Annotated in this window: 406 protein-coding genes, 5 tRNA genes, 4 rRNA genes, 1 other RNA gene, 14 pseudogenes and 1 other annotated feature (2 of these 431 cut by a window edge); of the genes and pseudogenes, 244 read left to right on the plus strand and 186 right to left on the minus strand. The window is 65.4% G+C overall.

What is annotated here, in order from left to right; genetic code table 11:
* From K2W61_RS14375 to K2W61_RS14405, 7 genes are all read left to right on the plus strand, one after another.
* A protein-coding gene (locus K2W61_RS14375; RefSeq protein ID WP_236755875.1) for an enoyl-CoA hydratase/isomerase family protein crosses the window boundary here: on the plus strand, window positions 1-135 show its end. The gene continues 630 nt to the left of window position 1, outside the view; 135 of the gene's 765 nt are visible here — the last part of the coding sequence; its start codon lies off the left edge, out of view; it ends in the stop codon at window positions 133-135.
* Entirely contained in the window at window positions 132-1,754 is a 1,623-nt protein-coding gene (locus tag K2W61_RS14380; RefSeq protein ID WP_236755876.1) for an AMP-binding protein, read from the plus strand. The genes K2W61_RS14375 and K2W61_RS14380 overlap by 4 nt, the downstream gene beginning before the upstream one ends.
* A complete protein-coding gene (locus K2W61_RS14385; RefSeq protein ID WP_175133776.1) occupies window positions 1,751-2,701 on the plus strand; it encodes a hydroxymethylglutaryl-CoA lyase in 951 nt (316 codons plus the stop codon). Before K2W61_RS14380 ends, K2W61_RS14385 begins: the two co-directional genes overlap by 4 nt.
* Window positions 2,702-2,788: 87 nt before the next feature.
* Window positions 2,789-3,325, plus strand: a complete 537-nt coding sequence (locus K2W61_RS14390; protein WP_175133775.1) for a MarR family winged helix-turn-helix transcriptional regulator — start codon at window positions 2,789-2,791, stop codon at window positions 3,323-3,325.
* Window positions 3,326-3,415: 90 nt separating this feature from the next.
* Complete coding sequence (locus tag K2W61_RS14395) at window positions 3,416-4,150, plus strand: enoyl-CoA hydratase/isomerase family protein (protein ID WP_175133774.1); 735 nt, start codon at window positions 3,416-3,418, stop codon at window positions 4,148-4,150.
* Window positions 4,147-5,343, plus strand: coding sequence for a CaiB/BaiF CoA transferase family protein (locus K2W61_RS14400; protein WP_175133773.1), 1,197 nt, complete (start codon window positions 4,147-4,149; stop codon window positions 5,341-5,343). Before K2W61_RS14395 ends, K2W61_RS14400 begins: the two co-directional genes overlap by 4 nt.
* A 76-nt stretch (window positions 5,344-5,419) precedes the next feature.
* The gene (locus K2W61_RS14405; RefSeq protein WP_236755877.1) at window positions 5,420-6,391 is read left to right on the plus strand and encodes a Bug family tripartite tricarboxylate transporter substrate binding protein; all 972 of its coding nucleotides are present in this window, start codon (window positions 5,420-5,422) and stop codon (window positions 6,389-6,391) included.
* Window positions 6,392-6,416: 25 nt separating this feature from the next.
* Here K2W61_RS14405 and K2W61_RS14410 read toward each other — a convergent pair whose 3' ends face one another.
* Window positions 6,417-7,370 carry an NAD(P)H-dependent flavin oxidoreductase gene (locus tag K2W61_RS14410; RefSeq protein ID WP_236755879.1) on the minus strand — a complete coding sequence of 318 codons (954 nt, stop codon included), beginning with the start codon at window positions 7,368-7,370 and terminating at the stop codon, window positions 6,417-6,419.
* Window positions 7,371-7,568: 198 nt separating this feature from the next.
* Here K2W61_RS14410 and K2W61_RS14415 point away from each other — a divergent pair, with 198 nt between their 5' ends.
* The 12 genes from K2W61_RS14415 (at window position 7,569) to K2W61_RS14470 (ending at window position 23,220) form a co-directional block, all read left to right on the plus strand.
* Window positions 7,569-8,768, plus strand: a complete 1,200-nt coding sequence (locus K2W61_RS14415) for an MFS transporter (protein WP_236755881.1) — start codon at window positions 7,569-7,571, stop codon at window positions 8,766-8,768.
* Between the two features lie 16 nt (window positions 8,769-8,784).
* A complete protein-coding gene (locus tag K2W61_RS14420; RefSeq protein WP_175133769.1) occupies window positions 8,785-8,946 on the plus strand; it encodes a hypothetical protein in 162 nt (53 codons plus the stop codon).
* 59 nt (window positions 8,947-9,005) lie between these two features.
* Entirely contained in the window at window positions 9,006-11,669 is a 2,664-nt protein-coding gene (locus K2W61_RS14425) for a PD-(D/E)XK nuclease family protein (RefSeq protein ID WP_236755882.1), read from the plus strand.
* A 3-nt stretch (window positions 11,670-11,672) separates the two neighbouring features.
* Window positions 11,673-15,227 (plus strand): UvrD-helicase domain-containing protein, encoded by a 3,555-nt coding sequence (locus K2W61_RS14430; protein WP_236755884.1) that lies wholly within the window; start codon window positions 11,673-11,675, stop codon window positions 15,225-15,227.
* 472 nt (window positions 15,228-15,699) lie between these two features.
* Window positions 15,700-15,797: signal recognition particle sRNA small type (gene ffs / locus K2W61_RS14435), an RNA gene on the plus strand.
* Between the two features lie 120 nt (window positions 15,798-15,917).
* Window positions 15,918-18,113 (plus strand): DNA polymerase III subunit gamma/tau, encoded by a 2,196-nt coding sequence (locus K2W61_RS14440; RefSeq protein ID WP_236755885.1) that lies wholly within the window; start codon window positions 15,918-15,920, stop codon window positions 18,111-18,113.
* A gap of 44 nt (window positions 18,114-18,157) precedes the next feature.
* On the plus strand, window positions 18,158-18,484 hold the full coding sequence (locus tag K2W61_RS14445) for a YbaB/EbfC family nucleoid-associated protein (RefSeq protein ID WP_175134888.1): 327 nt from the start codon (window positions 18,158-18,160) through the stop codon (window positions 18,482-18,484).
* Between the two features lie 67 nt (window positions 18,485-18,551).
* Entirely contained in the window at window positions 18,552-19,160 is a 609-nt protein-coding gene (gene recR / locus K2W61_RS14450) for a recombination mediator RecR (protein WP_006385499.1), read from the plus strand.
* Window positions 19,161-19,257: 97 nt separating this feature from the next.
* Window positions 19,258-20,547, plus strand: coding sequence for a CaiB/BaiF CoA transferase family protein (locus K2W61_RS14455; RefSeq protein WP_236755886.1), 1,290 nt, complete (start codon window positions 19,258-19,260; stop codon window positions 20,545-20,547).
* Window positions 20,528-21,568 (plus strand): ABC transporter substrate-binding protein, encoded by a 1,041-nt coding sequence (locus tag K2W61_RS14460; protein ID WP_175141555.1) that lies wholly within the window; start codon window positions 20,528-20,530, stop codon window positions 21,566-21,568. The genes K2W61_RS14455 and K2W61_RS14460 overlap by 20 nt, the downstream gene beginning before the upstream one ends.
* Window positions 21,561-22,373, plus strand: a complete 813-nt coding sequence (locus K2W61_RS14465) for an ABC transporter ATP-binding protein (RefSeq protein ID WP_175134885.1) — start codon at window positions 21,561-21,563, stop codon at window positions 22,371-22,373. The genes K2W61_RS14460 and K2W61_RS14465 overlap by 8 nt, the downstream gene beginning before the upstream one ends.
* 52 nt (window positions 22,374-22,425) lie before the next feature.
* Window positions 22,426-23,220: an ABC transporter permease gene (locus K2W61_RS14470; RefSeq protein ID WP_175134884.1), complete on the plus strand. Its 795-nt coding sequence runs from the start codon at window positions 22,426-22,428 to the stop codon at window positions 23,218-23,220.
* A gap of 14 nt (window positions 23,221-23,234) precedes the next feature.
* On the opposite strand, the gene K2W61_RS14475 is transcribed toward K2W61_RS14470, so the two are convergent.
* The 4 genes from K2W61_RS14475 to K2W61_RS14490 are packed head-to-tail and all read right to left on the minus strand — an operon-like array spanning window position 23,235 to window position 27,037.
* A complete protein-coding gene (locus K2W61_RS14475) occupies window positions 23,235-23,804 on the minus strand; it encodes a biliverdin-producing heme oxygenase (RefSeq protein WP_236755887.1) in 570 nt (189 codons plus the stop codon).
* A complete protein-coding gene (locus K2W61_RS14480) occupies window positions 23,801-24,454 on the minus strand; it encodes a hypothetical protein (protein ID WP_175134882.1) in 654 nt (217 codons plus the stop codon). The genes K2W61_RS14475 and K2W61_RS14480 overlap by 4 nt, the downstream gene beginning before the upstream one ends.
* A gap of 8 nt (window positions 24,455-24,462) precedes the next feature.
* Window positions 24,463-24,828 carry a response regulator gene (locus K2W61_RS14485; RefSeq protein ID WP_175134881.1) on the minus strand — a complete coding sequence of 122 codons (366 nt, stop codon included), beginning with the start codon at window positions 24,826-24,828 and terminating at the stop codon, window positions 24,463-24,465.
* A 16-nt stretch (window positions 24,829-24,844) separates the two neighbouring features.
* On the minus strand, window positions 24,845-27,037 hold the full coding sequence (locus tag K2W61_RS14490) for an ATP-binding protein (RefSeq protein ID WP_236755888.1): 2,193 nt from the start codon (window positions 27,035-27,037) through the stop codon (window positions 24,845-24,847).
* Between the two features lie 134 nt (window positions 27,038-27,171).
* Here K2W61_RS14490 and K2W61_RS14495 point away from each other — a divergent pair, with 134 nt between their 5' ends.
* The gene (locus K2W61_RS14495) at window positions 27,172-27,699 is read left to right on the plus strand and encodes a carboxymuconolactone decarboxylase family protein (protein ID WP_175134879.1); all 528 of its coding nucleotides are present in this window, start codon (window positions 27,172-27,174) and stop codon (window positions 27,697-27,699) included.
* A 32-nt stretch (window positions 27,700-27,731) separates the two neighbouring features.
* Here the strand turns inward: K2W61_RS14495 and tal are convergent, their stop codons facing one another.
* Window positions 27,732-28,685: a transaldolase gene (gene tal, locus K2W61_RS14500; RefSeq protein WP_175141552.1), complete on the minus strand. Its 954-nt coding sequence runs from the start codon at window positions 28,683-28,685 to the stop codon at window positions 27,732-27,734.
* A gap of 222 nt (window positions 28,686-28,907) precedes the next feature.
* Here tal and carA point away from each other — a divergent pair, with 222 nt between their 5' ends.
* The 4 genes from carA to K2W61_RS14520 all read left to right on the plus strand — a co-directional run bounded on the left by carA (window position 28,908) and on the right by K2W61_RS14520 (window position 35,131).
* Complete coding sequence (gene carA / locus K2W61_RS14505) at window positions 28,908-30,062, plus strand: glutamine-hydrolyzing carbamoyl-phosphate synthase small subunit (RefSeq protein WP_175134877.1); 1,155 nt, start codon at window positions 28,908-28,910, stop codon at window positions 30,060-30,062.
* 10 nt (window positions 30,063-30,072) lie between these two features.
* Window positions 30,073-33,315 carry a carbamoyl-phosphate synthase large subunit gene (carB, locus tag K2W61_RS14510; protein ID WP_175141551.1) on the plus strand — a complete coding sequence of 1,081 codons (3,243 nt, stop codon included), beginning with the start codon at window positions 30,073-30,075 and terminating at the stop codon, window positions 33,313-33,315.
* Window positions 33,316-33,363: 48 nt separating this feature from the next.
* Window positions 33,364-34,260, plus strand: a complete 897-nt coding sequence (gene lpxO / locus K2W61_RS14515) for a lipid A hydroxylase LpxO (RefSeq protein WP_175134875.1) — start codon at window positions 33,364-33,366, stop codon at window positions 34,258-34,260.
* Between the two features lie 88 nt (window positions 34,261-34,348).
* Entirely contained in the window at window positions 34,349-35,131 is a 783-nt protein-coding gene (locus K2W61_RS14520; protein ID WP_236755889.1) for an SDR family oxidoreductase, read from the plus strand.
* A 16-nt stretch (window positions 35,132-35,147) separates the two neighbouring features.
* Here the strand turns inward: K2W61_RS14520 and K2W61_RS14525 are convergent, their stop codons facing one another.
* From K2W61_RS14525 to K2W61_RS14550, 6 genes are all read right to left on the minus strand, one after another.
* Complete coding sequence (locus K2W61_RS14525; protein WP_175134873.1) at window positions 35,148-35,792, minus strand: histidine phosphatase family protein; 645 nt, start codon at window positions 35,790-35,792, stop codon at window positions 35,148-35,150.
* Window positions 35,789-36,733, minus strand: coding sequence for a LysR family transcriptional regulator (locus tag K2W61_RS14530; RefSeq protein WP_175134872.1), 945 nt, complete (start codon window positions 36,731-36,733; stop codon window positions 35,789-35,791). The genes K2W61_RS14525 and K2W61_RS14530 overlap by 4 nt, the downstream gene beginning before the upstream one ends.
* 24 nt (window positions 36,734-36,757) lie before the next feature.
* Complete coding sequence (locus K2W61_RS14535) at window positions 36,758-37,843, minus strand: ABC transporter ATP-binding protein (RefSeq protein ID WP_175141550.1); 1,086 nt, start codon at window positions 37,841-37,843, stop codon at window positions 36,758-36,760.
* A 16-nt stretch (window positions 37,844-37,859) separates the two neighbouring features.
* Complete coding sequence (locus K2W61_RS14540; protein ID WP_175134870.1) at window positions 37,860-39,569, minus strand: ABC transporter permease; 1,710 nt, start codon at window positions 39,567-39,569, stop codon at window positions 37,860-37,862.
* Between the two features lie 87 nt (window positions 39,570-39,656).
* The gene (locus K2W61_RS14545) at window positions 39,657-40,982 is read right to left on the minus strand and encodes an ABC transporter substrate-binding protein (RefSeq protein WP_175134869.1); all 1,326 of its coding nucleotides are present in this window, start codon (window positions 40,980-40,982) and stop codon (window positions 39,657-39,659) included.
* A gap of 128 nt (window positions 40,983-41,110) precedes the next feature.
* The gene (locus K2W61_RS14550; protein WP_175134868.1) at window positions 41,111-41,533 is read right to left on the minus strand and encodes a FlxA-like family protein; all 423 of its coding nucleotides are present in this window, start codon (window positions 41,531-41,533) and stop codon (window positions 41,111-41,113) included.
* Between the two features lie 131 nt (window positions 41,534-41,664).
* Between K2W61_RS14550 and K2W61_RS14555 the strand changes: the two genes are divergently transcribed.
* Window positions 41,665-42,975, plus strand: coding sequence for a solute carrier family 23 protein (locus tag K2W61_RS14555; RefSeq protein WP_175134867.1), 1,311 nt, complete (start codon window positions 41,665-41,667; stop codon window positions 42,973-42,975).
* A gap of 44 nt (window positions 42,976-43,019) precedes the next feature.
* On the opposite strand, the gene K2W61_RS14560 is transcribed toward K2W61_RS14555, so the two are convergent.
* The gene (locus tag K2W61_RS14560; protein ID WP_236755890.1) at window positions 43,020-44,630 is read right to left on the minus strand and encodes a methyl-accepting chemotaxis protein; all 1,611 of its coding nucleotides are present in this window, start codon (window positions 44,628-44,630) and stop codon (window positions 43,020-43,022) included.
* Window positions 44,631-45,340: 710 nt separating this feature from the next.
* Between K2W61_RS14560 and greA the strand changes: the two genes are divergently transcribed.
* Window positions 45,341-45,817, plus strand: a complete 477-nt coding sequence (gene greA, locus K2W61_RS14565) for a transcription elongation factor GreA (RefSeq protein WP_175134865.1) — start codon at window positions 45,341-45,343, stop codon at window positions 45,815-45,817.
* 141 nt (window positions 45,818-45,958) lie between these two features.
* Here the strand turns inward: greA and K2W61_RS14570 are convergent, their stop codons facing one another.
* Window positions 45,959-46,561 (minus strand): YhbY family RNA-binding protein, encoded by a 603-nt coding sequence (locus K2W61_RS14570; RefSeq protein WP_175134864.1) that lies wholly within the window; start codon window positions 46,559-46,561, stop codon window positions 45,959-45,961.
* Between the two features lie 18 nt (window positions 46,562-46,579).
* Here K2W61_RS14570 and K2W61_RS14575 point away from each other — a divergent pair, with 18 nt between their 5' ends.
* The 5 genes from K2W61_RS14575 to K2W61_RS14595 all read left to right on the plus strand — a co-directional run bounded on the left by K2W61_RS14575 (window position 46,580) and on the right by K2W61_RS14595 (window position 52,562).
* A complete protein-coding gene (locus K2W61_RS14575) occupies window positions 46,580-47,212 on the plus strand; it encodes an RlmE family RNA methyltransferase (RefSeq protein ID WP_175134863.1) in 633 nt (210 codons plus the stop codon).
* 228 nt (window positions 47,213-47,440) lie between these two features.
* On the plus strand, window positions 47,441-49,339 hold the full coding sequence (gene ftsH / locus K2W61_RS14580) for an ATP-dependent zinc metalloprotease FtsH (protein WP_175134862.1): 1,899 nt from the start codon (window positions 47,441-47,443) through the stop codon (window positions 49,337-49,339).
* A gap of 18 nt (window positions 49,340-49,357) precedes the next feature.
* Window positions 49,358-50,203, plus strand: coding sequence for a dihydropteroate synthase (gene folP, locus K2W61_RS14585; protein ID WP_175141549.1), 846 nt, complete (start codon window positions 49,358-49,360; stop codon window positions 50,201-50,203).
* Window positions 50,200-51,543, plus strand: a complete 1,344-nt coding sequence (gene glmM, locus K2W61_RS14590; RefSeq protein ID WP_175134860.1) for a phosphoglucosamine mutase — start codon at window positions 50,200-50,202, stop codon at window positions 51,541-51,543. Before folP ends, glmM begins: the two co-directional genes overlap by 4 nt.
* Window positions 51,544-51,758: 215 nt before the next feature.
* Window positions 51,759-52,562 carry a GNAT family N-acetyltransferase gene (locus K2W61_RS14595; RefSeq protein WP_175134859.1) on the plus strand — a complete coding sequence of 268 codons (804 nt, stop codon included), beginning with the start codon at window positions 51,759-51,761 and terminating at the stop codon, window positions 52,560-52,562.
* A 167-nt stretch (window positions 52,563-52,729) separates the two neighbouring features.
* Here the strand turns inward: K2W61_RS14595 and ppx are convergent, their stop codons facing one another.
* On the minus strand, window positions 52,730-54,217 hold the full coding sequence (gene ppx, locus K2W61_RS14600) for an exopolyphosphatase (RefSeq protein WP_175134858.1): 1,488 nt from the start codon (window positions 54,215-54,217) through the stop codon (window positions 52,730-52,732).
* Window positions 54,218-54,435: 218 nt separating this feature from the next.
* On the opposite strand from ppx, the gene ppk1 reads away from it, so the two are divergent.
* The 5 genes from ppk1 (at window position 54,436) to pstB (ending at window position 60,856) form a co-directional block, all read left to right on the plus strand.
* A complete protein-coding gene (gene ppk1, locus K2W61_RS14605) occupies window positions 54,436-56,511 on the plus strand; it encodes a polyphosphate kinase 1 (protein WP_175134857.1) in 2,076 nt (691 codons plus the stop codon).
* A 444-nt stretch (window positions 56,512-56,955) separates the two neighbouring features.
* Window positions 56,956-57,996, plus strand: a complete 1,041-nt coding sequence (pstS, locus tag K2W61_RS14610) for a phosphate ABC transporter substrate-binding protein PstS (protein WP_175141548.1) — start codon at window positions 56,956-56,958, stop codon at window positions 57,994-57,996.
* A 137-nt stretch (window positions 57,997-58,133) separates the two neighbouring features.
* Window positions 58,134-59,150: a phosphate ABC transporter permease subunit PstC gene (gene pstC, locus K2W61_RS14615; RefSeq protein WP_175134855.1), complete on the plus strand. Its 1,017-nt coding sequence runs from the start codon at window positions 58,134-58,136 to the stop codon at window positions 59,148-59,150.
* 24 nt (window positions 59,151-59,174) lie between these two features.
* Complete coding sequence (gene pstA, locus K2W61_RS14620; protein ID WP_175134854.1) at window positions 59,175-60,032, plus strand: phosphate ABC transporter permease PstA; 858 nt, start codon at window positions 59,175-59,177, stop codon at window positions 60,030-60,032.
* 47 nt (window positions 60,033-60,079) lie between these two features.
* Window positions 60,080-60,856, plus strand: coding sequence for a phosphate ABC transporter ATP-binding protein PstB (pstB, locus tag K2W61_RS14625; protein WP_006385463.1), 777 nt, complete (start codon window positions 60,080-60,082; stop codon window positions 60,854-60,856).
* A 37-nt stretch (window positions 60,857-60,893) separates the two neighbouring features.
* Here pstB and K2W61_RS14630 read toward each other — a convergent pair whose 3' ends face one another.
* Window positions 60,894-62,249 carry an MFS transporter gene (locus K2W61_RS14630; RefSeq protein ID WP_175134853.1) on the minus strand — a complete coding sequence of 452 codons (1,356 nt, stop codon included), beginning with the start codon at window positions 62,247-62,249 and terminating at the stop codon, window positions 60,894-60,896.
* A gap of 210 nt (window positions 62,250-62,459) precedes the next feature.
* On the opposite strand from K2W61_RS14630, the gene K2W61_RS14635 reads away from it, so the two are divergent.
* From K2W61_RS14635 to K2W61_RS14680, 10 genes are all read left to right on the plus strand, one after another.
* Window positions 62,460-62,536, plus strand: a tRNA-Pro gene (locus tag K2W61_RS14635).
* A gap of 2,135 nt (window positions 62,537-64,671) precedes the next feature.
* Window positions 64,672-67,602: a DEAD/DEAH box helicase gene (locus K2W61_RS14640; protein WP_050449050.1), complete on the plus strand. Its 2,931-nt coding sequence runs from the start codon at window positions 64,672-64,674 to the stop codon at window positions 67,600-67,602.
* Between the two features lie 1,015 nt (window positions 67,603-68,617).
* On the plus strand, window positions 68,618-69,817 hold the full coding sequence (locus K2W61_RS14645; protein ID WP_236755892.1) for a tyrosine-type recombinase/integrase: 1,200 nt from the start codon (window positions 68,618-68,620) through the stop codon (window positions 69,815-69,817).
* Window positions 69,814-70,884 carry a PDDEXK nuclease domain-containing protein gene (locus K2W61_RS14650; protein WP_236755893.1) on the plus strand — a complete coding sequence of 357 codons (1,071 nt, stop codon included), beginning with the start codon at window positions 69,814-69,816 and terminating at the stop codon, window positions 70,882-70,884. Before K2W61_RS14645 ends, K2W61_RS14650 begins: the two co-directional genes overlap by 4 nt.
* 109 nt (window positions 70,885-70,993) lie before the next feature.
* Window positions 70,994-71,269: a very short patch repair endonuclease gene (locus K2W61_RS14655; RefSeq protein WP_236755894.1), complete on the plus strand. Its 276-nt coding sequence runs from the start codon at window positions 70,994-70,996 to the stop codon at window positions 71,267-71,269.
* A 282-nt stretch (window positions 71,270-71,551) separates the two neighbouring features.
* Window positions 71,552-71,944 carry an ATPase gene (locus tag K2W61_RS14660; protein WP_236755895.1) on the plus strand — a complete coding sequence of 131 codons (393 nt, stop codon included), beginning with the start codon at window positions 71,552-71,554 and terminating at the stop codon, window positions 71,942-71,944.
* Window positions 71,945-72,720: 776 nt separating this feature from the next.
* Entirely contained in the window at window positions 72,721-73,545 is an 825-nt protein-coding gene (locus K2W61_RS14665) for a DUF932 domain-containing protein (RefSeq protein ID WP_017677013.1), read from the plus strand.
* Window positions 73,546-73,623: 78 nt separating this feature from the next.
* Entirely contained in the window at window positions 73,624-75,690 is a 2,067-nt protein-coding gene (locus K2W61_RS14670; RefSeq protein WP_236755896.1) for a ParB/RepB/Spo0J family partition protein, read from the plus strand.
* Window positions 75,687-75,896 carry a hypothetical protein gene (locus K2W61_RS14675; protein ID WP_236755897.1) on the plus strand — a complete coding sequence of 70 codons (210 nt, stop codon included), beginning with the start codon at window positions 75,687-75,689 and terminating at the stop codon, window positions 75,894-75,896. Before K2W61_RS14670 ends, K2W61_RS14675 begins: the two co-directional genes overlap by 4 nt.
* Window positions 75,897-76,650: 754 nt before the next feature.
* Complete coding sequence (locus K2W61_RS14680; protein ID WP_236755898.1) at window positions 76,651-76,965, plus strand: DUF736 domain-containing protein; 315 nt, start codon at window positions 76,651-76,653, stop codon at window positions 76,963-76,965.
* 63 nt (window positions 76,966-77,028) lie between these two features.
* Here K2W61_RS14680 and K2W61_RS14685 read toward each other — a convergent pair whose 3' ends face one another.
* On the minus strand, window positions 77,029-77,334 hold the full coding sequence (locus K2W61_RS14685) for a helix-turn-helix domain-containing protein (protein ID WP_128313424.1): 306 nt from the start codon (window positions 77,332-77,334) through the stop codon (window positions 77,029-77,031).
* 240 nt (window positions 77,335-77,574) lie between these two features.
* Here K2W61_RS14685 and K2W61_RS14690 point away from each other — a divergent pair, with 240 nt between their 5' ends.
* The 14 genes and pseudogenes from K2W61_RS14690 to K2W61_RS14750 all read left to right on the plus strand — a co-directional run.
* The gene (locus K2W61_RS14690) at window positions 77,575-77,925 is read left to right on the plus strand and encodes a DUF2958 domain-containing protein (RefSeq protein ID WP_236755900.1); all 351 of its coding nucleotides are present in this window, start codon (window positions 77,575-77,577) and stop codon (window positions 77,923-77,925) included.
* Window positions 77,926-78,234: 309 nt separating this feature from the next.
* Window positions 78,235-78,996, plus strand: a complete 762-nt coding sequence (locus K2W61_RS14695; RefSeq protein WP_236755901.1) for a DUF2285 domain-containing protein — start codon at window positions 78,235-78,237, stop codon at window positions 78,994-78,996.
* 83 nt (window positions 78,997-79,079) lie between these two features.
* Window positions 79,080-79,361 carry a helix-turn-helix transcriptional regulator gene (locus K2W61_RS14700; RefSeq protein ID WP_003107109.1) on the plus strand — a complete coding sequence of 94 codons (282 nt, stop codon included), beginning with the start codon at window positions 79,080-79,082 and terminating at the stop codon, window positions 79,359-79,361.
* 26 nt (window positions 79,362-79,387) lie between these two features.
* Window positions 79,388-80,245, plus strand: coding sequence for a replication initiator protein A (locus K2W61_RS14705; RefSeq protein WP_236755903.1), 858 nt, complete (start codon window positions 79,388-79,390; stop codon window positions 80,243-80,245).
* A gap of 289 nt (window positions 80,246-80,534) precedes the next feature.
* On the plus strand, window positions 80,535-81,173 hold the full coding sequence (gene parA, locus K2W61_RS14710) for a ParA family partition ATPase (RefSeq protein WP_057505168.1): 639 nt from the start codon (window positions 80,535-80,537) through the stop codon (window positions 81,171-81,173).
* The gene (locus K2W61_RS14715; protein WP_057505167.1) at window positions 81,170-81,442 is read left to right on the plus strand and encodes a hypothetical protein; all 273 of its coding nucleotides are present in this window, start codon (window positions 81,170-81,172) and stop codon (window positions 81,440-81,442) included. Before parA ends, K2W61_RS14715 begins: the two co-directional genes overlap by 4 nt.
* Complete coding sequence (locus K2W61_RS14720) at window positions 81,439-81,972, plus strand: DUF2840 domain-containing protein (protein WP_057505148.1); 534 nt, start codon at window positions 81,439-81,441, stop codon at window positions 81,970-81,972. Before K2W61_RS14715 ends, K2W61_RS14720 begins: the two co-directional genes overlap by 4 nt.
* Window positions 81,969-82,556 (plus strand): S26 family signal peptidase, encoded by a 588-nt coding sequence (locus K2W61_RS14725; protein WP_057505147.1) that lies wholly within the window; start codon window positions 81,969-81,971, stop codon window positions 82,554-82,556. The genes K2W61_RS14720 and K2W61_RS14725 overlap by 4 nt, the downstream gene beginning before the upstream one ends.
* 448 nt (window positions 82,557-83,004) lie before the next feature.
* The gene (locus tag K2W61_RS14730) at window positions 83,005-84,990 is read left to right on the plus strand and encodes a relaxase/mobilization nuclease domain-containing protein (RefSeq protein WP_057505146.1); all 1,986 of its coding nucleotides are present in this window, start codon (window positions 83,005-83,007) and stop codon (window positions 84,988-84,990) included.
* Between the two features lie 74 nt (window positions 84,991-85,064).
* Window positions 85,065-85,859 carry an APH(3')-II family aminoglycoside O-phosphotransferase gene (locus tag K2W61_RS14735; RefSeq protein WP_236755905.1) on the plus strand — a complete coding sequence of 265 codons (795 nt, stop codon included), beginning with the start codon at window positions 85,065-85,067 and terminating at the stop codon, window positions 85,857-85,859.
* A gap of 20 nt (window positions 85,860-85,879) precedes the next feature.
* Window positions 85,880-86,242, plus strand: a complete 363-nt coding sequence (ble, locus tag K2W61_RS14740) for a BLMT family bleomycin binding protein (protein ID WP_057505144.1) — start codon at window positions 85,880-85,882, stop codon at window positions 86,240-86,242.
* Window positions 86,243-86,298: 56 nt separating this feature from the next.
* A pseudogene (locus K2W61_RS27940) lies at window positions 86,299-86,439 on the plus strand (aminoglycoside phosphotransferase family protein); the annotation flags it as partial.
* Between the two features lie 68 nt (window positions 86,440-86,507).
* Window positions 86,508-87,095 carry an aminoglycoside phosphotransferase family protein gene (locus K2W61_RS14745; RefSeq protein ID WP_474001610.1) on the plus strand — a complete coding sequence of 196 codons (588 nt, stop codon included), beginning with the start codon at window positions 86,508-86,510 and terminating at the stop codon, window positions 87,093-87,095.
* A 7-nt stretch (window positions 87,096-87,102) separates the two neighbouring features.
* Window positions 87,103-87,660 (plus strand): annotated as a pseudogene (locus tag K2W61_RS14750) (DUF3363 domain-containing protein); the annotation flags it as partial.
* A 7-nt stretch (window positions 87,661-87,667) separates the two neighbouring features.
* On the opposite strand, the gene K2W61_RS14755 reads toward K2W61_RS14750, so the two are convergent.
* From K2W61_RS14755 to K2W61_RS14780, 7 genes and pseudogenes are all read right to left on the minus strand, one after another.
* Entirely contained in the window at window positions 87,668-88,402 is a 735-nt protein-coding gene (locus K2W61_RS14755) for a response regulator (protein ID WP_082592156.1), read from the minus strand.
* Window positions 88,386-91,127: a sensor histidine kinase gene (locus K2W61_RS14760; protein WP_236755906.1), complete on the minus strand. Its 2,742-nt coding sequence runs from the start codon at window positions 91,125-91,127 to the stop codon at window positions 88,386-88,388. The genes K2W61_RS14755 and K2W61_RS14760 overlap by 17 nt, the downstream gene beginning before the upstream one ends.
* A gap of 84 nt (window positions 91,128-91,211) precedes the next feature.
* Entirely contained in the window at window positions 91,212-93,311 is a 2,100-nt protein-coding gene (gene kdpB, locus K2W61_RS14765; RefSeq protein WP_082592155.1) for a potassium-transporting ATPase subunit KdpB, read from the minus strand.
* 14 nt (window positions 93,312-93,325) lie between these two features.
* Window positions 93,326-94,000 (minus strand): K(+)-transporting ATPase subunit C, encoded by a 675-nt coding sequence (gene kdpC / locus K2W61_RS14770; protein WP_057505141.1) that lies wholly within the window; start codon window positions 93,998-94,000, stop codon window positions 93,326-93,328.
* A gap of 9 nt (window positions 94,001-94,009) precedes the next feature.
* Window positions 94,010-95,713 (minus strand): potassium-transporting ATPase subunit KdpA, encoded by a 1,704-nt coding sequence (gene kdpA, locus K2W61_RS14775; protein ID WP_057505140.1) that lies wholly within the window; start codon window positions 95,711-95,713, stop codon window positions 94,010-94,012.
* A 130-nt stretch (window positions 95,714-95,843) separates the two neighbouring features.
* Window positions 95,844-95,924 (minus strand): K(+)-transporting ATPase subunit F, encoded by an 81-nt coding sequence (gene kdpF / locus K2W61_RS27880; RefSeq protein WP_113931806.1) that lies wholly within the window; start codon window positions 95,922-95,924, stop codon window positions 95,844-95,846.
* A 48-nt stretch (window positions 95,925-95,972) separates the two neighbouring features.
* Window positions 95,973-96,752, minus strand: a pseudogene (locus K2W61_RS14780) (TorF family putative porin).
* A gap of 404 nt (window positions 96,753-97,156) precedes the next feature.
* Here K2W61_RS14780 and K2W61_RS14785 point away from each other — a divergent pair.
* The 15 genes from K2W61_RS14785 to K2W61_RS14855 all read left to right on the plus strand — a co-directional run bounded on the left by K2W61_RS14785 (window position 97,157) and on the right by K2W61_RS14855 (window position 110,917).
* Window positions 97,157-98,101 carry a LysR family transcriptional regulator gene (locus K2W61_RS14785; RefSeq protein ID WP_082592153.1) on the plus strand — a complete coding sequence of 315 codons (945 nt, stop codon included), beginning with the start codon at window positions 97,157-97,159 and terminating at the stop codon, window positions 98,099-98,101.
* A complete protein-coding gene (locus K2W61_RS14790; protein ID WP_057505138.1) occupies window positions 98,098-98,376 on the plus strand; it encodes an EexN family lipoprotein in 279 nt (92 codons plus the stop codon). Before K2W61_RS14785 ends, K2W61_RS14790 begins: the two co-directional genes overlap by 4 nt.
* A gap of 235 nt (window positions 98,377-98,611) precedes the next feature.
* On the plus strand, window positions 98,612-100,615 hold the full coding sequence (locus K2W61_RS14795) for a conjugal transfer protein TraG (protein ID WP_236755907.1): 2,004 nt from the start codon (window positions 98,612-98,614) through the stop codon (window positions 100,613-100,615).
* Window positions 100,612-101,076 (plus strand): ribbon-helix-helix protein, CopG family, encoded by a 465-nt coding sequence (locus K2W61_RS14800; RefSeq protein WP_016448820.1) that lies wholly within the window; start codon window positions 100,612-100,614, stop codon window positions 101,074-101,076. The genes K2W61_RS14795 and K2W61_RS14800 overlap by 4 nt, the downstream gene beginning before the upstream one ends.
* Window positions 101,073-102,125: a P-type conjugative transfer ATPase TrbB gene (gene trbB / locus K2W61_RS14805; RefSeq protein ID WP_236755908.1), complete on the plus strand. Its 1,053-nt coding sequence runs from the start codon at window positions 101,073-101,075 to the stop codon at window positions 102,123-102,125. Before K2W61_RS14800 ends, trbB begins: the two co-directional genes overlap by 4 nt.
* On the plus strand, window positions 102,122-102,505 hold the full coding sequence (locus K2W61_RS14810) for a TrbC/VirB2 family type IV secretion system protein (RefSeq protein ID WP_003103996.1): 384 nt from the start codon (window positions 102,122-102,124) through the stop codon (window positions 102,503-102,505). The genes trbB and K2W61_RS14810 overlap by 4 nt, the downstream gene beginning before the upstream one ends.
* Complete coding sequence (locus K2W61_RS14815; RefSeq protein ID WP_003103993.1) at window positions 102,502-102,774, plus strand: VirB3 family type IV secretion system protein; 273 nt, start codon at window positions 102,502-102,504, stop codon at window positions 102,772-102,774. The genes K2W61_RS14810 and K2W61_RS14815 overlap by 4 nt, the downstream gene beginning before the upstream one ends.
* 15 nt (window positions 102,775-102,789) lie before the next feature.
* Window positions 102,790-105,249, plus strand: a complete 2,460-nt coding sequence (gene trbE, locus K2W61_RS14820) for a conjugal transfer protein TrbE (protein ID WP_236755909.1) — start codon at window positions 102,790-102,792, stop codon at window positions 105,247-105,249.
* On the plus strand, window positions 105,246-105,971 hold the full coding sequence (gene trbJ / locus K2W61_RS14825; RefSeq protein ID WP_236755910.1) for a P-type conjugative transfer protein TrbJ: 726 nt from the start codon (window positions 105,246-105,248) through the stop codon (window positions 105,969-105,971). The genes trbE and trbJ overlap by 4 nt, the downstream gene beginning before the upstream one ends.
* Before the next feature lie 12 nt (window positions 105,972-105,983).
* Window positions 105,984-106,301, plus strand: coding sequence for a hypothetical protein (locus K2W61_RS14830; protein WP_236755911.1), 318 nt, complete (start codon window positions 105,984-105,986; stop codon window positions 106,299-106,301).
* A complete protein-coding gene (gene trbL / locus K2W61_RS14835) occupies window positions 106,298-107,680 on the plus strand; it encodes a P-type conjugative transfer protein TrbL (protein WP_236755913.1) in 1,383 nt (460 codons plus the stop codon). The genes K2W61_RS14830 and trbL overlap by 4 nt, the downstream gene beginning before the upstream one ends.
* Window positions 107,681-107,692: 12 nt before the next feature.
* Entirely contained in the window at window positions 107,693-108,397 is a 705-nt protein-coding gene (trbF, locus tag K2W61_RS14840) for a conjugal transfer protein TrbF (protein ID WP_100451058.1), read from the plus strand.
* Window positions 108,394-109,386, plus strand: coding sequence for a P-type conjugative transfer protein TrbG (gene trbG / locus K2W61_RS14845; protein ID WP_236755915.1), 993 nt, complete (start codon window positions 108,394-108,396; stop codon window positions 109,384-109,386). Before trbF ends, trbG begins: the two co-directional genes overlap by 4 nt.
* Before the next feature lie 2 nt (window positions 109,387-109,388).
* Window positions 109,389-110,675, plus strand: coding sequence for a TraB/TrbI/VirB10 family type IV secretion system protein (locus tag K2W61_RS14850; protein WP_236755916.1), 1,287 nt, complete (start codon window positions 109,389-109,391; stop codon window positions 110,673-110,675).
* A complete protein-coding gene (locus tag K2W61_RS14855; protein WP_236755917.1) occupies window positions 110,672-110,917 on the plus strand; it encodes a DUF2274 domain-containing protein in 246 nt (81 codons plus the stop codon). The genes K2W61_RS14850 and K2W61_RS14855 overlap by 4 nt, the downstream gene beginning before the upstream one ends.
* Before the next feature lie 532 nt (window positions 110,918-111,449).
* Here the strand turns inward: K2W61_RS14855 and K2W61_RS14860 are convergent.
* The 7 genes and pseudogenes from K2W61_RS14860 to K2W61_RS14890 all read right to left on the minus strand — a co-directional run bounded on the left by K2W61_RS14860 (window position 111,450) and on the right by K2W61_RS14890 (window position 119,103).
* A pseudogene (locus K2W61_RS14860) lies at window positions 111,450-112,733 on the minus strand (IS256 family transposase).
* 400 nt (window positions 112,734-113,133) lie between these two features.
* Window positions 113,134-114,063, minus strand: coding sequence for an electron transfer flavoprotein subunit alpha/FixB family protein (locus tag K2W61_RS14865; protein ID WP_236755919.1), 930 nt, complete (start codon window positions 114,061-114,063; stop codon window positions 113,134-113,136).
* Between the two features lie 2 nt (window positions 114,064-114,065).
* A complete protein-coding gene (locus K2W61_RS14870) occupies window positions 114,066-114,815 on the minus strand; it encodes an electron transfer flavoprotein subunit beta/FixA family protein (RefSeq protein WP_236755920.1) in 750 nt (249 codons plus the stop codon).
* 25 nt (window positions 114,816-114,840) lie between these two features.
* Entirely contained in the window at window positions 114,841-115,290 is a 450-nt protein-coding gene (locus tag K2W61_RS14875) for a MarR family winged helix-turn-helix transcriptional regulator (protein WP_236755921.1), read from the minus strand.
* Window positions 115,291-115,357: 67 nt separating this feature from the next.
* Window positions 115,358-116,167 carry an enoyl-CoA hydratase/isomerase family protein gene (locus tag K2W61_RS14880; RefSeq protein WP_236755922.1) on the minus strand — a complete coding sequence of 270 codons (810 nt, stop codon included), beginning with the start codon at window positions 116,165-116,167 and terminating at the stop codon, window positions 115,358-115,360.
* Window positions 116,168-116,263: 96 nt separating this feature from the next.
* Window positions 116,264-118,282 (minus strand): NADPH-dependent 2,4-dienoyl-CoA reductase, encoded by a 2,019-nt coding sequence (locus tag K2W61_RS14885; protein ID WP_236755923.1) that lies wholly within the window; start codon window positions 118,280-118,282, stop codon window positions 116,264-116,266.
* Between the two features lie 49 nt (window positions 118,283-118,331).
* Window positions 118,332-119,103 (minus strand): annotated as a pseudogene (locus K2W61_RS14890) (enoyl-CoA hydratase/isomerase family protein).
* Window positions 119,104-119,302: 199 nt separating this feature from the next.
* Between K2W61_RS14890 and K2W61_RS14895 the strand changes: the two are divergent.
* The 6 genes from K2W61_RS14895 (at window position 119,303) to K2W61_RS14920 (ending at window position 125,251) form a co-directional block, all read left to right on the plus strand.
* A complete protein-coding gene (locus tag K2W61_RS14895; protein WP_236755924.1) occupies window positions 119,303-120,277 on the plus strand; it encodes a Bug family tripartite tricarboxylate transporter substrate binding protein in 975 nt (324 codons plus the stop codon).
* 200 nt (window positions 120,278-120,477) lie between these two features.
* Window positions 120,478-121,740 carry a CaiB/BaiF CoA transferase family protein gene (locus K2W61_RS14900; RefSeq protein ID WP_236756990.1) on the plus strand — a complete coding sequence of 421 codons (1,263 nt, stop codon included), beginning with the start codon at window positions 120,478-120,480 and terminating at the stop codon, window positions 121,738-121,740.
* Window positions 121,716-122,870: an acyl-CoA dehydrogenase family protein gene (locus K2W61_RS14905; protein WP_236755926.1), complete on the plus strand. Its 1,155-nt coding sequence runs from the start codon at window positions 121,716-121,718 to the stop codon at window positions 122,868-122,870. The genes K2W61_RS14900 and K2W61_RS14905 overlap by 25 nt, the downstream gene beginning before the upstream one ends.
* Window positions 122,871-122,892: 22 nt before the next feature.
* Complete coding sequence (locus tag K2W61_RS14910) at window positions 122,893-123,372, plus strand: MaoC family dehydratase (protein WP_236755928.1); 480 nt, start codon at window positions 122,893-122,895, stop codon at window positions 123,370-123,372.
* Between the two features lie 14 nt (window positions 123,373-123,386).
* Complete coding sequence (locus K2W61_RS14915) at window positions 123,387-124,154, plus strand: glucose 1-dehydrogenase (RefSeq protein ID WP_236755930.1); 768 nt, start codon at window positions 123,387-123,389, stop codon at window positions 124,152-124,154.
* A 62-nt stretch (window positions 124,155-124,216) separates the two neighbouring features.
* On the plus strand, window positions 124,217-125,251 hold the full coding sequence (locus K2W61_RS14920; protein WP_236755932.1) for a Bug family tripartite tricarboxylate transporter substrate binding protein: 1,035 nt from the start codon (window positions 124,217-124,219) through the stop codon (window positions 125,249-125,251).
* A gap of 64 nt (window positions 125,252-125,315) precedes the next feature.
* Here the strand turns inward: K2W61_RS14920 and K2W61_RS14925 are convergent, their stop codons facing one another.
* The gene (locus tag K2W61_RS14925; RefSeq protein WP_236755933.1) at window positions 125,316-126,332 is read right to left on the minus strand and encodes a YhdH/YhfP family quinone oxidoreductase; all 1,017 of its coding nucleotides are present in this window, start codon (window positions 126,330-126,332) and stop codon (window positions 125,316-125,318) included.
* A 127-nt stretch (window positions 126,333-126,459) separates the two neighbouring features.
* Here K2W61_RS14925 and K2W61_RS14930 point away from each other — a divergent pair, with 127 nt between their 5' ends.
* The gene (locus K2W61_RS14930; RefSeq protein WP_236755934.1) at window positions 126,460-127,251 is read left to right on the plus strand and encodes an IclR family transcriptional regulator; all 792 of its coding nucleotides are present in this window, start codon (window positions 126,460-126,462) and stop codon (window positions 127,249-127,251) included.
* Here K2W61_RS14930 and K2W61_RS14935 read toward each other — a convergent pair.
* Entirely contained in the window at window positions 127,228-128,391 is a 1,164-nt protein-coding gene (locus tag K2W61_RS14935) for a CaiB/BaiF CoA transferase family protein (protein WP_236755935.1), read from the minus strand. The two genes, K2W61_RS14930 and K2W61_RS14935, sit on opposite strands and share 24 nt — an antisense overlap.
* Window positions 128,392-128,405: 14 nt before the next feature.
* Complete coding sequence (locus K2W61_RS14940) at window positions 128,406-128,849, minus strand: PaaI family thioesterase (RefSeq protein ID WP_236755936.1); 444 nt, start codon at window positions 128,847-128,849, stop codon at window positions 128,406-128,408.
* A gap of 206 nt (window positions 128,850-129,055) precedes the next feature.
* Between K2W61_RS14940 and K2W61_RS27885 the strand changes: the two are divergent.
* Both K2W61_RS27885 and K2W61_RS27890 read left to right on the plus strand, forming a co-directional pair.
* A pseudogene (locus tag K2W61_RS27885) lies at window positions 129,056-129,253 on the plus strand (GMC family oxidoreductase N-terminal domain-containing protein); the annotation flags it as partial.
* 26 nt (window positions 129,254-129,279) lie between these two features.
* The gene (locus tag K2W61_RS27890; protein ID WP_419761602.1) at window positions 129,280-129,585 is read left to right on the plus strand and encodes a GMC family oxidoreductase N-terminal domain-containing protein; all 306 of its coding nucleotides are present in this window, start codon (window positions 129,280-129,282) and stop codon (window positions 129,583-129,585) included.
* Window positions 129,586-130,047: 462 nt separating this feature from the next.
* On the opposite strand, the gene K2W61_RS14950 is transcribed toward K2W61_RS27890, so the two are convergent.
* Window positions 130,048-131,136 carry an ISL3 family transposase gene (locus K2W61_RS14950; protein ID WP_236755938.1) on the minus strand — a complete coding sequence of 363 codons (1,089 nt, stop codon included), beginning with the start codon at window positions 131,134-131,136 and terminating at the stop codon, window positions 130,048-130,050.
* A 177-nt stretch (window positions 131,137-131,313) separates the two neighbouring features.
* Between K2W61_RS14950 and K2W61_RS14955 the strand changes: the two genes are divergently transcribed.
* Together K2W61_RS14955 and K2W61_RS14960 are read left to right on the plus strand one after the other, a co-directional pair.
* Window positions 131,314-132,888, plus strand: coding sequence for a sigma-54 interaction domain-containing protein (locus K2W61_RS14955; protein WP_236755940.1), 1,575 nt, complete (start codon window positions 131,314-131,316; stop codon window positions 132,886-132,888).
* The gene (locus K2W61_RS14960) at window positions 132,839-132,973 is read left to right on the plus strand and encodes a helix-turn-helix domain-containing protein (RefSeq protein WP_236755941.1); all 135 of its coding nucleotides are present in this window, start codon (window positions 132,839-132,841) and stop codon (window positions 132,971-132,973) included. The genes K2W61_RS14955 and K2W61_RS14960 overlap by 50 nt, the downstream gene beginning before the upstream one ends.
* Window positions 132,974-133,486: 513 nt before the next feature.
* Here the strand turns inward: K2W61_RS14960 and K2W61_RS14965 are convergent.
* Entirely contained in the window at window positions 133,487-134,566 is a 1,080-nt protein-coding gene (locus K2W61_RS14965) for an IS110 family RNA-guided transposase (RefSeq protein WP_236755942.1), read from the minus strand.
* Complete coding sequence (locus tag K2W61_RS14970) at window positions 134,563-134,757, minus strand: hypothetical protein (protein ID WP_236755943.1); 195 nt, start codon at window positions 134,755-134,757, stop codon at window positions 134,563-134,565. Before K2W61_RS14970 ends, K2W61_RS14965 begins: the two co-directional genes overlap by 4 nt.
* Before the next feature lie 332 nt (window positions 134,758-135,089).
* On the opposite strand from K2W61_RS14970, the gene K2W61_RS14975 reads away from it, so the two are divergent.
* From K2W61_RS14975 to K2W61_RS15015, 9 genes are all read left to right on the plus strand, one after another.
* A complete protein-coding gene (locus K2W61_RS14975) occupies window positions 135,090-136,466 on the plus strand; it encodes an acyclic terpene utilization AtuA family protein (RefSeq protein WP_236755944.1) in 1,377 nt (458 codons plus the stop codon).
* A gap of 11 nt (window positions 136,467-136,477) precedes the next feature.
* Window positions 136,478-136,795: an AtuA-related protein gene (locus K2W61_RS14980; protein ID WP_012248146.1), complete on the plus strand. Its 318-nt coding sequence runs from the start codon at window positions 136,478-136,480 to the stop codon at window positions 136,793-136,795.
* A gap of 32 nt (window positions 136,796-136,827) precedes the next feature.
* Entirely contained in the window at window positions 136,828-138,432 is a 1,605-nt protein-coding gene (locus K2W61_RS14985; protein ID WP_236755945.1) for a carboxyl transferase domain-containing protein, read from the plus strand.
* 3 nt (window positions 138,433-138,435) lie between these two features.
* The gene (locus tag K2W61_RS14990) at window positions 138,436-140,451 is read left to right on the plus strand and encodes an acetyl/propionyl/methylcrotonyl-CoA carboxylase subunit alpha (protein ID WP_236755947.1); all 2,016 of its coding nucleotides are present in this window, start codon (window positions 138,436-138,438) and stop codon (window positions 140,449-140,451) included.
* Window positions 140,452-140,464: 13 nt separating this feature from the next.
* Window positions 140,465-141,685 (plus strand): CaiB/BaiF CoA transferase family protein, encoded by a 1,221-nt coding sequence (locus K2W61_RS14995; RefSeq protein WP_272909299.1) that lies wholly within the window; start codon window positions 140,465-140,467, stop codon window positions 141,683-141,685.
* A gap of 39 nt (window positions 141,686-141,724) precedes the next feature.
* Window positions 141,725-142,213 carry an FAS1-like dehydratase domain-containing protein gene (locus K2W61_RS15000; RefSeq protein ID WP_236755949.1) on the plus strand — a complete coding sequence of 163 codons (489 nt, stop codon included), beginning with the start codon at window positions 141,725-141,727 and terminating at the stop codon, window positions 142,211-142,213.
* A 68-nt stretch (window positions 142,214-142,281) separates the two neighbouring features.
* Window positions 142,282-143,247, plus strand: a complete 966-nt coding sequence (locus K2W61_RS15005) for a Bug family tripartite tricarboxylate transporter substrate binding protein (protein ID WP_236755951.1) — start codon at window positions 142,282-142,284, stop codon at window positions 143,245-143,247.
* Window positions 143,248-143,320: 73 nt separating this feature from the next.
* Window positions 143,321-144,109: an enoyl-CoA hydratase/isomerase family protein gene (locus K2W61_RS15010; protein ID WP_236755952.1), complete on the plus strand. Its 789-nt coding sequence runs from the start codon at window positions 143,321-143,323 to the stop codon at window positions 144,107-144,109.
* Window positions 144,109-144,912, plus strand: a complete 804-nt coding sequence (locus K2W61_RS15015; RefSeq protein WP_236755953.1) for an enoyl-CoA hydratase-related protein — start codon at window positions 144,109-144,111, stop codon at window positions 144,910-144,912. The genes K2W61_RS15010 and K2W61_RS15015 overlap by 1 nt, the downstream gene beginning before the upstream one ends.
* Here the strand turns inward: K2W61_RS15015 and K2W61_RS15020 are convergent.
* The 12 genes from K2W61_RS15020 to K2W61_RS15075 all read right to left on the minus strand — a co-directional run bounded on the left by K2W61_RS15020 (window position 144,909) and on the right by K2W61_RS15075 (window position 155,170).
* Complete coding sequence (locus K2W61_RS15020; protein WP_236755954.1) at window positions 144,909-145,694, minus strand: IclR family transcriptional regulator; 786 nt, start codon at window positions 145,692-145,694, stop codon at window positions 144,909-144,911. The two genes, K2W61_RS15015 and K2W61_RS15020, sit on opposite strands and share 4 nt — an antisense overlap.
* Before the next feature lie 2 nt (window positions 145,695-145,696).
* A complete protein-coding gene (locus K2W61_RS15025; protein WP_236755955.1) occupies window positions 145,697-146,503 on the minus strand; it encodes an IclR family transcriptional regulator in 807 nt (268 codons plus the stop codon).
* An 80-nt stretch (window positions 146,504-146,583) separates the two neighbouring features.
* On the minus strand, window positions 146,584-147,708 hold the full coding sequence (locus K2W61_RS15030; RefSeq protein WP_236755956.1) for an NADH:flavin oxidoreductase/NADH oxidase: 1,125 nt from the start codon (window positions 147,706-147,708) through the stop codon (window positions 146,584-146,586).
* A 39-nt stretch (window positions 147,709-147,747) separates the two neighbouring features.
* Window positions 147,748-148,038: a Dabb family protein gene (locus tag K2W61_RS15035; RefSeq protein WP_236755957.1), complete on the minus strand. Its 291-nt coding sequence runs from the start codon at window positions 148,036-148,038 to the stop codon at window positions 147,748-147,750.
* Window positions 148,039-148,053: 15 nt separating this feature from the next.
* Window positions 148,054-148,815: an SDR family NAD(P)-dependent oxidoreductase gene (locus K2W61_RS15040; protein ID WP_236755958.1), complete on the minus strand. Its 762-nt coding sequence runs from the start codon at window positions 148,813-148,815 to the stop codon at window positions 148,054-148,056.
* A 48-nt stretch (window positions 148,816-148,863) separates the two neighbouring features.
* Window positions 148,864-149,586: an ABC transporter ATP-binding protein gene (locus K2W61_RS15045; protein WP_236755959.1), complete on the minus strand. Its 723-nt coding sequence runs from the start codon at window positions 149,584-149,586 to the stop codon at window positions 148,864-148,866.
* Window positions 149,576-150,310, minus strand: a complete 735-nt coding sequence (locus K2W61_RS15050) for an ABC transporter ATP-binding protein (protein ID WP_236755960.1) — start codon at window positions 150,308-150,310, stop codon at window positions 149,576-149,578. The genes K2W61_RS15045 and K2W61_RS15050 overlap by 11 nt, the downstream gene beginning before the upstream one ends.
* Window positions 150,311-150,317: 7 nt before the next feature.
* Window positions 150,318-151,262, minus strand: a complete 945-nt coding sequence (locus tag K2W61_RS15055) for a branched-chain amino acid ABC transporter permease (protein ID WP_236755961.1) — start codon at window positions 151,260-151,262, stop codon at window positions 150,318-150,320.
* Window positions 151,255-152,118: a branched-chain amino acid ABC transporter permease gene (locus K2W61_RS15060; RefSeq protein WP_236755962.1), complete on the minus strand. Its 864-nt coding sequence runs from the start codon at window positions 152,116-152,118 to the stop codon at window positions 151,255-151,257. Before K2W61_RS15060 ends, K2W61_RS15055 begins: the two co-directional genes overlap by 8 nt.
* Before the next feature lie 49 nt (window positions 152,119-152,167).
* Window positions 152,168-153,376, minus strand: a complete 1,209-nt coding sequence (locus K2W61_RS15065) for an ABC transporter substrate-binding protein (protein ID WP_236755964.1) — start codon at window positions 153,374-153,376, stop codon at window positions 152,168-152,170.
* 73 nt (window positions 153,377-153,449) lie between these two features.
* Window positions 153,450-154,340 carry an NAD(P)-dependent oxidoreductase gene (locus K2W61_RS27800; protein WP_236755965.1) on the minus strand — a complete coding sequence of 297 codons (891 nt, stop codon included), beginning with the start codon at window positions 154,338-154,340 and terminating at the stop codon, window positions 153,450-153,452.
* A gap of 14 nt (window positions 154,341-154,354) precedes the next feature.
* Window positions 154,355-155,170, minus strand: a complete 816-nt coding sequence (locus tag K2W61_RS15075) for an enoyl-CoA hydratase/isomerase family protein (protein WP_236755966.1) — start codon at window positions 155,168-155,170, stop codon at window positions 154,355-154,357.
* Between the two features lie 175 nt (window positions 155,171-155,345).
* Here K2W61_RS15075 and K2W61_RS15080 point away from each other — a divergent pair, with 175 nt between their 5' ends.
* The 3 genes from K2W61_RS15080 to K2W61_RS15090 all read left to right on the plus strand — a co-directional run bounded on the left by K2W61_RS15080 (window position 155,346) and on the right by K2W61_RS15090 (window position 157,724).
* Complete coding sequence (locus tag K2W61_RS15080) at window positions 155,346-156,254, plus strand: LysR family transcriptional regulator (protein WP_236755967.1); 909 nt, start codon at window positions 155,346-155,348, stop codon at window positions 156,252-156,254.
* A gap of 114 nt (window positions 156,255-156,368) precedes the next feature.
* Entirely contained in the window at window positions 156,369-157,073 is a 705-nt protein-coding gene (locus tag K2W61_RS15085; RefSeq protein ID WP_236755968.1) for a CoA transferase subunit A, read from the plus strand.
* A gap of 12 nt (window positions 157,074-157,085) precedes the next feature.
* Window positions 157,086-157,724, plus strand: a complete 639-nt coding sequence (locus K2W61_RS15090; RefSeq protein WP_236755969.1) for a CoA transferase subunit B — start codon at window positions 157,086-157,088, stop codon at window positions 157,722-157,724.
* 5 nt (window positions 157,725-157,729) lie between these two features.
* Here K2W61_RS15090 and K2W61_RS15095 read toward each other — a convergent pair whose 3' ends face one another.
* A complete protein-coding gene (locus K2W61_RS15095) occupies window positions 157,730-158,329 on the minus strand; it encodes a tyrosine phosphatase family protein (protein ID WP_236755970.1) in 600 nt (199 codons plus the stop codon).
* 251 nt (window positions 158,330-158,580) lie between these two features.
* Here K2W61_RS15095 and K2W61_RS27805 point away from each other — a divergent pair, with 251 nt between their 5' ends.
* The 3 genes and pseudogenes from K2W61_RS27805 to K2W61_RS15105 all read left to right on the plus strand — a co-directional run.
* Window positions 158,581-159,105, plus strand: a complete 525-nt coding sequence (locus K2W61_RS27805) for a transposase (RefSeq protein ID WP_336885394.1) — start codon at window positions 158,581-158,583, stop codon at window positions 159,103-159,105.
* A gap of 317 nt (window positions 159,106-159,422) precedes the next feature.
* Window positions 159,423-159,902 (plus strand): transposase, encoded by a 480-nt coding sequence (locus tag K2W61_RS27810; RefSeq protein ID WP_336885395.1) that lies wholly within the window; start codon window positions 159,423-159,425, stop codon window positions 159,900-159,902.
* 252 nt (window positions 159,903-160,154) lie between these two features.
* Window positions 160,155-161,185 (plus strand): annotated as a pseudogene (locus tag K2W61_RS15105) (IS3 family transposase); the annotation flags it as partial.
* Window positions 160,445-160,561, plus strand: a sequence feature (AL1L pseudoknot). Its footprint overlaps the pseudogene before it by 117 nt.
* A gap of 34 nt (window positions 161,186-161,219) precedes the next feature.
* Here K2W61_RS15105 and K2W61_RS15110 read toward each other — a convergent pair.
* Both K2W61_RS15110 and K2W61_RS15115 read right to left on the minus strand, forming a co-directional pair.
* Entirely contained in the window at window positions 161,220-162,011 is a 792-nt protein-coding gene (locus K2W61_RS15110) for an OBAP family protein (RefSeq protein ID WP_236755971.1), read from the minus strand.
* A gap of 66 nt (window positions 162,012-162,077) precedes the next feature.
* Window positions 162,078-162,362, minus strand: coding sequence for a hypothetical protein (locus K2W61_RS15115; RefSeq protein ID WP_236755972.1), 285 nt, complete (start codon window positions 162,360-162,362; stop codon window positions 162,078-162,080).
* A 418-nt stretch (window positions 162,363-162,780) separates the two neighbouring features.
* Here K2W61_RS15115 and tnpA point away from each other — a divergent pair, with 418 nt between their 5' ends.
* From tnpA to tnpC (K2W61_RS15130), 3 genes and pseudogenes are all read left to right on the plus strand, one after another.
* The gene (gene tnpA, locus K2W61_RS15120) at window positions 162,781-163,119 is read left to right on the plus strand and encodes an IS66-like element accessory protein TnpA (RefSeq protein ID WP_236755973.1); all 339 of its coding nucleotides are present in this window, start codon (window positions 162,781-162,783) and stop codon (window positions 163,117-163,119) included.
* Entirely contained in the window at window positions 163,107-163,412 is a 306-nt protein-coding gene (gene tnpB / locus K2W61_RS15125; RefSeq protein ID WP_236755974.1) for an IS66 family insertion sequence element accessory protein TnpB, read from the plus strand. The genes tnpA and tnpB overlap by 13 nt, the downstream gene beginning before the upstream one ends.
* A gap of 160 nt (window positions 163,413-163,572) precedes the next feature.
* A pseudogene (tnpC, locus tag K2W61_RS15130) lies at window positions 163,573-164,586 on the plus strand (IS66 family transposase); the annotation flags it as partial.
* A 94-nt stretch (window positions 164,587-164,680) separates the two neighbouring features.
* Here tnpC (K2W61_RS15130) and K2W61_RS15135 read toward each other — a convergent pair.
* Genes K2W61_RS15135 through K2W61_RS15145 form a run of 3 tightly spaced genes read right to left on the minus strand, consistent with a single transcriptional unit; the run spans window position 164,681 to window position 167,882 of the window.
* On the minus strand, window positions 164,681-165,697 hold the full coding sequence (locus tag K2W61_RS15135) for a site-specific integrase (protein ID WP_236755975.1): 1,017 nt from the start codon (window positions 165,695-165,697) through the stop codon (window positions 164,681-164,683).
* Entirely contained in the window at window positions 165,694-166,665 is a 972-nt protein-coding gene (locus tag K2W61_RS15140; RefSeq protein ID WP_236755976.1) for a tyrosine-type recombinase/integrase, read from the minus strand. Before K2W61_RS15140 ends, K2W61_RS15135 begins: the two co-directional genes overlap by 4 nt.
* The gene (locus K2W61_RS15145; RefSeq protein ID WP_236755977.1) at window positions 166,662-167,882 is read right to left on the minus strand and encodes a site-specific integrase; all 1,221 of its coding nucleotides are present in this window, start codon (window positions 167,880-167,882) and stop codon (window positions 166,662-166,664) included. The genes K2W61_RS15140 and K2W61_RS15145 overlap by 4 nt, the downstream gene beginning before the upstream one ends.
* 778 nt (window positions 167,883-168,660) lie before the next feature.
* On the opposite strand from K2W61_RS15145, the pseudogene tnpC (K2W61_RS15150) reads away from it, so the two are divergent.
* Window positions 168,661-169,203, plus strand: a pseudogene (gene tnpC / locus K2W61_RS15150) (IS66 family transposase); the annotation flags it as partial.
* Window positions 169,204-169,714: 511 nt separating this feature from the next.
* On the opposite strand, the gene K2W61_RS15155 reads toward tnpC (K2W61_RS15150), so the two are convergent.
* The 3 genes from K2W61_RS15155 to K2W61_RS15165 all read right to left on the minus strand — a co-directional run bounded on the left by K2W61_RS15155 (window position 169,715) and on the right by K2W61_RS15165 (window position 172,555).
* Entirely contained in the window at window positions 169,715-171,382 is a 1,668-nt protein-coding gene (locus K2W61_RS15155) for a bifunctional protein tyrosine phosphatase family protein/NAD(P)/FAD-dependent oxidoreductase (RefSeq protein ID WP_236755978.1), read from the minus strand.
* A 73-nt stretch (window positions 171,383-171,455) separates the two neighbouring features.
* Window positions 171,456-172,340 carry an MBL fold metallo-hydrolase gene (locus tag K2W61_RS15160; RefSeq protein ID WP_050449380.1) on the minus strand — a complete coding sequence of 295 codons (885 nt, stop codon included), beginning with the start codon at window positions 172,338-172,340 and terminating at the stop codon, window positions 171,456-171,458.
* A gap of 23 nt (window positions 172,341-172,363) precedes the next feature.
* Window positions 172,364-172,555 (minus strand): YgaP family membrane protein, encoded by a 192-nt coding sequence (locus K2W61_RS15165; protein ID WP_050449381.1) that lies wholly within the window; start codon window positions 172,553-172,555, stop codon window positions 172,364-172,366.
* A gap of 326 nt (window positions 172,556-172,881) precedes the next feature.
* On the opposite strand from K2W61_RS15165, the gene K2W61_RS15170 reads away from it, so the two are divergent.
* Window positions 172,882-174,204: a sigma-54 interaction domain-containing protein gene (locus tag K2W61_RS15170; RefSeq protein WP_236756996.1), complete on the plus strand. Its 1,323-nt coding sequence runs from the start codon at window positions 172,882-172,884 to the stop codon at window positions 174,202-174,204.
* On the opposite strand, the gene K2W61_RS15175 is transcribed toward K2W61_RS15170, so the two are convergent.
* The 6 genes from K2W61_RS15175 to K2W61_RS15200 form a co-directional block, all read right to left on the minus strand.
* Complete coding sequence (locus K2W61_RS15175) at window positions 174,201-175,577, minus strand: dihydrolipoyl dehydrogenase (protein ID WP_236755979.1); 1,377 nt, start codon at window positions 175,575-175,577, stop codon at window positions 174,201-174,203. The two genes, K2W61_RS15170 and K2W61_RS15175, sit on opposite strands and share 4 nt — an antisense overlap.
* A 54-nt stretch (window positions 175,578-175,631) precedes the next feature.
* Entirely contained in the window at window positions 175,632-176,504 is an 873-nt protein-coding gene (dsbG, locus tag K2W61_RS15180; RefSeq protein WP_232312184.1) for a thiol:disulfide interchange protein DsbG, read from the minus strand.
* Entirely contained in the window at window positions 176,501-177,352 is an 852-nt protein-coding gene (locus K2W61_RS15185) for a TlpA family protein disulfide reductase (protein ID WP_050449384.1), read from the minus strand. Before K2W61_RS15185 ends, dsbG begins: the two co-directional genes overlap by 4 nt.
* On the minus strand, window positions 177,349-179,076 hold the full coding sequence (dsbD, locus tag K2W61_RS15190; protein WP_236755980.1) for a protein-disulfide reductase DsbD: 1,728 nt from the start codon (window positions 179,074-179,076) through the stop codon (window positions 177,349-177,351). The genes K2W61_RS15185 and dsbD overlap by 4 nt, the downstream gene beginning before the upstream one ends.
* Window positions 179,077-179,211: 135 nt before the next feature.
* Entirely contained in the window at window positions 179,212-179,508 is a 297-nt protein-coding gene (locus K2W61_RS15195; protein WP_050449386.1) for a DsrE family protein, read from the minus strand.
* Between the two features lie 47 nt (window positions 179,509-179,555).
* Complete coding sequence (locus K2W61_RS15200) at window positions 179,556-180,350, minus strand: sulfite exporter TauE/SafE family protein (RefSeq protein ID WP_236755981.1); 795 nt, start codon at window positions 180,348-180,350, stop codon at window positions 179,556-179,558.
* Window positions 180,351-180,420: 70 nt separating this feature from the next.
* On the opposite strand from K2W61_RS15200, the gene K2W61_RS15205 reads away from it, so the two are divergent.
* The 5 genes and pseudogenes from K2W61_RS15205 (at window position 180,421) to K2W61_RS15225 (ending at window position 186,761) form a co-directional block, all read left to right on the plus strand.
* Window positions 180,421-181,086: a response regulator gene (locus K2W61_RS15205; RefSeq protein WP_050449388.1), complete on the plus strand. Its 666-nt coding sequence runs from the start codon at window positions 180,421-180,423 to the stop codon at window positions 181,084-181,086.
* A 32-nt stretch (window positions 181,087-181,118) separates the two neighbouring features.
* Window positions 181,119-182,510: a sensor histidine kinase gene (locus K2W61_RS15210; protein ID WP_157055501.1), complete on the plus strand. Its 1,392-nt coding sequence runs from the start codon at window positions 181,119-181,121 to the stop codon at window positions 182,508-182,510.
* Window positions 182,511-182,626: 116 nt separating this feature from the next.
* Window positions 182,627-183,860 (plus strand): annotated as a pseudogene (locus tag K2W61_RS15215) (IS256 family transposase).
* Window positions 183,861-184,291: 431 nt separating this feature from the next.
* Window positions 184,292-185,662, plus strand: a pseudogene (locus K2W61_RS15220) (transposase); the annotation flags it as partial.
* Window positions 185,663-186,221: 559 nt separating this feature from the next.
* Window positions 186,222-186,761 (plus strand): JAB domain-containing protein, encoded by a 540-nt coding sequence (locus K2W61_RS15225; RefSeq protein ID WP_236755982.1) that lies wholly within the window; start codon window positions 186,222-186,224, stop codon window positions 186,759-186,761.
* 52 nt (window positions 186,762-186,813) lie between these two features.
* Here K2W61_RS15225 and K2W61_RS15230 read toward each other — a convergent pair whose 3' ends face one another.
* Window positions 186,814-188,304: a tyrosine-type recombinase/integrase gene (locus K2W61_RS15230; RefSeq protein WP_236755984.1), complete on the minus strand. Its 1,491-nt coding sequence runs from the start codon at window positions 188,302-188,304 to the stop codon at window positions 186,814-186,816.
* Between the two features lie 388 nt (window positions 188,305-188,692).
* Here K2W61_RS15230 and K2W61_RS15235 point away from each other — a divergent pair, with 388 nt between their 5' ends.
* Window positions 188,693-189,160, plus strand: a complete 468-nt coding sequence (locus K2W61_RS15235; RefSeq protein ID WP_175134852.1) for a carboxymuconolactone decarboxylase family protein — start codon at window positions 188,693-188,695, stop codon at window positions 189,158-189,160.
* 17 nt (window positions 189,161-189,177) lie between these two features.
* Here K2W61_RS15235 and K2W61_RS15240 read toward each other — a convergent pair whose 3' ends face one another.
* The 3 genes from K2W61_RS15240 to K2W61_RS15250 form a co-directional block, all read right to left on the minus strand.
* Window positions 189,178-189,780: a LysE/ArgO family amino acid transporter gene (locus tag K2W61_RS15240; RefSeq protein ID WP_175134851.1), complete on the minus strand. Its 603-nt coding sequence runs from the start codon at window positions 189,778-189,780 to the stop codon at window positions 189,178-189,180.
* A 112-nt stretch (window positions 189,781-189,892) separates the two neighbouring features.
* Window positions 189,893-190,144, minus strand: a complete 252-nt coding sequence (locus K2W61_RS15245) for a hypothetical protein (RefSeq protein ID WP_175134850.1) — start codon at window positions 190,142-190,144, stop codon at window positions 189,893-189,895.
* A 257-nt stretch (window positions 190,145-190,401) separates the two neighbouring features.
* Complete coding sequence (locus K2W61_RS15250) at window positions 190,402-190,626, minus strand: HP1242/YdcH family protein (protein ID WP_175134849.1); 225 nt, start codon at window positions 190,624-190,626, stop codon at window positions 190,402-190,404.
* Window positions 190,627-190,886: 260 nt separating this feature from the next.
* Between K2W61_RS15250 and K2W61_RS15255 the strand changes: the two genes are divergently transcribed.
* A complete protein-coding gene (locus tag K2W61_RS15255; RefSeq protein ID WP_175134848.1) occupies window positions 190,887-192,032 on the plus strand; it encodes a sterol desaturase family protein in 1,146 nt (381 codons plus the stop codon).
* Window positions 192,033-192,042: 10 nt separating this feature from the next.
* On the opposite strand, the gene K2W61_RS15260 is transcribed toward K2W61_RS15255, so the two are convergent.
* From K2W61_RS15260 to K2W61_RS15275, 4 genes are all read right to left on the minus strand, one after another.
* Entirely contained in the window at window positions 192,043-192,774 is a 732-nt protein-coding gene (locus K2W61_RS15260) for an anti-sigma factor (protein WP_175141945.1), read from the minus strand.
* The gene (locus K2W61_RS15265; protein WP_150101821.1) at window positions 192,771-193,340 is read right to left on the minus strand and encodes a sigma-70 family RNA polymerase sigma factor; all 570 of its coding nucleotides are present in this window, start codon (window positions 193,338-193,340) and stop codon (window positions 192,771-192,773) included. The genes K2W61_RS15260 and K2W61_RS15265 overlap by 4 nt, the downstream gene beginning before the upstream one ends.
* Window positions 193,341-193,432: 92 nt before the next feature.
* Window positions 193,433-193,996, minus strand: coding sequence for a DUF3455 domain-containing protein (locus tag K2W61_RS15270; protein WP_150101822.1), 564 nt, complete (start codon window positions 193,994-193,996; stop codon window positions 193,433-193,435).
* A gap of 169 nt (window positions 193,997-194,165) precedes the next feature.
* The gene (locus tag K2W61_RS15275) at window positions 194,166-195,110 is read right to left on the minus strand and encodes an AraC family transcriptional regulator (RefSeq protein WP_175134846.1); all 945 of its coding nucleotides are present in this window, start codon (window positions 195,108-195,110) and stop codon (window positions 194,166-194,168) included.
* Between the two features lie 317 nt (window positions 195,111-195,427).
* Between K2W61_RS15275 and K2W61_RS15280 the strand changes: the two genes are divergently transcribed.
* From K2W61_RS15280 to K2W61_RS15290, 3 genes and pseudogenes are all read left to right on the plus strand, one after another.
* Window positions 195,428-196,474, plus strand: a complete 1,047-nt coding sequence (locus K2W61_RS15280) for an aldo/keto reductase (protein WP_236755987.1) — start codon at window positions 195,428-195,430, stop codon at window positions 196,472-196,474.
* A 123-nt stretch (window positions 196,475-196,597) separates the two neighbouring features.
* Complete coding sequence (locus K2W61_RS15285; RefSeq protein WP_236755988.1) at window positions 196,598-196,813, plus strand: hypothetical protein; 216 nt, start codon at window positions 196,598-196,600, stop codon at window positions 196,811-196,813.
* 7 nt (window positions 196,814-196,820) lie between these two features.
* Window positions 196,821-197,558, plus strand: a pseudogene (locus K2W61_RS15290) (YoaK family protein); the annotation flags it as partial.
* 56 nt (window positions 197,559-197,614) lie between these two features.
* On the opposite strand, the gene K2W61_RS15295 reads toward K2W61_RS15290, so the two are convergent.
* The 3 genes from K2W61_RS15295 to K2W61_RS15305 all read right to left on the minus strand — a co-directional run bounded on the left by K2W61_RS15295 (window position 197,615) and on the right by K2W61_RS15305 (window position 199,995).
* The gene (locus tag K2W61_RS15295; RefSeq protein WP_236755989.1) at window positions 197,615-198,433 is read right to left on the minus strand and encodes a hypothetical protein; all 819 of its coding nucleotides are present in this window, start codon (window positions 198,431-198,433) and stop codon (window positions 197,615-197,617) included.
* Between the two features lie 68 nt (window positions 198,434-198,501).
* On the minus strand, window positions 198,502-199,302 hold the full coding sequence (locus tag K2W61_RS15300) for a tetratricopeptide repeat protein (RefSeq protein ID WP_236755990.1): 801 nt from the start codon (window positions 199,300-199,302) through the stop codon (window positions 198,502-198,504).
* Window positions 199,303-199,449: 147 nt separating this feature from the next.
* A complete protein-coding gene (locus tag K2W61_RS15305; RefSeq protein ID WP_175134842.1) occupies window positions 199,450-199,995 on the minus strand; it encodes a fasciclin domain-containing protein in 546 nt (181 codons plus the stop codon).
* A gap of 358 nt (window positions 199,996-200,353) precedes the next feature.
* Here K2W61_RS15305 and K2W61_RS15310 point away from each other — a divergent pair, with 358 nt between their 5' ends.
* Window positions 200,354-201,013 carry a thiopurine S-methyltransferase gene (locus K2W61_RS15310; protein WP_175134841.1) on the plus strand — a complete coding sequence of 220 codons (660 nt, stop codon included), beginning with the start codon at window positions 200,354-200,356 and terminating at the stop codon, window positions 201,011-201,013.
* Between the two features lie 60 nt (window positions 201,014-201,073).
* Here the strand turns inward: K2W61_RS15310 and K2W61_RS15315 are convergent, their stop codons facing one another.
* The 4 genes from K2W61_RS15315 to K2W61_RS15330 form a co-directional block, all read right to left on the minus strand.
* A complete protein-coding gene (locus tag K2W61_RS15315; protein WP_175134840.1) occupies window positions 201,074-201,673 on the minus strand; it encodes a transglycosylase SLT domain-containing protein in 600 nt (199 codons plus the stop codon).
* A 228-nt stretch (window positions 201,674-201,901) separates the two neighbouring features.
* Window positions 201,902-204,493 carry a bifunctional aconitate hydratase 2/2-methylisocitrate dehydratase gene (acnB, locus tag K2W61_RS15320; RefSeq protein WP_175134839.1) on the minus strand — a complete coding sequence of 864 codons (2,592 nt, stop codon included), beginning with the start codon at window positions 204,491-204,493 and terminating at the stop codon, window positions 201,902-201,904.
* A 281-nt stretch (window positions 204,494-204,774) separates the two neighbouring features.
* Window positions 204,775-205,680 carry an FxLYD domain-containing protein gene (locus tag K2W61_RS15325; protein WP_175141950.1) on the minus strand — a complete coding sequence of 302 codons (906 nt, stop codon included), beginning with the start codon at window positions 205,678-205,680 and terminating at the stop codon, window positions 204,775-204,777.
* Window positions 205,670-206,593 carry an FxLYD domain-containing protein gene (locus K2W61_RS15330; RefSeq protein WP_236755991.1) on the minus strand — a complete coding sequence of 308 codons (924 nt, stop codon included), beginning with the start codon at window positions 206,591-206,593 and terminating at the stop codon, window positions 205,670-205,672. The genes K2W61_RS15325 and K2W61_RS15330 overlap by 11 nt, the downstream gene beginning before the upstream one ends.
* A 219-nt stretch (window positions 206,594-206,812) precedes the next feature.
* Between K2W61_RS15330 and K2W61_RS15335 the strand changes: the two genes are divergently transcribed.
* On the plus strand, window positions 206,813-207,577 hold the full coding sequence (locus K2W61_RS15335; RefSeq protein WP_175134837.1) for a TSUP family transporter: 765 nt from the start codon (window positions 206,813-206,815) through the stop codon (window positions 207,575-207,577).
* 32 nt (window positions 207,578-207,609) lie between these two features.
* Here the strand turns inward: K2W61_RS15335 and K2W61_RS15340 are convergent, their stop codons facing one another.
* The gene (locus K2W61_RS15340; RefSeq protein ID WP_175134836.1) at window positions 207,610-208,050 is read right to left on the minus strand and encodes a CBS domain-containing protein; all 441 of its coding nucleotides are present in this window, start codon (window positions 208,048-208,050) and stop codon (window positions 207,610-207,612) included.
* Window positions 208,051-208,277: 227 nt separating this feature from the next.
* On the opposite strand from K2W61_RS15340, the gene K2W61_RS15345 reads away from it, so the two are divergent.
* The 5 genes from K2W61_RS15345 (at window position 208,278) to K2W61_RS15365 (ending at window position 212,125) form a co-directional block, all read left to right on the plus strand.
* Window positions 208,278-208,469, plus strand: coding sequence for a helix-turn-helix domain-containing protein (locus K2W61_RS15345; RefSeq protein WP_236755992.1), 192 nt, complete (start codon window positions 208,278-208,280; stop codon window positions 208,467-208,469).
* A gap of 55 nt (window positions 208,470-208,524) precedes the next feature.
* The gene (locus tag K2W61_RS15350) at window positions 208,525-209,235 is read left to right on the plus strand and encodes a glutathione S-transferase (protein WP_175134835.1); all 711 of its coding nucleotides are present in this window, start codon (window positions 208,525-208,527) and stop codon (window positions 209,233-209,235) included.
* Between the two features lie 465 nt (window positions 209,236-209,700).
* The gene (locus K2W61_RS15355) at window positions 209,701-211,170 is read left to right on the plus strand and encodes a methyl-accepting chemotaxis protein (protein ID WP_175134834.1); all 1,470 of its coding nucleotides are present in this window, start codon (window positions 209,701-209,703) and stop codon (window positions 211,168-211,170) included.
* Window positions 211,171-211,279: 109 nt separating this feature from the next.
* Window positions 211,280-211,501, plus strand: a complete 222-nt coding sequence (locus tag K2W61_RS15360; RefSeq protein WP_175134833.1) for a DUF1653 domain-containing protein — start codon at window positions 211,280-211,282, stop codon at window positions 211,499-211,501.
* Between the two features lie 6 nt (window positions 211,502-211,507).
* The gene (locus K2W61_RS15365) at window positions 211,508-212,125 is read left to right on the plus strand and encodes a 3'-5' exonuclease (RefSeq protein WP_175134832.1); all 618 of its coding nucleotides are present in this window, start codon (window positions 211,508-211,510) and stop codon (window positions 212,123-212,125) included.
* Window positions 212,126-212,128: 3 nt separating this feature from the next.
* On the opposite strand, the gene K2W61_RS15370 is transcribed toward K2W61_RS15365, so the two are convergent.
* A complete protein-coding gene (locus tag K2W61_RS15370) occupies window positions 212,129-212,419 on the minus strand; it encodes an antibiotic biosynthesis monooxygenase family protein (RefSeq protein WP_175134831.1) in 291 nt (96 codons plus the stop codon).
* A 52-nt stretch (window positions 212,420-212,471) separates the two neighbouring features.
* On the opposite strand from K2W61_RS15370, the gene K2W61_RS15375 reads away from it, so the two are divergent.
* The 3 genes from K2W61_RS15375 (at window position 212,472) to K2W61_RS15385 (ending at window position 214,532) form a co-directional block, all read left to right on the plus strand.
* Entirely contained in the window at window positions 212,472-212,930 is a 459-nt protein-coding gene (locus K2W61_RS15375; protein WP_175134830.1) for a hypothetical protein, read from the plus strand.
* Window positions 212,931-213,321: 391 nt separating this feature from the next.
* A complete protein-coding gene (locus K2W61_RS15380) occupies window positions 213,322-213,789 on the plus strand; it encodes a hypothetical protein (protein ID WP_175134829.1) in 468 nt (155 codons plus the stop codon).
* A gap of 47 nt (window positions 213,790-213,836) precedes the next feature.
* Entirely contained in the window at window positions 213,837-214,532 is a 696-nt protein-coding gene (locus tag K2W61_RS15385) for a hypothetical protein (protein WP_175134828.1), read from the plus strand.
* An 18-nt stretch (window positions 214,533-214,550) separates the two neighbouring features.
* Here the strand turns inward: K2W61_RS15385 and K2W61_RS15390 are convergent, their stop codons facing one another.
* Together K2W61_RS15390 and K2W61_RS15395 are read right to left on the minus strand one after the other, a co-directional pair.
* Window positions 214,551-216,977 carry a DUF3772 domain-containing protein gene (locus K2W61_RS15390; protein WP_175134827.1) on the minus strand — a complete coding sequence of 809 codons (2,427 nt, stop codon included), beginning with the start codon at window positions 216,975-216,977 and terminating at the stop codon, window positions 214,551-214,553.
* Window positions 216,978-217,065: 88 nt separating this feature from the next.
* Entirely contained in the window at window positions 217,066-217,971 is a 906-nt protein-coding gene (locus tag K2W61_RS15395) for a LysR family transcriptional regulator (RefSeq protein ID WP_175134826.1), read from the minus strand.
* Between the two features lie 239 nt (window positions 217,972-218,210).
* On the opposite strand from K2W61_RS15395, the gene K2W61_RS15400 reads away from it, so the two are divergent.
* Window positions 218,211-219,728: an acetyl-CoA hydrolase/transferase family protein gene (locus K2W61_RS15400; protein ID WP_175134825.1), complete on the plus strand. Its 1,518-nt coding sequence runs from the start codon at window positions 218,211-218,213 to the stop codon at window positions 219,726-219,728.
* Between the two features lie 41 nt (window positions 219,729-219,769).
* On the opposite strand, the gene K2W61_RS15405 is transcribed toward K2W61_RS15400, so the two are convergent.
* A complete protein-coding gene (locus K2W61_RS15405) occupies window positions 219,770-220,708 on the minus strand; it encodes a LysR substrate-binding domain-containing protein (RefSeq protein ID WP_175134824.1) in 939 nt (312 codons plus the stop codon).
* A 181-nt stretch (window positions 220,709-220,889) separates the two neighbouring features.
* Between K2W61_RS15405 and K2W61_RS15410 the strand changes: the two genes are divergently transcribed.
* The 7 genes from K2W61_RS15410 (at window position 220,890) to rrf (K2W61_RS15440) (ending at window position 228,040) form a co-directional block, all read left to right on the plus strand.
* The gene (locus tag K2W61_RS15410) at window positions 220,890-221,240 is read left to right on the plus strand and encodes a hypothetical protein (protein ID WP_236755993.1); all 351 of its coding nucleotides are present in this window, start codon (window positions 220,890-220,892) and stop codon (window positions 221,238-221,240) included.
* Window positions 221,241-222,430: 1,190 nt separating this feature from the next.
* Window positions 222,431-223,961, plus strand: a 16S ribosomal RNA gene (locus tag K2W61_RS15415).
* Window positions 223,962-224,091: 130 nt separating this feature from the next.
* A tRNA-Ile gene (locus K2W61_RS15420) sits at window positions 224,092-224,168 on the plus strand.
* A 31-nt stretch (window positions 224,169-224,199) separates the two neighbouring features.
* A tRNA-Ala gene (locus K2W61_RS15425) sits at window positions 224,200-224,275 on the plus strand.
* Between the two features lie 288 nt (window positions 224,276-224,563).
* A 23S ribosomal RNA gene (locus tag K2W61_RS15430) occupies window positions 224,564-227,444 on the plus strand.
* Window positions 227,445-227,644: 200 nt separating this feature from the next.
* A 5S ribosomal RNA gene (gene rrf, locus K2W61_RS15435) occupies window positions 227,645-227,757 on the plus strand.
* A 170-nt stretch (window positions 227,758-227,927) separates the two neighbouring features.
* Window positions 227,928-228,040: ribosomal RNA gene (gene rrf, locus K2W61_RS15440) — 5S ribosomal RNA — on the plus strand.
* Together the 16S, 23S and 5S rRNA genes with 2 tRNA genes alongside form the textbook arrangement of a ribosomal RNA operon.
* 71 nt (window positions 228,041-228,111) lie before the next feature.
* Here rrf (K2W61_RS15440) and K2W61_RS15445 read toward each other — a convergent pair.
* The gene (locus K2W61_RS15445; protein WP_236755995.1) at window positions 228,112-228,876 is read right to left on the minus strand and encodes an aldolase; all 765 of its coding nucleotides are present in this window, start codon (window positions 228,874-228,876) and stop codon (window positions 228,112-228,114) included.
* A 112-nt stretch (window positions 228,877-228,988) separates the two neighbouring features.
* Window positions 228,989-229,699, minus strand: a complete 711-nt coding sequence (locus K2W61_RS15450; protein WP_236755996.1) for a haloacid dehalogenase type II — start codon at window positions 229,697-229,699, stop codon at window positions 228,989-228,991.
* Between the two features lie 156 nt (window positions 229,700-229,855).
* On the opposite strand from K2W61_RS15450, the gene K2W61_RS15455 reads away from it, so the two are divergent.
* Entirely contained in the window at window positions 229,856-230,740 is an 885-nt protein-coding gene (locus K2W61_RS15455; RefSeq protein ID WP_175135190.1) for a LysR substrate-binding domain-containing protein, read from the plus strand.
* Here K2W61_RS15455 and K2W61_RS15460 read toward each other — a convergent pair.
* From K2W61_RS15460 to K2W61_RS15475, 4 genes are all read right to left on the minus strand, one after another.
* Window positions 230,732-231,127 carry a YchJ family protein gene (locus K2W61_RS15460; protein WP_175135189.1) on the minus strand — a complete coding sequence of 132 codons (396 nt, stop codon included), beginning with the start codon at window positions 231,125-231,127 and terminating at the stop codon, window positions 230,732-230,734. The two genes, K2W61_RS15455 and K2W61_RS15460, sit on opposite strands and share 9 nt — an antisense overlap.
* 8 nt (window positions 231,128-231,135) lie before the next feature.
* Window positions 231,136-231,408 carry a GNAT family N-acetyltransferase gene (locus K2W61_RS15465; protein ID WP_236755997.1) on the minus strand — a complete coding sequence of 91 codons (273 nt, stop codon included), beginning with the start codon at window positions 231,406-231,408 and terminating at the stop codon, window positions 231,136-231,138.
* A gap of 153 nt (window positions 231,409-231,561) precedes the next feature.
* The gene (locus K2W61_RS15470) at window positions 231,562-232,506 is read right to left on the minus strand and encodes a 3-hydroxyacyl-CoA dehydrogenase NAD-binding domain-containing protein (protein ID WP_236755998.1); all 945 of its coding nucleotides are present in this window, start codon (window positions 232,504-232,506) and stop codon (window positions 231,562-231,564) included.
* 87 nt (window positions 232,507-232,593) lie between these two features.
* On the minus strand, window positions 232,594-233,997 hold the full coding sequence (locus K2W61_RS15475) for an MFS transporter (RefSeq protein WP_175135186.1): 1,404 nt from the start codon (window positions 233,995-233,997) through the stop codon (window positions 232,594-232,596).
* Between the two features lie 127 nt (window positions 233,998-234,124).
* Between K2W61_RS15475 and K2W61_RS15480 the strand changes: the two genes are divergently transcribed.
* Both K2W61_RS15480 and K2W61_RS15485 read left to right on the plus strand, forming a co-directional pair.
* Window positions 234,125-235,012, plus strand: a complete 888-nt coding sequence (locus K2W61_RS15480; RefSeq protein ID WP_175135185.1) for a LysR family transcriptional regulator — start codon at window positions 234,125-234,127, stop codon at window positions 235,010-235,012.
* 91 nt (window positions 235,013-235,103) lie between these two features.
* Window positions 235,104-236,507: an amidase family protein gene (locus K2W61_RS15485; RefSeq protein ID WP_236755999.1), complete on the plus strand. Its 1,404-nt coding sequence runs from the start codon at window positions 235,104-235,106 to the stop codon at window positions 236,505-236,507.
* A 65-nt stretch (window positions 236,508-236,572) separates the two neighbouring features.
* On the opposite strand, the gene K2W61_RS15490 is transcribed toward K2W61_RS15485, so the two are convergent.
* The 10 genes from K2W61_RS15490 to K2W61_RS15535 all read right to left on the minus strand — a co-directional run bounded on the left by K2W61_RS15490 (window position 236,573) and on the right by K2W61_RS15535 (window position 246,650).
* The gene (locus K2W61_RS15490; protein ID WP_175135183.1) at window positions 236,573-237,094 is read right to left on the minus strand and encodes a GNAT family N-acetyltransferase; all 522 of its coding nucleotides are present in this window, start codon (window positions 237,092-237,094) and stop codon (window positions 236,573-236,575) included.
* Between the two features lie 32 nt (window positions 237,095-237,126).
* A complete protein-coding gene (locus K2W61_RS15495; protein ID WP_236756000.1) occupies window positions 237,127-237,909 on the minus strand; it encodes a 2-keto-4-pentenoate hydratase in 783 nt (260 codons plus the stop codon).
* Between the two features lie 5 nt (window positions 237,910-237,914).
* The gene (locus K2W61_RS15500; protein WP_175135181.1) at window positions 237,915-238,295 is read right to left on the minus strand and encodes a hypothetical protein; all 381 of its coding nucleotides are present in this window, start codon (window positions 238,293-238,295) and stop codon (window positions 237,915-237,917) included.
* Window positions 238,296-238,348: 53 nt separating this feature from the next.
* Entirely contained in the window at window positions 238,349-239,629 is a 1,281-nt protein-coding gene (locus K2W61_RS15505; protein ID WP_175141851.1) for a glutamate-5-semialdehyde dehydrogenase, read from the minus strand.
* A gap of 88 nt (window positions 239,630-239,717) precedes the next feature.
* Window positions 239,718-240,776 (minus strand): DNA polymerase III subunit delta, encoded by a 1,059-nt coding sequence (gene holA, locus K2W61_RS15510; protein WP_175135179.1) that lies wholly within the window; start codon window positions 240,774-240,776, stop codon window positions 239,718-239,720.
* A gap of 3 nt (window positions 240,777-240,779) precedes the next feature.
* Entirely contained in the window at window positions 240,780-241,442 is a 663-nt protein-coding gene (locus tag K2W61_RS15515) for an LPS-assembly lipoprotein LptE (protein ID WP_175135178.1), read from the minus strand.
* 11 nt (window positions 241,443-241,453) lie between these two features.
* On the minus strand, window positions 241,454-244,111 hold the full coding sequence (gene leuS / locus K2W61_RS15520) for a leucine--tRNA ligase (protein ID WP_175141852.1): 2,658 nt from the start codon (window positions 244,109-244,111) through the stop codon (window positions 241,454-241,456).
* Window positions 244,112-244,197: 86 nt separating this feature from the next.
* Window positions 244,198-245,412: an MFS transporter gene (locus tag K2W61_RS15525; protein WP_236756002.1), complete on the minus strand. Its 1,215-nt coding sequence runs from the start codon at window positions 245,410-245,412 to the stop codon at window positions 244,198-244,200.
* 50 nt (window positions 245,413-245,462) lie between these two features.
* Window positions 245,463-245,975 carry a MarR family winged helix-turn-helix transcriptional regulator gene (locus tag K2W61_RS15530; RefSeq protein ID WP_236756003.1) on the minus strand — a complete coding sequence of 171 codons (513 nt, stop codon included), beginning with the start codon at window positions 245,973-245,975 and terminating at the stop codon, window positions 245,463-245,465.
* Window positions 245,976-246,176: 201 nt separating this feature from the next.
* On the minus strand, window positions 246,177-246,650 hold the full coding sequence (locus K2W61_RS15535) for an HU family DNA-binding protein (protein ID WP_175141854.1): 474 nt from the start codon (window positions 246,648-246,650) through the stop codon (window positions 246,177-246,179).
* Window positions 246,651-247,026: 376 nt separating this feature from the next.
* Here K2W61_RS15535 and K2W61_RS15540 point away from each other — a divergent pair, with 376 nt between their 5' ends.
* The 4 genes from K2W61_RS15540 to K2W61_RS15555 all read left to right on the plus strand — a co-directional run bounded on the left by K2W61_RS15540 (window position 247,027) and on the right by K2W61_RS15555 (window position 251,554).
* A complete protein-coding gene (locus K2W61_RS15540) occupies window positions 247,027-248,187 on the plus strand; it encodes a D-alanyl-D-alanine carboxypeptidase family protein (RefSeq protein WP_175135173.1) in 1,161 nt (386 codons plus the stop codon).
* Between the two features lie 14 nt (window positions 248,188-248,201).
* Window positions 248,202-248,750: a hemerythrin domain-containing protein gene (locus K2W61_RS15545; RefSeq protein WP_175135172.1), complete on the plus strand. Its 549-nt coding sequence runs from the start codon at window positions 248,202-248,204 to the stop codon at window positions 248,748-248,750.
* Window positions 248,751-248,847: 97 nt separating this feature from the next.
* Window positions 248,848-249,720: a phosphonopyruvate hydrolase gene (locus K2W61_RS15550; protein WP_175135171.1), complete on the plus strand. Its 873-nt coding sequence runs from the start codon at window positions 248,848-248,850 to the stop codon at window positions 249,718-249,720.
* Window positions 249,721-249,769: 49 nt separating this feature from the next.
* Window positions 249,770-251,554 carry a SulP family inorganic anion transporter gene (locus K2W61_RS15555; RefSeq protein WP_175135195.1) on the plus strand — a complete coding sequence of 595 codons (1,785 nt, stop codon included), beginning with the start codon at window positions 249,770-249,772 and terminating at the stop codon, window positions 251,552-251,554.
* Between the two features lie 7 nt (window positions 251,555-251,561).
* On the opposite strand, the gene K2W61_RS15560 is transcribed toward K2W61_RS15555, so the two are convergent.
* The 6 genes from K2W61_RS15560 to K2W61_RS15585 form a co-directional block, all read right to left on the minus strand.
* Window positions 251,562-252,329: an ABC transporter ATP-binding protein gene (locus tag K2W61_RS15560; protein WP_175135170.1), complete on the minus strand. Its 768-nt coding sequence runs from the start codon at window positions 252,327-252,329 to the stop codon at window positions 251,562-251,564.
* Complete coding sequence (locus tag K2W61_RS15565; RefSeq protein ID WP_236756005.1) at window positions 252,326-254,203, minus strand: ABC transporter permease; 1,878 nt, start codon at window positions 254,201-254,203, stop codon at window positions 252,326-252,328. The genes K2W61_RS15560 and K2W61_RS15565 overlap by 4 nt, the downstream gene beginning before the upstream one ends.
* Window positions 254,203-255,432: an ABC transporter substrate-binding protein gene (locus K2W61_RS15570; protein ID WP_175135168.1), complete on the minus strand. Its 1,230-nt coding sequence runs from the start codon at window positions 255,430-255,432 to the stop codon at window positions 254,203-254,205. The genes K2W61_RS15565 and K2W61_RS15570 overlap by 1 nt, the downstream gene beginning before the upstream one ends.
* A 209-nt stretch (window positions 255,433-255,641) precedes the next feature.
* Entirely contained in the window at window positions 255,642-255,809 is a 168-nt protein-coding gene (gene rpmG / locus K2W61_RS15575; protein ID WP_003810296.1) for a 50S ribosomal protein L33, read from the minus strand.
* Between the two features lie 37 nt (window positions 255,810-255,846).
* On the minus strand, window positions 255,847-256,083 hold the full coding sequence (rpmB, locus tag K2W61_RS15580) for a 50S ribosomal protein L28 (protein WP_006390601.1): 237 nt from the start codon (window positions 256,081-256,083) through the stop codon (window positions 255,847-255,849).
* Window positions 256,084-256,452: 369 nt separating this feature from the next.
* The gene (locus K2W61_RS15585; protein ID WP_175135194.1) at window positions 256,453-257,601 is read right to left on the minus strand and encodes a Bcr/CflA family multidrug efflux MFS transporter; all 1,149 of its coding nucleotides are present in this window, start codon (window positions 257,599-257,601) and stop codon (window positions 256,453-256,455) included.
* A gap of 209 nt (window positions 257,602-257,810) precedes the next feature.
* Here K2W61_RS15585 and K2W61_RS15590 point away from each other — a divergent pair, with 209 nt between their 5' ends.
* From K2W61_RS15590 to K2W61_RS15610, 5 genes are all read left to right on the plus strand, one after another.
* On the plus strand, window positions 257,811-259,085 hold the full coding sequence (locus tag K2W61_RS15590; protein WP_175135167.1) for a class I SAM-dependent methyltransferase: 1,275 nt from the start codon (window positions 257,811-257,813) through the stop codon (window positions 259,083-259,085).
* Window positions 259,086-259,500: 415 nt separating this feature from the next.
* Complete coding sequence (locus tag K2W61_RS15595; RefSeq protein WP_175141857.1) at window positions 259,501-260,502, plus strand: ABC transporter substrate-binding protein; 1,002 nt, start codon at window positions 259,501-259,503, stop codon at window positions 260,500-260,502.
* A gap of 285 nt (window positions 260,503-260,787) precedes the next feature.
* Complete coding sequence (locus K2W61_RS15600; RefSeq protein ID WP_175135165.1) at window positions 260,788-261,645, plus strand: ABC transporter permease; 858 nt, start codon at window positions 260,788-260,790, stop codon at window positions 261,643-261,645.
* Window positions 261,642-262,898, plus strand: a complete 1,257-nt coding sequence (locus K2W61_RS15605; protein WP_175135164.1) for a quaternary amine ABC transporter ATP-binding protein — start codon at window positions 261,642-261,644, stop codon at window positions 262,896-262,898. Before K2W61_RS15600 ends, K2W61_RS15605 begins: the two co-directional genes overlap by 4 nt.
* A gap of 150 nt (window positions 262,899-263,048) precedes the next feature.
* The gene (locus K2W61_RS15610) at window positions 263,049-263,423 is read left to right on the plus strand and encodes a tautomerase family protein (protein ID WP_006390595.1); all 375 of its coding nucleotides are present in this window, start codon (window positions 263,049-263,051) and stop codon (window positions 263,421-263,423) included.
* Window positions 263,424-263,456: 33 nt separating this feature from the next.
* On the opposite strand, the gene K2W61_RS15615 is transcribed toward K2W61_RS15610, so the two are convergent.
* From K2W61_RS15615 to K2W61_RS15625, 3 genes are all read right to left on the minus strand, one after another.
* Window positions 263,457-264,422 carry a Bug family tripartite tricarboxylate transporter substrate binding protein gene (locus K2W61_RS15615; protein WP_175135163.1) on the minus strand — a complete coding sequence of 322 codons (966 nt, stop codon included), beginning with the start codon at window positions 264,420-264,422 and terminating at the stop codon, window positions 263,457-263,459.
* An 83-nt stretch (window positions 264,423-264,505) separates the two neighbouring features.
* The gene (locus K2W61_RS15620; RefSeq protein ID WP_175135162.1) at window positions 264,506-264,979 is read right to left on the minus strand and encodes a MaoC family dehydratase; all 474 of its coding nucleotides are present in this window, start codon (window positions 264,977-264,979) and stop codon (window positions 264,506-264,508) included.
* A complete protein-coding gene (locus tag K2W61_RS15625; RefSeq protein ID WP_175135161.1) occupies window positions 264,976-266,220 on the minus strand; it encodes a CaiB/BaiF CoA transferase family protein in 1,245 nt (414 codons plus the stop codon). The genes K2W61_RS15620 and K2W61_RS15625 overlap by 4 nt, the downstream gene beginning before the upstream one ends.
* Window positions 266,221-266,291: 71 nt before the next feature.
* On the opposite strand from K2W61_RS15625, the gene K2W61_RS15630 reads away from it, so the two are divergent.
* Window positions 266,292-267,188, plus strand: a complete 897-nt coding sequence (locus tag K2W61_RS15630) for a LysR family transcriptional regulator (RefSeq protein ID WP_236756006.1) — start codon at window positions 266,292-266,294, stop codon at window positions 267,186-267,188.
* A gap of 23 nt (window positions 267,189-267,211) precedes the next feature.
* Here the strand turns inward: K2W61_RS15630 and K2W61_RS15635 are convergent, their stop codons facing one another.
* Together K2W61_RS15635 and K2W61_RS15640 are read right to left on the minus strand one after the other, a co-directional pair.
* On the minus strand, window positions 267,212-268,225 hold the full coding sequence (locus K2W61_RS15635) for an acyl-CoA dehydrogenase family protein (protein WP_175135159.1): 1,014 nt from the start codon (window positions 268,223-268,225) through the stop codon (window positions 267,212-267,214).
* Between the two features lie 10 nt (window positions 268,226-268,235).
* Complete coding sequence (locus K2W61_RS15640) at window positions 268,236-269,387, minus strand: acyl-CoA dehydrogenase family protein (protein WP_175135158.1); 1,152 nt, start codon at window positions 269,385-269,387, stop codon at window positions 268,236-268,238.
* A gap of 182 nt (window positions 269,388-269,569) precedes the next feature.
* Between K2W61_RS15640 and bktB the strand changes: the two genes are divergently transcribed.
* The 7 genes from bktB (at window position 269,570) to K2W61_RS15675 (ending at window position 277,297) form a co-directional block, all read left to right on the plus strand.
* Window positions 269,570-270,751, plus strand: a complete 1,182-nt coding sequence (bktB, locus tag K2W61_RS15645; RefSeq protein ID WP_175135157.1) for a beta-ketothiolase BktB — start codon at window positions 269,570-269,572, stop codon at window positions 270,749-270,751.
* An 89-nt stretch (window positions 270,752-270,840) separates the two neighbouring features.
* Window positions 270,841-271,611, plus strand: a complete 771-nt coding sequence (locus tag K2W61_RS15650; RefSeq protein ID WP_175135156.1) for a class I SAM-dependent methyltransferase — start codon at window positions 270,841-270,843, stop codon at window positions 271,609-271,611.
* A 142-nt stretch (window positions 271,612-271,753) separates the two neighbouring features.
* Window positions 271,754-272,506 carry a GntR family transcriptional regulator gene (locus K2W61_RS15655; RefSeq protein WP_175135155.1) on the plus strand — a complete coding sequence of 251 codons (753 nt, stop codon included), beginning with the start codon at window positions 271,754-271,756 and terminating at the stop codon, window positions 272,504-272,506.
* Window positions 272,457-273,770, plus strand: coding sequence for a malonyl-CoA decarboxylase domain-containing protein (locus K2W61_RS15660; protein WP_175135154.1), 1,314 nt, complete (start codon window positions 272,457-272,459; stop codon window positions 273,768-273,770). The genes K2W61_RS15655 and K2W61_RS15660 overlap by 50 nt, the downstream gene beginning before the upstream one ends.
* 49 nt (window positions 273,771-273,819) lie before the next feature.
* On the plus strand, window positions 273,820-274,611 hold the full coding sequence (locus tag K2W61_RS15665) for an enoyl-CoA hydratase/isomerase family protein (protein WP_175135153.1): 792 nt from the start codon (window positions 273,820-273,822) through the stop codon (window positions 274,609-274,611).
* Window positions 274,612-274,616: 5 nt separating this feature from the next.
* Entirely contained in the window at window positions 274,617-276,158 is a 1,542-nt protein-coding gene (locus tag K2W61_RS15670; RefSeq protein ID WP_175141870.1) for a malonate--CoA ligase, read from the plus strand.
* 164 nt (window positions 276,159-276,322) lie between these two features.
* On the plus strand, window positions 276,323-277,297 hold the full coding sequence (locus K2W61_RS15675) for a Bug family tripartite tricarboxylate transporter substrate binding protein (protein WP_175135151.1): 975 nt from the start codon (window positions 276,323-276,325) through the stop codon (window positions 277,295-277,297).
* Window positions 277,298-277,324: 27 nt separating this feature from the next.
* Here the strand turns inward: K2W61_RS15675 and K2W61_RS15680 are convergent, their stop codons facing one another.
* Window positions 277,325-278,281, minus strand: a complete 957-nt coding sequence (locus K2W61_RS15680; RefSeq protein WP_236756007.1) for an aldo/keto reductase — start codon at window positions 278,279-278,281, stop codon at window positions 277,325-277,327.
* A gap of 244 nt (window positions 278,282-278,525) precedes the next feature.
* On the opposite strand from K2W61_RS15680, the gene K2W61_RS15685 reads away from it, so the two are divergent.
* The 3 genes from K2W61_RS15685 to K2W61_RS15695 all read left to right on the plus strand — a co-directional run bounded on the left by K2W61_RS15685 (window position 278,526) and on the right by K2W61_RS15695 (window position 281,572).
* The gene (locus K2W61_RS15685; RefSeq protein WP_175135149.1) at window positions 278,526-279,497 is read left to right on the plus strand and encodes an ABC transporter substrate-binding protein; all 972 of its coding nucleotides are present in this window, start codon (window positions 278,526-278,528) and stop codon (window positions 279,495-279,497) included.
* Window positions 279,498-279,885: 388 nt separating this feature from the next.
* The gene (locus tag K2W61_RS15690; protein ID WP_175141871.1) at window positions 279,886-280,776 is read left to right on the plus strand and encodes an ABC transporter permease; all 891 of its coding nucleotides are present in this window, start codon (window positions 279,886-279,888) and stop codon (window positions 280,774-280,776) included.
* A 1-nt stretch (window position 280,777) separates the two neighbouring features.
* A complete protein-coding gene (locus K2W61_RS15695) occupies window positions 280,778-281,572 on the plus strand; it encodes an ABC transporter ATP-binding protein (RefSeq protein ID WP_236756008.1) in 795 nt (264 codons plus the stop codon).
* Between the two features lie 142 nt (window positions 281,573-281,714).
* Here the strand turns inward: K2W61_RS15695 and K2W61_RS15700 are convergent, their stop codons facing one another.
* The 3 genes from K2W61_RS15700 to K2W61_RS15710 form a co-directional block, all read right to left on the minus strand.
* Window positions 281,715-282,965 carry an NAD(P)/FAD-dependent oxidoreductase gene (locus K2W61_RS15700; protein ID WP_175141873.1) on the minus strand — a complete coding sequence of 417 codons (1,251 nt, stop codon included), beginning with the start codon at window positions 282,963-282,965 and terminating at the stop codon, window positions 281,715-281,717.
* A gap of 126 nt (window positions 282,966-283,091) precedes the next feature.
* Window positions 283,092-284,729 (minus strand): NAD(P)-binding protein, encoded by a 1,638-nt coding sequence (locus K2W61_RS15705; protein ID WP_236756009.1) that lies wholly within the window; start codon window positions 284,727-284,729, stop codon window positions 283,092-283,094.
* The gene (locus K2W61_RS15710; protein WP_175135144.1) at window positions 284,729-286,240 is read right to left on the minus strand and encodes a polyamine aminopropyltransferase; all 1,512 of its coding nucleotides are present in this window, start codon (window positions 286,238-286,240) and stop codon (window positions 284,729-284,731) included. Before K2W61_RS15710 ends, K2W61_RS15705 begins: the two co-directional genes overlap by 1 nt.
* A gap of 98 nt (window positions 286,241-286,338) precedes the next feature.
* On the opposite strand from K2W61_RS15710, the gene K2W61_RS15715 reads away from it, so the two are divergent.
* From K2W61_RS15715 to K2W61_RS15750, 8 genes are all read left to right on the plus strand, one after another.
* A complete protein-coding gene (locus tag K2W61_RS15715; protein ID WP_175135193.1) occupies window positions 286,339-286,725 on the plus strand; it encodes a DUF350 domain-containing protein in 387 nt (128 codons plus the stop codon).
* Between the two features lie 43 nt (window positions 286,726-286,768).
* A complete protein-coding gene (locus K2W61_RS15720; protein ID WP_236756010.1) occupies window positions 286,769-287,806 on the plus strand; it encodes an SPFH domain-containing protein in 1,038 nt (345 codons plus the stop codon).
* Window positions 287,807-287,819: 13 nt separating this feature from the next.
* Window positions 287,820-289,286 carry a DUF4178 domain-containing protein gene (locus K2W61_RS15725; RefSeq protein ID WP_175135537.1) on the plus strand — a complete coding sequence of 489 codons (1,467 nt, stop codon included), beginning with the start codon at window positions 287,820-287,822 and terminating at the stop codon, window positions 289,284-289,286.
* Window positions 289,287-289,289: 3 nt separating this feature from the next.
* Window positions 289,290-289,448 (plus strand): hypothetical protein, encoded by a 159-nt coding sequence (locus K2W61_RS15730; protein ID WP_175141957.1) that lies wholly within the window; start codon window positions 289,290-289,292, stop codon window positions 289,446-289,448.
* Window positions 289,445-289,795, plus strand: a complete 351-nt coding sequence (gene speD / locus K2W61_RS15735) for an adenosylmethionine decarboxylase (RefSeq protein ID WP_175135538.1) — start codon at window positions 289,445-289,447, stop codon at window positions 289,793-289,795. The genes K2W61_RS15730 and speD overlap by 4 nt, the downstream gene beginning before the upstream one ends.
* 130 nt (window positions 289,796-289,925) lie before the next feature.
* Window positions 289,926-290,687 (plus strand): molybdate ABC transporter substrate-binding protein, encoded by a 762-nt coding sequence (modA, locus tag K2W61_RS15740; protein WP_236756011.1) that lies wholly within the window; start codon window positions 289,926-289,928, stop codon window positions 290,685-290,687.
* A 30-nt stretch (window positions 290,688-290,717) separates the two neighbouring features.
* The gene (gene modB, locus K2W61_RS15745; RefSeq protein WP_175135540.1) at window positions 290,718-291,401 is read left to right on the plus strand and encodes a molybdate ABC transporter permease subunit; all 684 of its coding nucleotides are present in this window, start codon (window positions 290,718-290,720) and stop codon (window positions 291,399-291,401) included.
* Complete coding sequence (locus tag K2W61_RS15750; protein WP_175135541.1) at window positions 291,398-292,084, plus strand: sulfate/molybdate ABC transporter ATP-binding protein; 687 nt, start codon at window positions 291,398-291,400, stop codon at window positions 292,082-292,084. The genes modB and K2W61_RS15750 overlap by 4 nt, the downstream gene beginning before the upstream one ends.
* A gap of 59 nt (window positions 292,085-292,143) precedes the next feature.
* On the opposite strand, the gene K2W61_RS15755 is transcribed toward K2W61_RS15750, so the two are convergent.
* Entirely contained in the window at window positions 292,144-292,938 is a 795-nt protein-coding gene (locus tag K2W61_RS15755; RefSeq protein WP_236756012.1) for a TOBE domain-containing protein, read from the minus strand.
* A gap of 195 nt (window positions 292,939-293,133) precedes the next feature.
* On the opposite strand from K2W61_RS15755, the gene K2W61_RS15760 reads away from it, so the two are divergent.
* The 12 genes from K2W61_RS15760 (at window position 293,134) to K2W61_RS15815 (ending at window position 308,056) form a co-directional block, all read left to right on the plus strand.
* Window positions 293,134-293,730: a DUF4136 domain-containing protein gene (locus K2W61_RS15760; RefSeq protein ID WP_175141960.1), complete on the plus strand. Its 597-nt coding sequence runs from the start codon at window positions 293,134-293,136 to the stop codon at window positions 293,728-293,730.
* A 19-nt stretch (window positions 293,731-293,749) separates the two neighbouring features.
* Window positions 293,750-294,946, plus strand: a complete 1,197-nt coding sequence (locus K2W61_RS15765) for a DUF3734 domain-containing protein (RefSeq protein WP_175135544.1) — start codon at window positions 293,750-293,752, stop codon at window positions 294,944-294,946.
* Window positions 294,947-295,094: 148 nt separating this feature from the next.
* On the plus strand, window positions 295,095-295,535 hold the full coding sequence (locus K2W61_RS15770; RefSeq protein WP_175135545.1) for a winged helix-turn-helix domain-containing protein: 441 nt from the start codon (window positions 295,095-295,097) through the stop codon (window positions 295,533-295,535).
* Window positions 295,536-295,805: 270 nt separating this feature from the next.
* Entirely contained in the window at window positions 295,806-297,050 is a 1,245-nt protein-coding gene (locus K2W61_RS15775; RefSeq protein ID WP_175135546.1) for an efflux RND transporter periplasmic adaptor subunit, read from the plus strand.
* 63 nt (window positions 297,051-297,113) lie between these two features.
* Window positions 297,114-300,335 (plus strand): efflux RND transporter permease subunit, encoded by a 3,222-nt coding sequence (locus K2W61_RS15780; protein ID WP_236756013.1) that lies wholly within the window; start codon window positions 297,114-297,116, stop codon window positions 300,333-300,335.
* Window positions 300,332-301,819: an efflux transporter outer membrane subunit gene (locus K2W61_RS15785; RefSeq protein ID WP_175135548.1), complete on the plus strand. Its 1,488-nt coding sequence runs from the start codon at window positions 300,332-300,334 to the stop codon at window positions 301,817-301,819. Before K2W61_RS15780 ends, K2W61_RS15785 begins: the two co-directional genes overlap by 4 nt.
* Window positions 301,816-302,556 (plus strand): pyridoxine 5'-phosphate synthase, encoded by a 741-nt coding sequence (pdxJ, locus tag K2W61_RS15790; RefSeq protein WP_175135549.1) that lies wholly within the window; start codon window positions 301,816-301,818, stop codon window positions 302,554-302,556. The genes K2W61_RS15785 and pdxJ overlap by 4 nt, the downstream gene beginning before the upstream one ends.
* A gap of 35 nt (window positions 302,557-302,591) precedes the next feature.
* Window positions 302,592-303,029, plus strand: a complete 438-nt coding sequence (gene acpS / locus K2W61_RS15795) for a holo-ACP synthase (protein ID WP_236756015.1) — start codon at window positions 302,592-302,594, stop codon at window positions 303,027-303,029.
* Between the two features lie 43 nt (window positions 303,030-303,072).
* Window positions 303,073-304,128, plus strand: coding sequence for a beta-N-acetylhexosaminidase (gene nagZ / locus K2W61_RS15800; RefSeq protein WP_236756017.1), 1,056 nt, complete (start codon window positions 303,073-303,075; stop codon window positions 304,126-304,128).
* Complete coding sequence (gene uvrC / locus K2W61_RS15805) at window positions 304,091-305,920, plus strand: excinuclease ABC subunit UvrC (RefSeq protein WP_175135552.1); 1,830 nt, start codon at window positions 304,091-304,093, stop codon at window positions 305,918-305,920. Before nagZ ends, uvrC begins: the two co-directional genes overlap by 38 nt.
* A gap of 74 nt (window positions 305,921-305,994) precedes the next feature.
* Window positions 305,995-306,567: a CDP-diacylglycerol--glycerol-3-phosphate 3-phosphatidyltransferase gene (gene pgsA, locus K2W61_RS15810; RefSeq protein ID WP_175135553.1), complete on the plus strand. Its 573-nt coding sequence runs from the start codon at window positions 305,995-305,997 to the stop codon at window positions 306,565-306,567.
* Window positions 306,568-306,769: 202 nt separating this feature from the next.
* Window positions 306,770-308,056, plus strand: coding sequence for an MFS transporter (locus tag K2W61_RS15815; RefSeq protein WP_175141964.1), 1,287 nt, complete (start codon window positions 306,770-306,772; stop codon window positions 308,054-308,056).
* Window positions 308,057-308,171: 115 nt separating this feature from the next.
* Here the strand turns inward: K2W61_RS15815 and K2W61_RS15820 are convergent, their stop codons facing one another.
* A complete protein-coding gene (locus K2W61_RS15820) occupies window positions 308,172-309,248 on the minus strand; it encodes a tartrate dehydrogenase (RefSeq protein ID WP_175135555.1) in 1,077 nt (358 codons plus the stop codon).
* A 137-nt stretch (window positions 309,249-309,385) separates the two neighbouring features.
* Between K2W61_RS15820 and K2W61_RS15825 the strand changes: the two genes are divergently transcribed.
* Window positions 309,386-310,294 carry a LysR substrate-binding domain-containing protein gene (locus K2W61_RS15825; RefSeq protein WP_175135556.1) on the plus strand — a complete coding sequence of 303 codons (909 nt, stop codon included), beginning with the start codon at window positions 309,386-309,388 and terminating at the stop codon, window positions 310,292-310,294.
* A 64-nt stretch (window positions 310,295-310,358) separates the two neighbouring features.
* Here K2W61_RS15825 and queF read toward each other — a convergent pair whose 3' ends face one another.
* Window positions 310,359-311,183, minus strand: coding sequence for an NADPH-dependent 7-cyano-7-deazaguanine reductase QueF (gene queF, locus K2W61_RS15830; RefSeq protein ID WP_175135557.1), 825 nt, complete (start codon window positions 311,181-311,183; stop codon window positions 310,359-310,361).
* 320 nt (window positions 311,184-311,503) lie between these two features.
* Here queF and aceA point away from each other — a divergent pair, with 320 nt between their 5' ends.
* Window positions 311,504-312,823 carry an isocitrate lyase gene (gene aceA / locus K2W61_RS15835; protein WP_175135558.1) on the plus strand — a complete coding sequence of 440 codons (1,320 nt, stop codon included), beginning with the start codon at window positions 311,504-311,506 and terminating at the stop codon, window positions 312,821-312,823.
* Between the two features lie 97 nt (window positions 312,824-312,920).
* On the opposite strand, the gene bioD is transcribed toward aceA, so the two are convergent.
* From bioD to bioF, 3 genes are read right to left on the minus strand one after another with little or no spacing between them, the layout of a single operon-like run.
* Window positions 312,921-314,348 carry a dethiobiotin synthase gene (gene bioD / locus K2W61_RS15840; RefSeq protein WP_236756019.1) on the minus strand — a complete coding sequence of 476 codons (1,428 nt, stop codon included), beginning with the start codon at window positions 314,346-314,348 and terminating at the stop codon, window positions 312,921-312,923.
* Window positions 314,345-315,013: an alpha/beta fold hydrolase gene (locus K2W61_RS15845; RefSeq protein ID WP_236756021.1), complete on the minus strand. Its 669-nt coding sequence runs from the start codon at window positions 315,011-315,013 to the stop codon at window positions 314,345-314,347. The genes bioD and K2W61_RS15845 overlap by 4 nt, the downstream gene beginning before the upstream one ends.
* On the minus strand, window positions 315,013-316,197 hold the full coding sequence (gene bioF, locus K2W61_RS15850; protein WP_236756022.1) for an 8-amino-7-oxononanoate synthase: 1,185 nt from the start codon (window positions 316,195-316,197) through the stop codon (window positions 315,013-315,015). Before bioF ends, K2W61_RS15845 begins: the two co-directional genes overlap by 1 nt.
* Before the next feature lie 113 nt (window positions 316,198-316,310).
* Between bioF and K2W61_RS15855 the strand changes: the two genes are divergently transcribed.
* The 10 genes from K2W61_RS15855 (at window position 316,311) to K2W61_RS15900 (ending at window position 324,423) form a co-directional block, all read left to right on the plus strand.
* On the plus strand, window positions 316,311-317,579 hold the full coding sequence (locus K2W61_RS15855) for an adenosylmethionine--8-amino-7-oxononanoate transaminase (protein WP_236756023.1): 1,269 nt from the start codon (window positions 316,311-316,313) through the stop codon (window positions 317,577-317,579).
* A gap of 83 nt (window positions 317,580-317,662) precedes the next feature.
* A complete protein-coding gene (locus K2W61_RS15860; protein WP_175141967.1) occupies window positions 317,663-318,637 on the plus strand; it encodes a P-type ATPase actuator domain-containing protein in 975 nt (324 codons plus the stop codon).
* Window positions 318,634-318,795, plus strand: coding sequence for a cbb3-type cytochrome oxidase assembly protein CcoS (gene ccoS, locus K2W61_RS15865; protein ID WP_175135562.1), 162 nt, complete (start codon window positions 318,634-318,636; stop codon window positions 318,793-318,795). Before K2W61_RS15860 ends, ccoS begins: the two co-directional genes overlap by 4 nt.
* A gap of 209 nt (window positions 318,796-319,004) precedes the next feature.
* Entirely contained in the window at window positions 319,005-320,489 is a 1,485-nt protein-coding gene (ccoN, locus tag K2W61_RS15870; RefSeq protein WP_236756024.1) for a cytochrome-c oxidase, cbb3-type subunit I, read from the plus strand.
* A gap of 10 nt (window positions 320,490-320,499) precedes the next feature.
* Entirely contained in the window at window positions 320,500-321,225 is a 726-nt protein-coding gene (gene ccoO, locus K2W61_RS15875; RefSeq protein ID WP_236756025.1) for a cytochrome-c oxidase, cbb3-type subunit II, read from the plus strand.
* Complete coding sequence (locus tag K2W61_RS15880) at window positions 321,225-321,401, plus strand: cbb3-type cytochrome oxidase subunit 3 (RefSeq protein ID WP_175135966.1); 177 nt, start codon at window positions 321,225-321,227, stop codon at window positions 321,399-321,401. Before ccoO ends, K2W61_RS15880 begins: the two co-directional genes overlap by 1 nt.
* Entirely contained in the window at window positions 321,398-322,345 is a 948-nt protein-coding gene (gene ccoP / locus K2W61_RS15885) for a cytochrome-c oxidase, cbb3-type subunit III (RefSeq protein WP_175135965.1), read from the plus strand. The genes K2W61_RS15880 and ccoP overlap by 4 nt, the downstream gene beginning before the upstream one ends.
* A gap of 72 nt (window positions 322,346-322,417) precedes the next feature.
* Window positions 322,418-323,908 (plus strand): cytochrome c oxidase accessory protein CcoG, encoded by a 1,491-nt coding sequence (gene ccoG, locus K2W61_RS15890; RefSeq protein WP_236756026.1) that lies wholly within the window; start codon window positions 322,418-322,420, stop codon window positions 323,906-323,908.
* Window positions 323,909-323,930: 22 nt separating this feature from the next.
* On the plus strand, window positions 323,931-324,167 hold the full coding sequence (locus K2W61_RS15895; protein ID WP_236756027.1) for a FixH family protein: 237 nt from the start codon (window positions 323,931-323,933) through the stop codon (window positions 324,165-324,167).
* Between the two features lie 19 nt (window positions 324,168-324,186).
* The gene (locus K2W61_RS15900) at window positions 324,187-324,423 is read left to right on the plus strand and encodes a hypothetical protein (RefSeq protein WP_175134437.1); all 237 of its coding nucleotides are present in this window, start codon (window positions 324,187-324,189) and stop codon (window positions 324,421-324,423) included.
* Window positions 324,424-324,463: 40 nt separating this feature from the next.
* On the opposite strand, the gene K2W61_RS15905 is transcribed toward K2W61_RS15900, so the two are convergent.
* The gene (locus K2W61_RS15905) at window positions 324,464-325,747 is read right to left on the minus strand and encodes a phospholipase A (protein WP_236756028.1); all 1,284 of its coding nucleotides are present in this window, start codon (window positions 325,745-325,747) and stop codon (window positions 324,464-324,466) included.
* A gap of 219 nt (window positions 325,748-325,966) precedes the next feature.
* Complete coding sequence (gene amaB / locus K2W61_RS15910; RefSeq protein ID WP_175141331.1) at window positions 325,967-327,469, minus strand: L-piperidine-6-carboxylate dehydrogenase; 1,503 nt, start codon at window positions 327,467-327,469, stop codon at window positions 325,967-325,969.
* Between the two features lie 126 nt (window positions 327,470-327,595).
* On the opposite strand from amaB, the gene K2W61_RS15915 reads away from it, so the two are divergent.
* From K2W61_RS15915 to K2W61_RS27945, 9 genes are all read left to right on the plus strand, one after another.
* Window positions 327,596-328,351 (plus strand): amino acid ABC transporter ATP-binding protein, encoded by a 756-nt coding sequence (locus K2W61_RS15915; protein WP_236756999.1) that lies wholly within the window; start codon window positions 327,596-327,598, stop codon window positions 328,349-328,351.
* Window positions 328,352-328,468: 117 nt separating this feature from the next.
* A complete protein-coding gene (locus tag K2W61_RS15920; RefSeq protein WP_236756029.1) occupies window positions 328,469-329,260 on the plus strand; it encodes an ABC transporter substrate-binding protein in 792 nt (263 codons plus the stop codon).
* Between the two features lie 36 nt (window positions 329,261-329,296).
* Window positions 329,297-329,989: an amino acid ABC transporter permease gene (locus K2W61_RS15925; protein WP_175134434.1), complete on the plus strand. Its 693-nt coding sequence runs from the start codon at window positions 329,297-329,299 to the stop codon at window positions 329,987-329,989.
* A 2-nt stretch (window positions 329,990-329,991) separates the two neighbouring features.
* The gene (locus K2W61_RS15930; protein WP_175141333.1) at window positions 329,992-330,681 is read left to right on the plus strand and encodes an amino acid ABC transporter permease; all 690 of its coding nucleotides are present in this window, start codon (window positions 329,992-329,994) and stop codon (window positions 330,679-330,681) included.
* Between the two features lie 25 nt (window positions 330,682-330,706).
* The gene (locus K2W61_RS15935) at window positions 330,707-331,999 is read left to right on the plus strand and encodes an NAD(P)/FAD-dependent oxidoreductase (RefSeq protein ID WP_236756030.1); all 1,293 of its coding nucleotides are present in this window, start codon (window positions 330,707-330,709) and stop codon (window positions 331,997-331,999) included.
* A gap of 12 nt (window positions 332,000-332,011) precedes the next feature.
* Window positions 332,012-332,596: a helix-turn-helix domain-containing protein gene (locus tag K2W61_RS15940; protein WP_175134431.1), complete on the plus strand. Its 585-nt coding sequence runs from the start codon at window positions 332,012-332,014 to the stop codon at window positions 332,594-332,596.
* 105 nt (window positions 332,597-332,701) lie between these two features.
* A tRNA-Arg gene (locus K2W61_RS15945) sits at window positions 332,702-332,778 on the plus strand.
* Between the two features lie 115 nt (window positions 332,779-332,893).
* Window positions 332,894-333,352: a hypothetical protein gene (locus tag K2W61_RS15950; RefSeq protein ID WP_236756031.1), complete on the plus strand. Its 459-nt coding sequence runs from the start codon at window positions 332,894-332,896 to the stop codon at window positions 333,350-333,352.
* A 90-nt stretch (window positions 333,353-333,442) separates the two neighbouring features.
* Entirely contained in the window at window positions 333,443-333,685 is a 243-nt protein-coding gene (locus K2W61_RS27945; protein WP_474001611.1) for a four-helix bundle copper-binding protein, read from the plus strand.
* A 166-nt stretch (window positions 333,686-333,851) separates the two neighbouring features.
* Here K2W61_RS27945 and K2W61_RS15960 read toward each other — a convergent pair whose 3' ends face one another.
* Together K2W61_RS15960 and K2W61_RS15965 are read right to left on the minus strand one after the other, a co-directional pair.
* Complete coding sequence (locus K2W61_RS15960; RefSeq protein WP_236756032.1) at window positions 333,852-334,964, minus strand: glycosyltransferase family 4 protein; 1,113 nt, start codon at window positions 334,962-334,964, stop codon at window positions 333,852-333,854.
* 21 nt (window positions 334,965-334,985) lie between these two features.
* Complete coding sequence (locus tag K2W61_RS15965) at window positions 334,986-335,936, minus strand: glycosyltransferase family 9 protein (RefSeq protein ID WP_236756033.1); 951 nt, start codon at window positions 335,934-335,936, stop codon at window positions 334,986-334,988.
* A 321-nt stretch (window positions 335,937-336,257) separates the two neighbouring features.
* Here K2W61_RS15965 and K2W61_RS15970 point away from each other — a divergent pair, with 321 nt between their 5' ends.
* Window positions 336,258-337,643 carry an aminotransferase-like domain-containing protein gene (locus K2W61_RS15970; RefSeq protein ID WP_175134426.1) on the plus strand — a complete coding sequence of 462 codons (1,386 nt, stop codon included), beginning with the start codon at window positions 336,258-336,260 and terminating at the stop codon, window positions 337,641-337,643.
* Between the two features lie 48 nt (window positions 337,644-337,691).
* A complete protein-coding gene (locus K2W61_RS15975) occupies window positions 337,692-338,219 on the plus strand; it encodes a DedA family protein (protein ID WP_175141340.1) in 528 nt (175 codons plus the stop codon).
* 19 nt (window positions 338,220-338,238) lie between these two features.
* Here K2W61_RS15975 and K2W61_RS15980 read toward each other — a convergent pair whose 3' ends face one another.
* The 4 genes from K2W61_RS15980 to K2W61_RS15995 form a co-directional block, all read right to left on the minus strand.
* On the minus strand, window positions 338,239-339,501 hold the full coding sequence (locus tag K2W61_RS15980; RefSeq protein ID WP_236756034.1) for an arsenic transporter: 1,263 nt from the start codon (window positions 339,499-339,501) through the stop codon (window positions 338,239-338,241).
* Window positions 339,502-339,589: 88 nt separating this feature from the next.
* Entirely contained in the window at window positions 339,590-340,921 is a 1,332-nt protein-coding gene (locus K2W61_RS15985; RefSeq protein WP_175134423.1) for a trypsin-like peptidase domain-containing protein, read from the minus strand.
* 108 nt (window positions 340,922-341,029) lie between these two features.
* Entirely contained in the window at window positions 341,030-342,625 is a 1,596-nt protein-coding gene (gene ggt / locus K2W61_RS15990) for a gamma-glutamyltransferase (protein ID WP_217467978.1), read from the minus strand.
* A gap of 26 nt (window positions 342,626-342,651) precedes the next feature.
* On the minus strand, window positions 342,652-343,626 hold the full coding sequence (locus tag K2W61_RS15995; RefSeq protein ID WP_175134422.1) for a Bug family tripartite tricarboxylate transporter substrate binding protein: 975 nt from the start codon (window positions 343,624-343,626) through the stop codon (window positions 342,652-342,654).
* 247 nt (window positions 343,627-343,873) lie between these two features.
* Here K2W61_RS15995 and K2W61_RS16000 point away from each other — a divergent pair, with 247 nt between their 5' ends.
* Both K2W61_RS16000 and K2W61_RS16005 read left to right on the plus strand, forming a co-directional pair.
* Window positions 343,874-344,530, plus strand: a complete 657-nt coding sequence (locus K2W61_RS16000) for a GntR family transcriptional regulator (RefSeq protein WP_175134421.1) — start codon at window positions 343,874-343,876, stop codon at window positions 344,528-344,530.
* A gap of 174 nt (window positions 344,531-344,704) precedes the next feature.
* Entirely contained in the window at window positions 344,705-345,976 is a 1,272-nt protein-coding gene (locus K2W61_RS16005) for an MFS transporter (protein ID WP_175134420.1), read from the plus strand.
* A gap of 19 nt (window positions 345,977-345,995) precedes the next feature.
* Here the strand turns inward: K2W61_RS16005 and K2W61_RS16010 are convergent, their stop codons facing one another.
* The 3 genes from K2W61_RS16010 to K2W61_RS16020 form a co-directional block, all read right to left on the minus strand.
* Window positions 345,996-346,868, minus strand: coding sequence for an NAD(P)-dependent oxidoreductase (locus K2W61_RS16010; protein WP_236756036.1), 873 nt, complete (start codon window positions 346,866-346,868; stop codon window positions 345,996-345,998).
* Window positions 346,869-346,994: 126 nt separating this feature from the next.
* Window positions 346,995-347,702, minus strand: coding sequence for a fumarylacetoacetate hydrolase family protein (locus K2W61_RS16015; RefSeq protein ID WP_175141341.1), 708 nt, complete (start codon window positions 347,700-347,702; stop codon window positions 346,995-346,997).
* A 71-nt stretch (window positions 347,703-347,773) separates the two neighbouring features.
* Window positions 347,774-348,706 carry a helix-turn-helix transcriptional regulator gene (locus K2W61_RS16020; RefSeq protein WP_236756037.1) on the minus strand — a complete coding sequence of 311 codons (933 nt, stop codon included), beginning with the start codon at window positions 348,704-348,706 and terminating at the stop codon, window positions 347,774-347,776.
* 171 nt (window positions 348,707-348,877) lie between these two features.
* On the opposite strand from K2W61_RS16020, the gene K2W61_RS16025 reads away from it, so the two are divergent.
* On the plus strand, window positions 348,878-349,306 hold the full coding sequence (locus K2W61_RS16025) for a PaaI family thioesterase (protein ID WP_175134416.1): 429 nt from the start codon (window positions 348,878-348,880) through the stop codon (window positions 349,304-349,306).
* Between the two features lie 90 nt (window positions 349,307-349,396).
* On the opposite strand, the gene K2W61_RS16030 is transcribed toward K2W61_RS16025, so the two are convergent.
* Window positions 349,397-350,854: a phospholipase D-like domain-containing protein gene (locus K2W61_RS16030; protein WP_175134415.1), complete on the minus strand. Its 1,458-nt coding sequence runs from the start codon at window positions 350,852-350,854 to the stop codon at window positions 349,397-349,399.
* A gap of 200 nt (window positions 350,855-351,054) precedes the next feature.
* Between K2W61_RS16030 and K2W61_RS16035 the strand changes: the two genes are divergently transcribed.
* Window positions 351,055-351,130, plus strand: a tRNA-His gene (locus K2W61_RS16035).
* Window positions 351,131-351,225: 95 nt separating this feature from the next.
* Here K2W61_RS16035 and K2W61_RS16040 read toward each other — a convergent pair.
* Window positions 351,226-351,450: a hypothetical protein gene (locus tag K2W61_RS16040; RefSeq protein WP_175134350.1), complete on the minus strand. Its 225-nt coding sequence runs from the start codon at window positions 351,448-351,450 to the stop codon at window positions 351,226-351,228.
* Window positions 351,447-352,076, minus strand: coding sequence for a DUF1173 family protein (locus K2W61_RS16045; protein ID WP_236756038.1), 630 nt, complete (start codon window positions 352,074-352,076; stop codon window positions 351,447-351,449). The genes K2W61_RS16040 and K2W61_RS16045 overlap by 4 nt, the downstream gene beginning before the upstream one ends.
* Here K2W61_RS16045 and K2W61_RS16050 point away from each other — a divergent pair.
* The 3 genes from K2W61_RS16050 (at window position 352,075) to K2W61_RS16060 (ending at window position 353,411) form a co-directional block, all read left to right on the plus strand.
* Entirely contained in the window at window positions 352,075-352,500 is a 426-nt protein-coding gene (locus K2W61_RS16050) for a hypothetical protein (protein ID WP_175141328.1), read from the plus strand. The genes K2W61_RS16045 and K2W61_RS16050 overlap by 2 nt on opposite strands.
* A gap of 249 nt (window positions 352,501-352,749) precedes the next feature.
* The gene (locus K2W61_RS16055) at window positions 352,750-353,031 is read left to right on the plus strand and encodes a toxin-antitoxin system TumE family protein (RefSeq protein WP_236756039.1); all 282 of its coding nucleotides are present in this window, start codon (window positions 352,750-352,752) and stop codon (window positions 353,029-353,031) included.
* A gap of 2 nt (window positions 353,032-353,033) precedes the next feature.
* Entirely contained in the window at window positions 353,034-353,411 is a 378-nt protein-coding gene (locus tag K2W61_RS16060) for an HVO_A0114 family putative DNA-binding protein (RefSeq protein ID WP_236756040.1), read from the plus strand.
* Window positions 353,412-353,739: 328 nt separating this feature from the next.
* On the opposite strand, the gene K2W61_RS16065 is transcribed toward K2W61_RS16060, so the two are convergent.
* From K2W61_RS16065 to K2W61_RS16095, 7 genes are read right to left on the minus strand one after another with little or no spacing between them, the layout of a single operon-like run.
* Complete coding sequence (locus K2W61_RS16065) at window positions 353,740-354,261, minus strand: 4'-phosphopantetheinyl transferase family protein (protein ID WP_236756041.1); 522 nt, start codon at window positions 354,259-354,261, stop codon at window positions 353,740-353,742.
* Window positions 354,236-354,619, minus strand: a complete 384-nt coding sequence (locus K2W61_RS16070) for a thioesterase family protein (protein ID WP_175134346.1) — start codon at window positions 354,617-354,619, stop codon at window positions 354,236-354,238. The genes K2W61_RS16065 and K2W61_RS16070 overlap by 26 nt, the downstream gene beginning before the upstream one ends.
* On the minus strand, window positions 354,620-355,405 hold the full coding sequence (locus K2W61_RS16075; RefSeq protein ID WP_175134345.1) for a class-II aminoacyl-tRNA synthetase family protein: 786 nt from the start codon (window positions 355,403-355,405) through the stop codon (window positions 354,620-354,622).
* 56 nt (window positions 355,406-355,461) lie between these two features.
* Window positions 355,462-356,418 (minus strand): NAD(P)H-dependent flavin oxidoreductase, encoded by a 957-nt coding sequence (locus K2W61_RS16080; protein WP_236756042.1) that lies wholly within the window; start codon window positions 356,416-356,418, stop codon window positions 355,462-355,464.
* Between the two features lie 14 nt (window positions 356,419-356,432).
* Window positions 356,433-357,326, minus strand: coding sequence for a diiron oxygenase (locus K2W61_RS16085; RefSeq protein ID WP_236756043.1), 894 nt, complete (start codon window positions 357,324-357,326; stop codon window positions 356,433-356,435).
* Between the two features lie 22 nt (window positions 357,327-357,348).
* Entirely contained in the window at window positions 357,349-357,597 is a 249-nt protein-coding gene (locus tag K2W61_RS16090; RefSeq protein WP_175141407.1) for an acyl carrier protein, read from the minus strand.
* 31 nt (window positions 357,598-357,628) lie between these two features.
* Window positions 357,629-358,618 carry a methyltransferase gene (locus K2W61_RS16095; protein ID WP_236756045.1) on the minus strand — a complete coding sequence of 330 codons (990 nt, stop codon included), beginning with the start codon at window positions 358,616-358,618 and terminating at the stop codon, window positions 357,629-357,631.
* 351 nt (window positions 358,619-358,969) lie between these two features.
* Here K2W61_RS16095 and K2W61_RS16100 point away from each other — a divergent pair, with 351 nt between their 5' ends.
* Window positions 358,970-359,722 (plus strand): sulfite exporter TauE/SafE family protein, encoded by a 753-nt coding sequence (locus tag K2W61_RS16100; protein WP_236756046.1) that lies wholly within the window; start codon window positions 358,970-358,972, stop codon window positions 359,720-359,722.
* Window positions 359,723-359,738: 16 nt separating this feature from the next.
* Here K2W61_RS16100 and K2W61_RS16105 read toward each other — a convergent pair whose 3' ends face one another.
* The 6 genes from K2W61_RS16105 to K2W61_RS16130 form a co-directional block, all read right to left on the minus strand.
* On the minus strand, window positions 359,739-360,137 hold the full coding sequence (locus K2W61_RS16105; RefSeq protein ID WP_175134340.1) for a PPC domain-containing DNA-binding protein: 399 nt from the start codon (window positions 360,135-360,137) through the stop codon (window positions 359,739-359,741).
* Window positions 360,124-360,705 (minus strand): PPC domain-containing DNA-binding protein, encoded by a 582-nt coding sequence (locus tag K2W61_RS16110; RefSeq protein ID WP_175134339.1) that lies wholly within the window; start codon window positions 360,703-360,705, stop codon window positions 360,124-360,126. The genes K2W61_RS16105 and K2W61_RS16110 overlap by 14 nt, the downstream gene beginning before the upstream one ends.
* 55 nt (window positions 360,706-360,760) lie before the next feature.
* A complete protein-coding gene (locus K2W61_RS16115; protein ID WP_175134338.1) occupies window positions 360,761-361,525 on the minus strand; it encodes an SDR family NAD(P)-dependent oxidoreductase in 765 nt (254 codons plus the stop codon).
* A gap of 87 nt (window positions 361,526-361,612) precedes the next feature.
* Window positions 361,613-363,256, minus strand: coding sequence for an acyl-CoA synthetase (locus K2W61_RS16120; RefSeq protein WP_236756047.1), 1,644 nt, complete (start codon window positions 363,254-363,256; stop codon window positions 361,613-361,615).
* The gene (locus K2W61_RS16125; protein WP_175141409.1) at window positions 363,253-364,425 is read right to left on the minus strand and encodes an acetyl-CoA acetyltransferase; all 1,173 of its coding nucleotides are present in this window, start codon (window positions 364,423-364,425) and stop codon (window positions 363,253-363,255) included. Before K2W61_RS16125 ends, K2W61_RS16120 begins: the two co-directional genes overlap by 4 nt.
* Before the next feature lie 45 nt (window positions 364,426-364,470).
* On the minus strand, window positions 364,471-365,298 hold the full coding sequence (locus K2W61_RS16130; protein WP_236756048.1) for an IclR family transcriptional regulator: 828 nt from the start codon (window positions 365,296-365,298) through the stop codon (window positions 364,471-364,473).
* A 235-nt stretch (window positions 365,299-365,533) separates the two neighbouring features.
* Here K2W61_RS16130 and K2W61_RS16135 point away from each other — a divergent pair, with 235 nt between their 5' ends.
* Entirely contained in the window at window positions 365,534-366,547 is a 1,014-nt protein-coding gene (locus tag K2W61_RS16135) for a TRAP transporter substrate-binding protein (RefSeq protein ID WP_175134334.1), read from the plus strand.
* An 8-nt stretch (window positions 366,548-366,555) separates the two neighbouring features.
* A complete protein-coding gene (locus K2W61_RS16140; protein ID WP_236756049.1) occupies window positions 366,556-368,436 on the plus strand; it encodes a TRAP transporter large permease in 1,881 nt (626 codons plus the stop codon).
* A 121-nt stretch (window positions 368,437-368,557) separates the two neighbouring features.
* Here K2W61_RS16140 and K2W61_RS27815 read toward each other — a convergent pair whose 3' ends face one another.
* The gene (locus tag K2W61_RS27815; RefSeq protein ID WP_236757102.1) at window positions 368,558-369,097 is read right to left on the minus strand and encodes a hypothetical protein; all 540 of its coding nucleotides are present in this window, start codon (window positions 369,095-369,097) and stop codon (window positions 368,558-368,560) included.
* On the opposite strand from K2W61_RS27815, the gene K2W61_RS16150 reads away from it, so the two are divergent.
* Window positions 369,032-369,184: a cold shock domain-containing protein gene (locus tag K2W61_RS16150; RefSeq protein WP_236757002.1), complete on the plus strand. Its 153-nt coding sequence runs from the start codon at window positions 369,032-369,034 to the stop codon at window positions 369,182-369,184. The two genes, K2W61_RS27815 and K2W61_RS16150, sit on opposite strands and share 66 nt — an antisense overlap.
* A gap of 213 nt (window positions 369,185-369,397) precedes the next feature.
* Here K2W61_RS16150 and K2W61_RS27820 read toward each other — a convergent pair whose 3' ends face one another.
* Window positions 369,398-372,658 (minus strand): autotransporter family protein, encoded by a 3,261-nt coding sequence (locus K2W61_RS27820; RefSeq protein ID WP_236756050.1) that lies wholly within the window; start codon window positions 372,656-372,658, stop codon window positions 369,398-369,400.
* 674 nt (window positions 372,659-373,332) lie between these two features.
* Here K2W61_RS27820 and K2W61_RS16160 point away from each other — a divergent pair.
* The 7 genes and pseudogenes from K2W61_RS16160 (at window position 373,333) to K2W61_RS16185 (ending at window position 386,637) form a co-directional block, all read left to right on the plus strand.
* Window positions 373,333-374,580, plus strand: coding sequence for an EAL domain-containing response regulator (locus tag K2W61_RS16160; protein WP_175134331.1), 1,248 nt, complete (start codon window positions 373,333-373,335; stop codon window positions 374,578-374,580).
* A 96-nt stretch (window positions 374,581-374,676) separates the two neighbouring features.
* Window positions 374,677-377,946, plus strand: coding sequence for an ATP-binding protein (locus tag K2W61_RS16165; RefSeq protein WP_236756052.1), 3,270 nt, complete (start codon window positions 374,677-374,679; stop codon window positions 377,944-377,946).
* A gap of 30 nt (window positions 377,947-377,976) precedes the next feature.
* Complete coding sequence (locus tag K2W61_RS16170; RefSeq protein WP_175134329.1) at window positions 377,977-378,618, plus strand: response regulator; 642 nt, start codon at window positions 377,977-377,979, stop codon at window positions 378,616-378,618.
* Between the two features lie 144 nt (window positions 378,619-378,762).
* Window positions 378,763-383,295: pseudogene (locus tag K2W61_RS16175) on the plus strand (retention module-containing protein); the annotation flags it as partial.
* A gap of 342 nt (window positions 383,296-383,637) precedes the next feature.
* Window positions 383,638-385,095 (plus strand): annotated as a pseudogene (locus K2W61_RS27950) (type I secretion C-terminal target domain-containing protein); the annotation flags it as partial.
* A gap of 403 nt (window positions 385,096-385,498) precedes the next feature.
* Window positions 385,499-386,158 carry a TetR/AcrR family transcriptional regulator gene (locus K2W61_RS16180; RefSeq protein ID WP_175133397.1) on the plus strand — a complete coding sequence of 220 codons (660 nt, stop codon included), beginning with the start codon at window positions 385,499-385,501 and terminating at the stop codon, window positions 386,156-386,158.
* A complete protein-coding gene (locus K2W61_RS16185; protein WP_236756056.1) occupies window positions 386,155-386,637 on the plus strand; it encodes a DUF8051 family protein in 483 nt (160 codons plus the stop codon). The genes K2W61_RS16180 and K2W61_RS16185 overlap by 4 nt, the downstream gene beginning before the upstream one ends.
* Before the next feature lie 111 nt (window positions 386,638-386,748).
* On the opposite strand, the gene K2W61_RS16190 is transcribed toward K2W61_RS16185, so the two are convergent.
* The 3 genes from K2W61_RS16190 to K2W61_RS16200 all read right to left on the minus strand — a co-directional run bounded on the left by K2W61_RS16190 (window position 386,749) and on the right by K2W61_RS16200 (window position 390,947).
* Window positions 386,749-389,871 carry a CheR family methyltransferase gene (locus tag K2W61_RS16190; RefSeq protein WP_236756057.1) on the minus strand — a complete coding sequence of 1,041 codons (3,123 nt, stop codon included), beginning with the start codon at window positions 389,869-389,871 and terminating at the stop codon, window positions 386,749-386,751.
* Between the two features lie 416 nt (window positions 389,872-390,287).
* Window positions 390,288-390,464 carry a hypothetical protein gene (locus K2W61_RS16195; protein WP_175133400.1) on the minus strand — a complete coding sequence of 59 codons (177 nt, stop codon included), beginning with the start codon at window positions 390,462-390,464 and terminating at the stop codon, window positions 390,288-390,290.
* A 108-nt stretch (window positions 390,465-390,572) separates the two neighbouring features.
* Complete coding sequence (locus K2W61_RS16200; RefSeq protein ID WP_175133401.1) at window positions 390,573-390,947, minus strand: ArsR/SmtB family transcription factor; 375 nt, start codon at window positions 390,945-390,947, stop codon at window positions 390,573-390,575.
* Between the two features lie 57 nt (window positions 390,948-391,004).
* Here K2W61_RS16200 and K2W61_RS16205 point away from each other — a divergent pair, with 57 nt between their 5' ends.
* Window positions 391,005-391,814: an alpha/beta fold hydrolase gene (locus K2W61_RS16205; RefSeq protein ID WP_272909473.1), complete on the plus strand. Its 810-nt coding sequence runs from the start codon at window positions 391,005-391,007 to the stop codon at window positions 391,812-391,814.
* A gap of 106 nt (window positions 391,815-391,920) precedes the next feature.
* Window positions 391,921-393,132, plus strand: coding sequence for a diguanylate phosphodiesterase (locus K2W61_RS16210; protein WP_236756058.1), 1,212 nt, complete (start codon window positions 391,921-391,923; stop codon window positions 393,130-393,132).
* Between the two features lie 116 nt (window positions 393,133-393,248).
* On the opposite strand, the gene K2W61_RS16215 is transcribed toward K2W61_RS16210, so the two are convergent.
* Together K2W61_RS16215 and K2W61_RS16220 are read right to left on the minus strand one after the other, a co-directional pair.
* On the minus strand, window positions 393,249-394,922 hold the full coding sequence (locus K2W61_RS16215; RefSeq protein ID WP_236756059.1) for a flagellin N-terminal helical domain-containing protein: 1,674 nt from the start codon (window positions 394,920-394,922) through the stop codon (window positions 393,249-393,251).
* A gap of 329 nt (window positions 394,923-395,251) precedes the next feature.
* Window positions 395,252-395,983: a response regulator transcription factor gene (locus K2W61_RS16220; RefSeq protein ID WP_175133405.1), complete on the minus strand. Its 732-nt coding sequence runs from the start codon at window positions 395,981-395,983 to the stop codon at window positions 395,252-395,254.
* A 284-nt stretch (window positions 395,984-396,267) separates the two neighbouring features.
* Between K2W61_RS16220 and K2W61_RS16225 the strand changes: the two genes are divergently transcribed.
* The 4 genes from K2W61_RS16225 (at window position 396,268) to K2W61_RS16240 (ending at window position 400,744) form a co-directional block, all read left to right on the plus strand.
* Entirely contained in the window at window positions 396,268-398,439 is a 2,172-nt protein-coding gene (locus tag K2W61_RS16225) for a TonB-dependent receptor (RefSeq protein WP_236756060.1), read from the plus strand.
* Window positions 398,440-398,517: 78 nt separating this feature from the next.
* The gene (locus tag K2W61_RS16230) at window positions 398,518-398,805 is read left to right on the plus strand and encodes a hypothetical protein (protein ID WP_175133407.1); all 288 of its coding nucleotides are present in this window, start codon (window positions 398,518-398,520) and stop codon (window positions 398,803-398,805) included.
* Entirely contained in the window at window positions 398,792-399,100 is a 309-nt protein-coding gene (locus tag K2W61_RS16235) for a hypothetical protein (protein ID WP_175133408.1), read from the plus strand. The genes K2W61_RS16230 and K2W61_RS16235 overlap by 14 nt, the downstream gene beginning before the upstream one ends.
* Window positions 399,101-399,115: 15 nt before the next feature.
* Entirely contained in the window at window positions 399,116-400,744 is a 1,629-nt protein-coding gene (locus tag K2W61_RS16240) for a PepSY-associated TM helix domain-containing protein (RefSeq protein WP_236756061.1), read from the plus strand.
* 37 nt (window positions 400,745-400,781) lie between these two features.
* Here K2W61_RS16240 and K2W61_RS16245 read toward each other — a convergent pair whose 3' ends face one another.
* A complete protein-coding gene (locus K2W61_RS16245) occupies window positions 400,782-401,714 on the minus strand; it encodes a LysR family transcriptional regulator (RefSeq protein WP_236756062.1) in 933 nt (310 codons plus the stop codon).
* Window positions 401,715-401,813: 99 nt separating this feature from the next.
* Between K2W61_RS16245 and K2W61_RS16250 the strand changes: the two genes are divergently transcribed.
* Both K2W61_RS16250 and K2W61_RS16255 read left to right on the plus strand, forming a co-directional pair.
* On the plus strand, window positions 401,814-403,145 hold the full coding sequence (locus tag K2W61_RS16250; protein WP_175133411.1) for an arylsulfatase: 1,332 nt from the start codon (window positions 401,814-401,816) through the stop codon (window positions 403,143-403,145).
* A gap of 41 nt (window positions 403,146-403,186) precedes the next feature.
* The gene (locus K2W61_RS16255) at window positions 403,187-404,161 is read left to right on the plus strand and encodes a Bug family tripartite tricarboxylate transporter substrate binding protein (RefSeq protein WP_175133412.1); all 975 of its coding nucleotides are present in this window, start codon (window positions 403,187-403,189) and stop codon (window positions 404,159-404,161) included.
* Between the two features lie 14 nt (window positions 404,162-404,175).
* Here the strand turns inward: K2W61_RS16255 and K2W61_RS16260 are convergent, their stop codons facing one another.
* Both K2W61_RS16260 and K2W61_RS16265 read right to left on the minus strand, forming a co-directional pair.
* A complete protein-coding gene (locus K2W61_RS16260; protein ID WP_276512726.1) occupies window positions 404,176-405,138 on the minus strand; it encodes an N-carbamoyl-D-amino-acid hydrolase in 963 nt (320 codons plus the stop codon).
* A gap of 264 nt (window positions 405,139-405,402) precedes the next feature.
* Window positions 405,403-408,780 carry an autotransporter domain-containing protein gene (locus K2W61_RS16265; protein WP_236756064.1) on the minus strand — a complete coding sequence of 1,126 codons (3,378 nt, stop codon included), beginning with the start codon at window positions 408,778-408,780 and terminating at the stop codon, window positions 405,403-405,405.
* A 695-nt stretch (window positions 408,781-409,475) separates the two neighbouring features.
* On the opposite strand from K2W61_RS16265, the gene K2W61_RS16270 reads away from it, so the two are divergent.
* Complete coding sequence (locus K2W61_RS16270) at window positions 409,476-411,083, plus strand: methyl-accepting chemotaxis protein (RefSeq protein ID WP_236756065.1); 1,608 nt, start codon at window positions 409,476-409,478, stop codon at window positions 411,081-411,083.
* A 760-nt stretch (window positions 411,084-411,843) separates the two neighbouring features.
* Complete coding sequence (locus tag K2W61_RS16275) at window positions 411,844-413,658, plus strand: autotransporter domain-containing protein (RefSeq protein WP_236756066.1); 1,815 nt, start codon at window positions 411,844-411,846, stop codon at window positions 413,656-413,658.
* Here the strand turns inward: K2W61_RS16275 and K2W61_RS16280 are convergent.
* The 10 genes from K2W61_RS16280 to K2W61_RS16325 form a co-directional block, all read right to left on the minus strand.
* Window positions 413,655-416,084: a fimbria/pilus outer membrane usher protein gene (locus tag K2W61_RS16280; RefSeq protein ID WP_236756067.1), complete on the minus strand. Its 2,430-nt coding sequence runs from the start codon at window positions 416,082-416,084 to the stop codon at window positions 413,655-413,657. The two genes, K2W61_RS16275 and K2W61_RS16280, sit on opposite strands and share 4 nt — an antisense overlap.
* A complete protein-coding gene (locus K2W61_RS16285; protein ID WP_236756068.1) occupies window positions 416,081-416,794 on the minus strand; it encodes a fimbria/pilus chaperone family protein in 714 nt (237 codons plus the stop codon). The genes K2W61_RS16280 and K2W61_RS16285 overlap by 4 nt, the downstream gene beginning before the upstream one ends.
* A gap of 65 nt (window positions 416,795-416,859) precedes the next feature.
* Window positions 416,860-417,486: a DUF1120 domain-containing protein gene (locus K2W61_RS16290; protein WP_236756069.1), complete on the minus strand. Its 627-nt coding sequence runs from the start codon at window positions 417,484-417,486 to the stop codon at window positions 416,860-416,862.
* 38 nt (window positions 417,487-417,524) lie between these two features.
* Window positions 417,525-418,196 carry a DUF1120 domain-containing protein gene (locus K2W61_RS16295; protein WP_175141428.1) on the minus strand — a complete coding sequence of 224 codons (672 nt, stop codon included), beginning with the start codon at window positions 418,194-418,196 and terminating at the stop codon, window positions 417,525-417,527.
* A 54-nt stretch (window positions 418,197-418,250) separates the two neighbouring features.
* Entirely contained in the window at window positions 418,251-419,012 is a 762-nt protein-coding gene (locus K2W61_RS16300) for a hypothetical protein (RefSeq protein WP_236756070.1), read from the minus strand.
* Between the two features lie 47 nt (window positions 419,013-419,059).
* Complete coding sequence (locus K2W61_RS16305; RefSeq protein WP_236756072.1) at window positions 419,060-419,794, minus strand: DUF1120 domain-containing protein; 735 nt, start codon at window positions 419,792-419,794, stop codon at window positions 419,060-419,062.
* Window positions 419,795-419,961: 167 nt separating this feature from the next.
* Window positions 419,962-421,122, minus strand: a complete 1,161-nt coding sequence (locus tag K2W61_RS16310) for an extracellular solute-binding protein (RefSeq protein WP_236756074.1) — start codon at window positions 421,120-421,122, stop codon at window positions 419,962-419,964.
* Window positions 421,119-421,763 (minus strand): response regulator, encoded by a 645-nt coding sequence (locus tag K2W61_RS16315; RefSeq protein ID WP_175133423.1) that lies wholly within the window; start codon window positions 421,761-421,763, stop codon window positions 421,119-421,121. Before K2W61_RS16315 ends, K2W61_RS16310 begins: the two co-directional genes overlap by 4 nt.
* Before the next feature lie 70 nt (window positions 421,764-421,833).
* Window positions 421,834-425,115 carry an ATP-binding protein gene (locus tag K2W61_RS16320; protein ID WP_236756075.1) on the minus strand — a complete coding sequence of 1,094 codons (3,282 nt, stop codon included), beginning with the start codon at window positions 425,113-425,115 and terminating at the stop codon, window positions 421,834-421,836.
* 2 nt (window positions 425,116-425,117) lie between these two features.
* Window positions 425,118-426,302: an EAL domain-containing response regulator gene (locus K2W61_RS16325; RefSeq protein ID WP_175133425.1), complete on the minus strand. Its 1,185-nt coding sequence runs from the start codon at window positions 426,300-426,302 to the stop codon at window positions 425,118-425,120.
* Between the two features lie 289 nt (window positions 426,303-426,591).
* Here K2W61_RS16325 and K2W61_RS16330 point away from each other — a divergent pair, with 289 nt between their 5' ends.
* Window positions 426,592-426,975: a hypothetical protein gene (locus tag K2W61_RS16330; RefSeq protein ID WP_175133426.1), complete on the plus strand. Its 384-nt coding sequence runs from the start codon at window positions 426,592-426,594 to the stop codon at window positions 426,973-426,975.
* A gap of 86 nt (window positions 426,976-427,061) precedes the next feature.
* Entirely contained in the window at window positions 427,062-427,274 is a 213-nt protein-coding gene (locus K2W61_RS16335; protein ID WP_175133427.1) for a hypothetical protein, read from the plus strand.
* 22 nt (window positions 427,275-427,296) lie between these two features.
* Here the strand turns inward: K2W61_RS16335 and K2W61_RS16340 are convergent, their stop codons facing one another.
* Both K2W61_RS16340 and K2W61_RS16345 read right to left on the minus strand, forming a co-directional pair.
* A complete protein-coding gene (locus K2W61_RS16340) occupies window positions 427,297-427,680 on the minus strand; it encodes a fimbrial biogenesis chaperone (protein ID WP_236756076.1) in 384 nt (127 codons plus the stop codon).
* Window positions 427,681-427,716: 36 nt separating this feature from the next.
* Complete coding sequence (locus K2W61_RS16345) at window positions 427,717-428,511, minus strand: sulfite exporter TauE/SafE family protein (RefSeq protein ID WP_175133431.1); 795 nt, start codon at window positions 428,509-428,511, stop codon at window positions 427,717-427,719.
* Window positions 428,512-428,579: 68 nt separating this feature from the next.
* Here K2W61_RS16345 and K2W61_RS16350 point away from each other — a divergent pair, with 68 nt between their 5' ends.
* The gene (locus K2W61_RS16350; protein ID WP_175133432.1) at window positions 428,580-429,245 is read left to right on the plus strand and encodes a response regulator; all 666 of its coding nucleotides are present in this window, start codon (window positions 428,580-428,582) and stop codon (window positions 429,243-429,245) included.
* Window positions 429,242-430,111: a sensor histidine kinase gene (locus K2W61_RS16355; RefSeq protein WP_175133433.1), complete on the plus strand. Its 870-nt coding sequence runs from the start codon at window positions 429,242-429,244 to the stop codon at window positions 430,109-430,111. Before K2W61_RS16350 ends, K2W61_RS16355 begins: the two co-directional genes overlap by 4 nt.
* On the opposite strand, the gene K2W61_RS16360 is transcribed toward K2W61_RS16355, so the two are convergent.
* The 5 genes from K2W61_RS16360 to K2W61_RS16380 form a co-directional block, all read right to left on the minus strand.
* Entirely contained in the window at window positions 430,047-430,682 is a 636-nt protein-coding gene (locus tag K2W61_RS16360) for an IbrB-like domain-containing protein (protein WP_175141436.1), read from the minus strand. The genes K2W61_RS16355 and K2W61_RS16360 overlap by 65 nt on opposite strands.
* The gene (locus tag K2W61_RS16365) at window positions 430,567-431,112 is read right to left on the minus strand and encodes a GNAT family N-acetyltransferase (protein WP_236756077.1); all 546 of its coding nucleotides are present in this window, start codon (window positions 431,110-431,112) and stop codon (window positions 430,567-430,569) included. Before K2W61_RS16365 ends, K2W61_RS16360 begins: the two co-directional genes overlap by 116 nt.
* A complete protein-coding gene (locus K2W61_RS16370; RefSeq protein WP_236756078.1) occupies window positions 431,109-432,332 on the minus strand; it encodes a phosphoadenosine phosphosulfate reductase in 1,224 nt (407 codons plus the stop codon). Before K2W61_RS16370 ends, K2W61_RS16365 begins: the two co-directional genes overlap by 4 nt.
* Before the next feature lie 177 nt (window positions 432,333-432,509).
* Window positions 432,510-432,881: a tRNA-binding protein gene (locus tag K2W61_RS16375; protein ID WP_175133529.1), complete on the minus strand. Its 372-nt coding sequence runs from the start codon at window positions 432,879-432,881 to the stop codon at window positions 432,510-432,512.
* Between the two features lie 121 nt (window positions 432,882-433,002).
* Window positions 433,003-433,455, minus strand: a complete 453-nt coding sequence (locus K2W61_RS16380; RefSeq protein ID WP_236756079.1) for a hypothetical protein — start codon at window positions 433,453-433,455, stop codon at window positions 433,003-433,005.
* Between the two features lie 204 nt (window positions 433,456-433,659).
* On the opposite strand from K2W61_RS16380, the gene K2W61_RS16385 reads away from it, so the two are divergent.
* The 3 genes from K2W61_RS16385 (at window position 433,660) to K2W61_RS16395 (ending at window position 435,126) form a co-directional block, all read left to right on the plus strand.
* Window positions 433,660-433,854: a hypothetical protein gene (locus K2W61_RS16385; protein WP_175133438.1), complete on the plus strand. Its 195-nt coding sequence runs from the start codon at window positions 433,660-433,662 to the stop codon at window positions 433,852-433,854.
* Window positions 433,855-433,892: 38 nt separating this feature from the next.
* Window positions 433,893-434,378: a GNAT family N-acetyltransferase gene (locus tag K2W61_RS16390; RefSeq protein WP_175133439.1), complete on the plus strand. Its 486-nt coding sequence runs from the start codon at window positions 433,893-433,895 to the stop codon at window positions 434,376-434,378.
* A gap of 115 nt (window positions 434,379-434,493) precedes the next feature.
* Complete coding sequence (locus tag K2W61_RS16395) at window positions 434,494-435,126, plus strand: FMN-binding negative transcriptional regulator (RefSeq protein WP_175133440.1); 633 nt, start codon at window positions 434,494-434,496, stop codon at window positions 435,124-435,126.
* Here K2W61_RS16395 and K2W61_RS16400 read toward each other — a convergent pair.
* Complete coding sequence (locus K2W61_RS16400) at window positions 435,086-436,354, minus strand: MFS transporter (protein ID WP_175133441.1); 1,269 nt, start codon at window positions 436,352-436,354, stop codon at window positions 435,086-435,088. The two genes, K2W61_RS16395 and K2W61_RS16400, sit on opposite strands and share 41 nt — an antisense overlap.
* A 77-nt stretch (window positions 436,355-436,431) precedes the next feature.
* Here K2W61_RS16400 and K2W61_RS16405 point away from each other — a divergent pair, with 77 nt between their 5' ends.
* The 3 genes from K2W61_RS16405 (at window position 436,432) to K2W61_RS16415 (ending at window position 438,456) form a co-directional block, all read left to right on the plus strand.
* Window positions 436,432-437,172, plus strand: a complete 741-nt coding sequence (locus K2W61_RS16405; RefSeq protein WP_175133442.1) for an ArsR/SmtB family transcription factor — start codon at window positions 436,432-436,434, stop codon at window positions 437,170-437,172.
* Between the two features lie 133 nt (window positions 437,173-437,305).
* Entirely contained in the window at window positions 437,306-437,956 is a 651-nt protein-coding gene (locus K2W61_RS16410) for an N-acetyltransferase (RefSeq protein ID WP_175133443.1), read from the plus strand.
* A gap of 227 nt (window positions 437,957-438,183) precedes the next feature.
* Complete coding sequence (locus K2W61_RS16415; protein WP_175133444.1) at window positions 438,184-438,456, plus strand: hypothetical protein; 273 nt, start codon at window positions 438,184-438,186, stop codon at window positions 438,454-438,456.
* Window positions 438,457-438,532: 76 nt separating this feature from the next.
* Here the strand turns inward: K2W61_RS16415 and K2W61_RS16420 are convergent, their stop codons facing one another.
* The 3 genes from K2W61_RS16420 to ypfJ form a co-directional block, all read right to left on the minus strand.
* Window positions 438,533-439,300 carry a DUF1828 domain-containing protein gene (locus K2W61_RS16420; RefSeq protein WP_175133445.1) on the minus strand — a complete coding sequence of 256 codons (768 nt, stop codon included), beginning with the start codon at window positions 439,298-439,300 and terminating at the stop codon, window positions 438,533-438,535.
* Window positions 439,297-439,833, minus strand: a complete 537-nt coding sequence (locus tag K2W61_RS16425) for a hypothetical protein (RefSeq protein WP_175133446.1) — start codon at window positions 439,831-439,833, stop codon at window positions 439,297-439,299. Before K2W61_RS16425 ends, K2W61_RS16420 begins: the two co-directional genes overlap by 4 nt.
* 181 nt (window positions 439,834-440,014) lie before the next feature.
* On the minus strand, window positions 440,015-440,869 hold the full coding sequence (ypfJ, locus tag K2W61_RS16430) for a KPN_02809 family neutral zinc metallopeptidase (RefSeq protein ID WP_175133447.1): 855 nt from the start codon (window positions 440,867-440,869) through the stop codon (window positions 440,015-440,017).
* 88 nt (window positions 440,870-440,957) lie between these two features.
* Here ypfJ and K2W61_RS16435 point away from each other — a divergent pair, with 88 nt between their 5' ends.
* From K2W61_RS16435 to bamC, 4 genes are all read left to right on the plus strand, one after another.
* Window positions 440,958-441,584 (plus strand): L-threonylcarbamoyladenylate synthase, encoded by a 627-nt coding sequence (locus K2W61_RS16435; RefSeq protein WP_236756081.1) that lies wholly within the window; start codon window positions 440,958-440,960, stop codon window positions 441,582-441,584.
* A gap of 169 nt (window positions 441,585-441,753) precedes the next feature.
* On the plus strand, window positions 441,754-442,401 hold the full coding sequence (locus tag K2W61_RS16440; RefSeq protein ID WP_175133449.1) for a site-2 protease family protein: 648 nt from the start codon (window positions 441,754-441,756) through the stop codon (window positions 442,399-442,401).
* Window positions 442,402-442,488: 87 nt separating this feature from the next.
* Entirely contained in the window at window positions 442,489-443,394 is a 906-nt protein-coding gene (gene dapA, locus K2W61_RS16445) for a 4-hydroxy-tetrahydrodipicolinate synthase (protein WP_175133450.1), read from the plus strand.
* A 17-nt stretch (window positions 443,395-443,411) separates the two neighbouring features.
* Window positions 443,412-444,536 carry an outer membrane protein assembly factor BamC gene (bamC, locus tag K2W61_RS16450; protein ID WP_175133451.1) on the plus strand — a complete coding sequence of 375 codons (1,125 nt, stop codon included), beginning with the start codon at window positions 443,412-443,414 and terminating at the stop codon, window positions 444,534-444,536.
* Between the two features lie 179 nt (window positions 444,537-444,715).
* Here bamC and K2W61_RS16455 read toward each other — a convergent pair whose 3' ends face one another.
* The 7 genes from K2W61_RS16455 to K2W61_RS16485 all read right to left on the minus strand — a co-directional run bounded on the left by K2W61_RS16455 (window position 444,716) and on the right by K2W61_RS16485 (window position 451,493).
* On the minus strand, window positions 444,716-444,943 hold the full coding sequence (locus K2W61_RS16455) for an endopeptidase (protein ID WP_175133452.1): 228 nt from the start codon (window positions 444,941-444,943) through the stop codon (window positions 444,716-444,718).
* A 217-nt stretch (window positions 444,944-445,160) separates the two neighbouring features.
* The gene (locus tag K2W61_RS16460; protein WP_175133453.1) at window positions 445,161-446,354 is read right to left on the minus strand and encodes a ribosomal protein uL16 3-hydroxylase; all 1,194 of its coding nucleotides are present in this window, start codon (window positions 446,352-446,354) and stop codon (window positions 445,161-445,163) included.
* Window positions 446,351-449,005: a DNA mismatch repair protein MutS gene (gene mutS / locus K2W61_RS16465; protein WP_175141438.1), complete on the minus strand. Its 2,655-nt coding sequence runs from the start codon at window positions 449,003-449,005 to the stop codon at window positions 446,351-446,353. Before mutS ends, K2W61_RS16460 begins: the two co-directional genes overlap by 4 nt.
* Before the next feature lie 46 nt (window positions 449,006-449,051).
* The gene (locus K2W61_RS16470; RefSeq protein WP_175133499.1) at window positions 449,052-449,678 is read right to left on the minus strand and encodes a pyridoxamine 5'-phosphate oxidase family protein; all 627 of its coding nucleotides are present in this window, start codon (window positions 449,676-449,678) and stop codon (window positions 449,052-449,054) included.
* Window positions 449,679-449,711: 33 nt separating this feature from the next.
* Window positions 449,712-450,044 carry a DUF4189 domain-containing protein gene (locus tag K2W61_RS16475; protein WP_236756083.1) on the minus strand — a complete coding sequence of 111 codons (333 nt, stop codon included), beginning with the start codon at window positions 450,042-450,044 and terminating at the stop codon, window positions 449,712-449,714.
* A gap of 176 nt (window positions 450,045-450,220) precedes the next feature.
* On the minus strand, window positions 450,221-450,484 hold the full coding sequence (locus K2W61_RS16480; RefSeq protein ID WP_175133501.1) for a hypothetical protein: 264 nt from the start codon (window positions 450,482-450,484) through the stop codon (window positions 450,221-450,223).
* A 109-nt stretch (window positions 450,485-450,593) separates the two neighbouring features.
* Entirely contained in the window at window positions 450,594-451,493 is a 900-nt protein-coding gene (locus K2W61_RS16485; RefSeq protein WP_175133502.1) for a LysR family transcriptional regulator, read from the minus strand.
* Window positions 451,494-451,579: 86 nt separating this feature from the next.
* Here K2W61_RS16485 and K2W61_RS16490 point away from each other — a divergent pair, with 86 nt between their 5' ends.
* Window positions 451,580-452,596: an NAD(P)H-binding protein gene (locus K2W61_RS16490; RefSeq protein WP_175133503.1), complete on the plus strand. Its 1,017-nt coding sequence runs from the start codon at window positions 451,580-451,582 to the stop codon at window positions 452,594-452,596.
* Between the two features lie 91 nt (window positions 452,597-452,687).
* On the plus strand, window positions 452,688-453,210 hold the 5' portion of the coding sequence (locus K2W61_RS16495; protein WP_236756085.1) for an aldose epimerase family protein. Its footprint extends 383 nt past the window's final position; only the first 523 of its 906 coding nucleotides appear in the window; its start codon is at window positions 452,688-452,690; its stop codon lies off the right edge, out of view.

Here is a 453,210-nt window from a genome sequence, read left to right on the forward strand (position 1 = left end):
AGTATCGACCAGGGGCTGGCGACGACGCGCGAGGGCGCGATGGCGATCGAATTGCTGGCCATCGAGGAAAACCTGCGCGGCACCGATTGGAAGCAGGCCATCGCCGGATTCGGCGCGGCGGGAGACAAGGCATGATCGGCCCGACGATTCTGTCGCAGGCACTGGCGCGCCAGGTGGCCGATCGCGCCGACGCCGAAGCCTTCGTCGCGCCCGGCGAGCGCCACACCTGGGCGGCGTTGCAGGAAGGCGCGCGCCGCATCGCCCGCGGCCTGCATGCGGCGGGGGTGCGCCGTGGCGACCACGTCGGCGTGCTGTTGGGCAACGGCGGCGCCTGGGTGCAGGTGTTCTATGCCTGCGCCCTGCTGGGCGCCGTGACGGTGCCGGTCAACACGCGCTTCAAGACCGATGAATTGGCGTTCTGCCTCAAGCAGGCGGACGTTCAACTGCTGCTGACGGCCGACACCTTCCTGGGCATCGATTTCCTCGATCTGCTGGCGCAGGTCGAGCCGGCGCTGACGACCGCCTTGCCCGGGCAGGCCCTGCCGCTGCTGCGGCGCGTGGTGGTGCTGGGAGAGCGCTGCCCCACGGGCGCGCAATCATGGCAGGACTTCCTGCGGGCCGGCGCCACGGTCGACGATGCGGCGCTCGACGCCGTCATGCGCGCCGTGGCGCCGGACGACGTGCTGCTGATCCAGTACACCTCGGGCACCACCTCGTTCCCGAAGGGCGTAATGCTGACGCACGCCAACATGCTGACCAACGCCTGGGCCGCGGCGCAGCGCATCGGCGTGCGGCCCGACGACCGCTACTTCAGCATCCGCCCGTACTTTCACGTGGCCGGCACCACCTTGTCGATCCTGGTGAGCCTGATGACCGGGTGCTGCCTGCTGACGCTGCCGAAGTTCGACGTGGCCGAGGCATTGCGCATGCTGGACGAAGAACGCTGCACGCTGACGTCCGGCAATGACACCATCTTCCTCATGCTGATGGGGCATCCTGATTTCGACCGCAGCCGTATCCACCTGCGTGGCGGCTGGGCCGCCGCCGGCCCGCAGGTAATGGGCAAGATCCGCGATGTGATGGGCGTGCCGGGCATTTGCAATGCCTACGGCCAATCCGAGGCTTCGCCCAACATCACGCTGTCGGCGCACGACGATCCGTTCGAGCTGCGCGCCATGGGCTGGGCGCTGCCGCATCCGGGCATGCAGGTGCGGGTGGTGAACCCGGGAACGGGCGCGCCATTGCCGCCCGGCATGCAGGGCGAGATCCAGGCGCGCGGTTGGAGCGTGATGAAGGGCTACTACAAAATGCCCGAGGCCACTGCCCGTGCGCTCGGCGCGGACGGCTGGCTCAGCACCGGCGACCTGGGCGAAATGGACGCGCACGGTCGGCTGCGCATGGTGGGCCGGCTGAAGGATATGTTCCGCGTGGGCGGCGAGAACGTCGCGCCGGCCGAAGTGGAGGAGACCCTGCACAGCCATCCCGCCGTGCGCATGGCGCAGGTGGTGGGCGTGCCGGACGCGCGGCTGGGCGAAGTGCCGGCGGCGTTCGTGCTGCTCAAGGACGGGCAGGACTGCACGCCGGACGAGCTGACCGCCTGGTGCAAGGCGCGGTGCGCCAATTTCAAGGTGCCGCGCTATGTCGAGATCGTCGACAGCTTCGAGCACATCGGCATGACCGGCAGCTCCAAAGTGCAGAAGAACAAGCTGCGCGCCCATGCGCTGGCGCTGTTCGGGCTGGAGCAACAGGCATGAGCGCGCGCGACGTGGTGCTGTGCGAATGCTTCGCGCGCGATGGCCTGCAGCACGAGCCCGACTTCATCGACACGGCGGTCAAGGCCGACCTGATCGACCGTTTCGCGGCGCTGGGCTTCGAGCGGATCGAGGCGACCTCCTATTCCAACCCCAAAGTGGTGCCGCAGTTTGGCGATGCCAGCGAACTGCTGGCGGCGCTGCCGCGCCGCGCGGGGGTCTGGTACAAGGCTACCTGCGCCAACGCGCGCGCCGTCGAGCGGGCGCTGGCCGACCTGGACGCTGGCATCGGCGCCAACGAGATCAGCCTGCTGGTCTCGGCCAGCGAATCGCATTCAACGCGCAACCTCAAGCGCGAGCGTGCCGCGCAATGGGACAACATCGCCGCGATGGCGCGGTTGGCGAATGGCCGCTTTCGCCTCATCGGCACGATCTCGGTGGCGTTCGGCTGCCCCTTCGAGGGGGCGGTCGATCCCGATGCGGTCATGGCCGATGCGCGGCGCTTCGCCGCGCTGGGCGTGGGCATCGTGACGCTGGGCGACACCACCGGCATGGCCACGCCCGCTTCGGTGCGCGATCTGTATGGCCGCATGGCGCGCGAGCTGCCCGAGGTGACGCCGGTGGCGCATTTCCACGACACGCGCGGTACCGGGCTGGTGAACTACCTGGCAGCGCTGGAAGCGGGCGTCACGCATTTCGACTGCGCCTTCGGCGGCGTCGGCGGCCATCCGGCCAAGGTGCGCTATGGCGGCGGCCACACCGGCAATGTCGCGACCGAGGACCTGGTCAACCTGTTCGAGTCGATGGGCGTGCGCACCGGCCTGGACCTGCGGGCGCTGGCGGCCATCTCGGCGCGCTGCCAGGAGGTGCTGGGGCGCGTCCTGCACAGCCGGGTGGCGCAAAGCGGGCTGAACCCGCTGATCGGCGTGGCCGCGGGAGCGGCGGCATGAGGGCCGCGCGCCGCCTTTGTATATCATGCGGGCAGTGGCGCGCGCCGCGCGCGCGCACCACGCTTTTCCGCATCTGACGAGTTCGCCATGGCCACCCGCACCGCATCCAAGTCCGCCACCGCCGCGCGTCCCGCACCCCGGGCGTTAAAGGAGCTGTTCTCGTACCGCCTGAACCGGCTGGCCTATGTGTCCAGCCGTATCGCCGCCGGCCTGAACGAAAGCCGCTACGGCGTCGGTCCGCGCGAATGGCGCATCATCGCGCTACTGGGCGCGGCGCCGGACATGTCGTTGAACGCGGTGGCGCGCGAGGCCAATATCGACAAGAGCCAGGCCAGCCGCACCGTGTCGGAGCTGATCGAGCGCGGCCTGATCCAGCGCAGCGCCGACAGCCAGGACGGGCGCGGCGTCAGCCTGGACCTGACGCGCGCCGGCCGCGCGTTGTACGAAGAGATGTTCCCGGCCGCGATCGAGCGCAACGAGAGCATGCTGTCGGTGCTTTCGGAGACCGAACGCGAAACCCTGGAGCGCACGCTGGACAAGCTCACCGCGCATGCGCTGGAGATGTTGAACGAGTGCAAGGCGGAGGTGCCGGCGCGTCGTGGCCGCGGGGTGCAGCCGCGCTGAACGCGAGGGGCGCGCCTTGCGCCTTTTTTTACCCTTATTGTTGATTTAATCAATCAATTTGCACATCGCCATTGGAAGAGGATATCCGTGATGTCGGAACTGATCATCGAAGACCTGGACGCCGTGCGGCTGCTGCGCCTGAACCGTCCGGAAAAACACAACGCCCTGAACACCGCGCTGACCACGTCGCTACTGGACGCCCTGCGCCAGGCCGACCGCGACGAAGCGATCCGCGCCGTGGTGCTGGCGGGCAACGGCAAGTCGTTCTGCGCGGGTGCCGACACCACCGAGTTCTCGGCGCTGACGCCGGAACAACCGGACGCGGTGCTGCGCCGCGCGGATCTCACCACCGATCTGCACCTGGTGTTCTCGCGCATGGCCAAGCCGGTCATTGGCGCGGTGCATGGCAACGCGCTCGGCGGCGGCGCCGGCCTGGCGCTGGCGTGCGACCTGACGGTCATGGCCTCGGACGTACGCTTTGGCTATCCGGAACTGCGCCACGGCATCGTGGCCGCCGTGGTCATGGCCAACCTGGTGCGGCAGGTGGGCCGCAAGCATGCCTTCGAGCTGGTGGCGATGGCCGAGCCGATCGACGGCGCGCGCGCGTTGCAGTTGGGCATCGCCAACCGGGTCGCGCCCGCCGCGCAGGTGCTGGAAGAGGCGCTGGCGATGGCGCGGCGCCTGGCGGGCTGGGAACCGGCGGCCATGGGCCTGACCAAGCGCGCCTTCCACCGCGCGGCCGATCTGGGGTTGGGCGAGGCGCTGGGCGTGGGCCGCGACGCCAACGTCATCATGCGCGGCTTCCGCCAGGGGGCGGCGCGATGAGGCCGCTCGAAGGCGTCACTATCCTGGACCTGTCGCGCGTGCTGGCGTGCCCGTTCGCCTCGATGATCCTGGCCGAGCTGGGCGCCGAGGTCATCAAGGTCGAGCAGCCCGGCGGTGGCGACGAGACGCGCGGCTTCGAACCCAAGGTGCATGGCGAGGGCGGCACCGAGTCGGCCTACTACCTGGCATTCAACCGCAGCAAGCAGTCGATCACGGTGAACTTCCGCCACCCCGAAGGGCAGGCCGTGATCCGGGGCCTGGCCCAGACTTGCGACGTGGTGGTGGAGAATTTCCCGGTCGGCACGCTGGCCAAGTACGGCCTCGACCGCGAGCACATCGCCCCGGACAACCCCGGCCTGATCTATTTCTCGTGCACCGGTTTCGGCATGACCGGGCCATACGCGCCGCGCAAGGGCTATGACACGGTGTTCCAGGCCATGGGCGGCATCATGAGCCTGACCGGCGAGCGGGGCGGCGGTCCGGTCAAGCCGGGCCTGCCCGTCAGCGACCTGACCTCGGGCCTGTGGGCCGCCATCGGCATCCTGTCGGCGCTGGTGGGACGGGCGCGTTCGGGGCAGGGCTGCCATATCGATTTCTCGATGCTGGACGGGCAGGTAGGCCTGCTGTCGCTGGCCGCCGCGCGCTATTTTGCGCTGGGCGAAGTGCCGCCGCGCCTGGGCACCGAGCACCCCGGCCGGGTGCCGTCCGCCGCCTTCCAGTGCGGGGACGGGCGCTGGGTGCAGATCACCGGCAGCGACCAGCATTGGAAGCCGCTGTGCGAGGCGCTCGACCTGCCGCAATGGGCCGACGACCCGGAACTGGCGCGCAACGCCGTGCGCGTGGCGCGGCGCGACGAGGTCATGGCCGGTCTGTCGGCCGCCGCCGCGCGGCTGACGCGCGACGAACTGTGCCGCCGCTGCGATGCGCGTGGCGTGCCGGCCGGCCCGATCCTGGACGTAGAGGAAATCCTGCACAACGAGCACGTGCTGGCGCGCGGCATGGTTGGCAGCTACGAGCATCCGTCCATCGGCCGCTTCGGCGCGGTGCCGGTGCCATTCAAGTTCGACGGTTTCGACGATCCGCGCCTGCAGCGCCCGCCCTTGCTGGGCGAGCATACCGACAGCGTGCTGGCCGGCCGGCTGGGCCTGGCGCCGGCGCAGATCGAGGCTTTACGCGAGCAGGGCGCGATCTAGGGGGCGGGGCGCGGCGCCCCGTTGCCATCCCTCGCACACCATCAGACACAAAACACAATATTCCAGGAGACAAACCATGAAGATTATGAAGCGCCTGCTGTGCGGCGCGGCGTTGGCGGGCGCGCTGAGCGGCCCGGCCATGGCCGCCGAGGCCTACCCGTCGCAACCCATCACGCTGGTCAACCCCTACGCCGCCGGCGGTCCGGCCGACGTACTCGGACGGGCCCTGGCGCGCGAACTGGAGAAACAGCTGGGCAAGGCCGTCATCGTCGAGAACAAGGCCGGCGGCGGCGCCGCCATCGGCGCCAATTACGTGGCGCGCGCCAAGCCCGACGGCTACACGCTGCTGCTCGGCACCTCGGCCGCGCATGTGGTCACGCCGCTGATGCAGCAGACGCCGTACGACGGCATCAAGGACTTCGCATTTATCTCGATTGTTGCCAACCAGCCCAATATGCTGGTGGTGCGGCCCACGCTCGAGGTCGACAGCGTCGGGCAACTGATCGCGATGGCGCGCAAGGAGCCGGGGCGCATCAACTACGCGTCGGCCGGGCCGGGCAGTTCGCCACACCTGGGCGCGGAGCTGTTCCGCGAACGCGCCGGCGTGGATATCGTCCATATTCCCTACAGCGGCGCCGCGCCGGCCATCAACGACCTGGTTGGCGGGCAGGTGGACATGGCGGTGCTGAACCTGGCCGCCAGCCTGCCGTTCATCCGCAGCGGGCGCCTGAAGGCGCTGGCCTATGCCAACGACCATCGCTCGCCGCTGCTGCCCGAGGTGCCGACGCTGGCCGAATCCGGCGTGAAGGGGGCCGAATCGGCCTCCTGGTACAGCCTGGCCGCGCCCAAGGGCACGCCGCCGGAAGTCGTGCAGCGCCTGAACGACGCGGTGGCCAAGGTCAACGCCAGTCCCGAATACCGCAAACTGATGCAGGCGCAGGGGGTAGACCTGTGGACCATGACGCCGCGGGAAGCCACTGCCTTCGTGGAGCGGGACCAGGCCGCCATGCGCAAGCTGGTGCAGGCGGCGGGGTTGATGAAGAAATAGGCGGATTCTGGCCGGACGCTGCGGTTCATCCGGCCAGTAACGCCACGCGCCTGAGCGCATCGCGGGTTTGCGCCACCAGTTGCTCGACCACCGCGCCGGCCGGTTGCAGGCTGTCGATCAGGCCCGCGCTCTGGCCGGCCTCGACCTTGCCGCCCCGCACGTCGCCGTCGAAGGCGGCCTGCTTCAGGGAACTGCCGGCGAACATCGTCTCCAGCACGGTCTGGTCGCCGTCGCGTTCGGCCGCGAGATAGTCGTGGGCAAAGGCGTTGCGCAGCATCCGTACCGGCGAGCGGCCGCGCCCCACCAGCGTGGTGTCGGCTACGCCGGCGGCCAGCACCGCCGCTTTGTAGGCATCGCACACGCCGGCCTCCGGCGTCAGCAGGAACCGTGTTCCCAACTGGACGCCGGCGGCGCCCAGGCACAGCGCCGCCGCGATGCCGGCGCCATCGGCGATGCCGCCGGCCGCCACCACCGGCACCGACACGCGCCGCACCACGGAACGCAGCAATACCTGCAAGCCGATTTCATCGGGGCCGGGATGGCCGCCGGCTTCCAGGCCGACCGCGATCACCGCGTCCACGCCAGCCGCTTCGGCCTTGGCGGCATGTTCGGGGCTGGCGATCACTTGCAGCCATTTGGCGCCGGCCTCGCGCGCGCGGCCGATGTGCTTCTGCGGCCCGCCCTGCGACGCGATGATGATGGGCACGCCCTCGCTCAGGGCGATGTCCATGTGTTCCTGCGCGCGTTTGTTGTAGAGCGGGATGTTGACCGCGAAAGGCGCGTCGGTGCCGGCGCGGACCGCGCGGATGGCGGCCAGCAGCGCCTCGGGGTACATGGGGCCGGCGGCGATCACGCCCAGGCCGCCGGCGCACGACACCGCCAGCGCCAGCGCCGCATTCGACGAGGCCCAGCTCATGCCGCCCTGGATGATCGGATAGCGCGTGCCCAGCAGGCGGGTCAGCGGGGTTTGCAGAGTCATGGTTCAGGGGAGGTGGGAAAAGTCCCATTCTGGAATATGTAGTTGATAAAATCAACTAAATTGTGGAGGGCATATGCGATGTGCCGACGCGGGTATTCCCGGGCGGTCCGGGTTATTTGTTTATGATGTGCGCGTCTGGCCCAAGGCCCGACCGTCCCGAGGAGAGGGGGGCGCCCGCCGTCGTCAATAAGAACAATCATGTCGAGCACTACCGATACGCGTTACCTGCGCACCATCATCCTGGGTACCCTGGTGGTGCTGCTGGCCATGGGGGTGCGCGCCACCTTCGGCCTGTTCATGCAGCCGATGGGCCTGGCCCACGGCTGGAGCCGCGAAGTGTTTTCCATGGCCTTCGCCCTGCAGAACCTGGTCTGGGGCGTGGCCTGCATCTTCATGGGCATCCTGGCCGACCGGTATGGTTCCGGCCGTACCATCGCGTTGGGCGCGCTGCTGTACATGCTGGGCATGATCGGCACGCGTTTCGCCACCGACGAAACCACGCTCTACCTGAGCGCCGGCCTGCTGGTCGGCCTGGGTCAGGCCGGCACCACCTTCCCGGTGATCCTGCCGGTGGTGGCGCGCGCGGTGCCGCCCGCCTATCGCAGCACCGCCATGGGCATCGCCAGCGCCGGCGGTTCGCTGGGCCAGTTCGCCGTGGTGCCGACCGGCCAGGTGCTGATCTCCGGCCTGGATTGGCCGGGCGCGCTGTGGGTGCTGTCGCTGTTCGTGGCCTGCGCCGCGCCGCTGGCCTATTACCTGCGCGGCCGCCCGCAAGCCCATGGCGGGCCGCAGCAATCGCTGGCGGCGGCGGTGCGCCAGGCGGTGCGGCATCCGTCGTTCCACTTCCTGTTCTGGAGCTATTTCGTCTGCGGCTTCCACACCGCCTTCATCACGCTGCACCTGCCGGCCTACGTCACCGATGGCGGCCTGACGCCGGGGCAGGGCGCCACCGCGATCGCGCTGATCGGGCTGTTCAACGTGCTGGGTTCTTTCTATGCCGGCAAGCTTGGCGGGAAGTACAGCAAGAAGCGTCTGCTGACGGTGGTCTACGGCATGCGCGCCTTCGGCATCCTGTTGCTGTTGTGGCTGCCGCTGTCACCTTGGGTGCTGTACGCATTCGCAGCCTGGATGGGGTTGTTCTGGCTGGGCACGGTGCCGCTGACGCAGGGCCTGATCGGCCAGATCTACGGCCTGCGCTATGCCGCGACCTTGTCCGGCATTGTGTTCCTGGGCCATCAGGTCGGCAGTTTCATCGGGGTCTGGCTGGGCGGCTATGCCTACGCCACTACCGGCAGCTACGACTTGGTCTGGTGGCTGGGCGTGGCGCTGGCGGTGGCCGCGGCGTTGCTGTGCCTGCCCGTGCGCGAACAGCCGCTGGCGCAGCCGGCCGCCGCCTGACTTGCCGCAAGCCATCATGAACGCCACGCCAGCATCCAAGCCCGTCCGCCGTCAGCGCGGCTGGCGGCTGCTGGGCTGGGTGGCGCTGGCGCTGGTGCTGGGCCTGGCCTTCTGGGGCTACACCACGCCCGGCATGCAGATCCACTGGGAAAATCTGGCCTCGCTGTGCGGTTTTTGAGCACGCTGGCGGGGCGGGCTCGCGGTATCCTACGGCGGTGAACGATTCTTCGCCTTTCCATGCAGGACGCCCCGCTTTCCTTCCCTGATCTCAGCCTGCCCGGCATCGGCGCCTTGCCCGCCGCCGACCTGCTGGTGCTGACGGTCAACAACCGCCTGTCGCGCCGGCTCACGCTCGAACTGGCCGGGCTGTTGCGCCAGGAACGCCAGGTCAGCGAACTGCCTCGCATCCTGCCCCTGTCCGCCTGGCTGGCCGAGTCCGCCAATGAGCTGGCGTTCGAGGACGACGAGGATGTGCCGGCCTATCGCCTGGACAGCTTCGCCACCCAGTTGGTCTGGACCGAGGCCATCCGCGCCGAAGAGGCCGAACGCGTGCTGCTCGACGCCAGCCAGGCCGCCCGCCTGTCGATGGATGCCGACCTGCTGATGGACGAATGGACATTGCAGGTGCCATCCGGCGCCGATACCGATGAATACCGCGGCTTTGCCCGCTGGCGCCGGCGCTACCGCGAGGCGCTGGCAGCCATCGACGCCGAGGATGCGAACCAGGGCTACGCGCGCGTATTGCGCGCGCTCGAAGACGGCCGCCTGGCCGTTCCCGGCCAACTGGTCCTGGCGGGTTTCACCGATTTGTCGCCGCGCTTTCGGCGCCTGCTGCAAGCCTTCGAGGCGCAGGGCTGCCGGATCGCGCAATGGCGCGACACGCAGCGCGCGCCGGCCGCGCCGCGGCGCTTCGAGGCGTCCGACCAGGGGGCCGAATGGCGTGCGGCCGCCGAATGGGCCGCGGACCAGCTCGCGCGTCACCCCTCCGGCCGCTACGCCATCGTGTCCCCGCAGCTCGAGGCCGAGTCGCCTTTTGCGCGCCGCGTCCTCAGCCAGGCCCTGGCGGGGCGCGACGGCGCGCCGGCGTTCGCCTTCAACGTGGCGGTTGGCCGGCCGCTGGATGAATGGCCGATGGCGCGCGCGGCGCTGGCCTGGCTGCGCGCGCTGGCCGAATGCGCGGCGGGCAAGGGCTGCGGCGTCGAGGTGCTGGGCGCGGCCCTTCTGGCGGGGCATTGCGCTGGCGATGTCAGCGAGCGTGCCCGCCTGGCCGCCATCGATGCGCGCTGGCGCCGCCGCGGCCAGGTCCATGTCGGCGCGGTCGAATGGCGCAAGCAGCTGGCGTTGCTGCCGCCGCTGGCGCAGGCCTGGGACCAGGCCATGGAAATCTGGACGCGCGGCGGCGCCCGCGCCTCCTGCGACGTCTGGATGCTGCGCATGAAAGCGGGGCTGACGGCGCTGGGCTTTCCCGGCGAAGGCGTGCTGGACAGCGTCGGCTACCAGGTGCTGGGCGCGCTGGGCGAGGCCCTGGGCGGTTTCTCCGCGCTGGCGCCGGCGGCGGGCAGGCTGGGGGGCGTGGCGGCGGTCAATCTGCTGCAAAGCGTGGCGCGCTCCGCGTCGTTCCAGCCGCAGCGCGATCCGCTGGCGCGGCTGGACGTGCTGGGCCTGCTCGAGGCCGAGGGCGGCTTCTGGGATGGCATCTGGATGCTGGGCCTGACCGACGATGTGCTGCCGGCTTCGCCCAAGCCGAATCCGTTGCTGCCGCTGGCCGTGTTGCGCCAGGCCAAGGCGCCGCGCGCCACGCCCGAGCGCGAGCGTGAATGGGCCGAAGGCATCTACGCGGCGTTGTGCCGCTGCGCGCCGCAGGTCATCGTCAGCCATGCGCACATGGATGGCGAACGCGAGCTGCGGCCATCGCCGCTGATCGCGGCGGCGCCGCCGACCGATTGGCGGCCGGCGCCGGTTGCCGCCGTGGCCGCCTTGCCGCAGGAATCGCTGGACGATACGCGCGGGCCGCCCCTGGCCGCCGCTGATCGCGGCGGCGGCGGCCTGGATGTCCTGGACACGCAGGCGCGCAACCCCTTGTGGGCCTTCGTGCGGCACCGGCTGGGCGGGCGCGAACTGGCGCCCTACGCCGACGCGGCCACGGTGAACGTGCGCGGCCAGTTCCTGCACAAGGCGCTTGAACGGGTGTGGGGCATGTTGCCCGACCAGGAGGCCCTGCACGAGACGCTGGCCGCGGGCCGCCTGCCCGCGCTGCTCGAACAGGCGGTGGCGCAGGCGGCGGACGAGGAACTCAAGGAATACGCGCCGGCCCTGAAGGCGCTGGAATGCGCGCGGGCCCGGGCGGTACTGGCGTCGTGGCTCGACATGGAGGCCCAGCGCCTGCCGTTCGCCGTGGCGCAGGTCGAGAAGAACCATGAATGGCGGCGGGGCGCGCTGCACCTGAAACTGCGGCTGGACCGCATTGACACGCTGGCCGATGGCCGCAACGTCATCCTCGACTACAAGACCGGGGTGGCCGCCGCCAAACCCGAGCCGGACTGGTCGCGCAGCCGTCCCGTCAACCTGCAACTGCCGTTCTACGCCTCGGTGCTGGCCGACGCCGCCGGCGGCGAGGTGGCCGGCCTGGTGCTGGCCCAGATCCACGCGCGCCAGGTGGCGGCGCAGGGCCTGGCCGACGAAGACCTGGGCATGGAAGGCGTGACGCTGGCCGCCGAAAGCAAGTATTTCGACGGCCTGTCCTGGCCCGAGATCCGCCAGCGCTGGCGCGCCGCGATCGAATCGCTGGCCGATGAATACGTGGCGGGGCATGCCGCCAATGTCGCCTACCGGCGCGATGACCTGAAATACTGCGATGCGCTGCCGTTCCTGCGCTTGCACCTGGACGATGAGGACGCCTGAGCCATGGCCGATGTCGAACGCCTGCCCCAGGACCACGCCGCGCGCGCGGCCGCGCTGGATCCCGCGCGCTCGTTTCTGGTGCAGGCCCCCGCCGGCTCCGGCAAGACCGAGCTGCTGACCGACCGCATCCTGGCGCTGCTGGCCACTGTCAGCCGCCCCGAGGAAATCGTCGCCATCACCTTCACGCGCAAAGCCGCCTCCGAGATGCATGCGCGCGTGCTCAGCAAGCTGCGCCGCGGGCAAGAGGCGCCGCCCGAGGCCGCGCATGAACGCCGCAGCTGGGAACTCGCACGCGCCGCGCTGGCGCGCAATGCCGAACAACAATGGCACCTGCTGGAACACCCGGCGCGGCTGGCCATCCGCACCATCGACTCGTTCTGCGCCGGCCTGGTGCGCAGCATGCCGTGGCTGTCCGAACTGGGCGGCATGCCCGAAATCACCGACGATGCCCGCGCCCATTACCTGGCGGCGGCCCGCGCCACGCTCGATCTGGCCGATGACTACGACGCGGTGCGCATCCTGCTGCAACACATGGACGTGGACGTGCAGGCGGCCCGCGATGCCATCGCCGACATGCTGGGCCAGCGCGACCAATGGCTGCCGCTGCTGCGCCACAGCGCCGACCGCGAGGCCCTGGAACAAACCCTGGCCGAGGCCATCGGCGAAGACCTGGACGCGCTGTGCGAGGCCATGCCCCTCGGCTGGGCCGAGGCGCTGTGCGGCCCGGCGCGCCTGGCCGCGGCCCAGTTGCAGGACGGCGGCGAAGACGACCGGTTGGCGGCATTGCTTGACTGGACCGACGAACTGCCGCCCGACGCCGAGGTGCTGGACCAGTGGCGCGCCGTGGCGCATCTGCTGCTGACCGGCGCGGGTACGCTGCGCAAGACCGTCACCAAGACCCTGGGGTTTCCGGCCAAGTGCGCGCACAAGGAACCGTTCGTGGCCTGGCTCGAAAGCGCCGACGCCGATGCTCCGTGGGTGCGGCGCCTGGCCGCGGTGCGCGACATTCCCGCGCCGCGCTTGAGCGATGCCCAGTGGGAGGTGCTGGGCGCGCAGCTGATGACACTGACGCTGGCCGTGGCGCAACTGCGGCTGCGCTTCGCCGACACCGGCGAGGTCGATTTCATCGAGATCTCGCAGCGCGCCGCCGCGGCGCTGGGCAGCGCCGACGATCCCGGCGAGCTGCTGCTCAAGCTGGATGCGTCGATCCGTCATCTGCTGATCGACGAATTCCAGGACACCAGCCAGACGCAGCTCGACCTGCTGCGCACGCTGACCTCGGGCTGGCAGGCGGGCGACGGCCGCAGCCTGTTCCTGGTGGGCGACCCGATGCAGTCGATCTACCGTTTCCGCAAGGCGGAAGTGGGTCTGTTCCTGGAAGTGGCGGAGCAGGGCGTGGGGGAGCTGCAGCCGGACTTTCTCAACCTGACCGACAATTTCCGTTCACAGGCGGGTATCGTCGATTGGGTCAACCAGTCATTCGCGCAATTGCTGCCCAAGCGCAGCGACGCCGCCGCCGGCGCCATCAAGTACAGCCCGTCCAGCGCTTTCCACGAGGCCCTGCCGGAGCCCGCCGTGCGTTTCCATCCCGCCTGGTCACGCGCCGGCGCCGCGCCGGCCGAGGAGCAGGCCGAGGACATCGCGGTCGGCCTGGTGCGGCAGGCGTTGGCCGACCATGCGGGCAGCAAGCATCCGGTCGCCATCCTGGTGCGCGCTCGCAGCCACCTGGGCAATCTGACGCGCCGGCTGGCGCAGGAAGGCATCCGTTGCCGCGCGGTGGACCTGGTGCCGCTGGCGTTGCGGCCAGTGGTGGCGGACCTGGTGCAATTGGTGCGGGCGCTGTCGCATCCGGGGGACCGCTTGGCCTGGCTGTCGGTGCTGCGCGCGCCGTTCTGCGGCCTGACGCTGGAATCCTTGCAGCGCCTGTTCGGCGACGATCACGTGACGCCGGTGCCGGTCCTGCTGGAACGGCTGTTGCGCCCGGCGCCAGCGAAGGCCGCCGCGACCCCCTTGGCCACTGTGCCGGCGGCGCGCCAGGGGTCCTTGTTCGACGACACCGAGAACCCGGCGCAAGGGGCCTTGTTCGACGACTCGGCGTCCGCGGCGCGGCAGGAACCCGCTGCGATGCCGGTGGCGGCGGGCGAGGCCGCGCCGTCGCTGGGCGGCGCGGACGTCCGGCCCAGCGCCGAGGCCTTGTTGCGTCCCGAGGAATACGCGCGCCTGAAGCAGGTGGCGGCGGTGCTGCTGGACACCCGCAACGCGTCGGGCGCCATGCCTTTCGCGGCCTGGGTCGAGATGCTGTGGCGCCGCCTGGGCGGGCCCGCGCTGTACAGCGGCCCCTCGGTGGCCAACGATGCCGAAAGCCTGTTCCAGTTGGTCGAGCGGCTGGCGCCGCACGGCGCCATCGACGCGGCCGCGCTTGACGCCGGCATCGCGCGCCTGTTCGCGGCGCCCGACGCGGCCGACGAAGATGCCGCGGTCGAGATCATGACGATGCACAAGTCCAAGGGCCTGCAGTTCGAAACCGTCATCCTTTACGGCCTGCATCGCGCCCCGCGCGGCGACCAGCCGCCGCTGGTGCGCTTCGAGCAAAGCGCCGGCCGCGTGCTGTTCGGCCCGGTCAAGCCGCGCGCCGAGACCGAGGCCGACCCCGTGTCGCGCTACCTCGGCGCGCGCGAGGCGCGCCGCGCTTCCTACGAAATCGACCGCCTGCTGTATGTGGCCGCCACCCGCGCCCGCAAGCGCCTGCACCTGGTGGGCCACGTCGCCGTCGACGAGGCCACCGGCCAGGCCAAGCCCCCGCCATCCGCCAGCCTGCTGGGCCGCCTCTGGCCGTGCCTGGCAACACCGGAGCCACCCGCGAAGGAAGGCGACAACGCCGAACCCCGCGACGACGGCCCCGAGTGGCAAGGCGAGCCCCTGCGCCGCGTGCGCGGTGATGGTCTGGCGCAGCTGGCGCGCCAGACCGATGTGGCCATCAGCCCCGGCTTCGCCGCCACCGCGCGCGGCGCCTGGGGCGACAGCGCCGAACATCCCGCCTGGCAACTCGAATCCGGCTACGACGCCGCCATCGGCACCCTGGCCCACGCCTGGCTGGCCCGCATCGGCCACGACGGCATCGCCGCCTGGCCGGCCGAGGCCCTGGCCCAGCGCCAGTCCGCCATGCGCCGCCAACTGACCCGCGCCGGCATCCCCGCCAGCCAGGCCGACGCCGCCGCCGAAGCCGTGCTCGACACGCTCCAGTCCACCCTGGCCGATGAACGCGGCCTCTGGCTCCTGTCCCAATCCGGCGCCCGTCGCGAATGGCCCCTCATCGACGCCGCCGGCAAGGTCTCCGTCATCGACCTGGCGCTGAGCACCGAAGACGGCTGGCTCATCGTCGACTACAAGACCGGCCGCCCCCAACCCAATGAATCTCCAGCCGCCTTCGCCCAACGCATGCGCCAACGCCACGGCGACCAACTTCTGCGCTACTGCGCCCAAGTCACCGCCCTGGACGGCCGCAACGCCCGCGCCGCCCTCTACTTCCCCCGCGCCCGCGCCTGGATCGACCTGTAACCCTCCCCCCTCAAATAGCGCCGACAAGCCCCCCCCCGGAAGGCAAAAGCGACGAGGTCAAACAAAGCACACCCAGCCAGGCGACAAGCAAGAAAGACCGCAAGACAACAAGGTAGGCAAGACAGCAAGCCAAGTAAGGCAGCAAGACAGCAAGCCAAGCAAAGCAGCAAGGCAGCAAGACAGCAAGCCAAGCAAAGCAGCAAGGCAAGCAAGGCAGCAAAGCAGCAAGGCAAGCAAGGCAAGCAAGGCAGCAAAGCAGCAAGGCAAGCAAGGCAGCAAGGCAGCAAGGCAGCAAGGCAAGCAAGGCAAGCAAGGCAAAGCGAAGCGAGCCACCAAGACAAGCGAAGCAACGTCTTCTCCCCCTCCCCCTCGGGGGGAGGGCCGGGGAGGGGGCGCACATACAGCCCCCCGGGGCCCGCCAAGCAAGAGGCTAGCCGAGCGAGCAACGCGAAGCTCTGCTAGAATCTTGCTTGGCGGGCCCCTCCGCATGGTTCGACGGTGAACCTGGTCAGGTCGGGAACGAAGCAGCCATAGTCGTTTAGGGTCAGTGCCGGAGTAAGGCTCGCCAACCGGTTTCTCAAAGGGGACGGGGTTGTTTTCCAAGGGGGATTCCCCGGAAAATGATTCCGTCCCTTTTGCATTTCGCGCCGGCAATCGCATAGGCTCTTGCAAAGGCTCTACAATCCCGCCATGACTTATCTGGTACTGGCCCGCAAGTGGCGGCCGCGATCGTTCGATACCCTCGTGGGACAGGATCACGTGGTGCGCGCGCTGACGCATGCGCTCGACACCCAGCGCCTGCATCACGCCTGGCTGTTCACCGGCACCCGCGGCGTCGGCAAGACCACGCTGTCGCGCATCCTGGCCAAATCGCTCAACTGCGAAACCGGCATCACCTCCAAGCCCTGCGGCGTCTGTCGCGCCTGCACCGAGATCGACGCCGGCCGGTTCGTCGATTACCTCGAACTGGACGCGGCCTCGAACCGCGGCGTCGAGGAAATGACCCAACTGCTGGAGCAGGCCGTCTATGCGCCGGGCGCGGGCCGCTTCAAGGTCTACATGATCGACGAAGTGCACATGCTGACGGGGCACGCGTTCAACGCGATGCTCAAGACGCTGGAAGAGCCGCCGCCACACGTCAAATTCATCCTCGCCACCACCGACCCGCAGAAGATCCCGGTCACGGTGCTGTCGCGCTGCCTGCAATTCAATCTGAAGCAGATGCCGGCCGACTCCATCGTGGGCCACCTGCAGGCGGTGCTGGGCGAAGAGCAGGTCGGCTTCGAAGTGCCGGCGCTGCGTCTCATCGGCCAGGCCGCGGGCGGTTCCATGCGCGATGCGCTGTCGCTGACCGACCAGGCCATTGCCTACAGCGCCGGCAACCTGACCGAGGACGCCGTGCGCGGCATGCTCGGCACCATCGACCAGCGCCACCTGGTGCGCCTGTTGGACGCGCTGGCCACCGGCGATGCCAAAGGCGTGCTGGCGGTTGCCGATGAACTGGCCACGCGCGGACTGTCATATGCCGGCGCGCTGGCCGACCTGGCCGTGCTGCTGTCGCGCATCGCGATCGAGCAGCGCGTGTCGGGCGTGACGCCGGCCGAGGACCCGCTGGCGGCCGACATCGCCCGCCTTGCGCAAACCCTGCATCCCGACGCGGTGCAACTGTTCTATTCGGTGGCGGTGCACAGCCGCGGCGAACTGACCCTGGCGCCGGACGAGTACGCCGGTTTCATCATGGCCTGCCTGCGCATGCTGGCGCTCAACGGTGACGCCGGTCCGCAGACCGCCATCGAGGCGCCCGCCGCGCCGGCCCGCCAGGCGGCCGAACCCGCCGCGGCCGCGCCGCAGCCGGCGGCGCCGGCCGTGGCCGCGCCGGTCGCGCCACCGGTTTCCCCGGCAGCGACTCCGGTGGTCGCGGCCACCGCACCTGCATCCTCATCCGCGAGCGTGCCGCAAGCGAACGCCGCGTCCGCCGCCGTCGCGCCCACGCCGGTGGCCGCCGCTGCGGCCGAGCCGGCCGCAGCCAGCACGCCGCCGTGGGAAGAGGAGCCCGTCACAGCGGCTTCGACGCAGGCCAGCGCCGAAGCCGCTGCCGAGCCGTCGCCCGTCGCCGCTGGCGTGGCGAGCGCGCCTGCCACGGCGACGCCTGCCGCCGCGCCAGCGACGGCGCCGGCGCCCGTCACGCCGCCGCCCGCCGCTGCCACCCCGGCGGCAGCCAAGGCGGCCCCGCTGGCCGTGACGCCCGTGGCCGCCGCGGTGGCGCCGGCCGCGGATGACGACGGCCCGCCTTCCTGGGTCGATGAGGAAATCCCGTTCGAGGCCGAAGGCGGCTTCGTGCCGGATGGCGGCTTCACGTCGGACCCCGATGACGATTTCGAAACCCTGGCCAGCGCGCCATCGGCCGCGCCCGTGCCATCGGCCGCGCCCGTGCGGCGCGAAGCCGCGGCCCCGGGCCGCAAGCGCCAGTCGCGCGCGCGTCTGGCCGACATGACCGCCGCCGCCTGGCCCGAACTGGCCGCGCGCCTGCCGGTCACCGGCCTGGCCGCCGAACTGGCGCGCCAGAGCGAATGGGCCGGCGTGCAGGGCGATGCCATCATCCTGCGCGTGGCGGTCAAGACGCTGGCCGAAAGCGAAAGCCGCGTGCGGCTGCAGACGGTGCTGTGCGAACACTTCGGACAGGGCATCCGGCTGGATGTGGACGTCGGCGCCGTGGGTGAAGCCACCGCCCACGCCGTGGCCCAGGCCGAGCGCGCGGCGCGCCAGCAGGCCGCCGAGGACGCGGTTGCCGTCGATCCCTTCGTGCAGGCGCTGGTGGCCGACTTCGGCGCCCATGTCGTGGCCGGTTCGATCCGCCACGTCGATCCTCCTTCCGCCGCCGCGTAACGCGCCGGCAATCCCCACATTCCCTCGTTCAAGGAAGCTCCATCATGATGAAAGGACAACTGGCCGGCCTGATGCGCCAGGCGCAGCAGATGCAGGAAAACATGAAGAAGGCGCAGGACGCGCTGGCCGAGATCCAGGTCGAAGGCGCCTCCGGCGGCGGCCTGGTCAAGGTCACCATGACCTGCCGCCACGACGTTAAGCGCGTCGACATCGATCCCTCGCTGCTGGCCGACGACAAGGACATGCTGGAAGACCTGGTCGCCGCCGCTTTCAACGACGCGCTGCGCAAGGCCGAAGCCACCTCGCAGGAAAAGATGGCGTCCGTCACCGCCGGCATGCCGCTGCCCCCGGGCATGAAGTTGCCGTTCTGAGCGCACGTACCGGCCGCCGCCGCAATGGGCGGCGCGGCCTTTGCCGCCCGCAAGTTTCCGCCGTGTCATGGACCCTCTACTGCCCGAACCCGAACCGCTGGTCTCGCTGATCGAAGCGCTGCGGCGCCTGCCCGGCGTGGGCGTGCGGTCCGCGCGGCGCATGGCCTACCACCTGTTGCAGCACGACCCCCAGGGCGCCGACATGCTCGGCCGCGCGCTGGCGGGCGCGGTGCGCGACCTGCGCCATTGCTCGCGCTGCAACAGCTTCGCCGAAGAGGACGTGTGCGCCACCTGCGCCAATCCCAAGCGCGATCCCTCCCTGCTGTGCATCGTCGAGACGCCGGCCGACCAGAACATGATCGAGTCCAGCCACGGCTACCGCGGCCTGTACTACGTACTGATGGGCCGTGTCGCGCCGCTGGAGGGCATCGGCCCGCGTGAACTGGACTTCGACCGCGTCATCCGCCGCGCCACCGACGGCGTGGTGCAGGAGGTCATCCTGGCCACCAACTTCACCGCCGAAGGCGAGACCACCGCGCACTTCCTGGGCGAGGCCCTGGGCGAGCGCGGCCTGCGGGTCACGCGCCTGGCGCGGGGCGTGCCGGCCGGCAGCGAGCTGGAATATGTCGACGCCGGCACCATCGCGTGGGCGCTGATGGAGCGCAAGACCACCTGATACGCAGCCACGATAGTCCGCCGGCGATGTACCGGCGGGCATTGGAAGAACGGCCCGCCGCGCGCGGCGCGGCCTCCACGAGAGGAAGACAACCACCATGTCAGCCCTGACCGGCCTGAAGGTCCTGGAACTCGGCACGCTCATCGCCGGCCCGTTCGCCGCGCGTATCTTCGGCGAATTCGGCGCCGACGTCATCAAGGTGGAAACGCCGCATGGTCCCGACGGGACCGGTGGCGGCGACCCCATCCGCAGCTGGCGCCACCTGCACGAAGGCAATTCGCTGTGGTGGACAGTGCAGGCCCGCAACAAGCAATCCATCGCCCTCAACCTGAAGCATCCCGAAGCCCGCGAGATCGCCCGCAGGCTGGCGCTGGATGCCGACGTGGTGGTCGAGAACTACCGCCCCGGCGTGCTGGAGAAGTGGGGCCTGGGCTATGAACAACTGCGCGCCATCAATCCGGCGCTGATCATGGTGCGCCTGTCCGGCTACGGCCAGACCGGCCCGATGAAGGACCAGCCCGGCTTCGGCGCCATCGGCGAATCGATGGGCGGCCTGCGCTACGTGTCGGGCCATCCCGACCGGCCGCCGCTGCGCGTGGGCATCTCGATCGGCGATTCGATCGCCGCGCTGCACGGCGTGATCGGCGCCATGATGGCGCTGCGCCACCGTGACGCCACCGGCGGCCGCTGGAATGGCGTGCAGGGCGCGGGATGCCAGGCGGGGCAGGGCCAGATGGTCGACGTGGCGCTGTACGAGGCCGTCTTCAACATGATGGAAAGCCTGGTGCCCGAATACGATGTGGCCGGCGTGGTGCGCGAGCGCACCGGCGGCGCGCTGCCGGGCATTGTGCCCTCCAATACCTACACCACGCGCGACGGCCAGAACATCGTCATCGCCGGCAACGGCGATGCGATCTTCCACCGCCTGATGCTGGCCATCGGTCGCGGCGACCTGGCGTCCGACCCGGATCTGGTGCGCAACGACGGCCGCGCCCGCCGCGTCGAGGAAATCGACGGCGCCATCCAGCAATGGTGCGAGGGCCGCGGCATCGAAGAGGCGCTCAACACCCTTAAGGCGGCCGACGTGCCGGTCGGCAAGATCTACAGCGTGGCCGACATGTTCAGCGATCCGCAGTTCCTGGCGCGCCGCATGATCGAGCAGCATCACTTCGCCGATGGCAGCCCGGTCAAGCTGCCGGCGGTGGTGCCCAAGCTGTCCGAAACCCCGGGCGGCACACGCTGGATCGGTCCGTCATTAGGGGAACATACCGAGGAAGTCCTGAAATCACTGGGGTATGATTCAGCGGCTATCGACAAGCTGGCGCAGACCGGCGCTATTGGTAGACCCGATCCCAAGGAGACAACACATGTCAGTCACACGCCGTGATTTGCTCAAGATGGCTGGCGCCGCCGGCGTCATGGGCATGGCCCCCGCCATCGTGCGCGCCCAGAAGCTGGAAAAGACCAAGGTCCAGATCGCCGTGGGCGGCAAGCCGCTGATCTACTACCTGCCGCTGTCCATCGCCGAGGCCCGCGGTTACTTCAAGGACGAAGGCCTGGATGTCTCCATCGCCGACTTCGCTGGCGGCTCCAAGGCCCTGCAGGCCGTGGTGGGCGGCAGCGCCGACGTGGTGTCGGGCGCCTTCGAGCACACGCTGTCGATGCAGTCCAAGGGCCAGGCCTACCGCGCCTTCGTGCTGCAGGGCCGTGCGCCGATGATCGGCGTGGGCGTGTCCAAGAAGAACATGCCCAACTACAAGGGCCCGGCCGACCTCAAAGGCAAGAAGATCGGCGTGACCGCGCCGGGCTCGTCCACCAACATGGTGGTCAGCTTCTTCCTGGCCAAGCATGGCCTGAAGGCGTCGGACGTCTCCATCATCGGCGTGGGCGCTGGCGCCGGCGCGGTGACCGCGCTGCGCAGCGGCCAGATCGACGCCATCTCCAACACCGACCCGGTGGTGTCGATGCTGGAAATGCCGGGCGACATCCAGATCATCGTCGATACCCGCACGCTCAAGGACACCCAGGACATCTTCGGCGGCAACATGCCGGCCGGCTGCCTGTATGCGCCGCAGGCGTTCATCGACGCCAATCCCAACACGGTGCAGGCGCTGACCAACGCCATGGTGCGCGCCGACAAGTGGATCCAGAAGGCCGGCCCCGACGAAATCGCCAAGGTGGTGCCCGAGACCTATTTGCTGGGCGATCCGGCGGTGTACAAGGCGGCCATCCGCAAGAGCCTGCAAGGCCTGTCGCCCGACGGCCTGATCCCCGAGGATGGCGCCGCCACCGCGCTCAAGGCGCTGGCTGCCTTCCAGGCGGACTTCGACAGCGCCAAGATCGACGCTTCCAAGGTCTGGACCAATGACTTCGCGCGCCGCGCCAACGAGAAATACCCCAATGGCTGAAGCCGCGCTGTCGCTGGAAAACATTAGCTGCACCTTCGTCTCCCGCGATGACCGCTCGCAGCGCTACACCGCCGTCAGCGACACCAGCCTGGCCATCGCGCCGGGCGAGTTCGTGTCGGTGGTGGGCCCTACGGGCTGCGGCAAGTCCACCCTGCTCAACGTCAGCGCCGGCCTGCTGACGCCGTCGTCGGGCCAGGTGAAGGTGTTCGGCCAGCCGCTGTCGGGCATCAATGCGCGCGCCGGCTACATGTTCCAGGGCGAGGCCTTGCTGCCCTGGCGCAGCGCGCTCGACAACGTGGTGGCCGGGCTGGACTTCGCCGGCGTGCCGCGTGCCGAGGCGCTCGAGCGCGGCCGCGACTGGATGCGCCGGGTCGGCCTGGGCGGTTTCGAAAGCCGCTATCCGCACCAGATGTCGGGCGGCATGCGCAAGCGCGCCATGCTGGCGCAGACGCTGATCCGCGATCCGGACATCATCCTGATGGACGAGCCATTCTCGGCGCTCGACATCCAGACGCGCCAGCTGATGGAAAACGAAGTGCTCGATCTGTGGATGGCCAAGCGCAAGGCGGTGCTGTTCATCACCCATGACCTGGACGAAGCCATTGCCATGAGCGACCGCGTGGTGGTGCTGTCGGCCGGGCCGGGCACGCATCCCATCGGCGAATTCGCCATCGACCTGCCGCGTCCGCGCGACGTGGCCGAAGTGCGCAACAACCTGCGCTTCGTCGAATTGCATGCGGCCATCTGGGCCGTGCTGCGCGAGGAAGTGCTCAAGGGCTATGCCCAACAACAGAAGCGGGCCTGAGGCCCATGCCTGATCCAGGCCGCGCCCGCTTACTCACGAACAGGCCCTGACCATGTCCAAGTCGTTCAAACCAGGTTCCGCCAGCCTGCGCTTCTGGCAGTTGCTGCTGCTGGTCGTCATCCTGGGCGCCTGGCATATTGCCTCGCGCGATCCCAAAGTGGCGTTCTTTTTCGGCGAACCCCTCAAAGTGTGGGGCCGCATCTGGGCCTGGTTCGTCACCAACGCCGACATCTACACCCATCTGTGGGTCACGCTCACCGAAACGGTGCTGGCCTTCTTCATCGGTACCATCGCCGGCCTGGCGTTCGGCCTGTGGCTGGGATTGTCGCCGCGCGCCAGCGCCATTCTCGATCCCTACATCAAGGCGGCCAACTCGATGCCGCGCGTGATCCTGGCGCCGATTTTCGGCATGTGGTTCGGACTCGGCATTTGGTCCAAGGTGGCGCTGGCGGTGACGCTGGTGTTCTTCATCGTCTTTTTCAACGTCTACCAGGGCGTGCGCGAGGTCAGCCCGACGCTGCTGGACAATGCCCGCATGCTGGGCGCGCGCAAGCGCCAACTGCTGCGCCATGTCTATCTGCCGTCCGCCACCAGCTGGGTGTTTTCCAGCCTGCACACTTCGGTCGGCCTGGCGTTCGTGGGCGCGGTGGTGGGTGAATACCTGGGCTCGGCCAGCGGCGTGGGCTACCTGATCCTGCAAGCCGAGGGCACCTTCGACGTGAACACCGTGTTCGCGGGCATCGTGGTGCTGACCGCGTTCGCGCTGGTGCTGGACTACATCGTCGGCGTGGGCGAAAAGCGGCTGATGAAGTGGCAACCCAAATCGGGCGAGACCGAGAAGCTCTGAGCGCCGCCCGCTGTTCAGGCCCGCAGCGCGCGCTGCGCCCGCAGCCAGGTGGTGAGGCTGTCGAAGGCGTCCAGGGCGCCGCGCAGGGCTTGCGTTTCCTGGCCGCGGGCGCAGTCGTCCAGGCAGGCCAGGAACGCCTTCCACAACGTGCCGGTGTCGTCGCCATAGCCGCGCAGGTAGCGCAGCGGCAGCGGCGGCACGGCGTCTTGCAGCCGCTTGGCCAGGAAGCGGCCGCCCAATTGCGATCCTTCCACCACGTAGGCCACGCCCAGCGCATAGGCGTCGGCCGCCCGGGGCACGGGCACGTCGAGGCATTGCGGCGCCGGCGATGCATCGCCAGCGGCCAGCAGGTCGGCGCGGATCAGCGCGCTCTTGCCGGCCCGGGTCGCAGCCTGCAGGCCCGCCGGCCACGGCAGCCGCCACAATGGCCGTTCCACCGGTTCGAGCCAGCCCAGCAGGGCGCGCAGATAGGCCAGATAGCGAGTCTGATCGAGATCGGCGTCGCTCAACGCCAGCCCCTGGTCCAGGGTTTCGTGGCGCTCGCGGGTGCCGTCGCGCAGCACCTGGTGCACGGGGGAGATCATGCGGGTTCCCGGCCGGTGGCGGCGGGCAGGCGCAGCGACCAGCAGTGCGCCTGACGCTCCAGGCGCCAGCCCGCCTCGCTGGCCAGCGCCTCGATGTCAGCCGGAGTGAACAGGCCCGCTGCCGCCGGCGCCTGCGCCGCGGGGGGCAGGCGGAAGTGCCAGGCGACCGGGTCGGCGGCGTCCAGTTCCAGCTCGGCGCCCTCCGGCAGCCAGGGCAGCAGGCACAGCACGCAGGCCATGAGCAGATAGCGCGCGTCGAAGGCCGGCAGCTCGACCGGCGCGGGCGTCTCCGGCCAGCGGACCCCGCGTTTGGACCACATCAACTGCGAAAACAACAGCTTGCGGCATTCCCGCAGCAGCGCCGCGGCGGGCTGAGTGGCGCCGTTGTCGTCAAGCCACTGGTCCAGGCCGCGGATCTCCGCCACGCTGTCCTCCAGCATTTGCTGCAGTTCGCCCGCCAGGCGCTGGGTGCGCTGCCGCAAGGCCTCGGCATCGGCGTTTTCGGGTGCCTGGCGCAGCATGGCGGCCGCCACGGTGGCGTTGGACAGCGGCGAGATGGCCTCGTGCCGCAGGACCGGGAAGATTTGCGCCAGCACTTTGAAACGCACGCCCTGCGCGACCAGGGCGGAATGAGGGGAGATGGCGAGCATCGGCGGCCTCAGCCGGCTTGCCGCAGCACGGTCAGCAACGCATCCGGATCGGCGGGCTTTTCGATCCAGTCGTCGAACAGGCTGGCCGCATCCTGGTGCCGCTCGTGGCGTGCCAGGCCGCTCAGGGCGTAGATGCGGGCGCCGGCGTTGCGCGCGCGCAGCTGCCGGGCCAGCTCATAACCATCCATGTCGGGCAGCAGGATGTCCACCAGGACCGCCTGGGGTTCGAAGTCCGCGGCCTGTGCCAGCGCGTCCTCGCCGTTACCGGCGCAGCGCGTCTCCAGCCCGGACATGGCCAGGAATTCGGCCAGCAGTTCCGAGCCCATTTCATTGTCGTCGACCAGCAGGACGCGTAACGCGCGCGCTTCGTTCAAATGATGTCTCCAGGATTCAGGGGGCCTGCGGCGCGTCCAATCCGCGCGGCAGAGTGACTGTGAAAATGACCAGGCCGTCGCGGCAGGCGACGGCGATGTCGCCATCATGGTCGCGTACCACTTGCTCGGCAATATACAGGCCCAGCCCCAGGCCGGTGCGGTTGCGCGATTGGCCCAGCGATTCCGGCTTGAAGGGCGAGAACAGGTGCGCCATGACGTCGTCGGGAATCGGCGCGCCGTGATTGGCCACGACCAGTTCGATGGTATCGTCCGCCAGCCGGGCCGTCACGCGGATCGGCATGCGCGGCGCGCCATGCTGGCGCGCGTTGCTCATCAGGTTGGTGACCACCTGGGCGATGCGGTCGGTGTCGGCCATCAGGCGCAGCCCGGGCGCGATCTCCGGTTCGATCAGCAGCCCCGGATAGGCCTGGCGCTTTTCGTCGATCAGGCCGTTGAGCAATTCGGACAACTGGCATTGGCGCTTCTCGATGCCCAGCCCCATGCCCCCTTGCAGCCGCGACAGGTCCAGCACCTGCGAGATCAGCCGCTGCATGCGGCCGCTCGAATAGCGGATGCGTTCGCCCATGCGGGCGCCGGAATCGGTCTTGGACAGCAGTGTGGCCGCCATCGAGATGGATTGCAGCGGGTCGCGCAGATCGTGGCCCAGCATGGCCAGCAGGGCGGTACGGGCGCGGTCGACGTCGGCGGCGCGGCTGGTGGCGATATGCGACAGCTCGTCGCGCAGGTTGTCGACCGTTTCCAGTTCGGGCGGCAGCCACGGCGCGCTGGTGTCGCGCACGACCTCGCGCCAGGCCTCGAACGAACCGCGCGGCGTCAGGCGCGGGCCGAGGGTGCCCACGGCATATTGCTTCTCGGGCTTGCCGCCCCAGACCAAGGTCTCGACCTGCTCGCGCCGCAGCCAGATCAGCCAGCCGTTGTTCATGGGGTCGAACTTGCAGGCCAGCAGGCCGGCGTAGGGCACCAGGTCGGTCTGCAGGCCGGGGTAGTCGCGGGCGATATTGTCGGTGTGCACCAGCCGCTGGCCGCTCTGGTCCAGCGCGCACAGGATGCCGGCCAGTTCGCCGCGCGGCGCGATGCCGCCGAACACCGTCACGCTGTTGCCCCACAGGCACAGCGCGGCGTCGTTGGGCACCAGCGCGGCGGGCGTGTCCGGCGTGCCGGACAAGGCCTGGTGCACGTTTTCGGATTTCGATACGCGTTCGGCCAGGCGGCTGACCAGCGCGGCGCTGCGGCGCGCCTGTTCGGCGCGTTCACGGCCTTCGATATTGGCCAGCGCCGCCGACAGTACCTGCGCCAGCGCTTCGCAGGCCAGCCGGGCCGAATAGGGGATATGACGCGGCGCATGGTGATGGCAGGCGATCATGCCCCACAGCCGGCCACCCAGCACCAGCGACAGGCTCATGGAAGCGCGCACCCCCATGTTTGCCATGTATTCCAGGTGTACCGGCGAGACGCTGCGCAGCACTGAAAAACTCAGGTCCAGCGGCGCATGCGCCGGCCCGTCCTCGCCCAGCACGCGCACCGGCTGGTACTGGGCGTCGGCGATCTGGCGCAACGTGTTCACCGTGTAGAGGCGGCGCGCCTGGGCCGGAATGTCGCCGGCCGGATAGCGGCGGCCGACCCAGTCTTCCAGGGTGGCGTCGCCGCGCCGCTCGGCCACGATTTCGCCGCTGTCGTCGGGATGGAAGCGGTACGCCATGACCCGGTCGAAGCCGGTGGCGCGCTGCACCGCCTGGACGGTGTGGTCGAGCAGGGAGGCGATGTCGCGCTGCGACCGGATCCGTTCGATGCCGCGATAGATGCGCGCGGGCTCGGCAATGCCGGTGGCGTCGCCGCGGCGTTCCAGTTCGATCAGCGTCAGCGCGTCGGTGTTGCGATGGGCGATGACGTCGTAGGTATGCGCGCCGAGCGTGATGGCGAGCGGGTCGAAGACCGGGTCGGCGCTGGCCAGCCAGCCCGGCAGCAGGTGCGCGAGTTCGGGCGGCAGGGTGCCCGGCGCGCAGCGGTGGCCCAGCGCCAGCGGCACGCCCAGGGCCTGCGGCGCATCCTCGCTGGCATAGCGCAGTACGCCCGCGCTGTCGAACGCCAACAGCACGCCCAGGGGCTGGATGGCACCCGGCACGTGGATCGGTTCGCTATCGCAGTTGGCGAGCGTGACAGGTGGATGCGACTGGGGAGGCGCATTCATTCTAGGCGGGTCCTGGAGGTGCGCAATGTTCTGTCATTATGTCAAAGTTCTTGCGAATGTGTGCAGTTGCAGCGCCCCGGTCTTTTGGCCTTGGCCGGCCTTAGGATCTTCGTTTTCATCCCTATGGAGTTTTCATGGCACGTCTTCCCTACGCCGATCTGTCCCATCCCGAGGCGCGGCCGTTGGTCGAACGCATCGTCGCCGAGCGCGGCAGCGTGCTGCATCTGTACCAGATGCTGCTGCACAGCCCGGCGGTAGCCGGCGGCTGGCTCAACTACCTGACGTCCATCCGCCAGTTGTCGACCCTGCCGGGCGATATCCGCGAACTGGTGATCATGCGGGTGGCGGCGGTCAATGGCGCGCCCTACGAAGCCGACCAGCACGCGCCGATCGCGCTGAAAGAGGGCGTGTCGCAGGCCCAGCTGGATGCCTTGCCGGACTGGGAGGCGTCGACGCTGTTCAGCGAACGCGAACGCGCGGTGCTGGCCTACACCGACGCCATGACGCGCCAGGTGCAGGTGCCCGAGCCGGTGTTCCAGGCGGCGCGCGCCGCCATGGGGTCGGAAAAACTGATCGTCGAGCTGACCGCCACGGTCGCCGCCTACAACATGGTGTCACGCTTCCTGGAAGCGTTGCAGGTGCATTCGCACGACCATCGCTGAAGGCCCGCCCGGGCGTGGCCCGGCCGGGCCGGTCAGGCGCGCTGCGCCTCGATCAGCGCGTCCAGCTTGATGGCATCGGCCACGAAGGCGCGGATGCCCTCGGCCAGCTTGTCGCTGGCCATGGCGTCGTCGTTGAGCTGGGTGCGGAAGGCCACTTCGTCCGAGGCGACGCGGGCGATGTCGCTTCCCACCGCGTCGGCGCGCAGTTGCGGCGGCGCGTCGCCTTCAGTCTGCGCCAGCTGGGTCAGCAGCTCGGGACTGATGGTCAGCAGGTCGCAGCCCGACAGCGCCAGGATCTGGCCGACGTTGCGAAAGCTCGCGCCCATGATCTCGGTGGCGATGCCGAAACGCTTGTAGTACTGGTAGATGCGGGTCACCGACTGCACGCCGGGGTCGCGCGCGCCGGCATGGTCGGCCTCGACCCATGCGGCTCCGGCCGCCTTCTTGTGCCAGTCGTAGATGCGGCCGACGAAGGGCGAGATCAACTGCGCCTGGGCGTCGGCGCAGGCCACCGCCTGCGGCAGCGAGAACAGCAGCGTCAGGTTGCAGCGCACGCCCTCGGCCTGCAGCGCGCGGGCGGCCTGGATGCCTTCCCAGGTGGAAGCGATCTTGATCAGCACGCGTTCGCGCGGCACGCCAGCGGCTTCATACAGCGCGATCAAGGCGCGCGCGCGCTCGATGGTGGCGCGGGTGTCGAACGACAGACGCGCGTCCACCTCGGTCGAGACGCGGCCGGGCACGATGTCCAGGATGGCGCGGCCGAAGGCGACCAGCAGGCGGTCCATCAGTTCGGGGGTGGGGGCGCCGCGGTGGTCGCGGGCGGTCTTTTCGAGCAGCGGGCGGTAGGCATCCTGCTGCACGGCCTTGAGAATCAGGGACGGATTGGTGGTGGCGTCGGTGGGACGCAGCGCCTTCATCGCTTCGAAATCGCCGGTGTCGGCGACAACGGTGGTGTGATTGCGCAGGGCGTCAAGTTGGCTGGACATGGGCAATACGGCTCGCAACATCGGGGTTGAAGGTGTCTTAGCGTATCACCGCCGTGGCGGCGGCGCTGTCACCGTTGGTATGGCGGCGGCAGGGCGCGGATGGACGGGCGCGGCACCTGAAATCTCCGATCTCAGCCTTATTTGGCGCGGTTCCCCGGGAAAAACGCCCGCTCAAGGTATAATTCCAAGGTTTGATTATCGATTCTAAAACCGGGGTTTACTGTGCTGCCGCAACTCTTTCCCGAGGGGATCAACCGCTTCCCTCCTGCAATTCTGGCTCTGGCGGACGGTACCATTTTTCGAGGCGTGTCGATCGGTGCGCCTGGCCATACCGTCGCCGAAGTGGTGTTCAACACCGCGATGACCGGGTACCAGGAAATTCTCACCGATCCCAGCTATAGCGGCCAGATCGTCACGCTGACCTATCCGCACATCGGCAACACCGGCGTCAACGCCGAGGACGTCGAAGCCAACCGTGTCTACGCCGCCGGCCTGGTGGTGCGCGACTGTCCCGCCCGCGTGTCGAACTTCCGTTCCACGCAATCGCTGCCCGAATACCTGTCCGAACAGGGCATCGTCGCCATTTCCGGCGTCGACACCCGCAAGCTGACCCGCATCCTGCGTGAAAAGGGCGCCCAGGGCGCCTGCATCTTCGTCGGCACCGACGCCGAGCGCGCCGTCGAACTGGCGCAAGGCTTCGCCGGCATGGCCGGCCAGGACCTGGCCAAGGTCGTCTCGATCAAGTCCAGCACCACCTGGACCCAAGGCACCTGGCAACTGGGCGAAGGCTACACCCAGCCCGAGCAGTCCAGGTTCCATGTCGTGGCCTACGACTTCGGCATCAAGTCCAACATCCTGCGCCTGCTGGCCGACCGCGGCTGCCGCCTGACGCTGGTGCCGGCCGAGACCAGCGCCGAGGACGTCCTCAAGCTCAACCCCGATGGCGTGTTCCTGTCCAACGGCCCCGGCGACCCCGAGCCCTGCGACTACGCCATCGACGCCACCCGCGTGTTCCTGGACAAGAAGCTGCCGGTGTTCGGCATCTGCCTGGGCCACCAGATCATGGGCCTGGCGGTGGGCGGCAAGACGCTCAAGATGAAGACCGGCCACCACGGCGCCAACCACCCGGTGCAGGACCTGGCCTCCAAGCGCGTCTTCATCACCAGCCAGAACCACGGTTTCGCGGTCGACGCCGCCAGCCTGCCGGCCAATGCGCGCGTCACGCATGTCTCGCTGTTCGACGGCACGCTGCAGGGCTTCGAGCTCACCGACCGTCCGGCCTTCTGCTTCCAGGGCCACCCCGAAGCCAGCCCCGGTCCGCACGACATCCTGGAGCTGTTCGACAAGTTCATCAGCCTGATGTCCGGCCAAAAGTAAAGATTGCATCATGCCCAAGCGTACAGACCTAAAAAGCATTCTCATCATCGGCGCCGGCCCCATCATCATCGGGCAGGCCTGCGAATTCGACTATTCCGGCGCGCAAGCGTGCAAGGCGCTCAAGGCCGAGGGTTACCGCACCATCCTGGTGAACAGCAACCCCGCCACCATCATGACGGACCCGGAAACGGCCGACGTCACCTACATCGAGCCCATCACCTGGCAAGCCGTCGAAAAGATCATCGAGCGTGAAAAACCCGATGCGCTGCTGCCCACCATGGGCGGCCAGACCGCGCTGAACTGCGCGCTCGACCTGGCCCACCACGGCGTGCTGAAAAAGCACAACGTCGAACTGATCGGCGCCAACGAGCACGCCATCGAAAAGGCCGAGGACCGCCAGAAGTTCAAGCAGGCCATGACCGACATCGGCCTGGAATCGGCCAAGTCGGGCGTCGCCCACAGCATGGACGAAGCCTGGGAAGTGCAGCGCCGCATCGCCGCGGAAGTCGGCACCTCGGGTTTCCCCGCCGTGATCCGCCCCAGCTTCACCATGGGCGGCTCGGGCGGCGGCATCGCCTACAACGCCGAAGAATTCGAAACCATCTGCCGCCGCGGCCTGGAAGCCTCGCCCACCAGCGAACTGCTGATCGAAGAGTCGCTGCTGGGCTGGAAGGAATTCGAGATGGAAGTGGTTCGCGACAAGGCGGACAACTGCATCATCGTCTGCTCCATCGAGAACCTGGACCCCATGGGCGTGCACACCGGTGACTCCATCACCGTGGCGCCGGCCCAGACGCTGACCGACAAGGAATACCAGATCATGCGTAACGCATCGATCGCGGTGTTGCGCGAGATCGGCGTGGACACGGGCGGCTCGAACGTGCAGTTCGCGGTCAACCCCAAGAACGGCCGCATGATCGTCATCGAGATGAACCCGCGCGTGTCGCGTTCGTCGGCGCTGGCGTCCAAGGCCACGGGGTTCCCCATCGCCAAGGTCGCCGCGCGCCTGGCCGTGGGCTACACGCTGGACGAGCTCAAGAACGAAATCACCGGCGGCGCCACGCCCGCCTCGTTCGAACCGTCGATCGACTACGTGGTCACCAAGGTGCCGCGTTTCGCCTTCGAGAAATTCCCCACCGCCGACGCACGCCTGACCACCCAGATGAAGTCCGTGGGTGAAGTCATGGCCATCGGCCGCACCTTCCAGGAATCGTTCCAGAAGGCGCTGCGCGGTCTGGAAGTCGGCGTCGACGGCCTGAACCAGAAGACCACCGACCGCGAAAAGCTGCAGGTCGAACTGGGCGAACCCGGTCCGGAACGCATCTGGTACGTGGGCGATGCCTTCGCCCAGGGCTTCTCGCTGGACGAAGTGCACAACATCACGCACATCGACCCGTGGTTCCTGTCGCAGATCAAGGAAATCGTCGATATCGAGCTGGCGCTCGAACAGAAGACGCTGTCCGACCTGGACCAGGCCACGCTGTGGGAACTGAAGCGCCGCGGTTTCTCCGACCGCCGCCTGGCATTCCTGCTGGACACCGTCGAATCCGAGGTGCGCAAGCTGCGTCACCAGCTGAACGTGCGTCCGGTCTACAAGCGCGTGGACACTTGCGCCGCCGAATTCGCCACCCGCACGGCCTACATGTACTCGACCTACGAGGAAGAGTGCGAAGCCGCGCCCACCGACCGCAAGAAGATCATAGTGCTGGGCGGTGGCCCGAACCGCATCGGCCAGGGCATCGAGTTCGACTACTGCTGCGTGCATGCCGCGCTGGCGCTGCGCGACGACGGGTACGAGACCATCATGGTCAACTGCAACCCGGAAACCGTCTCGACCGACTACGACACCTCCGATCGCCTGTACTTCGAGCCGCTGACGCTCGAGGATGTGCTGGAAATCGTCCACAAGGAAAACCCGGTCGGCATGATCGTCCAGTACGGCGGCCAGACCCCGCTGAAGCTGGCGCGCGCGCTGGAAGCCAACGGCGTGCCGATCATCGGCACCAGCCCCGAATCCATCGACATCGCCGAAGACCGCGAGCGCTTCCAGAAGCTGCTGAACAAGCTCGGCCTGCGCCAGCCGCCCAACCGCACGGCCCGCACCGAAGCCGAGGCCCTGGCCCATGCCGCCGAAATCGGCTACCCCCTGGTGGTGCGTCCCAGCTACGTGCTGGGCGGCCGCGCCATGGAAATCGTGCACGAGCAGCAGGACCTCGAACGCTACATGCGCGAGGCCGTCAAGGTCAGCAATGACTCGCCGGTGCTGCTGGACCGCTTCCTGAACAACGCCACCGAAGTCGACGTCGACTGCCTGGCCGACGGCGAAACCGTCTTCATCGGCGGCGTCATGGAACACATCGAGCAGGCCGGCGTGCACTCGGGCGACTCCGCCTGCAGCCTGCCGCCGTACTCGCTGTCGGCAGACGTCATCGCCGAGATCAAGCGCCAGACCTCCATGATGGCCAAGGCCCTGAACGTCAGCGGCCTGATGAACGTGCAGTTCGCCATCCAGGGCGGCGACGTCTATGTGCTGGAAGTGAACCCGCGCGCCTCGCGCACGGTGCCCTACGTGTCCAAGGCCACCGGCCTGCAGCTGGCCAAGATCGCCGCGCGCGCCATGGCCGGCCAGACGCTGGCGGCCCAGGGCATCACCCGCGAAGTCGTGCCGCCTTACTTCTCGGTCAAGGAAGCCGTGTTCCCGTTCGTCAAGTTCCCGGGCGTGGACACCATCCTCGGTCCGGAAATGAAGTCGACCGGCGAAGTCATGGGCGTGGGCACCAGCTTCGGCGAAGCCTTCGTCAAGTCGCAGCTGGCCGCCGGCGTGCGCCTGCCGGAATCCGGCACGGTGTTCATCAGCGTGAAGAACCAGGACAAGCCCCGCGCCGTGGAAGTGGCGCGCGGCCTGCACGCCCTGGGCTTCAAGCTGGTCGCCACCCGTGGCACCGCGGCCGAGATCGAAGCGGCCGGCATTCCGGTGCAACTGGTCAACAAGGTCACCGAAGGCCGTCCGCACATCGTCGACATGGTCAAGAACGGCGAGATCGCGCTGGTCATCAACACGGTCGAAGAGCGCCGCAACGCCATCGTCGACTCGCGTACCATTCGGACGCAGGCGCTGGCCGCGCGCGTGACCTTCTTCACCACCATCGCCGGCGCCCGCGCGGCCGTCGAAGGCATGCAGTACCTGCGTCAAGGCCTCGGCCTGCAGGTCTATCCGCTGCAGGAACTTCACGCGTCTTTGTTGGACAAATAGTGCTTGGGCGCGCAGGGGGCGCGCTTCAAGTGAGTCAAGGACAAAAGAATGAAGTGGTTCATTCTGGCGTTGTTCATCGTGTGCGCCACGGTCGTCCACTACCGTGGCCGCATACGACACCGGTTCTCGCGGCAGGCGTTGGATCACTCCACCTTCACCGCCCCGCTGAACTGTTTCATGTACGCGTTCTCCGGCGTGCCCAACAAGCCCTATCTCGACCTGGATCAATTCCCTGAATTGAAGGTCTTGCTGGACCACTGCGAGGACATCCGGGCCGAGGCCGTCAACCTCTACGGGGACGGCCACATCAAGGCCTCGGACAAGTACAACGACGCGGGTTTCAACTCGTTCTTCAAGACGGGTTGGAAGCGCTTCTACCTGAAGTGGTACGACGCGGACCATCCCTCGGCCGAGGCCCTCTGCCCGGTCACCACCAAGCTGCTGGCGGGCATCCCGACCATCAAGGCGGCGATGTTCGCCTCGCTGCCGCCCGGCAGCCGCCTGCCGCGCCACCGTGATCCCTACGCCGGTTCGTTGCGCTTTCACATGGGCCTGATCACGCCGAACAGTCCGGACTGCTACATCAATGTCGATGGCCAGGAATACCACTGGCGCGACGGCGAGGCGGTGGTGTTCGACGAGACCTTCATCCACTACGCCGAGAACAAGACCGACCAGAACCGGATCATCCTGTTCGCGGACGTCGAGCGCCCCATGCGTTACCGCTGGGCCCAGGCGTTCAACCGCGTGGTCGGTGGTTTCCTGTTGCGCGCGGCGGCCGCGCCCAACCAGGAAGGCGACGCCACTGGCGGCATCAACCGCATCTTCGGCGTGGTCTATGCCGTGCGCCGTTTCGGCAAGGCGCTCAAGAAGAAGAGCAAGCCGCTGTACTACCTGTCCAAATGGGCGCTGGTGGCGGCGATCTTCGCGCTGATCTTCCTGTAAGCCGCGCTCCGGCGTTCCTGTAGCATAGCGGGCGGAGCCTCTCACCCGGGAGGCTCCGCCCTTTTCATCCGACCCGGGGCCAGCCTCCATGGACAGAGTATTCATCACCGGCGCCAGCAGCGGCCTGGGCCGCGCCCTGGCGCAGCGCTACGCCGCCAGCGGCGCCACGCTCGGCCTGCTGGGCCGGCGCGAGGACGCGCTGCGCGAATTGGCCGCCAGCCTGCCCGGCCAGCACCGCTGCTACGCCGTGGACGTGTGCGATCGCCAGGCGCTGCATGCCGCCGCGCGGGATTTCATTGCCTTCTGCCAAGGGCGGGTGGACGTGGTCATCGCCAGCGCCGGCATCAGCGCCGGCACGCTGACCGGGCAACACGAGGACTACGACGTTTTCAAGGCCATCGTCGATACCAACCTGTTGGCGACGGTGGCCACCTTCGAGCCGTTTGTCGAGCCGATGCGCGAGGCCGGTGGCGGCCGGCTGGTGGGCATCGCCAGCGTCGCCGGCGTGCGGGGGTTGCCGGGCGCGGGCGCCTACAGCGCCTCGAAATCGGCGGTGGTGACCTACTGCGAAAGCCTGCGGCTGGAACTGGCGGGCGACGGCATCCGCGTCGTCACCATCGCGCCGGGCTACATCAGGACCGCGATGACGGCCCACAACCCGTACAAGATGCCGTTCCTGATGGACGCCGACAAGTTCGCGCAGCGCGCCCATGCGGCCATCGGGCGCGGCACGTCCTACACGGTGATCCCGTGGCAGATGGGTGTGGTGGCGAAGCTGATGCGCCTGCTGCCCAACGTGGTCTACGACCGGCTGGCGCGCAACGCGCCGCGCAAGCCGCGCAAGCCGCGCAAGGCGGACAAGGCCGGCTGAGCCGGCGCGCAGGCCATCACGGCACCACGTCGTCGCCGACTTCCGCGGCCACGTGGTCCACGTCGCCCCAATCCAGCACTTGCCACTGGCGGCCGCGCACGCCGACGCGATTGATGCTGACATTCAGCAGCGCCGCGTCGCGCGGCGCGTTCAACGGCACGCCGCTGGCATGGCGCCAGATGATATCCAGCACGCCGCCGTGGGTGAATAGCAGGATGCGCTCGCCCTCATGGCGGCCGGCGATGTCGTCCACGGTTGAAATCACGCGCGACTGGAACTGGCCCAGTGTCTCGCCGCCGTCCAGCGCGCGCAGGGGATCGCGGCTGCGCCAGGCGGAAGCGGCTTCGGGCGCCAGCACGTCGATGCGTTCCAGGTCCAGCCCCTCCAGCACGCCGAAACCGCGTTCGCGGATGCCGGGTTCGATCCGCACGCGCAGATCCAGTTGTTCCGACACCGGCGTGGCGGTGGCGTGGGCGCGTTGCAGGTCGCTGCTGTAAATGGCGTCGATCGGCGTGCTGCGGGCCTCTTCGCGCAGGCGCGAGGCCAGCAGGCCTGCCTGGTTGCGGCCGAATTCGTTCAGGGGGATGTCTTGCCAGCCCTGCAGGCGGCGCTGGCGATTCCAGTCGGTTTCGCCGTGGCGGATGAACCAGATTTCAGTCATTGGGGTGTCGATTCGGTGGGGAAGGGCGCGACGGCGGGCGGATCGGACGCGACCGGGGCGCGCGGCTTCCAGATGGCTTGAATGATCGAGCTTAACGCGACCAGCGCGGGCTCGCTAGCGCGTTCGTAAGGCAGGATGAAGCCCAGCAGCGCATCGGCGCGGGCCTGGCCCCACACCATGAAGTCGCCCGAGGCCGCGCCGGCCAGCGCCGTTTCCTCGCGCAACAGCGCGCAGCCGGCGCCGGCCCGCACCAGCGCTTCCAGGTTGGCCTGGTCGTCGTTCTGCATGGCCACGCGCGGCGACAGCCCGTGGCGCTCGAACATGTCGCGCAACAACAGATGGGTGTGGCTGCCGGCGGGGCCGTCCAGCCACGGCAATTGCGCCACTTCGCGCCAGCCGCCACGTTTGAGCACCGCGGCGTGCTCGCGCGGTAGCGCGATGCGATAGCGCACGCTGCGCAACGGCATCCAGAGCACGCCGCGCGGTGGATGCGCGGCAATGGTCAGCGCCGCCGGCAGCCGGCCGGTGCTGACCTGTTCGGCCAGCACCGCGGTGGGCAGCGTCTGGGTCTTCAGCTCGACCAGCGGCAATCGTTGCGTAATGGCCGCGGCCAACTCGCCCAATCGCAGGAAGTCCGGTTTCTCGCTGGGCAGGCCCAGTTCGACCGCGCCCTGCAGGCTGCCCTGCAACTGTTGCGCCTCGGATTTGAATTGTGCGCCCAGCACCAGCAGCGATTCGGCGGTGGGCAGTAGCATCTCGCCGGCCTTGGCCAGCGCCAGCCGCCCCCCGCTGCGGTCGAACAGCGCCACGCCCAGGCTTTGCTCCAGCGCCTTGATCTGCGCGGTCACGGCCGGCTGGGTCAGCGACAGCGCTTCGGCGGCCCGCGTCAGGTTGCCCAGCCGGGCGACCGTGACGAAGGCGCGGATCTGATAGATTTCCATGCCGCCTTTGTAGGGGAAGCGGGCTCAGGCGGCAAGCAGCCGCACCTGGGTCGGCTCCAGTCCGATCGATACCGGCGCGCCCACCGGGAACGGCGACAGTCCCGCCAGGTGCGACTGGTCGGCCGTCAGGCGCTGTTCGCCGATCTGCACCTGGTAGCGGGTGAATTCGCCCAGGAACTCGCTGCTTTCCACCACGCCCGGCAGCCACACATAGCGCGCGTCGCCCAGTCCGTCTGCCATCTCGATCTGCACCGTATGCGGCCGGAAACTGGCCGCCAGGCGCTGCGCCAGCGGCGCCTCGGCCGCCAGCGGCAGGTGCAGGTCGCCCACGCCCTCCACCGCCAGCACCACGCTGCCGCTGGTGCGTTCGCGCACCTCGCCTTCCAGCACATTCATGGTGCCGACGAAGTTGGCCACGAAGCGGTTCACTGGATAGTCGAACAGCGTGTTGGGCGCGCCGATCTGCTGCACCACGCCGTGATCCAGCACCGCCATGCGGTCGGCGGTGGTCATGGCTTCTTCCTGATCATGCGTGACGAAGATGGTGGTGATGCCCAGGCGCCGTTGCAGGCTCAGCAGGTCCTGGCGCATCTGCACGCGCAGCTTCTTGTCCAGGTTCGACAGCGGCTCGTCCAGCAGCAGCACTTGCGGCTCGATCACGATGGTACGCGCCAGCGCCACGCGCTGCTGCTGGCCGCCGGACAACTGGTTGGGACGGCGGCGCGCGTATTGCGACAGGCCCACCAGTTCCAGCGCGGCCTCGACCTTGGCGCGGATCTGCTCGCGCGGCAGCTTGCGTTCGACCAGTCCGAACGCGACGTTGTCCCACACGGTCATGTGGGGCCACAGCGCGTAGTTCTGGAACACCATGCCGATATTGCGATCCCATGGCGGGATGGCGCTGATGTCCTTGCCATCGACCAGCAACTGGCCGGCGTCCTGGCGGTTGAAGCCCGCGATCAGCCGCAGCAGGGTGGACTTGCCCGAGCCCGAGGGCCCCAGCAGGGCGAAGAATTCGCCCGGTTCGATGTGGATGTTGACGTCCTTGAGCACTTCGGTCCTGCCATACGACAGCCGGATGTTGCGGCATTCAACGCTGACTTTCTTCATGTCGATTCCCCTTGATTCAAGCCGTCTCGTCGTGACGCGCCGGGCGCTGGCGCGCCTGGGCGCGCTCGACCAGCAGGTGCGAGACATACGTGCCGATCGCGACCGCGACCACCGCCAGCACCCCCAGCGCCGCGCCCGGGCCCCGGCCCGCCGCGCTCTGCATGTACAGATAGATGCCATAACTCATCGGCGCCTGGCTGTCCTTGGTGACCAGCATGATGGTGGCCGACAGCTCCACCGCCGCGGTCACGAAGCTGGTGACAAAGCCAGCCAGCATGCCGCCGGCCATCAGCGGCACCACCACCCGCCGGATGGTGCGCAGGCGCGTCGCGCCCAGCGATTGCGCGGCTTCCTCCAGCGACACGTTGATCTGCTGCAGCGCCGCCACGCATGAGCGTAGCGCGTACGGCAGCCGCCGCACCGAGTACGCGATCATGATGATGATCCACGACGAGGTCAGCAATGTGCCGGTGCCCGGGATCTCCACGCCACGGAAGGTGCGCAGCAGGCCGATGGCCAGCACGATGCCGGGGATCGCCAGCGCCGCCGAGGCCAGCAGATCCAGCCACTGGCGCGCGGGCAACCGGGTGCGCAGCATCAGGTAGGCGATGGCGGTGCCCAGGATCACGTCCACGCCCGCGGCCAGGCCGCAATAGAGCAGGGTATTGGCGATCATGCCCTGCGACTCGCTGAAGACCGCGCTGTAGTGGGCCAGCGTGTAACCGTCGGGCAGCGGCGCGAAGCTCCAGACGCTGGCCAGCGACAGCAGCAGCACGCCCATGTGCGGCGACAGCACCAGCAGCAGCACCAGGATGATCCAGCCATAGGCCAGCACGCTTTCCGCGGGCCGCAGCTTGCGCTTCTGGATCGAATTGCCGCCCTTTTGCAGCGTGGAATAGTCGCGTCCCTTCAGAACCCGCGCCGACAGCCACAGCGCCAGGATCGAGAAGGCGATCATGATTACGCTGATCACATACCCCAGCGGATCCTCCAGCCCCACCTGCGTGATGCGCAGATAGGCCTGCGGCGCCAGCATGTTGGTGGTGCCCAGCACCAGCGGCGTGCCGAGGTCGTCGAACACCTTCACGAACACCAGCGAGGCGCCGGCCACATAGCCGGGCAGGGCCAGCGGGAAGATCACGCGGCGAAACAGCCGGAAGCCGCGCGCGCCCAGGTTGAAGGCCGCTTCCTCCATGGCGCCGTCGATATTGCGCAGCGCCACCACCAGGTTCATCAGGATGAACGGGAAGTAGTGCAGGGCTTCGACGAAGATCACGCCGTTCAGCCCCTCCATGAACGGAATGGTGACGCCGAACCAGTCGTCCAGCAGCAGGTTGACACTGCCCGAACGGCCGAAAATCAGTTGCATGGCCACCGCGCCGACGAACGGCGGCATGATCAGCGGCAGCACGCCCAGTGTCTGGATGATGAGGGCGCCGCGAAAGTCGAAGCGCACCGTGAAGTACGCCAGCGGCACCGCGATCAGCGAGGCCAGCAGCGCCGACCAGCCCGCCACATAGAGGCTGTTGAAGAACGCCTCCAGCATCAGCGGCTGGTTGAAGAACGCGCCGAAATGGCCGATGGTGAAGCCGCCATCGGCATTGACGAAGGCACTGTAGAACACCGTGCCCACCGGCACGACCAGGAACAGCGCAAGGAAACCCAGCACCAGGAGCGCGGCCAGCATGGGGCCGGCGGGCAGGCGTGAATGGCCCGGAAGATTCATCGAGATTCCCGTAATGGTTCAAGACAGCCCGCCCGCGGCGGGGGGCGGCCGGACGGGGCGAATCCCTCCGTCCGGCAGGGGCCGGGCTTAAAGCGCCGCGGCTTCCCGCGCCAGCTTCACGGCCTGTTCGTAATTGCTCTTGGCCGTGCCATTCCATTCGCCTTCCAGCTGCGTGATCTGCTGGTTGACCGCGGCGTCCTTCTTGTTGCCGCTGAAGATCTTCAGGAAGGCGGGATCCGCGGCCTGCTTGCCGTCGACCAACGGCGTCCAGGCCAGCTTGCGGGCCTGCGCCAGCAGTTCGGCCGGTTTGCCGCTCTTGGCCTTGTCGCCCAGTTTGGCCTCGGCGTCATAGATGGCCTTGGTGGCCGCCTGAAGCTCCTTCAGGCGGAACGTGACCGTCTGGTCGTACAACGACTGCACCACGTAATAGCGGCTTTGCGACAGATCGGCATTGAACTGCACCTTGCTGCGGCGCGCGATATCGGCCGGGTCGGGATAGCCCTTTGGCACCTTGCCGCCCAGCGCCGCGTACGGCAGCACCGGCAGACGCGAGATCTTCGGTTCCAGCAGCAGTTCCTGTCCCGCCTGGCTGAGAGTGAAGGCGATGAACTTCTTGCCTTCCTCGGTATTCTTGGCGCCTGCTATCAGGGCGATGTTGGCCGGCACGATGGCGGTCTCGGAGGGATAGACGAATTCCACCGGGAACTTCGAATACTTGCTCGACAGGCCGAAGAAGTCGATCACCGGCCCGGCCCCGAACTGGCCGTTGTTGACCCCGTCCGGCACGCCGAACGAACGTTCGGTCACGGTGCTGCTGTTGCCCGACATGCGCAGCAGCGTATTCCAGCCATCGTCCCAGCCCTCGCCCTGCAGGATGGTCTCGACCGTCAGGTGCATGGTGCCCGAGCGCGACGGCGAGGTGATGCCGAGGTGGCCGAACCAGTGCGGCGCCAGCAGATCCTTCCACTCGACCGGCGCGGGAATCTTGTGCGCCTTGATGTAGCGCGTGTTGTAGACGATGCCGTAGCCGGCCAGCGCCTGGCCCAGGTACATGCCGCTCGGATCGTTGATGGGATAGTTGCCGATCTTGTCCGGCACGTCCTTGTTGGCGACATCCGAAGACTTGGCCAGCAGCTTGTCGCGCCCCAGCACCTCGAAGGCATCCGGCGCGCTGGCCCAGAACACTTCCGGACGCTGGCCTGCCGGCGTTTCGCGCACATAGGCGATGCCGGACACGGTGTTCTTGTTGAGGATTTCCAGCGTGATGCCGGGGTTGGCCTTTTCGAATGCGGTCTTGTAGGCCTGGGTCAGATCTTTCGGGAACGACGTGATCACCGTGACGGTGCCCGCCAGCGCGGGGGCGGCGCAGGCGGCCAGCAGCGCCCCTGCAAGGGCTGTGCGCATTGCATGCATGGTTTGTCTCCGTGGTTTTTTGATTTGTCCGGAGACCTTAGCGGCTACGCGCGCCGCCAGTCCAATCACAAATTTTGATGCGCGCCATCAGCCCGGCGGGCATTCGGGAGAACCCGCGCCAACGGCTCCTAGGCCGTGGCCGAGACGCCACCGTTCGCCTTGGCCATCGCCTTGATCTTCTCGTTCATCACCTGCTGGATCTGATTCATGATCTGCAGCGCCTGTCCGTTCAACGCCTGCAACTGGGTGGCCTTCTGTTCGGCCGACGCGTTGCTGTCGCGCACGCGAGCGATCTGCTCCATCACGCGCTTGAGCTGGCGCTGCAGTTCCTTGATCTGGCGGGTGTAGTGGTCGTCATTTTCGGACGATTCGGTTTCCTCGGCCTGGCCGACCTTCATGGCGCCGGCATTGGTGACGCGGATCTTGCCGTCGGGGGTGACGGTGACGCCCTTGTTGTCGTCCTTGGCATCCTTGTTGGCCTGGATTTTCTGCGCCCACAGGTCGGCCATGCTGCCGATGCGTGAGGTGCCGCTGATGGAATCGATGGCCATGGAGATCTCCGGGAAGGGGATTGATCGGGGTTTCCACTAATACGGCATGCCGGCGCGGAACTTAAGTTGCCGCCCGTTCCCGGCCCCCTTTACACTGGCGCCCGCTCACACCAATCATTCCCGGGGATTCCATGTCCAATTCCTATTTTCCGCGCTGGCGCCTGGCGGACGACGCCGAGCCCGGCGTCATCATTGCGCCCGACGAACGGCTGTCCTGGCCCAAGAATGTGGCCATGGGCGCCCAGCACGTGGTGGCGATGTTCGGCTCCACCGTGCTGGCGCCGCTGCTGATGGGCTTCGACCCCAACGTGGCCATCCTGATGTCGGGCATCGGCACCCTGATCTTCTTCCTGTTCGTGGGCGGCCGCGTGCCCAGCTACCTGGGCTCCAGCTTCGCTTTCATCGGCGGCGTCATCGCCGTCACCGGCTACGCCGGAGGCGGGGCCAACGCCAACATCGGCGTGGCGCTGGGCGCCATCATCGCCTGCGGCCTGGCCTACACCCTGATCGGCGTGCTGGTCTGGATCGCCAACGGCCGCGCCGGCGGGGGCGCCAACTGGATCGACGCGCTGATGCCGCCGGTGGTGACCGGCGCCGTGGTTGCGGTGATCGGTCTGAATCTGGCGCCCATCGCCGCCAAGGGCGCCATGGGCGCCTCGGGCTTCGACAGCGCCATGGCCATCGTCACCATCCTGTGCGTGGGGGGCATTGCCGTCTATACCAAGGGCATGGTGCAGCGCCTGCTGATCCTGGTGGGCCTGATCCTGGCCTGCGTGGTGTACGCGATCTGCGCCAACGGCCTGGGCCTGGGCAAGCCGATGGACTTCGCGGCCGTGTCGGCCGCCGCCTGGCTCGGCCTGCCGCACTTTGCCGCGCCGGTGTTCAAGGCCGAGGCGATGGGCCTGATCGTGCCGGTGGCCATTATCCTGGTCGCCGAGAACCTGGGCCACGTCAAGGCGGTCAGCGCCATGACCGGCCAGGACCTCGACCGCTACCTGGGCCGCGCCTTCGTCGGCGACGGCGTGGCCACGATGGTGTCGGGGGCGGTCGGCGGCACCGGCGTCACCACCTATGCCGAGAACATTGGCGTGATGGCGGTCACCCGCATCTATTCGACGCTGGTGTTCGTGATCGCCGCGCTGATCGCCATTGTGCTGGGCTTTTCGCCCAAGTTCGGGGCCCTGATCCAGACCATTCCGGCGCCGGTGCTGGGCGGCATGTCCGTGGTGGTGTTCGGCCTGATCGCCATCGCCGGGGCCCGCATCTGGGTCGTCAACCAGGTCGACTTCAGCGACAACCGCAACCTGATCGTGGCCGCGGTCACGCTGGTGCTGGGCGCGGGCGACTTCACCGTCAAGCTGGGTAACTTCACGCTGGGCGGTATCGGTACCGCGACCTTCGGCGCCATCATCCTGTACGCCCTGCTGCGCCGCAAGAAATAAGGGCACAGCAGGGCGCGGGGGACCATCGCGTCCGCCCTGGCCGCTCAGGAGCGCGACAGCCGCGACGCCGGCGCCCTGCCGTCCACCGGCAGCGGCGTCGCCTCGATCACCTGGCCCGACTGGGTTTTGAACACCGAGGTCGCTTCCGCCAGGCGCCGCGCCTGCTCCTCCATCGCCGACGCGGCGGCCGAGGCCTGCTCCACCAGCGCGGCGTTCTGCTGCGTGACCTCGTCCATCTGCGAGACGGCCAGGCTGACCTGGTCGATGCCCCCGGCCTGTTGCGAGGAGGCCGCCGAGATCTCGCCCATGATGTCGGCCACCCGTTGCACCGAGGTTACGATCTCGTCCATGGTCTGGCCGGCCGCGGCGACCTGGGACGATCCGGCCGCGACCGTTTCGACCGAGCTTTCGATCAGCGTCTTGATTTCCTTGGCCGCCTGCGCGGCGCGCTGCGCCAGGCTGCGCACCTCGCCGGCCACCACCGCGAAACCCTTGCCCTGTTCGCCTGCCCGGGCCGCCTCTACCGCGGCGTTGAGCGCCAGGATATTGGTCTGGAAAGCGATGCCGTCTATCACCGAGACGATCTCGGCGATGCGGCGCGAACTGTCGGAAATGCCCTGCATGGTGGCCACGACCTGGCTGACCGTATGGCCGCCGCGCTGCGCCACCTCCATGCTCACCCCTGCCAGTTGGTTGGCCTGGGCCGCGTTCTCGGCATTCTGCTTGACCGTGGCGGCCAGCTCCTCCATGGTCGAGGCGGTTTCCTCCAGCGCCGCGGCCTGCTCTTCGGTGCGGGTCGACAGATTGGCGTTGCCGGCGGCGATCTCGGCCGCGCCCACATTGATTTCTTCCACCCCCTGGCGCACCGTCGTCACCGTGCGGTTCAGGCCGTCCTGCATACGCCGCAGCGCCGAAAACAGCATGCCGATCTCGTTGTTAGAGCGGGCCTCCACGCGCTGGGTCAGGTCGCCGGCGGCGATCCGGTCGAAGTGGCGGCCGGCGTCCTGCAACGGCAGCAGCACTGCGCGCCGGACGAAGGCCCAGCACAACAGCGCCAGTAGCAGGGCGGCGGACAGGAGCACCACGGCCGACAGCCGCGCCGTGGCATAAGTGTGCTGCGAGCGCGCCAGCACGCCATCGCTGCGCTCCTGTACCCGCGCCAGGAACGCCTGCATGTCGCTGGCGAACGCAGCGTCCGCCTGCGGTACCCGCGGCGCGGCTTGCTGGTAGCGGGCGAGCGCGCCTTGCTTGAGGGCCGCGTCCAGCTCGTCCAGTGCGGCCGCATAGGCGTTGAACCGCCCCTGCAGTACCTGCGCCAGCTCTTGGCCGCGCTCGCTCTTGGGCACGGCCATGTAGCGGGTGAAGCGTTCGCGGGCCAGTTGCAACTGGCCGGCGGCCGCCTCCGTGGTCCGGCCGCCGGCTCCCGCCTGCAGATCGGCCAGCCCCGCCCCCAATGCCAGCCGGGCGCGCAGCAGGGCGGCGTTGGCTTCATACAGTGGATCGACCTGGTGTACGGCCACATTATTCAGGTCTTCGATTTCACGCACGCTGCTTTCGGCATTCATCCAACTCAAGCCGCAAGCCAGGGCCAGGGTAATCACAAAACAGGCCAGCACCAGCATCATGCCCGTACGGACTTTCAGTTTTTGCAGCATGGCAGCTCCCGTTCCCGAACGCGCTCCGCCGCAGGCGCGGGCCTGTGCCCATAGGCGCTGCGATGGAGGGGCGGACGTCGCGCCGGATGACTGCGATGCGCCCGCACAACCTTGCAACACGCACAATCAATCGCTGTGCGCGGCGGCCGCAAGGGCCGGGCCGCGCATTCCTTCGCTTGCAGATTGGAAAATGCCGGCGCATACCGGCATGTATTTAATTGTTATTAATAGGCCATTTTTTTGGTTATACCTTTTTTATTCAATGCAATATGGCGTTTTTACATAAACCCCGCTGAAAATACCGGGACTCGGGGTTTATCCGTGGCGCCAAGTATCTTTTATGCAACGCCGGGTAGCGGTATGGAATCAACGGGTTTTAGCGGGTTACAGCGCCGAAATGCGCCGAAAACATGGTTTTCTCCGGCCGCTTGCAATTCCCTCGGACTTTGACCACAATAGGGACTTGATTGCCCCGGTTCCGACCCGAGCCGGGGTTTTGTTTTGGTCGCAGCTTGCCGCATTCGTCCGGCGGGCCGGCCCGAGCGGGCGCAAGGGGATCCATCGGGTTCGACTTTGCCCGTCCCTGGCCGTTCCGTTCCTGGCGTTGCCCGTCCCGATCCGCTTTCGACGGCGCCCATGCGTCAGGTCCAAGACCTTCACACCGAGAACGCTCCGTCGGGGGCGTTTTCTACTTTTGTTTGGGAAACGACATGTCTGCCATTCCTTTGACCGTGCGCGGGGCCGAGCGCTTGCAAGAAGAGCTCCAGCGGCTGAAAACCGTGGAACGTCCCGCCGTCATCAACGCTATCGCCGAAGCGCGCGCGCAGGGCGATCTGTCGGAAAATGCCGAGTACGACGCCGCTCGCGAGCGCCAGGGTTTTATCGAGGGCCGGATCGCCGAACTTGAAGGCACGCTTTCCAATGCCCACCTGATCGATCCGTCCTCGCTCGAAGCCGAGGGTCGTGCCGTGTTCGGCGCCACCGTCGATATCGAAGACCTGGATTCGGGCGATCGCGTGACGTACCAGATCGTCGGCGACGTCGAGGCCGATATCAAGTCGAACCTGATTTCCGTGTCGAGCCCGGTGGCGCGCGCGCTGATCGGCAAAAGCGAAGGCGATGTGGTCGAGGTCAAGGCCCCGGCTGGCGTTCGCGAATATGAAGTCCTGAGCGTGCGTTACATTTGACGCCAGCGCTTGAGCGGTAAAATCAGCAAAACACCATAGCCTCTGCCCCGAACCGGGCATCCGGCAGGATTCCGGCGGCGCTATCGTGGAAAGCCATGGTGGATCGGGCGCGTAAAGCGCCCGTTTTTGTGCCCGGCGGCGCTATCGCTTGGTCGACGAACGGCGGCTGGTGCCGCTGCGTGCCCCGGCCCGCAGGCTCAGGGCGCTGCCGGCGCGGCGCGGAATGCCGTGGCTGCCGGAAGCGGTTTTCTTGTTGCTGGGACGCATCGGTTTGCCGTTCTTGTTGAGCTGGTCCTGCGGCACGAAGCGCGTCTTCGGCTTGGGCTCTTCGGTTTCGGAACGGCGCGGACGCTTGGCCAGGGTCTTGCCCTCGGCGGCCAGCTTCTTGGGCGTGTGCGGCTCGGAGGCGCGGCGCTTGGCGGGGCGTTCAGGCTCGGCGGCGGCCAGCGCGGCGGGCTTGATGTTGCCGGCCAGCGGGCGGAACAGGATCAGGGTCTTGCCCAGGTGGTGCACCGGGGCGCAGGACAGGGTCTCGCAGATGGTCGACAGCATGGCCTCGCGGGCCTCGCGATCGTCGCCGCCGGCCCGGACCTTGATCAGGCCGTGGGAAGTGAGTGCCAGGTCGATTTCCTTGAGCACGGCTTCGGTCAGGCCGTTGTCGCCGATCAGGACGACGGGGCGCAGAGGGTGAGCGGCGGACCGAAGGTCGCTGCGCTCACGAGAGGTAAGTTCTAATATAGGCATGCGTGGAATTGTACGGTAATGGCCAAGAATAAATTCTCCAAAGACTGGATTCACCAGCACATCAACGATCCCTATGTGAAGATGGCGCAACAGAAGGGCTACCGGGCCCGCGCCGCCTTCAAGCTGATCGAGATCCTCGACGCCGAGAAGCTGCTGCGGCGCGGCGATCTGGTCGTCGATCTGGGCTCGGCCCCGGGCAGCTGGTCGCAGGTGGCGCGCGAGCGCCTGGCGGGCCCGGGCGGGGTGGTGGACGGGCGCATCATCGCTCTGGACATGCTGCCCATGGAGCCGGTGGCGGGCGTCGAATTCATCCAGGGCGACTTCCGCGAAGATGACATTTTGAAACAGCTGGAGGATCTGGTCGGATCGCGCGCGGTGGACCTTGTAATTTCCGACATGGCCCCCAACTTGTCAGGCGTGGGTATCGCCGACGCCGCGCGTATCGAGCACGTGTGCGAGCTGGCGATGGAGTTCGCGCTCGCCCACCTCAAGCCCAACGGGGCGCTGATTGTCAAGGCATTCCACGGAACCGGCTTTTCGCAGATCGTGGAGTCCTACAAGCGGCACTTCAAGCGGGTGGTCGAGCGCAAGCCGAAGGCATCGCGGGACAAGTCCTCCGAAACCTTTTTGGTCGCCCGTGATCTGAAATAGCCCGCGCCGGGGTTCGTGCCCCGGTGTCACAAGAACCTACCGGCCCGAGCGCGGCCGGCCTGCCGAGACAAAGACCAGAAAAATCACGAATCAGACGTAACTTAGCGGCCCGCCCCTTCCCAGGACGCAACCCGGTCCGACAGGGTAGAATGGGCTATTGACATACTTGTGACTGTGCCATACGCGGGTGCGCAGTCGCCGGTCGGAATCGAAAGCAGGAGATCGACCTTGAATAATTCATTTTCGAAAGTCGCCGTCTGGATGGTGATAGCCCTGGTGCTATTCACGGTCTTCAAGCAGTTCGACGGACGCGCGCAGACCCAGGACGGCGTGACCTACACGCAGTTCATGGATGACGCCAAGGCGGGCCGTATCCGCAAGGTGGACGTGCAGGGCGGCGCCGGTGGCGACGTGCTCTACGTCACGCCGGACGCGGGCCGTCCTTACACGCTGACCTCGCCGGGCGACCTCTGGATGGTTTCCGACCTGCTCAAGTACGGCGTGCAGGTATCGGGCAAGCCGCGCGAAGAGCAGTCGCTGCTGATGAGCATCTTCGTGTCCTGGTTCCCCATGCTGCTGCTGATCGGCGTGTGGGTGTTCTTCATGCGCCAGATGCAGGGCGGTGGCAAGGGCGGCGCGTTCAGCTTCGGCAAGTCGCGCGCCCGCATGCTCGACGAGAACACCAACCAGATCACCTTCGCCGATGTCGCTGGCTGCGACGAAGCCAAGGAAGACGTCCAGGAACTGGTCGACTTCCTGCGCGACCCCAGCAAGTTCCAGAAGCTGGGCGGCCGTATCCCGCGCGGCGTGCTGATGGTCGGTTCGCCCGGTACCGGCAAGACGCTGCTGGCCAAGGCCATCGCCGGCGAAGCCAAGGTGCCGTTCTTCAGCATTTCCGGTTCGGACTTCGTTGAAATGTTCGTCGGCGTGGGCGCGGCCCGCGTGCGCGACATGTTCGAGAACGCCAAGAAGCACGCGCCCTGCATCATCTTCATCGACGAAATCGACGCGGTCGGCCGCCAGCGTGGCGCCGGCCTGGGCGGTGGCAACGATGAACGCGAGCAGACGCTGAACCAGATGCTGGTGGAAATGGACGGCTTCGAGTCGGGCCAGGGCGTCATCGTGATCGCCGCCACCAACCGCCCCGACGTGCTCGATCCGGCGCTGCTGCGTCCGGGCCGCTTCGACCGCCAGGTCGTGGTGCCGCTGCCCGACATCCGCGGCCGCGAGCAGATTCTGAAGGTCCACATGCGCAAGGTGCCGCTGTCGCCCAACGTCGACGCCACCATCCTGGCGCGTGGCACCCCGGGCTTCTCGGGCGCCGACCTGGCCAACCTGGTCAACGAGGCCGCGCTGTTCGCCGCGCGCCGCAACGGCCGCACGGTCGACATGTCGGACTTCGAAAAGGCCAAGGACAAGATCATCATGGGCGCCGAGCGCCGCTCGATCGTCATGCCCGAAGAGGAACGCAAGAACACCGCGTACCACGAGTCCGGCCATGCCATCGTCGCCCGCATGCTGCCCAAGACCGACCCGGTTCACAAGGTCACCATCATCCCTCGCGGCCGCGCGCTGGGCGTGACGATGCAGTTGCCCGAGTCCGACCGCTACAGCATGGACAAGAGCCGCCTGCTGTCGACTATCGCGGTGCTGTTCGGCGGCCGTATCGCCGAAGAGCTCTTCATGAACCAGATGACCACCGGCGCCTCGAACGACTTCGAACGCGCCACGGCCATCGCCCGCGATATCGTCACGCGGTATGGCATGACCGACGAGCTGGGCCCGATGGTCTACGCCGAGAACGAAGGCGAGGTCTTCCTGGGCCGCAGCGTGACCAAGACCACGCACATGTCCGAAGCCACCATGCAGAAGGTGGATTCCGAGATCCGCCGCATCATCGACGAGCAATACGGCGTGGCGCGCAAGATCCTGGAAGACAACCGCGACAAGGTCGAGGTCATGACCGCCGCGCTGCTCGAATGGGAAACCATCGACGCCGACCAGATCAACGACATCATCGAGGGTCGCCCGCCGCGTCCCCCGAAGACGCCGCAAGGCCCGTCCGATACGTCGGATACGCCTCCGACCGGGCTGGCCGCCGGCGGTAACACGGCAGCCGCGGTCTGAGGTCTTTCGTCCTGATTTATGGCGAATAACTTCCTTTGCGGGCGCTTCGAGTTTGATCTCGAGCGCCCGCTTGTCATGGGAATCGTCAATGTCACGCCGGATTCGTTTTCCGACGGCGGCCAACACGACGATACCGATTCCGCGGTGGCGCACGCGCGCCAGCTGATTGCAGAGGGTGCCCACATCCTCGACCTGGGGGGCGAGTCCACGCGGCCCGGCGCCGAGCCGGTGTCCGTCGCCGACGAGCTCGATCGGCTGCTGCCGGTGATCGAGGCGCTGCGCGATTGCGGCGCGCCGCTGTCCATCGACACCTTCAAACCCGAGGTCATGCGCGCCGTGCTGGATGCCGGTGCCGATATGATCAACGACATCTACGGCTTCCGGCAGCCCGGCGCCATTGAGGCGGTGGCGCGGTCGCGCTGCGGGTTGTGCGTGATGCACATGAAGGGCGAGCCGCGCACCATGCAGGCGACACCGCCCGAATATTCCGACCTGATCGGTGAAATCGGTCTCTTCCTGGGGGCGCGGGCGCAGAAATTGCGCGCGGCCTGGGTCGATCCCCGACGCATCGTGCTGGACCCTGGCTTTGGGTTCGGCAAGACCGCCGACCAGAACTTCCAGTTGCTGCGCCGGCTGTCCAGCCTGCGCAGCGGCGGCTATCCATTGCTGATCGGCCTGTCGCGCAAGAACATGATCGGTCAGGCCACCGGCCGACCGGTCGGCGACCGGTTGTCCGGCAGCATTGCCGCCGCCCTGGCCTGCGTGGCTCGTGGCGCCTCCATCGTGCGGGTGCACGACGTGGCGGCCACGGTCGATGCGCTCAAGGTCTGGCAGGCGGCCGAACAAGGAGCAATCAGTTCATGACTCAACGCAAGTATTTTGGGACTGACGGGGTGCGCGGCGAAGTCGGCGGCCCGGTGATCAACGCCGAATTCGCCCTGCGCCTGGGCTACGCCGCCGGCCGCGTGCTGGCGCGCGAGCATGCGGTGCGCGGCGGTAGCCGCCCGCAGGTCGTGATCGGCAAGGACACCCGTATCTCCGGCTATATGCTGGAATCGGCGCTGGAGGCCGGCCTGTCGGCCGCGGGTATCGACGTGCTGCTGGCCGGCCCGATTCCCACCCCCGCCGTGGCCTACCTGACCCGCGCGCTGCGCCTGGTCGCCGGCATCGTGATCAGCGCCTCGCACAATCCCTACCAGGACAACGGCATCAAGTTCTTCTCGGCCCAGGGCATGAAACTGCCCGACGAAATCGAGACCGCCATCGAAACCGCGCTGGACGAGCCGCTGGGCTGCGTCAGCTCGGAAGGGCTGGGGCGGGCGCGCCGCATGTCGGACTCCCAGGGCCGTTACATCGAATTCTGCAAGAGCACCTTCCCCAACGATCTGGACCTGAACGGCATGACGATCGTGGTGGACGCCGCCCATGGCGCCGCCTACAACATCGCGCCGCACGTGTTCCGCGAACTGGGCGCCGAGGTGCATGCCATCGGCGTGCATCCGGATGGCTTCAACATCAACAAGGGCGTGGGTGCGCTGCATCCGGAACTGCTGGCCAAGGAAGTGAAGGCGCGCGGCGCCCAGCTCGGCATCGCTCTGGACGGCGACGCCGACCGGCTGCAGATGGTGGACGGCGACGGCCGCATCTACAACGGCGATGAACTGCTCTACGCCATCCTGCGCGAGCGCATGCAGCGCGGCAAGGTCGACGGCGTGGTCGGCACGCTGATGACCAACTTCGGCTTCGAACGCGAATTGCAACGCCTGGGCGTGGGGTTCGAACGCGCCAACGTGGGCGACCGCTACGTGCTCGAACAGATGCAGGCGCGCGGCTGGCTGTACGGCGGCGAGAGCTCGGGCCACCTGTTGTGTCTGGATTGCCACTCCACCGGCGACGGCATCGTGGCGGCCCTGCAGGTGCTGACGGCGTTGCGCCGCAACCAGGTCACGATGGCGCAGTGGGTCCAGGACCTGCGTATGTATCCGCAGAAGATGATCAACGTGCCGCTGGCGCCAGGCCAGGACTGGAAAACCCATGCCGGCCTGAGCGCGGCGCGCCAGGCGGTCGAGGCCGAACTGGCTGGGCGCGGCCGCATCCTGATCCGCGCTTCCGGCACCGAGCCCAAGCTGCGCCTGATGGTCGAAGCCGAGGACGAGGCCCTGGCCGTGGCCTGCGCCGAGAAGCTGGCGGCCAGCCTGGGATAACCGATTTTTGCCTCGATCGGACATGGCCATTCATTGTTTTGCGATGAATGGCCATTGTTTGTGAATAGTCCGTATTTGTTTGTAAAGTTTTGTCGAGCTTTGCAGGAATTGGGCGCCATCGCTCCGAACTAAACTTCATAGTCACGTAACATATTGGTCAAGTCTTTGACATACAGGGCGTCCAAACTGACCGGACTCTCTAGGAGCTTCGCGCAATGCTGGAACTAGCACGCATCAACCCAAGCCGTAACGCCGCAGAACCATGGACTGGCCCCGCCGCCAGGGTGCTGGTGGTCGGTCTGGCGCGCACGGCCGAGGAAATTGAACAGATCCAGCGCCTGCGCTATGACGTCTTCACCGAGGACATGGGCGCGGTCTTTCCAGACGCCCAGGACGGAATCGAACATGACCGCTTCGATCCCTACTGCGAGCATCTGATGGTGCGCGAGCTCGACACCGGCCGTGTCGTGGGCACCTACCGCATTCTCACGCCCGAAAAGGCGCGCGAGGCCGGCGGTTATTACTCGCAGTCGGAATTCGACCTGTCGGGCCTGGGCGCCATCCGCGACGAGCTGGTGGAAGTGGGGCGTTCCTGCACTCACGCCGACTACCGCAATGGCGCGGTCATCATGTTGCTGTGGTCCGGCCTGGCGGAATACCTGCGCCGCGGCGGCTATCAGTACGTGTTGGGTTGCGCCAGCGTCAGCCTGCGCGACGACGGGGTCACGGCGGCGGAAGTGTGGCGCACCATCTCCAAGCAGCTGCCCAAGGAAGGCGAGCCGCGCGTGTTGCCGCTGCATCGCTATCCGGTGGAAAAGCTCAACAGCACCCTGCCGGCGCGCGTGCCGCCGCTGATCAAGGGCTATCTGAAGCTGGGCGCCACGGTGTGCGGCGAGCCGGCCTGGGACCCTGATTTCAATGCGGCCGATTTCCCGGTGCTGCTGAAGATGGACGGCATGGACGAGCGCTACCGCCGCCATTTCGGCCTGGACCAACCGATCGTCAACGGTCAGCGCTGACCATGCGCCGCCTGTTCCGCCGTATGAAGATCAGACTGATACGGCGGGCCACGCGGCCTTTCCGTCTGGAGCTCAAGCAGCTCGATCGTCAGACCGACCTGTCACCGTTCTAGGGCCGGGTTTGCTGGCGCACACAAGGCCCCGGGCTTTCCGGGGCCTTGTCGCTTTCAGAATTCGAGCAGCTGGAACGAGAAACCGACCTTGGACCATTCCGCTTCTTCCGCGCGCAGCGTGAAGTCGCTGAGCGGATGTTGCGCCAGCCAGTTGCGGTTCACCCGGACCACGATCGAGTCGTTGCGCATGGATGCGGTCAACGGCAGGGGCTCGATCTCGCCGCGGCGGCGGAACAGCAGCACTGCCAGGCGCAGGCTGAGGATGGCCATCCATTGGGCGCGGTTGCGCACCAGCGGTTCGAGCTTGCTCAGCTTGCCCTGGTGTCCCAGCGCCAGCAGCGCCAGCAGTTGCTGGTCGGCGCGCGAGAAGCCCGGCATGTCGGCATTTTCGAGCACGTAGGCGGTGTGCTTGTGATAGGCGTTGTGGGCGATCGATAGGCCCACTTCGTGCAGGTCCGCGGCCCAGCCCAGCGCGGCGCGCAATTCTGCGCGTTCGGGGCCGTCGGGCATCATCGCGTCGAACAGGCTGAGGGCGGCATGGTGCACGCGGCGCGCCTGGTTGACGTCGACGTGGTAGCGCTTCATGAACTGGCGCACCGATTCGTCGCGCTTGTCGTGTTCGTCGTCGCGGCCCAGCAGGTCGTACAGCACGCCCAGGCGCAGCGCGCCGTCGCCGGTGTGCATGACGTCGATGCCGAGCTCGTCGAACAGCGCGCTCATGATGGCCAGCCCGCCGGGCAGCACGTCGGCGCGTTCGATCTTGATGCCGGGCAGCTCGGACGGGATGACCCGGCCGGCGCGCACGATGCGGTCCTTGAGCTTGCTCAGGCCGGCGCGGGTGATGCCGCGGTCCGACATGCCGCCTTCGGTGAGGATGGCGAACAGCGCCTTGGCGGTGCCGGACGAGCCGTAGGCTTCCTTCCACCCCGCCTTGCGATACTGCTTGGCAATGACTTCGATTTCACGCCGGGCGGCCAGCTCGGCCTGTTTCATCTGGTGGGCATCGACGATGCCGTCCGAGAAGAACTGGCGGCTGTAGCTGACGCAGCCCATGTAGAGCGAGGACATGAGGCCGGGCTCATGGCCCTTGCCGATGATGACTTCGGTGGAGCCGCCGCCGATATCGATCACCAGGCGCTTGTTGGGGGAGGGGGGCAGGGTATGCACCACGCCCGAGAAAATCAGGCGGGCTTCCTCGCGTCCGGCGATGACTTCGATTGGAAAGCCCAGGGCCGCTTCGGCCCGCGGCAGGAAGTCACGGGTATTGCGCGCCACCCGGAAGGTGTTGGTGGCCACCGCGCGCACCCGGTTGGGGTGGAAGCTGCGCAGGCGGTCGCCGAAACGTCCCAGCACGGCGATGGCTCGTTCGATCGCTTCGTCGCCCAGGCGTTTTTCGGTGTCCAGCCCGGCGGCGAGCCGGACGGTTTCCTTGAGGCGGTCGATCTGGTAGATCTGGGGCGTACCGTCCTGTTGGACGATGCGTCCGATGGAGAGGCGGAAGCTGTTGGACCCGAGGTCCACGGCGGCCAGAAGTTGATCCATGCGGCTGGTGATAAAGGCTGTAGGGTGGCCTGATTATAGAGACCCCATGTGACAGCGCCGGCCGCTGCGGGTTTTCGCTTATGGATCAGGGCATTGGCAGCGGGAGAGGATGTCCCATGTGTCCCGGTTTTGTCGTACGCTACGTATATGGCGCGATGTCATGGAACCGTCATTTGTTTGCAGTAAAACGCTACGCTCCCCAACGTATGGAATCCGGTATGACCCCACGTCCGCCCGCCGAGCCCTTGCTCCTGAATCGCGAATTGTCGCTGCTCAAGTTCAACGAACGCGTGCTGGCGATGGCGGAAAACCCCACGACTCCCTTGCTCGAGCGGCTGCGTTACGTCTGCATCGTCAGTTCCAACCTGGATGAGTTCTTCGAGATCCGTATCTCCAGCCTGAAAGAGCAGCAGCGCCAGTCGCCCAACCTGGTGGGGCCGGACGGCATGACGCCGGACCAGGCATTCGAGAACGTCCAGCAGGCGGTGCACGAGCTGGTGGGGCGCCAGTACGCCCTGCTGAACGACGCCATCCTGCCGGCGTTGCAGGCAGAGGGCATCGCGCTACACCATGCGTCCGAGTGGAATGCCGAGCAGCAGGAATGGGCGCGCGAAGTGTTCAGCCGCGACGTCATGCCGCTGCTGACGCCGATCGGGCTGGACCCGGCGCACCCGTTTCCGCGGGTCTACAACAAGAGCCTGAATTTCATCGTCTCGCTGTCGGGCGCCGACGCCTTCGGCCGCCAGGCCTCGATTGCCGTGGTGCAGGCGCCGCGCGCGCTGCCGCGCCTGATCAAGATGCCGCAGGAGCTGTCCGGCCATCCGGAAGGCTACATCCTGTTGACCTCGCTGCTGCGCGCCTTCGTCGGTGAGCTGTTCCCGGGCCTCGAAATGCTGGGTTGCTACCAGTGGCGGGTGACGCGGAACAGCGATCTGTTCGTGGACGAAGAGGAAGTCACCAACCTGCGCCACGCCTTGCAGGGCGAATTGTCGCAGCGCAACTTCGGCGCGGCGGTGCGCCTGGAGATCGACAAGCTGACACCGGTCGAGTTGGAGACCTTCCTGCAGCGCGAGTTCTCGCTCAAGCCCGAGGACACCTACCGCGTGCCGGGGCCGGTGAACCTGTCGCGTCTGATGCAGCTGTGCAATTCGGCCAGCCGGCCGGACCTGTTGTTTCCCGACTATCGCGCGCCGGTACCGGCGCCGTTCGACCGCGTCGGCGACAAGCCGGCCGAGTTGTTCGAGGCGGTGGCGCAACAGGATCGCCTGCTGCATCACCCCTACCAGTCGTTCCAGCCCGTCATCGACTTCCTGACCGCCGCGGCGCTCGATCCGGACGTGATGGCCATCAAGCAGACCATCTACCGCACCGGCGAGGATTCCGAGCTGATGAAGATCCTGTTGGCCGCGGCGCGCGCCGGCAAGGAAGTGACGGTGGTGGTGGAATTGATGGCGCGCTTCGACGAGCAGACCAATATCAACTGGGCTTCCAAGCTGGAAGAGGTGGGGGCGCACGTGGTCTATGGCGTGGTGGCGCACAAGACCCACGCCAAGATGGCGGTGGTGCTGCGGCGCGAAAAGGGCCGCTTGCGCCGCTACGCCCACCTGGGCACGGGCAATTACCACCCGCGCACCGCGCGCCTGTATACCGATTTTGGCCTGCTTACCGCCGATCCCAAGCTGTGCGAGGACATGGACAAGGTCTTCGCGCAGTTGACCGGCCTGGGCGCGCGCCGCGCGCTCAAGTCGCTGATGCAGTCGCCGTTCACCATGCATGACGGCATGGTGGCGCTGATCCGCGCCGAGGCGCGCGCCGCCAAGGCCGGCAAGCGCGCGCGCATCATGGCCAAGATGAACTCGCTGCTGGAAGAGCAGATCATCGAGGAACTCTACAAGGCCAGCCAGGCCGGCGTGAAGATCGACCTGATCGTGCGCGGCGTGTGCGCGCTGCGCGCGGGCGTGCCGGGGCTGTCGGAGAACATCCGGGTGCGGTCCATCGTCGGCCGCTTCCTGGAGCACTCGCGCGTGTTCTATTTCTACGCCGAGGGCGCCGAGACGGTGTACCTGTCGTCGGCCGACTGGATGGACCGCAATTTCTTCCGCCGGGTGGAAATCGCCTTCCCGATCTACGACAAGACACTCAAGAAGCGCGTCATCGACGAGGCCTTCACCTTCGCCCTGCGCGACAATCAGTTGGCCTGGCAGCAACAGGCCGACGGCGACTACGTCCGCGTGCGCAGCCGCCGCGAGCCGTTCAACCTGCACCAGTACCTGATGCAGAAGCTGGGCGTGTAACCCGCGCGCGGCGGCGCTTCATCGCCCCGTTGCCGTCGCCGTCGTCCACCGAGGCAACGGCGACAAGGAGCAAGGCCCCGCCGTGCGAAGCCCTCCCCATCCGTCCCCAAACCCCGCCGCGGACAAAAACGCCCCCCCAAGGCAACCCCTCCCCCAGCCAGGCCGCAGACAAAAAACGCCCCCCCAAGGCAACCCCTCCCCCAGCCAGGCCGCAGACAAAAAACGCCCCCTCAAGGCAACCCCTCCCCCAGCCAGGCCGCGCGGATCCGGCTCCGCCGGTCCGCCACCGGCGCCCCCCTGGGGGGGAAGCGCGCAGCGCTCCGGGGGGGGGTATATGACTGTCACTATCCTGTCACGTTGGGCTTCTAAGATGCGAGGGTCGCTGAAAGACAGGCAGTAGAAAGCCTGCCAAAGACTCCTCTAACGAGCACAGAAGGAACCAAGATGTTCAAACGTGTCTTCAAGCAAGTTTCCCTGGGCGTCGCGCTGAGCGCCGCCGTTTTCACCGTCCAGGCCGCCGATGTGACCGGCGCCGGCGCCTCGTTCCCGTACCCGATCTACGCCAAGTGGGCGTCGGACTACAAGGCCGCGACCAACAACGCGGTGAACTACCAGTCGATCGGTTCGGGCGGCGGCCAGCAACAGATCATCGCCAAGACCGTCGATTTCGGCGCTTCGGACGATCCCATGAAGGCGGCCGACCTGGAAAAGAACGGTCTGCTGCAATTCCCGGCCGTCATCGGCGGCACGGTTGCCGTGGTGAACATCGACGGCATCGAGCCGGGCAAGCTGAAGTTGTCGGGCAAGGTCCTGGGCGACATCTTCCTGGGCAAGATCAAGAAGTGGGACGACGCCGCCATCAAGGCGATGAATCCCGACCTGAAGCTGCCGTCGGCCGACATCATCGTGGTGCACCGTTCGGATGGCTCGGGCACGACGTTCGGCTGGACCAACTACCTGTCCAAGGTGTCGCCGGAATGGAAGGCGCAGGTTGGCGAAGGCAAGGCCGTCAAGTGGCCCGTGGGCCAGGGTGGCAAGGGTAACGAAGGCGTCGCTGCCTACGTCGGCCAGCTGAAGAACTCGATCGGCTACGTCGAATACGCCTACGCCAAGCAGAACAAGCTGGCCTGGACGCAGCTGCAGAACAAGGCCGGCAAGTTCGTCCAGCCGGAGCAGAAGGCTTTCGCCGCCGCCGCCGCCAACGCCGATTGGAAGAGCGCGCCGGGCATGGGCGTGGTGCTGACCGACGAGCCGGGCGCCGATTCCTGGCCCGTGACCGCCGCCACCTTCATCCTGCTGCACAAGAAGCAGGACAAGCCGGTGCAGGGCAAGGCCGTGCTGGACTTCTTCGACTGGGCTTTCAAGAACGGCGCCAAGTCGGCCGAAGCCATGGACTACGTGCCGCTGCCGGATGCCGTGACCAAGGAAATCCGCGCTGCCTGGGGCGAAGTCAAGTCCGCCGACGGCAAGCCGGTCTGGAAGTAAAGCGATTGTCCGGCGCGGGCGGTCATCGCTCGCGCCGGCGCCGGCAGGCCGCCCTGGCACGCTTCGTGGGTGCCAGGGCGGGCCCCTCCCGGGCCTACTCATCGTTTCCCCCAAGGTTTCCTAAGGAAAGTCCATCCATGAGCGCGGTAATGGATAATAGTGTGCCGCTTTCGCCCAGCGTGGCGGACTCCGTGACTACCGGCACGCCTTCGCCTATGAAGCAAAACAACAACGCGCTGATGGATGCGCTGTTCAAGAACCTGACCCGCCTGTTCGCCTTCCTGGTGTTCATCCTGTTGGCGGCGATCCTCGTATCCCTGATCTATGGCAGTCGCGAATCGCTGGCCAAGTACGGCCTGTCGTTCCTTTGGCTGAACGATTGGGATCCCGTCAAGCAAAGCTACGGCGCGGTGGTGCCCATCATCGGCACGCTGCTGACCTCGGCCATCGCCCTGATCATCGCGGTGCCGGTGTCGTTCGGCATCGCCATCTTCCTGACCGAACTGTCGCCGACCTGGCTGCGCCGCCCGTTGGGCACCGCGGTCGAGATGCTGGCGGCGATTCCGTCGATCATCTACGGCATGTGGGGCCTGTTCGTCTTCGTGCCGGTGTTCCAGCAGTATGTGCAGCCTTTCCTGATCGCGACGCTGGGCAGCGTGCCGATCATCGGCGGAATCTTCGCCGGACCGCCGTTCGGCATCGGTATTTTCACCGCCGGCCTGATCCTGTCGATCATGATCATCCCGTTCATCGCGGCCGTCATGCGCGATGTGTTCGAGCTGGTGCCGGCCATGCTGAAGGAATCGGCCTACGGCCTGGGCAGCACGACCTGGGAAGTGATGTGGCGCGTGGTGCTGCCGTTCACCAAGTCGGGCGTCATCGGCGGCATCATGCTGGGCCTGGGGCGCGCCCTGGGCGAGACCATGGCGGTGACCTTCGTGATCGGCAACGCCTTCAAGTGGTCCGGCTCGCTGTTTTCGCCGGGCAACTCGATCGCCTCGGCCCTGGCCAACGAGTTCAATGAAGCCGGCGGCATCCAGAAGGCGGCGCTCTTGGAACTGGGCCTGATCCTGTTCCTCATCACCACCATCGTGCTGGCGCTGGCCAAGATGCTGCTGGTCCGCTTGTCGGCCAACGAAGGCAAGCGCACCTGAGCGTCGCCGCACTAGGAAAAGATCATGGCTGCTGTCTCCGTACTCAATATGCAGAATGGCGTGTATCGCCGCCGCCGCGTGGTCAATCGCGTCATGCTGACCATCTCGCTGGGCACGCTGGTGTTCGGGCTGTTCTGGTTGTTCTGGATCATTCTGACCCTGCTGTTCAAGGGCGCGCCGGCGCTGTCGCTCACGCTCTTCACCGAGATCACGCCGCCTCCGGGACAAGCCGGTGGCCTGATCAACGCCATCTTCGGCAGCGTGATGATGGCGGGCGTGGGCACGCTGATTGGCACGCCGGTCGGCATCCTGGCCGGCACCTACCTGGCCGAATACGGCCAGCGCGGCTGGCTGGCGCCGGCCACGCGTTTCCTGAACGACGTGCTGCTGTCGGCGCCGTCCATCATCATCGGCCTGTTCATCTATGCCGTGTATGTGGCGCAGGTGGGACATTACTCGGGTTGGGCCGGCGCCATCGCCCTGTCCATCCTGGTGATTCCGGTGGTGGTGCGCACCACCGACAACATGCTGCTGCTGGTGCCCAACAGCCTGCGCGAGGCCGCGGCCGCGCTGGGCTGCCCCAAGTGGCGCATGATCACGCTGGTGTGCTATCGCGCCGCCAAGACCGGCATCATCACCGGCGTGTTGCTGGCCATCGCCCGCATTTCGGGCGAAACCGCGCCGCTGTTGTTCACGGCGCTGTCCAACCAGTTCATGTCGACCAACATGAACGGCCCGATGGCCAACCTGCCGGTCGTGATCTACCAATACGCCGCCAGCCCCTTCAAGGACTGGAACAACCTGGCCTGGGCCGGCGCCACCCTGATTACGCTGCTGGTGCTGGGCATCAACATCATCGCCCGCAACATGTTCCGCAAGTAAAGATCGCTTTGCCGGCGCGCCTGCCGCGCCGGCCCTAGGGAAACCAAATGGAAAACACCGCTACCGCCGTCAAGAACAAGATCGAGGTCAAGAACCTGAACTTCTACTACGGCAAGTTCCATGCGATCCGCAATGTGAACATGTCGATCCAGGAGAAGAAGGTCACCGCCTTCATCGGCCCGTCGGGCTGCGGCAAGTCGACACTGCTGCGTACCTTCAACCGCATGTTCGAGCTGTACCCGGGCCAGCGCGCCGAGGGCGAAATCATCCTGGACGGCGAGAACCTGCTGACCGCCAAGACCGATATCTCGCTGATCCGCGCCAAGGTCGGCATGGTGTTCCAGAAGCCGACGCCGTTCCCCATGAGCATCTATGACAACATCGCCTTCGGCGTGCGCCTGTTCGAGCGCCTGTCCAAGGGCGAGATGGACGAGCGGGTCGAATGGGCCCTGAGCAAGGCCGCGCTCTGGAACGAAGTGAAGGACAAGCTGCACCAGAGCGGCAACAGCCTGTCGGGCGGCCAGCAACAGCGCCTGTGCATCGCGCGCGGCGTGGCCATCAAACCCGAAGTGCTGCTGCTGGACGAGCCGTGCTCGGCGCTGGATCCGATCTCGACCGCCAAGATCGAGGAACTGATCGCCGAACTGAAGAACGACTACACCGTCGTCATCGTGACCCACAACATGCAGCAGGCCGCCCGTTGCTCGGATTTCACGGCCTACATGTACCTGGGCGAGCTGATGGAATTCGGCCAGACCGACCAGATCTTCGTGAAGCCGTCGCGCAAGGAAACCGAGGACTACATCACCGGCCGTTTCGGCTGATCGCCGGCGGGGGGAGCGCGCCCGGCTGGGGGCAACGTCAGGAACGCTGCTGTTCCAGCGTCCGCGCGCCGGCCGCCGGCCGCGTCGACGCGCCGCCCGCGTAGCGGCCCGGGATCAGGATCACGAACACCGCCGCCAGCACCGCCGCGCACGAGAACGCGATGAAGTTCCACGCCAGCGGCAGTTGCAGGCCGGCCAGATAGCCGCCGACAATGGGGCCGCTCATGGCGCCGATGCGGGCGAACGACAGCGCCCAGCCGGTGGCGGCGCCGCGCGCATGCGCCGGGTAGTAGCCGGCCAGGTAGCCGGTCAGGATCAGCGACGACGAAATGCTGCCGATGCCGGCCAGCGCCACCCACAGGTAATTGACCGCCAGCGGATTGTTGTAGGTCAGGCAGTAGATGCCGATAGCGCCCACCAGATAGAACAGCGCGACGATCTTGCGCGGCTCGCTCTTGTCGGCGAACTGGCCCAGCACCAGGCCGCCGATGGCCGACGCCAGGCTGAAGACCAGCAGGAACGAGAGGCTCGAGCCCAGGTCATAGCCGTTCTTTCGCATGATCTGCGGCAGCCAGGTGTTCAGGCCATACACCAGCATCATGCCCAGGAACAGCGCGCCCCAGAAGCACAGCGTGGCGCGCAGGTGGCGCGGCGCGAACACCGCGGCCATCACATCGCGCCAGGAGGTCTTTTCACCCGTCACTTCGCGCGGACGGAACGGTTCCAGCGACGTGATGCCCAGGCGCTGCGCCACGGCGCGGGCGCCGGCCTCGTCCCCCTTGGCCAGCAGGTATTCCAGCGATTCGGGCAGCAGGCGCGCCACCACCGGCACCAGCAGCAGCGGCGCCGCGCCCACCAGGATCACCGCGCGCCAGCCCCAGTGCTGCAGCACGGCCATGGCCACCGCGGCGGAGCAGAGGATGCCGAGCGAGTAGCCGGAATACATCACGCCGTAGTTGAAGCCGCGCCTGGCGGGCGGGGAATACTCGATGGTCAGAGCCGCCGCCACCGGGATCACGCCGCCCAGGCCCAGGCCGCCAATGAACCGGAACGTCGCGAACCAGGTCGGCGTCGGCGCCCAGGCCGCGCCGATCATGGTCAGCGAGAAGAGCGTGACACAGGCCAGCAGCATGCGCCGCCGGCCCAGCAGGTCGGACAGCGTGCCGACTGCGAACGAGCCGACGAACATGCCTGCCAGCGCGTAACTGCCCAGCATGCCGAGCTCGATCGGCGTCAGGTTCCAGCTCTTGTCGTCGGCCAGGGCGGGCAGCACCGCGCCCATGACGCCGACGTCGTAGCCCTCGAACAGGATCGCCAGCCAGCAGACAAACAGCACGGTATAAGTGGTGCGCGTGGGGGTGGCCCAGGCGGACGAGGAGGGGACGCTTGCCATGTGGCTCCCGATGCGTGTGGTCTATGAGATGTGCCGACGACGCCCGCCAGGGCGAAGGGAGCACGGCGCGCGGCCCGGCTCAGCGGCGCCTCTCGATGCGGCGCTGCCGGGTGCAATTAATTTATGCTTCAACTATATAGGTGTCAATCAGGGGATCGCCGGGCAGGGCGTCGTGGGGCAGGCGTCCGTATCTGGTATAGTGGCGTCCCTCGGGGCGTAGCGCAGCCTGGTAGCGCATCTGCTTTGGGAGCAGAGGGTCGTGAGTTCGAATCCCACCGCCCCGACCAATAAAATCAAAGGGTTAGCTCAATGTCATTGAGCTAACCCTTTTTCTTTGCTTGGCATATGGGACAACATATGGGACAACGAACTTGCAGTTGGCGGTGAGCAAGTTCAGGCGGCATCAAGGCAAGGATGTGCACTCGGTGGCAATAGCGCATTTCGGCACTTGCCGGGTCTCTGCTTGGTTGGGGCGGGCAGCTCGCTGCACTTTGGGCTCATCAGGCCGTGCGCTGGGGCAGCAACGTGAGAGTTCCGAGCCCAGGTCGCAGAGCATCGGCGGCACCACGCGACAGTTGAATCGTTACGACCCCTCGCCCCTTCCATCCTCGCGGCCTTATTCGTTAGCGGAGCAAATGCCGAGCTGTGCTGTGGACCGGTCTTCCCCGGTGGCACTTTTAAAGCGTCGCGGCCTGTACTCTGCATGTGCTGTGTGCATTGCACTGAGACCATACTGCACACCTCAGTGTCAAATGCGCTATGAGCTGCGCTGAGAGAAATCAAAGTCGACGGTCTATCCGACCCGAACCGCGGAGACTTGGCCTAGTACGGGAATGAGGGGATAGGGCATCCTTTAACCTAGTACTGATACGAGGGGTGCCCTTTCGACAATGGAGGTAGGAGTTGCCAGCGCAATGTCTGAGTGGCTGCGACAGGGACACAGAGTCTTTCAGACGGCTAACAGATTATTTCGCTGAGTCGACACCGGGCTGGCCGCGGGCCGCGATCCCGCGTATGAGGCGCTGAAACTTGTCGGCAGGTCCGTAGATTTCACGCCGCCGCAACCGTCCGGCTCGTGGCGTTGCAAATTAACTCCCACCTTGAGACGCCGGCGCCGGACAGTTGCCGCCACGGTCACGTACGTCTGGAACATCATGAACCGTTGATTGTTCCACCTTCACTGACGGTGGGCGGGGAGCGGGGCGGTTGTCCCGTTGTGGACCATCGAACAGACCCGGAGTGCTTAGCTGGCGTAGAGATCAAGTGCCGACGCCATCAGTCAAAGCCCTTTTCAAACACCTTATCAAAATCCCCTATCAAATGTTCCCAATGTGCGGGGAAGCTTGGCGCTCCGGTGGGCATCGATTCTTGCCACGGACAAAGGGGAAGGCTGGCTCGGCGGTCTCTCGTTCTAGCGAGCGGAGTCGTTGGATTGTGCAATACAGGACTCTGGCCAGACCCTCGGACTTGCCCACTTTCTTTTGCACGGCGCCCCAACCGTCTTCTAGACCCTGCAAGGCAAAAATTCGGAGATTCGACTCGCGTTTCAGAAACAGAGCGCGAGACCGCGCAGAACGCGCTCTGGACTGCAATGGCTCTAATGTGGCTGCCTACCCGTCACCCGGGGTGTTTCGACCGCTCATGCGGGCTGTGGACGCGTCTAAGGACCATCACTGCATCTGCGAGGGCGTCCCATCTGGAATTGGTCCGGCCTATTGTGGCTTATCAGGTCAGACAGCGGCGCAGACGCTGTTGACACTGGCGTAGCCAGTAAAAGATTTGGGATTGGGAATGGGATTGGGATTGGTAGCTTTGCATCCGGTTTGCACTGGGTTCGAAAGTAAAACCTGGCCATAACCTGCTGGGTTTCCGCTACAGGCCCCCAGGTTCCCTCGCTTCGTGGGTATTTCTCCTATGAGGATGGCCATGGATCCTGTGTCAGCGGCGCTCATGGACCTCAAGATCTGAACAACTGTGCTGGGGCACAGCGCGCTCCTGTACGCGGTGTTTTAGAACCCAACTGGTCGAGTGCCGCTCTAGGTTTTGTTGTGGGAACCGGCGGTTAACCGAGTAGGAACCCAGCAGGATCCCAACGGGTTTCCTGTTACGAACGATGTTGCGTTGTGCTGCGGATTCGCAGTTCATATCCGGCGGTGATTGCTATCATCAGGCGTACCGATAGGGCTGTGTTTGTGGAGAAAAGTGTATGGACTTGGGTACTACGGTGATGCTCGGAGTACTTGTAGCTGTTATCGCATTCGGCCTTTGGGTCGCGAATAACATCGCTCGTTCCGAAGGGCGCAACAAAGAAGACCATCAGACCTGAAGCGGCAATAATTCGGAGTAGGTCTCAAAGATTAGGCTGGCTTGTTATGTTCTTTGAAGTAACAATTGGTCATCTAGTTCATTCCGGGAGGGGGACGTGGCCGATTTCTTCATTGAACATAGCCACATGCTGGCTTTGAAACCCATTAGCAGTCCGAACTCGGGTTTTAGGCCAGGCCAGTTGGGCGCTCTTCATTCTGTGGCGGCCCACTTTTCGGTCTACGACGAGCCGGCCATAGTGTCTTTGCCGACTGGATATGGGAAGACTGCCGTGATCATGGCGCTTCCTTTTTTGTTGGGCTCAAACCGTGTGCTGGTGGTGGAACCCACGGATGTGCTGAGACGACAGACCTCGGCTCACTTCGGCGAACTGTCGACGCTACGCAAGCTCAAGGTCTTACCGGCGGAGGCAGAAAATCCTCATGTACATCCACAGAAGGGCAGGCCATTAAGCGCCGATGAATGGCTTGCCCTTCGAACTTTCGATGTGGTCGTGTCCACGCCAGCGAGCACATCGCCGGTCCTGGAGCCCGTAAGCCCCGCAGACCTATTCGATTTGATTATCTTTGACGAGGCGCACCATGCTCCAGCAGACACTTGGAGTGCGTATCTCGGTCACTACTCCCGCGCCAAGTTTGTCTTCTTGACGGCTACTCCATTCAGGCGCGATAAAAATCCAATTCCGGGCCGTCTGGCATATAGCTATCCAGTTTCCAAGGCGTCTCGCGAACAAGCGTTTGGGAGCGTCTCCTTTCGTCCAGCGCCTGTGCATAACGATCACGATGAGGACGAGGTGGACCTCGCCATCGCAAGGGTGGCGATTGCACAGCTGCGGGAAGATCAGGCGCAAGGATTCGACCATCGACTGTTCGCGCGAGCATCCTCGATATCCGCTGCTAGGAAGCTAACGGGGATTTACGCCGGGCTTGGGGTGAGGGTAGAAGCGATCGACAGCGGAATTTCCAAACGGAGGCAGGAGCAACTGGAGGTCTCCTTGCTCCGGGGGGAGCTGGAAGGAATAGTCTGCGTTGACATGTTCGGGGAGGGCTATGACTTTCCAAAGCTGAAGATCGCAGCACTCCATGCGCCGCACCGCTCCCTAGTTCCAACGATACAGTTCATAGGGCGGTTCGCGCGAACAAACGATGAACGGACGGGCAACGCTACTTTAGTGTCGACTGTGAGTCGTCTGCAAGATGCCACCGCAAGGCTCTTTCAAGAGGGAGTGGACATCGCTTCCCTTATCGACGAAGAGGCGAGGCGTCAGCTCGCCGAAGGGGCTGCCGATGAATCAATCTTGGAGATCTTGAAGCCGAAGAGGCAGACAGTCTCGGACTACGACGCCGTGTCGCCAATGTCATTTGAGCTATATGCCCATGCTCGAATCGTTCAGTGCGACGTGGCCCCGGACTTCACTTTGTTTGAGGCATTGATAGGGCGAAGGCTTCACTTGGCTAAGCAGTGGATCTCGGATGATGGATTGATCACACTGCTTTTGACCGTCGACAATGAGCCGCCGAACTGGGCGACTGCTGACGTGCTTGTAAATGTACGACACGACGTTTTCCTGCTGGCCTACAACGCTGCTACACGATTGTGCTTCATCGGCTCCACTCGTAGAACAGATCGCTTATATATCGCACTAATGCAGGTCGTGGCCAAGGATCACCATAGACCTTTGAGCTTCGAGGAGACCATCCGTGCGCGCGCCGGCCTTACGGATATGCGCTTCTACGCTGTTGGCTTGCGTAATACGGCCATAAATTCGCAAGCAGAATCCTATCGCATGCTAACTGGACCTCGTGCTGAGCGAGCGGTCACGCCGGGCGATGGGCGCGCCTACGTACAAGGACATTACTTTGGTAGTGGATTGGAAGATGGCGAGCGTGAAACCATCGGAGCAAGCAGTAACTCGCGTATATGGAGCAATCAACGTCTCTCCGTATCGCAATACCTTGACTGGATATCGAAGCTGAACAATCGCTTGAATGGCGACGAAACGCTGGCAGAGTCTCAGCTAGATCTCGTCCAGCATTCGCAGACGTTGCGGCGAATCCCAGATGTTGTCATTGGTGGAAGCTGGTCGCGCAATGCCTACAAGCAGGCGCACCGGTTGAGATATCGACGTGTTGGACAGCAGCAGTGGCTCTATCGCCAAATCACTGATCTAGAGCTCTCGTCATTCGCTTCAGGACCTGATGGCCTGGATTTCGAAATCGTCTCGGACTCAGATGCGGTGCCCTACCGCATGTCTTTAGCCGGGGGCGCATTGTTTCGACAGCACGGCGCTGGTTGGGAAGTCGAAATATCTAGCACGCACGATGACTGGTTGGATTTTGACCAGTGGCTTTCTATGCACCCTCCAATCTTTTACGCAGCCGACAAGTCATCGTTCGAAGGGATGAACTGCTACCCGCCTCCGAAGCTGGCCAGCAATCGGCTTCTTGATGAGGACGTCGAGAACCCTGGGTGGGATGGCTGTGAGATCGGTAGAGAGTTTGACGCCGATAATCCCGAACGAATGACCGTCCACAGACATTTGGAATTGTGGATCAGGGCGAAGGAAAATCTCGAGGTCCTCGTTTATGACCACAGGACTGGGGAGGCCGCCGACTACATCGCGGTCACACGAGAAGAAGACGACAGAGTCCTCGTCAGTCTGTATCACTGCAAGGGAGCTGGGGGCGAACCGAATGGTGCCCGTGTTGACGACGTCTACGAAGTCACCTGCCAGCTACTAAAGTCAGTTGTTTATTGCGAATCCCGTGTGTTGGTCGAGCATGTGGAGCATCGGATAAATGAAAGGCGGCATAGGCGTCCGTCAGTCTTCAAGATCGGCAATCTTGCAATGTTGCAAGAGATCTTGCTGAACCGGGGCGCGGAAAAAGTCAGTTTCGCCATCTATGGCGTGCAGCCGGGGATTTCGAAAGGACAGATTGATGCCCACCTCGCTGATCTTATGGCCTTCAGTATTGACTACGTGAAAAGAGGGGGCGCGGCCGTTGGGAAGTGGTTGGTGAACGCATAGCCGAGACTTCCATCAGGTGGGGCCGCCTTTGTCACGAGAGACTTAAGGGCGTGGGCGCAACACTGAAGTGGTTTCTGAGCAAACTTGGACAACTGCTCGCAACGCGTCGAAGGTGGCCCAGATGCAACAAATGTACTGGGAAAGCTTTGCCGTGCTTCGCGGTGCCGAAGACCAGGCGGACCAGCGGCTCTCCGCTTCGCACACTGAATAAAACCTGTCGAGGAGTGCGGCGGCTGGTCCAGGTTCGGCTCTGTGGGCGATCTTATTCCGTACCGTATTGAGTTGCTCCGCAGCAACCCAGCATGCGCCCTCATTAAAGTGTCCGGCGACTGCTCTTGCCAAGCACAAGGCATTAGAGAATGTGAGCTTCGCTTCGTCAAAGTAGCGAGGGTTGGCGACTGACGAACGGGTAATGGATCGCAGTTGCTCTTCGACCAGGAGGTGTCCTTTCAGTATTGCTGTGAGTTCGTCCGCTGTTGGAGGAACGAGCCGAAAAAATCGTTCGTCATTCTCCGCAAAATCGGCTTTATGGTTGGCAGGACTCTTCGCGGGGGCGCTCGCATGAGATATAGGGGCGCGACGAGGTTAGCGCGCAGTAGCGGGGAGGAGCAATCTCGGCTTTGGCAGGGACTACCTTATCTCTTGCTAGGCGGAATTCACCAGCCCGAACTTTCAGCTGATGTCTGTGGTCTCGGCTCCGAACGAGGTACGGTCGTACCTGGGAAAGTTGCGTACCGTACATTCCTTCATGTAGGTACGGTAATGAGGTAAATCGGTCTCGTATGGCCAGGCTGAAGTTATTTGCTTGGAAAATGCCTATGAGGCCCGCCATTTTTTTGTTTCACGATGACTCCAGCCCGGTAGTTCGCTGGACTGCGCCGTAGCTCGATACAGCCGGTTTATCAATAGCTTACGCGCGTCCATCATATGCCGGTGCTTTCTGAAACTTGACCCGGTTTTCCCTCGCGCCGCTCCTATCTGGCTCTTGGAATCCGGGTCGTTCCAAGGAGTCATCATGGCAAAGATCAAGCTCACCAAGACCGCCGTGGAGGCGGCCCAGCCCCAGGCCAAGGATGTTGAACTGCGGGATACCGTGGTGCCCGGCTTCCTGTGCAAGATTACCCCGACGGGCCGCCGGGTGTTCATGCTCCAGTACCGCACGAACTCCGGCCAGCCCCGCAAGCCCTCGCTGGGGCTGTACGGGGAGCTGACCGTCGAACAGGCACGAGTCAAGGCACAGGACTGGCTGGCCGAGGTTCGCCGGGGCGGCGACCCCGGCGGCACCAAGGCCGAGGCGCGCAAGGCGCCCACGATGGCCGAGTTGTGCAAGAAGTTCATGGAGGACTACTCCAAGAAGCGCAACAAGCCCAGCACGCAGGACGGCTATCAGGGCGTCATCGACCGCAACATCATCCCGCTGCTGGGCCGCAAGAAGGTGCATGACGTGAAGCGGCCCGACATTGCCGGGCTGATGGAGAAGCTGGCCTACAAGCCGACCGAGGCGAACAAGACCTTCGGCGTGCTGCGCAAGATGTTCAACCTGGCCGAAGTGTGGGGCTACCGCCCGGACGGCACGAATCCGTGCCGCCACGTCCCGATGTACCCGCCGGGCAAGGAAACCCGGCTCATCGTGGACGAGGAAATGGTGCGGATCTTCCGTCATCTGGAGAAGCTGGAGGCGGAAGGGCTGGAGAACTACGTCATCCCGCTGGCGATCCGGCTGCAATTCGAGTTTGCCGCCCGGCGCTCCGAAATCTGCCCGCTCGAATGGAGCTGGCTGGACTTCGAGAACCGGCGCGTGGTGTGGCCCGACAGCAAGGTCGGCGGCATTTCCAAGCCCATGAGCGAGGAAGCCTATCGGCTGCTTTCGACGGCACCGCGCCGGGAGGGCTGCCCCTATGTCCTGCCATCGCCCAACGACCCGACCAAGCACCTGACCTTTGGCGAGCACTATGGCGGCTGGTGCCGGGTACTCAAGGCCGCCGGCGTCCCGCACGTCGGCACGCACGGCATCCGCCATCGCTCGACCACCGACATTGCCAATTCCGGCGTGCCGACCAAAGTGGGCATGAAGTTGACGGGCCACAAGACCGTGGCGATGTTCATGCACTACGTCCACACCGAGGACAAGCCGGTGCGCGATGCGGCCGAGCTGGTGGCCAGCCGGCGCCAGGCCATCACGGGCGCGCGCCAGCTTGCGGAGGCGGCAGCATGAACACGCGCCGGTCATCCGCAGCGTCGTCCGCAGCGCCTTCGGCGCTGCTGGGCGACATTCGGGCACTGATCGAGGCGGCGCGCAAGCGCGCCGCCTCGACGGTGAATAGCGAACTGACGATGCTCTACTGGCGCATCGGCCAGCGCATCCATACGCAGGTCTTGGACGGGCGCCGGGGCGCTTATGGCAAGGAAGTCCTGCCTACCCTGGCGGCGCAGTTGGTGAAGGAGTACGGCAACAGCTTTGCCGAGCAGAACCTGCGCCGCATGGTGCAGTTCGCAGCCACCTTCCCCGACGAGCAGATTCTCGTATCACTGATACGAGAATTGAGCTGGACGCACTTCATCGCCCTGATCCCGCTGAAAGACCCACTCCAGCGGGACTATTACGCGCAGATGGCGAGCGCCGAACGCTGGAGCGTGCGAACGCTGCGCGAGCGCATCGACTCGATGCTGTACGAACGCACGGCGCTGTCCCAAAAGCCGGGCGAGACGATCGCACAGGAGTTGGCGAAGATGCGCGATGCGCAGCGCATGTCGCCCGCCCTGGTCATGCGCGACCCGTACATCCTCGACTTCCTGGGGCTGCGGGACACTTGGCAGGAAGGCGACTTGGAGGCGGCGATCATCCGCGAAATGGAGTCGTTCCTGTTGGAGCTGGGCGCGGGTTTCAGCTTCGTGGCTCGGCAGAAGCGCATCCAAATTGACGGCGAGGATTTCCACCTCGACCTGCTGTTTTACAACCGCAAGCTGCGGCGGCTGGTGGCAGTGGAGTTGAAGGTCGGCGAGTTCAAGGCGGCTTTCAAGGGGCAGATGGAGCTTTACCTTCGCTGGCTGGACAAGCACGAACGGGAGCCGGAGGAGGCCTCGCCGCTGGGGATCATCCTTTGCACCGGCAAGAAGCGCGAGCAGATCGAATTGCTGGAGCTGGACAAGTCGGGCATCCACGTCGCCGAGTACCTGACCGCCTTGCCGCCGAGGGGCGTGCTGGTGGAGCGACTGCAACAGGCAACGCAGCGGGCGCAGTTACAGATCGAACAACGTCAATCGAGCAGAAGGGAACTCTGAATCTGGAGTCCATCCATCCCTTGCATATTCCTCGCATCGAGCCACGAAGGTATAACCTGCAAGGATGTCATCATTGACGCCAGCGCCCTCCAGTGCCGTTAGCCGACGAATGGCTCGCACACGCGGAAAGGACAATCCGCGCGAGCGAGAGTTGCGCTCAGCGTTGCATCATCAAGGTCTAAGGTTCCGCGTCCACTACGTGATCCCTGGCACCAAGAGAAGCATCGACATCGCATTCACCAGATGGCGTTTGGCGGTGTTCTGTGATGGATGCTTCTGGCACGGCTGCCCCATCCACGCTACGACACCCAAGACCAATCAAGAATGGTGGATCACATCGTCGTGGCGGGCGGCAGCACCACGTCCTTCGCCGAACGCGGCCTGATTTGACCGAGGGGGCTTCGGCCCCCTTTTTGCTGCGCCCGGCGGCGCAACTCCGGCCCTCGCGGGCCTGCGCGTGCTACGCACTTGCCAAAAACAGGTGTGGTGGTGTCGGGTTGGGGGCGGTCTTGCTGTGTCCCTTCACCGTATCACGGCGTTCTCGCCGTCAAGGGCGGCGCGTGCCAGCACGCTTGCGGCCCGTGGCCGTCTCCGACCCCTGACTGCTGCGCTGCGCCGTGCTGGCGACGGTTCCGGGCAATTCCGCCCGTGCAACCGGAGAACAGTCATGCACGACAAATCACACGTTTCCCTCGAACAGCACGTTTGCTTGGTCTGCGGCACAGCGTTCGATACCGGCGCCGTCCTGTTGGACAAGCGCCTACGCGCGAGCATGGAGCGCCATACGGCGACCGGCTGGGGTCTGTGCCCCGAGCATCAGAAGCTGGCTGACGACGGCTTTGTCGCGCTGGTCGAATGCGATCCGCAGCGCAGCGGTTCGCAGGCCGGTGGCCGCATGAAGCCCGAGCAGGCGTACCGGACGGGCCGGCTGGCTCATCTGCGGCGCGCGGTGTTCGCGCAGGTGTTCAACGTGCCGATCGCGGACGAGCAGGCTTGCGTGTTCGTTGAGCCTGGCGTGATCGACCAGTTGCAGTCGATGACGGCGCCGGCGGCGAACTGATCGCGCCGCGCTGCCTTCGGTGCGTCGTCCCTGCGGGGGCGGCGCACCTTTTTTTTTCTGCTGCGCCCGTTGCCGATACCTTCGCGCCTGGTGCGCTGCGCGCTTCGCTTGCCTCCAGGGGAAAGCCCTGCGGGCTATCCCCGCCGCGCGATGCTTGGCGCCCCTCGATGCCGCCGAACCGGCTGCGCCGGATCGGCCAGACCACAGTAGTCGCTGTCGAACCTGTTTCCCGATGACGGGCGCATGAGCTTGTGCATCAAGCATTGAAGGCTGTGCGTCCCCGGCCAAGAAACATGGCCGGTCGCGCTGTCGTGCTGCGCATCGAACCCCCTGCGGGGTTTCGCCCCTGACGGGCTTCCATCGTTCCCTCGCTCCGCTCGGCTGACGCCTCCGGCCCGGCTTCCAGATCCGGGCCTGCGCGCTTCGCTTGCGTGCGGTCGGCACACAGGGATGGCCGTTGCCATGTCCAGCCGTCTTCCCTGACTTCATCACCTTGTCCGCGACTGTAGCCCGCGGCCGTGTGCCGTCAAGGCGCGCAGGGCCGTGTCCTCGGCTGCGCCTGCGGGCCGCACCAACCCTGCGCTTTTCTCCTTGACGGCCCCCGTCCGCGCGCTCCTGACCGTCGCGGGCGATGAACTCAGGAAAGACGGTGGCAACAGGGCCAACCGGGTTCCTCGTGCCGACCGCACCGAACAGCCGAAAGGCTGGGCTTCCGAATCTAGGAATCCGGTGTGCGGTGAACAGCAAACCCTTTTTTCTTTGTCAGGAGAAATGCCATGCAACTCGCATCCCGCTTCGCTTCCCGCTCCCCGGTGCTGCGTTCAGAACGTCCCTTGTCCGACGACCAAATCCGGGCCGTGGCCCCGTCCATCTTCGCGGACGCCCCGCACGAAAGCCGCTCCGAGCGGTACAGCTACATCCCCACCGCCACCGTGCTGCAAGAACTGCGCGGGGAAGGCTTCGAGCCTTTCATGGTGACGCAAACCCGCGTGCGCCACGACGACCGCCGCGATTACACCAAGCACATGATCCGGCTGCGCCACGCCAGCCAGATCAACGGCCGCGAGGCCAACGAAATCATCCTGCTGAACTCCCATGACGGCACCAGCAGCTATCAGATGCTGGCCGGGATGTTCCGCTTCGTTTGCAGCAATGGCCTTGTCTGCGGCGACACCGTGGCCGACGTGCGCGTGCCCCACAAGGGCGACGTAGCCGGGCACGTCATCGAAGGCGCTTACGAAGTCCTGCATGGCTTCGACCGGGCGCAGGAATCGCGCGATGCCATGCGTGCCATCACGCTGGACGCCGGGGAATCGGAAGTGTTCGCCCGCGCTGCGCTGGCGTTGAAGTACGACGAGGACAAGCCCGCGCCCATCACGGAATCGCAAATCCTGATGCCGCGCCGCCATGACGACGACCGCCGCGACCTGTGGAGCGTGTTCAACCGCACGCAGGAGAACTTGACCAAAGGCGGCCTGTCCGCCCGCGCCGCGAATGGCCGCCGCCAGACCACCCGGCCCGTGCAGGGCATCGACCAAAGCGTGCGCCTGAATCGCGCCCTGTGGCTGCTGGCCGATGGCCTGCGCCAGTTGAAAGCCTGAATCCCCTCGCGGCAGGGGCAGGCAGCAGCCCTTGCCGCTTCTCTCGCTGCTGCATCCCAACCGCTAGGAGAAATCACCATGAACGCCGTACTCAAAACCGAAACCGTCGCCATCGAAGCCGCCGCACCGCTGGAAGTGGCCGACCCGTCCAAGAACCTGATCTTGGTTCCCCTCTCGCAGTTGCTGCCGCGCCGTTCCAAGCGCAACGTGCGGACGACCCCGCGCCAGTCCATCCCCGAACTGGCCGCGAGCATTGCCCGTATCGGCCTGCTGCAAAACCTGATCGTCATCCTCGCCGCCGATGGCGAGCAATACGAAGTCGTCGCAGGCGACCGCCGCTTGACCGCCTTGAAGCTGCTGGCGAAGAAGAAGCGCATCCCCGCCGACTACGAAGTGCCGTGCCTGCTGGTGGCCGATGCGTCCGCCCGTACCGTCAGCCTCGCGGAGAACGTGCAGCGCGAGAACATGCACCCCGCCGACCAGTTCGCGGCCTTCGCCGCGCTGGTCAAGGAAGGCCGACCCATCGAGGACATTGCCGCCGACTTCGGCGTGTCCCCGCTGGTGGTGCAGCGCCGCTTGAAGCTGGCGAACGTCTCGCCGCGCCTGATGGCCGACTACCGGGCCGGTGGCGTGACACTGGAACAGTTGATGGCCTTGACCATCACCGACGACCACGCCGCGCAGGAAGCCGCGTTCTATGGTGCGCCGGAATGGCAGCGCAGCCCGTCCAAGCTGCGCGAGCGCCTGACCGAGCGCGAAATCGACGCCGCGCACGCGCTGGTGCGCTTCGTCGGGCTGGACACCTACCGGCAGGCAGGCGGCGGCATCCGCCGCGACCTGTTCGCCGAAGGCGATGCCGGAACCTACCTCACCGATACCGCAGTGCTGGAAACGCTGGTGCGCGACAAGCTGGAAACGCTGGCCGAGGACGTGCGCGCCGAGGGCTGGGCGTGGGTGGAGGCCGTGCCGCATCTGGCCTACGAGGAACGGCAGGCGTTCCAGAACGCCCCGCGCTACCGCCGCGAGCCGACCACCCGCGAGGCCCGCCGCATCGCGTCGCTGGAAACCCGCCTCGAAAAGATCGACGCCGAACTGGAAGAAGCCTGCGACGCCGAGGACGAGGCCAAGGCCGAGAAACTGGAACAGCGGCGCGATCAGGTGGTCGGGGAACTGCAAGACGCGGAGGACGCCTTACAAGGCTATGCGTCCGAGGTGCGCGACGTGGCCGGTGCCATCGTCACCATCGACCGCAACGGCGAGGCCGTCATTCATCGCGGCCTGCTGCGCGAAGCCGAGGCCAAGGCGCTGCGCACGCTGGAAGAGCTGCGGCGCGGTTTCGGCAGCACGGAAGGCGAAGCCGACAACGACGAAGGCGAGGACGCCGACGATGCGCCCAAGGCCGCGAGCCTGTCCGACCGGCTGGCGCAGCGGTTGAGCGCCCACCGCACGGCGGCGCTGCAAATCGAAGTCGCACGGCATCCGCATGTCGCGCTGGCCGCGCTGGTGCATGGCATGGTGCAGACCGTCTTGCAGGAAAGCCACTACGGCCACGACCTGCCGCTGGGCGTGCGCCTCACGGCGCAAGACCGGCTGGAAGGCATGGCCCCGGACTGGCCGGAATCGCCTGCTGCCGTGGCGCTGCGCGAACTGCAACAGGTAGCCGGTGAAGCCTTGCCGGAGGACGGCGCCGAACTGTTCGCCGCGCTGCTGGCGAAGCCGCAAGACGAGCTGGTGCGGCTGCTGGCCGTGTGCGTGGCTTCCACGGTGGACGTGGTGACGCCTCGCGCCACGACGCACCAGCGCGGCGAGGAACTGGCGCAGGCCGTGGGCCTCGACATGGCCGCATGGTGGAAGCCGACCGAAGAAGGCTACTTCAAGCACGTTTCCAAGGCCGTGATTCTGGATGCCGTGGGCGAGTACGCGCCCGAGCAGGTCAACCGGCTGGCGAAGCTCAAGAAGGCCGACATTGCCAGCGAAGCCGAGCGGCTGGCCGATGGCACGGGCTGGATGCCCGCCATCTTCAAGGCCGCAGGGCCGCAGGATGCCGCGCAGGAGGCAGGCCCGGAGCAGGACGCCCCGGAGGATGCCGACGCCGTGGCGGATGAACCCGCCGAGGCGCTTCGCTGGAAGGAGAACCGCCCATGACCCGCACCACGACCAGCCGGCCTCGCATGGCGGCGACCTATGCCCCCGGTACGGTACGCGCCCGCCGCTGGCATGGTGAAGGCGACGTGCGCGACTATCGTCCGCCCTCGGGCTGGACGGCCTGCGCCGACCTCACAGACATTCATCCCATCACGGGCCGCGCCTTGCCGCGTGCCGTGTGGTGGCTTATCGAGACGAAGGAATAGCAACGGCATCCCCCGGCACATTGAGCCGGGGGATGTTCCAAAATCCGGGCGCGGCGGTGGCCGCGCCCGGCTCCAACGTCCAAAACAAAATCGCCCCGTCGCCGCCTTCAGCCAGGCGGCGACGGGGCGAGCGCGCAATAGCCTTGCGCGCGGCACGGCAATCGGTGCCCGCTGGCGCGGGCGAGGTTTCGATGGCGCCCCGCCGCGATGGGCAGGGCTTGTGGGGCTACGCCCCGGCTTGCTGCGGCAGGTTGTGCGAAAGCGTGCCGTCCTCGACGCTGGCGACTCGTTGCCTGTCCATCACGAAGGACGGTTCACCGACAGCCGCGCAGCCTCGCTATGGAGCTTCCATGCCACGCCTCAAGCATGTGGCCGCAATCTGCGGCAGGGACGTTCTTGCCTTGTCGTCGGGGCATTGACCTGGCCCGTGTCAGGACGCGCGCCGGTGCAGCCTTCGTGCGGGGATGCCGAGTCGGCCCTGTCTCCTTTCGCGGGTGGGTCGGCCCAAGGCGTCCTTGTCTCGTTGTGAATCCTGGCGGTGGCGCGGCTGCGCCTCGGGCTTCATGGCTGCAACCGTCCGGCGAAAACAATTTCCCCGCCGCTACGCGGCTTCCTCGCGCAGCAAATTCTTTTCGCCTCCCGGCTCTCCACTGCGTTGCGACCGCAAGCGGTGCAGCCAGCCCGTCCCCCGCCGGCCGGATCACAACAAGGACGCGATGGGCGCGAACCTTGTTCAACCGAAAGGAGAATCATCATGGCCAACATCGGCACCTTCACCGCAGACAAAGACGGCTTCACCGGCACGCTTCGCACCCTGACGCTCAACGTCAAGGTCAAGCTGGTTCCCAACGACAAGGGCGACACCGAGAACGCCCCGGACTTCCGCCTTCAGGCGGCCGGCCACGACATCGGCGCGGCGTGGAAGAAGACCAGCGAGGCCAGGCGGCCTTACGTGTCCGTATCCCTCGACGATCCTTCGTTCCCGGCGACAGTCTATGCCCGCCTGATCGAGAATGAGGACGGCACGCACGACCTGATCTGGTCGCGCAGCAAGCCCAAGGCGGCGTGACCGCCGCAGCGCCCCGCCCATCGCGGCGGGGCGCTGTGCTGCTGTTCGCAGCACATCACCGCATCACGCGCGCGGCTTCGCCGCATCGCGTTCGCTCAACACCGCCTCCAGCTCCCGGCGCACCTGCGCCAGCAGCTCGTCGGCCTTGCGCGGGCTGTCGCCCGCAAAGGCCAGCGTCAGCAGCGTGAGCGGGTGGATCTCCATTACCTCGCACAGCTCGGTCAACTTGTGCAGGGTCGGGCTTTTCAGGTCGCGCTCCAGGGTACTCATATAGGTACGGCTGGACACGTCAGAGAAGGCTTCCTGGCTCAAGCCACGCGCCTTCCTGACTGTCTTCAACGCCTTCGCCAATGAGTTCCCAGCCGCCACCTATGGTTTCCCTCGAAAAACCAAGATGACAGCCCATTGCGCCCTATAGAGCTACAATCTATAGTGTTCATTTGGTGTTCTACGTTTTTGTGCCTTCACGGAAATCCGCATCGGCGGGTTCCAGCAAAGCCACGCAGGCGCATCCGTGCTTGCGCACGAAGGCGTAAATCCGGTTTGGCGGTTCTGCGCTTGGGCGTGAAACCGCATCCGTGCATCATTGGATTTGTGGGATTGCCGACCATGCCCCAGCCACTCGCCACCGTCCCGGAGCGCGCGCAACTGCTCGCCAACGGCGAGGCCCGCGCCGCTGGCCGGGCCATCGACCCGGTGCCCGTGGTGCGGCTGTTCACGCCGGACGCGCATGTGACCTGGCTGCTGGCCGCATTCGATCCCGCCGATGGCGATACCGCCTGGGGTCTCATCGACTTGGGAATCGGGATGCCGGCGCAGGGAACCGTCAAGCTGTCCGAGCTGGCCGGCATCGTCGGGCCGCGCCAGCAGCCCGTGCTGCGCGACCGCTATTTCCGCCCCACACGCACGCTGTCGGAGTACACCCGGCTGGCCGAGCGCGACGGCGCGATCCCGGACTGAATACGGCCGACTGTGACTTTTTCAGTCTGGCGTCATACCGGGCAGGTCTTAATCAGCATTCTTGCGGCGTAGCCCGACCAGTCTGATCCAAATAGACATGATGCCCAGCGCGGGCTGCGGCAGGCTGGCCTGTGCAGCACTCCAAGTTCGGGGCGCTGCCGCCGCATCATTGAGACGAATATCGCAACGCATCGGAGCCAATCGGTCTTGACAACCCCATTCGCCTTTTTAACCCATGACGCTCTGACGATGGCGATGTAGCGCGTAGTTCTTCCGTGGCGGCGAGTCCTGTTCGCAGGAGGAGGCGTCATGGTCAATCCTCATCACCTCGCGCATTGGTATCCGACTGCCGCATACCTGTATGTCTTTTGGCTGGATGCGCTCGCGCTCGCTTGGGAGTATTTGCGCAGGCATCCCGACTACCGGCTCGACTGGATTCGCCGTCATCGCGGGCCAGACACGGCGCATCGCTGGGGTTTGCGCCTACTGGAAGACCCGGCGCTCGATGCGCGCGACGCGCATCCGGCCTGGCTGCCCGGCCATGCCGCCGTGGTGCAGCTCTACCCCGATGCCGATCCGCCGCTGGACGCAGCGACCTTCGCGTTCTGGCGCATCCCCGGTCACAAGCAACTGCTCCATGACGGCAAAGGGCTGGCGCTGATCGCGCGCGGCCCAGGTCATTGCCTGCGCTTCGCGCTCGCGCCCGGCCTGGAAGACGGCATGGCCGTGGCCTATGCCCACCGCGGCGAGGCTGCCGCGCCTACGCGCGATCATGCGCTCCAAGCGGCACTGGCGGCCGCCAAGCCCAGGCCGACACCTACCGCGCTGCTGGAACTGCACAGCTTGCAGGCGCTCGACGCGACCCTGGCGGGCGCGTCCTTGCGTGAAGTCGCGGAAGGCCTGTTCGGCGTAGATGCCGCAACCGATTGGTACAGCGATGGCGGCCTGCGCTCCAAGGTGCGCCGCCTGGTGCATCGCGGCGATGCGCTGATGCGCGGCGGCTACCGCCGATTAGCACAGCTTCCGCCGCTTGAGAAGGGTCGTTTTGATGTGGATGCAAAACGGCCCTGATCTAAAACCCCTCGCTTCTTGAGACTGCCTCCATCCGGTCGCGCTGTGTGGCCGGGCGCTTTCAACCGATGGAGGTTCACACCATGCGTCCCGCTCCCTTGCGGCCTGCCGCCACTGTCTCGACCGCTGCCGCGCAGCCCCAACGCTATCTCACCAACGACGAAGCCGCCGAGTACCTGCGCCTGTCGCCGCGCACGCTGGAAAAGCAGCGCGTGATCGGCGGCGGCCCGCGCTTTCGTAAGTTCGGCCGCCGCGTCATGTACGCCGTGGCCGACCTCGATGCCTGGGCTGCCGACCGCAGCTTCGAGACGACTTCCGATCCCGAATACGCCGAGCACCACTCGGCCGACAGCCGTGCGCGCTGATCGGCGGCGCGCGGCAGGCCATCGCCATGTCCAGCACCGCGCTGCCGTCCCGGCAGCGGCCGTTGCAGGAGCGCGAACAACTCGACCTGTTCCGCGCCTTGCCCGGCGACATGGCGCCGCGCGACAGCCAGGACTTGATGGCCTATCCGTTCTTCTCGCTCGGCAAGTCCAAGCGGGTCAAGCCCATCGACTTCCGTGCGGGCAACGTGACGATCCGCGTGGAAGGCACGCAGGAGCACGGCATCGCCACGATTTGGGATGCGGACGTGCTGATATGGGCGGCCTCGCAGATCGTGGAAGCGAAGGACGCGGGCCTGCGGCCGTCGCGGCTGATGCACGCCACGCCCTACGAGATTCTGCGCTTCATCGGGCGCGGCAAGTCGCTGCGCGACTATCAGCGCCTCAAGGCCGCGCTGGATCGCCTGCAGTCCACCACGGTGGCCACGTCCATCCGCGAGACCACGGGCAGGCGCCTGCACCGCTTCTCGTGGATCAACGAATGGAAGGAACTGGCGGATGCCAGCGGCACGCCGCTGGGCATCGAACTGATCCTGCCGGATTGGTTCTACGCCGGCGTGCTCGACGCCGCCCTGGTGCTGACCATCGACCCGGCGTATTTCCGGCTCACGGGCGGCATCGAGCGGTGGCTGTACCGCCTGGTTCGCAAGCACGGCGGCAAGCAGTCATACGGCTGGCAGTTCGACTTTCGCTACCTGCACCAGAAATCCGGCAGCACCGCCAAGCCCTACGACTTCGCCTGCGACCTGCGCGCGCTTGTCGCGCGGCAGTCGCTGCCCGGCTACGTCCTGGGCATCGAGCGGATGCCGGACAACGGCATGGAGCTGCTGACCTTCCGGCCCGTGCCGCATACGGCACGGGGATAACTCCGGGAAAACCTGTGAATGGTGTCGTGCTATCAGGCGTGCGGGGTATCGTGCTATCAGGCGTGGGACTATCGTGCTATCAGGCGTGCCGATCGTCCGCAAACCCTCGCCAGCACTGGGTTTGCGCGCCCTCTAACTTCCCTAACTTAAATTCTCTAACTTTTAGTAGGGAAGCGCCGTTGCGGTGGACAACCACCAAACGGCCACAAACGGCAGGCAACCGCCACCAGCAGCAGACAGGTTCTGCAGGCGAATCGAAGCAAGGCTTTCCAGCATGGAGGGCCGCGCCATGATCGTCGCGCTGCTCAACCAGAAGGGCGGCGTGGGCAAGACCACGCTCGCCACGCACATCGCCGGCGAGCTGGCGATGCGCGGCCAGCACGTCGTCCTGCTGGACGCCGACCCGCAGGGTTCATCGCTGGACTGGACGCAGCGCAGAAGCCAGCAAGGCTTGCCACGGCTGTTCAGCGCCGTGGGCCTCGCACGCGAAACACTGCATCAGGAAGCGCCAGAACTCGCCAGGCGGGCCGATCACGTCATCATCGACGGCCCGCCCAGGATCGCCGCTTTGGCGCGCTCCGCGCTGCTGGCGGCCGAGCGCGTGCTGATTCCCGTGCAGCCAAGCCCGTATGACCTTTGGGCCAGCGCCGAGATGGTGGCGCTGATCCGCGAGGCGCAGGTGTTTCGGCCTACGCTTCGCGCGGCCTTCGTCATCAATCGGCGCGTCAGTACCACTGTGATCGGACGCGAAGCGCGCCAGGCGCTCGCCGACCAACCGCTTCCGGCGCTACGCGCGGAAGTGCATCAGCGCATCGTGTTCGCCGACAGCGTGGCCGCTGGCCGGCTTGCACGCGAGACGGCGCCGGACAGCGCCGCCGCCCGCGAAATCACTGCGCTGGTGGACGAACTGCTGCGGTGGCCGACATGACAGCGAAGCCACCGATACGCGCAAAGCGCGTCGGCATCGGCGCGCGTCCGCCCGCGAATCCGCACGCCGAGGCGTGGATTCGCCAGGGCGACGCCGATGCGCTGGGCAAAGGCGACCTCTACACCGCCCGCCTGACCCTCGACGTGACGCCCGCGCTACGCGCTCGCATCAAGATCGCTGCTTTCGGTCAAGGCGTGACCGTGGCCGATCTGCTGCGCGGCCTGCTGGAGCGCGAGTTTCCAGAACACCGCGGGGAGAACACGCCATGACTGCATCCGCTTCGCCTGCCGCTGGCGCGGCCACGACTGCGCTCGCAGCACCTTCCGGCCAGCCTGCCAGCGCGCCGCTGACGCGCGTGGCGCTGGCCTACATCGAACCGCGCTTCAAGCTCTACCTGCGCTTCGGCGAACCTGCGCGCACGCACCAGCTCGACCGCTGGCGGCGCTGCGCCGTGTTCCTGCCGGGCGCCATGTTGTGCCGCATCCGCTGGCAGGCTAACGACTACGGCACCATTCGCTGGCAGCTCATGGTGATGGAGGCTTGCACGCCGCTGGATGCAGCGCAGCGCATCCCCGGCGTGCAGCCCGGCGCACGCCTCCTGCTGCACGCCGAGGGCGAGAACCAGGTGTGCACCGTACTGGAGCGCATCGACGCCATCGAGGTGCTGGGCATCGCACCCGCCGCTGTCTCGCCCGCGTACTGGCGCACGCTCGCCAACCGGCTCGCTGCGCGTCTGCCGCTGCCCGAATACACCGCCCAGCGGCACGCCGCATGGCTGATCGGGAAGGAACTGCCATGACCGCCGTTTCCACTGCCGACACCGCGCCGCGTCCTCGCTCGCGCCTGCGCGCTCGCATCGTGCTGGCGGGCCTGTCCGCCTGCGGCCTCGCTGCGCTGGCCTGGGCGTCCTTCGTGCATCCGCTGCCGCGCCTGATCTACAACCCGTCCGACAGCGTGGCGGTCGGCTGGTATCGCGTCGATCCGCTAGGCGACGGCGCCGGCTCGCTGCCACGCCCTTCGTCCGTGGGCAGCATCGTCCTAACCACACTACCGCCGGACGCCGCCGCGCTGGCTGCGCAGCGCGGCTACCTGCCGGCGCGCGTGCCGCTGCTCAAGCGCGTGGGCGCCGTCGCGCCGCAGGAAGTGTGCATCACTGGCCGCGTTGTCCTCATCGACGGTGTGCCTTCGGCCGCCGTGCTGTCTGCTGACCGCTGGGGCCGGCCGCTGCCATCCTGGCAGCAATGCCGCCGCCTTGAATCCGGCGAACTGTTCCTGCTCAGCGTGACCAACCCGGCGTCGTTTGACAGCCGGTATTTCGGGCCGGTCAGCACGTCCGCCGTGATCGGCGTAGCGGATCCGGTCTGGCTGGAATCCCGCCCATGATGGCCGTCGATTCGCTCCACGCCGCCGTGCATCTCATCGTGCCATCAGGCGTGTCGTTCTGCTGTTCGTCGCCGTGTCGTCGCGCGTGCAGTGCGGGTGCATTCGCACCGCACTTCGCGCTGCCTTCGGCGCAGCCGTCCAACGTGCAGGCGTCTTGCCTCGAACGCGCCCGGCCTGTGGCCGTCGTCGCGTTCGCCGGCGCGCTGGCTGCTCGCGCAGCAGCGCCGCCGGGCCGCCGCTGCCCGGAGCGCCAGCGAGGGGCAAAGGCGGAAGGCAAGACAAAAGGACGCGGCACCGGGCCGCGTCGAAAGCCAGTCTGCACATGGGGGTTGCGCGGCACGGAGCGGCTTCGCCGCCGTGCCGCTTGTGGCGCGAAGCCCGCGCCGATGCGGGCATGTCTGCGTGCTTCGCACGACCGGACACGCCAGAGCTTGCAAGGAACGCGGCCATGACCGACCGCCGCGATGACGATTTCCGCATCCGCCCCAGCGCCCCGAAGAACCGGGGCCAGGGCTTCGTCTCCAAGGTGCTCAAGCAGGCAGGCAAGGCCAGCAGCGGCAAGTCGTCGGTGCGTCGTCCTGGCGTTGCCAGCGGCTCCGGGAGGGGCACGGGCCAGCGGCCCGGCTCGCGCCTGGGTCGCGGCCACACCGCGGCGCGATTCGCGGGCGCGAAGCTGTCACACCTGTCGCGGCGTGTGACCATCAAGACGCTGCTGGTCAACCAGCGCCATGCCAGCCCGCAGTCGCTCGCCAAGCACCTGCGCTACATCGAACGCGACGGCGTGGGCCGCGATGGCGAGCCGGGCCAAGCCTACGGGCCGCAGACCGATGCTGCCGACCTCGACGCCTTCAAGGAACGCTGCGCCGACGACCGACACCATTTCCGCTTCATCCTCTCGCCCGAGGATGGCGCGGAACTCGAAGACCTGCGCACCTACACGCGGCACCTGATGGGCCGCATGGACGCCGACCTGGGCGCGGGCCTCGATTGGGTGGCCGTCAACCACTGGAACACCGACAACCCGCACACGCACATCGTCGTGCGCGGGCGCGACGACACCGGAAAAGACCTCATCATCGCGGGCGACTACATTGCCGATGGCTTCCGTCATCGGGCCGCCGAGCTGGCGACCGAATGGCTGGGGCCGCGCACCGAGCTGGAGATCCAGCAGACCTTGCAGCGCGAGGTGGAGCAGGAGCGGTGGACGAGCCTGGATCGCACGCTCAAGCGCGAGCTGGGCGACGATGGCCTGTTGCATGTCGAACGCCTCAACGAGCCGAGATTGCAACGCCAGCGCCTGCTACTGATCGGCCGCCTGCAACGCTTGCAGCGCCTTGGCCTGGCCGACGAGCTGCGGCCCGGCACCTGGGCCGTCCATGCCGACGCTGAAAAGACGCTGCGCGCCCTGGGCGAGCGTGGCGACATCATCCGCACCATGCAGCGTGTCATGCGCGGCGAGCCGCGCGAGCTGGCGGTGTTCGAGCCGGGCGAGGATGGCCGAACCATTCTGGGCCGCGTGGCCGCGAAGGGGCTGGCCGACGAGCTGCGCGACCGGGGCTATCTGGTTATCGACGGGGTGGACGGCAAAGCCCACTACGTCGCGCTCAACGCCCGCGACGAGCTGGCGAACTATCCAGCCGGCGCCGTGGTGGAGGTGAAGGGATCGGCCGACGTGCGCGCCGCCGACAAGAACATCGCTGCGCTGGCGAGCGATGGGCTGTACCGCACCGATCATCACCTCGCCATCGCACAGGGTCAGGCCGTACCGGGCCGCGATCCGCAGGAGGTCGTCGTAGCCCACATCCGCCGCCTCGAAGCCCTGCGCCGGGTCGGCATCGTGGAGCGCGTGGCCGAAGGGCTATGGAAGGTGCCGGAAGACCTGGCCGAGCGTGGCCGCCAGTACGACGCGCAGCGCCTGGGCGGTGTGGTCGTGGAAATGAAATCGCACCTGCCCATCGAGCGACAGACCCGCGTGATTGGTGCCACCTGGCTCGACCAGCAGTTGATCGGCGGTGGCTCGGGCCTGGGCGACCTGGGCTTTGGTGGCGAAGCCCAGCAGGCGATGCAGCAGCGCGCCGACTTCCTTGCCGAACAGGGGCTGGCCGAGCGGCGCGGGCAGCGCGTCATCCTCGCCCGCAACCTGCTGGGCACGCTGCGCAACCGGGAACTGACGCAGGCTGCGAGGGATATTGCTGCCGAAACCGGCCTGAAGCATCGCCCGGTGGCCGATGGGCAGCGCGTGGCCGGCATCTACCGGCGCTCTGTCATGCTAGCCAGCGGACGCTACGCCATGCTTGATGACGGCATGGGTTTCAGCCTGGTGCCGTGGAGGCCGGTGATCGAACAGCGGCTGGGGCAGCAGATCGCCGCAACGGTGCGCGGCGGCGGGGTGTCGTGGAAGATCGGACGGCAGCGAGGGCCTGCCTTGGGATAGTCGCCATCACTGAATGTCCGCTATTTGAATTGACCGATCCGGCGCTGACCGACGATATATGAGGATCGTCTCGTATGATTGAACAGGGTGGATTGCACGCAGGTTCTCCGACCGCTTGGGTGGAGAGGCTATCCGGTTATGTCTGGGCTCATCAAACAATCGGCTGCTCTGATGCAGCCGTGTTCCGGCTGTCAGCGCAGGGGCGCCCGGTTCTTTTTGTCAAGACCGACCTGTCCGGTGCCCTGAATGAACTGCAGGACGAGGCAGCGCGGCTATCGTGGCTGGCCACGACGGGCGTTCCCTGCGCAACTGTGCTCGACGTTGTCACTGAAGCGGGAAGGGACTGGCTGCTATTGGGCGAAGTGCCGGGGCAGGATCTCCTGTCGTCTCACCTTGCTCCCGCCGAGAAGGTATCCCTCATGGCCGACGCCCTGCGCCGGCTGCATGCGCTTGATCCGGCTGCCTACCCGTTCGACCACCAGGCAAAGCATCGCGTCGAGCGGGCGCGTGCGCGGATGGAAGCCGGCCTTGTCGATCAGGATGATTTGGATGAAGCGCATCAGGGGCTCGCGCCAGCCGAACTGTTCGCCAGGCTCAAGGCGCGCGTGCCCGACGGCGAGGATCTCGTCGTGACGCATGGCGATGCCTGCCTGCCGAATATCATGGTGGAAAATGGCCGCTTTTCGGGATTCATCGACTGCGGTCGGCTGGGTGTGGCGGACCGCTACCAGGACATTGCGTTGGCTACCCGTGATATTGCTGAAGAGCTTGGCGGCGAATGGGCTAACCGCTTCCTCGTGCGCTACGGTATCGCCGCTCCCGATTCGCATCGCATCGCCTTCTATCGCCTACTTGACGAGTTCTACTGAGCGGGACCCTGGAGTTCGAAATGACCGACCAAGCGACGCCCAACCTGCCATCACGGGATTTCGATTCCACCGCCGCCTTCTATGAAAAGCTGGGCTTCAGGAGAGTTTTTCGCGACTCCGGCTGGATGATCCTCAAGCGGGGGGATCTCATGCTGGAGTTCTTCGCCCACCCCGAGCTCGATCCCCTCACGAGTTGGTTCAGTTGCTGCCTGAGGCTGGACGACCTCGCGGGGTTCTACGAGCGGTGCAAATCCGTCGGCATCCAGGAAACCAGCAGAGGCTATCCCCGCATCCATGCCCCCGAACTGCAGGAGTGGGGAGGCACGATGGCCGCCCTGGTCGATTCGGACGGGACGCTCCTGCGCCTGATACAGAACGGATAGCTTGCAGGCATCTCATGAGCGCGTCTTCCCGTTTTCCGCCTCAGGTCACTGTGTGGATGGAGCGCTGGCGCCTGCAGCGCGACGGTGCGCTGCTCACGACGCACCCGAGCTGGTTGCTTGCCGTCCGCCAAGGGGACATGCCGGCGATGCTGAAGGTCGCGCGGGTTCCCGATGAAGAGACCGGTTACCGCCTGTTGACCTGGTGGGAAGGGCAAGGCGCTGCCCGGGTCTTCGCCTCGGCGGCCGGCGCTCTGCTCATGGAGCCATGGAGCGCGCGTCCGGGGCCGGCGACCTTGCCCGGATGGCGCGGTCCGGCCAGGACGACGACGCCTGCAGGATCCTCTGTGACACGGCCGCTCGCCTGCATGCTCCGCGGTCGGGGCCGCTGCCCGATCTCCATCCGCTACAGGTATGGTTCCAGCCGCTTTTCCGGCTGGCCGCTGAGCACGCGGCACTTGCGCCCGCCGCCGGCGTGGCGCGCCAACTTCTGGCGGCGCCGCGCGAGGTGTGCCCGCTCCACGGCGACCTGCACCACGAGAATGTGCTCGACTTCGGCGACCGCGGGTGGCTGGCCATCGACCCGCACGGGCTGCTGGGTGAGCGCACCTTCGACTATGCCAACATCTTCACGAATCCAGACCTCAGCGACCCTGATCGGCCGCTTGCGGTCCTGCCGTGCAGGTTGGAGGCCCGGCTCCGCATTGTGGCCGCCGAGACCGGGCTTGAGCCCGAACGGCTTCTGCGCTGGATCGTTGCATGGACCGGCTTGTCGGCAGCCTGGTTCATCGACGATGGCGAGTGCGCGGCGATTGATCTGGCCGTCAACGCCATGGCACGCCGGTTGCTCGACTAGCGCGGTCACCGATCATCACTTGGTCGTCGAGCTAGGTCAGGCCGTGCCGAACCTTGATCCGCTGGAAGTTGTTGCGGGCCACATCCACCGCCTCGAAGTCCTGCACCAGGCCGGTATCGTGGAGCGCGTGGCCGAAGGTGCCGGACGACTTGGCCGAATGGGGTCGCCGCTACGACGCGCAGTGCCTAGGCGGCGTGACGGTGGAGCTGAAATCGCACGTGCCCATCGAGCGGCAGGTTCGCTTTATCGGGGCCACATGGCTCGACCAGCAGTTGATCAGTGGCGGTTCGGGCCTGGGCGAGCTGAGTTTTGGTAGCGAGGCTAAACAGGCGATGCAGCAGCGCGCCGACTCCCTGGCCAAACAGGGGCTGGCAAAGCTGCGTGGGCAGCGCGTGACCTTGGCGCGGCCGTGCTGGACGACGGCATGGGCTTCAGTCTGCCGAGGAAACCTGTGATCAAGCAGCGGCTTGGGCAGCAGACCGCCGCGACGGTGTGCGGTGGCAGAGTGACATGGGAATTTGGTCGGCAACGTGGCCATCAAGAACTGCTTGGCACCGATCACTGAATTCAGTTCAAGCCGTTTGTCGTTCCTTCGCGATGAATCTCAGTCCAACCCCAGGTTCAGTCACGATATAACGGGGTGCGGAAGCATCGTCTCCAAGTTTGTGACGCAACTTGCCGACAAGAATGCGTAAGTAGTGAGCATCTTCGTCGTGCGTCGGTCCCCACAGCTCCCTTAAAATTTGCGTTTGCGTGATCAACCGTCCTGGTTGGAGAGCCAATAGAGACAGTAGAGAAAACTCCTTGCGACTTAACGTGACGATCTGGCCATGAACCGTCACTTCCCGGTTTACCAGATCTATGCTGACAGTCCCATCGTCATAGACTGGACCTTCCTCCAGACCAGATCCTACGGTTCGCAGGAATGCGCGAATACGCGCCATGAGTTCCTCGACACCGAATGGTTTGGTCACGTAATCGTTAGCGCCCGCATCTAACAAGGCTACCTTTTCCTCCTCGCCGGACCGCACCGTCAACACTATGACAGGCACGCGTGACCACTGCCGAAGCTCTTTGAGAACTTCCTTTCCGTCCTTGTCCGGCAGTCCCAGATCAAGAACGACAAGATCCGCCCCCTTACTGGCTAGCAGCGTTAGTCCCTCGCGTCCCGTTCCTGCCAACAAAGTCGCATAGCCCTGCGAACGCAAACTGATGTCGATGAACTTGCGAATCTGCGTTTCATCATCGATTACAAGAATCCTGGCAGCCGGCGCGCTCGCAGTCGTTTCATTAGGTCGTCCCATCATCTTCTTTCGCCTCTTGCTTGGCATATTCGCCCCACGGCAAGGTCAGACGGATCGTGGTTCCCTTGCCTTCCCGTCCGGGCAGTGCCTGGACGCTGCCCATATGGGCGCCCACGATGCCTTGCACTATCGTCAATCCTAGACCAGTCCCTTGCTTGCCCCGGTCGCCACGCTCCACGCTGTAGAACATATCGAAGATGCGTCGTCGTTCGTCTTCTGGAATGCCGGGACCACGGTCCGAGACGTCTACTTGCAATTGGCCATCTTCATTGCGCTGGACCTTCACGTGGATGGGAACTTCCAGAGGGGAGAACTTTGCCGCGTTTTCCATCACGTTGAACAAAGCCTGCTCGATTAGGGCGGGATGGACATGAATCGGCGGCAGCCCCGAGGGAATGTCGAGCTCCAGGCGGATATTCGGCTCGTACCGTTGCAGACGCCTTGACGCCGACCCCACTAATTCGTCTATACCGATCCAGTCGCGCGTCAACGTCAGGCCCTGCTGCCCAAGTCGCGTCATGTCGAGCAGGTTCTGAATGTAGCGATCCAAGCGTTCGCCCTCAATATGAATGGTTTCCAGCAAACTCTGCTGATCCTCCGTTCCCATGTTCTTGCCGTACCGCGCCAGACTGTCGGCCGCCCCTATCATCGATGATAAGGGCGAGCGCAGATCGTGCGACACGGATGACAACAACGCGGACCGCAGACGCTCCGTTTCTCCCGTGACCCGCGCCTCCTCCAATTGTGATACCAACCGCGTGCGTAGCGCCGCCTGACCAATGTCTTCCACCATGCTTTCTGCGAGGCGGCGCTGCTCAAACGATAGACGCCCCATATCCGACCGGAACCTTAGTCCGGCCACGCCTAGCGCGTCTTTGTCCGAACGCACTGGGAGGAACAGCCAACTGGAACTACTCAAGGTGTCTGTGTAACGCCCACTCATTTGTCCGTGTTGTTGCGTCCAGTCCGCCGCCATCAAATCTTTATCGGTAAGCGGGGTTGTGGCGGCGGTAGGCCCCGATTCCCCGTTGATGCGTATCCATGCTTCGGCATGAAGGGTCGATCTTAGTATCGAGGCGCCTGACGCAATAACCTGTCCAAGATCGGCTGCCTTGGCAAGTTGGCGTCCCAATTTCTGCATTGCTGTAGCGTGAGTGTTGGCGGCTCGCAGTGCCACTACTTGTCTGCGTAGTTGCGAAGCCAAGCGCCCTGCGATCAGTGCTGCTGCGAGAAACAGCATTACGGTTGCGACGCCGCGAGGGGCACTGATCAGAAAGGTAAGTTTTGGCTCGATAAAGAAGAAATCATAGGCCAAGAAGCAGAGAACGGCAGTGATAACTGCTGACGCCATGCGAGTGCGTGACGCGACCAGCACAACAGCTACGAGAAAGATCAGCGACAGATCCTGTAATCCTAGAACTCGTTCAGCCAAGGCTGCTGAACCTATGGCGGCAGCGCTGGCCAGAAGAATCAGCGAGACTTCCCGTTTCGTAATTCGGCTGCTGGCCGTGTCAGTCCAATATATCGTCTGCTGCCGCGCCTGCGGTGTGCTGACAATCGTCAGTTCGTAGCGAGCGCCGCGCTGTAGCAGTTGCTGCGTCAATGTACGGTTGAACATTCGGGCGAAAGGACGCTCGCGCGTGCGACCGATCACAATGGATCTTGCGCCGCGCGCTTCCGCAGCGTCCAGCAATGCCTGCGTGACGTCGGTGTTGTGCATCACCTCCGTCTCCCCGCCAAGATTGCGCGCTAGCGCGAAAGCCTTGTCGATCTCCATCAAACGTTGCTGCTCAGCACGCGCGCTCCTTCTGAGCCATGAGATCGGCTGGGCGATGCTTCCTGCTTGCTGTGTCGCGTCGGCAGACCTGCCTGTGTCTACGGTGACCACTGACCATGGCGAGCCACGTCGCTCGGCCATTCTGGAACCCGCTCTCACGAGATATTCGGATTGTCCCCGGCCATCAATGGCGATCAGCACATGGTGTTGAATGGGAATGCCTGCCAACCCGCGTGCGGCACGCTTTTCGCGAAGGTCGACATCGACGTGCTCCGCCACCGTTTGCATTGCAAGCTCACGCAAGGCGGTGAGATTAGACGGTGAAAAGAACGCCTGTAGCGCTCTCGCAGCCTGTTCGGGAATATAGACTTTTCCATCGTTCAGACGTTCTATCAGTTCGCGCGCAGGCAAATCGACCAGGCGAATGTCACGCAAACGCTCAAAAATAGTGTCAGGAACAGTCTCGTTTACTCGAATACCTGTAATTTGGTGCACAACGTCGTTCACACTCTCCAAATGCTGGATATTGACCGTCGTGTAAACGTCGATACCGGCGTTGAGCAATTCCTCCACATCCTGCCAGCGCCGCTCATGGCGGCTTCCGGGGGCATTGCGATGGGCTAGCTCATCTACTAAGGCAATTGCCGGCTTGCGTGCTAGCAAGCCATCCAGGTCCATTTCCTCCAGTTGCCGCCCTCGATACTCAATTGTTTTGCGAGGCAGCAATGGGAGCCCCTCGACCAGAGCCCAGGTCTCGCCACGGCCATGGGTTTCGACGATACCAATAACGACATCCACCCCTTGGCGGTGCAGTTCTCGCGCACGGGCCAGCATGGCGTAGGTCTTGCCAACGCCAGGCGCAGCACCCAGAAATACCGTCAACCGTCCGGCAGACTCTCGCTTGAGTTCACCCAGTATGGCGTCGGATTTTATGGGTTGGGTCGCTCCCATAAGGCGGTCCTCTTAACTCGATAACTTCATAGGGTTTTGGGCAACGTTTTTTAGCGTTGCCCAATTATTCCAGATTATTAACTTTCAGAAGAATGGGGTCAGCATAATGTCGATCAGCTTGATTCCGATGAACGGCGCGATGAGGCCACCGACGCCGTAGATCAAAAGGTTGCGCCTGAGCAGATGCGAGGCCGATTCGGCCCGATACTTCACCCCACGCAAGGCAAGCGGGATCAAGGCAACGATGATGAGCGCATTGAAGATCACCGCGGACAGAATCGCCGAATTGGGGCTGTGCAGGCCCATCACGTTCAAGGCCCCCAATGCCGGGTAGGTGGCGACGAACGCGGCCGGAATGATCGCGAAGTACTTTGCCAGGTCGTTCGCGACACTGAAGGTAGTCAGCGCTCCGCGCGTCATGATCATCTGTTTGCCCACCTCGACAACCCGCAGAAGCTTGGTGGGATTGCTGTCCAGATCCACCATGTTGCCCGCTTCCTTTGCGGCTTGAGTGCCGCTGTTCATCGCCACGGCCACATCAGCCTGCGCAAGGGCCGGCGCGTCATTTGTGCCGTCCCCCGTCATGGCCACCAAGTGGCCCTCGGCCTGGTATTTGCGGATCAGACGCAACTTGTCTTCAGGCGTGGCTTCAGCCAAGAAATCATCCACGCCTGCATCAGCGGCAATCGTGGCTGCAGTGAGCCTGTTGTCCCCCGTAATCATGACAGTCTTGATTCCCATGGCGCGCAGTTGGCCGAAACGCTCCTTGATGCCATGCTTGATGATGTCTTTGAGTTCGACCACACCAATGACGCTCGGGCCGTCGGCCACGACCAGAGGTGTGCTGCCACGCCGAGAAATTTCCTCGACGATCCGGCTAACGGCCTCAGGGAATGTCCCGCCGGCATGCTCCACGTAGGCGCGAATCGCCGATGCAGCCCCTTTGCGCAGTTGCCGATCATCGATGTCTATGCCGCTCATGCGGGTCATTGCACTGAATGCAATGGGCTGTGCACCGTCCAGTGTCCGAAGCTTGACATTGAAGCTGCCCTTAGCCAGCGTCACAATGGAGCGACCTTCCGGCGTTTCGTCAGCCAGCGAAGCCAGGTAGGCAGCATTGGCAACAGCCGGCTCAGACAGGCCAGGAGCGGCGACAAACCTGACAGCCTCGCGGTTGCCCAGGGTGATCGTGCCAGTCTTGTCGAGTAGCAGCACGTCAACGTCACCGGCAGCTTCGATCGCGCGACCAGAGGTTGCTAATACATTTGCTTTCATCATGCGGCTCATGCCAGCAATGCCCACAGTCGATAGCAGGGCCCCTATGGTCGTCGGGATCAGGCATACCAGCAGGGCAATGAGGACCGTGATGCTCACTGGCTGTCCTGCGCCATTGACCTGTACGCCGAACATGGAGAACGGCAACAAGGTCACGCATACCAGCAGGAAGATCAGCGTCAGGGCGACCAACAGGATGTTCAGCGCAAGCTCGTTCGGTGTCTTGCCTCGCTTGGCACCCTCGACCATGGCGATCATGCGGTCAAGGAACGCCTCACCAGGCTTCGCTGTGACGCGCATGATGATCCAGTCCGAGAGCACGCGGGTCCCGCCGGTAACCGAGCTGAGATCGCCCCCAGCCTCGCGGATCACCGGAGCCGACTCCCCTGTGATGGCCGACTCATCGACGGAGGCGACCCCAACCAGGACCTCACCGTCCGCTGGGATGGTTTCTCCGGCGTTGACATGGACGTAAGCGCCCACGGCCAATTCGTCGCTGGGGACGGGCCAGCTCGTACCGTCCAGCTTAGGTTCCTTGAGCACACGGGCAACCACTCGCCGCCGAGAGGCGCGCAGCGCTTGAGCATGCGCTTTGCCGCGGCCCTCGGCCAATGCCTCGGCTGCGTTGGCGAAGAGCACGGTGAACCAGAGCCAGGCAGCCACTGCAAAGATGAAGCCCGCCGGGGCGTCGCCATCTCCTCGCACAGCCTGAATCCCCAGAACCGTTGCCACGATGCTGCCGACATACACGACAAACATCACTGGGTTCTTCATCTGCACGCGCGGAGACAGCTTACGAAAAGCTTCACCAATGATCGAGGACCATGGCAGGGCGCCGGGCTGAGGGTCTGGCTGCTTACCAGACGGGCCGGTGCTATTAGTAGACGTGATGACTTCTGTTTGGGACATAAAAACTCCCAGCTTTATTGGGTGACTGGCCGGGCCTTGAAGGCCTCGTCCAGTGCAAGGTTGAGTTCCAGCACGTTGACGCGGGGTTCGCCAAGAACGCCGAGCTGACGTTGCGCTGTGTTCTTTTCCAGCACCGACAGCACATCCTTCTCAGGCACATTGCGCGCCTTTGCCACCCGGGACACTTGCAGCCGGGCGTTCGCTAACGAAATGTGCGGGTCAAGGCCGGAGGCAGATGCGGTCACCGCATCGACCGGTACCTTCGCGTCAGCTGCCAGACCGTTTTCCTCCCGGTAGGCTTTGGTGCGCTCTGCCACGGCGTCGAGCAGTTTCTTGCTCAGCGCCCCCTGGTTGCTCGCGCCGCTGTTGGCAGCGTTGTACGGCTGGTCGATCGAATTGGCTGGATCGTTCGGGTCAGCGCCGGAAGTGGCACTGGGGCGGCCATGGAAATACTGAGGGCTAGAGAAAAGCTGGCCAATGACACGCGAGCCGACGGCCTGTCCGTTGCGAGTAATCAAACTGCCTTGCGCCTGATCGCTAAAGAGTAATTGGGCCACGCCAGTAGTGGCCAGTGGATACACCAGTCCGGTCACGATCATGAAGAGCACTGCAGAAACAAGCACCGGGCGGGTGACACCGCTGAATGCCGATGTCACAGCCGGGCTGACTTGTGTTTGAATTTCAGTCATAGCTACTCCTTAGAAGGTCTGGCCCGTGAGCAACAGTAAGTGCTCCACGATGGGACCCAGAGCGAGAGCGGGCAGGAAAGTCAGTCCGCCGACGATGAGGACGATGAAAACCAGCAGCCCCGTGAACAGGGGCGTGGCTGTCGAGAGCGTTCCTGCGCTGGCCGGAATGCTGTTCTTGGCTGCCATTACTCCAGCGACCGCGAGCATGGGCAGCAGCGTGAAATAGCGGCCCACGAGCATGGCCAGGCCGATGGTCGTATTGAAGAAAGGCGTATTGGCATTCAGGCCTGCAAATGCAGAGCCGTTGTTCGCCGTGCCTGACGTATACGCATACAGGACTTCACTGAAGCCGTGTGGCCCGAGGTTGGCCAAGCTTTCCATGGTGGCCGGGACCAGGCATGCGATGGCCGTGAATCCGAGGATGCTCAACGGATGGGCGAGCACGGCGATCATCACGTACTTCATCTCCCGTGCCTCGACTTTTTTGCCAAGAAACTCAGGAGTGCGGCCGATCATCATGCCCACAAGGAACACCGTGAGGATGGCATAAGTGACCAGATTGATTAGACCCACGCCATCACCACCGAATACGTTGTTGAGCATCATCTGGGCCAACGGAACGAAACCGCCCATCGGGGTGTAGGAGTCGTGCATCGAGTCCACCGAGCCGGTGGTTGCGGCTGTGGTTACTGCTGCAAACATGCTGCTTTGAGCCACGCCAAAGCGCAGCTCCTTGCCCTCCATGTTGCCGCCACCCTGCAGAGCGGTTTGCGTCTGATCCACGCCCAGGGGCGTCAACATCGGATTGCCGCTGTGCTCCGCGTTGTAGATCAACGCAAGAAAGCCTACGAACATCACAACGAAGGCGCCAAAGAAGGCCCAGCCTTGCCTGCGGCGCATGATCATCGAGCCGAACGTGTAAGTCAGCGCAGATGGGATCAGCAGCATGCTGAGCATGTGCAGCGTGTTGGTCAGCGGCGTCGGATTCTCGAACGGATGTGCGGCATTCATGCCGAAAAAGCCACCGCCGTTGGTGCCGATGTGCTTGATCGTCTCGAAGCTCGCGACCGGCCCCATGATGATCTGCTGCTTGGCTCCTTCGAGCGTGGCGACAACTGCGTCGGCACTCAGCGTTTGCGGCATGCCTTGCCAGACATAAACCAGTGCCATCACGAAGCACAGTGGCAGCAGGAGCCGATAGAGCACACGGGTGAAATCCACCCAGTAATTACCGATGTCGCCCGTGGACCTTCGGCTCAGGCCCCGAATGACCCCCCCTGCGGCAGCCACGCCCGTTGTTGCGCTAACGGACATCAAGAAGGTGATGACCGCCATTTGTGAGAAGTTGGACAGGCTGCTTTCGCCTGAATAGGCTTGCCAGTTGGTGTTGGTGATGAACGAAGCCGCAGTATTGAATGCCAGATCAGGCGTTTGAGACGCCCTCTCCAGCGCATCGCCAGGCAAATACTGCTGCACGCGCAGCAGAACGTAGCCAAGGAGCATCATGGCGGCGTTGCTCAGGACGAGCACCATCCCGTAGCGTTTCCATGACATCTTCTCCGACGGGTCAACGCCAAGAACTCGATAGGTACCACGCTCCAGAAAACTGTGCGCAGGACTTGTGAAAAGACGTGCCATCCATTTCCCGAGCACCACGACCAGGCCGGTCATGATCACCAGGATGATAGCGAATTGGACAATGTCGACAGTCATCTTGGACTCCGATCAAATTTTTTCGAGGCCAACGATGAACCCCGCCGTGATTACGAAAAATCCGCAAGCCAATACCAAAAACAAGAAATCACCCATAAATGCACCTCGATTGATTTGAATAATTTTGTAATCAGAACTTTTCAGGCCTGATCAGTGCATAAAGCAAATATGCAAATAACCCGAACGATATCAATCCGATAATCAAATTCACGATCCACCTTTATTGAAAATTGCCATGCTGCTGGCAAGTTAATGATTTTTAGAAAGAGGCTTGCAGAGCGAACTCAACACGAGAGCCCGCCATACTGGGAAACATCCTTTTTGCGGCGGAGTCCGTCCCGTGCAGCGTCAGCCTTGCCTCGAATGGGGCTTGAAATCCCCACACCACGCCCAGGGAGCCGTGGGTGTAGCTATCCGCGTAGGCGCTGTCCAGGAAGTAGCGCGCTAGCGTGCCCTCGAAACGCCATTTGTCATTGACGGGGTATCGCACGCCGATGAGCGCATAGGTACCAGTTGTCTTGCTGGCCATCGCGTTCGTGGAGCGCCCCACCGACAGCCAGTAGTTGTCGCGCCAAGTAAGCGCCGCGTTGACTTCGTTCCAGCTGGGGGAGCCTTGTGTACCGGGGTACTGGTAGCGCAGGTAATACGCATCAAGCGCCCAGTCTTCTGCCAGCTTGCCGCTCCAGCCCAAAGCGATATCGAATTCGCTACTGGCATTGTTATCTGGCTTGAACTTGACGTTGGAACCCTAGGCCGAAGCATAGAAGCCGGAGTCGTGGGCGTACTTCACTCCTGCTTGAACCGCCGGCTTCTCACGTGTCTGTGAAGAGCCGCGCCACACGTAGTCCGACGTCAATGCAACATTGCCGGAGACTTGCGCTTGAACGCTGGTTGCCGCCCCAAGCAGCAGCACGCTGATCGCAGCAGCAACGACCTTTCTAGTCGCCTGAATTTTTTCGAGATGCATGATTTTTCTCGCGAACGAATAGCGAAATGCCCATGCAACCAAGTATTCAGTGAAAGCGCGTAAATTTTCCATTCATGAACAATCTCCACGCATAAATTCTACGTAAATTATGAAGATCTTCGCTGTCGCACACGAGTTTAGTGAAGTCGGTCAAGGCGCGTCGACGTCCGCGTGCGCGCGGCGGCTGTGATCGTAAATTTATGTTGAATTTACGACGAGCGGAGTCTGCTTGAGGTATGGTTTTCAGGCCTCCGGCGCAAGAGTGTCCAATCAAATACAAGACGCCATCCTCATTGGCACTGTTGTGGTTGGATTCGTCTCCTTTTTTCGTATCGCAGAAATGAGCTGCATGGCTTGCAAGTCGACTTAAAGAATCACTACCGAGCCGCAATTTTCAAATATGCGCCAATCTTCTTAGAGCTGCATATATGGGTGATTGATTTGACCGAAAATGAAGCGTCAGCGAGATAGAAAGAATGGAGTTACGCCACCTTCGATACTTTCTCGCAGTTGCAGAGGAGCTTCGCTTTGTTCGTGCTGCCGAGCGACTGCACATCGAGCAATCACCGTTGTCGCGCGCAATCAAGGAGCTTGAGGAGGAGTTGGGTGTCCTGCTATTTGCGCGCACCACACGCAGCACGCAATTGACCCGTTCTGGCAAGTTGTTTTTGGAGCATGTGCGCCGTGTATTCACCGCCTTGGAGCAAGCACGGGATAGCGTGCGAGCGGCAGCTAACGGCTTTCACGGACAATTGCGCGTGGCATTATCGGACGGCATTACACCGTCGCGCTTGCCGGCATTGCTGGCGCAATGCCGGCAGGAAGAACCCGAAGTGGAACTCAGATTCTTCGAGATTCCACTGTCGCAGCAGATCAAGGGACTGCATGACGACTCGTACGACGTGGGATTTGCGCAGTCCGACGAGGTAGGCGATGGCATCTTCGCTCTACCTGTCTGGAGCGATCCGCTCATGGTTGCGGTGCCGGCTCGGCATCCACTGCTGGCCCACAAGCGGATTCCTCTGGACGAACTGCTGCGCTATCCGCTTGTCCTGTGTGACCCACAAATCTGTGAAGGCCATGCCAAGCATGTCGAGCGAGTGTTGCGCCGTACCGAAATGGAGCCGCTGATCGCGGAACGAGTGGCATCCGCCGACCTGATGATGGCGCTGGTGGCGGCAGGCTTTGCGCTTGGACTGGCAGGTGCGGCGCACATTGCTGCCAGCCGTGAACCTGGCGTAGTGGCCCGGCCTCTGGCGGCGCGCGTACCGCCGCTGACCACTTATTTGCTGTATCCCGAAAGTGAGCCGCTGGAAGTGCTAGAACGATTTATTGGGCGCGTACAGGCGATCGAATCCCTGGAATCTCCCAGGCCTATGCGAGGCCGCTGTTCTGACATATCGGAGGAACCCGCATCATGAGGAAGATACTTCCGCTTTTACTGGCTGCCGCGTTGACTGCTTGCGGCTCGTCCGAGATGCCTCAGAAGGCCGACACCTCGGAAGCGAATATCCCAACGGTGGAAGAACTGGCGGCCAATCCTGAGCGGCTCAAAGAGCTGCGCCAGCAATGCAAGACCGACCGCCCGAAGCTGGGCGACGTGCTGTGCAACCGGGTGGCCGAGGCCACGCGCAAGCGGTTCTATGGCGACGGCGAAACGCCGTACACACCACCGAAGGAACCGCCTAAGTTCTGATCGTTGGCGGTTCGCCGAATCGCCTTAATTTTTTGCTCGATACGCCGCAATGCGCCCGCGCTTGCGGCGTTTTTCTTTGGCTCGCCGTCGCACTCATTCTGTCTTTTTGCTCGACCTTTCTGCCGAAAACGGTCTTTGACCGGCACTGACCCGGCACCGATCCTGACGCCTGCGGCACGTCCTTGTGCCGCTTTTCCCATGAGGAATCAGCGTGGGAGAAATCGGAGGCCAGGTCATGCAAGGGACGAACGTGCTGTTCGGTCAGATCGCCGTGGTATTCGGCATCGTGATCGCCGGCGTGTGGGGCGCCACACAATGGACAGCAGCGGCTCTTGGCTACCAAGTACGCCTTGGCTCGCCCTGGTTCGACTTTCTTGGCACGTCGATCTACCACCCGTGGAAGCTGTTTGAGTGGTGGTTTTTCTTCGGCGCTTATGCGCCGGAAGTCTTCGACACCGGCGGCGCCATTGCTGGTGCCAGCGGCATGGTCGCTGTGGTCGTCGCCATCGCCATGTCGGTATGGCGCTCGCGCCAAGCGCGCCTCATCACCACCTACGGCTCTGCGCGCTGGGCCAACGCGCAGGACATTCGCAGGGCTGGCCTCACGCAGCCTGCCGGTGTGTTCCTGGGCCAGCACGATCGCCAGTACCTGCGACATGAAGGCCCGGAACACGTCCTGACCTTCGCGCCCACGCGCTCGGGTAAGGGCGTGGGCCTGGTAGTGCCCACCTTGTTGAGCTGGCCCGCGTCGGCCGTCATCCACGACATCAAGGGCGAAAACTGGCAGATCACCGCCGGCTGGCGCTCGCGCTTCTCGCATTGCCTGCTGTTCAACCCCACGGATGCGAAGTCGGCGGCCTACAACCCGCTGCTTGAGGTTCGGCGTGGCGCGCATGAAGTGCGCGACGTGCAGAACATCGCGGACATTCTGGTCGATCCCGAAGGCGCGCTGGAGAAGCGCAACCATTGGGAGAAGACCTCGCACGCGCTGCTGGTCGGGGCCATCCTGCATGTGCTCTATGCGGGCGAAGACAAGACGCTGCGCGGCGTCGCCAACTTCCTGTCCGATCCGGCCAGCCCGTTCGAGCTGACCTTGCACCGGATGATGACCACGCCGCACCTCGGCGATGGCCCGCATCCTGTCGTGGCTTCGGCGGCGCGCGAAGTGCTCAACAAGTCGGACAACGAGCGTTCCGGCGTGCTGTCCACGGCCATGTCGTTCCTCGGCCTGTACCGTGATCCCACGGTGGCCGAAGTCACGTCGCGCTGCGACTGGCGCATCGCCGACCTGATCGCGGCCGAGCATCCGGTGTCGCTGTATCTGGTGGTGCCGCCTTCGGACATTTCACGGACGAAGCCGCTCATCCGCCTGATCCTCAACCAGATCGGCCGGCGCCTCACCGAATCGCTCGATGGCTCCGACGGCATCGAGCGCCGCCACAAGCTGCTGCTGATGCTTGATGAGTTCCCGGCGCTGGGGCGCCTGGACTTCTTCGAGACGGCCTTGGCCTTCATGGCCGGCTACGGCATCCGCAGCTTCCTCATTGCGCAGTCGCTTAACCAGATCGACAAAGCCTACGGCCAGAACCATTCCATCCTCGACAACTGCCATGTGCGCGTGACGTTCGCCACCAACGACGAACGCACCGCCAAGCGCATCTCCGAGACGCTGGGCACGGCCACCGAGCTGCGCGCGCAGCGCAACTACGCGGGCCACCGGCTGGCGCCGTGGCTAGGGCATCTCATGGTGTCGCGCCAGGAAACGGCCCGACCGCTTCTCACGCCCGGCGAAGTGATGCAGCTACCACCCGACGAGGCGGTGGTGATGGTGTCCAGCGTGGCGCCGATCAAAGCCAAGAAGCTGCGCTACTACGCGGACAGCAATTTCAAGCGCCGCGTGCTGCCACCACCGCCGCTGTCAGACGGGCAATACGCCGACGCGCCGCCGACTCGCCCGGACGACTGGAGCGGCCTGGCGATTCCCGCCACGCCTACCGCACCTGCAACCGATGCCGCCGAAGGCGTCGCCGCTTCGGCCGACGACGGTGGCCCACGCCGTCAGCCCGAACTCTCCGAAACCGTCGCCTACGACCCCGAGCTGGCCGCGCCTGCGGCCGACCTGGCGCTGCTCGATGACGACGACGACCTGCCGCTTCCTCTCCCTCGCCAGCTTGATCCGGCCATGCAGCGCACGGCCCGGCTGGCATCGCTGAACCCCAACGACGGAATCGAGCTATGAGCCATTACCGCCTGAATCTCTTTATCCAGCCCGAACACGCCAAGCGCCTGGACGAGCTGGCCGCCAAGAAGGGCGTTTCCAAGTCGTCCATCGTCGCGGCGGCGCTCGCATCGTGGCTGTCGCCCGATGCCGCCGACCAGCGCGAGGCGGCCATCGCCAAGCGCCTGGATCGGCTGTCGCGCCAATCCGAACGGCTGGAGCGCGACCAGAACATCCAGATCGAGACGCTGGCGCTGTTCATTCGCTACTACCTCACGGTCAGCACGCCCGTTCCCGAGGCGCACCAAGAGGCCGCCCGCGCTCAGGGCAAAGCGCGCTTCGAGCAGTTCGTTGAACAGTTGGGCCGCCACCTGCTGCGCGGGCGCAGCCTGGTGCGCGACGTGGTGGAGGAACTGCATCCCGATCCTATGCGGATGGAGGACGCGGCGGCGGCCGCGCAAGCGCGGGAGCGTGCGTCATGAGCGCCGTTCCGCAGTCCATGAGCGCCACGTCGCTCGACCGCCGCATCCAGATGCTGCGCACAGCGATGGGGCCGCTGATCGCCGCCGCGCTCGAAGACCCGGACGTGGTGGAGGTGATGCTGAATCCTGATCGCACCCTTTGGGTGGATCGGCTTTCCAGTGGGCGCGCGCCGATGGGCGTGGAACTGCCCGAGGCGGACGGCGAGCGAATCATCCGCCTCGTGGCCGCCCACGTCGGCGCGGAAGTGCATCGCGGCCAGCCGCTGTTGTCCGCCGAGTTGCCCGAAACGGGCGAACGCTTCGAGGGCATCTTGCCGCCGGCAGCGCCGGGGCCGGCCTTCGCGCTGCGCAAGCGCGCCATCGGCGTGATTCCGCTGGAGCGGTACGTCATCGACGGGATGATGACCAGCGCGCAGGCGGGCTTTCTCGTTCGCGTCGTGCGCGAGCGGCAGAACGTGCTGATCGCCGGCGCCACCAGCAGCGGCAAGACCACGCTCGCCAATGCTTTGCTCGCCGAAATCGCCGCCACCGGCGACCGCGTGCTGGTGCTCGAAGACACGGTGGAGCTGCAATGCGCGGCCCGCGACCACGTTCCCCTGCGCACCCGCGCAGGCGTGGTGTCGATGACCGAGCTGGTGCGCTCGTCCATGCGCCTGCGGCCTGATCGCGTCGTCGTTGGCGAAGTGCGCGGCGCCGAGGCGCTGGATCTCATCAAGGTGTGGGGCACGGGCCACCCCGGCGGCATCGCCACGATCCATGCCGGCTCCGCGTTGGGTGCGCTGCTGCGCCTGGAGCAACTGATTCTCGAAGTGGCGGTGAATCCGCCCCGTGCGCTGATCGCCGAAGCGGTCAACGTGGTGATCCACATCGCCGGGCGCGGGCGCAAGCGCCGCATCGAGAGCATCGCCCGCGTCGTCGGCTTCGACGGCGTGGGCTACCAACTGGCGGACGCGCTGGAAACGCCGTTTCCCGAGCTGCCGCCACTTCCCGATGCCGCACCCGCTGCGGCGACTTCCCCATCCCCTGACTCACTTGGAGAACTGCCATGACGCAGATGACCATTCCTGCTTTCCGTTTTTCTGCAAATCCGGCTTTGCGTCTTGCGCGGCTGCGCTGCCTGGCCCGCCCTGCGGGGCAAGGGCTGCTGCTGGCCGCGCTGCTGCTGTTCCTGGCCGGAACCGCACAGGCCGCCGGTTCCTCGATGCCGTGGGAAGGCCCGCTGCAATCCATCCTCGAATCCATCCAGGGGCCGGTGGCGCGAATCGTCGCGGTCATCATCATCATCGCCACGGGCCTCGCGCTCGCGTTCGGCGACACGTCCGGCGGATTCCGCAAGCTGATCCAGATCGTCTTCGGTCTGTCCATCGCATTCGCCGCTTCGAGCTTCTTCCTGTCGTTCTTCAGCTTCTCCGGCGGGGCGGTCGTATGAGTGCCCCGGACACCTTCGCGGACGGCTTCGAGGTGCCGCTGCATCGCTCGCTCACCGAGCCGATCCTGCTGGGCGGTGCGCCGCGCACCGTGGCGATCGCCAACGGCACGCTGGCTGCCGCTGTCGGCCTAGGCCTGCAACTGTGGATTCCCGGCGTGGTGCTCTGGATCGTCGGCCATTCTTTGGCGGTGTGGGGTGCGCGCGTTGATCCGCAGTTCATGCAGGTCTTCGCCCGGCACATCAAGCACCGCCCGCTGCTGGACGTGTGAGGGGAGGACGCCGCGATGCTGAACCTCGCCGAATATCGCCAGCGCCCGGCCTTGCTTGCCGACTGGCTGCCCTGGGCCGGGCTGGTCGCACCGGGCGTCGTCTTGAACAAGGATGGCAGTTTCCAGCGCACGGCCCGGTTTCGCGGGCCTGACCTCGACAGCGCGACGCAAGGCGAGCTGATCGCCACGTCGGCGCGGTTGAACAACGCGCTGCGCCGCATGGGATCGGGCTGGGCGCTGTTCATCGAGGCCGAGCGCCGTCCCGCTGCCGACTATCCGCACTCGGAGTTTCCAGAGCCGCTGTCGTGGCTGGTGGACGAGGAACGCCGCGCCACCTTCGAGGACTCGGGCAATCACTTCGAGAGTGGCTATCACCTGACGCTGGTGTACCTGCCGCCCGAGGAATCGCGCGCCCGCGCGGCGGGGATGCTGTACGAGAACCGGCCCACCGATGGCGTGGACTGGCGCGAGCGCCTGACGGCCTTCGTGGCGGAAACGGATCGCGTGTTCGACCTGCTCGATGGCGTGATGCCGGAAATCGCCTGGCTCGATGACAGCCAGACGCTGACCTACCTGCACGCCACCATCTCGACGCGGCGCTACCGCGTCGGCGTGCCCGAAATGCCGTTCCATATCGACGCGCTGCTGACCGATTCCGCACTGGTCGGTGGCCTGGCGCCCATGCTGGGCGACCAGCACCTTCGGGTGGTGTCGGTACGGGGCTTTCCGACCTCGACCTGGCCGGGGATTCTGGACGACCTCAACCGCCTTGGTTTTGCCTACCGCTGGAGTACGCGCTTTCTCTGCCTGGACAAAGCCGAGGCGGAAAAAGAACTTTCCCGCCTCCGTCGCCAGTGGTTCGCCAAGCGTAAGAACGTCGTCGCGCTGCTGCGCGAGACGATCTTCCAGCAGGAAAGCCCGCTGGTGGATACGGATGCCAACAACAAGGCGGCCGACGCCGATGCCGCCTTGCAGGAGCTTGGCAGCGATCAGGTGTCCTTTGGCTACCTGACGGCCACCGTCACTGTCATGGATGCGGATGCCGCCGTGGCTGACGAGAAGTTGCGTATGGTGGAGCGCGTCATCCAAGGCCGGGGCTTCGTCACCATCCCCGAAACGCTCAACGCCGTGGATGCGTGGCTGTCGTCCATTCCCGGCAACGCCTATGCAAATGTCCGGCAGCCCATCGTCTCGACGCTGAACCTGGCGCACATGATGCCGCTGTCGGCGGTATGGGCTGGCCCAGAGAAGAACGAACACCTCGACGGCCCGCCTGCCATCGTCACCCGCACCGATGGCGCGACGCCGTTCCGCTTTGTCACGCACATCGGCGACGTGGGGCACATGGCCGTGGTCGGCCCCACCGGCATGGGCAAATCCGCATTTCTGGCCGTGTTGGCGATGCAGTTTCGCCGCTATCCGCGTTCGCGCATCTTCGCATTCGACATGGGGCGCTCGATGCGCGCCACGATCCTGGGCTTGGGAGGTGAGCACTACGACCTGGGCGTCGATGGCGGTATCGCGTTCCAACCGCTCGCGCGCATCGACCGCGACGGCTACCGCACCTGGGCGGCTGAATGGATCGAGGGCCGGCTGCTGCACGAAGGCGTGGCGATTGGCCCCGACGAGAAGGCGGCCATCTGGTCGGCAATCGGCAGCCTTGCCGGTGCGCCGATGGAGCAGCGCACGATGACCGGGCTTTCCGTGCTGCTGCAATCGAACGCGCTGCGCCAAGCGCTCGCGCCCTACGTGCTCGGTGGTGCCCACGGCAAGCTGCTGGACGCCGATCACGACCGGCTGGGTACGGCGGACGTGCAGTGTTTCGAGATGGAGGAACTGATGGGCAGCCCTGCCGCCGTTCGGTCGGTGCTGGGCTATCTGTTCGCGCGCTTCGATGAGCGTTTCGACGGCGCACCGACCCTGCTGATTCTCGATGAGTCCTGGCTGTTCTTGGACGACCCGATGTTCGCCGCGCGCATCCGTCAGTGGCTCAAGACGCTGCGCAAGAAGAACGTCAGCGTCATCTTCGCCACGCAGAGCCTGGCGGACATCCAGAACTCCAGCATCGCGTCCGCGATCATCGAGAGTTGCGCCATCCGCATCTTCCTACCGAATCCGCAGGCGACCGAGCCGCAGATTCGCACGGTCTATCAGGGCTTCGGCCTCAACAGCCGGCAGATCGAAATCGTCGCCACCGCGCAGCCCAAGCGCGACTACTACTACCAATCCCGTCTCGGCAACCGCCTGTTCGACCTCGACCTGGGGCCGGCGGCGCTGGCCTTCGCGGGCGCGTCCACGCCGCAAGACCAGCGCGACATAGACCGCCTGCTGCTGGACGCCGGCGCACCCGGCTTCGCGGGCGCTTGGCTGCGCCATCGCGGCCTCGATTGGGCGGCCGACCTGCTGCCCTCATTCCCCGGCCTGGTGCCGGGTTCCCTCCGTACCACCGACCACCCACAGGAGAGCCTGTCATGAAGAAGCGCCTTATCGCCGCCGCCGTCGCGGCCATGCTTTGCACCGCCACCGCTCATGCGCAATGGGTCGTGGTCGATCCCACGAACCTCGTGCAGAACACGCTGACCGCGATCCGCACGCTGGAGCAGATCAACAACCAGATCCAGCAGCTCCAGAACGAAGCACAGATGTTGATGAACCAGGCGCGCAACCTCGCCAGCCTGCCGTCCAGCGTGGTGAACCAGTTGCGCGCCAATCTGGCTACGACCGAGAGGCTGATCGCTCAGGCCAGGGGTTTGGCCTACGACGTGACGAATCTGGATCGGGAGTTCGCGCGCCTGTACCCGGAGCAGTACGCCGCCACCGTCAGCGGCGACCAGATGTACCGCGACGCGCAGGAGCGTTGGAGGAACACGCTCCACGGCTTGCAGACCACCATGCAGATGCAGGCCCAGGTGTCGCAGAACCTGGGCGAAGACGAAAGCGTGCTGGCCGACCTCGTGGGCAAGAGCCAGTCGGCCGAAGGCGCGCTGCAAGCGATGCAGGCCATGAACCAGTTGCTGGCCTTGCAGGCCAAGCAGTCGATCCAGGCGCAGCGGCTCCAGATCACGCAGGATCGCGCGGCCTCGCTGGAGCTGGCGCGGCAGGCGGCGGCCACGGAGCGCGCCCGCGAGGTGCGGCGGCGCTTCCTGGGCGACGGCACGCCGTACACGCCGCAGCGCGTGGATTTCTACGGCAACTGACGGGAGGCCGCCATGCGATGCGTCCTCGCCCTGTGTGCCGCGCTGCTGACCGCTTGCAGCGAGCAGCCGGCCGACAACCTTGCCGATGCCCTGGCCGCCGATCCCGTGCGGCTCAAGGCATTGCGCGCGCAATGCGCAGCCGACCGGCAGGCCACGGGCGAGGACGCTTGCCGCGCCGCCGCCGAAGCCTTCCGGCGGCGCTTCTTCTCCGGCCAGGCCGGGCCGGATGAATACCAGACGCTGGCCGATCTGCCGCCCATCCCGCCGAGTTTCGATGAACCGGCCGATGGCGAATCGCCGGCCTCATCCGATCAAGAGGACGCGCCATGAATGACGTGACCATCATCGACCGCTTCCTCAACATCTTCTCCACCTACATCGACTCGGGTTTCGGGCTGTTGCAGGGCGAAGTGGCCTTCCTGACCGCCACGCTGATCGTCATCGACATGACCATCGCCGGGCTGTATTGGGCGATGAGCCACGCCACCGGCCAGGGCGAGGACGTGATCGCCAAGCTGCTGCGCAAGGTGCTCTACGTCGGTGCCTTCGCTTACATCATCGGCAACTTCAACTGGCTGGCTGGCATCGTGTTCCGCTCCTTCGCCGGCCTGGGCCTGACGGCCACCGGCTCGGCCATCACGTTGGAGAACTTCTTGCAGCCGGGCCGGCTGGCGAAAACCGGCATCGACGCAGGAGCGCCGATTCTGGAGCAAGTCGGCGAGATGGCTGGTTTCCCCGAGGTGTTCGTCAATCTCGACGCCATCGCGGTGATGTTCCTCGCCTGGCTGGTTGTGGTCTTGTGCTTCTTCGTGTTGGCGATCCAGCTTTTCATCACGCTGATCGAGTTCAAGCTGACCACGCTAGCCGGGTTCGTGCTGGTGCCGTTCGCGTTGTGGAACAAGACCAGCTTCCTCGCCGAGAAGGTGCTGGGCAACGTGGTGTCGGCTGGCATCAAGGTACTGGTGCTGGCCGTGATCGTCGGCATTGGCTCGGGCCTGTTCGCCGAGTTCCAAGTGCATCCCGACGAGCCTTCCATCGACCACGCGCTGGTCATCATGCTGGCCTCGCTCACCTTGCTGGCGCTGGGGATCTTCGGCCCCGGCATCGCCACGGGCCTGGTGTCCGGTGCGCCACAGCTCGGCGCCGGCGCGATGGCGGGTGCCGCTGTCGGCGCAGCCGGCACGGCCGTTGCCGTCGGCGCTGCCGCGACGGGCGTAGGTGGCGCCGTCATGGCCGGTGCGCGCATGGCACCTGCCGCCGCCAGGCTCGCCGGCAGCGGTGCGCGTGCTGCCGCCTCGACGGCCAGTAGCGCACGCTCGGCGTTCCAGGCCGGTTCCGCCGCCGCAGGCGGTGGCGCGAAGGGTGCGATGGCTGGCCTGGGCAACGTCGCCAAGACCGGCGCGCAGTCCGCCGGACGTGCGGCTGCATCCCGTGCTTCCGCTGCCGGACAGCGCATGGCCGCGCCGTTCCGCGCTGGTTGGAACGGTCAGGCGGCCGACGCAGGCGCGGCCGGGACAGCCGGAGCATCCAGCCAGGCCGCCGCTGGCGAGGTCGCTTCCGGCGCAGCCAATGCACAACCCGCTTGGGCCAAGCGGCTGCATCGCCGCCAGCAACTCACCCATGCCGCGACCACCACCGCCCACGCGCTGCGCGGTGGCGATGGCGGCGGCTCCGGCCAGGGGCCGAGCCTGCGCGATTCCGATTCATAAGGAGAACTGACCATGCGATTCAAGAAACCGCAGGTGCGCTATGCCGACACGCCGCAGCCTGCCACGCCGTACCAAGCTGCCGGCCAGGTGTGGGACGACCGTATCGGCACGCCGCGCGTGCAGGCAAAGAACTGGCGGCTGATGGCCTTCGGTTGCCTGACGCTCGCACTGTTGATGGCGGGTGGCTTGGTGTGGCGCTCGGCGCAGTCCATCGTGACGCCCTACGTGGTGGAGGTGGACAACGCGGGCCAGGTGCGCGCCGTGGGCGAAGCCGCCACGCCGTACCGGCCCAACGATGCACAGACGGCGCACCACATCGCGCGCTTCGTGACGCTGGTGCGCTCGCTGTCCATCGACCCCATCGTCGTCCGCCAGAACTGGCTGGACGCCTACGACTACACGACCGACAAGGGCGCGGCCGTGCTCAACGACTACGCGCGCGTGAACGACCCGTTCGCGCGCATCGGCAAGGAGTCGGTGACGGTGCAGATCACCAGCGTCGTGCGCGCCAGCGACACGTCTTTCAACGTGCGCTGGACGGAACGCCGCTACGTCAACGGCGCCGCGGCCGGACTGGAGCGGTGGACGGCCGTGGTGTCCATCGTGCTCCAGCCGCCACGCACCGAAGAACGCCTGCGCAAGAACCCACTGGGCATCTACGTCAACGGCCTGTCGTGGAGCCGCGAACTGGATTCTTCCGAAGGAGCCAAGCCATGAATGATCTTTTCCGTAAATCCGCTTTGCCGGTGATCTTGCTTGCGTTGGCGGGCTGCGCCACGCAGGGCAAACCGCCGCCCGTGATCTCGCTTGATGAACCAGTGCAGGCCCAGCCGCTGCCCGAGCTGCCTGCGCCGGTGGAGGTGGTGGCCGTGCCCGAGGTACTGCCGATGCCGGCGCAGTTGAAGCCATTGCCCGAAGCCGAGGACGCCAAGCCCGCGCCGGAGCCGGCCGACGAGAAGGTGCGCGTCTCGCGCGCCAATGCCGAGGCCCGCGTCGCGCCCACGCGCGAGGGCTATGTCAACGCGATTCAGGTGTGGCCCTTCACCGATGGCGCGCTCTACCAAGTCTATGCGGCCGTGGGCCGCGTGACCGTGATTGCCTTGCAACCGGGCGAGGAGCTGGTGACGGTCGCCGCCGGCGATACCGTGCGCTGGATCGTGGGCGACACGTCCAGCGGCAACGGCGCCGACCTGCGCGTGAACGTGCTGGTCAAGCCGATCCGCTCGGGCCTCAAGACCAATCTCGTCATCACCACCAGCCGCAGGACGTACCTGCTGGAGCTGGCTTCGACGGAAAAGACGTGGATGGCGTCGGTGTCCTGGGAGTACCCGCGCGACCGGATGCTGGCTTTGCAGCGTCAGGCGCAGGCGGCCAGCGCCGCCGCGCCGGTGGACTCCGGCTTGTCGCTGGAAAACCTGCGCTTCCGCTACGCGGTCAGCGGTAGCAACCCGCCGTGGAAGCCGCTGCGCGCGTTCGACGACGGGCAGAAGGTCTATATCCAGTTCCCCGCCGGCATCGCGCAAGGCGAGCTGCCGCCGCTGTTCGTGATCGGGCCGGAAGGCGACGGGCAACTGGTCAACTACCGCTTCCGCTCGCCGTACTACATCGTGGATCGGCTGTTCGGCGCCGCCGAACTGCGCCTGGGCGGAGACAAGGGCGACGTGGTGCGAATTGAGCGCACGGACGGCGTTGCGCGGAGGAACTGACCATGAGCCAGGACGACACCCCCGACCTCGCCACGCCGCAGGCGGGCAAGGTTGCGCCGGAGGCGGTGGCGCTGCGCGCCCAGCCGCGCCCGGTCACGCGCCTGAACCGGCGCACGCTGGCCATCCTCGTCGGCGGCCTATCGGTTGCCGTGCTCGGCGCCACGATCTGGTCATTGCAGCCGCAGCGGCGCGGGGCCAACGAGCAGACCGAGCTTTACAACGTCGATCGCGTGTCGAAATCCGAAGGGCTGGACGCGCTGCCGACGGACTACTCGAAGCTGCCGCCGGCCTTACCCCCCGCTGCGCCCGAACTGGGGCCGCCGCTGCCCGGCGACCTTGGCCCGGCCATCGTGAATTCGCAGCAGCCTGCCGTAGCCGCCTACGCGGCCCCCGGCCATGACCCGGCCGATGCCTTGCGCAAGGAGGCGGAAGCCGCAGCGGCTTCGTCGGTGTTCTTCCGTGCGGGCGGTCAAGGACAAGCCGCACCCGCGCTGGCGCAGGCAGCGCCGGGTGTGGCTGGCGGTGCAAGCCCACTCGCGGCCTTCGACCCGCTCGCTGCCGGGCCGGCCTCGACGGCGACCCAGCCCTCCGACCCGACCGCCGTGCAAAACCGGCAAGACCAGAAGGAGGCGTTCCTGAAAGCCGGCTCTACGGAAACCCGCAATTCCGGCAATCTGGCGCTGCCGGCATCGCCGTATCAGGTAATGGCCGGGACGGTGATCGCGGGCGCGCTGGTGACGGGCATCAAGTCCGACCTTCCGGGCGACGTGATCGCCACGGTCACGGAGCCGATCTATGACACGGCCACGGGCAAATTCCTGCTGATCCCGCAGGGATCGCGCATCTTGGGCAAATACAACAGCCAGGTCAGCTACGGGCAGAGCCGTGTGCAGGTGGTGTGGAACCGGGTCATCCTGCCCGACACGTCCTCGCTGACGCTCGACAACCTCGTGGGCACCGACCCGGCCGGCTACGCCGGCCTGGAAGACGACGTGGACTGGCACTGGAAGCGCATCGTCGCGGGCGCGGTGCTGACGACGCTGCTGGGCGTGGGCGCCGAGCTGGCCGCGCCGGAGAACCGCCAGGATGGCAACCGCATCGTCATCGCCGGGCGCGACAGCGCCCAGGACAGCATCAATCAGGTCGGCCAAGAGATCACCCGGCGCAACATGAACATCCAGCCGACATTGACCGAGCGGCCGGGCCTGCCGGTGCGGATCATCGTCAACCGGGATCTGGTGCTGCGGCCGTATCAGCCGCTGTTCTTCAACCGGGGAGCTTCGCAATGAGCACGACCAAGAAGCTGCGGCTCGGGCCGCTGCCCAAGACCGAGAACGTCAAGCTGACCTTTGCCTGCCCGGCCAGCCTGAAAGCCGACCTCGACCGCTACGCCGCGCTGCACGCGCAGACCTACGGCGAGGCGGTTGATGCCATGACGCTGATCCCACACATGCTCGAGGCGTTCATGGCGGGGGATCGGGGATTCAGGAAGGACACGGCGACCCGGAGCGCGCCATCGAAGCCGACATGATGGCGTCGCATACCAACGGCATCCATCGAACGCGCAGCCCCAGGCTGCGCGTTCTTCATTCTGGATGCCGCTATGCCTCTTGGGCTATGATGACGCGACAGGCCCGCCGTTCCTCGGCAATCCAGCACGACACAGTGCGATGCGGCTTTCTCCCCCGACGCTCTTATGTGGCTCCTAGCCGACGAAGCCGTGGTTCTGCAAAGCGGCCCCGAAAAGAGCTAACCTACTGTCCCATATATGATTTCAAGCCTTACGTGCTTTGCACGCAAGACTTGACACCGGCACTTTTTTGTGACGCGGGTGGGCTATGACTGTCGAAATTCATCCAACTTGGGATTTACGTCATCGAGTTGGGGAATCGGGAATTTCTGATATGCAATCAGCGGCGCAGCTTCCGGCCGGGTTTCACCTCTGAAGGTCCAATTTCCTGTGTCAAGTTCTGGGTGATGCGGGGTTCTCGCCCGAATGGAGCCGTTGCCCGCGGGACTGTCAGAAATTTTGTGTTCTAGGCGTTGTTCTGACGTTGCATCATTTACTCGCTGGCCCACTGGGCGTTGGTACGGATGCGGGTAAATCGCTCCTCGTAGAGGATGGCGAACTGGTGCATCGCGTCGGTCCAATGGTGTGTGGCCGTGCCCCATTTGACGGTAATGTTTCGCAGCGCCAATCAGAGCAGCTTAATCGCCGCGTCGTCGGTGGGGAAGTGGCCGCGCGTTTTGATGATCTTGCGTAGCTGCGCATTCACGCTCTCTATCGCGTTCGTCGTGTAGATCACACGTCGGATCGCGGGTGGAAACACGGAGAAGGGGATGACCTGTTCCCAGGCTTCTTTCCAGGCCTTCACGATCATTGGGTACTTCAAGCCCCAAGCGCCTTTGGCAAACTCATCAAGGGCCTGCTGCGCGGCCTGGGCGTTAACAGCAGCGTAGATCGGGCGCAGCGCCGTGGCGATCGCGCGGCGATCCTTCCAGCCGGCGTAGGCCAGGCTATTGCGGATCAGATGCACGATGCACGTTTGTAGCGTGGTGGCTGGGAACACGACCTCTAGCGCTTGGGGCATCCCTTTCAGGCCATCGGTCACTGCGATCAGGATGTCCTGCACCCCTCGGGTCTTGAGGTCGTTGAACACCCGCATCCAGAACTTCGCGCCCTCGGTGGTCTCGACCCACAGGCCGAGAATCTCGCGTGTACCATCGGGCAGCACACCCAAGGCCAGATAAACCGCCTTGTTCTGCACCAAGCCTTCGTCGCGGATCTTGACCCGCAACGCGTCGAAGAACACCACGGGGAACATGGGTTCCAGAGGGCGGTTTTGCCACGCCTGTACTTCATCCATGACCTCATCGGTCACCGAGCTGATGAACTCCGGCGACACGTCAGTGCCATATTGCTCATCCAGGAACGCTCGGATCTCGCGCACGCTCATGCCACCGGCGTACGTCGCGATGATCTTGTCATCAAAACCGGTAAACCGGCGTGCGTGCTTGGGAATCAGGATTGGGGCAAAACTGCCATCCCGATCCCGCGGGATATCCAGCTTGAGCGGGCCGTCGTCGGTCAGCACGGTCTTGCTGCTCTTGCCGTTGCGCAGGTTGGTGGTGTCTTCCGGGCGCTCGCCGCCTGCGGGATAGCCCAGGTGTCAGCCCAGTTCAGCGCCCAGAGCACGCTCGATCAGCGCCTTCTTCAGCAACATGAACGTGTCCTGAACTGCCTCGGCTGTCATCGGCCCCGTTACAAGTTCATCGAGCAACTGCTCGGCACTGGCCGGCAGCGCAGACGTGCTGGACTGCCTCGTGGACTTCGGATTGCGTGCCATGGTCGGTCTCCTTGAAAAACCATCATAGGCCTGCACACAAAAATCCTGACAGTCCCTTCTTGAACCCGACGTGAGTTCGCCCACGCCTGATTTTCGACAGTTGTATGCAGGGATGATTACACTGAGAGCTGCGTCACCAACCGCACCATGTCAAATGCAGGCCCAGTGCACGGCTTAGGAGATTTTCCAGCCAGTACCAAGGTGGAACGTAGCAATACCGTTTTGTAGTGGTGAGGCACTTCGCATATTTCGCCGCGAGCGGAGAGGATAGTCAGGATGTTTTGAGAAATCGGAAGTTTGGAATATTTACATTAGAGGATGTTTAGTCCTCGCGTCGAAAAATAAAAAAAGCCCGCCAGCGCCATGCTGGCGGGCCTTCGATACTGCTGCGCGTTGCGGCTTACAGGGCGCCGGTCAGTTCGGGCACGACCTGGAACAGATCGCCCACCAGGCCATAATCGGCCACGCCGAAGATCGGCGCTTCCGGATCCTTGTTGATGGCCACGATGATCTTCGAATCCTTCATGCCGGCCAGATGCTGAATAGCCCCCGAGATACCAACCGCGACGTACAGTTGCGGGGCGACGATCTTGCCGGTCTGACCGACTTGCCAGTCGTTAGGCGCATAGCCGGCGTCGACCGCGGCGCGCGAGGCGCCGAGCGCCGCGCCCAGCTTGTCGGCCAGCGGATCCAGGATCTTGAAGTTCTCGGCGCTGCCCAGGCCGCGGCCGCCGGAGACGACGACGCGCGCGCCGGCCAGTTCCGGACGGTCGCGCTTGGCGACTTCACGGCCCACGAAAGTGGACAGGCCCGAATCGGCCACGGCGGCGACTTCTTCCACCGGACCCGAACCGCCCTGCGCGGCCACGGCGTCAAAGCCGGTGGTGCGCACGGTGATGACCTTGACGGCGTCGGCCGACTGCACGGTGGCAATGGCGTTGCCGGCGTAGATCGGGCGCTGGAAGGTGTCGGCCGATTCCACGCCGATGATGTCGGAGATCTGCGCCACGTCCAGCTTGGCGGCCACGCGCGGGGCCACGTTCTTGCCCGAGGCGGTCGCGGGGAACAGGATGTGGCTGTAGCCCGAAGCCACGGCCAGCACCTGGGCGGCGACGTTCTCGGCCAGGCCGTCGGCCAGTTGCGGCGCGTCGGCCAGCAGGACCTTGGCGACGCCCGCGGCGGCGGCGGCCTGGTCGGCCACGGCGTGCGCGTTGGCGCCGGCGACCAGCACGTGCACGTCGCCTCCGATCTTGGCGGCGGCGGCGACGGCGTTCAGGGTTGCGCCCTTGAGCTGGGCGTTATCGTGTTCGGCAATAACCAGCGTCGTCATGTTCAGACCACCTTCGCTTCGTTCTTGAGTTTGTCCACCAGGGCCGCGACATCGGCCACCTTGATGCCGGCCTTGCGGGCGGGCGGCTCGCTGACCTTCAGCGTCTTCAGGCGCGGCGCGGCGTCCACACCCAGCTCTTCAGGCGTGACGGTGTCCAGCTGCTTCTTCTTGGCCTTCATGATGTTGGGCAGCGTGACGTAGCGCGGCTCGTTCAGGCGCAGGTCGGTGGTGACGATGGCGGGCAGCTTCAACGTCAGCGTTTCCAGGCCGCCGTCGACTTCGCGCGTGACCGTGACCTTGCCGTCAGCCAGCTCGACCTTGCTGGCGAACGTGGCTTGCGGCCAGTCCAGCAGCGCGGCCAGCATCTGGCCGGTCTGGTTGGCGTCGTCGTCGATGGCTTGTTTGCCCAGGATCACCAACTGCGGCTGTTCCTTGTCGACCAGCGCCTTCAGCAGCTTGGCCACGGCCAGCGGCTGCAGTTCGGTATCGGTCTGCACCAGCACGCCGCGGTCGGCGCCGATGGCCATGGCCGTGCGCAGCGTTTCCTGGCATTGCGCAACGCCGCAAGAAATCGCCACGACTTCAGCCACGGCGCCCTTTTCCTTCATGCGGGTCGCTTCCTCGACGGCGATTTCGTCAAAGGGGTTCATGGACATCTTCACATTGGCGATATCCACGCCGGCTTGATCAGACTTGACGCGCACCTTGACGTTGTAGTCAACGACGCGTTTGACAGGTACCAGTATTTTCATGGGTTTCCTATGCGATGGGCAGGCATCAAAGCTCTACTTCGGCGATATCGTGTTGCAGTCGATTAAGGAAATGTAGAAAGGTCACGCTATCGTCGAAATGGAAGCTCTTCATTGCTTGCCGGTAGAATTCGTAGATGTTGGGCTGTATCTCGTCCCAGAAGCGCTGGCCGGCCGGCAGCAGAATGACGACGCGCGCGCGCCGGTCATTCTTGTCGGGAACACGGTGCACATGGCCTTCGCGTTCCAGGCGCTTGAGCACGCCGTCCAGGCTTTGCCGGCTGACGACGAGATAGTCAGCCAGTTCGCCGAAGGTCATGCCATCTTCCGCCAGCGGCCGCGTTAGCGCGCCCAGCACTGCCCACTGCACCGTGCTGATGCCGAGTTCATTGCTGGCTTGGCGCTGCAGGGAGTTGCCCAGCTGGAACAGACGGAAGAACAACCGATTGTGGATCTCGGCGCCTGATTTGTTTGCCACGATGTTGTCGCCCTTGCAACAGATTAATGGAAGCGAGATTACCTCATGGCCTTATCGGACACGCTGCTTAGAAGGGAGTTTCGACCGGGAACCGGGCCGGCCGCTTTTGCAGGAAGGCGTCCATGCCCTCCTTGCCTTCCGGGCTGGCCATGCCGATGAACTCCATCGCCAGCGAGGCGTCGAAGATCGGACCAGCCTGCCGCAGCCAGTTGTTCAGTGCGTGCTTGGTCCAGCGGATGGCGCCGGGCGCGCCATCGGCCAGTCGGGACGCGAGCTCGACGGCTTTGGCTTCGACCTCCGAGTCGTCCAGCGCAAGAGAGATTAGATTCATGCGTTCGGCATCCTCGCCCGTGAAGCTGTCCGCAGTGAGCAGATAGTATTTTGCCTTGGCCATGCCGCACAGCAGTGGCCAGATAATGGTGGCGTGGTCGCCGGCGGCCACGCCGATTTTCATGTGTCCGTCGGAGAAGCGGGCGTCCTTGGATGCGATGGAAATGTCGGCGAGAACCACGCATGCGAGGCCGGCCCCGACGGCCCAGCCGCGCGCTGCGCTCACGATGGGCTTGGAGCAGTTGATCATGCCGTAGACGATGTCGCGCGCTTCCTTCATCGTCTGCATGCGGGTGTCGTAGTCGTCGGCGCCATGGCGCTCGTGATTGAGATCGCCACCGGCGGAGAAGCTCCGGCCTTCTCCGGTCAGCAGAATAGCCGAGACCGTGGGGTCGGCGTCCACGTCCCGCCAGATCTGGGAAACTTCGCGATGCATGGTGGCGTCCATGGCGCCCATCTTGAGCGGCGAGGCCAGGGTGATACGCAGCACGCGGGGGTGCGGCCGGTCGAACTTGAGCCGGGTGTAGAAGGCATAGCGGTCGTTCATGGTCAGTGATTCCTGTGATGAGGAGATAGGAAGCCGCGGCGATAGCCGGCGGCGGAGTCGTGGCGGGAGTGGCTCCCGCGTACAGCGAGATCTCGGTTAGAAGGTATGTGCCAGTCGCAGCGCTTCCCCGATGGCGCGCGCGGCATCGAGTTCCGCCGCGAGCCGTGCGCCTCCTATGGTTTCCACGCGCAAGCCGGAGCCAGCCAGGGACCGGCTCAGTTCGTCCTGCGCCATCTGGCCCGCGCATATGATGACGTCGTCCACCGGAAGCACTTCCGTGACGCCATCGCAGGAGGAGGTCAGGCCCGCGTCGTCGATGCGGTGATAGGCGGCGCCGGAAATCATCCGAACGCCGGCGCGCTTCAGGCGGGTCTTGAGAATCCAGCCGATGCTTTTTCCTAGGCGCGCGCCCGGCTTTTCCGGACTGCGCTGCAGTATGTGGATGACGCGCCGCGGGGTGTGCGGCGGAATGTCTTTCAAGCCGCCAGGGTTGCGTAAGGACGCGTCGATGCCCCAGCGCTGCCGGAATTGTTCAGGCGACACCGATTCCTCCGCGTCGCCCAGGAGGAATTCTGCGGTGTCGAAGGCAATGCCGCCGGCGCCGATGAGGGCCACACGAGCGCCGACGCGGCGGCGCCCCGACAGGACTTCATCGTAGAAGGCGACTTTCGGATGGTCGATGCCGTCTATGTCGGGGCGGCGCGGGGTCACGCCGGTGGCCACGACGACGGCGTCGTAGCCTCCCGCCCGCAGTTCCGAGGTAGTGGCGCGGCGGCCCAACGTGACAGTCACGCCAAGTTCCGTGATCCTCGCTTGGAAGTACCGCAGCGTTTCGTTGAATTCGCTCTTTCCCGGTATGCGGCGGGCCAGGTTCAGCAAGCCGCCCAGGTCCGGTCCCGCCTCGTACAACGCGACCTCGTGACCACGTTCGGCCGCGTAGACGGCGAAGGCCATGCCGGCGGCGCCGCCGCCTGCCACCGCGATGCGGCAGGGTGTTGCGGCCCGGCCTGTCGGGTAGTCCAGTTCGCGCCCGGCGCGGGGATTAACCAGGCACGATGCCGCGCGTTCGGTGAAGATATGGTCCAGGCAAGCCTGGTTGCAGGCGATACAGCTATTGATGAGATCGGCACGGCCCCTGCGCGTCTTGGCGGCGAATTCGGGGTCGGCAAGCATAGGCCTTGCCATTGACACGAAGTCGGCGCTGCCGCCAGCCAGCAGGCGCTCGGCGACTTCGGGCGTGCTGATGCGGTTGGAGGCGATGACGGGAATGGAAACCGCGCGCTTGATGTTGCGGACGGCGAACTCCCACGCGGCGCGCGGGACGGACGCCGCAATCGTGGGAATGGTCGACTCGTGCCAGCCGACGCCCGTATTGAGCATGTCGACGCCGGCTTGCTGCAGGCGCTGCGCGAACCGCGCCGCCTCGTCGCCCGTAAGCCCGTCTTGCACCAGGTCTATGGCCGAGATCCGGTAAATGAGCAGGAAGCGGCAGCCGAGGGCGGCGCGCACCGCCGCTACCGTCTCAATGGGAAAGCGGATGCGGTTCTCGAAACTGCCGCCATAGGCGTCGCCGCGGAGGTTGGCGCATGGGCTCGTGAACTCGTTGAGCAAATAGCCTTCGGAACCCATGATCTCCACGCCGTCGTAGCCTGCTTCCTGGGCGAGTCGGGCGGTATGGGCTATCGCCTGCACGGTCTGGGCAATGCCTTGCGCCGTCAACGGGCGAGGCGCATGGCGATTGATTGAGGCGCGCAGTTCCGTGGGGCCGACGCACAATGGATGCCGGGCATAGCGTCCGGCATGCAGGATTTGCAGCGCGATCCTGCCGCCTTCCTCGTGCACGGCGCGCGTGACGGCCAGATGCGGCGCCAACTGTTCCGGGTGCTCCAGTACGGGCGCATCCTCCTCCATCCGGCCCGCTAGGTTTGGCGCGTATCCCCCGGTGAGGATCAGGCCGACTTCGCCGCGCGCGCGTTCACGGAAGAACTGCACCTGCCGCGTCAATGGTTGATCCAGGGTCTCGATGCGGGTGTGCATGGCGCCCATGACCATGCGGTTGCGCAACGCGACAAAGCCGAAGTCATAGGGCTTAAGCAGGCTGTGGCACGTGTGCATGATTCACCCGGATTCGTGGAGGGCTGGGGATGGACGGAGCTGACGCGTTTCAGTTGTCGGTGAACACGGCAGGCCGTTTTGCCAGGAAGGCGGCCATGCCTTCGGCCGCGTCGTGCGACTGCACGCAGAGCGCGAACATGTCGGTTTCTATGGCCAACCCGGGCGCCAGCGCGCCGTTCAGGCCACGGCGCATGGCTTCGCGGGCCATGGAAGTTGCGACCTTGCTGTGTCTGACCATGGGCTCTAGGAAGGCGCGCCCCAGGTCGGCCGGGGCGCCGCCATCCACGATGCGGTTGACCAGGCCGATAAGCAGGGCCTCCTCGGCGTCGACGGCCCTGCCAGATAGAACCAGTTTTGCCGCGCGGGCCTCGCCTATCAGGCGCGGCAGGCGTTGGGTGCCGCCATAGCCGGGCATGAGACCCAGCTTGACTTCGGGCAATGCCATCCTGGCCTTGGCGGTGGCGATGCGGAAGGTGCAGGCGAGCGCCAGTTCCAGGCCGCCGCCGAACGCAAATCCATGTATGACCAGCCACGCTGGGCAGGGCTGATTGCTGGATGCGATCGAAGAGGGCCTGAGCCTGGACCACGTTCGCGCGGTGGGTAGCTGGCACGCGGGCCTGGAGTTGCGCGATGTCGGCGCCGGCGCATAGCGCCTTGTCGCCCGCGCCGGTAAACACCATCGCGCGGCAGCCAGAAGCCTCCGCGTCGTCCACGGCCGCGCGCAGGTCGGCGAGCATCTGCGCGTTCAGCGCATTGAGGGCCTGCGGGCGGTTCAGTTCGATCACGGCCACCCGGTCGCGAAACTCCGTCACAACGGTCATGCTTGTCTCCAGTTTTGAAGTTATATCAATATCATGATTTAAATGCCGCGCGCTTGTAAAGGAAAAATTTGCCTTCTGCGCAATCGCAAACATATAATTCTGAACGTCGTTCATATAAATGAACGCACGCAGAGCGCATGGCGGCGGGCGGGGATGTGCCCGGTCCGGGTGGGGGGGGGGGCATGCAAAGGAGACATTCATGAAGCTGTTGCGCACACTGGTGACCGCGTTCGCCTGCGGTCTGATTCTTGGTTCCGGTGCGGCAGGCGCCCAGCCGGCCTTTCCCGCCAAGCCCATCCGGGTAATCGTTCCGTTCGCGCCGGGCGGCGCCACCGACCTGGTCGCACGCCTGTTGGGCGCCCAGGTGTCCCGCGAGCTGGGTGTGCCAGTGGTGGTGGAAAACCGTCCGGGAGCCAATGGCAATATTGGCGCTGAAGCCGTGGCGCAGGCCGCGCCCGACGGCTATACCGTCCTGCACAGCACATCTGCGCTGGGCTTCACGGCGGCATTCGGCCAGAAGGTTTCATATAGCCTGGACAAGAGTCTGGCCCCGGTGTCCCTGCTGATCGATCAGCCCTTGCTGGTCATGGCCAGCAATCCCCTAGGCGTGGCGAACGTGCAGGAGCTGAAGGCCTATGCGCAGAAGCACCCTGGCAAGTTGAACTACGGCTCGTCTGGCACTGGCAACCTGACGCATCTAGCCATGTTCGTGCTGCTGCAGGCGGCCGGGATCGAGGCTGCGCACATTCCCTGCAAGGGCGGCGCGGGGGCTTTCCCTGACTTCATAGCGGGGCGTCTCGATCTGTTTGCGGACCCCATCAATTCGGCCTATCCCTATGTCCGGGACGGACGGGTCAAGGTGCTGGTGGTGACCGGCAAGGGCCGCTCGCACCTGCTGCCAGACGTGCCCACCGCCTCGGAGGCGATCCTGCCCGGCTTCCAGATGGGCGCCTGGCAAGCCTTGATGGCGCCCGCGGGAACACCGCCGGAAGTCATCGCCCGCTTGAGCCAGGCCTACGTGAAGGCGTTGAGCGACCCCAAGGTGGCCGCCCAACTGACAGCGCAGGGAGCAGTGCCCAAGGCGACCTCGCCCCAGGAGTTCCGGAGCTTCCTGCAAGCCGAAATCGAACGTTGGAGAAAGGTGGTGCAGACCTCGGGCATCAAGCTGGACTAATGCCGCTCGCCCGTTGGTCGGGCTGAAGGAATGCATCTGCGGTCTTGCCATCTCAATGCCGCAATGCGCGCATATGAATCAGGATATTGATCTAAGTGGGCAAAAAAGAACCAAAATTTCGTTGTCCATCAGCATGATGAAATATAAACTAATAAACGATGTTCATAAATATGAACGATCCCAAATATAAGGCTAAGCATATGGCTGGATCTCTCTCTCACTTGCGCGTGCTGGACCTGACCCGCGTGCTGGCCGGGCCCTGGTGCACGCAGATGCTCGCCGACCTAGGGGCGGATGTCATCAAGGTGGAGCGTCCGGTGTTGGGTGACGACACCCGGCACTGGGGGCCGCCCTGGATTGAGAATGACGACGGCGAGCGTGTGGGCGACTCGGCCTACTTCACGTCCGCCAATCGCAACAAGCGCTCCGTCGCCATCGACATCTCGACCCCGCAAGGGCAGGAACTGGTGCGCGAACTTGCGCGCCAGTGCGACGTACTGGTGGAAAACTACAAGGTCGGCGACCTGGCCCGGTACGGCCTGTCGTACAAGCACTTGCGAGAAGTAAACCCGCGGCTGGTCTACTGCTCCATCACAGGCTACGGGCAGGACGGGCCGTGCGCGCACCTGCCGGGCTACGACTTCATCTTTCAGGGCGAAGGCGGGCTGATGAGCATCACCGGCGAGCGCGACGACAAGCCGGGAGGCGGACCGATGAAATCGGCCATCGCCGTCGCCGATGTGCTGACCGGCCTGAACGCCACCATCGGCATACTTTCGGCCATCGAGAGCCGGCACGCGACCAGCGTTGGCCAGCATATCGATGTCGCGCTGCTGGATACGGTCGTCAATTTCGGGGCCAACCAGATCGCCAGCTATTTCGCCAGTGGGGCGATTCCACGCCGCTGGGGTAACGAGCATCCCAATCTCGCGCCCTATCAAACCTTTCCCACGGCAGACGGACACATCATCATCGGTTGCGGCAACGACGGCCAGTTCCGCAGGCTGTGCGAGCTGATCGGCGCGACTGAAATGCTCGGCGATCCCCGCTTCGCGGACATGCCTGGCCGCAACGTCAACCGCGCAGCGCTGGTTGGCACGTTGGAAGACCTGTTCAGGACGCAGCCGTCCAAGCATTGGCTGGGCCTGCTCGCAAACTCCGAAGTTCCGAACGGCTCTATCAACAATTATGCGCAGGTGTTCGCGCACCCGCAGGTGATACATCGCGGCCTGCGCGTGGACATGCCCCATCCGGGGGGCTCGACGGTAGGCATGGTCGCCAATCCGATCCGCCTGTCCGATACGCCGGTGGAGTACCGGTATCCGCCTCCATTGCGAGGACAACACACCGCCGAGGTGCTCGCTTCGCTGCTCAATAAGTCCGACGCCGACATCGGGGCGCTGGAAGCAACACGAATCATCGAGATCAGGAACATCCCATGCATGAAAGCCAATACGCTTTGAACGACGATCAACTGCAGATACAGGATCTCATCAGACGCGTGGCGCGAGAAAAGGTCGCGCCGCGGGCCAACGAGATCGACAGCAGCGCCGAATATCCCCACGACATGTACGCCCTGCTCAAAGAATTGGGACTGTTCACGCTGCCGTTCCCCGAGCATTTTGGAGGGGCAGGCAGCATGTTGTCGGCGTGCCTGGCAATCGAGGAGTTCGGTCGCGTTTGCTACAACACGGCGTACCTGCTGCTGGTGCAGTGGGTGCCGTTCGGTGCGATCCTGCACGGCGGCACCGAGGAGCAGAAGGCGCGGCTGCTGCCCGGGCTGGCCAGCGGCGATCTGCGCGGCGCCTTTTCCACCACCGAGGCCCAAAGCGGTTCTGACGTCAGCGGCATCAAGACCCGTGCCGAGAAGGTCGACGGCGGCTTTCTGCTGAACGGCGCCAAGATCTGGTGCACCAATTCGGACATCGCAGACTTCATCCTGGTGGCGGCAAAGTACCGCGAAGAGGGCAAAGACGGCGTTAGCCTGTTCATCGTCGAGAAAGGTACGCCCGGCCTGCAGGTGGGGCGCAAGGAAGAAAAGATGGGGGCCCGCGGCGTGCCGTCCTGCCCCCTGTTTCTGGACAACGTGCTCGTGCCTGACGCGAACATGCTGGGCGGCGGGTTCAGGGCGGTCATGGAGGCCTTCAACGCCAGCCGTCCGTTGATCGGGGCACGCGGCGTCGGCCTGGCCCAGGGGGCGCTGGACCACGCAATCGAATTCGTCGCCAATCGCACAGCGTTCGGTCAGCAAGTCAGCGAATTCCAGGGCGTGCGTTGGATGCTGGCCGACATGGCGATGCAGACCGAAGCCTCGCGCCAACTGGTTTACCGCGCTGCCTCGCTGGTGGATGGCGGCGCGCCGGCGGCAGTCCTGGCTCCGGTGGCGGCGATGGCGAAATGCTTTGCGAGCGACACGGCCATGAAGGTCGCGACCGATGCCGTGCAGCTGTTCGGCGCGGCGGGAATTTCGTCGGAGTATCCGATCAACCGCTATTTCAGGGATGCCAAGGTGCTGCAGATCATCGAAGGCACCAACCAGATCCAACGCAACATCATTTCGAACAGCCTGTTGGGCCGTCCGGCCCGCAAGTAAAGGCACACACAAGGAGACCGCAATGAACCGCGAAGAAATCGAAACCGTAGGCCTGGGCATGTACTTCGAAGACTTGCCGATCGGCCGCAAGTTCAAGACGCTGGGGCGCACCATCCAGGATGCGGACGTATGCGCCTTCATCAACTGCATACACATGACCGAGGTGCTGTTCACCGACATGGAGTTCGTCAAGAACGAATCCGATATTAAGGGCCGTTTCGCGCCGGGATCGTTCGTGTATGGCATCTCGGAAGGGTTGCTGACTCAATCGACCATGCAGAAGACGGGCTACGCCTTTCTGAACATGGAACTGGACATCATAGGTCCGGCGTTCGTCGGCGACACCATCCACGTCGAGTGCGAAGTGATAGAAGCGCGTCTGTCCAACAGCCGCCCGGGGCGGGGCTTGGTGCGTACATTCAACAAAGTGGTCAAGCAGGATGGCACGGTCGTGATGACGTACACCCCCCTGCGCATGATCAAGTGCCGCAATTTAGACTAGCCAGGAGAAAAGCCATGAAAGGTTTGAAAGACAAGGTTGTGATCGTCACGGGCGGCAGCGGTGGCATCGGTGCCGCGCTGTGCGAACGATTCGCCGAGGAAGGCGCCAAGGTCGCCATCTTCGATCTGAACGTCGAAGGGGCGGGGCAGGTCGCCGAGCGCATCCGGGAACAGGGCGGCCAGGCATCCGCGTATCGCGTGGACATCACCGACTACGCCGGAATCGTCGCCGCCGTTGCTCGAGTCGAGGGCGAGCAGGGCCCGGTCGACGTGCTGGTCAACAATGCGGGTTGGGACCATGCTGCCCGGTTCCTCGATACGGATCCGGAACTGTGGGACAAGATCATCAACATCAATCTGAAAGGTCCCATCAACCTGCATCACGCAGTGCTCAAGGGCATGGTCGCCCGCGGCAAGGGGCGCGTCGTCAACATCGCGTCCGATGCCGGCCGCGTCGGCTCTTCCGGGGAATCGGTGTATTCGGCCTGCAAGGGCGGGATCATCGCGTTCACCAAGACCATGGCGCGCGAGGTCGCGCGCAAGCAGATCAACGTCAACGTAGTCTGCCCCGGTCCGACTGATACTCCGCTGTTCCGCGATTTTGCCGGCGAAGGCGAAAGCGGCGCCAAGCTGCGCAATGCGCTGGAGAAGGCCATCCCGTTCGGCAGGCTGGGCCAGCCCGCGGATGTGGTCGGCGCGGTGTGTTTCATGGCGTCGGACGACGCTGCATTCATCACCGGCCAGGTTGTCTCGGTGTCGGGTGGGTTGACCATGGCGGGCTAGATTCCGCCGGCAAAACAGGGCGCGCAGCGCCCGTGGCAGAAAGGCAGGAACAGGAGATAAACATGATTCACTGCAAGAAATTCCGCCGGATGGCCGGCTGCGGCCGGCGCGGATACGCGTGGCTGGCCGGCATCACGGGCTCGGCTGTCATGGCGATCACGTTGGGCGTGGCGGCGCCCGACGCCATGGCCCAGGAAAACTATCCTTCCAAACCCATCAAGGTCGTCCTGGGCTTTTCCGCCGGCGGGGGGACCGATGCGATCGCGCGCGCGCTGGCGAAGCACATGGCCGGCACGCTGGGTGCCAACGTGTTGATCGACAATAAGCCCGGGGCCAACGGCAACATTGCCGCCGAGGAAGTCAGCCGGGCTGCGGGCGACGGCTATACCCTGCTGTACAACACCTCATCCATTGCCTCGAGTCCCGCGCTTTACAGCAAACGGCTGTCCTATGACGTGAGCAAGGACCTCGCGCCAATCGCGCTCACGGCCAGCCTGCCCATCGTGCTGGTGGTACCGGCAAAGTCGCCGTTCAAGACGGTCGAGGAACTGGTGGCCTACGCCAAGGCGAATCCCGGCAAGCTCAACTACGCGTCGGCTGGCAACGGCAACGTGACTCATCTGGCCGCGCTGTCGTTCGAGGATGCCGTCGGCATCAAGGGCATGCACATTCCCTACAAGGGCGAGGCGCCCGCGTTGGTCGACCTGATGGCCGGCATGGTCGACTACTACTTCGCGACTTCGGCCGGCGCCATTCCCGCGGTCAAGTCGGGACGTTTAAAGGCGCTGGCGGTTGCGACGAAGGCGCCGCTGGATACCCTGCCGAATGTGCCCACGCTGGATGCAACGGTGGCAAAAGGCCTGGAGATGTCCGCATGGTCCGGGATGATGGCGCCGGCGGCAACGCCGCCGGCCATCGTCGCCAAACTCAATGGCGCAGTTGAAAAGGCCTTGGCGGACAAGGAAGTGCTGGCGTATTTCGCCAACCAGAGTGCGCAGGCCTCTTCGTCCACGCCTCAGGAGTATGGCGCGTTCCTGAAAAAGGAGATTGACGCCTTGGCCAAGGTCATCAAGAAGGCCGGCGTAACGCTGGATTGACGCCAAGCCAACTGTCGCGGGCCGCGACGAACAGGTCGTTGCGGCCCGCGGTCTCTATCGGATATCAGGCCGGAAATTCCACGATGGTCCTACCCCAGGATCGACCGTCCAGCATGCATTGAAGCTGTTGGGCCAGCCCATCGAGCGCTATGGTCTTCACCTGCTCGAGCGTGCGCCGGGGCCTGAGGTCGTCAGCGAGGCGAGGCCAAAGCTCCGCTTCCAGATCCAGGTAGTAGGTCAGATTGACGCCGATGAGGCGCACACCGCGCAGGATGAAGGGCAGCACGCTGGTGGACAATTCGTTGCCGGCAACATTGCCGAAACTGGCCACGCATCCCCGTGGCATGATGGACCGCAGCATCTGGTCCAGCGGCTTGCCTCCCAGTGCGTCCAGCCCGCCAGTCCAGCGTGCCGGTTCCAGCGGTCGGCCCTGGTCGGCCAGATCGGTGGCGCTCAGAACGGTCTGGGCTCCCAGGGCTTGCAGATAGGTCGCCTGGGCAGGCTTGGAACTGATCGCCGCGACCCGGTATTGCTGCCGCGCCAGCATTTCGATAGCCATGCTTGAGACAGCACCGGTCGCTCCGTTGACGAGGATTTCCCCCCGTTCGGGTTGGCAGCGCGCCTCCTGCAACAGATGGACGGCGAGCGCGGCCGTGTAGCCGGCGATACCGAGCGTGGCGGCATCGCGCAACGCGAACCCGTCGGGCAGTTTGATGACCCAGTCCGCGGGCACGCGCAAGTACTCCGAAAATCCCCCGTCGTGGTCCACGCCGAAGCCTCGTCCGAGCACGGCAACTTCGTCGCCTTCCCGGAACCTACGGTCACCGGATGACACGACCCATCCGGAGGCGTCACTGCCAGCGACGCGGGGGAATTTCCGGATGACGTTGCCATGCCCGGTCGTGGCCAGCGCATCTTTGTAGTTGACGCCGGCGTAGGCCGTGCGTATGACCACATCTCCCGCAGATAGATCGGCTAGTGCCAAACGCGCGAGGCCCGAGGTCATCGGGCCGTCGCGCCGGATCTGGTATGCGCGGAATGCGCCGGGTCCCGGCGCGTCGTCCTTGGGTGCTGATTGCATCGAGGTCTCCTTGCTCTTGCAGCATTTCTCATCGTTGCGCCGGTTCAAGCGGCGCCGTGTTTACAGGTATCATTCGGGAATATGAACGCAGTGCATGCACATTGCTCCAGGCTGATCCGACCCATACATGAAAACCCGATCTGAAACGAGTCCCGCTACTGCCGAGCCCCGCTCCCTGCTGCGGATTTTGGGCATCTTTGAGGTGCTGGCGCGCGGAACTGGCGGCGCCACGCTCGCGGAACTGAGCAGCGAGCTCGAGGCCCCGAAGAGCAGCCTGCTCTTGCTGCTGCGGCCTTTGGTGGCCCATAAGTACCTGATGCACGCGGCCGGGCGCTACGAGCTGGGGCCGTCCATTTTCCAGTTGTCGGCCGAGGTGCTGGCCAGCGCGGGCGTCACCAAGATCCTGCGGCCCTATGTCGAGGAATTGGCGGCGCGCTGCGAGGAAAGCGTGTTCCTGGCGCTGATCGACAAGGACGCGAAGACGGTTACCTATATCGACGGTATCGACAGCAAGCAACCTGTCCGGTACTCGGTGCCGATCGGCACGAAACGGCCGCTGCACGTGTCGGCTGCGGGCAAGCTGTTGTTTGCGTTTCAGGACCAGGCTTGGCAAAAGAAATACCTCAGGACCGCCAAATTCAAGCCCATGACGGGCAAGCCCCTGCCGGACAAGGAGGCATTCGAGTGCCAGCTGCATGAAATACGCGCCTCCGGAATTGCGGTGAGTATGGGTGAGGCGGTTGCGGGCGCGTCGGGCATTGCCGCGCCGATCATCAAGGCTGACGGTACCGCCAGCTACGCGCTGATGATTGCGGCACCCAGCGACCGTTTCGTACAGTCGTTGCCCGCCTTGCGGCAGCTGCTGCAGGAAGTGGCCGCGGGAGCCTCTGCAACCTTACGGCATATGCCCGGCAACTGAGACTTCCTCAAGTTGGCTGCACCATCGTGTCTGTTCGGCGGGCGATAACCATCCGGCCAGCGCCGCTTCGATCGTGCTGGCGCTGGCGGCCTCGGGCGGCGTCGGCTTTGCGGTGGCCGTGCGCGAGAAGCGCGGGGCAGGCGCAGGCTGCATGACGCCGTCGACCTCGATAAAGACCTTCCGCTCCCGCATATGAGGGTGGTCGGCGGCCTGGTCTAGCGATAGCACCGGCGCCACGCATACGTCCGTGGTACCTAGCAGCTCGCACCATTGCTCCTGCGTCTTCTTCCTGAATGCGTCGGCGAGGATGGATTTGGCTAGCGGCCATCCGTCGCGGTCGGCCTGGCGGCCGAGCGATTCACGGTCCAGGCCCATAAGTTCGAGCAGCTTGTCGTGAAACTTACGTTCCAGCGGTGCTACGGAAACCCACTTGCCATCTGCGCATTCGTACACATCATAGAAGTATGCGCCGGAGTCCAGCATGTTGTGGCCACGTTTGTTGTTCCAGAGCCCGGCCGCATGCAGGCCGAACAGGGCGGTCGCGAGCGATGCGGTGCCGTCCACGATGGCAGCATCGACGACTTGGCCCAGTCCTGACCGGGTTGCTTCGACGATGGCGGCGAGGACGCCCAAGGCCAGGTACAGCGCGCCGCCGCCGAAGTCTCCCACCAGATTCAGGGGCGGGGTTGGCGGCTGGCCGTCGCGGCCCATGGCGTGCAGCACACCGGTCAAACCGATGTAATTGAGATCATGACCGGCAACCTGGGCCAGCGGCCCAGTCTGGCCCCAGCCCGTCATCCGGCCGTATACCAGCCGTGGATTGCGCGCCATGCAAGCGTCGGGGCCTAATCCTAGGCGTTCCATCACACCGGGCCGGAAGCCCTCGATCAAGGCGTCAGCGCTTTCGACGAGACGCATCACTAAGTCCTGCGCCGCGGAGCTCTTGAGGTCCAGTGTGATGGCTTTACGGTTGCGCAATAGTAAGTTGAACTTGAGAGGACGCGGGATGCCCAGTAATGGAGGGGCTGGTCGGTCGATGCGAATCACGGTAGCGCCCAAATCCGCCAATAACATGGCAGCCATTGGACAAGGTCCTATGCCTGCGAATTCGATGATCTTAATGCCGTGCAGTGGACCCATGGTCGCCTCCATCTTCATGCGATTGAATTTTTCTTTGGTTCAACACCTTGTCGTGTTGGCACTCGGTACAAACCACGTCCACTTGCGACCAGCTCCCCTGACATATCGAATACGCGCGCATGTGCTACTGCAATGCGAGCGCCAAGGTGAATGACCTTCCCCTCCACACGCAAGTCACCGGGCCCCGCCATCTGATGGTAGTCAACGTGAAGATCTATGGTTGGCACCGGTGCGCCGACCTTCAAGGCGACCGCATAGTCCGCCCCTGCATCTATCAACGTCGCAAGGATGCCGCCGTGCGTTGAACGCACGTCTGGATTGGAAATGAGTTCTTCTCGCCATTTAATTCCGAGCAAGACGCCATAGTCATCTGCACTTATTACGTGCATGCCGAGCCAACGGTTCAGGGGACTACGATCGACGAGCCGGCTCACCGCCAAAGTTGCGATAGAACTCATTGAAATCTCTTGCTACTTTCAGCCGTAGGAATCTGAAACTGTGCTAACCATTAAAAATGTTGTTCATTTATATGAACGTCATTCATAAATATACGCATAATACTGCTCGCTTGTCAATTTGGGGGCGCATTGTCCTGGCATTTCTTGATGGTGTGCTGTGAGGATGCGGGCCCGCACATGAATGGGCGTACAAATTTTGGCCGCGAGGGCGCGTCTGGAGGGGGGCGTCGTCGGTTAATGGGATGATCTGGGTACATGGAGACCCAAATGAGTATGATTTGTGGCGCGACGAGCGCGGGCTGGAGGAATGGGGCTGCGACGACGTAAAGCCTGTGTTCCACACCATTGAGAGCTACGTATCCGGGGGCATGCACAGCGCGGTTGCAGGGGGCCGGCAATGGTGAGCGAGTTTTCGCCGCACCACCCTTCGATGAACGCTTTCCTCGGGGCATGCGAAAGCTCGGGACTCCCGCGCACCTCCGATTACAATGGCCCCCGTTACGAAGGCGCGGATTACTTGCAATTCAACAGGCGGCATGGACGGCGCTGGAATACTCGCGAAGCCTACCTGCGCCTGCTCGTGCTTAGTGGCGGGATGGAGCTTCGCAGTTATGCCCTAGTGCTGCGCGTGCTGTTCAAGGGACACGTGGTCGGCGTCCAATACTGGCAAGATGGTGATCTCCGAACAGTCCGATGTCGCCGAGAGGTGATCTTGAGCGCGGGTGCGCTTCAATAGCCCCAGCTGTTCGAACTCTCGGGCATTGGCGACACTTCCCGTTAGCGACAGCACAGCATTCCGGTCGTGCACCATCTGCCGGCCGTGGGTGGAAATCTGCACGACCACCTGCACACGCGCGAGAACTTCGAGGTTCGCAACATGCCCACGCTTAACAACAGCATGCGCAACCGATTTTGCAAGACGATTATGGCAATGCGCTTGTGATGCTACGTGCCAATGGGCTCATGAGCTGCTCGGCCCAGATTATCCACGCGCTCGCGAAACGACGACCCGAGGAACCGATGCCCGACGTGACGCTGCCGCTGCATTGGTTTTCCAGCCCGGACGCGCGCGGCCCGAACGGGTACTGATCTATGATTGTCCCGGCATCTGAGTGGTACCTTCCTGTTAAGTGTTGGTTTGCACTGAAAACTGACCCGGCGTTTGCGTCGAAAGCTGATCCAGCCCTAATTATTTGGTTCATTGAGCATTACCGGGGAAGGCGGCGCGGATTTTGAGGAAGAAGTATTCCTGGTCTCGGTAACCGTAGGCCCGCCGCTTGATGACCTTGATGGTGTTGTTGATGCCCTCAACGATGCTGGTGTTTAGACGATGCCGGCATCTGGCCAGGATGCCATGTAGATAGCTTTTCAGACGCTGAGCGAAGGTGTTCAAGGGGGCTATTCCGCTTTGCTCGGCCTGCTCGCACCAGTGGTGCCAGGCTTGTTTTGCCCAGGCAGGTCGTCGGTAGAACCAGAGCCGCTTGAGTTCGTCTCGCAGGACATAGACAGTCAGCAGTGGCTGGTTGGCTTGCAGCAATTCATCGAGCCGGACGGCCTGCTGCTGGTCTAGGTTGTCGCGGTTGCGCAAAAGCAGCCAGCGGCTCGATTTGATGACCCTGCGCGCAGGGCGATCCTGGCGCAGTTGGTTGGCCTGGTCCACGCGCACCCGATCAATGACCTCTCGTCCGTACTTGGCCACGACATGGAACAAGTCATAGACGATCTCTGCCTGGGGGCAGTGGGTCTGGATCTCTAACTCGTAGGCCGTAGTCATGTCGATGGCCACGGCCTTGATGCGTTGGGCGACCCCGCTCGGCAATTGCTCGAAGAACGCGCGAGCCGTCTCGCGTGAGCGTCCTGGGCCGATCCACAGCACCTGCCTGCTGATCGGATCGACGACTACCGTCAGGCTGTCATAGTCCAGTCCAAGCTTGCGCTGCACGCGGGGCACCATGTTCAGCACCAGCACATCGCTTTGCGCCAGCAAACCATCGAGGACTTCGCGCCCTTCGGGCTGAGACACGTCCAGCGTGAGGCTGTGCTTGTTGCGGTTGACGCTGAGGTACCAGAGCGAGACGTCCTGCAAAAAGGGCGGTCCCCAGGCGCGCGTGTCGTCTCCGGCGCCGGGCTTTTCCACTTTGAGCACGGTCGCGCCCAGATCGGCGAGCAGTTGCGTCGCGTACGGACCGGCAATCGAGGTCGTGAGATCCAGGACGCGCAACGGCGCCAGCAGTTCCAGGCCGCCTTTTTCCGGGTCCGCGTAGGGCAGGTGTTCTTGCGGTGTCATCAGTCATCCATGGTGGAAGTTACGTGGATGACATCAAGCAAGTTTCGTGCCATCTTATAAAAAAAGGGAGCGCTGCCGGGCGGGCTGGCCACGCCTATGGATACGTCCGGAAGCGGCGGGTGTCCTCGCCGCAACCACTTTCCCAAGAACACGAAATCACTCGGAGACACAGGCGTCATGGAAAACGAGATGCGCGGCGTCGTGGTGCTGGACGCCAGCGGCGAGGTGCGCTTTGCCTCGGGGATCGGCTCCGACTCCCGACTGCTGCGTGACCTGTCCAAGCGCTGGGCGGCGCGCACCGTACGGCCGATCCCTTCCTGCTTCGCGCTCGAGCACCTGGACGAGCCGCTCAGCGTGCTGCATGTGGCTACGCCCGAGGCGGCGTGCTTCCTGGTCGCCAGTCACGACGACGCAGACCCTCTGTTCAAGTTTGTGGCCAGCGTCGACTTCGCCTGCGATATCCTGCGGCATCTCATCACTAATCCGTACGGCGCGATCAATGTGGTCGATGCGCAAGGCACCTTGCGCTACATGAGTCCGGTACACGAAAAGTTCTTCAAGTTGTCGCGCGGCGAAGGCGTGGGCCGGCCCGCGCGCGAGGTCATCGAGAACACGCGACTCGACACCGTGCTGCGCAGCGGCAAGGCCGAGATCGGCCAAACCCAGGAGATGCACGGCACCACGCGCGTCGTGAGCCGCACGCCCATCTTTGATCGCCAGCGCCGCTTGGTCGGCGCCATCGGCCAGGTCATGTTCAAGAGCCCGGACGCGCTGCAGAAGATGAGCGCCGAGATTTCCCGGCTGCGTAAGGAGGTGAACTTCTACAGGCGTGAGCTATCCAGTATGGATCAGCCGAATCGCGGCCTGGATTCGATCATCGGCGACAGCGAACCGGTGGCGCAGCTGAAGGAACAGATCGTCAAGATCGCGCCCTTGGACGTACCCGTGTTGCTGCTGGGCGAAAGCGGCGTGGGCAAGGACGTGGTGGCGCATGCCATCCATATGCTGGGTCCGCGTGCCAGCGATCCGATGGTGGTCATCAACGCGGCGGCGCTGCCTGTTTCCCTGGTTGAAAGCGAACTCTTCGGCTACGAGAGTGGCGCGTTCACGGGCGCGGACCGCAAGGGCAGGCCTGGAAAGTTTGAACAGGCCGATGGCGGGTCGCTGTTCCTGGACGAGATTGGCGACATGCCGCTGGAAGTGCAGGTAAAGCTGTTGCGGACCTTGCAGGACGGCACATTCCAGCGTGTAGGAGGCGAATCGCTGCACCGCTCGAACTTTCGCCTCATCTCGGCCAGCAACCGCGACTTCCACCAAATGCTGGACAGCGGTGCCTTCCGCCTTGACCTGTTTTACCGCATCAGCGCAGTCACCTTGCGCCAGCCCTCATTGCGTGAGCGCCTCGAGGATATTCCCATGCTGGCGGGTGCCTTCCTAAAGCAGTTCGCGGATCGGCACGGCCTGCCCGTCAAGGAGATTGAGCCGGCTGCGCTGCGCTTCCTGCAGTCTCTGCCTTGGCCAGGCAACGTGCGCCAGTTGCAGCACGCCATCGAACGCGCCGCCATTTTCTGCGACGACGATGCGATCCGGGGGGGCGGATTTCGAGATGGCGGGCGAGGCGCGCGGCGCCTATCACCTGGATACCGTGCGCGTGGCCATGGTGGCGCCGCGCGACGGCTCGATGAAGGAGGTCAAGGACCGCATGGAGGCAGATCTCATCGTGGAGTATCTACAGCGATTTCACGGCAATAAGAAGAAGGTTGCGGAAGCGCTGGGAATTTCGCGATCCTATCTATACAAGCGGCTGGCAGAGATCAACGAACAACCGGACAAGTAATTGTTCGCCTGGACATCCTAGGGATAGCCACCTACCGCATGGGGAGTTGATCGTTTCATCCTCTAGCCAATAGGGGAGGAGCGCCGCTAACCGCATTCACACCAGTTGGGATGGTGGCAACTAGAACTTTCGCAAGGCGACGAAATCTGCAATGTAGCTGCAGAAGGCAGTTGTGAAGTTGTTGACGCCATCCTTCCAAAAGAGTCGCGCGCGCCCTCGTCGTAAAAATGGATAGTGGGACGTTGGCACGCCCTTTGCTTGAAGATCTGATCTCATCAATGTAAGAGGCGAATATGGCAACTATTGCGGGGAAGAACGAAAGAATAGATAGTCGCCCACTCGCGGGAATTCGAGTGTTGGATATGACATGAATCGCCCCGGGGCGATTCTGTTTGGGGACGGGTCCCCGCTCCATGATGAGAGTCGCGCCCGACAAACCTCAAAAGAGCCTCAGCATCCAGGCGCTGGATTTTTTGCCAGGTTTCTTGCCAAGCCGTTGAGCCGTTTATGTCTTCACGTACTCGCGTCGCAAAACCAGGAAGTGACGGCGTAAAACGGTGATGAAGGTCGGGTTGCGCTAACGGCTTGCTCACTTCGGTAGTTTGTTCCGTTGGCGAGGATGGCCCAGGCTATCCTCGCCAATTTGTTGGCCAGCGCGCAAGCCACCACGTTCGAGTGGCGCCTTGCCAGCAGCTCGCGCACCCAGACGCCCAGCCGATCCGTGCGCCGCTCCACGCGTTGTATGATCGCTCGTGCGCCCTGCACCTGTAGCCGCCTGAGATTCTTGTCGCCACGCTTGCTGATTCCCAGCAGCTTAGGCGTACCGCCGGTGCTGTATTGGCGTGGCACAAGACCCACAGAGGCGGTGAACTGGCGTGCCGAACCGAATTGCTGCGCATCGCCCAATTCTGTCATCAGCACGCTCGCGGTGATCGGCCCGATGCCGGGGATCTCCAGGAGCTGCTGGCTGCGTTCATCCTCGCGCAGTTGCTGGCACAACTCGCGCTCGATTTGGCCGATCTGCTCGTTCAGGTACTTGAAGTGCGACTGCAGCCGTTCAAGCAGTGCCGCCAGTCGGGGCGGCAGCTCTTGCTCGGCCGACACTGCGGGCAGGCGCCGCAGGATCGCCTGGCCGCGCGGCAGGCGGATGCCGAACTCCAGCAAAAAAGCGTGGACCTGGTTGATCACGCCGGTGCGCTCGCGCAGCAGCGACCCTCGGACGCGGTGCAGCGTCGAAACGGTCTGCTGAGCCTCGTTGCGCACGCACACGAACCGCATGCTCGGGCGCGAGGCGGCTTCGCAGATCGCCTGCGCATCGGCAAAGTCCTTCTTGTTGCCCTGCACGAAAGGGCGCACGAACTGGGGGGAGATCAGCTTGGGTTGGTGGCCTAGCGCCTGGATGCGGCGCGCCATCCAATGGGCTCCTGCGCAGGCCTCCATCACCACCGTGCTGCACGGGGTATTGCCCAGCAACGTAAACACTTGCTGGCGAGAGCACATCTTGCGAAACACCATCCTGCCCGCAGAATCCTGCCCGTGCAGATGGAAGCTATGCTTGCCCAGATCGATGCCAATCAGCGTGACGGTGCTCATGAGAGGTCTCCCAGGAAGAACAATCCCCACTCAGCGTACCGCTTCGTGGGGATCGGGCTGACCATCTCATTAGAGCCGGCAGCGGCCACAACTAGCAGGATCGTCATCGACACCAGTTGCTGCTGCCAGCTGCCCAGTCCGGCCAGGGCATTCGCCAGTTCGTGAATAGCCGCTACGACGCTCTCGTCCATGTCACCTCCCGTTGGATGGAAAGAGTCTAGTTGAGCCTCGCGTGTCGAGGGGTTCCGCGTGAGCCCATACATTGCGCCTATCGGTTCGAGCGTTATGCCGACCCGTTGCCCCAGCCATTAGTCGTTCGTCGTCGCGAGCCCCCAGTCGGCCATTGAGATCCTGTGCACGGAACGACGGCCGCCGGCACATCGCGACTTCACTCAGTCAAATGATCCACGGGCACTTGTAAAGCGCAACCCTGTTCAGCGCTTGACGATCTTCAATATCGACATATAAAATGAAATTCAAATGATCAAAACAAAATTAGAGCAAAGGAAATAGGAGGCTGGGGATGGTCAAACGTGTAAGGCTTGGTGCGGGCTCGGGATTTTGGGGTGACGCTCAAGATCCGGCACAAGAGCTGTTGGAGCGAGGCAATCTGGATTACCTGTGCTTCGACTACTTGGCTGAATTGACGATGGCGCTATTGCAGCGGCAGAAGCTGAAAAGGCCGGATGCGGGCTACGTGCCGGATGCTGTTCAGACCATGATCAATCTTTTGCCCCGCGCTACCGCCGTAGGAACGAAATTGATTTCCAATGGCGGCGGGGTGAATCCTAGAGCTGCGGCCCAGCGCATCGCCGAAGGCGCGCGCCAAGCGGGACTTGCTGGCACGCGCATCGCACTGATTGAAGGCGACGACATGCTGGATAAGCTCGACGACCTGATGGGGCAGGGGGTGCCACTCCGCAATATGGATACCGGCGACGAAAACTTCGCGGCGATCCGCGACCGCGTCGTTTGCGCCAATGTCTATACCGACAGTTCGGGCATCACTGCGGGTCTGGAAGGCGACGCGGATGTGGTGATCGCCGGACGCGTGTCGGACAACGCGCTTTACGTCGGGCCGCTCGCCCACGAGTTCGGTTGGCGCCGCGACACCGCCCACATCGACCGTTACGCTGCTGCGGTGACACTGGGCCACATCGTCGAATGCGCGGCAGGCTGCTCGGGCGGGATGTCTTCCCGGTTCGCGGAGATGCAGCACATGGGGCGAGCAGGATTTCCCATTCTTGAAGTGGGCGCGGATGCCGAGGCCATCGTCACCAAGCTGTCGGGCACTGGCGGCCGTGTCGATGAATGGACGATCAAGGAGCATCTGGTCTACGAGGTGGGCGATCCGCGCCGCTATCTTATGCCCGACGCCGTGGCAGATTTCACTTCCCTGAAACTGATCGATGAGGGAGAGGACCGCGTACGCGTCAGCGGCGTGCGCGGTGAAGCAGCGCCCGACCTGTGGAAGTTGGTGGTCGGTTACCAAGACGGGTGGATCGGCGAGACCATGGCGTTTTTCCCCTGGCCATACGCCTATGACCGCGCCGTAAAGGCGCGCGAAACCATGCTCGAACGTTTCGAGCGCATGGGACTGGCCGCCGAACAGATTCACTTCGATTTTGTTGGACTCAACACCTTGCATGGTCCCGCCGCCACCTTTCCGGGCCGCGAACAGGCCAACGAACTGCCCGAAGTCGGGCTGCGTTGCGCGGTGCGTACACGCACGGCCGAAGAGGCCGACAAGGTGCGCCGCGCGGGTACGAACCTTTGGATCATGGGTCCGGGTGGCACGTCCTTCGGCACCCCAATGAAACCGCGCCCCGTCATCTCCCTGTGGCCGACGCTGATCCCGCGGGCCGCCGTCGAACAGAAAACCGAAATCCTGAAGGCCTAAGGAGGGCTCTAATGACGCTTCAAGTGAAAGACATCGCCTATGTGCGCTCCGGTGACAAAGGGGACGTGTGCAGCGTGGGACTGGTGGCCCGAGGGCAGCATGAGTACGCGCAACTGCTCGCGAGCGTAAAGCCTGCCGACGTCAAGGCGCTCTACGGCGATTGGGTCCAGGGCGAGGTGGAGTGCCACCCCATGGACAACATCGGCGCCATGATGGTGATCATGCGCCATGCACTGGGAGGCGGGGCAACGCGCACCTTGCGGTTGGATCAGACGGGCAAGTCGCTGGGGCATGCGCTTTTGCGCCTGCCCGTGCGTGATCCGAGCTGAATTCCTGTAATCCCACCGACGGTATTCAACAAATGGCTATTCTTTCTTCCCGCCCTGGGCCGGGCAGCCCGGACTTCGCCGCGAATTCGGTGGCGTATGAAGCATTGCGCGCGCCGCTGCTCGCAGCAAGAGAACGAGTGATTGCTGGCGGCGGCGAACGCGCACGCCAAGCGCATCTGGCACGCGGCAAGCTGCTACCGCGCGAGCGTATCAATACGCTGCTGGATCCCGGCACGCCGTTCCTGGAGGTCGGCCAGTTAGCTGCCGATGGCGCGTACGATGGCCAGTCGCCGGGAGCCGGGATCATTACTGGTGTCGGCATTGTGTCCGGCCGGGCCTGCATGATCATGGCCAACGATGCGACGGCCAAGGGTGGAACGTACTACCCGCTGACCATCAAGAAGCAGGTGCGCGCCCAGGCCATTGCACGGGAGAACGGCTTGCCCTGCGTCTATCTGGTGGATTCGGGAGGTGCCTTTCTGCCTTTGCAAGGCGACATATTTCCGGACGAGCAGCACTTCGGCAAGATCTTCCGCAATATTGCCGAGATGTCGGCCCTTGGGCTTAAACAAATCGCGGCGGTGCTGGGCGCTTGCACTGCCGGCGGCGCCTACATCCCAGCAATGTGCGACGAAACCGTGATCGTCGACAAGGCGGGCATGATCTACCTGGGCGGACCGCAGCTGGTGCAGGCCGCTACTGGCGAAGTGGTTGACGCCCAGGAGCTTGGGGGGGCGGACACGCACACCCGCATGTCCGGCGTGGCCGACCATTTTGCGAATGATGAGTTGCACGCACTCGACCTGGTGCGCGGCATTCTTGCACGCTGCAAGACCCCGGCGTTGGCATCGCCGCCCCGTCCCAGCCGGCCGCCCCGTTACGAAGCGGCGGAATTGCCTGGGCTCATTCCCGCCAATCCCAAGCAAGCGATGCCGATGCGGGACGTGCTGGCGCGCTTGCTGGATAGCAGCGAACTGGTGCAGTACCGCGAACGCTATGGCACCAGCCTTATTTGCGGCACCGGCGCCATCGGCGGTTATCCGGTGGGCGTGCTCGCCAACGACGGCGTGCTTCTCGGCCAGAGTGCCCAGAAAGCGGCCAACTTCATCGAACTGTGCTGCCAGGAAAACATTCCGCTCGTATTCCTGCACAACATCAGTGGCTTTATGGTGGGAGTGCAGTACGAGCAGGGTGGTATTGCGAAGGATGGGGCCAAGATGGTCAACGCGGTTTCCACGGCCCGGGTGCCCAAGTTCAGCGTCATTGTCGGCGGCAGTTACGGGGCGGGCGCGTATGCCATGTGCGGACGAGCATTCGGACCCCGGTTCATGGCCATGTGGCCCAATGCCAGGACTTCCGTGATGGGGGGGGAGCAAGCCGCCACCGTCCTTGCGCTGGTGCGTGCCGAGCAACTTGCTCGCCAGGGTAGAGAATTCAGCGCTGAGGAAGTTGAGGCCTACAAGGCGCCAATCCGCGATACCTATGGCGCCGAAAGCACGGCCCTGAACGCGGCATCGCGCTTGTGGGTCGATAGCGTGATCGAGCCCGCCGATACCCGTGACTGGCTGACGCTGGGGCTGGCACTGGCGGCCGCTGGACCGCAAGAACCCACGCGCTTCGGCGTATTCAGGATGTAGCCCATGTTTAAGAGAATCCTTATCGCAAACCGGGGCGAGATCGCCCGCCGCATCGCGCTCACCTGCCAAAGGCTGGGCATCGAATACGTTGCAGTGCATTCCATTGCTGATGTTGGTGCGGCGCATCTGCGCGGCGCCATCCAAACCGTCTGCCTGGGTACGGGGGCAGCCGCAGACAGCTACTTGAATGCTGGGAAACTGCTCCAGGCAGCGCGCGATACCGGTTGCGAGGCGGTGCATCCGGGCTACGGCTTTCTCTCCGAAAACAGTGAGTTCGCGGCAAGCGTGGAGTCAGCAGGCATGGCGTTCATCGGTCCGTCGCCCGGCACGATCGCGGCGTTGGGAGACAAGGCGAGGGCGAAGGCGCTGATGCGCGCGGCAGGGGTGCCGGTCGTGCCGGGCACCGACGAGGCCAGCGACAACCCCGCCACCTTAGCAGCATTGGCGCGGGCAATTGAACTGCCTATCCTGCTCAAACCCTCCGCCGGCGGCGGGGGCAAGGGCATGCAGATCATTACCCACTACGAGGACCTGCCAGGGATTATTGAGTCGGCCATCCGCCTCGCGCGCAGCAGCTTTGGCGACGGCCGGATGATTGTAGAGCGGTACATCGAGGAACCACGCCATATTGAGGTGCAGGTGTTCGGCGATGGCCGCGGAAACGTGGTGCACCTGTTCGAGCGGGAATGCTCGTTGCAGCGTCGACATCAAAAGGTCGTGGAGGAGGCGCCCGCACCGCACCTTCCAGAGCGCGCCCGTCAACGTCTGCTGGAGGCTGCCGTGCAGGGCGCCCGCAGCCTGGACTATCGCAACGCCGGCACCTTCGAGTTCATCATGGACCGGGACTTCAACTGCTACTTCCTGGAGGTGAACACCCGCCTGCAGGTAGAGCATCCGGTCACCGAGGCGATTACCGGCTTGGACCTCGTTGAATGGCAGTTGCGCGTGGCGGCGGGCCAGTCCCTGCCCCTGGCGCAATCCGAAATCGCCTGCCACGGGCATGCCATCGAAGCGAGAATCTACGCGGAAGACCCGGCTCAGGACTTTCGTCCTTCGCCCGGTGCCGTGGTGCACGCTCGCTGGCCATCTGCCCTGCGTGTGGATGCCGCGCTGGATGTATCGGGCGACGTTCCGCCTTTCTATGACCCGATGGTTGCCAAGATCATCGCGAGTGCTGCCGACCGTTCGGCCGCGCTTGCCGCTTTGAAGTCGGGCCTGGGCCAGACTGCCTTGCTAGGTGTCGCCAGCAACCTCGGCTACCTGCTGCGCCTGCTCGACGACCCGGGCGTATTGGGCGGGCGCGTGCACACCCGCTACCTGGACGAGCATAAATCGCTGCAAACGCCATGCAGCCGTCTGGCTGCCGCAGCAGTCTGCGCCGCGCTGCCCTTGCCCGTGCAGTTCGTGGCCACCTCGCCCTGGCATGCCGGCGCGGTTTGCGGCGCGATGGACCGGGTGTTCCTGGACGCTGGCGCGCCCTTGGGGCGCGTGCGTTTCCTGCTGGATGCCGAGCCGGAATCGGTGGCGCTTCATGCCGTGGTTCGGACCGATGTGCGCGCGGGCGACGACCAGAAAATCTGGAACGTGTCGCGCGATGCGTCCGGTCTGGGCGGCGTGGTGGGCAGGTGGCGCTGGGACGCCTGCGTCGCGGCCGAAGGGTGGCATCTGCAGGTTGCGGGCGACCATTACTCGGTGCGACCGCTTCTCAGCGAGGGCGACGCCGGCGCTCAGGACGCCAGCGGGGCTACGGCGCCAATGTCCGGCGTCATCGCAGCCGTGGCAGTGCAACCGGGAGACCGGGTGACCCACGGCGACGTCCTCGCTGTGATCGAGGCCATGAAGATGGAATATTCGATCGTTGCCGATGTCGAGGGGACTGTAGCAAATCTGCGCTACGGAGTCGGCGACAGCGTGCGCGAGGGCGAACTCATTGCCGACATCGTCCAGGACGACGCCATGGCGGGCGCTGGGACAAGGCAAATCGACGAACCGAAGTTTCAGGCTGGCAACAGCCGCTAGTACTGAGATCATCATGCAGAAACCATTAAGCCATATCCGTGTGCTGGACCTCTCCCGGATCCTGGCCGGCCCCTGGGCCACGCAGAACCTGGCCGATCTGGGTGCTGAAGTCATCAAAGTGGAGAAGCCGGGAGTCGGAGACGACACCCGGCAGATGGGGCCGCCCTTTCTCAAAGATCGGCAGACCGGCGAGAACGGCGACGCCGCCTATTTCATGAGCTGCAACCGCGGAAAAAAGTCCCTTGCCATCGACTTTTCGAACCCCCGCGGCCAGGAGATCTTGCGTGAGCTTGCGAGCCGCGCCGATGTCTTCGTGGAGAACTACAAGGTCGGAGCATTAAAGCGATATGGGCTGGACTACGCCTCGCTGCGCGAGATCAATCCTCATCTGGTGTACTGCTCCGTGACGGGTTTTGGGCAATCGGGCCCCTACAAGGACCGCGCGGGCTACGACTATCTGATACAGGGTATGGGGGGTCTGATGAGCGTGACGGGCGAACGCGACGACCTACCCGGCGGGGGCCCGCAGCGGGCTGGTGTCGCGGTGGCCGATCTTTTGGCGGGCATGTACGCCACTACTGCCATTCTTGCCGCCCTGCAGCATCGTGATCGCGGCCATGGCGGCCAGCACATCGACATCAGCCTGCTGGACTGCATGGTGGGTTCGCTGGTGAACCAGTCTATGAACTATCTGGTCAGCGGGCGCGTCCCCCAGCGCATGGGAAGTGGCCACCCCAATATCGCGCCCTATGCGGTCTATCCGGCGGCCGATGGGCATCTGGTGCTCGCGGTCGGCAACGACGCTCAGTTCCGCCGCCTGTGCCGGGCTGTCGGCCAGCCTGAGGTTGGCACGGATTCGCGCTTCGCCACTATCGCCGACCGCGTGCACAACCGGGCCGAACTGGATACCTGGCTGATCCCCGTCACTCGTTCGCGCCGGCTGGCCGACTGGATGGAGCTGCTGGAACGAGCGCAGGTCCCTGGCGGACCCATCAATGGCATGGATCAGGTCTTTGCCGACGAGCACGTAGTGGCGCGTGGCATGCACGCGGAACTGGAGCATCCGCTTTACGGGCAGGTTCCGACCGTGCGAAATCCCATCCGATTTTCAGAAACCCCACTTGATCCCGCCGGCGCGCCGCCAGCGCTCGGCCAACATAACGAAGAGGTACTGCAATCGCTGGGGATTGCAGCGGAGCAGTTGGCGCAGTTGCGTGCCGCCGGCGTGCTCTGACCGAACATCAAGATAAGTAGACAACCAGGAGGAGACAGAATGCGCAGATCGATCAACGTGGACGAGAACGGGCTGGAGGTGCTGGGCCTGGGCTTTTACTGGGACGACGTCGAGCCCGGCTACGGTTTTCGCACCTTGGGCCGGACGATTACGGAGGCCGACATCACCTTGTTCATCGGTACAGTGGGCATGGTGGAGGAAATGTTCACCAATCTGGACTATGTCGCGTCGCAATCCATCATCGGCTCGCGTCCGGCTCCTGGTTCGCTTGTTTTCTGCATGGCCGAAGGGCTGCTGATGCAGAGCACGATGCAGCGCACCGGCATGGCGTTCATGGAGGCGGATATCAAAGTCCACCGGCCCACGAACGCAGGCGACACCATCCATGTCGAGTGCGAAGTGGTCGAAGCCCGGGGGACTAGCAAGGCGGAGCGCGGCTTGGTGCGGACCTCAAATCGGGTGATCAACCAGCGAGGGGAGGTGGTGCTTACCTATAACCCCCTGCGTATGGTCAAGACCCGCCCGTAGCTCGAAGCACCACAAATTTTTCACACGTGGGACGCGTAGACGGCCCCGTTTCACTCAAGGAGACATCAATGAAATTTTCCCTGCTTTCCGGATTGCTAGCGTTAATTGTGTGCGCCCAGGGCGCAGTGGCGGCGCCTGCCTCCGCCTTTCCCGAGAAACCTATTACGATCGTTGTTCCGTTTGCTGCGGGCAGTCCTACCGATGCAGTGGCCCGTGTGCTGTCTGACTCGCTTTCCAAGCGATTGGGGCAGCCGCTGATTGTGCAGAATCGTCCGGGCGCCACCGGTATGATCGGCAGCGAGTATGTGGCCCGCGCACAGCCGGATGGCTATACCTTGCTGTTCGGCACTAACACTACTCAGGTAGCGAACAAGTATTTCTTCAAGAACGTGTCTTATGACGGTCTGAAGGATTTCGCGCCAGTCGCCATCGTCGGTGGCGTGCCGCATGCGTTGGTCGTCAATCCGTCCGTGCCGGTCAGTTCCGTGGCGGAACTCATCGCCTATGCGAAAGCCAATCCGGGCAAGCTCTCGTTTCCCTACGCCAACAGCACCACGCGCATCACCGGCAGTACGTTTCGTGCGATGACGCATACCGATATCTCGGAGATTCCTTACAAGGCTTATGGCCAGGCCGTGTCCGAACTGTTGGGTGGGCAGACGCAAATGATGTTCATCGATTTTTCGACCGGCCTGGCCTACATGACCTCGGGCAAGCTCAAGCCCTTGGCAATCACCCCGGCCCGGTCGGACAAACTTCCTGACGTGCCCGCTATGAAGGAGGCGTTGCCAGGCTTCGAGATCGGAAACTGGAACGGATTATTCGCGCCAAAGGGAACGCCGCCTGAGATCATTGACAAGCTCAACCGGGAAATCACCGGCGCGCTTGAGCAGCCGGAGGTACGTAAGCAGATCGATGGCACAGGCTATGAATTGTTGCCGCCGATGGCGCCGCAGGCGTTCGGAAAATACATTGCCGAGGAGAGTGCGCACTACGGCAAGTTGACCCAGGCCGCAGGCATCAAGCCTGAATGAGTATCGGGCCGCGCGCCGTTCGCGCGCGGCATGTACTTCCTTGATTTTCCTGATTATCGAGTCGCCCTGCATCATGAATAAAACCGACGCCCCTGTTCTGTACTCCGTGCAAGACGGCATCGCCACGATCTGCATAGACCGCCCCGCTCAGCGCAACGCGTTGTCCATCGCTATCTGCGAGCGCCTGCTGGACCTGTGGGACGAGGTCGAGCGCGACGACGCCGTGCGCGTGGTGATCCTGACCTCCGCCGACTGCGGCGTCTTCTCTGCCGGCATGGATCTTAAGGAGGCCGCCCAGGTGCGCGCCGAAACCGGCAAGGACATGCTGCAGATGTTGCGGGATCCCTTCCACCAACGCATGCGCCAGGTTCCCAAACCGATCATCGCCGCCATGACGGGCCATTTCACCGCCGGGGGTATGGTCTTGGCCGCAAACAGCGATATCCGGATCGGCTTGCAGGGGACCCTCGGCGGCATCTCCGAGGCCAAGGTGGGGCGCGGGTCGCCCTGGGGAGTGCCCATGCTGTGGATGCTTCCGCAGCCCTTCATGATGGAACTCATGCTTACCGGAGAGATGCATCCCATCGAGCGCTTTTACCAATTAGGTTTCGTGAACTATGTTGAGGCCGCGCCCGATGCCGTGCGCGAGCGGGCCCAGGCTATTGCGCGCACCATCGCAGGCAACGCGCCGCTTACGGTCTGGGCCGCCAAGAAAAGTATCGGGGCAGCGATGGATCTGGGTTGCGAGCGCGGTCTGGATGCGGCCTGCCGGTACCATGAGCGCGTTTATTCCAGCGCCGACGCCATCGAGGGGCCTCGGGCCTTCGCCGAAAAAAGGGCTCCGCGTTGGGTCGGGGCGTGATGATGGGCGACGCTTCGGCTTTTGTCCGGCGCGACGACGATGATGGCGTCGTCACGCTCACGTTAAACCATCCCGACACACTCAATCGCTTCTCTGATGGTCCGCAGTTCCTTGAACTGGCTGGGCACGTGCGCCGGGCCAATGCGGATCCGGCGGTTCGTGTCCTGCTCATCACGGGAGCGGGGAGGGCGTTTTGCGCGGGCGGAGATCTGCGGCAGATGGCGGAACGAGAGGGGTTTTCCGCCGGGGACGTTGCCCAGGTGCAAGCGCGCTACCGCGAAACCGTGCACCAGTTGCCAGCAGCGCTGGCCGAAGCGGATGTTCCGACTATTGCCGCAGTGAATGGCGCGGCCTACGGTGCGGGTTGCGATCTTGCGTGTTTTTGCGATATCCGGATCGCCGCAGAGAGCGCGCGCTTTTCAGTCAGCTTCGCCCGCCTTGGCATCGTGGCTGGCGATGGTGGAGCCTGGATGTTGCCGCGGCTCGTTGGCCGTTCCAAGGCCATGGAGCTGGCTTTCACCGCGGAGCCCATCGATGCCCAGGAGGCGCTACGGATCGGTCTCGTGTCGGATGTGGCGCCGGACGATGGGCTGCCCCAGCGCGCCGCGCAATTGGCGCGGAAGATTGCGCGCCATCCCTCTGCGGCGTTGCGCATGCACAAGCGCCTGCTGCGGGACGCCGAACTACACACACTGGCCACCCATCTGGACGTGGTGGCCGCCTTTCAAGCGATCGCACACGCTTCCGAAGATCATCTGCGAGCAGTGCGCGACGTAGTTGATACCCTAGCGCAAACGCGTTAATCCTCGTCTTCGGCGGCGAGCGTGATGCGTTCAGCGATGGTCAGCAACAACGTTGCGACTTGGCCTCGTAGTACCGCTTCCGTCACATCTACGCTTACGGCCATCGCGGCAAGGGCGAACTCCGAACCCACCTTTACCGGAGTGGCGATGGAGGCGGTGTGCGTGGCCACGGGCGCGGCCAGGTAGCACCAGCCCGTCTTCTCCAGCTCTCGGAATGCGGCGTAGACGTCGTCGAGCGGTCGTGACACGCCGGAGGGCGCGTCAGCCTCGATCATGCGGAGCAATTCATCGCGTTGTTCCTTCGGCCGTCCCCACAGGTAGGCGCGACCGGAGGCCGAGACCGCCATCGGAAAACGGGCGCCGCTGGTCAGCCCCAGCTGTACCCGGCCAGCAGGAACACAGTGCTCGACGACCAGCATATGCAGTCTATCCCGCGTGCTCAGGGTGACATGGACGCCGAAGCGCTGCGACAGCTTGCGCATAAGCGGCCTGGCTGCCTGGCCTATCGCCAGACCTTTCTTGGCAGCCCGGCCCAGCGCCAAGCAGGCGACATGGGGTTCGTAGCTGTCTCCCGTGGCCTGGAGAAAATGTTGGGCCTGCAACGTCTGGACGAGCTTTTCGGTTGTCGGGCGGGACAGATCGAGCTTGCGGGCGATGTCCGCCAGCGTTAGTTTGCGATGGCGCAGGTCGAACAGGCGCAGCACCTCCAGTCCCCGGCGTAACGAATCCACTTGCCCGTCGTCGCGCGGCGTGCCTGGTGTCAATTGGCGAGTCCGTACCATGATTATTCTGCCTGCATACTGCTGAGTTCAGCTTCAAGCCGGGTTTTGAGGGCGAGCAGGTCGGGGATCACCTCCTGCTTCAGTCGCGGCAATTCCAGAGAATTCGAAGGCGCGGCGCAACCCAGCGCATAGGTGTGCGGACCTTCTGGCGTGTCGACAACCACGGCGGCGCCGTTGGTGCCGGCCTCAAGGGTACCGGCCGCGATGCAATAGCCGTCGCTCGCCATTTGAGAAATGGCGGCCGGCACTTCGCGGCTCAAGAGCTCCCAAGCTTGCGGGTCAGCCGTGCCGAGCTTTTCGAGGAATGCCGTGCGTTCGGCATCGCCCATTGCGCCGACCAGTGCCCTGCCCAGAGCCGAGCGGTCAATGCGAAGGCGCGAACCGGCGCGCACCCGCAAGGTGAAAATCATGTCTCGGCTATGAGCAACCTCGTTACAGACCATGCTGCTGGCATCAGGCGAGGCGAGCACGACTGAGACCTGATGTTGGTCGGCGAACTGCTGCATCAGCGGCCGCGCTAGCATGACAAAATCCCGGTGCGAGGCCGCGATGAACCCAAGTGCAAGCACGGTTGCGCCTAGGCGATAGGCGGCTCGCTGGGCCGAATACTGCAGGTACTCTGCTTCGAGCAGATTGGCCGTGAGGCGGGATACTGTCGGCTTGGGAAGACCGGTGAGCGCCGCGATTTCGGAGTTGCTTAACCAGTCATTGTTCGGTTCGAACGCCGTGAGAATGGTCAGCCCGCGCGACAGCACCCGGACTTGCCGAATGCCTGGCTTTTCGGAGTACGAATCAGCGGATGTATTCATCGAGTCATCAAAATGAAATTAGACTCGATTCTACAGGCAAGCCCCATGATATGGGGCTTGCTTTAACCGCAGAACGCTCCCTAAAAGACCTTCGGCCGACGCTTTAGCCACCAGCCGTATTGCTCTGGCCAAGCCAGAAACTCTGGATCGGCCTGCAAAGCCAAGCGGGCGTGCAGGGGCCAATTCGGGTTGAGAAGGGCCTCCCGCCCCACAGCCACCAAATCCGCTTTTTCCTCAACCAGAATCGCTTCGGCCTGCTCGGGATCAACGATCAACCCCACGGCGATCGTCCCGATGTCGGCCTCCTGCTTGACGGCCTGCGCAAACGGGACCTGGAACCCCGGCCCGCGCTTGACAGCCTGCGGACCTTGCCCCGCCGTGGCAGGCGCTTGAATTCCGCCGGACGAGCAGTCGATCAGGTCAACCCCCAGTGCTTTCAATTCGCGCGAAAACACGATGCTATCGGCCAGATGCCACCCGCCCTCGATACCGTCGACGGCCGAAATCCGAACGGATAGCGGAATGTCGGAGGGCAGGGCGTCCCGCACGGCGGCCGCTACCTGCAGGGGGAAGCGCATCCGGTTCTCGAGCGAGCCGCCAAATTGGTCCTTCCGCTTGTTGGTGACCGGGGAGAGAAAGCTGTGGAGCAGGTAGCCGTGCGCGGCGTGGATTTCGACCAACCGGTATCCCGCGCTGACCGCGCGAGTCGTCGCCGCGCGGAAGCTGGCGACGATCTCGTCCAGTTCCTCGGCGTCGAGTGCCCGAGGCACGGGCCAGCCTTCCTGTACCGGCACGGAAGAGGGCGCCGTAGTCTCCCAGGCCTGATCTTCCGAGGACAGTGCCAACGGCCGATTGCCTTCCCAGGGCTTGCCCGTGCTTGCCTTGCGACCGGCATGACCGATCTGAATCGACGGCACCACGCCGTGCGTGGTCATGATGCGTGCGAGTTCCGCAAGTCCGGGGATCTGCTCATCGCTCCAGATTCCCAGGTCGCCAAGGGTTCCCCTGCCATCGCGGGTGACAGCCGCGACTTCAATCATTGCGCTGCCCGGCCCGCCACGGGCCAGGCCGGCGGTATGGAACCGGTGCCAGTCCTGGACCAGCCCATCGATGGCGGAGTACTGGCTCATCGGCGAGATGAGTACCCGATTGGGCAGCTCGACGCCGCGCAGTTTGAACGGTGTAGACAGTTTGGTGTCCCGCATGAGGTTCCTCGTTTCGGATTGTCGTGTCGTGGCGGAGGATCAGGCTTCGTAGTCCAGCACGATGAGCTGCCGGCTTAGCGTCGCGACCTTATGCTTCAGCGGCACGTGGGCGGGGGCCTGTTGGTAATGGTCATGAGCCGCCGCGTCCACGAAGTCTGCCACGAACGCGTGGGTGTAGGAATGGGCGCGATCCGACGCATTGGTGGCAAAGCGCAGGTCCAGGATGCCCGGGATTTCGTTCTTGATGGTCTGGCACATGCCGAGGATGTCTTCGTGGTCCTTGCAGATGAGCGGGGCGTTGAAGCTGAGCATGACAATATGTCGAAACACGGTGGCTCCTATCGCTCAGGAAATGGTCAACCCACCGTCGACGGCGAGGATGTGGCCGGTCGTGGAACGGGACTCGTCGGATGCCAGATACAGCGCGGCGTGGGCGATATCTTCCGGCTGCACCAGGCCAAAAAGTTGGCCGTCGAGCGACTTGCTGGTGACGCCATCGTCTTTCAGTAGATTGAGCACGCGCTCTGTCGCTGTCGCTCCGGGAGCCACGGCGTTCACGCGAATTCGGTATTGGGCATATTCCACGGCCATCGACCGGGTCAGCGCGCTGACTGCGCCTTTGGCGGCCGTATAGGCGTCTTTGCCGTGCGTCCCGATCAAAGCAAAGATAGACGTGCTGTTGATGACGGAACCGCCGTTGCCCGCGTCCATCATGGCCTGGATGCCGTAGCGGCATCCCAACCAGGTCCCAAACAGGTCGAGTTTCATCTTGGACCAGAACTCGTCAACCGGGGCGTCCGTCACGCGGCTGTCGCGCACGGTGGAGCCTCCGGCGTTGTTGTACAGCACGTCGAATCGTCCGAACTCCGCCAGGGTCCGTTTGACGGCCGCCTCCAGGCTATCGGGCTCGGTGACGTCGGTGTGGATGAAGCGGGCAGGGCGGCCCGTCGTTTTTTCCACGATCGCGGCGGTTTGTTCGCCTGCGGCGGTGTCTCGCTCGGCGATAACGACCTGGGCGCCTTCCTGGGCGAACAGCAATGCGCTGGCACGGCCGATACCGGCGCCGCCGCCCGTGATGAAGGCGACTTTTCCTTCGAGTCGGTGCATAAATACCTCGCAAAAAAAACGGATGAGTGGATGAGGTTTGCGTGGGGGTCAAATGCCCAGATAGGCTTTGCGCACCGCTTCACTGCTGGCCAGCTCCGAAGCCAGGCCTTGCAGCTGAATCTCACCGCGCTCAAGAATGAAGGCGTGGGTCGCAATCTCCAGTGCCATCTCTGCGTTTTGTTCGACAAGCATCACATCCACCCCTTCGGCCGCGATGTCCTGGATGATCTGGGCGATGGTGTCGACGATGGCGGGCGCAAGCCCGATCGTGGGTTCGTCGAGCAACAGCAGTCGCGGCTTGGCCATCAGAGCGCGGCCCACGGCAACCATCTGCTGCTGACCTCCGCTAAGGCTTCCAGCAGGCGATTTGAGCCTTGTCTTCAACGCGGGAAAGCGCTCCAGCACGTCTGCCATTCCTTGCTGAATGGCACTCTTGTTTTTCTCCCGATACGCACCCAGCTCGAGGTTTTCCCCTACCGTCATGGCTTTGAACAGCCGCCGCCCTTCGGGCACCAGGACGAGGCCTCTGGAGACGAGGGCATCGGGAGCCAGGCCGGTGATGTCTTCTCCATAGAGGCAGACCTTTCCGGAGGAGGGCGCGACCAGGCCGGTCAAGGCCTTCATGATGGTCGACTTGCCGGCGCCGTTGGAACCGACGATGGTGGAGATGGATCCCCGCTTCACCGTGAAGCTCGCCGCGATCACCGCCGGCACGATGCCATACATCACCGACAGTCGCTCGACGTCGAGCACATTTTCGTTATTGTTCATGCCGCTTCCCCAGATAGGCCGAAATCACGCGCGGATCCCGCTGTATCTCGGCCGGGGTGCCGGTGGCTAGAAACACGCCATAGTCCAGCACCACGATGCGATCGCAGATATCCATGACCGCCTTCATGTTGTGTTCCACGAGCAGCATCGAAACGCCGTACTCCTCGCGCATCCTGCGGAAGATCGCCAGCACTGACGATGCCTCGGTCTGGTTCAGACCGGTCAACGGTTCGTCCAGGCAGAGCAGGCTTGGCCGTGCGGCGAAAGCGATGGCGATGCTGACGAGCCGTTGCAGGCCGTGCGAAAGGTTCCCCGCAACTTCGTTCAGGACTTCCGACAGGCCCATAAGCGCCGCGGTTTCTCGCACGCGTGCGTCCCGTTCAGCTTTATGGCGCATCGTCGCGAACGTACCGACGACGATGTTGTCGTAGACGGTCATGTCGCGCAGCATGCTGTCGTGTTGGAACGTGCGGACCAGGCCCTGCCGGGAAATCCGGGCGGCGCTCTGGCCGGTAATGTCCTGACCCATGAAGGTCAACTTGCCGCCAGACGGCTTGTAGTAGCCGCTTACCACGTTGAACGTGGTGCTTTTGCCGGCGCCATTGGGGCCGATGAGGCCCAGAATTTCTCCTTTGCGGACTTCGAAGCTCAACTCCTTGACCGCCACCAGGCCGCCAAAGCGGCGGCTCAGGCCATCGACTTTAAGTAGTACTTGATTTTCCATGAAGACCTCAGGCTTGGGGCTTCGCCGCGGCAGTCAGCCCAGGCGCGCGCTTGTTGAAGTGGCGGCCCAAGCCGATCAAGCCCCCCGGCATCAGCAGCACCGAGATCACGATGGCGGCTCCGTAGAAAATGTGCTCATAGGGACCGAAGCTCAGGGCGAACTGGCCGAGCAGCGTCAGAACGATGGCGCCGACCACCGCGCCCAGGATGTGGGATTCGCCGCCCACCTTCAGATAGGCCAGTGCGTATACCGCAAGCAGGAAGCCAAAATCCCCAGGGCTGATGACGTTATTCGAGTAAGCCAGCAGCGCACCGGCAATGCCGGCCACGAACGAAGAAACACCCAGGCACAGCACCTTGGTCAGATGCACGTTGATGCCGACGGTCTCGACGATAGCGTCGTTATTGCGGATGGCGACAAGGACTTTGCCGAGATCGGATTTCTCGATGAACCAGAGCGCCCAGAGCAGGGCGAGTACCACGGCGACGACCAGGGCAGGCAAGTAGCCGTCCAGGTAGGTCGGCGGAAAAATACCCACCATGCCGGAACTCCCTCCGATGGCTTCGGTCTTGGTGTAGATCATGCGGATCACTTCGGTGAAAGCGAAGCTGATCAGCATGAAATAGGGGCCTTTGGCGCGCAGCGTGATGTAGCCGAACACAAGGCTGATGAGGCCGGCGAACACTGCGCTTGCCACCAGGGTGAGCAAGAAGGGCCAATTGAAAGACACGCTTCCAACACCAGCCATATAGGCGCCAAGGCCCACAAAGCCGGCAACCGCAAAGTTCAGTTCGCCGATCAGGGTGACAAAGCGGAAGCTGGCGGTAATCAGCACGTTGACGGCTAGCCACAGGACCAGGCTGGCGGCCAGGCCGCCGCCCTGAAGCAGGCTGGCGGCGAGGGCCACCAGGCCGGCCGAGGCGATTGCAGGGGTGAGTAGCGATTTAGCCATTGCCGAGAATTCCCTTCGGACGAACGAGAAGTACAAACATGGTCAGGGCGAACATCGTGATCGTGGCCCAGGTGGGATCGAAGTAGTAGCCGCCCAGGCTTTCGATGACGGCGATCAAGAGGCTGCCCAGGATTGCGCCGGGTATGCTGCCCAGCCCGCCGATGACGATCGCGATGAAACCCCGGATGAGATAGTCGCTGCCGATGGTCGGGCTGGAAACGGTCACGGGCGATAGCAGTACTGCAGCGATCGCCGCGAGCGAGGTCGCGATGAAAAAGCCGGCCAGGGCGATCCGTCGGTACGGGATGCCCTGCAGCATCGCAGCCTCATGGTCTTCCGACACCGCGCGCAGTGCCTTTCCCAGCCGGCTGGACGCGATGGTCCAGCACATGAGAGCGGCCACCAGCAAGGCGCAGCAGGTAATGATCAGGCGCTGGATGGTGATGTAGGCGCCCATGATGTTCACCGTCCCTTCGACCAGCGCGGGGAGCTTGTTGGGAACGCCGCCGAAGGATTCGAGGAATATGCCTTGCAGCAGTAGCGAGAGGCCGACCGAAACCACAAAGGAGCCGGTCATGTCGCGCTGGAACCGCTGCAGGGCGAACTTATAGATCACACCCCCCAATAGCAGCGTCAAGGCGATCCCAAGCACACCGCTCAGCGCATAGGACGCAAAGAGCGGCAACTGCTCGCTGATCAGGAATGGGACCGTCCCTCCCATCACCAGCAGCGGCAGCGTAAAGAACTCTCCGTGTGCGAAGTTGACGATTCGCATGACGCCGAAGATCAGCGTCAAGCCCAACGAGAACAGGATGTACGCCGCGGCGATCTGCATACTGTTCATGATTAATTGCATGTAAACGTCCAACTTGTCTCCCCCGACTGATCGCCGTCCAGCGTTCTGATTACTTGCCTTGCGCCAGGCGCATTTGCAGCTCTTCCGGCACCACGCGCTCAACTTCTACGAGCTTGCCGTCTTGAATTTGCGTGATCATGACCGGGATGAGCATCTGCTGAGGCGAACCGTAGGTCGCCTCGCCACCGAACGCCGTTTTGCCGTACGACGTGTCAAAGACGATCTTGGGCATGACCTTCAGGATCTCGGCTGGTTCGATGCTTTGCGCAGCTTCCATGCCCGCCTTGAGGGCATAGACGGAGTCGTAGGGTGCGAGCTGCAGCGGGTTGAGCGATTCCCCGACGGCCTTTTTCATGCCTTCGTTGAGCTCACGTTGCTTGCTGGTCGCCTGCTGTCCGGCGTAATCGCCCGAAAAGCCCATGTACACCCCGTCAGCCGCCTTGCCGCCAATGTCCACGAGCTGCGCCGCGCCCGTGCCCACCGGCTGAACCTTGACGCCGTCCCAGCCGAGTACGGCCAATTCGCGGAAAAGCACGCCTGCATCGGCCGGGGGAGCAACGCCCAGGTCGATCACGTCCGGCTTAACCGCCGCGAGTTTTTGCGCAATGGGCTGGAACTGCGTGGTGCCGCGTTCGTACCAGTTGACTGACACCACCTTCACGCCAAGCTTTTCCCATGCCTTCTGGGCGACCGGTTCGGTTTCCTTGCCCGTCGCGTCGTTGGGATTGAGCATGGCTACCGTCTTGATGGAACCGTGTTTGGTTTTCACGTAGGCATACAGGGGTTCCAGGATTTCGAACGGTGTGGTCGATTGGGTCAAGGTGTAGGGCTTGGTCGGTCCCTTGACGGTCTTGCCCCAGGCCGAGGTGAACAGAATGACCTGGTTCCGCTCGGTCAGCGACTGCAACGCGAGAATCGGCGCTGTGCCAATGCTGCCAACTACATATCGAGACTTGTCGCGATTCACGATGTTCTGCGCAACCTTGGTCCCTTCCGCGGCGTTGTATTTGTTGTCGTAGGCACGAACTTCAAATCTGTAGGTTGTGCCACTGATCTTCACGCCACCAGCGTCATTGATTTCCTTGGCAGCCTGCTTGGCGGTCCATTCCTGTCCCAGCCCCCACGTTGCAGCGGCGCCTGACATCGGCGCGGATACGCCCAATATCAAGGTCTTGGTGTCCTGTCCGAATGCGGCGCCGGACGTGAGCGACGCCGTCGCCAAAGTCACAGCCGTAAGAACGCTGTTGAGGTTCTTCATCTTGTCTTCTCCGTATTGATAGGTATAGTGGTTCCCGGCGCGTGCCGGCTTTTACCGGACTCCCGGTATGTCTTTAGCCCGATTGAGGTGTACGTCCGGCGCTGCTCCAGCGCGTGGCTTCGTTGGCGCCGTGGTTGTCCACGTAGCTCGACACCTGCTTGAGCAGCCCGGGTGCAATGCCGGCCTGCTCGCTCAGTGCCAAGGCCAGGTGCAGATCCTTCGCGACGATTCGGTGGATTTCCGGGTAGGCGTCTTCCGTCGGCGACCACGCGCGGAATTGCGCGCGGCCCAGGGCCGCGTCCGCAGTCAGAAAGTTCCTTCCGGTACTGACGTCCAGGATGGGCGCGAAGCTCTCAAGTGAAACGCCATGCGCCTGAGCCAATTCGATGGCTTCTGCGGTCAAATAGATGTTCGCCACGCAGATCATGTTGTTGATGATTTTGGCTACCTGCGCAGATCCCAATGCGCCGCAGTGGAAAATTCGGCTACCCATAGCCTGCATCAATGGCCTGGCCAGCTCGGCGTCGGATGCGGCGCCGCCCAGCATGATTGTGAGCGTTCCTTCTTGTGCGCCCACGACGCCGCCGCTCACCGGCGCGTCGAGCAGGCGTGCACCGGCTGCCGCGAGCGGCGCCTCCAGTGTGCGCAGGGTAGCGGGCAGCGTGGTGCTCATCATGCTCACGATGGGTTGGTGGCCGCTGGGAATGGCGTGGATCAGTCCGCCGTCGCCAAGCAGGGCGTTTGTAATTTGAGCGTCATTGGCGAGCAGCACAATGATCGCATCCGCCGCCGCGCAGTCCCTCACTTCAGAAGTTGTGGCGACGCCTTCCCGGGCAAAGCTCTCGCGTACGGCGGCACTGCGATCGCAGATGATGAGGTCGAAACCTCCACGCCGAACGCAGCGCGCCATTGGCGCACCCATGTTGCCGGCGCCGATGAAGGCGACTGTCTTGATGGATTTCACGAGCGCTGCTCCGCCTAGACACCGAGGTCCAGGTCGAACCGGGGAGCACGGCGCTCTTGCAATGCGCTCACTCCCTCCCGCGCCTCGGGGCTTCCGAAGCCCATGAACTCCAGCGCCAGCGAGGTATCGAAAATGGGCCCGGCCTGACGCAGCCAGTTGTTGAGGGCATACTTGGTCCACCGCATCGCGCCCGGCGCGCCTGCTGCGAGCTTCCCGGCGATCTCGAGGGCCTTGTCTTGAAGCGCGTCGTCCTCGACGCACAACGACACGAGACCCAGCGCTTCGGCTTGCGCGCCGCTCACCGGTTCGCACAACATCAGGTGGTACTTGGCCTTGGCCATACCGCAAAGCAAGGGCCAGATGATGGCCGCATGGTCGCCTGCGGCGACGCCCAGCTTGGTGTGGCCGTCCACAATACGGGCCGATTTCGCTGCAATCGAGATGTCGGCCAGCAGGGCCGCCACCAGACCCGCGCCAACCGCCGGGCCATGAATGGCGGAGACGATAGGTTTGGAACAGTTGATGATGTTGTAGACCAGGTCTCGGGCTTCTCGCCAGACACGGGCCCTGGCCTTGAAGTCGTCGTTGATCTCTTCGAGCATGCGGAAATCACCGCCAGCCGAGAATGCACGTCCGGCTCCGCGGATGATCACGGCGCTGACCTCGGGATCGGTGTCGATCTCGCGCCAAACCTCCGCCAGTTCGGCGTGCCCCCGGGAATCCAAGGAGTTCATGCGTTCGGGGTTGTTCAGCGTCAGGCGCAGAACGAGGTCAAGCGGACGGTCGAATTCAATCGCCGTGTAGTTCTGATAACGAAGGTTTTCTTTCATCCTCGACTCCAACTTCAGGTACGTGATTGGGCGGCCGTTTGTCGGCCGTCCGCGTTCTTCTGCGCCGATATGACGCGCGCCTTTCTGCGTAACTGCTGGCGCAATTGTGCGATCCGCATTTGCTTTATCAAAGACCACCGTTGCACCCTTAGTGTGCGCTGATGCACAATGAGCCATGGATACGCACCCCGAATGGAACGACCTCAAAGTTTTTCTGGCTGTCGCACGGCTGGGCACGATCTCCGATGCAGGGGAGAAGCTCGGGATCGAGCACTCCACTGTCTCGCGGCGGATCGACCGGCTGGAAGCGACCTTGCGCGTGGTCTTGTTCGACAGACGCCGTAGCGGCTATTCGCTGACCGATGCTGGCCATGCGCTGATTCCCCACGCGGAAAAAATGGAAAGCGCGCTGCTTGCCGCTGTGGAAGAAAGCCTGGAGGCGGCCGACTTCATCAAAGGCAATGTGCGCGTTGGAACACCGGAAGCGTTTGGCATCCACGTGCTTGCCCCGGGGATGGCGCAGTTGCGCCAGAAGCATCCCGGGCTACGCATCGAACTAATGGCCCAACCCCAATTCCCCAGTCTGGTGACCAGGGAAGTCGAGGTCCTGGTCACGCTTGATCCGCCGCAGATGGGGCGATACAAGGTCGCGAAGCTGGCGCAGATCGACTATTTCCTTTATTGCTCTCCCGCCTACCGGGACGCCCATCCTCCAATAAGTGAACTCAGCGACGTCGCTCAACACGATTTCGTGGACTACATCCACGATGGGTCGGTCAGTGAGCGCTATCGCGTGCTTGAAGAACTTGTCCTCGAACCGAATCGATGTTTCAGCTCGAACAGCGTGCTTGCGCAGCGCTCGGCCGCGGCGGCGGGGCTGGGGCTTGTGCTGCTTACGCCTTATGTTGCAAACGTGAAGAGCGGCGACCTCGTCAGCATTTTCCCCGATAGGCCGCTGATTACGCGCAGCTTATGGATCGCGGCGCCCGAAGATCTGCTGCGGATCAACCGCTATCAATTTGCTTGGCGATTTATTCGTGAGCAGGTCGAATCGCAACCGGAGCTGTTCCACCCGCTCGCTTGATTGCTGTGCGGAATTGCACAATAAGGTTGCGGCAAATCCATTGTCCCGACTTCGTCGAATCCCTAGTATCTGGGGGGTTACCACCCACTCAACCCCATTTACTTCGGTTAGAGAATGAGAAAGATATATGGAGATGTGGCCGGTGCCCTGGAAGGGGTCATCACAAACGGCCAAACGATAGCTGTCGGAGGTTTCGGCCTTTGCGGTATTCCTTCAGCGTTGATAGAAGGGATGCGTGACAGCGGCGTCGGGAATCTGACCTGCATCAGTAACAACGCCGGTGTCGACGACTTCGGATTGGGGCTGCTCCTGCAGTCGCGGCAGGTCAAGCGTATGATCGCGTCATACGTTGGCGAGAACAAAGAGTTCGAAAGACAGTACCTGAGCGGGGAACTGGAGCTTGAGTTCAATCCGCAAGGGACGCTTGCGGAACGGTTGCGCGCGGGCGGTGCAGGCATTCCCGCGTTCTTCACCAGGACCGGCGTCGGCACTGTCGTCGAGGAAGGCAAAGAGACGAGGCAGTTCGGGGGCCAGACTTTCATCATGGAGTTGGCGCTCCGGCCGGATGTCTCGCTGGTGAAAGCCAAGCGTGCCGATCGAGCGGGTAACCTTGTCTTTGCACGCACTGCGCGAAACTTCAATCCCGACGTGGCAATGGCGGGAGCGGTGACGATCGCCGAAGTGGAAGAACTGGTGGAAGAGGGCGAGATTGACCCTGACGATGTGCATCTGCCAGGAATCTTCGTCGATCGGATCGTCGTCGTACCCAATCCGGAAAAGCGCATCGAGCGCAAGAGTTTCCGTTCACGGCCGCAGTAAGGAGAATTTGCGATGGCTTGGACTCATGACCAAATGGCAGCGCGCGCCGCACAGGAACTGCACGACGGCGACTATGTGAATCTGGGAATTGGTTTGCCCACGAAAGTGGTGCAATACGTGCCTGACGGCATGCAGGTATGGCTGCAATCTGAAAACGGACTAATCGGCATCGGACCGCCCCCTTATGAGAACGAAATAGACCCCGATCTTATCGACGCGGCCAAGCAGACTGTGACGACAGCGCCCGGCGCATCCATTTGTTCGTCTTCCATGTCGTTCGCCATGATCCGGGGCGGCCATATGGATCTTACGATCTTGGGAGCCATGCAGGTCAGCGCGAAGGGAGACCTTGCAAACTGGATGATCCCCGGCAAGATGGTCAAAGGCATGGGCGGCGCCATGGACCTTGTTGGCGGCGCACGCCGCGTCATCGTGCTCATGGAACACAACACGCGTGACGGCGCGATGAAGATCCTGGATCAGTGCTCATTACCACTGACCGGTCGTGGCGTGGTGCACAGAATCATCTCCGATCTGGCGGTGATGGACATCAGCGAAGAAGGGCTGGTTGTAAAAGAGCTGGCGCCCGGCGTCACGCCGAAGGCATTGCAGGAAAAGTCGGAGCCTCGCCTGAACTTCGCACTTAGCTAGCAGACTCAGGCGTGAGGAGGCGACTGATAAGGCGTCCGTCTTCCTAAGTCGACCTCTACGCCTCGACCCACGCTCTCCAGTAACCGGCCCAGAGAAGGAAGATGATGCAACTGGTAGGCGTAGTGTCGCGCAAGCGCTGAAGACAGCCGCCCCGCTCGCCCGGAAAGATCATCGATCCATCCCACCATCGTGGAATTCGGCCACGCGCGAGGGCGAATGGCCCGTAGCTGCGCGAACAGTCGATCCTCGTCTTGCAGTTCTGGTTGACTGGCGTCGAGAATCGCGAGCATCGCTGCGGTGGATCGGGATATCGCCTGGTGGCAATGGATAAGCATCCGCGCGGGGGTGCTTGCCATTTCCGCACGTGCAAGTTCAGCGAACGCGAGAATCTTCGCCAAGTCCGCCGGGGAGGGCATTGTCTTGCCGGGCTCTGGGGACAGAATGTCGTGAAACCATAACGTCTTATGCGCCTTGACAGCCAAGCTCGCTACAGCGGCGACAACAGGTGTGCCCGGATCCAGCAATGAGAGGACGTGGGACACGCCCTCGTACTTGTTCTGTTCAAGTTCTGCGATACCGCAGATCACCAATGTCTCAATTTTCATAGTGGTAGTGCACATTCAGGTACTGGCTTTTGCGCCTCGGCTTATACAGACAACATTGGTCGGCCGAGGGATCCGCACATCGCGAAAGCACGCATGAAAGTATGCCCAATAGGGCGCGAAATCGGGTTGCGCTTGGGGCGTCATTGTGTGGCTGGATTAGCAGCCGATTGCGAAGTCCACGAAATTTTTGGCATCCTGTCATTCAGCTAGGAGTCTGGGCGGCAGAAGCACCGATCTGATATAAACAAAAAATGGCTGCCAACTATCTCCCCTATGACCCACAGCAGTTGATGCTGCTGCCCGAAGCGCTGCAGGAATGGTTGCCCGAAGGGCACTTGGCGCACTTCATCAGCGATACGGTAGACGGGCTCGATCTGAGCGCCTTTCACGCGCGTTACGACAAGGATGGCCCGCGCAACCAACCGTTCCACCCGGCGATGATGGTCAAGGTGCTGATCTACGGCTACGCCACGTGCGTATTTAGCTCGCGCAAGATTGCCAGGAAGCTGCACGAGGATATCGCGTTTCGGGTACTGGCTGCGCGCAACTTCCCCGCGCACCGCACGATCCGCGACTTCCGTGCCTTCCACCTGAAGGAACTCGGCGAGTTGTTCGTGCAGGTCGTGCGTCGGGCGTGCGAGATGGGTCTGGTCAAGCCGGGCACAATCGCGGTCGACGGCACCAAGGTCAAGGCCAATGCGAGCCGCCACAAAGCGATGAGTTACGGCCATATGCTCAAGGCCGAGGCCGAATTGAAGGCGCAGATCGAGGCCTAGCTCGACAAGGCGCGCGCCGCCGACGAGGCCGAGAAGAGCGAGCCCGAACTGGACATCCCGGCCGAGATTGCCAGACGGCAAGACCGGCTCGATGCCATTGCCGCGGCGCGCGCCCGGCTGGAGCAGCGCCAGCGCGAAGCCGACCGCGCCCGCGGGCGCAGTAAGGACGACGACCAGAAGCCGCGCGGCAAGGACGGCAAGCCCAAAGGTGGCCGCTACAAGCAGCCGTTCGGGGTGCCCAAAGACAAGGCGCAAGACAACTTCACCGATCCCGACAGCCGCATCATGCTGCGCGCTGGCGGCGGCTTCGATCCGGCTTGCAACGGGCAAACTGCCGTCGACGATACCGCCCACATCATCGTCGCGGCCGAACTTGGCAACTGCGCCGCCGATGTGGGCGAACTCCCCAGGATGCTGCGCGCCGTGAAGGAGAACGTCGGGGCGTATCCCGCGCAGACGCTGGCCGATGCCGGCTATCGCAGCGAGCCGTATTTGAGGAACTGACCGACCACACCGAGTTGATCGTGGTGCTCGTGCGCGAAGGCAAGAAGCACGCCGCCATCGATCCGGCAGGTTTGCCCCGCACGGCGGCAATGGCGGCCAAGATGGACACCGAGGAGATGCGTGCCGCCTACAGACGGCGCAAGTGGCTAGCCGAACCACCCAATGGATGGATCAAGAACGTCCTGGGCTTCCGACAGTTCAGCATGCGCGGCCTGCATCGGGTGCAAGCCGAGTGGAAACTCGTCTGCCTGGCGCTGAATCTGCGGCGAACGGCCACGATGCAAACAGGTTGAAGGCCCGCTGCGCCTCTCTCAGGGGACTTGGCAGGCCGCGAGACACCGCCATCTTGAGCGCAGCTACCGCTTCACCTGTCATCGGACGGCGCACATGTCGTCGCGCAGTCCTACTTGCAGTCATTAACCCGCTAAAGATCTTCTGCCGCCCAGACTCCTAGTTCTCTGACCCGGCGCGCAAGGTCGCTCATGTGGGGATTGATTGCCCACATGAATCGCCCCGGGTTCGCGGAGGCTCCAACTCTTGAGAGAATGCGAGCCATGAGCAAAAACAACGCGAACAAGTTTTCCCCTGAAGTGCGCGAGCGCGCGGTGCGCCTGGTGCAGGAGTCGCGCAGCGAGTACCCGTCGCTGTGGGTGGCGGTCGAGTCCATCGCGTCCAAGATCGGTTGCTCGGCGCAGACGCTGACCTTGGTCAAGCGCCACGAAGTCGACAGCGGACAGCGCGAAGGCGTCACCACCAGCGAGCGAGAACGCATCCAGGAGTTGGAGCGGGAGAACCGAGAGCTGCGCCGCTCCAACGACATCCTGCGCACCGCCAGCGCTTATTTCGCGCTGGCGGAGCTCGACCGCAAACTGAAGTCGTAAACACCTACATCGACCGGCACCGGGAGGTTTACGGGATCGAGCCGATCTGCAAGGTGTTGCAGGTTGCCTCGTCGGCCTATCGGCGCCATGCCGCGCGGCTGCGCGATCCGGCGCGGCGCAGCGACCGTGCGCGGCGTGACGAGCGACTCATGCCGCAAGTGCAGCGGGTCTGGCAGGAGAACCATCGAGTCTACGGTGCCGACAAGGTCTGGCGGCAACTGAACCGTGAAGGCGTGGCGGTGGCTCGCTGCACGGTCGAACGCCTGATGCGAGTTCAGGGGCTGCAAGGTGTGCGGCGTGGCAAGCGACTGCGAACTACCATCGCTGACGATGCAGCGAGCCGTCCGCTGGATCGGGTCAACCGGCAGTTCCGGGCCAATCGGCCAAACCAGTTGTGGGTCTCGGACTTCACCTACGTCTCGACCTGGCAGGGCTGGCTGTACGTGGCCTTCGTCACCGACGTCTACGCCCGGCGCATCGTCGGTCGGCGCGTGAACAAATCCATGACGACGGACTTCGTGCTCGATGCCCTTGAGCAGGCCTTGTATGCCCGTCAGCCTGGCAACGGCGGCTCTCTGACCCACCACTCCGATAGGGGATCGCAGGGCGAATTCAACCGGTCGTTGCAACGGATTGGTGAAGTCGTTGTGCTGGGGTCTCGTAGCCCAGCGTCTCCCTCGAACGCTCGTTCAGAGCTTTAGCGATTTCATTGAGTTTGTCGAGTGCGGACTACTTTGAAGCGGGCGTTGAGATTGTTGGTTTCACAACGTCAGACTGCGCGCCGTGAGGTCCGTGCTCCGTTCCGGTTGGGTCTTGGAGTTGCACAACATTGCCTTTCGACCATGCGTCAGCGCCGGCATCGACTGGCGGTGCTGGAATGTCCGCTCGATCCTTCTTCTTGTCTTCGCTGGAAATGCCGAAACGCTTGTCGCGCTCGGCAACCATCGCCGGATCGTTCTGACCGTCTGCCGTGAATCCCATCATCACTTGCGGCACGCCTAGAGGCAGTTCCTTGTGTAGGTCGGTGTGCCAGGTATGCCAGGTCTTCCCGTAGGTGCTGACCAGTTTTTTCATCAACTCCTTCTCAGCGATGTCTGGAATGCCGGGGGCAGTGAGTCGGCCTGACTTCACCTCATGCACATGGCTGTGCCACAAAGCCTTCTCCGCTGGTGGAAGATTCTTGAAGAGCTTCTCGCTAACGATATATTCGACACCCATGATCTTGGCGTCCTTGACGTTGCCGTCATAGATCACGCACTGGGTCACATCTTCATTGACGATGGAGCAATAGTGATGGGCTTCCATCTGGCCCTTCATGTTGCCGTTGTAAAAATGGAAACCATCAAGGTAGGCATTCAACGACTCGATCGGTGGCTTGTTCTGAAGGATGTCGGCTCCCTTCTCCAGAATCTTGGTTTTCGCAGATTCTGCCGCACCGGGAGACTTGACGTTCGAGGCCGTGTTTTCGCCACCGCAAGCTGTCAAGGCCAGAACCGTGATGGATAGAAGGAGTCTTGTCATTTTTCGCCTCGTGTGTAAGATGAAGCATGCAGTGCCCTGAGCGCCATGCGCTCTTGGTTGATTTCTTCAGAAGTACGCACGCCAAGTCTGCGAAAGACCGGCAGCGGTGGACACCACCCCTGGAGCGCGTGCTGCAGGAGAAAGGCCGCTCCACCCTGGCAGCCAAAACCATTTTTTGTTCACGGTGGTTCCGAGCACCGTGCCGATGAGCAGCAAGGACGACGCGCCTGTCTCCAGGCAGCGTTCGATGTCCAATTCCTCGTCCAGGGCTTCAAGCCGAGCGTTAATCACCTCCTGCCCCTGGGAGGCGAGTGTGGCTACCCTCGCTTCCATCTGAGCTTTGATGCGCATGTTGACTTCTGGTGGCGTGTTAGAGCTCACCCGGGTGGCAGTTTTGCAATGATTGGCATAGGACTTCCGCAAACGCACTCCGACGCTCGGAGTTTTGGTTGGGTAGCAAATAGCGTTCCCGTAAGGCCTCGCCTACAAAGCTGGGTAGTTAACGGCGTCGGGGCGAACAATCATTGCCAAGCGCGTCAACGTGACTTGGCCGGACGCTACCGGCGCCGATGGCCCTCTGACTTAAAGTTAAGCGGACCCAGTATCAAACCCAGCGCAACCGGCAGTCAGGGGTGATGTGGGTGGCGGTGTTGCCCCGGTGGCCGTGTTGCCCCGGAACTGCTAACGGGTTTGAACCGTAAGCGCCCGGCGAACACATATTGAGCGCGTGCGTTGTCCTCGATAGTGTCCACCACTTTAGGTGGACACTATGTCGAAGACAGAATTAGCACAGGTGCCTAAGCGCCGGTCTTATCCGAAGGCGCTGAAGTCTCGGATTGTGGCCCAGTGCAGGCAGCCGGGGATATCCGTCGCCGGGGTGGCGCTGGCGCACGGCGTGAACGCGAACCTGGTGCATAAGTGGATCCGTCAAGCCGAGCAGCAGGACGGCACGACGCCGGCGTTCGTGCCAGTCGCGTTGTCGGCGGTACCCGCAGCGGGTCGTCATATCGAGATCCGCTTGTTGCGCGGTCCCGTGCAAGCAACGGTGCAGTGGCCGGTGAGCGAGGCGGGCGCCTGCGTGGCGTGGCTACGTGAGTGGCTGCGGTGATCCGTGTCGATGCGATCTGGCTGGCCACCGAGCCGCTGGACATGCGTGCGGGCACCGAGACGGCATTGGCGCGGGTAGTCGCGGTGTTCGGGGCGGCGCGCCCGCATCATGCCTATTGCTTCGCCAACCGGCGGGCCAACCGCATGAAGGTGCTGGTGCATGACGGGATCGGCGTGTGGTTGGCTGCGCGCCGGCTCAACTGCGGCAAGTTCACGTGGGCACAGGCCATCCATGGCCCGCATATGGCGCTGGACGGTGAGCAGTGGCAGGCGCTGGTGCTGGGCCTGCCCTAGCACGTGGGTGCGGCCGGTGCCATCTCTGTGCTGTAGCGCCTTGTAATCGGGCAAGACGCCAGTATGCCGCAGCGAGCCCTGCGGCATACTGGCGGGCATGAGTACCGCATCTTTGGATCACCTTGACGCACAGCAACTGCGGGCGTTGGCCGAACGCCTGATGGGCGAGGTGGCCGTGCGCGACGAGCAACTCGCAGCACGTGATGCAAGGATTGCGGCAAGCGATGATCAACTCGCGAAGTACGATGCGCAGATCGCCAAGCACGACCAGATTCTGCACCTCAAAGACACACACATCGAGCAGCTCAAGCAGGAGCTGGCGCTGTACAAGCGCTGGCGGTACGGCAAGCGCAGCGAGCAACTGAACCCGGCTCAGGCGAGCCTCCTGGAAGAGACAATGGATGCCGACATGGCCGCCATCGAAGAGGAAGTCGAGGCGCTGAGCCAGGCGATCTCGCCCAAGCCGGCCGAACCGCAGGCGCCGCGCCGCATGCGGCTGCCGCCCGAACTGCCGCGCACCGACATCCATCACGAGCCTTCGTCCACGACATGCCACTGCGGTTGCGGCTTGAAGCGCATTGGCGAGGACGTCAGCGAGAAGCTGGACTACCTGCCGGGCATGTTCTCGGTCGAGCGTCACATCCGCGGCAAGTGGGTGTGCGAGCAGTGCGAGACGCTCACGCAGGCGCCGGTGCCCGCGCAGGTCATCGACAAGAGCATCCCGACGGCGGGGCTCCAGGCGCAGGTGCTGGTGGCCAAGTTCGCCGACCACCTTCCGCTGTACCGCCAGGAAGGTATCTTTGCACGGGCCGGCCTGGCGCTGCCGCGTTCGACGCTAGGCGAGTGGGTCGGCGTGTGTGGGCTGCGGTTGCAGCCACTGGTCGATGCACTCAAGGTCGAGGTGCTGGGCAAAACGGTGCTGCATGCCGACGAGACACCGGTGCAGATGCTCAAGCCGGGCGCAGGCAAGACGCACCGCGCCTACTTGTGGGCTTACACACCGACGTCTTACGACAGTCTGCGCGCGGTGCTCTACGACTTCGCGCCCAGCCGGGCGGGCGAGCACTGCCGCACGTTCCTGGAGGACTGGCGCGGCAAGCTGGTGACCGACGACTATGCCGGCTACAAGGCGGGGTTCGCTGCGGGGATCACAGAGCTGGGCTGCCTGGCGCATTATCTAGAGTGTGGTTTTATTTGGATTCACTGGGTCGGCATACAAGTCTGGTGCAGTCAGCGGGATGTGATAGCCCGACATAAAACCAGCTTGGTCAGAGAGATTGCAAGAACGCGAGCAGCTCTGGCTTTGGTTTCCATGGTTTGGTATTCGAGGCTTCGATCCCTGCATGCTTCCAGAAAGACTGCATCGCTTCGCGTTTCATTTGCAAATTTGTCGTGATGTATCGTCCGGTGGTAGCGATGCTGGCATGGCCGAGGTAATCACGGATGACCGTCACGTCGGTTCCCGCCTGAAGCAGAGCGACGGCGCAGCTATGGCGCAGCACGTGTGGAGTGATCGTCTTATGCTCAAGGGCGGGGCGCTCCATCGTAACGGCTGAAGCATGTTTGTGGAGGATGTAGGCGACGCCATCACGAGTCAATGGCTGGCCTTGACGATTGAGAAAAACATGCTGCTGCTCACGCGTTTTCGCCATGCTGCTGAGTCGATACAATGCATCGGCGGTCTCGCGCCACAATGGCAACAAACGATCCTTCTTTCCTTTACCATGCAGACGCACTTGTCGTGGCGCAGCCAGGTGGAGGTCGTTCCAGCGAACGCCTATAACCTCGCTTACGCGCGCACCACAGTTGTAAAGAAACAGCAAGAGCGTGTAGTCGCGCCAACCGTCGAGGGTGCGCCGATCGGGTTTTCCCAGAATCGCGCGCACATCATCGGCCTCAAGGTAAACAGCAGGATGCTGGCGTGTCTTCTTGGAGGGAATGGCGAGCACTCGGGTGTACTGCTGCGAGTGCGCCAGATCGTTGCGGACCAGATGTTTGAAGAAACTCCGAATGGCAGCACGGCGACAGTTGCGCGTGCTAGCCGAGTTCGAGCGTTCGGTCTCAATGTGGTCGAGGAAGAGCCCAACCGTATCGGCGTCGAGATCGCTCAGTTCAATGAAGGCGATATTGCGGCGCCTACGTTGCGCGACAAACTCGAACAACAACATCAGGGTATCCCGATAGGCACGTATCGTGTGGACGCTAGCGCCGCACTGGCGTGGAAGATATTCGGTGAAGAACGATTCGACGAGCGCAAACAGCGCGCGCGAGGCGGCATGGTTCATCGCGGCCTCCGTGCGTGCTTCAGGTGTTCTTCGAAGCGACTGCTGGCCAGCTCCAGCAATTGAGGTGTTGCCCTCAGATAAATCTCGGTTCCCAAGACGTTCAAGTGGCCCAGGTATGCCGACAACCATGGCAACTTCGCATGTACGTCGGCACCTTCGGTCACCCACGCGGTGAGTCGGTGCACCGCGAAAGCATGACGCAGCTCATACGGTCGCGCTCCGGTACGTCCACTGGGCGGCTTGATGCCGAGATCACGGAGTAGTCGTCGCAGGGCTTCCGAGGCTGACTTGACTGTCAGCGGCGAACCATCTTTGCGCAAGAACAGTGCCGCAGAATCGCAATGGCGCTTGTTATCAAGCAATTGCTGGCGCGCTTTAAGGTAGTGGAGAAGTTCTCTTACCAAGTCGGCACGGATCGCCACGATGCGAGAGCGTCCCTTGCTGTGCTGAATCAGCAACGTACCACGCTTGAGATCGATATCGGTCATTCTGAGCCGCACGGCTTCGCCCAGCCTCATACCCGTGCAATAGAGCACCAGCATCAAGGCCCGGAACATAGGTCCCCAGATGAAACGTCCATTATGGGAAGTGGCGGCGTCAAGCAGTTGACGAACTTCGTCGTGTGTGAGGATGTAGGGCAGGAAGTTCGATTCCTTGATCGGCGCCAGCGCATGCTCGGGCACGTAGCTCGACGGGTCACTGCGACGACGATACAGGCAGAGTTGGCGAACAACGCCGAACTCGAGACCGACTGTCACAGCCTTGCGCCCAGCAGTGCGTGCACTCCAGCGCGCCACGGCCACATCGAGCGCGACTTCGCCGTGATCGCCCCAATGCAACGCAACGAAACGAATGAAGCCGTCAATAACAAACTCAGCACGGCGGTAGCCCAGTCCCATTGCGCGCTTGAAACGAAGGAAGTTCTGCGCGTCACGACTAAGTTCGGTGGCGGTTACGATGGTTGTCATGTCGGCACCGGCAGGGAAACTTCACGTAGTGACTCCGTGGCAATCCGAACATATGCCGAGATTGATTCCGAATCGCGATGGCCGAGCAAATCGGAGAGGACTCTGGGGTGCGTGCCCGCATCGAGCTGCCGTGCGGCATTCGAATGGCGCAGGACGTGGCTGCCGAGATAAGGAGCGTCGATCTCCGCCGCACGGGCGTGTTTGATGAGGATGTGGCGGATGGCCGAGGAGGCAGTCAGGGGACCGAAAGGCATCTTCATCTGGACAAACAAATGTCTGGTTGACGTGCGTGGAGGTCGTCCGTATTGGAGGTAACGTGCGAGCGCCTTGGCAATGGCAGGCAACAACGGCAAGGCGAAGGCAACGCCTGTCTTCGGCCGCACGACCTTTATCGTGTTGGCATCCCAGTCGATGTCCTGAAGCTGCAACCGGATGATCTCGCCAGCGCCGAGTCCGTATGTGCTCATCATTAATAACAACGCGTGATCGCGCAGCCCCCGGACTGACGACGTATCGACTGCTCTGAGCAAGTGCTGAACGTCTTCCCATGGCAACGCCCGCCGTGGACGGTCGTATCTGGGTTGAACCGGTGAGATTACGGCCGTGGCTAAATCAACCGAGATGCGACCCGTGGCAAGCAGGAAGCGCGCAAAGGACCGAATGCCACCAGCAATATCGGCTGTTGTTGTACGTGCGTATCGGTTCGAGAAATCGATCAGGAACTCGTCAATATCGCGCAGTGTCATCGTTCGCCAAGTCTTGCCGTGCTCAGCGAGGTACTCTGATACTCTACCGACTTGGGCCAACCTCTTTTGTACAGTCACTTCGGGGCTGCCGCGCTGACGCGTGAGGTAGTCGCTGTACGCCCGCAATAGCGCCGTAGTTGGCCGTCGAGCGCGCGCCGGTGTTTGCCAAGAGGGAAGTGGGATATCCAAAACCATGTACACGCGGGTCAGCGCGTAAATCGCAGTGCGCGCGCCACTCAACTGGGCGGTGTCCCGCTGTCGTTGGCGTCCATACCAAGTGATAAATCGATGAGCACCACTCAACGTCAGCTGAGTGTACTCATCAAGCCCACGTTGGGTGCAATAGGTGCGAAATAGCCTCACCCATCGTAGGTACACCTCGATGGTGCTGTCCTGTATGCAGTGGTCTGCACGCCATACTCGACGGATCTCGATGATCGTCGGCTTCGAGTTGAAGGATTCGTGTCGCATGTTTGCTGTCCGGCATCGGTGGCAACAACGTACCGCGAATCGAATCTGACGTCAGTTCCCATCTTGTGTTGGCCGACCGAGTCCGAGCACACTTTACCTTGACCTGGCAGCAAGCCAAGTGGTGCCGGCAAACTGAGCAGAAATGGCGGCGCGAGCGAGCTACGCAGCCAAACAAGCGTGTTCCCCGGGCTGATATGGGCAAGTGGCTCAGTACATGTGAACCAGGAAGTCACCGGCGTGATTGATAACGAGCGAAATACGGCATCAAGCCCACTGTGAACCGCCCGAACCCGACGATGAAGCCAACGCAGTGCGCTTGGCAAAGTGACATCAAGGCTGCGTAAAGCGGCGGCGGCATCCACCAAGCTCTTACTGGACACCGCAGTGACGACAGCGTCTTCAATCACCGAAAGCAGACCTGGTAGCCTAGCTGCAAGAAAGTCAGGTAACAGGCTGAATGTGCGATGGCCTTGCGGGCAGTACCAACGGGCGACGCGAACCCCTTGCGGCGTCACACGTGCATAGCTGCCGTGCCGAACCAGACCACACCCACCGTCCGGATGTAGCGGGCAAATTGGCAGACAAGCATTGCGCCACTCCTGTCCGGCGATGTATGCCTCGGGACTCGACCGTGTGTGCAACGGAATCTGCAAAACCACTCCTTGATGCGACAATGATCATATCGAGAATTATGTGGAGTCCGATGACCAGTTCTCCGCAGATGTAGCGACAAGATCAAAAAGGCTACTACTCCAGATAAAACGATACTCCAGATAAGGCGCATGCCAGGCGCAAGTTCCATGACCTGCATGCGAGCAACCAGAGCCAGATCGCCAAAGAGGCGCTGGAGCTGTTCGGCGCCTTGTACGGAGTGGAAAGAGACGTGGCGGATCTACCTGCCGACGAGCGCAGGCAGATACGTCAGGACCGCGCCAAGCTGATCGCCGAGACCTTGCATCGATGGCTGATCGCGCAGCGCCAGCGCGTGCCCGATGGCTCGGGTACCGCACGCGCCATCGACTACAGCCTCAAGCGCTGGGAGGCGCTCACGCGCTATCTTGATGATGGCGATGCACCGATCGACAACAACTGGGTGGAGAACCAGATCCGGCCCTGGGCGATCGGGCGCTCGAACTGGTTGTTCGCGGGCTCGCTGCGCGGCGGGCAGCGTGCGGCCGCCATCATGAGCCTGATCCAGTCGGCGCGGCTCAATAGCCACGATCCGTATGCCTATCTGAAGGACGTGCTCACGCGGTTGCCGATGCAAAAAAACCATCAGATCGCCGACCTGCTGCCGCATCGGTGGCAGCCCGCTGCGTAGGCTGAACCGTCAAGGGTGTGTTCGGCAGGCGCTTACTTTGAACCGGAAAAGACGGCGTTTTGAGCGCAATGCCCAGTAGCAGCGCCCAGGCCATTGGCGAGGCGTAGGGAAGAGGGAGCGCACCCCGCTCGGTGCGCGATAGTTCGCCTGCAGGGTCAATCAGGATCCACTCTGGTCAGAGCAGATCGGTTATTGCCCTAAAAACGCTCGCCGTGGAGCGCCGAGTTATTCGCCATCGCCGACCAAGCCCTCCGGATGTGCCAAAAGGTGGGTGGCCCAGAGACTTCTTTCTACGTGGATAACAGGGCGTGGCAAGCGAGCCCGGCCCGCCATGAGCTCGCGTTAAGCAGTCCCTTGGATGCCTCGTGAGGTCATTGCGAAGCCCGAGGGTCGAATGGCGACTTTCAATGCTTAGTATTGGGGCATCTTATCGAATCGACATTCCGGAATCCGCAAAGGAACGAATAAATTATCCGCTGCGACACCTGTGATTCAACGCCTCGACGTTCTACTATCCGACCAATTCGGGCTGAGCCAGCCACTCACGGCCCTTGAGCATCCCTTCCCAGTACAACGGAGGCAAAATCCGCTCTTTTAGCAGCCAAGCCAGCGTTGACGGCCGGGTTCCGTCAATCAGCCATTTCGGGAAAGAAGGCGCCAGCTTTCCGCCGTAGGTAAATTCCGCCAAAACAATTTTGCCGCGTTCCACAGTCAGCGGGCAGGAGCCGTAACCATCGTATTGGGCATCCCCTTTCACGCTGCCGCGCAGGGCAAGTAGATTGTGCGCGACCACTGGAGCTTGTTTGCGCGCTGCGGCGGCAGTTTTTGCATTTGTGGTGTTGGCCACATCACCCAACGCGAAGACATTGAAGAACTGCTTATGGCGTAGCGTGCCCGGATCCACATCGACCCAGCCCGCTGCGTCGGCGAGCGGGCTAACTCGAACGAAATCCGGCGCCTTCTGCGGTGGTACGGCATGCAACAGGTCGAACTCCCGTTCAATCCTCTCCTTGCTACCGTCAGCCAAGGATCGGCTGAAAATGGCCTTGCGCGCGGGGCCATCCACGGCGACCAGGTTTTCGCCGAAATTCAACGCGATGTTGTAGGCTTGCACGTATTCCATGAGCGCGGGGACGTAGTCGGCAACCCCGAACAGGACGGCGCCAGCGTTGCAGAACTGGATGTCGACCGCTGAAAGTACCCCTGTCCGGCGCCAGTGGTCAGCCGACAGGTACATTGCTTTCTGTGGGGCTCCAGCGCATTTGATTGGCATGGCGGGTTGACTGAAGATAGCGCGTCCGCTGCGTAGCGCACGCACCAATTCCCACGTATAGGGAGCCAGGTCATAGCGGTAGTTGCTGGTAACGCCGTTGCGCCCTAGCGTGTCAACCAAACCCTCCACGCCGTGCCAGTCGAGCTTGAGCCCCGGACACACGACGAGCTGCTCATATCTCACCACGCGGCAACCGTCCAGAATCACTGCGTTTCGTTCCGGCTCAAAAGCCGCCACGGCTGATTGCAGCCAATGGACGCCACGAGGTAGCACGCTGGCCATCGTACGGGCGGTGGTGCTTGCTTCGAACACTCCTGCCCCTACCATCGTCCAGCCAGGCTGGTAGTAATGAACGGTGGCCGGATCAATGATTGCAATGTCCAACTGGGGGCTGCGCGCGAGCAGGCTGGCGGCCACCGCTACGCCGGCCGCTCCTCCACCGACGATTATTACGGAATATGATGCGTCGGCCACTTCCACCGGCGTCTTGCCGCCGTTCAGGATCCGTCGCGCCACGCCCTTGACATCGAAGCCCGCCCGCGAGGCCCGTTCAATAATCTGTGGCAAGTCCATCTGCCCCGCCTGCGACAATGCCCACATGGTGGTCGAGCGCATACCGGTTCGGCAGAATGCCAGGACTGGCTTGGGCAACTCTTGCATCAGTGCGCCGAAGGTAGAACCTTGCTCGTCGGATACTTTGCCCGATTCGGCCGGGAGATAGCGCGCCTCGATTCCTGCCGCCATTGCCGCCCGTTGAATCTCGCCGAAATTGGGTTGGTCGGCGCCCTCGCCATCGGGTCGGTTGCAGATGATGGACTTGAATCCAGCTTCTCGCAAACTCTGCAAATCGAGGGCGGATATCTGCGCCGAAACTGAAAGCACGTCAGTAAGAGGACGGATGTCCATGGTTTGTCTCCAGATGGTGTGTTTTTAGGGGAGGGGGAGGCCGCTTTATGCGCGCTGCATCGCATAGCCGCGATCAAAGAGCATTAAGCGGAATCTTCAGGTAGCGCCGGCCATTGCTCTCGGGCTCGGGAAGGTCGCCTGCCCGCATGTTCACCTGCACCGAGGGCAGAATAAGCGTCGGCATGTCAAGTTTGGCGTCGCGCGCATGGCGCATGGCCACGAATTCATCTTCGGTGACGCCAGTGCGAACCTGCACATTGGCCTCGCGTTGCTCGGCCACGGTGCTGACGAATTGCACGTCCCGGCCGCCCGGTTGGTAGTCGTGGCACATGTAGAGTCTGGTTTCCGCCGGCAGGCTGAGGACTTTGTGGATGGAGCGGTATAGGGTGCGCGCATCGCCGCCCGGAAAGTCGCAGCGGGCTGTTCCGTAGTCCGGCATGAAAAGCGTGTCACCCACGAACGCGGCGCTTTGGACGCCGTCACTGACCACATAAGTCATGCATGCCGGGGTGTGACCAGGCGTGTGCAGCGCACGCACTTGCAGATTACCTATAGTGAAAGTTTCACCATCGGTAAACAAATGGCCAAATTGGCGACCGTCGCGCTCAAAATCGCTGCCCGCATTGAACAGTGCGCCGAAGACTTTCTGCACAGTGGTGATGTGCTCGCCGATGCCCACGCTACCGCCCAGGGAACGCATTATGTAAGGTGCGGCGGAGAGATGGTCGGCATGCACATGGGTTTCGAGGATCCATTGCACGGTGGCGCCAAGCGCGCGCACTCGTTGGATCAAACGGTCGGCGCTATCGTGCGAGGTGCGTCCCGACTTGGGATCGTAGTCCAGGACACTGTCGACGACCGCGCATCGGTTCGTGGCTTGGTCCAGCACGATGTAGCTCACCGTGGAAGTCGCGGAATCGAAAAATCCCTCGACCTGTAGTGTTTGAGATGAGCGCATAGCTAGTACTCCAGAATCTAGGATCAGCGGCGGACGCGGCAGGTCTTGATGCCGAGCATGGTGTAAAGCGGGCAATTGCCAATTAGGCCGGTCAGGAGTGGCACGACGCCGATATAGCCCCATGGCCCGACGGTTTCCGTTGCGGCCATGCCGATAAGAGCGAGTCCCACAATGATGCGTAAGCCGCGGTCCAGCATGCCTTCGTTGGTTCTCATGTGTTGTCTCCAGGAAAGACGAAATGCGCAGAGGGGTGATGTGTTGGATCTATCAAGATTCGTGCCAAGTTGAAGATGTTTGGCGATAAATTTCTAAGTCGATGAATCACAACGTATAAATGGCCTCCCGGTGCGGGCATTGCCAAACTGTTGATCGCAGTGCGTGCAAGGTTCTTAGCTTTTGGCAGGAAATTGGCAGTTGAGTGGCATATATGTGGCAGCCTGTGGCGGAGATGGCGGTGTTTAGCTAACATGCTGAAATGCCTGCCCATCACGACCTCCCCGTTGCGCCCGAGGGCGGCGGCGAAACTTACGCCGACCTACCCATGCAGGCGCTGTTGTCCTACCTTGAGCATGAAGTGCAGCCGATGATCGTGCTTGATCTGGACTACAACATTCTTGCCGCCAATTCGGCCTACCAGCGCCAGTTCGGAGCTGCAGGCAAGCGTTACCTTGGCGACAAGTGTTATCGGGTCTCTCATCACTACGATGTGCCCTGCGACCAGGCGGGCGAACACTGCCCGATGAGAAAGGCGCTTGAGGTCAAGGGCCCGGATCGGGTCTTGCACATTCACCACACGCCGCGAGGCCCCGAACACGTCGACGTGGAGTTAAGGCCCATTCTGAATGCGCGGCGCGAAGTCGTGGCGTACGTAGAGCGCTTGACGACTGTGCGCAGCGCCTCGGCACGGCCCTCCGGCGAGGGGTTGGTTGGCCAAGCGCCGGCGTTCAACATGGCGCTGTCGGCGGTACAGCGGGTGGCCCCTTCGATGCTGCCGGTACTGCTGCTGGGGGAGTCCGGTACGGGCAAGGAACTCTTCGCCCGCGCTGTCCATGAGGCCAGTCCGCGTGCCACTGGCCCTTTCGTTGTGGTCGAGTGCTCGGGGCTGACCGAAACCCTATTCGAGAGCGAACTCTTTGGTTATGAAAAAGGTGCTTTCACGGGGGCCACCGCGCGCAAGCCGGGACTCGTCGAAACGGCCAAGGGCGGCACCTTGTTTCTCGATGAGATGGGTGACGTGCCGCTGGCGATGCAGGTCAAACTGCTGCGCCTGATCGAGTCCGGTACCTTTCGGCGCGTGGGCGGTGTCGAGACCAATCAATCTGATTTCCGCCTTGTCGCAGCAACACACAAACCTCTGGAAGAGATGGTGGCCAACGGTCAATTCCGGCAGGACCTCTACTACCGCATCAGTGCGTTTCCGATCCAACTGCCGCCCTTGCGCGATCGGCTGGACGATGTCCCGCTGCTTGTCGACTCGTTCCTGCAGCATGGAGCAGACGGCGTATCGCGTATTGTGGTCGACCCCACCGCAATGGCGCGGCTGCGCGCGCACTCTTGGCCGGGCAACATCCGCGAACTGCGTAATGTGTTGGAGCGGGCGCGGTTGTTCGCCGATGATGGTGTCGTGCGTGGCGAGCATCTGCCACCTGCCTTGGGGGTTCTGCCGGCATCGGGTCTTTCGACCGGAAATGCTGTCGCGGGACTGCCGATTGAACCACTGGGAGACGGCGGTGCCGACATCGGAAACTCCGAACTCCGACAATGGCTTTCCAGCAAGCGGAGTACCCGCAAGGAGCTCGCCAGGGAACTGGGATTGAGCGAGCGCACACTTTATAGGCGATTGAAGGCGATGAAACTGACTTAACACGTTTCTTCAGGAAGTTGGCGGTGGGCATCCTTCAGCGCGGATTGCAGCATTTCCTCGACGCTGGGGTGATAGAAGGGCGCCGCCAATAGATCGTTAATCGTCTGGCCGGCGTGCGCAGCCCATGCCAATTGGTGCGCCAAGTGTTCGCCATGTGTGGCAAATAGGCTAGCGCCGAGTAGTCTGCCCGAGCTGGGGTCGGCGTAGATGCGCACGAGATTGTTTTGTGCGGCCAGAATGCGCGAGCGGCCATTCGATGATCCCTCGGCTTCACCCACGATGGCTCGCCGTTCAACGGCCTGTCGGTATGACAAGCCGACTGCACACAAGTCGGGATCCGTAAACACGATGGACATCGCGGTGCGCCGTTTCAGCGTGGCGGCAGGGCCTTTGCCCAAGAGCGCTAGGGCAGCCTTGCCGGCAGCGGCGCCTTCGTCGGCGGCCTCGTGCATCAGCGGACGCTCGGCATAGACGTCGCCCGCGAAGAGAATATTCTCAGGGCCGGCTTCGAGCGTCCGGGGGGCGATGCGAGGTCGGTTGTGTTCGTCCAGGTCAATCCCTGCTGCTGGCAGGTCGAGCGCTTCGAAATTGGGCTGGCGTCCCGCCGCCACGAGTAGTCGGTCGACAGTCGTCTGCCGCCCGCCTTGAACCAGTCGCACCTTATCGCCGTCAGCGTCGGCCTGCACGACGCCACCCAACCATAAGGGGAACAGCGCGCCGAAATGCGCCTGCGCGCGTGCCTGTACGCAGGGATCCTCGGCGCCGCCAACGGCTTCGCGTTGGTCTGCTCCGACAACGGTTATACCCAGACGAGCCAGCGCCACGCCCATCTCCAAGCCGATAGCGCCCATTCCGAGTACGCCGATCCTAGAGGGTAGCGCCTCGAGTTCAAACAAGCTGTCAGTGGTGATTAAACGGTCGCCCAGCGAGAGTAAAGCCGCTGGGATAACAGGGCGTGACCCTGTGCAAACTACAAACGCGCGAGCCTGGATTTGAGCACCATCGACCAGCAGGGTGTTGGGCGAAAGGAATCGCGCCTCGCCCATCAGCAGGTTTTCTGCGGCGGCCTTGATGGTGCGCTGTGCGGCACCTTTGGCCAGCGTGTCGCGCATGTCGCGCGCTTCGCGCCACATGTCGTCGGGGGTATGGGCCAAATGAGCGGCGTCAATCGCTAAGTCGCGACCTATGGACCAGCGGGCCGCCGCGTGCAGTGCGGCTTTAGAGGGCATACACCCGACCCGGGCACACGTTGTGCCCAAGGGGCCCCGGTCGACCAGTAGTACCTTGGCGCCGGCGGCCTTCAAGATGTGAAAGGCGTTTGCTCCGGCCGTACCAGCGCCGATGACTACGGCGTCGACGTTCAGCGTTTTCATTGAAATCTCCTCATCATTTTCGACGTGTTGGTCTGTTCAGCCGGCCGAGGGCTATCAGGGGCGTGCTCCGAGCACGCTCTCGATTTCGCTGGGTGGCATACCGGTGCGCTGCCGTATCTGGCCCTTGTCGTCGCGCCACACAAAAGCCGGCGTTGCCCGCAATGACCAAGCCTGCATCACGGCCATGTTGGCCAATAGCTTGCCCTGGATATCGGCAGGGATAGGGTCCAGCGCCTTAAGTGCCTCGTCGTTTACAGGACGTACGCGTCCGGCTGCCATTTGCGCGGCCACGCCGGCGCCCTGGCGTGCTTCATAGTCGTATAGCGCCTTGGCAGGATCTGGAGCGGACAGCAGGGCGGCCGCCTTGCCCGGGCTGGTGGGGGTGAGCATGCCTACGACGACGTGCCGCAGTTGCACCCGTCCAGCGTCAACCCATGGGCGCGCATCGGTCCAGAATTTGGCGCAATACGGGCAGTTAGGGTCCGTAAAGACATAGACAATACGTGCAGCATCGGGCTTGCCGTCGGCTAGCCAAGTGGTAGTCTCCAACTGTTTCCAGAGATCGCTGGAGATACTGGGGGCTGTCGCTGCTTGCAGGGGTTCGCGGGTCATGTCATTGCCATCTTTGTCGAGCAGTGTGCCTGCGATCACATGCTGGCCATCTGGAGCTGCATAGAGCGCCACGGGATGACTGCCCGCACGAGCCGCCCAAGCCTGTATGCCCGCCGGGGCTTTCAAAGGACCGAGGATTTCCAGGCCGTCGGCCTGTAGCGCTCGCAATGCCGGAGGCAGATCTTGTGCGATGGCGGGAGCCGCAATCATCAATGCCAGTGCCGCTGGCGCCGCCAAGCTGAATAGGCGCGAAAAAAGCTCTCCGCATAATGTATCTGCCCCGTCGGGGGTGACGTGATTAACGGTGTGGATCATGGGCGCTTCTCCTTGGAGGCGTCGTGAATGGAAGGGCGGTTCAGGAGCGTGAGGCGCTGCGTGAGTGTGGCCCGGGAGAGTTCACCGAGCCGGGTGTCTACGTGTCGTCCGTCAGAGTCGAAAAACAAAGTTGCTGGAAGGGCGCGATGGCCAAATATGGTGGCAGCCTGCGTGTCCGCGTCGAGCAGAACGTTGTTCAACGCAAGGTCCTGCTGTGCCAGAAACTGTTTGACGGTCGCAAGTGATTCACCCTGATTCAAAAATACGAAGGCAATATCCGGATACTCTTCTTGAGCCTGGGCGAATATCGGCATCTCGCGTCGACATGGCGGGCACCAGCCCGCCCAGAGGTTAATCACCACTGGCCTGCCACGAAAGTCTTGCAATGACTGAGGCTCGCTGGCGAGCGTCCGGAATTCGACGGCTGGCAGCCCACTCCTGGCCATGGTAGAGCCGCTCGCGGCGGCCAGTAGGTGGGCGCCGGACCACACGAGGGTGGACGCGGCCAAACCTACCAGTAATGGAACCTTCCAGTCATGCCTGCGCCATGCAAGCCACCCGCCATAGGCCCACGCGGTCACAAAGCCGGCGGTTGCATTCCATCCTCCGTCTCGAATGTCGATTATCGATGTAGGATCCGTGGCGTAGGCATCGAACTGCTCGGCGACGAACGTCGCGCGTGACGCCAGCAGGCCGGCCAGGAGAAGCCGGCTCAAGGGCAATTGGCCATCCCGACCGCATCGCCTAAACAACCATGCTGAAATCCATTGTCCCGCCAGCACGCTGGTGATAATCGCCAGTAGCGTTACGGGCAGCATCACAGGGCCTATCTGCAGCATGCCATTCATGGCGTTTCCAGGGCGAGGTGATATCGTGTCAGAAGCGTCGAAGCGTCGAACTCGCCAGTTACGCGGTGTTGACGGCGTTCAAGGCCATCGGCCGCAAAGAACAACACGCTGGGCGGTCCAGGCACCCGCAGCCTGCGCAGCAATGCCAGTTGGTCCGGTGTACTTTGACTGAGATCAAAACGGATCAGGTCGGCCGACGATAGCGCTGCCTGGACCTCGGGCAGAGGGTAGACCTCGCGCTCCATCTTTTTGCAAGATACGCACCATTGTGCGGAAAAATCCAAGACAGCAGGCCTCCCAGCGGCGCGGGCGCGGGTGAGCGCATCGTGCAATGCCTGAGGCGAGTCGAGGGTGACGAAACGGTCGGATTCTACAGTCGGACTGGATGTTGCTTGGCCGCGCTCGGCCAGGAACGCCAGCGGCCGTGTGGGATCCGCTTGGCCGGCAGCGGCGCCTACGAGCATAACTAGCCCCCATGCCATCGTGGGAATTGATATGCTGGCCAGCAACGCTTGGTAGGCTGCGCGGCTTCGGACCTGCCAGGACCAGACCGCAAGCGCACTGGCTATTGCAATGGCCAGGCCGCTCCACAGAAGCAAGGTCGTCGGCGGGGGCACGATACGTTCCACCATGAGCACAGCAGTGCCCAGAAGCAGGAAGCCGAATACGGCCTTGACGCGTTCCATCCAAGGGCCAGGACGCGGCAACAGGCGCGGCCCCAACGCCCCGACAGCGAGCATTGGTAGCCCCATGCCAATGCCGAGCGCGAACAGAATTGCGGCGCCACGCACGGTGTCTCCGCTGTCGGCAATGTACAAAAGAGTACCGGCTAGGGGAGCGGTCATGCACGGCCCGACGAGCAGCGCCGAAACTGTACCCATTGCTGCCGCACCAATCAAGGTGCCGCCTCGCTGCTGCCGGCCCGCACGATCCAGCCTATCGCGGAGCGCTGCCGGCAACTGAAGACTGTAATAGCCGAACATCGCAAACGCCAGCGCGACGAACACCACTCCCAAACCGCCCAACATGTAAGGGGTCTGCAGTGTGGCCTGCAGGCTGGCGCCCGCCATCGCTGCTGCGACGCCCATGGCCGCGTAGGTGCCCGCCATGGGAAAGACGAACACCAGGCTCAGGACGAACCCACGTCGTGGCGACGCATTCGCACCGACCACCAGGGACGAGACGATGGGCAACATAGGCAGCACGCAAGGTGTAAATGCAAGGCCCACGCCTAGAGCGAGGAACACCGCAAGGTTCCACCACAGGCTGTTGTCGCCCAGCGCGCGCAAAATATTCAAGTCGCTATTGACATCCAGATCGGCAGCAGACTCTTCGGGCACGGTTGTTGGGGTGTCCGTTACTGGCAGACGGTTTACCGCGATATCCCGAGTTTGTGGCGGGTAGCAAAGGCCGGCATCTGCGCACCCTTGCCATGTGATGCGCAGCGTTCCTTCACCAGCAGGAGCAAGCTTTGTCAGTGCCTGTGCCTGGGTGTGGTAAATCTCCATGACGCCGAAGTTGGGGTCATTCTTGCTTTCGCCAGGCGGGGTTTGTAGCGCTATTGGGGTAGCCTGCGGCAAGCGTTGCGCGGTGATGCGGTCTCGATACAGGTAATAGCCATCCGCGATTCTCCACGTTAGGCGGACGTCATTGTCGGCGCTCCGTGATGCTTCAAGGCGAAAAGCTTGTTCTGGATCTAGGAACGCGTCCTGAGAAAGGGCCAACGAGCTCCACATTGCCAGCGACAGGGCGGCCAGCCCAGGGAGCCATCGGTGCGCGAACGCTTTGAAAGTGCACAGTCTTATCATGCACGCCATGGTGCCGACCGCAGATTATCGGAGCATTAACACTCGCTCGGATTAGGCTCGCACGTACAGCCATCCCTCGCTTTGCCATTGCACGAGCAGCAGAATCGCCGCAGCCGGCAGTACCGACATCGGTTCGCGCACCTCGCGGCCGACGGTCGCCATCGTGTTCGGACACAACCAGGTGAGGGCGTCGGTATCATGAGAATCTCCATCCAGCGCGGCTGCTACGGCTGGACCGTTGAGCACTAGCCGGACGTGCGCATCGGGTCGCACCTTCAGGAGATTGGCAACATTGTTGCGGGCGCGCGCCAGGGCGGCCGAACTGGGGGCATGGATCAATACGTTCATGAAGAGATATCCATAGTTAGGCAAGAGAGTAGGTGTGGTGAAAGCGGTCAGGCGCGCCAGATCAACACGCCTGCAACGATGACGCATACGATTGCGAAGACGCGTTGCAATACGGTTTGCGGCACGTGTGGAGATGCCATACGGCCGATAACCATGCCGGAGATCGCGGCAGCAACGAACAGCCATTGCGCTTCGGTCAGAGAAAGACCGTGCGCCAGTGCTGAACCTACCGTGGCTGCCGAGACCAGTGCGATGACCATAAGGGAGGTAGATACGATGCTATGCATGCGCGCATCGCTGAAATAGGTCAGCGCAGGCACAATGATGAAGCCCCCCCCGACCCCTAACATGCCGGTACAGATGCCCGATGCCGCACCGATGGAACCGAGCGTAGCTGCGGTGCGGCGCGTCCAGATAAAGCGGCCAGTTTCGGCGGACAGGTGGCACGCCGTAGCGCGTTCGGGCACAGGCGTTTGCCGGCCACTGCTCGGCCGTGATTGGCGCACCATGCGCACTGCCACGAGCAACATGATCGCGGCGAATCCCACGCTAAGCCAAGCGGCAGGAATTTGCCGGGCCAGCGCCAGACCCAAAGGTGCTGTTATCCCACCGGTGACCGCCATTAGGAGTGCGGCCTTGTAGCGCACGAGGCCCCGTCTCAAACCCTGCACCGCTCCTACTGCAGAGGCCGCGCCGACCGCGATCAGTGCGACGGGTGCGGCCTCTGCCAACGACATGTTCAGCCCGAACATGAGCGCGGGGACGGCGAGAATTCCCCCTCCGGCCCCTGTCAGTCCGAGTGATACCCCAATGCACAAGCCGAGCAAGATCGCGCTTACCATGCTAAATTACCTTTTGATATAAGCTTATTATCAAAAATAATTATGCATGTTTTGTCGTGGAGGATCAATCATGCGAATCTTGCTGGTTGAAGACGATTCTTCCGTGGCGGCAGGAATAGAGGCAGGGTTGAGCTTGCACGGTTTCATCGTGGATAGCGTCAGTACGCTTAGCCATGCCGAACTAGCATTGCGTACCTCACGGCCGAGTGCTTGTGTGCTTGATCTAAGTCTGCCCGATGGAGATGGCATGGCGCTGCTAGCGCGGTGGCGGACACGGCGCGAACGCCTGCCAATACTTGTGCTGACAGCGCGGGATGCAGTCGCACATCGTGTGCAGGCATTGCGGACTGGCGCCGACGATTACGTGCTCAAGCCGTTCGATCTTGACGAACTGGAGGCTCGTTTACACGCTTTGATCCGACGTGCCGCCGGCCATAGCGCGGATGACATTAGCCATGGCTCGCTCAAAGTGAGTTTGTCCTCGGGCGAGGTCACTCTGTCCGGGAAACCTGTGATTCTTTCGCGACGCGAGTTTGGCTTACTGAAAGTCATGTTGCAGCATCCAGGACACGTTCTGACGGCCGATCAATTGCGTGACAACCTGTACGGATCTGCGGACCGGGCGGAGAGTAATGCCGTCAACGTTCATATTCACAAATTGCGACGCAAGCTTGGATCGAGCGTGATCGAGACAGTGCGTGGAATGGGCTACCGCTTGGGGTCAACGCTGCTGTGAGCTTACGCACTCGCTTATTACTGTTGCTGGGGATGGCCTGGATTGCTTTGGGCGGTGCAATGACGTTATGGATGGTGGAGCGAGCCACGACGCAGGTCGACAACGCGCTTGATGCGCGGCTCGCATCCTCCGCATCGATGGTCGCCCGTTTGGTGTCGCAACTGCCATTAAGCACCGTTGAACAGCCGGGTGTGCCAGGTATTTCTGTGGATGTGCTGGCTCGTGATGGTGTTGCCTGTGAGGTTAGCCAGTGGCGTGGCGAGGTACTGTCACGCACCGTTGCACGCGTGGCGGGCGGGCCTGCCCTGCGTGATGCGCCGGCTGGTTTTGGTTCGTTGACGCAGCATGGCGTGACGTGGCGCACCTACGTAATGGAGGCAGATGACTTACGTATCGCCACGGCTGACCGAATGGACATGCGGACCTCCTTGCGCAGGGAAATCGCATTGACTGCATTGCTGCCATTGGCGGTAGGACTGCTAGTGGGATTGATCCTGCTGTGGCTAGGAATTGGACGCGGCTTGGCACCGATGGAGCGTCTGCGACGGGCGCTAGCTCGCGCTCAACCGTTGTCCGAACTGGACATGCAATACCGGAATATTCCTAAGGAGTTGCGGCCGTTCACGAGGACGATTGCGCAATTGTTACGTAGCATGGAGCAGACCTTGGATCGCGAGCGGCGCTTCTCCGACAATGCAGCGCACGAGATGCGAACACCCGTGACTGCGGTCAAAACTCACTTGCAGGTGCTGGCACGTTTGCCCGTGCCTACGGCATCAGGGTTGTGGCGTCAGTCGCTGAATCATGCGCTGCAGGGCGTGGCGCGGCTGGAGCGCTTGCTCGAACAACTATTACTGCTCGCGCGGGTCGAGAAGGACGAAGACAACCCGTCCGACTCCAGCGCGGTTTGCGATGCAGTGGATGTCGTGGCCCAAGTGATTGAGGGTATGTCGGCCGCGCGTGTGAGATGGGAAATGCCTGCCGAGGCAATATACATTTCGCTTTCGGACACACTGCTGACTAGCGCAGTCGGGAATCTTCTTGTCAATGCACTGGCTTATTCGCCAGCCGACCAGACTGTGGATGTCTCAGTGGCGCTTCGGGCTGGCAGAGCGGTGATTTCCGTACGCGATCACGGACCTGGACTAAGCCTAGAACAGTGCAAGCATGCGACTGAGCCATTCTGGCGCGGCGTCTGGCATATCCCGGGCAGCGGTCTTGGGTTATCAATTGTGGCCGCCATAGTCAGGCATCACGGCGGGGCGCTGAACCTATATCCCGCCCCAGGCGGAGGGTTAGCGTGCCAGTTGACGCTGCCGTTAGTCCCAACGCACGACAACGCATATAAGGAGGGGGGCAATGACCAGAAAGTGGCGGGTCTGCGAAGTAATGACGAGGAGTCAACCCGTCGAACTGTGACTTGACCCGGTATGCCGCGGATAATCGAAGTAAATCCATATAGGAGGCATTGCCACATAACGCGTGGGAGTGTCATAAATTTTGTGTTTGAGGCCTAACATGTCGCTCAAGGAGCACCTGTATGGCTACCAAGAAAAAGACACCGTTGAGAGAACTGCCGGCGATTCCAGCCGAACTGGTCGATCAATTCGTTAAAGGCCCGATGACCGCCGAAGCGGTGCAGGACCTGTCGATGGCGTTCAAGAAGGCGCTGATCGAGCGGGCCCTGGGCGCGGAACCGGGGCACCATCTGGGCTATCCCGCAGGTGGCGAGCGCCCCGAGGAAGGTACCAACCAGCGCAACGGCAAGAGCCGCAAGACGGTGCTCACCGACGACGGCCCCTTGTGGTTGGACATTCCCCGGGACCGCGATGGCAGCTTCGCGCCGATCCTGATCCCCAAGCACGAGCGCCGCTTTACCGGCTTCGATGACAAGATCGTCGCGATGTACGCTCGAGTACAGGGGTTCTTGGCCGAGCAGTATGGCACCGAGGTGTCGCCAGAGTTCATCAGCTCGGTGACTGACGCGGTGATGGACGAGGTCACAGCTTGGCAGACCCGACCCCTGGAGACGATGTACCCGGTGGTATTCTTCGACGCCTTGCGGGTCAAGATCCGCGAGGACGGGGTGGTGCGCAACAAGGCGGTGTACCTGGCGTTGGGCGTGCTGCCTGGCGGCACGCGCGACATCCTGGGTCTGTGGATCGAACAGACCGAGGGCGCCAAGTTCTGGATGAAGGTGTTCAACGAACTGAAGACCCGCGGCACTCAGGACATCCTTGATCGCGGTCACCGATGGCTTGAAGGGCATGGAGCAGGCCTTGAACGCGGTGTTCCCGCTCACGACGCTACAGACCTGCATCGTGCATCTGATCCGCGCCAGCCTGGACTACGCCGACTGGAAGGAGCGGCGCACGGTGGCGGCGGCCCTCAAACCCATTTACACCGCGCCTACGGTCGAGGCCGCTCTGGCGGCCCTGGCAGAGTTCGAGGAGGGGCCTTGGGGGCAACGCTACTTGCCGATCGTCGATGCCTGGCGTCGGGCCTGGGACCAGGTGATCCCGTTCTTTATGTTCCCCCCGGCGATCCGCAAGGTGATTTACACCACCAACGCCATCGAGAGCATCAATGCGCAACTACGACGGGCGGTCAAGACACGAGGCCACTTCCCCAGCGACGAAGCGGCCACCAAGTTGCTCTGGCTGGTCTTGCGCAACATCACCGAGGGCTGGGGTGGTGCTACCCATGACTGAAAGACCGCGATGAACCAGTTCGCCATCATCTATGCCGAACGCTTCACCGACCCGCACCGCTGAGATAGCATCAACAAGCCTGACCGAACCTCGGTCAGGCGTTTAATGCCTTAAACACAAAAATACTGACAGTCCCTAACGCGTTGATCCGTCGTGACCACCGAAGCAAGCGTCGGTAGCTCTCCGATCCGCTGCGACCAATGTGCACCCGAGCATTCGCCCTGTTGAGTGGCATGATTTGAGGCTGGCCCAACAGTGACGATCTTGTCGACACCAAGTCGGAGCACCTCAGTGAGTACTTGGCTCTCAAAGCGTGAGCTGCCAAGTACTCCAGCTGAGTGAAAGAGCCGCCGACAGACAGGTAATGCGGCGAGTCTGTCCACAAGCGGTCGTCGGTGACCGGCCGCTTGTGGCCGATTCTGTTGAAAAACTCGCGGCCGTCTCCGTCGTCTGGCAGAATTTGCAAAGCGCCAATGAGTTCGGAGAGCACCGACATGATGGGTCATCAAGCGAGCGGGCAAGAGCGGTTGTTCTACGCTTTCAACCTTGAAGACGTCGTTCCGCCGACCCATCTTCTTAGAGCCATCGATCGCTGTCTGGATCTGAAGGAACTCCACCAACACCTGGCGAAGCACTACAGCCATACGGGCCGTCCGTCCATTGACCCCGAACTTATGATCCGTATGCTGATCGTTGGGTATTGCTACGGCATCCGCTCCAAGCGTCGTCTGTGCGAAGAGGTTCAACTGAATCTTGCATATCGATGGTTCTGTCGTCTCGGCCTCGAGGATGCAGTGCCCGATCACTCGACCTTCTCCAAGAACCGACATGGACGTTTCCGCGCCAGCGATACCTTCCGCTGGTTGTTCGATGAAGTGGTCCGTCGTTGCATGGCTGCGGGCCTAGTCAAAGGCGAAGGCTTCGCTGTCGACGCCAGCGTCGTGGCCGCTGATGCGAGCCGCCAGCGCGGTGTTCCTGCCAGTGAGGCCACCGACTGGTCGAACCCCGCACTCGGCACGCGTGCCGTGCGCGAGTATCTCGAAGCGCTCGACGACGAAGCGTTCGAACAAGCCGTTCCCCGGCGAATCTCGCTGACCGATCCGCAGTCACGGTGGACGGCCGCCCCTGGCGGTCCCGCATTCTTCGCTTATTCGACAAACTATCTGATCGATACCGAGCATGGCGTGAGCCTCGACGTCGAAGCCACCCCTGCACATCGCACCGCAGAAGTGGACTCTACCAAGACGATGGTGGATCGTGTCGAGGAACGATTCGACATCATCCCTGATCGGCTCATCGGCGATACCGCTTACGGCACGGCGCCGATGCTGGCGTGGATGGTGGAAGACAAGGGGATAGAGCCGCACGTCCCCGTCTGGGACGGGACCCAGCGCAAGGACGACAGTCTATCGAGCAGCGACTTCGAATGGGATGGCGAGGCCAACGAATATCGTTGCCCCGAGGGCCATGCACTGCGCAGCGAGCGGCGCATGTTCAAGATCGAACGCACTCACGTCACCAAGGCGGGCACCGTAATCTACCGGGCCAGCAACACGGACTGCGGTAAGTGCGCGATGAAGCCGCGATGCTACCCCAATACGCCGATGCGCAAGATCGCTCGCAGCATTCACGAGGATGCACGCGATGTAGCCAGGCGTATCGGCGCCACCGTGCAGTACCAGCGCTCACGTCACGAACGAAAGAAAGTCGAGGTGCTGTTTGCACACCTCAAACGTATTTTGAAGATCGACCGCTTGCGGTTGCGCGGACTTACTGGTGCAGCAGACGAATTCACGCTTGCAGCAGCCGTTCAAAACCTACGTCGTCTTGCGATGCTTACCTCTCCGGGGCCACCGGTTCAGGGCACAGGTGCGCCCAGTCGAGGCGAAACCCACCGATTAACAAGGCAACCGGGCATCAGTACACGGTTCCAATCGAAAAAATGGCGAAAGCCGCCAGGTCATCGGCCTTGTAAGCGCGACCAATCGCGACGCGCAATCGAGTTTTTCAACAGAATCGGCCGCGAGCGGCCGTTGATGACGGGCCTTCTCCGTCCGGCGCGGGCACGGGCACGCTCGCGGCGCAGAGTGGGGCAACGGTCAGCACTCGCAGCGCGGGCCCGCAGTCGGTCCGAAGGAAGGTGAGATGGTCGAGACGCAGCCGACATTCCCGGGCTAGGGAGACATGGGCGAGGATTTTCTCACCGCCAAGTAGTGGGATGCGCTTGCGTCAGGTCAGCCAGCATGGACACTGGCTCCTTGTGGTGGGCTTCAGATAATGACCATTGACTATTGGCCATTGGCCATTGGCCATTGGCCATTGGCCAGAGCCAACAACGCTTGGTGACGCCAGTTTCGACACCTCCCTTTGTTGACGACCGATCGCCAATGGGTTGGTAGGCGACCCTCGCTTTTGGAGAGAGCAATGCAACTAAGTTTCAGTAGTGCGTGGGCAGGAGAAAGGCGGGTGCAGGAAGATGTCCAAGACGCACCGGTGGTACGCGAGGCGGGCGGCCGCTATCGAGCCGCAACCCCGCAAGAGCTACTACGTGCGGCCGCGCAGCAATTGGAGGGTGCGCTGGGTAGTCGCTTGCAAGTGGCCAAGCCATCCGCCGCCATCGACTATATCGTGACGCGGCTGGCGCTGTCGGACGTCGAGGTGTTCGGCGTAATGTTCCTTGATGCGCGATTGAGAATGATCGCCTTCGAGGAAATGTTCAGAGGCACGCTGTCGGAGACCAGTGTGTATCCACGTGAGGTCGTCAAGGCGGCAATTCGGCACAATGCGCACTCCATCTTGATCGCCCACAACCATCCCTCGGGCTCGTCGCAGCCAAGCAAGGCGGACGTTGACGTTACGCGGCGCTTGAAGGAAGCCGTTGCTCTGGTGAATGTTTCACTGGTCGACCACGTGATCGTGGCGGCGGGTAGCGGCCACTCTATGGCCAAGATGGGCTGGATCTAGACTTTCCCGCATGCGTCCAACAACCGAAGACCGAACGGTCTTCGGTTTTTTTTTACGCTGCGAGTAGCTGCTTGGCGGTTAGCCGCTTTTGAAGCTCGGCCGGAGCCACGGCTCCCGACAGCAGTCTTTCCAAATATTCGCCGAGCTTCGCCCATGCTGCTTGCTTCTCGTTGGCGTAGTCGTAGAGTTGGTAGTGCCGCCTGACACGGTTCTTGCCCGTGTGAATGACGTGATTTTGGCAGCGGTCGATGACGTTTGGATCGATTCCCAGTGACTCCATGATAGTCGACCCCGTTCGCCGTAAATCATGAGGCGTCCAATTGCCGTTTTGGCCTTTGCCGAGCACCAGGGAGTTGTCCGAAGCGCGACGTGCTTTGGGCTTTCCGTTGAACATGGCTTGCCGATCTTTGATTTGCTTAGTAAAGGCCTGCTTGTACATCGGTTGGTCTACCCCCGCGTCATCATTGACGCGCGAAGGTAGGAGCCAGCGGGATGATCCTGCCAGGCTGACAAGGGTCTCGAAATGCTTGACTGCGAAGGGTGACAGAAAGACCAGGTGGTCGCGCTTCTGTGATTTTCTGCCCTTGACGTTCGCCTTGGGAATGAACCACGTACCTTCTCGGAGATCGAGATGCGTAATTTCAGTTAGGTGCAATTCCCCTATCCGGCATAGCGTGCTCAAACAGATCCAGGAAACTGCCTGCAACGCCTTGGATGGAGGCTTCCTCTTTCGCTTGTCATCCGAAGCGAGATATTGCTCCTCCAACTCGCGGTATCGAGTCTGGAGCTCGACAATCTCAATGGGAGGGAGAACGCGTTCGCGCGCGTTATCCGGGTCGTAATCGTCCGCCAGGAGCACCCCGAGTTCAACCAGCTCAACCGGATTTCCTTCCGAAAGCAGCTTTCGCCATGGTTGGCGCTTCTCTGCCCAATGGAACATCTGGCCCAGGATTTGGTAGGTCACCTCGGCAAGCCGATTGCAACCCCGGCCGACAATCGAGCGGATCACTCGCTCAACATCCTTCTCGCGAATTGATCGCACGGGAGTATCACCGATCAAGGGAAGCACGTCTTTTTCAACGATGCGCTTCACTTCGGTGTTGCCATCTGCTCGCTTCACTCCCGATTCCAGCCAGCTTTTATACATCTCTTGGAACGAAAGGGCGTCGGTCGTGGCCGCCTCTTCAGCGGCGGTTACAGCGGCAGATTCAGCTGCCATAGCTTCCCGCACCTGGGCTTTTTCCAAGTCGCGGACGGCTGACGGATTGCGGCCCGCCTTAATGTCCGCCCGCGCTTTGTTTCTGGCAGTGCGGATCTCGTCGAGTGTGCGCTCCGGCCATGAGCCGCAGTAGAATCTCTTGACCTTGTCGCCCATGCGATAGGCGTATCGCCACACCACGGCCATCGTACCGCGCTGTATGCGGATCTCCCCAGTCAGGCCGTCTCCGTCGGCCAGGTGATCACCGGCCCATTCCGCCGGCACCGCTTCCAGTTCCTTGACGGTCCACCGCGCACCTTTTCCGCGTTTTGGGTACCTCGTCATATTTCCTCGAATCTCTCCGTTCTTCTGCCTCAAGCGCCATATGGGACAACATATGGGACAACATTTTTGCGGCTGTCAGCGTACATTAGCGAACGTCGACGAACAAGGAAATTTCGATAAAGCCTTATAAATCCGCCGGTTATTCGTTCGCTGGCGTTCGCCGACGTTCGCGCGTTTCTAATTTGGGAGCAGAGGGTCGCGAGTTCGAATCCCGCCGCCCCGACCAGTAAAAGCAAGGCCGTTAGTGAGAGTGTTCACTAACGGCCTTTGTCATTGGGGGGCTGTCCCGGCCTGATGGCCCAGCACGCAACCTGTTTCTTGGCTCTACCCGAAAGCGCCGTCCGCGTGCAGCATGATGTCTTCGACAGCCAGACAATCAGGATGCATCATGCGCCAACGCCTCGACTACACCCATGCCGCGCCGGAAGGCTACAAAGCCTATGGCGGCGTGTACACCTATCTGCGCCAATGCGGCCTGCCGGAAGTGCTGCTCAATCTGGTCTATTTGCGCGTCTCGCAGATCAACGGCTGCGCCTACTGCATCGATATGCATTCACGAGATCTGCTCAAGCAGGGCATGGCGGTGGACAAGCTGGTGCTGGTGCCGGTCTGGCGCGAAGCCGGTGCGCTGTTCAGCGCGCGCGAGCAGGCGGCGCTGGCCTGGGCCGAATGCGTCACGCGGGTGGCTGATACCGGAGTGCCGGATGCGGACTACGCCGCGGCTGCGACCGCGTTCAACGACAAGGAATTGGCCGACCTGACCTACGCGATCGGTCTGATGAATGCCTTCAACCGCCTCGGTATCACGTTCCGCAACGTGCCTGCCGCCGTCAGGCAGGTACCCGCGGCGGATTGACGGCCGGCGCGGCGCCGCTAGGGCCAGACAAGTTTGAGCGCAATGGCCAGCATGGCGGTTCCGACCAGGGCATCCAGCACCCGCCAGGCGGTCGGGCTGGCGAATATGGGCCGCAGCAGGCGGGCGCCAAATCCCAGCGTGAAGAAGAACAGGAACGAGGCGCTCATCGCTCCCAGCGCGAAGGCGGTCTTGTGGCCTTGGTACTGGCTGGAGATCGACCCCAGCAGCACCACGGTGTCCAGATATACGTGTGGGTTGAGCCAGGTGAAAGCCAGGCAGGAGGCCAGGGTGGCGCCCAGACCGGCGGCCACGCGTGTGGATGGCGTCAGGCAGCCGGGGTTGCCCAGGGCCGAGCGCCAACTGCGGACCGCATAGCAAAGCAGGAACAGGGCGCCGCCATAGCGCAAGACCGGTTCCAGCCAGGGCAGCGTGTGTGCGGCCAGCCCGAATCCCGCAACGCCGGCTGCGATCAGGATCGCGTCCGAGATGGCGCAGACCAGGCACACCGCAAAGACGTGTTCCTGGCGCAAGCCCTGGCGCAGCACAAAGGCGTTCTGTGCCCCGATCGCGAGAATCAGGCTCAGGCTGAGAAGAAAACCGGGAAAGAAGGCGCTGGTCATGTCGTACCTGGTGGCGAGGACGACAGGCTAGTGGTTGCTGGCGAATTAGAAAATCTAAAGCTGCTAATCCATCTTTAGCAGCACTGAATCCGTAGGGGGGCGCCCTCGTGAATCAATGGCTCGGGCTGGCGGGCACGGGCTGCAGCTTGTCGAGTTGGGTCTGCAGCGAGTCGAGCAGCAATTGCAACTGCTCGGAGGTGACGGCATAGACGCGGCCCCGCCCGCTGCGCGACGGGTCGGCGGATGACGACTCGGTCAGGAAATCGAGCCGCAGCAGCAGGGAGTCGTGCTCCACCAAGGGCATCATGGCCCAACCGGTCACCGGCGACACGGCTTCGCCCGCCTTGAAGTCTCTGTCTTGCACCTTGCTCCGTCCTCTATGCGTGGCCGGCAAATGGCCGGCGCGCTTGATTTTATGCATTCAGATTATTGTCAGCAAGCAAAGACTCGCTGCCGGGCCTGAGAACGGCCATCTTCGATGGTCTTATCGGACTGGATAACGTAGCGGGAGGGCGCGTCGTACTGGGCGGTCCCTGCCGCGCCGCCGCGATGGCGCCGGCCGCGCCATCGGCCAACAAAAAGGCGCCGCGAATGCGGCGCCTTGGGTGGCAGGGGAAGGTTTCAGCCGGCGTGCGAATCGGCCGCGCGCAGCAAGCTGTAGAGCTTGTCCTTGAGCAGCAGTTTTTCCTTTTTCAGGACTTCGACACTGGTGTCCGAGGCCGGCACGATGCCCGCCTCCATGTTCTTGATTTCCTGGTCCAGGTCGTTGTGGCGTTGGAACAGTGCCGAGAAATGTCCGTTCTCGGCTTTCAGGCGGGTAATCAGTTGGCGGTACTCAGGGAACATGACGGCCTCTTGCGTGATCCGGTTGAGGGGGGGCTGCGCGGGGTCGGCGGACCGGCCCGTTAATGAGCTGTCGGTTCCATGACATCGCAACGGCCCGTCAAAGTCAACCCGCCGGACAAATGGCCGGGGGCCGGATTTGACGCCAAGCAAGGGGGCGTCACGCGAGAGGTTTCTTGGTCGTATATTTTCACGTTTGTTTACATTGCATTTTGGGGCCGGAGATACACTCGCCTGCCTATATGGTCTGCCATCAAAATGCAATGAATCAGCGTGCCCCCATCTATCGTCAGGTCCTGGATTTGTTCAGGCAGGACGGCCGCATCCACCCGGGTACCGGCATGATCACCGGCGTGATCGCGCTGTTCCTGGCGATCCTGTCCGTGTTGGGGGTGCTGGCGTTTCATTTCCCGGCCTACCTGACCACCCCCGAGCTGCGTTCCTTCTATAGCGTCGACGCGATGCGCACGCTGCTGTTCACCGCGCTGCTGGCCTCGGGCACCATCGCGCTGACCAATATCGTGTTCGGCCGCCAGCGCTGGCTCAGCATCGCCGCGTTCGTGCTGGTGTGCATTGCGGTGGCCGCCGGCGGCAGCCAGGTGGTGGTGACCACCTCCAATACCGGCAACCATCCCTACCTGGGCCTGGACTGGTTCATCCTCGACCTGCTGGCATCCAGCACCGTGTTCATCATCTTCGAAAAGCTGTTCCCGCTGTATCCGGGCCAACCGGTGTTCCGCGGCGAATGGCAGGTGGACATGAAGCACTTCCTGTTCAACCACTTGTCGGTGGGCGCGGTGCTGCTGTGCATCAACTTCTTCGTGCACCGGTTGTTCTCATGGGCCGCTTACGAGCCGCTGCAGCAGGCGATCCAGTCGCTGCCATATTTGGCCGAGCTGTTCGTGGCGGTGCTGGTGGCCGATCTGGTGCAGTACGCCGCGCATCGTGCGTACCACGAGGTGCCGTTCCTGTGGCGCATCCACGCGGTGCACCATAGCACCCGCACGCTCGACTGGCTGGCCGGTTCACGCCTGCACATCGTCGAGCTGCTGATCACGCGGGTGGCGGTGCTGGGCGTGTTGTTCGCCCTGGGCTTTTCCAAGCCGGTGCTGGACGCCTACATCATCATCGTCGGGTTCCAGGCGGTGCTGATCCACTCCAACGTCAAGCTGCCGTGGGGCTGGCTGCGCTACGTGATCGTGACGCCCGACTTCCATCACTGGCACCATTCGTCCGATACCGAGGCGATCGACAGGAACTACGCGGCCCACCTCTCGTTCATCGACTACCTGCTCGGCACGGCGGTGCGCGGCACGGGCAAACGCCTGCCGGAAAACTACGGCATTCTCGACAACGACATGCCGGGCACCTTCCTGGCGCAGCAGGCCTATCCTTTCCGCAAGAAGTAGGCCGGGGCGGCTACATCATCTTCACCGCGCGGCCGATGAACTGGATCGGCCCGGTGGGTTTGCCGATAGGCGAGCCGGTGGCGGGCTCCAAAGTCAGTTCAAACAATTGGTTCGGTTCGAGCGGCGGCAATTGATCCAGCGGGATGCGCACGGGTTCGCCGGGCTTGACCAGCCCCAGGGATACCGGTCCCGCCCACCCGTCGGCCTTGGTCCAGAATTCCAGGGCGCGGTCCGCGGGCACCTGGACCGCGGCCAGTGGCACCAGTTGCACCTCGCGCTGGCCGGCGCGGGCCTGGACCACCCAGCCCGGTGTTTGGGATTGCGGCGCCACCAGCACGACCATGTACTGCATCGTGGCGGGGGCCTGGGCGGGCCGCAACGCCAGGGTGGCGACCGTCAGGGCCAGTGCCGCGGCGAGGCCGCCGGCGGCGGCGCGCCAGAATCCCAGGTTGTCCCAGAGCCGCGGACGAGCCAGGCCGCGCGCGCGCGCCGCCGCCGCTTGGCGGGGCGCATCGAGGGTGGCGGCGATGCGCGGCCACAAACCAGGGGAGGGCTCGATGGGGGAGGCCAGCGCGGTCAATGGCAGTAGCCGGTCTTCCCAGCGCGCCACGGCGGCGCGCAGCGTGGGATCATGGGGCAGGCGGCTTTCGACCTCACGCCGGCGGTGGTTGGGCAACGTGCCCAGCACGTACTCGCCGGCCAGTTCGTCCAGGTCTTCCGGGGTTTCGGGGGGCGCGTTCATGCCAGGCATTCCTTGAGCGCCTTCAGGCTGCGCTTGATCCAGGCCTTGACCGTGCCCAGGGGCGCCTCCAGGCGCTGCGCGATTTCGCTGTGGGACAGGCCCTCGACGTAGGCGTGCAGCAGGCAGTTGCGGCGCACCGGTTCCAATTGCTCCAGGCAGGGGCCGATGCGGCCAGCGCTTTCGCGCCATTCGAAGGCATCGCGGGTGTCATGCCACGCCTGCATCGAGTCACGGATATCGAGCGCGGCCGCGGTGTCATCGTCCACGCCGGTTTCGCGGCGTTCATCGCGCACGGCGTTCAGCGCCAGGTTACGGGCCACGCTGTACATCCAGCCTCGCGCCGAGCCTCGGGTACCGTCGAAAGAGGCCGCCCGCTTCCAGATATTGACGAAGGTGTCGTGCACGATGTCTTCGGCGCGCGCGCGATCTCGCAGGATGCGTTGGGCCACGCCCAGCAGGCGGGCGCCCTCCTGGTGGTAGAGAGCCTCCAGTGCGGGCCGGCGTCCGGCCGCGCACTCTCTGAGGGCCGCTTCGTAGTCGAAATCCGGGGCAGGTCTGTTCGGCATGCTCGCGGGGCACGGAAGGTTGGGCCCGGGCGCGTTCCGGGCGGCGGATAGGGCATCTTACCGGAGTTCCGCCGCGCGAAACGCGCCCGGCTTCAGTTTGCCTTCCAGAAGATGTAGTCGGCCTGGTAGGAGACCTGGCTGCGTTGTCCCAGCGTGGCGTTGGTGCAAGGCGCCTGCGGCGCGACGCCGCCCTTGAGCGCGGTGCGCTGGATGTAGGCGACCCCGGTCATTGCGCCCTTACCCATGGCGGGATTGGCCTTGACCAATTGATAGGGCAGATTGCCCGCTCCGGCTGGCGCAACGGCGACCTGGGTGCCGGTCAGTTTGGAGCCATCCGTTGCTTCCCAGGTGGCGGGCGGGCCGTAGTAGCTGCCGACCTGCTTGCCCTGGCGGTCTTTCAATACCGCTTTCGGGCCGGCGAAGACCCATTCCGCCTGGTCCTTGGCGTCGGCCTTGGCACGGCATTCGTAGGTGATCTCGCCGGTGCCGACGGTTTCCCAGGCGACTTTGTGGCCGGCCGGCACCTGCACGCTGGCGGGCAGGCCATCTTGCGAATACGCCATGGCCTGCGACTGGCCGAGCAGGCCGCCAGCGGCCAGGGTTGCAATGGCGAACAATGTGGCGGCCGGGCGGCCGGCGATGCGTCGAGTCTTCATGAGGGGTCTCCTGCGATAGGGGATCTGTCTGCAACGACGCACGGGGTGCGCGTCGTTGCAGGTACTACACGCGGGAAACGCTTTTGGATGCAGCCGGGTGAAAAAAATCGTGAGATCGATCCGGACAGCGGCGCACCCTCACCGGTTGACGCAGGATGCCGCCGCCGGATCAGGCCGCCAGCGCCTCATCCTTCCAGCGCTGTTTGTCGCGCAAGGGGGGCGCGCCGAACAGGCGGCTGTATTCGCGGCTGAATTGCGACGAACTCTCGTATCCCACCGCGTGCGCGGCCAGCGCCACGCCGGCGTCGTCGGTCAGCATCAGGCGGCGTGCCTCTTGCAGCCGCAGGTGCTTCTGGTACTGCAGCGGGCTCATGGCGGTGGCCTGTTTGAAGTGATGGTGCAGCGACGACACGCTCATGTGCACGTCGCGGGCGATTTCCTCGACCCGCAGCGGCTGGGCATAGTTGTCGCGCAGGATGCGGATGGCCTTGGCCACGCGGTTGAGTTGGCTGTCCTGCAGCACGGTCTGGCGCAGCACCACGCCCTGGCCGTTCATCAGCAGGCGGTACAGCAATTCGCGCTTGACCATGGGGGCCAGGATGGGAATATCGCGCGGCGTGTCCAACAGCCGCAGCAGGCGCAGCACCACATCCAGCAGCGCGCCGCCCAGCGGATTGACGCACATGGCGCGGGCGGCCTCCGCCGGCAACAGCGGCGGCAGGTTCTCGTCGCTGATCAGGGCGGTGATTTCCTCGGGGTTCAGGTCCAGCCGCAGACCCAGGTAGGGCAGCGTCGGGCTGGCCACCGAGACCTTGGCCACCACCGGCAGGTCGACCGACGAGATGAGGTAGTGGAACGGGTCGTACTCATAGGCTTCGTCGCCGATCAGCACCCGCTTGGATCCCTGCGCGATGACCGCCAGCGCCGCCTTCTGCAAGGCCGGCTTGGGGCCGGTCGGCTGCGAGATGCGGTGCAGGTACAGGCCTTCGATGGGGGTGTCGAGCGAGCCCTCGAGCGTGCCGGTCATGCGTTCGAGCAGGCAGAGCAGTTCGTGCCGGGCGGGCTCGAAAACGGCGTTCGGAGGCGTGGGGGTATCGGCGGGGGAGGGAGGCATGGACAGGCTCCGGGCAAGGCGGCCGCGCGCGTGGGGGCGAGCGGCACGCCAGAGGATCAGGCGCTATCGAGTGTAGACCCAACCAGGAATGCGTGTTTGTTGGCGAAACCGGATGCGGAGGAATAGGCAAAAGATGTGGAGGATCGGGCGTGCCCAGGGGGAGGATCCGCGCAGGGCGGAGAATCAGGCAAAAAAAGGGCAGGATCCAGCATCGCCGGCCGCCGTCGCGGCGCCGCATACTGTGCCCATCCCAGCCGTGCGCCGACGCCGTCCCATCCCGGGCCGGCAGTGCGCCGCGCCCTGGAAGGAGTGCAACCATGCGGTACAAGAAATTCGGCAATACCGGCCTGTTCGTCTCGGAACTGTGCCTGGGCACGATGACCTTCGGCGGCGAAGGCGAATTGTGGAGCAAGATCGGCGCCCTGCAGCAGGAAGACGCCAACCGGCTGGTGGGCCGCGCGCTGGAGGCAGGCGTCAACTTCATCGATACCGCCGACGTGTATTCGGAAGGGCGTTCCGAGATCATTACCGGACAGGCGTTGCGCGATCTGAAGGTGGCGCGCGACGATGTGGTCATCGCCACCAAGGTGTTCGGCCAGACCGGCGCCGGCGTCAATGCCCGTGGCAACTCGCGCTTTCACATCATGGACGGCGTCAAGAAGAGCCTGGCGCGCCTGCAACTGGACCATATCGACCTCTACCAGATTCATGGCTTCGATCCGGCCACGCCCATCGAGGAAACGGTGCGCGCGCTCGACAATCTGGTGCAGCACGGCCATGTGCGCTACGTCGGCGTGTCTAACTGGGCAGCCTGGCAGATCATGAAAGCGCTGGGCATCGCCGAGCGTCTCGGCCTGGCCCGCTTCGAGTCACTGCAGGCCTACTACACCATTGCCGGCCGCGACCTGGAGCGCGAAATCGTGCCCCTGCTGCAAAGCGAAGGCGTCGGTCTGATGGTGTGGAGCCCGCTGGCCGGTGGCCTGCTCAGCGGCAAATACAGCCGTGACGGCCAGGCCGCGGCCGGCGATCGCCGCGCGCAGTTCGACTTTCCGCCGGTCGACCGCGAACGCGCCTTCGACAGCATCGACGTCCTGCGCCAGGTGGCCCAGGCGCGCGGCGTGTCGGTGGCGCAGGTGGCGTTGGCCTGGCTGCTGCACCAGCGGGCGGTCACCAGCGTCATCATCGGCGCCAAGCGCGTCGACCAGTTGGACGACAATCTCGCCGCCACCGCCATTCGCCTGGACGCGGAAGAACTGGCGGCGCTGGACAAGATCAGCGCCTTGCCGCCGGAGTATCCGGGGTGGATGCTCACGCGCCAGGGCGAGTTCCGCCGCCAGCAGTTGCGTGAGTCCGACGCGGCGTAACCCGGATTCGGGCTGGGAAAGCGCCGGCGGCGGCTGTTGCCACCGCCGGCGCGCCGCCGGACGGGTAGAATCCTGGAACCGGGCGCGGCCGAGCAGCCGCGTCCTTTTTCCGGGAGCTTCCGTATGCCGCGCATTGCGCGCCGCGCCGCCGCGCTGGCGGCACTCATGCTGGTTGCCTTGGCGCACGCGGCCCAGGCGGTCACGCCCGCGTCTTGCTTCGATTACGTCCCGACCCCGCCCGACGCCGCCGCGGCCCTTCACGGCGACATGCGCGGCGCAACCCCGGCCGGCCGCGGCAACGCCAGCGCGCCATCCGGCATCCGCTGCGCCAAGTCCTAGCGCCGCCATGGCCATTCCTTTCCTGCGCCAGCTCACCGCGGTCAGCCGCACGCCGCAGGCCAACCGGCGGCTGGCCTACTTCCTGACTTTCGTCGCCGGCGCCGTCAACGCCGGCGGTTTCCTGGCTGTGCAGCAGTACACCTCGCACATGTCGGGCATTGTCTCCATGATGGCCGACCACATGGTGCTGGGCAGTGTGGCCGTGGTGGCGCAGGGGCTGGCCGCGTTGCTGTCGTTCCTGGCGGGCGCGGCGACCTCGGCCTCCCTGATCAATTTCGGACGGCGCTCGCACCTGGCCAGCGAGTTCGCCCTGCCGCTGGTGCTGGAGGCCCTGTTGCTGCTGGCTTTCGGGCTGCTGGGCGCGAACCTGGGGAACCTGCGCTGGTTCTACGTGCCCGCCACCGTGATGTTGCTGTGCTACATCATGGGCCTGCAGAACGCGATGATCACCAAGGTTTCCAAGTCCGAGATCCGCACGACCCACGTGACCGGCATGGTCACCGATATCGGCATCGAGCTGGGCAAGTTGTTCTACTGGAACCTGGCTCACGATGACAAGACCGGCACGGCGCCGGTGCGCGCCGACCGTGGCAAGCTGGTCGTGCTGAGCACGATGGTGTCGCTGTTCTTCACAGGCGGGGTGGTGGGGGCCTATTCCTTCTATCACTACGGTTTCGGCTCGACGCTGCCGCTGGCGCTGTGTCTGCTGGTCCTGGCGGCGGTGCCGGTGGCCGACGATATCCGCCAGTTCCTTGCGCGGCCCTAGCGAGCGGCTGCGAGTCCGCGGCGCTGGCGCCCCGGTCAGGCGCGGGCGTGCGCCAGCACGACTTGCAACGCGGCGGCCGTCTGCCAATGCAGGCGTTCCAGGCGCGCGTCCCGGGCGGGATCTGTGACCGCGTAGCCCTTGGCATCCAAGGGATAGGGCCGGCCCAGCAGCCGCGCCATGTCGATCTGGTAATAGCTACTGTCGCCATAAGGACGCTTGCCGTCGATGAACGGCATGGGCCAGTAGGCTTCGCCTTCGCGCAACACTGACTCCAGTTCACGCTTGCCGGCCTCGCGCCAGTTCGCCGCGCGCAACAGAATCAGGTGCTCGCGGCGCAACTGGAAATGGCCCTGGGCGTCGACGCCGCTGTCGGGGAAATCGAAGGCCGCGCGCCGCGGGGCCGGCAACGCATAGCGCCCGGGCGCCAAGTCGCCGACCGCGCGCACATAGCCCGGCAGCAAGCGGCACACCTCGGCCAGGCGCCGTGTCGCCAGGCGTCTGTCGGCGGTGCCCAGCAGCGTCATCGCCGCGCCGACGCTATCGCCGCTCCCCAGCGGATGCTCGAATTCGATGCCGGGCGCGCCGGACTCCATGGGAATCCAGATCACGCCAAGGCCGCGCATCAGCCTGGCGTGGTCCGCGCCGAAGCGCAGGCGTGCCAGGTCCGCCTGGAATACCCGGCGGATGATGGCAGCGCGGTCGTCGGCGGCCGCGTTGCCCGTCGCCGACGCCAGACGCAACGGCGCGCAGACCAGCGTCGCCAGGGCCAGCGTGAGCGCGCGGCGCGGCCCGCACGCGCCGGAGGCGGCTTGCGCGTCTTGAGCGGGCGATGCCGTGGTGGGCTGGCGCGGCATGGGGCGGGCTTCAATGACGGTCGAGGGGGGGGGGCAATGCGGCATTCGAGGTTGGGCGTGCAGCGGCATTATCGTGGCAACGATGCCAGGGCGGCGGCCGCGCGGGAATAGCCGGGCTGTACTCGTAGCGCCGCCTCGTAGCTGGCGCGGGCCTCGGCCTCGCGGCCAAGCCGCTGCAACAGCAAGCCCTGGTTGGTCAATATCTGGGCGCTGGAGGGTGTCGCCGCCACGGCGCGTTGGTACGCCTGCAAGGCTTGTGGAACGCGGCCCAGGCCATCCAGCAGCGCGGCTTCCAGGTTCAGGCCGATGCTCCATTGCGGATAGCGCGCGGTCAGGGTGCGCGCCGTGGCCAACGCGCCGGACAGATCGCGCAATTCGGCCTGGGCGCCGGCTTTGTTCACATAGAACCAGCGATTGTCCGGATCCAGCCGGATCGCTTCATCCAGCAGCTTGACCGCTGCCGCCTGCTGGCCGTTGGCGGATTGCAGCCGGGCCAGGAAATTCCTGACGTCGGCATTGCCGGGGTCGCGCTGGGACAGGTTTTCGGCGAGGCGCAGCGCCTGGGCCACGTCGTTGGCGCGCAGCGCCGCGGCGATCTGCTGGTTGGCATCGCGCAGCGGCGCCGGCCATTGCTGGATGCGGGCGCGCAAGGCGGCCCTTTCCGCTGCCATCTCGGTCTGGTAGGCGTGGTCGAATTCCAGCGGGAGGTCAGCCTGCGCGCGGGCGCTGGCATGGCCCGCCAGCAGCAGCGCGGCCAGCAGGGCGCGGAGAAGGCGGCGGGTATATGCCGGGCTGCGGCGTGGGCCCCTCATCCAGTCGAAGAGCGTGGCGCGGGGCAGGTGCGGCGGACGGTGCGGCGTTGGGTTCATGAGGGATGGCGATGGCGACGCGGACCCTTACGATATCCCGAAACCGCGTCCTCGGCCGCATGAACGGAAAGGCCCGGCGTTACCACCGGGCCGGGCCGGGCCGCCAGGCATCCAGGCCTTGCGGCCTGGCACCCGTGGCGGCAGGGGTCATTTGGGCATCAGCACGCTGTCGATCACGTGGATCACGCCGTTGGACTGGTAGACGTCATAGGTACTGATGTTGGCGGTGCCGCCTTTCTCGTCCTTGACGATGAGGTTGTGCTTGCCATTCATCATGACCCACAGCTTGCCGCCGCTGGCGGTGGTCAGTTCGGTGACGCCACCCTTTTTGGCCTTGGCGGCCAGGGCGTCAAAGTCCAGCTTGCCCGGCACCACGTGGTAGGTCAGGATCTTGGTCAGCGTGGCCTTGTTCTCCGGTTTGACCAGGGTGTCGACGGTGCCGGCCGGCAGCTTGTTGAAGGCGGCATTGGTAGGGGCAAAGACCGTGAAAGGCCCCTTTCCCTGCAGCGTATCCACCAGGCCGGCGGCCTTCACCGCCGCGACCAGGGTAGTGTGGTCGGCGGAGTTGACCGCATTGGCGACGATGGTCTTGTTGGGCATCATCGGCTGTCCGCCGACCATGACATCGGCCGCGAAAGTGGGTGACAGGGTCAGGGCGGAGCAGGCAATGGCAATCGAAGCGAGCAATTTCATGACGATCTCCTTTTTTGGTTGGCCGTCGTCAGCAAATACGGGTCGGCGCGGCCAATGGATGCATCAATGTTCCTAGGACAAACCCTAGGCAGGCGGCGCGGGCGTGGCCAGCCCCGCCGGCGTGCTGCCCCGGCGCCACGCGACCGGATCACTACAATGGGCTGACCGGAACCTGGTAGCGGCGGTTTCGCAGCCGGTTTCGCAGCCGGTTTCCGGTAAACACGCCTTTCGGGCGCTTGTTCGCAACGTAGGTCCGGCAGCGGGCAGGTAGTATCGGGAGGTGGGACACTAGGCCGCGCACCGGCGCGCGGCCACGCCGCGCATCACGCGATTTTTTTTCCGGAGGACAAGAACAAACATGGACGCGGAATTCTGGTTGGAACGCTGGCGCGACGGGCGCACGCATTTTCATCAAACACGCGTGACGCCACTGTTGCAGAAATACTGGCCGACGCTCTCGGTGCCCGCTGGCGGCAAGGTGCTGGTGCCGTTGTGCGGCAAGTCGCTGGACATGGTCTGGCTGGCGGCCCAGGGCTATCAGGTGCTGGGCGTGGAGCTGTCGCAACTGGCCGTCGAGCAGTTCTTCGTCGAGAACGAACTCAAGCCGGTCATCCACGACAGTCCCTACGGTCAGCACTACGTGGCGGGCAATATCGAGATCATCCGCGGCGACATCTTCAAGCTGGACGCGCCGCTGCTGTCGCACTGCGTCGGCGCCTACGACCGCGCCGCGCTGGTGGCGCTGCCCGCGCAGATGCGGGGCGATTACGTGCGCCATGTCTACGGGCAATTGGCGCCCGGCTATCGCGGTCTGCTGATCACGCTGGACTATCCGCAGGACGAAATGGACGGACCGCCCTTCGCGGTGGTCGATGCGGAAATGCGCAGCCTGTTCAACGGCGTGTCGCCAGCGGTCATCATCGACCGCCGCGACATCCTGGCCAAGGAGCCCAAATTCGCCGAGCGCGGCGTGAGCCGGCTCGACACGGTGGTCTACCGCTTGGGCGAGCAGGCCTGAGGCGGGGCGTCCGGCGCGAGCCGCCGCGCCGGGCATGACCGCGCCCTGGCGCGGGCGCGATCAAAAGAACCAGCCGCCACGCGTCAGGTCTTTTTCGCAGCGTTTGTACTGGCTCGCGAATTTGTCGGCGCGCGCCTGCACTTTCTTGGACACCGTCTTGAGCCACGCCTTGCGGTCATAGCTGCGGTTGCGATAGCCGGTCCAGCCCTCGTGGTAGTTCAGGTATTGGCCGTAAGCGTCCCATTTTGAGATGCCGTTCAGGCGCTGGCTCTTGTTCATGTACCAGCCCATGAAGTCCAGCGCGTCGGCGAAATTGTCGCGGCTGGCGCCCCAGCCGCCCGCGTCCTTCTTGTAATCGGCCCAGGTCTCGTCCTTGGCCTGGGCGTAGCCGTAAGCGGAACTGACCCGGCCCCATGGGATGATGCCCAGGAAGTAATAGCGCGGCGGCACCGCATCCTGCTTGAAACTGGATTCCTGGAACATCATCGCCATCGGTACCTGCACCGGCGCGCCCCATTTCTTCTGCACTTTCAGCGCGGCATCGTGCCAGTCCGGCTTTTCACGGAAGATGGCGCAGATGTTCTCGGGATTCGACGGGGGCGCGGTGGCGCAGCCGGCCAGCGCGGTCAACAGTGGCAGCGGCATCAAGAGCCGTGTCATGGGCGGTCTTCTCCGGGGAGCCGGCGGGCGGCGGTTACGTCTGGTACGTCACGATTTGCAGTGATTGTATAAAAACGTATCGCTGCAAAAGTTCCGTCCCCCAATTTCGGACCTCGGGCAGGGGGAACGGTCCGATCCAACGTCCTGGCGTGGCCTGCATGCGCGCCAAAGAAAAACGGCCCCGGATCGCTCCGGGGCCGTGTCACAGGCGTGCCTGCGTGGCGAGGCTTACACCTCGATCACGTCCGCCACGTCCTTGTAGTCGGCGATCTTGTCGAAGTTCAGGTACTGGTAGATCTGGTCGCCGCTCTTGTTGATGACGCCCATGTCGGCCATGTACTCGTCCTTGGTCGGGATACGGCCCAGCTTCGAGCAGATCGCGGCCAGTTCGGCCGAACCCAGGTACACGTTGGTGTTCTTGCCCAGGCGGTTCGGGAAGTTGCGGGTGCTGGTGGACATCACCGTGGCGCCTTCGCGGACCTGCGCCTGGTTGCCCATGCACAGCGAGCAGCCCGGCATTTCGGTGCGGGCGCCAGCCGTGCCGAACACGCCGTAATGGCCTTCTTCGGTCAGTTGCGTGGCATCCATCTTGGTGGGCGGGGCCACCCACAGCTTGACCGGGATGTCGCGCTTGCCTTCGAGCAGCTTGGAGGCCGCGCGGAAGTGGCCGATGTTGGTCATGCAGCTGCCGATGAACACTTCGTCGATCTTGGCGCCGGCGACTTCCGACAGCGTCTTGACGTCGTCCGGGTCGTTCGGGCAGGCCACGATGGGCTCGTGCACGTCGGCCAGGTCGATCTCGATGACGGCGGCGTATTCGGCGTCGGCGTCCGGCTCCAGCAGTTGGGGGTTGGCCAGCCAGGCTTCCATCGCCTTGATGCGGCGGCCCAGCGTGCGCTCATCTTCGTAGCCGTTGGCGATCATCCACTTGAGCATCACGATGTTGCTGTTGATGTACTCGATGATCGGTTCCTTGTTCAGGCGCACCGAGCAGCCGGCGGCCGAACGTTCCGCCGAGGCGTCCGACAGTTCGAAGGCTTGTTCGACCTTCAGGTCGGGCAGGCCTTCGATTTCGAGGATGCGGCCCGAGAAGATGTTCTTCTTGCCTTGCTTGGCGACCGTCAGCAGGCCCTGCTTGATGGCGTACAGCGGGATGGCATTGACCAGGTCGCGCAGGGTGACGCCGGGCTGCAGCTTGCCCTTGAAGCGCACCAGCACCGACTCCGGCATGTCCAGCGGCATCACGCCGGTGGCGGCGGCGAAGGCGACCAGGCCCGAGCCAGCCGGGAACGAGATGCCGATGGGGAAGCGGGTGTGCGAATCGCCGCCGGTGCCGACGGTGTCGGGCAGCAGCATGCGGTTGAGCCAGGAGTGGATCACGCCGTCGCCCGGACGCAGCGAGACGCCGCCGCGGGTGCTGATGAACTCGGGCAGCGTGTGGTGCGTCTTGACGTCCACGGGCTTGGGGTAGGCGGCGGTGTGGCAGAACGACTGCATCACCAGGTCGGCCGAGAAGCCCAGGCAAGCCAGGTCCTTGAGTTCGTCGCGGGTCATGGGGCCGGTGGTGTCCTGGCTGCCGACCGAGGTCATCTTCGGTTCGCAGTAGGTGCCCGGGCGGATGCCGCGGCCTTCCGGCAGGCCGCAGGCGCGGCCGACCATCTTCTGGGCCAGCGAGAAACCCTTGCCGGTGTCGGCCGGGTCCTTGGGCAGGCGGAACAGCGTCGAAGGCGGCAGGCCCAGCGCTTCGCGCGCCTTGGCGGTCAGGCCGCGGCCGATGATCAGCGGAATGCGGCCACCGGCGCGCACTTCGTCGAACAGCACGTCCGACTTCACCTGGAATTCGGCGATCACTTCGCCGTTCTTGAGGGCTTTGCCTTCGTAGGGGCGCAGTTCGACCACGTCGCCCATTTCCATCTTGGAAACGTCGAGTTCGATCGGCAGGGCGCCGGCGTCTTCCATGGTGTTGTAGAAGATCGGGGCGATCTTGTTGCCCAGGCACACGCCGCCGAAGCGCTTGTTCGGCACGAAGGGGATGTCTTCGCCGGTGAACCACAGCACCGAGTTGGTGGCCGACTTGCGCGAGGAGCCGGTGCCGACCACGTCGCCGACGTAGGCGACCAGGTGGCCCTTTTCCTTCAGCGATTCGATGAACTTCACGGGGCCGCGCTTGCCGTCTTCTTCCGGTTGGAAGGCGGCGCCGTCACGCTTGTTCTTGAGCATCGCCAGGGCGTGCATCGGGATGTCGGGACGGGTGGTGGCGTCCGGGGCCGGCGACAGGTCGTCGGTGTTGGTTTCGCCGGGCACCTTGAAGACCGTGATGGTCAGGCTTTCGGGCAGTTCGGGACGGCTGGTGAACCATTCGGCGTCGGCCCAGCTCTGCATCACGGACTTGGCGTTGGCGTTGCCCTTGTCGGCCTTTTCCTTGACGTCGTGGAAGGCGTCGAACATCAGCAGGGTCTTTTTCAGGGCGTCGGCGGCGATCGTGCCGATTTCCTGGTCGTCGAGCAGTTGGATCAGCGGGCCAATGTTGTAGCCGCCCAGCATGGTGCCGAGCAGTTCGGTCGCCTTGGCGCGGCTGATCAGGGCACAAGCCTCGCTGCCCAGGGCCACGGCGGCCAGATACGAGGCCTTGACCTTGGCGGCGTCGTCCACGCCGGCCGGAACACGGTGGGTCAGCAACTCGACCAGGTTCTGCTCTTCGCCGGCGGGCGGGTTCTTCAGCAGTTCGATCAGTTCAGCGGTTTGTTTTGCCGTCAGGGGCAGCGGGGGGATCCCCAGGGCCGCGCGTTCGGCAACGTGTTGGCGGTAAGTATCCAGCATGTGAGGCCTGCTCAAAGTCGGGTTGGAAGAAGGGGTGTGGCCGGAATTGTAGAGGGAAGAGGGCGCCCCTAGCAAATGTCTTATATCTTATATAAGACTTGTGTCGATAGGCGTTGCCTGCGGGCCACGGCCCCGGGCGGGCCAGGGCGGGAGGCGGTGGCATGACCGGCGTGAAAACCAGGTCGGACTGGGGCGGGAACGCCCGGAATGGGCGGCGTGGCGGCAGACGGGCGCGGCCGCCATCAAGGGGGCGCCCGGTGCGGCGGCCTGTCGCCGCAGCGTCAGTTGGCCTTGGCGTCGTACACCACGCCCACGCGGGCGAAGTTGGCGCCGTACTGTTTGATGTCCAGTTGGAAAGGCGCGCTTTCGCCCGGCTTGAGCCTGGGCAGGCGCAGCTCCGAATAGCGCGCGCCGGTCAGCTTGTCCTGGGCGTCATAGAGGCTGACCCACACCTTGACGTTGTCGATCTCGGCGCTGTCGTCGTTGCGTACCCGGCCATGCACCGTGACGTACTTGTAGCGGTAGCGATAGGTGAAATTCAGGGTGCCGGTGCCGATGCCGGCCTCGGTGTTCTCGACGCGGATGTCCAGCTTGGGGCGGCTGCCGGGCAAGGGGGCGCGCTTGGCCGGCTTCCAGTCGGTTTTGATCTCGGAATAACGCTCGAAATTCTCGCCGTTCAGCATCACCGGAATGCGCTCGCCGGGGTAGAGCATGGCGGGCAGCGACCATTCCTGGCGCAGCCGCAGGCGGCGCGAGCCGTCGAATACCGCGATTTCCATGCCGGGCGACAGCGCCACGTACTGGTCGCTGCGGTTGACCACTTCGGCCAGCAGCAGCGGGCGTTCGATTTCGTTGAGCAGGCGGCGCGGCGGCGACAGGCTCAGCGACGCCGGGTCGAACAGGGCGAAGTCCGGATCCAGCAGTTCGGCCGTGGTCAGCCGCACGTGGTCGATGACGCGCGGATTGGCGGGACTGACACGGACAATGCGGCTGACCGGCGTGCTGGCGGCCACAGCGGCGGTGGCCGGCGCTGGCGCGGCTTCGGCTTCGGCCGCTTTGGGCGCGTCCCAGGGCAGCAGGCCGTTGTACTTGGCCAGGGCATAGCCGCCGGCGGCGAGGATGATCAGCACCAGCCCGGCGCGGGCGGACCGCGACAGGGGCCGCGCGGGGGAACGGTCAGCCTTCACTTTGCACCATGTAATCGTAGGACCCGACCTTGCCTTCGGTCAGCATGTCGCAGCGCACGTCGAACGAGGTCAGCGCGCCGGGCGCGAGCGGGCTGGCCGAGCCGTAGCCATTGCCCGTGCCGACCAGCTTGCCGTCTTCGTCGTACAGCATCACCGTCACCTGCGTGCTGCTGGCGGCGGTGCCGCCCTGGTTGCGCAGCAGGCCCACCAGGCGATAGGCGCCGTCGTTGCGCACCAGCTGTACCTTGTCGGCGGCGACGTCGCGGGCGTGGCCGCGCGCGAGCGAGGGCGTGGCCGGCGTCAGGGTGTAGCGGCTGTAGGCGGTATCCGGCAAGGAAATCGTCACCGGGGTGTATTCACCGGGCAGCAGGGTACGCGCCAGCGGCGAACCCGAGGCGGAAGTCAGCGTCAGCTCGCCCTGGTAGAACGTGGCTGTGACGCGCGGCGCCTCGATTTTCCTGCCGGTCTCGTTACGCATCAGCATCACCAGTTGGCCGCGGCCGTGGGCGCGCACTTCCTGCACATCGGTCAGCTTGACCAGCGCGGCATCGATCGGCGGCGGCGCGGCGCGCGACGGCGGGCGGCTGGACGAGCCAGTGTTGAACAACGACGCCGTCAGCGGCACCAGGATCGCCGCCAGCACCGCCAGCGCGATCGCGACCACCGCGCCCGGCTGCAGCCTGGCGGCGGGTGCCGGCTGCTGCATGCCACGCAGGATCTTCTCCAGCCGCTGGGCGACGTTGTCCTCGACCAGGGTCACGGCGTGGCAATGGCTGCACTGGTATTCGTTGGTATCGAGTTTGGTGAACTGGGCGCTGCCGCAAGTCGAGCAGGTCAGGGTCACCGTATTGATCGTGGTCTGTTTGGGCGTCATGCTGGGGGAGGGCACGGCCTGGCCGGGTGCGGCGGGCATACTGGGCGGCAAGGATAGCGGCCGGGCGCGGGCGGCGGGGTGCATGAGCGCATCTGGTTATTACAAAATGTATAAAGGCGCCAGGTCGCCTCCCGCCCCGGTGCTATGATCGCCGCCGTCGAATGCCCTCTTGAATACGCCGTTTCCGCAGTCGTTCCGCTCCAGGCCGCGATCCTTCGCGGCGGGGCCGAGCCGAGGCAGGTCTGGCTCCGCCCCAGCATGAGCATCCTCCAACACGCGTTGTTTCTCGCCTGCGTGGCGCTGGCGACCTACGCCCAGACCATGACGGGCTTCGCCTTCGGCCTGGTGCTGCTGGGGTTGTCCGGGGTGTTCCAGTTGGCGTCGGTGTCCGAGGTGGCCAATGTGGTCAGCGTGCTGTCGCTGGTCAATGCCATGGTCACGCTGGCGCGTGCCCGGCCCCAGGTCAACTGGCCGTTGATGGCGCCAGCGCTGGCCAGCAGCCTGGCGGGTGTGGCGTTGGGCGTGGCCGCGCTGGCCTGGATCAGCGGCGCCATGGCCGTGTTGCTGCAATTGCTGCTTGGCGTCACCATCATGGCCTGCGCCGTATTGCTGGTGGCGCGCACCCAGCCTCTGGCGCATCTGTCGTCACGCGGGTCTTTCCTGTTCTTCGGCGGGGTGTCGGGCGTGCTGGGCGGACTGTTTTCAAGCGCCGGGCCGCCGATGGTCTATCACCTGTACCGTCAGCCGCTGCCGCTGGCGTCGATCCGCAACAGCCTGCTGGTGTTGTTCTCCTTGAACGCCGTGGTGCGTCTGACGCTGGTGACGGGGCAAGGGGCTTTCAAGGCAACCTCGTTCTGGCTGAGCCTGCAGGCCCTGCCGGTGGTGATTGGCGTCACGTGGGCTGCGCGCCGCTATGCCACTGCCGGGTCGATGAAGACCGTCAAGCGAATGGTGTTCGTGCTGCTGCTGGCGGCTGGCCTGGGATTGGTGGTGCCGGCGTCGCGCCTGCTCGCGGCCGGGTAGCGGCGAGGCGCGACGTCAACCGGCAGGGGCGCTCAGCCGTGCTCGCCGGAAATGTAGCGTTCGAGTTCGGTAATGATGAACTTCTGTTCGCTCATGACGTCCTTGACCAGGTCGCCGATGGACACCAGGCCGACCAGCTTCTTATCCTGGATCACCGGCAGGTGGCGGAAGTGGCGCTCGGTCATCAGCGCCATACAGTGTTCGCGAGTGTCCTCCGGACGCACGTAGAAAACCGACTCGGTCATGATTTCGCGGACCTTGGTGGTGCGCGATGAACGGTCCTGCAAGACGATCTTGCGGGCGTAGTCGCGCTCGGTGAGCATGCCCAGCACCTCGTCGCCCTCGGCCACCACCACGGCGCCGATGCTGCGTTCCGCCATGGTCTTGATGGCGTCGTACACGGACGAGTCCGGCGTGACGGTCACGACGGGCGGATTGGCCTTTTCCCTGAGAATCTCAGCAACTTTCTTCACGATGTGCTCCCGAATCGCTGGCAAGGTTCAAGCGCCGGCCCGAACCCGCGCCGTACGCCTGTCGGCGGTGCACGGTCTGACCGTGGCTCCATCCTAAGCCCGGCGACGGGATTGCCGCAAGTTCGTGGATCATCAAGACAGCCGCGGCGCTTCGTTCCCGCGCCGGCGTCGGGATGGGGCGGCGCCAGCGGGAAGGCGCCTTCTGCCTGGCGACGGGCAGGTCGCCCATGGCATTCCAGCGCCAATTGCGTTTGGAATATGGCAGTTGGCTATTGCTTAATACTGCCTGCAGCATTACGCAAATCGCGCTGGACTGCGGATTTGCCGATGGCGCATTTTTCACACGATTTCCACGCGCACTTCGGGCAATTCCCGCGCCAGTATCAGCAAAGCCATGGGCGGCAGGCAGCGCGCAATGACGGCGAGATCGGCGTCTTTCCCGCGTAGCCGCCCTGGCGCCACCAGGAGAGCGGCATGACCTATGACCTTTGGTATTGGGATGGCATCCCCGGGCGCGGCGAATTCGTGCGTCTGGCGTTGGAGGCGGGCGGCATCGCGTACCGTGAATGCGCACGGGAACCGGGTATTGGCGAAGACGCGCTGGTCAAGGACATGCTGTCCGAGCGCAAGCATCCGCCATTTGCGCCGCCTTATCTGGTGGCAGGGAAAATGGTCCTGGCGCAAACCGCCAATATTCTGCTGTTTCTCGGCGAAAAGCATGGCCTGGCGCCCGCCGGGGCCGCGGAGCGGCTATGGGTCAATCAACTGCAACTGACCATCGCCGACATGGTGACCGAGGCGCACGATACCCATCATCCCATCTCCGCCAGTGATTATTACGAAGACCAGAAGAAAGAAGCGGCGCGCCGCGCGCGCGGCTTCCGGGATGAGCGGATTCCGAAATTCCTGGGATATTTCGAGCGCGTGCTGGCCGGCGCCGACGCCTGGTTGGCCGCTGGCGAACGCTGGAGTTATGCCGATCTGTCGTTGTTTTACCTGATCGATGGCTTGCTCCATGCATTCCCGCGCCGCATGTGCTCCGTGGCAGCGCAGTTCCCCAAGGTGATGGCATTGCACCGCCGGGTGGCGCATTTGCCGGAACTGCAGTCGTATTTTTCAAGCGGCAGGCGCCTGCCATTTGCCGACGGTATTTTTCGCCATTATCCCGAGCTGGATGGCGAATAGCCGGGCGTGTGCGCGATCCGGCGCATATTCCGGCGGGGGTTCTGATAATAAGGGCCGCTTCCCGGCAAGCACGATTATCGGCAGCCTTTCTGGCGGAAAATGGAGGCCGAGTGCGTATTAACCCTGATTTTCGCCATGAAGCGGACTTTATGTCGCTGTTGACTAATGCCTGAAACGCCATTGCGCAAAACCTATTCCGCTATTTTTTTTGAGAAGCGCATACGGAAAATATTGAGGGCGGCTCATTTTTGGGATTAAATAATTTCGACTGGATACATTTTTGTTCCTTCGCAATTGTTGCCCCGCCGTCGCCACAGCGGTGACGGACTCGCAGGCAACGCGTGCATGCGGCGTGGCATGCACGGCCTGATCTCCAGGACGCGCCAGCAGTCTGCTTCAGATAAGCCAACTGGTTTCTTTATCGGTTTCAGCAAATTCGTCCCATTCCCTGCGGGAGACGTCAACATGCAATGGCTTACCCTCAAACGCCTGCTGCGCGGCGAGCGCGGCATGCAGAAAGCGGATCTATACGGACAGATAGCGGCCATCCACAAGGCGCAAGCCGTGATCGAATTCGATCTCGAAGGCCATGTCCTGATGGCCAACCAGAATTTCCTCGACACCATGGGCTACGAACTGGACGAGGTGCTGGGGCAGCACCACCGCATGTTCGTGGTGCCGGAAGAACGCGAGTCCGCCGGCTACCTGGCCTTCTGGGAAAAGCTGGGCCAGGGCGCGCATGACACAGGGCGTTATCGCCGCATGCGCAAGGACGGCAGCGACGTCTGGCTGCAGGCCAGCTATAACCCGATTTTCGACAAGCACGGGCGCGCCTTCAAGGTGGTCAAGTACGCCACCGACATTACCGAACAGCAGCAGCGCCAGGCCGACACCGAAGGTCAGCTGGAAGCCATCTCCAAGGTGCAGGCGATTATCGAGTTCGAGCTCGATGGCACCATCATCCGTGCCAACGACCTGTTCCTGAAAGCGGTGGGATATAGCGAAGCTGAGATCCGCGGACGGCACCACAGCATGTTCGTGTTGCCCGAAGAAGCGCGCAGCGCGGCTTATGCGGAGTTCTGGCGCAAACTGCGCAGCGGCGAGCACGACACCGGCCAGTATCTTCGCATCGGCAAGAATGGCCGTCATGTCTGGATCGAGGCCAGCTACAACCCGATTTTCGACGCCGAGGGCCGGCCATTCAAAGTGGTGAAGTTCGCCACCGACATTACCAGGCGTTTTACTGCCGCCCAGACCCTGCGGGTGGCGGTGCAGGGCCTGACGGAAAACGCCGAGCGCGCCGGACAGGCCAATACCCTGGCGCAGGATGCCTGTCGCGTCGCCGAAGAGGGCGGCAAGACGGTGCGGGATGTGGTGCGCACCATGGGTGCGATCACCGACAGTTCCAAGCGCATTTCCGAGATCATCGGCGTGATGGACGGTATCGCTTTCCAGACCAATATCCTGGCCTTGAATGCCGCGGTCGAGGCGGCCCGCGCCGGTTCGCACGGCAAGGGTTTTGCGGTCGTGGCGGCGGAAGTGCGCAGCCTGGCGCAGAACAGCGCCGCCGCGGCCAAGGAAATCAAAGGCCTGATCACGACATCGGTCGAGCAGATCGAGAGCGGCGCCGGCCAGGTGCAGTCGGCCGGCGTCACCATGGAGGATATCGTGGCCTCGTCGCGCCGCGTCACCGAGATCATGGGCGAGGTGGTGGAGGTCTCGCTGGCGCAGTCCGGCAAGCTCGGCGAGGTGACTGAGGACATCACCCAGATGACCGCCGAAGCCGCCGCTGCCTTGCAGGCCGCCCACCAATCGCATCAAGCCGCGCCGGTGCTGCGGCCGGCGGTCAAGCCGGTGGCGCCGTCGGTGCGGGCGCGGGCGGCGGCCAATACGCCCATGCCTGCCAAGCCGGTACTGGAGTACGTGCGCTATTGAAGGCCGGGCGGCGCGTGCCGCCCGAGTGCGCTATAAATAGGGTCTTGTAGAACCCGTCGGCCCGGGCCGGAACCCACCGCCCCGGGCCGCGCTTTTCGTGGCTCCTCTCATGACCGAATCCGACGCCCTGGCGCTCGCCACCCATCGCCATTACAAGGGCGGTCTGTACCGCTATATCGACACGGCCCGCCATTCCGAGACCGAAGCGCCCATGGTGGTCTATGAGCATCTGTGGCCGCATGCCCGCGGCCTGTGGGTGCGGCCCGCCGAGTTGTTCTTCGGCCAACTGGCCGATGGCTCGCCGCGCTTTGCCGCGCTGCGGCCGGCTTGACGCATCATGGCTTTTTATTACCGTCGTACCCGCCCGGCTGCTGGAGCGACCGGGCTGGCTGGTGGCGCGGCCAAATCCTCGGCCGCCCTGTCGGCGGCGCTGGCCGCGCTGCGTGGCCCGTTCGTGGTGGCCGACCTGGAAACCACCGGGCTCTCGACCGCATCGTGCGAGATCCTGGAGTTCGCGGCGGTGCGGGTCGGGCCGGAGGGCGCGGCGCAGCGGGAGTATGCGCAGGTGGTGCGCACGCGCGCCGCCGTGCCGCCTTTCATCACCCGCCTGACCGGCATCACGCAGGCCGAGGTGGATCGTCAGGGTGTGCCCGTGGCGCAGGCATTCGCGGCCTTCCTGGATTTTGTCGAAGACCTGCCGGTGTTTTTCCACAATGCCTCGTTCGACCGCCGATTCCTGGCCGCGGCCGCATCTCAGACCGGCCTGCCGTTCGCCAATGCCACGCATTGCACACTGGCGCTGGCCCGGCGCGCCTGGCCGGAATTGCCGTCGCACAAACTCGACATCCTGGCGCGGCACGTGGGGGCCAGCGAGCCTACCCACCGCGCCCTGGCAGACGTGCGCACCACCGTGGCGGTGGCGCTGGCGGCCGGATCACGGCTGGCGCCGGCCTGAGCGTCAGAGCACTTTCTGCTCATGGTGCACTTGGGGCGGCTCGACGAAGAAGCCCGCCACCAACTTGCGCCATTCCTGAAAATCGACAGATTCCCGGAAATCCACCATATGGTTTTCGACGGTTTCCCAATCCACCACCAGGGTGTAGCGTTGCGGCTGCTCGATGCTGCGGTACAGCTCCATGCCGTGGCAGCCGCGGGCCCGCAGGAACAGCGGCCTGGCCTGGGCCACGCCAGCCTCGAACAGGGCTTCCTGTCCTTCGCGCACGTGGATGCTGGCAATCTCCTGGATCATGATCCTGTCTCCGGATGAAAGGGCCGGGCGGGAGCCGGCCGGGCGGAGTAGTATGGCGCAAAAATTCGTCACGATGAATCCATCTGTCTCGACCCTGCCGCGTTTTCTCGCTGCCCGCTTGCTGTGGTATGCGGGGGTTGCCGCGCTCGCCGTCATGGCTTTGGTGTCGCAGACCCAATTCAGCGTGACGGCCGTGCTGTCGGCCATTGCGATCTACATTCCCCTGTCCATGCTCGCCTTGCCGCTCGTCGCCTGGCTGGCGCTGCGCCGCGCCACGGGGCCTGCGCCCGTGAAGGCCGCGCCGGCGTGGCCTTGCTGGCTGGCGGCGGCAGTGGGGATGGCACTGCTGGCCGGCTACCACCTGTGGGCGTGGCTCGAACTGGCCGAGGGCGGCGTGTTGTTGCTGCTCGTCGCGGTGGATATCGCCCTGGCCCGGTGCGAGTCGGCGCGCCTGATCGCATACGCCGCGGCGCACCGTGCCACCAGGCCCGGCCTCCCGGGCTCATCCTGACAGTAAACCGAACGGCGGCCTGTCGAAGACCGCACGCCGTGCGTGCTAGGGAATGCGTGCGAGGGCATGCCGCATCCCCCCATCCTATGAGCTGAGATGCGCCGCAGCAATCGCGCCCGGCGCGGGCCAAGCCTCCGCCATACGCATGGCGCGGGCGCCGATATTCGCAGATTGCATGACATCTTTTACGTCTTCCTCCTCACTCCCTTGGGATCGGTCGCCCGTTTAACCGATACCGACGTCCTTAGTACGGCGCAATCATTCCGTACCAATACGAAAGTCCCAAACGCCACGTTGCCGTATGCGCGTACAGCGTCGGGGGGGTAGAGGTCCGCGCCGGTCGGCCACCGGTACCTGATCATCCGCATGCAGCGGATCGGGAGGAGCGCAAATGAAAAAGCTCGCAGCAGTCGCAACGTTGTCCCTCGTCGCGGTTTCCGCCTACGCGAGTGGACCGGGCCAGCCCGGCATGTCGGCGTCCGGCCATGTCGGTACCATCACGGGCACGGTCTCGTCGGTTTCCACGGGCACCTCCGTGGTCTCGACCCAGATCAACGGCTATGGCTCATCGAGCCAGACGTCGTTCGGCGAGACGGGCGGTGTCGCCACAGCGGGAGGATCGTTCAGTCCCGACGGCACCACCGCGGTCACCAGCACGCGGCAATACGCCACCAGTGAAAGCTACGGCCACATCACCGGCAATGCGCCGATCATGGTGGGCGACAGCATCGCCAACGGCGGCGCCACGTTCGGCAACACCACCACCAACGCATCGGCCACGGGCACGTTCAATGCCGGTGCGATCGGGGCGACCGCGTCGATCCACGGCGTCGGTCCCGTGGGCGGTTTCGGTCACTGAGCAGCACGCAATCCGGACGGCTTCGGCCGTCCGGTCGAGAGGACATCATGAAAACCCTTGCGCTTGCCTTAACCCTGTCGCTGGTGGCCTTCTCCGCCGGCGCCCAGACCAGCACTTCTTCCTCGACCACTGCGGCGACATCAGGCTCGACCAACGCCGGCAACAATCAGGGCATCACGTTCAATTCCAACAGCAACGGTTCGAGCACCCTGCGGACCGCGCCGCCGATTGGCGCGCAGAGTTTCTATGGCTCGTTCTCGTCCGACAGCTGCATGGTGTCGGCTGGCGGCGGAGGTTCCGTGGTCGGGTTCGGCATGAACGTGGCCTTCCCGGTCGAAGACCAGAAGTGCAGCCTGCGCCGCAACTTTGAACGCACCATGCAGGCGGCCGCCTCCACCAAGGATCCGGATCGCTCGCGCCGCCTCGAGACTGCGGCGGTCGACATCCTCTGCCAGACCGATGACCGGACCAAGGCTGCGCTGACCGCGCAGGGACTGTGCACCAATCCTTCGCTGACGACCGCTGACCACCGGTTCGAGAGTCCCAACTCGAACGTCGCCCAGGCCGCGCCCGCGCCGGGGCCAAACCAGGCGCAATACGCACCGGCGCCGGCCATGGCGTCCGGACCCCTTGCGCAGACTTATCCGGTCCTGTCCGTGCAAAACACCATGGTGAATTCGCCGCCGCTGCGCAATCCGCGCATGGACAGTCAGCGCCTGGCGGACTTCTACTCGCCGGGTTGACGAGCGTGGCCCCGGCTCTCAGGGCGCGGCGACGGGCGTGGCCGCGGCGCCCGGCCCCTCGGCGGCATCCGGGCGCATTAACGCCGCCGCCTGCGGGGCCGATGCCAGTAACATCGTGGGTGGCGCCGATACCGCCAACCCGGCCTCCTGCAGCCGCTGCAGTACGGTGAAAAGCAGTGCGCTACGCACGCCGTAGGCCGAGCGTGGCGACGAGACATAGCCCTTGGCGTTGAACACCAGATTGCCGGCCTCGATCCCATCGAGGAATACATTGGGCGGCGGCGAATCGAGCACATCCTCATGGTCGGCGAATGCCTGCAGGATCAGCTCGCGCACCCGCTGGGCGTCGGTCGACAGCGGCAATGGCAGCTTGATCTGCACCAGCCCCAAGGGATTTGAGCGCGTGACGTTGCGCACCGTCTTGGTGACGAATTCCGAATTCGGAACGATCACCGTCGAGCGATCGCCCATCTGGATCTCCGTAGCCCGCACATTGATGCGCAGGATGTCGCCCTCGACGCCGCCCAGCGAGACCCAGTCGCCCACTTTGACGGGGCGTTCGGCCAGCAGGATCAGGCCCGACACGAAATTCTGCACCACCGCCTGCAGACCGAAACCGATGCCCACCGACAGTGCGCTGGCGATCCACGCCACCCGTTCCAGACCGATGCCCGCGGCCGACAGCGACAGCGCGATCGCCAGGACGAACCCCGCGTAGCCGAACAGCGTTGCCGCCGACAACTGCATGCCCGGATCCAGCTCGGTGGTGGGCAGGTAGCGGTTGGCCAGCCAGCGCTTGAGCATCTTCACGCTCAACAGCGACAGGCTCAGCACCAGCAGCGCCTGCAGCACCGCGCCCGGCCGGATCTGCGCCTCACCGATGGCCAGGCCCTTGCGCAACTGGTCGAAGCGCTGCACCAGGTCCATCGGCCCTTCGCCGAACGGCGCCAGCAACAGGATCAGCGCCAGCAGTCCCACCGCCACCCGGCCCACGCCCGACAGCAGCACCGCCGCCTGATCGCGCAGGCTGGTGCCCTCGCCATCATCACGGTGCGAGGTGCCGAGCAAAGTGCTGAACCCATCTTCGATCAGCAGCGACAGCAGATAGGCCGATGCCAGGATGATCAGTACCCACAGCACCTGCTTGGCCAGGAAACTGCCGAATGCCACGTAACCGGCCAGCAGACTGGCCAGGCTGATGGCCAGTACGGTGCCGGCGGCGGTCAGCAGCAACGAGACCCAGAAGGGCGTGGGGGCGGCGTCCTGTTGCTGCGCCAGGCGGCGCAGCCGGCGGCCGATCGACAACGCCACCGCCATCGTCGCCATGACGAGCACCGCGGCGATGCCGGTCAGGGTGATGGTGGTGGTCAGGCTGACGTTCAGCAGCACCGGCAGGCGTTCGGCCAGCCAGATCATCACGACCAGCACACCCAGTACCCCCGGCAGCCAGCGCAGGCGTTGCGCCACCATGTCGGAGACCGGAGGCAGGCGCCAGGATGGCCGGTTGGCCGAAAGCAGGGCGTAGCCCAGCCCTGACACATACCCCCCGAAACAGACTGTCGCAACCAGATTGGCCAACAGCGTGCCGCTGTTGTCCGACAGTTGCGAATTCCAGTCCAGGCCAATATGCAACAGCAGGGCGATGACCCCCGGCGTGGCCACCGCCAGCGCCAGCAGCGCGACCGCCAGGAACGAACGCCGCAGGCGTCCCGGCGGTACCCGCGTGGCGGTGATGCGCAAGAGCATGCGCCCGATCCAGATACGCAGGGCGATCGCCAGCGCGGCTGCCGTGGCCAGCAGCACCCAGCCCCACCTCGGCGTCTGGCCGACCGCGGTCGCCAGATCGTCGCGCAATGCCAGCAACCGTTCCAGGTCGCGCGGAAATTCCTGGCGGAATTCGGTCCAGAACTGGGCCGACAGGAACGAGTCGCGGCGCTCGCCCAGCCGTGCCTGGAATTGGGTGCGGCGCTGGGCCGCGATCTGCTCCACGGCCTGGGCCGCATCCACGGACAGCAGCCGGGCCAGCTTGATCTGCGCATCCAGGGCGCGGCTGCTCTTGTCCAGTTGCATGCGCTGGGCCGCGACGTCGGGCGCCTCCTTGGCGCCGTCGGGCGGAGTGCCCAACTCGCTCAGGCGCGCCGTCACGCTGGTCAACTGCGGCGTGAGCGCATCGGCGGCGGCGTCGGCCTTGGATTGAATGTCGAGCGCATCGCCGCGCTGCTTGAGCAGCTCGGCGTCATCGGTCTCGTCGGGGATGCGCTTGCGGATGTCATCGAGCTGTTTGCGGGCGGCGACCAGCATGGCGTCGGTCTCGCCGGGCGTGGCGGGCGTGGCGGCAAACGCGGGCGCCAGGCACAGTGCCAGCAGCAGGGCGGCGATCAGGGCGACGAAAGCGCGGGCGCGGGGGGCGACGCGCAGGCGCGGATATGGCAGGTTCGGAGTCATGTTTCTTAGGCGATCGAATCGCTTTGAGGCGGCAGCATAGCAAGCCGTTGCCCGCTTCGTTGCAACAAAAACTCCGCTGTGTCCCCCCTTAGTTGCGGCGGCTGGCGCGAGGCCCGCCCAGCACCGCATCGCACACCTCCAGCCAGGCGCGGGCGGCGTACGACAAGTAACCGGATTGCTGCCAGATATGGCCGACCTCCCATTGCAGCCCGGATTTGGCCAGCCGGGCGGTACTCAATCCGCGGGTCTTCATGCGGCGCATCAGGGGCTCGGGCAGCAAGGCCGCGCCCAGGCCGGCCGAGGCCATCGCGACCAGGAAGTCCCAATGCGCGCTCTGGGCCGCGATGCCGGGCTGCAAGCCCGCGTCGGCAAAGGCCTGGCGCAGCCGCCGGGTCATGGCGAAGTCATCGGTGGGAATCAGCAGGCGGGTGTCGCGCAGTGCGCTCAAAGGCAGTGAGGTCTTACCGGCCCAGGACGCGTCCGGCGGTCCGATCACCCAGATCGGATAGCTGCCGAATGCCCGCGCGGCCAGGCCGCTGTCGGCCGCGATCGGCAGGATGGTCGCGCCCACTTCCAGTTCTCCTCCCGCCACCAGGTCTTCCACCGCGCGGCCGGTGCCCTCGCGCAAGGTGAGGTGGATGCCGGGATGCAACTCGCGAAAGCGCTTGACCACGGGCGTGAACAGCAGGTTGATCATGGGCGGAATGCCGACTTCGAGAGCGCCGCGTTGCAGCTCGGCGGTCTGGCGCATTTCCTCGCCTAGCTGGCGCATGGTCTCCAGCACTTGCAGGCCACGCTGGTACATCACGCGCCCCGTATCGGTGGGCCGCGCGGTGTGGCCGTCCCGTATCAGCAGCGGCGTACCCGCCTCTTCCTCAAGCTGGCGGATCATCTTGCTGACGGTCGACTGGGTGACGAACAGGGCCTTGGCCGCCTGCGTGAAGCTGGCATGCCGCACCGTTTCGACGAAATATCGCAGAGCGCGCACGTCCAAGATGATCCCCCGTCCAAAAAGCGGAATGTTCAAGTAATGAAAAAAACGACTTATTTGGATGATTTTAAGTCATTACGAGATTTGGCCTGCGCTTCCTATACTGCGGGAAATTCGACCCGGAGCAGGCCGGCAAGGCGCGCTTCGGACGTCACGAAACGCCGCGCTAGACGGCGCCTGGACGTCGGCGGCATACCGTCGCGTCCAGCCGCGAGCCGCCGGCTTTTGAATCTGGAGACACCATGCATACCGACCGTATCCGCCACCCCGGGCTACGTGCCAAGATCACGACCGCGCAACAGGCGGCCCTGCTGGTCGAAGACGGCATGACCGTGGGCATGAGCGGTTTCACGCGTGCCGGCGATTGCAAGTCGGTGCCCGCGGCGCTGGCCGCGCGCGCCGAGCGCGAACCGCTTGCCATCACGCTGATCACCGGCGCCTCGCTGGGGCACGACACCGACAAGATGCTGGCGCAGGCCAATGCGCTCGCTCGCCGCATGCCGTTCCAGGTTGACACCACCCTGCGCCGCAAGATCAACCAGGGCGAGGTTGCCTTCATCGACCAGCACCTGTCGGAGACCGCCGAGCAACTGCGCGCCGGCCACATCGGCCCGGTCGACGTGGCCATCATCGAGGCCGCCGCCATCACCGAAACCGGCGCCATTGTGCCCACCATGTCGGTGGGCAACTCCGCGTCGTTCGCGCAGCAGGCTCAGCGCATCATCATCGAGCTGAACCTCGGTGTCCCGGCCGCCATCGAAGGCCTGCACGACATCTACGTTCCCACTGACAGGCCTCGGCGCGAGCCGATCGGCCTGGTCTCGGTCGACCAACGCATCGGTCAGCCCTGCATCGAGGTCGATCCTGACAGGATCGCCGCCATCGTCATCACGCACGAGCCGGATAGCCCCTCCAATGCCCTGCCGCCGGATGCCGAAACCAGCGCCATTGCGGCCCACATCAACACCTTCCTGCGCGCGGAGGTCGCCGCCGGCCGCCTGGACAGTACGCTGTTGCCGCTGCAGGCCGGCATCGGCACCATTGCCAATGCCGTGTTGCATGGCTTCGAGTCGTCGGAGTTCGAAGGCCTGACGATGTATTCGGAAGTGCTGCAGGACAGCGCCATCGAATTGCTGGACCAAGGCAAGTTGGCGTTCGCCTCGGCCTCGTCCATTACCGTTTCCCGGCCGGTCTATGAAAAGATCCTGGCCAATATCGAGCATTACCGTGAACGCATCGTGCTGCGTCCGCAAGAGATTAGCAACGCGCCGGAGATCGTGCGCCGCCTTGGCATCATTGCGATCAACACCGCGCTGGAATTCGACATCTACGGCAACGTCAATTCGACCCATGTCGGCGGTACCCACATGATGAATGGCATCGGCGGTTCGGGTGACTTCGCCCGCAATGCCCATCTGGCGATCTTCGTGTCCAAGTCCATGGCCAAGAACGGTGATATTTCCAGTGTCGTGCCGATGGTCTCGCATGTCGATCACACGGAACACGACGTCGACGTGTTGGTGACCGAATGCGGCCTGGCCGATCTGCGCGGCCTGGCGCCGCGCGAGCGCGCCCGCGCCATCATCCAGCATTGCGTCCATCCCTCTTACCGCGATGCGTTGCAGGACTATTTCGATCGCGCCTGCGAACGTGGGGGCCAGACGCCGCACCTGCTGGAAGAGGCCTTTTCCTGGCACCAGCGCTTCAATCAGGCCGACTCCATGCGCGCGACGCCGCCCGCGGCCCGCAAAGTCGCCTGAACGCGACTACCGCCGGCGGTCCGGAGACCGCTGGCGCCGCGCTACACCTGCTTTGGCGGCGCTGTTCCGTGTTCAGCGCTGGACTCAAGGCCGTTGCCGCATCGCTCCAGTTCGTCGCGCAACCACTGCTTCAAGGCGACCAGCGGTTCCCAATCACGCAGGCTGGGGCGGTAGACCAGGTGATAGGTCTGGGCCTGTTCGTAGTGCACGGTCACAGGCGACACCTGCACCAGGCGCCCCGCGTTGATCGCATCGGCGGCCAGCAGCTCGCGTCCCAGGGTGATGCCCAAGCCCTGTTCCGCCGCCTGCAGCATCATGCCGGCATCATTGAACGTGGCCACGGGCGTGACCGGCACGCTCAGGCCGGCGCCGTTGAACCAGTGTTGCCACATCTCGCGCTCACCCAGCAGCGGTTGGCGCGCGAGCGTCTCGGGCGTGTTGTCGGGTAGCGCCGCGGCGGTCTCCGGCGAAGCCAGCACAATCAACGGCAACGGCAGATCGAACAGCGGTTCCGACGCCACACCGGGCCAGGGGCCGCGGCCGAACCGCAGCGCGGCGTGAAAGCCATCGCGCAACAAATCCACGACGTTTTGCGAGGTCTCGATCTCCAACGAGAGTTCCGGATGGCGCTTGTGCCAGCGCGCCATGCGCGGCAACAGCCAGCGTTGTGCGAACGACGGCAGCACCGAGACGCGCAAGCGCTGCGCGCTGCCGCTGGCGGCGGCAGCCGCCGCCATCACCCCCTCGTCCAGCAGCGCCATCGCGCTCTGCACGCTGCACAACAGGGCCGCGCCCGCGGCGTTGAGCACGATGCCGCGTCCACTGCGATCGAACAGCGCAAAGCCGAGTTGTTCTTCCAGGCCCTTGATCTGTTGGCTGACGGCGCTATGGGTCAGGTGCAGGCGATCGGCGGCGGCACGCAGGTTTTGCAGTTCGGCGACGACACGGAACGCGGGCAGGGTATTAAGGGGCAGGCGCATGCGTAGGATAAGAAATTGGCTGCTGCGGTCGGTGGGAGCGCTTCGGCACGGCGGCGGGGAAGGGCAAGGGAGAAGATTGATTGGTTAGTTTATCTGAACGATATGGGTAAAACAATTCGATTTTCTGCGCAGGTTTGGGCGAATAAGCTTACCGGAACGAATGATCCCAAGGAGCCTGCCCATGTCCCCGCAAACCTGTTTCCAGGCATCGCCATCCGCGGCCCCAGCCTCGCCGCCGACCGGGCCATCCTTGGCGTCTGTGGTCGTCGGTCTGAGTGCATCAGCAGTCTCCCGCGACATTGGCACGCCATCGAAGGCCATGGTGCCCGCGCCCTCGGCGCCGGGCGGAATCCTGCTCCGGCTATGGCGTCGCTATCGCCAACGGCGCGCCCACGCCGTGTTGCGCAACCTGGCCGAGGAAATGGACCCGCATATGCTGGCTGATATCGGGGCGCCGCAATGGCTGGTCAACCAGAGCACGGCGAACCGGGCGTTGACGCGCAGGGTGGGAGTGGAATACCTGCGCTGGTAGCCGGGACGCGCGCGGCTGACTGCCGCACCGGCTGGCCGTCGGCGTCAGGGCGGCCTGCCAGCGGTATGACAGATGCTCGCCTGGATGCTCTCTCTATCTATATATATAGACAGCTTCTATATATAGACAGCTGGCGAAAGGACCGCTGCCCGCGTCGGCGCCAACCGCTTGCTCATCCGCGGTAGCGTCCGAAGCCATCAGTCAGAATGATTCCAGCGCGACGGCCTGCCGTGCTGGAATCCTCTTTCTGCAAAATGCGTGTCATGCTGGCGTGACAAGCCGAAATTCTGTGCTATAGTCTCGCTCCTTCGCAGTTCAAGCAGTTTTGTTGAGCGGCGGGGCCAGGCAAGTGCAACGGATCCGAAGGCTACGGCAAGCGGGTTTGTCGCAGGGCAGCAAGGCGGTGGGTCAGTGATGATTCTCTCGAACCGGCGGTCAGCGAATTTTGCGTAAGTCGGTGCAAATCAGGCAGAAGCCAGTTGCACGATCTGCAAAAATTGTGCTATAGTCTTGGGCTTGGCTGGTGACGGCGAATCAGGGTTTACCCGGTAGGGTGGTCTGAGCAGCGTTACAAGCCGACTGGGCGGTAACCAACCTCTGGAGCGATCCAGGGCTGCTGAAGGTGGAGTGATTCACTGGCTGGCAGGGTTGCAGGAAAGGGTGCAAGTCAGGCAGAAGCCGGTTGCATAATCTGCAAAAGTTGTGTTATAGTTTCAGGCTTGGCGGTTACCGAAAACTTAGGGATAACCCTGATATTTCGATAGCTGCTAAAGAGGAAAGCCTAGCGTTAGCCGGGTGAGGCCTGAAGAGGTCGTAGGCAAGGCAGCGAAATGAAGTAAGTGACGCTGACTTGACAAACGATAAAAACTTCTTCATAATCTCGTTTCTCTGCTGCTGACACAGCGATCGACGCGAAAGCGAAATCGCCGAGGAAAGCAGAAGATGCAGTAAGTAGTACAGAATTTAGCAGTACCGCTCTTTAACAATTAAACAACCGATAAGTGTGGGCGCTTGATGCGAGTGCGCAGTGGTCAGGTTTTAAACCCTGGTCACAAGCACAATGAAATCAAGTGCTCACTAGAAGTGAAGTACCTTAGACGTCAAGTTTAAGAACATACCTCACTTCCTTTGAGTAGCGACGTATGACTCGGTTCTTCGGAACTAAGAAATACGAAACAAATACAGAGATTAAACTGAAGAGTTTGATCCTGGCTCAGATTGAACGCTAGCGGGATGCCTTACACATGCAAGTCGAACGGCAGCACGGACTTCGGTCTGGTGGCGAGTGGCGAACGGGTGAGTAATGTATCGGAACGTGCCCAGTAGCGGGGGATAACTACGCGAAAGCGTAGCTAATACCGCATACGCCCTACGGGGGAAAGCAGGGGATCGCAAGACCTTGCACTATTGGAGCGGCCGATATCGGATTAGCTAGTTGGTGGGGTAACGGCTCACCAAGGCGACGATCCGTAGCTGGTTTGAGAGGACGACCAGCCACACTGGGACTGAGACACGGCCCAGACTCCTACGGGAGGCAGCAGTGGGGAATTTTGGACAATGGGGGAAACCCTGATCCAGCCATCCCGCGTGTGCGATGAAGGCCTTCGGGTTGTAAAGCACTTTTGGCAGGAAAGAAACGTCGCGGGTTAATACCCCGCGGAACTGACGGTACCTGCAGAATAAGCACCGGCTAACTACGTGCCAGCAGCCGCGGTAATACGTAGGGTGCAAGCGTTAATCGGAATTACTGGGCGTAAAGCGTGCGCAGGCGGTTCGGAAAGAAAGATGTGAAATCCCAGAGCTTAACTTTGGAACTGCATTTTTAACTACCGGGCTAGAGTGTGTCAGAGGGAGGTGGAATTCCGCGTGTAGCAGTGAAATGCGTAGATATGCGGAGGAACACCGATGGCGAAGGCAGCCTCCTGGGATAACACTGACGCTCATGCACGAAAGCGTGGGGAGCAAACAGGATTAGATACCCTGGTAGTCCACGCCCTAAACGATGTCAACTAGCTGTTGGGGTCTTCGGACCTTGGTAGCGCAGCTAACGCGTGAAGTTGACCGCCTGGGGAGTACGGTCGCAAGATTAAAACTCAAAGGAATTGACGGGGACCCGCACAAGCGGTGGATGATGTGGATTAATTCGATGCAACGCGAAAAACCTTACCTACCCTTGACATGTCTGGAATGCCGAAGAGATTTGGCAGTGCTCGCAAGAGAACTGGAACACAGGTGCTGCATGGCTGTCGTCAGCTCGTGTCGTGAGATGTTGGGTTAAGTCCCGCAACGAGCGCAACCCTTGTCATTAGTTGCTACGAAAGGGCACTCTAATGAGACTGCCGGTGACAAACCGGAGGAAGGTGGGGATGACGTCAAGTCCTCATGGCCCTTATGGGTAGGGCTTCACACGTCATACAATGGTCGGGACAGAGGGTCGCCAACCCGCGAGGGGGAGCCAATCCCAGAAACCCGATCGTAGTCCGGATCGCAGTCTGCAACTCGACTGCGTGAAGTCGGAATCGCTAGTAATCGCGGATCAGCATGTCGCGGTGAATACGTTCCCGGGTCTTGTACACACCGCCCGTCACACCATGGGAGTGGGTTTTACCAGAAGTAGTTAGCCTAACCGCAAGGGGGGCGATTACCACGGTAGGATTCATGACTGGGGTGAAGTCGTAACAAGGTAGCCGTATCGGAAGGTGCGGCTGGATCACCTCCTTTCAGAGCTTAGTGCTCGTGTTAAGCGTCCACTCTTATCGGTTGTTTGATATAGCTGGGATCGGTTGTGGGCTTGGGTAGAGGGACTCCTCCCTGTGTCCATGACTTCTGACTACTGATCCGAGAAGGTTTTGGGTCTGTAGCTCAGTCGGTTAGAGCACCGTCTTGATAAGGCGGGGGTCGTTGGTTCGAATCCAACCAGACCCACCAAGTATTCGCGGGCATGAGATGTCGTGGATATGGGGGTGTAGCTCAGCTGGGAGAGCGCCTGCTTTGCAAGCAGGATGTCATCGGTTCGATCCCGTTCACCTCCACCAAGATCTTGATCACCTGGTGGTGATGTAGAAGCTAACTCATAACGCTGCGAGCAGCGCTATGAGTTGGGTTTTACCCAACAGCTATATTCGTTCTTTAACAATCTGGAAGAAGCACAACGAAATGTGCTCATCAAGTAGTCAGCGTTGCTGATGAAGATGGGTACGGGTTGTGATTGCATTAATTTTGTTCCAAGTTCTCAAGACTGGGGTGAATAACCTCAGACTGCTTTGAAACTTATGAACGGCACAAACGCTAATACTCAGGTCCTATAGCCTACAGCGTTATAGGATCAAGCGACTAAGTGCATATGGTGGATGCCTTGGCGATCACAGGCGATGAAGGACGTAGTAGCCTGCGAAAAGCTGCGGGGAGCTGGCAAACAAGCTTTGATCCGCAGATATCCGAATGGGGAAACCCACTGCGCAAGCAGTATCCCTGACTGAATACATAGGTCAGTGGAGGCGAACCGGGTGAACTGAAACATCTCAGTAGCTCGAGGAAAAGAAATCAACCGAGATTCCGAAAGTAGTGGCGAGCGAAATCGGAAGAGCCTTTACGTTTTAGCATGCAAGATAGTCGAACGGAATGGAAAGTCCGGCCGTAGCAGGTGATAGCCCTGTAGACGAAATTTTGTGTGTGGAACTAAGCGTAAGAAAAGTAGGGCGGGACACGTGAAATCCTGTTTGAAGATGGGGGGACCATCCTCCAAGGCTAAATACTCGTGATCGACCGATAGTGAACCAGTACCGTGAGGGAAAGGCGAAAAGAACCCCGGAAGGGGAGTGAAATAGATCCTGAAACCGTATGCATACAAACAGTAGGAGCCTCCTTGTGGGGTGACTGCGTACCTTTTGTATAATGGGTCAGCGACTTACATTCAGTGGCAAGGTTAACCGAATAGGGAAGCCGTAGCGAAAGCGAGTCCGAATAGGGCGATTCAGTCGCTGGGTGTAGACCCGAAACCAGATGATCTATCCATGGCCAGGTTGAAGGCACGGTAACACGTGCTGGAGGACCGAACCCACTAATGTTGAAAAATTAGGGGATGAGCTGTGGATAGGGGTGAAAGGCTAAACAAATCTGGAAATAGCTGGTTCTCTCCGAAAACTATTTAGGTAGTGCCTCAAGTATTACTGCGGGGGGTAGAGCACTGTTATAGCTAGGGGGTCATGGCGACTTACCAAACTATGGCAAACTCCGAATACCCGCAAGTACAGCTTGGGAGACAGAGCACCGGGTGCTAACGTCCGGACTCAAGAGGGAAACAACCCAGACCGCCAGCTAAGGTCCCGAATTATCGCTAAGTGGGAAACGAAGTGGGAAGGCATAGACAGTCAGGAGGTTGGCTTAGAAGCAGCCATCCTTTAAAGAAAGCGTAATAGCTCACTGATCGAGTCGTCCTGCGCGGAAGATGTAACGGGGCTAAGCGATAAACCGAAGCTGCGGGTGTGCACTTTGTGCACGCGGTAGGAGAGCGTTCTGTAAGCCTGCGAAGGTGGCTTGTAAAGGCTGCTGGAGGTATCAGAAGTGCGAATGCTGACATGAGTAGCGATAAAGGGGGTGAAAAGCCCCCTCGCCGTAAGTCCAAGGTTTCCTGCGCAACGTTCATCGGCGCAGGGTGAGTCGGCCCCTAAGGCGAGGCAGAGATGCGTAGCTGATGGGAAGCTGGTTAATATTCCAGCACCGTCGTACAGTGCGATGGGGGGACGGATCGCGGAAGATCATCAGGGTGTTGGATGTCCCTGTTGACGTATCGAAGATGGCGCTTAGGCAAATCCGGGCGCGTAAATCAAGGGTACGGCACGAGCGAGCATAGCTTGCGAAGTGATTGGAAGTGGTTCCAAGAAAAGCCTCTAAGCTTCAGCTGTACGAGACCGTACCGCAAACCGACACAGGTGGACGGGATGAATATTCCAAGGCGCTTGAGAGAACTCAGGAGAAGGAACTCGGCAAATTGATACCGTAACTTCGGGAGAAGGTATACCCCGGTAGTGTGAAGCGCCTGCGCGCTTAGCATGATGGGGTCGCAGAGAATCGGTGGCTGCGACTGTTTATTAAAAACACAGCACTCTGCAAAGACGAAAGTCGACGTATAGGGTGTGACGCCTGCCCGGTGCCGGAAGGTTAAGTGATGGGGTGCAAGCTCTTGATCGAAGCCCCGGTAAACGGCGGCCGTAACTATAACGGTCCTAAGGTAGCGAAATTCCTTGTCGGGTAAGTTCCGACCTGCACGAATGGCGTAACGATGGCCACACTGTCTCCTCCTGAGACTCAGCGAAGTTGAAGTGTTTGTGATGATGCAATCTACCCGCGGCTAGACGGAAAGACCCCATGAACCTTTACTGTAGCTTTGCATTGATCTGTGAACCGGCCTGTGTAGGATAGGTGGGAGGCTTTGAAGCGTGGTCGCTAGATCACGTGGAGCCATCCTTGAAATACCACCCTGGTTTGTTTGCGGTTCTAACCTTGGTCCGTTATCCGGATCGGGGACAGTGCATGGTGGGCAGTTTGACTGGGGCGGTCTCCTCCCAAAGTGTAACGGAGGAGTTCGAAGGTACGCTAGGTACGGTCGGAAATCGTGCTGATAGTGCAATGGCATAAGCGTGCTTGACTGTGAGACTGACAAGTCGAACAGGTGCGAAAGCAGGACATAGTGATCCGGTGGTTCTGAATGGAAGGGCCATCGCTCAACGGATAAAAGGTACTCTGGGGATAACAGGCTGATACCGCCCAAGAGTTCATATCGACGGCGGTGTTTGGCACCTCGATGTCGGCTCATCTCATCCTGGGGCTGTAGCCGGTCCCAAGGGTATGGCTGTTCGCCATTTAAAGAGGTACGTGAGCTGGGTTTAAAACGTCGTGAGACAGTTTGGTCCCTATCTGCCGTGGGCGTTGGATACTTGACGGAGCCTGCTCCTAGTACGAGAGGACCGGAGTGGACGTACCTCTGGTGTACCGGTTGTCATGCCAATGGCATTGCCGGGTAGCTAAGTACGGAAGAGATAACCGCTGAAGGCATCTAAGCGGGAAACTCGTCTGAAGATTAGGTATCCCGGGGACTTGATCCCCCTAAAGAGTCGTTCGAGACCAGGACGTTGATAGGTCGGGTGTGGAAGCGCAGTAATGCGTTAAGCTAACCGATACTAATTGCTCGTGAGGCTTGATCCTATAACACTGATGGTTATGACCTGGTGATGTAGCGTTCCAAGTGTCGTTCAATACAAAATCTGGCTGCCCCGTCAGCAGCCAGCCAACACCAATTACACCCACCTGTGCGTGATCGTCGAGCACCGCTCTGATCACCACACGTTGCGCTTCTTCCAAGATTGGAGCGGTTGTCCCCAAGGACAGCCTCTCAACCCGTTACGCCTGACGACCATAGCAAGGTGGTACCACTCCTTCCCATCCCGAACAGGACAGTGAAACGCCTTTGCGCCGATGATAGTGGACGGACGTCTGTGAAAGTAGGTCATCGTCAGGCTTTTATTGCTCAAAACCCCATAGGCTCGCGCCTGTGGGGTTTTGTTTTTGTGAAAGGGCTGTTTGCGCAGTACGACCATCGAGCCAGGCTCTGGTTGTGACAGCGAAGCGGACCGGCAGTATCCAGGATTGGAGTTCCCGCCCTCGTGGCGGCATGCTCGACAAGTCAAGCCTGATACCCATAGCAAGGTGGTACCACTCCTTCCCATCCCGAACAGGACAGTGAAACGCCTTCGCGCCGATGATAGTGGACGGACGTCTGTGAAAGTAGGTCAGTATCAGGCAGTTATTGCAGAAGAAAACCCCGCAGGCTAACGCCTGCGGGGTTTTTTGCTTTTGCCGCGGCAGCCGGGTTTCAGACAGCTTGACGCTGTGTGTTGTCGGGCAGTTGACGTCGCAAGGCGATGAAGAAGAGTTCGGACTGCAGGCGTTCGCTTTGGATTTGCGCCGCGACCTTGGCGGCGATCCGTGAATCCACGGGAGCCAGGGGCCGACCGGTGGATTGCGCCAGCACTTGCGCGGTGCATGCGCGTTCCAGGAAGAACAGATCGTCGTAGGCGTAATCGAGGCGTTCGCCGCAGACCACTACGCCGTGATTGCCAAGGAAAGCGATGTCCGCGCCTTGCATGGCATGGGCGATGCGCGCGCCTTCGCTCGCGTCCAGGGCCAGGCCGTTGTATGCGCCATCGATGGCGATACGGCCATGGAAGCGCATGGCGTTCTGCGAGAGCGTGGTATCCAGGGCCCGGTCGGCCGTGAGCGTCAGTGCCGTGGCATAGGGCATGTGGGTGTGCAGCACACAGGCCTTGCCGGCGATGTGGTGGATCGCGGCATGAATGAACATCGCGGTGGGTTCGACCTCGTGGCGGCCCGCCAGTTTGCGGCCCTGCGCATCGACCAGCACGATATCGTCGGCATGCACTTCATGCCACATCAGGCCACGCGGATTCAAGAGGAAGTGGTCAGTGTCACCCGGCAAGGCCACGCTGAAGTGGTTGCATACGCCTTCGCCAAGCCCGTGCGCGGCCGCCGCGCGCAGGGCCAGCGCCAGATCGGCTCGCAGGGCGGCGACTCGGTCCGCGTGGAACAGGGCATCAGCGAAGTGGGGGTCTTTGTTCATGGGTATCCCGAAGAGAAGACGAGGATGATGGTTAATAGGCGAGCGCTGGTCGGCCGGAACCGCGGGCGGCAGGGCGGCGCCGGTTGGGAGGGGGCCGGCCAGCGCCGCAGCGCTACATCCAGCCGGCTTGCCGGAACAGGTCCGGGACCTGGTCCAGCGTCGATACAGTAGCGTCGGGACGATAGTCCGGCAAGGGTTGACGGCCGGTGCCACGATCAATCCAGACGCAGCGGAAGCCGATGTCGCGCGCGGCGGCGTGATCCAGGTGCGGACTGGCGCAGATATGCACGGCCTCGCGCGGCGTGATGCCCAGGCTGTCATGGGCATGCGCGAAGATCTGCCTCGCCGGCTTGTAGGCGCCCGCCTGTTCCGCCGTGATGACGCGGTCGACGTGGCCACCTAACTGCGCCACGTTGCCGGCGATGATGGCATCGTCGGTGTTGGAGATGATGCATAGCCGGAAGCCGGCGCGTTTGAGCTCGGCCAAGGTGTCGACCACCTCGGGAAACGGTGGCATGGCCGAGATACTGCCGATCAGCAATTCGGCGTCTTCAGGACGATATGAGAGATCCAGGTCGCGCATGGTCAGCCGCAGCGCTTCCCGCGTGATTTCGACGAATGACATGTGGGGCGGCCTGCTTTCCAGCCGATGTTCGTGCTGGTCATACACATGCAGGAACTGTGCCGGTGTCGGTGTATGCCGCTGCGGGTGCGCGGCGAGGATCCGGGCCACTGCGGCCTGTAGCCCTTCGTCCCATTGGATCAGCGTGCCGTAGCAGTCGAAGGTCAGCCACGGCGGGCGGGGTAGGGGGGCCAGGGGCATGAGTGTTTCCTTTGGAAAGTTGCTGGTGCCGGCCCAGCTTAGGGGGCTACACGGGAAGTTGTAAAATTAATAAATGAACTCATATCAGTGGATTATCAAATATCCAGTGGCGTGAGAGGCCGGCCATCTCCTCATCGCCTTCCCGCGGGATAGCTCATGCTCGATCTGGAACTGCTTAGAACCCTTGTTTGTGTGGTTGACGAAGGCAGCTTTACGCGCGCCGCCAGCCGGGTGCATCGCACGCAGTCGACTGTCAGCCAGCAAGTGCGCAAGCTGGAGCAGGCTGTCGGCAAGACGCTGCTGCGGCGGGACCGGGCCGGCAACCAGGTAGCGGCCACCGAAGACGGCGAACTCATGCTGACGTACGCGCGCAAGTTGCTGGCGATGGCCGACGAAGCCGAGGCCGTACTGTCGGCGCCGTGCGGGGCGCAAGTGATCCGGCTGGGCATCCCCGAGGATTTCGATGTTTCACGCCTGGCGGTGTTGCTGGCTGGCTTTGCCGCCAGCCATCCGGATATCCGCCTGGAGACGGGCAGCGGGATGAGCGCCGACCTGCAGGCGCGCCTGGCAGCGGGCGAAATCGATCTGGCGTTGATCAAGCGCGAACCCGGTGACGGCCCCTGTCTGGCGGCATGGCCCGAGCGCTTGCTGTGGGTGGGCGATGCACGCCTGTTGCTGCGCGACGGGCCGGTGCCGCTGGTGTTGTTCCCGCAGGGCTGTATCTATCGCAAGCGCATGATCTATGCGTTGGAAAGTGCCGGGCGTTCGTGGCGCGTCGCGTATCACAGCCAGAGTCTGGCGGGCGTGCAAGCGGCGGTGACGGCGGGGTTGGGGATTTCTTTGCTGCCCGCCTTTGCATGTCTGCCGCAGCACGGAATACTCGGGGCGGCACAGGGGCTGGCGCCGGCGCCGCCTACCGAACTGGCGATTGTGGGTGACGCGCGCACGGCGGCGCGCGGCGCGGTGGCGAAACTGGTGGCGGTATTGGAAAGTGCGACAGGGCCGGACAGTGCCGCATCGCGCACGCTGGCGTCAGCGTAGATCGCCGTCCAGGTAGTACCAGCGTCCGTCTTCGCGCACGAATCGGCTGGTCTCGTGCATCCGGCTGGCGCGTCCGGCAAGGCGGCTGCGGGCCACGAACTCGACCGTGGCATGGTCCGCGTCGCTATCGCGGGCCTGCTTGATCGTCAGCCCCAGCCACTTCAGGCCGGGCGGATTCGGTTCGAGCGACGCCGGGCGCGTGGTGGGATGCCAGGTGTCGAGCAGGTAAGCGAGCTGATCCAGCACGAAAGCGCTGTAGCGCGAGCGCATCAGGTCTTGCGCGGTGGGGGCCTGCAGGGCCAGCGGGCCCGCATGCCAACGGCCGCAGCAGGCGGTGTAGGGCTTGGCCGTGCCGCAGGGACAGGCGATCTGGTCGGGCGTGGTCACGGCGTGGTTCAGGCGAGCAGGTCGTTGTATTCGGGATGGCGCCGCATGTAGACGGCGGCGTAGGAGCACTGCGGGCGCACTTTCCAGCCTCGCGCGCGGGCGTCATCGAGCGCGGCGCGGGTGAGTTCGGCGGCGATGCCGCGGCCGCCGACCTGGCTGGGAACGCCAGTGTGGGCGATGGTCATCACGCCGTCGCGCAGGTGGTAGTCCAGCACGCACAACACGCCGTCGACGGTGGCGGTGTAGCGGCTATGTGCGGTGTCGTGGGTGACGGAAACCATGGGAATTCCTGGGGGGAGGCGGGCCTGCGAGGCAGGGCGTTGTCATAGGATACCAGTGGCGCACGGCGGCCCCAATCACGAGGTCTCGTGCGGGTTCGCGTGCGCCACCGGCCCGCCGCGGCGGGGGCCATGCTCGGCCCTGCCGGGGCGGTTTCAGCGCTGCAGCGTCTTCAGCAGCGCCGTCAGTTGCGCATCGCGCGCCTGCACCAGGTCGGCGATGCTGCGCGCGCCGGCCTCGGCGTTGACCCCGTCGATCAGGCGCTGTTGCAGTTCGGGCGTGACCACGGGAGTGCCCAGATCATCCCACCAGGACTGCACCGGGCCCAGCAGGTGTTCCATGAAATGGGCCAGGCCTCCGGCGCCGCCGCCCAGATTGAAGGTCATGTGCGGACCGAACAGGGCCCAGCGCAAGCCCGGCCCCTGCGATACGGCGGCGTCGATGTCGGCCACGCTGGCGACATTGTCAGCGGCCAGGTGGATGGCTTCGCGCCACAGCGCAGCCTGCAGGCGGTTGGCGATATGGCCCGGGACTTCCTTGTTGACGCGGATCGGATACTTGCCCAGTTGCCGGTAGAAGTCGATGCAACGATCGATGGTGGCCGCCGAGGTGTGCTTGCCACCCACAACCTCCACCAGCGGGATCAGGTGCGGCGGGTTGAACGGATGGCCGATGACAAAGCGCGAGGGATGTTCGCAGCGCGCCTGCAGGCGGCTCATGATGAGTCCCGACGAACTGGAGGCGACGATCGCATGGGGCGCCAGCAGGGCGTCCATGCGCGCGAACAGTTCGGTTTTGAAGTCTTCGCGTTCCGGCGCATTTTCCTGCACAAAGTCGACATCGCGCAGCGCGATCGTGAGGTCGGGCTCGAAGCGCAGGTTGTCGGGCGTTGCACCCGCTGCGACGCGTCCCAGTTCGGCCAGCACCGGCCAGGCGGCGGCGACCCGCGCGCGCGTCAGCGCTTCGGCGTCGGCGGCGGGATCGCTGACCACGACCTCGAGCCCATGCGCCAGGAACAGCGCGGCCCAGCTGGCACCGATGGTGCCGGCGCCGACGACGGCAACGCGGCGGATGGCAGGGGTGTTGGACGTGACGGTCATGCGGCGCTCCGGAAAGTGTCGATAGGAGAGCCCATTGTGAAGCAAAGACAACGCGCTTGCCATGCGCGGCGCTCGCGGCGCGCCGGGCTATGCGTTGCGGGCCAGGCGCAGGTAGCGCCATACCAGCATCACCGCGCCCAGATAGGAGAGGCTGATGATGGCGTAGGCGGCGGGCAGGCTGGCGTGCCAATCCGGCAGCAGGTGCAGGATGGTGCCCATTAGCGCGACGCCCACCAGCGCGCCCGATTGGCGGTTGGCGTTCAGCGCGGCGGCGGCACTGTTGGCGTGATGCTTGCCCGATACCTGCATGACTACACTGGTCATTGCGGGCACCGCGATGCCCACGCCCAGGTTAGCCAGCGCCACGATCGTGGCGAAGGGCCAGTACGGCATGGCGGGCGTGAACATGAACAGGCCGGCCGCGCTCATGGCCGCGGCCAGCGCAATGCCGCCCAATAGCGTGGCCGCGACATTCCAGCGTGCCGACGCCCGGCCCGACAATAGATTGCCGATCGAGAACACCGCCAGCATGGGCACCAGCTGGATGCCGGTCTGCAAGGCGTCGGCGCCGCGCGCATGCTGCAGGAACAGACTGAGCAGGAACAACTGGCCGTAGGCCGCGAGATTGATCAGAAAGCCCACGCCGTTGGCCGCCGGAAACTGCGCCGTCTGGAACAGGGCACGGGGCAGGATCGGTTCGGCGTGGCGCCGCTCGCGCCGCACCAGCGCCACGCCTGCCAGCGCGCCGACGGCCGCCGCTGCCAGGATGGGCGCTGACGACCAGCCATAGGCGTTGCCCTGGATCAGGACAAAACACAGCGATGCCAGCGCCGTGACGCCAAGCGCGTGGCTGAGGGGGTTGAGCGCGCGCGGCCGGCGCGGCGCGGCCTGGATGCGGCGCCGCGCCAGCCAGAGGCCTGCCAGGCCCAAGGGCAGGTTGATGAGGAAGATGCCACGCCAGCCGAATTGGTGGATCAGCACGCCGCCCAGCAACGGACCGGCGGCGCCGGCCACGGCGACGATGGCCGACCAGGCCGCCAGCATGCGATTGCGCACTTGTTCGTCGTCGTAGGCATGGGCCAGCAGGCTCAGGGAGCTGGGCATGAACAGCGCCGCGCCGAGGCCTTGCAACATACGGGCGCCGATCAGCAGGTCGCCGTCCGGCGCGATGCCGCACAGCAGGGAGGCGAGGGTGAAGACCCCCAGGCCGGCCAGGTAGATGGTCTTGGCGCCGTAGCGGTCCGCCAGCGCGCCGGCCACCAGCAGCAGGGCGGCAAAAGTGAGGGTATAGCCATCGACGATCCAGACCAGGTCGGTGAGCGGCACGGTGAACTGCTGCGCGATGCTCGGCAGGGCGACATTGACGACCGTAACGTCCAGCATGGCCATGACGAAGCCGATGGCCAGCGTGACCAGGGGCAGCAGGCCGGTGGTGGCGGCTGCGGTCGCTGGCGCGGGGGGAACTGGGGTGGCGGGGCAGGCGGTACGCATGGGGGACTTCCGGGGAACTTGCCAAGACGCACAGGTTAGGATTTTTCCTTGATGCAAAAAAGAGGAATAATTGCTTGATTGGGATGCAAATTTGCATCATCCGGACCTCGTGGGAGCGGCCAGATCGATGGATTGGGACAATGCGCGTATCTTCCTGGCGATTTATCGCAATGGCACCCTGCGCGGCGCGGCCGCGCTGTTGCAGATCGACCAGGCCACGGCGGGGCGGCGGCTGGCGGCGCTGGAGGCGTCGCTGGATGCGCGACTGTTCCTGCGCACGCCATCGGGCTACGTGCCGACCGCCGCGGGCGAACAGGCCTTTGCCGCGGCCGAACGGATGGAACTGGCCGCCGATCAGTTGCAGCGCCAGATGCAGGGACTGGATCACCGGCTCTCGGGCGTGGTGCGGGTGGCGGCATCCGAGACCGTGGCCAGTTACTACATCATGCAAGCCGTACGCCGGCTGCACGGGCAACATCCCGATATCCGCGTCTCGTTGTCAACGTCGATCCAGTTGAGCAACCTGACGCGGCGCGAGGCCGATCTGGCGATCCGCAACGTCAAGCCGGACAGTCCCGACCTGATCCACCGTCTACTGGCACGGCGCGAGGTCGGCCTGTATGCATCGAAATCCTATGTCAAGGCGCATGGCGAGCCGCGCCCCGGCACCGCATTCGCCGGCCATACGCTCGTGACCTACCAGCAGGCGGTGCTGCCTGGCTGGTCCGATACCTTCTGCGGCGAGCCGACCGGCAATGGCCGTATCGCAATGGAACTGAATTCCGGCGTGATGATCATCGAGGCGGTGGCGGCGGGGCTGGGGATCGGCGAGCTGCCGGTTCACATGGCGCCGCAGTATCCGGACCTGGTGCGGATCTGGCCGAACCGGAGCGAGTCCTATGAGCTGTGGCTGGTGATGCATGGCGACCTGAACCGCACGGCGCGTGTGCGGGCCATGGCCGATGCCATCATCGAGGTGTTCGAGGAAGACTCGCGCGCGCGCGGGCTGCGGTAACCCGTGGCTTGTGGCGCATGGCAAGGGGCGCTAAGGTTGACCATCCGGCGCCATGGTGGCGCTGCTTCCCCTCTTGCAACAGGAGTGCCGCGTGTCCGATCTTTGGCGTTTGTCCGCAGTAGAGCTTGCCGCCCTTGTCCGCCGGCGCGACGTTTCCGCGGTGGAGGCCGCGCGCAGCGCGCTGGCGCGCTTGCAAGACGTGAATCCCCGGATCAACGCCGTGGTCGATCATCGTCCCGATGACACACTGGCCCAGGCTGCCGAGATCGACCGGGCGTTGGCGCGCGGCGATGATCCCGGCGTGCTGGCCGGCGTGCCGGTGACGGTCAAGGTCAACGTCGACCAGGCTGGCTATGCCACCACCAACGGCGTGACGCTGCAGAAAGACCTGCTTGCCCGCGTCAACAATCCCGTGGTCGACAACCTGCGCCGCGCCGGCGCCGTGATCGTCGGCCGCACCAACACGCCGGCGTTCTCGCTGCGCTGGTTCACCGGTAACCTGCTGCATGGCGACACGCGCAATCCGCGCAATCCCGCGCTGACGCCGGGAGGATCCTCCGGTGGCGCGGCGGCGGCGGTGGCGGCGGGCATCGGACATCTGGCGCATGGCACCGACATCGCCGGCTCCATCCGCTATCCGGCCTATGCCTGCGGCGTGCACGGCCTGCGCCCCTCGCTGGGGCGTGTGGCCGCCTACAACGCGGCCTTGCCCGAACGCACCATCGGCGGCCAGATCACGGCGGTGTCGGGGCCGTTGGGGCGTCGGATCGCTGACCTGCGGGTGGGCCTGGCCGCCCTGTCCGCGCCCGATGCACGCGACCCCTGGTGGGTGCCGGCGCCGCTGACCGGGCCCGCCGTGCCGCGCCGGGCGGCGCTGTGCCTGAATCCCGATGGCATGGACACCGATCCCGCGGTGGTCAAGGCCTTGCAGGAGGCGGCCAGGCGCTTGAGCGAGGCCGGCTGGTCGGTGGACACGATCGACAGCGTGCCGCCCTTGCGGGAAGCTGCCGACCTGCAGATTCGCATGTGGATGGCCGATGGCTACGAGGCCATGCTCGAGACGGCGCGCAAGGAAGGCGACCGCGGCGCGCTGACCGCGCTGGAGGGGCAGCGCGCGCGCGTGGCCGGCATGGACATGGCGCAGTTTTCGGCGGTGCTGACGCGCCGCGCGACGCTCACGCGCTCATGGGAAGTGTTCCTGGCCGAATATCCGGTGTTGTTGCTACCGGTGTCGGCCGAACTGCCGTTCACCGACCATCTCGACCTGCAGGGCGAGGCGGCCTACGAGCGGGTCTGGCGCGCGCAGATGACGCAGATCGGCTTGCCTTTCATGGGCCTGCCGGGGCTATCGGTGGCCATGGGAAGTGCCGCCGATCGACCCGTGGGGGTGCAGGTGGTGGCCGGGCGCTACCGGGAAGATCTATGCCTGGCGGCGGGCGAGGCCATCGAAGCGGCTGGTCCCCTGGTCACGATCGCGGAACCGGCAGTGGGCTGAGGCGGGCGGAGCCATGGCCGGTGGTGGCCGGCCGCAAGCTCGGGGTTACCGGGCTGGCCGGCGCTTCAGCCGGCCGTGCCGCGCCATTCGGAACGCAGCAATCCCATCATGCCGGTATCCCAGCGTTCCTTGCCGGCGCGCGTGGCCGAGCGTCTCACGCCTTCCAGCGTGAAGCCCAGGGCTTCGTAGGTCCGGATCGCGGGGGTATTGAACATGTAGACGTTCAGTTCCAGGCGTTCGATGCCCGGCGTGGCGAAGGCCTCGGCGACCATCAGCGCCACCATCGGCCGCGCCAAACCCTGACCACGGGCGTCCGGGGCAATCGCGACACGGCCCAGGCGGGCGTTGCCATCGTGCCACTCATAGGCCAGTTGCGCGTGGCCGATAGGCGCGCCGTCGCGGCACGCCATCCAGCAGCGGCGCGACGGCGGCTGTGCCTGGCCTTCCCGTTGCATGGCGTCCAGGTCGGCCGGCGTCAAGGGAAATGACAAGTGCGAGCCTCCCCATTGCACCACGTCTGCCAGACTGTGGAACCAACTGGCAAGCAGGGGGTAGTCGCGAGTCGAGAAGGGGCGCAGGGTGAGCATGGACGAGGCCGTGGGCAGGAACGGCTTCCAGCTTAACCGGTGGCGAATCGCAGTTTCAAGATGCCGAGGTCGCCATAGGCGAGCTCGATGTCGCGATTGGCGGGCACGTCCAGGAAGCCGGCATACGAGCCGGTGATGACATGCTGGCCAGCGCTCAGGCCCAGGCCTTGCGCGCGCAGGAAATTGGCGAGCCAGTACAGGCCGGCCTTGGCCTGGTTGTTGGGATGGATGCCGGCGTGCTGCTCGATTTCGGCGCCATCGACCGACAAGGTGAGGGTCATGCTGGCGGGAGCGGCGTCGGGCGAGGCAATGCGTGGTCCCAGCACCAGGCCGGCATTGAACATGTGATCGGCCAGCAGTTCCGGCAGGCTGGCATGTTCGGGCGCCGCGTAGCGGCACCCCAGCACTTCCAGTGCCAGCCGGGCCCCTCCGATGGCGGCATCGACATCGGCATGGCTGTAGGGTTCTTCGCGGGCGGGCAGGTCACGCGCCAATTCGAAGGCGATTTCGGGCTCGATGCGCACGACTGGCGCTTGGGCTGGCACGGTGCCTGCCCATGCCATGGTCGAGGCGTAGATGGGCGCGACCACGGTTTTTTCGGGCGTGGGCAAGGCGCTCTTCCAGGCCACAATGCTGTCCTGGCGTGTTTCGCGCAGCAGTTGGGCGGTGCGCAACTGCACCGCCAGGGCCTGACCCTGGTTCTGCGGACGGCAGGCCGCGGGTAACCGAGGGCCCGCGAGGCCGGACTCGCGGGCCGCGATCAGCGTGCGGGCCGCTTCGGCACAGCCGGGATAGTCCTCGATCTGGAGTTGCATGCGCGTCACGTTCCCAGGAACAACAAGGTCCACAGGACGATCATGGCGATCAGGCCGAGCCAGCATGCGCCCCAGAAGCCGACGATGGGCCATTTCAGCGCCAGCGGCGTTTTCTTGGGGTCGACGTGGGCCAATAGCTCATTGGCATTGCCAATGAGCCAGAAGCGGGTGCCCGGAAACATCAGGCGGAAGAAATAGTCCAGCATGATGGCCGCCTTGATCGCCAGTGGGTAGCGTTCGAACGGACGATGCTGCAGGTAGGGGTGCTTGAGGGTGGCGTTGATCTGTTTGCTCTTGACGAAGAACAGAACCAGACCGCACAGCGAGCAGGTGATGAAACACAGCACGAAAAGGCTGAAGGCCATGGCCATGGCGGGTGAATGCATGAAAGTTCCGATAAGACGCGGCGGTACCGCAGACAGAAGGGGGTGGGGACGACTCAGCCGCGGGTCTGGCCTTCGCCGGTCAGTACCCACTTGAGCGTGGTCAGGCCCTCCAGGCCGACCGGACCGCGCGCGTGCAGCCGGTTGGTGGAGATGCCGATCTCGGCGCCCAGGCCATATTCGTAGCCGTCGGCGAAGCAGGTAGGCAGGTTGACGTAGACCGAGCTGGAATCGACCTCGCGCTGGAACCGCTGCGCGGCGGACAGGTCCTCGGTGACGATGGCGTCGGTGTGGCCGGAGCCCCAGCGCGCAATGTGCTCGATGGCGTCATCGAGCGAGTCAACGATGCGGATCGCCAGGATCGGACCCAGGTACTCGGTGCCCCAGTCTTCATCAGTGGCCGGCTTGGCATGCGGCAGCAGCGCCAGCGTGCGCGGACAGCCTCGCAGTTCAACGCCGTGCTCGGTCAGCGCTGCGGCCAGACTCGGCAGGATCGAGACGGCGGCCACGGCGTCCACCAGCAGGGTCTCCATGGCGCCGCAGATGCCATAGCGGTAGGTCTTGGCATTGAAGGCGATGGCATGGGCCTTGTCCGGATCGGCGGCGGCGTCGATGTAGACATGGCAATTGCCATCCAGGTGCTTGATGAGCGGCACGCGCGCTTCCTGCGAGAGGCGGGCGATCAGGCCCTTGCCGCCACGCGGCACGATGACGTCGATGTGTTCGGTCATGGTGATGAGCTTGCCGACCGCGGCGCGGTCGGCCGTGGCGACCACCTGCACCGCGTCCTGCGGCAGGCCGGCGGCGGCCAGGCCCTGCTGGACGATGCGGCCCAGCGCCACATTGGAGTGCAAGGCCTCGCTGCCACCGCGCAGGATGGCGGCGTTGCCGGACTTCAGGCACAGCGCGGCCGCGTCGATGGTGACATTGGGGCGGGACTCGTAAATGATACCGATCACGCCCAGCGGCACGCGCATCTGCGCCACCCGCATGCCATTGGGACGCACGCTGGTTGCGCTGATGCTGCCGACCGGGTCGGGCAGCGCGGCGATCTGGCGCAGGCCCTCGGCCATGTGGGCCAGGGTTTTTTCCGACAGCGTCAGGCGGTCGAGCAGGGCCGGCTCCAGGCCGTTGGCGCGCGCGGCGGCCACGTCCTTGGCGTTGGCGGCCAGCAATTCGGCCTGGTTCGCGGCCAGTGCCTCGGCCATTGCCAGCAGGGCCTGGTTCTTGGCGGCGCTGTGGGCGCGCATCATGGCGCGTGAGGCCCGGCGCGCATTCTCGCCCAGGGTCAACATGGCTTGTTCGATGGAGGACGAGGACATGACGGCGTCGTTCATAGTGAAAAAAAGGCGGCGGAAAGCCGCTGGCGGATGGGGATAGTTTATCCGGCCCGTGGCCGGGAGGACGAGGCGGCCGGGGCCGCCATCACGGTCGTGTGCCGGCCGCGGCCACGCGCAGGGCCAGGCGGGTCATTTCTTCCCAGGGGTCGGACAGTCTGCCTGGCACCGACAAGCCCTTGATGAGGCGGTCGACCTCGTGCGCATGTTGCACCGCGGCGGGCCAGACGTCGGGACGGACCCGGCCCAGCGCCTGCAACGCCAGGCGTTCGTGGGCGCCGAAAATGCGCAGCCGGCGCATCAGGCCGTTGACGTCCTGGCCCAGGCTGCGGGCTTCGGCCACGCGCGCCAGCAGGCGGATCTCTTCGCCCACCGCCCACAGGACCAGCGGCAGGGCTTCGCCTTCGGCGCGCAGGCCGTCGATCATGCGGATGGTGCGGGCGATGTCGCCGGCCAACATGGCGTCGCGCAGGCCGAACACGTCGTAGCGGGCGACATTGAGCACGGCGCGCTCGACGTCTTCGGCCGCCAGTTGGCCTTCGGGATAGAGCAGGCCGAGTTTCTGGATTTCCTGGTGCGCGGCCAGCAGGTTGCCTTCGACCTTGTCGGCCATCCACTGCAGCGTGGCGTTGTCGGCGCGCTGGTTCTGGCGCGCCAGGCGCTGGCCGACCCAGGCGGGCAGGCGGCCGCGTTCGACATTGGCGATGTCGACCGTCATGCCGCCGCGGCTCAAGGCCTGCATCCAGCGGCTTTCGCGAGTGGCCTTGTCCAGGCGCGGCAGGGCGACCAGGATCAGGGTATCGGGATTGTCGGCCTGTTTTTCAGCCTGCTCGGCCAGCCGCGCCAGCGTGTCCGCGCCGGACTTGCCGGGCTTGCCGGTGGGAATCTTGAGTTCGAGGATGCGGCGGTCGCCGAACAGCGACACGCTCTGGGTCGCGGCGATAACCGCGCTCCAGTCGCTGCGCGCGTCCATCACCATCGACAGGCGTTCGGTGTAGCCCGCGTTGCGGCCGGCGGCGCGCAGCGCGTCCACGGCTTCGGTCACCAGGAGCGGCTCGTCGCCCGATACCGTATACAGCGGGGCGAGGCGGTCGCCTGCCCGCTGCAGGTGGTCGGCCAGGCGATCCGCGTCCAGGGGGTGTGCCATCGGTCAGCGGGTGTAGGCCGGGTCCGTGGTGGACGGCGTCTGCCACGGGGCCGGGGTGCTGTGCGGCATCGGCGCGGTCGGGTCGAACAGCGGGGTCTCGCCGTCCTCGCCCCGCTGCTCGCGGTTCTCGAATGCCTTGCGCACTTCCGGCGCGGTCATGCGGCGCAGCAGGCGCGAGACCAAGTCGCGTTGCATGGCGTTGTAGAGCGTTTCGATCTGCCCTTGCTTGGCCTGGACGATCTGGTCGTCGTACGGCATTTCGCGGTAGATCGACAGCGTGGTGTCCGGGATCAGGGCGCGGCCCTCGGCATCGATCAGGCGGAAGGTGTAGTTGATGCCGAGCTCGTATTCTTCCACCCGGCCCTGCGCGTTCAGCGAGACTTCGCGCAGCGTGCGCTCGTTGGAGACCTGCTGCAGGATGGCCTGCGCATCCTTGGGCACGGGCACCAGCTTGGTGTTCGGCGACGCCGCGCGCAGCGCGCGGCGCACGTCGGCGCCGAATTGGGTGTTGTCGGGAATGCCGATGTACAGGGTATCGAACGGCAGCGGCGTGACCCCACGCAGCGTGAAACCGCAGGCCGAGATCAGCATGAACAGCGCCAGGCAGGCGCCGCGCAGCAGCCAGGATTGGCGGGGGGATTGCGTTTGTTGCCCGGCGAAGTACATGCTTGACCTCATCAGCCTACGACGTTGACCAGTTTGCCCGGAACCACGATGACCCGCTTGGGCGGGCGGCCTTCCAGGTAGCGGGCGACTTCATCCTGGGCGGCGGCGAGCTTCTCGATGTCTTCCTTGGCGGCCTTGGCGGCGACGCGGATCGAGCCGCGCAGCTTGCCGTTGACCTGCAGCATCAGTTCGATTTCGTCCGCCACCAGCGCGGCTTCGTCGACGTGCGGCCACGGCGCGTCGAGCAGGTCGCCCAGCTCGTTTGCGTAGCCGAGGTCGCGCCACAGGTGCCAGGTGATGTGCGGCACCACCGGGTACAGCACGCGCAGCAGCACGCCCAGCGTTTCGGCGTAGGCGGCGTCGGCATGCGCGCCTTGCGCCAGCTTGGCGTCGTCGATGGCGTTGAGCATCTTCATGCATGCCGACACGACGGTGTTGTATTGGATGCGCTGGTAGTCGTAATCGGCTTGCTTGAGCAGGCTGTAGACCTCGCGGCGCAGGTCCTTGACGGCGGCGGGCGCATCGGTCCAGTCGGCGCCGGCGGCCAGGCCGCGGGCAACGGCGTCGCGTTGCGCATAGCTGATGGACCACAGGCGGCGTAGGAAGCGGTTCGAGCCTTCGACGCCGGAATCGGACCATTCGAGGGTCTGTTCGGGCGGGCTGGCGAACATGACGAACAGGCGGGCCGTGTCGGCGCCCAGCGTGTCGATCAGCGATTGCGGATCGACGCCGTTGTTCTTGGACTTGGACATCGTGCCCACGCCGCCATAGGTCACGTCGGAACCGTCGGCCTTGAGCTTGGCGCCAGTGATGGCGCCGCGCGCGTCATAGACGTTTTCGACTTCCTCGGGCCAGAAATACTCGATGCCGCCCTGGGCGTTCTTGCGCGAGTAGATGTGGTTCAGCACCATGCCCTGGCACAGCAGCTTGGTGAAGGGCTCGTCGAAGTTCAATAGGCCCATGTCGCGCATGACCTTGGTCCAGAAGCGCGCGTACAGCAGGTGCAGGACCGCGTGCTCGATGCCGCCGATGTACTGGTCCATCGGCATCCAGTAGTCATTGCGGGCATCGACCATGGCGTTGTCGTTGCCCGGCGAGGTGTAGCGCATGAAGTACCAGGACGAGTCCACGAAGGTGTCCATCGTGTCCGTCTCGCGGCGTGCCGGCTTGCCGCAGCTGGGGCAGGCGCACGACAGGAAGGCTTCATTCTTGGCCAGCGGGTTGCCGCTGCCGTCCGGGATCAGGTCGTCCGGCAGCACTACCGGCAGGTCCTTTTCGGGGACCGGCACCGGGCCGCAGTCCGGGCAATGGATGATGGGGATCGGGGTGCCCCAGTAGCGCTGGCGCGAGATGCCCCAGTCGCGCAGGCGCCAGGTGGTCTGCTTTTCGCCCAGGCCTTGCGCGCCCAGGTCGGCGGCAATGGCGTCCACGGCTTCCTTGTGCGACAGGCCGTCGTACTTGCCGGAGTTGACGGTGCGGCCGCTCTGCTTGTCGCCGTACCATTCCTGCCAGGCGTCGGTGGAATAGGCCTTGCCGGCCACATCCACGACCTGGCGGATCGGCAGGTTGTACTTCTTGGCGAAGGCGAAGTCGCGCTCGTCATGAGCGGGCACGCCCATCACGGCGCCGTCGCCGTAGGTCATGAGCACGTAGTTGCCGACCCAGACCTCGACCTGGTCGCCGGTGACCGGATGCGTCACGAACAGGCCGGTGGGCAGGCCTTCCTTTTCGCGCGTGGCCAGTTCGGCCTCGGTGGTGCCGCCCAGCTTGCATTGTTCGATGAAGGCGGCCAGCGCCGGGTTCGACTGCGCGGCGTGGGTCGCCAGGGGGTGTTCCGGCGCCACGGCGCAGAAGGTCACGCCCATGATGGTGTCGGCGCGGGTGGTGAAGACGTAGAGCTTGCCGTCCTGGATCAATTGGCCGTCCTGGCCGGCGATCTGGTGCGGGAAGGCGAAGCGCAGGCCCTCGGATTTGCCGATCCAGTTTTCCTGCATCAGGCGCACGCGCTCGGGCCAGCCGGGCAGGTCATTCTGCACCGCGCCCAGCAGTTCATCGGCGTAGTCGGTGATGCGCAGGTAGTAGCCGGGGATCTCGCGTTTTTCGACCGGCGCGCCGGAGCGCCAGCCGCGGCCGTCGATGACCTGTTCGTTGGCCAGCACGGTCTGGTCGACCGGGTCCCAGTTCACGACCTGGGTCTTGCGGTAGGCGACGCCCTTTTCGAGCATCTTCAGGAACAGCCACTGGTTCCACTTGTAGTACTCGGGGTCGCAGGCGCACATTTCGCGCGACCAGTCGATCGCCAGTCCCATCGCCTTCATCTGCTTCTTCATGTAGGCGATGTTGTCGTAGGTCCATTTGGCCGGCGGCACCTTGGACTTGATGGCGGCGTTCTCGGCCGGCATGCCGAAGGCGTCCCAGCCCATCGGCATCAGCACGTTGTAGCCCCGCATGCGCAGTTGGCGCGCCATCATGTCGTTGATGGTGTAGTTGCGCACGTGGCCCATGTGCAGCTTGCCGCTGGGATAAGGCAGCATCGAGCAGGCGTAGAACTTCGGCTTCTCGGAGCCGTCCGGGTTCTTCGCGTGTTCATGGACCAGATAGGCGTCGCGGGCCTGCCAGTCTTGGTGGGCGGCCGCTTCGACGGTAGTGGGGAGGTAACGTTCCTGCATGGGCTCGTGCGCGATGGCGAAAAATGGGTGAACCGCCCCCACGCGCCAGGCGCGGGGGCGGCCAAAACCCCTGATTATAGGAGGTGCTAGGCGCGGATAGGGGACGGGGCCATTTCCGGGATGCGGGCGCTGGCCGCCAGCATGCCGTAGGCCAGGGTCACGGCCCCCAGAACCGCGCCCGCGGTGACCACGCCGGGCCAGCCGTAATGCGAGTACAGCCAGGACGATACCAGTGATCCGGTGGCTCCGCCGATGAAGTAACTGGTCATGTAACCGGCCGTCAGGCGGCTGCGGGCCTCGGGCCGGGTGCGGTACAGCGAACTGGTGTTGGTGACGTGGACGCCCTGGATCGCCAGGTCCTGGATCAGGATGCCGGCCAGCAGTGCGATCACCGAGGCCTGGCCGAAGGCCATCAGCCCCCAGGAAGCGAGCAGCAGCAACAGGCCGATGCGGGTGGCCTGGTTGCCCAGGCCGCGGTCGGCCAGGCGTCCGAAACGGTTGGCGGCGTAGGCGCCGGCCGCGCCGGCCAGCCCGAACAGTCCGATGGTGGTGTTGTTGAACCCGTAGTCGGGGCCGGACAGCAGGAAGGTCAGCGGCGTCCACAGCATGCTGAAGGCGGCGAACAGCAGGCCGCCCAGTAGCGAACGGCCGCGCAGCAGCGGTTCTTCGGCGAACAGGCGGAAGATCGAGCCCAGCAGGCGCGGATAGCTCATGGCCGCCGGGCTCTTGTGGCGCGGCAATACCTTCCACAGGGCGCAAGACATGGCCAGCATCAGGATCGCCGCGACCCAGTAGACGGTGCGCCAACTGCCCAGGTCCGCCAGCACGCCGGCCGCGGTGCGGGCCAGCAGGATGCCCAGCAACAGGCCGCTCATGACCGTGCCGACCGCCTTGCCGCGCTCGTGCGGCGCCGCCAGGGTGGCCGCGAATGGCACCAGCACCTGCGCCACCACCGATAGCAGGCCGGTCACGGCCGTGCCCAGCATCAGCATCTGGATATTGGGGGCGAAGGCCGACAGCAGCAGGCCGCCCGAGGACAGCAGCGTCATCAGCACGATCAGGCCGCGCCGCTCGAACAGGTCGCCCAGCGGCACCAGCAGGATCAGGCCGAGCGCGTAACTCAGCTGCGCGATCATGACGATGCTGCCGGCGGTGGCGTTGGACAGGGAGAACTGCTGGCTGATGGTGTGCAGCAGCGGTTGCGCGTAATAGTTGCTGGCCACCGCCAGGCCGGTGGCCACGGACATCAGCAGGATGACGGGCGCGGTGAGCGGGGCGGTTTGGGCGGGTGTGGCGTTCATGCGGGTGTGGCGTTCATGTGAGGCAGGCGGATATTGCGGTGGGCAAAGGTTCAGGCGGCGATGCCGCCAGGCGTGTCCTGGTCGTGCGCCAGCAACAGCTTCTTCAACAGGCCGGCCATCTGGCGGCGTTCGGCGGCGTTCAGGGGATGCAGCAGCGTTTCGATTTCGCGCAGGTAGTCCTTGAGAACCAGCTTGATGACGCGCAAGCCCTCGGCGGTCAGGGCGACAATGACGCCGCGGCGATCCTCGGGGTTGGGCGCGCGTGTCAGCAGGCCGGCCTGCTCCAGGCGGTCCAGACGGTTGGTCATGGCGCCCGAAGTCAACAGCAGCGCGGCAACCAGTTTTTGCGGATTCAGGGCGTGTGGCGCACCGCTGCGGTACAGGGTCGCGAGCACGTCGAATTCGCCCTGATGCAGGTTGTGGCGCTTGAATGCGCGGCCGACGTCGCGCGCGGCGAAAGCGTGGAAGCGGAACACGCGGCTGAGCACGCTCATCGGCGAAGTGTCCAGGTTGGGGCATTCGTGCTCCCATTGCGCCAGCACGAGATCGACCAGATCGTCCATGATGTTTTTATATAAAGTATCTTTACGTAAAGATAAATTCTAGCAGGGCGGCCATCGATGCGGCAAGGCGCGTGATCGCCTGGGCAGATGCGCTGCGCCATGGGTCGGCCCGGACTGGCGCCGCAACAGCGAGGAAAAAAGAAAGGGCCCGCCCCTCGCGGGGCAGGCCCTTTCCGGTTTGACCGGAAGATCCGTGCGGAATTACTGCGCGGCGTCCTTCAGCTTCTTGAGCGGGCGAACCTTCACCTTGACCGAAGCCGGCTTGGCGGGGAACCAGCGCTCTTCACCGGTGAACGGATCCTTGCCGAAGCGCTTGGCCTTGGCGGGGACCTTCTGCACGGCAACCTTGAACAGGCCGGGCAGCGTGAATTCGCCGGCGCCCTTCTTGTCCACGGAGCTCAGCACCGAGGTTTCCAGGCTGGCCAGGACGGCCTTGACTGCCTTGGCTTCGACGCCGGACTGTTCGACGATGTAGGCGATCAGTTGGGTCTTGTTCAGCGCGGCCTTGATGGCCTTGGGGGCGGCGACCTTCTTGGCGGCGACGACCTTCTTGGCAGCGACGACCTTCTTGGCAGCCGGCTTCACGGCGGGCTTGGCGGCGGTAGCCTTCTTTGCGGGCGCCTTGGCGGCGGGCTTGGTGACTTTCTTGGCAGGAGCTTTAGCTTTCGTGGCCATGGTCAAAATCCGTATGTTGAGGACATGTGGCAGCGCGCGCGCCGGGTATCGGCGTTTAACACTACGCGCCCGATGATAGCGGAAGAGTGGCCGTTGTAGCCGCTTTCGCAAGGCCTTTCGCGCAATCTTTGTTGTTTTCCAGGCAGAAAAACCCTTTCTACAAGGGGTTTTGCAAAATGCGGTGACAATCGCTGCGATTTTTTCAGCGCCGCGCGCCGCGCGCAAAGTGCTTGCCCAATGGGGTTTTGAACCATCCGCGGCCAACGTGTTCCAATGCTTCGCGCCGCGCGACGGCGCGCGGCGCGGACGGCCTTGCGGCAGCCTGCGTGCGTTGCCGGCGCGCCATTCCTACCCTGCATGGAAGTGAATCCCTCATATGTTGATGAAGAAGTTGGCGGCGAGCCTGCTCGTTGCGACCGCATGTATCTCAGGCGCCATGGCGCAATCCATGCCCCGGCCGGCGCTGTCCGCCAAGGCCTGGCTGCTGCTCGATGAAACCAGCGGACAGGTGATCGCGTCGCACGCGGCCAGCGCCCGGATCGAGCCGGCCTCCCTCACCAAGATCATGACGGCGTACGTGGTGTTCGGCGCCATCCACAACAAAGAGTTGTCGCCGGAGCAGAAGGTGACGATCTCGACGCGCGCCTGGAAGGTGCCGCCCGGCAGTTCCAAGATGTTCCTGGAGCCGGGCTCGAAGGTGTCGGTGGACCAGTTGCTGCGCGGCCTCATGATTCAGTCGGGCAATGATGCCGCGATCGCGCTGGCCGAAGCGGTGTCGGGCAGTGTCGAGGCGTTCGTGGCGCGCATGAACGACACCGCGGCGCAACTGGGCCTGCACGGCACGCATTTCGCCAGCCCCCACGGCCTGCCGGACCCGGGCACGTATTCCACGGTCAGCGACCTGTCGATCCTGGCCACGCGCTTCATCCGCGATTACCCCGAGCTGTACAAGACCTACGATTCGGCCAAGACCTACACCTATAACAACATCACGCAGCCCAACCGCAACCGGCTGCTGTGGCTCGATCCCAGCGTCGATGGCCTCAAGACCGGCCATACCGACGCGGCCGGGTATTGCATCGTGGCGACCGCGCACCGGCCCAACGGCAAGGAGCAGCGGCGCCTGATCACGGTGGTGGTGGGCACGGCTTCGGACAAGCTGCGCACTCAGGAAAGCCGCGAGTTGCTGGAATGGGGGTTCCAGGGGTTCAATACCATCAAGCTGTATGCCAAGGGCCAGGCGGTGGCTACGCCCGAGGTCTGGAAGGGCCAGGCCGATACGCTCAAGGCCGGCTTCGCGCGGGACGCCTACGTCACCGTGCCGGCCGGCGCCAAGGTCGAGCCGGTATGGGCGCCGCGGGACCCGCTGGTGGCGCCGATCGCGGCCCAGTCTCCGGTCGGCTCGCTGCGCGTGATGGTCGACGGCAAGCCCGCCATGCAGTTTCCGGTGGTGGCGCTTGAACCGGTGGCCGAGGCCGGCCTGGCCGGCCGCGCCTGGGATTCGATTCGCCTGTGGTGGCGCGGCCACTCAGGCTGAGTGAGAGGTGTGCCATGGCAGTGAGTTTTCCCGGCGGCCCGGCGGCGGCGCCGACCCCCGATGATCCGCTGGGCCTGCTGTCGGCCTGCCATGGCCGCATTGCGCGCCAGTGCGAGACGTTGCGGCGGCTGGCCGTGCACCTGCCGGCGCATGGCAGCGACGAGGCGGCCCAGGTCGCGGCCGCGGCCGTCATGCGCTATTTCCAGACTGCCGCGCAGCACCACCATGAGGACGAGGAAGAGGACTTGTTCCCGGCCCTGATCGAAGCCATGGCCGGCTCGGACGCGGTCTGCCTGCATGCATTGGTGGACGGCCTGGTGGCCGACCATGAACGCCTGGCGGCGCTGTGGGCGCCGCTGCGGCAGATACTGGAAGCGGTTGCCGCGGGTCATCCCGCCGAATTGCCGGCGGCGCAGGTGGAGGCATTCGCGATCGCCTATGCCGAGCATATCCGGCGCGAAGAAGACGAACTGTTGCCGCTGGCCGCGCGCCTGGTTTCCGACGACGCGCTGGCTTTGATCAGCCGGGCGATGAAGGCGCGGCGCGGCGGCGGCGCGGGCTGAGCGGCGCATTGCCGTCCCGCGGACCGGGCGCGGCGCTTTTTCGTGTTAAATGGTCCCTGCCGGCGCCTTTCGCGCCGGGTTAACAGGCCGCCACGCCATGCCCCGCCACACACGTTTTCGCCAGCAGTTGCAGCACGCTACCCTGATGCACGCCATGTCGGCGCACAATCCGCTGTCCGCCAAATTGGCGGCCGAGGCAGGGTTCGATGCGATCTGGGGCAGCGGTTTCGAGCTGTCGGCCAGCTATGCCGTGCCGGACGCCAACATCCTGTCGGCGGGCCTGCACCTGGAGATGATGCGGGCCATCGCGGCGGCCGTTGATGTGCCGGTCATCGCCGATATCGACACGGGTTTCGGCAATGCCATCAATGTCGCGTACAGCGTGCCGCAATACGAGGCGGCGGGCGTGTCGGCGGTGGTGATGGAAGACAAGACCTTTCCCAAGGACACCAGCCTGCGCGCCGGCGGCCGCCAGGAACTGGTGCGCGTGGCCGAGTTCCAGGGCAAGATCGAGGCGGCCTGCGCCGCGCGGCGCGATCCGGATTTCTGCGTCATCGCCCGTACCGAGGCGTTGATCGCGGGACTCGGCCAAGCCGAGGCGCTGGCGCGCGCGGCCGCCTACGAGGCCGCCGGCGCCGACGCCATCCTGATCCATTCCAAGCAGAACACGCCGGATGAGGTGCTGGCCTTCATCGCGGCCTGGTCCGGCCGCGTGCCGCTGGTGTTGGTGCCGACCGCGTACCCGCAGTTGCGCGAGGCCGATATCCAGGCCCTGGGCAAGGTGGGGCTGGTGATCTACGGCAACCACGCGATCCGCGCCGCCGTGGGGGCGATGCGCGAGGTCTTTGCCCGCATCCGCGCCGACGGCGGCATCCATGGCGTGGATGCCGGCCTGCCCACGGTGCGCGATATCATCGGCCTGCAGGGCGACGCGGGCATGCGCGAACTGGAGCGCAAATTCCTGCGCTGAGCGTGTCCGGGGCATCGAAAAGAACAAAAGCACACAAGGACGGGGAATGATGGCGGCGGGACGCAGGCAGTGGCTGGTGCGGGTGTTTGGCGATTGGGTGCCGGAAGTCGGTCCCGCGACCCTGCGCGCCGATCTGGCCGCGGGGCTGCTAGGAGCCCTGCTGGTGCTGCCGCAGGGCGTGGCGTTCGCCACGCTGGCCGGCCTGCCGGCGCAGTACGGCCTGTATTCCGCCATCGTGCCCTGTATCGTGGCGGCGCTGTTCGGCTCCAGCCGCCACGTCATGTCCGGCCCCACCAATGCCAATTCGCTGGCGCTGTTCGCGGTGCTGACGCCGCTGGCGGTGGCGGGCAGCCCGGGCTATATCGAGCTGGCCCTGGCGGTGACGGTGCTGGTCGGATTGATGCAGTGGCTGGTGGGCGCCTTGCGCCTGGGATCGTTGGCGCATTTCATCTCGCCCTCGGCGCTGTTCGGCTTCACCAGCGGCGCCGCCCTGCTGATCGCCGTCCATGCCTTGAAAGATGCGCTCGGATTGCCGGCGCCCGCCTCGCACGGCGCGGGCGCCTTGCTGGCCAGCCTGGCGGCCAACCTGGATCAGGTGCAAGGGGGCGCGCTGCTGGTGACCACGGTGACGATCGCGGTGGCGCTGCTGCTCAAGCGGCTGGACAAACGCAAGCCCTACATGCTGGCGGGCCTGGCCGCGGGGACACTGGCCGCCGCCGTGTTCAATGCCATGGCGCCGCGGTTCGGCGCCGCCGCCGTGCCGGCGCTGGGCGACCTGGCGCAGCCATGGCCGCCATTCCATATCCCCCGGGTCGATTGGCGCGCCTTGCCGGATCTGCTCAGCCTCGCCTTTGCGTTGACCATCGTGGCGCTGGCGCAGTCCATTTCGATCGCCAAGGCGGTGGCCACGCGCTCGGGCCAGCGTATCGACGCCAACCGGGAATTCGTCGGGCAGGGGCTGTCCAATGTGGTGGGCGGCTTGTTTTCCTGTTATCTGTCCTGTGGTTCGCTGAACCGCTCCATGCCCAATTACGAGGCGGGGGCGAAGACGCCGCTGGCGGCGGTGTTCTCGGCGTTGCTGCTGATGCTGCTGGTGGCGCTGAGCGGTCCGCTGCTGGCGCGGATTCCGCACGCCGCCATTGCCGGCTTGCTGCTGCTGGTGGCGTGGACCTTGCTGGATGCGCCGCGCTGGCGCCAATTGTTCCGCAGCCAGCGGGCCGAAACCGTCATCGCCGCCGCCACATTGGCGGCCACCGTGACCATCCGCATGGAAGTGGCGATCCTGCTGGGCACCTTGCTGTCGCTGATGGCCTACCTGCATCGCACCTCGCGGCCGGCGATGCGCACCATGGGTTTTGATTCGCGCGGAATGGGACGCCGCTTCGTGGTGCTGGAGCAGCAGCCCGACGCGCTGCCGGAATGTCCCCAGCTCAAGCTGCTGCGCATGGAAGGCTCGGTTTATTTCGGCGCCGCCGCGCACGTGGCGCAGCGCCTGCAGGCGCTGCGCGCGGCGCCCGATGCGCCGCGTCATCTGCTGGTGATGGCCAAGAGCATGAACTTCATCGACCTGGCCGGCGCCCAGGTCTGGGAGGATGAGCTGGCCGCGCGCCGCGCGATGGGGGGCGACCTGTATTTCCATCGGCCGCGGCCGGAAGTGCTGGCAATGTGGCGCCGCACCGGTTTCCTGGAGCGGCTGGGCGAGGACCACGTGTTTCCAGACAAGGCGACGGCGTTGCACACCATCTACGCCCGCCTGGATCGCGGCATCTGCGCCGGCTGTCGCGCCAAGGTGTTCCGGGAATGCCAGCCGGACAGCCCGCAGGCCGGTGGCTGAGCGTTGTTCAGGCTGGTGGCGCCTCGCTGCCGAGATAGGCCGCCTTGACGCGCGGATCGGCCGCGATGCGGTCGGGCGGCCCTTCGGCCAGCAGGCTGCCGCGCACCAGGACCGCGATGCGGTCGGCGTGCCTGAAAACGACATCCAGGCTGTGCTCGGTGAACAGTACCGCCATGCGTTGGGTATCGGCCAGTTCGCGGGTCAGGCGCATGAGCGCGTGGCGTTCGTTGGTGGCCATGCCGGCGGTGGGTTCGTCCATCAGCAGCAATCGGGGCCGATGCGCCAGTGCCATCGCCAGTTCCACCCGCTTGACCTCGCCATAGGCCAGCGCGCCGCAATGGGCGCCGGCCTGGCCGGCCAGATGCACCTGTTCCAGTAGCGCCAGCGCCTCGTCGGGGCGGTGCGAGGCGGCGCGGCGCCAAGGCCGCAACAGCAGGCGATCGCGCGAGAGCAACGCCGTCTGCACGTTTTCCAGCACCGTCATCGAGCGGAACGTGGCGGCGGTCTGGAACGTGCGTCCCACGCCGAGGCGGCAGATGGCGCTGGGCGCTCGGCCGACCAGTTCCTGTCCGTCCAGCCGGACTGAGCCGGCGTCGGGGCGCAATTGTCCGCCCAGCACGTTAAAGCAGGTGGACTTGCCGGCGCCGTTCGGGCCGATCAATGCCAGCATGTGGCCGGCTTCCAACTGGAACGAGATATCCGCCAGCGCGTCGATGCCGCCGAAGGCTTTGCGCAGTCCCTGGACCCGCAGCAAGGGGGAGGCGGCGGCCGTCATGGGTGTTTGCGCCGCAATTGCGCGGCCGCGCCCGCCAGGCCGGCGGGAAACAGCATGACCAGCGCCAGGATCGCCAGGCCCAGCACCGCGTGCCAGTACTCGGTGCCGCGGGCCGCGGTGTCCTGCAGCCAGGTATAGGCGGCCGCGCCCACCAGCGGGCCGGCCAGGGTTTGCAGGCCGCCCAGCAGCACCATCACCAGGCCGTCGACCGAGCGGCTGACAGCGAGCACATCGGGGGCGATGCTGCCTTTCGAAAAGGCGTACAGCGATCCGGCCATGCCGGCCGTCAGCGACGCCGCGACGAAGCCGGCCCACTGGATGCGGCGCGTATCCATTCCCAGCGCCTCGGCCCGCAAGGACGAATCGCGCGCGCCGCGCAGTGCGTAGCCCAGCGGTGAGAATGCCAGGCGCCGCAACCAGGCGATGCCGAGGGCGCACAGGACCAGTGTCAAGTAGTAGAACCAGGGGCCGCGCGCCAGCCAGGTGGACGGCCACAGTCCGATCAGGCCGTTGCTGCCGCCGGTCACGTCATCCCATTGATACACCAGCGCCCACAGGATCTGCGCCACCGCCAGGGTCAGCATCGCCAGGTACACGCCGGACAGGCGCACGCAGAACCAGCCGAACACCGCGGCGCCGAACATGGCGGCGAACGGTCCCAGCAGCAACGCCGCTTCCATCGGCAGCGCCGCCAGTTTCAGCAGCAAGGCGGCGCCATAGGCGCCCAGGCCGAACCAGGCGGCATGGCCGAATGTAGTCATGCCCGCCAGGCCGGTCAGGAAATGCAGGCTGGCGGCGAACAGGGCGGCGATCAGGATCTCGATCAGCAGGATGCCCAGGTATGGCGCGTGCATGGCGGCCAGGGGCGCCAAGGCCAGCAGGGCCAGCAGTCCGCCGTAGGCGCGCCGCAGGCCCGGGCCGGCGGGGGCCAGGGGGCGCTCGGCTGCCAGCGCCTGCGACGAGGGCGCCGGTGGCTTTCCCAGCAGGCCCCAGGGGCGCGCCACCAGCACCACCGCCATGACGGCGAATTCGGCCAACAAGGTCAGTTTCGACAGATTGAATTCCCAGGGGCCGATGTGCACCTGGCCGACGAAGACGAACAGCGCCTTGACGCCGCAGATCAGCAGGGCCGCGAGGAAGGCGCCGGGGATGGAGCCCAGGCCGCCGACCACCACCACGACGAAGGCGCTGGCGATGATTTCCAGGTCGAGTCCGAGCGTGGCCGGCACGCGCGGCGCGGCCAGCGCGCCGCCCAGCCCGGCCAGGAAGGCGCCCAGGGTGAAGGCCGAGGTGAACAGCCAGGCCTGGTTCACGCCCAGCGCGGCCAGCATGTCTCGGTTCTCGGCGGCGGCGCGCAGCAGGCGGCCCCAGCGCGTGCGCATCAGCAGCAGCCACAGCAGTCCCAGCACCAGCGGGCCGGCGGCGATCAGCAGCAGGTCGTATTGCGGAAAGCGCCGGCCCAGGATTTCGACCGCGCCCGACAGGCCCGGCGCGCGCGCCGCGAACAGGTCTTCCGGACCCCAGAAGGCCAGCACCGCATCGCCGATGATCAGCACCAGCGCGAAGGTCGCCAGCAACTGGAACAGTTCCGGCGCGCGGTACAGGCGCTTGAGGACCAGCAGTTCGGCGGCGGCGCCGATCAGGCCGGTGGCCAGCGCCGCCAGCAGCAGTCCGGCCCAATAGCCAGGGCCGTCGCCGAAATACCGGGTAAAGCTCCAGGCCAGGTAGATACCCAACATGTAGAACGAGCCGTGGGCGAAGTTCACCACCCGCGTGACGCCGAAAATCAGCGACAGGCCCGCCGCCACCAGGAACAGCGCGCTGGCGTCGGCCAAGCCGTTGAGCAGTTGCGACAGCAGCCCGGACAGGCTCATCAGTGCGGACGCATCTTGCGCACTTGCTCGTCGGGCGGCTGCAGGCGCGCGCCGTCGATGTAGGCGAAGTCCTTCATGACGCCCTTGCCGTCCTCGACCGCGGTGATGCCGATGTACACGCCCATGGTCGACTGGTGGTCGATCTTGCGGTACTGGATCGGCCCGTAGGGCGTGTCCACTTTCAACCCGCCAAAGGCATCGATCAGCTTGTCGGTATCGACCTCTCCGGCTGCTTTCAGGCCCTGGGCGAGCGACATCAGCGAGGCGTAGCCGACCACCGAGCCGACCTTGGGCGTCTCGTTGTAGCGCTTGCGGTAGGCTTCGACGAAGGTCTTGTTGGCCGGCGTGTCGATGGCGTACCAGGGGTAGCCGGTGACGATCCAGCCAGTGGGCGTGTCGGCGCCCAGCGGCTCGAGGTATTCCGGTTCGCCGGACAGCACCGAGACCACGGCGCGGTTCTCGAACAGTCCGCGGGTGTTGCCTTCGCGCACGAAGCGCGTCAAGTCGGCGGCGAACAGCACGTTGAAGATGGCGTCCGGCTTGGCGTCCGCCAATGCCTGCACGACCGCGCCGGCGTCCACCTTGCCCAGCGGCACCGCCTGTTCGGCGACGAATTCCACATCGGACTGGAATGACTTCATCATGGCCTTGAAGGTGGCCACGGCGGACTGCCCGTATTCGTAGTTGGGATAGACGATGGCCCAGCGCTTTTTGCGCAGCGCCAGCGCCTTGGGCGCCAGGGCGGCCACGTGCATCCAGGTGGAAGGGCGCAGGCGCCAGGTGTAGCGGTTGCCTTCCTGCCAGGTGATCTTGTCGGTCAAGGGCTCGGCGGCCAGGAAGAACACCTGCTGCTGCTTGGCGAAGTCGGTCAGCGCCAGGCCGGTGTTGGACAGGAAGCCGCCGAACAACAGGTCCACTTTCTCGCGGGCCAGTAGTTCCTGCGCGGCCCGTACGGCGTCGCCGGGGTTGCCGTTGTCATCGCGCGAGAACACTTCCAGCTTGCGGCCCAGGACGCCGCCCGAGCCGTTGATTTCCTCCAGCGCCAGTTGCCAGCCTTTCTTGTATGGACCCAGGAAGGCGGGAATGGCCTTGTAGCTGTTGATTTCGCCGATGCGGATCGGCGGTTGCTTGTCCGGAGTGTCTTTGGCGAATGCGGCGGGGGTCAGCGCCAGGGCCAGGAGCGCGGGGGCGAGCGCGCGGCGCAGCAGGGGCAGGCAGGCAGGGAACATGGGCGGATATCGCAGGCAGGAGCGGCCGGTCGAAACCGGGCCAATGTAGGACACGATTGCAGTTTTGGCCCAATTGAAGCATGCGCGGCGCCCTGCGCCAAGGAAAACGGCGCGGGCGCGGGTCGGTCCCATGCCCGGCCGGCCAGGTTCCGCCAATGAAAAAGGCCCTGCGATGCAGGGCCTTTCTGGCTATCCGGATACCGGCTGAATTACTTCAGCTTGGTTTCCTTGTAGTCGACGTGCTTGCGAGCGACCGGATCAAACTTCTTGATCAGCATCTTCTCGGGCATGTTGCGCTTGTTCTTGGTGGTCGTGTAGAAATGACCCGTGCCGGCGGTCGACTCGAGCTTGATCTTTTCGCGGATACCTTTGGCCATGTCGTGCTCCTAGTATGTCAGATTGGCGGGGGGCCGATTAGGCCAGTTCGCCGCGGGCACGCATGTCGGCCAGCACGGCGTCGATGCCGTTCTTGTCGATCGTGCGGATGGCCTTGGCCGAGACGCGCAGGCGCACCCAGCGGTTTTCGCTTTCAACCCAGAACCGGCGCGATTGCAGGTTGGGCAGGAAGCGACGCTTGGTCTTGTTGTTCGCGTGCGAAACGTTGTTGCCCACCATCGGGCCTTTGCCGGTCACTTGGCATACGCGTGCCATGGATGCACCTCATTTATTCTTGCGCATCACCGGGGAGGTAGACGGGGTGTCAGCCGCCGGGCTGTGAGAGGCTTGCCGCCGGGTCTTGCCCGAGGTTTCTGCCATCTTGCCGGCCACCCAGTCTTAGTGGATGAGGGGGAAGATCCTGAGTTTTGATTTCAAACTCCGGGATTTCGCCCAGTGCTTATACCCGCTGCCTGCCATCCGCAAAAATGCGCTTGGGGGTCAGAGTGTTGAACTACAAAGCATAGTAGTCCAGCACGGGAAACTTCATGTGAAGACGTAGATTCTAATACGAAAAATCCAGGTAAATCAAGTGCCAAGGCGCGGCCGGCGGCCAAAGCGTGGTTTCCGTGCCGCGCTTCGGAGTCAGACCGGATGGGACCGGGCCACCCGGCCCGATAGCCACGACAGGCAGGCGCAGGTCGCCAGGGTGGTCGTCAGCGGCAGGGCGCTGTCGGTCTGCCAGGCGCTGACGGCGAAACCCGCCAGGGCCCCGCACGACAGTTGAAGCGTCCCCAGTAGCGCCGAGGCCGCGCCCAGCCGCTTGCCCTGATCGGACAGCGCCAGGGCCGCCGAATTGGGATTCACGAAGCCCTGGCTGCCCATATAGCAGATCAGGCAGGCCATCAGCAAGGGCAGCGTCATCCAGCCCAGCAATGTCAGTGCCACCGCCGCCAGGCTGGCGCAGGCCAGCGAGGTCAGCGCGCGGCGCTGCAGCTGGCGCGGGGTATGGCTGCGCAGCAGGCGGGCGCTGATCTGCGAGCAGACGATGAGCGAGAGCGCGTTGGTGCCGAACAGCAGGCCGTAATACTTGGGATCGACGCCGTACAGTTCGATGAACACCCGCGGCGAGCCGATGATGTAGGCGAACATGCCGGCCTGGCCGAAGCCGCCCGCCAGGCTGTGCGCCATGAAGCCGCGATGCGCGAACAGGGCGCGGTAGTTCTGCATGATGGTGCCCAGGCGCAGCGGCACGACGCGTTCGGGCGCGAGCGATTCCTTCATGATCAGGATGACCGCGGCCATCAGCATGGCGCCGCCGGCCAGCATGACCCAGAACAGGCTGCGCCAGCTGGCGATGCCCAGCAGTTGCCCGCCAGCGAGCGGCGCGAGGATCGGCGCCAGGCCCATGATCAGCATCAGCAGCGACATGGCGCGCGCCGCCTCGTGGGTTTCATAGTGATCGCGGATGACCGCGCGCGGAATCACGATGCCGGCCGCGCCGCCCATCGCCTGGACCACGCGCCAGCCGGTCAGGGCTTCGACCGAGCCAGCCAGGGCGCAGCCGAGCGAGGCGATCATGAACAGCGTCAGGCCCGCCATCAGCGGCGGCTTGCGGCCGTAGCGGTCGGCCATGGGCCCGTAGAACACCTGTGCCAGCGCCAGGCCGATCAGGTAGGCGGCCAGGGTGCGTTCGACGTCGCCACGGGGCACGCCGAGGTTGGCGGCGATCGTCGGGAACGCCGGCAGGTACATATCGATGGCGAAGGGGCCGATCGCGGTCAGGGCGCCCATGAGAATGAGCCAGCCCGGCAGCGCGCCGCGTGGAGAAAGTGTAGGGGGCATGTGGATCGCGAGGCAGATCGCGCAGGGACAGGACGCGGCGCGCTGTATTGCGCGTTTTGCGCCAAGCCAACGACTGTATCACGCGCCGCCTTACACGCAAATGGCGAGGAATTTCCGATACAGTTTGTCGTGTCCGTACGTATTCCAGAGGAGAGGCCGTGAATCCTTTGTTGTCTGTTGTGGAACGCAAGCTCCAGGCGTTGCCCGTGGCGGTGCAACTGGTACTGCCCGATGGCACGGTGATCGGGCCGCCGGATCCCCGGGTCCGCTTCGTGACGCACGACAAGACCGCCCTGGCCCATCTGGCCGAAGGCGCGGTGGGCGTGCTGGGTCAGGATTACGTCGAAGGTCGCATCGACATCGAAGGGTCGATGCGTGACGTGATGGCGGCGGCGGCCGCGTTGCTGCCGGGCTCGCCGGTGGATGCGGCGCGCGGCGGATGGCTGACCGAGCTGGTGCGCAAAGTGATGTCGGTCTGGCGTCACTCGGTCGAGCGCGACGCCCGCCAGATCGAATTCCATTACGACCTGTCCGATGATTTCTACGCCTTATGGCTGGACCCGCGCCGGGTCTATTCCTGCGCCTATTACCGCGAACCCGGCATGAGCCTGGCGCAGGCCCAGGAGGCCAAGCTCGATCACATCTGCCGCAAGCTGCGGTTGCGTCCCGGCGAGCGTTTCCTCGACGTGGGCGCGGGCTGGGGCGGGCTGCTGCTGTGGGCGGCCGAACACTACGGGGTGGATGCCACAGGCATTACGCTGTCGCGCAACCAGCATGCCCATGTCAGCAAGCTGATCCAGGACAAAGGCCTGGGCGGACGCGTGCGGGTGGAATTGCTGGATTACCGCAAGCTCGATGAGGCCGCGCCGTTCGACAAGATCGCTTCGGTCGGCATGTTCGAGCACGTCGGCCGCGCCCAGCTGGAAGGCTACTTCGCCAAGTTGCGGCGGCTGCTCAAGCCGGGCGGGTTGATCATGAACCACGGCATCACGGCGGCCGGCGTGTACAACGCCGAGTTGGGCAGCGGCATGGGCGAGTTCATCGAGAAATACATCTTCCCGGGCGGCGAGCTGACCCATATCAGCGTGGTCATGGAGGCCATGACCAACGGCGGCCTGGAGGAGGTCGATATCGAGAACCTGCGGCCGCACTATGCCCGGACGCTCTGGGCCTGGAGCGACGCGCTCGAGGCGCGTCTGCCGCAGGCCGCGCAGATCCTGAGCGGCGAGCAGGGGGCGCGGTCCCTGCGCGCCTACCGGCTCTATCTGGCCGGTTGCGCCATGGGCTTCGAGCATGGCTGGATCGCGTTGCATCAGGTGCTGGGGCAGCACCCGGCCACGGGACGCGCCGATGAACTGGACGACCCGCCCGACCTGGCCTATCCCTGGCGGCGCGACTATATGTACCGCGACGCACCCGGGCAGGGCGCCTGAAGACGGGGGTTTTGCGGCGCGAGTGTATTCATAAGAATAAAATATTAACGGGATGTATCTTGATTTTCGAGGGGGGCTTTCGCAGGGAAAAACGGCGAATCGTCTCTTGGGAATCAGGGTTTGTCCGGACGTTTTTCGGGCTGAATGTATCTGTTTTGTTCAGGCTCGGGCTTGGGGTGTGCATCAATTTCGGTTAAGATGCTGCCTTCTTCTTTCAGTTTGTTCACTATCTGTGGGTTCTCGAAATCCCTGTTTCGAGGCTCCTGTCTTGCAAGACTCCGCACCCCGCGGATTCTCTTGTTGCTAGTGTCGGTTTGTATTGGCGGTTCTGCCCGTCTTCCGCACAACCCCCTTAGCTCCATGGCACGGTTGGTCCAATGCCGCCGTGTCCCTGAACCTATGGAGGCAAAAGCCAATGCGTTTCACCCCCGTCAAGACCCTGGCCGCCGCGGCCGTCCTGTTCGCCTTCGCCGGTTCGGCCCAAGCCGCCGATGCGCCGCAATGCGAACTCAAGCGTCCGATCAATTTCGGCGGCATGAACTGGGAATCCAATCTGGTCCTGGTCGACATCGAGCGTTTCATCATGGAAAAGGGCTATGGTTGCAAGACCGAAACCCTGCCCACCGAGACCCTCCCGGCCCTGGCCGCGCTTGAACGCGGCGACCTGGACGTCAACACCGAAGTCTGGCTGAACAGCGTTGCCGACCCCTGGGAACGCGCCGAGAAGACCGGCCGCGTCAAGCGGATCGGCGATCTGTACATGGGCGGCGAGGCCTGGTACATCCCGCGCTATACGGCCGAGCGCCTGCCTGAACTGAAGTCGGCGGCCGACCTGCCCAAGTTCAAGGACAAGTTCAAGGATCCCGAAGAGCCGGGCAAGGGCCGCTTCTACGGTTGCCCGGCGGGCTGGGGCTGCGAAGTCACCAGCACCAACCTGTTCAACGCCCTCAAGCTGGGCGACACCTACACGCTGTACTCGCCGGGCACCGGCGCGGCGCAGAAGGCGGCCCTGATGTCGGCCTACAAGCGCAAGCAGAACGTGGTGTTCTATTACTGGTCGCCCACGCCGCTGGTTGGCGCCCTGGACCTGGTCAAGCTTGAACTGCCGCCCTACGACGCCGAAAAGCACAAGTGCCTGACGTCGCCCAAGTGCGCCAAGCCCGAGGCCAGCGCCTATCCCGACAATCCCGTCTTCACCGCAGTGAACACCAAGTTCTCGCAGGAGGCGCCGGTGCTGACCGAGTTCCTGTCGAAGGTCTCGGTGCCGCTGCCCGTGATGAACGAGACCCTGGCCCACATGGAAGACTCCGGCGACGAGTCCGCCGCGGTGGCCAAGTGGTTCCTGAAGAGCAAGCCCGACGTCTGGACCAAATGGGTTCCCGCGGACGTCGCCGGGCGCGTGCAAGGCGCGCTGTAACCCCCGCCGCCTTTCCGGCGGCGGCCCGCTCCGGCCGACCGGGGCGGGCCGCCGGTTTGGACTTTTTCCCCTTGGGATGCCCCCAAGGGGAAAAAGCCCTCCGGCAGGCGCAATGCCCGCCACGCGGGCAAGGCGCAGGCTGTTCCCGCCTGTGCCGCACCGTAAGCGTGTCGCCGTCATCCCTGCCTTTCGTGGTCCTGGCGCGCATTTCCGCCAGGCGATTCGCGGGCCGTGGCCCCTGCCGCGCACCGGATCGCGGCGCACACGCTGAAATGGAGTCAAAACATGTTTCCTGAAATCATTCCTGCCCGCCAGGTGCGGGGGGCCATCGATGGATTCGTCGATCACCTGGTCACCAACTACGCCGACACCCTGGAGAAGCTGTCCCAGCCCGTGCTGCATGCGCTGGTGTGGCTGGAGCAACTGCTGCGCAGTTCGCCCTGGTGGGCCGTGGTCATCGTGACCATCGCGATTGCCTGGCTGGTGAGCCGCCGCATCGGCCTGAGCCTGGCCATGGGGGCGTTGTTGTGCGTGATCGGCGTGCTCGGCCTGTGGGACGCCGGTATGCAGACGCTGGCGCTGATGATCATGGCGGCCGGGTTGTCGGTGGTCATCGGCATTCCGCTGGGCGTGCTGATGGCGCGCGTCAACTGGCTGCGTTCGCTCATGCTGCCGGTGTTGGACGTGATGCAGACCATGCCCAGTTTCGTGTATCTGATTCCGGTCGTGATGCTGTTTGGCCTGGGCAAGATCCCGGCCATCATCGCCACCGTGATCTACGCGGTGCCGCCGCTGATCCGCCTGACCGATCTGGGCATCCGCCTGGTCGACCGCGAGGTGCTGGAAGCCTCGCGCGCCTTCGGCGCCAATCCGCGTCAGCAGTTGTTCGGCGTGCAGCTGCCGCTGGCCCTGCCCAACATCATGGCCGGCATCAATCAGACCACCATGATGGCGCTGTCGATGGTGGTGATCGCCTCCATGATCGGCGCGCGCGGCCTGGGGTATGAAGTGCTGCTCGGCATCAACCGCCTGGAAGTCGGCCGCGGCCTGCTGGCGGGCCTGGGCATCGTGGTGCTGGCCGTGCTGTTCGACCGGATCACGCAATCGTATGGACAGCGCATGCGCATGGGAGGCCAGCGATGAGCAAGATCGAAGTCAAGAACATCTACAAGATCTTCGGGCCGCATCCGAAGAAGTGGCTGCAAGCCGCCCAGGGCGGCATGAGCAAGGAAGCGCTGCTGGCCGAAAGCGGCCACACGCTGGGCCTGCGGGACATCAGCCTGTCGATCGAAGAGGGCAGCATCTACGTCATCATGGGCCTGTCGGGGTCCGGCAAGTCGACGCTCATCCGCCACTTCAACCGCCTGATCGAGCCCAGCGCCGGCCACATCCTGGTCGATGGCGTCGACGTGGTCAGCCTGAACAAGCGCGACCTGGAGACCTTCCGCCAGAAGAAGATGAGCATGGTGTTCCAGCGTTTCGGCCTGTTCCCGCACCGCACCGTGCTGGACAACGCCGCTTACGGCCTGGCCGTGCAGGGCGTGGGCCGGGCCGAGCGCGAACGGCGCGCCCGCGATTGGCTGGAGCAAGTGGGCCTGTCGGGTTTTGAACAGCAGTATCCGCACCAGTTGTCGGGCGGCATGCAGCAGCGCGTGGGCCTGGCGCGGGCGCTGGCCACCGATGCCGAGATCCTGTTGATGGACGAAGCCTTCTCGGCGCTCGATCCGCTGATCCGCCGCGAGATGCAGGACCAGTTGCTGCAGTTGCAATCCAAGCTCAACAAGACCATCGTATTCATTACCCACGACCTGGACGAGGCGCTGCGCCTGGGCAACCGCATTGCCATCCTGAAGGACGGCGAACTGGTGCAGGAGGGCACGCCGGAAGACATCCTGCTGAACCCGGCCAACGATTACGTGCAGTCGTTCCTGCAGGACGTCAATCGCACCAAGGTGCTGAACGCCACCCATGCCGTCAATCCGGCGCGCTTGACGCTGACCATGCGGTCGCGCCCGGCGCACGCGGTCGACCGTATGCGCGCGCTGAACTACGAGTATGCGCCGGTGCTGGATGGCAAGCGCCTGGCCGGCGTGCTGACGCTGCGGGCGGCCGAGCAGGCCGTGAACGAAGGCGGCCGCGACGTGTCGCGCTTCGTTGAGGACCTGGCTTCGGTGCCGGCCACGGCCGGCCTGGGCGAGGTGCTGGCCCAACTGGTGCACAGCGACCAGCCTGTGGCCGTGACGGGCGAGAACGACGAGTTCATCGGCATGCTCTCGCGCAAGAAAGTGGTCGAACTGGTGACGCCGGTGCTGGCGGACACCGCCCAGACCGCCGTGGAGGGCGAGCCGGAGGCGGCCGGGGCGCAGGAACCCGAGCCGCGCGGCGAGGCCGCCTGACGGCTGGCGGCGCCCGCGCCCTGCCAGGGCGCCGGCCAGGGCGGACGGCGCGTCCGCGGAGCGCGGACTTGCGCCCGGGGCCAGTCCGGATATGATGGCTGGCCGGCAATCACTGCCGGCCAGCCATCATTCGGAATATCGGAACCCGTCATGCCAATCTTGAACGTCCAGATCATGCAGGGCCATTCTGCCGCCCAGAAGACCGCGCTGTTGAAAGCGGCGTCGCAGGCGGTGGTCGAGAGCATCGCCGCGCCGCTGTCCAGCGTGCGCATCGTGTTGCAGGAAATCCCCGCCGAGCACGTGATCGTGGCCGGCGAGATCGGCAAGGCCATGGCGCGCGTCGACGCGGCCCTGATCGAAGGCCGCGACGAGGCCAAGAAGTCGGCGCTGATCGCGGCGCTGAACCAGGCCGTGTGCGCCAGCATCGGCATCTCGGGCGAGGACGTGCGGGTGCTGATTCGCGACGTGCCCAAGACCGACATGGGCGTGGCCAACGGCCTGAGCGCCAAGGCCGCCGGCCGCTGACGCCGCGGCGCCAGCCGGCGCCGTGGCGCGAGCCTAGTCGAGCTTGACGCCGGCTTCCTTGATCACCGCGCCCCAGCGCTGGATCTCGTTCCTGATGTAGGCGCCGTATTCCTGCGGCGTCGATCCCAGCGCCTGGGCGCCCTGGGCCTTGAGCTGCTTCTGCATCTCGGGCGATTGCAGGGCGCGACGGATCTCGGCATTGAGCTTGCCGACCACTGCGTCCGGCGTGCCCGCCGGCACCACCACGCCTTGCCAGGCGCCCATCTCGAAGCCTGGGACCACCGTTTCGGCCACCGTCGGCACGTCGGGCAGTTGCGCGCTGCGCTCGCGGCTGGTGACCGCCAGGGCGCGCAGCTTGCCCTCGCGGATGAAGCCCAGCGAATCGTTCAAGGTGTTGGTCATGACCTGCACCTGACCGCCGACCAGGTCGGTCATGGCGGGGGCGCTGCCGCGATAGGGCACGTGCACGGCGTCGATGTCGAGCGAGCGCAGCAGCAGCAGCGCGCCCAGGTGCGTGACGTTGCCGGCGCCCGCCGACCCATACGACAGCTTGCCGGGATGCTGGCGCGCGTAGTCAACGAAGCCGCGCGCGTCCTGCGCCGGCACCGATGGATGCACCAGCAGTACCAGCGGAATCACGGCGGTGGACGACACTGGCGCGAAGTCCTTGACCGGATCGAAGGCCAGTGAACGATAGAGATTGGGGCTGAGCGCGATCGACGAGGTGTTGTAGAGCACGGTGTAGCCGTCCGGCTTGGCGGCTGCCGCGTACTGCATGCCGATGTTGCCGTTGGCGCCGCCCTTGTTCTCGACCACCACGGTCTGGCCCAACTGGTCGGTCAACTGCTTGGCCAGTACCCGCGCCACCAGGTCGGTGGGACCGCCCGGCGGGAAGGGCACCACCATGGTGATGGGGCGCTCGGGCCAGGCGGCCTGGGCGGTGGCGGCGCTACCGAGTGCCAGCGCGACCAGGCCGGCCGCGAGCAATATTTTCTTCATGGTTGTCTCCTTGCTTTGGTGGAAGGGGCGAGGCCCCATGGCGGCGGCGCCCTCTGCGGGACGCCTGTCCGCCGAGCGCCGCGTCAGCCCGGTCGGCCGGCCAGCATGCGCGTCGCGGTGTAGGCCATCACGGGCTTGCCGTGCTGGTTGAAAACCTCGATGGTGGAGCTGACCACGGCACGGTTGTGCTGCGAGGTCGGGCGTACGCCGGTCACTTCGATATCGGCCCAGATGGTGTCGCCGGCCACCACCGGCGCCAGCATTTTCTTGTGGACTTCCAGCAGCGCCAGGCCGGTGCCCTGCACCATGCCCTGCATGATGAGGCCCTCGATCAGGCCGTAGGTCAGGGCGCCGGGGGCGGGGCGGCCCTGGATCGCGCCATGCGCGTAGGTGGCGTCGATGAAGATCGTCTCCAGCATGCCGGTGACGCTGATGAAGTTGACGATGTCGGTTTCGGTGACCGTGCGGCGGAACGTGCGAAAGCGCTGGCCGACGGCGAGGTCCTGCCAGTAGTAGCCCTGGCCGAGCGGGGCGGGGGCGGTGCGGTCTTGGGTCATGCGGAGTCCTTGGGGGAGGCGGGAAGGGTGTCGGTTTGCCGGGCAGCGCCGGTTTGCAGCAGGGCGTCGATGGCGGCGCAGTCCAGGCCGGCTTGCGCCAGCACGTCGCGGGTGTGTTCGCCGAGCCGCGGTGGCATCGCCGGCGGCACCTGCGAGCGCTGCAGCCGCACAGGGTTGCGCGGGAAGCGGTAGTGGTTGCCGGCGGCGCTTTGCAGTGGCTGGAAGAAATCCACGCTGCGCAGGTGCGGGTCGGTCTCCAGGTCTTGCAGGCGGTTGACGCGGGCCGCGGGGATTTCCAGTTTTTCGCACAGGGCCAGCCAGTAGGTGGTGTCGCGCGCCGCGACGATGCCGGCCTGCAGTTCGTAGAGCGTCTCGATGTGGCGGGTGCGCGCGGCGATGTCGCTGAAGCGCGGATCGGCGGCCAGGTCGGGGCGCCCGGCAGCTTCGAAGAAGCTGCGCCAATGAGCGTCGGTGTAGGGCATCAGACAGACATGGCCGTCGGCGGTGCGGCAGGGCCGGCGCCACGGCGTGAGGACACGCGGATAGCCGGCCTCGCCGGGCGTGTCCGCCAGGTGCCGGCCGTAGTAGTGCTCGACCAGCACGTACGAGGCCATGCTTTCGAACATCGGCACTTCCAGTTGCTGGCCCAGGCCAGTTCGCTCGCGCTGGAACAGCGCGGCCAGGATGGCGTGCGCGGCGACCAGGCCGCAGGTCTTGTCCGCCGCCACCGTGGGCAGGTAGCGCGGCGTGCCGGTCTGGCGGTCGGCCAGGTCGGCAAAGCCCGCCAGGCCCTGGATGATGTCGTCGTAGGCAGGCCGGCCGTCGTAGGCGCCGCCGGCGCCAAAGCCGTACAGGCCCGCGTACACCAGCCGCGGATTGCGCGCGCACAGCGTAGCCGGGTCCAGGCCCAGCGCGGCCATCTTGGCCGGCCGCATGCTGTGCATCAGCACGTCGGCGCCGTCCACCAGCGCCAGCAGCGCGTCGCGGGCGGCGGCCTGCTTCAGGTCCAGCACCACGCTGCGCTTGTTGCGGTTCAGTCCCAGGAAAATGGCGGCCAGCCCGGGTTCCTGGGCCGGGCCGGTGTTGCGGGTGGAGTCGCCGGCGGGCGCTTCGATCTTGACGACGTCGGCGCCGTAGTCGGCCAGGATCTGCGAGGCGTAAGGGCCGAACACCACCGAGGTCAGGTCCAGCACGCGCAGGCCGCCGAGGGCGGTGGCTTGGGGAAGGGAAGCGGAAGTCATGGCGGGAATCCTATCGGCGTGGCCTATACCCGTCTAATATGGCTTTGGTATTGCTTGATATGGAATCCGTTATGGCTATCGATCTACGGCAGTTGCGCCAGTTCGTCACCATCGCCGAACTGGGCAGCTACCGTCGCGCCGCCGATACCCTGCACATCGCGCAGCCCGCGCTGTCGGTGTCGATCCAGAAACTGGAGCATGCGGTTGGCGTGCCGCTGCTGGCGCGTGGCGCCAGGGGCGTGACGCTGACCCCGGCGGGCCAGGCACTGATGGCCGACGCCCGCCGCGCGCTGTTCCATAGCGAGCAGGCGCGCCAGGCCGCGCGCCGCGTGGCGTTGGGCGAATGGGGCACGCTGCGGCTGGGCTTTGTCGGTTCGGCCACTTACACCTTGCTGCCGCGCTGCCTGCCGGTGTTTCGCGCGCAGTATCCGGACGTGCAACTGGAATTGCGCGAGGACAGCACCGTCGGCCTGGCGGCGATGCTGCGCGCCAACGATATCGACGCGGGCCTGGTGCGGGGGCCGCTGGCGGATGACCCGGCGCTGGAATCCTGGGTGGTCGAACGCGATGATCTGATCCTGGCGGTGCCGGCGGGCCATGCGCTGGCTGGCGCCGGCCCGGTCAGCCTGGCGCGGGCCCGCGGCGAGAGTTTCGTGATGTACTCGCCGGCCAAGGTGCCAGGCCTGCATGGCGTGGCGCTCGCGCTGTGCCGCAAGGCCGGCTTCTCGCCGCGCATCAGCCAGGAGGCGATCCAGGTGCAGACGCTGGTCAGCCTGGTGGCCAGCGGCATGGGGCTGGCGCTGGTGCCGGGCGTGACGCGGGCCTACTCCACGCCGCTGGTGGCATTCGTGCCGCTGGCCGACGCCGAGGCGCGCGAGGCGTTGTCGCTGTCGCTGGTGACGCACCGCGCCACGTCCTGCGCAGCGGTGCTGCGCCTGCGCGACAGCATGCTGGCGCAGGGGGACTGACCGGCGTGGCCGGCGGTTGAGTTTCAGGCAGCTTCGCGATCGAACAGCGCGGTGCGCAGGTAGGAGACGACGTCATCGCCGCCATCCAGCGCGTGCGCGCCGATGCGCGCGTGCCAGTGGGATTCCGAGCCGGCGGCCAGCCGCCATTCGCGCAGCCGGCGCGTGTACAGCTGCAAGTCGTATTCCTCGGTGACACCGATGGCGCCGTGCACCGCGTGGGCGATATCGGCCACGCGCGCTACCGCCAGGCTGGCGCGGGCCTTGCCGAGCGCGGCCAACAGCGGTTGCGGCAGGCCGTCGCGGCCCTGGAATGCCAACTGCGCCGCCATGCGCGCGGCCCATACCTGTTCAGCCATCACGCTGATCTGCTGCTGCACGGCCTGGAAGCGGCCTATCGGCTTGCCGAACTGCCGCCGCTGGTTGGCGTAATCCAGTGTCATCGACAGCACGCGCTCCATGGCGCCGGCGATCAGGCCGGCGCAGGCGGTGGCCGCCAGTTCGTCCAGGGCCGGCAGGCCGGCGCCGGCCTCGATGCGCACGCCATCGTCGAGCGACCAGCGCGCTGGCGCGTCCAGGCTGCCGTGCACGCCGCTGGGTTCGATGGTGGCGGCGCGGGCCGGGAGCAGCCAGATCTGTTCGCCGATGCGAGCCAGCACCGCGTCGGCGCCGCGGATCCAGGGGACGTTGGCGCCCGTGGCCTGGCGCGCGGACACCTGCCAGCCATGCGGCGCCAGCGCGATTGATCCGGTGACCGGGGCGTGGCCGGCTCGTGCCAGCCAGGCGCGCGCCAACAGCGTGTCGATGATGGGGTAGGGACACAGGTGGCGGCCGGCGGCGGTGGCCAGCGGCAGCGCCTCGGCCAGCGCCAGGCCGGCGCCGCCCTGGGGTTCGGGCACCAGCGCGTCGGCGAATCCGGCGTCCTCGCAGGCGCGCCAGGCTTGCGCGGGCGCCTGGCCCTGCTCGGCCTGGCGGATCACGTCGGGCGTGCAGGTCTGCGCGAACAAGCGTTCGGCGGCATCGCCAAAAATCGAATCCATGATGGGGTTCCTATCGAAGGCCGAGGCCGCGCGCGATGATGCCGCGCAGGATTTCGCGGGTGCCGCCGCGCAGCGAGAAGGTGGGGGCGACCTGTTCGAGATAGGCCAGCGTGCGCAGCAGTGGCAAGGGCGGCGGCTGCTCCGGACGGCGCCCCAGCGCGTCGGCGATCAGGCGCGGGATGTCCTGTTCCAGTTCGGTGCCGAGGTCCTTGACCAAGGCCGCTTCGATGGCGGGACTCTGGCCCGCCGCCAGTTTGCCGGCGATCGCCAGCGAGAGCGCGCGCAGCACCGCCATCTGCGACAGGATGGCGCCCAGCAAGGCTTGGTCGGCGCTGTCCTGCGCCGCGCCGTCGCGGCCGTGCGCCAGCCAGCATTGCAGCAGTGCAATGCTGGAATACAGGCGTTCCGGCCCGCTGCGCTCGAACGCCAGTTCGGCGTTGACCTGGGCCCAGCCCGCGCCTTCCTGACCGATGAGCGCGTCCGGCGCCAGTTCGACGTTGTCGAAGAACACTTCGGAGAAATGCGCGTCGCCGGCCAGGTCCTTGATCGGCTTGATGGACACGCCCGGCAGCGACAGGTCGACGATGAGTTGCGACAGGCCCTGGTGGCGGTCCTCCGGCGTACCCGAGCTGCGCGCCAGCGCGATCATGTAGTGCGAGCGGTGCGCATTGGTGGTCCAGACCTTGCTGCCGTTCAGGCGCCAGCCGCCCGCCACCGGTTCGGCGCGGGTGCGGATGCTGGCCAGGTCGGAGCCCGAGCCGGGCTCGCTCATGCCGATGCAGAAGAAGGCCTCGGCGCGGCAGATGCGCGGCAGGTAGAAGGCCTTCTGCGCCGGCGTGCCGAGCTTGAGGATCAGCGGCGCGCTCTGGCGGTCGGCGATCCAGTGCGCCGAGACCGGGGCGCCCGCTGCCAGCAGTTCCTCGGACAGCACGAAGCGCGCGAAGTGGCCGCGTTCGGCCCCGCCATATGCGCGCGGCAGCGTCAGGCCGAGCCAGCCGCGTTCGGCCAACTGGCGGCTGAACGCGGCGTCATAGCCCATCCAGGAGCGGGCGCGTTCGTCGGGTTCCAGTCCGTCCAGGGCCGCGGCGAGAAAGTCGCGCACCTCGGCGCGCAGGGCTTCGTCCTGGGGGGGGATGGCGGTCAGTTCCAGCGTATCGATCATGGGTGGGTCCGGTCTGGCGGGCGCCGGAGGCGGCGCGCCGCTGGCCACTATCGGCGAGCCGCGCGCGGACTGTCCAATAGTAAATTCTTGCCTGGCGATAAGGATCGGATATCGGCGCCCCGGGGGCGGGCTGGGGCGCAGGCCGCACGAGTATGATGAAGGCATCATCAGGAGGAAACATCATGAACGAAGTCATCGTCGCATCCGCCGTCCGTACCGCCATCGGCGATTTCGGCGGCGCGCTGAAAGACGTGCCGCCCTGCGACCTGGGCGCCACTGTCATCAAGGCCGCGCTGGAACGCGCCGCCGTCAAGGGCGACGAAGTCGGCCACGTCGCCGTCGGTCACGTCATCAACACCGAGCCGCGCGACATGTACCTGTCGCGCGTGGCTGCCATCAACGCCGGCATCGCCAAGGAAACCCCGGCCTTCAACGTCAATCGCCTGTGCGGCTCGGGCCTGCAGGCCATCGTGTCGGCGGCGCAGACCATCCTGCTGGGCGATGCCGATATCGCCGTCGGCGCCGGCGCCGAAAGCATGAGCCGCGCGCCGTACATCGCGCCGGCGCAGCGCTGGGGCGCGCGCATGGGTGACAGCATCATGCAGGACATGATGACCGGCGCCTTGTCCGACCCGTTCGGCCGCATGCACATGGGCGTGACCGCCGAGAACGTCGCCGCCCAGTTCGGCATCAGCCGTCAGGACCAGGACGCGCTGGCCGCCGAGTCGCACCGCCGCGCCGCCAACGCCATCGAGGCCGGCCATTTCCGCGACCAGATCGTGCCGATCGTGCAAAAGACGCGCAAGGGCGAAGTGGTGTTCGACACCGACGAGCACGTGCGCCGCGACGTTACGGCCGAGAGCCTGGCCGCGCTCAAGCCGGTGTTCCAGAAGGAAAACGGCACCGTCACCGCCGGCAATGCCTCGGGCCTGAACGATGGCGCCGCCGCGCTGGTGCTGATGAACGCCTCGGTCGCGGCCAAGCGCGGCATCAAGCCGCTGGCGCGCCTGGTGGCTTATGCCCACGCCGGCGTCGACCCGACCATCATGGGCATCGGCCCGGTGCCCGCGACCCAGGCCGCGCTCAAGCGCGCCGGCCTGAGCGTGGACCAGTTGGACGTGATCGAGGCCAACGAGGCCTTCGCCGCGCAGGCGTGCGCCGTGAGCCGCGAATTGAAGCTGGACCCGGCCAAGGTCAACCCCAACGGCAGCGGCATCGGCCTGGGCCACCCGATCGGCGCCACCGGCGCCATCATCACCGTCAAGGCGTTGCACGAATTGCAGCGCGTGCAGGGCCGTTACGCGCTGGTGACCATGTGCATCGGCGGCGGGCAGGGCATCGCGGCGATCTTCGAGCGCATCTGAGCGCAGCGTCAGGCGCCCCCCCGGGGCGCGCCGGGGCGGGCCGCAATGGCCCGCCCGTTGCAGGGCGGGCGCCGGCCTACAATCGCGCCATGTACAAATCCAAATTCCCCTCCGAACTCGACCAGCCGACCCTGTCGGAAGTCGATGGCGTGCGTTATTTGCACTTCAACACCGAATGGGTCCAGGGCGCCATGCGCATCAAGAATCCGTCGGAACTGGTGCTGGAATACACCAGCCAGATGATGGCGTGGCTGCTGTTCCTGGAGCCGCCCAAGGACGAGGCCATTGGCATGTTCGGCCTGGGCGCCGGTTCGCTGGCGCGCTTCTGCGCCAAGCACACGCGCGCGCCGCTGCTGGCGGTGGAGTGGAACCCGCGCGTCACCGCCGCCTGCCACATGTTCTTCCGCCTGCCGGGCGAGAACCGCCTGCGGGTGGAGCATGCCGACGCCGCCGAATGGGCCGCCGATCCGCTCAACGCGGGCCGCTGCCCGGTGCTGATGGTCGACCTGTACGACGCCTCGGCCCAGGGGCCGGTGCGCGACAGCGTCAAGTTCTACCGCGATTGCCGCCGCGTGCTGGGCGAGGTCGGGGTGCTGGCGGTGAACCTGTTCGGCCGCCACGAGAGCTTCGGCAAGAACATCGACAACCTGTCCAAGGCCTTTGACGACCGCGTCGTCCTGCTGCCCGAGATCGACGCCGGCAACCAGATCGTGCTGGCGTTTTCCGGCCCGCGCCTGGCGGTCACGCCCGCCGAGCTGCTGGCGCGCGCCGAGGTGGTCGAATCGCAGTACGGATTGCCGGCGCGCCGCTGGGCGCGTTCGCTGACCCGGCACGCGGTCGACGGCATCCTGCATTTCTGAGATCCGCGCCTGGCCCTGGCCCCGTTTTCCTGGCCAGGGTAGGGCAATTCCTTAGTGTCTGCCTCTAGGACGGATTCACCGGACGACGCTATGATGGGCCTATTCATAATTATGAATTACGGCGCCGTCAGGCCGTCTGCCCATGACCTCTCCCATCGTCCGGCAAGCCTTGTACCTGGAAGTCGCGGATCGCCTGCGCGGCATGATCCATGCGCGCGCGCTGCGCAATGGCGAGTGGATCGACGAACTGCGCCTGGCCGGCGAGCTGGGCATCTCGCGGACGCCGCTGCGCGAGGCGCTCAAAGTGCTGGCCACCGAGGGGCTGGTGCGGCTGGAGCCGCGCCGCGGTTGCTTCGTCAATGAGCTGTCGGCGCAGGACCTGGAAGACATCTTCCCGTTGATGGCCATGCTGGAAGGACGCTGCGCCCATGAGGCGGCGTGCAAGGCGTCGGACGCGCAGTTGGCGGCGCTGGCGCCGCTGCACGAGGCGCTGGCGGGCCATGCCGCCGCCGGCCGCGTCGATGCCTATTACCAGACCAACTACCTGATCCACGAAGCGGTGCAGGCGCTCGCCGGCAATCAGTGGCTGGTCGACATGGTGGGCAATCTGCGCAAGGTACTGAGCCTGTCGCGCCACCGCAGCCTGGCCTGGCCCGGCCGCATCCAGGAATCCTGTGCCGAGCACCTGGCCATATTCGAGGCCCTCCAGGCCCGCGACCCCGAGCGCGCCGAGGCGCTGGCGCGCCATCACCTGATGCGCCAACTTGAGGTGCTGCGCGCGTTGGCCGCCGCCGACGATGACGCGCCGCCGCTTTCCGATCTTCCCGTAGCCGAGGAATCCGTCCATGAACGCACCCGCCAATCTCGCCCCCGCGCGCGGCGCACGCACGCCTGACGCCGAACCGATCGACACGGACGCCGCCGAGGCCGGCGACAGCCTGATCACGCGCCTGGGGCGCCTGTGGGAGCGCGGCCGCCTGCCCAGTGAATCCGAAGTGCGGCGGCTGTTCGAGGCGCGCCTGACCGACGTGGCCGCCAACAAGCTGGCGCGGCGCTGGTGCGACCAGTACGGCGCCGCCGACGGCAAGGACCGGCGCCTGATGCTGGCCGCGCTGGCGCAGGTGCGCGGCACCTTCGCCAGCGATGGCGGCGAGGGCGTGCGCCTGTTCAAGCGCTTCAACGCGCAGCCGCTGGGCCTGCGCTTCCTGGTCGAACTGCGCGCCGACATGCTGCGCTGGCGCAAGCAGGTGGCCGGCATCCAGGCGTTGGACAAGGACCTGGAGGGCCTGCTGTCGGCCTGGTTCGACGTCGGCCTGCTGGAGCTGCGGCCGCTGACCTGGGACTCGCCCGCATCATTGCTGGAAAAGCTGATCCTTTACGAGGCCGTGCACGAGATCCAGTCGTGGGACGATCTGCGCCACCGCGTGGCGCCGGACCGCCGCTGCTATGCCTACTTTCACCCGCAATTGCCGGACGTGCCATTGATCTTCGTCGAGGTGGCGTTCGCCGGCAGCATGGCCGACAACGTGCAGGCGTTGCTGGACAGCAGCGCGCCGCCGCAGGACCTGGAGAAGGCGCGTTGGGCGATCTTCTATTCCATCTCGAACACCCAGCCGGGCCTGAAGGGCATCAGCTTTGGCAATTTCCTGCTCAAGCGCGTGGTCGAGCAATTGCTGGAGGAGCTGCCCAAGCTCAAGTCGTTCGCGACGCTGTCGCCGATTCCCGGTTTCGCCGACTGGCTCGGCAAGCTGGACGCCGAGGCGGTCGAGGCGATGCTGCGCGAGGACAAGTCGCGCGCCAAGGCGCGCCAGCGGGCCGGCGTGCCCGACGGTCGGCGCTGGGTAGCGCGGCTGGCGCGCGCGGCGCAAGGCAAAAAGACGCCCGACGTGGTCAAGCGCGCCGCTTTCCGCCTGGCCGCGCACTATCTGCAGGCCATGAAGAATGGCCTGCCGCTGGATGCGGTGGCGCGCTTTCACCTGGGCAATGGCGCGCGCATCGAGCGCCTGAACTGGGCGGCGGACACCTCGGCCAAGGGGCTCAAACAGTCCTGCGGGCTGATGGTCAATTACCTGTACGACCTGGATGAACTGGACGGCAACCTGGCGCGCCTGCATGACGGCAAGCCCCAGGTCAGCCGCAGCGTGGGGCGCGCGGCCTGAAGCGGCGACGCGTCGCGCAGGACAGAAAAAAGATAATTTCCGAGGGGACATGATGGACAACACGGCAGGCCGTGTGCTGCTGCAACGTGACGGGCCGCTGGCCTGGGTGACGCTGTCGCATCCGGGGCGCCTGAACGCCATTACCGTGGGCATGTGGCGCGAACTGCGCGATGTGTTCACGCGCATCGCCGCGGATGACGACGTGCGCTGCGTGATCGTGCGCGGCGAGGGCGGCAATTTCGCCGCGGGCGCGGACATCCGCGAGTTCCCGGTCGAACGCGCCGACGCCGCGGGCGTGCAGCGCTATCACCGCGAGGTGCTGGCGCCGGCCCTGCAGGCCGTGGCGCAATGCCCGCAGCCGGTGCTGGCGCAGATCGAAGGCGTGTGCGTCGGCGGCGGGCTGGAGATCGCCTGCCAATGCGACCTGCGCATCGCCGGCCAGTCGGCGCGCTTCGGCGTGCCGATCAACCGGCTGGGCTTTCCGATGGCGCCGGACGAGATGCGCGGCCTGCTGGCGCTGGCCGGGCGCGCCGCCACGCTGGCGATCCTGCTCGAAGGCCGCGTGTTCGGCGCTGCCGAGGCCCGTGAACTGGGCCTGCTGACCCGCGTCGTGGCCGATGCCGAGGTGGCCGCGCAGGTCCTGCGCAGCGCCGAGCGCATCGGCCAGGGCGCGCCGTTGGCCGCGCGCATCAACAAACGCCTGTCCGCCCGCCTGATGCAGGGCGGGGCCTTGACCGAAGCCGAATACCAGGATTATTTCTCCTACGCCGACAGCCAGGACCACAAGGAGGGCGTGCGCGCTTTCCTGGCCGGCGTGGACCCCCACTTTTCCGGAGACTGAAAACGGTGAGCAACGCCAATCTATACGCTGTGCTGGAGGGCGGATTCCCCGCCGATCGCAAACAGGTCGCGCTCGAAACCCCCGAGCTGGCCTACACCTGGGACGACATCGACCGCGCCACGGCCTGCCTGGCCAACCTGCTGGGTTCGCTCAAGCTGCCCGAAGGCGCGCGGGTCGCGGTGCAGGTCGAGAAATCGCCCGAAGCCCTGCTGCTGTACCTGGCCACACTGCGCGCCGGCCTGGTATACCTGCCGCTGAACACCGCCTACCGCGAAGCCGAGATCGAGTATTTCCTGGGCAACGCCGAACCCGCCGTGGTGGTCTGCGCCAGCAAGAACCGCGACTGGGTCCAGCGCGCCGCCGACAAGGCCGGCTGCGCCCACGTCTACACGCTCGACGAAGACCGCACCGGCACCCTGCTGGACGCGGCCGGCGGGCTGTCGCAGACCTTCAAGACCGTCAAGCGCAAGCCGGACGACCTGGCCGCCATCCTGTACACCTCCGGCACCACCGGCCGCAGCAAGGGCGCGATGCTGTCGCACGGCAACCTGGCGTCCAACGCGCAGGTGCTGCACAAGTACTGGGGCTGGCGTTCGGACGACGTGCTGCTGCACATGCTGCCGATCTTCCACGTCCATGGCCTGTTCGTGGCCTCGCACGGCGCGCTGCTGGCTGGCGCCAAGATGATCTGGCTGCCCAAGCTGGACGCCGACCAGGCCTTGCGCTACCTGCCGCAAAGCACGGTGATGATGGGCGTGCCGACATACTACGTGCGGCTGTTGGCCGACAAGCGCTTCAACCGCGAGGTGTGCGCCAACATGCGCCTGTTCATCTCGGGCTCGGCGCCGCTGCTGTCGGAAACCTTCAACGACTTCCGCGAGCGCAGCGGCCACGCCATCCTGGAACGCTATGGCATGAGCGAGACCGTCATGCTGACTTCCAATCCCTACGATCCGGCCGATGGCGAGCGCCTGGCCGGCACCGTGGGCCGGGCCCTGCCGGGCGTGCAGGTGCGGGTGGTGGACGATGCCGGCATCGCGCTGGCGCCGGGCGAGATCGGCAATGTGCAGGTGCGCGGGCCCAATGTGTTCTCGGGCTACTGGCGCATGCCGGAGAAGACCCGCGAGGAATTCACCGCGGACGGCTGGTTCAAGACCGGCGATGTGGGGCGCTGGGGCGGCGAATCCGCCGGCCGCGACGTGCCGGCCGACTACCTGTCGATCGTCGGCCGCAGCAAGGACCTGATCATCTCGGGCGGCTATAACGTCTACCCGAAGGAGATCGAGACCCTGATCGACGACATGCCGGGCGTGGCCGAGTCGGCCGTCATCGGCGTGCCGCATCCCGATTTCGGCGAAGCCGTGGTGGCGGTGGTGGTGCCCAAGGACGGCGCCAACATCGATGCCGCTGCGATGCAGGCCGAACTGAAGGCGCGCATCGCCAATTTCAAAGTGCCCAAGCGCGTCCACATCGTTGACCAACTGCCGCGCAACACCATGGGCAAGGTGCAGAAGAACGTGCTGCGCGAAACCTACCAGGCGCTGTAGCGCCATCATGCCGGGCCGGTCCATGAGGACCGGCCATTTTTTTCCAAGGAGCCCGATCCCTTTCAGAACGATTCCCGAACCAGGCAGCATTCCAACCCAAGAACACAAGAGACGAGACGCGGGAAACGCGCCGTCCCCACGCTGCAGCAAGAGAGGAGACAACAATGAAATACCGCACACTCGCCGTGGCCCTGCTGGCCACCCTGGCCGCAGGTTTTGCCGGCAGCGCCGGCGCCGCTTCGTGGCCGGAACGGCCCATCACGCTTATCGTGCCCTTTCCCGCGGGAGGCGGCACCGATACGTTTGCCCGTCCCCTGGCCCAGCAACTGACGATGCAATTGGGCCAGTCGGTGGTAATCGACAACAAGGGCGGCGCGGGCGGCACCGTCGGCGCCGGCGTGGCCGCCAAGGCCAGGCCCGATGGCTACACCTTCTTCATGGGCGGCGCGCACCACGCCCTGGCGCCGTCGCTGTACAAGAACCTGAACTACAACATCCAGAAGGACTTCGTGCCGGTGGCGTTGGTGGCGCAGCCGCCGCAGGTGATTGTCATCAATTCCACCAAGCTGCCGGTCAAGACGGTGCAGGAATTCGTCGATTACGCCAAGAAGCACCCCGGAGAAATCAACTTCGGCACCGCCGGCAAGGGCAGCACCCACCACCTGGCCGGCGAACTGTTCGCCATGCAGACCGGCATCAAGCTGGTCGATGTGCCGTATCAGGGCGCGGGCCCGATGCTGTCGGCCTTGATCGGCGGGCAGGTGGACCTGGCGTTCGACGGCCTGGGCTCGTCGGCCGGCCACATCCGGGCGGGCGCGATCAAGCCCCTGGCGGTGGCCGCCGACAAGCGTTCACCGTCGCTGCCGCAGGTGCCGACGGCGGCCGAGGCCGGCGTGCCGAACTACGTGGTGTCGACCTGGTACGCGGTCTGGGCGCCTGCCGGCACCCCGCAGGAAGCCGTGGACCGCATGGCGGCGGAGATCACCAAGGCCCTGAACACGCCCAAGCTCAAGGAAACCTGGGAAGGCAACGGCTCGGCCATTCCGACCCTGACCGGCCCGGCCTTCGGCAAGTTCGTCGATAGCGAAGTGTCGCGCTGGGCCAAGGTGGTGTCCGATTCGGGCGTCAAGCTGGATTGACGCCCGCGGCGTTGGCGCGCGCCCGCGTCAACGCCACTCGCTGGCCAGGCTGAGCCTGGCCAGCTGGTCGCGCGTCAGCGTCAGGCTGGCGGCCTTGACCAGTTCGTCCAGCTGCGCCAGCGAGGTGGCGCTGACGATCGGCGAGGTGATGCCGGGCTGCGCGATCTGCCACGCCAGCGCGGCCTGGGCCGGCGTACAGCCGGCATCCTCGGCCACGTCGTCCAGCGCCTTGAGGATGCGATCGCCGCGCTCGTTCAGATAGGTGTCGACGATCTTCTTGCCGCGCGCGCTCTTGCCGGCGTCGGCCGGGCTGCGGTACTTGCCGCTGAGAAAGCCGCTGGCCAGCGCGTAATAGTTGATGGTGCCCAAGTCCTGCGCTTTGACCAGCGCCTGCAGGTGCGCCTCGAACGGCTCGCGGCTGTAGAGGTTGTACTCGGGCTGGATGCTCTCGTAGCGCGGCAGGTTGTGCCGTTCGCTGGCGATCAGCGCTTCGGACAGGCGCACCGCCGTGTAGTTGGAGGCGCCGATGGCGCGCACCTTGCCGGCCTCGATCAGCTTGGCGTATTCGCCCAGCGTGTCGGTCAGCGGGGTGGTGGGATCATCCTGGTGCGACTGGTACAGGTCGACGTGGTCGGTCTGCAGCCGCGCCAGCGAGGCCTCCAGCGAGCGCCGGATGTAGGCCGGCGCCAGGCCCTTGGCGTCCGGGCCCATTTCCATACCGACCTTGGTGGCGATCAGCACGCGGTCGCGCTTGCCCGAGCGCTTGAGCCACTTGCCGATCAGGGTTTCGGATTCGCCGCCCTGGTTGCCGGGCACCCAGCGCGAATAGACATCGGCGGTGTCGATGAAGTTCAGGCCGGCGTCCACCAGCGCGTCCAGCAGCGAGAACGTGCCGGCCTCGTCGACGGTCCAGCCGAAGACGTTGCCGCCGAAGGTGAGGGGAGGGATCTGCAGGCCGGAACGGCCGAGTGCGCGTTTGATCATGATGTGGCCCTTTGGATGTCTCGGATGTCGTGTCGCGCGGGCGTGGCGCTTTTCGTGCATTGGCGCAGTCCGCCCCGGCATGGGGCGCGCCTGCCGCGCATGCACCATTTCAGGGATTCCCCCCAAGTGAAATTGGGTTGCGACACGTTAGACTATACGGCTTTACGGCTGTCCGGACCCGTGGGGAAGCCCGCGGAACAGCCGTAACAATGAACAAATAACGCAGGGTTCAAGGAGCTTACCTATGCTGATCGGAAAAAAACATTTTCTGACGGTTGGCGCGATGGCGCTGGCGCTGGCTATCGCCGCGCCGGTGGCGGCGCAGCAGAAGTCGGTGGCGGTTACCGCCATCGTCGAGCATCCGGCGCTGGATGCGGTGCGTGACGGGGTGCAGGACGCCCTCAAGCAGGCCGGCTACGAGCCGGGCAAGAACCTGAAGTGGCAGTACCAGAGCGCCCAGGGCAACACCGGCACCGCGGCCCAGATCGCGCGCAAGTTCGTCGGCGACCGGCCTGACGCCATCGTCGCCATCGCCACCCCGTCGGCCCAGGCCGTGGTGGCCGCCACCAAGGACGTGCCGGTGGTGTATTCCGCCGTGACCGACCCGGTCGCCGCCCAGCTGGTACCCAGCATGGACGCCTCGGGCACCAACGTCACCGGCGTGTCGGACCTGCTGGCGCTGGACAAGCAGGTCGAACTGATCAAGAAGATCGTGCCCAACGCCAAGCGCGTCGGCATGGTCTACAACCCGGGCGAGGCCAACTCGGTCGTGGTGGTCAAGAAGCTGCAGGAACTGCTGCCCAAGTCGGGCATGAGCCTGGTCGAGGCCGCCGCGCCGCGTTCGGTTGACGTGGCTTCCGCCGCGCGCAGCCTGATCGGCAAGGTCGACGTGATCTACACCAACACCGACAACAACGTGGTCTCGGCCTACGAGTCGCTGGTGAAGGTCGGCAACGACGCCAAGATCCCGCTGATCGCCTCGGATACCGACAGCGTCAAGCGCGGCGGCATCGCCGCCCTGGGGATCAACTACCGTGACCTGGGCGTGCAGACCGGCAAGATCGTGGTGCGCATCCTCAAGGGCGAGAAGCCCGGCGCGATCCCGTCGGAAACCATCTCCAAGCTGGAGCTGTACGTGAACCCGGGCGCCGCCGCCAAGCAGGGCGTGACGCTGTCCGACGCCATCATCAAGTCGGCCGCGGTGGTGGTAAAGTAAAACGCAAGTCGTCCGGCCCCGCTCCTGCCCACCCGGCATGAGCGGGGTTTGTTTTATCTTGTTTTCTTGTTGGCCCCGCGCCGGTACGCGGGGTTTCCAGGGCGGCAGCATCCACAAGGTGCGCGCGGCCCGGCGCGCAGGCGTTGGTCTTGAACGGCATGTCGGCCCCCGGCCGCCGCGCCGCGTTTTGCTCCCCGGAGCGTTCATCAAGCAGCCCGCTTGCGGCCCCGGCCGCCAAGCCCGGCAACGCCTTGGCAGGAATCGAGAGAAAATCGCACGGCAGGAAACGTTTATTGCGAAAGCTCGGGTAAAACTGATCCCGAAACGCAAGAAGTTGGACGTTCCGAATCTCTAATATGCTCGTTTCTTACCTGATTGGATTTGTCCCATGTCATTGTTCTCGTTGCTAGGCGCGCTGGAGATCGGCCTGATCTTCAGCCTGGTGGCCTTGGGCGTGTATATCTCCTTTCGCCTGCTGCGCTTTCCGGACCTGACCGTTGACGGCAGCTTCCCGCTGGGCGGCGCCGTCTGTGCCACGTTGATCGCCGCGGGCACCGACCCGTTCCTGGCCACCATCGCCGCCACGTTCGCCGGCGCGGCGGCGGGCCTGGTCACCGGTTGGCTCAACGTCAAGCTCAAGATCATGGATCTGCTGGCCAGCATCCTGATGATGATCGCGCTGTATTCCGTGAACCTGCGCATCATGGGCAAGCCCAACGTGCCGCTGATCACCGAGCCCACCGTCTTCACTATTCTGCAGCCCGCATGGCTGTCGGATTACGTGGCGCGGCCGCTGATTCTGCTGGTCATCGTGATCCTGGCCAAGCTGGCGCTGGACTGGTTCTTCGCCACCCAGACCGGCCTGGCGGTGCGCGCCACCGGCTCGAATGGCCGCATGGCCCGCGCGCAGGGCGTCAACACCGGCCGCATGATCCTGGGCGGCATGGCGCTGTCGAACGCGCTGGTCGCGATGGCCGGGGCGCTGTTCGCGCAGACCCAGGGCGGCTCCGACATCTCCATGGGCATCGGCACCATCGTCATCGGCCTGGCCGCGGTGATCGTCGGCGAAAGCATCCTGCCGTCGCGCAAGCTGGTGCTGGCCACGCTGGCCGTCATCATCGGCGCCATTGTCTACCGCTTCTTCATCGCGCTGGCGCTGAACAGCGACTTCATCGGCCTGAAGGCGCAGGACCTGAACCTCGTCACCGCGGTGCTGGTCACGATCGCCCTGGTCATTCCCATGCTCAAGCGCCGGCTGGTCGGCAAGAAGGGGCGCTGATATGTTGTCCGCAAAAGACCTCAAGATCACTTTCAACGCCGGCACGCCGATCGAAACGCGCGCGTTGCGCGGGCTGTCGCTGGAGATCCCCTCGGGCCAGTTCGTCACCGTCATCGGTTCCAACGGCGCCGGCAAGTCGACCTTCCTGAATGCTGTCTCGGGCGACCTGCCGGTCGATTCCGGCCGCATCGAGATCGACGGCGCCGATGTCACGCGCCAGCCGGTGTGGGGCCGCGCCGGCCGCGTGGCGCGCGTGTTCCAGGATCCCATGGCCGGTACCTGCGAAGACCTGACCATCGAAGAGAACATGGCGCTGGCGCAATTGCGCGGCGCGCGCCGCGGCTACGGCCGCGCGGTCAAGGCTTCGATGAGGGAGGGGTTCCGCGAACGCCTGGCCACGCTCGGCCTGGGCCTGGAAAACCGCCTGAGCGACCGCATCGGCCTGCTTTCGGGGGGCCAGCGGCAGGCCGTGAGCCTGCTGATGGCGGCGCTGCAACCGTCGCGCATCCTGCTGCTGGACGAGCACACCGCTGCGCTCGACCCGCGCACCGCCGACTTCGTGCTGCAACTGACGGCGCGCATCGTGGCCGAAAGCAAGCTCACCACCATGATGGTCACCCACAGCATGCGCCAGGCGCTGGACGTGGGCGACCGCACCGTGATGCTGCACCAGGGCCAGGTGGTGCTGGACGTGTCCGGTGACGAACGCCGCGGCATGGACGTGCCGGACCTGCTGGCCATGTTCGAGCGCGTGCGCGGCGAGAAGCTGTCGGACGACGCGTTGCTGCTGGGCTGATGGCGCGAAGCCGCACCGGCCGGCGCCATCACCGCGTCCGGCGTGGCCTTCTATCGGAGGCCGCGCCGGACGTTTTGTTTTTCGCTGGACCGCGGCGGGCGAGTGCCGGCCTGCGCGCGCCTTCTTTGAATGTCGATACGGCCTAGATGAAGCGGCCGGGCCGGAATGCCGCATGGCGGGCCGGGGCGCCGTCTTCGCACATCAGCTCGGCCAGTATCCGAGCGGTTCCGGGCGCCGTGCTGAAGCCGATGTGCTGGTGGCCCAGCGCGAGCCACAGACCTGGATGGCGCGGCGCCTGACCGATCATCGGGCGGCTGTCCGGCAGCGTGGGGCGGCGGCCCAGCCAGGCCTTTGGGTCGAGCCGGGGGCCCAGGCCGATCGCTTCGCGTGCCCGGGCCTCGGCCAGGTCCAGTTGCACCGGGCGCGGGGGCGCCTCGCAATCGTCCAGTTCGACCCCGGTGGTCAACCGCAGGCCGCGCGCCATGGGCGACAGCACGTAGCCGCCGCCCGTGTCGTACACGGGGCGGCCCAGCGCGGGGCCATCGGCCGCGCCGTAGTGCATGTGGTAGCCGCGCTCGAACGCCAGCGGCAGGTCGATGCCGGTGGTCTTGAGCAAGGCCTTGGACCACGGGCCCAGCGCCACCACCAGGGCGGGCGCGGTCAGCGTTTCCGAGCCGGCATCGCCCTGCACCTCCCAGCCGCGTTCGCCGTCGCGGCGGATCGCGCTGGCGCGCAGGCGCCGCAATGTGCCGCCCGAGCGCTGGAACAGGTCAGCGTAGGCGGCGGTCACGGCGCCGGGGTCGTCCACGGAATACGAGCCCTGGATCCACAGCGCGCGCGCGAAGATCGGCGCCAGCGCGGGTTCCAGTTGCGCCAGCTCGGCGGGCGCCAGCGCCTGGGTCGGGACCTGGTGGCGGGCGTAGGCCGCGCGCGCCAGGGCGCTGCCGTGCCAGGCCTGCTCGCTGCGATACAGGAAGATCCAACCGCTGTCGCGCAGGCGATGCCGGATGCCGGCCGCGTCCAGCAGGCGCAGGTGTTCGGCAGCGGACAGCCGGATCAGGCCGTCGAGCGCCGCCGTGGTTTCATGGAACACCGACGGCCGGGCGCGCGCCAGGAAACCGGCCGCCCAGCCCAGGTTGCGCGCCAGATAGGACGCGCGATAGCGGAACTGCACGGCGTCGTTGCGCAGCAGGCGCGGCAACTGGCGCCACAGGCCGGGATGGTTGAAGGGCATCAGGGAACTGCGGGCCAGGACGCCGGCGTTGCCGGCCGAGGTTTCCTGGCCGGGCGCCTGGCGGTCGACCAGCGTGACGTCCAGGCCGCGCCGCTGCAGTTCCAGCGCGCAGCAGACGCCGACGATGCCGGCGCCCAGCACAATGACTTGCTTGCCCATCGTGATTTATCGGTGCGAGTCCAAGGGAAATAGCGGCCGATTGTAGGGCAGGGGCCGGCGCCGCGCGACGAGGAATATCCATGAGGACGCGGCTGACGCCCTGCGGCGCCGGCGCCGCCCGCCGCGTCAGTTCGCCGGCCGTTGTCCCAGGATACGCCCCGCCGCCGCCACGCCCCACCACGCCGCTTCCTCGAACACGGAATAGCCCGACAGGTCGGCATGGGCGAACAGCACCGGACCGTCGACCTCGCGCAAGGCGGCCAGGCCGGCGTTCGACAGGTAGCCGCAATAGGGCGAGGCCATGGCGTGCCCGCGCACCGTGATCTCCAACTGGCGGGCGCGGCGCCAGAATTCGTCGCCATACGCGGCGATCAGGTCGGCGGCGGCTTCGTCGCGCAGCGCCTCGGGCCGGGCGTCGGCGAGCCATTGGCGCGCGGCCCGCGGCGTCTGGTTGCTCAGGGCGTGGTAGGCCGTGAACACCGTACGCGGCGAGCGCGCCACGCGCAGCAGCTGGTGGGTCGAGACCACGTAGCCCAGCGCCTGGCCCTGGTAGACCACGTTGTCCCACGACAGCGGCTCGCCCGGCGCCTCGCGCGGATAACCGTCCATGACGAAGTTCGACACCAGCCAGGGAGCGTGCGGCGAGGTATGCGTGGCCGGATCGTAGCCATAGGCGCGGATGTCCGGCAGGAGGCGCTGCGCCACGAACAGCGGCATGGCGCAGACCGCGCGTTGCGCCTGCAGCGTAAAGACGCTGGCCGCCGCGCCCGCGGCGAGGCAATCGATGCGCGGGCCGGCGGCGCTTTCGCGCAGCCGCGCGGCGGTGCCGGGCAGCAGCCAGTTGCGGTGGCCGAGCCGCGCGTCGATGGCGCCGCGCAGCCGCTGCACCAGCGGCGCCAGGCCGCCGGGCCAGGTCAGCACCGCGCCATCGTTGGCGTTGGCGGCGTGGCCGTCGCGGCTGGCGAAGTAATGCAGACCGGCCCAGGCCGAGACCCGGTCGTAGGGCGCGCCGTAGTCATCGCGGCAGCAGTAGTTCAGGTACCAGTGCAACGCGGGCGAGGTGTAGCCTTCGCGCTCCAGCCATTGCCGGAAGGTCAGCGTGTCCAGCGCGCGCCAGGCCGGGTCGCGCGAGGACAGCATGATCGGGATGCAGAAGACCTTGCGGCCATCGTTGCCGACCGCGCCCTGCAGCCGCTCGACCAGCGCCAGGAACTTGCGGTGCTGATCGATATCGGCCGCGGGCAGCCCGTGCATCGGCAGCAGGCCGTCTTCCCAGCGGCCGTCGCGCAGCAGCCGTTCCTGCGGCGAGTGCGCCAGGATGGCTTCGTCGTAATAAGGCCGCGCGCCGAAGGCGTCGCGTTCGGCGATGCCGAAGTCGGCCAGCATCTCGCGCACGTGGGTGGACTGCATCGATGGCAGCGGCAGGTAATGCGCGCCCAACGGATAGTCGAGGCCATCGCGCGTGCCGGCGGCGGCGTTGCCGCCGTACTCGGGGCCTTCGACCACCACGAAATCGGTGAAGCCCTCGCGCGCCAGTTTCCAGGCGCACGACAGGCCGGCCACGCCGGACCCCAGGATCGCCACCTGGCAGCGCCGGGTGCCGGAGGACGGCGGCAGCGCGGCGCCATCGCGCAGTGCGTGGCCGGCCTGCATGCCGGGATAGCGCACCTCGGGCGTGGTCTCGACCACGCGCGAACGGTAATAGCCCGCCGTGCCCGCGGCGGTGGCGGTGGCGGCGCCCAGCAGGAAGGTGCGGCGGCGCATCAGCGGATGACCTTGCGCCAGTCCTCGTCGAAGTAGCGCACCAGCGATTGCTCGTTCAGGCGGTTCGGCGGCATGGCCAGCGCCGGCATGTCGGCGGGAAAGTGGAACAGCTCGCGCAGGGTGGCGGGGTCGAGGTAGCGGGTGGGCACGCTGACCTTGTCCGGCGGGGTGTAGTCGCGCCGCTTGCCGGCCAGGATGAAGCCCCAGTCGCCGAATGATGGCACGTAGGCGTGGTACGGCCAGGTGTTCAGGCCGGCTTCCTTGAGCGTGGCGTCCACGCTCCAGAACGAGCGCGGCGCGAAGTAGGGCGAGGTAGACTGGATCACCATATAGCCGTTCTCGGCCAGGTGGCGCGCCATCAGGTGGTAGACCGGCACCGAGTACAGGCGGCCCAGGCCGAAGTTGGACGGGTCGGGGAAATCCACCACGATGAAGTCGTAGACCTCGGCGTGGCTTTCGAGCCAGCGGCCGGCGTCGTCGTTGATGACGGTGACGCGCGGATCGGTCAGCGAACCCTGGTTCAGCTTGGTCAGGGGTTCGGAGCGCGAGAACAGGCCGGTCATGGCCGGGTCCAGATCCACCAGCGTCACATGCTCGACATGCTTGTACTTGAGGATCTCGCGCACCGCCAGGCCGTCGCCGCCGCCCAGCACCAGCACGTTGCGGGCCCAGGGCAGCGCCTGCAGGCCGGGGATCACCAGCGATTCGTGGTAGCGGTGTTCGTCGCGCGACGAGAATTGCAGGTTGCCGTTGATGTACAGCCGCAGGTCGTCGTGCCAGCGCGTCACCACCAGGCGCTGGTAGGGCGTGGTCTCGGCATGCACCACGTCGTCGCCATACAGCCCCTTCTCGGCCCACGCCGTCATCTGACCGGAAAACAGGAAGCCCAGCGCCAGCAGGCCCAGCACCACGCAGCCGCGCATGGCCCGTTCCGCCGGGCGCCGGATCTCGGCGCGGAACAGCCAGGTGGTCCACAGTGCCACCCCGGCATTGAGCATGCCGAACAGGAAGCTGGTGCGCAGCAGGCCCAGCTTGGGCGCCAACAGCAGCGGGAAGATCAGCGACACCGCCAGCGCGCCGAGATAATCGAAGGTCAGCACGCGGCTGACGATTTCGCGGAACTCGGCCTTGCGCTGGTTGAACACCCGCATCACCAGCGGGATCTCCATGCCCACCATCAGTCCGATAATGAAGACGCCGGCGTACAAGGCGGCGCGAAACGGCGCCGACAGCCAGGCGAACACCAGGAACAGGACCGCGGCGGAAACCCCGCCCAATAACGCGACGGCCAGCTCGACGTCGATGAACCGATTCAAAACGTCGTCGTCTTTTACATATTTTGACAACCACGATCCGATGCCCATCGCGAACAGATAGCAGCCGATGACGGAGGAGAATTGGAGGATCGAATCGCCCAGCAGATAGCTGGCCAGCGCGCTGCTGATGAGCTCGTAGCCCAGGCCGCAGGATGCGACGATCAATACCGACAGGATGAGAACGCGGTCGCGCATGGGGGTTCCGACTCAGAAAATGCGTTCGCAGTATATCGAAGGCGCCGTATATACTGCGCGCAATCAGAGCCTGGAGAGGGGCGATCATGGGAGAAGCGATGCATCCGGCGGTGACCTATCTGATCTACATTGTTTCGGCGCTGGTCATGCTGGGCATTTTCACCGCCGTCTACACCGCCGTGACGCGCTACAAGGAATTCGAGCTGATCCGCCAGGGCAATATCGCGGCGGTGCTGTCCTACAGCGGTGCGCTGGTGGGCTTTTCCTTCACGCTCTGCTCCAGCATCGCCATCCATGCCAGCTTCGTCATGTTCCTGGTGTGGGGCCTGGCGGCGATGGCGGTGCAACTGGTGGTCTACGCCGTCGTGTCGCGCGCCATCCAGGGCCTGCACGAGGCCATCGAGGAAAACAACATCGCCATGGGCGGCCTGATCGGTTCGATCTCGCTGGCCGCCGGCGTGGTCAACGCCGCCTGCCTGACCTGAGCGGCCGCGCGCGTCGACCCTATCCGACACAGGAGGACTTGCCATGAGTCTCGGTTCATTTATCCGCAAGCAGTTCATCGACATCCTGCAATGGAACGAGGATCGCGACGGCGTGCTGGCCTGGCGCCATCCGATGCAGGATTTCGAAATCCAGTATGGCGCCAGCCTGACCGTGCGCGAGTCGCAGATGGCGGTGTTCGTCAACGAAGGCAAGGTGGCCGATGTGTTCGGCCCCGGCATGTACAAGCTGACCACCCAGACCCTGCCGGTGCTGACCTACCTGAAGAACTGGGACAAGCTGTTCGAGTCGCCTTTCAAGTCGGACGTCATCTTCTTCAGTACCCGCCTGCAACTGGGCCGGCGCTGGGGCACGGCGCAGCCGGTGACGCTGCGCGACAGCGAATTCGGCATGGTGCGCCTGCGCGCCTTCGGCGTCTATTCGTATCAGATCACCGATCCGGCCACGTTCTACCGCGAGGTCAGCGGCACGCGCGATGTCTACACCGTCGACGACCTGGAAATGCAATTGCGCAACATGGTGGTCGCGGCCATGACCACGGCGCTGGGCGGCTCGAAGGTGCCGTTCCTGGACATTGCCGGCAACCAGGGGCTGATGTCGCAGAGCATCGCCGAGCAACTGGCGCCGGTGTTCGATCGCTACGGCGTCAAGCTCGACAACTTCACCGTCGAGAACGTGTCGCTGCCGGAAGAACTGCAGAAGGCGCTGGACACGCGGATCTCGATGGGCATGGCCGGCGACCTGGGCAAGTTCACCCAGTACCAGACGGCCACCTCGATCCCGCTGGCGGCGCAGAACGAAGGCGGTATCGCCGGCATCGGCGCGGGCCTGGCGGCTGGCGCGGCGCTGGGCCAGACCATGGCGGCCGGTCTGGGCGTGGCGCCGGGCCAGCCGGCGGCCGGCGCCCCGGCTGCGGCCGGCGCGGCGGCGGGCGCGGCTGCCTCGGGCGGCGACCCGGTGCAGCGGTTGCAGCAGCTCAAGGATCTGCTCGACAAGGGCCTGATCACGCCGGCCGATTACGACACGGCCAAGGCCGAGGTCCTGAAAAAACTCACCAGCTGAACGCCACCCGCCCATGCAGCAGGTCCTGTGTCCGCAGTGCGGAGCACCCGTCAAGTTCACTTCCACGGCGTCGGTCATGGCGGTCTGCGGCGCCTGCCGCAGCACGCTGCTCAAGGACGCCGAGTCGGTCAAGCGCATCGGCGAAAGCGCCGAGGTGCTGGAAGACTATTCGCCGCTGTGCCTGGGCGCCGCAGGCCAGTTCGAAGGCAAGCGCTTCGATGTGATCGGCCGTATCCAGCTGCGCTACGAGGACGGTTTCTGGAACGAGTGGTACCTGTGGTTCGATGACGGCTCGGACGGCTGGCTGTCGGACGCCTCGGGCCAGTACGCCATCACCCGCCGGCGCAAGGTCAAGACGGTGCAGGGCCTGCCCGCCTTCGCCGACATCGCGCCCGGCGACGACATGAAGCTGGACGGCCAGCGCTTCACCGCCTCGGATGTGCGCCGCTGCCGCGCTGGCGGCGCGCAGGGCGAGCTGCCGTTCGTGCCGGGCGACGGCTGGGAAGCCAAGGTGGCGGACTTCCGCAGCCTGGACGCGTTCCTGACGCTGGACTTTTCCGACGGCCCCGAGCCTGAACTCTATATCGGCAAGGCCTTCGACCTGGCGGGCATGCAGGCGGCCACGCTGCGCTCGAACGAGCAGGTCGAGGAAACCGCCGGCCGTTTCCGCGGCCAGATCAAGGCGCTGGACTGCCCCAGTTGTGGCGCGCCGATCAGCTTTGTCGCCGCCATGGCGACCCAGGTGGTGTGCCCATCGTGCGCGGCCACGGTCGATTGCGCCGGCGAGACCGCCGAGGTCATCGAGAAGGCGCGCAAGGTCCAGGCCATCAAGACCACGCTGGCGCTGGGCGCCAGCGCCAGGATCGATGGCGCCGCCTATACCTTGATCGGCCTGATGAAATGCGCCGACCCGGACCCCGAAGAGCCGTCGGACTGGATCGAATACCTGTTGTTCAGCCCGACCCGCGGCTTCATCTGGCTGGTGCAGACCGACGAGGGCTGGGAACGCGTGCAGGTCTGCGACACCTGGCCCAGTCACAACAACGCCACCAGCGTGCGCTGGCGCTCCAAGCTGTACCACAAGCTGTACGACTACACTTCGCGTGTCGAGCTGGCGCTGGGCGCCTTCAACTGGCGCGTGAAGGTCGGCGACAGCACCATGATCACCGACTACAAGGCCGGCAACCTCAAGCTGACGCGCGAGCAGGGGGCGGCCGAAGTGGGCTGGTCGGCATCCGCGCCGGTGGCGCCGGCCCAACTGGCCGAATGGTTCGGCGATCCCGCGCTGGCCAAGCAGAAGGCGATGCCGCGGGCCGCCTCGTCCGGCGGTTATCGCCAGTGGGCCTGGTTCGCCACCATCGCCATGGGTTTTCTCAACATGGGCAATATCTTCAGCGGCCGCATCCTGCCGCTCCTGATCGGCCTGGCGTTCCTGTGGCTGCCGGCCAGCCTGGCGGACAAGATGTCAAAGGACGACTGAGGCATGGGCAAGTTCATCTACGCCATCTACGCCATCATCGTGGTCATGGCCGCCACCGGCGCCAATTCCCCCAGTGCGCGCATGAGCAGCGGCGGGGGCAGCAGTTGGGGGGGCGGCTATTCGGGCAGTTCGGGCTGGTCGTCGGGCGGGTCGCACAAGTGACCCTGCACGCGACGCCCGGCCGCCACATCCTGGCCGATTTCCACGGCGTGTCCGCCAGCCTGCTGGGCGACGCGCAAGCGCTCGAACGCGAACTGTTGCGGGCCGCCGAGGCCGCCGGGGCGCGGGTGCTGGGCACCCATTTCCACCATTTCGGCGCGGGCGCCGGCGTGACCGGCGTGGTCATGCTGAGCGAGTCGCACATCAGCGTCCATTCCTGGCCCGAGCACCAGTTCGCGGCGCTCGACATCTTCATGTGCGGGGCCGCCCGCCCCGAACTGGCGCTCGAATGCCTGCGGGCGGCGCTGGGCCCGGACTCGGCGCGCGTCACCACGGTCGAGCGCGGCTGAGCGCGGCGCCGGCCTTTCCCGTTCCCCCTTGCATTGACTTGGCGCAAGCCGCCCCGGGGCGCAAATTGACGAGCGTTATATACCTCTATATATTTCGTTACCGAGATAGATCTTGCCCGAGGAGAGCTTCATGTTGCGCAAACATCCGATCCTGGCGGTGGCGCTGGCCCTGGCCGCCGCGTGCTGGGGGCCCGCCGTCCATGCCGGCGAGCTGGTCGTGTCGGCCGCCGCCAGTCTGACCAATGCCTTCAAGGCGGTGGCGCAGGCCTACGAAAAGGAGCATGCCGGCAGCAAGGTCATCCTGAACTTCGGCGCTTCCGACGTGCTGCTGCAGCAGATCATCAAAGGCGCGCCCGCCGACGTGTTCGCGTCCGCCGACCAGAAGGCGATGGACAAAGCGGTCAAGGAAAAGGCCGTCAAGGCCGACACCCGCGTGGATTTCGCCGCCAACCAGGTCGTGCTGATCGTGCCGGCCGACAGCAAGGCCGGCATTACCGCGCTCAAGGACCTGACGCGCGACGATATCAAGCGCGTCGCCTATGGCAACCCGGCCTCGGTGCCGGTGGGCCGCTACACGCAGGGCGCCTTGCAGGCCGCCGGCCTGTGGGATGCGGTGCAGGCCAAGGCGGTGCTGGCGCAGAATGTGCGCCAGAGCCTGGACTACGTCTCGCGTGGCGAGGTCGATGCCGGCTTCGTGTTCGCCACCGACGCGGCCATCATGCCGGACAAGGTCAAGGTTGCCGTGCGCGTGCCGTCGCAGACCCCGGTCACGTATCCCATCGCCCTGACCGCGCGCGATGCCGCCACGAAGGAGGCGCAGCGCTTCGTGGCCTATGTGATGTCGCCGGCCGGCCAGGAGATCCTGGCGCGCTACGGTTTCCAGAAACCCTGAGGCCGTGGCCAGATTCGATCGCGGTATGTGATGAACGATCCGGTTTGGGTGCCCCTGCTGCTGACCCTGAAAGTGGCGGGCTGGGCCACGTTGCTGGCCACGGTGGCCGGTACCGCGGCCGCCTATGGCCTGTCGCGCTGGCGCTGGCCTGGGCGTGACCTGCTGGACGCGGTCCTGACCTTGCCGCTGGTGTTGCCGCCGACGGTGCTGGGCTATTACCTGCTGGTGCTGCTGGGCCGGCGCGGCGTGTTCGGCGAGAAGCTGGCGGCGCTGGGGATCGAGCTGGTGTTCACCTGGCAGGGCGCGGTCATCGCGGCCTCGGTGGTGGCTTTTCCATTGGTATTCAAGTCGGCCCGCGCGGCCTTCGAAAACGTTGATCCGCAACTGGAAAGCGCGGCGCGCGTGCTGGGCGTATGCGAGGCGGGCGTGTTCTTCCGCGTGACGCTGCCGCTGGCGGCGCGCGGCATTGTCGCCGGCGTGCTGCTGGCGTTCGCCCGCGCGCTGGGCGAGTTCGGCGCCACGCTGATGATCGCTGGCAATCTGCCGGGCCGCACCCAGACCCTGTCGGTCGCCATCTACGAAGCGGTGCAGGCCGGCGACGACGCCACCGCCAATTTCCTGGTGCTGGTGACCTCCATCACCTGCGTGGTGGTGCTGGTGGCGGCCGGCAAGCTGGTGCCGCTGCGCGGCCGGCGCAGTGGAGGCGGGCAATGAGCGTCGACCTGCGCATTCGCAAGAACATGGTGTCGGGCGACCGGCATTTTTCGCTGGACGTGGCGTTCTCGTCAGTGGCCAAGCGCATTGCGCTGTTCGGCCCCTCCGGCGCTGGCAAGAGCCTGACGCTGCGGGCCGTGGCCGGCCTGCTGCGGCCCGATGGCGGCCGCATCGTGGTCAATGGCCGGGTGCTGTTCGATTCCGCGGCCGGCGTCAGCGTCGCGCCGCAGGCGCGCCGCGTGGCCTACCTGTTTCAGGACTACGCGCTGTTTCCGCACCTGACCGTGGCGCAGAACATCGCCTTCGGCTCGCGCCGCGGCTGGTTCAATCCGCCCCGGCGCGCGGTCTCGCCCGAGGCGCGGCGCTGGGTCGATGCGTTCGAGCTGGGCGCCATCGTTGGCAGCTATCCCCACGAGATATCGGGCGGGCAGAAGCAGCGCGTGGCGCTGGCGCGCGCGCTGATGCTCGAACCCGACATCCTGTTGCTGGACGAGCCGTTCTCGGCGCTCGATGCGCAGCTGCGCGGCAAGATGCGGCAGGAACTGAATGCGCTGCAGCGCCGGCTGGACGTGCCGATGTTGCTGATCACGCATGATCCGGCCGATGTCGAGGCCTTGGCCGACGAAGTGTTCGAGGTGCGCGAGGGCCGGGTGCGGCGCCGCGACGAAGACGTCGGCATCTGAACGCGGCCGGCCTGCCGCGCGGCAGGCCGCGCAAACGCCGGGCCGCGCCGGGCGCCGGCTCAGTCCAGCACGCCCAGGATCACGCTGGACGCCTTGAAGATGGCCACCGCCTGCGCGCCTTCGTCCAGGCCCAGGTCGCGCGCGCTGTCATGGGTGACGATGGCCGCCAGGGTGGTGCCGCCCGCCAGGCTGATCAGGATTTCGCTGTTGACCGCGCCGGTGCGCACCGCCGCGATCGTGCCCGACAACTGGTTGCGGGCCGACAGCCGCAGGCCGGCGCCCGGCGCGCCGACGATGACCGACGAGGCCTTGACCAGCGCCAGGGCTTCCTTGCCCGGCGCCAGTTCCAGTTCCTGGGTGCTGTCGCGGGTGATGGTGGCGGTGATGATCTGGTCGCCAGCGATACGTAGCAGGATTTCGTCGTTGACGGCCCCGGAGCGCACCTCGATCACGGTGCCCATGAGTTTGTTGCGGGCGCTGGTTTTCAGCATGAATCGCCTCATCAAATCGAGATCGCCGCTGGCGTCGACGCCGGCGCGCGCCAGGTTTTCCATGAATCTTCGATGTTCGGATTCGAGCGCACGGAAGGTCGCGATCAGGCCGCGGGCCCGGTCGGTCAGGCGCGTGCCGCCGCCGCCTTTGCCGCCGGCCGCGCGCAGCACCAACGGTTCGCCCGCCAGGTTGTTCATGGCATCGATGGCATCCCAGGCGCCCTTGTAGCTCATGCCCACCGTGCGCGCCGCGGCGGTGATCGAGCCGGTGGCGTCGATCTGCGCCAGCAGGTCTATGCGGTTCTTGCCGCCCCAGTTTTGGGTGCCGGAACGAAACCAAATTGAGCCGTCGAGTTCCAACATGGGTATCAGGTGTGGTCAGGGTCTGGAAGTCAGCCCCGAGTGTAATGGAGCCTGCGCCGCCGGTCGGGAAATATGCGATGAGAATGAGATGCTGTTGAAACTTTATCCGCTTCGCGGCACTATGGGTGCGCTCAGGATGTGTTGATGGGTGTAGACGCAGGGGGCGCTCGCGGCCCCGCCTTCCAGGAGATCGACATGAACGCGCTGAAATTGCTGGCATCGGGTTCCATGGTGGCGCTACTGGCGGCTTGCGCCTCCGGGCCCACCGTCAAGAGCGACTACGACCATCAGGCGGATTTCTCCCGCTACCGGACCTTCGGCTACATGTCGCCGCTGGGCACCGACAAGGCCGGCTACAGCACCCTGCTGACCGAACGCCTCAAGAACGCCACGCGCGGCCAGATGGAAATGCGCGGCTATGTCTACAGCGCCGTCGATCCTGACCTGCTGGTCAACTTCAACGGCAAGCTGCGGCAAAAAACCCAGGTGACCGAGGCGCCGCCGCCGATGGGACCGTATTACGGCTACCGCTCCGGCTTCTATGGCGGCTGGCCCGGCTATGGCTGGGGCGACACCGTCTACCAGTACACCGAAGGCACTCTCAATATCGACCTGATCGACTCGCGCCGCAAGCAACTGGTGTGGGAAGGGGTCGCGGTCGGCGAGGTGCGCAACCCCGAAATGGCGGCGTCGGCGCAGCGCGTCGACAAGGCCGTGGCCGAGATCTTCGCCAAGTATCCCTTCCGCGCCGGCATCGCCACGCCGCAACTGCCGGACAAGACCAAGCCCTAGTTTTCTGCAAGGAGCCCGCATGAGTACACGCAGCAAGGCCGCCCCCCCGGATACCGGCAAAACGCCGCCCTATGACACCGTGGCCCTGGTGCTGCAAGGCGGGGGGGCTCTGGGGTCCTACCAGGCCGGCGTGTACCAGGGGCTGCACGAGGCGGGCATCCGTCCCAACTGGATTTCCGGCATTTCGATCGGCTCGATCAATGCGGCCATCATCGCCGGTTCGCCCGAGGACGAGCGGGTCGAGCGGCTGCGCGGGTTCTGGGAAAGCATCTGCCGGCCGGCCGGATTCGCGTCGGTGCCATGGGGCGACACGCTGGCCGGCATGTTCGAGGGCATTCCCTTCGGCTTCGGTTCGCCCGCCATGAACGGCCAGTTGTCGGCCTTCCAGGCTTTGTTTTCGGGCCAGCCGGGGTTCTTCAAGCCGCGCTTTCCGCCACCCTACTGGGTGCATGGCAAGGGCGCCGCGTCCACCAGTTTCTATGACACCACCCCGTTGATGGCGACCCTGCGCGAGTACATCGATTTCGACCTGCTCAATTCGGGCGCGGTGCGCGCCAGCTTCGGCGTGGTCAATGTGCGCAGCGGCAACTTCGCTTATTTCGACACCCAGACGCATACACTCGGGCCCGAACACATCATGGCCTCGGGCGCCTTGCCGCCGGGGTTTCCGTCGGTCGAGATCGACGGCGAGCATTATTGGGACGGCGGCATGGTGTCCAATACGCCGCTGGCCCAGGTGCTGACCAGCGATAACCTGCGCGACACGCTGGCCTTCCAGGTCGATCTGTGGCCCGCCCGCGGGGGGCTGCCGACCTCCCTGGAGGAAGTGGCCGAGCGCCAGAAGGACATCCAGTATTCCAGCCGTACCCGCATGGTCACCGACCAGTTGCGGCGCGTGCTGAAACTGCGCCACTGCTTGCAGCAACTCCTCGAGCGGCTGCCCGAAAAAGAGCGCGGCGCGTCCGAGCTGGCGGAAATCCGCCGGCTGGCCAAGATCCCGGCCACCAACATCATCAACCTGATCTACGAGGCCAAGCATCGCGAGCGCTTCTCGAAGGACTACGAGTTCGGCACCGAGGCCATGCGCGAGCACTGGGAGTCGGGGCTGGCCGATATTCGCCAGACGCTGGCCAAGCCCGACGTCCTGGCGCGGCCTACCCAGGATAGCTGCTTCGTGGCCCACGACATCCACCGCAACGGCAAGCGCACTGCTTGACCGGCAGGGGGCTCGGACTTGTCTGATTCGCAGGGGGTGGCGCCGCACAAGCGGGGCATCGACGGTAGTCTTTCGGCAAGACTTGAAACCTTGTTCCGGTGCCGACCACTGCCTTCGTCTAGTGGCTCGTCCCGGTGGAGACTTCGCCATGACCATCCGTGCCCCGCATTCCAGCCCGCTCGTGTCCGCTTCCGCGCCGCGGCCGACCCCTGCCGCCGCCGGGACCGGCCCGTCGCCGCTGGCCGCCGGGCAGTTTCCCGTCCGCCTCGATGGCTGGTGGAGCCTGCTCTACCATGGCTGGACCCTGCTGACGCCGCAAGGCACGCGCCTGGACCTGACCGAGGTCGAGCGCGCCTGCTTCCAGTGCCTGCTGCGCAATCCGCGCAAGGAGCTGTTGCGTGAAGAACTTGCGGTGCTGCGCGAGGAATTGATGCTGCCGCGCCAGAGCACCAATCTGCGGGCCTTGAACGTGGCGATCTGCCGGCTGCGGCGCAAGGTGCGGCAGGCGGGCGGGCGGCTGCCGCTGCATACGGTGCATGGCGTGGGCTATGTCTTCCTGGGCAACCTGCAAGAGGTCGCCGACGTCTGAGCGGCGTTGTCAAAATCCCCTCGCGAGGCCCCTCGCCGCTGTGAAAATCGGTGATTTCCCCAATAACTGAGTTACATTAACGGGCTATTCACGTGTCACTGGCGGGGTGCGGGGTTTTGCTTTGATCGCAATGGCTTATTGCGGTCAAATACAGCGGTCGGACACGGCCGCTGTGAATCCGCGGCCGCCTTCGGCAACCGGACACGGCGGTTGGCAGACGCCGTCACATTGTTGCGGTCGCTTGGCGCGGTTAACTTCGCGGGGGTTTCAATGCGGTTTTCGCCTAAACGTGTCTCAGGTCTGGTTCTTTCCGGGGGCGTCCTCGCGCTGTTGTTGGCGGGGTGCGGTGAAAAGCCGCAAATGAACCCTGGCATGCCCCAGGTCAGCGTCATCACGGTGCAACCGCAGCGTACTCCCATCATTTCCGAATTGCCCGGCCGGGTCGACGCCGTGCGCGATGCCCAGATCCGCGCGCGGGTCACGGGTATCGTCCAGAAGATCGCCTTCGAACAGGGCGGCGACGTCAAGGAAAAACAGCTGCTGTTCAAGATCGATCCGGCGCCGTACAAGGCCGCCTACGATCAGGCCACGGCGCAGCTCAAGCAGGCCCAGGCCAACCTGTTCAGCGCCAAGCTGCTGGCCGACCGCTACGCGCCGCTGGTCAAGGCCAACGCCGTCAGCAAGCAGGAATATGACAACGCCGTGGCGGCCTACCGCCAGGCCGATGCGACCGTGGCCGCGGCCAAGGCGGCACAGGACAACGCTGCCATCAACCTGGGTTACACCGATGTCACCTCGCCCATCACGGGCCGTATCGGCAAGCCGCTGGTGACCGAGGGCGCGTTGGTCGAGGCCACCTCGGCCACGCAGATGGCCACGGTGCAGCAGCTCGACCCGATCTACGTCGACTTCACCCAATCCACCTCCGACCTGGCCGCGCTGCGCCGCGCCTTCGCCAGCGGCAAGCTGCAACAGGTGGGCAAGGATGCCGCCCGCGCCACCGTGGTGCTGGAAGACGGTTCCGAATATGACCACGCCGGCAAGCTGCTGTTCACCGGCATCACCGTGGATCCCAGCACCGGCCAGGTCAACCTGCGCGCCGAGGTGCCGAATCCCGATGGCATCCTGCTGCCCGGCATGTACGTGCGCGTGCGCCTGGAGCAGGGCGTGGACGACAAGGCCCTGATGGTGCCGCAGCAGGCGCTGCAGCGCACGGCCGATGGATCGCAGAGCCTGATGCTGGTCAAGGACAACAAGATCGAACAGTTGCCCGTCACCACCGGCGGCGCGATCAAGGACAAGTGGATCATCACCAGTGGCCTGAAGGCCGGCGACGTCGTGGTGGTCGAGGGTTTCCAGAAGATCCGTCCCGGCGCGCCGGTGCAGGCCAGTCCCTGGAACAAGTCGGGCGCCGCGCCCGCCGCGGGCGGCCAGCCGGCGCAGCCCGGCGCCAAGCCGGCCGAGCCGGGGGCCAAGCCGGCCGAACCGGCGCAACAGGCCCCGCAGAAATCGTAAGCGGCTCGCAGCGCAACGCGCTGCGTTCCTCTTTGGTGAGCATCGCTTTCAGAGTCAGCCCACATGCCGCAATTTTTTATTGATCGACCAATCTTCGCCTGGGTAGTCGCCCTGTTCATCCTGCTGGCGGGGATACTGGCCATCCCCAATATGCCGGTTTCGCAGTACCCCGACGTGGCGCCGCCGGCCATCACCATCACCGCGACCTATCCGGGCGCGTCGGCCAAGGAAGTGGCCGAATCGGTCACCAGCATCATCGAGGACAAGCTCAACGGCGCCAAGGGCCTGATCTACTACGAGTCGGTGAGCGATTCCTACGGCACCTCGACCATCACCGCCACCTTCGCGCCCGGGCGCGATCCGGACCTGGCGCAGGTGGACGTGCAGAACCGGGTATCCAACGTCATCGCCCAGTTGCCGTCCGCGGTGCAGCAGCAGGGCCTGAAGTACGAGCAGACCAGTACCGGTTTCCTGATGATCGTGACGCTGTCGTCGACCGACGGTTCGCTCGATCAGACGGCCCTGGCCGACTACATCACCCGCAACGTCCAGAATCCGGTGTCGCGGGTGTCGGGCGTGGGCCAGTTCCAGCTGTTCGCGGCGCCGCGCGCCATGCGCATCTGGGTCGACCCGGCCAAGCTGGTGGGCTTCAACCTGAGCATGGCCCAGGTCAACCAGGCCATCTCCTCGCAGAACGTGCTGGTGTCGGGCGGCAGCATCGGCGCGCCGCCCAACCCCGATTCGCAGCGCATCACCGCCACCGTGGTGGCCAATGGCCAGCTCAGCACCGTCGAAGGCTTCGGCAAGATCGTGCTGCGCGCCAACACTGACGGCTCCAAGGTGCTGCTGCGCGACGTCGCCCGCATCGAGGTCGGCGCCGACAACTACCAGTTCGGCGCCCGCCTGAACGGCAAGCCGACGGCCGCCTTCGCCATCGTGCTCTCGCCGGACGCCAACGCGCTGGCCACCGCCCAGGGCGTGCGCCAGCAGATGGATCAGTTGTCCAAGTACTTCCCCGGCAACATCACCTACGCCATTCCCTACGACACCGCGCCCTACGTCAAGGTCTCGATCGAGCAGGTGCTGCACACCCTGGCCGAGGCCATGGTGCTGGTGTTCCTGGTGATGTACCTGTTCCTGCAGAATGTGCGCTACACCCTGATTCCGGCGCTGGTGGTGCCGGTGGCCATGCTGGGCTCGTTCGCGGTCATGCTGGCGCTGGGATTCTCGATCAACGTGCTGACCATGTTCGCCATGGTGCTGGCCATCGGCATCCTGGTGGATGACGCCATCGTGGTGGTCGAGAACGTCGAGCGGATCATGGCGACCGAAGGCCTGCCGCCCAAGGAGGCCACCAAGAAAGCCATGCCGCAGATCAGCGGCGCCATCGTCGGCATCACGCTGGTGCTGGTGACGGTGTTCCTGCCGTTGGCCTTCATGAGCGGGTCGGTGGGGGTGATCTACCGCCAGTTTTCGGTGGCCATGGCCGTGTCGATCTTCTTCTCGGCGCTGCTGGCGCTGACCTTCACGCCGGCGCTGTGCGCGACCATTCTCAAGCCGGTGCCCAAGGGCCACCATGACGAGAAGAAGGGTTTCTTCGGCTGGTTCAACCGCAAGTTCGACGCCACCACGCACGGCTACCAGAACTGGGTGTCGCGCATCCTGCACAAGGGCGGCCGCATGATGCTGGCCTTCCTGGTGCTGGTGATCCTGCTGGGTTGGCTGTATCTGCGCCTGCCGTCGTCGTTCCTGCCCGAGGAAGACCAGGGTTACGTGATCAGCAACATCGAACTGCCCACCGGCGCCAGCGCCAACCGCACGGTGGAGGTGATCGAGGAAGTCGAGGACTACTTCCGCCAGATTCCCGCGGTCGAGAACATCATCACCGTGCAGGGTTTCAGCTTCAACGGTAACGGCCTGAACGCCGCCATCGCATTCACTACGCTCAAGGATTTCAAGGACCGCAAGGGCAAGGGCGATTCGGCCGGCGCCATTGCGTTCAATGCCTTCCAGAAGCAACTGATGGGCATCCACGACGCCATGGTGTTCACGTTGGTGCCGCCCGCGATCTCGTCGCTGGGCAACGCCACCGGTTTCGACCTGCGTTTGCAGGATCGCGGCGCGGCCGGCACCGACGCGCTGGCCGCGGCCACCGGGCAACTGATGGGCATGGCCATGAAGAGCCCGATGCTGTCGCAGGTGCGCCTGACCGGCCTGTCGGCCGGCACGCAGCTGACGCTGGACATCGACCGCGACAAGGCGGCCGCCCTGGGCGTCAACTTCGACGAGGCGGCCACGCTGATCTCCACTGCCGTCGGGTCTGCCTATCTGAGCAAGTTCCCCAACCTGGGCCGGATGCAGAACATCTGGGTGCAGGCGGATGCGCCGTACCGCATGCAGCTGTCCGACGTGCTCAAGCTCAACGCCCGCAACGCGCAGGGTGGCATGGTGCCGCTGTCGGCATTCGTGTCGGCCAAGTGGTCGCAGGGCCCGGTGCAGGTGGTGCGCTACAACAGCTACGAATCCATGCGCATCGGCGGCAGCGCCGCGGCCGGCTACACCACCGGCCAGGCCATGGCAGAGATGGAAAGGCTGGTGGGTCAGCTGCCGCAAGGCTTCGGCTACGAATGGACCGGGCTGTCCTACCAGGAACGCCAGGCCGGCAACCAGGCCCCGATCCTGATGGGCCTGTCGCTGCTGGTGGTGTTCCTGGTGCTGGCCGCGCTGTATGAAAGCTGGGCCATCCCGATCTCGGTGATGCTGGTGGTGCCCCTGGGCATGCTGGGCGCGGTGGCGCTGGTCAGCGCGCTGGGCATGTCCAACGACGTGTACTTCCAGGTGGGCATGGTGACGGTGATCGGGCTGGCGGCCAAAAACGCCATCCTGATCGTGGAGTTCGCCAAGGACCAGTACGCCCGCGGCATGGGCTTGTACGAGGCGGCGGTGGAAGCCGCGCGCCTGCGGTTCCGGCCGATCCTGATGACCTCGCTGGCCTTCATCCTGGGCGTGGTGCCGCTGGCCATGGCCACTGGCGCCGGCGCCGCCAGCCAGCGCGCGGTGGGCCTGGGCGTGCTGGGCGGCATGCTGGCCGCCACGCCGTTCGCGGTGATTTTCGTGCCGACCTTCTTTGTGGTGGTGCTGGGCCTGTTCAAGACCCGCCCGCGCCTGCTGGGCGCCGAGCTGCGTGCGTTCGAGGAAGAGCAGGCGGCCAAGAAGGCGGCCGCGGGGCAGACCCCGCCGGACGCTCCCGCACAACCCAACGGTGGCCAGGAGGGCAAGGAATGAGCGCCCTGATGTTCAAACAGACCGCCTTGTCCGCCTTCGTGGCGGTGGCGTTGGCCGGCTGCTCGCTGGCGCCCGACTACAAGCGTCCCGACGCGCCGGTCTCCGGCAACTGGCCGGACCAGCCCAAGGTGCAGTACGGCGCGTACGCCACGCCGACATCGCTGGGCACGCAGCCGGCCGCCGCGGTGGCGCCGCAGGCCGGCACGCCGGCGGCCAGCCTGGGCTGGCGCGATTTCTTCCGTGATCCGCGGCTGCAGCGCCTGATCGAACTGGCGCTGGTCAACAACCGCGACCTGCGCGTGGCGGTGCAGCGGGTCGAAGAGGCGCGCGCCCAGTACGGCGTGCAGCGCGGCGCGCAATGGCCCAGTATCGGCGCCGGCATCCAGGGCCAGCGCCAACGCCTGCCCGAGAATATGCGCCAGCCGGGGGCTGGCTCGATCAGCAGTTCGTACCAGGCCGGCATCGGCCTGACCACTTTCGAGATCGACCTGTTCGGCCGCCTGCGCAATCTGTCGGAAGCGGCGTACCAGCAGTACCTGTCGACCGAGCAGGCGCAAAAGAGCACCCAGATCACGCTGATCGGCGCGGTGGCGCAGTCGTACTTCAACTTGCGCGCGGCGCAAGTGCAGTTGGAACTGACCCAGCGCACGCTGGCCTCGCGCCAGGAGTCGTACAACCTGGTCAAGCGCCGCTTCGACGGCGGGGTCGCTTCCGAGTTGGACCTGAACCAGTCCAAGTCGCTGCTGGATACGGCCTCGGCCGACCTGGCGCAGCTGGCCCGGGCCCAGGCCCAGGCCGTCAATGCGCTGGTGCTGCTGCTGGGCGCGCCGTTGCCTGAGGACTTGCCCGCGCCCGCGCCGTTCGGCCGCGACCAGTTGCTGGCCAGCGTGCCGGCCGGGTTGCCGTCCGACCTGCTGGAGCGCCGCCCGGACATCCTGGCTGCCGAGAACAACCTGAAGTCGGCCAATGCCAATATCGGCGCGGCGCGCGCGGCGTTCTTCCCGACCATCTCGCTGACCGGCCTGTTCGGCGTGGCCAGCCCGTCGCTGGATACGCTGTTCAAGGGCGGGCAGGGCTATTGGAGCTTCTCGCCGTCGATCACCACGCCACTGTTCGCGGGCGGCAGCATCCGCGAAGGCCTGAACCTGGCCAAGGCGCGCGACAACATCGCGGTGGCGCAGTACGAGCAGACCATCCAGCAGGCGTTCCGCGAAGTCTCGGACGCGCTGGCCGGCGAGGCCACCTACGGCGCCCAGCTGGACGCCCAGCGGGCGCTGCAGGATTCGTCGGCGCGCACGCTGGAACTGTCGAATCTGCGCTATACCAATGGCATCGACAGCTATCTGCAGGTGCAGACCGCGCAAGTGGACTTTTTCAATGCCCAGCTGGCGCTGGTGCAAACCGGCCTGGCCGCGCTGATCAACCGTGTGGAACTCTACAAGGCGTTGGGCGGCGGCTGGGAAGAAACGACGAAAGTGCAATGATAGAACTTGGTGTAAACATCGATCATGTCGCGACCCTGCGGCAGCAGCGTCACACGACCTATCCCGACCCGGTGGCGGCGGCGCTGCGCGCCGAGGACGCGGGCGCCGACCTGATCACGCTGCATCTGCGTGAAGACCGCCGCCACATCCAGGACGCCGACGTTTACGCCATCCGGCCGTTGCTGCGCACCCGCATGAACCTGGAATGCGCGGTCACGCCCGAGATGCTGGAGATCGCCTGCGCGGTCAAGCCCAGCGACGTCTGTCTGGTGCCGGAAAAGCGTACCGAACTGACCACCGAGGGCGGGCTGGAAGTGGCGGGCGCATTGTCGGCGGTGACGGACGCGGTCGGCCTGTTGACGGAAACCGGCATCCGCGTGTCGCTGTTCATCGATCCCGATCCGGCGCAGATCGCGGCCGCCGCCCGCGCCGGCGCGCCGGTCATCGAGCTGCATACCGGCGCCTATGCCGACGCCGAGGGCGACGCCGCCGAGGCCGAACTCGCGCGCATCCGCGCGGCGGTGGCCGAAGGGCTGCGCCACGGCCTGCGCGTCAATGCCGGCCATGGCCTGCACTACGGCAACGTCAAGCCGGTGGCGGCGCTGGACGGCATTTCCGAACTCAACATCGGCCACGCCATCGTGGCGCAGGCGGTGTTCGACGGCTGGGAAAAAGCCGTGCGCGACATGAAGGCGCTGATGGTGCAGGCCCGCCTGGAAGCGCTGCGCGGCCGTTGAGCCCGGGCCCGATCCCTTTTCACGGCGCCGCAGCGATGTCCAAGCCCGAACCGCCTCTCGCCGTCCCCGCGCCGGCCGCCATCGGCGGCATCGGCATGGACCTGCTGCGCATCGACCGCATCGAGCGCGCCCTGGCGCGCCATGGCGATCGCTTTGCCGAGAAGATCCTGGGGCCCGAAGAACTGGCCAAGTTCCACGCCCGCCGCGCTCGCGATCCGGCGCGCGGCCTGCGCTTTCTGGCAACGCGCTTTGCCGCCAAAGAGGCTTTTTCCAAGGCCGTGGGGCTGGGCATGCGCATGCCCATGACCTGGCGCCGGGTGCAGACGCTGAACGCGCCGGGCGGCCGGCCGGTGCTGGTGATCGCGCCCGAACTGCTGCAATGGTATGTGCAGCGCTTCGGCGCCGCGCATGTTTCCATTACCGATGAATCCGACATGGCCGCCGCCTATGTGGTGGTCGAACGCAAGCCCTGAGCCCGCGGGCCGGCCTGCAAGACACAGACTGAAGGACACGCCGATGGCCAAGAAGAAATCCCGGGCGCTGCCGCCCGGTCCCGTGATGGTCGATGTGGCCGGCACCGTGATGACCAAGCAGGAAAAGAAGCGCCTGCGCCACCCGCTGGTGGGCGGCGTGATCCTGTTCGCGCGCAATTTCGAGAACCGCCGCCAACTGACCGAACTGACCCGCCAGATCCACAAGGCGCGCAAGGAGCGCCTGCTGATCCTGGTCGACCATGAGGGCGGCCGGGTGCAGCGCTTCCGCGAAGACGGCTTCACGCCGCTGCCGGCGATGCGCGACCTGGGCGCGCTGTGGGACCGCGATCCGCTGACCGCCATGCGCCTGGCAACCGAAGCCGGCTACGTGCTGGCCGCCGAGCTGCGCGCCTGCGGCGTGGACATGAGCTTCACGCCGGTGCTGGACCTGGACTACGGCGTCAGCAAGGTGATCGGCAACCGTGCCTTCCACCATGATCCGCGGGTGGTGACGATGCTGTCGCGCGCGCTGATCCAGGGCCTGGCGCTGGCGGGCATGTCGGCCTGCGGCAAGCATTTTCCGGGACATGGTTTCGTTGGCGCGGATTCGCACCACGAGATCCCGGTCGACCCGCGTCCGCTCGAACGCATCCTGAAAGACGACGCCGCGCCCTACGCCTGGCTGGGCGACGCCGTGCTGCCGTCGGTGATGCCGGCGCACGTCATCTATCCCAAGGTCGACAAGCACCCGGCCGGTTTCTCCAAGCGCTGGGTGCAGGATATCCTGCGCACCCGCCTGGGCTACGATGGCGTGGTGTTCTCGGATGACCTGACCATGGAAGGCGCCTCGGTTGCCGGCGACATCCTGGCGCGCGCGCAGGCCGCGCTGGGCGCCGGCTGCGACATGGTGCTGGTGTGCAACCGGCCCGACCTGGCCGACGAGCTGCTGGCGCGGCTCGAATTCGACCACGCGCCCGAGTCGGTGGCCCGCATCCGCCGCCTGATGCCGCGTTTCGATGCGCCCGACTGGGACGCCCTGCAGGCCGAAAGCCGTTACCAGAATGCCCGACGACTTCAATCTCAAATCGTTCCTGGCTGACCTGCCGCATCTGCCGGGTGTCTACCGGCACCTGGATGCGGCTGGCGAGGTCATGTATGTCGGCAAGGCGCGCGACCTGAAAAAGCGCGTCTCGTCGTATTTCCAGAAGAACCTGGCCAGCCCGCGCATCGCCCAGATGGTGGCGAAGGTGGCGCGGCTGGAGGTCACCGTCACGCGCTCCGAGGCCGAGGCGCTGATCCTGGAAAACAACCTCATCAAGAGCCTGAAGCCGCGCTACAACATTCTGTTTCGCGACGACAAGTCCTACCCCTATCTGCTGATCACCGGCCACGACTGGCCGCGTATCGCCTATTACCGCGGCGCCACCAACAAGCGCGGCCAGTACTTTGGCCCGTACCCGAATGCCTGGGCAGTGCGCGAGACCATCCAGATCCTGCAGAAGGTGTTCCGCCTGCGCACCTGCGAGGACACGGTGTTCGCCAACCGTTCCCGGCCCTGTCTGCTGCACCAGATCGGCCGCTGCTCGGCGCCCTGTGTCGGCGCCATCGCGGCGCCCGACTACGCGTCGGACGTGCAGCGCGCGGTGCGCTTTTTGAACGGCGAGGCCAAGGACGTGATGGGTGAGATCGAGGCCCGCATGCTGGCGGCCGCCGAGGCGCTGCGCTTCGAGGAAGCGGCCGCGCTGCGCGACCAGATGGGTTCGCTGGCGCGGGTGCTGCACCAGCAGACCATGGAAAACGTCAGCGGCGAGGACACCGACATCGTCGCCGTCGCCATCGCCGGCGGCAAGGTCTGCGTCAACCTGGCCATGGTGCGCGGCGGGCGCCATCTGGGCGACAAGCCGTTCTTTCCGACCCACGCCGAAGGCGAGGCCGCGCCGCAGGTGCTGGAAGCCTTCGTGGCCCAGCACTACACCGACAACGCGCTGCCGCCGGTGCTGGTCTGTTCGCACGCGCTGCCCGACGCCGGCCTCATCGACCTGCTGGTCGAGCAGGCCGGCGGCCGGCCGTCGCGCGTGCTGACGCGGCCGCAAGGGGCGCGCCGCGCCTGGCTGGAACAGGCGCAGAAGAATGCCGAGATGGCGCTGGCGCGCGCCCTGACCGAATCGGGCGCCCGCGCCGCGCGCACGCTGGCGCTGGCCGAGGCGCTGGACCTGGATACCGACGAGGCGGCGCTGGATGCGCTGCGCATCGAGTGCTTCGACATCAGCCATACCGCTGGCGAGGCCACCCAGGCGTCCTGCGTGGTGTTCGAGCACCACGACATGCAGCCGTCGCTGTACCGCCGTTACAACATCGCCGGCATCACCCCGGGCGACGACTACGCCGCCATGCGCCAGGTGCTGACGCGGCGCTTCGCCAAGGTGGCCGACGGCGAGGCCCAGATGCCCGGGCTGGTGCTGATCGACGGCGGCAAGGGCCAGGTCGAGGTGGCGCGCCAGGTATTTGCCGAGCTGGGGTTGGACATCCAGGCGCTGGTGGGCGTGGCCAAGGGCGAAGGGCGCAAGGTCGGCCTGGAAACCCTGGTGTTCGCCGACGGCCGCCCGCCGGTGGCGCTGGGCGGCGAGTCCGCCGCGCTGATGCTGATCGCCCAGGTGCGCGACGAGGCGCACCGCTTTGCCATCACCGGCATGCGCGCGCGCCGCGCCAAGACCCGCAACGTGTCGCGGCTGGAGGAGATCGAAGGGGTCGGGGCGCGGCGCCGGCAGCGCCTGCTGGCCCGTTTCGGCGGTTTTTCGGGCGTGGCGTCGGCCAGCATCGAGGACCTGGCGTCGGTGGACGGGATTTCCGAGGAACTGGCCGAACGGATCTATGAGGCGCTGCGCGGCTGAGACCGGCCACTTTCCGGCCCGTCGATGGCCGCGAGACAGCCAACGCCACCTGGCTGAGGTAGCATACGGACACTATGCCAATTAACGTACCCATCATCCTGACGTGGCTGCGTATCGCCATGATCCCGCTGGTAGTCGGGCTGTTCTACCTGCCCGAGAGCTGGATGTCCGTGCCGGTGCGCGACACATTCGCCGCCTGGGCGTTCATCATCGCCGCGCTCACCGACTGGTTCGACGGCTGGCTGGCGCGCCGCTGGAACCAGACGTCGGCGTTCGGGGCGTTCCTGGATCCGGTGGCCGACAAGCTGATGGTCTGCGCCGCGCTGATCGTGCTGCTGGACCTGAGCCGCGTCGATGCCTTCATCTCGCTGATCATCATTGGCCGCGAGATCACCATTTCCGCGCTGCGCGAATGGATGGCCAAGATTGGCGCCAGCGCCAGCGTGGCGGTGCACCGGCTGGGCAAGTTCAAGACCGCCGCGCAGATGGTGGCGATTCCCTGCCTGCTGTACAACCAGCCGATCTACGGCGTGTCCAGCAAGCTGCTGGGCGACATCCTGATCATCGTTGCCGCGGTGCTCACGGTCTGGTCGATGCTGTATTACCTGCAGCGTGCCTGGCCCGCCATCCGCGAGAAGGCCCAGTAAGCATCCACGGCGGCCCGGCTCGCGTGCAGGGCCGCCGTGACAGAGCAAGAGCGATGCCGGCCGGTGGGTCATCCCGCCGCCGGCACGGCCCCGCGCCGCATTCGCCACAGAGACAACGCCGGCCCGGCCGGACGTTGCCGGAGACAACCCGCGCGCCATCCATGGGACGGCCGCTTTTCGCCGCTGCCCGCGGCTTTGTGCCATGACTACCGCTGCATCCTCCCCGGCCTCGGACGCCGCCGTCCGCCGGCGCGACTGGCAGATCATCCTGCTGATTGGCGTGGCCCACGCCTCGTCGCACTTCTTCCAGTTGGTGTTGCCCTCCCTGTATGTCTCGCTCGGCAACGAATTCGGGCTGGATTTCGCCCGGCTCGGGCTGCTGGTGTCGACCTTTTACGTGGTCTCGGGCATCGGCCAGGCCTCGTCCGGCTTCGTGGTTGATCGCATCGGCGCGCGGCCGGTGCTGTGGTTCGGCCTGGCGTGTTTCGTGCTGTCGGGCGTGCTGATCGGCTCGGCCAGCGGTTACCCCATGCTGATGGCGGCGGCCGTGGTCGGCGGCATCGGCAATTCGGTGTTCCACCCGGCCGACTATTCCATCATCAACCACCGCATCACCGCGCCGCGCCTGGGCCATGCCTTTTCGGCGCACGGCCTGACCGGTAACCTGGGCTGGGCCCTGACGCCGGTATTCATGACCTCGATCACGCTGCTGGCCAACTGGCGCGTGGCGGCCTACAGCGCCGCCGCGCTGGTGGCCTGCGTGCTGCTGCTGACCGTGCTGGGCCGCCACCTGCTGGGCGGGGCGGAGCCGGTCCAGGCCGGTGACGCCAGGGCCGGCGCGCGCCTGGCGCCCAAGCCGCAGGAAGGCGTGCTGACGACGCTCGCGACGCTGCTGTCGCGGCCGGCGCTGTGGGGCGCCTTCCTGTTCTTCGCCTGCACCTCGATTGCGCTGTCGTCGGTGCAGAACTACACCATCCCGTTGCTGGGCCAGCTGTACGACCTGTCCAAGGTGGCGGCCAGCTCGGCGCTGTCCGGTTACATGGTGGCATCGGCCGTGGGCATGGCGGCCGGCGGCTTCCTGGTGTCGGCCAACCCGCGCACCGAGCGCACGGTGATGGTGGCGCTGATCCTGGCCGGCCTGACGCTGGTGGTGCTGGCGCTGGGCCTGGTGCCGGCGCTGTTCGCCGCGCCGGTGGTGGCGCTGGCCGGCTTTTGCTCGGGCGTGGCCGCGCCGTCGCGCGACATGCTGATCCGGCGCGTGACGCCCAAGGGTTCGACCGGCTCGGTCTATGGCCTGGTGTACTCGGGCATGGACGTGGGCTCGGCGCTGGGGCCGCTGGCCTTCGGCCTGCTGCTGGATGCCGGCATGCGCCAGGGGCCGTGGATCGGCGCGGGCGTGGCGTTCGCCGCCGCCGCGCTGTTGGCGCAGTGGATCGCGGTGCAGGCGCGGCGGGGGGATCCCGCCGCCGCGGTGCCGGCGCGTTCCTGACGCGTCCGCCGCGCGCCATCGCCGCAAGCTGAATGCCGCCCTCGGGCGGCGTTCTGCTTTGAGGACGGCGGATTCGCCGCCTTCCCGGCGAGGAGGGCGCTCGTCGCGCCCGGGATCAGCCGTGCGCTTCGATGTGCGCGGCGATGGCGCGGCCGATGTCCTCGGTGCGGGCCTGGCCGCCCAGGTCCGGCGTGCGCGGACCCTCCTTCAGGCAGTGTTCGATGGCCGCGAGGATAGCGTCATGCGCGTCCTGGCTGCCCAGGAATTGCAGCAGCAGCGCGCCCGACCAGATCATGGCGATGGGGTTGGCGATGCCCTGGCCGTAGATGTCGGGCGCCGAGCCGTGCACCGGCTCGAACAGCGAGGGGAAGGCGCGTTCCGGATTCAGGTTGGCCGAAGGGGCGATGCCGATGGTGCCGGTGCAGGCCGGGCCCAGGTCTGACAGGATGTCGCCGAACAGGTTGGAGGCCACCACCACGTCGAAGCGCTGCGGCTGCAGCACGAAGCGCGCCGCCAGGATGTCGATGTGCTGCTTGTCGGTCTTGACGTCCGGATACTGCTGGCCGACGGCGTCGGCGCGCTCGTCCCACCAGGGCATGCTGATGGCGATGCCATTGCTCTTGGTGGCCACGGTGAGCTGCTTGCGCTGGCGGCGGTTGGCCAGCTCGAAGGCGTAGCGCATCACCCGGTCGGTGCCGTGGCGGGTGAAGACCGATTCCTGGATCACGATTTCGCGGTCGGTGCCGCTGAACAGGCGCCCGCCCAGGTTGGTGTACTCGCCCTCGGTGTTTTCGCGCACGATGAAGAAATCGATGTCGCCGGGACGCTGGCCGGCCAGCGGGCAGGGCACGCCGTCGAACAGGCGCACCGGGCGCAGGTTGATGTATTGATCGAACTCGCGGCGGAACTTCAGCAGCGAGCCCCACAGCGAGACGTGGTCCGGCACCGTGGCGGGCCAGCCGACCGCGCCGAAGTAGATGGCGTCGTAGCCTTGCAGCTGTTCCTTCCAGTCCGGCGGCATCATCTCGCCGTGCTGCGCGTAGTACTCGCAGTTGGCCCAGGGGAAGGTGTCGATCTGCAGCGTCAGGCCGAAGCGGCGGGCGGCGGCTTCGACGGCGCGCAGGCCTTCGGGCAGGACTTCATTGCCGATGCCGTCGCCGGCGATGGCTGCGATTTTGTGAACGTGGGACATGGAGAGGCCTGGAAAGGGAAGGGAAAAAGGCGTCCCGCGCCGCGCCAGGGGGCACGTTGCGGGGAATGGCAGCCATGGTAGGCGTGCCTACAGTCCATCTACAATGGCCCATCGCGTGAAATGAATATGCACGAATCATGAATAATGACCTGCTGCCCGCCGACCTGCGCGTGTTCAACGCGGTGGTGCGCGCCTCCAGCTTTTCCCGTGCCGCCGAAGACCTGGGCATGTCGGCCGCCTACGTCACCAAGCGCATCCGGCTGCTGGAAGCCAGCCTGGGCACGCCGCTGTTCCACCGCACCACGCGGCGCGTGGTCGTGAGCGAGGCGGGCGAGCGCGTCTACCACTGGGCCCAGCGCATCCTCGACGACGTCGAGCACCTGGTCGAGGAGGTCGGCGTCACGCGCCGCGAGCCGCGCGGTTTGCTGCGGATATGCAGCAGCTTCGGTTTCGGGCGGCGGGTAGTGGCGCCGGCGCTGTCGACGTTCGTATCGCGCCATCCGGCGGTGCAGGTGCGCTTCGAGGTGTTCGATCGCCTGGTCGACGTGGCGGCCGAGGGCTACGACCTGGACGTGCGCGTGGGCGACGACATCGCGCCGCACGTGATCGCGCGCAAGTTGGCCGCCAACCACCGGCTGCTGTGCGCCGCGCCGTCGTACCTGGCCGAGCGCGGCGTGCCGCGCAAGCTGGACGATCTGGCGGCGCACGATTGTCTGGTGATCAAGGAACGCGACCACCCCTTCGGTGTCTGGCGCATGCGGCGCGGCGAGCGCGAGCACACCGTCAAGGTGCGCGGCCCGCTGTCGGCCAACAATGGCGAGATGGTGGTGCAGTGGGCGGTGGACGGGCGCGGCATCATCCTGCGTTCGGCCTGGGACGTGGGCCCGTTGATCGCCGCCGGCAAGCTGGTGCCGGTGCTGCCGCAATACCGCCAGGAGGCCAACATCTGGGCGGTCTATCCCGCGCGCCTGAATGCCTCGGCCAAGGTGCGGGTGTGCGTCGATTTCCTGGAGGCGCACTTGCGGCGGCAAAGCACGGCGCATTGACGCATCGCACGCCGCCCGCTCGGGTCGCGGCTGGCGCCCTCCGCCCGGAGGCGCGGGCCGGCCGTTACTGGCGCACGGTGCGCACGTCGGCCGGCGGCGCCGTCTCGACGTTGCTGCGCCACGGGTTGATGTCCAGCCCGCCGCGCCGGGTGTAGCGGGCGTAGACCGTCAATTGTTCGGGCGCGCAGGCCTGCATGATGTCGGTGAAGATGCGCTCGACGCAATGCTCGTGGAATTCGGCGTGCTGGCGGAACGAGATCACGTAGCGCAGCAGCGATTCGCGGTCTATCGGCCTGCCCCGGTAGCGGATCTGCACGCTGGCCCAGTCGGGCTGGCCGGTCACCGGGCAGTTGGACTTGAGCAGGCGCGAGCACAGGGTTTCCTCGACCACGTCGCCGGCGCGCGTGCGCAGCAGCTCGGGCGCCGGCTCGTAGGTGTCGATCTCGATGTCGAGCTTATCTATATAGATACCGTCCAGTTCGCCCATCCGCAGCTCGCCGAAGCGCTGCGGCAGGATGAAGTCCAGCCCCACGGGGGCGCCGGCGGCCGCGCTCAGGTCGCGTTCCAGGCGGCCGCGCAGGGCGGCGGAGTTGACCAGCCGGGTCTGGTTGAACGAGTTCAGGTACAGCTTGAACGACTTGGACTCGATGATGTTGGGACTGTCGGCCGGCACCGAGAACGTCGCCATCGCCACCCGCGGCTTGCCCTTGGCGTCGAGCCAGGACAGTTCGTAGGCGTTCCACAGGTCGACCCCGGTGAACGGCAACGGGCCGCTCGCCAGGTTGAGCGCCTCGCGGTTGTGGGCGCGGGCGATGGGGAACAGCAGCGAAGGGTCGTATTGCGAGACGTAGGTCACGCTCTGGCCCAGCGGGCCGTGAGACAGCGTCATGGAGGGGCGTCGGAAAACGTGGAGATGACCGCATTGTAGGCGCTCCCGAACCCGTCATTTTTCGCATCATGAAACGCCGCTCCCGGCATGTGAAAGTTCGTGCTGCGCAGCAGCGCGATGCCATTTCACAGACGACAATTGCGTTTCGCAATACGGAATGATCAGCGTAAGTTATTGAATTAAATCAATAATATTTTTCCTCTTATATAAGAGGCGCGACCACATTGCTCCGCAGCACAGGCATAGACTTTCTCCAACGATTCACGCAATGCACACGAAGTTCTTTTTGCCTTTTCAGCCATAGACCAAGGAGCATGACCATGAGCAACCGCGAAACCGAAATCCGCAATCTGCAGAAAGACTGGGCCGAGAACAGCCGCTGGCAGGGCATCAAGCGCGACTTCAGCGCCGAGGATGTCATCCGCCTGCGCGGCTCCATCGCCGTCGAGCACACCCTGGCCCGTCGTGGTGCGACCCGCCTGTGGGAGCAACTGCATAGCGAGCCTTTCGTGAATTCGCTCGGCGCCCTGACCGGCAACCAGGCCATGCAGCAGGTCAAGGCTGGCCTCAAGGCCATCTACCTGTCGGGCTGGCAAGTGGCCGGCGACGCCAACCTGGCCGGCGAGATGTACCCCGACCAGTCGCTGTACCCGGCCAACTCGGTGCCGCAGGTCGTGCGCCGCATCAACAATTCGCTGACCCGCTGCGACCAGATCCAGTGGATGGAAGGCAAGAACCCCGGCGACGAGGGCTACATCGACTTCTTCGCGCCCATCGTGGCCGACGCCGAAGCCGGTTTCGGCGGCGTGCTGAACGCCTTCGAACTGATGAAGGCCATGATCGAGGCCGGCGCCGCCGGCGTGCACTTCGAGGACCAGTTGGCGTCCGTGAAGAAGTGCGGCCACATGGGCGGCAAGGTGCTGGTGCCGACCCGCGAAGCCGTGGCCAAGCTGGTCTCGGCGCGCCTGGCGGCCGACGTGATGGGCACGCCCACCGTGCTGCTGGCCCGCACCGACGCCGACGCCGCCGACCTGGTGACCAGCGACGTCGACGAAAACGACCGCCCGTTCATCACCGGCGAGCGCACCGTGGAAGGCTTCTTCCGCACCCGCGCCGGTATCGACCAGGCGATCTCGCGCGGCCTGGCCTACGCGCCGTACGCCGACCTGATCTGGTGCGAAACGTCCACGCCCAACCTGGAATACGCCCGCAAGTTCGCCGACGCGATCCATCGCCAGTTCCCGGGCAAGCTGCTGGCGTACAACTGCTCGCCGTCGTTCAACTGGAAGAAGAATCTGGACGACGCCACCATCGCCAAGTTCCAGCGTGAGCTGGGCGCCATGGGCTACAAGTTCCAGTTCATCACGCTGGCCGGCTTCCACGCGCTGAACTACGGCATGTTCGAGTTGGCCCACGGCTACGCCCGCCGCCAGATGAGTGCCTTCGTCGAGCTGCAGCAGAAGGAGTTCGCCGCCGCCGAGCTGGGCTTCACCGCCGTCAAGCACCAGCGCGAAGTGGGCACTGGCTATTTCGACGCCGTCACGCAGACCATCGAGGGCGGCCAGTCCTCGACCACCGCGCTGACCGGCTCGACCGAGGAAGCGCAGTTCGAACACGGCAAGGAGCAGAAGGCCGCCTGAGCCGGACGGGATTGATTTTGCAGTTGTAGTGCTGTTGTAGGGTGGATTCAGGGTGCCTTCGGGCACCCTCTTTTTTTGGCGCCAGCGGTTGGCGCCGTCAGCCCGCGGCGCGCATCGCCGCCAGGCATTCATCCAGCGGCGGCAGGTTGCGCGCCAGCGCCTCGACGGCGGCCGCGTCCACCCGTTCGAGCGGCGGGATCTCGGCCAGCACCCGCACGTTGCCGAAACGCTCGATGGCCTCGCGATTGCCAGCCGACAGCGTGCCGCTCATGATCACGCCCAGCACCGGGATGGCGCGGCGGCGCAGCGCTTCCAGGCTGAGCAGGGTGTGGTTGATGGTGCCCAGGCCGCTGCGCGCGGCCAGCACCACCGGCAGGCCCAGGCGCGCGATCAGGTCGATCATCATGTGGCTGTCGTCGATCGGCACATACAGGCCGCCAGCGCCTTCGACGATCAGCGGCGCGGCCGTGGCGGGCGGCACGATAGCGGTGGCGTCGATTTCCGCATCTTCCAGCGGCGCGGCGGCCCAGGGCGACAGCGGCGCCTGCAGTACGTAGGCCGGCAGGTGCAGGCGCTCGGGCGGCAGTTGCGCCAGGCGGGCGACGGTGTCGGTGTCGCCCGGTTCCTCGGCCACGCCGGTCTGCACCGGTTTCCAGTAGTCGGCGTTCCAGGCGCGCGCCAGGATGGCCGAGACCAGGGTCTTGCCGATGCCGGTGTCGGTGCCGGTGACGAATACGCCTTGGGCGGGGGAGTCTGTCATGTTTTTCCACATTCCATAGGCCAGGTGGTAGGTCACCGTGGCGCCTTGTTGGTCGAACTGCGCCAGTACCCGCCGCAGCGCGGCCGGGCCCAGCGGCGCCGTGCCGGGCGCCGGCGCGGTGGCGCCGATGCCCTTGAGCGCCTTGAGAAAATGCAGGCCGTCAGGATGGTTTTGTATCAGCCGTTCGCTGAGCACGCCACCGGCCAGATCGGCCATGGCCGGACGGATGGCGCCGGGTGGCGGATACGCCGGCGTGGCCGCGGCCAGGCCGATGGCGCGATGGGCGGCGCGCCATTCGGCGAAGGTGCCGTCGGCCAGCGTGGCCACGGCCAGGTGGCCGCCCGGCGCCAATAGCCTGGCCAGGCGCCCCAGACCGGCATTCAGGTCGCCGAACCATTGCACCGCCAGGCTGGAACAGATCAGGTCGTAGCCGCCGGGCAGGCCGTCGGGACGTTCGCCGTCCAGCAACTGGTAGCGGGCGGTGCCGGGCAGCGCCGGCCCCTGCCGCGCCCGCGCCAGCATGGCCGGGGAAATGTCGGTGACGGTCCAGTCCGCCGGGCCCAGCCGGGCGGCCAGGGCCTGCGTCAACAGGCCGGTGCCGCAGCCGATCTCCAGGATGCGCGGGCGCGGCGGCAGCGGCAGCCGGCCGATCGCGTCGGCCAGCCGCTGGGCGGTGATGCGTTGGGCGGGGGCGTGGTCGTCGTAGCGGGCGGCGGCGGCGCCGAAGCGCGCCCCGACCCGGGCGTTGCGCGGATCGGCGCTCATGCGGCAGGCGCCACGCGGGTCAGGAAGGCGCGGATGCGCTGCGCGCACCAGTCGCTGTCGGTCAGCGGCAGCAGGTGGCCGCCGTCCTCGCGCCAATGGATTTCGGCCGTGGCGCCGAAGCCCGCGGTCGTCATCGGCGCGGGCGCGATCGGATCGGCCGCGCCCGCCAATGCCAGCAGCGGCATCGGCAGCGTCGCCAGGGCCGGGCGCCGGTCGGCGTCGCGCAGGGTCCGCAGGTCGCGCGCCAGCGGTTCGACCCGGGGCGCGCCGAAGGCGGTGGTATCGCCACAGCGCTGGCGGAAATCGCGCAGCACCGCTTCGGGCTGGGTCGCCAGCCGGTTCAGCATGCGGTCCAGCATGCGCGCCGGCACGCCTTGCGGGAAATCGCCGGCCGCGCCGAAGCGGGCGAAGCCGTTGATCGCCACCAGGCCCAGGCAGCCGGGCGGCGCATCGCCAAGCAGCTGCAGCGCGCCGAACGAGTGGCCGATGGCCAGCACCGGGCCCGCCAGCGCGGGGGCGTGGGCCGGGCCGAAATAGCCGGCATCGGCCACGGCCTGGGGCCAGTCGGCCAGCGCGGCGGCCAGCGGCGCCCAGAACGCGGCATCGAAGGCCCAGCCGTGCACGAACAGCAGGGTGGGGCGGATGGGGCAATCCAAGGCAGGCATCAGGCGAGCGTGGCCGTCAGGCCGTCTATCAGTTGGTCGATGTCGGCGTCGCGATGCGCCGCGCTCAGGGCGATGCGCAGGCGGCTGGTGCCAGCCGGCACGGTGGGCGGGCGGATCGCCACGGCCAGCAGGCCGCGCTGTTCCAGCGTTGCCGCCAGCGCCAGGGCGCGGGCCGCGTCGCCGACGATGGCGGGCACGATCTGGGTGGAAGAGCCGCCGGTGTCCACGCCCAGGCTGCGCAGCGCGCCGCGCAGGCGCTGCCCCGAGGCCGCCAGCCGGGCGCGTTCGGCGTCCAGCGTCGGCACCAGGTCGAGCGCGGCGTCCATGGCGCCCAGCACCGCCGGTGGCAGGGCGGTGGTGTAGATGAAGCCGGAACAGGCGTTGACCAGGTAGTCGCAAAGCGCGCGCGAGCCGGCCACGTAGGCGCCGAAGCCGCCCAGCGCCTTGCTGAAGGTCCCCATGGCCAGGTCGATGCCGCCCGGCGCCAGCCCGGCCAGCCCCATGCCGCCCGGCCCCAGCACGCCGGTGGCGTGGGCCTCGTCCAGGTAGACGAAGGCCTGGTAGCGCTCTGCCAGCGCGGCCAGCCGCGCCACGTCGGTGCGGTCGCCGTCCATGCTGAAGACGCTTTCGGTGATGATGAAGCGCACGGCGGGCGCGGCCGCCGGCCCGGCGCGAGCCGCCAGCAGGCTTTCGAGGTGGTCCAGGTCGTTGTGGCGAAAGCGGATCTGCCGCGCGCCGGCCGCCTGGCAACCGTGGTGCAGGCTGGCGTGATTGAGCTTGTCGGCGTAGACCTGCACTTCGCCCTGGCTGGCGGCCGCGCGCAGCAGGGCCGGCAGCACGGCGGCGTTGGCCTGCCAGCCGGAGGCCAGCAGCAGCGCGGCCTCGGTACCTTTCAGGCGCGCCAGCTTGGCTTCGACCTGTTCGTGCAGGTCGAGATTGCCGCACACCAGCCGCGAGGCCTGCGCGCCGCTGCCGTGGCGCGCGGTCCATTCGCGCGAACGCTCGATCAGCAGCGGGTGCTTGGACAGGCCCAGATAATCGTTGCTGGAGAAGTTCAGGGCCGGCGCGCCATCGAGCGCGATGCGGCCGGCGGGCGCGGCGGCGGCGCTGCGCAGGCGGCGGCGGACGCGGCGCGATTCGGCCTCGGCCAGGGCGGAAGAGAAGAGGGGATCCAGCTTGGACATGACGATTTCCTGCGGCGGACGGCGGCGGGGCGCCGCGCCCGCGGGTCGCGGCCGTTAACAGCGCCGTCAGGCCCGCGGCCGTAGAATGCGGGCCATTGTAGTGGAGGTGAAACATGCAGACTCCTGACTGGATGGCCCGGGGCCAGCGGCACATCTGGCAGCCTTACGCCCAGATGAAGACGGCCACGCCGCCGCTGCCGGTGGTGCGCAGCCATGGCAGCCGCCTGGAACTGGCCGACGGCCGCCAATTGATCGACGGCGTGGCGTCCTGGTGGACCGCCTGCCACGGTTACAACCACCCGCACATCGCCCAGGCGCTGCGGGCGCAGTTGGAGGCCATGCCGCACGTGATGTTCGGCGGCCTGACGCACGAGCCCGCCCTGACCCTGGCGCGGCGCCTGGCGGACCTGCTGGGGCCGGGGCTGGACCGGGTGTTCTACACGGATTCCGGCTCGGTGGCGGTGGAGGTCGCCATGAAGATGGCGGTGCAGTTCTGGCTCAACCAGGGCGAGCGCGGCCGCAGCCGCTTCGTCGCGTTCCGCGGCGGCTATCACGGCGACACCTTCGGCACCATGGCCGTATGCGATCCGGACGAGGGCATGCACAGCCTGTTTCGCGGCATGCTGGCCGAGCATGACATTGTCGACCTGCCGCGCGACGAAGACGCCATGGCCCGGCTCGACGCCTTCCTGGAAAGCCGCGGGCCGCAACTGGCCGGTATCCTGGTCGAGCCGCTGGTGCAGGGCGCCGGCGGCATGCTGCTGCACGACGCCCAGGTGTTGCGGCGGCTGCGCCAACTGGCAGACCGCCACGGCCTGTTGCTGATCTTCGACGAGATCTTCACCGGCTTCGGCCGCACCGGCACGATGTTCGCGTTCGAGCAGGCCGGCGTGCGGCCCGACATCATCACCTTGTCCAAGGCCCTGACCGGCGGCACCCTGCCGCTGGCCGCCACCGTGGCCAGCAACCGGGTATTCGACGCCTTCTGGTCGGACGAGCCGGCGCACGCGCTGATGCACGGCCCCACGTTCATGGGCAATGCCATGGCCTGCGCCGCCGCGAATGCCTCGCTCGATCTGTTCGAGGCCGAGCCGCGCCTGGCCCAGGCGCAGGCCTTGTCGGGCGCGCTGGCGGCAGGGCTGGCGCCTTGCCGCCAACTGCCCTGGGTGCGCGATGTGCGGGTGCTGGGCGCCATCGGCGTGGTCGAACTGGACGGCGTCCGCGACCGCGAGGCGCTGAAGCGGCGCCTGGTCGAGGCCGGCGTCTGGGTGCGGCCGTTCGGCAATGTGGTGTATTTCACGCCGGCGCTGACCATCGCGCCGGACGAGCTCGATACCCTGATGGGCGCGGTGGTGGCCGTGCTGCGCGCGCAGCGGCCCTGAGCGCCGCCGCGCCCGGGCAAAGCGGCGGAAGCGCCTTGATCCAGGTCAAGGCGGTCGCGCCTGGCGCTGGGTAGCATCGGCCCATGCGAGCCAAATCCATCTTCGCCGTTCCCCCGTCCCTGCCCGAGGCCGACCGCCAGCAGCGCCGGCACGCGCTGGTGCGCCTGTCGCTGGCGTGGCTGGCGATGATGCAGGTGATGATGTTCGCCTGGCCCGGCTACCTGCGCCACGAGGGCATCCCCAAGGACGCTCTGGACACGCTCGACTGGGCCATCGTGCTGATGAACTGGGCCAGCCTGGCGCTGACGGTGCCGGTGGTGCTGTATTCGGCCTGGCCGATCTGGCGCCACGCCGGCGCCAACCTGCGCCAGGGGCGCGCCGGCATGGACGTGCCGGTGGCGCTGGGCATCGTGGCCGCGTTCCTGCCCAGCGTGCATGCCACCTATACCGGCCGCGGCGAGGTCTATTTCGATTCGGTCACCATGTTCGTCGCCTTCCTGCTGACGGCGCGCTACCTGGAACTGTGCGCGCGCCAGTCGTTCGGCGGCATCGCCGGGGGCCAGCGGCACGCCCGGGTCGAGGCCCAGCGCCTGGTGCTGGGGGCCGGCGCCGACCGGCTGGCGTCGCGCTTCGTCATGGCGCAGGTGGCGCTGGCATTGGGCGCGGCGGTGGTCTGGGCCGTTATCGACCCGGCCCACAGCATCCCGGTGATGGTGGCGCTGCTGGTGATGAGCTGCCCCTGTGCCATGTCGATGGCGGTGCCCACCGCCATGGCTTCGGCCCACGCGGCGCTGGCGGCGCAGCCGTCCATGCCCGAATCGGCCCTGGACGCGCTGCTGGCCGCGGCGCAACGCAAGGCGCGCCAGAACCTGCACGGTTCACTGGTCTGGCACCTGCTGATGACGCCGCTGGCGCTGGTGGGCTGGGTCACGCCCTGGCTGGCGGCCATCACCATGCTGGTGTCGTCGCTGGCGGTGGCGTACAACTCGTGGCGGCTGTCGCGCCACGATTGGTCGGGCAGCCAGGCGCCCGGCGATGCGCTGGGGGCCGCGCCATGACCATCCTCTACCTGCTGCTGCCCTTGTCGCTGCTGTTCGTGCTGGCCATCGGCGTGTCGCTGTGGTGGGCGGTATTCAACGGCCAGTACGACGACACCGACAACGCCGGCATCGCCATCCTGCGCGACGACGACAGCGGTCCGGCCTCGCGCGGCTAGCGCCTTCCACCCGAAACCTTGCCGATGGCGGCCGCAAACCGGTTGCCAGGCCCAGGCGCGGCCATCGCCGCGCCATGGACGTTGCGCCGCCACAGCGGGTTCCCCCGCGCGCCTAACAGGGTTTGATGCACATCAACCCCGGTTCACTCCCAACCCCCCATCATTGAAACCTGGAGCTACTTGTTTCTTTTTGTTTTGGGGGAAGGGTGATGAACGATTGCGCCGCAATCGCAAGCAAGGCCGACACCTTCAACTACAGGATCGTGAGGCAGTTCGCGCTCATGACGGTGGTCTGGGGCATTGTCGGCATGGCTGTGGGCGTTTTTCTCGCCGCGCAGCTGATTTGGCCTCAGTTGAATTTCGACACCGCCTGGCTCAGCTACGGCCGCCTGCGCCCGCTGCACACCAACGCGGTGATCTTCGCCTTCGGCGGCAGCGCCCTGTTCGCGACCTCGTACTACGTGGTTCAGCGCACCTGTCAGGCCCGCCTCTTCTGTGACCGGCTGGCCGCGTTCACCTTCTGGGGCTGGCAGGCGGTCATCGTGGCCGCCGCCATCACCCTGCCGATGGGCTTCACCAGCAGCAAGGAATACGCCGAACTCGAATGGCCCATCGACATCCTGATCACGCTGGTCTGGGTGGCCTACGCCATCGTGTTCTTCGGCACCATCATCAAGCGCCGCGCCAAGCACATCTACGTGGCCAACTGGTTCTTCGGCTCGTACATCCTGACCATCGCCATCCTGCACATCTTCAACAACATCGAGATGCCGGTGACGCTGTGGAAGTCGTATTCGGCCTACGGCGGCGTGCAGGACGCCATGGTGCAGTGGTGGTACGGCCACAACGCGGTGGGCTTTTTCCTGACCACCAGCTTCCTGGGCATGATGTATTACTTCGTGCCCAAGCAGGCCGGCCGTCCGATCTACTCGTACCGCCTGTCCATCGTCCACTTCTGGGCGCTGGCCTTCACCTACATGTGGGCCGGGCCCCACCACCTGCTGTACACCTCGCTGCCCGACTGGACCCAGTCGCTGGGCATGACGTTCTCGCTGATCCTGCTGGCGCCGTCCTGGGGCGGCATGATCAACGGCATCATGACGCTGCAGGGCGCCTGGTACAAGCTGCGCACCGATCCGATCCTGAAGTTCATGGTGACGGCGCTGTCGTTCTACGGCATGTCCACGTTCGAAGGCTCGATGATGTCGATCCGCACCGTGAACGCGCTGTCGCACTACACCGACTGGACCATCGGCCACGTGCACTCGGGCGCGCTGGGCTGGGTCGCGATGATCTCGTTCGGCTCGCTCTACTACCTGATCCCGCGCCTGTATGGCCGCGAGAAGATGTACAGCGTCAAGGCCATCGAGCTGCACTTCTGGATCGCCACCATCGGCGTGGTGCTGTACATCGCCGCGATGTGGATCGCCGGGGTGCAGCAGGGCCTGATGTGGCGCGACACGGCTACGGACGGCACGCTGGTGTACAGCTTCGTCGAAGAGCTCAAGACGCGGGTGCCGTACTACCTGATCCGCCTGCTCGGAGGCACGCTGTTCCTGACGGGCGTCTTTGTCATGGCCTGGAACGTATGGAAGACGGTGAGCGGCGCGCAAGCGGTCAATCCCGCCATTCCGCAAGACGACCCCCATGCCGCCCGCACGCCGGCCCTCGCCGCCGCGCCGGCCACTGTTTGACGAGGACATCATGGCCAACAAGCAACAAGGCTTCTTTTCCCACCAGACGCTCGAAAAGAACATCGGCTGGATGATCATCGCCAGCATCCTGGTGGTGTCATTCGCCGGGCTGGTGCAGATCGTGCCGCTGTTCTTCCAGCACAGCACCACGCAGCCGGTGGCGGGGGTCGAACCCTACAGCCCGCTGCGGCTGATGGGACGCGACGTCTACATCCGCGAAGGCTGTGTCGGCTGCCACTCGCAGCAGGTGCGCCTGCTGGCCGCCGAAGTACAGCGCTATGGCCCATACTCGCTGGCTTCGGAGTCGGTGTTCGACCACCCCTTCCTGTGGGGATCCAAGCGCACCGGCCCGGACCTGGCGCGCGTGGGCGAGCGTTACTCCGACGACTGGCACCGCATCCATCTGCGCAACCCGCGCCAGGTGGTGCCCGAGTCCAACATGCCGGCCTACCCGTGGCTGGAAAAGACGGTGATCACCGGCCAGAACGTCGCACAGCGCATGCGCGCGCTGCGCGCCCTGGGCGTGCCTTACACCGACGAGGAAATCGCGGCGGCGCCCAAGGCCATCGAGGGCAAGACCGAAGAGGACGCGCTGGTGGCTTATCTGCAAGGGCTGGGCGTGGGCGTGCGCAAGGCGCAGCAGGCCAAGAAGGCCGAAGAGGCCAAACGGGCGGAAGAGGCCCGCAAGGCCGCGCAACCGGCCGCCGCCCCGCAACCCGCGGCGTCGGGAGGCTGATCATGGCTTTGCTGAGCGCAATCGTCACCGCCATTTCGATGGCAACCTTTTTCGGCATCGTCTGGTGGGCCTGCTCGCGCGGCCGCCAGCGCGCCAACAGCGAATCGGCCATGTTGCCGTTCGCGCTGCCCGATGAGTTCGGGCCGGCACAACAAGATGGAGCGGATCGGTCATGAGCGATTTCGTCAATGGCTTCTGGGGGTATTTCATCTCGATCGTCGCGGTCGGCGGCGTGGTGTGGTGCGTGTGGCTGCTGTACACGCAGCGCCGCTGGCTCAACACCAAGCCGGCCAATGGCCAGGTCGAGGACACCGGCCACGTCTGGGACGGCGATCTCACGGAACTGAATAACCCGGTGCCCGGTTGGTGGACCTGGATGTACCTGCTGGCCTGCGCCTTCGCGCTGGGTTACCTGTTCCTCATGCCGGGCCTGGGCTCGTACAAGGGCCAGCTGGGTTACAGCAGCGCCAACGAGGTGGCGCAGCAGCAGGCCAAGATGGCCGAGGCCGTGCGTCCGATCTACGCGCGCTTTGACGCCATGACCGTGCCGCAGATCGCCGCCGATCCCGGCGCTCGCGAAATCGGCCAGCGCCTGTTCCTGAACACCTGCTCGCAGTGCCATGGCTCCGACGCCAAGGGCGGCCCCAGCTTTCCCAACCTGACCGACGGCGACTGGCTGCACGGCGGCTCGCCCGAAGCCATCATGCAGACCATCACCAATGGCCGCATCGGCGTGATGCCGCCCTGGAAGTCGGCCATCGATCCCAAGACCGCCGGCGACATCGCGCAATACGTGCGTTCGCTGTCGGGCCTGACGGCCGACCCGGTGCGGGTGTTCCGCGGCAAGCGCGAGTTCGCCAATTTCTGCGTGGCCTGTCACGGTGTCGACGGCAAGGGCAATCAGGCGCTCGGCGCGCCCAACCTGACCGACGACGTCTGGCTCTACGGCAGTTCGGAAGCCACCATCGTCAAGACCATCCTGGACGGGCGTGAGAACCGCATGCCGGCGCATGGCGACATCCTCACCCCGGAACAGATCAAGATCCTGACGGCCTGGGTCTGGGGCCTGTCGAACAAGCCGGATGCGGCCGCGCCGGCGGCCACGGCCTCGGCCAAGTAGGCGTTGCATTTAGGTGGGGGCCGCCGCTATGGCGGCTTCCATATCACATGGACTTACCGCACGGAGCTGCACATGGATGATGGGTCAACCGCAAGCGTCAGCACGCCGCCTGGCGGCGACCCGCCGCCCTGGCGCCCGCATGTGCGGCCGCCGCGCCCCGGCCAGGAGACGCTGGAGCAGACCCTGGCCGGCGTGCGCAGCAAGATCTACCCGCGCTCGGTCAGCGGCATTTTCGCTCGCTGGCGCATCGTCTTCGTCTTTCTGACCCAACTGATCTTCTACGGCCTGCCCTGGCTGCAATGGAACGGCCGCCAGGCGGTGCTGTTCGACCTGGGCGCGCGCAAGTTCTACCTGTTCGGCCTGGTGCTGTGGCCGCAGGATGTGGTCTACCTGGCGGTGCTGCTGGTGATCTCGGCGCTGGCGCTGTTCCTGTTCACCGCGGTGGCCGGCCGGCTGTTCTGCGGCTACGCCTGTCCGCAGACGGTCTACACCGAGATCTTCATGTGGATCGAGCGCAAGGTCGAAGGCGACCGCGTGGCCCGCATCCGTCTGGACGAATCGCCCTGGACCTGGCGCAAGGCGCGCCTGAAGATCACCAAGCACTTTCTGTGGATCGCGCTGGCCTGGTGGACCGGCTCGACCTTCATCGGCTACTTCGCCCCGATCCGCGAGCTGGGCCACGAGCTGTTCACGCTGCAATTGGGGCCGTGGCAGTGGTTCTGGATGGTGTTCTACGGTTTCGCCACCTGGGGCAACGCCGGCTTCATGCGCGAGTCGGTGTGCAAGTACATGTGCCCGTACGCGCGCTTCCAGAGCGTGATGGTGGACCCCGATACTTTCGTGGTCACCTACGACAAGCGCCGTGGCGATCCGCGCGGCGGTCGCTCGCGCAAGGTCGACCACAAGGCCGCGGGGCTGGGCGACTGTGTCGACTGCAGCCTGTGCGTGCAGGTGTGCCCGACCGGCATCGACATCCGCGAAGGCCTGCAATACATGTGCATCGGCTGTGGCGCCTGTATCGATGCCTGCGAACAGGTGATGGACAAGATGCAGTACCCGCCCGGGCTGATCCGCTATACGTCCGAGCGGGCAATGCTGGACGGCCTGTCGACGAAAAGCGCGCGCGCGCACCTGCTGCGCCCGCGCGTGCTGATCTACGGCACGCTGATCCTCGCGCTGGCGGCGGCCTTCGTGACATCGCTGGCGCTGCGCAACCCGCTGCGGATGGACGTGATCCGCGACCGCGGCGTGCTGGGCCGGGAAGTGGCCGGCGGCATGATCGAGAACGTGTACCGGCTGCAGATCATCAACACCTCGGACGCGCCGCTGCGGCTGCGGCTGTCGGCCGAGGGTTTGCCCGGGCTGGCGGTGCGCGCCGGACAAAGCGAATCGGATGTGGTGGAGGTGGCGGCGGCGGCCAACAAGCTGGTGCCGATGGTGATCCGCATGCCGGCCGGCGCCGGGCCTGGCGCCCATCCGATCACCTTGCGCGCCCGCGCCCAGGACCATGGCAGCCGGTCGATCGAGACCGAGGAAGCCGCAAGTTTCTATGTGCCCGAGTGATATCGAATAAAGGATGCCGACGATGAATACTGCCCATGTTGCCGCGCCGCTGGCGGTCAAACCCTGGTACCGCGAATTCTGGCCCTGGTTCCTGATGGCCGGGCCCTTCTTGGCGGTGGTCGGCTGCGCCGTCACCATCTACCTGGCCTATACGCAGTTCGGCAACCAGCCGATCCAGGAAGGCGTGGTCAAGCGCGGGCTGGTGATCGAGCAGGTGGATACGGCGGCCGCGCCGCCGGCCGCGGCCGGCGCGCGCTGATGCGGCCCGGAGAGACGCCATGGGACTGAGATCATTGATGTGGATACTGTGGCCCTCGTTCCTGGCGGCGGCCGTGGGCAGCGCGATCGTCTTCGCGTTGATCGATCCGCTGGACGTGGCGGTATTCGGGTATGTGCCGACGGGGCGGATGGGGTTCTATACGGTGTCGTTCTTCCTGCTGTGGGCGATGGCGGGGGCGTCGAGCGCATTGACGGCCTATCTGATGCCCAAGGTAGAAGAAGATCCGGATCTCTGAGGCCTGTCCGTATGGACAGGCCTCAGGCATGTGCGCGCCCTTACGGCACGATCGACAGGCCGACGCGGAACTGCGATTCGTTGCGCTGGTTGTAGCCCAGCAGCGTCTCGCCGTAGCCATTGAAGTATTGCAGGTGCAGGTAGCCGTTCATGTTGAGCCAGGTGCGCTGCAGCGGCCAGGCGAAATCGAGCTGGGTGGTGCGGCGGCGCTGGTCGCCCTGGCGGTACATGGCCGACACCACGGCGCCGTTGTCCTGCGCCCAGCGCAGGTTCCAGTCGACGCGGCCGGCGTAATCGGCGTAGTCAGCGTTTTCGCTGGCCACGCCGAAATAGGCCTTGACCTTGGGCGCGAAGGTCAGCGTGCTGCCGCCATCGAAGCGGTAGTTGAACTGCGGCTGGATATAGGCATCGTTGACCGAGCGCGAGTCGTCGCCGGCCTTGCCGTTGGAGTTGTGCTCGACGCCGGTGTTCATGCCCAGGCGCCAGTTCTGGTTATGCGACGACCAGATGTCATCGGACAGCCAGAACACGCTGGGGTTGAAGGTGGTGTCGATGAAGGGCATGGAATCGCCCTGCAAGTCCCACAGCGAGGTCTGCGTGTAGCCCAGGTAGAAGTTCTCGCCCCAGGTGGCCGGGCGGCCGCCGGAAGGGGTGAACAAACGGTACTTGGCGCTGATCTGGAAACGCGCGGTGGTCTGGCCGCGCGTACCGATGTCGAAATACACCGGCTTGTACTCGGAGATCGCGCTGCGGAAGCGGTCGAACGCCGTTTGCTGCACCGTGGGCGAGACCGCCGCGTCCGGCGCCGGGCCGCCTTCGGGCGAGGCGCCGACCGCGCTCACCATCGCCGGCGGCACCGGCTGGCCGGTGCGCGGGTCCACGACCGGGCCGGGCGCCGGCGTGCTGGCCAGTGTGCCGCTGTCGCGGACGGTGGCGTCCAGCGCCATCATGGCCGGCTGGCCCTCGATGGAGACGGCCTGCAGGCCGCGGGCGCTGGCGGGGACCTCGGCGCTCCAGGCCATGCGCGCGAAATTGTTGACCGGCACGCTGTAGTTGGCCTTGCCTCCTTGCAACCGGGCCAGGCTGCGCACGATCTGGCCATCCTGGCCGCGCCATTGCAGCACCAGTTCGGGCGGAGCTTGCCACGTGGCGCGGGCATTGCCCTCGTTGAAATACACGGCTTCGATAGTGACGGTTTCGCCGGGGGCCGCGGAAGGCCGGTCCAGTCGGTACGACACGCCGGCAGCGGCGGTTCCGGACAGCCCCAGTGCCAGGGCGAGGGTCAGGGAGCGCAGGGGAGGGGCGATGCGTCGGAACGAAGTCATGGGAATCGAGGGAAATGGTGACGATGCAATGTAGCATCGCACCAGCCTACATTTTGTAAGCCGTACTTATCGGATGTAGGACTTGCAACAAGGGAGCTGGCGCCGGCGCGCTCGCAGCCGGGGCAGGCAAAGGGCGCGTGGCCGATACCGGCGCCGCCGATGGCACGGGGCCCCGCGCATCATCGACGATGCGCGGGGCCCCGTGCCATCGAAACTGCCTTACTCGCCGAACTTGATGCCCTGCGCCAGCGGCAGGTTGCGCGAATAGTTGATGGTGTTGGTGGCGCGGCGCATGTAGTTGCGCCAGGCATCCGAACCCGACTCGCGGCCGCCGCCGGTTTCCTTTTCCCCGCCGAAGGCGCCGCCGATCTCGGCGCCCGAGGTGCCAATGTTGACGTTGGCGATGCCGCAGTCCGAGCCCGCGGCCGACAGGAAGGTCTCGGCCTCGCGCAGGTCGTTGGTGAAGATGGCTGACGACAGGCCCTGCGGCACGCCGTTCTGCATGGCCAGCGCCTGGTCGAAATCGGTGTAGCGCATCACGTACAGGATCGGCGCGAAGGTCTCGTGGCAGACCACGTCGGTCTGGCCCGGCATCTCGGCGATGGCGGGGCGCACGTACCAGGCGTCCGGGTACTGCTCGGCCAGCACGCGTTCGCCGCCGGTGATCTTGCCGCCTTGTTCGCCGGCGGCCGTGAGCGCGGCCTGCATGGCGTCGAACGAGGCGCGGTCGATCAGCGGCCCGACCAGGTTGCCGCCGTCCAGCGGATTGCCGATAGGGGCGCTGGCGTAGGCTTTGTGCAGGCGTTGCAGCAGGTCGTCGGCCACGCTTTCGTGCACGATCAGGCGGCGCGTGGTGGTGCAGCGCTGGCCGGCGGTGCCGATGGCGCCGAAGACGATGCCGCGCGCGGCCATGTCGAGGTCGGCGCTGGGGCCCACGATGATGGCGTTGTTGCCGCCCAGTTCCAGCAGCACGCGGCCGAAGCGCTGCGCCACGCGCGGGCCGACCTGGCGGCCCATGCGGGTCGAGCCGGTGGCCGACACCAGCGCCACTGTGTGCGAATCCACCAGGGCTTCACCGATGTCGCGGCCGCCGATCAGCACTTCCGACAGGCCCGCGGGGGCATCGCCGAAGCGCTGCACCGCCTGGGCGAACAGCGCCTGGCAGGCCAACGCGGTCAACGGCGTCTTTTCCGACGGCTTCCAGACCACGGCGTTGCCGCACACCAGCGCCAGCGCGGCGTTCCAGGACCATACCGCCACCGGGAAGTTGAAGGCGCTGATGACGCCCACCACGCCCAGCGGATGCCAGGTTTCCATCATGCGGTGGCCGGGGCGCTCGGAAGCGATGGTCAGGCCGTACAACTGACGCGACAGGCCCACGGCGAAGTCGCAGATGTCGATCATTTCCTGGACCTCGCCTTCGCCTTCGGCCAGGATCTTGCCGGCTTCCAGGCTGACCAGCCGGCCCAGCTCGCGCTTGTGCTGGCGCAGCGTTTCGCCGAACAGGCGCAGCAGCTCGCCACGGCGCGGCGCCGGCACGTCGCGCCAGGCCAGGCTGGCCTGGCGCGCGCGGGTGATGGCCGCGTGCGCCTGTGCCACGGTGTGCTCGTGGACCTGGGCCAGTTCGGCGCCATCGATCGGGCTGCGGGCGACCAGCGTGCCGCCGGTCAGGGTCGCGGGGTTCAGTCCGAGTGCGCGCAGGATGTCTTGGGGCGTGTCCATACCGGTTCCTTGGAGATGCCGGCGAAGGCGGGACCTTCGCTTAAGGGTTATGCCTAAGTGGCGATTCTGGAAATAAATTTACTATACGAAACTCCAGCGCGAAATGCGAAACCTTTTTTGAAGGCGATGTTCGTGGCAGAACCCTTGCTCGTAGTCGAGGCGGTCACCAAGACCTACCAGCGCGACGGCCAGCCCGATCACCTGGCGCTGGCCGGCATCGACTGCCGTCTGGCGCGAGGCGAAGTGCTGGTGGTGGTGGGGCCGTCGGGGTCGGGCAAGAGTACCTTCCTGCGCACCCTCAATGGCCTGGAGCGCATCGACAGCGGCACCATCCGCGTCGACGGCGTGTCATTGACCGACCCGGCCACCGACCTCAACCGCTGGCGCACCGACGTGGGCATGGTGTTCCAGCACTTCAACCTGTTCCAGCATCGCACCGCGCTCGACAACGTGGCGCTGCCGCAGCGCGTGGTGCGCGGCCGCGACCGGGCCCGGGCCGGGCGCTACGCGCTTGAACTGCTGGACCGGGTCGGCATGGCCGACTTCGGCGCGCGCTATCCCAGCCAGTTGTCCGGCGGCCAGCAGCAGCGCGTGGCGATTGCCCGCGCCCTGGCGCTGGACCCCAAGCTGATGCTGTTCGATGAGGCTACCTCGGCGCTCGACCCCGAGACCGTCGGCGGCATCCTGGAATTGATGCGCGCCCTGGCGCGCGACGGCATGACCATGGCGGTGGTGACGCACGAGATGGGCTTTGCCCGCGACGTGGGCGACCGCGCGCTGTTCATGGATGCCGGCCGCGTCGTCGAGTCCGGCACCCCGGCCGAGGTTTTCGGCCAGCCGAAGCAGGCGCGCACCCGCGCCTTCCTGGAAAAGATTCTGTAGCACGCAGCACCCGTTTCACGCAGCAGCAAGCAGGGCCGGTCCGGCCAGACCGGGCGCCGCCGGCATCAGGTGTACGCCCGGAACGACACACCTCATCCACCTTTGAAGGGGAAGCAAATGCTGAAAATCAAACAATGGCTGGGCGCCGCCGGTATGGTGATGGCCGTGGCCGCCATCGCCCAGCCGGCGCGGGCCGACGAGCTGTCCGACATCATCAAGCGCGGCGAACTGCGCGTGGCGGTGCAGACCTCCGGCCCGCTGATGAGCTTCATGGACAAGAGCGGCAAGCGCACCGGCCTGGCGGTCGAGGTGGCCAAGCGCATGGCCGACGACCTGGGCGTCAAGCTGGTGCTGCAGGACTATGAATGGAAGGGGCTGATCCCGGCGCTGCTGTCCGGCAAGGCCGACATGGTGGCCGCCGACATGACGCCGACGCCGCAGCGCGCCGCTCAGGTGTTGTTCTCGGCGCCCATGTTCTACGCCGACACCGTTGCCGTGGTGCCCAAGGACTCGCCCTACAAGTCGTACGCGGAACTGAACAAGGACGGCGTGACCGTCGGCGCGCTGGGCGCCAGCACCTACGCCGAGGTCGGCAAGAAGATGCTGCCCAAGGCCACGCTCAAGGAATTCTCCGGCGGCAGCGCGCCGGTCGGCCAGGCCCTGTCCAGCGGCCGCCTGGACGCCGGCATCATGTCGCTATCCACCGCCAACCAGTTCCTGGTCGACTTCGGCAACCTGCGCGTGCTGGACGGCGTCATGGTGCGCGAGCCGCTGGCCTTTGCCGTCGGTCCCAACGCCTTCCGCCTGAAATTCTGGCTCGACAACTGGCAGACGCTCAAGACCGCCGACAACACCCTGCCGGAACAGATCAAGTACTGGTACTCGACCGACTGGAAGAAAGACCACTGATCGCGCGCTTTTCCCACCACTGACCACAGGACCGGCATGGACTGGCTGATCGACTACTACAACTGGCGCATCGTCAGCCAGTACACGGGCCAGTTCGCCACCGGGCTGGCCAACACCCTGATCGCGGCCGGCGCCAGCCTGGTGCTGTCGGTGCTGGCCGGCGTGCCGCTGGCGCTGGCGCGCATGTCGCCGCGCGCCGCGGTCTGGCGGCCGGTGGCGGGCTACGTGCAGTTCATCCGCTCGACCCCGCTGCTGGTGCAGATCTACCTGGTGTATTACGCGGTGCCGATGCTGGTGCCGGGCGCCAAGGGCTGGAGCGAGATGCTGCTGGGCATCCTGGCCATGACGCTGCACCACGCGGCCTACATGAGCGAGATCATCCGCGTCGGCATCGAATCGGTGCCGCGCGGCCAGATCGAAGGCGCCAAGGCCTGCGGCATGAACTATCGCCAGCGCTTGCGCTACGTGGTGTTGCCGCAGGCCTTCGCCAACACGCTGCCGCCGCTGCTGGGACAGACCGCCGTGCTGATCAAGGACACCTCGCTGCTGTCGCTGATCACGGTCTTCGAACTGGTGGCGGCCGGCGTGCAGATGAACAGCGACCGTATCGTGCCGACCGAGAGCTTCCTGACCATCGCGGCCGGCTACTTGCTGATCTACGCCGTGATGATGCTGCTGTCGCGCGGCGTGAGCCTGTGGCTGGCCGGTCCCGCCTGGAACGCGAGGTAAGCATGCTGGATTCCTACCTCTCCACCGCCGGCGTCGTGCTGCCGTTCCTGCTCAAGGGCTTCTGGGAGACGCTCAAGATCTCGTTCATGGCGATCATCGCCGGCTCGCTGCTGGGCTTTGTCATCGGCGTGATCCGCAGCTACCGCATCCGTGGCCTGCACCAATTGCTGGGGCTGTACATCCACCTGCTGCGCGGCACGCCGTTCCTGGTGCAGCTCTATATCTTCTACTTCGTGCTGCCCAGCACCGGCATCGAGTTGCTGCATTGGGACTCGGGCACCGCGGCGTTCGTGTCGCTGTCGGTCTATACCTCGTGCTACGTGGCCGAGATCGTCACCGGCGCCATCCGCGCCGTGCCGCGCGGCCAGACCGAAGGCGCCATGACGCTGGGCCTGCGGCCCTTGCAGATCCTGCGGCTGGTGATCCTGCCGCAGGCCATGCGCCTGATCGTGCAGCCCATGAGCGGTGTCTACGTGATGCTGATCAAGAGCACCGCCATCCTGTCGGTGGTCGGCATCACCGAACTGACGCGGCAGGGCGAGGTCTTCATCATCACCTTCCCGGCGAAGTCGCTGTTCATCTACAGCATGATCGCCGTCATCTATTTCCTGTACTGCTACCCCTTGCTGCGCCTGGCCTCCTGGCTGGAAAAGCGCCTGGCCGGGGGTTTGCAGGGCGCCGGACTGCACTAGGCCCCGCCAACGCGAACCCGACACCATGGCCACCGAGTACATCGATACCTATTACAAGCGCACGCTGGGCGATGCCGAAACGTACTACGCGCCCCTGGCGGGCACGGCCGAGGCCGATGTCTGCGTGGTCGGCGGCGGCCTGGCCGGCCTGACGACGGCGCTGGAGCTGGCCCGGCGCGGCCGCGCGGTGACGCTGCTGGAAGGGCGCCGCATCGCCTGGGGCGCCTCGGGCCGCAATGGCGGCTCGGTGTCGCCGGCGTTCTCGGCCGGCGCCGATGCCATCCGCAAACATGTCGACGAAGACCACTACCGCCAGCTTTACCGCCTGTCGATGGAGGGCGTGGAGATCATCCGCGACAACATCCGCGACCTGCGCATCGATGATGCCCATAAGGTCGACGGCCGCCTGCGGGTGGTGCGCTACGAGGCCAGCGACGCGCTGCGGCGCTATTGCGAGGACCAGCGGCGCGACTTCGGCCGCGACGTGCGCCTGTTGGACCGCGCCGAGGTGCGCGAGCGGCTGCTGTCCGACGCCTATTTCCAGGGCATCGAGGACCCGTCCTCGTTCCATTTTCATCCGCTCAACTACGCCCGCGCCCTGGCGCGCGAGTGCGCGCGGCTGGGCGTGCGCATCCACGAGGACACCCCCGTGACCCAGGCCCGGCTGGAGGGCGCGGCCAAGCGGCTGCGCACCGCCGCCGGCCAGATCGACGCCCGCACCGTGGTGCTGGCCACCGGCGGCTATACCGGCGACGTGGTGCCGGCGCTGCGGCGGGCCATGCTGCCCATCGCCACCTACATCATGCTGACCGAGCCGCTGGGCGAGCGAGTGCGCCAGGCCATCCGCACCCAGGCCGCCATCGGCGACGATCGTCGCGCCGGCAACTATTACCGGGTGCTCGATGGCGGGCGCATCGGCTGGGGCAGTAGAATCACCACCCGTGTCGACGACCCGCCCGATCTGGCCGAGTCCCTGCGCCGCGAACTGCTCAGTGTCTATCCCCAGTTGCAGGGCCTGCGCGTGGAGACCGCGTGGTCCGGACGCATGGCCTATGCGCGGCACCTGATGCCGCAGATCGGCAGGCTGGCGCCCGATGTCTGGTATTGCACGGCCTTCGGCGGCCATGGCATGAACACCACCGCTATCGGCGGCCGGGTCGTGGCCGAGGGGATCGTCGGCGACAGCCAGCGCTACCGGCTGTTCGAGCCCTTCGGACTGGCCTGGAACGGCGGCGCGCTGGGCACGGCGGCGGTTCAACTCACATATTGGTCTTACCAGGCGCGCGATTGGTGGCGGGAGCGGCAGTCGCGTGCATGACAGGGTGTACAGATGCAAGGCAACAAACAGAGCGTGTTGGCACAACGGCTGCGAGCCCTGCGCCAGGCGCGCGATTGGACGCTCAAGCAGGCGGCGCAGGCCACCGGCGTGGCCGCGTCCACGCTCTCGAAAATCGAGAACGGCCTGCTTTCGCCCACCTATGACAACCTGATCAAGATCGCCGCCGGCCTGGACCTGGACGTGGCCGAACTGTTCACCGCGTCCGACGCCCACATGGGCACCGGCCGCCGCAGCCTCAGCCGCCAGGGCGAGGGCCGCCAGTACGAAACCCCGTATTACGACCATCGCCTGCTGTGCACCGCGCTGTCGCACAAGCGCATGATGCCGTTCCACACCCGCGTCAAGGCGCGCTCCTTCGACGAGTTCCAGGACTGGAGCCGCCACGGCGGCGAGGAATTCGTCTACGTGCTGGAAGGTGAGGTCGAGCTGTACACCGAGTTCTACGAGCCGGCGCGCCTGAAGGCGGGCGAGAGCTTCTATATCGACAGCCGCATGGGCCACCGGGTGATCAGCCTGAGCAAGCAGGACGCGCTGGTGCTGTGGGTGTCGACCCACGCCGACCTGGGCGAGGAATGATTCGGTCGGCCTGATAAACCGCGCCGGCCGGCGTCGTGCCGCCACGGCCCGCGGCAACAAGGTAAAATGCGCCGCCCGGAGCTTTTCCGGGCAGCCACACACCGCGCGGCAGTAGCTCAGTTGGATAGAGCACGGGCCTTCTAAGCCTGAGGTCGGGGGTTCGATCCCCTCCTGCCGCGCCAGGATAGCTTGTGGAATCAAACGATTGCGCGGATTTGTGGCTGGTGCCCCCGGTAACATCCCAGTCCACGGTAGTCGCCACTTCGGGACCATCTGCCAATTCACCCGGTGATTCCATTGACCACTCCAGACTCATCGCGGCAGGAACTGGTGGACCTCGAGCGCAGACATGCGCGGCTGGCGCGCGAATTGAACGACCTGCGTCACGCCAGCCAGCGGAGCCGGCGAGCCATGCGCTGCCTGCTTGCGCTGGCTTTGCTATTGAGCGGCGGCGCCTCGCTCTGGCTGCTCGTTTCGTTGTGCCAAATGGTCGCTCAGGGGTTCGTCGTTGAATGTGCGCGCATGTCATCGATCGATTGCCGCCGAGTGGGAGACACCGAGGGCGCTTATTGGCTGGCTTTGTTCGTTCGCATTTTTATGCTCGCGCTGGCCGGCAGTGCCTCGGTATTTGCGGCGTTGATGTTGCGGGCAATGCTTAAGCCGGCGCCCGACGTGGATACCATGCGAGCCCGCTTACAGCGTCTGGAAGCGTTGATCGCGCAGACCCGGCAGGCGTGCGCGGATTCCGGCGAGTGACGCCGCATGCCTGGGCTGGCTGACCAGACGCAGGCACGCGGGTAGCCATGGACAGAGGGCGCATTCGCCGCCGGCCGGTACACGCACTGCCTGGAGGCGGGCGGCGAGCACGTCGCGCCGGCTCATTTTCGCGGCATGATGGCTTGCGCCGAGATATGCCGTGGCTCGGCGCACACCATGCTGCTGGGCGCGCAAAACCATGCCCCGGTATGCCGGGCTTGCGCCGCGCTGTGCCGGGATTGTGCGGCCAGTTGCGAGCGCATCGATGGCATGCAGGATTGCGCACAAGCCTGCCAAGCATGCGCGCAGGCGTGCGAACGTATGGCGAGGTGATGTCTGCCTCGCCCGCTGCCGGCGCGACCTGCACACTGACATGGCGGTGGATGCCACAGCGGCGCATTGGCCGGTTGGCCACGCTTGATCGGATGACGGGACGCCGCTGTGGCGAAAGCCAGGCAGCAAATGGCGTGCCCGCGACCATGGGCAAGAGCGCCAGCGCTCAGGCCCGCGCCATCGCGCGGCGATAGGCGGCCAGGGTCCGTTCCATCTGGCTCGCCAGGCGGAAGTTGGCTTGTGCATAGTCTCGGGCCCGCGCCACTACCGCCGCGGCAGCGGCCGGATCGGCGCGGATTGCCTGGATGCGGTCGGCGAAGCCGTCGATGTCGCCGGGCTGGGCCAGCCAGCCGGTGGCGCCCGGCGTGACGATCTCGGGCAAACCGCCGACCCGGCTGGCCACTACCGGGCAACCCGACGCGAAAGACTCCGGCACCACGCGCGACCAGGCCTCGGTGGCCGAAGGCACCAGCAATACATCGGCGGCGTGGAGCATGTCGGCCACGTCGTCGCGATGGCCGGCGAAGACTACCTGCGGGGAGATGCCGAGCTGAACGGCCAGGGCGCGCAGCTCGGCCGCGTAGGCCCGGGTGTCGGCCGTCGCCGTGCCCACCACCAGTGCGCTGGCCGGCACGGCCCGGCGGCGCAGCCGCTGCACCACGCGCAGCAGGTCGGATTGGCGCTTCTCGGGGCGCAGCATGCCGATGGTCGCGACCACATAGGCGTCAGGGGCCAGGCCCAGTTCGCGCCGCACGCGCTGGCGCGTGGCGGGTTTGTCGCCGGCGTGGAAGAAGGCCTCGTCCGCCCATTCGCCGACCACGCTGACGCCATCCGCGCGGGCCAGGCGGGCGTGCAGCAGGGCCGCGCGGCCGGCGTCGCTGGTGGCGATCACGTGATCGCAGCCCAGCTTCCACTCCAGGCGGCGGCGCGCGCTGGTGGGCATGGGCTTGGCGAAATGCCGCGTGCGCACCACGGCGCACAGGTCGCGGCACAGGGCGCCGCTCTTGCCGTCGGCGCGGCTGTGGCTGTCGATCACGTTGATGTGCAGGCGGCGCACGGCGCGGCGCAGCCGCCAGATCGTGGCGGGCGAATAGGGCGAGTCGAAGTCGATGTCCACGGTGGCGATGCCGCGCTGGCGCGCCGCCAGGCTGATCGCGCTGCCGGGCGGCGCGGCGATGGCGGTGTCGTGGCCGTGGCGGGTCAGCCAGTAGGCCTGTTCCAGGGTGCGGAATTCGAGTCCGCCCAGGTTTCTTTCGCCAAGGGTGTGCAGGATGCGCATGGTGCAGGTGAGGGTGGGGATTCAGGCGGTGGCGCGCGGCGTGCCGGCCAGCGCGCGCGCACAGGCTTGCAGGACCTGGTCCGGGGCGATGGTATTGATGCCATCGCGCGGTTGGCGCGGCACCACGGCGACGGCATGGCGCCGGCGCCAGAACCATTCGGGGTTTGGCTGGTTGAAGATGCCGACATACGGCACGCCGGTGGCCTGCGCCACGTGCGACGGGCCGCAGTCGTTGGCGACCACCAGGCGCGCGCCCAGCATGATCGCGCTCAGCTCGGCCAGCGGCCGGCAATAGGCCACCTGGATGTCGGCGCGCCGCTGGGCCGTCAGCTCGGCGTGCTCGCGCGCTTCCTGCCGGCCCAGTGCGAAGGTGTAGCGTGTGTCGGGGCCCAGCAGCGTCTTGAGGCGGTCGGCCAGGCGCAGGTAGTGCGCCACGCTCCAGCGCTTGAATGGTCCGGCGCCGCCGCCGGGAAGAAACACCACGTCGGCGCGGCCATCCACCCGCCGATGCGCGCGGGCCAGTTCGGCGAAGCAGCGACGCGCACTGTCTTCGGCATCCAGGGGCCGGTAGGCGGCCAGCAGACGCAGGTTGGCCAGGCCGATGTATTCGGCTTCGTCCTTGCGGTGACAGTGGGTCCAGACCACGTCGCTCAAGCGCGCGTTGCGAAAACCCAGGCGGACGGCCGGCAGGCGCAGCAGATTGATCAGGCCGAAGCGCTCGCTGCTGTGATGCAGGTTCACCGACATCTGCGTCCTGGCGCTCAGGCTGCGCGTGTAGTCGAGCAGCGTACACACGCGCTGGAATTCGTCGACCCAGGGCAGGGCGTGGTAGATCGGACCGACGTCGTCGCGCGCGACAACCTTGATCCGCTTCGTGGGCCACCAGGCCTTGAGCTGGTACAAGGTGGCGAAGGCGACGATCTGGTCGCCCAACTGCGGCTGGCTTCTGACATAGACAACAATGTCCGACACGCGACCTCTCCTGTGCGGGCCTGGGGAATGGCCTCGCAATCTACGGGAGCGCGCGGGAAATTCTTTCTCGATAGATTGAAAGAATGTGAAGATTGGGCCGGTGCGGCTTAAAGAATTTACACACTCGGCCCTGCCATCTATGGCAGGCGGGCGCTGGCGATGCGGGAAGGGGCGCCCTGGCGCTCCGTGCAGCGGCCCCGGCACGGCCTGGAACTGGGCCGTACAAGATTCTCGATGTATGGACTCAAACGGCGTTTGTTGCCATACTCATCGATTGATTTTCTGTCCATGCATTGCGGCATTCCCGGCGCAATAGAATCCATGCATAACGACGACGTATATGCGTCCTGGCCCTTGACTTTCGTGCGCGGCGCCGGCCCCCGCTACCGCCAGATCGCCGATTTCATCGAGGGCGCCGTGGCCGCCAATCGCATGCAGCCGGGCGACCGCCTGCCGCCGCAGCGGCGCCTGGCCCAGCACCTGGGCGTGGACCTGACCACCGTGACGCGCGCCTATGCCGAGGCTGCCCAGCGCGGCCTGATCGAGGCGCGCGGGCCGCTGGGCACCTTCATCGCGCGCCCGGCCGAACAGCCCCTGCGACAGATGCTGGACCTGGGCATGAACATGCCGCCGCTGCCGCTGGGCTGCGATCTGCAGGACCTGCTGCGGCACGGCTTGGCCAAGGCCATGGAACGGCACGATGTGGGCGTGATGATGACCTATCACCAGGCCGGCGGCGGACCGGCCGAACGCGAGGCCGGCGCGCAATGGCTGTCGCAGTCAGTCGAGAACGTCGACCCGGACCGGGTGCTGGTGTGTCCCGGCGCGCAGGCCGCGCTGGCCGCAGTGATGCTGGCCTACAGCCGCCCGGGCGATGGCATCATCGCCGAGCCGCTGGTGTATCCGGGGCTGTTGACCGCCGCGCGGCAGCTGGGCCGCCGCGTGCTGGTGGCCGAGACCGACGCCGACGGCATGACCCCCGCCGGACTGGAGCGCGCCTGCCGCGACGGCGGCCGGCTGGTCTACCTGAACCCCACGCTGCAGAATCCCACCGCCCACACCATGAGCGCGGCGCGCCGCCGCGACCTGGCGCGCTCGGCCGTGGCCTGCGGCGTGCGCATCATCGAAGACGACCCGTATTCGCTGTTCCTGGATGGCGCGCCGCCGGCGCTGGCCAGCCTGGCGCCGGCCTCGGTGTTCTACATCGCCACGTTGGCCAAGACCCTGACCCCGGGGCTGCGCACCGCGTTCGTGCTGGGCCCGGACCAGGACAGCCGCCACAACGTGCTGGCGGCGATGCGCTCATTCGCCGTGATGGCCGCGCCGCTGATGGGCGTGCTGACCACGCAATGGATCGCCAGCGGCGCCGCGCGGCAGATTCTGGACGGCGTGCGCGCCGAGGCCCACGCGCGCCAGCAACTGGCGCGCCAGTTGCTGCCCGGGCCGTTCCCGGCTGCCGCGGCGGGCATCCACCTGTGGCAGCCGCTGCCGGACTGCTGGACCGCGGCGGACCTGGAGCGGGTGGCGCGCGACGAGGGCCTGAGCGTGACCTCGTCGGAAGTCTTTCACCTGGGGCCGGGCACGCCCAACGCCATCCGCATCTCGCTGGGCAGCATTCCCGAGCGCCGGGCGTTGGCGCAGGCGCTGGAACGGTTGGCCGGACTGCTGCGGCGGCGTCCGCGCGGCTTGCGCGACGTAATTGTATGAGGCCGGGGCCGTAATAGGGCGGCTGTGCCCGCCCCGCCGTCACACGTCATGCTGTTCGAAACATTCCACGCCGTGCAGGACACCCTGGTCGAATTTGCCCGCGCCCATGCCGCTTGGCTGGCGCCGCTGGGCTTCGTGTTCGCGTTCCTGAAGTCGTTGCCGCTGGTGGCGCTGGTGGTTCCCGGCACGGCGCTGCTGCTGTCGATCGGCGCCATCCTGGGGTTGGGCGATAGCGCGTTCGTGCCGGTATGGCTGGCCATCGCCATCGGCGCGGCACTGGGCGATTGGGTGCAGTACGCTTGCGGCGTGCGGTTCGGGCCCGGTCTGCTGCAATCGAAGCCGCTGCGCAAACGCCCGCAGCTCCTGCATCGCAGCACCGTGTTCATCCAGCGGTGGGGCGTGCTCAGCATCGTGCTGTGCCGCTTCTTCGGCCCGTTGCGGGCCACCGTGCCGATGATCGCCGGCATCTGCGGCATGCGCGCCGCAGCCTTTCAGATCGCGAACTGGGCTTCGGCGTTCCTGTGGGCGGCGGCGCTGCTATTGCCGGGCTGGTGGAGCACGCGCGCGCTCCTGTGACAGGACCGGCGCGCCGCCATCAGCCGCCGGCCACCGCCAGCATCAGCAGCGCGCCCAGCAGCGCCGGCGGCATCACCCAAGCGCCCAGCTTGAGAAAACGCAGCGCGCCGACGTGCTGGCCCTCGCGCCGCACCGCGATCAGCCACAGCAGCGTCGCCAGCGAGCCGGTGATCGACAGGTTGGGCCCGAGGTCGACGCCGATCAGCAGGGCGCCGGCGGTCCGCGCCGGCAGGTCGGCGATCTGGCCGACCGAGCCGGCGATCAACCCGGCCGGCAGGTTGTTGATGAGGTTGCTGGCCAGCGCCGCCACGATGCCGGCGCCCCACAGCGCGCCGCCGGCCGAATCGCCCGCCAGCCGCAGCAATGCCTGCGCCAGGGCGTCGATGGCGCCGCTGCGCGCCAGGCCCTCGACCAGCACGAACAGGCCAGCCACCATCGGCAATACGCCCCAGGCCACATGGCGCAGGACCGGCAGGGGGCTGAGCCGTTGCTTCAGGTGGATCAGCCCGGCAGTGGCCAGGCCGGCGATGAAGGTCGGCAGGCCCAGGTCGGCATGCAGCGCCGAGGCCAGCATCAGCACCAGCGCGGTCAGCAGGATGCCGATGCCGGTCAGGCGGGCGCCGCTGCCCAGCGGTCGCGGCGCGATGTCGGCCCGCAGCGGCTGGCGCAGCGCCTCGCGCTGGCTGAAGCGCAGGGCCAGATAGGTCAGGCCGATGGCCGCCAGCGACGGCAGCGTGAAGCGTTGCAGCCAGTCCAGCAGCGGCGGTATCTGGCTGCCGTACACCACCAGGTTGGCGGGGTTGGAGATCGGCAGCACGAAGCTGGCGGCGTTGGCGATGAAGGCGCAGATGAACAGGTAGGGCAGCGGCCGCGCGCCCGCGGCCCGCGCCGCGGCAAACACCGCCGGCGTCAGCACCACGGCGGTGGCGTCGTTGGACAGGAACACCGTCACCAGGATGCCCACCAGGAATACCAGGTCGAACAGGCGCCGCGCCGACCCGCGCGCATGGCGCGCCGCCACCATCGCCAGCCAGTCGAACAGCCCCTGCTGGCGCGCCAGTTCGGCCAGCACCATCATGCCGATCAGGAACAGGTACACGTCCAGCCCCTTGCCGACCGCGCCCAGCGCCGCCTGCCACGGGATCAGGCCGGTTGCCGTCAGCAGCAGCGCCGCGCCGCCGGCCCAGACGTACTCGGGCAGCTTCCAGGGGCGCAGCAGGATGCCGATGATCGCCAGGGCGGAAATGCCCCAGAGGGCGAGGGAAGCGGCGGGAAAGGGCATGAGCGGCGATGACGAGAAACCGGGGCGGGAAGCATTATCGCCGGTTCGGCGCCCGCCAGGGCCGGCCCGCCGCGCCGCCGCGCGGCGCCTATTGGATCTGCAAGGTATACATCGCCCGTCCGCGCACCAGCGTCAGCAGCAGCGGTTGCCCTGGCGTGGCGCCGGCCAGCAGGGCGCGCAGATCGGCCAGCCGGCTGACCGGGCGCCGGTTGACGCCGATGACGACGTCGCCGCGCTGCATCCGCGCCGCCACCGGCCCGCGCTCGGGGTAAGTGGCGCTGACCGCCACGCCATCGTTGCCCTTCAGGCGCTGTTCGCGGCCGATCTCGGTGAATTCCACGCCGTTCAGGCGCGCATCGAGCGAGCCGCCGTGCAGCCGCTCGTTGCGTTCCGGTTCGATCCGCAGCGTGACGTCGCTGCGCTGGCCGTTGCGCGACAGCGTCAGCCGCACCTGCTGGCCCACCGGCAACAGGCCCTCGGCGTTGCGCAACTGGGCGCTGCTGCCGATGGGCTTGCCGTCCAGCGCCAGCACCCGGTCGCGCGCCTGCACCCCGGCCTGTTGCGCCGGCGAACCATCCGCCACCCGCGCCACCACCACGCCGCTGGCGTTCGGCGCCAGGCCCAGCTGACGCGCATTGCGCGGCGTGATGTCGATGGTGTCCAGCCCCAGGCCGCCGCGCTGCACCTGGCCGTGCTGCAGCAATTGGCGCATGACCTCGCCCGCCAGGTTCGACGGAATCGCGAAACCGATGCCGACGTTGCCGCCCGACGGCGTATAGATCATGGTGTTGATGCCGACCAGTTCGCCGTTCAGGTTGACCAGCGCGCCGCCCGAGTTGCCGGGGTTGATGGAGGCGTCGGTCTGGATGAAATTCTGGTAGCCGGCGGCGCGCAGGCTGGACCGCTCCAGCGCCGACACGATGCCGGACGAGGCCGACTGGCCCAGGCCGTAGGGATCGCCGATGGCCACCACGAAATCGCCCACCCGCAGGTCGCTGGAATCGGACAGGGTCAGGGCGTGCAGTTTGTCGGGCGGAATGCGCAGCACCGCCAGGTCGGTGTCCGGATCGCTGCCGACCACGGTGGCGGTGAAGCTGCGGCCGTCCTGCAGCGACACACGGATGGACGTGGCGCCGCGCACCACGTGGTGATTGGTCAGGATGTTGCCCTGGGCCGCGTCGACGATCACGCCCGAGCCGATGCTCTGGCGCCCGCCGCCGCGGGCCTGGCCGAAGGCCGACGCCTGGCCGCCGTCGCCCTGGGCGGAAATGTTCACCACCGCCGGCGTCACGCGTTCGAGCATCGGCGCCAGCGAGGGCAGGGGCTGGCCGTCCACCGCCATGGGCAATGCGGCCGTGGCGCTGGGGGCAGTGAAGAGGGCGGCGACGGCCAGCGCCGCGGCGGACAGGATTCGGTTCATGAGGGGCCTTGCTGAGTCTGCGCCGCAGTATCGCCGCGCCGCGCATCGCCCATATGACCGATCAAGCCCCTTTCCGGCGGCGTTTTCCGCCGCCGTGGCCTGTCTGCCCTAGAATCCGACCGCCTGGCCGTCGCGCCGGGAATCGGACGCGGCTACATAGCCGCCGTGCGGCAGCCGGGCGATCAGTTGCGCCGAACCGAACTCCAGGCTGTCGGCCGGCGCCACCGCCACGTTGTGGCCGCGCTGGCGCAGCGTGTCGACCACGTCGGCGGGCAGGTGCGATTCGACGTTGACCACCGGGCCTTTTTCCACCCGGAAGCGCGGCGCATCGCTCATGGCCTGCGGATTCTGGCCGAAGGCCGCCAGCCGCGTCATCATCTGCAGATGGCCCTGGGCCTGCATCGAGCCGCCCATTACGCCGAACGACATCACCGGCGCGCCTGCGCGGGTGACGAAAGCCGGGATGATGGTGTGCATCGGCTTCTTGCGCGGCGCCACCTGATTGACATGGCCGGGCGTCAGCACGAAGTTCAGGCCGCGATTGTGCAGGCTGATGCCGGTATCCGGCACCACCACGCCCGAGCCGAAGCCGTGGTAGTTGGACTGGATGAACGACACCATGGTGCCGCCCGCGTCGGCGGCGGTCAGGTAGACCGTGCCGCCGGTCGCGGGCGTGCCGGCCACCGGCACCGCGGCGCGATCCATCGAGATCTGCCTTGCGCGCTCGGCCAGGTAGGCCGGGTCGAGCAGGGCGCGGGCATCGGTGCGCATGTGGCGCGGGTCGGCCACATGGTGGTGCAGATCGGCGAAGGCCAGTTTCATGGCCTCGATGCTGACGTGGTAGTAATCGGCGCTGTCGCGGCCCATCGCTTCCAGGTCGAATTGTTCCAGCATGCCCAGCGCCATCAGGGCCGAGATACCCTGGCCGCTGGGCGGAATTTCATGCAGTTCGTAGCCGCGGAACGACTGCGAGATCGGCGCCACCCACTCGGGCCGGTGCTCGGCCAGGTCGGCCGCGCTCAGGGCGCCGCCGGTGCGCGCCGCGAAGTCCGCGATCCGGCCGGCCAGCGCGCCGCGATAGAAGCTGTCGCCGCCGCTTTCGGCGATCTCGCGCAAGGTGCGCGCCTGCGCCGGAAAGCGCCACCATTCACCCGCCTGCGGCGCCCGGCCCTGCGGCAGGAAGGCTTCGGCGAAGCCCGGCTCCTGCGCCAGCTTGGGCGCCTGGGTGGCCCACTGGCGCGCGATCGTCGGGCTGACCGCGAAGCCTTCCTCGGCATAGGCGATGGCCGGCTCGAACAACTTGGCGAATGGCAGCTTGCCGAAGCGTTCGGACAGCGCCTTCCAGCCCGCCACCTGACCCGGCACGGTGACCGTGCCCCAGCCCGTGCCCGGCATGGCCTCGCGGCCGGCGAAGTAGTCCGGCGTCCACGCCGCCGGCGAGCAGCCGCTGGAGTTCAGGCCATGCAACCGCCCTTCGTGCCACACCAGCGCGAACATGTCGCCGCCGATGCCGTTCATCACGGGCTCGACCACGGTCAGCGCGATGGCGGTGGCGATGGCGCTGTCCACGGCATTGCCGCCGGCCAGCAGCATGCGCAGCCCGGCCTGGGCCGCCAGCGGCTGGCTGGTGGCGACCGCGTTGGCGGCCAGCACCGGCATTTTTCGGGAAGCGTACGGAAAAGACCAATCGAAGGGGGAAGACATGGTGGCGTCTGGACTCTGTAGGAAAATTACTGCGGGGTGATGCCGGCCTGGTCGATCAGGCGCTTGGTGCGCGGGATCTCGGCCTTGATGAAGGCGGTGAATTCCTCGCGGCTGCCGCCACGCGGTTCGGCGCCGGCTTCGGCCAGCTTACCGCGCAGCGCCGGATCGGCCAGCACCTTGTTGACGGCGCGGTTGAGCTTGTCCAGGATCGGCGCGGGCGTGCCTTGCGGCGCCACCAGACCGTACCAGGGGGCGATGTCATAGCCGGCGTAGCCCTGCTCGGCGATGGTGGGGATGTCCGGCGCCAGCGCCGAGCGCTGCGAATTGGACATGCCCAACGCCACCAGCGTGCCGCTCTTGACCTGCGGCAGGCCGGTCATGATGGTGTCGAAGTACATCGACACCTGGCCGCTCAGCAGCGCGGGGATGGCTTCGCCGGCGCCCTTGTAGGGCACGTGCAGGATGTCGATGCCGGCCACTGCCTTGAGCATTTCGCCGGCCATGTGCGAGGTGGTGCCCGTGCCGAACGAGGCATAGGTCAGCTTGCCCGGATTGGCGCGGGCGTAGGCGATCATCTCGGGCAGGGTCTTGAACGGCTCCTTCGGATTGGACAGCAGGATGTTGGGCGTGTACGCCACCAGCGACACCAGCTCGAAGGCATCGGGGTCATAGGCCAGGCGCTTTTGCAGGAAGCGGTTGGTGACGATGGCGGCCGGGCCGCCCATCAGCAGCGTATAGCCGTCGGGCGCCGAGCGCGCCACCGAGGCGCTGCCAATCGCGGCGGCGGCGCCGGGACGGGCTTCGATCACGAAGGGCTGGCCCAGTTCGGTCGACAGGGCGGCGCCCAACTGGCGTGAAATCAGGTCGGTGGCCGAGCCGGCCTGGAACGGCACGACGATGCGCACCGGATGCTGCGGCCAATCGGTGGTCTGGGCGCCGGCCTGGGCGGCGAAGGCCAGGGTGGCGGCGCCGGCCAGGGCGCGGATGAAGCGGATAGGCATGGATTCCCCTTGAATGCGTTGTATCGACGCCGTGCGTCGAGGCGTTGTGTCGTGAAGGCGGTGGCGCCGGGCGGGTCTATCGCCCGTTGCCAGGCCAGCCGACGCGCACGGCCGGCGCGTCAGTCTTGGATTTGACGCGAGCGGGGCCGGCGCGGCTATTGGTGTTTGCATCCATGGATCATTGGATCCAATTTGTGTTATTTTTACATTTATCTATCATGGCGGCTTTGAAACCCCGGGGACGAGAATGCTGCAGTATCAGAAGACAGCCGTCAGCGCGGAAGAAGAGGCATACCAGCATTTGCAGCGCGAGATCCGGCTGGGCAACTACCCGCCCGGCCACCGCCTGGTGCCCGAAGTCATCGCCAGCGAAATCGGCACCAGCCGCATGCCGGTGCGCGGCGCGCTGCGCCGCCTGGCGTCCGAAGGCCTGGTCGAGATCCGCGCCAATCGCGGCGCCGTGGTGCGCGGCCTGAACCAGCAGGAAATGCGCGAAGTCTTCGAGATGCGCTCGGTGCTCGAAGGGCTGGCGGTGCGCAACGCCGTGCCCCACATGAGCGCCGAGCACATCCGCCGCCTGGCCAGCATGCTGGATCAATTGGAGCATGGCCTGGGCGACTACCTGGACTGGACCAGCGCCCACCGCGATTTCCACGAATACCTCTGCAGTTTCTGCCAACAGCCCCGGCTGTTGCGCCAGATCTCCGAACTGCACTCGGTGGTCGAGCCCTATATGCGGTTGTGGGCCGCCCAGCCCGGCCGCGTGCTGCGGGTGCGCGAATCGCACCAGGAACTGATCGACGCGCTGCTCACCGGCGATCCGGACCGCAGCGAAGCGGCCATGCGCCAGCATGTGCTCAACACCGTGCCGGCCTTGCAGGCGTTCCTGCAACAGGCCGGCTGACCCCCGCGCGCGCCGCCGCCGGACATGGGGCCGGCGCGCGTCCGGAGCGCCGCGCCGCCCGGATATCGCCGGGAGTAATATGGCGCCTCCGCCGGCCGGCTTCCGTCTCCTCGCGTTCCCGCGATGTCCTTAACGAAGCGTGCCAGCGCGATAACAAGACATAGGGAGAGGCAAGTGGAGAAGCAAGTATCGGGCGGCTGGTATTTCGGCTGGAACATCGTCGGCGCCGCCACCGTATTGACCCTGCTCACCGTGGGGCTGCGCATGGGCATCGGCCCGTTCTTCCTGCCCATGGCGGAGGGCCTGGGTTTCTCGCGCAGCCTGCTGTCGAGCATCGTCGCGGTCGGCATGCTCTGCTACGGCCTGGGCATGCCGCTGGCCGGCTATCTCGTCAGCACCCGCGGCACCCGATTCGTCTTGCTCGCCGGCACCGCCATCGTGGTGGCTTCGTCAATCTGGACGGTATTCGCGCGCGGCCCCATCGAGTTCCTGCTGGCCTTTGGCGTGGCCCTGTCGATCGGCCTGGCCTTCACCAGCCCGGTGGCGCTGACCCCCGTCATCAGCCGCTGGTTCACGCGCCAGCGCGGCATGGCGCTGTTCTTCCTGTCCACCGGTTCCATGGCCGGCATCGCGCTGATGACGCCTACGCTCACGTTCGTCATCAGCGCCGTCGGCTGGCGGGAAACCCTGCTGGCCTTCGCGGCGCTGTTCGCGCTGCTGACGGTGCCGGTGGCGCTGTTCGTGATGCGCGACCAGGCCCCCGAGCATACCGACCTGCTGCCGCACCAGATCATCGAAAAGAAATCCAGCGCGCGGCCCGCCGCCAAGGGGCCCGTGCCGCGCGTCCAGGACGCCGTGCGCACGCTGCCGTTCTGGCAGGTGGCGCTGGGTCTGTTCGCCTGTGGTTTCAGCATGAACCTGCTGGGCACGCATGGCATGCCCATGCTGATGGACCACGGCTTCGACGCCACCACCAGTTCGCTGGGCATCGGCCTGATCGGCCTGGTGGCGATCTTCAGCACGCTGGTGCTGGGGCGCATGTCGGACCAGGTCGAGCGCCGCAACATCCTGGCCGTCATCTACCTGGTGCGCGGGTTGGGCTTTTTCGCGCTGGTCATGGTGGGCGCGCACTGGGAACTGTATGCCGCGGCTACCATCGGCGGCGTGGTCTGGGCCGGCAGCATCGCGCTGTCGTCCGCCATCCTGGCCGACGTCTACGGCGTGCGCCTGGTGGGGGTGCTGTACGGGCTGACCTACCTGGGCCACCAGATTGGCGGCATGATCAGTTCGTGGTTGGGCGGCTGGGCCTACGAGACCTTCCATACCCATTGGGTGGCGTTCGGCGCGGCCGGCGCCCTGCTATTGCTGGCCGCGGCTATCTCGATGCAATTGCCGCGGCGCGGCGCCTTGCGCGCCGTGCCGGCGATGGCGGCGGGCGGGCGCTGAACCTGCGCCGCCCTCCGGTTCAGCGGTCCTTCAGCAGCGACACCAGTTCGGGCACGTAGCGCTCGCCGCCGCCCTGGCTGACCGCCTGGTCATAGGTGTGCAGCACCGCGGCGCCGATCTCGCGCACCGCGCCGGTCTCGGCCGCCATGGTGTTGTAGTAGGACAGGTCCTTCTGCGCGTTCGACATGAAAAAGCGCAGCGACGACGGGTCCTGCTCCAGCAGGTAAGGCTTGAGGCGCTCCAGCGCCACGCCGCCGCCGCCGCCCTTGGTCAGCACTTCGGCGAACACCGCCGGGTCGATGTCGGCGCGCAGCGCGCAGGCGGCCGCCTCGGCCAGCAGCGCGATGGTGCCCAGCGACACATAGTTGTGCAGCAGCTTCATGCGGTGGCCCGCACCCACCGGACCGGCGTGCGCGATGTTCTCGGCAAAGCATGCCAGGATCGGCCGGCATTCTTCGAACAGCGCGGCATCGCCGCCCACCAGCAGATTGAGCCGGCCTTCGGCGGCTTCCTTCGGCGTGCGGGTCATGGGGGCATCGAGGAATCGGCCGCCTTTCTCGATGACCGCCTCGGCCACCTTGGCGGTCGAAGAGGGGATGGCGGTCGAGCAATCGATGATCACCGTGCCGGGGCGCAGGCCTTCAAGCACGCCGCCGGGCGACAGCAGCACCGCCTCGACCTGCGGACTGCCCGTGACGCACAGGATGATTACATCCGACTGCGCCGCCAGCGTCGCGCCATCCGCGCAACTGGTGGCGCCTGCCGCCTTGAGCGCATCCAGGGGCTGGTTGCCCGGATGTTCCAGCACGGTCAGCGTATGACCGTGCTTGACCAGGTTGCTGGCGATGCCATGGCCCATCAGGCCGATACCCACCATACCGATTTTTGCCATCTTGCACTGCTCCTGCCACATGGGGCTGTTTGTTATGGCATAAATCTTACTCTCAGATCCGCGCGGGCCCGGCCGCCGCGCCGCCGCGTGGCGCAGCGGCCGGCATATGCCGGACCGCCACGCGTCTCAGACAATGCGCAGGCTCAGTTCCGGCAAGCCGTCCACGTGCGCCACGATCACATCGCCGCGCACCACCGGCCCCACGTTCTCCGGCGTGCCCGAATAGATCAGGTCGCCCGGGAACAGCTCGAAGGCCTGCGACAGCCGCGCGATCTGCTCGGCCACCGACCAGATCATGTGCGACAGCGTCGCCTGCTGCTTGCGTTCGCCATTGACCGCCAGCCAGATATTGCCTTCGCGGTAGTGGCCGGTCTGGGCCACCGGATGGATCGGGCCGATCGGCGCCGCATGATCGAAGCTCTTGCCGATCTCCCACGGCTTTTTCTGGTCGCCCATGCCGCGCTGCAGGTCGCGCCGCGTCATGTCCAGCCCCAGCGCGTAGCCATAGACGCAATCGAGCGCCTGTTCCACCGGAATGTCGCGCCCGCCCCGGGCCAGCGCCGCCACCAGCTCCACCTCGTAGTGGTAGTTCTGCGTCAGCGGCGGATAGGGGTGATCGGCCACCGTGTCCGGCAATACCACCTGGATCGCATCGGTCGGCTTCTGGAAGAAGAACGGCGCTTCGCGGGTGGGGTCCGAGCCCATCTCGATGGCGTGGGCGGCGTAGTTGCGGCCGATGCAATAGATGCGGCGCACCGGAAAGCGCAGCTCGCTGCCGGCAATCGGCACGGTGGTCTGCGCCACGCTGAATGGGGTCTGGACGGCTTGGGTCATCGCGGGTCTCCTGAACGTTGCGAGTGTCACGGCCAGATTAGGTCCGCGCCGTCCGCCCCGCCTGGAGACGATTACGCAATCCGTGGACGATTCCGCGCATTTCGCGGCGGCGGCGCCGTGCCGCGCAGGCCTTCGCGATAACCGGTCGGGCTGACCCCTTCCAACTGGCGGAAGCGGCGCGAGAAATACGCCTCGTCGGCGAACCCGGCGGCATGCGCCACCTGCGCCACGCTGCGCGCCGTGTGCGCCAGCAGATCGCGCGCCAGTGCCATGCGGCGCTCGGCCACCAGCTCGGTGAAGGTCTTGCCGGTTTCCTTCTTGAGCAGATGCGCCAGGTAGTTGGGCGACAGGAACGCCGCCGCCGCCGCGTCGTTCAGCGTCAGGTTCTCGCCCAGGTGCGCGCCGATATGCGCCAGCACCCGTCGCACGCTCTCGCGCCGGCTGCTGCCGGCATGATGGCGCGCTAAGTGCAGCAGGTCGGCCTCGTAGCGGCCGCACACCTGTCCGATCAACTGCAGCAGCAGCCCGCGGATCGTCGTCGACGAGCCGAAGCCGCGCCGCCGGTTCTGTTCCATCAGGCGCGCGATCAGCGCCTCGGCCTCGGCCAGCGCGTCGGCGTCCAGCTCGAAATCCAGGTACTCCTGGAACAGGAACGGCGCCAAGGCCGGCGCCTGCGAGACCGGCACGTCTTCCAGGTCCAGCGCGTCCACCGCCAGTTCCGGCCACAGGAACCGCTGCGCGAAATTGATGATGACGTAACGCGCGCCCGGCGGATGCGGTACCAGGTGCACCCGGTACGGCAGCACGAAACTCACGCCGCCGCGCGGAAACGGCCGCGTGGTGCCGCTGATGGTCTGGCGCGTGTCGCCCTCCAGGTTCACCTGGATCTGGAAGTACTCGTGCCGGTGCGGCTGCTCCAGCGGCTCGCGCACCTGCTGGGCGCGGATATCGAAATCGAAATAGTCCGCGCGCTCGGCCATGCCGTAGGTCTTGATGCGGTTCATGCGCGGGGTGGCCAGGTGGTGAGAGACATGGGAAGAATGTAGCGCCGGCGCGACGGCCGCGCCAGATGCGCCAGATATTGTCCGCTCACCGGCCGGGCGGCGCCCGCCGCTGGCGGGCGCCGCCCGCTTTGCGCTACCGTGGGCCATTGCGCAGCAGACACCTGACCTCCCATGACAGACTCCATCCCCGCCGGCTTCGCGCCCTGGCAACCCAGCAGCCAATTCATGCGCCATCTGGCGGACCTGGGCGGTTTCTACCGGCGCGAGGCCGACGACGTGCTGGCCATGCGCATTGGCGCGGCCCATGGCAACATGCACGGCATGGCCCACGGCGGCCTGCTCGCCACCGTGGCCGACAGTGCCCTCGGCTTCGTCATCGCCCACCAGTGCCAGGCCTCGGTCGTCACCGCGCAGATGTCGGTCGAATTTCTCAACGCCGTCATGCCCGGCGACTGGCTCGAAGCCCACGTCACCATCGACAAGCGCGGCAAGCGCCTGATCTACGCCACCTGCCACCTCAAGGTGGATGAACGCCTGGTGCTCAAGGCCAGCGCCGTCTTCGCCGTGCGCCAGGCGGCGGTGCCGGCCTCGGACGGCTGACCGGACGGACGAACGGCTCGTCATATGCAATCGGCGGCCGCCAGGCCGCCGATCGTCGTGCATGGCCGGCCGCCGGGCCGGGCCGTGGCGTCACAGGTAGGGCGTTGCCAGCCAGATCACCTTGTTGCGCAGCCGCTTGGAAAACGGGGCCTGCTGCAGGTCCTCCAGTGTCTGCCGGTGCGCGTTGGCCACCAACGCATCGATGCGCGCGCCGATCCAGCACGCCACCTGCGGATCATAGATCTCGGTATCCAGCTCGAAATTCAGGCGCAGGCTGCGCGGGTCCAGGTTCGACGAGCCGACGTAGGCCCAGCCATCGTCCACCGTCATCAGCTTGGAATGATCGAACGCCCCGCGCGAGCGCCACACCCGGCAGCCGGTGCGCACCACCTGGTCCAGCTGTGCCGTCATGGCGTAGTCGACCAGGCGCAGATTGTTCTTGCCGGGGATCACGATATCGACGATCACCCCGCGCCGCGCCGCAGTCGCCAGCGCGCCGATCAACGGCTGGTCCGGCAGGAAATAGGGCGACTGGATGCGCACATGGCGCTGCGCCACCGCCAGCGCGCCCAGGATGATGCTGTGCGCGCTGCCCAAGGCCCGGTCCGGGCCGGATGGCACGCAGCGCATCGGCACCACTCCGTGCGCCGGCAATGCCTGCGGATCGAACCAGGGCTGCGCCGGCAGCGACTCGTGCGTGGTGAAATTCCAGTCGTGCGCGAACACCGACATCAACTGCGTCACGATCGGGCCTTCCACCCGGAAATGCGTGTCGATATTGGTGGCCGCGCCCGACAGCGCCGTCACGAACGCCGCCCGCACGTTCATGCCACCGGTGAAGCCGATGCGGCCGTCCACCACCAGCACCTTGCGGTGGCTGCGCAGGTTGGCATAAGGCATGCGCAGCACGCCCAGCGGATTGGTCATGAAACGCGCCACCGGCACCCCGCCGCGCGCCAACATCCGCACGATCGGCGGCCGCGAATACTTGGCGCCGATCGCATCGATCAGCACCCGCACCTGCACGCCGCGCCCATGCGCCTCGATCAGCGCCTGCGCCATCTCGCGGCCGATCGCGTCGTTGTCGAAGATATAGCTCTGCATCGCCACCGCTTGGCGCGCCTCGCGGATCGCCTGCAGCATCGCCGGATAGGCCTCGTCGCCGCCAGCCAGCGGCCGTACTGCGTTGCCGCCGAGCAGCCGGAAACGGCTGACCTGGTCGCCCAGCACCTTCAGCGACGCGAACTGCGGCCCCGAGATGGGCGCCACGTCCACGCTGGCCGTCTCCACCAATGCCGCGTCCACCAGCATGGCCTCGTCGCGCTGCTGCGACAGCCGCGTCTTGCGGATACGGTTGATTCCCGCGACGAAATAGGCCGCCGCCCCGAATAACGGCGAAAACAGCGCCAGCCCCACCCAGCCGATGGCCGAGCGCACGTCCTGCTTGGTCATGGCCGCGTGCACCGCGGCGCCCGTGCCGGCCACCACGCTGATGCCGAACACCATGTGCGGCCAGTACTCGATCAATAATTCGTGTATGCGATCCATGGCTACGGTGCGACCCAGGCCTCCAGAGGATGATTCGAGCGCCAAGGATAGCAAGGCGGGTGGGCATGGCAAGGGGCAGGGCGGGGCATGGTCCGCCGGGCCGGCGCCGCGTTTTACACCGTTGAAAAAAACATGCTAGAATTCGGCCTCTTTGCAGTTGAGCACGAAATGTTTTGTGCTGGCAGCGAAGCAAATCAGTGGTGGCTGTAGCTCAGTTGGTAGAGTCCCGGATTGTGATTCCGGTTGTCGTGGGTTCGAGTCCCATCAGCCACCCCAAAGAATTCTTGTGAAATCAGGCACTTACGCGCAAGCGGGGTGCCTTTTTTCATTGCGCGATGTGAAAATTTAAATAAAAAGCCGAATGTTTAAATTCACTCGGTCGCATCGGCAGTCCTGACCCGGCGTCGGTCATAGTGCTTGTGGGTCGTGGATGGGCTCGCATGGCCGGCAAAATCGTAGGCGTCCTTGGCCTGTTTCTCCAGCTTCATGCTCACCGCGGTCGGCCGGATGTCCTGAAGCGCGAAGTACATCGGATGGTGCGTGACGAGGTCGGCCGCCCGAACCGAGGGATCCAAGGTTCGGATCCAGGCGTTCATGGCGTCCTGCCATGAGGCGCCCCAGCCCGATCTGGAATAGCAGCTTCCACGGCGCGTCGAGGCGAACAGATAGTCGCTGCGTGCGCCGTCCGGGCGCAGAAGCGCTCTTTGCACCACGCAGAACAGCCGTTCAGGCCTGCCTGTGTCCAGAGGAAATGCAGAAGGCCCAGCAACGTCATGCTCGCCTGGCTGGATCGTGGGCGAGCAGGGGCTTTGGCTTTGCGGGTGGGCGCTTCATCAGGGGCGACTGATGGACGTTGCTGCAGGCCGACCTTCAACTTGATCTTGACGGCGCCGTCGTCGAGTTCCTGAACCACCCCGCGCCGGTAAGAACCGAGCCCGGACAGGCTGGGGTCAACGCCGTAGTACGTGCAGTCCTCGCTGTGCTCTGGGCCGGTTTCGGGAAAGCGTGCCAGGTGGAAGCGATCGGAGTGGGATCGGCTATGGATCGATAGTCGCCGATCGTCGGTGCCAGGGCAGCCACAGCGAGCGTGAGCCTTGTTATGCGCCATAAGCAGAACCCGCTTCCATCCAGCACTATGCTCTTCTGCTGTCTGGAATTCCGGAGAATAGGTGCGGGCTTGGCCGCCCAGGAGAATTTCCACTGGGTAGAGCTTTTTGTCCATGAGCGTGGGTGAGGATACCAGCGCCAAGCTGACGAAATTGCACGCCAACATCAAGAACTGGCGTGGTCAAGTTGGGGCGATTCGCCAGTCGCTATACGACTATCCCGCCGATCTCAAGCCCTTGGCGGGCGTGGTGGTGCACGTTGACGGCTACGGCGACCTGTGCGCGAGCCGTGGCCTGATTCGACAGGAGGATCGCGAGGCTTTGACCAAGTTGATCCGCGCCCAGTCAGAGAGTGGCGGCGCGGCCGCCGTGGATCTTCCGCCGGTCAGAACGCGGCCCGTGCACTCGGAGGCGCTGACCAACCGGTTGCCGGCCCAGCGCGTGATTGCCATCCAGGCCGAGATTATGCTGCGCCCGAACCTCGCGCTTTGCTTGCTCGTTGAGCAACTGCTTTCGGAGGTATCGGACTACCCGGGCTGATACGAACCCGGCCGACGGTCAGCGATTCAAAGATAGATGGAGAAGGATAAAAGCCTTTGGAGGTCGGGGAGCCCAGACCTCCAGAGGCGTGAATGCATCCGCTTTTGCGCATTTTGTGCTGACACGGTTGCTGGGATCCCCCATTGTCGCAACGCCCGCCAATTCTTGCGGGCCGGGGCTTAGCTCGGGACTTCATCTGGAGTGTTGTCAAAATTGACAACACTCGTTTTTGTTGGCAAAATTGACAACATGAGCGCTACTCTGATCATCAACGAGAAAAGCGTCGATGCCGAAGGCGGCATTATGCAAATTGTTATCTGGAAGGTGCCACAGCCTGTTCCGCCGACTTCGCACGGGTTCAAGTACCGGTTGGTATATGCCCGTGGGGGGCAACGGATCGTTGGTTTCGATAACGAGCGCGGCAAGGGCGACCACAGGCACCAGGGAGACGAAGAGTTTCCCTACGAATTTCGCGGTGTGGCGCAATTGCTAGAGGACTTCGTCGCTGAGGTCACGAAATGGAGGGCCTGAACATGAAGCGGACTCTGACTATCAGTATCAATCAGGATTGGCGTGCCTTTCTGACCAGCGCCAGCAAGCGCGCTGTCGCCGGGGCGCAGTCCGGCGAGTACCAGGGGGAGAGGCTGAACTTCGAATCCGCAGCTGCATTCTTTGGGCAGTTGACGGAGCTGCGATGGAACATGGTGCGGGAGATGTTAGGCGCAGGTCGAGTCGGCGTGCGCGAACTGGCCCGCCGCCTGGGCCGGGACGTGAAGCGCGTTCACCAGGATGCGCACGCTCTCGTGGATCTTGGGCTTCTGGAGCAAGATGAGGATGGCGGATTGATATGCCCATTCGCCGATATCCACATCGATATGCATCTCACCGAGGACATGCGCAAAGCTGCGTAGCAGGTTGACGAACCTCGCCAAAGAAAAGCCGCCCCGCAACGGGCGGCTTTTCTTTGGTCGTGGCGGTATCCCATGCGGAGCGGCTATACCCACTGGCTGCGCCGGCGGCGCCGTCCTCTGGCCGCGGCGCCGTGGCCGGACTGTCGGAAGCATCGCGGCCGTGCGTAAATCTGCAACCACCTATTCGTTTTGATGAAGAGGTCCTGGCCGCTTTCAAGGTGACTGGACAGGAGGCTGGCAGGGTACCAACCTGTACGCCGACGTGATCGACCCGGCGATGCTGGGCTGACCTGCTCGGATTTTTCACACCACCGAGGTTCCGTCCTGGTCAAGGCCGCAGCAAGGCGATGCGGGGCTTGCCATATTCGGCCCGGTAGCACACGCAGAGCAGCACCCGGCCGACCCGTTCGCACCGGGCCACGAATCGCCAGCGACTGAAGGTCAGGCCAATTTCTTCCTGCCCGGGCTGCTCAAGCGGCCGCTTCCAGGTGATGGACAAACGCGGCAGCGCATGCAGCAGCCCTAGTCCCACGCTTTTCGCACAAGCCTCGCGCGCGACCCAGCCGGCCAGGAAATCCACTGTGACGCGGTCCCGCCGCGCCAGCCACGCCGACAGGCGCTGTTGGCGGACCGCCAGGTCAGGGCGGTCCAGATGCTCGATATCGATGCCCACATACTTGCGGTTGGCGTACAGCCGCGCCTGTATGCCGCAACTGTCGCTCACACCGAAGCCGGCAAGACCAGATTGGTAGGGCTTGCCCAACTTGGTGCGCGCGGCCTGCCCGTCACGCGCGCAGCGCTGGGCACCCAGCACTACCGTGACGTCAAAGTTCGACGAGGGTTCGGTCATGCGTGCCGGTCGCGATCAGGGTGCCCCCCTCGCCAGTCACGGCGCGAGCGCTGAACCGCAAGGAATTGCCGAACAAGGTCTCGACCGTAATCGTCAGATGCACCGCGCTGCCCCGCAGCGCCGGCGCCACGTGCCGCACGCTGACCGCGTGTCCCACCGACCCGCAGCGCCCGCCGCCTGCCAACCGGATGCATTCCGTGGCGTACGACTCGATCCAATAGACAATGACGGGGGTGGCCAGCACGTCCAGATCCCCGCCGTAGTTCAGCGAGCTCGCGGCGGCATCCACCACGCAGGTTTTCTCGAACTGCTGGCCTGTCTGGAACAACGCCCGCGCCTCTAGCATCGGACGCTCCATCTAGGCGCCTTCCAGCGCGGCAAGCGCATCGGCCGCATTGCCGAAACGATCCTTGAACATGGAGATCCAACGCTCCAATCCAAACGCAACACAACTGGTATGGACGAAATTGTCTTCCAGGCGGATATCGAATTTCTCACCGAAGTAGTTGCGGTGATAGTTCAGCGAAGACACCGCATGGCCGTCGAACACCAGTTCACGCTTGGTGGGCGTCAATGCCGACAGCCGCGCCACGCCGCTGCCTGAATCAAAGAAGGGATCGTTGGCTTCTTCGCAACCCGCGTTGATTCCCAACTGCGCGAAGAAGGAGAACAGGCGATCGTAACCTGCTTCCAGATGCGCCTGCGCACCCTCCGCAGTGCCCAGGTACACGTACTCCTTCATGGTGAAATTGAAGGCACGGTAACGGTCCAGCGCCTTGTCCTCGTGCCGGAAGCAGCGCGCAATGCAGGACTCCACCCGCGCGCCGCCCAGGCGCTGCCCCTGCAGCCCCAGGTAGACCTTGTAGCAAGTCGCCGGCAACAGGGCGACGTCGGCTGTGAGCGCTTTGAAATCTCGGTCCAGCTTGCGCTGGCCGCGCGCGAATCCCAGCAACTCTCCCTCTTCAATCGAGCACATGACGCAGGTCAGATGCGGAAAATTGCGCACATACCCCAGCGCGTTGATCTCTTCATGGGCTAGCAAGCTGTCGAACTCCGCGGTGGCGTCTGGCGCGATCGAAAATATTTCATCCAGTTTTCCCTGCAGCACGTTCTTTACCTGATGCCATTGCTTTTCGATTATCACGATGCAATCTCCTAGTGGTCACTGAATTCACTTAAGCGCGCGGATAGGACGAAGCCTTACGCCGTCAAGTCGGCCAGCACCTGCTGCACGCTTCGGATGGAATGCGCGTCCTTGCAGGACGTTCCGCAATACAACGCCATGTCTTCAATCAAACCCTCGGTCTGCGTAGTAGGCACTGCCACGCTGTAACGCAGGATGGGATAGCGTTTCCCAAAATAGTGCGCAAAGCCAATCACACCCGCCGGCAGCGTCCCCTCGCAGCTCGCGTTACGGATCACCCGGTGGCAATGGGTATGCCAGCCCACGCTGAAGCGGTCGGTGACCACGGTGTCGCCGGGTGAGGCGTCCACGATCGCCTGCTTGTAGCGCTCGTGCGCGGCGGATTCCCGGGTGGCCGCGAATACTGTGCCGCACAATACGCCGGAGAATCCGGCGTGCAGCACCTGGCGCAACTCGGCCGCGTTGCTGATGCCGCCGCTCAGAAACACCATGCGCTTGTCGACGCCAAGGCGGGCGGCCTGATCCAGCGCTTGCGCGCGCGTGAGCTTGCCCAGGTGATGACCGCCCGCCTCCGTTGTTTGCAACACCCCGAAGCGCGCGCCGGCATCGAACCCCGCGTCCAGCTCCTCCCAGGTGCCCCCTTGCACACCGTAGTCCATTCCCGTCGGCAAGGCCCGCAGCACGGTGTGGTCAGGTAAGCCGAAGAAGGTCACGATCGGCCGTTCCGGCCGGTCTGCGACATACGCCAATCGATCCAGCAATGCGTCCGCATCCAGCACGAACGGCACCAGATTGACGCCGAAGCGCGCCCTGGTCAATCCGGCGGTCTGCGCGACTAGCTGGCCGATTTCGTCACGCGTGTGGCGGTACAGGCCAATCATGCCGAACGCGCCGGCCTCGCACACGGCGGCCGCCAGTTCCGGTTGTGCCACGCCGCCCATGCCGGCTTGCAGCACGGGCAAGCGTGCGCCCAAAAGCGCTTCCACCTGGGGACTGCTGACAATCTGCGCCATGGTGTGCCTCTGCGCTACAGCGCGGCCAGATTCAAGTCCGTCACCAACCCCTGTTTGGTGAAGTAGGCGGCGCTACGCTTGAACCATTGCTCGTGGACAGCCTTGCGCGCCGGGTGCGACCGCAGCGCGTTGCGCATGGCGTTGCCGTTGCGAAATCCCAGCGGCTCGTAGACCTGGGCATCGGCATAGACAGCCGGGTTGTACATCAGGCTGATGAAGTATCGGAACATGTTCGTCACCGTGCGCGCCACCTCCGCCCGGGTCGCGTCCGGGTCGTCCGCGCGTTCCAGCGCCAGCCGGTAAAGGCGGGGCACCATTTCCCGGCCAAAGGACACATGGCGGGATTCGTCGACATGATGCTGGTAGTTGATCTGTTTGAGGATCTCGGTGATGCCGTCCGTCGTGCCGACTTTATGGTTGTAGTAGTCGACGAACTCTTCAAAGATCAGCGTGCTGGCGAACATGTATAAGTCGCCCAGTTCTGGCGTGGACGCCTGCGCATCGCCCTGCAACTGAATCGACGGATATATCTTTCCCGCATAATCCAAGCAAGCCTTGGCGAAATACCACATGTGGAAGTTCTCTTCACCCATGAAGACATGCAGGTATTCGGACACATCGGCATAGCGCTCTTCGTAGATGCACCGGCTGACAAAGTTCAGTACCCCCTTGATGCCATGCACGTTGAGGCTGAAGAAATTGACTGCCTCCCATTTGCTGAGCCGTATCTGCTGCGCCGCGTCCAACTGCGCTTGCAACGGCGTTCCGTAGGTGGTGAGCAAGTCATTGCTGCACCAGGGTTGGTCGTCCGGGATTCTGGCGGGCCACTCAAAGCGCTCGTAGGGGTCATGCGAACGTCCTTTGGATAGCGTCATCAGTCTGCCGATTCTTGCGTAGTCGATTTCCATGATGCCCTCCTTGCCGCCCGGACTAGCGCTGGACGTGGACGAAATTGACGATGGCATCCACCGTGCGCAGGTCGTCGACGGTGATGGCGGTAGAGACATCTCGTCCCACCAGTTCGCCCAGGAACATGATGAAGTCCAGGAACTGCATGCTGTCCAGGATGCGTTCTTCGATCAGGTTCTTCTCTTTGATGCCTTCGACCTGCGCATTGCGGTTTTCCTTCAGCCAGGCGATCACTTCGGCTTCGGTATCGGTGACGGTGGGTGTGGACATATAGGCTCCGGTTCAATAAGTGGATATCGCGTCAGACCTTGACGGCCGACAGCAGGCAGAAACCGCTGCTCTCCTGGCGCAGCACGGCTTGGCGCTCGAAGCCGGCAACCGCGATCTGCGCCTGCATGTCGCCCACAGTCCAACTGCGCCCGCCGTCCCACAGCGCCAACGCGGACAGGTTGTGCAAGGTGGTAAACAGCGGCGCACGCCGGTCCTCGGCAAGGAAGTAGCCTTGCACCAGCAAGGTCCCGCCTGGGCGCAGCGCCTGCCACGCACGGTGCAGCATCGATCGACAGACCTCCGCGCTCTCTTGATGCAACACGTTGGAAAAAAGCAGCGCGTCGGCCTCCTCGCCGAAACGGTCCTGGCGATAGTCGGCCACCTGGGCGCTGACGCGGTCCGCCAAGCCGGCAGCCTGCGCAGTTTCACGCGTGATCTCGACCACCGGCGCCAGGTCCAGAACCTGTGCGGTGATTTCGGGCCGCGCCGCGCACAGGGCAAGGGAATACGTGCCGGCGCCTCCACCCACGTCCACCAGGCGGCGAATGGGCACGTCTTTCAGCGCCTCTGCGAACGCGGGGCCCGAACGGGACGCAAACTGATGCATGCCCAGGATGAAATCCCGCATGAACTGGGGGTCTTCGCCCAGCCACTTCGATTGGTTATCGACGGCCTCTCCCCGTCGCACGGCTTCGGCCAGTTGCATCCAGGGCCGCTTCCAGCGATCCATGATCCGGATCCAGCACAACAGGGATTCGGGGCTGTCTTCGGTGAGAAAGCGCGCGCTGAGATCGGTGTTGGCGTAGCGCCCGTCCTCGCATATCAGCAGTTTTTGCGCCACCGCGCAGTCCAGCAAGCGCTCCAGCGGCTCGGATTCGCAACCCAGTTCTCGAGCCAGCTCGGTGCACGTGCGGGGTTCGGACAAACGTTGGGCAATACCCAGATCGGCCAGGGCATACAAGGGTTGCCCCTCCCAATGCCCGAACGCCAAACGGGAAAACGCCATGAAGCTCACATCCATCGAGATTCCCTCCTGATTCAGCAGTGATGGCCCGACGGGCCAAACAGGTGAACACGCAACAACCCCAGGATGGGGTTGGAAACCAGCGATCAGGACGTGGCACGCAAAGCCGATGGTGATCCGGCCGCATGCGCCATCCTGGGAGTTGATAGCGATCTTGCGGTGGCGGTTGAAGAATGTCGCCGGAGTCTCTATAAGGGTCCACAATATGAACCCATATATATTCATTTATTTTCGAGAATTCTATACCTGCTGCCAAAATAGGCAATAATAAATTTCACGCGATATATATAGGTCCGTTATATGGACCTAAACACCATTTAACTTGAAAGGTGCGGCATGGAATGGAGCATGGCGGCACTGCTGGCCGGCGCGGGTGCGCTGGGCGGCGTCATCAATGCGCTGGCGGGTGGCGCCACGCTGATTACTTTTCCCGCGATGGTGGCGGCGGGCCTGCCGCCCGTCATCGCCAATGCATCGAGCGCGGTAGCCATATCACCCGGCCACATCCTGGCGGCCCTGGCTGACCGTGAAAACCTGCCGGCCCCCGATCGGCGGTTCTGGTTGCTCTCGGCCGCCACCACCGCGGGCGGCGCGCTGGGGGCATTCATCCTGCTTGCCATTCCCCCCGCCTATTTCATCCTGCCCGTGCCAGCCCTGATCGCGTTCGCCACCTTGCTGTTTGCCTTTGCGCCGCAGGTGCAGGCCTGGAGCGCGCGCCGGCGCGGCGACCAGGCGCAGGACGGCCCGGCGCGCGGCGTATTGCCTATCGCGTTGGCCTCTGTCTATGGGGGGTTCTTTGGCGCCGGGCTGGGCGTGATCCTGACCGCCGTGATTTCCATCACGGACCCCGGCAATCTGCGCGCCATCAAGTCGCTCAAGAACCTGCTGGCGACGTTTGTCACCGCCGCGGCGATCGTCATCTTTATCGTGCAGGGCTCGGTCCATTGGCCGGCCACCCTGTTCATGCTGGCCGGCGCGCTGGCAGGCGGCTACCTGGGCGGCCACTTGATACGTGTCCTGCCTGCTTCGGCGATCCGGGCGTTCGTCATCGTCACCGGCGCCGTCATGACCGTGATCTATGCGGCGAAGTATTGGTTCTGAACGCCCCGCGCCATCCTCAGCCGCCGCTCGGCGTCGGCAGCCATTCCTCCAGCGTGACCTCGAACGTCATGCAGATCGGGTTGGCGCCGGGCACGAAGGGGCCGCCATGCACTTGGCCCTCCGGATCCGCCACCACCCCCGACAGCGATGCCGTCAAGGACCCATCCGGCTGCGCGCGTACTTCACCGGCGAGACTGACGATCTCCACCGCCGGGCCCGCGATGTGGCGATATCCGCCTTCGCGGGTGTAGAGGCAGGCATCCACTAGGCTGCCCAACGCCCCGCGCACGAACGCGTTGCGAAAACCCTCAGCCAGGCAGAGTTTTTCCACGCCCTGGATCAAGTCCTCGTTCGGGCCGATCCGCGCATAGGCAACGCGGCCCATGCTGCCGCTTTCGATTTCAGGCGAGTTCATGGTGATCGCCTCCTTGGGGTTGCAACAGCCGTAGATTGGTTTCCGCGTCGTAGGTCGCGCGCAGCTCGAACCCCTCCAGCGAGGTGACGAGCACCGGCACGGGACGATCCCCGACGATACTCGTCTGCGGAATGATGTGCCCTCCCTGCGGCGCGAGGCCATCGCGACAAAAGGCGGCATGGCAGTGCACCAGGGGCGCGCCGGCATCGGTCTTGCCCAGCGTGGCGTTGCCAAAAATCAGGTAGGCCGGCCCGGCGGGAATGGGCGCGGTATAGGCCACAACCATCCGGTGTTGGGGGTCAGGCGGTGCCGTGCAATAGTCGATGTGCCGGAAGGCGCCGCCCAGTATGGTCATCGAAGCATTGGCGACGCCGGCGCTGGCCAGTACACCGACCAGGGCGTCAAACAGGCTGACGCCGGGGCGCAACGACAGGCGGATATGGCGGCCATGCCCGGCCGAGCGGCTATGAATGCGTACCGGGTTGAACGCCCCCGGGTGTATCAGCGTTCTGGGGCGGGGCAGTGCTTGTATTCCCCGCAACGAACGATCCACGGTGGTGTATCGCATGGTCTGGACTCCGTGCGCTTGTGGCGCAATAAGTGGAACCTGGGCAATGACAAACTCAGTGCATGGCGGGCAACATGCCTGCGGCCGTGAACCCTCCATCCACGCAGATAATCTGCCCGGTAACATAGCTGGACTTGGACTCATCAAGCAACCATCCGATGGTGCCGTTGAGCTCTTCGGGTGCGGCATACCGGTGCTGGGGCACTACCTGCTGCCAGGCCTGGCGGGCTTCGGCGGTGTGCATCTGCCCGACCAGCGGTGTTTCGATCGGGCCAGGCGCCACGGCGTTGACCCGGATGCCATAGGCCGCCAGCTCCACCGCCATCACGCGGGTCAAGGTCACGACAGCCCCCTTGGATGCGCCATACGCGGCGCGCCCCGCATTGCCGCGTATGCCTGACACCGACGCGATATTGACGATGGACCCGCGCCGTCGTTCCCGCATCCGCCGGGCGGCCTCTCGCGCCACGACGAAAGAGCCGATCAGATTCACTTCCATGATGCGCCGCAGCAAGGCGGTGTCGGTGTCCAGGAACGGAAGATCGCGCCCGATGCCGGCGGAATTGACCAGGCCCGATATCGGGCCGAAGTCCAGTTCCAGCCGCTCCAGCGCATCCACTACCTGCGCCTCGTCCGATACATCCATACGCACGCGACCCAATTGGTCGGCCGGCGCCAGGTCGCGCATAGCGTCCAGCCGCTCCTGGGAAACATCCGCCACCAGCACACATCGCCCTGCGTCCAGCAGGCCGCGCGCGACCGCCAGCCCGATGCCGGACGCGCCGCCCGTCACCAGGATTGCCTCTTGCGTCATCTCCATGATCCAGCCTCCTCGTTCATTGGTGTAGTGGTTGTGTTGCCGCCGCGCGGCGAATTGCGCGGCAGTCTGCGCTGCCGGTCAAGGTGACTAGCGCTCGGCTTCGGTGGCCTCGGTCAGGCAGCCGCGTTCATAGAGGGCATCGCGCACCAGCTTCTTGGTGATCTTGCCGTAGCCCGAACGCGGCAGGGCATCCCAGAAGAAGATCTGGCGCGGCAGTTTGTAGCGCGCCACGCGAGGTGTTATCCAGTCCATCAATTCTTCCTCGCTCAGCGCATGGCCCGCGCGCAGCACGCAGACCATCACACCGACTTCTCCCCAGGTCTGATCCGGCACGCCCAGCACTGCGGCTTCGGCAATCGCGGGATGCGCCAGCACCTTCTCCTCTACCTCTCGCGGGTAGATGTTTGAGCCGCCCGAGATGTACATATCGGACTGCCGGCCGGTGATGTAGAGAAACCCCTCTTCATCCATGCAGCCCAGGTCCCCGGTGCGAAACCAGCCATTGCGAAACGCCTTCGCATTGGCTTGCGGGTTGGCGTAATACCCTGCAAATACCGCCGGGCCGCATACGCAGATTTCACCCGTTTCGCCCGCCGCCAATGACCGGCCCGTATCGTCCTGGATGCTGATCTGCATGCCGGTACGCGCGTAGCCGCAGGTGCCCACGCGCGCGCCTGGGCCATCCGTGGGGTCGTGCAACGCGGGCGGCAGCACCGTAATGTTGCCGGTGACCTCGCCCAGCCCGAAATACTGCACCAGCACCGGACCCAGCTTTTCCAGCGCCCGCCTCTGATCCACGCGATACATCGGCGCGCCGGCATAGACGACGTACCGTAGGCTGCGGTGGTCCCAGGCGTCCACGGAAGGATGTTCGACCAACATCTTCACGATGGTGGGCACGGTAAACATATTGGTCACGCCGTGCCGCTCGACCAGCTGCCAGATCTCGTCGGCATCGAAGCGCGCGCCAGCCGGCAGGACGGTGCAGGCGGCCCGCGCCACCTGGGTCAGGAAGTGGATGCCGGCGCCGTGCGACAGGGGCGCCACCACCAGGCTCACGTCACGCTCGGTGGTGCCGGGCATGAGGTCGCACAAATGGTTGGTAATGACGAAGGCCATCTGCCCATGAGTCAACACCGCCGCCTTGGGGTGTCCGGTCGTGCCGGAAGTGAAGAAGAACCAGCAGGGGTCATCGTGATCCACATCGGCGCAAACCTGTGTCGCGCCTAGCCGCGCCTTGATCAGGTCGGCCGCATCCAGCGCGGGAAAGTCGCCCGGTCCCAGCCGCGCCACTAGCGACAAGTGCGGCACGGCCTCCATCACCGCGGCGGCATGCCCGGGATAGTCGCCATGGCACAGGAATGCCTTGGCGCCAGAGGTTCGAGCCAGATACACGGCTTCGTCGGGAGAAATTCGAAAATTGGTCGGCACCCACACCGCCCCCAGTCGCAACGTGGCAAACAGTGTTTCGACAAACTCGAAGCAATTGCGCGAATGCACCAGCACGCGGTCCCCCTTGCCGATGCCGCGGTCCGCAAGCGCCTGCGCCAGCGCCGCCGTCCGCGCATCGAGTTCACGCCAACTGTAGCGGGTGTCACCGCAGATCAGGGCCGGCTGCAGGGGGTGGCGGCGCGCGGCCTGCACCAGGAAGTGGCCCAGGTTCATCACCCGCCGCGAGACTGGCGCGACGCCTCCCGGCGGCGCCAGCGCCTGCTCCTGTGGGCCGCTCATTTGACGCGCTCCAGGATGCTGACGTAGTTGGCCACGGCCGCGCCGCCCATGTTGAAGACGCCGGCTAGTGTCGCGTCCGGCACCTGCATGGCGCCAGCCTCGCCGGCCAGTTGCAGGCACGCCATGACGTGCTGCGACACCCCGGTGGCGCCCACTGGATGCCCCTTGGCCTTGAGCCCGCCCGAGGGGTTGATGGGCAGGCGCCCGCCCTTCTGCACCCAGCCTTCCCGCAATGCCCGCGCGCCGTGGCCGCGCGGCGCCAGGCCCATGGCCTCGTATTCGATCAGTTCGGCGATGGTGAAGCAGTCGTGCGTTTCCACCAGGCTCAGGTCGTCCAGGGTCGCGCCGGCATCGGCCAGCGCCTCGCGCCAGGCTCGCGCCGCACCCTCGAAGGCGATCGGATCGCGCCGGCTCAGCGGCAGGAAGTCATTAACGTGGCGGCGCGCCCGAAAGCCGATGGCGCGCCGCAGGCCCGCCGCCGTTTCCGCGTCGGCTAGCACCAGCGCCGCCGCGCCGTCGGAGATGGGCGAGCAATCGGTGCGCCGCAGCGGCGCCGCCACATAAGGGTTTCTATCGGAAACGGTATTGCAGAACTCGAAGCCCAGGTCCTTGCGGATCTGCGCGTAGGGGTTGTCCAACGCATTGGCGTGGTTTTTGGCGGCGATGCGGGCCAGCGCCTCGCCGTGGTCGCCGTGGCGCTCGAAATAGGCCGTGGCGATGCGGCTGAACACGCCGGCAAAGCCGCCTGGCAGCGTGGCCTCTTCCTTGCGGTAGCTGGCATTGAGCAGGATGTCGCCCGTGTCCTCGGTGGAGCGAGCGGTCATCTTCTCGGCTCCCACCACCAGCGCCACGCGGCCGCGCCCCGCCTCGATGAAATCCATGGCCGCGTACAGCGCGGCCGACCCGGTGGCGCAGGCGTTCTCCAGTCGCGTCGCCGGCACGTGGGCCAGCGACGGGTCGGCCAGCGCCACCAGCGCCGCCTGGAAATCCTGCTTCTGGAATCCGCTGTTCATGACGCCGGCATAGATGCCGTCGACGGCCTCGGGGCTCACGCCTGCATGATCCAGCGCGGCGCCGGACACGCGCGCCATCAGGCTTTCGGTGTCGGGGTCGTCGAGTTTGCCGAATGGGATGTGCGACCACCCCACGATGACGGCACGCTTGCTCATTGCTGTCTCCTCTGTTGGCAGCCCCGTCCCTGCCGGCTTGGCGGATCAGGACCGGGGCTTGGCGGCCGGCGGGCGCGCCCGCGCCTCGCGGCCTGCCGGGTTGGCCTGCGCGAGCAGGCGTTTGGCCTCGCGTGACAACAGCTTGGCCAGCTGGAACTGTCTTTCCTCGTCCATGCGCGATTCGACCGCAGCGATGCTGAGCGCGCCCAGCACATGGCCTTGCTCGTCGCGCAGCGGCATGCCGATGCCCCACGAACCGGGCACCACCAGGCCGCGGTTCACGGCGTAGCCCTGCTCGCGCACCTCGTCGACCAGCGTGCGGATCAGCGGCACCGAATAATGCGGATAGCGCCGCTCGATCAGGGCGGCATTGGCCTGCAGGCAGGCCTCGACCTCGTCATCGGGCAGCGCCGCCAGGATGGCGAGGCTGCCGGCGCCGATGCCCAGCGGGTGGCGGTCGCCCGGCAGCAGCACATGGGTCTTGAGTGGGTAGTCGCCGTCCTCGCGCAACACGCAGACCGCGAACACATCGCGGCGCAGCGAGAAAAAGGCGGAATCGCCGCATTCGTGCGCCAGCCGCGCCACCACCGGCGCGGCCAGGCGGTTGATGCCGAAACGCTCGCTGGCGATGTTGCCCAGCACATGGCATTCGGGGCCGAGGAAGTAGCGGCGATTGGCCGGGTCCTGCTCGACCATGCCCTCGGCGGCCAGGGCGGCCAGCAGGCGGTGCACGGTGGGCTTGCTCATGCCCGTGTCGCGCGTCAACGCCAACAGGCCCGCGCCTTCGCCGCGGGTGCGCGACACCGCGCGCAGCACCAGCATGGCGCGCGAAATCGCCTGAGCGCCTCCGACCTGGGATGAGGTCTCCGTCACATCTCCGCCTGTTTCATTATTAGGTCCATTTAGTGGACCATGTGATTGATTTTGTTTTTTCATTCTGCACCAGTTTTATTGATTTACGCTAGTGAATCAGTGTGATTAAATAAATTTAAGGGTATTGATATGGTCCATATAATGGACCGCATGCAAAGATAAAGCAATAGGCCTGGCAAGGCGCTTTATCCGGCCGTCCTCGATGGCGGCCGGATCTCATAACCAAGGAGACAGCATGAACACGACTCGACGCAACCTCATGCGCGCCGCGGGAGGCGGCGCGTTGCTGGCCCTGGCGCCGTTCCAACGGACGCTGGCGGCGCCACAGTTCCGCTACAAGTACGCCAACAACCTGCCGCCCTCGCATCCGATGAACCTGCGCGCCACCGAGGCCGCGCAGAACATCCTCAGGGACACCGGCGGGCGCTTCGAGCTGGCCGTGTTCCCCAGCAGCCAGCTGGGATCCGACACCGACACCCTGAGCCAGCTGCGCGCCGGCGCTGTCGAGTTCTTCACGCTGTCGGGCCTGATCCTGTCGACCCTGGTGCCCACCGCCTCCATCAGCGGCGTCGGCTTTGCGTTTCCCGACTACGCCAGCGTCTGGAAGGCGATGGATGGCGACCTGGGCGCGCACATCCGCAAGGAAATCAACGGCAAGGGCCTGTTCGTCATGGACCATATTTGGGACAACGGCTTTCGGCAGATTACGACCAGCAACCGCGCCATCAACGGCCCGGACGACTTCCGCGACCTGAAAATCCGCGTGCCCGTCAGCCCGCTCTGGACTTCAATGTTCAAGGCCCTGGGTTCCTCGCCCGCCAGCATCAACTTCAACGAAACCTATTCCGCGCTGCAGACCCGTGTGGTGGACGCCCAGGAGAATCCCCTGGCCATCATTCAGACCGCCAAGATCTACGAAGTGCAGAAGTACTGCTCGATGACCAACCACATGTGGGATGGCTTTTGGTTCCTTGGCAACCGCCGCGCCTGGGAAAAGCTGCCCGCCGACATCCGTGAAGTCGTCGCCAAACACATCAATGCGGCCGGCATGGCTGAACGCGCCGACGTTCTGGCGCTGAACAACCAGCTGCAAACCAAGCTGGCGGAACAAGGACTGGCGTTCAATACGCCAGAGCCGGAACCCATCCGCGCGGTCCTGCGCAAGGCCGGCTTCTATAGCGGTTGGAAAGAAAAGTACGGCGAAAAGGCCTGGGGCCTGCTGGAGCAATCCGTCGGGAGCCTGTCATGAGAGTGGCAATGACCCACGTCGGGGACGTGTTGACCGACGCGGGGGCGCCCGCGGCAGTCAGCCGGCCTTGGGCCGCCGCGCTGGACCGCATGCTGGGACACCTGGTCGAAATCCCGGCGGCCATCCTGGTGGTCGCCGAGATCGTCATTCTGTTCTCGGGCGTCGTCGCGCGCTATGTGCTGCACACGCCGCTGGTCTGGTCCGACGAACTGGCCTCCATCCTGTTCCTGTGGCTGGCCATGCTGGGCGCGGTGGTCGCGTTCCGCCGCGGCGAACACATGCGCATGGCTGCGCTGGTCAACAAGGCATCGCCCTCTACCCGGGCAGTGCTGGACATGGTATCCATCGCCGCCGCGCTGGCGTTCCTGCTGATGCTGCAAGCCCCCGGCTTTGAATACGCCTCCGAAGAGCGCTACGTCACGACCGCCGCCATGGAAATCCCCAACGCCTGGCGAGCGGCGGCACTGCCCGTGGGCTGCGCACTGATGCTGCTGATTGCGTTGCTGCGCCTGGTCGAAAAGGCGCAGTGGCGCACCACCGGGTTGGCGATATTGCTGGTGGGCGGCGTGGTGGCCGCCATGGCCGCGCTGCAGCCCGTGCTGGCCGGCCTGGGCAATTTGAACCTGCTGATCTTCTTCGTCGGCGTGGTCGCCGCCACCGTGTTCGCGGGCGTGCCGATTGCCTTTGCCTTCGGACTGGCCACCTTCGGGTACCTGTCGCTGACCACCGACCTGCCCATGATGGTCGTGGTGGGGCGCATGGATGAAGGCATGTCCCACCTGATCCTGTTGGCCGTGCCGCTTTTCGTCTTCCTGGGCGTGCTGATCGAAATGACGGGAATGGCGCAACGCATGGTGGCCTTTCTGGCAAGCTTGCTGGGCCATGTCCGCGGCGGCCTTTCCTACGTGCTGATTGGTGCCATGTATGTGGTGTCCGGCATATCCGGCGCCAAGGCGGCCGACATGGCAGCGGTCGCACCCGTGCTGTTTCCCGAGATGCGCAAGCGCGGCGCCGACGAAGGCAATCTGGTCGCACTGCTGTCCGCCACCGGCGCTCAAACCGAAACCGTGCCGCCCAGCCTGGTGCTGATCACCATAGGGTCGGTCACGGGCGTGTCGATCACGGCGCTGTTCACCGGCGGCCTGCTGCCGGGCCTGGTGCTGGGCGTGATGCTCTGTCTCGTCGTCTGGTGGCGCAATCGCCGGGAAGATCTCAGCGGCGTCCGCAAAGCCACCGGCCGCCAGATTGCCCACGCGCTGTGGGTGGCCTTGCCTGCGCTGGCGCTACCCTTCGTGATCCGCGCCGCCGTGATCGAAGGGATCGCCACCGCGACCGAAGTCTCCACCATCGGCATCGTCTACGCCACGCTGGTGGGGCTATTGATCTACCGCTGCTTCGACCCCAAACGCCTGTTGCCGATGCTGGTCGACACGGCCTGCCTGTCCGGCGCCATACTGCTGATCATCGGCACCGCCACCAGCATGGCCTGGGCGCTGACCCAATCGGGATTCTCCACCCAACTGGCTGGCGTCATGGGAGGGTTGCCCGGCGGCGCGACCACCTTCATGGCCGTGTCCATCGTCGCCTTCGTGGTGCTGGGCAGCGTGCTGGAGGGCATTCCGGCCATCGTGCTGTTCGGCCCGCTGCTGTTTCCGATCGCGCACCAGATGGGTATCCACGAAGTGCACTACGCGATGGTCGTCATCCTGTCCATGGGTATAGGCCTCTTCGCGCCCCCCTTCGGCGTGGGCTATTACGCGGCATGCGCAATTGGCCGAGTCGCCCCTGAAGCCGGCATCCGGCCTATTGCGGGCTATCTTTGCTCGATTGCGGTCGGGATCGTGATCGTGGCCGCGGTGCCGTGGATTTCCACGGGTTTCTTGAAATGATGGGGCCCGCGGCGCGGTGACGCTTCGACAAGGGTTGCCGGACGGTCCCAGAGGCCTATCCGGCCGCGCCGCGTGCGCGGGCAGATGACCGGGTGAGGATTCGTGAGCCTCAACCTAGGTTTCATTTTGTAGGATCTCTGCTGAAAGAAAATTGAAAGGCGGAGACATGTCGCTGTGCGCGGACTGCTGCGGGATCATTCAGCACAAGCGGGGTGCCGAGGGGCACGCCGGGCTGATCAGCCTTGGCTATGTCCGCAGTCTTGCCACCGCCCGCAGCGGCGCGAGCCATGAGGCGTTTGTCTGCTCCGAATGTGGAGCGGAGTGGGACTACTTCCACGACAAACGTGATGAGTCGGCTGGGTGGTGTCTCGCCTAGGGCATGGGCGGCGTCGAGGTCGTGCAGGGTGTCGGGCCCATCGTGCCGCGGCATGCCGTCCGTGGCGATGAATGTGTCTTTGCGTAACAGCGGTATCTTTATGCTGAGGAAGGGTCCATAGTGCCCCTGGGAGTACTTTTCCCTGAACATCAAGGACTTACATTGAAAATTGAAACTGGTATTGTGAAGTGGTTCAACAACGACAAGGGCTTCGGCTTTATCATGCCGGAGCTGGGTGGCAAAGACCTCTTCGCGCATTACTCTGAGATTCAGGGTGATGGTCACAAATCTCTTGAAGAGAACCAGCGAGTGTCATTCGTTGCCGGCCAGGGGCAAAAAGGCCCGACTGCGACGATGATCAAGACGATTTAGTAGCCCACGTGCTCGCTGGAATGTGAGCAATTGGGTAGAGTGCGGGGCCGAATCCTTTGAAACATTGGATTCGGCCCTTTGCTTTTGGGCGCCATCGAGCCCGCTTGGTGCAGACGGGCGATTTCGTGGCGGTGATGCCGGGGCTGTTCGATGCGGCGGGCTACGGCTTGCAGTCGGTGCGCTTGGACGGCCCGGAGTGCGAAGCTTGTGCCTTCACCATAGCATTCGCAGCCCGAGCCGCCCGCTCAATGCATAGTTCGCGCCAGGGCGATCCAAGCCGGTTTGCGCCGAGATTTCAGCATAGGCCGAGATGCGGTCGTCGCGTGTGTAATGGACGCCGATGTCCAGGCCCGCCAAGGTGCGTTCCACGGCGGAGGAAAACTGTTCATTGGTGATCCCGACAGTCTTGGAACCGCGCAGCGTCTGGTACAGATTCAGCCCGCCGTGATAGGCCAGGCCGCGCTGCGGCGAGTGCGTGTCTGAGCCGTCCGGTCGATACGCCAGGTCCAGACCGAGCCGCAGCCGCGTGTCCTTGCCCTGGGTGCTGGCCACCCTGGCGCCGTAAGGATCGGTGAACGGGTCGAAACGGATTTTCGAGTACAGCAACTGTGCCTGCGGCGTGATGCGCCAATGCGGCGTCAGCGCGAGCGGCATCCCTGCCTCGATGCTCGCGGCGTGGCCCAGCCCTCGGTTGTTCTTGATGAGCGGCGAGCCCGTCGTCGCGGAATGGATGTCGCCTTCGGTTCTGACAAGCTGCGCCTGCAAGTCGGTATAGAAGCCTCGCGCGGAGTACCAGGTCAGTGTTGCCCCGGCGCCGTAGCCGGAGGCACGCACACGGCCGCTTCCCTCGGGGGAGCGGACTTGGCTGCTGACGTGACCATACTGGAGATTCAAGCCACCCTGCACCAGGTTTCGTGGTGTGCTTGACAGCGTCCAGTCCCGCCCCACTTGCAGCACGTACAAATCGGCATCGGCGGTCGCTTTGCCATTTGAGAGATCGAGCTGTTGCCTGGCGTGGCCTGCCTTGGTCCGCATCCATACCGAGCCGTTGGCGGTCGGGTGCGAATTGAAATCCGGCCGTGCCGCCGAGTTGGCGGCGTCCGGCCAGGGAGCGCCGCCTTGGCTCGCTCGTTGCCGCAGCGTGGGCAGGTCGATCAATGCCTGCAGCGCCAATGGATAGCTCGAATACACGGGCACGGTAGGCGCCACCGCTGTGTCGCGCAGATACCAGCGGCCGTCGCGATCGGCTTGACCGACCCCGTTGAAATAGAGCCCGTAGGCGCGGGCGCCGCGAATGATGAATGGCCGGCCTTCACGCACGTAGTCGCCTTGCAGTGTGAAGGCGTTAGCGTCCGACGCGGCGGGGTTGCGCACGTCGACGACCAGAATGCCGTTGTCGGCAGTCGCCATGCCGGGCCCTTCCCGACGGTCGACCACGATGGTCGTTGCCGCCTGGCCCCGCCGAGTTCCATCCACCGCCAGCACGTCCGCGACGCCGGTACTACCCTCCGCGCCAAAGGCCGCATTGACGAGCAGTGTGCCGCCCTCGGACACGAACATGCCCGTGCCCGCCGGGCCGTTTGCCGTCGGCCGGGACGTCATGACCAGCGAGTTGCCGGCCGTGGCGCCGCGCAGATCCAGGACACCGGCATGCACGAAGGCGCCAAGGTTGACGAACTGGCCTTGGGCAACGCCTGGACGAACCGACGGCGGCTGCGGCGTATCGACGCGCGCCGCGGCCGGGGGGCTGCCTGGCACGTAATAGCCGGCGGTATCCTTCACCAGGGCGGGCGCCACGGGCGCCAGCCGTACCGTTGCACCCGGGGCGTTATCGAAGCGGCTGGTCGGCGCGCCGAAGTCGGAGATGGCCACGCGATGGGTGTCGCGTACGCCGTTGCCGTCGGTGTCGGCGAAATGGCGCACCTCCCAAACCCCTCCCGGTGCATTGGTAAACCGGTTGCTCCCGTCGGCGGCAAGTTCGACAAAGCCCGTCAGTCGCCCCGTGTTCAGGACAGACAGGTAGCCCGCCTTGCCATCAATGCGGCCCTCGTCGAAGATGGCCCGGTCGGATTGGGCGCCGATGGCGCCGGCGTTCTCCAGAGTGCTCGCGGTCGCGCCGCCCAGGATGACGCCGGCACTGGGCTGGCCGAGCGGCGCATCTCTGCCGGCCACATCGGCCTGCCAGCCTCCTTCGATCGATGCCCCGGGCGCCACCGCCAGATGGACCCCGCCGGCCCGGGCCAGCAGGGCGACGCCGGTGGCGTGCCGACCCTGCGCGCGGACCGTTCCGCCCACGGCCGCATTGACCGAAGGGCCGCCTATCAACAGCACGCCGATGGCTTGCGCGCCGGACGTCGTGACAGTCGAGTCCGCGCGTTGACTCAGCAACACAGCGCCGTTTCCTTCCGCGTTCAGGCCGTGTGAAAGCATGCCGGAAGTGAGAAGCGCGGTGTCTCGATCCAGATGAACCCGGATGTCGCCCGTGCCTTCATGCGACAGCGCGACGCCGACGGCGGTATCGCCTTCGGTGATCACTCGCGCGCCGTTGCCCAGTTCGAGGTGCATGACAGAGGCATTGCCGGCGCTGGCTTGCAGGTGAAAGCCGTTGGATGAGTCGCCGGAGGTCTGCACCACGCCGCTGGACGCCAGAAAAGTGGTGCCCGTGCCGTAGTTCAGGATCCATGCGCCATTCGATTGGTTTGCGCGCGTCCTGACGCGCGCCAAGGGCGAAAGCGTGACGGAGGCCGGCGCGTTGTTGGCATTGTTGCGGTTGAAAAGCAACACGCCGTCGGAATTCAGGCCCAGGGTTTCGATCGACCCGCTGACGTCCACCGTGGCGGCGCCGGTGGAATCGTTGATCGCATAGACGGCGGCCCCGGCCTCGCCGTCGGTCAACACGGATGCCGTCGTCAGCAGCCGTATACGCAGCGAACCGGCATCGCCGTCGCTGTCGGCAACGATGCCGTAGGGACCGCTGGAATCGAATGTGGGCGGCGTGGCATCGCGAGTGACGATGGCGCCGGCCGACACGACGGACACATTGCCTGCGCCGGTTGCCAGAATGCCGGCCGCGTCCATGCCCTCGGTCCGGATGCGGGCGCCGCGCGCCAAGGTGACCGATATGTCCTGGGTGCCGGAGGTAGAAGCCGCGACGCCATAGATCAAGGTATCGGGGGCGGGTACGATCGTGATTCCTGGACCGATACGCAGGTCCAAGCCCTCTGCCATGTTGTAACTGATGCCGCTCGCGTAGGGGTTCAGGGTGATGTCGTTGCACTGCACGAGATAGTGGGGCGCCGCGGCGGCGGGGCCGCACGCATTCGCGGCATGGGCGCGCTCCGTGGCGAGGCTGGCCAGGAACGACAACGCCAGCAGGTAGCGGGTCCGGTGGCGGTCCGCGTCGCGCCCAAGCAGGCGCAGGGGCGCGAAAGCGTTCTGGCGTCGGCTGCGGCGAAGGGGGAAATGCGCTTTCACGGTGTGGTCTCCGTCGGGAAGGGGGGCGCGGGTAGAAGAGGGAAGCGCGGGTCGCCAGAAGACCTGATGGCCCGCGAACATTGCGTTCGGGTCAATGCGAGGAGAGGTTTGCGAAACGCGGCGTGACCGGCTGCTTGCAGCACTGGCGGCCTGCGCATCTCGGGCTCACGTTGGCGAGCGGATGGCGGGCAGCGCCGCGATCATCGGTGACCAGATCGGATTCGGTGGCGAGGCCGCGGCGGTTCCAGTGCTAATGGAGACAGCGTATCAATGCGCAAAGGTAAAAAAAATAAGACGAATCTAAAATCGATGCCGGACCGCAGTGAATATCGCGGGAGGTCGCGAGCCGGCCTGCGTGGATGACCCAATCGATGGGGCCACGCAACACTTTCCGGCGCCGGCGTCAGACTGCAGCGCCGAACAACGTCAATAAATGAAAAGTCGCCGCTTTGCGTTGCATGGGCGTGGTAGCGTTGCCAGCGCATTGTGTGCGCCGAAGTGCCGGGCCGCAGGACACGCGGCCGACGTGGCTGACATTTGAGATTTGTCTGAAACAAATCTGTAATTTCTTCACTTAGACTAATCCCACTGCGACCCGAACGTTTGGGTGGGGGCGCCGACATATTCCTCAATAGTTTCCGATAGTCCTCGTAATGCGATGATCGTCAAAATCAATGTCTTCGTTGAACATACTTATCGTCGATGATCACGCGTTTCAGCGCGAATATATGGCACACCTGGCGCGCGAAGCGAGCGCCGGTCACGTCGATACCGCGGCCAATGGTTGGGACGCGCTGCGGAAATTGAGGGTGCGCCGCTTTGATCTGGTTGTCACCGACCTGATGATGGCCGGCGTGGACGGCGTGCAATTGATACAGAGCCTGGCCGAGTTCCGGCATCCTCCTGCCGTTGCCTTGGTCAGCGCATCGCCCAAGAGATTGCTGGCCAGTGCCTGTCTCGTGGCCAAGCTGCTGGGGGTGCGTGTCATCGGGCAGGTCTGTAAGCCGCTGTCGGCAGGGGATGTCGACAACATGCTGCGGCAGCTTCAATATCCTCACAGTCGTCAGGCGTCCGGCAATGGCGACGCCCGCAAGGATAAATACTCCTTGCTGAACGCGCTCGAGAACGGGCAGATCCAGGCCTGGTTTCAGCCGAAGCTGGCTTTGATCGACAATTCCATCTGTGGCGTCGAGGCGCTGGCAAGATGGGTGCAGGATGATGGTGCGGTGCTGTTACCGGGCGAGTTCCTGCCGTGGGTGAGCCTGCATGGACTTGACGAGAATCTCTTGAGCCGCATCATTCAGGTTTCGGTTCAGGCGCAGAATGCATGGCTGCTGCAGGGGTATTCGGTACCCGTTTCGATAAACCTGCCGACCCATTTGCTGGATGATCGATCGTTGCCGGATCGGCTTTTGGCCATGGTTCATGCGGCCGGTGGGCGATCGCAGAGCATTTGTTTCGAACTGACCGAAGGTACCACCACCAGCAACCTGAGCGATTTTCACGCAGGCGCTTGCCGCTTGCGGATGATGGGATTCAAGCTGGCGCAGGACGATTTTGGTCAGGGGTATAGCTCGATTTATAACTTGCTGTCGGTGCCCTTCACCGAATTGAAAATAGATCGATCCCTGATACAGGGCTGTGTGAGTGACGACAAGGTAAAGGCGATTCTTGAAAGCGCCATTGCTCTCGGCCGAAGGTTGGGAATCGTCATCGTTGCCGAAGGGGTCGAGACCGCCGAGCAGCTGGCGGTGTTGCGGCGCCTGGACTGTACCGCCGTGCAAGGCACTTATGTTGCCGAGGCGATGGACCGTGAATTGATGAGCCACCGCTTGCGCCGGGGCTTTCTCGACGATGGTTGCCGGGTGCCGGTGGTCCATAAGGCACTGACCGCGCTGCCAGCGCCCTCGGTGTCTCGATGAGGCGCGCACCCTAGGTTTCGCTGGTTTCAATTCCGGTTATTTCTTTTACTTCAGGAGAGGGCGCTGCCGCTCGTCAGTGGCCCGCTTCAATAACTCATGTCGACCTTTACGAATCGCTGGGTGCAGAGCTTGGCGCTACTGGCTGCCTGCCTCATTGCCGTGACGATGGCACTTTTCTATTGGACGATCGATAGGGAAGTCAGCATCGAAAAAGAGGAAATGCAGCAGCATTTTCAATACATTATGGGCGACATTCTTGCCTTGCAGGATGCGCTCCTCTGGGCTGCGGATATCGAGGAATTCGATCATCTTCCGCTGACGATGTACCCATTGAAGCTGGCGCGTCAGCGCCACCAGATCGATTCCGCGCTGCAAGCATATTCCGTCACTAATGTGGTGACGGGTTTGTCCTACCAATTGACTTTCCGGTCATTGGGTAGCGAGGAGAGCGATCTCGATGAAGCTGAGGCGGTCTCCGCGTTGTCGAGCTTGGTTCTGGTCCGCCTCCTCTCACGCCTGACCAGGTTCGAGGTCGACCGGTTGCCGATAAATCTGCTCGACTTGAAGGAAGGCAGGCGCACCGCTTTCGGCTGCGACTTGCCTTTCATCGGCGATGCGCCAAGCTCGCGGCGTGCTTGTGCCTATGCCGACGACAAACTGGCCCAGATCATGCGTTCGAGACGAAAGAACGCGAACCAGGTGGTTTTCTGGAGTGGGCTTGGCGGCGAGGGCGAGCGCCAGGGGTTGATTGCATTTGCCAAAGTCAACGAGAAGCGCTCTTTTGTGCAAGGTGATTGGTGGGTCTCGGCGTCCTTGAGTTTCAACGATATGCCGCAGTTTCCCCATGTCGTAGGCGGTCACGGGCATATGCCGTCGTCTTACGAGGTTTACTCGCCCGAGGGGGAGTTGCTGACCACGAACATTCCGCAAGCCCGTCCGCTTTTGGCGGGCATCGGATTCTTGCGGGATTCCTGCATCGTCGAATTTACGAGCAAAGACGGCTGGAAAATAAAATACCAGCTCTCTTACTTGAATATATTGCGCGAGCTATATCCGCAGCTGGTCGTGCTGAGCCTGTTCCTGGCGGTCGGCTGCATGGCGGTCTATCTGTTTTCATGGTGGTACTTCAAGCGCCATTACTTGCCCGCGGTCGAGCAACGGCGGCGCACCATCGAAAGCGAGGAATTCGCCCGGGGGGTCATCGAAGTCGCGCAGGTCGCCATGTGTGTGGTGGATCGCCGGACGGGCAAGCCCTTGAAGGTGAACGCACTTGCCAAAGCATGGTTGGGCGACGACGATAATGTGCAGCATCTGGCGCGCAACTGGGTAGCTAGCTACGGGGCGAAGGGGACGGGCATGCAGACCGTCGCGTTGCGCATCGGGAATCGCCATTTCTCTGGCTGCTTTGCCCATGCTCGCTACGAGGACCATGACGCGCTTCTGTGTACGCTCTCGGACATCAGCGCGCACGTCAAGGCCCAGGAGTCCCTGGAATGGGAGAAGCGGGTGGCTGATCAGTCAAGTGCCGCGAAATCCGCATTCCTGGCAATGATGAGCCATGAGATCCGCACGCCGCTGTACGGCGTGCTGGGCACGCTGGAACTGCTGTCCGAGACGCGTCTTTCCCCCGAGCAGAAGGGGTATCTGGACACCACGCAACGCTCGGCCGGCATCTTGCTGCGGATCATCGGCGACGTCCTGGATATGTCGAAGATCGAGTCCGGCGTCATCGAGCTGGACGAAGCCGCGTTTTCGCCCGTCGAACTGACCGAAATGGTCGCGCAGGGCTATACCGCGACGGCGGTCAACAAGGCGCTTTCGCTGCATTGCGTCATCAGTCCTGACGTGCCACGAACGGTGTTCGGAGATGCCGATCGTGTCCGCCAAGTGCTGAACAATCTGCTCAGCAATGCCATCAAATTTACCGAGATCGGCCGCGTCCGGATCAGTCTGGATGCGGAAGCGGAAGCCGCCGGCCGTACGAAGTTGATCTGGCGGGTTTCCGATAGCGGCATCGGTATATCGAGCCAGGATCAGGCGCGGCTGTTCGAGCCTTTTTTCCAAGTGCGCGCCGAGCCGGGCATGGCTTGTGGAACCGGCCTGGGCCTGGCGATCTGCAAAAGCCTGGTTGATCTGATGGGCGGCGGCATGGAGGTGGCCAGCAAGCTGGGCGATGGCAGCACTTTCTCGGTCAGCCTGGAGTTGCCCAGGGTCGATGACAGCATCGCGGTGGCCCCTGCATTCGAGCCGCCAAAGGTGAGCGTGGTCGTTCGCGCGCCCACGGTGGAACTCAGGCGCCATTACCGTCAATGGCTGGAACGTTGGGGCGTGCAGTGCGACGGCGAGGACTTCGAAGCGACGCAGGGGCAGGAGAGGGTGCTCTTGAACGTATCGCCCGAGTTGATGACGCCGTTGCATTGGTCGGGCCGGCAAATCGTCGCGACGGAGCGCGGGCCTTTGCAACCGCAATGGCTGGCCGATGTGGTCTGCGTGTGCAGTCTCTCTCTCGCGGCGCTGGCGCAGGCGTTGTCGATGGTGATGGATGATAGGCAGGAGAGCCGCCCTTCGCCAGGAACCGCGGTAGCCGGCGCGCAGCCCAGCTTGATGGATGCGCCTTCATTACCGACCCAGCTTCTGAGGAGCACGGGGTTGCGGGTACTGCTCGCCGAAGACAGCCCCATCAACAGAGAGGTGTTGAGGCGGCAGCTCAAGTCGCTGGGCTGTTCGGTTGTGATCCGTGGCGACGGCGTCAGCGCGCTCAAGGCCTGGGACGCGGACAAATTCGACGTGCTCCTGACAGATGTCAACATGCCAGGCCTGGGCGGCCCGGAGCTGATCGGCCGCCTTCGTCAGGAGGGAATGGACAAACCGATCATATGCGTCACCGCCAACGCCCAGGTGCATCTGGGACGCGCGGCCGAGTATTCGGGGGTCGACGCTTGGCTGGTCAAACCCATATCGCTTCGAACTTTGCAGGAATGTCTATTGCATACCGTCGTGGCCCGGCTGCCTCGTGGCGCCAAGGCGGCGCGGGTTGCGCCCTTGGACGCCCCCGGGCCCCGCTATATCGACGAGGAAATGCCGCGTTTCCTGCATGGAATCTTCCAATCCGCCATGGAGGCTGACCTGAAGGTTATTCACCACTGTTTGGATGCGGCGGGCGAGACCGGCCTGCAGGCTGCTGTGCATCGGATACGTGGCGGTCTGGTGATGGCGGACCAGGAAAAGATGGCGTTGAGCTGGCAGGAACTGGAAGAGCGGCTGGAGACAGGAATACCTCTAGACGAGAAAGACATCGAGCGCGTATATGCCGCCGTCGGCATGCTGGAGACGATGCTCGGTCGGTTGCAGGAGAAGACGTCGTGATCGAAAGATCGTGATATCCGGGGGACATCAATGAAAAGCGCAACCATCGTACTCGCCGACGATCATCCGATCGCGACCGCCGGCGTTCGTTACGCCCTCTCGCGATTTCCGAACTACCAGATCCTGGGGGAGGCGCGCTCGTCGGATGAATTGGTCGACCTGATATCCGAGGTTCGACCGGATGTCGTCATTACCGACTACAACATGCCGGGCTCTGGGCGATTGGCCGACGGTCTGCGGATGATCGCCTATCTGAGAAGGACTTTTCCCGAGATCGGGATCGTCGTGCTTACCGTGATTTCATCGGCATCAATCGCGGCGAGCCTATACAAATTGGGCGTATCGGCCGTGCTTGTGAAGACGGGCAGTCTTGACGACCTGAGCGGATCGATCGACAGAACCCTGCAAGCCGTCCAGCGCTCGGCCCCCCAACCCGGTGTTCAGGTGCAAGACCAGGACGCCAGTGTCGACGTCCTCAGCAACTTGACGCGGAAAGAGTTGGAGGTGCTGCGGGAACTGTTCTCCGGGTTGAGCGTCAGCCAGATCGCCAAAAAGCAGCAGCGCAGCGTCAAGACCATCAGCGCGCAGAAAGTGTCGGCCATGCGCAAGCTGGGGACTTCCAATGATCACGAGCTCATCATGTTCCTGGCCGCGCACAACTTATTCACCTAGCGTTCGTCTGGTGGGAGTCAGGACGCCTGTTCCAGGCATGGACGAACCCCATACGCCTTTTGACACAGTCTTTTCAACCGCATCACTGTGCGGCAGCGTTTTCGCCGCGAGCCCTTGGGGCTTCTCCCTGAATCGGAAATAAACATGGCCAACTCCTCCCCCGCAGTCGTCACTGAAATCACCGGTCGCGCGTGGATACGCAACAGCGACGGGTCCCTGACCGAGTTGCATCAGGGCAGCAATGTGCCCGCCGGCAGCGACATCGTCACGGCCTCGGGCGCCAGCGTGGCGCTGCAGGTGGAGAACGGCATGCCGATCGTGATCGGCGAAGGGCGAGAAGTCGCCGTCACCGGTGACATGGCCGGCCCGCTGGCCGACCCGACTGAAGCGGCGGTGACCCCGCCCAAGGGCACCGACTCCGACCGCCTGCTGGCGGCCCTGCAAGCCGGCCAGGACCCGTTCGAAGTGCTGGACCCGACCGCCGCGACCCTGACGGGCGGCAGCGGCGATGATGGCGGCGGCAGTTTCGTGCGCCTGGCCCGCATCCTGGAAACCACCCGCCCGCTGGATCTGGCCTACCCCAACCCGGGCCGTGGCGCCGACACGATCGATCGCGCCGCCAGCGGCACGGGCGCCGGCGACGCCGCCGCGGGCGACACCAACAACGCGCCGCTGGCCGTCAACGACGACGCCCGCACCGACGAGAAGAGCGTCGTGCGCGGCAACCTGCTGACCAACGACAGCGATCCTGACGGCGATCCCCTGACCCTGGTGTCGGTCGGCGACCGTCCCATGACCTCGGGCGGCGTCAGCGTCACCGGCTCCAATGGCGGCACCTTCACCGTGCTGCCGGACGGCAGCTACACCTTCGTGCCCGGCAACAACTTCCAGAACCTGCCCGCAGGCCAGACCACCACCACCACGATTCCCTACGTCGTCACCGACCCGAGCGGCGCGACGTCCACCGCCACCGTCGAAGTGACCGTGGTCGGCGTCAACGACCCGGCCCAGATCACCCCGGCCCAACCGGGCGACGATGCCGGCACCGTGGTCGAGGACGAGAAGTCCACCGCCAACGGCAAGCTCAACGTGGTCGACGCCGACGACGGCCAGTCCTCCTTCGTGGCCGTGGCCGACCGCCCCGGTGTCTACGGCACGTTCTCGATCGACGCCAACGGCAACTGGGTCTACAACCTGAACCAGGCCGACGCGCGCGTGCAGTCGCTGGCCGTGGGCGAGACGCTGACCGAGACCATCACCGTCACCACCGCCGACGGCACCCAGAGCACCATCACCGTCACCATCGACGGCACCAACGACAAGCCTGAACTCAGCGGCAAGACCGATGGCGCCGTGACCGAGGACGACACCGACACCGCCACCGCCACCGGCAAGCTCGACGTCAGCGACATCGACACCCGCGACACGCACACCTGGACCGTCGGCAACGATGGCAAGGGCCAGTACGGCACCTTCACCGTCGAGCAGAACGGCAACTGGAAGTTTGAGCTGGACAACGAGAGTGCCAAGGTCCAGGCGCTGGCAGAAGGCCAGCAGGTCACCGACACCTTCACCGTCACGGTGGACGACGGCCATGGCGGCACCGCCACCGAAACCATCACCGTCGAAATCACCGGCACCAACGACGCCCCGACCATCACCGGCACGGCCACCGGCAAGATCCAGGAAGGCAGCACCCAGGCGCTGACCGGCCAGCTCACCCAGCATGACGTCGACACCAACGACACCCATACCTGGTCGCTGAACAACGACGGCAAGGGCCAGTACGGCAGCTTCACGCTCGACCAGCATGGCAATTGGACCTACAAGCTCGACAACGCCAATACGGACGTCAAGGCGCTCAAGGACGGCGAACACCTGACCGACAGCATCACCGTGACGGTCGACGACGGGCAGGGCGGCAAGGCCACGCAGGTCATCGCCATCACGGTCGATGGCACCAGCGACGGCGCCGTCATCACCCCGAGCAAGCCGGGCGATGACGCCGGCACCGTCGAGGAAGACGCCACGCTGACCGCCAGCGGCAAGCTCGATGTCATCGATCCGGATGCCGGCGAGGCCGTGTTCCGTCCGCAGACCGACTTCGCGGGCCAGTACGGCACGTTCTCGATCGACGCCAATGGCAACTGGCGCTTCAAGCTCGACAACAACGCCCAGGCCGTCCAGCAACTGGGCGCCAAGGATCACCTGACGGAAGTCTTCACGGTCACCACCGCCGACGGCACTAGCGGCCAGGTCACCATCACCATCAACGGCACCAACGACGCACCCACCCTCAGCGGTGCGGTTACCGGCGCCGTCAGGGAAGACGGCGCCCAGACCGCGTCCGGTCAACTGGACAAGGCAGACATCGACGCCAGCGACACGCATACCTGGACCGTCAGCAATGACGGCAAGGGCCAGTACGGCTCGTTCACCGTGGACGGCAGCGGCAAGTGGACCTACACGCTGGACAATGGCAGCGACAAGGTCCAGGCCCTCAAGGATGGCGAGACCGTCACCGACACCCTCACCGTCACGGTGGACGATGGCCATGGCGGCACCGCCACCGAAACCATCACCGTCGAAATCACCGGCACCCGCGATACCGCCATCATCACCCCGAGCAAGCCGGGCGATGACGCCGGCACCGTGCAGGAAGACAAGGTCTACACGGCCAATGGCAAGCTGGAGGTCACCGACAAGGATGCCGGCGAGGCCACCTTCAATGCCCAGACCGACGCCAAGGGCGAGCACGGCTCGTTCTCGATCGACGCCAACGGCAACTGGACCTACACGCTCGACAACACCGATCCCAAGGTCCAGGCCCTGGCCGTGGGCGAGAAGCTCACCGAGACCTTCACCGTCACCACCGCCGACGGCACCCAGAGCACCGTCACCGTCACCATCGACGGCACCAACGACAAGCCCGAACTCAGCGGCAAGACCGACGGCGCCGTGACCGAGGACGACACCGGCACCGTCACCGCCACCGGCAAGCTCGACGTCGGCGACATCGACACCCGCGACACGCACACCTGGACCGTCGGCAACGATGGCAAGGGCCAGTACGGCACCTTCACCGTCGAGCAGAACGGCAACTGGAAGTTCGAGCTGGACAACGAGAGTGCCAAGGTCCAGGCGCTGGCAGAAGGCCAGCAGGTCACCGACACCCTCACCGTCACGGTGGACGACGGCCATGGCGGCACCGCCACCGAAACCATCACCGTCGAAATCACTGGCACCAACGACGCCCCGACCATCACCGGCACGGCCACCGGCAAGATCCAGGAAGGCAGCAACCAGGCGCTGACCGGCCAGCTCACCCAGCATGACGTCGACACCAACGACACCCATACCTGGTCGCTGAACAACGACGGCAAGGGCCAGTACGGCAGCTTCACGCTCGACCAGCATGGCAATTGGACCTACAAGCTCGACAACGCCAATACGGACGTCAAGGCGCTCAAGGACGGCGAACACCTGACCGACAGCATCACCGTGACGGTCGACGACGGGCAGGGCGGCAAAGCCACGCAGGTCATCGCCATCACGGTCGATGGCACCAGCGACGGCGCCGTCATCACCCCGAGCAAGCCGGGCGATGACGCCGGCACCGTCAAGGAAGACGCCACGCTGACCGCCAGCGGCAAGCTCGATGTCATCGATCCGGATGCCGGCGAGGCCGTGTTCCGTCCGCAGACCGACTTCGCGGGCCAGTACGGCACGTTCTCGATCGACGCCAACGGCAACTGGCGCTTCAAGCTCGACAACAACGCCCAGGCCATCCAGCAACTGGGCGCCAAGGATCACCTGACGGAAGTCTTCACGGTCACCACCGCCGACGGCACTAGCGGCCAGGTCACCATCACCATCAACGGCACCAACGACGCACCCACCCTCAGCGGTGCGGTTACCGGCGCCGTCAGGGAAGACGGCGCCCAGACCGCGTCCGGTCAACTGGACAAGGCAGACATCGACGCCAGCGACACGCATACCTGGACCGTCAGCAATGACGGCAAGGGCCAGTACGGCTCGTTCACCGTGGACGGCGGCGGCAAGTGGACCTACACGCTGGACAACGTCAGCGACAAGGTCCAGGCGCTGACCGATGGCCAGAAGGTCACCGACACCCTCACCGTCACGGTGGATGATGGCCATGGCGGCACCGCCACCGAAACCATCACCATCGAAATCACCGGCACCCGCGACACCGCCATCATCACCCCGAGCAAGCCGGGCGATGACGCCGGCACCGTGCAGGAAGACAAGGTCTACACGGCCAATGGCAAGCTCGACGTCACGGACAAAGACGCTGGTCAGGCCAGTTTCACGCCGCAGACCGACCACCAGGGCCAGTACGGCAAGTTCTCGATCGACGCCCACGGCAACTGGAGCTTCAAGCTCGACAACGACGCCCAGGCCGTCCAGCAATTGGGCGCCAAGGATCACCTGACGGAAGTGTTCACGGTCACCACCGCCGACGGCACCAGCGGCAAGGTCACCATCACCATCAACGGCGCCAACGACGCGCCGGTGGCAGCCGACAGTGCCGCCAGCGTGACCGAGGGAGGCCGCCACACCTTCACCGCCGCCGAGTTCAACTTCAACGATGGCGCCGAAGGCAATTCGCTCGACAGCGTCATCATCACGCGCCTGCCCGTCGACGGCGCGCTGGCGCTGAACGGCCGGCCGATCACCGCGAACACCGTGGTCCAGGCCGCGGACCTCGCCGCGGGCAAGCTGGTCTACACGCCGTCGGCAACGGGTCAGAACGCCTCTTTCGGCTTCAAGGTGCGCGACAACGGCGGCACCGCCGATGGCGGCCGCGACACTTCCGGCGAGTACAACTTCGTCATCAAGACCAACGCATTCATCGCCGGCGACAACGACAGCAGCGGCACGGGCGCCAAGCCGCCCCTCAGCGGCGGCGCCGGTGACGACGTCATCCTGGGCGACAAGGGCGGCACCGTCACCACGGTCGAACCGGGCAAGAACTACAGCATCGCGCTGGTGGTCGACACATCGGAAAGTATGTTGGACCCTTCGGGCACGAAGGACATGAACCGGATGCAGTTGACGATCGACGCGCTCAAGAACCTGGCGAATACGCTGAAGGGCCACGACGGCATCATCAACCTGGCGCTGATCAGCTTCCAAGGATCTTCTGCTATCAGGCACACGGTCAAGGGCCTGAATGGAGACAACGTCGGCAGCTTGATTAAGGCCATCGAGGGACTCTCGGCCAAAGGGGGTACCAACTATGCGGACGCGTTCTGGCAAGCGAACAGATGGTTCAACATGCAGCCGGAGGCCTCCAAGGGCGCGCCGTTCGAAAAGGTCGTGTATTTTCTTACGGACGGCGACTCGATTTCCATGGATTACGCTGTCGCGCAGTTCAAGCTCCTGACCGACAAGGGCGCCACGGTCCACGCTATCGGCATCGGCCAGGGCGTCAAGGAGGAATACCTGAAGTTCTTCGATAACTCGGGCGAGATGGAGATGGGCAAGTTGACGTTGCCTGGTGGCGATGTCGTCGCCCCGGTTGGCCAGCCCGAGATCGTCAACACCGCCGAGGAGTTGAAGGCTGCCCTGCAGAGCGGATCGTCCAAGACGGATCCAACCGCCGTTGGCGACGACGTGGTCAAGGGTGACGCCGGTCACGATCTCATTTTCGGCGACGTCCTGAACACTGATGGCGACGTGCTGGACTGGTCCGCCGTGGGCGGCCGCCCGGCCGACCTGGCGCAAGGGGCGGGCGTGAAGGCGCTGCAGGTGTTCCTGGAGATGCGCGACGGCCATACGCCGAGCAACGGCGACCTGTACCAGTACATCAAGGAGCACCACGCCGACTTCAACCTGGCCGACGACGCGCGCGGCGGTGATGACACGCTCCAGGGTGGCAGCGGCGACGACATCATCTACGGGCAGGGCGGCAACGACACGCTGTACGGCGACGATGGCAACGACATCCTCTATGGCGGCACCGGCGACGACAAACTTCATGGCGGTGACGGCAACGATATGCTGCATGGCGGTTCGGGCAACGACAGGCTCGATGGTGGCAATGGCAGCGACTTGCTGATCGGCGGCAAGGGTGACGACATCCTGACCGGCGGGGACGGCAGCGATGTCTTCAAGTGGGAGTTGGGCGACCAGGGCACGACCGCCAAGCCATCTGTCGATACCATCAAGGACTTCTCGCTGGCCGCCGCGTCGGCAGGCGGCGATGTGCTGGATCTACGGGACCTGTTAACCGTCGACAAGGCGGACAGCCTGGCCCATTACCTGAACTTTCACAAGGAAGGCAACAACACAGTCATCGACGTCAACACCAAGGGCGAGCTGGGTTCCCAGGGCGCGGACCAGAAGATTGTGCTGGAGAATGTCGACCTGACGCACGATGGCCAGTTGAACAACCAAGCCATCATTGATGACCTGTTGCAGAAGGGCAAGCTCAACGTTGACCTGGGTTAGATCCATCCCGGTCCCCCAAGCCGATGACGGCCCCCGTCCTCCTCAGGCCCGGGGGGGGCTGATGGGTTATTTCATCGCCCGGTTGATTGCGCGGGTATGCTCGAGGAACTCGGAGATGGCAGGAAGTGGATCACCGGGTCGCTCGAAGCGCCTCTGGGTAGAGGCGTGAATCAGCGTCCGCCAGTTCCTGGTGCAAGACCCGGACGGGTACTTGCTTCGCTTCCCGTCAACTCTCGGCGAGCGGCCGTTCGCCGGGTCGCCCGGCGGTGCGGGCCGACCCGCCGGAAGCTCCTGCGTCTGATCCAGATTCACTCGGGACCGGGGCGACCGTTTGACAAATTTAGACCATCGGTCTAAATTGGCTTTACCCCTCATTCAGCCGCGCAATCCGCGTGATTCCATCTTGTCCGCCTCCACGCCAGCCACTCGTGCCAGATTCACCGCGCTAAGCGATGACGCGCGCGCGCGCTGGCTTGACCCGGCCGAAATCGAGTTCAGTGAACATGGGTTCGAAAATGCTTCGCTCAACCGCATCATTGCGGCAGCGGGAGAAAGCAAGGGGCGGACCTATCATTACTTTGCCGACAAGGGCGAACTGTTCCGCGCCACGCTTGAACGCAGTCTCGCCCGCCTAGGAAGGTTCGACGCGCAGGCCGAAGCGCTTGCCGGCGCCGCGCGAGATGCCTACTGGGCGCGGATCGCGGCCCTGTGCCGTCGATTGGCCGAGGCGCTTCAGCAGGATGAGCGCCTGGCCTGCCTGGTGCGGACCCTGCATCTGGAAGCCGCCGCGCAACGCGCCTGCGCCGAGCCGCTCGCGCAACTGCGGCGCCAGATCGAATCCATGCTGGCGTCCGGGCAAGCGGCCGCCGCAGTCCGAAACGACCTTCCTCTCGCGCTTCTGGCGGATGTTGCCTTGAGCCTTATCGTCACGGTGGACCGTTGGTTTGCGATGCATGCCTCTGCGCTGGATAAGCGCGAAGCGGCGCGCCTTTCCGAGGGCGCTTTTTCGCTGCTGATGGCGCCGCTTTTGCCCCCGGGCAATCCCGGAAAGACGAACCCATGATCCCGACGCGCGGTCTTGCCGCTCTGCTCGTTCTCAGCGCCGTGAACCTGGCCCTGATGGTGCCGGGCGGCCTTGTGGAAACCCGCAACTTTCCGGGATACAGCGTTGCCGTGCTGGCCGCGTTCAACCTCTTTCTGACGCTGCTCGGTCTCGGCAGCCTGATCTTGGCCTATCGCGTTTTACGGTCTGGGCGGGGCGGGGCTTTTTCGGTACTTGCCGGTGCCGCATTCATGGCGGTCTATCTGCTGGATCTGGCGACCGTCTTTCCCATTGCGGCGGCGCCGATGTCGACGACGCTCGCGGCCATGGAGTGGATTGGAACCGTCTTGGGCCTTGCGACCATGGCCGCCGGCGCATGGCTGGCGTTCGCGCAGGGTAAGCAGCAGGCCCGGTCTTCGCGGCTGCCGCTCGGGCTGCTGATCGCCATGGGCGTGATGACGGTGGCAATCGTCACGTTCGCCACGTTATCCGCGCGGTAGGTCTGGGCGGCCGATCCGGTGGTGGCTTCATGGAAATGGCCGAGGGCGCGATAGCGGCGGCGGCTTGGGCGAACTTCCAGGGGCCGCTCCGCGTAACAGTGACCGGGCAGGTCAGGCGGTATCGCCCGTCGCCGTGGCAACTTCGTTGTTATCCAGAGGTACGTTGATCTGGCACGAGATCCCCTCCTGCCTGAATTCCAATGTTGCTTTGGCGCGTAGCGTGAAAGCCAGTGCATGTTCGATCAGCTCGCTGCCGTAGCCGCGGCGGGTCGCGTTTGGCGCCACCGGCGCGCCGGTTTCGGTCCAGTCGATCACCAAGTGATCCTTGCTGTCTTGCGGCTGCACCCGCCACACGATATCCAGGCGACCGGCGCTATGGCTCAGCGCGCCGTACTTGACGGCATTGGTGGCCAGTTCGTGGATGGCCAGCGCCAAAGTCTGGATGTGGACCGCCTGCACCAGTACCGGCGGTCCCGAGAACGTGATCTGGTGTTCATTGCCGACGGCTTCCAGCTCGCGGCGCAACATGCCGCCGAATTCGATGCGCGCGGTGTCGCTTTCGCCCAGTAGATCCTGCACCCGGTCTAACGCGGCAAGGCGGGTGTCCAGGCGCTTGAAGGGTTCGCCGTCGCCCAGCGTGCGCCGGGCTACGTTTTTGACTAGCGCCAGCAGGTTACGGGTGCGGTGTTGTAGCTCGGATATCAGGATGCGGTGGCGCCGCTCCGCGTGGGTGACCTGCGTGATGTCGATGAATGTCACGACCACGCCGTCCACCTGGCTATCGCTGCCACGGTAGGGGACCAGGCGCAGTAGGTAATGTTTGCCATCCAGCGTTCCAGCGATGCGCCGTTCGATCGGCAGGTAACGATCGTAGACGTGCTGGATATCGCTGGCGAACGAGGGCAGGTCGAAACGGCTGGCCAAGTCGGTGATGGGGCGTCCGCAGTCGCTGGGCAAAATATTGAACACGTCACTGACCGCTGGCGTGAAGCTACGGATGATCAAGTTCTGATCCAGGAAAAGCGTAGCGATGGCTGTGCTTTCGAACAGGTTGTGCAGGTCGCTGTTGCTGCGGTCCAGCTCGTCGACCTTGCCATGCAACTCGGCATTGACAGTGTGCAGTTCTTCGTTCAGCGAGACCAGTTCTTCCTTGGAGGCTTCCAGCTCCTCGTTGGTCGATTGCAGCTCTTCATTGACAGACAGCAGCTCTTCATTGGAAGACTTCAATTCTTCAAGAGCAGTTTCGTATTCCTCGATCATCGACTGCAACCGTTCGCGCATGTCGCGCAATTCGCTTTCCAGGTGCCGTGTTGCGTCGTGACGCTGTGGATACGCGAGGTCTTGTGCCTCGTCCCGCGGCAGGACGGGGCCCTGGTCGTCGAACAGGATCAGATAGAGGGGCTCGGTTTCGTGTCGCGCCGCCAGGGGTTCGACAGTTAACGATATTTGCTGCACGCGGCCTTCGTCATCTTCCAGCGCGACATTTTTTCGAACGGCTGCCTGGCCCGTCTCGACGGCTTCATGCAGTAGCGTGCGCAGATCAAGTCGCAGGTCTTTACGGGCCAACGTCAGTACCTGCCGGGTGGGGGCCCCGGCCGCCGCTTCCAGGTATTTTCCGGTGCGGCTGGAGTAATAAACGATGTCGCCATCGCGGTTGACCAGCACATGCGCGGGGGCATGTTGCGACAACACTTGTGCGTCGACGGCTTGGCGTAGCGCGGTAGCGCCTGTTTGTTGGCGCGGCGTGCCGATGCTGGGTTGCCCCCGCGTCTGCAGCGCGGCCACTGGCAGCGCGGGGCGAGGTGGCGCGGCAATGTCTGCGCGGCGTTGGAAAATACGGTGTTTCTTCTCGATGGGGATGAAAAGCTCGCTGAATTGGCTGACGTTTTCAGACATTCCCAGGAATAGGTAACCGCCGGGGCGCAACGAATAGTGGAAGGTCGGAATGACTTGCTTCTGGATATCGCTGCCAAAGTAGATCAGCAGATTACGGCAGGAGATCAGGTCGATACGCGAAAACGGCGGATCCCGTAGGACACTGTGCGGCGAAAAAATGCAGATCTCGCGCACTTGTTTGTTGACTACGTAGCTGTCCCCGTCTGCATAAAAATGGCGATCGCGCCGCTCCTGCGACAAGTTTTCCAGCAGTTGACCGGGATAGCGTGCGGCCCGGGCCACGGCCAGCGCCCGGTCGTCGATATCGGTGGCGAACAACTGGATTTGCGGCGGTGACGGCATGCTGTCCATGTGCTCGCGCAGCAAAATCGCCAGGGAATAGACCTCTTCGCCAGTGGCGCAGCCCGGTATCCAGAGACGTACGGATTCGGCCGGGCCGCGGCCGTCCAGCAACTTCGGGATGACCAGACGCTGCAATGAATCGAACGCATCCTTGTCACGGAAGAAATTGGTGACGCTAATAAGCAGGTCGCGAAATAGCGCGCCAGCCTCTTGCGGGGACTGTTTCAGGCGCTCGATGTAGGCGTCTATGCCCTCGATTTGGTTGACATGCATGCGTCGCTGCACCCGGCGCATGAAAGTCTTGTTCTTGTAGCCGCTGAAGTCATGGCCGATGCGGCTACGCAGCAAGTTGCTAATTGCGAGTCCTGCCGCGTCCAGGCACACCGGGCCGCTGCCCTGCGGTTCGGGGGGCGGAACGTGCCGCGCGAATTCGGCTAACCGCGGGCCCATCTGCCCGACCGGGAGCACGAAATCGATCAGGCCGCTGGCAATCGCACTGTCAGGCATCTCGGGATTCAGGGGGCCAAACTCGTTCGTCGCTTGCGCCAGGGTCAGGCCCCCGTGCTCCTTGATGGCCTTGATGCCTAGAGTGCCGTCGGAATTACCGCCCGATAGGATGACCCCCGCGGCGACATCACCGCAATCGCGCGCCAAGGCGGTAAAAAACAGATCGATAGGGCGGCGGCCAGGCAAGTCCGCAGGCCGCTTGAGCACCCGCAGGCGGCGATGGCTGATCGACATGAGCGCGTCTTGCGGCAGCACATAAATGCAATTGACATCGACCTGCTGATTGTCGACCGCGGGCAGCACCTGCAGCGTGGTGTAGCGCGACAGAACTTCTGACAGATGGCTTTCGCGCGACGGGCTCAGGTGCGTAATGACCACGATGGCCACGCCGGGCGAAGGGGGCAGCCCGCGCAAGAACCCTTCGAGCGCTTCGATGCCGCCGGCGGAGGCGCCCACCCCCACGATAGGGAACTCCTGTTTGAGCGTCATGGCGCGGGGTACATGATTGACGGGATAAACAACGGATATGGGAGCATGGGACTCGCTGTGCCGTGGGCTATTGTTGTGAGCCAAGAAAACCGCATTTGGCCCGCGAGACTTGCTGCATGGGAAAGGTTCGTCGTATTGACGGGGTATTTATCAACATTACCACGGACGTATCGCATTTGTAATAAGGCGTGATTTAGCGTCGACCGGTTGGCGGGATGCGTGCCCATATAGGGTTGTTGCGCCAAAGATGCCACCCCCAACAACGCCATAAGGCGCCAATAAAAAAGCCCTCGGCTCTATGCCAAAGGCTTCGCATACGGATCAGACACTCAAAAGATCCCTAGAAACTCACTGAGTGGTCAAGCGTCGTTAATGTGACCGCATTCTCGAATCAATGACGATGCCTGCAGCGCTGCTTAGTGCTGGCCCGCCGGAGGGGCCTTTTTGCCGCTTTGGTCTGCCGGAGCAGCCTTGCGCGCCGCGTCCTCCTTCTGCTGCTGGGTTTGCTGCTCGGCCTGCTTTTGGGCGGGATCGCCCTGACCGGGCTGGGTCGGTGAGTTGGATGATGCACTTTGACGAATGGTCGAAGACATTGTGCGTACCTCTATAGTGGTTGTGACGAAGATGCCACCCCCCCAACGTACGCCGGTCCGATGGCATCTCCTAGGTCTCAATTGAAACAAGCTCTGTTGAGCGCGGACTCAGGCGCGAAATGCGGTCTGGCCGGGGCTGCGGCCGCTTGCCGCATTCGCTGCGGCTGCCGCGCCGGGCAGCGCCAATTGCTGCTGCAGCCACGCCAGATAGTCTTGGATGCCGGCCTCATTGCGCTGGCAGTACGACCATTTCTGATGTCGGCGCACGGTGATGAATCCCGCCTGGCGCAGGATGTCCAGATGGCGGCTGGCGGTGGGCTGGGAGACCTCCAGCATTTCGGCGATCAGTGTCATGCATACCCCGAAGGTTTCGGGGTCGGCGGACCATTGGTGGCCGAAGTGCTGCTTCGCCTGTGCCAGGTAACGCAGGATGGACAGGCGCACTTCGCTGGCCATGGCCTTGATTTGCAGGGATCGTGTCATTTGCCTATTATATTATCACTTAGCTAAATGACTATATGAGGGCCGCGCGTGCTCGACTTGCCGCACACCACGTTGATTCAGGGAAACGCCGTCCGCTGGGGCCGATTCGGCAGTGGCCCGCCTTTGGTGGCGATTCACGGCACGCCGTTTTCCTCGCAGGTCTGGCGCCGCATCGTGCCGGCGCTGACCGATCGCCGCACCGTCTATTGTTTCGATCTGGTGGGTTACGGGCAGTCCGAGATGCGCGATGGGCAGGACGTGTCGCTGGGGGTGCAGAACCGGGTGCTGGCGGCGCTGTTCAAGGAATGGGGCCTGCAGCGTCCGGATGTCCTGGCGCACGATTTCGGCGGCGCCACGGCGCTGCGTGCGTATTTCCTGGATGGGTTGCGCTACGCCTCGCTGACGATTTTCGACGCGGTGGCCCTGGCGCCCTGGGGCTCGCCCTTTGTCCAACACGTGCGCCAGCACGAACAGGCGTTCGCGGCGATGCCCGACTACATGCATCGCGCGCTATTGCGGGCCTACCTGCAAACGGCGGCCCATCAGCCGCTGTCCGAGGAGGCGCTGTCGGTCTATTGCGCGCCGTGGCTGGGCGCAACCGGCCAACCGGCGTTCTACCGGCAGATCGCGCAGATGGACCCGCGCTATACCGACGAGGTCCAGGGCAGCTACCGCGCGCTAGATTGTCCGGTACAGGTGCTGTGGGGAGAACAGGACCAATGGATTCCCCCGGGCCAGGGCGTGGCCCTGGCGGCGCTGATTTCCGATCGCCCCTGCCTGCCGGTGGCGGGCGCTGGCCACCTGGTGCAGGAAGACCGGCCCGAAGCCATTGTCGCGGCCGTGCTCAAGCAGATCGCGGCCGCCTGAGCGTGCGGCGAAGTCATGCCTGGACCGCGCTTTCGAACGACGACACGCTTGGTTGCACTAGAATCCCGGCAAATAGTCCGCCTGCACTGTTTTGGGAGCGCACGCCATGCTATCGACACTGATATATCGCAGCCGCGCCAGTCACTTGCAGAACCTCGACGCAATGAGCGGCCTGTTGGAGCTGGCCCGGCAGCGCAACACCGCCATGCACGTGACGGGCATATTGCTTTTCGATGGCGTCCATTTCGTGCAGCTTCTCGAAGGGCCCGATGCGGCGGTGGATGCGTTGTTCGAGTCGATCGGGCGGGATTCGCGCCATGGCAATGTCGTTCGTCTCATGCGCGACCACGCGGCGGCGCGTCGATTCGAAGGCGATTCGATGGCCCTGATCGACTTGCGCGAGCTCGATCCTGGGCAAGTGTCGTCGCGGCTACTCGCCCAAATGAAGACAAAGGGCCCTCTGTCCGGCAGCGATGACCGGGTGATCAACATCCTGACCTGGTATGCCCTGGCCCGCGGAACCCGCCATGTCGTCGACGGCGAGGATGCCAGCAACTGGCGGTTCGTGCGCGGCGGGCCGCCGGCGGATCAGGCCGCGTCCGGGGTCCAAGGACAGCGCTACCAGTTTGCGCTGCAGCCGATCGTGAAGCCGATGCACAGGGAAGTCAGTTCGTTCGAGTTTCTGATTCGAGGCCCCCACGGAGGTCCACCTGAGGAACTGTTTTCCTCCATTGCGCCCGGCGAATTGCATCGCATCGACCTGGAGTCCAAGGCGCTTGCCTTTCGCCTGGCCGGTCGATTGCCCTTGAAAGACACCAAAATTGCGGTCAATCTCTTGCCAAGATCATTGATGGCGGAGCCGCAGGCGGTGGAATTCCTGGCCGATCAGATCGCAGCGGCGGGGTTGTCGTCCCAGCAAGTCATCGTCGAGGTGACCGAGCAGGAGGCCGTGTCCAGCCCAAGCACCTTCAGCGGCGTGATCGAGCGCCTGCGCAGGGCAGGCATCGGTGTGGCAATCGATGATTTCGGCGCGGGTTTTGCCGGTTTGTCGTTGCTCGCGGAATTCCAGCCCGACAAACTCAAGATCGATCGCAAGCTCATTCAGGACATCCATTTGGATGGCCCTCGCCAGGCCATCGTGGTTGCGATTGTCGAGGCCTGCGCCGCGATGGGCATTACGCCCGTGGCGGAAGGCGTTGAGCGGGTAGAGGAATGGTGCTGGCTGCAAGCCGCCGGCATCCAGCGTTTCCAAGGTTATCTATTTGCAAAGCCTGCGCTCAATGGCATGCCCGAAATAAGCTGGCCTGAACGCGTGTAGCGGTATGCGTCGGCGGCGACTCGCGAGTCTGTCGTATTGCCCAGGGATGCGAAAAGCCCCCCGGCCATCGAATGGAACGATGGCCGGGGGGCCCAAGTGGCTGAGCTACGGCGCGATCAACGCAGCAGCGACAGCACCGTCTGCGGGACCTGGTTGGCCTGCGCCAGCACCGAGGTGCCGGCCTGTTGCAGGATCTGGGCCTTCGACATGTTCGACACTTCCGTGGCGTAGTCGGCGTCCTCGATGCGCGAACGCGCATTGGCCAGGTTGTTGATGACGTTGTTCAGGTTGGCGATGGTCGATTCCAGGCGGTTCTGGACGGCGCCCATTTCACCGACCATCTTATCGAGGACGCTGAAGGCGGCGTCTAGCGTTTTCATCGGGTCGGCGGTTTTGGTGCCTTGGCTGAAGTCTTCGGTGGTCAGCTTGCCGTCGCTGTTGATCTTGGCGCGGCTACCGATCTGGGGAGCATAGTCGCCTGTGCCGTTGCCGCCCACGACGGTGACCTTGCCATTGTTCTGGTCGACCGCGTACTGAGTAGTGTAAGTCGCGACCCGCGTGAACTTGCCCTTGTCATCCACGTAGGTGTCCACCGAATTGCCGCTGGTAAAGGCGATAGCGGCTGTTGTGACGCCGTCACCGATGGTCGCGGTTACGGCGCCGGCTGTGGTGGTGTTCTTGACATTGGCCAGCAGCGCATCGGATGCGATGGTGTCTTTGTATTCAATGGTGTTTGCGGTGCCTTGGTTATAGTACGTCATTCCATTGAGTGTGATCGACGTACTATGGGCCGTGCCTGCCTTCGCCGTCGCGGCAACGAGCGTATCAAGCGTGGCCGCGGTGGCGCTGGCATTGTTGGTGGTCAAGTTGTCAGCGGCGTCGAGGTAGGCGGTTCTGCCATTCATCGTGATATTGCCCACGGCATCGATCTCGATGGAGGACCCACCTGAGGTACCGTGCGTATAGACTGCGGAAACAGTACCGGTGGACGGGCGCAGCGCCGTTCCGAGGGCGGTTACTGCGGCGGCGCCAGACGCGAGGTGATTAAACGAGAAGTTCTTATGGGAGGCGTCGTAGGTGTAGTTGGCACCACCGTTGATGGAGACCGTATTGCCATTCTGGAGCTTTTCGAACACTTGGTCTGCGGTCGCGCTGGCGTGACTTGTGGTCACTTCGTAATTGCCTCCGGCGATCGTCACCCCACCAGCGGCGAGCAGGTCGGAGATTTTCGCATCGTCGTTTTTGGTCTTGCCGGAGCCGTTGATATTGAACCCATCAAGGCCCAGCGTCTTGGCGCTGACTTCCGCCAGGTTCAAGGTGATGGTTTCGCCGTCGTTGGCGCCGACCTGCAAGGTCAGGGGCGTGGCCTTGTCCGACAGAACCTTGACGCCGTTGAAATCGGTTTGCTGCGAGATGCGGTCGATGTCCGACAGGCGCTGGTTGATTTCGTCCTGGATCGAGTCGAGCTGCTCTGGCGAGTAGCTGCCGTTGGCGGCCTGCACCGCCAGTTCGCGCACGCGCTGCAGGTGGGTGTTGATTTCGGCCGACGCGCCTTCGGTGGTCTGCGCCAGCGAGATGCCGTCGTTGGCGTTGCGGGCGGCCTGGGTCAGGCCCTTGACGTTGGCGGTGAAGCGGTTGGCGATGGCCATGCCGGCGGCATCGTCCTTGGCGCTGTTGATGCGCAGGCCCGACGACAGGCGTTCGATGGCGGTGCCCAGCGAGGCCTGGGACTTGTTGAGGTTGTTCTGCGCAACCAGCGACAAGTAGTTGGTGTTGATGACTGCAGCCATGTGTTTGCTCCTGGAGAGGGTGGCTTTACAGGATCGGGCGGCGGAGGCGGCCCGATGGAAACGCGGCGAGCCGCTGTGCGGGGGCGCGGCTCGTCCGTTGCCAGGACTACGACCCTCGCCGATTTGTTCTTTAGCGGTTTGCCTGGGGCAGGCGGGTTTTATGATTATTTATGAGCTTTTGCTCGCCATGTGGCGCCGGGCCGTACCGCGGAACACGAAAAAGAAAGCCCCACCCGCGGGTAAGCGGGTAGGGCTTTCAGGTCTAGGCTCTCTTGGGGAAAGTTCTAAGACAAGGGCAGTGTAGGGCTTTTTGGGGCGTTGAAAACTCATCAATGCTCAAACGCGCGCGGGGGGCAGGCCCGCGCCGCGAGGCGCACGGAGATGTCGCGCAGCACCAGCAAGGATCCCTCGGAATAGATGTTGCGGATCTGCATGGGCGTGCCGTGGATCGTGGCGAGTTTCTTGCGCACCCGGTAGAGCAGGGCGTCGATGCGGTGCTTGTCGTAGATGACCTCGGGGTAGCCCAGGATCTGCGACAGGCGTTTGTGGCTGATGGGAAACTTCGGGCTCTGGATCAGCGAGGCCATGACGATGGATTCCTTGGCGGTCAGGCTGACCTGCTCGCCCTGCGCCGAGCGCAACTGGCGGGATTCGACGTCCAGGGTCCAGTCGCCAGGCTGCAGCGGGGCGGGCGAGGCCGTGACCAGGCGCCGTTCCAGCGCGCTCAGCGTCACCGCCAGCAATGGCAGTTGCACCGGCTTGATCAGGTAGTGGTCGGCGCCATCGCTCATGCCCTGCAATTGCGTCGTGATGCGCACGTTGGCAGTCAGCACGATGATGCCCATGGTGGGAAAGGCGCGATGCAGCGCGGCGATGTGCGCGAGCATGTCGCCGTCCGGCAGCGGCGCGCCGCTGACGAGGATTTGCGGCGGTTCGCGCCGGATGCGGTCGAGCGCGTCGTGCAGGGTGCCGCAGGTGTGCACGTCATGGCCAAGCCCGGCGACATGCCGGGACACGGTTTCGGCCCACTCGGGGGGATCTTCGACGACGAGAATGCGCATGCCAGCTCTTGCCCAGTCCGGCCGCGTACAGGGGGGCGCGGCGGAACGGGTGGAACGCGCGGCGTTCCACCTTGAATTCGATACAAGCGGAATTCTAGGGTCGCGCGGGCCTGCAACTGCCGGTCGGAGTCCTGCTTTTGTCTGATATTCATGCCGGCCAGAGTTCATGGGGATTTCTGACTTTTAGCTGAAAAATTATCGATATTTATCCAAGGCATCTTCTTTTAGTCCGACCTATAATCATCCCGAGAAGCGTTTTCATTCGTATATAGGGGCGATGAATCTTGACCAACAATAAGCAATCGATCCTGGCGCAACACGCCAGGCGGCACGCGCCGCGTTTCGCGCTGGCGCTGGCATTTCCTTGCGCCGGCGCGCTGGCGCAAAGCGCGGCGCCCACGCTGCAACCGGTGACGGTGACGGCGGATTCGGTGCAGAACACGGACCTGCCCGCGCCATACGCGGGGGGGCAGGTGGCGCAGGGCGCGCGCCTGGGCCTGATGGGGAACCGGGACGTGATGGACGCACCCTTTAACGTCACCAGCTATACCTCCGAACTGATCCGCAACCAGCAGGCCCGCACGCTGGCCGACGTGCTGGCCAACGACGCGTCGGTGCGCTTCACCACTTCCAGCGGCCACGCGTACGAGAACTTTCGCATTCGCGGCTTTGACGTCAACCAGAACGACGTGGCCATCAACGGGCTGTATGGCCTGGCGCCGATGGGCCGCACGCCGGTCGAATTTGTCGAGCGGGTCGAGGTGCTCAAGGGACCGAACGCCCTGTTTAGCGGTATGGCGCCCAGCGGCGCGGTGGGCGGCACCATCAATCTGGTGCCCAAGCGCGCCGACGACATCCCCAATGCCACCTTCGGCCTTAACTGGCAGGGCGACGGACAGTTGGGCACGACCATTGACGCTGGCCGGCGCTTTGGCGCCGACAACGCCTGGGGCGCCCGGGTCAACGGCGCATTCAGCGAAGGCGCCACCCCGCTCGATGGCCAATCGCGCAAGCGTCAATTCCTGTCCGCCGGGTTGGACTACCGGGGAACCGCGCTGACCGCCTCGATCGACGCCTATCACAGCCAGGAATCGTTCAGCGGCGGCACGCCGGCCATGTTCTGGTTCGGCGGCTCGGTGGTGCCGAAAGCGCCCGATCCGCGCATCAACCAGTTCAGCACGGGCTACGGCAGCATCCAGAGCAATGCGGTGATCGGACGCGCCGAGTACCGCTTCAATGACAACGTGTCGGTATTCGGCGCCGTTGGCCGGCGCGACAGCCACCAATCGGGTCTGATCAATGGCACCCATGCGCGCCAGATCGACGCCAACGGCAACTTCACCGGCTCGATCATCGGTCAGCGCGCCTATACCGACGCCACGTCGGCCGAGGGCGGTGTGCGAACGCGCTTCAGGACCGGCAGCGTGGGCCACGAACTGGTGCTGCAGGCCTCCTTGCTGGATCTGGAAGACGGTTCGGCCACTGGCAAGGCGTCGATGTTCAAGTCCAATATCTACCACCCGATCACGCCGGTCATGCCCGGCGTGCCCGACAGCGCCTCCAAGACCGCCGAGAACAAACTGTCGAGCCTGGCGCTGGTCGACACGCTGTCGTTCTTCGACGACAAACTGTTGCTGACCGGTGGGGTGCGCAACCAGCGCGTCAAGACCACCAACTTCGACAAGAGCGGCAGTGTCACCACGCGCTACGACAAGGAGGCCGTTACGCCCGCGGTGGCGGTGGTGGTCAAGCCATGGGGACCGGATCTTTCGTTCTACGCCAACTATGTGCAGGGCCTGAGCAAGGGCGACAGCGTCACGGATACCTCGGCCACCAATTTCGGGCAGGTGTTCGCACCGTACAAGACCGAGCAGAAGGAAGTCGGCGTCAAATGGAACGCCGGCACTTTCACCAACACGCTGGCGCTGTTCCAGATCGACAAGCCGATGCTGGTGACCGAGGGCTCGACCTTGCGGCCGACCTACGCCGATGGCGGTGAAAAGCGCGTGCGCGGGGTGGAGTGGAACACTTTCGGCGAGCTGGGGCGCGGCGTGCGCGTGCTGGGCGGCGTGACGTATACGCAAGGCACGCAGACCAAGACCTCGTATGGTCGCTACGACGGCAACACGGCGGTCGGCGCGCCGCGCTGGCAGGCCAATACCGGGCTGGAATGGGATACCCCTTGGGTGCCCGGCCTGACCCTGAGCGCCCGCGTGCAGGCGACCTCCAGCCAGTATGCCGACGCCGCCAACAAGCTCAGGATCCCGGGCTGGGGCCAACTGGACTTGGGCGCGCGCTACGCGATGCTGATCAACGGCAAGGATGTCGTGCTGCGCCTGAATGTCAATAACGTGTTCGACAAACACTATTACGCCGGCAGCTTCAGCGACACCACCCCGATCGCCACGCTGGGTCCGGCGCGCACCGTGACCGCCTCGGCCAGCATCAGCTTCTGAGCCCGTTGCCGCGCGTGATCCGCGCCCCGTTGCCGGACGGATCTGTCCGGCAACGGGGCGCCGCTTGCAAGGATGACTATGCCTTCCCTGGTTCTTCCCAGCCTGTTCGTGCTGTTTCTGGGCTGTCTGTGCCTGTATCTCGCCTCGCCCAACCAGCGCTGGCGCCGCGCGCCGAGTCCGCCGCTGGCCGCGCGCGGCGCGGGTGTCGTGCTGCTGGCGCTGGGCGGTGCGGGCTGCCTGCGCGCCTTCTCCACGGTGGCGGCTGTTTTTGTGTTCTGCACCGCCCTGATGCTGTTCTTCAGCCTGATCCCCTATCTGGGCGCACTGGCCGCGTTGCGGCGCAGCGATGCCGATGCGGCGCGCTGAATCCGCCAGGCCGGACAGGCCCGCTTCGATCCGCCGCGACTGGGTCGCCAAGACCCTGGCCGGCGCCTTGCTGGGTTTCGCGCTGGCGCTCGGAGCCAGCGCCGTGCTGGCCGCATTGACCCAGGCCGTTCCCCTGGCGACTCGCTCGCAGCTTGCCATGTGGCTTGTGCCGCCGGTGTGGCTGGGCGTGCTCGCCGGCGTCTATTTCTTTTCCAGTGGGCTGCGGGCCTGGTGCTGGCTGGGCGGGGCCTGCGCGCTGCTGTACGGCGGGCTGTTCCTGGCCGGCGCGCTGTGAGGTGTTGTGGCGATCATGAAAGCCGACTACATACGCATCTACAAGTCGGTCCACACCTGGACCGGCATCCTGGCGGGCATGGCGTTGTTCATCGCCTTCTATGCCGGCGCGCTGACGCTGTTCAAGGAACCCCTGTCGCGCTGGGCAACGCCGCCATCGGCACAGGCGCAGGTGCCGCTGGACGAAACCCCCGACCTGATCGCCCGGACCCTGGCGGCGCGGCCGGAGGTGGCCAAGGGCTTCGACATATACCTGCGGCAGACCGAAAACGTGCCGGCTCGGCTCGGTTGGGAAGTGCGCGACGCGCGGGCCGACGAGCACGATGAGTCGGCGGTGCGCCACTATGTCGCGGTGCCCGGGGCCGACGGCGGGCTGCGGCTGGAGCAGGCCGCGCCCAGCGGGCTGGCTGCGTTCATCGACGTGCTGCACCGGGTGGTGGGCCTGCCGGTCGACACCGACCCCAATCGCTGGATCATGGGGGTGATCGCCGCGCTGTACGCGCTGGCACTGGTATCGGGTGTGGTGGTGCTGTTGCCCTCGCTGGTCAAGGATTTCTTCGCCCTGCGCATCGGCAAGAACCGCAAGCGCATGTGGCTGGACGCGCACAATGTGGTGGGCATCGTGTCGTTGCCGTTCCATCTGGTCATGGCGCTCAGTTCGGTGGTGTTCGCGTTCCATGACGGTATCTATGACCTGCAGGACAAGCTGATGTACCAAGGCAGGCTGGAGGCGGTGTTCCAGCGCCCGGGCGGCGCGGCCGGGGATGCGCCGCGGCGCGATCCGGCGGCCATGCTGGCGCCGCGTGAACTGTTGGCGCGGGCGCACGCGGCGGCCCCGGGTTTCGTGCCCGAGGTGCTGCAGTACCAGCAGGTCGACGGGCCACGCGCGGTGGTGCGGGTGTGGGGCAAGGACCCGCGCGCGGTGTCGCCGCGCGCGCGCGGCGGCTTCGTGGCGATCGATCCGTACTCGGGCCGTATCGTCAACCGCGATTACCTTCCCGGCGCGCAAAGCGCCGCCAATCTGTGGATCAGCAGCTTCTTCGCCCTGCACATGGCGGCCTTTGGCGGCGTGACCGTGCAGTGGCTGTATTTCCTGCTGGCGCTGGCGGGCGCCTGGCTGTTCTACAGCGGCAACCTGTTGTGGATCGAAACGCGCCGCAAGAGCGCCGACCGCAAGACGGGCGCGATTCCGGCGCAGCGGCGCGACACGCGGCTGATGGCGGCGGCCACGGTAGGGGTCTGCCTGGGCAGCGTGTGCGGGATTTCGCTGATGATCGTCGCGGCCAAATGGCTCAATGGCCACGTCGCGGGCCTGGATGGCTGGCTGCGCGGGCTGTACTACATGAGCTTTTTCGCCAGCATCGCGTGGGCGTTTCTGCGGGGCGGCGCGATAGCAGGCGTGCAGCTGCTGTGGACGGCGGCGGCAGTGACGCTGGCGATTCCGTTGACGTCACTGGTGGGCGCGTTGTGGCCCGCCAGCGGCCTGTGGGCGCATACCTCGGCCGCGGCGTTGGCCGTGGATGGCACGGCGCTGGTGGCTGCCCTGGGCTTTGCCGGGATGGCGCGGGCCGGCGCGCGGCGCGTTCGAGACGGCGCACGCGACAGCGTCTGGGCGCTTGGCGCCGAGGCGCGCGCGCGCACGTGATTCCGCGCGCGGCACTAAGATGAGTCCGCGCGCGGCGCTAGGCCCGCTTGCCGCGCGTGGCCGCGGCCGCCTTGGCATCGCCGCCACACGCCAACACGGCTTCGCGGAACTCGTTCATCAGCGGCGACCAGGTGGTGCCACGGCGTGAGATCAAGGCAATACTGCGCCGCAAGGGTTGCCCCAACGCCACCGGCAGCGGCGTGACGGCCACCGTACCGGCCAGCGCGCTCAGCGGCAGCACGGCCAGCATGTCGCCCTCGGCCAGCAACTGCAACGATCCCGGAGAAAAATGCTCCACTTCGAGCGCCGCGGCCGGCGGCGCCAGGCCGGCCTCGGCGAACCGCGCATCCAGCATGCGGCGCACCACCGAGGTCGGGCGGGGCAGGATCCAGCGCTGCCCGGCCAGGTCGCGCCAGTGCAGGCGCGCCCGTGCGGCCAGGGGATGGCGCCGGCTGGCGGCCACGCACAAACCATCCTCGAACATGATCTCGTGGAGCAGGGTGGCGGGGCCGTCGGCGTAGACCGGGGTTACCGCCAGGTCGAGGCCGCCGCGCTCGACCTGCTGGTTCAGGTCGTCGGACAGGCCTTGCGTGAGCTGCAGCCGCAGCGCTGGCCGGCGCGGCAACAGGCGCCGCAGGGCGGGCATGACCACGCTATCCACCGTGACGCCGGTGGCGCCTACGCGCAACAGGCCGGCCTCGCCCATGCGCAGCTCCATCGCGTGGCGCACCGCATCGCGGTACTCGGCCCAGAGCTTGTTGGCGTGCTGCAGGAACACCAGGCCCTCGGAAGAGAGCCGCAGGCCGCGCCCGTGGCGCTGCATCAGCGCCAGCCCGGTATCGGCCTCCAGCCGCCGCAACGACTTGGACAGCGCCGGCTGGCTCACGCCGCAGGCGGTGGCGGCGCGCTCCAGGTGGCCATGCTCGACCGCGGCCAGGAAGTACTCGATATCGCGCAATGACAGATTCATGAATCTTGGTTATTCCAGATCACACTTTCAGGAATGTTAAGACCGGATGACGCTTTTAGAATCCCGGACATACCCCGAGACCCTCCAGGAAACGCCGTTATGTCCCATCGCCCCAATATCGTGCTGATCGTCGCCGACAATCTCGGCTGGGGCGAGCTGGGCTGTTATGGCGGCGGGGCGCTGCGCGGGGCGCCTACGCCGCACATCGACCGGCTCGCCAGCGAAGGGCTGCTGTTGCAGAACTTCAACGTCGAAAGCGACTGCGTGCCGACCCGTTCGGCGCTGATGAGCGGCCGCCACCCGATCCGCACCGGCTGCCTGCAATCGGTGCCGCCGGGCCTGCCGCAGGGCCTGACGCGCGACGAGATCACGCTGGCGCAGCAGTTGTCGGGCCAGGGTTACGCCACGGCGCATTACGGCAAGTGGCACCTGGGCGACATTCCCGGCCGGTTTCCGTCGGATCGCGGCTTCGACCATTGGTACGGCATTCCGCGCACCACCGACGAAAGCCAGTTCACCTCGTCCATCGGTTTCGATCCCAGCGTGGCGGATCTGCCCTACATCATGGAGGGCCGCGCCGGCCAGGCGTCGACCCAGGTCAAGCTGTACGACCTGGACAGCCGCCGCGGCATCGACGCCGACCTGGTGCGCCACGCCCAGGCCTTCATGCGCGAGCAGGCGCACGCCGCGCGCCCGTTCTTCCTGTATCTGCCGCTGGTGCACCTGCACTTTCCGACGCTGCCGCATCCGGACTTCGCCGGCCGTACCGGCGCAGGCGACTTCGCCGACTCCATGGTGGAAATGGACCATCGCGTGGGCCAGATCGTGGCCGAGGTGGACCAACTGGGGCTGCGCGACGACACGGTGTTCATCTTCTGCAGCGACAACGGTCCGGAGTTCCGCAAGCCCTACCGGGGCACCGCCGGCCCCTGGAGCGGCACCTATCACACCGCCATGGAAGGCAGCCTGCGCGTGCCGTTCATCATCCGCTGGCCTGGCAAGGTGGCGCCCGGCCGCGTGTCCAACGAAATGGTGCACGTGACCGACCTGTTCACGACGCTGTCGCGCATCGGCGGCGCCGACATCCCGGCCGACCGGCCGATCGACGGCATCGACCAGACCGACTTCTTCACTGGCGCGCGCGCCGATTCCACGCGCGAGGGCTTCCTGTTCTACATCAAGAACGAGTTGCGCGCGGTCAAGTGGCGCGACTGGAAGCTGCACTTCTATTGGGAACCCGAGGTCAACGAAGGCAAGGGCAAGCTCGAATCGCCTTACCTGTTCAATCTGAAACAGGACCCCAAGGAAGAAAGCGACATCCTGATCTTCAACACCTGGGTGCTCGGGCCGATGCTGAAAATGGTGCAGGCATTCAACCAATCCTGCGCCGAGCATCCCAACACCACACCCGGCCGGCCCGACCGGGATTGAGCCGCCCGCGCAGACGGGGGGCGTTCATACAAGGGGAAATCATGAAATCCGTCATCCGACGCTTCGCACTCTGGCTGGGGTGCGCCACGGCCCTGGCGCCAGCCTGGTCCGCGCAGGCCGAACCGGCCCTGGCCTGGCCCGCCCGGCAGATCACCTGGGTCGTGGGCTTCGTGCCCGGCGGCACCGCCGACGTACTGACCCGCGTTGCCGCGCAGGAACTCTCGCGCCGCAGCGGCCTGACGGTGGTGGTGGAAAACAAGGCGGGCGCGTCCGGCGCGATCGCGCTGCAACTGGTGGCGCGCAGCCAGGCCAGCGATGGCTACCTGATCACCGTGCCCGGGCCCCTCATCTATCCCAACCCGCAGCCGGCGATCGGCAAGGAACTTGCGCCGGTGATGCTGCTGGCGCAAGGGCCCATGGTGATCGTGGGGCCGGCCTCGCGCAGCCTGCCGGGTCTGGCCGAGGTGCTGGCCGATGCGCGCAAGCATCCCGAGGCGTGGAGCTTCGGCAGCTCGGGCAACGGCACGTCGCAACACCTGGCTGGCGAGCTGCTGAACCAGTACGCCGGCACGCGCATTATGCACGTGCCCTACAAGGGCGGCGGCCAGGCCGTTTCGGATGTCGCGGGCGGCCAGATTCCGCTGGCCATCCTGGGCTCGGCGCCGGTGCTGCCACAGATCCGCGCCGGCGTGCTCAAGGCCTATGCGGTCACCACGCGCGCGCGCCTGGCTTCGCTGCCGGATGTGCCCACCGTGGCTGAATCGGGCTTTCCGGACTACGACGCGAGCCAGTGGTTTTCAGTGGCGGCCTCGCCCGCGATCGACGCGGCGGTGCTCGACCAATTGAACGCGCTGCTGCGCCAGACGGTGCAGTCGCGCGCCTTCCAGGACGCGGTCGCCACCGCCGGCATGACCGCTGGCGGCGGCTCGCGCGCCGATTTGCAGCGCTTCATCGCCGATGACTCGGCCAAGTGGCGCAAGCTGCTCGACAGCGGCGCGATCAAGCTGGGCAACTGACGCGCCGTCCGCGTTCACGCCGGGTCCGCCGGCGTGGGCAGCGGCGCGCCGGCGCCGGTGCGCTCGACGATCAACTGGTAGTGGCGCGGGCTGCGGTGCTTGGCGAAATTGAACACGTGCTCGCGGAAGGTCTGGCCCATGGCCAGATCGATCCGGGCCGTGATGACTTCGTCCTCTTCATAGGTCGAGCGCGCCACGATTTCTCCGGACGGCGCCACGATCATCGAACTGCCGATCATGTGGTGGCCGTCTTCCGAGCCGCATTTGCCGGCCGCGCCGATCCACACGGCATTCTGGTAGGCGCTGGCCTGCAGCACGATCTCGTGCGTGCTGGTGCGCCAGTGCGCCGGTTCGTTCCAGTGGATGTTGAGCGAGGGCGTGTTGTAGCCCAGCACGATCAGCTCGGCGCTTTGCAGTGACATCACGCGGTAGGTCTCGGGCCAGCGGCGGTCGTTGCACAGGCACATGCCGACCTGGGTGCCTTCCAGGTCCCATACGCCGAAGCCCAGATCGCCGACTTCGAAGAATTTCTTTTCCAGGTGCTGGAAGGGCGCATCGGTCTTGTGGTCGTCGTGGCCGGGCAGGTGGATCTTGCGGTACTTGCCGATGATGCGCGCGGTCCGGTCGACCAGCACGGCCGTGTTGTAGCGGCGGCCGTCCGGCGTGATTTCGGCATAGCCAAGGTAGAAGCCGATGCCCAGGTCGCGGGCAGTGTCGAACAGCGGCTGCACGTCGGCGTTGGGCATGCTGCGCTCGAAGAAGCGCTCGACCGCCTCGGCTTCGCTCATCCAGTAGCGCGGGAAGAACGTGGTCAGCGCCAGTTCCGGAAAGACCACGAATTCGCTGCCGCGCGCGGACGCCTCGCGCATCATTTCGACCAGTCGCTTGACCACGGCGGCCCGATCGTCGGCCAGATGCACCGGGCCCATTTGCGCGACCGCCAGGCCAAGCTTGCGGCGGGTGGACGTTTTGCTCACAGGAAAGCTCCTCGTAGGGGGATCGAGGCCTGGCATGCGGCCCCTTGGATTCAAACCGCGTAGATTGCCCGCTGGCGAGCGATAGGGGAACCCGGGGCGGACGGGCGCGGGCGCCCGTCCCGGAACTGGCGTTGTCCGGGTAAGTGGCTGTTTTGAATGATGATTTTTCAGCCCGGCGGGCGCGCGCGCGGCGCCGGGCATAACCCCGGCGCATGGGTCATGCGCAAAGATTGATAGGCGGGCGGAGCGTGCGCGCCGCGCGCCTTACGGGAAGCGCCAGCGCAGCCCCGCCGACAGGCCATTGCTGGCCACGCCGCCACGGCCGAATTGCAGGGTGCCGTTGACGAACCAGGACAGCGCGTTGCCGAGCTGGGCGCGGACGCCCATGCCGACCCAGCCGCTATGGCGCGGCAGCCCGATGCCTTCGACCTGGAAGCTGGCGTCGGGGGCGCCGCCAAAGGCGGCCGTGAAGTCCAGCCGCGCCGGATTGCCGTAGCGGTAGGCGCCATAGGCGCTGAAGGTGGTGAGGCCGCCGGCCCAGTCCACCGGCGCGGCGCGCAGCCGCAGGCCCAGCAGTCCGGCGCTCTGGTCGTAGGCGCGCGCGCCGGACTTCAGGGCGAAGGGATGGCTGCCCTCGTCGATGGCGCCGCGCCGCAGGTGGTCGTGCGACAGGCCCACGAACGGGGTGAGGCGGCTGCCATGGCCGGCGAAGGCGTGGCCGGCTTCGAGGTACAGCGAGGTCAGGCCGTCGGCGCGCCCGCTGTCCAGGCGCGTGGTGGCGCCCACCAGGACATCGCGGCGGACGTCGGCGTGGATCCATTCATGGCCGGCGCGGGCCGCCACATAGGGCCCCTGGTCGGCGCCCAGGCGCGCATACAGCGATAGCCCGGCGCCCTGGCTCCTGGCGCGGCCGCCGTAGCTGTCGAAGCTGGCCTTGGCGTCAGACCAGGCCAGGGCGATGCCCACCACGGTGTCGGCGTTGATGGCGTGGTCGAAGCCGGCCTGGCCGCCATACAGGCGGGTGTTGGCGCTGGCGTAGCCGGACTGGCGCAGCCGGCCCGTGGCGCCGATCATGTTGACCCAGCCGCCGGTGCGCGCGCCGGACGGCGCGAGGTCGTCGAGGCGGTCGGTCAGGGCGCGGTCCACCGTCTGCGCCTGCTGGAATGCCAGCGCCTGCGACGAGGCGTGGATCTGTCCGCTGACGCTGTCCAGGGCGGCGGCCAGCGACGTGGCGTCGGCCACGGCTTGCAACTGGGCCGCGCCCGCGACGAAGGCGTCGCTGACGCGGGCCTCCGCGCCCAGCGCTTTCTCGTCGGCGGCCTGGAAGGCGGTTTCGATGGCTTGCGCGGCGGCCAGCCGGCCGGGCTGGCCGGCGTACAGGCCTTGCGCCACCTCCGCGACGTCCTTGCGCGCCACGTTCAGGTCGACCTGGGTGGCCGAGTAGTCGGGGCTGACCGCATACAACAGGCCCGCGCCCGCGGTCACCGTGCCGAAACGGCCGATCACCGCGCCGGCCTTGACCGCGGTCTCGCGCGACATGACGACGTAGGCGTCGTCCGGTTTGGTGACCACCAGGGTGGAATCGTTCAGGCTGGCGGCGCCATCGACCGTCAGGGCCGTGCCGAGCTGGGTGGTCAGGTTGGCTTCGCGCTCGGCGGTGTAGTCGCCGAGGATGTGCAGGCCATTGCCGTCGGTCCGCAGTGTGCCGCGGTTGTCCACCGAGCGTCGCGCCACGCCGCCGTCGGCGCTCAGGGCGCCGTCAGGCTGGATGGCGATGTCGCCGGCAAGGCTGCCGTACAGCTCGACGGTGCCGTTGTTGATGGTGGTGGTGCCGGCGTAGCTGTTCTGGCCCCACAGCACCAGCGTGCCGGTGCCGCCCTTGGTCAGGCCGGCGTCGCCGCCGATGTCGTTGAAGAACTCCGAGCGCATGTCATCGAAACTGGCCACGAAGTCGCCGCCAAGCGTCAGGCGCGTGTCGAACAGGGCGGGGCCGCGCACGGCGCGCTCAATGTTCAACTTGCCCCAGCCAAAGCGCGCCCGGTCGCCCAGGTCGTCGGTGGTCGACAGCACGGTCTGGCGCAGGGCGCTGTTGTCCATCCAGGGATAGGCCTGCGCCACCAGCGCCGCGGTGGCCGCGACCATGGGCGCGGCGAACGAAGTGCCGGTGAGGGATTTGGCGCGCGTGCGCACGCTCAGGCACCAGTTCGCCGCGACACCGCAGGCGTCGGACCACAACGCGAGATTATCAGCCCCGGACTCCAATTGCGTGACCGTGAGCCAGCCGCGTTCAAGCGCGGGCATGACATACGGCGCGCCCGCGATCAGGTAGGGATTGTCCCGCGATTCGTTGCCGTTGGCCCAGACCAACAACTGGTTGTTGCGGGTCACGGCGGTCAAGTAGATCGGGAAATAACCCCTGACGGTGGCTGAGTCGGGCCGGGCTTCACTACCGTCTGGCAGCGCCTGCGAGGCGACGATGGTGAAGGACCAGGAGTTGTTGATGATCCTGACCCCGCGCGCGTTCATGGCGGTCATCAGGTTTTGCAGGTGTACGTTCGAGAAGCTGGTAGGCCGGTTGGCCTGGTACAGGTTGACACCGGTGGCCACACCCCTGGGAAAGCTGTCGCCCGCCACGCTCTGGCCGGCGAGGACGCGGCTGACCATGGCGCCGTGGGTGGTGACCGCGCCCCTGGCGTCAGTAGGCTCGGCGGATTCCGGGGCGATGACCTCGCGCAGCGCGCCGGCCACCGCGGTCTTGTGGTGATCCTTGGCGGGGTCGGCTTCGAAGCCATTGTCGATCACGCCGACGTTGACGCCGGTGCCGTCGAACGCGGTCACCAGCGGCACCGCCGGCATAGGCGACGTGGGCCGCCAGCCGGGAATGCCGCCGTCGCTGATGGGCACGGGCGGGCCGATCGGAATGGGGGCGGGCAGCGGCTCGGCGGGCTCGACGGGAACGGCGGTTGGGCCGGCTGAGGTATCGGTATCGGCTGAGGTGTCGGTATTGACGGGTGTGTCGGTATCGGCGGGCGTATCGGTATTGACGGGTGTGTCGGTACTGACGGGTGTGTCGGTATTGACGGGTGTGTCGGTACTGACGGGTGTGTCGGTATCGACGGGTGTGTCGGTATCGACGGGTGTGTCGGTATCGACGGGCGTGTCGGTATTGACAGGTGTGTCGGTATTGACGGGTGCGTCGGTATCGACCGGCGTGTCGGTATTGACGGGTGCGTCGGTATCGATGGGCGTGTCGGTATTGACGGGTGTGTCGGTATCGGCGGGCGTGTCGGTCTTGACGGGTGTGTCGGTCTCGGCAGGTGGGACCGTGTCGTCGGGCGGGACTGGCGTGTCGGGCGCAGGCTCGACGGGAACGGCGGTGGGGCCCGGGTCGGCGGACGTACCGGAGTCGTCAGGCGTGCCGGTATCAGCGGGTGGGAGAGGCGCGACGGGTATGGGTTCAACGGGCACCGGCTCGACAGGAACAGGCTCGGCGGGAACGGTGGCTGGGTCAGGGTCGGCGGGCGTGTCCGTATCGGCGTGGGCGTCAGGATCTGTGGGCGCGTCAGGATCGTCAGGAAGCGCCGGCGCAACCGGGGCGGCCGGTTCATCAGGATTGTCGGGTGCGACCGGATCGACAGTCACGACAGGCTCGTCGCGCGTACCTGGGTCCACCGGCTCGACAGGCGCAACCGGAACCACTGGAGCCCCCGGCGCGGCTGGCGCCGCCGTGTTCTCGCTACCGCTGCCGCCGCCTGCGGGGCCGGGCAGGGGCGCGTTCGCTCCCGAGGCGCCTTGACGCGAACCGCCGCCGCCACCGCCACCGCCACCGCCACCGCCACCGCCACCGCAGGCGGCCAGGATGGACAGGGCAAGAATGGACAGGGCGCGTCGGGATGCGATCCGCAGGGATCCGGGTGTGCGCATGGTGGGACGGGTCTCCGTGAACGTCTGGGCCTCGCGAGCGAGGCGTGAAGGGGGGCATTGCCCTTGAGCCAGTCCCGGTTCTTTGCAATGCCCCGGGCTCGACGCCGCACCATGCTCACCGCCGCGCATTAACCCGACGTTAGCGGGCGGCGAGACTGCAAAAGCGCGCGCGCGTTCTCGGACTGAACAACGGATTTGTCCACCGTCCCGCGCGCTGCGCGCGCATTGCAAAAATTTATAGAGGCCTTAAGCAAATGCTTGAACCAGCAGCGGGAAAAGTCGCAAAAACCCGCTTTTCCTAGTGTTATCCCGGCCGTTGCCTTGGTCCTACGATGCAAGTCCGGCTCAACACAGCCCCGGCACAACAACAGGCGGTATCACGCCATCGGGCCGCGGCACCCTAGGGAGCAAGCATGTTTCGGCTTTTTTCTGGTTTGCGTATCCGTGCCCGCCTGTCGGGCGCATTTCTGATGGTGGCGCTATTGGGAGGCGCGATCGGCGCTTTCGGCGTCTGGGCCATGGCCCGCATCAACGACATGAACACCGAGCTTTACGATGTCGAGCTGCGTGGCCTGACCGCAATCAAGGACGCCAACCTCCAACTGGTGTACGCCGGCCGCGCCCGCAACAGCTACCTGGCGGCGACCAGCGAGCGCGAGCGCGAGGCCATCCGTCAGCAGTTCGACACCGCCGTGAGCAAGCTGGACGCGTTGCGCGAGCGCGCCCATGGCTACTTCCACACCGAGGAAGGGCGCCGCATGCTGGTGTCGTTCAAACAGATGGAAGACGCCTGGCGGCGCGACGCCGATGCGTTCTTCAACGAAGCCGCCAGACTGCCGCTGATGCAGAAGGATCCACGCGCCGTCGAGATCGAAAAGCAGTTGATCGCGTCTTCGGAAATGCTGGACGCCCTCATGGCAAAACTCGCCCGCAACAAGGAAAACGCCACCGCGCAGTCGGTGCAGGCCGGTTCCGATCTGTATGAGCGCACCCGCGACATCATGGTCGCGCTGTCGTTCGGCGGCGTGGCGCTCGGGATTCTACTGGGCTGGCTGATGACGCGCGGCATCGTCGGGCCGCTCGGCCAGGCGGTGAACGCGGCGCGCCAGGTGGCCGCCGGCGACCTGACCGGCGACATCCGCGTTCTGAGCCGCGATGAGACCGGTGACCTGATGACCGCGCTCAAGGACATGAACGACGGCCTGGCGTGCATTGTGCGCGACGTGCGCGATGGCTGCGAAGGCATTGCCGCGGCCTCTTCCGAGATCGCGCAGGGCAATGCCGATCTGTCGCAACGCACCGAGGCGCAGGCGGCGTCGCTGGAAGAAACCGCGGCGTCGATGGAGCAACTGACCAGCACCGTGCAGTTGAACGCCAACCATGCGAGTCAGGCCGAGCAGCTCGTCACCCGCGCCTCCAGCGTGGCCACGCGCGGCGGCGAGGAAGTCGACGGCGTGGTGCGAACCATGGAAGCGATCGCGGAAAGCTCGCGCCGGATCGCCGACATCACGAACGTGATAGATGGCATCGCGTTTCAGACCAATATCCTGGCGCTCAATGCCGCCGTCGAAGCCGCGCGCGCTGGCGCGCAGGGCCGCGGCTTCGCGGTGGTGGCCGGCGAGGTCCGCACGCTGGCGCAGCGTTCGGCGGTGGCGGCCAAGGAAATCAACGCGCTGATCAACGAATCGGTCAGCCGCGTCGAGGACGGCACCCGCCAGGCCGACGAGGCCGGCCGCACCATGCGGGAAGTGGTGGAGAGCGTGCACCGCACCGTGACGCTGGTTCGCGAGATCGCGGGCGCCTCGGTCGAACAGTCCACCGGCATCGGCCAGGTCAATCAGGCCGTGGCGCAGATGGACGACGTCACCCAGCAGAACGCCGCGCTGGTGGAGCAGGCCGCCGCCGCGGCCGTCAGCATGCGCGAGCAGTCCGGCCGGTTGGCGCAGCAAGTGCGGCGCTTCAAGGTGCATGCGGAGGCGGTGCCGGTGGGGCCGGCCGGGGCCGGCGCCACGTCGCCCTGACAGCAGGCTCGGGGTATTCCCGGCTAAGACAATTCCGGTTTTTTTCGAGGACGAAATCAGCACTTCTCCGGCTGGTAGATTGAGTTTCACAGTGAAATCAAACGTTCGTTTTGGTAAACGCTGTTCAAAAAAACTGTCGCATGGCGTGCTGCCAAGCCAAGTGCCTGAGCGGGCGGCCATGACGATGGCTTCGACTCAATAAACTGGAGGAGACAGTCGCATGATTGATTCAAGGTACCCGAAGCGCCGGCGCAAGGCGCGGATGATGGCGATCGCGCTGGCCGCCGTGCTGGGCCCCCAACTGAACGCCCGGGCCTCGCCCTATGACGAGGTCATTTTCCTGGGCGATTCGCTCACTGATACCGGGGCAATCGCCGCAAAGTCGTTTACCGGGAAGTATGTACTCGGGCCGGATGGAAGGTCCCTGCCGGAGTATTTCATGCAAGGTCCGGGGCAGGCCGAGGCGCAAAAGGCTACGGATCTGATCATGGGCCAAATTAAAGCGAATAGGGCAGACGTAGTTGATTTTGCACAACAAGCTGTCCAGGACGCAATATTAAAAGCTGCCAGTTCGTGGCTAGGCGGCGCTATGTCGTGGGTGGGCGGCCCTCTAAATAGCGCCGTCTCACCGCTGATACCCGATCTCGTCGATCAAGCGATGGTGACGGGAAAACCCCGGATTCTAGAGGTATTGAAGACCCAGGTCCTGCCAAATTATGCCCTCCACCTGGCGCAGCCATTATCCCGCGCCGCATCCACGATGACGGTAGCCGACACGGCCTACATTCTCTGGGGCAGGCCCCTGCTGCCCGCCCACACGACCAATCCGGATTCCACCTGGGCGTTCCATCTGGCTAGGGCCTTGGGTGGTGGCAATGCGGATGCCTGGAAACCGGCGGGGGATGGCGGCAACAACTACGCCTGGGGCGGCGCGCGCACGACACAGGCCACCCAATACCTATTGCCCGAGCTGGATACCGGGATGGGGAAATTGTCCCTGCACTACATGATTCCCTCGGTCAAAGACCAGATCTCGGCGCTGTTGCAGAGCCGCCCTGGGGGCCTGAGCCGCAACGGCCTGTATTCGGTCTGGGTGGGCGCCAACGATCTGATGGCGACGATGGAGACCTATCAAGGTTCGTTGGCGGTACCCGTGACGCGGGCCGACGCGGCACGGCAGGTGCTGGCGATCTCCGGCCAGACCGCCGTCGACGTCGCCGGCCAGGTCATGCGCTTGCGCGACGCCGGCGCGGGCACCGTGCTCGTCGTCAACCTGCCCGACATTGGCCGCACCCCCCGGGCGCTGGGCTTGCCGGCCCAGGCGCGCAGCCTGTTGAGCTACATGGCCTCGACCTTCAATGATTCGCTGAACAGCCAGCTCGCGGATTACCAGGGCAACCTGGTCGCCCTTGATGTCCATGGTCTGCTCAATGAGGTGATCGACCATCCGCAGCGCTACGGCCTGCGCAACGTGACCACGCCCGCGTGTGGGGCCGAGGCGGCGATCTGGTGCGGCCGCGCCAACCTGGTGGCGCCCGATGCGGACCGTACCTATCTGTTCGCGGACGGCATCCACCCCAGCGGCATCGGGCACGCGCTGCTGTCCGATTACGTGCTGTCGGTGCTGCAGGCGCCCACCCGCATCGGCCTGCTGGCCGAAGCGCCGGTGGCGGGCACGCGCGCCAGCCTGTCCGCGATCGGAGACCGTCTGCGCGTGCGTGACAACACCTCCGGCGTGCAGACCTATGCCTCGTATCAGCGCGCCAACGATAGCCAGCGTGGCGGCGACGCCTGGAAGCCCGGCTTCGGCAACCGCATGGACATGTTGCTCATTGGCATCGACGGCGGCGTTGGCCAGAACTGGCTCGTGGGGGTCGGCGCGTCCCAGGTCCAGCACCACGCCACGCTGGGACGGGACGCCGGCTGGTTCCGCCTTGGCCAGACCCAGTTGTCGGCGTACGGCCGTTATCGCACGGGCGATTGGTCGGCGGCGCTGATCGGTAGCGTCGGCTACCTGAGCTATGGCGACGTGGCCCGCGAGTTCGCCATCGGGCCTGCCCGCTTGCGCGAGCGGGGTTCGACTACTGGGACGACCTCCGCCTTGTCCGCCTCGACGCAATACGACTGGCATGCGGGCGCCTTCACGTTGATCCCTTCGCTCGGCCTGACCTGGCAAAACATCAATGTCAGGGGCTACAACGAGTCGCGCGATGGCGGGCGCACCGCGACCAGCATGAATTACCGCGAACAGACCCGGCGCTCGCTGGCGTCCACGCTGGGGCTGCGCCTGCAGGCCGATCTGCGCCATGGCGACTACCTGTGGCGACCCTACGCCGGCCTGGCCTGGGAGCATGAGTTCCAGCGCAAGACCCGCGAAGTGCGCGGCCACTTGCGCGGCATGGCGGGCAGCTTCGGGCAGACCATCGCAATGGCGCCGGCCGACCGCATGCTGGTCTCGGCCGGCCTGAGCGTCGCCAATGGCGGCGCCTGGAGCGGGCGGGTGGGCTACCAGGGCCGCTATGGCGGCGGGGAGCAGTCGCGAGCGGTGCAGGCCTCGGTTCAATACCGGTTCTAGCCGGGCGTCGCGCTGGCCGCCGTGCGGCGGCACAGCGCGGCGGCGTCTTCGTAGGGCCGGTCCGGGTCCGGTTCGGCCACCGGCTGGAATTCCAGGATGCATTTGCCGCCGTCCTTCAGGCCCACCTGCAGCGGCAGCGCATACGCGTCATCCAGGAAGATCTGGCCGCGCCGGCCCACCAGGGTGATGACATGGCCGCGCCCATCCATCACCGGCAGCCGCTCGGCCAGCGGCTGCCGGTCATCGGCCGACACCGCCGACAGCAGATAGCGCTGCACCTGGCGCAGATTGAAGTCCACCACCTGCACCGCGCCGCGCGCCGGCTTGAGCGACTGGATGCCGTTGGGCAGGTTGGCGTTGCGCGGCAGGCTGGTGGTGTTGATCTCGACCGCGCTTTCGCTGTAGGCGGGCAGCTCGGGGATGACCGCGTGGCCCCAGGCGTCAGTCCAGGTCGGCCCGGCCGGCGTCTGGATCTCCACCCCGCCCAGGTTGCCGACCTTGGCGATGCCGAACGTATCGCCCACTTGGTGCGGCGAAAACGCCACGGCGCCGCCGGCCGCCACCACCGCGCCCTGCACGCCCCAGTTGGTCGACACGCCGCCCTGGGCATCACGGTTGGCCGACAGATTGACGCGGGCATAGCGCGGCAGCGTATCGATCGCCACCGACGAATTGACGGCGTGGCCGGGATTGGCCACGCTGGAGCTCAGGTTGTAGCTGAACTGCGGGCTGAGCGTGTCGGAATAGCTCGCCCCGACCGCGCTGCTGTCGCCGGCCTTGCTGACGTACACGCCGGCGCTGGCGCTACCCAACGGAAAACTGAGCGTCAGGAAATACTGATTGTCCGTGTACGCGCGCGTGTCCGCGCTCAGGTCCCGGGCCGCCGACAGCGTGACCGACGCGCGTCCGAAACTGCGGTTCCACGACAAGGTGGCGCGTTGACGCGTGGCGTCCACGCCGCCCAGGCGGCTGGCGGAATAGGTCGCTGACAGCGAGCCCAGCGTGGGCTGGAACCAGGATACACCGGCCGTATAGGTCTGGCTCGCCCTGGCGCCGGCGCGTGGGTCGCGGGTGCGTTGCAGCACCTGCGCCAGGTCGCGGTAGTCCTCGGTCTGCCAGGTCGCCGAGACATTGGTGGACAGGCGCTCCAGGGGCGAAAGCGACAGGGTCGCGGCAATCTGCCGGCCCTGGCGCCTGGCGCCGTCGGCCGAGGCGCTCGACATGCGGATGCCGACCGAGCCGTTGAGGGCGGCGCTGGGCGAGGCGGCGAAGGTGGCCGCCAGGGCGCGATAGGGCGCCGACACCAGCAGGCCGGCATTGAGGGTGCTGTGCTCGCCCAGGTTCCAGCCATTGCTCGCGGTGGTCACCAACGGGGTCTGACTGTCGCTGCCCCGGTAAGCCTGGTAGCGTCCCACCGCGACCGAAAGCCCCGGCGCCGTGGTGTTGCGCACGGCGCCGAAGGAAGCCGCCGGCACCACGAACTGCTGCCGTTCGCCATTGCTCGCGATCACCTGCACGTCCAGGTCGGCGTTGCCGCTGATGATGGGAACGTCGCTGATGGTGTAGGCGCCGGCCGGCACCTGCGTCATCAGGATCAACGTGCCCAGTTGCCGCACTTCGATCCGGCTCTGGCCGTTGGCGATGCCGCTGAAGCCGACGCCGGAGGCCTGGGTCTGGCGCAGCGCGTATTCCGGGAACAGCTGCGCGCCGCGCAGGGTGCCCACGGCGAACAATGAGCCGGTGGGGGATATCTGGCCCGCCTGGAACGTGGCGCGCAACGCCGGCACGGCGCGCTGCGCATAGGTGTCGCCCTGGGTGAAGGTCGAACGTCCGCCTTGCGAGTAATAGTCCTGGCGGCTGCGCACGATCCAGTCGGCGATGTTCAGGCCGGTTTCGCTGTAGGCGCGCAGGTACTGATAGCCGGTGTCGCCATTGCCGCTGCGCGCGCCGCTGATGTTGTAGTTGAGCAGGGCGGCGACACCGCCCGACGCGTATTGCCCCACCATGGATTCCTCGACCGGCGCGCGCGCGGCCAACGGTGTGACGATGTCGACCTGCGCCTGATTCGGCAACTGCGTGATGGCGGTTTCGGGGTAGGCCTTGCGATAGTCCGGGCAGTCCTGGTCGGCGGTGCCGTCCGGCACCTTCAGGCCGGCGCGCCGCAGCAGGTCGGGGGTGAAGCAGAGCGTGCCTTCCTCGTCGAAGCGCACGTCGGCCGTTCCCAAGTCGGCGCCGTTGACCCGCAGGCGTACCCGGGTGACGCCCGGCAGAAAGCGCGCGGTCTTGCTGAAATAGGCGGCCGTTTCCGGCGAGATGCCCAGCCGGCGCAAGGTCTGCGGGTCGAATTGCTGCGCGAACGCGGCGGGGGAGACCATCATGCCGAGCAGGACGGCCAGCCCCACGGCCGGGTACGCGAGCGGGTTCATTTCCCGGGCGTCGGCTTGCAGCCGTTGCCTAAGGTGATCGCGTGCTGGCCCGCGGCGTAACCGTAGACGGTCGCCGGCCAGATCGTTACCGTGCCGGTGGCGGCGGCGTGCTTGCCGGCCAGGGGCAGTTCGAAACGCTCACCGGGCAGCAGATAGGTCTTGGGCAGCGGCAGGTTGACGTTGCCGCTGTCCAGGCGCGCCTGTTGGGCCATTCGCACCACGTAGCTGCTGTCATTGCACAGACGCAGTTTGCCGCCGTCGACGCTGGCGCTCAGGCGGGTCCAGGGGTCTTTCAGCTTTTCCAGCCCGCGCGGTTGGATGATCACCGGGATGTTCTGGCGAAAGGTCGTCTGCACCTGATTGTCGGCATCGCGCGCGAAGGGAATGCCCTCGAAGGTGGCGCGCTTGAGGCGCTGCGTGGCCAGCGGGCCCTTGCGGGTCAGCATGAAGCGCACCAACTGCGATTGGCCGGCTTCCAGACGAGCCATCGGCGGGGTCACGACCAGCAGTTCTTCGGTGTCCTCGGCGACGTTCTCGATCGCCGAATAGAGCAACACCGGCGCGGTGTCGGTGTTCTGTACGGTCATGGTGCCCTCGCCGGTGGCCTCATCGACGATGAGCACCGAGCTTTCGGGCACCACGCCGGCGGCGCCGGCGGTGTTGGCCAGCAGGGCGCCGGCCAGGGAAACAAGGGTCAGGAAGGTTTTCATGGCAGCAGGTAAAAGACGTGTTGATGCCGGCCGCAAGCGGCCCGCGGTAATGGCCCTCGGAAGGGCTACAGGAAAATCGCCGACAGGCTGATCGAGCCGTCGAGCAGGGCCTCGCGGCCCAGGTACAAGGTGGCGGTCGGTGCGATCGCCGATTCGATCCGCACGCCGGCCGTCAGGCTGCGGCCGCTGGCCGGGCGGCGTTCGCCGCCGCGCGACCAGGCGATCAGGTCGGCATCGCCGACTACCGTGTCGTCCTGCATGTCGCGCCAGGTGGCGCCGCCGTCGGACGAGATGATCAGTTGCGCTGGCACGCCATCGAGCGTGGCGCCGTCGCGCCGCCAGCGCAGCGCGAAAGCGCCCAGTGGCCGGCCGGATGCCCGCCCGAGTCCATGGCTGGTCTGCGGCGTCAGGCCCAGCCTGCCGCCGGCCGCCGGCTGGGCCGCGCCGTCGCTGGCCGACTGCCGCAAGGCGAGCTTCGCGGGCTGTTCACAGGTCAGCGTGAACTGACGTTGCTGCGGCGGCAACGGGGCGGCCTCGGCGGCGCGCAACAGGTTGCGCTTGATCCGGCCGTAGTCGATGGCGGCGCCGCCGCCAAGCTGGATCCGGCAGCCGGCCGCGGGCGGCGCCGCCCGGCTCGGGGCGCCAGGCGCGGCGCCCAGCAGGGCGCAAAGGAGTATCAGGTATGGCTTCATGATCCGCCGGCGCTCCCGGCACGAGGCGGCCGCGGCCGCTAAAGATAGACAAGTGTCAGGACCGCGCCGCCGATGAAGGGGACCTCGGCCGATACGCCCAGTTGGGCGCTGCGATCCAGGGCCACCTGGATCCGCACCGTGCCCACGAATTCATTGCCGAACGCCGGCAGCTTCTGTCCAGGCAGGCTCCAGGTTTCCAGGCTGCCATCGTCATGGAAGAAATTGCCGACCGACGGCTCCCAGTTGGCCCCTTGGTCGGCGCTGTAGATGGAGTCCGTGGCCTGCTGGTCTACCTTGAAGCCGGGCACCAGTTGCAGGGCCCAGCCGCCCAGGCTGCGCCCTTTGTCATCACGCAGGCCATACTGGCGGGCGGGCGACCAGCTCTTGCCGCGTCCGCCGAAGAACACGATGTCCTGCTTGAACGCCACCTGGCCGGCGTTGCTGTCGCTGATGGTCAGCGCCACCTTGGTTTTCGACTCGCAGGCGATGCGCAGCTCGCGGTCGAGCGCGGGCAGCAATGTGAAGCTGTCCTTGTTCAGGTCCTTCAGCTTGATCCGGCCATAGTTGAAGGTGCCCTGTTCGGCGATCTGCAAGGTGCAGGCGGCCGGTTTGATCTGGCCCTGCACCGCGATGTTCAGGGGAGCGTCCTGTGCCAGGCTCGCCAGCGGCATGGCCGCCACGGCCCAGCAAAACAAAGTTCGGAGTTTCATGTTCGTGTGGCCTTCAGCCTGCCGCCGTCTGTCGCACGGCGGCAGGCGTCCGGATCAGAGGTAGCTGAGCGTGATGGTGGCTTCGCCACGGAACGTCAGGTTGTCGTTGAGCGTGAGTTCCGACTTCGGCGAGACCACCGCGCCGATGACGATGTCGCCATCGAACAGCGAGGCCCTCACCGGCACGGTGGGCGTGGCCGCGTCCACGAAGGTCACGTAGTTCGAGCCGTCGGACTTCAGTTGCGCGGCGTTCTCATCGGTGTCGGCCGCGGTGCTCCATGCGGCCCGGTCCTCGCTGGACGCGACCAGGGCCTTGACTGCCTTGCCATCGGTGGCGGCGGCGGTCGTGTAGCGGAAGTTGCGAAACTGGAACACGTAGCGGCCGATACGGTTTGTCGCGGTCGCGGCATCCACCAGGTCGTAGATGTAGCCCTTTTTCGACGCGGCGCGGATGCTGGTGGCCTTGTGATCGAGCGACTCATCGTAAGCCTTGGCGGCTTTGAGGGCGCCGGTGACCGACAGGGCCACGGCGGCATCGCCGCCATCGCATTTGATGGACAAGGGCTGGACGATGGGGGCCAGCGGGGTTTCCGCTTTTTCCTTCAGCGAGGCCGGGTTGATCTTCTTCAGGTCGAAGGCCACCGATTTCGCGGCCGGGGTGCAACTGCCCGGGGTGATGACGCCGCCCACCGCGACGTTCAGCCCGGCGGTTCCGGCGGGCGCGGACGGCGCGGCCGATGCATCGACCGAGGTCACGGCGCCGGCCGCGCAAGCCAGTGCGGCCAACAGGATCTTGCTGGATTGGAGATGGTTCATTGTTGCTCTCGGAATGTCGAAGCCTGTGCCACGCATGAATGCGCGGATCAGAGGTAGTTCAGCGTGATGGTGGCGCCGCCTTCGAATTTCAGGTCGCCGGTCAGCTTCAGGTCCTTCTTGGCGAGAATGAGGGGGGCGATGAGCAGTTCGCCTTCGAAGACGCTCGCCAGCGCCGGGACGGTTTGCGTCTTCTCGTCGGAAAAGGAGACGTAATTGCTGCCGTCACGCTTGAGCTGGGCGGTATCCCAGCCGTTCTGGTCGCTGGTGTAGCTCCAGCTGACCTTGTCGTCGCTTTTGATCACGCTGGCCTTGGTGGGCGTGGAGCCCGTGCCGCCGCCGGTGTACATGAAGTTGCGGAACTGCATGCCGTACACGCCGATGCGCTTGTTGCCATCGGCGGGGTCGACCAGGTCGTACAACGACGGCTCGCGGGTCGACACGCCTTGGGGATGGTTCTTCAATTCCGAATCCCATTTTGCCGGGGCGGAGGTGCTGCTGGTGACGTTCAGCGCGATCGCGGTGTCGGCGGTGCAGGTGATCTTGACCTTGTTGGTCAGCGCCGGCAGCATCGTCACCTTGTCGGCGTTCAGCGACTTCGGATTGATGTTCTTCATGTCGAAGGTCAGGGCGCTGGCGGCGGGCGTGCAACTGCCCGGGGCGATGGTGCCGGTGACGTTGATCTTGAAGCTGGGGGCGGCGGCCGGGGCGTTCTGGGCGATGGCGCCGATGCTGGTGGCGCACGCCAGAACGGCGGCGGAGAGCGTGCTGATATGGAGTTTCATGGTGTCTGAGAAGCGGAAGTGGATGCAGGTCGGTTGTTGTGTTCCAACGCGGCGGGCGGGAGCCCTTGCGTTCATCACGGAAACTAAGGTAACAACCGGACCGTGCACCGCACCATCAGACGATTCCGGTACTCGCGGCGGGCAGCGAGCAGCGCGGTGTTTTGCCCCTACGAGGCGGGTTTCATGATGCGCGCCAGCCACGCCGCGCGCAGCGTGGCGATATGCGCCACGGTGATATTCGCCCACTCCAGGGGGATCAGGCGCGCGGCGACCTCGGGCGCCAGCAGCGGAATCCTGCGCCGAGCCGCTTCGCTGACCTTGGCCTTCTGGTTCGCGGGCGCGTAGTACATCGCTTCGGCGAAGGCCTGTTGCGCGGGCGGGCTCAAGGAATAATTGATGAAAGCCTGGGCCGCCTCGCCGTTCGGGCGGTCGGCCACCCGCGCGATCAGGATGGGGACGGCGATCGTGCCTTCCTGGGGCACGGTCGTGGCGTAGCCGCTGAGGCTGTCCATCTGGCTCTGGCTGCGGGAATTCCAGCCCAACGCCAACAGCGCCTGGTTGCGCGCCACCATCCAGTACTGATTGGGGCGCGGGGTCCATGTCAGGATGTTCGGCGCCAGTTTTTCCAGATAGGCGAAGGCCGCGTCGAAGCTGGTGATGCCATCGGGCGCGCCGGCCAGCCGGTTGGCGAGCGTCGTCAGCGCGATCATGCTGCCATTGACGGCCTGGTTGGTGGACACAGTCACTTTGCCGCGGTACTTGGGATCCCACATGTCGCGCCAGCTCTTGGGCGGCTGCGCGAACGCCGACTTGGCGTACACCAGCGTCATGGAATCGTACATGGCCGGCAGCGCCCAGAAGCCCAGCTCTCGGCCCATGGACCCCAGGTCGGCCGCGTTCGGGACAAGCGTGGGATCCAGCGGCGCGATCAGCTGCTCGGCCTGGGCCAGACGCGCATTGGGCGGGTCGATGATGACGACGTCGACCCGCGGCGCCATGCGTTGCGCGCGCAATACCGCCAGGGCGTTGCGCGAGTCGCGCACGGCGTAGTAGCTCACCGTGATGCCCGGATGCGCGGCTTCGAAGGGGCGGATGACCGTGCGCATGTATTTCTGGTCGAAGCCATTCACGCCGTAGGCCATGACGGTGAGCCGTGCCTGTGCCGTTGCCTGTGCCGTTGCCTGTGCCGCCACGGGCGGCAACCCGCTACCCGCGCCGGCCAGCAGCGCCAGGGCGATGAGCAGGCGCTTGCGCGCCGGCCGCACGTGAGGGAGGTGACGCGCCCGGGGGCGGCGCGATGCTAGAGGCGTGTCAGGCATGGTTTTCATTTGAAGACATCGTGGTTGACGCCGAACATGACCAGTTCATGATCGGTTTCCACATCCAGTTTGCGCATCGCGGCGATCTTGTGGGTGCTGACCGTCTTGACGCTGCGGTTCATGATGCGGGCGATGTCGCCCACCGAGGTGCCCGACAGAAAATGCCGCAGCACTTCCAGTTCTTTGGGCGAGAGCCGCGCGATCCGCGCCGCCGCATCCTGCGCCTCGCGCGGATAGGCGCTGAGCGCCGTCTGCTGCCCGCTGCGGTAGACCTGGTTCTTTTCGAGCGTGCCCAGCGCCGTCAGGATCTCGGCCAGGTCGCGGCTCTTGAACAACACGCCGCTGACGCCTTCCTCGTACAAGCTGGCGACGATCACCGGCGAGGTGATCATGGTATGGATCAGGATGCGCACCTTCGGAAAATGGCGGCGCAGGTATTGCACCAATGCCAGCCCGTCGCCATAACCGTCCTCCGACGGCATGTTGTAGTCGGTGATGATGATGTCGGGCGCCAGCTCGCGCGCCTTGCAGATGAGGTCGGTGGCGTTGGTGGCCTCGCCCACGACCTGGTAGCGGGCGGCGCCTTCGAGCACGTTGCGAACGCCCAGGATCACGACTTGGTGATCGTCGGCCAGCAGGATTCGGGTCATGGTATCGCTCCTTGTGTGATGCGCTTGGCGAGTTGGCCTGCGGTCTGTTCGGGCTGTTTTGGGGGCGTGATTACAGTTCCTTGAATTGCTCCGCGATTTGCGCCAGGGTGCTCTTGATGGCGTTTTCGAGCACGGGCGTCAGCCCATCCGTGGCGATTTTCTGTTCGAGCACGCCACAGAAGCGGGCAATGTCCTCCGCGTTGACCACGACCAGCGAGCCGCGCATGCGGTGCAGCATCGCCACGGCCGCGGCGGGATCGCGCGCCGCCAGGGCCGCCCGCATGGCGGCCATGTCTTCGCGCATGGTGGTGTGGAAGGCCGCCCGCAGGTGATCGTCATAGAACTCCTTGGGCTTGTTCTGCGGCGGGGGGCCGGCGAACTTGGCGCTGATGATGCGCGCGCAGGCCGTGCTGAGCGCGTCGTGCAGCGTGCGCAGGTCCACGGGCTTGACCACCCAGGCGTTCAACCCGGCGGCGAAACCGGCTTCCCGTTGCGTCTGCAGCGCGTCGGCCGTCAAGCCGATGATGGGGGCGTTGGTGCTGCGCGCGCGCAGCGTGCGCACCAGTTCGTAGCCATTCATCAGCGGCATGTTCATGTCCGTGATCAGCACGTCGAACTCGTCGCTGTTCCAGCGGGCCAGGGTTTCCACGCCATCGGCGCACAGCGTTACTTCGCAACCCAGTTCTTCCAGTTGCCGCACCAAGAGGGTCCGGTTGACGGGGTTGTCCTCGGCGGCCAGCACGCGCAATCCCAGCCTGCGCAGCCCCGCATCCGGGCGGTATGTACCGGGGCCGGGATCATCGGTCGTGTCCGCTTCGGCCTGCTTGGCCTCGGCCGGGGTTGGCCTGCCGCGTTGCGCCAGGGCCACCGCCTCGACGATGCTGTGCCGCAGGTGACTGGTCACGTGGATTTCGGACAGGCTCCATTGCGGTTTGTCGGGGCCGTCGGGAATGCACGACACGCGCGGTCCGCTCCACTCGATCGGCGGCAGACGCTCGGGCAGCAGTTCCACCAGGATGCCGTCGTCCTTGAGGGGCGCGGTGTTGTGCAGGGGACGCGCGTTGGCGCCGGCCAGCGTCAGCCAGGCGCAGGTATCCTGCGCCAGGTCCGCCACCGGCGCTCGCACCCAGACCGACGAGGACGCGGCGATCTCGCCGTTGCCCACCCGGTGCGTGGCGTCGGCCGTGATCCGCAACGGCAGCCTGAACGTGAATGCGCTGCCGCGGCCCGGGCTGCTGTCCAGGGTGATGGTGCCTTGCATCAGTTCGCACAGGCTGTGGCAGATGTAGAGGCCCAGCCCGGTGCTGGGCAGGGCGTGTCCGGGCGTGGCGTGCGCCTGATAGAACGGCTGGAAAAGATGCGGTTGCTGATCGGGCGCAATGCCCAGCCCGGTATCGGCGATGTGCCATTCGAGCATGGCCTGATGCTCGCTCGTGGCCCCCAGGGTCAGGTCGACCCGGACCCAGCCGGCTTCGGTGAACTTGATGGCATTGCTGACGAGGTTGTTCAAGACCTGCTTGATGCGCAGCGCATCGCCGTAGGCATAGACCGGCACATCGGTGGCGATGGTCGAGAAGAACTGCAGGCCCTTGGCGTCCGCGGTGGCCGCATAGGCCTGCAAGATTTCCTCGGTGAGCGTGGCCGGGTCGAGCCGGTGATCCTTGAGGGTCATCTGGCGCGACTCGATCTTGGACACGTCCAGGATGTCGTTGATCACATTGAGCAGACCGGCCGACGAGGTCTGGATGGTGCGCAGGTAGCCGCGTTGCAGGTTGGTCAGCGGTGTCAGGCCGAGCAGCTCGACCGTACCCAGGGTGCCATAGAGCGGCGTGCGGATTTCGTGGCTCATGGTCGCCAGGAACACCGTCTTGCCCGCGTTGGCGTCGTCGGCGGCGCGCTTGGCTTGCGCCAGCGCGGTCTGCACGCGTTTGTGGTCGCTGATATCGCTGAACGTGGCCAGGACCACATCCTGGCCCTGGTAGGTCAGGCGCGAGGCGCTGAAACTCAGGTGCCGGCCATTGATCTCGACTTCGCCGGTCTTGGCCGGGCTGTCGGGCGCGAAGGTGAGGCGCCTGACGATTTCTTCGTCCCCCAGCCAGTCGTCGGCCAGGCGGTTCTTGGCGACGATGCGGTGGTCGCTCACGCGCAGCGCGCAGACCGCCACGCGCGCGGCCTCGATCACCGCGCGGTTGAAGGACTCGCTTTCGACCACCCGTTCATGGCTGGCCTGGGCCGGCCGCACCACCAGGTTGCGATGGCGCCGGTACAGCACCACACAGCCGCCCGCGCACAACAGGATCAGCGCCGCGAAAGCGGTCAACTGCCCGGGCGCGGCCAGGAAGAACTGGGCGTAGGGCACGAGGTAGCTGGCGGTCCAGCCGTCGTCGCACCAGGTGGTGATGCGGGTGCCTTCCAGCCCGAAATGCACGCGGCTGTGGACTTCCTCGAGCGCGCCATGTTCGCTGGCGCCGCCTAACAGTTTGGCGCCCGGCAAAATGTCCAGGCGCTCGAAGTACACGCGACCATAGGCCGGGTCGCCGGTGTATACGTCGCGCATTTCGATGAAGGTCGCCAGCACCAGGTCGCGCTTGGGCGTATCGGGCAGCCACAGCGCGTCCGGCAGCTCGATGGCGCTGTACACCACATAGCCGAGACGGTCCGCGCCGCCGCTGGGCAGGGTGACGCTGATCCAGCGGTCGCCGGCCGGACTGGGGCGACTCGACTGGGTATAGATCAGTTCGCGCACCCGGTCCGCCGACAGGGGGCAGCGCCACCAGCGGTGCACGTCGTCGGTCATGGAATCATCGGAGCATGGCACCGAGATGCTGACTGGGCTGTTCAGATCGAGCAGGAAAGCCTGCATGCCGGGCTGCTGCCAGGCACTGCGATAGGTGCCATAGACGTTGGACAGCCCGGCCGCCACGCTCTGCAGGTGGCTGGCGAGGTCGCCGCCGGCGGCGTTGTCATCGCGCTTGACTTTGATGATGTAAGGCATGGCCAGGCTTTCCCGCTGGCCCTCGTAGGTATTGGTGACGGCGTTGCTGTCGATCAGCTCGAACGAGGCCGGGCGCGCCTGCGGCGGGGCCAGGGCGAGCCGGACGGCATCGTTGCGGGTGGCGCGCGCCAGGATGGACTCCTGGCCATGCAGGTTGGCGGCGAGCTGCTGGAAATGCGTGCGGGCCTCATTGCTGGCCAGGTGGATCAGACCATTCACAATCCAGTAGCACAGCACCAGCATGATCACAGTAATGATCAGCGTCACGACGAAAAGCGCCTGTACCCGCAAGGAGATGCGGGCCAGATCGCCGATGGTGGCGATGCGGGGGGAGGGGCTGGGCGTTGAGCGCGGCATCGTCAGACGGCGGGATTCCGTTTGAGGAATCCCAGCAGCAATTCGGGGGTCAGGGCGCGGGATATCAGGAAGCCCTGCGCCATGTCGCATTGCATCTTCTTGAGCTGGGCCAGTTGTTCCCAGGTTTCGACGCCTTCGGCCACCACGTTCAGCGCCAAACGCCGGCCCAGTGAAACGATGCTCTCGACCGCGGCCTGCGCGCCGTCGTCGGTAACGCAGCGGCTGATCAGGGAGCGGTCTATCTTCAGTTCGGTGAAGGGGGTGGACACCAGGTTGAACACCGAGCTGTAGCCCTGGCCCGAATCGTCCTGGGCCAGGCCGAAGCCCTTCATCCTCAGGCGGCAGGCGCCCGCGTAGTAATCGCTTATCGCATCCGTGGTCGTGCCCTCGGTCAGTTCAAAGCAGATGTCCCGCGGGTTGCCCCCCAGGCGCATGACGTGGTCGTACAGGCGGTCCGGCAATTCGGCGTCCTGCAGCAGGTGCGTCGGCAGATTGACGGAGACTTCCACCCGGAAGTCATGCTGCTGCCAGGCGTGTTGCGCGGTAATGGTCTGTGCGAGCATCGACAATAGCAGGTCGTCTTCGAGCTCGTCCAGTATCAGGGCCGGCAGGAATTGGCCGGGCAGCAGCACGCTGCCATCGGGGCGAACCCAGCGCACCAGGGCTTCGGCGGCCACGATGGTGCCATCGCCGATCCGCATCTTGGGTTGGAACCAGGCGCGGATTTCGCCCGAGGTCAAGGCTTGCTGCAATGCGGCACGGTCGAACATCTGGCCCGATACCAGCGATTCCGCCTTGAGCCGCGAGGCGGCCTTCAGCTTGGCCACCAGGGCGATGATGGCCTGGGGCTGGGCCGGCTTGGACAATTGGTCGATGACGCGCATGCCCAGCGTCTTGGCCACCAGGCTGGCGCCGGAGATCAGGCGCTTGGGCGAGGAACTGATCACCGCCAGCAGCGGCGGGGTTTCGTAGGTGGACAGGCGCTGGATCAGCTGCACGCCGTCCAGCTCGGGCATGAGCAGATCGCTCAGCACCAGGTCGTAGGGTTGTTGCTCCAGCAGGCGCAAGGCATGCGAGCCGTTCTCAGCGGTTTCCACATGCGCGATGCCGGCCTGGAGAAACAGGTTTTTCAGGTACTCGCGCTGCAATAGTTGGTCGTCGACGATCAGGACGCGATAGGACAACATGGCTTGTAATCTCCAAGGGGGCGGCCCGGCTCGTCCAGGACGGAACGGGCCGAGCGGTAATGGCGTGCACGCGTCGGCGGTCGGCAGTCCGCCATTAGAGCGATCCATGACCAAGCCCGGTATCAGACGATTCCTAATCGACGGCCGGAAGGGCACGGCGTTTCGACGGCCTGGCGGTGGCGCTTTAGGAACTGTCTGATGGTCGCGGCGAAGCGGCGTTTCTAGAATCCCATGCTTCCAATTCCGTGCTTTCGCCGTGGCCCATTTCGCCTTTCTGCACAACCTGCATGTGCACGCCCAATACCTCGACCGCGCCGAGCGCCTCGCGACCTGTCTGAAGGAGTCGGTGGCGACCGTCAGCCTCTATGCGGAGACCCAGGCCAGCCTGTATGCGCGGGCTGGCGCGCCGGGCAGGCACTACCTGCTGGTCGAGGGGCGCTCGTCGTGGCTGCTGCGCTTCCTGGCGGTGCCGCATTGCCCGCGGCTGGCCGGCGTGATCGCGATCGTCAGCGATCGGGCGGGCTCGGCCGATCGCGCCAAGCTCCTGCTGGCGGGCGCGGACGTCTGCCTGCCCGGCTCGGCCTTGCCGCGGGAGATGGTGGCGGCGCTGTCGGTGTTGGCGCGTATGGAACGCCGGCTCGCCGTTGCCGACCAGGGCCAGCAGGCAGCGTGAGATTAGTTCGATTTATGGAAAACACTATTCCACCAAAGAGAAGTTTGGCAGAATGTAACCCCGGCATTCGAATTTCCACTGAGCCCATGAGCAGACCCAGAGTTGCCTTGAGCGGATGGTTGCGCGCCGCGCGCAGGAACTGGCGCCCCTTTGTCCTGGGGGTGCTGATCGTGTTTACCGTGGCGCTCGTGTGTGTCCTGTACCTGCTGGGTACGGACCGGGGCGAGCATGCGGCAATTGTCCTCGGAACGGCGCTCATCGGCATGCTCGGTCTGGGCGTCTGGGTTTGCCGCCGCTGACGATCCGGCGCCCGCGCTGCCGTCAGTCGCCGGTGCGCTCCTGGAACACGCACAGGCCCGCTTCGCAGCGGTAGCGGTTCATGCGCAGGCCGCCATAATCATCGACGTTGCCCAGCATCAACTGGCCGGCGCTGGCGGGCAGCACTGCCTTCAGCGTCTGCTCCGACCGCGGCGCCAGCATGACGGGCGTGTCGAAGCCGGGCAGCCGCTGCTTGCGGTCCGTGCCCAGCCAGAGCACCGTGACGTAGTAGGGCGATGCATTCTTGAGCGTCAGCGTGCGGCCGTCGGTGCGCGCCTGCAAGGTCTGTTCCGGTACGGCCTCGCCGCGCGCGGCCAGCTCGGCCGGGCGTAGGAACAGCTTGGTTCGCGGGCGGGGGCCGCGCGGCGATTCACCCGATCGCACCATACGCCGCGCTGGCGTGGGCGCCGCGCGGCCGGCGTATCAGGCGCGCCAGGCAAGTACGCCGGCGACCACCACGCAGACCGCCGCGAAGACCCGTTGCAGCACGGCTTGCGGCACGCGCGGCGCCACCATGCGGCCCGCCGCCATGCCGGCGATGGCGGCGGCCACGAAGGCCCATTGCGCCGCCGTCAGCGTCAGGCCGTGCAGCAGCGCCGAACTGACCGTGGCAGCCGATACCAGCGCGATGACCATGAGCGAGGTGGAGACAATGCTGATCATGCGCGCGTCGCTGAAGTGCGCCAGCGCCGGCACGATGATGAAGCCGCCGCCCACGCCCAGCATGCCGGTGCACAGACCGGACACCGCGCCGATGCCGCCCAGCGTGGCGGCGGTGAGGCGGTTCCAGACGAAACGGCCGGTTTCGGGCGACAGGCGGCAGGCCTTGGGCGGCGCCTCGGGCGCGCCGTCGCCCGGCGCGCCGCGGCGCGATTGCTGCACCATGCGCGCCGCCACCAGCAGCATCACGCCGGCAAATGTCAGACTAAGCCAATGCGCCGGCAGGTGGCGGGCCAGCGACAATCCGAGGGGAGCGGTCAGCGCGCCCACCGCCGCCATCAGCATGGCGGCCTTGTAGCGCACCAGGCCGCGCAAAAGGCCCTGCAAGGCGCCGACCGCCGATGCGATGCCCACCGCGATCAGCGCCACCGGCGCGGCCTGCGGCAGCGTCAGGCCCAGGCCGAACATCAGCGCGGGCACCGCCAGGATGCCGCCGCCCGCCCCGGTCAGGCCCAGGGAGACGCCGATACACAGGCCGAGCAGGGTCGCGGTCAACATGGCTAATAACTTTTAGAAATTAACTTATTACTTTAATAAGTATAACGTGCCGGGACAGGGAGTCTGCGATGCGCATTTTGTTGGTCGAGGATGACGCTTCCATCGCCATGGCGATACAGGCCGGGCTCGGGTTGCAGGGGTTCGTGGTGGATGCCGTCGGCAGCTTGCGGCAGGCCGACCTGGCGATGCAGACATCCCATGTCTGCGCCTGTCTGCTGGATCTGTGCCTGCCCGATGGCGATGGCATGACGCTGCTGCGGAAATGGCGCGCGCGCCGCGAAAGCGTGCCGGTACTGGTGCTGAGCGCGCGCTCGGCGGTCACGCAGCGCGTCGACGCGCTGCGGGCCGGCGCCGACGATTACCTTTCCAAGCCGTTCGACCTGGACGAACTGGGCGCGCGCCTGCAGGCCGTGATCCGGCGCGTGGCCGGGCATGCCAGCGATCGCATCGACCACGGCCGCCTGACCTTGTTTCCGTCGCGCGGCGAGGTGCTGCTGGATGGCGCCCGCATCACGCTGCAGCGGCGCGAGCTGGCCTTGCTCCAGACCCTGTTGCAGCATCCCGGGCAGATCCTCACCATGGACCAGCTGCACGACAGCCTCTATGGCTTCGATGACCGGGTCGAGAGCAACGCCGTCAACGTGCACATCCATAAGCTGCGCCGCAAGTTCGGCGCGGACCTGATCGAAACCGTGCGCGGCTGGGGCTACCGGCTGGGGGCGCCGACGCCATGATCGCCGGCGGGCGCGCGATGCTGCTGCTGGGCGCCACCTGGGTCGCCGGGGTGGTGGCCGGGTGGCTGGCGGCAAGGGGGCTGCCAAGAAGGGGCGCCGAACGCCTGCCGGCGCCGCATGCGTTGGCGCGGCACATGGAAGAAACGCTGCGGCGCGAACGGCATTTTTCGGATTACGCCGCGCACGAGATGCGTTCGCCGGTCACCGCGATCAAGGCGCATCTGCAGGTGCTGCAACGGCTGCCGGCGGCGCGCGATGCGGCCAGCAGCCAGGCGATCGCGCAGGCATTGCTGGGCACCGAGCGCCTGGAGCGCCTGATCGAACAATTGTTGACGCTGGCCCGTGTCGATGGCGCCGAGGCGGCCGAGGGGCCGGCCTGCGACGCCATGACGGTGTTGGATCGGGTGGCGTGCCGCAAGCCCGCCCGGGTGCGCTGGCGCCTGCCCGGCGAACTGCCATGGGCGGCGCTGCCGGACGCCTTGCTGGACTGCGCGGTGCGCAACCTGGTGGACAACGCCCTCAAGTATTCGCCGCCGGACCGGCCGGTGGAGGTCGACGCCACGGTCTTGCCGCACTGGCTGGTGGTGGCGGTGCGCGACCATGGTCCCGGCCTGACCGCGACGCAGTGCGAACAGGCGGCCGAGCCGTTCTGGCGCGGCCAGCGTCAGGTCGAGGGGGCGGGCCTGGGGCTGTCGATCGTGGCGACCATCGCGGCGCGCCATGGCGGCATGCTGGCGCTGGCGCCGGCCGCGGGCGGCGGCCTTTGCGCGCGCCTGACCCTGCCGCTGGCCGAGACGCCGGTTATTCCCAGGATCGAGAATAGCTGTGATCCCGGAACAGCTCGGGCAGGCCCGACACCTGTTTGAAGCGCAGCACTTCGTCTTCGTCCATGCCGAGCTGGCGCGCCACGTCGGCGTCGCTCCAGCCGGCTCGCAGCAGGCGCACCACGATCTCGGTCATGGGCATCACGCCGTGCACGCCGCGGGCGCGGTTGTGGCGGATGGTGGCGGCGATGCGGTCGGCGGCCGCGTCGCGGCCCGGCCGGATCGTCACCAGCGGCAGGTAGCCGTGCACGCGCGCCTGGATCGGGCCTTTCTTCTTGCCGACGCGCTGGCGGTGAAAGCCGTCGACCACCACGTAGCGATCCGTCGCCGCATGATGGGCGACGATGGGCTGGGTATAGCCGTCGGCCGCGATCGACAGCTCCAGCAGCCGCATTTCGGGCGGCGCGACGCTGTTGGGGTTGTAGTCGTTGGCCTCGACCTGGTAGCCGGGAATCCACTGCACGCAGTCGACCGGTTCAGCCGCGAACGGGCTGTGCTCATGCAGGCAGCGCCGGATCCGGTTGATGGCGTCGATGCGCGAAGCCAGGGGCAGGTTGCGCAGTTCCTCGAACAAGGTCCTGGCGCGGTTCTCCAGATCCGTTACGTGTGGCATGCGTGTTCCTTTTCAAGGTGACCCAGTTGCCCCGGGTGGTTTGGACCTGGAAGCCGTGCGGCAGCAGCAGCGTCGCGCAGTCGCGCGGCACGCGTAGCGTGCAGGGTTGGTCGCGTTCGTCGATGAATTCGAGCACCTGGCGGCGCAGCTCCCGGAACAGGCCGCGCTGGCGCGCTTCGGGGCGGATGTAGCCGTCGCGGATGCGGACGGCGCCGGTCTGCAATTCGATGCTGACGAAACCGAGCAGGCGCTGCTGGCCGCGCCGGCGCACCACGAACCAGCGGTGGCGCGCGCTGTCGTTCAGGGGGTAGCCGCCGCAGTCGCGGCGCACCGTGGCGCTGGCGAAAAAGCGCCCCATTTGGGCGAAGAAGGCGGCCTCGTCGTCGTAGGAGGTCAGGCGCAGGAAGTCGTATTGGTTCAGGGCGGTCATGGGGACGTCCGCTGTGCCGGGGCAAGCACGGTGTCGATGTCGCGGCGGGCGGGCCCGAACGACAGTGAACGGGCCATGTCCTGCTTGAGCAGCGACAGGCCGATGCGCCGCCAGGATGGCTGCGCCTTGCGGTTTTCGAGATCGGGAATGCCGGCATCGGGCCACTGGGCCAGCGGTTGGCCGTGCTGTTCCCACCAGGCGATGAAGACGTCGATGCGGCGCGCGTATACCTGGCGCAGCGTGGCGGGCATGCTTTCGAGCAGGAACTGGCTGTACTGGCGCCAGGAACTGAAGGTGGGCGGCAGGCCGAGGCCGCCGCGATAGCCAAGAAAGCGCTGGCGGCAGTAGCGGGCGGCATAGTTGGCGCCTTCGACGCGCTTGACGGCGCGGAACCAGGTGGCCGGCTCGAGCTTGTGGAACAGGTCCAGCCCCTTGCGCTGGTCGTCGCCATAGGGTTGGCAGATGCGCATCTGCGAGTACGCCACGCCGGCGCGCAGCATCTGGTCGTAGAGCCGGTTGTAGGGGTGGCGGTGCTCGCCGGTGTAGCGCCAGATGTCTTCGAACTTCCAGTCGTAGATCGGAAAGAAGGTGACGGCCCTGTCGCTCAGCTTGTCGCGCGTGCTCCAGGCCAGCGCCTTGCGCGCGCCAGGCGGGGTCCAGGCGCATTTCTTGCTGCGGCGCTTGACCGCCAGGTAGCGGTTGAGCGATTCGTCGGAGCGGATGCCCACCAGGAACGCGGTGGACGCGTCGCGCGACAGCCAGTGGTTGAATTCGGGCACGAACTCCTCGAATTCCATGCGATGGCGGTAGAACGGGAAATAGCCGGGATCGCTGATCACGGCGGGATGCCGTGGCAGCGGGCGGATCCAGTCGGCCTCGCGGCCCGGTTCCCAGGCGCACCAGTAGGGTTCGCGCAGGCTGGAGGCATTGCGCAGGTTGATGGGCAGGCAGATCCACCACGGATGGACGTCGGGCCGCTGGAACATCTCGGTGACGTGGGCGATGGTGGCCTGGTATTGGCCTTCGAGATCGATGAAGACCGCGTGCACCGGGCCGCGTCCCATTTCGCGCGCCACGTCGAGCGCCAGATGCAGGGTGACGGAGCTGTCCTTGCCGCCCGAAAAGGCGACGCAGACGCGTTCGAAGTACTTGAACGCCAGGCGGATGCGCGCCCGGGCGGCTTCAAGGACATTGCAGTCGCGGTAATGCTTGACCGCCATTCTTCCCACCTTTGCACGGCATTACGGTCGCGCCGGGTGGCCGGGGCCATGGCGCCATGTCTCTGTCGGCCAGGAAGGGTTTATACGTATCCACCGCGACAGGCTAGTGAGAATAGCCCGAACGCGCAGGGGTCACGCGGTCATTGCGTCCGACTTTGATCGGACGGGGCGCGCGCCTCAGGTCAGCCTGGCACCGTTGGGCACATGGTGCTCGGGCGTCACCAGAATGGTGTGGTCGGCATCGTCGGCCAGGCCCAGCACCAGCACTTCGGAGCGCACCGGGCCGACCTGGCGCGGCGGGAAGTTGACCACGGCCAGCACGCGCTTGCCCGGCAATTGCTCGAGGCTGTAGCGGCCGGTGATTTGCGCCGAGCTTTTCTTGATGCCGACGCCGGCGCCGAAGTCGATGGTGAGCTTGTAGGCCGGTTTGCGCGCTTCGGGGAACGGGTCGGCGGCCATCACGGTGCCGACGCGGATGTCGACCTTCATGAAGTCGTCGAAGCTGACGGTGGCGGCGGGCGGGGTGTTCGGGTCCTGGGTGTAGTGCATGGTCTCGGGTGAGGCGAAGCGGCGCATGGGCGCGATGGTGGCGCATCGCGTCGAGCCGGCCGCGGTCCCGTCGTGCCGGCGGCGCATGGGCGCGCGCGGCACGGCAGGACCGTCAGGCGCGTCAGGGTTTGGTGGCGGCGGCCGCCGGGGCGGCGCTTTTCTTGCCGCGCGGCTTGGCCGCGGGCGTCTGGGTTACTGGCGGCGTGTCGATCTCCTGTTTGTTTCGTTCGCCCCGCGGGGTGTTTTCCGGATGGGGTTTGGGAAAGGCCCAGGGTTTCGTTTTCTGATCCATTGCTTGTACTCCTTGCACAGGCGGAACAGTAGCATTTGCCGTGGCCGTGAGTAAGTGAGGGTTGACGTCAATATTCATCGCATCGTGATGGGGAAAAGCGGCGGGCGCGGTATCGCGCCGGCTGCTGTACGACCGCCGCGGCGGCGGTGCGTTCACTATTTGATGGGGGGCGTGTGTGGTGATGGGTTGTCGGAAGGCCGCGATGTCGATCGCGGACCGGGCCTGGCGGCGGATCCGGCGCCAGCGCGGACGCGCAATATACCCGGTTGGCGCGTCGCGCATGGCGCAACGCTTGCCGCGATCCGCGCGGCAATACGCATGCCAGGCGCGGTTCGGCGCAATTCTACCGCGCCCGGGGCCAGCCCCGCGTTCAGGGTATTCATCCGGATGGCATCCGGCCTCATCCCTTTGCATCGGCGAAACCCTGTATTGTCGGCCGCGCTGGAACGTCTACGATGGACGTCGTGCACATAGGGGGGATGCGCTATGGACACGAGCAAGGAATGGTATGCCGCCGTCAAGGAATGGCAGCGCGCGCGCGACGCATTGACCAGCGCCATCGCCGCCATCAAATGGCCCGATCCGACACCGGATTGCCTGGCCACTTACGATCGTGCCTATGCGCAGGAGACTGCCGCGCGCGAGCGCATGAAGCAGGCCTATGAGCGTGTGCGGCGGTGATGCGGTGAGGCGGCGGCGCGGTTGCTACACTGCCGCGCATGACGCAATTTTCGAACACTCTGATCGTCCGGCCGGCGCGGCCCGACGACGTGGCGGCGCTGGAAGCCGTGCTGACGCGCACCTACGAAGGCACCTGGCGGCCGCAGATGACGCCGGAGAAATACCGGTATTTCCTCGATAGCGGCAAGATCCCGCGCTACGTCGCCGAGCGCGGCGCGCGCTTTCATGTGTGCGAGGCCGATGGCCGCGTGGCCGGCATGGTCGATTGGGAGCAGAACTTCATCTGGGCGCTGCATGTGCATCCGGATTGGCAACGGCGTGGCGTCGGCGCCGCGCTGCTGGCGCTGGCCGAGGATGGCATGCGCGCCGACGGCCACCGCCAGGCGCGCCTTGAGACCGACACCTTCAACACACAGAGCCGCGCGTTCTATGGCAAGCACGGCTATGTCGAAGCCGACACTTACCCTGACGAGGAATGGGACAGCGGCTTCACCACGGTGCTGCTGGTCAAGGCGCTGGCCTGACACGGCGCGGGCATGGCGCCATGGCATGGCTCCATGAATTGCGATGCCTATGGCTCTGGCAATGGGGCCAGGGCGGCGTTAAGGTGGGCTTTTCTTACCGACCACGTCATTCGCCATGTACCTGCCGTCCGCTTTCCGTGAAGACTCGCCCGAGGTCCAGCACGATTTCATCCGCGCGCATCCTCTCGGGGTGCTGATGACCGGCGGGGAAGGCGGGCTGATGGCCAACCACATTCCCTGTCTGCTCTACCCTGAAGGGCCGCAAGGCGTGCTGCGCCTGCACATGGCGCGCGCCAATCCCCAATGGCGGGAACTGGCCGCGGGCGCCGAATGCCTGGTGGTGTTCCATGGCGCGCAGGCCTACATCACGCCGTCCTGGTACGCCACCAAGGCCGAGACACACAAGGTCGTTCCGACCTGGAATTTCGTCGCCGTGCATGTCTGGGGCAGGCCGACGGTGCACGATGACGCGGCCTGGGTACGGACCCAGATCGGCGCCTTGACCGACGCGCAGGAGAAGGCGCGGGTCGAGCCCTGGCGGGTGGAGGACGCGCCCGAGGATTTCATCGCCGCGCAGATGCGCGCGATCGTCGGCGTGGAGATCGCCATCACGCGCATCGAAGGCAAATGGAAGGTCAGCCAGAACCGCAACGCCGCCGACCGCCAGGGCGTGGCGGCCGGGCTGGCGGGCGAGCATGGCGACGCCGTCATGGCCGGGCTGGTGGCGCGTCGCGGCGGCCTGGATTGACGTGGCGTGAGGCGCCTCGGCCCCAAGCCAGGCAGACGATCGCCGCCGCCTGCAGGGCCGCCGCCAGCGCCAGGAACCCGAACAAGGGGTGCGGCCCCTGGCCGGACAGTGTCCGCAGCACGCCGAACACGGCCGGCGCGAAGGCGTAGGCGGCCTGCGACAGGGCCACGATCAGCGGCACCACCCGCGCCGCGTCCGCACGCGTGAATTCGGCCTGGGCGATCAGCGGCGGCAGCGAGGTGGCGTTGCCAATGCCGGCGCCGAACAGCAGCACGCCCAGCCACACCGCCCAGGTGTGCTCCATGGCCAGCATCAGCACCAGCGAGCCGGCGATCTGCGTGGCGTACGACAGGCAGGCCACCAGGCGGCGGTCGGCCGCCGGCGGCATCAGCCAGCCCACCAGGCTGCGGCCGGCGATGGCGCTGGCCGTGGCCAGTCCCATGGCGATGCCGGCGGTCTGCGCGCCCAGCAGCGGCGCCAGCAGCGACAGCAGGTGGGCGATCAGGCCGATCTGCGCGAACAGGCCCAGCGCCATGCCCGCGCCCAGCGACAGGAAGGCGCGGTCGCGCCACAGCCGCGGCACGGCCGGCGCGGTCGCCGCCTGTGCCGGCGCCTGCGGCGGCAGGCCGTCGGGATGCTGGCCCAGTTGCCGGGGCGTGACGGCGAAGACCCGGCGCGCCAGCACCGCGATCACGATCACCATCGCCGCGCCTACCCACGCGGCGGCCTGCGCGAAGCCGCAAGCGCCGATCAGGAATACCCACAGCGGCGAGAACACGATGCCGCCGACGCTGGCGCCGTTGTAGGCCATGCCCAGCGCGGCGGGCCGGCGCTGGACGAACCACGGCGCGATCAGCGCGTTGACCGCTGCTGCGCCCAGCGTCACCCAGCCCATGCCGGAGAACAGCGCGGCTGCATACAACTGCCATGGTTCGGCCGCGCGCGCCCAGCCGGATACGCCCAGCGCCAACGCCAGCGCGCCGGCCACCGTCACCGCCGGCACGCCCCAGCGCCGGTACAGGCGCGGCAGGTTGGCGACGATCAGGGTGCCGCACAGAAAATGCAGCGTGACGGCGGCCGATACCAGGGCCACGCTCCAGCCGGTGCGCTGCACGACTGCGTGCAGGAACACGGGCGGGCCGTAAAAACCCACGCCCCAGCCGAAGATGGCCAGCACGAAGGTGGCCTGGAGGACGGTCCAGCCAAAGAAACGAGTCGGGGTGTGCATGACGGTGCGCGCTGTCTTGTTGCGATGACTCGCAGTATGCTTGTGCCTGCACACAACACTTTGGCCTGGGCCGAATCATGGAATCCGAGTTCGCCGACATCAATCTCTCGGCTGTCGCCGGCGCCATCGCCGATCCGGCGCGGGCCCGCATGCTGTGCCTGCTGCTCGATGGCCGCGCCCGCACCGCCACCGAGCTGGCGGCGGCCGCCGACATCGGCGCGTCCACCGCCAGCAGCCATTTCCAGCGGTTGCGCGAGCAGGGGCTGGTGGAGCAGGCGGCGCAGGGCAAGCATCGCTATTACCGGCTGGCCAACGCCGAAGTGGCGCGGGCGCTGGAAGCCTTGCTGGTGGTGGCGGGCGCCGAACGCGCGCCCTTCAAGCCGAATACGCCGTCGGCCCTGCGCGAGGCGCGCACCTGCTACGACCACATGGCCGGCACCCTGGCGGTGCGCGTTCATGATGCGATGCTGGCGCGCCGGTGGCTCACCGCCGATGGCCGCGATTACGTGTTGACGCCGCTGGGCGAGGCCTCGCTGGCGCAGGTGGGGGTGGACGTGGCGGGGGCGCGCCAGCGCCGCCGCCGCTTCGCCTGCCCGTGCCTGGACTGGAGCGAGCGCCGCTCGCACCTGGGCGGCGCGCTGGGCGCCGCCTTGCTGGAGGCGCTGCTGCAACGCGGCTGGGTCGACAAGGACCTGGATTCGCGCGCGCTCTCCGTCACGCGCAAGGGCGCGCGGCAGTTTCCCGCATTTTTCGGCATGTCCGGGGAGGCGGCCGCCGACGCGGTGGACTGGAACCAGCAAGGCGGCCACGCCGCCTAGCGTTCCCCGGCCGGGGACTCCCCCGGCTTGATGCGCTTTCCCTCGATTTCACTTTCGCCCCCCGCGGACCGGCTGGCCGCGGGGGGCGCACATCTTTTTTTCATCGGGCATTTGCCCTGTACAGGAGGTGGCCTTGCCTACGCTGGCCCTGCACCTTCTCCGCCGCGCCTTGCCTTGCGCGACGGAGCTGCGCATCGACGTCAACCACGGTCCGCGCGAAGTGGAAACCGAACTCGATGCCATCCACGACCGCATGAACCGGCCCTCGGATCGCCTGCATGGATTGCCGGAGGTTCAAACCGATATCCCTGGCCTGGTGCTTCGCTACCGCGAAGCCGATGGCGAGTATTACGTGTACGTGGTGGATGTGCGGCGTGGGCGGCTGGCGGGCTATACGGTGTTCAACCGCCTGATCGAAGTGGGCCGGCGCGCCGACCCCTATGTGCGCGCGCCGCACTCGAAGTACGCCGCGCCGTACCAGGGCATGGGGCTGGCCACGGCGGTGTATCGCTGGGGGCTGGAGGCGGGGCTGTGCATCATGAGCGGAGCGCGCCAGTCGGTCGGCGCCCATCGCCTGTGGCTGGGCCTGGCGCGTGACTACACGCTGGGCTACGTCGATCTGCGGCGCAAGCGCCTGACCTATCTGGGCGCGGCCGTGACGGCGCCGGTGCTGGGCGACCTGCATACCCGCATGTTCCTGCTGGGACGGGGCTGGAGCCTGCCGGACTACCTGCGTGCCACCGCCATGCAGGTGGCCGAAAGTGCGCTTTCGCAACAGCCCTAGGGGAAATCCCCGGGACGGATCCGCGCGGCCCGCGCCGGACGACCCTGTCATCCGGCTGTAAGCCGCGTCCCGCCTGCCTGTCGCCGCCCTTGCCGAACCTGCCGTGGAAACGGGGACGCAATTTCCGCATTGCAACAGTGTTTCTATCGGCAGCTCACGTTACAAAACATATCTGAACTGTCATGGGCAGGCGCGGTATGCTGAATCGCAGAAAGAGGGCATCCGAAGTGCATCAGAACAACTTGATCTACAAGGGATACCGGCTGACGGCCAAGGTTTCCCGGGGCGCCGGCGCTGAAGTTCAGGCGTTGCCCAGCGGCCCCGTTTTCATCGCATCGATCATGGTGGTCCAGGCGGGCGCCGTGCAGGAAGGCGGCGACGAATATCCCGTGCCATGCTTTGCCGAGGGCGGTTTCGTGTACAGCCCGCGCGAGGCCGTGCATGCCGCCATCCTGCATGGCCGCGAGATCGTCGACGGCCTGACCCACATGTCTACCTGACGCCGGGGCGGCGCCGGCAAGGCGCGCCATGGCGGCCATGCGCCACCGCGCCTGGGGTGCGGCGGCCGCGCCCGCCTTACTCGGCGGCGAAAACCGCTTTCCAGTCGCGCGTCTTGGCCAGCGTCAGCACGCTGGCCGATTGTTCCAGGATGGCCACGGCCTTCTTCAATTCCTCGGCCGAGGCGCCATCTTCCAGGATGACCATGCGCGCGTTGCGGGCGTTGGCCATTTTCACGTCCGACATCTTGCCGTGGGTCTGGTAGACCTGGGTCCAATCCATTTTCTTGCCGGCCTTCAGGGCGATCGGCTCGATATAGGTGAGCGCAGTGCTGCCGGCCGCGCGCACGGCGAAGGCGAAGTCGGCGGTGTGGCCGCTGCTGCCCTTGGCGCGCGCGCCCTTGACCATGCGGTTGGGGCCGACGCCGGCCGCCAGCGCCCGGCCCACCTGGGCGCGAAAGCGCAGCTGGCTGAAGCGCGGCATCCATTTGGCGCACTGGAACGACAGCGCCATGGCCAGCTTGACGGCGTCCCACAAGGCTTCCTGCAATTGCTCGTTGGGGCCGGTGGCGACGATGGCGCCGGACTTGTCAAAGTGCGCCAGGCTGACGCCCGGGGTTTCGTTGAGGAAATCGATGCGCTTGGCCGCCACTTCGATCCCGTAGCTGGAGGCGTGCATCGCGGTCTCACAGGCGTCGGTGAGATAGAAGGTGTCGTCGTCCGGATAGGCGATGAAAAACGCCGCGTGCTGGCCGTCCAGGCCCAGCGTCATCGGTGCGATTGCGCGGATCGCGTGTTCGCCCGCCGGCAGGACGGTCCAGCCGGCGGCTTCCAGGAAATTGCTCATAGGATCAGTTCGATTTGTCGGCCCTTGAGGGGATGCGCGAAACCGCCGGTCAGGGTCAGGTTGGCCCTCGGCAGGAAATACTGCATCAGCTCGGCGATGGTATGCAGGGCGGGCACGACGGGCGCGGCGTAGCCTTCGCCTTCGTCGACCCAGATATGTTCGTGGCTGCGGTCGGCCAGCGGCTTGCGGTAGTGCGGCCGGTCCTGGCCCACCAGACTGGTGTGGAAGGCGTCATCGGTGTCGACGCCGAAGACGCGGTGCGGGCCGACGAACAGGCTGGCGCAGAAGGCTTCGGCCAGGAAGATCGTGGCCTGGCCGTGCACGTCGGTGCGGGCGCCGCGATAGGTGGCGCGAAAGATCACGTCGTCGCGCACCTCGCCCTTGACGCGGCACGGGCTGGCGAATTCCATCCATTGGGGGCTGATCGCGGCCGGCTTGGGGGTCCAGGTGACCGGTTTGACGGTTTCCTTGGGCTCCGCAAGGATCTCTTGCACCTCATCAGGGGTGATTAACGGTTCGAACTTGTTGGCCATGGAACGGATCTAGAGTCGGGAAATGCACCGCCGGGCCGCCCAGCGGAAAAGCCCCCTCGCGGGGGCTCTGACCCGCGCCGCCGGATGGGCGCGGGGGCGTAATCTTACAAGATGAAGACGGTGCCGGTCTGTTCGCTGTACGGATATACAGCCATGGCGGCCGGCGCGCCGGCATGCCGGGCTACAGCGAACTGGCGGCGAAAGTATCGCATTGCTTGAGGCTGCCGCTTTCCAGGCCGCGCTTGAACCAGCGCACGCGCTGCGCCGACGAGCCGTGGGTGAAGGCGTCGGGCACCACATAACCCTGGCTCTGCTTTTGCAGCCGGTCATCGCCGATGGCGGTGGCGGCGGCCAGCGCTTCCTCGACGTCGCCGCTTTCGAGGATATTGCGGGCGGCGTTGGCGCGCTGCGCCCACAGGCCGGCGAAGCAGTCGGCCTGCAGTTCCATGCGCACCGACAGCGCGTTGGCCTGCGAGGGGTTGCGCCGGCGCAGGTTGTCGACCTGGTCGGAGATGCCCAGCAGATGCTGGACGTGGTGGCCGACCTCGTGCGCGATGACATAGGCCTGGGCGAAATCGCCGGGGGCCTTGAAGCGGCTCTGCAATTCGTCGAAAAAGGCCAGGTCGATATAGACCTTGCTGTCGCCGGGGCAGTAGAACGGCCCCATGGCGGCCTGGCCGGTGCCACAGGCGGTGGGCGTGGCGCCGCGGAACAGCACCAGCTTGGGCGGCACATATTGGCGGTTCAGGTCTTTCTGGAAGATGGCGCTCCAGGTGTCCTCGGTTTCGCCCAGCACCTTGGACACGAAGCGCGCCTGCGGGTCGTTGGCGGGCGGCCGGGTGGCCGGGCCGGTCTGCTGCTGCGTCGGCGGACCTTCGGCCATCTGCAGCACCACGCTGGGGTCGATGCCGAAATACATGGCCACCAGGGCCAGCACGATGGTGCCGATGCCGATGGTGCCGCGGCCGCCGATGCGCGGGCCGCTGGCGCGGCGGTCTTCCACGTTGTCGCTCTCGCGGGAATCGTCCAGGCGCATACTGTGTCTCCGGGCGGGCCCGCAGGGCCGCCATGTGTTGCCAGTGCCGCGATGGTGAAGCGGCCTTCAAGAGTGTTAGGATAAACCCATGGCTCTCCATTTAGATATCCACCCCGCGAATCCGCAACCGCGTCTGCTCAAGCAGGCCGCCCAATGGCTGAACGACGGGGGCCTGGTGGCGGTGCCCACTGATTCCAGCTATGCGGTGGTCGCGCGCCTGGACGACAAGAACGCGGCCGACGGCCTGCGCCGCCTGCGCGGCCTGGACGAACGCCATCACCTGACGCTGCTATGCCGCGACCTGGCCGAGATCGGCCACTTCGCGCGCGTCGACAACCGCCAGTACCGCCTGCTCAAGGCCGCCACCCCGGGGCCCTGGACCTTCATCCTGGAAGCCACCAAGGAGGTGCCGCGGCGTGTCTCGCACCCGTCGCGCAAGACCATCGGCATCCGCGTGCCCGATCATGCCGTCATGCTGGGCCTGCTCGAACAGATGGGCGCGCCGCTGCTGTCCACCACCCTGATCCCGAAGGGGGAGGACGAGGCCCTGAACGACGCCGAGGCCATCCGCGAGCGCTACGCCCACGACCTGGCCGCCGTGATCGACGCCGGCGCCTGCCCGCAGTCGCCGACCACCGTGATCGACCTGACCGGCGCCGAGCCGGCCGTGGTGCGGGTGGGCCGCGGCGATCCGGCCACGTTGGGCCTGGCCTGAACCCCGGTCGCCCGCGCCGGCAAGGCGCCGCCGCCATCCGCGGGCCGCTTGCCCGCCGCGCGGAAGGCCTGGCCCGCGTCCGCGGCGCTGCCGGCCGCTGCGGCGTCTTGCTCCGTTCGGTTTTTTGCCGCGCCTTTCTTCGCGCGGCTCCTCTACAATCCGGTTCGCCATGAACGAGATCATCCAAACCATCGCGGTCTACGCGATACCGGTCATTTTCGCCATCACCCTGCACGAGGCCGCGCACGGCTACGTCGCGCGCATGCTCGGCGATCCGACCGCGTACCAGGCGGGCCGCGTCAGCCTGAACCCGGCTCGCCACATCGACCCGATCGGCACGCTGCTGGTGCCGGTGGTGATCCTGCTGACTTCCAAGCTGCTCGGCAGCCCCGGCATGCTGTTCGGCTGGGCCAAGCCGGTGCCGGTGGATTTCGGCCGCCTGCGCCGCCCCAAGAAAGACATGCTGTGGGTGGCGCTGGCCGGGCCCGCCGCCAATCTGCTGATGGCCATCCTGTGGGTGTTTTCGCTGCGCCTGTTTCTCGAAACCGGCATGCAGGAGAGCTTCTGGTTCGAAATGGCCATGGCCGGCGTGCAGGTCAACCTGGTGCTGATGGCGCTGAACCTGCTGCCGGTCCCGCCGCTGGATGGGGGACGTATCCTTTTCAGCCTGCTGCCGAACCGCCTGGCCTGGCAGTATTCGAAAATCGAGCCGTATGGCCTGGTCATCGTGGTGGTGCTGTTGGTCACCGATGTGCTGTGGATATTGATGCGTCCGGTATTGGCTTTGGGGACGGCTATCGTCCAGTGGTTTCTGTAGGAATTTGGCCAATATCCGTTAAACTCAGCGGTTTCACTGATTCTGGCCCTGGGGCATCCCGCCGTGGGGCTTTGGAGCCCTTCACTTATGGCATCCCCTGCACCCGCCGCAGGCGTTAATTTCCAGGGCAGCATGGTGGCCCTTGTCACCCCGATGCAGCCCGACGGCAGCCTGGACTACGCTGCCTACCGGTCGTTGATCGACTGGCATATCCAGGAAGGAACCGATGCTCTGGTGGTGGTGGGCACCACCGGGGAGTCGCCGACGGTCTCCATGGAAGAACACGCGGAATTGATCCGCGTGGCGGTCGAGCATGCGGCGAACCGCATCCCGGTCATCGCCGGCGTGGGCGCCAATTCCACCGATGAAGCCATCCACCTCACGCGCCACGCCAAGGCGGTGGGCGCGCAGGCCGGCCTGTCGGTGGTGCCGTACTACAACAAGCCGTCGCAGGAAGGCCTGTACCGCCACTTCCGCGCCATCGCGGAAGCCGTGGACCTGCCGACCATCCTGTACAACGTGCCCGGCCGCACCGTGGCCGACATGAGCACCGAAACCGTGCTGCGCCTGGCCCAGTTGCCGGGCATCATCGGCATCAAGGACGCCACCGGCGACATCGCCCGCGGCGGCCTGCTGCTGCGCGAGGCGCCGGCCAGCTTCCAGGTGTTCAGCGGCGACGATCCCACCGCCGCCGCCCTGATCCTGCTGGGCGCGCGTGGCAATATTTCCGTCACCGCCAACGTCGCGCCCAAGTTGATGCGCGACTTGTGTGCCGCCGCCCTGGCGGGCAATGTGCCGAAGGTGCGTGAACTTAATGCGTACCTGGCCCGTCTGAACAAGGCTTTGTTCGTTGAAGCCAATCCTATTCCCGTCAAGTGGGCGCTGGCCGAAATGGGCCGCACCGCACTGGGCTACCGGTTGCCGCTGGTGGAACTGGGCGCGCAGCACCACGAAACGGTGCGTCGCGCGCTCCAGGAAACGGGCCTGCTCTAAATATCGTGAGGATACGTATGAACAAGCGTCATGCCGGTATGTCGGCATTGATGTCTCTGGTGTTGTTGGCCGGCTGCAGCGAGGTCAACCAATTCCTGGGCAATGAAGAGTCCGTCAACTACAAGAGCGCCGTCACCCAACGTGGCGAGCCGCTGAGCATTCCGCCCGACCTGACCCAGGCCGCCAGCGATCCGCGCTACCGCGCGCCGGCGTCGGGTTCCACGACCTATTCGCAATTCCAGCAGCAGGGCCAGGCGCAAGCCACGGCGCCCAAGAGCAGCAACGTGCTGCCGAACCGCCAGGACATGCGCGTCGAGCGCGATGGTGACCTGCGCTGGCTGGTGGTCGATCGCCCGCCCGAGGACGTGTTCCCGCGCCTGGTCGACTTCTGGACCGAAAACGGCTTCACCGTCGCCAGCAACAATCCGGCCGCCGGCCTGATCGAAACCGACTGGGCGGAGAACCGCGCCAAGATCCCGGAAAGCTGGCTGCGCCAGGCCCTGGGCGCGGTGCTGGAATCGGCCTGGGATAGCGGCGAGCGCGAAAAATTCCGCACCCGCGTCGAGCGCGTCAACGGCCACACCGAGATCTTCGTCAGCCATCGCCAGATGCTCGAAAAGCGCGTCGGCGGCGACGGCATGCAGGTGCAATGGCAGAACGGCAAGGAAGACCCGGGCCTGAACGCCGCCATGCTGGCGCGCATGATGGTCTATCTGGGTACCGACGTCGACAACGCCCGCAAGCTGGTGCAGCAGGCCGAGGCCGCGCCGCAACAGCCGGCGGTGCAACAGGACGTGCGCGCCCAGGGCGCTGCCCTGATCGTCAACGAATCGTTCGACCGCGCCTGGCGCCGTGTCGGCGTGGCCTTGGACAGCGGCGGCTTCTCGGTCGAAGACCGCGACCGTTCGGCCGGCGATTACTACGTGCGCTACGTCGATACCGACACCGGCGAGCAGATCGACCAGCCGGGTTTCTTCAGCCGCATGTTCTCGGGCGACAAGAAAGCCGAGGCGCCGCAATACCGCATCCACCTGGTCGCCAGCGGCGATCAGACCAACGTGACGGTGCTGGACGCCAAGGGCACGCGCGACAACAGCGCCACGGCGCAACGCTTGCTGAGCGTGCTGAAAGACAAGATGTGATGTCCCTTCTTCGCGTGGCGCCTTGGCGCCCGCGTCGATCCGGAAAAGGCCCCTCGGGGCCTTTTTCTTTGGGTGCGGCCGGCGAGGTGCGGCCGGCCTGCAATCGCCCGCGCACAAACGAAAACCCCGGCGCGAGGCCGGGGTTTTCTTTCCTGGATCAGGGCGGGGGGGGTCTCTGATCAGGAAGCGGGCGTGGTCGAGCCGCCGGGGGCATTCGAGCCGCCGCCAGGCGTGGTGGCTGGGGCGGGAGCCGGCGCCGGCGAGGTGGCCGGCGAGGGGCTGGAGGGCGCCGGGGCGCTGGCGCCCGGCGTGGGGTTGTTCGCGGGCGCCGGGGCATCTTCCTTCTTGTTGCAGGCACTGAGCGAGACCGCCAGCACCGACGCAATAATCAAGGTTTTGCTCATCATTTTTAGACTCCTGTAGATGACGACTCTTGAAACCCCGTCAGGGGAAACCAGGACTCAGGCTACAGGAAGCCGTAAGCGATGCGAGTGTGGAAATTAAAAAGGTCGCATCCCAATGGCAACAAACCTTTCCACGCGGTGTGATGTCTTGCTGTATGTGACCTGGCGTACAGACCTCATTGCGTTCTGTGCAAGACGGATACGCACAGGTGTCCGGATACTACGGGGCGACGTAATGAATCCAGCCCGAGTCCAGCCAATCCGCCAGGCAGGCGCGGGCGTCATCCGACAGGCGCGCGCAGGCCGGATCGGCGCAGTCCAGGCTGCGCGCATCGGCCAGTTTGCACAGCGCGGGCGCGGCCGGCGTCATCGCGGTTTCGCCGTTGATGAAGAGCTGCTTGCCGCGATAGAGCATGCGGCTGCGGCGGTCCAGCACCAGCCTTCCGGCGGCGGGCCAGTCTTCTTCCAGATCCACCTCCAGGCCTTGCGGGCCATCGAAGACGCTGAGGTTGCTGGGTTCGGTCAGCCAGCAGCCCAGGAAGCGCGAGGCCAGCGCGTCGTCAAAGCGCAGCTTGCCGACGGTGTCGAGCGTGGCTTGGACCAGCGCGTCCGGCACCTGGGCCGGCGTGGCCACCGCGGCCTGGGCCGGGTCGCGGTAGACGGCCGACAGCTTGGGGCCGGGCAGCGCCGGTTCGCCGTAGGGGCCGCCCAGCAGCCCGACGCGCGCCATCACCTGGTCGGCGGCGGCTTCGAGCAGGCCGCGCGCCAGCGTGGCCTGCGTGGGGGCACGGAAACCGATGGAGATGGTCATGCAGCCGTCGCCCATGGCGATGCCGTCATGCGCGGCCTGCGGCGGCAGGTAAAGCATGTCGCCCGGCGCCAGCACGGCCTGTTGCTCGGGCTGGAAATGGCTGAGGATCTTGAGCGGCAGCCCGGGTTCGAGCGACAGGTCCTTCTGGCGCCCGTAGCGCCATTCGCGCTGGCCGGCGGCCTGCAGCAGGAATACATCGTAGCTGTCGAAGTGCGGGCCGACGCCGCCGCCATGGCTGGCGATGCTGATCATCACGTCGTCCAGGCGCGCATCGGGGATGAAGCGGAACTGCTGCATCAGTTCGGCGGCGGCATCGCTGTGCAGGTCGACGCTTTGCACCAACAGGGTCCAGTCGCCCTCGTTGTCCTTGGGCAGGCGGGCGAAAGGGCCGCTTTCCATCTGCCATTCGCCGTTCTCGCGCCAGATCAGGCGCGATTCGACGTCGTCGCGGCGCGCCAGCTTCTTGATCGCGGCGAGGGTGACCGGCGGCTTGAAATCGGGAATGGCCTGGCGGATCAGCAGCGGCTTCTTTTGCCAGTAGCGGCGCATGAAGTCGTTGGGGCTCTGGTTGCCCAGCAGCGGCAGGGGATGGTCTAGGTTCATTGCAGGTGCTTCTTCAGGCGGTAGAGGGCGTCCAGCGCTTCGCGCGGGGTCAGGCTGTCGGGGTCGATGGCGGCGAGTTCCTCGCGCAGCGTGTCCAGCGCCTCGATGGTGTCGGCGCGGTCGGCGGCGGCATAGGCCTGCGCATCGGCGTCGGCCGCGGCGGAGAACAGGCCCAGTTGCGGCGTGGGCGCGCCTTGCGCTTCGAGCCGTTCGAGTTCGCGGGTGGCCTGGCGGATCACGGCGGCGGGCACGCCGGCGCGTTGCGCCACCTGGATCCCATAGCTGCGGCTGGCCGGGCCTTCGCGCACTTCGTGCAGGAATACGATGCCGCCAGCCGATTCGGCCGCCGCCAGGTGGACGTTGGCCGAGGCGGGCTGTTCGGCCGGCAGGCGCGTCAGCTCGAAGTAGTGGGTGGCGAACAGCGTCAGGGCGCGGTTGTGCGCCAGCAGGCGGCAGGCGATGGCCCACGCCAGCGCCAGGCCGTCGTAGGTGGAGGTGCCGCGGCCGATCTCGTCCATCAGCACCAGGCTGTTGGGCGTGCTGGCCGCGAGGATGGCGGCGGCCTCGGTCATCTCCATCATGAAGGTCGAGCGCCCGCCCGCCAGGTCGTCGGCGGCGCCGATGCGGGTGAAGATGCGGTCGATGCGGCCGATGCGGGCGCGCGCCGCCGGCACGAAGCTGCCGATGCGCGCCAGCAGCACGATCAGCGCCACCTGCCGCATGTAGGTCGATTTACCGCCCATGTTGGGACCGGTGATCAGCAGCATGCGCCGCGCCGGATCGAGCCGGCAGCCGTTGGGCGTGAAACGTTCGATGGCCTGTTCGACCACCGGGTGGCGGCCAGCGTCGATGTCGATGTCGGCCTGCTCGGACAGTTCGGGGGCGATCCAGTCGTGGCGTCGCGCGTGTTCGGCCAATGCGGCCAGAGTGTCCAGCTCGGCCAGCGCGCCGGCGCAGTCGGACAGCGGGCGCACGTGTTCGGCCAGTACGTCCAGCAATTGCTCGAACAGCCATTTCTCGCGCGCCAGCGAGCGGTCCTGCGCCGACAGCACCTTGTCTTCCCAGGTCTTGAGTTCCGGGGTGATGTAGCGCTCGGCGTTCTTGAGGGTCTGGCGGCGGCGGTAGTCTTCCGGCACCTTGGCGGTCTGGCCCTTGGTGACTTCGATGTAGAAGCCGTGCACGCGGTTGAATTCGACGCGCAGGTTGCTGATGCCGGTGCGCTCGCGCTCGCGCGCTTCCAACTGCACCAGGAAGTCGCCGCCGTCGGCGGCCAGGGCGCGCAGTTCGTCCAGTTCGGCGTCAAAGCCGGCGGCCAGCACGCCGCCGTCGCGGATCGCCACGGCCGGTTCGGCGGCGATGGCGCGCGCCAGCAGGGCGGCCAGCGCCGGGTCCACCGACAGGTGCGAAATCAGGTCATTCAGGCGCGGCGCGGCGGCCATCGGCGCCACCAGGTCGCGCAGCGCGGGCAGCGCGGCCAGCGCATCGCGCAGGCTGGCCAGTTCGCGCGGACGCACCGAGCGCAGCGCCAGCCGCGCGGCGATGCGTTCGATGTCGGGGAAGGCGTTGAGCGCGCCGCGCAGCGTCTCCAGCAGGCCGGCCGAGCCGAAGGTCTGCTCGACATCCATGCGGCCGGCCAGCAGCGTCGAGATGGCCTGTTGGCGGGCCTGGGCCGGCGCGTTGTCGCGCAGGGGATGGTGCAGCCAGCGGCGCAGCAGGCGGCTGCCCATGGGCGTGCGGCAGCCATCCAGCAGCGAGAACAGCGTGGGCGAGTCTTCGCCCGACAGCGTCTGCGTCAACTCCAGGTTGCGGCGCGTGACCGGGTCGAGCAGTACATACTGGCCGGGCCGCTCGGCCGACAGGCTCTGCACGTGCGCCAGCGCCTGCGACTGGGTGCGGGCGGCATAGCGCAGCAGCGCGCCGGCGGCGCAGATGCCGGCCGGCATGTCCTCGATGTCGAAGCCGGCCAGCGTATCGGTCTTGAAATGCGCCAGCAGGTGGGCGCGGGCGCCGTCGCTTTCGAAGTGCCAGTCCGGCACGCGCGAGCGGGCGCCCTCGAACGCGAAGTCGAATTCGGCGCTGTCGGCGCAGACGATCTCGGCCGGCGCGATGCGGTGCAGTTCGGATTCGAGTTGTGCCGGCGCGCATTCGGTGACGCGGAAGTCGCCGCTGGCCAGGTTCAGCCAGGCCAGGCCGGCGCGCGGCGCGCGGGCATTGCCGGTGACGAACACCGCGGCCAGCGCGCGGTCGGCCTTGGCCGGCAGCAGCGCGTCGTCGGTCAGCGTGCCGGGCGTGACGATGCGCACGATGCGGCGCTCGACCGGGCCCTTGGAGGCGGCTGGATCGCCGATCTGTTCGCAGATGGCGACGGACTCGCCCATCGCCACCAGCCGCGCCAGGTACTGCTCCATCGCGTGCACCGGCAGGCCGGCCATGGGAATGGGCGTGCCATTGGACGAGCCGCGCTTGGTCAGCGTCAGGTTGAGCAGGCGCGCGCCGCGCTCGGCGTCTTCATAGAACATTTCATAGAAGTCGCCCATGCGGTAGAACAGCAGCAGGGGGCCAGCCTCCGCCTTGAGGCGGAGGTACTGCTGCATCATGGGGGTGTGGCCCGCGTGGGCGTCGGCGGCGGTGGTCTGTGTTGCGGAATTCATGCCCGTGATTGTATCGGGCCGGGGCGCGGGGGGACGGTGACGGCGCTCAATACAGCGTGCTGGCGACCCGCGCGGGCAGATCGCGGTCGTAGGCCACGCCGTCGAAGGTGCCGGCGGTCAGGTCGGACAGCACGCGGCCGACGCTGGGCAGCGCCGCGCGCGGGATCTGCGTGGCCGGGTCCCACAGCCGCGAGCGCAGCAGGGCGCGCGAGCATTGGAAATAGACGGCTTGCACATCGACGATCAGGACGGAGCGCGGTTGCTTGCCGTCCATCTCGAATCGTTGCAGCAATGCCGGGTCGACGCTGATGCGCGCGATGCCGTTCACGCGCAGCGTCTCGTTGACGCCGGGGATCAGGAACAGCAGCGCCACGCGTGGGTCGGCCAGGATGTTGCGCAGGCTGTCGATGCGGTTGTTGCCGCGCCGGTCCGGCAGTAACAGCGTCTTTTCATCCTCGATCACTACGAAGCCGGCGGGATCGCCGCGCGGCGAGACATCCAGGCCATCGGGGCCCGAGGTGGCCAGCGCCGCGAACGGCGCGGCCTCGATGAAGGCGCGGTAGTGCGGATGGACGTGGTCGACTTCCTTCTTGAGCGAGGCTTCACCCGGTTCGCCATACAGGGCTTGCAGGGCGGCGGCGTCGGTAACGAAGTGAGCGGGGTTCAAGGGCATGGCGAAGGCTCGGGAAAAGGGGGAGGCGGTGCGTTATTGCACGCGCACCGGCATGCTGCAATCGTAGAAGCATACCTCGCCGTCGCCGCCGCGTTCTTGCTTGCACTCGGCGAGCACCCTATCCGTCGCGGCCCCGAGCGTGGGGGCGATCCGGGAGAGGGCGATGCCGTTGCCCCAGACGATCGCGCCGCATTGCTTGGCGTGCGAGACCTGCTCGCGGCCGTCGCCACCGCCTTTGTTGGCGCAGACCGCATCGGAGTCGTTTTCGGCTGGTCGCCGGCTCTTCCTGCTGCCGGCCGCGCCAACTTTGCCGGCGATGGCATCCAGGGCGGTGGGTGGCGCTTGCACGCCCCGAGAATAGGGCAAAAGCCGGTTCAGGCTTCCTGGCCGTAGCCGAAGGGCCAGCGGCGGCGGGTGGGTTCGGGCTTGGCGGTGTCTTCTTGCATGTTTTTCTCCGTAGGGTGCATTCGGGGGGATTCTATTTCCCGAGATGTAACAGCATTGCAAGGGATCGTTAGCACTCTATCGTTGCGGGCCGCACGCTAGTCGACCGCGAACAGCGTGACCTGGCGCTCGAGCGCGTAGGTGGCGCGGTAGCGGGCGGGCGTGGCTCCCCGGTCGATCAGCAGCAGGCCTTCGCGTTCTGCGGCGGCCAGGACTTCGCGCAGCTTCTGGCCGCCGTCCAGGCCGGTGGCTTCCTGCAGCCGCCGCAGGGGCAGATAGTCGCCGTTCTTGACTCCGGACAGGCGCGGGAAGGCGTTGAGCCAGATGCTGCGGCTGGGCGGGGAATTGATCAGACTGGTCATGGGCGAGGGTCCCTTGCGGTCGGATTGCTGTATGAATGAACAGTATATCCGAACGTCGGACCGAATCCCGATGGGGATGTCGCACCGGAACGGCGCCGGGCCGCGGACGCTAGCGCGCCGCTCCGGTATGGGCCAGCAGGCATTGCACCAGCGCGTCGAACACTGTCTTGCAACGCGGGCTGGCGCGCAGGTCTTCGTGCATGGTGATCCAGGTTTCGAGCTGGAATGAGACCTGGTCGGGCAGCACGCGCACCAGTTGCCGGTCGCGGCGGGCCAGCGCCACCTGGCAGACGCCGATGCCGGCGCCGGCGCGGATCAGGGCCAGTTGCGCCAGGTCGCTGTCGGCCCGCAGGGTGAAGCTGTCGCGGCTCCAGGACACCGCCAGGCGCTTGCCGGCGCCGCGCAGGAAGGGCGTTTCGGTGTCGTAGCCGATCAGCGTGTGGCCGGACAGGCCGGCCAGCGTGGCCGGCGTGCCGCAGCGGCGCAGGTAGTCCTTGCGCGCGTACAGACCGATCTCGACATGGCCGACGGGGCGCGCGATCAGTTGTTCCTGCTTTGGCGGCGCCATGCGCACGGCGATGTCGGCTTCGCGCAGCAGCAGGTTCTGCACGCGGTTGGTGGGGGCCAGTTCGAGGGTCAGGCGCGGGTGGTCGCGGCGCAGGCGCGCCAGCACCGGCGGCAGCACCTCGATGCCGATGACCTCGCTGGCCGAGATCCGCACGGTGCCGGCCACGCCTGGGCCTTGCGCGGCGGCCGCGCGTTCCAGGGCCGCGGCATGGCTGTGCATGGCTTCGGCGTAGCCGCGCAGCGACAGGGCGGCGTCAGTGGCCAGCAGGCCGGTCTGCGAGCGGGTGAACAGGACCTGGCCCAGGGCCCGTTCGAGCGCCGCGATGTGGCGGCCGACCGTGGGTTGGGTGATGTCGAGCGTGCGCGCGGCGCCGGACAGCGAGCCCTCGGCGAGCACGGCCAGAAAGCTGCGGTAGAGTTCCCAGCCGATCGGTTTGGTCATGCATAAATGTATAGCCGCTGGGCGAAGTTCGGCAATTTATTTTGTATGGCCGCCGCGCCAGAATGGTCGCCATGGATTCACGGGAGATGACCATGACGATGATCGAATCGAGCCGGCCGGGCACCGCGCTGGTGCTGGGCGCCACCGGCGGCGTCGGGGGCGAGGCGGCGCGCCAGTTGCGTGACGCCGGCTGGGGCGTGCGCGCGCTGGCGCGCGGGCTGGCGACGGAAACGGCGCAGCGCGATGGCATGACCTGGCTGCGCGGCGATGCCATGAACCGCCAGGACGTGGCGCGGGCGGCGCTGGGGTGCGAGGTGATCGTGCATGCGGTCAATCCGCCCGGCTACCGCCGCTGGGGCGAGTTGGTGCTGCCGATGATCGACAACACCATTGCGGTGGCGACCGCGCAGGGCGCAACGATCGCGCTGCCGGGCACGATCTACAACTACGGGCCGGACGCGTTTGTGTTGTTGCGCGAGACTTCGCCGCAGCACCCGCTGACGCGCAAGGGCGCGATCCGGGTGGAACTCGAACGCCGGCTGCAAGTGGCCAGCGAACGCGGGGCGCGCGCGCTGGTGCTGCGGGCGGGTGATTTCTTCGGCCCGCGCGCCGGCAACAACTGGTTTTCGCAAGGGCTGGTCAAGCCGGGGCGGCCGTTGAAGCGGGTCAGCATGCCGGGGGCGCCGGGCGTGGGGCATCAGTGGAGCTATCTGCCGGACGTGGGGCGGGCGCTGGTCGAGCTGCTGGCGCGGCGCGATGCGCTGGCGCCGTTTGCGGCCTTCCACATGGCGGGGCATTGGGATCCGGACGGCACGCGGATGGCGGCGGCGATCGTGCGGGTGGCGCGCCGCCATGGCCTCGAGCCGCGCGTGGCCGCGTTTCCGTGGGGATTGCTGCGACTGGCGGCGCCGTTCTCGGAGACCCTGCGCGAGTTGCTGGAGATGCGCTACCTGTGGCGCCAGCCGCTGCGCATGGACAACGCGCGCCTGGTCGGTGTGCTGGGCGCCGAACCGCATACGCCGCTGGACGTGGCGGTGGCGGCGACGCTGCGCGGCCTGGGCTGCCTGCCGCCCGCGCTGCCGGCGGCCGCGGCCGTGGCATGAGGCGCGGCCCGGCGCATCCGGCTTGCTGGCGCCGGACCGGGCCATGCACAATGGCGCCACGCGGCCGTTCGCAGCGCCGCGGGAGCGCCCGATGCCCGATTTGCCGTTTTCCGCCACGCTGGATGCCCGCGAACGCGTGACCATTGCCCACGGTTCCCACCGCGCCGAGTTCGCGCCTGGCGGCGGCGGACGCCTGACGCGGCTGTCGACGGGCGCGCATGACTGGATCGTGCCGCTGGTCGAGACGGATTGGCCGCCGGCGCAATGGCCGCGCGCCGGGTCGTATCCGTTGACGCCCTATTCGAACCGGGTGCGCGACGGCGTGTTCACCTTCGCCGGCGAGCGCCACGCGTTGCAATCGCTGCCGGGGCGGCCGCAGGCGATCCATGGCGGCGGCCTGTACCAGCCCTGGCAGGTGCGTCACCTGGCCGATGACGCGGTCGACCTGGTGCTGCAACAGCCGGCCGGCGTGCTGGGCTGGCCGTGGCCGTATGAGTGCGTGCAGCGCTACCGGCTGGATTCGCGCGGCCTGTCGCTGACGCTGTTGATGATCAACCAGGGCGATGCGCCGATGCCGTTCGGCTGCGGCATCCATCCGTATTTCACCGCCGAGC

It is taken from the genome of Achromobacter pulmonis (assembly GCF_021733725.1).
GTDB lineage: Bacteria > Pseudomonadota > Gammaproteobacteria > Burkholderiales > Burkholderiaceae_B > Achromobacter > Achromobacter pulmonis.

Bases quoted from the DNA above. Each gene is read 5' to 3' on its own strand.
- K2W61_RS15540 (WP_175135173.1), top strand. From the start codon at position 247,027: ATGTTGATGAAGAAGTTGGCGGCGAGCCTGCTCGTTGCGACCGCATGT.
- bktB (WP_175135157.1), top strand. From the start codon at position 269,570: ATGAACGAAGTCATCGTCGCATCCGCCGTCCGTACCGCCATCGGCGAT.
- ccoS (WP_175135562.1), top strand. From the start codon at position 318,634: ATGACCATCCTCTACCTGCTGCTGCCCTTGTCGCTGCTGTTCGTGCTG.
- K2W61_RS15710 (WP_175135144.1), bottom strand. From the start codon at position 286,240: ATGCGCGACCGCGTTCTCATCCTGTCGGTATTGATCGTCGCATCCTGC.
- K2W61_RS16460 (WP_175133453.1), bottom strand. From the start codon at position 446,354: ATGAACCTAGACCATCCCCTGCCGCTGCTGGGCAACCAGAGCCCCAAC.
- K2W61_RS14660 (WP_236755895.1), top strand. From the start codon at position 71,552: ATGCACGACAAATCACACGTTTCCCTCGAACAGCACGTTTGCTTGGTC.
- K2W61_RS15140 (WP_236755976.1), bottom strand. From the start codon at position 166,665: ATGACAACCATCGTAACCGCCACCGAACTTAGTCGTGACGCGCAGAAC.
- aceA (WP_175135558.1), top strand. From the start codon at position 311,504: ATGAGCAACCGCGAAACCGAAATCCGCAATCTGCAGAAAGACTGGGCC.
- K2W61_RS16085 (WP_236756043.1), bottom strand. From the start codon at position 357,326: ATGGAAATCGACTACGCAAGAATCGGCAGACTGATGACGCTATCCAAA.
- K2W61_RS15040 (WP_236755958.1), bottom strand. From the start codon at position 148,815: ATGCACCGACTCGAAGGAAAAGTCGCCTTCATCACGGGCGGCGGCGCC.
- K2W61_RS16335 (WP_175133427.1), top strand. From the start codon at position 427,062: ATGAGCAGACCCAGAGTTGCCTTGAGCGGATGGTTGCGCGCCGCGCGC.
- K2W61_RS15200 (WP_236755981.1), bottom strand. From the start codon at position 180,350: ATGGTAAGCGCGATCTTGCTCGGCTTGTGCATTGGGGTATCACTCGGA.
- K2W61_RS15595 (WP_175141857.1), top strand. From the start codon at position 259,501: ATGCGTTTCACCCCCGTCAAGACCCTGGCCGCCGCGGCCGTCCTGTTC.
- K2W61_RS15055 (WP_236755961.1), bottom strand. From the start codon at position 151,262: ATGGCTAAATCGCTACTCACCCCTGCAATCGCCTCGGCCGGCCTGGTG.
- K2W61_RS16115 (WP_175134338.1), bottom strand. From the start codon at position 361,525: ATGGAGATGACGCAAGAGGCAATCCTGGTGACGGGCGGCGCGTCCGGC.
- K2W61_RS16455 (WP_175133452.1), bottom strand. From the start codon at position 444,943: ATGATGAGCAAAACCTTGATTATTGCGTCGGTGCTGGCGGTCTCGCTC.
- leuS (WP_175141852.1), bottom strand. From the start codon at position 244,111: ATGCAGGAACGTTACCTCCCCACTACCGTCGAAGCGGCCGCCCACCAA.
- K2W61_RS14480 (WP_175134882.1), bottom strand. From the start codon at position 24,454: ATGCTCGCCATCTCCCCTCATTCCGCCCTGGTCGCGCAGGGCGTGCGT.
- K2W61_RS15275 (WP_175134846.1), bottom strand. From the start codon at position 195,110: ATGCCTCCCTCCCCCGCCGATACCCCCACGCCTCCGAACGCCGTTTTC.
- K2W61_RS14850 (WP_236755916.1), top strand. From the start codon at position 109,389: ATGAGCCAGGACGACACCCCCGACCTCGCCACGCCGCAGGCGGGCAAG.
- K2W61_RS15405 (WP_175134824.1), bottom strand. From the start codon at position 220,708: ATGCGCCTGCCCCTTAATACCCTGCCCGCGTTCCGTGTCGTCGCCGAA.
- acnB (WP_175134839.1), bottom strand. From the start codon at position 204,493: ATGCTGGATACTTACCGCCAACACGTTGCCGAACGCGCGGCCCTGGGG.
- K2W61_RS15115 (WP_236755972.1), bottom strand. From the start codon at position 162,362: ATGCGCATCAAAGCTCAGATGGAAGCGAGGGTAGCCACACTCGCCTCC.
- K2W61_RS14900 (WP_236756990.1), top strand. From the start codon at position 120,478: ATGGCTGGATCTCTCTCTCACTTGCGCGTGCTGGACCTGACCCGCGTG.
- K2W61_RS15900 (WP_175134437.1), top strand. From the start codon at position 324,187: ATGGGACTGAGATCATTGATGTGGATACTGTGGCCCTCGTTCCTGGCG.
- K2W61_RS15285 (WP_236755988.1), top strand. From the start codon at position 196,598: ATGCCGCGCATTGCGCGCCGCGCCGCCGCGCTGGCGGCACTCATGCTG.
- K2W61_RS15015 (WP_236755953.1), top strand. From the start codon at position 144,109: ATGATGGGCGACGCTTCGGCTTTTGTCCGGCGCGACGACGATGATGGC.
- K2W61_RS15530 (WP_236756003.1), bottom strand. From the start codon at position 245,975: ATGGACGATCTGGTCGATCTCGTGCTGGCGCAATGGGAGCACGAATGC.
- K2W61_RS15980 (WP_236756034.1), bottom strand. From the start codon at position 339,501: ATGCCCTTTCCCGCCGCTTCCCTCGCCCTCTGGGGCATTTCCGCCCTG.
- K2W61_RS14720 (WP_057505148.1), top strand. From the start codon at position 81,439: ATGACTGCATCCGCTTCGCCTGCCGCTGGCGCGGCCACGACTGCGCTC.
- K2W61_RS15640 (WP_175135158.1), bottom strand. From the start codon at position 269,387: ATGATCGATACGCTGGAACTGACCGCCATCCCCCCCCAGGACGAAGCC.
- K2W61_RS15315 (WP_175134840.1), bottom strand. From the start codon at position 201,673: ATGACACGGCTCTTGATGCCGCTGCCACTGTTGACCGCGCTGGCCGGC.
- parA (WP_057505168.1), top strand. From the start codon at position 80,535: ATGATCGTCGCGCTGCTCAACCAGAAGGGCGGCGTGGGCAAGACCACG.
- K2W61_RS15165 (WP_050449381.1), bottom strand. From the start codon at position 172,555: ATGAGAACCAACGAAGGCATGCTGGACCGCGGCTTACGCATCATTGTG.
- lpxO (WP_175134875.1), top strand. From the start codon at position 33,364: ATGAAGTGGTTCATTCTGGCGTTGTTCATCGTGTGCGCCACGGTCGTC.
- K2W61_RS16200 (WP_175133401.1), bottom strand. From the start codon at position 390,947: ATGACACGATCCCTGCAAATCAAGGCCATGGCCAGCGAAGTGCGCCTG.
- K2W61_RS15380 (WP_175134829.1), top strand. From the start codon at position 213,322: ATGAAAAAGCTCGCAGCAGTCGCAACGTTGTCCCTCGTCGCGGTTTCC.
- K2W61_RS14715 (WP_057505167.1), top strand. From the start codon at position 81,170: ATGACAGCGAAGCCACCGATACGCGCAAAGCGCGTCGGCATCGGCGCG.
- K2W61_RS16020 (WP_236756037.1), bottom strand. From the start codon at position 348,706: ATGAACCGCATCAAGACCTACGGCATGGCCGAGCGCGCGGACTATTTC.
- K2W61_RS14810 (WP_003103996.1), top strand. From the start codon at position 102,122: ATGACGCAGATGACCATTCCTGCTTTCCGTTTTTCTGCAAATCCGGCT.
- trbG (WP_236755915.1), top strand. From the start codon at position 108,394: ATGAATGATCTTTTCCGTAAATCCGCTTTGCCGGTGATCTTGCTTGCG.
- K2W61_RS16295 (WP_175141428.1), bottom strand. From the start codon at position 418,196: ATGAAACTCCGAACTTTGTTTTGCTGGGCCGTGGCGGCCATGCCGCTG.
- K2W61_RS16320 (WP_236756075.1), bottom strand. From the start codon at position 425,115: ATGCCGCGCTCAACGCCCAGCCCCTCCCCCCGCATCGCCACCATCGGC.
- K2W61_RS15010 (WP_236755952.1), top strand. From the start codon at position 143,321: ATGAATAAAACCGACGCCCCTGTTCTGTACTCCGTGCAAGACGGCATC.
- K2W61_RS15975 (WP_175141340.1), top strand. From the start codon at position 337,692: ATGCTGTTCGAAACATTCCACGCCGTGCAGGACACCCTGGTCGAATTT.
- K2W61_RS15860 (WP_175141967.1), top strand. From the start codon at position 317,663: ATGCGAGCCAAATCCATCTTCGCCGTTCCCCCGTCCCTGCCCGAGGCC.
- ppk1 (WP_175134857.1), top strand. From the start codon at position 54,436: ATGACCCCACGTCCGCCCGCCGAGCCCTTGCTCCTGAATCGCGAATTG.
- K2W61_RS16310 (WP_236756074.1), bottom strand. From the start codon at position 421,122: ATGAAAACCATGCCTGACACGCCTCTAGCATCGCGCCGCCCCCGGGCG.
- K2W61_RS15210 (WP_157055501.1), top strand. From the start codon at position 181,119: ATGGCCTGGATTGCTTTGGGCGGTGCAATGACGTTATGGATGGTGGAG.
- K2W61_RS14430 (WP_236755884.1), top strand. From the start codon at position 11,673: ATGGCCGATGTCGAACGCCTGCCCCAGGACCACGCCGCGCGCGCGGCC.
- K2W61_RS16140 (WP_236756049.1), top strand. From the start codon at position 366,556: ATGACCCACGTCGGGGACGTGTTGACCGACGCGGGGGCGCCCGCGGCA.
- K2W61_RS16400 (WP_175133441.1), bottom strand. From the start codon at position 436,354: ATGCACACCCCGACTCGTTTCTTTGGCTGGACCGTCCTCCAGGCCACC.
- K2W61_RS15620 (WP_175135162.1), bottom strand. From the start codon at position 264,979: ATGACCCAAGACCGCACCGCCCCCGCCCCGCTCGGCCAGGGCTACTAC.
- K2W61_RS15110 (WP_236755971.1), bottom strand. From the start codon at position 162,011: ATGACAAGACTCCTTCTATCCATCACGGTTCTGGCCTTGACAGCTTGC.
- K2W61_RS15445 (WP_236755995.1), bottom strand. From the start codon at position 228,876: ATGAACAAAGACCCCCACTTCGCTGATGCCCTGTTCCACGCGGACCGA.
- K2W61_RS27805 (WP_336885394.1), top strand. From the start codon at position 158,581: ATGGCTGCCAACTATCTCCCCTATGACCCACAGCAGTTGATGCTGCTG.
- K2W61_RS15555 (WP_175135195.1), top strand. From the start codon at position 249,770: ATGGCGGCGGGACGCAGGCAGTGGCTGGTGCGGGTGTTTGGCGATTGG.
- K2W61_RS15410 (WP_236755993.1), top strand. From the start codon at position 220,890: ATGTCCCCGCAAACCTGTTTCCAGGCATCGCCATCCGCGGCCCCAGCC.
- K2W61_RS15475 (WP_175135186.1), bottom strand. From the start codon at position 233,997: ATGCGTACCGCCTGCCCCGCCACCCCAGTTCCCCCCGCGCCAGCGACC.
- K2W61_RS15095 (WP_236755970.1), bottom strand. From the start codon at position 158,329: ATGAAAATTGAGACATTGGTGATCTGCGGTATCGCAGAACTTGAACAG.
- K2W61_RS15755 (WP_236756012.1), bottom strand. From the start codon at position 292,938: ATGTTGGAACTCGACGGCTCAATTTGGTTTCGTTCCGGCACCCAAAAC.
- K2W61_RS14380 (WP_236755876.1), top strand. From the start codon at position 132: ATGATCGGCCCGACGATTCTGTCGCAGGCACTGGCGCGCCAGGTGGCC.
- K2W61_RS14690 (WP_236755900.1), top strand. From the start codon at position 77,575: ATGCCCCAGCCACTCGCCACCGTCCCGGAGCGCGCGCAACTGCTCGCC.
- K2W61_RS15230 (WP_236755984.1), bottom strand. From the start codon at position 188,304: ATGACGAGGTACCCAAAACGCGGAAAAGGTGCGCGGTGGACCGTCAAG.
- K2W61_RS16090 (WP_175141407.1), bottom strand. From the start codon at position 357,597: ATGTCCACACCCACCGTCACCGATACCGAAGCCGAAGTGATCGCCTGG.
- K2W61_RS15930 (WP_175141333.1), top strand. From the start codon at position 329,992: ATGCTGGATTCCTACCTCTCCACCGCCGGCGTCGTGCTGCCGTTCCTG.
- K2W61_RS14960 (WP_236755941.1), top strand. From the start codon at position 132,839: ATGGAGGCAGATCTCATCGTGGAGTATCTACAGCGATTTCACGGCAAT.
- K2W61_RS14870 (WP_236755920.1), bottom strand. From the start codon at position 114,815: ATGAAAATACTGGTACCTGTCAAACGCGTCGTTGACTACAACGTCAAG.
- holA (WP_175135179.1), bottom strand. From the start codon at position 240,776: ATGGCACACCCCCTGGACGCGGATCGCCTGGCCGACCACCTGCAGCGG.
- K2W61_RS15630 (WP_236756006.1), top strand. From the start codon at position 266,292: ATGGCTATCGATCTACGGCAGTTGCGCCAGTTCGTCACCATCGCCGAA.
- K2W61_RS14650 (WP_236755893.1), top strand. From the start codon at position 69,814: ATGAACACGCGCCGGTCATCCGCAGCGTCGTCCGCAGCGCCTTCGGCG.
- K2W61_RS16245 (WP_236756062.1), bottom strand. From the start codon at position 401,714: ATGAATCTGTCATTGCGCGATATCGAGTACTTCCTGGCCGCGGTCGAG.
- K2W61_RS14895 (WP_236755924.1), top strand. From the start codon at position 119,303: ATGAAGCTGTTGCGCACACTGGTGACCGCGTTCGCCTGCGGTCTGATT.
- K2W61_RS15720 (WP_236756010.1), top strand. From the start codon at position 286,769: ATGAGTCTCGGTTCATTTATCCGCAAGCAGTTCATCGACATCCTGCAA.
- K2W61_RS16315 (WP_175133423.1), bottom strand. From the start codon at position 421,763: ATGACCCGAATCCTGCTGGCCGACGATCACCAAGTCGTGATCCTGGGC.
- K2W61_RS15725 (WP_175135537.1), top strand. From the start codon at position 287,820: ATGCAGCAGGTCCTGTGTCCGCAGTGCGGAGCACCCGTCAAGTTCACT.
- K2W61_RS15365 (WP_175134832.1), top strand. From the start codon at position 211,508: ATGGCTTTTTATTACCGTCGTACCCGCCCGGCTGCTGGAGCGACCGGG.
- K2W61_RS15995 (WP_175134422.1), bottom strand. From the start codon at position 343,626: ATGCCTATCCGCTTCATCCGCGCCCTGGCCGGCGCCGCCACCCTGGCC.
- K2W61_RS14905 (WP_236755926.1), top strand. From the start codon at position 121,716: ATGCATGAAAGCCAATACGCTTTGAACGACGATCAACTGCAGATACAG.
- K2W61_RS14980 (WP_012248146.1), top strand. From the start codon at position 136,478: ATGACGCTTCAAGTGAAAGACATCGCCTATGTGCGCTCCGGTGACAAA.
- K2W61_RS15700 (WP_175141873.1), bottom strand. From the start codon at position 282,965: ATGGGCAAGCAAGTCATTGTGCTGGGCGCCGGCATCGTCGGCGTCTGC.
- K2W61_RS16270 (WP_236756065.1), top strand. From the start codon at position 409,476: ATGTTTCGGCTTTTTTCTGGTTTGCGTATCCGTGCCCGCCTGTCGGGC.
- K2W61_RS15470 (WP_236755998.1), bottom strand. From the start codon at position 232,506: ATGACCGTCACGTCCAACACCCCTGCCATCCGCCGCGTTGCCGTCGTC.
- K2W61_RS16080 (WP_236756042.1), bottom strand. From the start codon at position 356,418: ATGGCGCAGATTGTCAGCAGTCCCCAGGTGGAAGCGCTTTTGGGCGCA.
- K2W61_RS14925 (WP_236755933.1), bottom strand. From the start codon at position 126,332: ATGCAATCAGCACCCAAGGACGACGCGCCGGGACCCGGCGCATTCCGC.
- K2W61_RS14530 (WP_175134872.1), bottom strand. From the start codon at position 36,733: ATGGAAATCTATCAGATCCGCGCCTTCGTCACGGTCGCCCGGCTGGGC.
- K2W61_RS15490 (WP_175135183.1), bottom strand. From the start codon at position 237,094: ATGCTCACCCTGCGCCCCTTCTCGACTCGCGACTACCCCCTGCTTGCC.
- K2W61_RS14940 (WP_236755936.1), bottom strand. From the start codon at position 128,849: ATGAGTTCTATCGCAACTTTGGCGGTGAGCCGGCTCGTCGATCGTAGT.
- K2W61_RS16425 (WP_175133446.1), bottom strand. From the start codon at position 439,833: ATGGCCAACAAGTTCGAACCGTTAATCACCCCTGATGAGGTGCAAGAG.
- K2W61_RS15550 (WP_175135171.1), top strand. From the start codon at position 248,848: ATGCCCCGCCACACACGTTTTCGCCAGCAGTTGCAGCACGCTACCCTG.
- trbJ (WP_236755910.1), top strand. From the start codon at position 105,246: ATGAAGAAGCGCCTTATCGCCGCCGCCGTCGCGGCCATGCTTTGCACC.
- K2W61_RS14745 (WP_474001610.1), top strand. From the start codon at position 86,508: ATGGAGCGCGCGTCCGGGGCCGGCGACCTTGCCCGGATGGCGCGGTCC.
- K2W61_RS15565 (WP_236756005.1), bottom strand. From the start codon at position 254,203: ATGAGCCTGTCCGGGCTGCTGTCGCAACTGCTCAACGGCTTGGCCGAC.
- K2W61_RS14695 (WP_236755901.1), top strand. From the start codon at position 78,235: ATGGTCAATCCTCATCACCTCGCGCATTGGTATCCGACTGCCGCATAC.
- K2W61_RS15770 (WP_175135545.1), top strand. From the start codon at position 295,095: ATGACCATCCGTGCCCCGCATTCCAGCCCGCTCGTGTCCGCTTCCGCG.
- K2W61_RS14830 (WP_236755911.1), top strand. From the start codon at position 105,984: ATGCGATGCGTCCTCGCCCTGTGTGCCGCGCTGCTGACCGCTTGCAGC.
- K2W61_RS15465 (WP_236755997.1), bottom strand. From the start codon at position 231,408: ATGGTTTCCGTCACCCACGACACCGCACATAGCCGCTACACCGCCACC.
- K2W61_RS15935 (WP_236756030.1), top strand. From the start codon at position 330,707: ATGGCCACCGAGTACATCGATACCTATTACAAGCGCACGCTGGGCGAT.
- K2W61_RS14920 (WP_236755932.1), top strand. From the start codon at position 124,217: ATGATTCACTGCAAGAAATTCCGCCGGATGGCCGGCTGCGGCCGGCGC.
- K2W61_RS16385 (WP_175133438.1), top strand. From the start codon at position 433,660: ATGGACACGAGCAAGGAATGGTATGCCGCCGTCAAGGAATGGCAGCGC.
- mutS (WP_175141438.1), bottom strand. From the start codon at position 449,005: ATGAATTCCGCAACACAGACCACCGCCGCCGACGCCCACGCGGGCCAC.
- K2W61_RS16255 (WP_175133412.1), top strand. From the start codon at position 403,187: ATGAAATCCGTCATCCGACGCTTCGCACTCTGGCTGGGGTGCGCCACG.
- K2W61_RS15545 (WP_175135172.1), top strand. From the start codon at position 248,202: ATGGCAGTGAGTTTTCCCGGCGGCCCGGCGGCGGCGCCGACCCCCGAT.
- ccoP (WP_175135965.1), top strand. From the start codon at position 321,398: ATGAGCGATTTCGTCAATGGCTTCTGGGGGTATTTCATCTCGATCGTC.
- K2W61_RS16485 (WP_175133502.1), bottom strand. From the start codon at position 451,493: ATGACCAAACCGATCGGCTGGGAACTCTACCGCAGCTTTCTGGCCGTG.
- K2W61_RS14785 (WP_082592153.1), top strand. From the start codon at position 97,157: ATGGAGTTACGCCACCTTCGATACTTTCTCGCAGTTGCAGAGGAGCTT.
- K2W61_RS14670 (WP_236755896.1), top strand. From the start codon at position 73,624: ATGAACGCCGTACTCAAAACCGAAACCGTCGCCATCGAAGCCGCCGCA.
- K2W61_RS14760 (WP_236755906.1), bottom strand. From the start codon at position 91,127: ATGGGAGCGACCCAACCCATAAAATCCGACGCCATACTGGGTGAACTC.
- K2W61_RS16065 (WP_236756041.1), bottom strand. From the start codon at position 354,261: ATGACCGAACCCTCGTCGAACTTTGACGTCACGGTAGTGCTGGGTGCC.
- K2W61_RS14795 (WP_236755907.1), top strand. From the start codon at position 98,612: ATGCAAGGGACGAACGTGCTGTTCGGTCAGATCGCCGTGGTATTCGGC.
- K2W61_RS16040 (WP_175134350.1), bottom strand. From the start codon at position 351,450: ATGAACGCCTGGATCCGAACCTTGGATCCCTCGGTTCGGGCGGCCGAC.
- K2W61_RS15350 (WP_175134835.1), top strand. From the start codon at position 208,525: ATGACCTATGACCTTTGGTATTGGGATGGCATCCCCGGGCGCGGCGAA.
- K2W61_RS16285 (WP_236756068.1), bottom strand. From the start codon at position 416,794: ATGAAAACCTTCCTGACCCTTGTTTCCCTGGCCGGCGCCCTGCTGGCC.
- K2W61_RS15515 (WP_175135178.1), bottom strand. From the start codon at position 241,442: ATGTACTTCGCCGGGCAACAAACGCAATCCCCCCGCCAATCCTGGCTG.
- K2W61_RS15295 (WP_236755989.1), bottom strand. From the start codon at position 198,433: ATGCCGCGCCAGCCCACCACGGCATCGCCCGCTCAAGACGCGCAAGCC.
- K2W61_RS15635 (WP_175135159.1), bottom strand. From the start codon at position 268,225: ATGGATTCGATTTTTGGCGATGCCGCCGAACGCTTGTTCGCGCAGACC.
- K2W61_RS15920 (WP_236756029.1), top strand. From the start codon at position 328,469: ATGCTGAAAATCAAACAATGGCTGGGCGCCGCCGGTATGGTGATGGCC.
- K2W61_RS15825 (WP_175135556.1), top strand. From the start codon at position 309,386: ATGAATAATGACCTGCTGCCCGCCGACCTGCGCGTGTTCAACGCGGTG.
- K2W61_RS15705 (WP_236756009.1), bottom strand. From the start codon at position 284,729: ATGCGCCGCCGCACCTTCCTGCTGGGCGCCGCCACCGCCACCGCCGCG.
- K2W61_RS16300 (WP_236756070.1), bottom strand. From the start codon at position 419,012: ATGAACCATCTCCAATCCAGCAAGATCCTGTTGGCCGCACTGGCTTGC.
- K2W61_RS14755 (WP_082592156.1), bottom strand. From the start codon at position 88,402: ATGATGGGACGACCTAATGAAACGACTGCGAGCGCGCCGGCTGCCAGG.
- K2W61_RS16045 (WP_236756038.1), bottom strand. From the start codon at position 352,076: ATGGACAAAAAGCTCTACCCAGTGGAAATTCTCCTGGGCGGCCAAGCC.
- K2W61_RS15685 (WP_175135149.1), top strand. From the start codon at position 278,526: ATGCTGATCGGAAAAAAACATTTTCTGACGGTTGGCGCGATGGCGCTG.
- K2W61_RS16095 (WP_236756045.1), bottom strand. From the start codon at position 358,618: ATGGATGTGAGCTTCATGGCGTTTTCCCGTTTGGCGTTCGGGCATTGG.
- K2W61_RS15175 (WP_236755979.1), bottom strand. From the start codon at position 175,577: ATGAAAACGCTGAACGTCGACGCCGTAGTCATCGGCGCTGGTACGGCC.
- K2W61_RS14675 (WP_236755897.1), top strand. From the start codon at position 75,687: ATGACCCGCACCACGACCAGCCGGCCTCGCATGGCGGCGACCTATGCC.
- K2W61_RS15855 (WP_236756023.1), top strand. From the start codon at position 316,311: ATGCAGACTCCTGACTGGATGGCCCGGGGCCAGCGGCACATCTGGCAG.
- K2W61_RS15985 (WP_175134423.1), bottom strand. From the start codon at position 340,921: ATGAACCGAATCCTGTCCGCCGCGGCGCTGGCCGTCGCCGCCCTCTTC.
- K2W61_RS15895 (WP_236756027.1), top strand. From the start codon at position 323,931: ATGAATACTGCCCATGTTGCCGCGCCGCTGGCGGTCAAACCCTGGTAC.
- K2W61_RS14955 (WP_236755940.1), top strand. From the start codon at position 131,314: ATGGAAAACGAGATGCGCGGCGTCGTGGTGCTGGACGCCAGCGGCGAG.
- K2W61_RS16195 (WP_175133400.1), bottom strand. From the start codon at position 390,464: ATGTCTTCGACCATTCGTCAAAGTGCATCATCCAACTCACCGACCCAG.
- nagZ (WP_236756017.1), top strand. From the start codon at position 303,073: ATGGCCAAGAAGAAATCCCGGGCGCTGCCGCCCGGTCCCGTGATGGTC.
- K2W61_RS15535 (WP_175141854.1), bottom strand. From the start codon at position 246,650: ATGGCCACGAAAGCTAAAGCTCCTGCCAAGAAAGTCACCAAGCCCGCC.
- rpmB (WP_006390601.1), bottom strand. From the start codon at position 256,083: ATGGCACGCGTATGCCAAGTGACCGGCAAAGGCCCGATGGTGGGCAAC.
- K2W61_RS15960 (WP_236756032.1), bottom strand. From the start codon at position 334,964: ATGCGCATCCTGCACACCCTTGGCGAAAGAAACCTGGGCGGACTCGAA.
- kdpB (WP_082592155.1), bottom strand. From the start codon at position 93,311: ATGTCCCAAACAGAAGTCATCACGTCTACTAATAGCACCGGCCCGTCT.
- amaB (WP_175141331.1), bottom strand. From the start codon at position 327,469: ATGGACACGCCCCAAGACATCCTGCGCGCACTCGGACTGAACCCCGCG.
- pdxJ (WP_175135549.1), top strand. From the start codon at position 301,816: ATGATAGAACTTGGTGTAAACATCGATCATGTCGCGACCCTGCGGCAG.
- tnpA (WP_236755973.1), top strand. From the start codon at position 162,781: ATGTCGAAGACAGAATTAGCACAGGTGCCTAAGCGCCGGTCTTATCCG.
- K2W61_RS15785 (WP_175135548.1), top strand. From the start codon at position 300,332: ATGAGCGCCCTGATGTTCAAACAGACCGCCTTGTCCGCCTTCGTGGCG.
- K2W61_RS15145 (WP_236755977.1), bottom strand. From the start codon at position 167,882: ATGCGACACGAATCCTTCAACTCGAAGCCGACGATCATCGAGATCCGT.
- K2W61_RS15820 (WP_175135555.1), bottom strand. From the start codon at position 309,248: ATGTCCCACGTTCACAAAATCGCAGCCATCGCCGGCGACGGCATCGGC.
- K2W61_RS15570 (WP_175135168.1), bottom strand. From the start codon at position 255,432: ATGTTCCCTGCCTGCCTGCCCCTGCTGCGCCGCGCGCTCGCCCCCGCG.
- K2W61_RS15155 (WP_236755978.1), bottom strand. From the start codon at position 171,382: ATGGACATCCGTCCTCTTACTGACGTGCTTTCAGTTTCGGCGCAGATA.
- ppx (WP_175134858.1), bottom strand. From the start codon at position 54,217: ATGGATCAACTTCTGGCCGCCGTGGACCTCGGGTCCAACAGCTTCCGC.
- K2W61_RS15225 (WP_236755982.1), top strand. From the start codon at position 186,222: ATGCAACTAAGTTTCAGTAGTGCGTGGGCAGGAGAAAGGCGGGTGCAG.
- K2W61_RS15060 (WP_236755962.1), bottom strand. From the start codon at position 152,118: ATGCAATTAATCATGAACAGTATGCAGATCGCCGCGGCGTACATCCTG.
- K2W61_RS15750 (WP_175135541.1), top strand. From the start codon at position 291,398: ATGAGCGTCGACCTGCGCATTCGCAAGAACATGGTGTCGGGCGACCGG.
- K2W61_RS15525 (WP_236756002.1), bottom strand. From the start codon at position 245,412: ATGAACGCCACACCCGCCCAAACCGCCCCGCTCACCGCGCCCGTCATC.
- K2W61_RS14725 (WP_057505147.1), top strand. From the start codon at position 81,969: ATGACCGCCGTTTCCACTGCCGACACCGCGCCGCGTCCTCGCTCGCGC.
- K2W61_RS14855 (WP_236755917.1), top strand. From the start codon at position 110,672: ATGAGCACGACCAAGAAGCTGCGGCTCGGGCCGCTGCCCAAGACCGAG.
- K2W61_RS16000 (WP_175134421.1), top strand. From the start codon at position 343,874: ATGCTGCAGTATCAGAAGACAGCCGTCAGCGCGGAAGAAGAGGCATAC.
- tal (WP_175141552.1), bottom strand. From the start codon at position 28,685: ATGTCCAGCCAACTTGACGCCCTGCGCAATCACACCACCGTTGTCGCC.
- K2W61_RS15075 (WP_236755966.1), bottom strand. From the start codon at position 155,170: ATGAAAGAAAACCTTCGTTATCAGAACTACACGGCGATTGAATTCGAC.
- K2W61_RS15690 (WP_175141871.1), top strand. From the start codon at position 279,886: ATGTCATTGTTCTCGTTGCTAGGCGCGCTGGAGATCGGCCTGATCTTC.
- K2W61_RS16350 (WP_175133432.1), top strand. From the start codon at position 428,580: ATGCGCATTTTGTTGGTCGAGGATGACGCTTCCATCGCCATGGCGATA.
- K2W61_RS15255 (WP_175134848.1), top strand. From the start codon at position 190,887: ATGAATCAGCGTGCCCCCATCTATCGTCAGGTCCTGGATTTGTTCAGG.
- K2W61_RS15495 (WP_236756000.1), bottom strand. From the start codon at position 237,909: ATGCAACTCCAGATCGAGGACTATCCCGGCTGTGCCGAAGCGGCCCGC.
- K2W61_RS15730 (WP_175141957.1), top strand. From the start codon at position 289,290: ATGGGCAAGTTCATCTACGCCATCTACGCCATCATCGTGGTCATGGCC.
- K2W61_RS15005 (WP_236755951.1), top strand. From the start codon at position 142,282: ATGAAATTTTCCCTGCTTTCCGGATTGCTAGCGTTAATTGTGTGCGCC.
- K2W61_RS14550 (WP_175134868.1), bottom strand. From the start codon at position 41,533: ATGGCCATCGATTCCATCAGCGGCACCTCACGCATCGGCAGCATGGCC.
- ccoN (WP_236756024.1), top strand. From the start codon at position 319,005: ATGAACGATTGCGCCGCAATCGCAAGCAAGGCCGACACCTTCAACTAC.
- K2W61_RS16110 (WP_175134339.1), bottom strand. From the start codon at position 360,705: ATGCGATACACCACCGTGGATCGTTCGTTGCGGGGAATACAAGCACTG.
- uvrC (WP_175135552.1), top strand. From the start codon at position 304,091: ATGCCCGACGACTTCAATCTCAAATCGTTCCTGGCTGACCTGCCGCAT.
- K2W61_RS15020 (WP_236755954.1), bottom strand. From the start codon at position 145,694: ATGGTACGGACTCGCCAATTGACACCAGGCACGCCGCGCGACGACGGG.
- K2W61_RS15450 (WP_236755996.1), bottom strand. From the start codon at position 229,699: ATGCCCCTGGCCCCCCTACCCCGCCCGCCGTGGCTGACCTTCGACTGC.
- K2W61_RS15615 (WP_175135163.1), bottom strand. From the start codon at position 264,422: ATGAAGAAAATATTGCTCGCGGCCGGCCTGGTCGCGCTGGCACTCGGT.
- K2W61_RS15345 (WP_236755992.1), top strand. From the start codon at position 208,278: ATGGCATTCCAGCGCCAATTGCGTTTGGAATATGGCAGTTGGCTATTG.
- ypfJ (WP_175133447.1), bottom strand. From the start codon at position 440,869: ATGCGCCTGGACGATTCCCGCGAGAGCGACAACGTGGAAGACCGCCGC.
- rpmG (WP_003810296.1), bottom strand. From the start codon at position 255,809: ATGGCCAAAGGTATCCGCGAAAAGATCAAGCTCGAGTCGACCGCCGGC.
- K2W61_RS16370 (WP_236756078.1), bottom strand. From the start codon at position 432,332: ATGGCGGTCAAGCATTACCGCGACTGCAATGTCCTTGAAGCCGCCCGG.
- K2W61_RS16280 (WP_236756067.1), bottom strand. From the start codon at position 416,084: ATGAACCCGCTCGCGTACCCGGCCGTGGGGCTGGCCGTCCTGCTCGGC.
- K2W61_RS14475 (WP_236755887.1), bottom strand. From the start codon at position 23,804: ATGATCTCCCCCGTGCACCAGGTGCTGCGCGACGGCACCCGCGAGCGC.
- K2W61_RS16250 (WP_175133411.1), top strand. From the start codon at position 401,814: ATGTCCCATCGCCCCAATATCGTGCTGATCGTCGCCGACAATCTCGGC.
- K2W61_RS15625 (WP_175135161.1), bottom strand. From the start codon at position 266,220: ATGACTTCCGCTTCCCTTCCCCAAGCCACCGCCCTCGGCGGCCTGCGC.
- kdpA (WP_057505140.1), bottom strand. From the start codon at position 95,713: ATGACTGTCGACATTGTCCAATTCGCTATCATCCTGGTGATCATGACC.
- ble (WP_057505144.1), top strand. From the start codon at position 85,880: ATGACCGACCAAGCGACGCCCAACCTGCCATCACGGGATTTCGATTCC.
- K2W61_RS14965 (WP_236755942.1), bottom strand. From the start codon at position 134,566: ATGAGCACCGTCACGCTGATTGGCATCGATCTGGGCAAGCATAGCTTC.
- pstA (WP_175134854.1), top strand. From the start codon at position 59,175: ATGGCTGCTGTCTCCGTACTCAATATGCAGAATGGCGTGTATCGCCGC.
- K2W61_RS16220 (WP_175133405.1), bottom strand. From the start codon at position 395,983: ATGCGCATTCTCGTCGTCGAAGATCCCCCCGAGTGGGCCGAAACCGTG.
- K2W61_RS15455 (WP_175135190.1), top strand. From the start codon at position 229,856: ATGCTCGATCTGGAACTGCTTAGAACCCTTGTTTGTGTGGTTGACGAA.
- K2W61_RS14655 (WP_236755894.1), top strand. From the start codon at position 70,994: ATGGCTCGCACACGCGGAAAGGACAATCCGCGCGAGCGAGAGTTGCGC.
- K2W61_RS14815 (WP_003103993.1), top strand. From the start codon at position 102,502: ATGAGTGCCCCGGACACCTTCGCGGACGGCTTCGAGGTGCCGCTGCAT.
- K2W61_RS15560 (WP_175135170.1), bottom strand. From the start codon at position 252,329: ATGACGGCCGCCGCCTCCCCCTTGCTGCGGGTCCAGGGACTGCGCAAA.
- K2W61_RS16170 (WP_175134329.1), top strand. From the start codon at position 377,977: ATGAAAAGCGCAACCATCGTACTCGCCGACGATCATCCGATCGCGACC.
- K2W61_RS14915 (WP_236755930.1), top strand. From the start codon at position 123,387: ATGAAAGGTTTGAAAGACAAGGTTGTGATCGTCACGGGCGGCAGCGGT.
- K2W61_RS16190 (WP_236756057.1), bottom strand. From the start codon at position 389,871: ATGACGCTCAAACAGGAGTTCCCTATCGTGGGGGTGGGCGCCTCCGCC.
- K2W61_RS16060 (WP_236756040.1), top strand. From the start codon at position 353,034: ATGAAGCGGACTCTGACTATCAGTATCAATCAGGATTGGCGTGCCTTT.
- K2W61_RS15205 (WP_050449388.1), top strand. From the start codon at position 180,421: ATGCGAATCTTGCTGGTTGAAGACGATTCTTCCGTGGCGGCAGGAATA.
- K2W61_RS14970 (WP_236755943.1), bottom strand. From the start codon at position 134,757: ATGGACGAGAGCGTCGTAGCGGCTATTCACGAACTGGCGAATGCCCTG.
- K2W61_RS16105 (WP_175134340.1), bottom strand. From the start codon at position 360,137: ATGAACTCGCCTGAAATCGAAAGCGGCAGCATGGGCCGCGTTGCCTAT.
- queF (WP_175135557.1), bottom strand. From the start codon at position 311,183: ATGACGCTGTCTCACGGCCCGCTGGGCCAGAGCGTGACCTACGTCTCG.
- K2W61_RS15360 (WP_175134833.1), top strand. From the start codon at position 211,280: ATGACCGAATCCGACGCCCTGGCGCTCGCCACCCATCGCCATTACAAG.
- K2W61_RS15715 (WP_175135193.1), top strand. From the start codon at position 286,339: ATGCATCCGGCGGTGACCTATCTGATCTACATTGTTTCGGCGCTGGTC.
- K2W61_RS15970 (WP_175134426.1), top strand. From the start codon at position 336,258: ATGCATAACGACGACGTATATGCGTCCTGGCCCTTGACTTTCGTGCGC.
- K2W61_RS15375 (WP_175134830.1), top strand. From the start codon at position 212,472: ATGGCGCAAAAATTCGTCACGATGAATCCATCTGTCTCGACCCTGCCG.
- K2W61_RS15660 (WP_175135154.1), top strand. From the start codon at position 272,457: ATGAACGCACCCGCCAATCTCGCCCCCGCGCGCGGCGCACGCACGCCT.
- K2W61_RS15000 (WP_236755949.1), top strand. From the start codon at position 141,725: ATGCGCAGATCGATCAACGTGGACGAGAACGGGCTGGAGGTGCTGGGC.
- K2W61_RS15905 (WP_236756028.1), bottom strand. From the start codon at position 325,747: ATGACTTCGTTCCGACGCATCGCCCCTCCCCTGCGCTCCCTGACCCTC.
- K2W61_RS14490 (WP_236755888.1), bottom strand. From the start codon at position 27,037: ATGAATGCGCCTCCCCAGTCGCATCCACCTGTCACGCTCGCCAACTGC.
- K2W61_RS14385 (WP_175133776.1), top strand. From the start codon at position 1,751: ATGAGCGCGCGCGACGTGGTGCTGTGCGAATGCTTCGCGCGCGATGGC.
- K2W61_RS14680 (WP_236755898.1), top strand. From the start codon at position 76,651: ATGGCCAACATCGGCACCTTCACCGCAGACAAAGACGGCTTCACCGGC.
- ccoG (WP_236756026.1), top strand. From the start codon at position 322,418: ATGGATGATGGGTCAACCGCAAGCGTCAGCACGCCGCCTGGCGGCGAC.
- K2W61_RS16365 (WP_236756077.1), bottom strand. From the start codon at position 431,112: ATGACCGCCCTGAACCAATACGACTTCCTGCGCCTGACCTCCTACGAC.
- carB (WP_175141551.1), top strand. From the start codon at position 30,073: ATGCCCAAGCGTACAGACCTAAAAAGCATTCTCATCATCGGCGCCGGC.
- K2W61_RS14985 (WP_236755945.1), top strand. From the start codon at position 136,828: ATGGCTATTCTTTCTTCCCGCCCTGGGCCGGGCAGCCCGGACTTCGCC.
- K2W61_RS15025 (WP_236755955.1), bottom strand. From the start codon at position 146,503: ATGAATACATCCGCTGATTCGTACTCCGAAAAGCCAGGCATTCGGCAA.
- K2W61_RS14575 (WP_175134863.1), top strand. From the start codon at position 46,580: ATGGCCAAGAATAAATTCTCCAAAGACTGGATTCACCAGCACATCAAC.
- K2W61_RS14995 (WP_272909299.1), top strand. From the start codon at position 140,465: ATGCAGAAACCATTAAGCCATATCCGTGTGCTGGACCTCTCCCGGATC.
- K2W61_RS15300 (WP_236755990.1), bottom strand. From the start codon at position 199,302: ATGAACCCAACGCCGCACCGTCCGCCGCACCTGCCCCGCGCCACGCTC.
- K2W61_RS14990 (WP_236755947.1), top strand. From the start codon at position 138,436: ATGTTTAAGAGAATCCTTATCGCAAACCGGGGCGAGATCGCCCGCCGC.
- K2W61_RS15845 (WP_236756021.1), bottom strand. From the start codon at position 315,013: ATGCCTGCCTTGGATTGCCCCATCCGCCCCACCCTGCTGTTCGTGCAC.
- K2W61_RS14885 (WP_236755923.1), bottom strand. From the start codon at position 118,282: ATGCACACGTGCCACAGCCTGCTTAAGCCCTATGACTTCGGCTTTGTC.
- K2W61_RS16355 (WP_175133433.1), top strand. From the start codon at position 429,242: ATGATCGCCGGCGGGCGCGCGATGCTGCTGCTGGGCGCCACCTGGGTC.
- K2W61_RS14935 (WP_236755935.1), bottom strand. From the start codon at position 128,391: ATGGGTCCACTGCACGGCATTAAGATCATCGAATTCGCAGGCATAGGA.
- K2W61_RS16420 (WP_175133445.1), bottom strand. From the start codon at position 439,300: ATGAGCAATTTCCTGGAAGCCGCCGGCTGGACCGTCCTGCCGGCGGGC.
- K2W61_RS15355 (WP_175134834.1), top strand. From the start codon at position 209,701: ATGCAATGGCTTACCCTCAAACGCCTGCTGCGCGGCGAGCGCGGCATG.
- K2W61_RS14455 (WP_236755886.1), top strand. From the start codon at position 19,258: ATGTCAGCCCTGACCGGCCTGAAGGTCCTGGAACTCGGCACGCTCATC.
- K2W61_RS15280 (WP_236755987.1), top strand. From the start codon at position 195,428: ATGCGGTACAAGAAATTCGGCAATACCGGCCTGTTCGTCTCGGAACTG.
- K2W61_RS16275 (WP_236756066.1), top strand. From the start codon at position 411,844: ATGACGGTAGCCGACACGGCCTACATTCTCTGGGGCAGGCCCCTGCTG.
- pstC (WP_175134855.1), top strand. From the start codon at position 58,134: ATGAGCGCGGTAATGGATAATAGTGTGCCGCTTTCGCCCAGCGTGGCG.
- K2W61_RS15815 (WP_175141964.1), top strand. From the start codon at position 306,770: ATGACTACCGCTGCATCCTCCCCGGCCTCGGACGCCGCCGTCCGCCGG.
- K2W61_RS15330 (WP_236755991.1), bottom strand. From the start codon at position 206,593: ATGCCCGCCGCACCCGGCCAGGCCGTGCCCTCCCCCAGCATGACGCCC.
- K2W61_RS14445 (WP_175134888.1), top strand. From the start codon at position 18,158: ATGATGAAAGGACAACTGGCCGGCCTGATGCGCCAGGCGCAGCAGATG.
- K2W61_RS14405 (WP_236755877.1), top strand. From the start codon at position 5,420: ATGAAGATTATGAAGCGCCTGCTGTGCGGCGCGGCGTTGGCGGGCGCG.
- K2W61_RS14700 (WP_003107109.1), top strand. From the start codon at position 79,080: ATGCGTCCCGCTCCCTTGCGGCCTGCCGCCACTGTCTCGACCGCTGCC.
- K2W61_RS16210 (WP_236756058.1), top strand. From the start codon at position 391,921: ATGCTATCGACACTGATATATCGCAGCCGCGCCAGTCACTTGCAGAAC.
- K2W61_RS14705 (WP_236755903.1), top strand. From the start codon at position 79,388: ATGTCCAGCACCGCGCTGCCGTCCCGGCAGCGGCCGTTGCAGGAGCGC.
- K2W61_RS14425 (WP_236755882.1), top strand. From the start codon at position 9,006: ATGCAGGACGCCCCGCTTTCCTTCCCTGATCTCAGCCTGCCCGGCATC.
- K2W61_RS16380 (WP_236756079.1), bottom strand. From the start codon at position 433,455: ATGCGCGACGCGCCAACCGGGTATATTGCGCGTCCGCGCTGGCGCCGG.
- K2W61_RS14545 (WP_175134869.1), bottom strand. From the start codon at position 40,982: ATGCATGCAATGCGCACAGCCCTTGCAGGGGCGCTGCTGGCCGCCTGC.
- K2W61_RS14465 (WP_175134885.1), top strand. From the start codon at position 21,561: ATGGCTGAAGCCGCGCTGTCGCTGGAAAACATTAGCTGCACCTTCGTC.
- K2W61_RS14645 (WP_236755892.1), top strand. From the start codon at position 68,618: ATGGCAAAGATCAAGCTCACCAAGACCGCCGTGGAGGCGGCCCAGCCC.
- K2W61_RS16340 (WP_236756076.1), bottom strand. From the start codon at position 427,680: ATGGTGCGATCGGGTGAATCGCCGCGCGGCCCCCGCCCGCGAACCAAG.
- K2W61_RS15135 (WP_236755975.1), bottom strand. From the start codon at position 165,697: ATGAACCATGCCGCCTCGCGCGCGCTGTTTGCGCTCGTCGAATCGTTC.
- K2W61_RS15400 (WP_175134825.1), top strand. From the start codon at position 218,211: ATGCATACCGACCGTATCCGCCACCCCGGGCTACGTGCCAAGATCACG.
- K2W61_RS14390 (WP_175133775.1), top strand. From the start codon at position 2,789: ATGGCCACCCGCACCGCATCCAAGTCCGCCACCGCCGCGCGTCCCGCA.
- K2W61_RS16435 (WP_236756081.1), top strand. From the start codon at position 440,958: ATGGCTCTCCATTTAGATATCCACCCCGCGAATCCGCAACCGCGTCTG.
- K2W61_RS15915 (WP_236756999.1), top strand. From the start codon at position 327,596: ATGTTCGTGGCAGAACCCTTGCTCGTAGTCGAGGCGGTCACCAAGACC.
- K2W61_RS15370 (WP_175134831.1), bottom strand. From the start codon at position 212,419: ATGATCCAGGAGATTGCCAGCATCCACGTGCGCGAAGGACAGGAAGCC.
- K2W61_RS14630 (WP_175134853.1), bottom strand. From the start codon at position 62,249: ATGGCAAGCGTCCCCTCCTCGTCCGCCTGGGCCACCCCCACGCGCACC.
- bioF (WP_236756022.1), bottom strand. From the start codon at position 316,197: ATGTCCAAGCTGGATCCCCTCTTCTCTTCCGCCCTGGCCGAGGCCGAA.
- K2W61_RS15090 (WP_236755969.1), top strand. From the start codon at position 157,086: ATGGCTTGGACTCATGACCAAATGGCAGCGCGCGCCGCACAGGAACTG.
- K2W61_RS14470 (WP_175134884.1), top strand. From the start codon at position 22,426: ATGTCCAAGTCGTTCAAACCAGGTTCCGCCAGCCTGCGCTTCTGGCAG.
- K2W61_RS27890 (WP_419761602.1), top strand. From the start codon at position 129,280: ATGAACGCTTTCCTCGGGGCATGCGAAAGCTCGGGACTCCCGCGCACC.
- greA (WP_175134865.1), top strand. From the start codon at position 45,341: ATGTCTGCCATTCCTTTGACCGTGCGCGGGGCCGAGCGCTTGCAAGAA.
- K2W61_RS16360 (WP_175141436.1), bottom strand. From the start codon at position 430,682: ATGCCACACGTAACGGATCTGGAGAACCGCGCCAGGACCTTGTTCGAG.
- K2W61_RS16070 (WP_175134346.1), bottom strand. From the start codon at position 354,619: ATGGAGCGTCCGATGCTAGAGGCGCGGGCGTTGTTCCAGACAGGCCAG.
- K2W61_RS15335 (WP_175134837.1), top strand. From the start codon at position 206,813: ATGAGCATCCTCCAACACGCGTTGTTTCTCGCCTGCGTGGCGCTGGCG.
- K2W61_RS15610 (WP_006390595.1), top strand. From the start codon at position 263,049: ATGCCAATCTTGAACGTCCAGATCATGCAGGGCCATTCTGCCGCCCAG.
- K2W61_RS15270 (WP_150101822.1), bottom strand. From the start codon at position 193,996: ATGAAGACTCGACGCATCGCCGGCCGCCCGGCCGCCACATTGTTCGCC.
- K2W61_RS14410 (WP_236755879.1), bottom strand. From the start codon at position 7,370: ATGACTCTGCAAACCCCGCTGACCCGCCTGCTGGGCACGCGCTATCCG.
- K2W61_RS15250 (WP_175134849.1), bottom strand. From the start codon at position 190,626: ATGTTCCCTGAGTACCGCCAACTGATTACCCGCCTGAAAGCCGAGAAC.
- K2W61_RS14420 (WP_175133769.1), top strand. From the start codon at position 8,785: ATGAACGCCACGCCAGCATCCAAGCCCGTCCGCCGTCAGCGCGGCTGG.
- K2W61_RS15655 (WP_175135155.1), top strand. From the start codon at position 271,754: ATGACCTCTCCCATCGTCCGGCAAGCCTTGTACCTGGAAGTCGCGGAT.
- K2W61_RS16405 (WP_175133442.1), top strand. From the start codon at position 436,432: ATGGAATCCGAGTTCGCCGACATCAATCTCTCGGCTGTCGCCGGCGCC.
- K2W61_RS16290 (WP_236756069.1), bottom strand. From the start codon at position 417,486: ATGAAGCCATACCTGATACTCCTTTGCGCCCTGCTGGGCGCCGCGCCT.
- K2W61_RS15030 (WP_236755956.1), bottom strand. From the start codon at position 147,708: ATGCGGGACACCAAACTGTCTACACCGTTCAAACTGCGCGGCGTCGAG.
- K2W61_RS16015 (WP_175141341.1), bottom strand. From the start codon at position 347,702: ATGACCCAAGCCGTCCAGACCCCATTCAGCGTGGCGCAGACCACCGTG.
- recR (WP_006385499.1), top strand. From the start codon at position 18,552: ATGGACCCTCTACTGCCCGAACCCGAACCGCTGGTCTCGCTGATCGAA.
- K2W61_RS15045 (WP_236755959.1), bottom strand. From the start codon at position 149,586: ATGAACAATAACGAAAATGTGCTCGACGTCGAGCGACTGTCGGTGATG.
- K2W61_RS14730 (WP_057505146.1), top strand. From the start codon at position 83,005: ATGACCGACCGCCGCGATGACGATTTCCGCATCCGCCCCAGCGCCCCG.
- K2W61_RS15265 (WP_150101821.1), bottom strand. From the start codon at position 193,340: ATGCCGAACAGACCTGCCCCGGATTTCGACTACGAAGCGGCCCTCAGA.
- K2W61_RS15170 (WP_236756996.1), top strand. From the start codon at position 172,882: ATGCAGGCGCTGTTGTCCTACCTTGAGCATGAAGTGCAGCCGATGATC.
- K2W61_RS14395 (WP_175133774.1), top strand. From the start codon at position 3,416: ATGTCGGAACTGATCATCGAAGACCTGGACGCCGTGCGGCTGCTGCGC.
- K2W61_RS16125 (WP_175141409.1), bottom strand. From the start codon at position 364,425: ATGAGCAAGCGTGCCGTCATCGTGGGGTGGTCGCACATCCCATTCGGC.
- K2W61_RS14790 (WP_057505138.1), top strand. From the start codon at position 98,098: ATGAGGAAGATACTTCCGCTTTTACTGGCTGCCGCGTTGACTGCTTGC.
- K2W61_RS14540 (WP_175134870.1), bottom strand. From the start codon at position 39,569: ATGAATCTTCCGGGCCATTCACGCCTGCCCGCCGGCCCCATGCTGGCC.
- K2W61_RS16235 (WP_175133408.1), top strand. From the start codon at position 398,792: ATGCGGCGCGCTGAATCCGCCAGGCCGGACAGGCCCGCTTCGATCCGC.
- K2W61_RS15665 (WP_175135153.1), top strand. From the start codon at position 273,820: ATGATGGACAACACGGCAGGCCGTGTGCTGCTGCAACGTGACGGGCCG.
- K2W61_RS15925 (WP_175134434.1), top strand. From the start codon at position 329,297: ATGGACTGGCTGATCGACTACTACAACTGGCGCATCGTCAGCCAGTAC.
- bamC (WP_175133451.1), top strand. From the start codon at position 443,412: ATGAACAAGCGTCATGCCGGTATGTCGGCATTGATGTCTCTGGTGTTG.
- K2W61_RS16345 (WP_175133431.1), bottom strand. From the start codon at position 428,511: ATGTTGACCGCGACCCTGCTCGGCCTGTGTATCGGCGTCTCCCTGGGC.
- K2W61_RS16030 (WP_175134415.1), bottom strand. From the start codon at position 350,854: ATGGATCGCATACACGAATTATTGATCGAGTACTGGCCGCACATGGTG.
- K2W61_RS14570 (WP_175134864.1), bottom strand. From the start codon at position 46,561: ATGCCTATATTAGAACTTACCTCTCGTGAGCGCAGCGACCTTCGGTCC.
- K2W61_RS14950 (WP_236755938.1), bottom strand. From the start codon at position 131,136: ATGACACCGCAAGAACACCTGCCCTACGCGGACCCGGAAAAAGGCGGC.
- K2W61_RS14975 (WP_236755944.1), top strand. From the start codon at position 135,090: ATGGTCAAACGTGTAAGGCTTGGTGCGGGCTCGGGATTTTGGGGTGAC.
- K2W61_RS14880 (WP_236755922.1), bottom strand. From the start codon at position 116,167: ATGAACGACCGCTATGCCTTCTACACCCGGCTCAAGTTCGACCGGCCG.
- K2W61_RS16185 (WP_236756056.1), top strand. From the start codon at position 386,155: ATGATCCCGACGCGCGGTCTTGCCGCTCTGCTCGTTCTCAGCGCCGTG.
- ggt (WP_217467978.1), bottom strand. From the start codon at position 342,625: ATGTCTTCCCCCTTCGATTGGTCTTTTCCGTACGCTTCCCGAAAAATG.
- K2W61_RS15585 (WP_175135194.1), bottom strand. From the start codon at position 257,601: ATGGGCGCCCTGACCGCGATCGGCCCCTTCGCCATCGATATGTACCTG.
- K2W61_RS16055 (WP_236756039.1), top strand. From the start codon at position 352,750: ATGAGCGCTACTCTGATCATCAACGAGAAAAGCGTCGATGCCGAAGGC.
- trbB (WP_236755908.1), top strand. From the start codon at position 101,073: ATGAGCGCCGTTCCGCAGTCCATGAGCGCCACGTCGCTCGACCGCCGC.
- K2W61_RS14535 (WP_175141550.1), bottom strand. From the start codon at position 37,843: ATGAAGAAAGTCAGCGTTGAATGCCGCAACATCCGGCTGTCGTATGGC.
- K2W61_RS15675 (WP_175135151.1), top strand. From the start codon at position 276,323: ATGAAATACCGCACACTCGCCGTGGCCCTGCTGGCCACCCTGGCCGCA.
- K2W61_RS16440 (WP_175133449.1), top strand. From the start codon at position 441,754: ATGAACGAGATCATCCAAACCATCGCGGTCTACGCGATACCGGTCATT.
- K2W61_RS14520 (WP_236755889.1), top strand. From the start codon at position 34,349: ATGGACAGAGTATTCATCACCGGCGCCAGCAGCGGCCTGGGCCGCGCC.
- K2W61_RS15160 (WP_050449380.1), bottom strand. From the start codon at position 172,340: ATGCGCTCATCTCAAACACTACAGGTCGAGGGATTTTTCGATTCCGCG.
- K2W61_RS16165 (WP_236756052.1), top strand. From the start codon at position 374,677: ATGTCGACCTTTACGAATCGCTGGGTGCAGAGCTTGGCGCTACTGGCT.
- K2W61_RS14735 (WP_236755905.1), top strand. From the start codon at position 85,065: ATGATTGAACAGGGTGGATTGCACGCAGGTTCTCCGACCGCTTGGGTG.
- K2W61_RS14400 (WP_175133773.1), top strand. From the start codon at position 4,147: ATGAGGCCGCTCGAAGGCGTCACTATCCTGGACCTGTCGCGCGTGCTG.
- K2W61_RS15240 (WP_175134851.1), bottom strand. From the start codon at position 189,780: ATGACCAGCGCCTTCTTTCCCGGTTTTCTTCTCAGCCTGAGCCTGATT.
- K2W61_RS14495 (WP_175134879.1), top strand. From the start codon at position 27,172: ATGGCACGTCTTCCCTACGCCGATCTGTCCCATCCCGAGGCGCGGCCG.
- K2W61_RS15305 (WP_175134842.1), bottom strand. From the start codon at position 199,995: ATGAAATTGCTCGCTTCGATTGCCATTGCCTGCTCCGCCCTGACCCTG.
- K2W61_RS14865 (WP_236755919.1), bottom strand. From the start codon at position 114,063: ATGACGACGCTGGTTATTGCCGAACACGATAACGCCCAGCTCAAGGGC.
- K2W61_RS15235 (WP_175134852.1), top strand. From the start codon at position 188,693: ATGCGCCAACGCCTCGACTACACCCATGCCGCGCCGGAAGGCTACAAA.
- modB (WP_175135540.1), top strand. From the start codon at position 290,718: ATGAACGATCCGGTTTGGGTGCCCCTGCTGCTGACCCTGAAAGTGGCG.
- K2W61_RS16305 (WP_236756072.1), bottom strand. From the start codon at position 419,794: ATGAAACTCCATATCAGCACGCTCTCCGCCGCCGTTCTGGCGTGCGCC.
- trbF (WP_100451058.1), top strand. From the start codon at position 107,693: ATGCGATTCAAGAAACCGCAGGTGCGCTATGCCGACACGCCGCAGCCT.
- K2W61_RS16215 (WP_236756059.1), bottom strand. From the start codon at position 394,922: ATGGCTGCAGTCATCAACACCAACTACTTGTCGCTGGTTGCGCAGAAC.
- K2W61_RS15080 (WP_236755967.1), top strand. From the start codon at position 155,346: ATGGATACGCACCCCGAATGGAACGACCTCAAAGTTTTTCTGGCTGTC.
- trbE (WP_236755909.1), top strand. From the start codon at position 102,790: ATGCTGAACCTCGCCGAATATCGCCAGCGCCCGGCCTTGCTTGCCGAC.
- K2W61_RS14460 (WP_175141555.1), top strand. From the start codon at position 20,528: ATGTCAGTCACACGCCGTGATTTGCTCAAGATGGCTGGCGCCGCCGGC.
- K2W61_RS16120 (WP_236756047.1), bottom strand. From the start codon at position 363,256: ATGAGCGGCCCACAGGAGCAGGCGCTGGCGCCGCCGGGAGGCGTCGCG.
- K2W61_RS16375 (WP_175133529.1), bottom strand. From the start codon at position 432,881: ATGCACTACACCCAGGACCCGAACACCCCGCCCGCCGCCACCGTCAGC.
- K2W61_RS16025 (WP_175134416.1), top strand. From the start codon at position 348,878: ATGACAGACTCCATCCCCGCCGGCTTCGCGCCCTGGCAACCCAGCAGC.
- K2W61_RS16490 (WP_175133503.1), top strand. From the start codon at position 451,580: ATGACCATGACGATGATCGAATCGAGCCGGCCGGGCACCGCGCTGGTG.
- K2W61_RS15775 (WP_175135546.1), top strand. From the start codon at position 295,806: ATGCGGTTTTCGCCTAAACGTGTCTCAGGTCTGGTTCTTTCCGGGGGC.
- K2W61_RS15505 (WP_175141851.1), bottom strand. From the start codon at position 239,629: ATGAACGACGCCGTCATGTCCTCGTCCTCCATCGAACAAGCCATGTTG.
- K2W61_RS15195 (WP_050449386.1), bottom strand. From the start codon at position 179,508: ATGAACGTATTGATCCATGCCCCCAGTTCGGCCGCCCTGGCGCGCGCC.
- K2W61_RS15760 (WP_175141960.1), top strand. From the start codon at position 293,134: ATGAACGCGCTGAAATTGCTGGCATCGGGTTCCATGGTGGCGCTACTG.
- K2W61_RS14800 (WP_016448820.1), top strand. From the start codon at position 100,612: ATGAGCCATTACCGCCTGAATCTCTTTATCCAGCCCGAACACGCCAAG.
- dsbG (WP_232312184.1), bottom strand. From the start codon at position 176,504: ATGATCCACACCGTTAATCACGTCACCCCCGACGGGGCAGATACATTA.
- K2W61_RS15765 (WP_175135544.1), top strand. From the start codon at position 293,750: ATGAGTACACGCAGCAAGGCCGCCCCCCCGGATACCGGCAAAACGCCG.
- K2W61_RS15390 (WP_175134827.1), bottom strand. From the start codon at position 216,977: ATGACTCCGAACCTGCCATATCCGCGCCTGCGCGTCGCCCCCCGCGCC.
- K2W61_RS16240 (WP_236756061.1), top strand. From the start codon at position 399,116: ATGAAAGCCGACTACATACGCATCTACAAGTCGGTCCACACCTGGACC.
- K2W61_RS14555 (WP_175134867.1), top strand. From the start codon at position 41,665: ATGTCCAATTCCTATTTTCCGCGCTGGCGCCTGGCGGACGACGCCGAG.
- K2W61_RS14595 (WP_175134859.1), top strand. From the start codon at position 51,759: ATGCTGGAACTAGCACGCATCAACCCAAGCCGTAACGCCGCAGAACCA.
- K2W61_RS14440 (WP_236755885.1), top strand. From the start codon at position 15,918: ATGACTTATCTGGTACTGGCCCGCAAGTGGCGGCCGCGATCGTTCGAT.
- K2W61_RS15085 (WP_236755968.1), top strand. From the start codon at position 156,369: ATGAGAAAGATATATGGAGATGTGGCCGGTGCCCTGGAAGGGGTCATC.
- K2W61_RS14560 (WP_236755890.1), bottom strand. From the start codon at position 44,630: ATGCTGCAAAAACTGAAAGTCCGTACGGGCATGATGCTGGTGCTGGCC.
- K2W61_RS15940 (WP_175134431.1), top strand. From the start codon at position 332,012: ATGCAAGGCAACAAACAGAGCGTGTTGGCACAACGGCTGCGAGCCCTG.
- K2W61_RS15385 (WP_175134828.1), top strand. From the start codon at position 213,837: ATGAAAACCCTTGCGCTTGCCTTAACCCTGTCGCTGGTGGCCTTCTCC.
- acpS (WP_236756015.1), top strand. From the start codon at position 302,592: ATGTCCAAGCCCGAACCGCCTCTCGCCGTCCCCGCGCCGGCCGCCATC.
- K2W61_RS16100 (WP_236756046.1), top strand. From the start codon at position 358,970: ATGGCGGCACTGCTGGCCGGCGCGGGTGCGCTGGGCGGCGTCATCAAT.
- K2W61_RS15600 (WP_175135165.1), top strand. From the start codon at position 260,788: ATGTTTCCTGAAATCATTCCTGCCCGCCAGGTGCGGGGGGCCATCGAT.
- K2W61_RS15650 (WP_175135156.1), top strand. From the start codon at position 270,841: ATGTACAAATCCAAATTCCCCTCCGAACTCGACCAGCCGACCCTGTCG.
- K2W61_RS14930 (WP_236755934.1), top strand. From the start codon at position 126,460: ATGAAAACCCGATCTGAAACGAGTCCCGCTACTGCCGAGCCCCGCTCC.
- K2W61_RS14665 (WP_017677013.1), top strand. From the start codon at position 72,721: ATGCAACTCGCATCCCGCTTCGCTTCCCGCTCCCCGGTGCTGCGTTCA.
- K2W61_RS16390 (WP_175133439.1), top strand. From the start codon at position 433,893: ATGACGCAATTTTCGAACACTCTGATCGTCCGGCCGGCGCGGCCCGAC.
- K2W61_RS15065 (WP_236755964.1), bottom strand. From the start codon at position 153,376: ATGAAGAACCTCAACAGCGTTCTTACGGCTGTGACTTTGGCGACGGCG.
- K2W61_RS14910 (WP_236755928.1), top strand. From the start codon at position 122,893: ATGAACCGCGAAGAAATCGAAACCGTAGGCCTGGGCATGTACTTCGAA.
- modA (WP_236756011.1), top strand. From the start codon at position 289,926: ATGTTGCGCAAACATCCGATCCTGGCGGTGGCGCTGGCCCTGGCCGCC.
- K2W61_RS14415 (WP_236755881.1), top strand. From the start codon at position 7,569: ATGTCGAGCACTACCGATACGCGTTACCTGCGCACCATCATCCTGGGT.
- K2W61_RS15500 (WP_175135181.1), bottom strand. From the start codon at position 238,295: ATGCATTCACCCGCCATGGCCATGGCCTTCAGCCTTTTCGTGCTGTGT.
- kdpC (WP_057505141.1), bottom strand. From the start codon at position 94,000: ATGACTGAAATTCAAACACAAGTCAGCCCGGCTGTGACATCGGCATTC.
- K2W61_RS16325 (WP_175133425.1), bottom strand. From the start codon at position 426,302: ATGTTGTCCTATCGCGTCCTGATCGTCGACGACCAACTATTGCAGCGC.
- K2W61_RS15695 (WP_236756008.1), top strand. From the start codon at position 280,778: ATGTTGTCCGCAAAAGACCTCAAGATCACTTTCAACGCCGGCACGCCG.
- K2W61_RS15780 (WP_236756013.1), top strand. From the start codon at position 297,114: ATGCCGCAATTTTTTATTGATCGACCAATCTTCGCCTGGGTAGTCGCC.
- K2W61_RS16010 (WP_236756036.1), bottom strand. From the start codon at position 346,868: ATGGCAAAAATCGGTATGGTGGGTATCGGCCTGATGGGCCATGGCATC.
- pstS (WP_175141548.1), top strand. From the start codon at position 56,956: ATGTTCAAACGTGTCTTCAAGCAAGTTTCCCTGGGCGTCGCGCTGAGC.
- bioD (WP_236756019.1), bottom strand. From the start codon at position 314,348: ATGAGCGCCGATCCGCGCAACGCCCGGGTCGGGGCGCGCTTCGGCGCC.
- K2W61_RS16050 (WP_175141328.1), top strand. From the start codon at position 352,075: ATGAGCGTGGGTGAGGATACCAGCGCCAAGCTGACGAAATTGCACGCC.
- K2W61_RS16395 (WP_175133440.1), top strand. From the start codon at position 434,494: ATGTACCTGCCGTCCGCTTTCCGTGAAGACTCGCCCGAGGTCCAGCAC.
- K2W61_RS16230 (WP_175133407.1), top strand. From the start codon at position 398,518: ATGCCTTCCCTGGTTCTTCCCAGCCTGTTCGTGCTGTTTCTGGGCTGT.
- dapA (WP_175133450.1), top strand. From the start codon at position 442,489: ATGGCATCCCCTGCACCCGCCGCAGGCGTTAATTTCCAGGGCAGCATG.
- K2W61_RS15480 (WP_175135185.1), top strand. From the start codon at position 234,125: ATGGATTGGGACAATGCGCGTATCTTCCTGGCGATTTATCGCAATGGC.
- pstB (WP_006385463.1), top strand. From the start codon at position 60,080: ATGGAAAACACCGCTACCGCCGTCAAGAACAAGATCGAGGTCAAGAAC.
- K2W61_RS16470 (WP_175133499.1), bottom strand. From the start codon at position 449,678: ATGCCCTTGAACCCCGCTCACTTCGTTACCGACGCCGCCGCCCTGCAA.
- K2W61_RS16135 (WP_175134334.1), top strand. From the start codon at position 365,534: ATGAACACGACTCGACGCAACCTCATGCGCGCCGCGGGAGGCGGCGCG.
- K2W61_RS15680 (WP_236756007.1), bottom strand. From the start codon at position 278,281: ATGATCAAACGCGCACTCGGCCGTTCCGGCCTGCAGATCCCTCCCCTC.
- K2W61_RS15605 (WP_175135164.1), top strand. From the start codon at position 261,642: ATGAGCAAGATCGAAGTCAAGAACATCTACAAGATCTTCGGGCCGCAT.
- trbL (WP_236755913.1), top strand. From the start codon at position 106,298: ATGAATGACGTGACCATCATCGACCGCTTCCTCAACATCTTCTCCACC.
- K2W61_RS15185 (WP_050449384.1), bottom strand. From the start codon at position 177,352: ATGAATGGCATGCTGCAGATAGGCCCTGTGATGCTGCCCGTAACGCTA.
- K2W61_RS15310 (WP_175134841.1), top strand. From the start codon at position 200,354: ATGGACGCGGAATTCTGGTTGGAACGCTGGCGCGACGGGCGCACGCAT.
- K2W61_RS16160 (WP_175134331.1), top strand. From the start codon at position 373,333: ATGTCTTCGTTGAACATACTTATCGTCGATGATCACGCGTTTCAGCGC.
- K2W61_RS15050 (WP_236755960.1), bottom strand. From the start codon at position 150,310: ATGGAAAATCAAGTACTACTTAAAGTCGATGGCCTGAGCCGCCGCTTT.
- K2W61_RS16480 (WP_175133501.1), bottom strand. From the start codon at position 450,484: ATGACCAGTCTGATCAATTCCCCGCCCAGCCGCAGCATCTGGCTCAAC.
- folP (WP_175141549.1), top strand. From the start codon at position 49,358: ATGGCGAATAACTTCCTTTGCGGGCGCTTCGAGTTTGATCTCGAGCGC.
- glmM (WP_175134860.1), top strand. From the start codon at position 50,200: ATGACTCAACGCAAGTATTTTGGGACTGACGGGGTGCGCGGCGAAGTC.
- ccoO (WP_236756025.1), top strand. From the start codon at position 320,500: ATGGCCAACAAGCAACAAGGCTTCTTTTCCCACCAGACGCTCGAAAAG.
- K2W61_RS15260 (WP_175141945.1), bottom strand. From the start codon at position 192,774: ATGAACGCGCCCCCCGAAACCCCGGAAGACCTGGACGAACTGGCCGGC.
- pgsA (WP_175135553.1), top strand. From the start codon at position 305,995: ATGCCAATTAACGTACCCATCATCCTGACGTGGCTGCGTATCGCCATG.
- K2W61_RS14525 (WP_175134873.1), bottom strand. From the start codon at position 35,792: ATGACTGAAATCTGGTTCATCCGCCACGGCGAAACCGACTGGAATCGC.